At 35.7% G+C, this 372,902-nt stretch carries 304 protein-coding genes, 4 tRNA genes, 3 pseudogenes and 1 riboswitch (1 of these 312 only partly in view); of the genes and pseudogenes, 163 read left to right on the top strand and 148 right to left on the bottom strand.

All coding sequences use genetic code 11. From position 1 onward, the window contains the following. Positions 1–578 (bottom strand): annotated as a pseudogene (locus J2772_RS09265) (T9SS C-terminal target domain-containing protein); the annotation flags it as partial. Positions 579–974: 396 nt separating this feature from the next. Beyond that, positions 975–2,519 carry an adenosine kinase gene (locus J2772_RS09260; RefSeq protein WP_245365190.1) on the bottom strand — a complete coding sequence of 515 codons (1,545 nt, stop codon included), beginning with the start codon at positions 2,517–2,519 and terminating at the stop codon, positions 975–977. A gap of 848 nt (positions 2,520–3,367) precedes the next feature. Between J2772_RS09260 and J2772_RS09255 the strand changes: the two genes are divergently transcribed. The 3 genes from J2772_RS09255 (at position 3,368) to J2772_RS24285 (ending at position 8,457) form a co-directional block, all read left to right on the top strand. After that, on the top strand, positions 3,368–6,322 hold the full coding sequence (locus J2772_RS09255) for a SusC/RagA family TonB-linked outer membrane protein (protein ID WP_209915913.1): 2,955 nt from the start codon (positions 3,368–3,370) through the stop codon (positions 6,320–6,322). A gap of 8 nt (positions 6,323–6,330) precedes the next feature. Next, positions 6,331–7,797, top strand: a complete 1,467-nt coding sequence (locus J2772_RS09250) for a RagB/SusD family nutrient uptake outer membrane protein (protein WP_209915911.1) — start codon at positions 6,331–6,333, stop codon at positions 7,795–7,797. Positions 7,798–8,328: 531 nt separating this feature from the next. Then, complete coding sequence (locus J2772_RS24285; protein ID WP_262899061.1) at positions 8,329–8,457, top strand: hypothetical protein; 129 nt, start codon at positions 8,329–8,331, stop codon at positions 8,455–8,457. A gap of 496 nt (positions 8,458–8,953) precedes the next feature. Here the strand turns inward: J2772_RS24285 and J2772_RS09245 are convergent, their stop codons facing one another. Next, positions 8,954–10,411, bottom strand: coding sequence for a tetratricopeptide repeat protein (locus tag J2772_RS09245; RefSeq protein ID WP_209915909.1), 1,458 nt, complete (start codon positions 10,409–10,411; stop codon positions 8,954–8,956). Between the two features lie 697 nt (positions 10,412–11,108). Between J2772_RS09245 and J2772_RS09240 the strand changes: the two genes are divergently transcribed. From J2772_RS09240 to J2772_RS09220, 5 genes are all read left to right on the top strand, one after another. Further along, positions 11,109–12,407, top strand: a complete 1,299-nt coding sequence (locus J2772_RS09240) for a hypothetical protein (RefSeq protein WP_209915907.1) — start codon at positions 11,109–11,111, stop codon at positions 12,405–12,407. A gap of 11 nt (positions 12,408–12,418) precedes the next feature. Then, entirely contained in the window at positions 12,419–12,976 is a 558-nt protein-coding gene (locus J2772_RS09235; RefSeq protein ID WP_209915905.1) for a hypothetical protein, read from the top strand. A gap of 300 nt (positions 12,977–13,276) precedes the next feature. Continuing rightward, on the top strand, positions 13,277–14,167 hold the full coding sequence (gene bla / locus J2772_RS09230) for a class A beta-lactamase (protein WP_209915903.1): 891 nt from the start codon (positions 13,277–13,279) through the stop codon (positions 14,165–14,167). Positions 14,168–14,171: 4 nt separating this feature from the next. Further along, positions 14,172–15,209, top strand: coding sequence for a serine hydrolase domain-containing protein (locus J2772_RS09225; RefSeq protein ID WP_209915901.1), 1,038 nt, complete (start codon positions 14,172–14,174; stop codon positions 15,207–15,209). 259 nt (positions 15,210–15,468) lie between these two features. Continuing rightward, positions 15,469–15,681: a hypothetical protein gene (locus J2772_RS09220; RefSeq protein WP_209915900.1), complete on the top strand. Its 213-nt coding sequence runs from the start codon at positions 15,469–15,471 to the stop codon at positions 15,679–15,681. 7 nt (positions 15,682–15,688) lie between these two features. Here J2772_RS09220 and J2772_RS09215 read toward each other — a convergent pair whose 3' ends face one another. Next, complete coding sequence (locus tag J2772_RS09215; RefSeq protein ID WP_209915898.1) at positions 15,689–16,807, bottom strand: acyltransferase family protein; 1,119 nt, start codon at positions 16,805–16,807, stop codon at positions 15,689–15,691. Between the two features lie 186 nt (positions 16,808–16,993). Between J2772_RS09215 and J2772_RS09210 the strand changes: the two genes are divergently transcribed. The 5 genes from J2772_RS09210 (at position 16,994) to J2772_RS09190 (ending at position 21,136) form a co-directional block, all read left to right on the top strand. Further along, positions 16,994–18,055, top strand: coding sequence for a sensor histidine kinase (locus tag J2772_RS09210; RefSeq protein WP_209915896.1), 1,062 nt, complete (start codon positions 16,994–16,996; stop codon positions 18,053–18,055). After that, complete coding sequence (locus tag J2772_RS09205) at positions 18,048–18,743, top strand: LytR/AlgR family response regulator transcription factor (protein WP_209915894.1); 696 nt, start codon at positions 18,048–18,050, stop codon at positions 18,741–18,743. Before J2772_RS09210 ends, J2772_RS09205 begins: the two co-directional genes overlap by 8 nt. Positions 18,744–19,126: 383 nt before the next feature. After that, on the top strand, positions 19,127–19,678 hold the full coding sequence (locus J2772_RS09200; protein WP_209915892.1) for a hypothetical protein: 552 nt from the start codon (positions 19,127–19,129) through the stop codon (positions 19,676–19,678). 80 nt (positions 19,679–19,758) lie between these two features. Further along, on the top strand, positions 19,759–20,466 hold the full coding sequence (locus J2772_RS09195; protein WP_209915890.1) for an ABC transporter ATP-binding protein: 708 nt from the start codon (positions 19,759–19,761) through the stop codon (positions 20,464–20,466). Positions 20,467–20,698: 232 nt separating this feature from the next. Then, positions 20,699–21,136 (top strand): hypothetical protein, encoded by a 438-nt coding sequence (locus J2772_RS09190; protein WP_209915887.1) that lies wholly within the window; start codon positions 20,699–20,701, stop codon positions 21,134–21,136. Between the two features lie 160 nt (positions 21,137–21,296). Here J2772_RS09190 and J2772_RS09185 read toward each other — a convergent pair whose 3' ends face one another. From J2772_RS09185 to J2772_RS09175, 3 genes are all read right to left on the bottom strand, one after another. Then, positions 21,297–22,097, bottom strand: a complete 801-nt coding sequence (locus J2772_RS09185; protein WP_209915885.1) for a patatin-like phospholipase family protein — start codon at positions 22,095–22,097, stop codon at positions 21,297–21,299. A gap of 282 nt (positions 22,098–22,379) precedes the next feature. Continuing rightward, positions 22,380–23,768, bottom strand: coding sequence for a dihydrolipoyl dehydrogenase (lpdA, locus tag J2772_RS09180; RefSeq protein WP_209915883.1), 1,389 nt, complete (start codon positions 23,766–23,768; stop codon positions 22,380–22,382). A gap of 227 nt (positions 23,769–23,995) precedes the next feature. Further along, the gene (locus tag J2772_RS09175; RefSeq protein WP_245365189.1) at positions 23,996–24,259 is read right to left on the bottom strand and encodes a hypothetical protein; all 264 of its coding nucleotides are present in this window, start codon (positions 24,257–24,259) and stop codon (positions 23,996–23,998) included. A gap of 396 nt (positions 24,260–24,655) precedes the next feature. On the opposite strand from J2772_RS09175, the gene J2772_RS09170 reads away from it, so the two are divergent. Continuing rightward, complete coding sequence (locus J2772_RS09170) at positions 24,656–25,546, top strand: hypothetical protein (RefSeq protein WP_209915882.1); 891 nt, start codon at positions 24,656–24,658, stop codon at positions 25,544–25,546. Positions 25,547–25,782: 236 nt separating this feature from the next. Beyond that, positions 25,783–26,118, top strand: coding sequence for a hypothetical protein (locus J2772_RS09165; protein WP_245365188.1), 336 nt, complete (start codon positions 25,783–25,785; stop codon positions 26,116–26,118). Between the two features lie 42 nt (positions 26,119–26,160). Here J2772_RS09165 and J2772_RS09160 read toward each other — a convergent pair whose 3' ends face one another. The 10 genes from J2772_RS09160 to J2772_RS09115 form a co-directional block, all read right to left on the bottom strand. Beyond that, positions 26,161–27,060 (bottom strand): TIGR01777 family oxidoreductase, encoded by a 900-nt coding sequence (locus J2772_RS09160; RefSeq protein WP_209915879.1) that lies wholly within the window; start codon positions 27,058–27,060, stop codon positions 26,161–26,163. A 71-nt stretch (positions 27,061–27,131) separates the two neighbouring features. Then, entirely contained in the window at positions 27,132–27,836 is a 705-nt protein-coding gene (locus tag J2772_RS09155) for a YqjF family protein (RefSeq protein ID WP_209915877.1), read from the bottom strand. 97 nt (positions 27,837–27,933) lie between these two features. Then, positions 27,934–28,401, bottom strand: coding sequence for an SRPBCC family protein (locus tag J2772_RS09150; protein WP_209915875.1), 468 nt, complete (start codon positions 28,399–28,401; stop codon positions 27,934–27,936). Positions 28,402–28,428: 27 nt separating this feature from the next. Next, on the bottom strand, positions 28,429–29,241 hold the full coding sequence (locus J2772_RS09145; protein ID WP_209915873.1) for a DCC1-like thiol-disulfide oxidoreductase family protein: 813 nt from the start codon (positions 29,239–29,241) through the stop codon (positions 28,429–28,431). A gap of 181 nt (positions 29,242–29,422) precedes the next feature. Continuing rightward, positions 29,423–29,926 (bottom strand): GbsR/MarR family transcriptional regulator, encoded by a 504-nt coding sequence (locus J2772_RS09140; RefSeq protein WP_209915871.1) that lies wholly within the window; start codon positions 29,924–29,926, stop codon positions 29,423–29,425. Between the two features lie 322 nt (positions 29,927–30,248). Next, complete coding sequence (locus J2772_RS09135) at positions 30,249–32,171, bottom strand: vWA domain-containing protein (RefSeq protein ID WP_209915869.1); 1,923 nt, start codon at positions 32,169–32,171, stop codon at positions 30,249–30,251. Positions 32,172–32,360: 189 nt separating this feature from the next. After that, positions 32,361–36,869, bottom strand: a complete 4,509-nt coding sequence (locus J2772_RS09130) for a TonB-dependent receptor plug domain-containing protein (RefSeq protein WP_209915867.1) — start codon at positions 36,867–36,869, stop codon at positions 32,361–32,363. 3 nt (positions 36,870–36,872) lie between these two features. Next, positions 36,873–39,641 (bottom strand): hypothetical protein, encoded by a 2,769-nt coding sequence (locus J2772_RS09125; protein ID WP_209915865.1) that lies wholly within the window; start codon positions 39,639–39,641, stop codon positions 36,873–36,875. 62 nt (positions 39,642–39,703) lie between these two features. Further along, on the bottom strand, positions 39,704–41,950 hold the full coding sequence (locus J2772_RS09120; RefSeq protein ID WP_209915863.1) for a T9SS type A sorting domain-containing protein: 2,247 nt from the start codon (positions 41,948–41,950) through the stop codon (positions 39,704–39,706). A gap of 12 nt (positions 41,951–41,962) precedes the next feature. Continuing rightward, on the bottom strand, positions 41,963–42,481 hold the full coding sequence (locus J2772_RS09115; protein WP_209915861.1) for an RNA polymerase sigma factor: 519 nt from the start codon (positions 42,479–42,481) through the stop codon (positions 41,963–41,965). Between the two features lie 334 nt (positions 42,482–42,815). Here J2772_RS09115 and J2772_RS09110 point away from each other — a divergent pair, with 334 nt between their 5' ends. Then, a complete protein-coding gene (locus tag J2772_RS09110) occupies positions 42,816–44,018 on the top strand; it encodes an aminopeptidase C (RefSeq protein WP_209915859.1) in 1,203 nt (400 codons plus the stop codon). A 105-nt stretch (positions 44,019–44,123) separates the two neighbouring features. On the opposite strand, the gene J2772_RS09105 is transcribed toward J2772_RS09110, so the two are convergent. Next, positions 44,124–44,606 carry a hypothetical protein gene (locus J2772_RS09105; RefSeq protein WP_209915857.1) on the bottom strand — a complete coding sequence of 161 codons (483 nt, stop codon included), beginning with the start codon at positions 44,604–44,606 and terminating at the stop codon, positions 44,124–44,126. A gap of 159 nt (positions 44,607–44,765) precedes the next feature. Here J2772_RS09105 and J2772_RS09100 point away from each other — a divergent pair, with 159 nt between their 5' ends. From J2772_RS09100 to J2772_RS09090, 3 genes are all read left to right on the top strand, one after another. Continuing rightward, complete coding sequence (locus tag J2772_RS09100) at positions 44,766–44,921, top strand: bacteriocin-like protein (protein ID WP_209915856.1); 156 nt, start codon at positions 44,766–44,768, stop codon at positions 44,919–44,921. A gap of 65 nt (positions 44,922–44,986) precedes the next feature. Further along, positions 44,987–45,148: a bacteriocin-like protein gene (locus J2772_RS09095; protein WP_209915854.1), complete on the top strand. Its 162-nt coding sequence runs from the start codon at positions 44,987–44,989 to the stop codon at positions 45,146–45,148. A gap of 136 nt (positions 45,149–45,284) precedes the next feature. Beyond that, positions 45,285–45,440 carry a bacteriocin-like protein gene (locus tag J2772_RS09090; protein ID WP_209915852.1) on the top strand — a complete coding sequence of 52 codons (156 nt, stop codon included), beginning with the start codon at positions 45,285–45,287 and terminating at the stop codon, positions 45,438–45,440. Between the two features lie 196 nt (positions 45,441–45,636). On the opposite strand, the gene J2772_RS09085 is transcribed toward J2772_RS09090, so the two are convergent. Further along, positions 45,637–46,698: an NADH:flavin oxidoreductase gene (locus tag J2772_RS09085; protein WP_209915850.1), complete on the bottom strand. Its 1,062-nt coding sequence runs from the start codon at positions 46,696–46,698 to the stop codon at positions 45,637–45,639. Positions 46,699–46,820: 122 nt separating this feature from the next. On the opposite strand from J2772_RS09085, the gene J2772_RS09080 reads away from it, so the two are divergent. Further along, on the top strand, positions 46,821–47,204 hold the full coding sequence (locus J2772_RS09080; protein WP_209915848.1) for a winged helix-turn-helix transcriptional regulator: 384 nt from the start codon (positions 46,821–46,823) through the stop codon (positions 47,202–47,204). 31 nt (positions 47,205–47,235) lie between these two features. On the opposite strand, the gene J2772_RS09075 is transcribed toward J2772_RS09080, so the two are convergent. Both J2772_RS09075 and J2772_RS09070 read right to left on the bottom strand, forming a co-directional pair. Continuing rightward, the gene (locus J2772_RS09075) at positions 47,236–47,973 is read right to left on the bottom strand and encodes a class I SAM-dependent methyltransferase (protein WP_209915846.1); all 738 of its coding nucleotides are present in this window, start codon (positions 47,971–47,973) and stop codon (positions 47,236–47,238) included. A gap of 12 nt (positions 47,974–47,985) precedes the next feature. Further along, entirely contained in the window at positions 47,986–48,873 is an 888-nt protein-coding gene (locus J2772_RS09070; RefSeq protein ID WP_209915844.1) for a hypothetical protein, read from the bottom strand. An 80-nt stretch (positions 48,874–48,953) separates the two neighbouring features. Here J2772_RS09070 and J2772_RS09065 point away from each other — a divergent pair, with 80 nt between their 5' ends. Beyond that, a complete protein-coding gene (locus tag J2772_RS09065; protein WP_209915842.1) occupies positions 48,954–49,370 on the top strand; it encodes a carboxymuconolactone decarboxylase family protein in 417 nt (138 codons plus the stop codon). Between the two features lie 41 nt (positions 49,371–49,411). Here the strand turns inward: J2772_RS09065 and J2772_RS09060 are convergent, their stop codons facing one another. Both J2772_RS09060 and J2772_RS09055 read right to left on the bottom strand, forming a co-directional pair. Further along, positions 49,412–50,263, bottom strand: a complete 852-nt coding sequence (locus tag J2772_RS09060) for a GLPGLI family protein (protein ID WP_209915840.1) — start codon at positions 50,261–50,263, stop codon at positions 49,412–49,414. Between the two features lie 154 nt (positions 50,264–50,417). Next, a complete protein-coding gene (locus J2772_RS09055) occupies positions 50,418–52,850 on the bottom strand; it encodes a transketolase C-terminal domain-containing protein (protein WP_209915838.1) in 2,433 nt (810 codons plus the stop codon). A 136-nt stretch (positions 52,851–52,986) separates the two neighbouring features. Between J2772_RS09055 and J2772_RS09050 the strand changes: the two genes are divergently transcribed. Then, positions 52,987–53,280, top strand: coding sequence for a hypothetical protein (locus J2772_RS09050; RefSeq protein WP_045499073.1), 294 nt, complete (start codon positions 52,987–52,989; stop codon positions 53,278–53,280). A gap of 132 nt (positions 53,281–53,412) precedes the next feature. Then, positions 53,413–54,222, top strand: coding sequence for a hypothetical protein (locus J2772_RS09045; RefSeq protein WP_209915836.1), 810 nt, complete (start codon positions 53,413–53,415; stop codon positions 54,220–54,222). 71 nt (positions 54,223–54,293) lie between these two features. On the opposite strand, the gene J2772_RS09040 is transcribed toward J2772_RS09045, so the two are convergent. From J2772_RS09040 to queA, 5 genes are all read right to left on the bottom strand, one after another. Beyond that, the gene (locus tag J2772_RS09040) at positions 54,294–55,271 is read right to left on the bottom strand and encodes a polyprenyl synthetase family protein (protein ID WP_209915834.1); all 978 of its coding nucleotides are present in this window, start codon (positions 55,269–55,271) and stop codon (positions 54,294–54,296) included. Positions 55,272–55,346: 75 nt separating this feature from the next. After that, complete coding sequence (locus J2772_RS09035; RefSeq protein WP_209915831.1) at positions 55,347–56,225, bottom strand: hypothetical protein; 879 nt, start codon at positions 56,223–56,225, stop codon at positions 55,347–55,349. A gap of 286 nt (positions 56,226–56,511) precedes the next feature. Next, positions 56,512–57,459: a sterol desaturase family protein gene (locus tag J2772_RS09030; RefSeq protein WP_209915829.1), complete on the bottom strand. Its 948-nt coding sequence runs from the start codon at positions 57,457–57,459 to the stop codon at positions 56,512–56,514. 74 nt (positions 57,460–57,533) lie between these two features. Next, positions 57,534–58,568, bottom strand: a complete 1,035-nt coding sequence (rlmN, locus tag J2772_RS09025) for a 23S rRNA (adenine(2503)-C(2))-methyltransferase RlmN (protein WP_209915827.1) — start codon at positions 58,566–58,568, stop codon at positions 57,534–57,536. 72 nt (positions 58,569–58,640) lie between these two features. Further along, positions 58,641–59,690, bottom strand: a complete 1,050-nt coding sequence (gene queA / locus J2772_RS09020; RefSeq protein ID WP_209915825.1) for a tRNA preQ1(34) S-adenosylmethionine ribosyltransferase-isomerase QueA — start codon at positions 59,688–59,690, stop codon at positions 58,641–58,643. A 155-nt stretch (positions 59,691–59,845) separates the two neighbouring features. On the opposite strand from queA, the gene J2772_RS09015 reads away from it, so the two are divergent. From J2772_RS09015 to J2772_RS08995, 5 genes are all read left to right on the top strand, one after another. Then, the gene (locus tag J2772_RS09015) at positions 59,846–60,568 is read left to right on the top strand and encodes a hypothetical protein (protein WP_209915823.1); all 723 of its coding nucleotides are present in this window, start codon (positions 59,846–59,848) and stop codon (positions 60,566–60,568) included. A 26-nt stretch (positions 60,569–60,594) separates the two neighbouring features. Then, positions 60,595–61,287: an AIM24 family protein gene (locus J2772_RS09010; RefSeq protein ID WP_209915821.1), complete on the top strand. Its 693-nt coding sequence runs from the start codon at positions 60,595–60,597 to the stop codon at positions 61,285–61,287. Between the two features lie 252 nt (positions 61,288–61,539). Next, positions 61,540–62,937: a Gfo/Idh/MocA family protein gene (locus tag J2772_RS09005; RefSeq protein WP_209915819.1), complete on the top strand. Its 1,398-nt coding sequence runs from the start codon at positions 61,540–61,542 to the stop codon at positions 62,935–62,937. Further along, positions 62,927–63,835 carry a sugar phosphate nucleotidyltransferase gene (locus J2772_RS09000; RefSeq protein WP_209915817.1) on the top strand — a complete coding sequence of 303 codons (909 nt, stop codon included), beginning with the start codon at positions 62,927–62,929 and terminating at the stop codon, positions 63,833–63,835. The genes J2772_RS09005 and J2772_RS09000 overlap by 11 nt, the downstream gene beginning before the upstream one ends. Then, complete coding sequence (locus J2772_RS08995; RefSeq protein ID WP_209915815.1) at positions 63,826–64,857, top strand: phosphotransferase enzyme family protein; 1,032 nt, start codon at positions 63,826–63,828, stop codon at positions 64,855–64,857. The genes J2772_RS09000 and J2772_RS08995 overlap by 10 nt, the downstream gene beginning before the upstream one ends. Positions 64,858–65,237: 380 nt before the next feature. On the opposite strand, the gene J2772_RS08990 is transcribed toward J2772_RS08995, so the two are convergent. The 7 genes from J2772_RS08990 to J2772_RS08960 form a co-directional block, all read right to left on the bottom strand. Then, entirely contained in the window at positions 65,238–65,729 is a 492-nt protein-coding gene (locus J2772_RS08990) for a DNA-deoxyinosine glycosylase (protein ID WP_209915813.1), read from the bottom strand. Between the two features lie 182 nt (positions 65,730–65,911). After that, positions 65,912–66,967: a chlorophyllase/cutinase-like alpha/beta fold protein gene (locus J2772_RS08985; RefSeq protein WP_209915811.1), complete on the bottom strand. Its 1,056-nt coding sequence runs from the start codon at positions 66,965–66,967 to the stop codon at positions 65,912–65,914. 198 nt (positions 66,968–67,165) lie between these two features. Further along, positions 67,166–69,160: an alpha/beta hydrolase family protein gene (locus J2772_RS08980; RefSeq protein WP_209915808.1), complete on the bottom strand. Its 1,995-nt coding sequence runs from the start codon at positions 69,158–69,160 to the stop codon at positions 67,166–67,168. 279 nt (positions 69,161–69,439) lie between these two features. Continuing rightward, a complete protein-coding gene (locus J2772_RS08975) occupies positions 69,440–69,784 on the bottom strand; it encodes a phage holin family protein (protein ID WP_209915807.1) in 345 nt (114 codons plus the stop codon). Between the two features lie 121 nt (positions 69,785–69,905). Further along, on the bottom strand, positions 69,906–70,328 hold the full coding sequence (locus J2772_RS08970) for a PaaI family thioesterase (protein WP_209915804.1): 423 nt from the start codon (positions 70,326–70,328) through the stop codon (positions 69,906–69,908). 88 nt (positions 70,329–70,416) lie between these two features. Beyond that, a complete protein-coding gene (locus J2772_RS08965; RefSeq protein WP_209915802.1) occupies positions 70,417–71,967 on the bottom strand; it encodes a GMC family oxidoreductase in 1,551 nt (516 codons plus the stop codon). Between the two features lie 18 nt (positions 71,968–71,985). Beyond that, positions 71,986–73,392 carry an aldehyde dehydrogenase family protein gene (locus tag J2772_RS08960; protein ID WP_209915801.1) on the bottom strand — a complete coding sequence of 469 codons (1,407 nt, stop codon included), beginning with the start codon at positions 73,390–73,392 and terminating at the stop codon, positions 71,986–71,988. A gap of 99 nt (positions 73,393–73,491) precedes the next feature. On the opposite strand from J2772_RS08960, the gene J2772_RS08955 reads away from it, so the two are divergent. Next, entirely contained in the window at positions 73,492–74,361 is an 870-nt protein-coding gene (locus J2772_RS08955; RefSeq protein ID WP_209915798.1) for a helix-turn-helix domain-containing protein, read from the top strand. Between the two features lie 14 nt (positions 74,362–74,375). Then, positions 74,376–74,447 (top strand) — tRNA-Ala (locus tag J2772_RS08950). A gap of 107 nt (positions 74,448–74,554) precedes the next feature. Here the strand turns inward: J2772_RS08950 and J2772_RS08945 are convergent. The 3 genes from J2772_RS08945 to J2772_RS08935 all read right to left on the bottom strand — a co-directional run bounded on the left by J2772_RS08945 (position 74,555) and on the right by J2772_RS08935 (position 78,676). Next, positions 74,555–76,684 (bottom strand): type IA DNA topoisomerase, encoded by a 2,130-nt coding sequence (locus J2772_RS08945; RefSeq protein ID WP_209915796.1) that lies wholly within the window; start codon positions 76,682–76,684, stop codon positions 74,555–74,557. Between the two features lie 233 nt (positions 76,685–76,917). Next, positions 76,918–77,793 carry a pirin family protein gene (locus J2772_RS08940; protein ID WP_209915794.1) on the bottom strand — a complete coding sequence of 292 codons (876 nt, stop codon included), beginning with the start codon at positions 77,791–77,793 and terminating at the stop codon, positions 76,918–76,920. A 124-nt stretch (positions 77,794–77,917) separates the two neighbouring features. Continuing rightward, a complete protein-coding gene (locus tag J2772_RS08935) occupies positions 77,918–78,676 on the bottom strand; it encodes a response regulator transcription factor (RefSeq protein ID WP_209915792.1) in 759 nt (252 codons plus the stop codon). A gap of 146 nt (positions 78,677–78,822) precedes the next feature. Here J2772_RS08935 and J2772_RS08930 point away from each other — a divergent pair, with 146 nt between their 5' ends. Then, a complete protein-coding gene (locus J2772_RS08930; protein WP_209915790.1) occupies positions 78,823–79,479 on the top strand; it encodes a DUF1349 domain-containing protein in 657 nt (218 codons plus the stop codon). 47 nt (positions 79,480–79,526) lie between these two features. Here the strand turns inward: J2772_RS08930 and J2772_RS08925 are convergent, their stop codons facing one another. From J2772_RS08925 to J2772_RS08900, 6 genes are all read right to left on the bottom strand, one after another. Continuing rightward, positions 79,527–80,111, bottom strand: coding sequence for a Crp/Fnr family transcriptional regulator (locus tag J2772_RS08925; protein WP_209915788.1), 585 nt, complete (start codon positions 80,109–80,111; stop codon positions 79,527–79,529). A gap of 10 nt (positions 80,112–80,121) precedes the next feature. Continuing rightward, positions 80,122–80,433: a hypothetical protein gene (locus J2772_RS08920; RefSeq protein ID WP_209915786.1), complete on the bottom strand. Its 312-nt coding sequence runs from the start codon at positions 80,431–80,433 to the stop codon at positions 80,122–80,124. 84 nt (positions 80,434–80,517) lie between these two features. After that, positions 80,518–80,865, bottom strand: a complete 348-nt coding sequence (locus J2772_RS08915) for a hypothetical protein (protein WP_209915784.1) — start codon at positions 80,863–80,865, stop codon at positions 80,518–80,520. 153 nt (positions 80,866–81,018) lie between these two features. Beyond that, positions 81,019–81,639, bottom strand: coding sequence for an alpha/beta hydrolase (locus J2772_RS08910; RefSeq protein WP_209915782.1), 621 nt, complete (start codon positions 81,637–81,639; stop codon positions 81,019–81,021). Between the two features lie 7 nt (positions 81,640–81,646). Beyond that, positions 81,647–82,600 carry a ring-cleaving dioxygenase gene (locus J2772_RS08905; RefSeq protein WP_209915780.1) on the bottom strand — a complete coding sequence of 318 codons (954 nt, stop codon included), beginning with the start codon at positions 82,598–82,600 and terminating at the stop codon, positions 81,647–81,649. A gap of 181 nt (positions 82,601–82,781) precedes the next feature. Continuing rightward, on the bottom strand, positions 82,782–83,714 hold the full coding sequence (locus J2772_RS08900) for a ring-cleaving dioxygenase (RefSeq protein ID WP_209915778.1): 933 nt from the start codon (positions 83,712–83,714) through the stop codon (positions 82,782–82,784). A gap of 528 nt (positions 83,715–84,242) precedes the next feature. Here J2772_RS08900 and J2772_RS08895 point away from each other — a divergent pair. From J2772_RS08895 to J2772_RS08875, 5 genes are all read left to right on the top strand, one after another. Continuing rightward, on the top strand, positions 84,243–85,241 hold the full coding sequence (locus J2772_RS08895; protein WP_209915776.1) for an EamA family transporter: 999 nt from the start codon (positions 84,243–84,245) through the stop codon (positions 85,239–85,241). Positions 85,242–85,259: 18 nt separating this feature from the next. Next, complete coding sequence (locus J2772_RS08890; protein ID WP_209915774.1) at positions 85,260–86,288, top strand: methionine ABC transporter ATP-binding protein; 1,029 nt, start codon at positions 85,260–85,262, stop codon at positions 86,286–86,288. Beyond that, positions 86,281–86,937: a methionine ABC transporter permease MetI gene (gene metI / locus J2772_RS08885; RefSeq protein WP_209915772.1), complete on the top strand. Its 657-nt coding sequence runs from the start codon at positions 86,281–86,283 to the stop codon at positions 86,935–86,937. Before J2772_RS08890 ends, metI begins: the two co-directional genes overlap by 8 nt. A gap of 83 nt (positions 86,938–87,020) precedes the next feature. Next, positions 87,021–87,830, top strand: a complete 810-nt coding sequence (gene metQ / locus J2772_RS08880; protein ID WP_209915770.1) for a methionine ABC transporter substrate-binding lipoprotein MetQ — start codon at positions 87,021–87,023, stop codon at positions 87,828–87,830. A gap of 365 nt (positions 87,831–88,195) precedes the next feature. Further along, complete coding sequence (locus tag J2772_RS08875; RefSeq protein ID WP_209915768.1) at positions 88,196–90,454, top strand: glycoside hydrolase family 3 C-terminal domain-containing protein; 2,259 nt, start codon at positions 88,196–88,198, stop codon at positions 90,452–90,454. Positions 90,455–90,971: 517 nt separating this feature from the next. On the opposite strand, the gene J2772_RS08870 is transcribed toward J2772_RS08875, so the two are convergent. The 8 genes from J2772_RS08870 to J2772_RS08835 all read right to left on the bottom strand — a co-directional run bounded on the left by J2772_RS08870 (position 90,972) and on the right by J2772_RS08835 (position 103,660). Next, positions 90,972–93,149, bottom strand: coding sequence for an outer membrane beta-barrel family protein (locus J2772_RS08870; protein WP_209915766.1), 2,178 nt, complete (start codon positions 93,147–93,149; stop codon positions 90,972–90,974). Between the two features lie 327 nt (positions 93,150–93,476). Continuing rightward, positions 93,477–94,031 (bottom strand): DUF2652 domain-containing protein, encoded by a 555-nt coding sequence (locus J2772_RS08865; protein WP_209915764.1) that lies wholly within the window; start codon positions 94,029–94,031, stop codon positions 93,477–93,479. A 57-nt stretch (positions 94,032–94,088) separates the two neighbouring features. Further along, positions 94,089–95,501, bottom strand: coding sequence for an efflux transporter outer membrane subunit (locus J2772_RS08860; protein WP_245365187.1), 1,413 nt, complete (start codon positions 95,499–95,501; stop codon positions 94,089–94,091). A 17-nt stretch (positions 95,502–95,518) separates the two neighbouring features. Continuing rightward, positions 95,519–98,659: an efflux RND transporter permease subunit gene (locus tag J2772_RS08855; protein WP_209915760.1), complete on the bottom strand. Its 3,141-nt coding sequence runs from the start codon at positions 98,657–98,659 to the stop codon at positions 95,519–95,521. A gap of 9 nt (positions 98,660–98,668) precedes the next feature. Further along, the gene (locus tag J2772_RS08850; protein WP_209915758.1) at positions 98,669–99,814 is read right to left on the bottom strand and encodes an efflux RND transporter periplasmic adaptor subunit; all 1,146 of its coding nucleotides are present in this window, start codon (positions 99,812–99,814) and stop codon (positions 98,669–98,671) included. A gap of 215 nt (positions 99,815–100,029) precedes the next feature. Next, positions 100,030–100,956, bottom strand: coding sequence for an AraC family transcriptional regulator (locus J2772_RS08845; protein WP_209915755.1), 927 nt, complete (start codon positions 100,954–100,956; stop codon positions 100,030–100,032). A gap of 458 nt (positions 100,957–101,414) precedes the next feature. Further along, positions 101,415–102,161, bottom strand: a complete 747-nt coding sequence (locus J2772_RS08840; protein WP_209915753.1) for a metallophosphoesterase — start codon at positions 102,159–102,161, stop codon at positions 101,415–101,417. Positions 102,162–102,271: 110 nt separating this feature from the next. Beyond that, a complete protein-coding gene (locus tag J2772_RS08835) occupies positions 102,272–103,660 on the bottom strand; it encodes an MFS transporter (RefSeq protein WP_209915751.1) in 1,389 nt (462 codons plus the stop codon). A gap of 142 nt (positions 103,661–103,802) precedes the next feature. Between J2772_RS08835 and J2772_RS08830 the strand changes: the two genes are divergently transcribed. Both J2772_RS08830 and J2772_RS08825 read left to right on the top strand, forming a co-directional pair. Next, positions 103,803–104,273, top strand: a complete 471-nt coding sequence (locus tag J2772_RS08830) for an Lrp/AsnC family transcriptional regulator (protein ID WP_045499211.1) — start codon at positions 103,803–103,805, stop codon at positions 104,271–104,273. 378 nt (positions 104,274–104,651) lie between these two features. Continuing rightward, positions 104,652–106,079: a LuxR C-terminal-related transcriptional regulator gene (locus tag J2772_RS08825; RefSeq protein WP_209915749.1), complete on the top strand. Its 1,428-nt coding sequence runs from the start codon at positions 104,652–104,654 to the stop codon at positions 106,077–106,079. Positions 106,080–106,898: 819 nt separating this feature from the next. On the opposite strand, the gene J2772_RS08820 is transcribed toward J2772_RS08825, so the two are convergent. Both J2772_RS08820 and J2772_RS08815 read right to left on the bottom strand, forming a co-directional pair. Continuing rightward, complete coding sequence (locus tag J2772_RS08820) at positions 106,899–107,414, bottom strand: hypothetical protein (protein WP_245365186.1); 516 nt, start codon at positions 107,412–107,414, stop codon at positions 106,899–106,901. A 19-nt stretch (positions 107,415–107,433) separates the two neighbouring features. Next, entirely contained in the window at positions 107,434–108,447 is a 1,014-nt protein-coding gene (locus J2772_RS08815) for a hypothetical protein (RefSeq protein ID WP_209915745.1), read from the bottom strand. A 440-nt stretch (positions 108,448–108,887) separates the two neighbouring features. Between J2772_RS08815 and mnmE the strand changes: the two genes are divergently transcribed. From mnmE to J2772_RS08785, 8 genes and pseudogenes are all read left to right on the top strand, one after another. After that, positions 108,888–110,273 (top strand): tRNA uridine-5-carboxymethylaminomethyl(34) synthesis GTPase MnmE, encoded by a 1,386-nt coding sequence (gene mnmE, locus J2772_RS08810; protein ID WP_209915743.1) that lies wholly within the window; start codon positions 108,888–108,890, stop codon positions 110,271–110,273. A gap of 149 nt (positions 110,274–110,422) precedes the next feature. Then, entirely contained in the window at positions 110,423–110,674 is a 252-nt protein-coding gene (locus J2772_RS24185; protein ID WP_245365185.1) for a hypothetical protein, read from the top strand. 154 nt (positions 110,675–110,828) lie between these two features. Then, positions 110,829–110,939, top strand: a pseudogene (locus J2772_RS24180) (site-specific integrase); the annotation flags it as partial. Positions 110,940–111,092: 153 nt separating this feature from the next. Beyond that, on the top strand, positions 111,093–111,560 hold the full coding sequence (locus J2772_RS24175; RefSeq protein ID WP_245365184.1) for a site-specific integrase: 468 nt from the start codon (positions 111,093–111,095) through the stop codon (positions 111,558–111,560). Between the two features lie 199 nt (positions 111,561–111,759). After that, entirely contained in the window at positions 111,760–112,155 is a 396-nt protein-coding gene (locus tag J2772_RS08800) for an excisionase family DNA-binding protein (protein WP_209915741.1), read from the top strand. A 207-nt stretch (positions 112,156–112,362) separates the two neighbouring features. Next, positions 112,363–113,202 carry a class I SAM-dependent methyltransferase gene (locus J2772_RS08795; protein ID WP_209915739.1) on the top strand — a complete coding sequence of 280 codons (840 nt, stop codon included), beginning with the start codon at positions 112,363–112,365 and terminating at the stop codon, positions 113,200–113,202. Continuing rightward, positions 113,192–113,401, top strand: a complete 210-nt coding sequence (locus J2772_RS08790; protein ID WP_209915737.1) for a hypothetical protein — start codon at positions 113,192–113,194, stop codon at positions 113,399–113,401. The genes J2772_RS08795 and J2772_RS08790 overlap by 11 nt, the downstream gene beginning before the upstream one ends. A 599-nt stretch (positions 113,402–114,000) precedes the next feature. Continuing rightward, positions 114,001–114,717 carry a DUF4262 domain-containing protein gene (locus J2772_RS08785; RefSeq protein WP_209915736.1) on the top strand — a complete coding sequence of 239 codons (717 nt, stop codon included), beginning with the start codon at positions 114,001–114,003 and terminating at the stop codon, positions 114,715–114,717. A 396-nt stretch (positions 114,718–115,113) separates the two neighbouring features. Here J2772_RS08785 and J2772_RS08780 read toward each other — a convergent pair. After that, positions 115,114–115,455: pseudogene (locus J2772_RS08780) on the bottom strand (hypothetical protein); the annotation flags it as partial. 323 nt (positions 115,456–115,778) lie between these two features. Here J2772_RS08780 and J2772_RS08775 point away from each other — a divergent pair. From J2772_RS08775 to J2772_RS24410, 4 genes are all read left to right on the top strand, one after another. Next, the gene (locus J2772_RS08775) at positions 115,779–116,084 is read left to right on the top strand and encodes a helix-turn-helix domain-containing protein (protein ID WP_209915734.1); all 306 of its coding nucleotides are present in this window, start codon (positions 115,779–115,781) and stop codon (positions 116,082–116,084) included. Continuing rightward, positions 116,081–117,310 carry a type II toxin-antitoxin system HipA family toxin gene (locus J2772_RS08770; RefSeq protein WP_209915732.1) on the top strand — a complete coding sequence of 410 codons (1,230 nt, stop codon included), beginning with the start codon at positions 116,081–116,083 and terminating at the stop codon, positions 117,308–117,310. Before J2772_RS08775 ends, J2772_RS08770 begins: the two co-directional genes overlap by 4 nt. Positions 117,311–117,791: 481 nt before the next feature. Continuing rightward, positions 117,792–117,992, top strand: coding sequence for a hypothetical protein (locus J2772_RS08765; RefSeq protein ID WP_209915730.1), 201 nt, complete (start codon positions 117,792–117,794; stop codon positions 117,990–117,992). A 109-nt stretch (positions 117,993–118,101) separates the two neighbouring features. Next, positions 118,102–118,311: a tyrosine-type recombinase/integrase gene (locus tag J2772_RS24410; RefSeq protein WP_209915927.1), complete on the top strand. Its 210-nt coding sequence runs from the start codon at positions 118,102–118,104 to the stop codon at positions 118,309–118,311. Between the two features lie 324 nt (positions 118,312–118,635). Here J2772_RS24410 and J2772_RS08755 read toward each other — a convergent pair whose 3' ends face one another. The 4 genes from J2772_RS08755 to J2772_RS08740 all read right to left on the bottom strand — a co-directional run bounded on the left by J2772_RS08755 (position 118,636) and on the right by J2772_RS08740 (position 123,612). Next, entirely contained in the window at positions 118,636–119,157 is a 522-nt protein-coding gene (locus J2772_RS08755; protein WP_209915728.1) for a hypothetical protein, read from the bottom strand. Positions 119,158–119,174: 17 nt separating this feature from the next. After that, on the bottom strand, positions 119,175–120,050 hold the full coding sequence (locus J2772_RS08750; protein ID WP_209915726.1) for a C39 family peptidase: 876 nt from the start codon (positions 120,048–120,050) through the stop codon (positions 119,175–119,177). A gap of 75 nt (positions 120,051–120,125) precedes the next feature. Next, positions 120,126–121,433, bottom strand: coding sequence for an HlyD family efflux transporter periplasmic adaptor subunit (locus J2772_RS08745; RefSeq protein ID WP_209915724.1), 1,308 nt, complete (start codon positions 121,431–121,433; stop codon positions 120,126–120,128). Continuing rightward, on the bottom strand, positions 121,393–123,612 hold the full coding sequence (locus J2772_RS08740) for a peptidase domain-containing ABC transporter (RefSeq protein WP_209915722.1): 2,220 nt from the start codon (positions 123,610–123,612) through the stop codon (positions 121,393–121,395). The genes J2772_RS08745 and J2772_RS08740 overlap by 41 nt, the downstream gene beginning before the upstream one ends. 125 nt (positions 123,613–123,737) lie before the next feature. Here J2772_RS08740 and J2772_RS08735 point away from each other — a divergent pair, with 125 nt between their 5' ends. From J2772_RS08735 to chrA, 6 genes are all read left to right on the top strand, one after another. Continuing rightward, a complete protein-coding gene (locus tag J2772_RS08735) occupies positions 123,738–124,451 on the top strand; it encodes a 2-C-methyl-D-erythritol 4-phosphate cytidylyltransferase (RefSeq protein ID WP_209915720.1) in 714 nt (237 codons plus the stop codon). Beyond that, on the top strand, positions 124,435–125,631 hold the full coding sequence (locus J2772_RS08730; RefSeq protein ID WP_209915718.1) for a LicD family protein: 1,197 nt from the start codon (positions 124,435–124,437) through the stop codon (positions 125,629–125,631). Before J2772_RS08735 ends, J2772_RS08730 begins: the two co-directional genes overlap by 17 nt. A 24-nt stretch (positions 125,632–125,655) precedes the next feature. Then, positions 125,656–126,333, top strand: coding sequence for a DUF6973 domain-containing protein (locus J2772_RS08725; RefSeq protein WP_209915716.1), 678 nt, complete (start codon positions 125,656–125,658; stop codon positions 126,331–126,333). Then, on the top strand, positions 126,333–126,890 hold the full coding sequence (locus J2772_RS08720) for a hypothetical protein (protein ID WP_209915715.1): 558 nt from the start codon (positions 126,333–126,335) through the stop codon (positions 126,888–126,890). Before J2772_RS08725 ends, J2772_RS08720 begins: the two co-directional genes overlap by 1 nt. 771 nt (positions 126,891–127,661) lie before the next feature. Continuing rightward, a complete protein-coding gene (locus J2772_RS08715; protein ID WP_209915713.1) occupies positions 127,662–128,108 on the top strand; it encodes a DoxX family protein in 447 nt (148 codons plus the stop codon). Positions 128,109–128,150: 42 nt separating this feature from the next. Beyond that, positions 128,151–129,281 (top strand): chromate efflux transporter, encoded by a 1,131-nt coding sequence (gene chrA / locus J2772_RS08710; protein ID WP_209915711.1) that lies wholly within the window; start codon positions 128,151–128,153, stop codon positions 129,279–129,281. A 526-nt stretch (positions 129,282–129,807) separates the two neighbouring features. Here the strand turns inward: chrA and J2772_RS08705 are convergent. The 5 genes from J2772_RS08705 to J2772_RS08685 all read right to left on the bottom strand — a co-directional run bounded on the left by J2772_RS08705 (position 129,808) and on the right by J2772_RS08685 (position 135,212). Beyond that, a complete protein-coding gene (locus J2772_RS08705) occupies positions 129,808–130,719 on the bottom strand; it encodes a terpene synthase family protein (protein ID WP_245365195.1) in 912 nt (303 codons plus the stop codon). A 290-nt stretch (positions 130,720–131,009) separates the two neighbouring features. Next, on the bottom strand, positions 131,010–131,366 hold the full coding sequence (locus J2772_RS08700) for a hypothetical protein (protein ID WP_209915706.1): 357 nt from the start codon (positions 131,364–131,366) through the stop codon (positions 131,010–131,012). A 250-nt stretch (positions 131,367–131,616) separates the two neighbouring features. Further along, positions 131,617–131,901 (bottom strand): hypothetical protein, encoded by a 285-nt coding sequence (locus J2772_RS08695; protein ID WP_209915705.1) that lies wholly within the window; start codon positions 131,899–131,901, stop codon positions 131,617–131,619. 717 nt (positions 131,902–132,618) lie between these two features. Next, on the bottom strand, positions 132,619–133,206 hold the full coding sequence (locus J2772_RS08690; protein WP_209915702.1) for a hypothetical protein: 588 nt from the start codon (positions 133,204–133,206) through the stop codon (positions 132,619–132,621). Between the two features lie 260 nt (positions 133,207–133,466). After that, positions 133,467–135,212: a CocE/NonD family hydrolase gene (locus J2772_RS08685; protein ID WP_209915699.1), complete on the bottom strand. Its 1,746-nt coding sequence runs from the start codon at positions 135,210–135,212 to the stop codon at positions 133,467–133,469. A 179-nt stretch (positions 135,213–135,391) separates the two neighbouring features. Between J2772_RS08685 and J2772_RS08680 the strand changes: the two genes are divergently transcribed. Next, a complete protein-coding gene (locus J2772_RS08680; RefSeq protein WP_209915697.1) occupies positions 135,392–135,535 on the top strand; it encodes a hypothetical protein in 144 nt (47 codons plus the stop codon). Between the two features lie 201 nt (positions 135,536–135,736). On the opposite strand, the gene J2772_RS08675 is transcribed toward J2772_RS08680, so the two are convergent. The 6 genes from J2772_RS08675 to J2772_RS08650 form a co-directional block, all read right to left on the bottom strand. Then, complete coding sequence (locus tag J2772_RS08675) at positions 135,737–137,098, bottom strand: serine hydrolase domain-containing protein (RefSeq protein WP_245365183.1); 1,362 nt, start codon at positions 137,096–137,098, stop codon at positions 135,737–135,739. A gap of 16 nt (positions 137,099–137,114) precedes the next feature. Next, positions 137,115–137,828, bottom strand: coding sequence for a DUF1266 domain-containing protein (locus J2772_RS08670; RefSeq protein WP_209915696.1), 714 nt, complete (start codon positions 137,826–137,828; stop codon positions 137,115–137,117). Positions 137,829–137,834: 6 nt separating this feature from the next. Next, on the bottom strand, positions 137,835–138,533 hold the full coding sequence (locus tag J2772_RS08665) for a hypothetical protein (RefSeq protein WP_209915694.1): 699 nt from the start codon (positions 138,531–138,533) through the stop codon (positions 137,835–137,837). A gap of 28 nt (positions 138,534–138,561) precedes the next feature. Next, the gene (locus J2772_RS08660; protein ID WP_209915692.1) at positions 138,562–139,020 is read right to left on the bottom strand and encodes a hypothetical protein; all 459 of its coding nucleotides are present in this window, start codon (positions 139,018–139,020) and stop codon (positions 138,562–138,564) included. Between the two features lie 399 nt (positions 139,021–139,419). After that, positions 139,420–140,133, bottom strand: coding sequence for a LytR/AlgR family response regulator transcription factor (locus J2772_RS08655; RefSeq protein ID WP_209915690.1), 714 nt, complete (start codon positions 140,131–140,133; stop codon positions 139,420–139,422). After that, the gene (locus J2772_RS08650; RefSeq protein ID WP_209915687.1) at positions 140,130–140,897 is read right to left on the bottom strand and encodes a sensor histidine kinase; all 768 of its coding nucleotides are present in this window, start codon (positions 140,895–140,897) and stop codon (positions 140,130–140,132) included. Before J2772_RS08650 ends, J2772_RS08655 begins: the two co-directional genes overlap by 4 nt. Before the next feature lie 493 nt (positions 140,898–141,390). On the opposite strand from J2772_RS08650, the gene J2772_RS08645 reads away from it, so the two are divergent. Next, positions 141,391–142,503, top strand: coding sequence for a nuclear transport factor 2 family protein (locus J2772_RS08645; protein WP_209915685.1), 1,113 nt, complete (start codon positions 141,391–141,393; stop codon positions 142,501–142,503). A 142-nt stretch (positions 142,504–142,645) separates the two neighbouring features. Here the strand turns inward: J2772_RS08645 and J2772_RS08640 are convergent, their stop codons facing one another. From J2772_RS08640 to J2772_RS08615, 6 genes are all read right to left on the bottom strand, one after another. Continuing rightward, a complete protein-coding gene (locus J2772_RS08640; RefSeq protein WP_209915683.1) occupies positions 142,646–144,109 on the bottom strand; it encodes a serine hydrolase domain-containing protein in 1,464 nt (487 codons plus the stop codon). A 63-nt stretch (positions 144,110–144,172) separates the two neighbouring features. Then, positions 144,173–145,231 carry a serine hydrolase domain-containing protein gene (locus tag J2772_RS08635; RefSeq protein WP_209915682.1) on the bottom strand — a complete coding sequence of 353 codons (1,059 nt, stop codon included), beginning with the start codon at positions 145,229–145,231 and terminating at the stop codon, positions 144,173–144,175. Positions 145,232–145,371: 140 nt separating this feature from the next. Then, entirely contained in the window at positions 145,372–146,127 is a 756-nt protein-coding gene (locus tag J2772_RS08630; protein ID WP_245365182.1) for a helix-turn-helix domain-containing protein, read from the bottom strand. A 563-nt stretch (positions 146,128–146,690) separates the two neighbouring features. Next, on the bottom strand, positions 146,691–148,490 hold the full coding sequence (locus tag J2772_RS08625; protein WP_209915678.1) for a POTRA domain-containing protein: 1,800 nt from the start codon (positions 148,488–148,490) through the stop codon (positions 146,691–146,693). Positions 148,491–148,630: 140 nt separating this feature from the next. After that, positions 148,631–149,329, bottom strand: a complete 699-nt coding sequence (locus tag J2772_RS08620) for a DUF1826 domain-containing protein (RefSeq protein WP_209915676.1) — start codon at positions 149,327–149,329, stop codon at positions 148,631–148,633. Positions 149,330–149,434: 105 nt separating this feature from the next. Next, complete coding sequence (locus tag J2772_RS08615) at positions 149,435–150,019, bottom strand: YdeI/OmpD-associated family protein (protein WP_209915674.1); 585 nt, start codon at positions 150,017–150,019, stop codon at positions 149,435–149,437. A 536-nt stretch (positions 150,020–150,555) separates the two neighbouring features. Between J2772_RS08615 and J2772_RS08610 the strand changes: the two genes are divergently transcribed. After that, complete coding sequence (locus tag J2772_RS08610) at positions 150,556–151,365, top strand: phospholipase D-like domain-containing protein (protein WP_209915673.1); 810 nt, start codon at positions 150,556–150,558, stop codon at positions 151,363–151,365. Positions 151,366–151,630: 265 nt separating this feature from the next. On the opposite strand, the gene J2772_RS08605 is transcribed toward J2772_RS08610, so the two are convergent. Further along, positions 151,631–156,553: a PKD domain-containing protein gene (locus J2772_RS08605; RefSeq protein WP_209915671.1), complete on the bottom strand. Its 4,923-nt coding sequence runs from the start codon at positions 156,551–156,553 to the stop codon at positions 151,631–151,633. Between the two features lie 464 nt (positions 156,554–157,017). Here J2772_RS08605 and J2772_RS08600 point away from each other — a divergent pair, with 464 nt between their 5' ends. The 13 genes from J2772_RS08600 to J2772_RS08540 all read left to right on the top strand — a co-directional run bounded on the left by J2772_RS08600 (position 157,018) and on the right by J2772_RS08540 (position 181,799). Further along, a complete protein-coding gene (locus tag J2772_RS08600) occupies positions 157,018–158,346 on the top strand; it encodes an ArnT family glycosyltransferase (RefSeq protein ID WP_209915669.1) in 1,329 nt (442 codons plus the stop codon). A gap of 249 nt (positions 158,347–158,595) precedes the next feature. Beyond that, the gene (gene glsA / locus J2772_RS08595; RefSeq protein WP_209915667.1) at positions 158,596–159,609 is read left to right on the top strand and encodes a glutaminase A; all 1,014 of its coding nucleotides are present in this window, start codon (positions 158,596–158,598) and stop codon (positions 159,607–159,609) included. Positions 159,610–159,685: 76 nt separating this feature from the next. After that, entirely contained in the window at positions 159,686–160,294 is a 609-nt protein-coding gene (locus J2772_RS08590; protein WP_209915664.1) for a hypothetical protein, read from the top strand. Positions 160,295–161,283: 989 nt separating this feature from the next. Further along, on the top strand, positions 161,284–168,318 hold the full coding sequence (locus tag J2772_RS08585; protein WP_209915662.1) for a type I polyketide synthase: 7,035 nt from the start codon (positions 161,284–161,286) through the stop codon (positions 168,316–168,318). Positions 168,319–168,337: 19 nt separating this feature from the next. Continuing rightward, positions 168,338–172,588: a type I polyketide synthase gene (locus J2772_RS08580; RefSeq protein WP_209915660.1), complete on the top strand. Its 4,251-nt coding sequence runs from the start codon at positions 168,338–168,340 to the stop codon at positions 172,586–172,588. Next, on the top strand, positions 172,576–172,875 hold the full coding sequence (locus J2772_RS08575; protein WP_002977699.1) for an acyl carrier protein: 300 nt from the start codon (positions 172,576–172,578) through the stop codon (positions 172,873–172,875). The genes J2772_RS08580 and J2772_RS08575 overlap by 13 nt, the downstream gene beginning before the upstream one ends. Beyond that, complete coding sequence (locus J2772_RS08570; RefSeq protein WP_209915658.1) at positions 172,866–173,648, top strand: alpha/beta fold hydrolase; 783 nt, start codon at positions 172,866–172,868, stop codon at positions 173,646–173,648. Before J2772_RS08575 ends, J2772_RS08570 begins: the two co-directional genes overlap by 10 nt. Beyond that, positions 173,641–176,043: a glycosyltransferase gene (locus J2772_RS08565; RefSeq protein ID WP_209915657.1), complete on the top strand. Its 2,403-nt coding sequence runs from the start codon at positions 173,641–173,643 to the stop codon at positions 176,041–176,043. The genes J2772_RS08570 and J2772_RS08565 overlap by 8 nt, the downstream gene beginning before the upstream one ends. 3 nt (positions 176,044–176,046) lie before the next feature. Further along, on the top strand, positions 176,047–177,330 hold the full coding sequence (locus tag J2772_RS08560) for a condensation domain-containing protein (protein WP_209915655.1): 1,284 nt from the start codon (positions 176,047–176,049) through the stop codon (positions 177,328–177,330). Further along, the gene (locus J2772_RS08555) at positions 177,327–178,580 is read left to right on the top strand and encodes a condensation domain-containing protein (protein WP_209915654.1); all 1,254 of its coding nucleotides are present in this window, start codon (positions 177,327–177,329) and stop codon (positions 178,578–178,580) included. The genes J2772_RS08560 and J2772_RS08555 overlap by 4 nt, the downstream gene beginning before the upstream one ends. Then, on the top strand, positions 178,577–179,110 hold the full coding sequence (locus tag J2772_RS08550; protein ID WP_209915652.1) for a hypothetical protein: 534 nt from the start codon (positions 178,577–178,579) through the stop codon (positions 179,108–179,110). Before J2772_RS08555 ends, J2772_RS08550 begins: the two co-directional genes overlap by 4 nt. 178 nt (positions 179,111–179,288) lie before the next feature. Continuing rightward, a complete protein-coding gene (locus J2772_RS08545; protein ID WP_101239890.1) occupies positions 179,289–179,615 on the top strand; it encodes a nucleotide pyrophosphohydrolase in 327 nt (108 codons plus the stop codon). A 6-nt stretch (positions 179,616–179,621) separates the two neighbouring features. After that, positions 179,622–181,799, top strand: a complete 2,178-nt coding sequence (locus tag J2772_RS08540; protein ID WP_209915650.1) for a DNA/RNA helicase domain-containing protein — start codon at positions 179,622–179,624, stop codon at positions 181,797–181,799. A gap of 42 nt (positions 181,800–181,841) precedes the next feature. On the opposite strand, the gene J2772_RS08535 is transcribed toward J2772_RS08540, so the two are convergent. After that, positions 181,842–182,192, bottom strand: coding sequence for an XRE family transcriptional regulator (locus J2772_RS08535; protein ID WP_245365181.1), 351 nt, complete (start codon positions 182,190–182,192; stop codon positions 181,842–181,844). Between the two features lie 245 nt (positions 182,193–182,437). Between J2772_RS08535 and J2772_RS08530 the strand changes: the two genes are divergently transcribed. From J2772_RS08530 to J2772_RS08480, 11 genes are all read left to right on the top strand, one after another. Further along, positions 182,438–183,775, top strand: a complete 1,338-nt coding sequence (locus J2772_RS08530) for a restriction endonuclease FokI C-terminal domain-containing protein (protein WP_209915648.1) — start codon at positions 182,438–182,440, stop codon at positions 183,773–183,775. An 11-nt stretch (positions 183,776–183,786) separates the two neighbouring features. Further along, positions 183,787–184,956, top strand: a complete 1,170-nt coding sequence (locus J2772_RS08525; protein ID WP_209915646.1) for a PD-(D/E)XK nuclease family protein — start codon at positions 183,787–183,789, stop codon at positions 184,954–184,956. Positions 184,957–185,495: 539 nt separating this feature from the next. Next, positions 185,496–186,629 carry a 1-acyl-sn-glycerol-3-phosphate acyltransferase gene (locus J2772_RS08520; protein ID WP_209915644.1) on the top strand — a complete coding sequence of 378 codons (1,134 nt, stop codon included), beginning with the start codon at positions 185,496–185,498 and terminating at the stop codon, positions 186,627–186,629. Between the two features lie 569 nt (positions 186,630–187,198). Then, a complete protein-coding gene (locus J2772_RS08515) occupies positions 187,199–189,577 on the top strand; it encodes an outer membrane beta-barrel family protein (RefSeq protein ID WP_209915642.1) in 2,379 nt (792 codons plus the stop codon). Between the two features lie 81 nt (positions 189,578–189,658). Continuing rightward, positions 189,659–189,844: a class I lanthipeptide gene (locus J2772_RS08510; RefSeq protein WP_045499348.1), complete on the top strand. Its 186-nt coding sequence runs from the start codon at positions 189,659–189,661 to the stop codon at positions 189,842–189,844. 179 nt (positions 189,845–190,023) lie between these two features. After that, positions 190,024–193,083, top strand: a complete 3,060-nt coding sequence (locus J2772_RS08505; protein WP_209915640.1) for a lantibiotic dehydratase — start codon at positions 190,024–190,026, stop codon at positions 193,081–193,083. Then, positions 193,070–194,296 carry a lanthionine synthetase LanC family protein gene (locus tag J2772_RS08500; RefSeq protein ID WP_209915638.1) on the top strand — a complete coding sequence of 409 codons (1,227 nt, stop codon included), beginning with the start codon at positions 193,070–193,072 and terminating at the stop codon, positions 194,294–194,296. Before J2772_RS08505 ends, J2772_RS08500 begins: the two co-directional genes overlap by 14 nt. A gap of 3 nt (positions 194,297–194,299) precedes the next feature. Beyond that, the gene (locus tag J2772_RS08495) at positions 194,300–196,507 is read left to right on the top strand and encodes a peptidase domain-containing ABC transporter (protein WP_209915635.1); all 2,208 of its coding nucleotides are present in this window, start codon (positions 194,300–194,302) and stop codon (positions 196,505–196,507) included. A gap of 243 nt (positions 196,508–196,750) precedes the next feature. Beyond that, entirely contained in the window at positions 196,751–197,779 is a 1,029-nt protein-coding gene (locus J2772_RS08490) for a hypothetical protein (RefSeq protein WP_209915633.1), read from the top strand. Positions 197,780–197,783: 4 nt separating this feature from the next. Further along, a complete protein-coding gene (locus tag J2772_RS08485) occupies positions 197,784–198,710 on the top strand; it encodes a hypothetical protein (RefSeq protein WP_209915630.1) in 927 nt (308 codons plus the stop codon). Then, entirely contained in the window at positions 198,710–199,936 is a 1,227-nt protein-coding gene (locus tag J2772_RS08480) for a hypothetical protein (RefSeq protein ID WP_209915628.1), read from the top strand. Before J2772_RS08485 ends, J2772_RS08480 begins: the two co-directional genes overlap by 1 nt. Before the next feature lie 112 nt (positions 199,937–200,048). Here the strand turns inward: J2772_RS08480 and J2772_RS08475 are convergent, their stop codons facing one another. The 4 genes from J2772_RS08475 to J2772_RS08460 all read right to left on the bottom strand — a co-directional run bounded on the left by J2772_RS08475 (position 200,049) and on the right by J2772_RS08460 (position 209,828). Next, entirely contained in the window at positions 200,049–200,906 is an 858-nt protein-coding gene (locus tag J2772_RS08475) for a hypothetical protein (protein ID WP_209915626.1), read from the bottom strand. 141 nt (positions 200,907–201,047) lie between these two features. Beyond that, complete coding sequence (locus J2772_RS08470) at positions 201,048–207,176, bottom strand: alpha-2-macroglobulin family protein (protein WP_209915623.1); 6,129 nt, start codon at positions 207,174–207,176, stop codon at positions 201,048–201,050. 25 nt (positions 207,177–207,201) lie between these two features. Then, a complete protein-coding gene (locus tag J2772_RS08465) occupies positions 207,202–208,479 on the bottom strand; it encodes a hypothetical protein (protein ID WP_209915622.1) in 1,278 nt (425 codons plus the stop codon). Between the two features lie 89 nt (positions 208,480–208,568). Further along, positions 208,569–209,828, bottom strand: a complete 1,260-nt coding sequence (locus J2772_RS08460) for a hypothetical protein (RefSeq protein ID WP_209915620.1) — start codon at positions 209,826–209,828, stop codon at positions 208,569–208,571. A gap of 84 nt (positions 209,829–209,912) precedes the next feature. Between J2772_RS08460 and J2772_RS08455 the strand changes: the two genes are divergently transcribed. From J2772_RS08455 to J2772_RS08445, 3 genes are read left to right on the top strand one after another with little or no spacing between them, the layout of a single operon-like run. Continuing rightward, entirely contained in the window at positions 209,913–210,779 is an 867-nt protein-coding gene (locus J2772_RS08455) for a WG repeat-containing protein (protein WP_209915618.1), read from the top strand. 15 nt (positions 210,780–210,794) lie between these two features. Then, on the top strand, positions 210,795–211,226 hold the full coding sequence (locus J2772_RS08450; RefSeq protein ID WP_209915616.1) for a hypothetical protein: 432 nt from the start codon (positions 210,795–210,797) through the stop codon (positions 211,224–211,226). A gap of 22 nt (positions 211,227–211,248) precedes the next feature. After that, a complete protein-coding gene (locus J2772_RS08445; RefSeq protein WP_209915614.1) occupies positions 211,249–211,986 on the top strand; it encodes a hypothetical protein in 738 nt (245 codons plus the stop codon). Between the two features lie 7 nt (positions 211,987–211,993). Here the strand turns inward: J2772_RS08445 and J2772_RS08440 are convergent, their stop codons facing one another. Further along, positions 211,994–212,725, bottom strand: a complete 732-nt coding sequence (locus J2772_RS08440; RefSeq protein ID WP_209915612.1) for a hypothetical protein — start codon at positions 212,723–212,725, stop codon at positions 211,994–211,996. 29 nt (positions 212,726–212,754) lie between these two features. On the opposite strand from J2772_RS08440, the gene J2772_RS08435 reads away from it, so the two are divergent. Both J2772_RS08435 and J2772_RS08430 read left to right on the top strand, forming a co-directional pair. Then, complete coding sequence (locus J2772_RS08435; RefSeq protein ID WP_209915610.1) at positions 212,755–212,907, top strand: hypothetical protein; 153 nt, start codon at positions 212,755–212,757, stop codon at positions 212,905–212,907. A 183-nt stretch (positions 212,908–213,090) separates the two neighbouring features. After that, positions 213,091–213,636: a hypothetical protein gene (locus tag J2772_RS08430; protein ID WP_209915608.1), complete on the top strand. Its 546-nt coding sequence runs from the start codon at positions 213,091–213,093 to the stop codon at positions 213,634–213,636. A gap of 641 nt (positions 213,637–214,277) precedes the next feature. Here J2772_RS08430 and J2772_RS08425 read toward each other — a convergent pair. After that, positions 214,278–215,762, bottom strand: a complete 1,485-nt coding sequence (locus tag J2772_RS08425) for a serine hydrolase (RefSeq protein WP_209915606.1) — start codon at positions 215,760–215,762, stop codon at positions 214,278–214,280. An 88-nt stretch (positions 215,763–215,850) separates the two neighbouring features. Further along, positions 215,851–216,435, bottom strand: a complete 585-nt coding sequence (locus J2772_RS08420; protein ID WP_209915604.1) for a helix-turn-helix domain-containing protein — start codon at positions 216,433–216,435, stop codon at positions 215,851–215,853. Between the two features lie 240 nt (positions 216,436–216,675). Here J2772_RS08420 and J2772_RS08415 point away from each other — a divergent pair, with 240 nt between their 5' ends. From J2772_RS08415 to J2772_RS08405, 3 genes are all read left to right on the top strand, one after another. Next, complete coding sequence (locus J2772_RS08415) at positions 216,676–217,311, top strand: LysE family translocator (RefSeq protein WP_209915602.1); 636 nt, start codon at positions 216,676–216,678, stop codon at positions 217,309–217,311. Positions 217,312–217,448: 137 nt separating this feature from the next. Continuing rightward, on the top strand, positions 217,449–218,312 hold the full coding sequence (locus J2772_RS08410; RefSeq protein WP_209915600.1) for a helix-turn-helix domain-containing protein: 864 nt from the start codon (positions 217,449–217,451) through the stop codon (positions 218,310–218,312). Between the two features lie 148 nt (positions 218,313–218,460). Continuing rightward, a complete protein-coding gene (locus tag J2772_RS08405) occupies positions 218,461–219,183 on the top strand; it encodes a siderophore-interacting protein (protein ID WP_209915598.1) in 723 nt (240 codons plus the stop codon). A gap of 79 nt (positions 219,184–219,262) precedes the next feature. Here the strand turns inward: J2772_RS08405 and J2772_RS08400 are convergent, their stop codons facing one another. The 4 genes from J2772_RS08400 to J2772_RS08385 form a co-directional block, all read right to left on the bottom strand. Further along, on the bottom strand, positions 219,263–219,841 hold the full coding sequence (locus J2772_RS08400; RefSeq protein WP_209915597.1) for an NAD(P)H-dependent oxidoreductase: 579 nt from the start codon (positions 219,839–219,841) through the stop codon (positions 219,263–219,265). After that, on the bottom strand, positions 219,838–220,863 hold the full coding sequence (locus J2772_RS08395; protein WP_209915595.1) for a saccharopine dehydrogenase: 1,026 nt from the start codon (positions 220,861–220,863) through the stop codon (positions 219,838–219,840). The genes J2772_RS08400 and J2772_RS08395 overlap by 4 nt, the downstream gene beginning before the upstream one ends. Positions 220,864–220,918: 55 nt before the next feature. Next, positions 220,919–221,485, bottom strand: a complete 567-nt coding sequence (locus J2772_RS08390) for a Crp/Fnr family transcriptional regulator (RefSeq protein ID WP_209915593.1) — start codon at positions 221,483–221,485, stop codon at positions 220,919–220,921. A gap of 697 nt (positions 221,486–222,182) precedes the next feature. Then, on the bottom strand, positions 222,183–223,952 hold the full coding sequence (locus J2772_RS08385) for an aminopeptidase P family protein (protein WP_209915591.1): 1,770 nt from the start codon (positions 223,950–223,952) through the stop codon (positions 222,183–222,185). Between the two features lie 407 nt (positions 223,953–224,359). On the opposite strand from J2772_RS08385, the gene J2772_RS08380 reads away from it, so the two are divergent. Beyond that, positions 224,360–224,797 carry a DUF6526 family protein gene (locus tag J2772_RS08380; RefSeq protein ID WP_209915590.1) on the top strand — a complete coding sequence of 146 codons (438 nt, stop codon included), beginning with the start codon at positions 224,360–224,362 and terminating at the stop codon, positions 224,795–224,797. Between the two features lie 90 nt (positions 224,798–224,887). Here J2772_RS08380 and J2772_RS24170 read toward each other — a convergent pair whose 3' ends face one another. Continuing rightward, positions 224,888–225,388, bottom strand: coding sequence for a helix-turn-helix domain-containing protein (locus J2772_RS24170; RefSeq protein ID WP_245365180.1), 501 nt, complete (start codon positions 225,386–225,388; stop codon positions 224,888–224,890). Between the two features lie 441 nt (positions 225,389–225,829). Here J2772_RS24170 and pruA point away from each other — a divergent pair, with 441 nt between their 5' ends. The 3 genes from pruA (at position 225,830) to J2772_RS08360 (ending at position 228,590) form a co-directional block, all read left to right on the top strand. Next, positions 225,830–227,455: an L-glutamate gamma-semialdehyde dehydrogenase gene (gene pruA / locus J2772_RS08370; RefSeq protein ID WP_209915588.1), complete on the top strand. Its 1,626-nt coding sequence runs from the start codon at positions 225,830–225,832 to the stop codon at positions 227,453–227,455. Between the two features lie 347 nt (positions 227,456–227,802). Continuing rightward, positions 227,803–228,012, top strand: a complete 210-nt coding sequence (locus tag J2772_RS08365; protein ID WP_209915586.1) for a cytochrome C551 — start codon at positions 227,803–227,805, stop codon at positions 228,010–228,012. Positions 228,013–228,380: 368 nt separating this feature from the next. Further along, positions 228,381–228,590, top strand: a complete 210-nt coding sequence (locus J2772_RS08360; protein ID WP_209915584.1) for a hypothetical protein — start codon at positions 228,381–228,383, stop codon at positions 228,588–228,590. A 391-nt stretch (positions 228,591–228,981) separates the two neighbouring features. Here the strand turns inward: J2772_RS08360 and J2772_RS08355 are convergent, their stop codons facing one another. After that, the gene (locus tag J2772_RS08355) at positions 228,982–230,607 is read right to left on the bottom strand and encodes a helix-turn-helix domain-containing protein (protein WP_209915582.1); all 1,626 of its coding nucleotides are present in this window, start codon (positions 230,605–230,607) and stop codon (positions 228,982–228,984) included. Positions 230,608–230,900: 293 nt separating this feature from the next. Here J2772_RS08355 and J2772_RS08350 point away from each other — a divergent pair, with 293 nt between their 5' ends. Beyond that, a complete protein-coding gene (locus J2772_RS08350; RefSeq protein ID WP_209915579.1) occupies positions 230,901–232,061 on the top strand; it encodes a thioredoxin family protein in 1,161 nt (386 codons plus the stop codon). 72 nt (positions 232,062–232,133) lie between these two features. Here the strand turns inward: J2772_RS08350 and J2772_RS08345 are convergent, their stop codons facing one another. Continuing rightward, entirely contained in the window at positions 232,134–233,156 is a 1,023-nt protein-coding gene (locus J2772_RS08345; RefSeq protein WP_209915577.1) for a 3-oxoacyl-ACP synthase III family protein, read from the bottom strand. Between the two features lie 72 nt (positions 233,157–233,228). Here J2772_RS08345 and J2772_RS08340 point away from each other — a divergent pair, with 72 nt between their 5' ends. The 4 genes from J2772_RS08340 to J2772_RS08325 all read left to right on the top strand — a co-directional run bounded on the left by J2772_RS08340 (position 233,229) and on the right by J2772_RS08325 (position 237,032). Beyond that, positions 233,229–234,128, top strand: a complete 900-nt coding sequence (locus J2772_RS08340; RefSeq protein ID WP_209915575.1) for a CorA family divalent cation transporter — start codon at positions 233,229–233,231, stop codon at positions 234,126–234,128. Between the two features lie 265 nt (positions 234,129–234,393). Beyond that, complete coding sequence (locus J2772_RS08335; protein WP_209915573.1) at positions 234,394–235,980, top strand: patatin-like phospholipase family protein; 1,587 nt, start codon at positions 234,394–234,396, stop codon at positions 235,978–235,980. A 38-nt stretch (positions 235,981–236,018) separates the two neighbouring features. Then, complete coding sequence (locus tag J2772_RS08330; protein WP_209915571.1) at positions 236,019–236,519, top strand: DUF2199 domain-containing protein; 501 nt, start codon at positions 236,019–236,021, stop codon at positions 236,517–236,519. Positions 236,520–236,579: 60 nt separating this feature from the next. Then, positions 236,580–237,032 (top strand): hypothetical protein, encoded by a 453-nt coding sequence (locus J2772_RS08325; RefSeq protein WP_209915569.1) that lies wholly within the window; start codon positions 236,580–236,582, stop codon positions 237,030–237,032. Between the two features lie 44 nt (positions 237,033–237,076). Here the strand turns inward: J2772_RS08325 and J2772_RS08320 are convergent, their stop codons facing one another. Beyond that, on the bottom strand, positions 237,077–237,607 hold the full coding sequence (locus J2772_RS08320) for an NAD(P)H-dependent oxidoreductase (RefSeq protein ID WP_209915567.1): 531 nt from the start codon (positions 237,605–237,607) through the stop codon (positions 237,077–237,079). A 91-nt stretch (positions 237,608–237,698) separates the two neighbouring features. Here J2772_RS08320 and J2772_RS08315 point away from each other — a divergent pair, with 91 nt between their 5' ends. Further along, complete coding sequence (locus tag J2772_RS08315; RefSeq protein ID WP_209915565.1) at positions 237,699–238,079, top strand: winged helix-turn-helix transcriptional regulator; 381 nt, start codon at positions 237,699–237,701, stop codon at positions 238,077–238,079. Between the two features lie 83 nt (positions 238,080–238,162). On the opposite strand, the gene J2772_RS08310 is transcribed toward J2772_RS08315, so the two are convergent. After that, positions 238,163–238,723 (bottom strand): DNA-3-methyladenine glycosylase I, encoded by a 561-nt coding sequence (locus J2772_RS08310; RefSeq protein ID WP_209915563.1) that lies wholly within the window; start codon positions 238,721–238,723, stop codon positions 238,163–238,165. Positions 238,724–239,057: 334 nt separating this feature from the next. On the opposite strand from J2772_RS08310, the gene J2772_RS08305 reads away from it, so the two are divergent. The 3 genes from J2772_RS08305 to J2772_RS08295 are packed head-to-tail and all read left to right on the top strand — an operon-like array spanning position 239,058 to position 241,433. Next, on the top strand, positions 239,058–239,972 hold the full coding sequence (locus tag J2772_RS08305) for an alpha/beta hydrolase (RefSeq protein WP_209915561.1): 915 nt from the start codon (positions 239,058–239,060) through the stop codon (positions 239,970–239,972). Between the two features lie 17 nt (positions 239,973–239,989). Next, positions 239,990–240,367, top strand: a complete 378-nt coding sequence (locus J2772_RS08300; protein ID WP_209915559.1) for a hypothetical protein — start codon at positions 239,990–239,992, stop codon at positions 240,365–240,367. Between the two features lie 52 nt (positions 240,368–240,419). Next, positions 240,420–241,433, top strand: coding sequence for a TQO small subunit DoxD (locus J2772_RS08295; protein WP_209915557.1), 1,014 nt, complete (start codon positions 240,420–240,422; stop codon positions 241,431–241,433). A 292-nt stretch (positions 241,434–241,725) separates the two neighbouring features. On the opposite strand, the gene J2772_RS08290 is transcribed toward J2772_RS08295, so the two are convergent. The 5 genes from J2772_RS08290 to J2772_RS08270 form a co-directional block, all read right to left on the bottom strand. After that, complete coding sequence (locus J2772_RS08290) at positions 241,726–242,322, bottom strand: hypothetical protein (protein WP_209915556.1); 597 nt, start codon at positions 242,320–242,322, stop codon at positions 241,726–241,728. 476 nt (positions 242,323–242,798) lie between these two features. Beyond that, complete coding sequence (locus tag J2772_RS08285) at positions 242,799–244,376, bottom strand: DHA2 family efflux MFS transporter permease subunit (protein ID WP_209915554.1); 1,578 nt, start codon at positions 244,374–244,376, stop codon at positions 242,799–242,801. Positions 244,377–244,519: 143 nt separating this feature from the next. Beyond that, positions 244,520–245,623 carry an HlyD family secretion protein gene (locus tag J2772_RS08280; protein WP_209915552.1) on the bottom strand — a complete coding sequence of 368 codons (1,104 nt, stop codon included), beginning with the start codon at positions 245,621–245,623 and terminating at the stop codon, positions 244,520–244,522. Between the two features lie 16 nt (positions 245,624–245,639). Continuing rightward, on the bottom strand, positions 245,640–246,956 hold the full coding sequence (locus J2772_RS08275; RefSeq protein WP_209915550.1) for a TolC family protein: 1,317 nt from the start codon (positions 246,954–246,956) through the stop codon (positions 245,640–245,642). Next, complete coding sequence (locus J2772_RS08270; RefSeq protein ID WP_209915549.1) at positions 246,940–247,566, bottom strand: TetR/AcrR family transcriptional regulator; 627 nt, start codon at positions 247,564–247,566, stop codon at positions 246,940–246,942. The genes J2772_RS08275 and J2772_RS08270 overlap by 17 nt, the downstream gene beginning before the upstream one ends. Before the next feature lie 110 nt (positions 247,567–247,676). Here J2772_RS08270 and J2772_RS08265 point away from each other — a divergent pair, with 110 nt between their 5' ends. Next, on the top strand, positions 247,677–248,786 hold the full coding sequence (locus J2772_RS08265) for a hypothetical protein (RefSeq protein ID WP_209915547.1): 1,110 nt from the start codon (positions 247,677–247,679) through the stop codon (positions 248,784–248,786). 45 nt (positions 248,787–248,831) lie between these two features. Then, positions 248,832–249,059 (top strand): hypothetical protein, encoded by a 228-nt coding sequence (locus J2772_RS08260; protein WP_209915545.1) that lies wholly within the window; start codon positions 248,832–248,834, stop codon positions 249,057–249,059. A gap of 51 nt (positions 249,060–249,110) precedes the next feature. Here the strand turns inward: J2772_RS08260 and J2772_RS08255 are convergent, their stop codons facing one another. Then, positions 249,111–250,229 (bottom strand): ATP-binding protein, encoded by a 1,119-nt coding sequence (locus J2772_RS08255; protein WP_209915542.1) that lies wholly within the window; start codon positions 250,227–250,229, stop codon positions 249,111–249,113. A 332-nt stretch (positions 250,230–250,561) separates the two neighbouring features. On the opposite strand from J2772_RS08255, the gene J2772_RS08250 reads away from it, so the two are divergent. The 4 genes from J2772_RS08250 (at position 250,562) to J2772_RS08235 (ending at position 254,261) form a co-directional block, all read left to right on the top strand. Continuing rightward, positions 250,562–251,854, top strand: coding sequence for a hypothetical protein (locus J2772_RS08250; protein WP_209915540.1), 1,293 nt, complete (start codon positions 250,562–250,564; stop codon positions 251,852–251,854). A 1-nt stretch (position 251,855) separates the two neighbouring features. Further along, positions 251,856–252,446 carry an LPS export ABC transporter periplasmic protein LptC gene (gene lptC, locus J2772_RS08245; protein ID WP_209915539.1) on the top strand — a complete coding sequence of 197 codons (591 nt, stop codon included), beginning with the start codon at positions 251,856–251,858 and terminating at the stop codon, positions 252,444–252,446. Positions 252,447–252,457: 11 nt separating this feature from the next. Next, positions 252,458–253,501, top strand: a complete 1,044-nt coding sequence (locus tag J2772_RS08240; protein WP_209915536.1) for an anhydro-N-acetylmuramic acid kinase — start codon at positions 252,458–252,460, stop codon at positions 253,499–253,501. A 154-nt stretch (positions 253,502–253,655) separates the two neighbouring features. Continuing rightward, positions 253,656–254,261 (top strand): hypothetical protein, encoded by a 606-nt coding sequence (locus tag J2772_RS08235; protein WP_245365179.1) that lies wholly within the window; start codon positions 253,656–253,658, stop codon positions 254,259–254,261. 43 nt (positions 254,262–254,304) lie between these two features. Here J2772_RS08235 and J2772_RS08230 read toward each other — a convergent pair whose 3' ends face one another. Beyond that, positions 254,305–254,694, bottom strand: a complete 390-nt coding sequence (locus tag J2772_RS08230) for a hypothetical protein (RefSeq protein ID WP_045499550.1) — start codon at positions 254,692–254,694, stop codon at positions 254,305–254,307. Between the two features lie 453 nt (positions 254,695–255,147). Here J2772_RS08230 and J2772_RS08225 point away from each other — a divergent pair, with 453 nt between their 5' ends. Beyond that, positions 255,148–255,759: an NUDIX hydrolase gene (locus J2772_RS08225; protein WP_209915534.1), complete on the top strand. Its 612-nt coding sequence runs from the start codon at positions 255,148–255,150 to the stop codon at positions 255,757–255,759. Here the strand turns inward: J2772_RS08225 and J2772_RS08220 are convergent. Then, positions 255,752–257,023, bottom strand: a complete 1,272-nt coding sequence (locus J2772_RS08220) for a UDP-N-acetylmuramoyl-tripeptide--D-alanyl-D-alanine ligase (protein ID WP_209915531.1) — start codon at positions 257,021–257,023, stop codon at positions 255,752–255,754. The two genes, J2772_RS08225 and J2772_RS08220, sit on opposite strands and share 8 nt — an antisense overlap. A 141-nt stretch (positions 257,024–257,164) precedes the next feature. Beyond that, positions 257,165–258,766, bottom strand: coding sequence for a gliding motility lipoprotein GldJ (gene gldJ, locus J2772_RS08215; RefSeq protein WP_209915529.1), 1,602 nt, complete (start codon positions 258,764–258,766; stop codon positions 257,165–257,167). A 165-nt stretch (positions 258,767–258,931) separates the two neighbouring features. On the opposite strand from gldJ, the gene porU reads away from it, so the two are divergent. The 3 genes from porU to J2772_RS08200 all read left to right on the top strand — a co-directional run bounded on the left by porU (position 258,932) and on the right by J2772_RS08200 (position 266,563). Further along, entirely contained in the window at positions 258,932–262,828 is a 3,897-nt protein-coding gene (gene porU / locus J2772_RS08210) for a type IX secretion system sortase PorU (RefSeq protein WP_209915527.1), read from the top strand. Positions 262,829–262,887: 59 nt separating this feature from the next. Continuing rightward, the gene (porV, locus tag J2772_RS08205; protein WP_209915525.1) at positions 262,888–264,036 is read left to right on the top strand and encodes a type IX secretion system outer membrane channel protein PorV; all 1,149 of its coding nucleotides are present in this window, start codon (positions 262,888–262,890) and stop codon (positions 264,034–264,036) included. A gap of 256 nt (positions 264,037–264,292) precedes the next feature. Further along, positions 264,293–266,563 carry an FUSC family membrane protein gene (locus tag J2772_RS08200; RefSeq protein ID WP_209915523.1) on the top strand — a complete coding sequence of 757 codons (2,271 nt, stop codon included), beginning with the start codon at positions 264,293–264,295 and terminating at the stop codon, positions 266,561–266,563. On the opposite strand, the gene J2772_RS08195 is transcribed toward J2772_RS08200, so the two are convergent. Both J2772_RS08195 and J2772_RS08190 read right to left on the bottom strand, forming a co-directional pair. Further along, the gene (locus J2772_RS08195) at positions 266,544–267,158 is read right to left on the bottom strand and encodes a 4'-phosphopantetheinyl transferase family protein (protein WP_209915521.1); all 615 of its coding nucleotides are present in this window, start codon (positions 267,156–267,158) and stop codon (positions 266,544–266,546) included. The two genes, J2772_RS08200 and J2772_RS08195, sit on opposite strands and share 20 nt — an antisense overlap. A gap of 175 nt (positions 267,159–267,333) precedes the next feature. Beyond that, positions 267,334–267,852, bottom strand: a complete 519-nt coding sequence (locus tag J2772_RS08190) for a pyridoxamine 5'-phosphate oxidase family protein (protein ID WP_209915519.1) — start codon at positions 267,850–267,852, stop codon at positions 267,334–267,336. A 166-nt stretch (positions 267,853–268,018) separates the two neighbouring features. On the opposite strand from J2772_RS08190, the gene ahcY reads away from it, so the two are divergent. From ahcY to yiaA, 3 genes are all read left to right on the top strand, one after another. Then, positions 268,019–269,332, top strand: coding sequence for an adenosylhomocysteinase (ahcY, locus tag J2772_RS08185; protein ID WP_209915517.1), 1,314 nt, complete (start codon positions 268,019–268,021; stop codon positions 269,330–269,332). 99 nt (positions 269,333–269,431) lie between these two features. Next, positions 269,432–270,265 (top strand): hypothetical protein, encoded by an 834-nt coding sequence (locus J2772_RS08180; protein ID WP_209915515.1) that lies wholly within the window; start codon positions 269,432–269,434, stop codon positions 270,263–270,265. A gap of 164 nt (positions 270,266–270,429) precedes the next feature. Further along, a complete protein-coding gene (yiaA, locus tag J2772_RS08175) occupies positions 270,430–270,822 on the top strand; it encodes an inner membrane protein YiaA (protein WP_209915512.1) in 393 nt (130 codons plus the stop codon). Between the two features lie 116 nt (positions 270,823–270,938). Here the strand turns inward: yiaA and purE are convergent, their stop codons facing one another. Beyond that, positions 270,939–271,442, bottom strand: coding sequence for a 5-(carboxyamino)imidazole ribonucleotide mutase (gene purE, locus J2772_RS08170; RefSeq protein ID WP_209915510.1), 504 nt, complete (start codon positions 271,440–271,442; stop codon positions 270,939–270,941). A gap of 249 nt (positions 271,443–271,691) precedes the next feature. Here purE and J2772_RS08165 point away from each other — a divergent pair, with 249 nt between their 5' ends. The 7 genes from J2772_RS08165 to J2772_RS08135 all read left to right on the top strand — a co-directional run bounded on the left by J2772_RS08165 (position 271,692) and on the right by J2772_RS08135 (position 278,179). After that, positions 271,692–272,597 carry a DMT family transporter gene (locus J2772_RS08165; protein ID WP_209915508.1) on the top strand — a complete coding sequence of 302 codons (906 nt, stop codon included), beginning with the start codon at positions 271,692–271,694 and terminating at the stop codon, positions 272,595–272,597. 36 nt (positions 272,598–272,633) lie between these two features. Continuing rightward, positions 272,634–273,245 (top strand): hypothetical protein, encoded by a 612-nt coding sequence (locus J2772_RS08160; RefSeq protein ID WP_209915506.1) that lies wholly within the window; start codon positions 272,634–272,636, stop codon positions 273,243–273,245. 128 nt (positions 273,246–273,373) lie between these two features. Further along, positions 273,374–273,937: a hypothetical protein gene (locus tag J2772_RS08155; RefSeq protein ID WP_209915504.1), complete on the top strand. Its 564-nt coding sequence runs from the start codon at positions 273,374–273,376 to the stop codon at positions 273,935–273,937. Positions 273,938–273,943: 6 nt separating this feature from the next. Next, a complete protein-coding gene (locus J2772_RS08150) occupies positions 273,944–276,067 on the top strand; it encodes a cation:proton antiporter (protein WP_209915503.1) in 2,124 nt (707 codons plus the stop codon). 173 nt (positions 276,068–276,240) lie between these two features. Further along, positions 276,241–276,912 (top strand): SH3 domain-containing protein, encoded by a 672-nt coding sequence (locus J2772_RS08145; protein WP_209915501.1) that lies wholly within the window; start codon positions 276,241–276,243, stop codon positions 276,910–276,912. 42 nt (positions 276,913–276,954) lie between these two features. After that, positions 276,955–277,326, top strand: coding sequence for a hypothetical protein (locus J2772_RS08140; RefSeq protein ID WP_209915499.1), 372 nt, complete (start codon positions 276,955–276,957; stop codon positions 277,324–277,326). 40 nt (positions 277,327–277,366) lie between these two features. After that, positions 277,367–278,179 carry a hypothetical protein gene (locus J2772_RS08135; protein ID WP_209915497.1) on the top strand — a complete coding sequence of 271 codons (813 nt, stop codon included), beginning with the start codon at positions 277,367–277,369 and terminating at the stop codon, positions 278,177–278,179. Positions 278,180–278,239: 60 nt separating this feature from the next. Here the strand turns inward: J2772_RS08135 and J2772_RS08130 are convergent, their stop codons facing one another. After that, a complete protein-coding gene (locus J2772_RS08130) occupies positions 278,240–279,352 on the bottom strand; it encodes a 5-(carboxyamino)imidazole ribonucleotide synthase (protein ID WP_209915495.1) in 1,113 nt (370 codons plus the stop codon). A 24-nt stretch (positions 279,353–279,376) separates the two neighbouring features. Beyond that, the gene (locus J2772_RS08125; RefSeq protein WP_209915493.1) at positions 279,377–279,928 is read right to left on the bottom strand and encodes a DUF1543 domain-containing protein; all 552 of its coding nucleotides are present in this window, start codon (positions 279,926–279,928) and stop codon (positions 279,377–279,379) included. Between the two features lie 97 nt (positions 279,929–280,025). On the opposite strand from J2772_RS08125, the gene J2772_RS08120 reads away from it, so the two are divergent. After that, a complete protein-coding gene (locus tag J2772_RS08120) occupies positions 280,026–280,856 on the top strand; it encodes a sulfite exporter TauE/SafE family protein (protein ID WP_209915491.1) in 831 nt (276 codons plus the stop codon). After that, a complete protein-coding gene (locus J2772_RS08115; protein WP_209915488.1) occupies positions 280,856–281,239 on the top strand; it encodes a DUF1634 domain-containing protein in 384 nt (127 codons plus the stop codon). The genes J2772_RS08120 and J2772_RS08115 overlap by 1 nt, the downstream gene beginning before the upstream one ends. Here the strand turns inward: J2772_RS08115 and J2772_RS08110 are convergent, their stop codons facing one another. Next, entirely contained in the window at positions 281,240–281,617 is a 378-nt protein-coding gene (locus J2772_RS08110) for a VOC family protein (protein WP_209915486.1), read from the bottom strand. It lies immediately after the preceding gene. 20 nt (positions 281,618–281,637) lie between these two features. After that, positions 281,638–282,078 (bottom strand): nuclear transport factor 2 family protein, encoded by a 441-nt coding sequence (locus J2772_RS08105; protein WP_209915484.1) that lies wholly within the window; start codon positions 282,076–282,078, stop codon positions 281,638–281,640. Positions 282,079–282,191: 113 nt separating this feature from the next. On the opposite strand from J2772_RS08105, the gene J2772_RS08100 reads away from it, so the two are divergent. Continuing rightward, complete coding sequence (locus J2772_RS08100; protein ID WP_209915482.1) at positions 282,192–283,274, top strand: endonuclease/exonuclease/phosphatase family protein; 1,083 nt, start codon at positions 282,192–282,194, stop codon at positions 283,272–283,274. 42 nt (positions 283,275–283,316) lie between these two features. Here the strand turns inward: J2772_RS08100 and J2772_RS08095 are convergent, their stop codons facing one another. The 9 genes from J2772_RS08095 to J2772_RS08055 form a co-directional block, all read right to left on the bottom strand. Then, positions 283,317–284,372: a diphosphomevalonate/mevalonate 3,5-bisphosphate decarboxylase family protein gene (locus J2772_RS08095; protein ID WP_209915480.1), complete on the bottom strand. Its 1,056-nt coding sequence runs from the start codon at positions 284,370–284,372 to the stop codon at positions 283,317–283,319. Between the two features lie 27 nt (positions 284,373–284,399). Next, positions 284,400–286,169, bottom strand: coding sequence for an AMP-dependent synthetase/ligase (locus J2772_RS08090; protein WP_209915478.1), 1,770 nt, complete (start codon positions 286,167–286,169; stop codon positions 284,400–284,402). Next, positions 286,166–287,179, bottom strand: a complete 1,014-nt coding sequence (locus tag J2772_RS08085) for an NAD-dependent epimerase/dehydratase family protein (RefSeq protein WP_209915475.1) — start codon at positions 287,177–287,179, stop codon at positions 286,166–286,168. Before J2772_RS08085 ends, J2772_RS08090 begins: the two co-directional genes overlap by 4 nt. 423 nt (positions 287,180–287,602) lie before the next feature. Further along, the gene (locus tag J2772_RS08080) at positions 287,603–288,607 is read right to left on the bottom strand and encodes an MvdD family ATP-grasp ribosomal peptide maturase (protein WP_209915473.1); all 1,005 of its coding nucleotides are present in this window, start codon (positions 288,605–288,607) and stop codon (positions 287,603–287,605) included. Then, complete coding sequence (locus tag J2772_RS08075) at positions 288,600–289,556, bottom strand: MvdC/MvdD family ATP grasp protein (RefSeq protein WP_209915470.1); 957 nt, start codon at positions 289,554–289,556, stop codon at positions 288,600–288,602. The genes J2772_RS08080 and J2772_RS08075 overlap by 8 nt, the downstream gene beginning before the upstream one ends. Positions 289,557–289,643: 87 nt before the next feature. Further along, positions 289,644–289,862, bottom strand: coding sequence for a microviridin/marinostatin family tricyclic proteinase inhibitor (locus J2772_RS08070; protein ID WP_209915468.1), 219 nt, complete (start codon positions 289,860–289,862; stop codon positions 289,644–289,646). Between the two features lie 114 nt (positions 289,863–289,976). Then, positions 289,977–290,756, bottom strand: coding sequence for an alpha/beta fold hydrolase (locus tag J2772_RS08065; RefSeq protein ID WP_209915466.1), 780 nt, complete (start codon positions 290,754–290,756; stop codon positions 289,977–289,979). A gap of 92 nt (positions 290,757–290,848) precedes the next feature. Further along, positions 290,849–291,568, bottom strand: a complete 720-nt coding sequence (locus tag J2772_RS08060; protein WP_209915464.1) for a pyridoxine 5'-phosphate synthase — start codon at positions 291,566–291,568, stop codon at positions 290,849–290,851. Positions 291,569–291,698: 130 nt separating this feature from the next. Then, on the bottom strand, positions 291,699–292,961 hold the full coding sequence (locus J2772_RS08055; RefSeq protein ID WP_209915462.1) for a mechanosensitive ion channel family protein: 1,263 nt from the start codon (positions 292,959–292,961) through the stop codon (positions 291,699–291,701). Between the two features lie 177 nt (positions 292,962–293,138). Between J2772_RS08055 and J2772_RS08050 the strand changes: the two genes are divergently transcribed. Both J2772_RS08050 and J2772_RS08045 read left to right on the top strand, forming a co-directional pair. Continuing rightward, positions 293,139–293,630 (top strand): DUF456 domain-containing protein, encoded by a 492-nt coding sequence (locus tag J2772_RS08050; protein ID WP_209915460.1) that lies wholly within the window; start codon positions 293,139–293,141, stop codon positions 293,628–293,630. An 18-nt stretch (positions 293,631–293,648) separates the two neighbouring features. Next, positions 293,649–294,146, top strand: a complete 498-nt coding sequence (locus tag J2772_RS08045) for a hypothetical protein (protein ID WP_209915458.1) — start codon at positions 293,649–293,651, stop codon at positions 294,144–294,146. On the opposite strand, the gene J2772_RS08040 is transcribed toward J2772_RS08045, so the two are convergent. Genes J2772_RS08040 through J2772_RS08030 form a run of 3 tightly spaced genes read right to left on the bottom strand, consistent with a single transcriptional unit; the run spans position 294,133 to position 296,375 of the window. Next, positions 294,133–294,774, bottom strand: a complete 642-nt coding sequence (locus tag J2772_RS08040; RefSeq protein ID WP_209915456.1) for a uracil-DNA glycosylase — start codon at positions 294,772–294,774, stop codon at positions 294,133–294,135. The two genes, J2772_RS08045 and J2772_RS08040, sit on opposite strands and share 14 nt — an antisense overlap. 37 nt (positions 294,775–294,811) lie before the next feature. Continuing rightward, positions 294,812–295,807: an acyltransferase family protein gene (locus J2772_RS08035; RefSeq protein WP_209915454.1), complete on the bottom strand. Its 996-nt coding sequence runs from the start codon at positions 295,805–295,807 to the stop codon at positions 294,812–294,814. 55 nt (positions 295,808–295,862) lie between these two features. After that, on the bottom strand, positions 295,863–296,375 hold the full coding sequence (locus tag J2772_RS08030; RefSeq protein ID WP_209915452.1) for a GNAT family N-acetyltransferase: 513 nt from the start codon (positions 296,373–296,375) through the stop codon (positions 295,863–295,865). Between the two features lie 127 nt (positions 296,376–296,502). Here J2772_RS08030 and J2772_RS08025 point away from each other — a divergent pair, with 127 nt between their 5' ends. The 4 genes from J2772_RS08025 (at position 296,503) to J2772_RS08010 (ending at position 301,149) form a co-directional block, all read left to right on the top strand. Beyond that, entirely contained in the window at positions 296,503–298,650 is a 2,148-nt protein-coding gene (locus J2772_RS08025) for an endonuclease MutS2 (protein ID WP_209915450.1), read from the top strand. A gap of 138 nt (positions 298,651–298,788) precedes the next feature. Beyond that, a complete protein-coding gene (locus J2772_RS08020; RefSeq protein WP_209915448.1) occupies positions 298,789–299,451 on the top strand; it encodes a hypothetical protein in 663 nt (220 codons plus the stop codon). 187 nt (positions 299,452–299,638) lie between these two features. Further along, the gene (locus tag J2772_RS08015; protein ID WP_209915445.1) at positions 299,639–300,436 is read left to right on the top strand and encodes a hypothetical protein; all 798 of its coding nucleotides are present in this window, start codon (positions 299,639–299,641) and stop codon (positions 300,434–300,436) included. A 32-nt stretch (positions 300,437–300,468) separates the two neighbouring features. Next, a riboswitch (cobalamin riboswitch) is annotated at positions 300,469–300,650 on the top strand. 115 nt (positions 300,651–300,765) lie between these two features. Then, positions 300,766–301,149 (top strand): acyl-CoA thioesterase, encoded by a 384-nt coding sequence (locus J2772_RS08010; RefSeq protein ID WP_047098292.1) that lies wholly within the window; start codon positions 300,766–300,768, stop codon positions 301,147–301,149. A gap of 49 nt (positions 301,150–301,198) precedes the next feature. On the opposite strand, the gene J2772_RS08005 is transcribed toward J2772_RS08010, so the two are convergent. Both J2772_RS08005 and J2772_RS08000 read right to left on the bottom strand, forming a co-directional pair. Then, the gene (locus tag J2772_RS08005; protein WP_209915443.1) at positions 301,199–301,789 is read right to left on the bottom strand and encodes an HD domain-containing protein; all 591 of its coding nucleotides are present in this window, start codon (positions 301,787–301,789) and stop codon (positions 301,199–301,201) included. Between the two features lies 1 nt (position 301,790). Next, entirely contained in the window at positions 301,791–302,489 is a 699-nt protein-coding gene (locus J2772_RS08000) for an XAC2610-related protein (protein ID WP_209915441.1), read from the bottom strand. A 472-nt stretch (positions 302,490–302,961) separates the two neighbouring features. Between J2772_RS08000 and J2772_RS07995 the strand changes: the two genes are divergently transcribed. From J2772_RS07995 to J2772_RS07975, 5 genes are all read left to right on the top strand, one after another. Further along, positions 302,962–303,291, top strand: a complete 330-nt coding sequence (locus tag J2772_RS07995; protein WP_045499677.1) for a PadR family transcriptional regulator — start codon at positions 302,962–302,964, stop codon at positions 303,289–303,291. An 11-nt stretch (positions 303,292–303,302) separates the two neighbouring features. Continuing rightward, the gene (locus J2772_RS07990) at positions 303,303–305,021 is read left to right on the top strand and encodes a PspC domain-containing protein (RefSeq protein WP_209915439.1); all 1,719 of its coding nucleotides are present in this window, start codon (positions 303,303–303,305) and stop codon (positions 305,019–305,021) included. A 316-nt stretch (positions 305,022–305,337) separates the two neighbouring features. After that, the gene (locus J2772_RS07985; protein ID WP_209915437.1) at positions 305,338–305,922 is read left to right on the top strand and encodes a 1-acyl-sn-glycerol-3-phosphate acyltransferase; all 585 of its coding nucleotides are present in this window, start codon (positions 305,338–305,340) and stop codon (positions 305,920–305,922) included. A gap of 52 nt (positions 305,923–305,974) precedes the next feature. Beyond that, positions 305,975–306,403, top strand: a complete 429-nt coding sequence (locus J2772_RS07980; RefSeq protein ID WP_209915435.1) for a PaaI family thioesterase — start codon at positions 305,975–305,977, stop codon at positions 306,401–306,403. A 223-nt stretch (positions 306,404–306,626) separates the two neighbouring features. Next, positions 306,627–307,595, top strand: coding sequence for a chorismate-binding protein (locus J2772_RS07975; RefSeq protein WP_209915433.1), 969 nt, complete (start codon positions 306,627–306,629; stop codon positions 307,593–307,595). Positions 307,596–308,068: 473 nt separating this feature from the next. On the opposite strand, the gene J2772_RS07970 is transcribed toward J2772_RS07975, so the two are convergent. The 11 genes from J2772_RS07970 to J2772_RS07920 all read right to left on the bottom strand — a co-directional run bounded on the left by J2772_RS07970 (position 308,069) and on the right by J2772_RS07920 (position 318,443). Further along, positions 308,069–308,266, bottom strand: a complete 198-nt coding sequence (locus J2772_RS07970; RefSeq protein WP_066694630.1) for a hypothetical protein — start codon at positions 308,264–308,266, stop codon at positions 308,069–308,071. A gap of 5 nt (positions 308,267–308,271) precedes the next feature. Beyond that, positions 308,272–308,874: a MarC family protein gene (locus tag J2772_RS07965; RefSeq protein WP_209915431.1), complete on the bottom strand. Its 603-nt coding sequence runs from the start codon at positions 308,872–308,874 to the stop codon at positions 308,272–308,274. Between the two features lie 44 nt (positions 308,875–308,918). Then, positions 308,919–310,658: a BatD family protein gene (locus J2772_RS07960; RefSeq protein WP_209915429.1), complete on the bottom strand. Its 1,740-nt coding sequence runs from the start codon at positions 310,656–310,658 to the stop codon at positions 308,919–308,921. Next, positions 310,658–311,404, bottom strand: coding sequence for a tetratricopeptide repeat protein (locus J2772_RS07955; RefSeq protein ID WP_209915427.1), 747 nt, complete (start codon positions 311,402–311,404; stop codon positions 310,658–310,660). Before J2772_RS07955 ends, J2772_RS07960 begins: the two co-directional genes overlap by 1 nt. A 99-nt stretch (positions 311,405–311,503) precedes the next feature. Continuing rightward, complete coding sequence (locus J2772_RS07950) at positions 311,504–312,511, bottom strand: VWA domain-containing protein (protein ID WP_209915425.1); 1,008 nt, start codon at positions 312,509–312,511, stop codon at positions 311,504–311,506. Further along, the gene (locus J2772_RS07945; protein ID WP_209915423.1) at positions 312,511–313,503 is read right to left on the bottom strand and encodes a VWA domain-containing protein; all 993 of its coding nucleotides are present in this window, start codon (positions 313,501–313,503) and stop codon (positions 312,511–312,513) included. The genes J2772_RS07950 and J2772_RS07945 overlap by 1 nt, the downstream gene beginning before the upstream one ends. Further along, a complete protein-coding gene (locus J2772_RS07940; RefSeq protein ID WP_209915421.1) occupies positions 313,496–314,392 on the bottom strand; it encodes a BatD family protein in 897 nt (298 codons plus the stop codon). The genes J2772_RS07945 and J2772_RS07940 overlap by 8 nt, the downstream gene beginning before the upstream one ends. Before the next feature lie 56 nt (positions 314,393–314,448). Then, positions 314,449–315,312, bottom strand: coding sequence for a DUF58 domain-containing protein (locus tag J2772_RS07935; protein ID WP_209915418.1), 864 nt, complete (start codon positions 315,310–315,312; stop codon positions 314,449–314,451). A gap of 100 nt (positions 315,313–315,412) precedes the next feature. Further along, positions 315,413–315,868: a GNAT family N-acetyltransferase gene (locus tag J2772_RS07930; RefSeq protein WP_209915416.1), complete on the bottom strand. Its 456-nt coding sequence runs from the start codon at positions 315,866–315,868 to the stop codon at positions 315,413–315,415. Next, the gene (locus J2772_RS07925) at positions 315,868–316,872 is read right to left on the bottom strand and encodes an AAA family ATPase (protein WP_209915414.1); all 1,005 of its coding nucleotides are present in this window, start codon (positions 316,870–316,872) and stop codon (positions 315,868–315,870) included. Before J2772_RS07925 ends, J2772_RS07930 begins: the two co-directional genes overlap by 1 nt. Before the next feature lie 269 nt (positions 316,873–317,141). Further along, positions 317,142–318,443, bottom strand: coding sequence for a hypothetical protein (locus tag J2772_RS07920; RefSeq protein WP_209915412.1), 1,302 nt, complete (start codon positions 318,441–318,443; stop codon positions 317,142–317,144). A gap of 240 nt (positions 318,444–318,683) precedes the next feature. Between J2772_RS07920 and J2772_RS07915 the strand changes: the two genes are divergently transcribed. The 8 genes from J2772_RS07915 to J2772_RS07880 all read left to right on the top strand — a co-directional run bounded on the left by J2772_RS07915 (position 318,684) and on the right by J2772_RS07880 (position 327,352). Beyond that, the gene (locus J2772_RS07915) at positions 318,684–320,021 is read left to right on the top strand and encodes a peptide-N-glycosidase F-related protein (protein WP_209915410.1); all 1,338 of its coding nucleotides are present in this window, start codon (positions 318,684–318,686) and stop codon (positions 320,019–320,021) included. A gap of 333 nt (positions 320,022–320,354) precedes the next feature. Then, positions 320,355–320,825, top strand: coding sequence for a DinB family protein (locus J2772_RS07910; protein ID WP_209915408.1), 471 nt, complete (start codon positions 320,355–320,357; stop codon positions 320,823–320,825). A gap of 105 nt (positions 320,826–320,930) precedes the next feature. After that, positions 320,931–321,674, top strand: coding sequence for a 23S rRNA (guanosine(2251)-2'-O)-methyltransferase RlmB (rlmB, locus tag J2772_RS07905; protein WP_066694653.1), 744 nt, complete (start codon positions 320,931–320,933; stop codon positions 321,672–321,674). Between the two features lie 32 nt (positions 321,675–321,706). Next, a complete protein-coding gene (locus J2772_RS07900) occupies positions 321,707–322,756 on the top strand; it encodes a DUF6263 family protein (protein ID WP_209915406.1) in 1,050 nt (349 codons plus the stop codon). 65 nt (positions 322,757–322,821) lie between these two features. Further along, positions 322,822–323,052 (top strand): hypothetical protein, encoded by a 231-nt coding sequence (locus tag J2772_RS07895; protein ID WP_209915404.1) that lies wholly within the window; start codon positions 322,822–322,824, stop codon positions 323,050–323,052. Positions 323,053–323,083: 31 nt separating this feature from the next. Beyond that, a complete protein-coding gene (locus J2772_RS07890; protein WP_209915402.1) occupies positions 323,084–325,624 on the top strand; it encodes a YfhO family protein in 2,541 nt (846 codons plus the stop codon). Positions 325,625–325,687: 63 nt separating this feature from the next. After that, on the top strand, positions 325,688–325,960 hold the full coding sequence (locus J2772_RS07885) for a GIY-YIG nuclease family protein (RefSeq protein WP_245365178.1): 273 nt from the start codon (positions 325,688–325,690) through the stop codon (positions 325,958–325,960). Positions 325,961–326,059: 99 nt separating this feature from the next. Continuing rightward, the gene (locus J2772_RS07880) at positions 326,060–327,352 is read left to right on the top strand and encodes a glycosyl transferase family 1 (protein ID WP_209915400.1); all 1,293 of its coding nucleotides are present in this window, start codon (positions 326,060–326,062) and stop codon (positions 327,350–327,352) included. 115 nt (positions 327,353–327,467) lie between these two features. On the opposite strand, the gene J2772_RS07875 is transcribed toward J2772_RS07880, so the two are convergent. Beyond that, entirely contained in the window at positions 327,468–328,112 is a 645-nt protein-coding gene (locus J2772_RS07875) for a hypothetical protein (RefSeq protein ID WP_209915398.1), read from the bottom strand. Between the two features lie 285 nt (positions 328,113–328,397). Here J2772_RS07875 and J2772_RS07870 point away from each other — a divergent pair, with 285 nt between their 5' ends. The 5 genes from J2772_RS07870 (at position 328,398) to J2772_RS07850 (ending at position 334,778) form a co-directional block, all read left to right on the top strand. Continuing rightward, entirely contained in the window at positions 328,398–329,378 is a 981-nt protein-coding gene (locus J2772_RS07870) for a YpdA family putative bacillithiol disulfide reductase (RefSeq protein WP_209915395.1), read from the top strand. Between the two features lie 73 nt (positions 329,379–329,451). Then, complete coding sequence (locus J2772_RS07865) at positions 329,452–330,396, top strand: hypothetical protein (RefSeq protein ID WP_209915393.1); 945 nt, start codon at positions 329,452–329,454, stop codon at positions 330,394–330,396. Positions 330,397–330,399: 3 nt separating this feature from the next. Further along, positions 330,400–330,687: a hypothetical protein gene (locus J2772_RS07860; RefSeq protein ID WP_209915391.1), complete on the top strand. Its 288-nt coding sequence runs from the start codon at positions 330,400–330,402 to the stop codon at positions 330,685–330,687. A gap of 114 nt (positions 330,688–330,801) precedes the next feature. After that, the gene (locus J2772_RS07855) at positions 330,802–331,425 is read left to right on the top strand and encodes a hypothetical protein (protein WP_209915389.1); all 624 of its coding nucleotides are present in this window, start codon (positions 330,802–330,804) and stop codon (positions 331,423–331,425) included. A gap of 560 nt (positions 331,426–331,985) precedes the next feature. Next, entirely contained in the window at positions 331,986–334,778 is a 2,793-nt protein-coding gene (locus tag J2772_RS07850; protein WP_209915387.1) for a reprolysin-like metallopeptidase, read from the top strand. A gap of 88 nt (positions 334,779–334,866) precedes the next feature. Here J2772_RS07850 and J2772_RS07845 read toward each other — a convergent pair whose 3' ends face one another. Then, entirely contained in the window at positions 334,867–336,048 is a 1,182-nt protein-coding gene (locus J2772_RS07845) for an MFS transporter (RefSeq protein WP_209915920.1), read from the bottom strand. 305 nt (positions 336,049–336,353) lie between these two features. Between J2772_RS07845 and J2772_RS07840 the strand changes: the two genes are divergently transcribed. Both J2772_RS07840 and J2772_RS07835 read left to right on the top strand, forming a co-directional pair. Beyond that, on the top strand, positions 336,354–337,232 hold the full coding sequence (locus J2772_RS07840) for a helix-turn-helix domain-containing protein (protein WP_209915385.1): 879 nt from the start codon (positions 336,354–336,356) through the stop codon (positions 337,230–337,232). Between the two features lie 88 nt (positions 337,233–337,320). Next, entirely contained in the window at positions 337,321–339,261 is a 1,941-nt protein-coding gene (locus J2772_RS07835; protein ID WP_209915383.1) for an oleate hydratase, read from the top strand. A 171-nt stretch (positions 339,262–339,432) separates the two neighbouring features. On the opposite strand, the gene J2772_RS07830 is transcribed toward J2772_RS07835, so the two are convergent. Then, the gene (locus tag J2772_RS07830; RefSeq protein ID WP_209915381.1) at positions 339,433–341,103 is read right to left on the bottom strand and encodes a glutamine--tRNA ligase/YqeY domain fusion protein; all 1,671 of its coding nucleotides are present in this window, start codon (positions 341,101–341,103) and stop codon (positions 339,433–339,435) included. A gap of 154 nt (positions 341,104–341,257) precedes the next feature. On the opposite strand from J2772_RS07830, the gene J2772_RS07825 reads away from it, so the two are divergent. From J2772_RS07825 to J2772_RS24405, 4 genes are all read left to right on the top strand, one after another. Then, positions 341,258–342,388, top strand: a complete 1,131-nt coding sequence (locus J2772_RS07825) for an alpha/beta hydrolase (protein WP_209915378.1) — start codon at positions 341,258–341,260, stop codon at positions 342,386–342,388. Positions 342,389–342,869: 481 nt separating this feature from the next. Next, positions 342,870–343,037, top strand: a complete 168-nt coding sequence (locus J2772_RS07820; RefSeq protein WP_209915376.1) for a bacteriocin-like protein — start codon at positions 342,870–342,872, stop codon at positions 343,035–343,037. A gap of 146 nt (positions 343,038–343,183) precedes the next feature. Then, positions 343,184–343,336 carry a bacteriocin-like protein gene (locus tag J2772_RS07815; RefSeq protein ID WP_209915374.1) on the top strand — a complete coding sequence of 51 codons (153 nt, stop codon included), beginning with the start codon at positions 343,184–343,186 and terminating at the stop codon, positions 343,334–343,336. A gap of 184 nt (positions 343,337–343,520) precedes the next feature. Continuing rightward, entirely contained in the window at positions 343,521–343,673 is a 153-nt protein-coding gene (locus J2772_RS24405; protein ID WP_410494394.1) for a bacteriocin-like protein, read from the top strand. Here the strand turns inward: J2772_RS24405 and J2772_RS07810 are convergent. Together J2772_RS07810 and fbp are read right to left on the bottom strand one after the other, a co-directional pair. Beyond that, a complete protein-coding gene (locus tag J2772_RS07810; RefSeq protein ID WP_209915372.1) occupies positions 343,670–344,686 on the bottom strand; it encodes an o-succinylbenzoate synthase in 1,017 nt (338 codons plus the stop codon). The two genes, J2772_RS24405 and J2772_RS07810, sit on opposite strands and share 4 nt — an antisense overlap. Beyond that, positions 344,686–345,702 (bottom strand): class 1 fructose-bisphosphatase, encoded by a 1,017-nt coding sequence (fbp, locus tag J2772_RS07805; RefSeq protein ID WP_068944199.1) that lies wholly within the window; start codon positions 345,700–345,702, stop codon positions 344,686–344,688. Before fbp ends, J2772_RS07810 begins: the two co-directional genes overlap by 1 nt. Positions 345,703–346,402: 700 nt before the next feature. On the opposite strand from fbp, the gene J2772_RS07800 reads away from it, so the two are divergent. From J2772_RS07800 to J2772_RS07790, 3 genes are all read left to right on the top strand, one after another. Continuing rightward, positions 346,403–347,641: an aspartate kinase gene (locus tag J2772_RS07800; RefSeq protein WP_209915370.1), complete on the top strand. Its 1,239-nt coding sequence runs from the start codon at positions 346,403–346,405 to the stop codon at positions 347,639–347,641. A gap of 22 nt (positions 347,642–347,663) precedes the next feature. Then, positions 347,664–349,505: a lysophospholipid acyltransferase family protein gene (locus J2772_RS07795; protein ID WP_209915368.1), complete on the top strand. Its 1,842-nt coding sequence runs from the start codon at positions 347,664–347,666 to the stop codon at positions 349,503–349,505. A 109-nt stretch (positions 349,506–349,614) separates the two neighbouring features. After that, positions 349,615–349,687 (top strand) — tRNA-Phe (locus J2772_RS07790). Positions 349,688–349,798: 111 nt separating this feature from the next. On the opposite strand, the gene J2772_RS07785 is transcribed toward J2772_RS07790, so the two are convergent. Further along, positions 349,799–350,791, bottom strand: a complete 993-nt coding sequence (locus tag J2772_RS07785; protein WP_209915366.1) for a terpene synthase family protein — start codon at positions 350,789–350,791, stop codon at positions 349,799–349,801. Positions 350,792–350,847: 56 nt separating this feature from the next. Beyond that, positions 350,848–351,861: a terpene synthase family protein gene (locus J2772_RS07780; RefSeq protein WP_209915364.1), complete on the bottom strand. Its 1,014-nt coding sequence runs from the start codon at positions 351,859–351,861 to the stop codon at positions 350,848–350,850. A gap of 335 nt (positions 351,862–352,196) precedes the next feature. On the opposite strand from J2772_RS07780, the gene J2772_RS07775 reads away from it, so the two are divergent. From J2772_RS07775 to J2772_RS07765, 3 genes are all read left to right on the top strand, one after another. Continuing rightward, positions 352,197–352,269: transfer RNA gene (locus tag J2772_RS07775), tRNA-Phe, on the top strand. Positions 352,270–352,499: 230 nt separating this feature from the next. After that, positions 352,500–353,849, top strand: coding sequence for a DUF3472 domain-containing protein (locus J2772_RS07770; protein WP_209915361.1), 1,350 nt, complete (start codon positions 352,500–352,502; stop codon positions 353,847–353,849). A gap of 494 nt (positions 353,850–354,343) precedes the next feature. Next, positions 354,344–354,416, top strand: a tRNA-Phe gene (locus tag J2772_RS07765). Positions 354,417–354,530: 114 nt separating this feature from the next. On the opposite strand, the gene J2772_RS07760 is transcribed toward J2772_RS07765, so the two are convergent. From J2772_RS07760 to J2772_RS07735, 6 genes are all read right to left on the bottom strand, one after another. Next, positions 354,531–355,991, bottom strand: coding sequence for a hypothetical protein (locus tag J2772_RS07760; RefSeq protein WP_209915359.1), 1,461 nt, complete (start codon positions 355,989–355,991; stop codon positions 354,531–354,533). A gap of 2 nt (positions 355,992–355,993) precedes the next feature. Next, positions 355,994–357,364: a hypothetical protein gene (locus J2772_RS07755; RefSeq protein ID WP_209915357.1), complete on the bottom strand. Its 1,371-nt coding sequence runs from the start codon at positions 357,362–357,364 to the stop codon at positions 355,994–355,996. A 2-nt stretch (positions 357,365–357,366) separates the two neighbouring features. Next, positions 357,367–359,118, bottom strand: a complete 1,752-nt coding sequence (locus tag J2772_RS07750) for a hypothetical protein (protein ID WP_209915355.1) — start codon at positions 359,116–359,118, stop codon at positions 357,367–357,369. A 65-nt stretch (positions 359,119–359,183) separates the two neighbouring features. Next, on the bottom strand, positions 359,184–360,854 hold the full coding sequence (locus J2772_RS07745) for a hypothetical protein (protein WP_209915353.1): 1,671 nt from the start codon (positions 360,852–360,854) through the stop codon (positions 359,184–359,186). A gap of 85 nt (positions 360,855–360,939) precedes the next feature. Further along, positions 360,940–367,197, bottom strand: a complete 6,258-nt coding sequence (locus J2772_RS07740) for a hypothetical protein (protein WP_209915351.1) — start codon at positions 367,195–367,197, stop codon at positions 360,940–360,942. 11 nt (positions 367,198–367,208) lie between these two features. After that, positions 367,209–372,902, bottom strand: partial view of a hypothetical protein gene (locus J2772_RS07735; protein ID WP_209915349.1) — the 3' portion only. Its footprint extends 1,203 nt past the window's final position; the window shows 5,694 of its 6,897 coding nt (coding positions 1,204–6,897); its start codon lies off the right edge, out of view — the gene reads right to left on this strand; it ends in the stop codon at positions 367,209–367,211.

Below are 372,902 nucleotides of genomic sequence, written 5' to 3'. Positions count from 1 at the left end.
TCCAGTCTGGTGATCCAGACATCTTTAGAACCATAGCCTTGGGATGAGTTTTGTACATTTCCAGCGACAAAAAAGCCCAAGTCTGTACTTTGAATAACTGCTTTGGCTTCTTCATCAGAGGAAGTCCCCAATGTTTTCTGCCATAATTCATCTCCAAATTCGTTGATTCTGATGAGCCAGATATCGGATCCGCCTTTCGAATCCTCTTTCTTATCCAGTCCTTTTCCGGAATAGGACGTTCCGGCTACAAGAAAACCTCCGTCCTGAGTGGTTACCGTTGCAGATAAATAATCATGGTTATTTCCTGAGAAATACTTCTCCCAGGCTTCTTCTCCCTGTTGGTTCAATTTAACTAAATGGAAATCGTAGCCGTTGTTTTGTCTGCTTCCAGCCTCCATCTTCCCGCTTCCTGACTGGATAGAGCTTCCTGTAATGAGATACTGCTGATCTATAGTTGTAGTCACCTGGCTTAGAAAATCCTGAGTAGAGGATTTGATGTCTTTTTGCCAGAGAACTTCCTGGGCAGACAGCCCAAGAATGGTGCATACAGTACATGCACTGAGATAAATCTTTTTCATTCCCGTGTTATTTTTGAGTTTAATAATTAGCTTTTCAAATTTTCACAAATTTAACTTTTTTTCGCTCACACAAGTCATGTTAATGTGATTTAATATGAATTATTTCCAACCATCAGGAAATTTCATTGCGACTCTACGATCCTTCATTGATCCTACAAATCTACTACGGCATTGCGACAGAACCTGTCGCAAAATCAATCTCCTTAATTTTATTTTTAAATAAGATCCCCGAAAACAAAAATAAATAGGTCATCTATTATATTTCTCTTCTATAAATGAGAGGTGTAAAACAAAGTAAGATCAGGGAATTAAAAGCAAATAGCACCATTCGAAAATGATGCTATTTTATATTCATAAGACGACAATTAAAAGACTATCCTCTTTTTTGTCCGGATATTAATTCAGTTCCCGATTGGCTTTCTGAACAAAATCATTCCATTGAGTATTCAGGTATTCTATGGATTGCTTTTTCTCATTGTTATTCAAAGAAGAATAATTGATTGAATTGAAAACCAACTTCTTCAACGCTTTTACATCCAATTCCCAATATACGTAGGCTGTCCAAAAGTCATAACTTAATCCTTCATAACCGTATACAGCTGGATCATCGCTATTAATGGAACATTGTACTCCATTACTAAGCATCACTCTTGCAGGATGATTTCTCAAATCACTCACATACCCCAGAATCTGGTTGCTGATTGGACTTACTTCCACCAATTTGTTCTGTTTTTTAATCAGCTCCATTGATTTGGGGAAGTAAATCAGGTTAAGACCATGGCCAATTCTTTGGTTGTTCAGTAAAGTAATATCCAGTACATTTTTATTGAAAACAGAATTGCTTTCCCCCGCATGAAGGAACAAAGGCATTTCTACTCCTGATTTTTTAGTAATCTCATCGAGTTTCGCCCAGTTTTTCTGGAAAGAATTGATGCTGTTTCCTGCTGCTTCATCAGCAACAAGATCAAAGCCGGAAATCATATCCGGGAATTGCTTCTTTAATTTAAAAGCGATTTCAAGTTGTTTTTCAATCTTTTCTGAATCCAGAAATTTAAAGCTTGAATAAATCAGTTTCAGACTAAACTGAGGGTCTGATTGACGCATTTGCTTCACAATATCCTGTAAATCTGTAATGGATTTTTCCAATGGGTATTTCCCCTGTTGGAAATCATACAATTCATCAAATACATATCTGATCTCAACGTGCTGTACTTTATCTTTAGCCAAGTCCTGAAAGCCTTTCAGATAATATTCTTTAAAGAAAGGACGGTAAGGCAACAGCAGGTTAATGCGTTGGAAACGTTTCTCAAACTCAATCCAATAATCGGTGTAGGAACAAAGATTATCCCTTTTTAAAAGGAGAAGTTCATGCAGTTCCTTTTCAAATCCGGGATCTGAAATCAACTTTTGATTGAGGTTGACAAATCCATTGGGAACTTTTCCACTTTCAAAGAAACCTAACTGACCGAAAATAAATTTATCATTGTCTTTTTGATCGTATACATAGCATTCTTTATATTTTCTAGCTGTTGCAATCAGCCATGTAGCACTGGCCAAACCACCGCTATGCGTGTGCAGCAGCCCTCCTTTAGGCATTGTCTGAATGACTTTAAACAATTTACTGGTTTCTATTAATGGTTTTATTTCATTAAAAGAACGGTTATATAATGGTATATGCTGTTTTTCTGTTTCGGTAAGGAACTGTTTTCTGATCTGGAATAATTTTTTATCCAAGGCAATCTCAGCATCAGATAATTTTACATCTGCATCAAAGGCCATGGCTGCATTTTCTTTCTCCAGCACAGTCCAGTTTTCCTGATAAGTGGATTTTTCAACCACTTTAGTTTGGGCTCCCAACAGAGGAAATCCCAACATTACAATATAGGTAAGGTATTTTCTCATAATAATAGTAACCTGCAACTGACAAAAAGACTTTGCCATTACAGTATTCAAAAATATAATTATTTTTTTTGTAAAAGAGTTTCAATTTGAAAAAAACAAATGATAATCCTTTTAATGACACATTTTTCATCTCCCATCATCCTTCCCTAGCCCCGATAGTAACGGTTACCCCGCAACACGCGTAAGCCTTAGCCTTGGTGTGAGGAGTATGAGTGGATAGCGGGATAAAGCTCCCTACGAAGAAATCGGGCGTAAAATACATAAAAAGTCTACAAAAACAATAGACTTATGGTGTTAAATTTTATTCATCTGTAAAATTGATTTTTTTTTGAATTTTTAAAACATTCATCCAAAAACCACAAACAACTACTATACAAATAGTTAAAGTTATTAAATTAAACAATATACCGTATTTTTCAATAACCCTACTAAAATAGTAGACTAATATGATTTTTCTCATACCCTCTTTTAACAAAGTTTTATGAATTATTAAATAATTTTGACCCAGTTAAAAAAATAAAACTCTATTCTCATGAATAAGAATGACTTTAATTCTTACCCATACACTATCATGGCTGTAGTTTCTGTTCAACATAAATGTTGTACAGGGAAGAGCCTTTCACAGCATAAGATTACTTCTAAGAATATGTGCTTTGAATCTATGATGTGTAAAATGATGATGCCATAAATCCCAAAGAAATATGCACATTATTGTAGGAATTAAAGCCCGTTAAGCTCAAGGCCTATTTAATCCGGGTACACCTCCTCTATTTTAACATTTTCTTTCTTACACCTCCTTACAAAAGGGAGGCAGGGACTTATTTTTTCCTAAACGGGAAGATAAAGCGTAACACACAATTCAATTTTTAAAACCTAAGATTAATATAATGAGAAAAAAACAATGCAAACTGGGTGTATTGGCCGTGCTCTTATTCGCAGAATATGGCTTTGCACAGAAAAAAGACAGTCTTTCTCAGGAGACTGCCATCAAAGAAGTGGTGGTGGTAGCCTTCGGAAAGCAAAAAAAGGAAGAAATTACAGGATCTGTACAGTCGTTAAAGGCTAAAGATCTGGGGAATCTTCAAAACGGAAACGTTCTTCAGGGAATTGGAGGTAAAGTGGCAGGGGTACAGGTGATCTCTTCCGGACAACCGGGTTCCCAACCTACGATAAGAATGAGGGGAATTGGGTCTATTAATGCCTCCAGTGATCCTTTAATTGTATTGGACGGGATTCCTTACAGTGGTGACCTGAACAGTATTTCTTCAGCAGATATTGAGAGTATTTCTTTTCTGGAAGATGCTTCTTCCAACGCTTTATATGGTTCCAGAGGGGCCAATGGGGTCATTATTGTGAATACCAAAAGAGGTAAAAACAAGAAACTGAGTGTTGATCTTGATATAAAAACCGGAGTTAATTTCAGATCTATTGAGGATTATTCCGTGTATACTTCACCACAAGATTATTATACTGCTTACTATAACAGAGGCAGAATTGGGGAAATTGCAAGACAGAAGCAGCCGGGGGCTGTTCCTTCCACGACTACCCCGCATGCTGCAGGGCTTTCCGCTCTGAACGGACTTGGATACAATGTTTATAATGTGCCATTCAGTCAACTAATCGCTCCGGATGGTTCTTTTAACCCTGATGCCAAGCTGCTTTATCAGGATAACTGGAAAAAACTTCTTTTCAGACCTGCTTTAAGAAGAGAAGCTACAGTAGGCATTAATGCCAGTGGTGACCAAGTAAAATCTTATACGTCTTTAAACTATCTGGATGACAAGGGATATCTTATTTCTTCCGGCTTTGAAAGATTCGGGATCAGATCAAATGTGGACTACTCTATCACGCCGAAGTTAAGATTAACCACGGCGCTGTCTTATACTTACAGCAAGCAGAATTTCGGGGAAACGGGCGGATTTTCCAATCCATTTCAGTTTGCCAGAAATATAGCGCCTTTCTATCCGGTTTTCCTTAGAAATGATAATTACCAGCAGCTTTACGACAACCACGGAAATGCTTTATACGATTATGGAGATGGGCAAGGGCCAAACGGAGCTACGAGATCCTATGCGGTTTTTGAAAACCCTGTAGGAAATCTTCAGCAGGATAAATCTCAAAGAGTAAGCAATATCAGCAATATCAATCTTGGCTTAAATTATGAGATTATTAAAGGATTGGATTTCACTTACAATTTTGGAGCTTATCTTGAAAACTTAAGAAGTCTTCAGTTTGGAAATACACTGGGTGGGACTTCTTCATCTGTGGGCGGAACTATTACTCAGGAATCTATATTTAACTACACCCTGAATCATCAGCAGCTGCTTACTTATCAGAAGAAATTGGATAAGCATAGCTTCAATATCCTTGTTGGTCATGAATTGAACAAAACAAAGAATGAAGGGTTTTCCGGAACTAAACAACAGCTTTTACTACCCGAGTCGTGGTCTTTTGATAATGCTGTAAAAATAACAGACCTGTCAGGAAACGGATATGAATATGCGGTAGAAGGCTATTTCTCAAGGTTATTATATAACTATGACGGTAAGTATTTCTTTAATGCGAATGTACGTAGAGACGGTTCTTCAGTCTTCGCTCCGGAAAGCAGATGGGGTACATTTTATGGTTTAGGAGCTGCATGGAATGTTGCTAAAGAAGATTTCCTTAAAGACAACAAAGTAATTAATGCATTGAAGCTGAAAGTGTCTTATGGACAACAGGGAAATGACAACATTTTACTGAATAGCACCACCAGAGATTACTATGCTTATCAGGACATTTATGGAATTAATAATTTTGGGGATGGCAAACCTGTACTTACATTAAAAAAACAAGGAAACAGAGATCTGAAATGGGAAACTTCCAAAAACCTGAATGCCGGTTTTGAACTCTCTCTGCTTAACAATAGAGTAAATTTAAATGCTGATTATTTTGAGAGAAAGGTATCGGATATGATCTATACTCTTCCATTAGCAATATCCAACTCAGGTTCATATGTGAAGTATGGAAATATTGGAGACATGTACAATAAAGGGGTTCAGGCTAATATTAGTGTAGATATTCTTCGAACAGAGGATCTTCAGTGGAATTTCTATGCCAACGCTACTCATTATAAAAACAAGATTACCAAGTTACCGGAGCAACAAAGAGCTACAGGTTTGGTTTCAGGATTGTTTGTTCTTGCTGAAGGTGGAGACCGATATACTTATTATTTAAAAGAGTTTGCCGGAATAAATCCTGAGAATGGAGACGCATTATGGTATAAAAACACGATCAACCCAACCACCCAGCAGGTAGAAAAAACGGTTACCAATAATTATAAGGAAGCGAGTGACTATAATACCGGGAAATCTGCAATTCCTAAGGTATATGGTGGATTTGGAACGGATATAACCTATAAAAGAGTAAACCTATCAGTTAATTTCTCCTATCAGTTCGGCGGATACGGATATGATGATATTTACAGATCCCTATTCCACTCTGATACCTACGGTTCTAACTACACCACTGATCTTGATAAAACATGGACTCCGGAAAACCCAACAGCAGCACTACCTCGTGTAGATCTTACTTCTACCAACCAGAATGGGCATTCCACATTATACTTGGTTAAGTCTGACTATATCAGCCTTCAGGATGTGACATTATCATACCAGTTATCAGACGATTTTGCTAAGCAGATCGGCTTATCAACATTAAAAATCTATGCTACAGGAAACAATCTGTATCTATGGTCTAAACGAAAAGGTTATGATCCGAGAGCTTCATTAACCGGAGTATCCGATGCTTACAAATACTCTTTATTATCCAGTGTTTCACTAGGTTTCAAACTAACATTTTAAAAGAAATTATGAAAACAATAAAATACTTTATATCAGCTTTAGCCGTAGGTCTCATTACGACGGGCTGTGCTAATGATCTCAATACCTTACCTGAGGGAGATATTTCCGGTGAACAACTGAATGAAGATCAGTCAAAACCGGAAAAAATCCTGGGCGGAATTTATCTTGATCTTCGCAGTAATGGTGCTGGGGGGAACATTTCGTCTCACTCTGATTTCGGGATCATGGGGATAAAGGCAGGTGCTGATTTAATGTCCAATGATGTGATACAGGCAAAAAATCAGCATTTGGGAATGTTCTATAATTATGAAGCGACCAATGCCAGTAATATCGCTTCAGAAATTGTATGGACTACTTTTTATGCAAGGATATTCATTATCAATAAACTTCTTAATGATTTAAAGGGGGATGAAAGTCCTAAAAACAAAGCCATTAAAGGGCAATTGCTTGCCTTAAGAGCTTATTCATATTTTCATCTGATCCGTTTTTATGCGAATGATTATAAAGGACATCAGTCGGATCCGGGACTTCCTTTGGTGCTTACCACCGATAATCCCAGCCAGGGACTTCCAAGATCAACGGTAGCTCAGGTATACTCGCAGATTGGTCAGGATATTGAAGAATCTATTGTTCTTTTGGAAAGCTTTGCCCGTCCATCAAGAGCTCAGATCGATCAAAGAACTGCTAAAGCCATTGCTGCTGAGGTATTTCTTCAAACCGGAGACTATGCCAAAGCCGTAAAATATGCTGCAGATGGTAAGCAGGGAATTGCCCTGATGGCGGAAAATGATTATACCACTACAGGGTTTTCCAATATCAGTAATCCTGAAGTGATCTGGGGATACCATAATACAATTTCTACGATGAGTATCGGAAACTATTATGCTTCTTTCTTCTCTATGTTTGATAATACCAATGAAGGATATGCAGGAGCAGCTCAGATTTATAAACTTATTGACAAGCGTTTGTATGAAGCCATTCCGGATACGGATTACCGTAAGAAGGTATTCAACGGAAACCAGCCTGCCAAGTATACCTTTAATGGAAAAACCAAAAACTATCCAGCCTATGTAAGCTGGAAGTTCAAAGATCCAAGCATGTTTGAAGGAGATTATATCTACATCAGAGCTTCTTCCTTATATTATATTGAAGCAGAAGCTTTGGCAAGACAAGGAAGAGAAGCAGAGGCCAAACAGGTATTATTTGAAATTGCCTCCAAAAGAGATAAGGCTTATACCCTATCTACCAAAACAGGTGTAGATCTGATTGATGAAATCATCCTGCAGAAAAGAATTGAACTTTGGGGTGAAGGCTACGCATGGTTTGATATGAAGAGATTAAATACGCCTTTAGAAAGAGTATATACAGGAACCAACCACACCTTTGGAAGATTTAACCTGACACCGGATAAATTTAAATTCCAAATCCCGAATAAAGAGATTAATAATAACCCCCAAATCAAACAGAATGATTAGATAAAAAGCAAAACAATTTTAATATATTTCAAGCAACCATCATTTACAGTAAATGGTGGTTTTTTATATACCAGGACTCTATTCTTCCAACTCCTCTCTCCGTAAGAAACTTATAGTATATACTTAAAAACAAAATGGCACCATTTAATGTAAATGATGCCATTCATACAATTTGATGATCAATAGAATTACGCTTTTCTTCTTATTTATTTTTTTCTGATTCTTTAAATTTTCGTTTCATCAGTCTATTTTCCGGCTTGAGTTTCAAGAATACTTTTCTGCAGTTTTATCAACTCCGGATCTGGAAGGTTTACTTTTTCAGACATTCACAAAACTGCTGCATGATGTATTATCCTTCCTTTCACAAACTGCTCATCTCCCACACCACCCTTTTTCCTAATCCCAACAGTCGTTTAATGGATTTTATACTTTCAATCATAAAGCCTATGAACCCTAAACGTGTATTATTTCTAAAAATTATGTACAAAAAGAATGAATATTTGAATATTTATAAATTTAAAATAAAAAGTCATGAAATACCTCTTTACATCAATTGCCATGGTAATGGTATTGAAATCTTTCTGCCATTTTACAGCAAAAGAATCTGAGAATAGATATGTAAAGGCAGATCCACCGCCTAAAAATACTGGCCAATGGTAATTTAACCCGAGTTCGGGATAAGACATTTCTGTCTTTAGTAAGTAAGGAAGACTGGAGCTGGGAGAGGGAAGTGAGTTGAGGTTAAAAAAAAACACTTACAACCCTGTAATTTATTATTCCTTTAAAAACTGCTTCATCAAATTTTACGGCAACGTCAGAAATTGTAGCTCCGATAGTAACTTCCAGCCTCTCTCTTCCAGCTTCCAGCCTATTATCCTTAATTTTATTATCCCGAACTCAGGTTAATTTATGAATACAATAAGATCATTGCAATAAAAATTTTCATGAACCGCTTAGATTTCGGTTTTACTTTTATCTTAGCCGGATTGGGATATTGGAGTGTAGAAAGGATCAAATATTGAGAGTATATCCTAAAAAAATTCCTTCAAGAGGGTGATTTCTTTTAAGCATTCACTGGTCATATAAAGATCAGCATTTTATGTTCAGAAAGGTTAGTAAAGCCAATCATATATAACTGTATTTTACTATCTGCAGATCAGGAATCCAATCCCTGAAAGAAAGTATATAGATTATGATCACTGGGCACATTTAGTTTTTTGCGGAGTCTGTATTTTTTCTGCTGAGCAGATTTATGCAGAATAGACGTATAGGTAGCAATTTCTTTTGAGCTGAAATTCAGTTTAATCATAGCGCACAGCTGTAAATCAGCTCCTGAAAGATCCTCATTGATATCCAGCAATTTTTCTATAAAGTCCGGATACACCTCCTGAAACCGGGCAAGAAAGGAAGAATCATTTCTTTTAGCCAACATAATAAGGTCACTGAAGCTTTCATTCACCTTATTGGACAGAAGTTCAGTCTGGTTCTTTAAAATATCGGTCTCTTCTATTAATTTACTTTTTTTGTATTTCAGTTTTTTGTATTTCAGAATAAAAATAGTCATCAATAATAGTATAAAAAATGACACCACAATCAACAACTTCAGCTTAAAGCCTTCAACATCGTTCTCTTTTTCAGTCAATAATTTATCAATCAGAAGGTTTATAGTTTCATTTTGATTCTGCGACAGCTTCATTTTGGCATCAAGGTACTTATTTTCATATTCTCTTTCCTTTTCTTTATCCCCCATTCCTCTATAAGCCTCTGCAATAGACTGATAGATAAAGGGAATATTATATACCCGGTTAGTCTTCAGAAAAACATCAAGAGCTTTATGATAAAAATCCTTAGATTCCGGATAGTTTCTCAATTCCCTATAATAATCACCCACAATTCTGTAAACCATTCCTTCCTGGGCATCCAGCAAGGGTTTATCTTTTTTTATAAGTTTAAGAGATTTATCAATATAAAACTTTGTAGAATCAAGCTGTTTTGAATAATACAGATGATGCTTTGCAATTAAACTGTTGATCAACGATGTATTTTCAATTTTCAGAGCTTTGTGAAAATAGATCAGAGATGAATCTGTTCTTTTTATGTCGTACAGAAAATCAGCCCGGTTTGCAAAAACCTTACTCAGAAAATATCTTCTTTCATCCTCTTGTGAGCAGCGCTGTGTGTAGTACAGTGCTTTTGAGTTATATTGCAAGGCACTTTTATACAGCCCGGTCACTTTGCTGAGCTGTCCATATTCTTGATAAAACCTTGCTTTAAGTGCTAATTTTTTTGATTTCTCCAAAATCACTTCTGCCTTTTTCAGAAATACAAATCCTTTTTTATAATTCCCGATTGTCACACATATATTGGATAAATTGATATAGCAAAGAGCTTCTCCATCCTGATAACCATTCTTTTTCGCCTTCTGCAGATATTCCTCATTAAGCAACATACATTTATCATAATTACCGGCAAGACGCAAAGTCTCATTATCACGAAGCAACGGATAATCGAAATTTTTTGTTGATAGATCTGATCCGGTACAACTGTTCAGAAAAATAAAACAAAATATGCTTATAATAAAATAATTATTCTTCAGAGAGTTAATATCTATCATATTATAAATAATTAATTATAAAACCACTTGACAATATATATCATAGGAAAATTTTAACGAAAATAATAAAACAGCTATACCCTTCAGAAAAAACACATCCTACAAATATACTTCAAGTATTTAACAACATAAAAATCAATTCATTAAAAAAACAATTATATCAACACCTACATAATGATTAAAGAATAAATCACACATTTCAGTATATAAAATTAATTAATCACAATCCATAAAATAATGTATTTTTCATATAAAAATATGGAATAAATAATCTTCTCCAACATCTACTTTAAGTAATAGATTACAACAAAAAAAATTAATCTCCCTCTTCATCAATTACAAGATTCACCAGATACAAAATAGTGCAAATCATCTTTTCTATACCCTTTTACAATGAATGAATTCATTTATTATAATTCATTTTCGAAATCATCCCCCCCTTAAATCAAACTTGGGCAGCAAAAAATTACTCAATATTCAAGTATGTTGATACAAACTATAAAGCAATCAAAAACATCATAACTACCAAGTTAATTTATTAAAAAATACAAATCAATAAACCCAACATTACGCGAAGGATTTATGTAGGATGAAAATTATCACGTTATAAAACAAAATGTACCCAAGTAGTATAATGATTTTTGGACAATCTGGTTCAGATATTTAAAATTGCAGAAAAATAATGCAACTACTGTAAATGAAATCAAAAGTTAAATTAACAAGAAAGCTGATGACAATATTCATTAGCTTATTTTATTGTATCCTCAATAGTCAAGTTGGTATAAATACACCTTCTCCTAATCCCAATTCAATATTAGATATTGTGTCCTCCAATAAAGGTGTTTTACTTCCCAGACTTACAACCAATGAAAGGGACAATATTGTATCGATTGGAGCAGCTGAAACTGGATTAACTATATTTAATACCAGTACTAAGTGTTACAACATATGGAACGGTACATTATGGTATGATACCTGTGGAAATACTGATGGGAAAAGTAACTTCAGTATTAATTGCAATACAGCTTCCTTATCTTCCGATCTCGTTGTTGGAGAGCCTGCAAACTCTGTTATTACTTTGGAAATAAATGCTTCTTCCACTGGAACATGGAGCATACAAAGTAATACTGTTTCTGGGGTGAGTTATTCCGGTTCAGGAATAATTACAGCTGCAGGCCCCCAATTAATAAGATTGACAGCTACGGGAACACCAACACAGCCCAACAATAATGCTCTTTTTACTTTCAATGATACCCAAACACCTTCTTCCACTTGCTCTGTCAGCGTAAAAATCATTGAACGCTCTACAAAAACGTATACAGTCATGAGTCTTCTTCCAGAGTATTGGAATTCTGCACTTGGTTCAACAAATAGTTCATTCACAACTAATCTACGAGCTGCTTTAGCGTCTAATTTTTCTCCAAGCGGTACAATAAAAATTGCAGGATTCAATTTTACACAAGGTACTTCTACTGAAAGTCTGGCTAGTTTTATCAGTAAACTGAATTCTGCAGATATTTTATGGTGTGGATGGCCATCCACTAATGATTGGCGTTTAAATAATGATAAAATACAAGCCATTAAAGCCTGGATTGACAATAAAAAAGGTATTGCTATTTTTCATGCAGACGATAATGAGCACGCAATTTTTGCAAATATGTTAGGATTTGCTACACCATACTATGGAAATCAAGCTGGCACATTTACTAATCAAAATGAAATTCCCCTCAATGGTAGCTTTGGTGATTTGAGATCATTAGGATTTCCTTCTGCAAGTTCTGGCGCCAATCAATCAGCAGTTTTGGGTGGAGGAAAGATTCTTGCTACAGGAACAGGGGCCAACAGTAATGTATCTTTGATTATAATGAAAGACAATAGCATTGTATTAGGAAATATAGATTGGGCTGGAAACTCAACTTTAACTGCATCTAATATATTTGGAAAGTTATATATGAACATCTTCGAGTGGGCTATTAAAAAAGGACCTATAAAATAAAATGTATCTATATGAAAAAATTTTTATTAATATTTAGCATTATAGGGATTGTATTCTTAAAAGGACAAATAGGCATTGGTGTAAGTTCTCCTAATACAAAATCGATACTTGACATTGAATCTAAAAATAAAGGAGTATTATTCCCGCTGATAAATAACGTGACTAGAAATTCAATGAATTTAGGAAATTCTGAAAGCAGCATGTGGATTATGAATACAGATACTAAACGAGTCAATTTCTGGAACGGAGAGCAGTGGAAAACATTTCAAAGCATAAAGTCTGCTGTTTTTACGATCAACTGCTCTACTGTTAGGGATTTTTCTTTTTTAAATGTTAATCAACCCGCTTCGGGATATATCCAAATTACACTGAATGTAACAGAGCCGGGTAGTGTAAGTTTACAAACAGGCACACAAAATGGGATAAGGTTCATAGGAGCACAAAGTGTAAACTCTGGAAATGTAGAATTTACTCTGGAAGCAGTTGGAACTCCTTCTGCTTCAGGAAATTCAAATTTCACACTGACAAATGGTGGAACATCATGTACATTTCCAGTCACAATACACTAGAACAGTAGTATATACTTAGAGCTTGTGAATACATAATCTCCAAGGCAAAGCTCCGAGGAATTCTTTAGATTCAATTTTATTCTCATAAAAAACCTCCGTTAAAAACGGAGGTTTTTTACTCAAATGTCTCACTGGCATTGATACTCCAAAAGCATAATAATCTTGTTATCCAAAACGTCATACAGATGAGAATACATGAAATATTCATTCATCAATAAAAATACTGATTCCTGACCAAAAGCAATACTGAAAATACATATATTTGGTACTAAGAAACCAATCAAAACAACCCTGTTCAGCATGAGGAAAGAAACTATTTTCACACTATTCCTACTTTTTTTAAGTTTGCCGCTTTTCTCACAAACGAAAATATATCCGGACTTAACAAAAACACTTCAATCTATTATTTCAAATAAGAAATCCGACATAGGAATTTCAATTATAGGACCTTATAAAAAGAAAATCACTCAAATCAATGGCAATAAGCTTTATCCCATGCTCAGCACTGTAAAGTTTCCTATCGCTTTAACGGTTCTGCATAAAATAGAAAAAGGAGAGCTTTCTTTACAGCAAAAACTATTCATCAAAAAAGAGGAACTTTTAGAAGATACATGGAGTCCCTTCAAAAAAGAACATCCTGAAGGTAATATTGAGATCAGTCTGGAGGAAGCAATGAAATGGATGGTTTCCTACAGTGATAATAACCTGACGGATATTCTGCTGAGACTGATCGGCGGCCCTGAATCCGTTCAAAAGTTCATCAACAATAAAAGTGTTATCATTCAAAATAATGAAGAGGACATGCATAAAGACTGGCAATCTCAGTTTGTGAATAAAATAACTCCCAATGAAGCCATCAAATTGCTTGAAGCATTCTACACCCGGAAAATACTGAATAAAGAACATACAAAATGGCTCTATACAGCCATGCTGAATAATGCTACCGGAATCAAAAGACTTAAAGGCAAGCTCCCCAAAGATGTTAAAGTTGCCCATCGTACCGGAACCTCATTCACCAATAAAGCAGGAATGACAGGAGCTGTTAACGATTATGGAATTATCGAACTTTCAGATAAAAAAAGAATATACATTGCTGTTTTTGTACATGACACCTATGAAACAGTTGACAACTCAGAAGCCATCATCGCAGATATTGCCAAAGCAACATATGACTACTATAACAAGAAATAAATCCATGACCAAGACAAAACTATCTTTTACACTGGCAATTACCGTATTGCTGTCTGTTGCTTTAAAAGCACAGAAAAACAATTTTTATTTAAAAAAAATTGACAGTATCATGACGACTTCTACCCCTCTGAAGTTCAACGGAGTGGTTTTGGTCTCACAAAATGGAAAAGTAAAATTCCTAAAAGCTAATGGATATAAGAATTTCGAAAAAAAAGTTACTCTAAAAACCGACGATCAGTTTGAAGTGATGTCGAACTCAAAGCAGATTACTGCTGTTTTGATCTTACAGGCTGCTGAACAGGGGAAACTTGATCTTCAGACTCCGATAAAAAAATATCTTCCTTCACTTACTCAATCCTGGTCGGATACCGTAACCATACACAATCTTCTGAACCACACCCATGGTATTGTAGATATAGAAAAACCTGTTGCTTTTAAAGCCGGATCACAGTTCAAATATGGGAATCTATCCTATATGCTCCTGGGAGAAATTCTTCAAAATACAACCGGCAAAACCTTCACAGAACTCGCCAACTCTCTTTTCAAAAAGCTAAAGATGGAGAAAACGTTTATTTATAACAGTAAAAATAATCAGGCTCTAGTTCCTGGTTATAGAAGTGAGCATAACCAATTCGAAAAAGTGGAAAGTTCATTTTTAAATGATGGTATAGCTTCTGCAGCTGGAGTTGTTTCTACTGTGGAGGATCTTGCAAAGTGGGACCAGGCATTGTTTAAAGGGAAACTTCTTTCTCCTAAGTATCAAAAGTTGATCCTGACACCGTCTACATCTTCCCAACATAATGTTTTTGGCAAGGAAAATATGGGATTCGGGTATAATATAAGATTCATCAAGGAATCTGGGCTTGATTATTATGCAGTAACAGGTCTTGGTGATGGCTTTACATGCCTTAATGCGTATTTCCCATCTACAGACACAAGTCTGATCATTCTTGAAAACCAAATGCCTAAAAACAGTGAATATTGGAGTTTTCAGGAAGCTGCCATCAAAAATATAGTATTGAAAAACATTACTTTCAAATAGTTCTTTTCCTATACAACTGAAATGTATAAAGGTAGCCTGTATTTCTGAGAGCTACCTTTTTGTTTTTCTCTCGCTGATCTTGGATATTAAGCCCTTTTTTTTACACAAACATCTGCTTATTCAGTGATCTCTATAGGATATTTTATTGGAGTACACGGGGGCTCGAAGATTGTAGAATGAATTCAAACTATCAATGTTGTTTCATTTACAAAAATATTTCTACTTCCTTTTCGTATCTTTTCAAAATATAGTGATACAAATGGGAATATCCTTCATTATTTTTATAGTAATTGCCCTGATTGTTTTCTTTATTTCCAGATTAAAGATCTCAAAGCTTCAAAAAGTTGTATGGTCTGTATTGACTATCATCATTGTCTTCTCCTTAATCATTTATTGGTTTATTCAAGGATTTGAAAGAGGAAGAGACAGGCTTGCTCTACCAGATGAAGAACTCAACCAACCTATAAAGTAAAAGGTATTTATTTCCTAGGCTTTAAAATTTTGTCTTTAATCCATGCAAAAGGCTTTTCAATTAAAATCCTGTATACCAAAGCTATTATAAGACATCCCATTAAACAAAATATCAAACATACGGTATCTGAAGTTTCGAGATCAAATCGTTCAAAAAGAGTCTGGACAATATGAATAATTCCTTTGTGGGAAAGATAAACAGCATAAGACAAAGCTGCCAGCTCAGCCGTAATATAGGATTTACTCTTTGAAAGGAACGATGATGCTGAAACAGCAGATAAAACAATAAAACCATAACTTATTGCCACCAGAGTAAACCCAAATACAGATGCTGCCTCTGAAGCCTGTTCATTACAAACCCAGAATGAAATACTCAATAAGAGTGTCCCCACCAGAAAAATCCTGTTTCCGTTGCGATGAACCATACTTTTAAAGCCTGAAGAATATTGCATGCAATAACTGATAAGAACTCCTATTCCCAAACCATCTAATCTTGTATAGGTTGGATAATATATTTTCATATACCATGAACGCCAGAATTCCAGAGAATTATGATCTATTCCTGCCACAGATATATTCCAGATTACAAGTCTTATGATTAGAGAAAACATAATGAAAAAGATAATCAAAACAGCAAAGTATTTAAATAGTTTTGAAGACATCACAACCAAAAGAAACAAAGGAAGGATAAGGTAAAACTGCTCTTCAATACACAAAGACCACGCATGAGAAAATGTTCCCTGATTGATCACATCCAATCCGTAATTCTGAGTGAATGTAACAAATTTCCACAAAGGAGGTAACGCTTCCCGCTCCCGGAAAAATGGAATAGTAAAGTACAGAAAGAGAGTAAAAAGATAAGTAGGAATAATTCTGAAAAAACGCTTGATATAAAATGTCTTTACATCTATTGTCCATTTACTTTCCCTCTCTTTAAAGAGCTGTCCTGAAATCAGGAAACCACTTAGTACAAAGAAAAGATCAACTCCCGTCCAGCCAAATTTTCCTATAACATCTATCCATTCAGGATGTTTAAATGCCCTGTAATGAAAAAGTAAAACCAGTACAATGGCCAATGTTCTTAGATGATCCAATCCATAAAGTCTTTCTGAACGCTCTGTAATCATATTTTTTTAATGCAAATTTTATCAAAAACAGGAGTCCTTTTAAACAGAAAGTTCAGAAAACAGGAATTCTGATGCCAATGGTAAAATATGCAGTCCAAACATTAAATGTCGCTATTTATCCTTATTGTATAAGATTTCACATTACATTGATCAGCTGTATCTTAAGATTTTTTATTTTTGAGGATCATGAGAATCGGAGCATCCACCTATAGTCGACAAAATATATACTTCCAGCTGTTTTTCTGGATCGCCTTATTTTTGTTTGGAATCGCAAAGACGTACGACGACCACAATGGCGGAATCTTTAAACAGTTGGTAATCTATAACTTTTGTCACTGGATTTTTCAGATTCTGGGAGCTAATTTTATTTATTATTTTCTCATCCGTTATTTTTTTGACCGAAAAAAATATGTTGAATTTTCAATCTATCTCATTCTAAGTTTGTACATTATTTCCGTAGCCAACAGGATCTTTATTGTTGATATTGCTGAACCTCTTTTTATCAATGAATTCAAAGACAGCCTGATCAGCATTTTAACTGATATCCGTTATCTTTTACTTCATTATACTTTTCCCATTATCAGTGGGGCTTTTATCTTCATTTCGATGATGTTTTTCATGCGATATAAGGATGAAAAAGAAAATGCCATACAACTCCAAAAAGAGAAAACCGAGATTGAACTGAAATCCCTCAAAGCTCAGCTTAATCCTCATTTTCTATTTAATACCTTGAATAATATTTACTCACTTTCCATCAGTAATTCAGATAGAACCTCCCAATCCATCAGCCAGTTATCGGCTATTTTAGATTATATTCTATACAAAGGGCAGAAAAAATGGGTGGCTGTTGCTGATGAACTCTCCATTATTGATGATTATATTGCCCTAGAGAGCCTGCGCTATTCCAATGAGAGATTAAAAATAACCAAGAAGATCGTATTCATTTCTGCTAATTCTGTTCCTCCATTACTGTACCTTACTCTTGTGGAAAATGCATTTAAACATGGAGCTGGAAAGAGTTCAGAGCGAACAGAAATAAAAATAGAAGTTGAAACCAATGAAAGACACTCCGTTTTCAGAATTGAAAATACTTATAGTGATATTTCAGATCATAATGAAAAAGGAATCGGGCTTCAGAATATTAAGCAACAGCTGGAATATCATTATCATGAACATTTTACCTTCCATATCTCCACGGAAAACAATATTTTTAACGTTGAAATAATCACTCCTTCACAATATGATTAGCTGTATCATTGTAGATGACGAGCCTTTAGCGGCAACCTTACTGGAAAATCATATTTCCAAAATCGATCATTTAAAACTGGCAGGTAAAGCAGAAAATGCTCTTGAAGCTTATAAACTCCTTCAACATCAGACTGTGGATTTAATATTTCTTGACATTCAGATGCCTCATCTCAGCGGAATTGATTTTTTAAAATCACTTTCTCAAAAGCCCAAAACCATTTTTACAACTGCCTACCGAGAATTTGCCATTGAAGGCTTTGAACTAGAAGCTGTGGATTATCTTTTGAAACCCATCACTTTTGAGCGTTTTTTCAAATCTGTAGAACGCATATTGAGGAATATTGGTGATTCAAAAAACGATTTTATCATTCTTAAAACAGAAGGAATGCATCGGAAGCTGTCTCTGACAGACATCATCTATATTGAAAGTCAGGGAAATGATATCAAAATAACTTTATCTACCAACGAAAAATTTATTTCAAAAAGTAAAATTACAGATCTGGAATTGCTTTTAGCCTCAAAAGGTTTTATAAGAGTTCATAGGTCGTTTATCATCAATACTGCATTCGTTACAGCTTTCAACAATAATGAAATTCATCTCAGAGCCTATGAGATTCCCGTGGGGAGAAGCTACAAACAGGAGTTTGATCATTTTATATCCACGTTCTCAAAAAACAGGCTTTTATAACTGTTTATTAATACCTTATGGATTGATTCTTTAAACATTCTTTTCACATTTCCACTTGCAAGTTATCATTTTAACATTTATTTTAAATATTTTTTGAAAACACATCTTCATATTAATTATCTTCATACTGTTTTTCAACATATTACACAATTTTACATCCCTAAATTCATCATAAACATAAGTGGAGATATTTTCCATAACAAAGAAATAAAAAGCTGTTTTACAGGCTCTTACATACAATAAAAACAACCTTTCCCTATCTGTCCATTTCTCATAGATATTAAAAAAAAGTATTATTTTTGCTAGAACGAATAAAATTGCTTTTTAGCCGTTTTATTTGTAAGTTTATGTGCACCAATTTATAAAACATTAAAATTCATTCCATGAGAAAAATAATTCTACTTATTACATGTATGTTCGGTATTTCAGTTTTCTCTCAGATTAAAGTGTTGAAAAATGAAAGTTTGGTGGAAATCGGCAAAGACAATTCTGTTGGTTTATATAAAAAAGAAGACAAGTATACTGTCAATTACCAGGATCTGAATACCAGCAATCTGAATACAATCCGAGCTTTTTCATTCCAAAATCTGAACGGAGACGTTTCAGGACTCTATAAACTCATTATGGACGGCTTTATCTCTGCTCCCGAAGAGAATATTGTATTAGAACTTCCTAATGATATCATCGAACTTCATTATGAAAAAAACTATGGCCAACCGACCGTACAGTTTATCCAATACATCAATAAGAACAGAAAATATGTGGGGAAATCACAGTTTTTAACTCAAAAACAGGTTGATAAAGTATTTGGAAGAACAAACGGTAAGTATGCCATGTATGACAAAGCATCCGGTATCAATCAGGATGTCATTAAAAAAGGAGGTGCAAGTAACGCTACTTCGGCTTACGGAACTAAGAAAAAAGCAAAAAAATAATTATAATTTATAAATATTGCGAAACTCATTCCATCGAATGAGTTTTTTTATTTTATTTTTGCAGAAAGACATTAAAAATTATGCCGCTTCAGATAAACAATTTAACTAAAAAGTTTGGTGAACAGACTGCCTTAAACAATATCAATATTTCTATTGATAAAAATGAGATCATCGGCCTTTTAGGACCCAATGGTGCTGGAAAATCTACCCTGATGAAATCGATTGTAGGAGCACTGAAAATTGATGAAGGAGAAATTATTTTTAATGGTCTGAATATTTCCCAACACGAAATTGAAAGTAAGAAAAAGATAGGTTTTCTACCGGAAAACAACCCGCTTTATCTGGAAATGTACGTGAAGGAATACCTTCTATTTGTAGCCAACATCCACAAAATTTCAGAATCCAGAGTTGATGAAGTTATTGAACTGATAGGAATTACCCCGGAAAAATCAAAAAGAATCAGCCAGCTTTCCAAAGGATATAAACAACGTGTAGGATTGGCTCAGGCTATTATCCACCAACCGGATTTATTAATTCTGGATGAACCTACGAACGGACTGGATCCTAACCAGATTCTGGAAATAAGAAACGTGGTAAAAGAAATTGGGCAGCAGAAAACAGTTTTACTTTCTACACACATCATGCAGGAAGTGGAAGCACTTTGTTCAAGGGTTATTCTTATTCATCAAGGAAATATCCTTCAGGATTGCCCTATTGATGAATTTAAAGGAAAATTTGACAGTCTGGAAGAGGCTTTCGCAAGTTATACTGCTGTTCAAAAAAACTAAGATTTTGCTTGATATTGATTACATTCAAATCTTGAAAAACTTTAAAATATAAGTATTGAGATTCCTACGGAATGACAAATCTGGTAAGTAAAAATAAGTTTTGTCATTCCGTAGGAATCTCAGTCTTTTTAAAATAATATATTGGAAAATTCTATTCTTCATTGAGATGTAAGCACAAATAATGGCTTCATATTTGATGGAGTTTGAACTATTAACCAATAACCATAACAATATGATTAAGTACTTTCTATTAGGAGCTTTCTCTTTAGCTCAATTCTCATTTGTTTCCGCTAAAGAAACTCCTGAATTTTCAAAAAGCACTACCATTACCTCTAATACTTCTCAACAGGTTCCTAAAACCGTGATTATTAAAACTAAGAAATTTAAGATCAGAATTGATAAGCAGCCTAATGGTAAATACCTGTACCAATCGTGGAATGCCAATGCAAAAATTACGGCTAAGCCAAGCATGATAATAAGTGACGGAGAACTGATTCCTGATGGCAGCGGAGGTAATTATTACTTTAATTTCAATAATGATGGTCACAGCTATCAGGTATGGAGAAACTATCTTACCAACTCTTCGAAAAAAGCGCCTTATACTCTTGTTGTTTATGACTCTAATGACCAGGAGATCGTACGTCAGGACGCACAGGTAGTTAAAAATTAATATAAATTAAGTTCCTGCAGGAAGCTGGAAGAGAGAAGTTGGAAATTTTTATACTATTAATTTCCGGAAGTTAATCATCTAAATTTTGCTTTAAGTTGAATTTCAGTTGTTTTAAGCTACAAACCACTCTCTTCCAGACTCCTGCTTTTTATGATGGAAATTATGTTCCGGATTGTCTTAATTCTGTAAGAAAACGGCTGCCTCCATAGCTTTCTTTAGCCGCCTCATAGCCAATATCAAAAATTTGTTCCAAACGGTCTTTTCCACGTTCAAAAGTTCCGTAAGTAGATAGTTTTTGAGAAGAAATAAACCAATCACAGTACTCAAATTTCACTTTCTCTATTCTATAGGATAGAAGATCGTAAGAACGGGAAACAATGGCTTTAATAGAGTTAAGATCTTTAATTTTAGCATCGTTGGGTGGTGAAACAAATACTCCAATCAGTTTATCACAGTCGTCTCTGATGATATCTGCCGGGAAATTGTTCAGCACTCCCCCATCACAATACATTTCATCTCCGATAATATAAGGAGTGGTAATTCCCGGAATAGAGCAAGAAGCAATAATAGCATCTACTACTTCAAAATCTTTATCAAAAATCTTCTGGGTTCCGGTAACCAATTCTGTTGCCACAATCTTCACTTCAATATCCAAATCCTCCAATTTCATTTCATGAAAAATAGGTTTAAGATAATTCCTGAAAATAACTGAAGAAACCAATCCCGGCTGGTTGAATGCAAAATGCTTCCAGTTAAAAAAATAAACGGAATTGAAAAATTCCATAATTTCCTCAGGAGTCTTTCCTATGGCATGAAGGCATCCTACAATAGACCCCGCACTACAGCAGGAAAGAATGTCTATTTTGATATCTTTTTCCTTCAAGAATTTCAATACTCCCGCATGAGCGATTCCTTTGGTACCACCGCCTGACAAAACAAGTCCAACTTTCTCAAAATTCATTGAATAAATGTAAGAAAAGAGCTTGATATAATCAGATTATTTTTTATAAATATGATTATTTTAAAATTATTTTAACACAAAACAATAAAATTCTATCATAAAACATGTACACTAAAGGAAATATGGATTAAATAATAAACCTAACAGGTTTCAGAAACCTGTTAGGTTTTAGCTAACATTATATTGCTCAGTTTCTTTTAAAAAACTATATAATTTTATATCTTCAACAAAAAAGCCCAGATTTCCCTGAGCTTTTTGTTATCTATATTTCTGTATTTCAGATTAAATGTGAATCACCTCACCATAAGCAGCAGCAGCAGCTTCCATGATCGCTTCAGATACTGTTGGGTGCGGGTGGATAGATTTGATAATCTCGTGACCAGTCGTTTCTAATTTTCTAGCAACTACTGCTTCAGCTACCATATCAGTTACTCCTTCACCAATCATATGACATCCTAACCATTCACCATATTTAGCATCAAAGATTACTTTGATAAATCCGTCTGTATTTCCGTTTGCAGTAGCTTTACCACTTGCAGAAAGAGGGAATTTACCTACTTTAATTTCGTATCCTTTTTCTTTAGCCTGCTTTTCAGTAAGACCTACAGAAGCTACTTCAGGGTGACAGTAAGTACATCCAGGGATATTGCCATAGTCGATTTTCTCAACGTGCATTCCTTTGATTTTCTCAACGCAAGTGATTCCTTCTGCAGAAGCAACGTGAGCTAATGCCTGAGTTGGGATGATATCACCAATGGCATAGTAACCAGGTGCTGAAGTTTCATACCATTCGTTGACTAAAACTCTACCTTTATCTGTCTGGATTCCTACTTCTTCTAAACCGATGTTTTCGATGTTAGCAGCAATACCTACAGCAGATAATAGAACATCAGCCTCAAGCGTAATGTTTCCGTTAGCAGTTTTAACGTTCGCCTTTACTCCTTCTCCCGTTGTATCTACGCTTTCTACAGAAGCGTTTGTCATGATCTCGATTCCTGATTTTTTCAGAGATTTCTCTAAGTGTTTAGAGATTTCCTCATCTTCCACAGGAACAATGTTTGGCATAAATTCAACAACAGTTACTTTAGTTCCCATTGTATTATAGAAATCAGCAAATTCTACTCCAATAGCTCCAGAACCTACAACTATCATAGATTTTGGCTGCTCAGGAAGAGATAATGCCTGTCTGTATCCGATTACTTTTTTACCATCTTGCGGTAAGTTTGGTAATTCTCTTGAACGAGCTCCTGTAGCGATGATAATGTGGTTAGCAGTATATTCAGCTACTTTACCGTCTTTATCTGTTACAGAAACTTTTTTACCTTTCTGTACTTTTGCAGTACCAAGAATTACGTCAATCTTGTTCTTTTTCATCAAGAACTCGATTCCTTTGCTCATTTTGCTGGCAACACCACGGCTTCTCTGAATTACATTCGGGAATTCGAAGCTTGCTTCTACTTTATTTAATCCGTAATCTTCAGCATGGTTGATATAATGAAAAACCTGAGCAGATTTCAATAAAGCTTTGGTTGGAATACATCCCCAGTTAAGGCAAATTCCTCCTAAGTTTTCTTTCTCGATAATTGCGGTTTTGAAACCCAATTGTGCTGCTCTGATCGCAGTAACATATCCACCAGGACCACTTCCAATGACAATAATATCGTAATTCATTACTTTAAAAATTTTTATGCGAATTTAAGGAAAAATATTGGATGTTTCACGTTTCTTCAAATTGATCTTAAAATCCATCAATAAGCCATTTTCATTTAATTTTAAATAAAAAAAGAGAGCACAAAAAGCGTTCTCTTTCAACAAAAATTATCTTAAACTGTAAACTTCGTAAAATTCCCCTTATAGAATTCTACTCATCAAATTTTAATAAGTGCAAGAAATCTGTATTATTTCATTTGTTTAAGCAATCGTTTTTCAGTCTGATATCTTTTATTTAAAGCCTTCATCTGATCTCTTTTCATCTTTTTGGTAGCCAATGGATGATTGAGGATCAGTTTCTTTTCTGTATTGTATTTTTTATCTAATTCCTGCGCCTTAAGATTGACTAATTCATTTTTTGACGGATGAGGTGGAACAGGCGGATGTTTTTGTGCAAAAACATTCATGGATAAGCCTAATAATAACAGGGTTGAAATCAATACTTTTTTCATGATGTTTATATTTTTGAATAAATTCAACACCTTATTAAATTCATTCAGGTTTCTATTGTAAACCTGCATATATCGTACCAATATTTTATTGTAAAATACAGCATATCTATCCATTAACAATAACCAATTATTTAAAACAATTCTAAATAAAATAAATTTATTTTATTATTTATTTAAAACAAAGAAATACAAGACAATTATCACGGAATACAGCATTTCTGTAATACAAAATATAATAAACTAAATAACTGCATATTACATGAATTTAAATTAATCATTTAAAGATTTAAAATATCCCCAAAAAGGGATTTACGCTAAAAACAATTAAAAATCGTTAACAAAAAAAAACATACAATATTTTTTTTCTATATTTTTGCAAAAAACATTTAAAAAAATATGAGAAAATATATTTCAATTTTTTTGTTTGGAGCTGCTGCATTAAATGCACAAGTTGGTATTAATACCGCTACTCCCAATAGTACATTAGCCGTCAACGGATCTTTAAGGGCTGGTTATAAAGAAGTAACAACCACTATTTATCCTATTGTAGCTAACGATCACTACATTACTTACAATGGAACTGCTAATGCAACCTTTACTCTTCCTGTTATCGGAATAGGAACTACAAGTTATACGGGAAGGATTTATAAGATTAAAAATATCTCTTCTTCTACGATTACACTTCAGGCTTCAAGCGGTAATACCCTGCGAATTGACAATACTCCTGTAGCATCTTTTGTAATTCCTGTAGGAGCATACGCAGAAGTAGTAAACAATAGTAATACTACAGGCGGTACATGGGACTTATCTTTTACAGTACTTCCTAAGCCTAGTAATGTGGAGATTTATGGGGCGCAACTTACAATACCTCCTCATAGTGGCTCAAGTGCCCCCATTGCAGACTGGACAAACCATGCCAATGTGTCTTTTGATACAGGAGCAGGTACTGATGCCTGGTGGATCATCAGTAAATCCTCAGTAACTTCTGCATTCGGTACAACTGGTCCTAGTGTCGGTTATACAAACAGTAGTAGAATGACTCTTGTCTATGAATATCAAGGGGCACCATTTAATGTAAACAATATGTATCCTATCCTTACAGCAGGAAATAATTCAAGTTATCCTGATGTATTTACTGCTTCTTTTGTAAGTCTTGCCAATGTAAGTGGAAAAACCAGATTAACGGTATCCGTTGCCCGTGTAGATTTCATGGGAACGAATGCAGGCAATAGCAGTAACTGGGCCGGAACATTCCTATTGAACGTATTATTGGCAAGAAAATATTAAAATACACTAAAAAAATCGTAAAATCTGCGGTTTGTCATCCGGAAATATTACTCCTTCAATTATGATATTGAAGGAGTTTTTATATAACAAATTTTAATAAAAAACAAGCATCAGTACTGCTTCTATTAAACTTTTTACATCAACTTTTAGAGAGAATATATCTCAATATCCTGGATTCTGATTGTAAAGTATTATTCATGCCTTTATTTATCATTTAATCACAATCCAAAACATCAATGAAAAAAAATACCCTAACCAGAGATAACCTCTGGATGAAGGAGCCTGAAGATTATGATTTTCCCACTGCCCAAGATTATCTGGAACTACTTTTCACTCCTGAAGAAGCCCAGAAACTTGTTGAAAAACTAAAAGAAGCTCCCACTATCACCAAAAAATCTAAAGACATTCTTCGCGCCAGCAAATTTGCTTTGCTTCCAGACACCAATATTCATGTTAAGGAAAGTCTGAAAAAGATAGAAAAGAATAATAAACTTTCTCTCATTCTATTGGTAAGAGGACAACATGAGCTTATCATCGTTTATGCTGCAGTTATTATCTTACGGAAGATTTAGAAGTTCCATTCAGGCTGGTTTAGTATATCATTCTCATTAAAATTAAGTCTTCGATAAATTGAGTATTGCTTCATCAAAGGTTGGATAAGAAAAATGGAACCCGCTTTTCATGAGTTTTTCAGGGTAAACGTTGCGGCTCTTCAACAATAACTCGGTTTCTGTGTCCAGAAATATAGAGGCAATTTCCAGCTGCCATACCGGTGCATCAAGCCCAAACGGAGCTTTGAGTTGTTTTCTTAGTTTTTTCATCATGCCTTCATTGGATAATGGAACTGGAGCGGTTATATTAATAACACCTTCCATACTCTTATTTTGAATAATCCAGTCTACAGCATTGCAGAAATCATCAATATGAATCCAGCTTACCATTTGGCTTCCTCTTCCCTGTTTTCCTCCCAATCCTAATTTTGTAATCATTTTCAGTTTTGGAAATGCTCCCCCGTTGTTCCCAATTACAATAGAGGTACGAAGGGCTACTTTTCTAATTCCTTCATTGTGGATTTTAAAAAATTCTGCTTCCCAGCTTTTACAGATATTCATTGAAAAATCATCACCGATTACTCCGTTTTCTTCTGTATTCAAATGTTTTTCTGAATGTACATAAATAGTGGCGGAACTGGCATTCAACCAAATTTTTGGTGGAATAGAACAAGTATTAACCGCTTCCTGTAATATTTTTGTGCTGTTCATTCTTGATCCATAGATTTCTGCTTTATTTTTTTCATTGTAACGACAATCGACTGATTTTCCTGTAAGATTGATCAGAACATCTGACTGCTCGAGTACTTTCTTCCATTCTCCTATTGTTTTAGCGTCCCAATAGATTTCATTTTTACGTTGAGGCTTACGGGTCAGTATATACACTTGATCTCCTTTTTCTGTAAAGTATTTTTCTAAATTTTGCCCCAGAAATCCGGTTCCGGCAGCGATGATTATTTTCATTTTTGTGAAGTTTATAAGTTTGAGGGTTTTTGAGTATTAGAGTTTAAAGTGAATGGAAAATATTTTTTATTTTAAATAAGGTATTTTTTTGTTTTCACTTCTATTTCTGAGCCTTCTGCCAGCATTACTGAAATCGGTTCCTGATTATTAAGACATTCAAAATCTTTTCCATAGGCCTTTTGAAAATCGATTTCCAATTGATATTCTTTTACCTGATAACAATCCCATTTGGGGTGACAGACTTCATATTCTGAGGTTTTATCATCTTTTTTCGTGAAACCATAATAATGTTCTGTAATAAATTCAAATTCTGAATCTTTTTCCATCGGTTGTGTCTTATTTTCAGCAGTGATCTGAATAGAATGCCAGCTTTTATCTTTCCATGAATATCGGATTAACAGTTCATCTTCGTGATGATGAATCAGGTTTTTCATCGGCATGGTATGGTAGTTTTCTTTATAAACGGAATTAGCAACAAAACTTAAAGCGGGTTTTGGAACAATTTCTTTGATAAAAACCACTCCTCTTTTCCATACTCCGTTTTCATTTTTCTTTACATAAAATCTAAGGTTTACTTCTTCAAAAGTACGATGAAAAGGAATCGGTAAACCTAATAATTTTGTATTTAAAAACATAAAACCTACTACACTAACATAACATTTACCTTTATAAAAATCGAGTTCTGTGCCTTCGGGTAGGTATTTTAATAATAGATCAGGATTGATTTCGTAATTGATGATGGCTAATTTTCTCCATTCTGCTTTTAAAAAATTCATGATCGTGGGGTTGTTTTTTTGGTTTTATGATTTGACGGTTTGATAGTTTGATAGAATTTTATTCTATCCTTGGTTAAATCGCCACTTCGTGGCTGGTTTATTGATCGTTATTGGATGCTGATTCTGCAATAGTTTTGATGAGTTTGTTTCTTTCCAATAGGAAATTTTTGAGATAGTTTTTCAGGAATATTTTGTTAAACATTTTCCCTATTATTCCTAATGGAGATTCGAAATCAAAAATATCTGTCATCAATGTTTTATCATTTATCGTTTTAAAAATATGCTGGTGATGCAATGATTTGAAAGCGCCTCTCTGCATTTCGTCTGTAAACTGATTAGGCTTTTCCATACTGATAATTTTTGTGGTAAGGGTTTGATATACGCCCAAATGTTTTGCTCTCCAGGTTACGGTTTCATTTTCTTCAATCAGGCCGGATGTACGTCCTGCGATTGCTTTTTCATGAGTTTTCGAGGTTGATTGTTGGTGTAAATCTATATTTCTTGCCAAATCAAAAACAGTTTGAATATCAGCGTTAATCAGGATTTCTAAATAAATTCGGGACATGTCAAAAGGGTTTTTATTTTATAATATTTAAAGGGTAGTCAAAATAATGATGGCCAAAGCTGTTAGTCTGAACAATATCCATGAAATGGTAGGAAGCACATTCAGTTTTAAGATTTTACATCTTCTTAGATGTTCCAAGAACATGATGAATACTACAATTCCGAAATAGATGAGATAGAAAACCGGAGCAAAATTGGTCAACATAGCAGGAATTAAAAGTAATGTCCCTAGTAATGAAACAGTCATCATATTTCCGAGGTAATCCCAGATCTTATCTTTTAAATAAGCTTTTAAAAACAGGTTTTGCCAAAGGATTTGTCCTAAACAAACGGCTAATTCTCTTAAAAAATTCGGAGTTAAACTGCCCCCAAGTCTTCCTGAATATAAACTTAAAATGTAAGCTGAAAACAATGCCACAAAAGTTATATAAGCTACTCTGTATTTCAGGTTAAAATCCGGCACACAAGATTGTTCTGTATTGTCTTTTTTGGATGGGATAATCTGTTTCCGGTTATAGGAAACAAAGGAATATAACTTTTTAAAGAGCCAATACAATGGCTGTATTCTGGCTATTTTTTCTAATAATGGGAATGAGCTTCCGATAATTAATAACAAGCTATCTAAGCCATAAGTCACTTTATTATTTTCATGATCTACCAAGGCAATTTCATTTTTTGCACGATTAAAATCTATCAGGTTTTTATTGCTGACCGATATTTCTGTAAAGGCTTCTCTACCGCCTGTATCAAGCATTCCGCATGTTGTAAAACCTTTAGAATAGATATTACACATTGGGCATTCATTATCGTAGATTAAGGTGTGGTTTTTAAGCGTTTTCATCACTGATTATTTTAAAGGTTAAGAAAATCTCCCCGGGTTCGTTTGTGTTTTGATCGGAAGGTAATGTACATCCAGATTTTAAAGATCATTGTTTTCATTCCTGAATATTTTAAAAATATTATATTTTCAGTAATTTTTGAAAGATTAATTGAAATAAAAAAGGATTTGCATCCCTTCTATTCTATTTTAATAGGTTGGTAATCTTTCCTACTAGCCAGTGATCGTCACTTTTTATCGCCAGATCCATAATATTGTTGATTTTGCCAGTTACAGAGCTGAAATCATCCATTAGTTTGATGAATTCTTTGGCTTCCTCTGAATCGTTATCTTCAATATTTCTTAATTCTTCCAGGAAAGAAATTACCGGCTCAATTTCTCTTTTTCTACGTTCTTTGGTAATTTGCTTGAAAAGATACCATACATCTTTTTCTGCTACGAAGTATTCTTTTCTGTCACCTTTTATAAATTCTTTTCTGACAATTCCCCAATCAATCAGAGCACGAAGGTTCATATTGGCATTTCCTCTTGAAACTTCCAGCTGCTCCATCACCTCATCTGTAGACAATGGTTTACCGCTCGCCAAAAGCAATGCATGTACCTGTGCCATTGTACGGTTGATTCCCCAGTTGGTGGCAAAAGTTCCCCAGGTCTGAATGTATTTTTCTTTGGCTTCTGAAAGTTGCATGTTGTATAGCTTTAAATTTCTGATACAAATGTAATTATATTTTTCGAATTTTCAATAATTTTTGAAAATTAAATTTTAAAAACGGTCTTTCTCCTCATTTAATAATCTCTATATAACTATAAAACCACAAAAGTTAAGATTGAAGGCCTAAGATCACTTTAGAAAGTTTAAATTAATCCTGCTGAAAAGTTCCTTAAAGAGCAAACTCTAAGATTTTCGGACTATGACTAAAAATTAAACCCGTTTCATGGTTCATGAAACGGGTTTAACGATGTATGTAAAGATTGCTAAATAGTTTTAAGGATATAAAACAGTAAAAATATTATGGATTTGTTGCTTTATAGCTTTCTACCAGTCTTATAAATTCTGCTCTATAACCTTCTGTATCTGTACTTCTACCCTCCTTTGCCAGATCTTCTATTTTTTTCAGATCATTATTTTTAATGAGCTTGGAGTCTCTTAAAACTAGTCCAAACCATGCTACAGAGGAAGCAAACTTAAAATCCTGACTCACTTTAGATGCAGTTAAAGATTCATTTTTAATTACTTGGGTTATCTCCTGACTTTTATCTTCATTCGGTTTTTTATAACGGAATTTAACTGTTGCCAATTCATTCCCAAAGTTTTTTGCACTGGAAGAAGATGAATATTTCAGCTTTGTATCTTTAGGAAGAAACTTAGACTGTACACCAGCCGGAATAATTTCATATAAAGCAGTAACGGTATGCCCGCTTCCCAATTCTCCAGCATCTATTTTATCATTTACAAAATCTTCATTCCTCAGCTTTCTGTTTTCATAACCTATCAAACGGTAAGATTGTACAAATTCAGGATTAAATTCAATCTGGATTTTTACATCTTTCGCAATGGTATATATACTTCCTGCAAACTCTCTTCCCAAAAATTTATTAGCTTCCTGTATATTATCGATATAAGCATAGTTTCCATTGCCCTTATCTGCTAGCGTTTCCATTTTATTATCTTTATAATTTCCCATTCCATATCCTAAGCAGGTAAGAAAAATTCCTGTTTTTCTTTTTTCCTCAATTAATGTTTCAAGTCCTCCTGTAGAAGATATTCCTACGTTGAAATCACCATCTGTTGCCAGTACTACTCTGTTATTTCCTCCTTTTATAAAATTTTCCTGAGCAACTTTATAGGCTAATTCAATACCTTGTCCACCAGCAGTGCTTCCACCTGCCTGAAGTTTTTCTAATGCTTCAATGATTTTCGCTTTTTCATCTGCAGAAGTAGATGGCAATACAACTCCAGCACTTCCTGCATATACTACAATTCCTACTTTATCTTTAGGACGCAATTGATCTAATAAAATTTTAAGGGAAGATTTTAATAATGGTAATTTATTGGAAGCATCCATTGATCCTGAAACATCAATCAGAAAAACAATATTGGAAGCAGGCAGATTATCCATCGGAATATTTTTTCCTTGTAATCCGATTTTAAGCAACTTATGACCATTGTTCCATGGAGCTTCTCCATATTCAGTATTAATTGAAAACGGCTGACTCTTTTCCGGCTGTGGATAATCATATTTAAAATAATTAAGCATTTCTTCTACCCTTACAGCATCTTTATCTACCTTATTTCCATAATTAATCATTCTTCTGACATTGGCATAAGAAGCATTATCTACATCTATAGAAAAAGTTGATAATGGTTGTTTTTTTGTTAGCTCAAAAGGGTTTTCAACTAATGCTGCATATTCTTCATCATCATAATCAATAGTCTTCTGAACTTTTTTTGTGGCTTTTTTAGTCTCCTTTTTTGTTCCAACCTGAGTATTATAGATTTTTCCGGGAGCAATATATGGTCTGCTATTTGCTGAGGACACTACTTCTATTGCGGTCATTGCCTTGGGTTTTGGACACCCATTATATTCTGGCATTCCTGGAAAGGTAGGACAGGCATCATCTTTATCCAATACCCCATCGCCATCGGTATCCGGCCATGGACACCCCTTATTCTCAGGTGGTCCAGCTACGGTTGGACATGCATCATCTTTATCAATCACTCCGTCTCCATCCGTCTCCGGCCATGGGCAACCATTATTCTCTACTGGTCCGGCCACCTCAGGGCATTGGTCATCTTTGTTAGGAATACCATCCTGATCTTTATCTTTTCTAATGCTGTATGGTGTGCTTTCTTTTGACGAATCTGAAACATTTTGAGTTTTACAGCCTACTAATAAAGCTAGCCCCAATATGATTATAATCTTTTTTTTCATGTGTAATAAATTTCTGAGGGGAAATTATTAAAATTTATTCAAATGGAATTGACAAAATAAATAAGCCTATTTTATCAATTTTCAATCTGTAAAAAAAGGAAACTAAATCATATGTTCACGTATATTCAGCAATATAAAACCCGTTCTATACTAAATGAAACGGGTTTTATAAACTATATCAAGGGTATACTACGGTTTAATTTTAGTATTTATCCCTTCATTCCAATATTTTGATTCCGGCATATAATAAAGATAAACATTACTTGATTTTCCTGTATAGGTTCCTGCAAATTCTACCTTCAGGTCAAGATTAATGGTTTTTGTTTCTTCAGCATCAAAATGCTCCCAATACAATACCACATAATTGTCGAAAATCTCATAATAGGAAACTTGCTTTTTATCTGTTAAATCTTTTAGTAAAGCAGTTTGCAGGGTTAGCCCTGCGGGAATACCAATTTTAGCAACCGTCATGGGTAATTGATTATTTACCTTGTTTTTTATGGTTACTATCATTCTGTTGGTTTCCCCTACTCTGGAATTTTCGGATGTCAATTTTGTTTCCATTATTAAAGGAATATCAGAACTTTCTGGAGCCTTCAGCGTATAATACTGATATTCTAATTTATAAAGAAGCCCTGTTTGTGAAGGATAATTTATATTAATTATATTACTACCCGTTTTATAAGCTGATGAAATGCTTAAACCAGATGATACTAAAGCATTGTTTACTTTAATAATAGGTCTATCATTCTTATACAGCTTTTCATTTTTTATAAAGAACTGTGATAATGCCTGTACAGCCAAAACGGTTGCCTGGGTTGATCCAAATCCATAACTCCCATTGAAACTTAAAAGTTGATCTGCTACTTTTGCAATGGTTTGCTGATTGAGTTTTTCATCTTTCTGAAGCGCCATCATATAGAATGACAGTGTTTCTGCATTGGCAGAAGTTCCTCCAGAGCCAGTAAAGGTAGTTTCAGTTTTAAATTTCTGATCTTCAAACTGTTTATTTAAAGCCAACATAACGTTATCATATTCCTGATGTTTTCCAAGATTAGCAGATGCATTGGCTAATAAAACCAGTTGATATGAATCTTTTTTCAACAAAGCTCTTTTCAACATTATCTGGTAGGAATCTTCAATTTCAGTTTTAAAGCCTATCTGAGACAATGCATAGAGAATATACATATTTCTTGACCAATAGTATTCTGAATATGCTTCTGTTTTCGATTCATAATATTTTCGTACTTCAAAAAGTCCATTCCCGGATTTCTTTGATAAAATAAATGAAGAAAGCTCTTGAATAATCTTTGGATCAATGATTATATATTTTTTGAGATCTGTAAACTCCAGTAAAGCAAATGCAGAAAGAGATACATCTGATTCTGCTGTATTAAAATATCCAACACCTCCATCTTTATTTTTATAGCTTATCATTTTCTGGAAGCCTTTTTTCAGATTTCTTATCACAAGGCTTTCTGTGAAACGATCAATTTTATTGCTGAATTTTAAATAATCCAGAATAAAGATATTAGGATATACTGTTGAAGATAACTGTTCAAAACATCCATGAGGTTCTCTCTTCAGTCTTTCAAGATCATCAAACATTTTCAAGGCTGCATTTTCAAATACATAATATGATGAATACAGACTGCCATTGATATATTCAGGAATAGTAACCTCAATTTCCTCAGTCTTGTTATCTATTACCGAAAACTGATGTAAAAAGCCTTTCTCTTCTACCTTAAACGGAAGAATCACAGTTTCCCTGAAATCTCCTGACCTTATGATGAACTGAATATTTGAATTCACCACCTCATCGGTCTGTATTTTAACGAATAATCTTCCGGATTCCAGAGGTTTTAGAGTAATCAAGCTGTCTGATGATATCAGTTTTACATGATTGGGAACAATAACATCCATTACCATTTTTCTGATCTCCCTCGAGTTGTTTTTAATCACTATAGGAATAAGCATTTCATCTGTTCTTGTCAGATACTGCGGAATCTTAGCATCAATAGAAATAAGACTTTGTGCTGCATAAGTGGTTTCATCGCGCCCTATAATCCCTGATGCAGAAATTCCTTCTGTCATTGCTCTGAAAGTGGAATTGGCATCTGAATTATAAAACTCAACTTTTGCCTTTCCGTTTTTATCAGTTTCCACTACAGGATTCCAATAAATAGCTTCCCTGTAGTCAAATCTATAGGAAGTATTAATTGTTTTATACTCGGGATAGGCAAATTCTTTATTGACTGAATATTTGATAAGTTCTTCTTTAGGAATTGATATTACGGCAAAATAAGATTGCGGGGTAATATTCAGCTTATTCTGAGCAGTAGTATTGGCAAAAGAATTAATAATAACCACTCCATTGGCAGCTCTGCTGCCGTAGATAGCTGTTGCTGCTGCATCCTTTAGTACTGTAACACTATTAATATCATTTGGATTGATTGCAGTATTAAAATTTTCTACCGGAACTCCATCTACCACAAACAGTGGACTTTTATTTGATATGGATGAAGTACCTCTAACCACAATATTTCCTTTTTGTTGTTCTCCTGCCGGAGTTACAGTTATTCCCGCCACTTTTCCCTGTAGTAAAGATCCATAATTGGAAACTTTAATTTCAGAGTTGCCTGTAATGTTTACTGAAGAAGTGCTTGTCTTTTTATTTATTGAAGTCCCATATCCTACCAGAACAACTTCTTCAATATTTTTATCATTACTTTTATAAGAAATAGAATCTTTTTTAAACGGGTTGGGTTGGGTTACGATTTGTTTTGGCTTTTCTTTGATTTCAGCTTCTTTTATAATCTCTTCTACGTCTATATGATTTAGTTTTTGCTTAGCAAGTGGATTAATCTCTAATTTATATGACAAAATCCTGATGTTTACTTTATGCTTAGGCTGAAGGGACTTGGCTATTAATTTATAAGAATCAATCCCTTCCATACCTGAAAAATAAAATCGACCGTTTTCTGTTGTCCCTTGTTTAAGAATCTGACCTCCATACGACTCTACAAGAAAAACGTTGGCTTTTACGGGATTCTTATTTTCATCTTCTACCACTCCATATACAGTGCCTTTTTTTTCTGGAAGATATTTGTATTTCCCGGTTTTAATAATCTCCGGAATAGGTTCAAAATACCTGTATCCATTGGTTAGCATGACAAGATCCAGGCTCTTATCTGCTTTTTCTTCTTTTTTATCAAAATAAAACTGAGGCTTTTCAATCTTTCCTTTCAATTCGGAATCCATCAAGAGCCATGAACTGATATGATTCTGTTTATCATCAGCATAAGTCCAGAGTTTATCATCCACTACGCTTAGGGCAAGATTTGCAGGAATAGGTTTATTGTTGCTGTCGGTAGTCTCAATATTCAGTACTACTTTTTCCCTTGGCTGGTAATATTCTTTTACTGGCTTTACTTTTATATTCAGCTGCTGATCTTTATTGGTAAAGACAATACGCTCTGCAAGGGGAACATTATTTTCCAATACTGTAAACCGGCAAATTCCAACCGGTAAATCTTTTTCCGGTAACTCAAATGAATTGATCCCGTTTTTTAAAGAAAACTCTCTGCTGTATATTTCTTTTTCACGGAAAAACCCTTTTAAAACAATATTTTTCTCCCAAGTAGCCACCGTTTTGAATGAAAGTACTCCGTTTTCTTTTTTGACATTCAGAGTCAAGCCATCATTTTTAGGTACTGGAAGGTGGTAAACCTGTGTTATATTTTCAGGTCTTACTACTTTTGCATAATACCTTTCTCCTGCTTTGGGTATAAAGAAGAAGCTTCCCATTCCAAAATTATAGGTGGAAACTTCCGATATTTTTTCATGGTTCTGATTGTAAATATCCAGAACAGCATCTACAGGTTTTTCATATTCATCCAGAACTTTAAAAGCGATATTCTGTTCTATTCCATTGATAAAAGTTCCTCCTTCCGGTAAAAATTTCACGTCCATATTGTTCAGTACAATAGGAATATTTCTTGAAATAGATTCTGTAAATCCATCAAAATTAACTTTAATATTCAAAAGGGCATCTGAGGACTTCAAAATTTGAGGAAGTTTAAACTGTAAGATTTTTTTTCCTTCTTTGTCGGTAATAAATTTGCCTTCAGTAACGCTTTCTCCATTATGGGTTACCATATAATCAGCTTCATAAAAAGGAATGGGTAAATTAGCCAAACTTCGCATTGAAAAGTCTGCAGTTACTTCATCGCCAGAACCATATCCTTTTTTAGGAAAATCCAGCTTCATTAAAATTCTGGGAGATACTATTTTCTGTAGGGTAATTTCTTTTTCAAAAGCATTTTTCCCTTCCTCATTCTGCATCCAGTTGGTATAGGCTCTGATCTTGTAAATGCCTCCCTTCATATCCTCAGCAAAAGAAAAATGACCATTGGCATATCCATTGTTAATTTTGTATTTGGATTTTGTCAAAATACTTCCTGCAGGATCTATAATTTCAAAATTGACCACTCTACTTTCTCCTGTTGGAAGGTTATTTTGTCCTTGTACTACGTATATTTTAAAATACATTTCCTCTCCAGGTTTATAGAAAACATGATTGGTCTGGATGTATGTTTTTTCTTTTTCAAAATCCTGAAATGAGTTCTGAGCCTTCAGACATACAAATGAAAATAATAGGCTCAGCAAAATGATATATGATGTAAATTTGAAATTCATGGGTTAAAATTTGAATGAAACAATACAGCCAAATGTTTTAAAAGATGGGAGATTAAAGAAATCCAGCCCTCTCCCGTTGTCTGCATCATAGAAATTCTGATTGGAATCTACTCCTTTATTCGCCCGCCAAAGCATTATATTATCTACATAAAAAGTAATTTTCATAGATCGCTGGCTATTATTCAGAGGAAAAGAGGTGGATAGTGAAATATTATTAATCCTTATATGATCTGCCTTCTGAACATAATTTTCTGCTACTCCAAGGTATCCATATCTTGACCATCTATTTTCATGAACATTTTGATGAGGATCATAGAAATCTACTGGAGTCTGATTATTATTACCATTCATCAAAACTCCCTGAAAAACATAATTTTTGATATTCCTTTCTTCTCCGGAATCATAGGAACGTCCATAATAATCCAGAACTGCCTGAGTCCCATTCCAGATTTGTCCTCCTTTCTTCCATTCCCAATTGATATCCAAAGTCCATCTTCTATAGGTTAGATTATGATTGAATTTCATTACAAAATCAGGGGTTGGATCAGCAATGATCTTCATTCCGTCAGCTTTTCTAGGGAATCCGGAATCATCAATAATCAACTGCCCATTCGGATTTCTTTCAAAATAGCTTCCCCTCACTGCTCCCAGTACCTCTCCTTCCGCAAGGCTTTTATAAATATCCTGAAACCCTACAATAGCATTGTTATTATAACCGGGCATCACACGATCCACAATATCTTTATATTTGAAAAATGAGATTTTATTCGTCATAAAAAAATCACTTCTCAGATAGAGCCTTTCGTAAGCAAAATTAAGCTCATACCCACTGTAAGTATGATCTGCCATATTCTTTAGCTTTAGCTGATTCTTTTCAAATACCGGGAAAACATCGTCATTACTTTTTCTGTTAAAATATTCCCCTTCAATACTAATGTAATATCCATAACTGAGTTTTCCACCTATTTTCCATTCTTTAGTATTGATATTGGATAACCCTTTGAAGCTTTCCACTTCATGTACGGGAAAATAATGGTAATAATTTTCGGTTTTTAATAAAGTAGAAGCGTAGGAAGCATAGGATCTTGTGATTTCAGGTTCTGAGCTTAGATGGGTATAACTTCCTGTGATTTTAAATTCATAATTATACCATTCAAAGATATCTTTAAACCGCAGATAACCTGTAGCTTTTGGAAGCCAGTAATTATTTTTATTGGATGTATTGGAGATATAAAAGGAATTTCCAAGATTAAAATCTGCATCAAAATCACTGGATTTGATTTCCATATTATAATTAAAAATATAGTCCTGAGAGGTTCTTTGGTAGATATATTTTTTATTAATCAAACTATTGTAAACATCAGATTTGATATCATTCAGAATAAAATTAAGGCTAAAGACATTTTTAAAATTGTAGTTACCCAGCTCATACTTTCCTTGTATATTGGAGTAATATAGTCGATTATTTTGTTCTCTTTCATTCGTTATTCCGTTGTGGAATCCATAAGTAGACGGTTGATATTGATCCAGATTCCAAAGGAAATTACTTTCGTAGGACTGAACGATGTTTAGTTTCAAATTACCAAAGGTTTTATCTGCATTAAAGCCAAACTGTCTCTGACGGTTTTTATAACGGTACTTTTTATCCTGTACAAAAAGAAATGTAGGATTATCAGCATATTGGCTGTAGCTTCGTTGTCTTCCATTATCCAAAAAAATCTGTTGAGCATTTGAAAATGAAATGGGAGTCAGTAAAGAATTTTGATATGCTCTATTGAAAAGTCCTGTTCTATTGGTATTTGTAGCTTTATTATCTTCATAATTAAAGGAAAACTTCATCAAATAGCCTCCCAAATCCATATTCAACTTTGTTTTAATGGAATTGTTTAGATTAAACTGATCAATAAAATACAATTGATTTTTATGCTGTCCCAAATCCAATGAAAAACGAAACTTATCTTTATATCCTTGTTTTATAATAGTATTGATAGTAAGCTGATTATTATATCCCACCATCGTTTTAAACAGATTATTACGATAACCTAATGCCTGCTTACGCCCATCAGTTAATGGAACCAGCCTACCGTTCTGATCATATTGATAAGGTAGCCCATCAAAGGCTAATGTAGAAATATCAGGACCAAAGCTAAACATCTCGTTGGTATCAGGTCCGTTCCATACAAGATTTCCACTATTTGATCTTCCTTGTACGTATCCATTCTGAGTAGCAGGAAGGGCATTATGACTTTTTACATCCAAGGAAGAGGTAAATCCTCCATTCAATAATAACGTCCACTCCTTTTGCTCTTTCAGAATATAAGTACTGTCTTTTGTCTGCTTAAGCTTTCTTACACCGCTAAAATACCTATCAGAATCATTATTTAGAACTGTTGGCGCATTCTCAATACTGAACTGATCTTGATTCTTCCGTGAAACCAAACTATCATAAGTTTTGCTGTAAATCTCCTGTACATTTTTTTTCTCTACCTGATTCTCAAGAATGTTTTTCAGTTCTCTTAACTGATAAAGTCCAATAATCCTACTGCTTTTCCCTTGATTCCAAACTAAGGTATCATCAGGTTTGGCTGCAATGATTGCAAATCCTTCTTCATCGGTTAGTTCATATATACCACTGTTTTTATTGTAGACTTTTAAAAAGTTTTGTGGTTTATCTTTATGATTTAAAAATTTCCCTGAATAATATAAGTTAGAATTTTGTGCCTGTAATACCGTAACAGTAAATGGCAGCAACAGTAAATAGTTTTTTCTCATCTTCATGGTAATAAGTACTAAAATAAAGAAAAAGAAATTTCCGTGGAAATTTCTTTTTCAAATTAATTTTTAATGACCTTAAAAGTCTCCCAGTTATTATTGGTCCGCACACGAACCAAATAAATGCCCTGAGGATGGGAAGTCATGTCGATAGTGTTTTTACCTTCTTCTAAATTTTCCTTCCGCATAATTATTTTTCCAGCCAGATCATAGATGTATAACTCTTCAATCTTGTTAGTTGTCCTGATCTTAATCATTCCTTTTGTTGGATTGGGAAAGATCACCGTTTTCACATCAACCTGATGTTCTATTTCGGTTTCCATTTTCTTGTTGATGTTCTCGTTAGAAATACCGTTGGTACATTCAGGCAGTGTAGCTCTCTGAAGAATCAGCCTTAGCAGGAGACCATTCAACTTTTCTACTTCATAAGAATCTATGGTAGGTTTAATATGATTGTTTCCTATTCTGCTATCGTTGGTAAGGAATGTATAGGTTCCGTTGGTAAGTAATGCAAAAGTCCTCATCAAATACTCAGTCTCCTTATTAGTGTCACTTGCTGCCAATGGAATAATTGTTATTCCTTTTTGAGCTGCCTTTTTTATTTTGTCGTACAGCTTTTGAATATTTTCCTCAGATTGATGTGGTGGAGCATCCAAAATCAGAAACATAATTTTAGTGGAATTTCCAGCGCTCCATTTCAATTCATCAATAGACACCTGCAATGCTTCTAACACTGCTTCAGGGGTATCCCCGCCTCCTGCTGCTCTCTGCTGTTTGATAAACTGAATTAAATCTTCAGCTTTATCAGAGAAATCGAATTTTCTGGTGATATATTCATCTCCTTTATCCCTGTAAAATACAGAACCATACCTTATTTCAGAGTTATTTAAATTCGTTTCTACCTTTCTCAGAACATCCAACAGTTCAGACTGCAGATAAGTGATCTCATCTCCCATAGATCCTGTTGCATCCACTACAAAAGCAAGATCCAGTTTCCTTTTCTCCAGACATGGTCTGTTCAGTACAATCAGATTCTGACCATTTTTGAATTCATTAACTGTACTGCTGATGATCTGTCCAGAAGCATCGGATAAGTAGTATTTTTTAGAGTCTGAAGTTTCTCCTTCCATTGGGCTGATCCATAACTCTGCATTTCCTAAGTTATCTGAAACAGCTTCCCAGATTACATTTTTCTTATCATCCAGTAATTTCACCTTCTCTCCAATAACCGGTTTTTTATTTTTGTTAGTCAACTGAACGGAAACTCTTCTGTCCGGATAGAACTTCCACATGCTTCTATATTGTTCAAGACTTGGTACGGCTATATCTTTCCAGTATTCCCATTTAGAAAAATCATTTACTTCTCCTGCAGTGAGTTGCCCTGCTTTTGGGAGATCCTTTTCTTTTTCTACAGTTTTTTTCTCTAGTTCTTTTATACTTTTTGAGTACAGTTCTTCCAATTTTGTCTTTTCAGCACGTCGTAAACGTTTTGATTTTACAACCACTACTCCATTAACGGCTCTACTTCCATATAATGCTGTTGCTTCCTCAGCCTTAAGAACAGTCATTTCTTTAATACGTTCCGGATTTATCTCTTTCAAAGCGTCTGCTGTAGTAGGAATTCCATTAACAACTACCAATAGTTGTCCTGTACTTCCATTGATGCTGTTCATTCCTCTTATTAGTATATTTGAATCTTTTCCAGACCTGGTTATTGTTAATCCCGGAACAGTTCCACTTAACATTTCTGATACGGTACTGACACTTGAAGAGGTATAAGCTACTCCTTTTTTAACACCATACCCTACCACAGCAACATCCTCAATATTCTTACTTCCATCAGAAGTCTCCATATAGCGTTCAATCACTGGTGGCAGCGAAGCTACAGATGAAGGGCTAGGTGATCTTAATGGCTCCGGAACGATATTATTATAAACTACGACCTTTTCTGCTGTTGTATTTTCTTTATTTTTCTCTTTCTGAATATTCTCTTTCGTTATACGGTCTATTTTTGCAGTATGCGTATCAGCGGTCGGTTTCGGCAAGGTTTTATTTTCTGATATTGTAGATGTAATAGACTGTTCAATAGTATCTTTTTTATCCAGGAAATACAAAGCTCCCAACCCTATCATCAGACTGGCCGCCATTCCGTAGGGAAACCAGACTGGAATGATTTTCTTTTTTTCTTTTTTCTGCTCCAGTTTTTCTTCAACCTTATCCCAAACTTTATTAAAACCAGGAAAAACTGTTGGTTCTTCTGAGTGCTTAGAAGCTTCATTGAATTGTTGATCTATATAATTATTTTCCATTGTTGTAAAAGTTTAAATGTTTTGATTCACCAAAAGTTCCTGAAGCTTTTTCCTTGCAAAATTGAGCTGAGATTTAGAAGTTCCTTCACTGATAGAAAGCATGGAAGCGATTTCCTTATGCGGATACCCTTCAATGGCAAAAAGATTAAAAATGGCTCTGCAGCCTTCAGGAAGAAAGTTCAGCAGGCTCAGAATATCTTTTTCAAAGGAAATGTGCTCTGATAATCCTTCTGAAAAACCAATCTGGTTTTCTTCAAGGGAAATAAATAAGGCTTTATCCGTTCTTAATTTCTGAAGACATTCATTCACAGCAATTTTTTTCGCCCATGCTTCAAAAGTATCGGGTTTCTGAAGCTGGCTAATCTTCGTGAAGATTTTGTAAAAGGTATCGGCCAATACTTCTTCTATATCGTCATCGTTTTTCAGATAGCGTTTGCACACTGAGTACAGCCTGCCTGCCATTTTCTCGTAAACTTTCCGCTGCGCTTTGCGATCGTTACGCTGACATTCCAATAATAATTCTCGTTCCATAATCAGGAGTTATATTAGTATAGATGCAGAAACTTTGGCTGGGGTTGGAAACATAGTCAACTTTTTTTAAACAAATGAGTTGGTCTCAAAAGTCAATTTTTTGACTTTTGTCATTATGACACAGGAAAAACCTCGTTGATAATCAAATACGTGAGATTTTCCACTACATTTAGGGACTGCCTTCGCAGGCTTTCAGTCTGTGCTCAAAATGATACTTTTGAGACAGCCTCATTTATCTTTACTTCTACAATATTTTAATTTCAAATTTAACTTTTCCTCTTGTAACAAATCTCTATTATTAACGACTATTAATACAAATAATCTTTTTATAGTAATGAAAAATGCGAAAATTGCATCATTACTTTTTGTTTTGTCTGCAGGAAGTATGATGTTTGCCCAAGATGACTTAATCAACAAGTTAAAAAACAATCAATCACAAAATGCTAATTTTCAGTTCACAACGTTAAAGGACGTTGGCGCTACTTCTGTAAAGAACCAGGGTTCATCAGGAACTTGCTGGAGCTACTCAGGAAACTCTTTCCTTGAATCTGAAATGCAGAGAATGGGCAAAAAACCTGTAGATCTTGCTGAAATCTTTACGGCAAGAAATTCTTATCATGATAAAGCGAAGTTATATGTTTTAAATAACGGTGCTATCAGTTGGGGTGATGGTGGAGAACTTCACGATGTAATCAACATGTACAAAAAGTACGGAGCAGTTCCTCAGGATGTGTATTCAGGATTAAAAGCCGGACAGACAACCAACAACTTCAAGGAAATGCAAGGGAAATTAAAACCAGTTCTTGACAGCCTTGTTCAGGCTTCTTCTAAAGGAAAGCTTACTGACAACTGGATGTATTCTGTAGATACTATTCTTGATGAATACTTGGGAAAAGTACCTGCTGATTTTACGTACGAAGGGAAAAAATACACTCCTAAAACTTTTGCTAAAGAAGTAGTAGGAATCAATGCTGAGGATTATGTAGAATTATCTTCTTACAAAGATTATTCTTATTACCAGAAATTTGTAGTTCCAATTCCTGACAACTGGAGTCATGATTCTGACTGGAATGTACCAATGAAAGACCTTACTACAATCATTGATAATGCTGTCACTAAAGGGTATTCTGTAGGTTGGGCCACTGACGTTTCTGAGCCCTATTTCTCTTATAAAAACGGAGTAGCTTATGTTCCGGATATGGATTTAGACCAAATCAATGCAGAGAACAAGCAGACTTTGTTTACAGAACCTAAAAAAGATAAAACGATCACTGAAGATATGCGTCAGAAAGGCCTTAACAACCTGTCTACAACAGATGATCATGGTATGCATATCGTAGGATTGGCTAAAGATCAAACGGGTAAAGAATATTATATGGTAAAAAACTCTTGGGGAGTAACGAATGACTTTGCAGGATATCTTTATGTAACAAGACCATATGTTGAATATAAATCAACTGCTATTTTGGTTCACAAAAATGCGATTCCAAAAAGCATTTTAAAACAGTTAAAACCAACTAAAAATATTGGTTTATAAGAAAATCACTTCTGTCATTTTAATATGGCAGTTTTAGATATTTAAATCTGTTAAAAAACGCGCTCCCTTAATATTGGGAGCGCGTTTGTTTTAGGTATCTGAAGATTACTTTTCAGTGATATGACGATAATAATCTACCAAAGAATATATTTTAGGTTTGGAACCTAGCTTGTAATCAATAACCAACCATTTATCCTCAGATTTTTTTTTATCAAACACATAGTTTTCGTTTGGAAAATCAATGGTTTTATAGTTGGAATAAACAGCTTTAGGAGCAGCTTCGTATATTTCCGCTGAATAATAATTAGCATCATCAGCAATGGTATAGAAGTTATCTTCCCCTTGTCTCTTTTTAATCTCTTCTATCTCTTGTTCATCAGGACTCAACAATAATATAGTTGACTTTGTAATAGCTGTATCTGCCTTTATTTTTTGTTCCGAAACTTCTTTTTTATGTATCATTTCTTGGTCAATCTTTTTCTGTTTAGAAATAATTTGATCCGTAATACTGGGTTCTGTTTTTTTTATTTCTTGTTTACAGGACAGCAGGAAAAATGGTAATATAAGTAGTAAATATTTGTATGACATCTTGTTTTTACTCACTTTATTTTTAAGATTAATTGATTCACAAAGAAAGGAAAAAACTTTCAATCTAGGTCTACTTAAGTTTATTTTGGAATTTCAAACAAAGTATTGCAAGATTAATAAAAAATATTACATTTGTAACACTAAACAAATCACCACAACATGAAAAACCTTAAGAAATTAGCAAAATCTGAACTAAAGAGAATCAATGGTGGAAATGCTCCGGAATGCCCAACTGGAACCCAAGCATGCTACTATACTGGTAAAGACGGATCTCAAAGATGGAGATGTATTTCGGAAACAACAGAGTGTCCTTAATCCTCTGAAGAATATCACACCAAATTTCAGAATATTACTTTTTATCAACCCACAAATTATTACTTATGAAGAATTTAAAAAAAATTGTCAAATCAGAACTCAAGAAAATTCATGGCGGAAATGCTCCTGTTTGTGAATATGACGAAATAGCATGCCGTTATCCTCCTGCAGATGGAAATCCTGCCTTTTGGACATGTGAGCCAATAGCACATGGATGCGGACAGTAATAAAAACAACCGCTTTCTGATTTCCGAAAACAGTTTATTTTACAAACACCTAAAGAAAGCTGAAAACTTATTTTACTGAGTAAAAGTAAGATGATTTATAAGCTATATTATTCATAATCTATACAAATTATTAAACATGAAAAATCTAAAAAAATTAGCAAAATCAGAATTAAAGAAAATCAATGGCGGAAATGCTCCTGTTTGCGAACCTGGAGCCAGACCTTGTCGTTATAAAGCAGAAAATGGGTATCCGGCCTACTGGAGCTGTGTAGCGGAAGAATATGCATGTTGAATTTAATAAATACTAAAAACCGGCTTTCAGAAATTCTGAAAGCCGGTTGTTTAATAAATAGGTGAAAATTAAATATAAAATAAAGTGAATTATGATGATTAATATGAATAGTGAATCGTTAATTTTTGCTTCGCCAGTAAATAAAATATACTGTAAAAAATTAACTGCAAAACTTTTTTACTCTTCTTTATTCACATTAAAATAATACGCCCATACTTTCTGCTGAAAAGTCTAAAAGAGAAGCTGTATCTCCTTCTTTGATCTTTTTTACCCACTGATAATCCTGCAAAATAGCACGTCCTACAGCTACAAGATCAAATTCTTCATTATCCAGTCTTTTAATCAGTTCTGTGAGATCTGTTTTTTCAGTTCCCTGTCCTGCAAAAGCATTTAAAAAGTCTCCGTTCAACCCTACAGAACCTACAGTAATGGTTGGTTGTCCGGTAATTTTCTTGGCCCATCCTGCAAAGTTTAAATCAGAACCTTCAAACTCCGGCTCCCAGAAACGACGCTGTGAACAATGGAAAATATCAACTCCGGCTTCTTTTAATGGTAATAACCAATCTTCCATTTCGTTTGGAGTAAAGGCTAATCTGGTTTTATAATCCTGCTGCTTCCATTGTGAAAGACGAAGGATAATAGTAAAGTCTTCTCCTACTGCAGCTCTGATTGCTTTCACCACATCAACAGCAAATCGGCTTCTTTCCTTTAAGGTTTTCCCGCCATATTCATCTGTTCTTGTATTGGTTATTCCCCAGAAAAACTGATCGATAAGATAACCATGCGCTCCGTGAATTTCAAGACAGTCGAAGCCAAGATCTTTCGCTGATTTTGCTGAAGCAGCAAACTGTGCAATGGTATCCTGAATGTCTTCAACAGTCATGGTTGAAGCTTTTTCCATAGGTAATAACGGATAATCTTCAGACATTCTGGTGTCTCCAACGTGCCAGATCTGAGGCCCCATTTTTCCTCCATTCTGATGCACCGTATCAATTACGTTTTTCCAGCCTTTTAAAGCTTCATTCCCATAGAAATCCGGGATATTCTGCATATTCTTTGATCCGGGTCTGTTAATTACAGTTCCTTCTGAAAGAATCAATCCTACTTCTGAAGCAGCTCTTCTTCCATAATAGTCAGCTATTTTCTGTGTAGGAACACCATTGTCAGATTGAGCTCTGGTCATTGGGGCCATTACAATTCTGTTTTTAAGCTGTAAATTTTTATATTGGAACGGTTTAAATAATGATGATGTAGTCATATTTAAAATCTTGTTTTATAATTGTTACACAAAGTAACTAATAATAGTTCGTTTTTGTATCTTTCATTAAAAAAATAGTGGTAACTTCGCAGTAACTTATATTAGTAACATTAAAGTAACGTATGAAAAAGAATGAATTAATGCAATACAGCTGTCCTCTGGGCAAAGCAATGGCCGCCTTGGGAAGCAAATGGAAACCTATTATTGTATTGGTAATTAAAGACCGAAAACTACGTTTTGGAGAACTTGCCGTACGCATTAATGTCATCTCCAGAAAGGTATTAACGGATCAGTTACGGGAAATGGAAACGGATGGTTTAGTGATCCGTGAAGAGTTTAAAGAGCTGCCTCCAAGGGTAGAATATTCACTTACTGAAAAAGGATTAGCTCTTCTACCTATTTTATATCTTCTGGAAGAATGGGAAGCCCAATATCAGGTGAAAGGAACCTACTCAGAAGATTGTATTGAATTGATAAAGGAAAAGAAAAAAGCAGCGAATGCCTGATTATATTTTGCGGAATAACTTCACTTGATATTTAATTATTCTCTATAATCAGCATATTCGCAAAAGGGGTTATCTTTTTATTTTTGATTATTTTCAATCCGGATGGAGAAATAGAACTTGTCCATTGTTTCCAGCTTAAAAAATGGAATGCTCCGATGTTAAAGAAAATAAAGTTAGTAATATCTCTGAACTGCTCTGAAATAATAATTACACCTCCTTTCTTTAAAATTCTTTGAGCTTCTTTAAAAAACAAAACTCTTTTTTCATGATCTAAAATTTCGTGAAGGGCTGTTACCGCCAAAATTACGTCCTGAGATTCGTCTTCAAAAGGCAATTGGTCCGGAGAGATTTTAGTTTCTCTTGGATTGGGAGGAAATATTTTTTTGGAAACTTCAATTCCGCTTTCGTCTTCATGACGATTTCCGTAAATATCACAGACTATTAAGTTCAAATGAGGATATTTTTCTTCTAATCGCTGGGATAAAGGGTCAAAGCTAGCATGAATGAGAACAGCATTTTTAATCTGGCTCCAATCTATATCCTGTTTTAAATCATTCAGTTCATAAAGATCAGAAGTATCATAAAGGATATAAGAAGCCACCAGAGACGCTATGATGTTTAAAACAATGAGAACACCCAATGCTCTCAACAATACAGCAAAAACGGCTGAATTAAGCTGAAATGACAGAAAAAAAAGAAAAAGTGATACCACTATTCCCAGCAGGATCTTTTTATAATTGAAAAGAATAACTAATTTGGTAATTTTCATGGTATTAATTTTCTACTCCAAATAAACTCTAAAGTTATTGACTACTCTTGTAATCGTATTTTTATATTTCCCGGGCGTCCATTGAGAATAATCAGTCAGAATTTTGTTTTTTGCGATGTTCTCAAGTTCATTTTTATACTTTTCATTCGTTTTGAAACCACTTACCCAGTTTTCATTTTTTAAATGACTGATACTTCCATCTTTTTCAACAATAAAGCTTATATCCATAAAAGGAGTAGTGTGCAGTTCATATTTTAACGGGAGTTTTGTTTTGATCGTTAGAATATACTCATCTTTTATGAGTTTGTCTTCCTTTTTGAAATAGGGCAGATCTTCTTCCGGCAGATCATAAATACTTAAGACTTTAGTTCCTGCTTGAATCTTTTGAATCATTAACTCTTCAGCTGCATGCTCGATTTTCTGACGAAAATCTTTTCCGTGGATTTTCTCCATCTTTAAATCGATCATTGTTTTGTAACATCCCTGAGTTTGCCCATCGATAACAACACAGCTATAGTCATTATTGATTATTTTAAAATGATCCTTTGCTGCATATTCTATTATTTCATCTGCATAAGGAGGTGTCTTGCAACCAAAACAAGATGTCGTTACATAAATATTTTTATATTTTTCCAAATCTTTCTCAGCTTGTTCAATATCATCTTTACACATTCTATCATTTGGATTTGGATTTTTCACATAGCTACGCAGAAATTCCTTAGGATTTGGAGGCTGCTCTTCAAGGCTTGGAGGTTGTTCTTCCATAGGCTTTGCATGATCCTTACAACCTAACAGTAATAGTACGAAAAAAAGATAAGGGAGAATTTTCATGGTAATTTCTGATGTTCCTTGCTTCAAATATACAAATTCCAGTTCTGTATTTTCATCACCTACTTTCAAAAAGGTAAGTATAACACGAAAAGGTAAGTATATAGTTTTTCCATTATTTCTGACTCAAATTTGTAGAAAAAATTCTCATTATGAATTACAAAGAAATTGCGAAAGAAACTATTGGTCATCTGTATAAAGCACACACCAGCATCCGAAAATCCGGTATTGATGAAAAACTTATTGCATTAGCCGAATTACGGGTTTCACAGATCAACGGATGTGCCTACTGTTGCGGCTATCATGCTAAAGAACTGTTTAATTTGGGGATTGAACAGAATATTATTAATCAATTACCAGGCTGGAAACATACCAACGCCTTTGATACAAAACAGAAATTAGTTTTAGAGTGGGCAGAAACTATCTCTTATAACAATAATGACTGGCAACAAATCAAAGAAAAATTACAACAGCATTTTACAGAAAGAGAAATGGTAGAATTAACCTCAAGTATTACTTTGATGAGTGCTTTAAATAAACTTCGGATTACTTTGGCTGAAGAAGATTAACATTAAATGGGTTACTTTCGCTGGTAACCCATTATTTAAATTTATTCAAGTTCTATCGGATTTAAATATTTATTAATAAGTTCCAATTCTTTCTGCCTTTGATTAATCTTTTCCTGTCCACTTAGAATTGTAGTCCCGTAACTTGCCAGTACACCTGCTATATTATCATTGCTAGCTTTTAATGCCTGTTGAAATTTAGGTTGAGTTGTTTCAACAGCTTCGGTATATCGACTTTTCTTTATATTAATTGATTTTCCTTCCAATTCAGAAGTAGGTACAGATTTTATAAGCTCAAAATCATATTCTCCTTTTTCATCTGTTATTTTAATAATTAATCCCGGTAATCCGCTGAATTTATAAGGGCCATAGGGTAATGGAATTTCTGTTGAGTACCAGGCAGTCCAGTTTCTTCCCTTGTAGGTAACTGCAGCTTTTTTACAATTTATTGTATTGATTGTTTTTATTTCATCAATAAGTTTCCAATTCCCTATTATCGGCTCTTGATAAGTAAGCACAGTCATCCCAACGGGTTGAAAGTACTCTACCTTTTCATTGGATTGTATGATTGTATATGGAAATTTTGTTTTGGGTACTGATGTTCCATTTTTAAGGCTAATGGTTATGCTCCCATCAGGATTATTGGCAGTTACATAAGATTTTCCAAACACTGAGTCTCTTTTAATAGATTGTGTACTTGCAAAAAAAGCACGCTTCTCCCCCATCTGTAAAGAGAAGAATTCTTCGTGTATATAATCAGGTGTCTGTGTGCTGAGCTTAGCTTTTAGCAAATAGGTGAAATTTCCGTATAAAACATCACTTTTATCGGATTGAGAATAGAATAAAACACTGAAGAATAAGACTGATAATTGAAATAGTTTTTTTTTGTAATCCATACAAGACATTTTCATTATAAAAATGCACATATTTTTATAATTACAAAAGGAATAATTACTAATAAAAAGCTGATTTTAACCAATGTTTTGAATATGATAATAAAAAACCGCTTTCAGATGATGAAAGCGGTTTAACATTTATTTTTAATCCTAATTAGAATATCGCAGGATATTTCTGAGGATTGGTTTCATTAAACATAGCGTAGATTTTTTCTACCATATCGTCTGTAGACGGCTTACTGAAGTAGTCACCATCACTTGCATACGCTGGTCTGTGATCGTTAGCAGAGATTGTTAACGGATCTGAATCCAAGTATCTGAACGCTTTCTGCTTTTCTAAGATCTGCTGTAAGATGAATCCTGTTGTTCCACCTTCCACATCTTCGTCAATGACTACTAATCTGTTCGTTTTCTTAACACTTTGAGCAATTTCGTGAGATAAATCGAAAGGAATTAATGACTGGATATCGATTACTTCTGCAGAAATCCCTAGTTTTTCCAACTCGTTAGCTGCTTCCGTTACAATTCTCCATGTAGAACCGTAAGTTACCAAAGTAACGTCTTTTCCTTCTTTCGTTACTTCAATTTTCCCTACAGGAACAGTGAATTCTCCTAAGTTATCAGGTTGTTTTTCTTTCAATCTGTATCCGTTCAGGCATTCTACGATAATTGCCGGTTCGTCAGCCTGAAGCATCGTATTATAGAAACCAGCTGCTTTAGTAAGGTTTCTTGGCACCAATACTAAGATCCCTTTTGAAAGGTTAAGAATACCTGCCATCGGAGAACCTGAATGCCAGATTCCTTCTAATCTGTGACCTCTTGTTCTGATGATTAATGGAGCTTTCTGACCTCCTTTCGTTCTGTAATGTACTGTTGCCAGATCATCACTCATTCCTTGTAGACAGTAAAGAACATAGTCTAAATACTGGATTTCAGCGATTGGCCTCAAACCTCTCATTGCCATCCCAATTCCTTGTCCAAGAATCGTAGCTTCACGAATTCCTGTATCAGCAATACGTAATACTCCGTATTTTTCCTGCATTCCTTCCAATCCTTGGTTTACATCACCTATATTTCCGGTATCTTCTCCAAAGATTAGTGTTTCAGGATATTTTTCAAAGATTTTGTCAAAGTTATTTCTGATAACAACTCTTCCGTCTACATCTTCAGAACTGTCTGAGTAAACAGGCTTGATTTCTTTAATGTTTTCAGCTTTCCATTCAGACTGAGAATATAAGTGTGATGAATAGTTGTCTTTTTCAATTTCAGACACTTCATTATACTTCTGCATCAACTGATTTCTCTCTGCAGAGTTAGTCCCTCTTGTAGCCAATAAAGTTTTTCTTGCTAAATGGAATACATCTTTCTTAGCTTTTGAAACTAATTTATTGAAATGAGTAAGCGCTGCTTCTACTTCAGTATTCTGACCTTTAAGGTTTTCTACTAAAGGAATGATAGACTGAACTAGTTCTTTAATAGCATTTTGGTAGTTATCCCAAGCTGCTTTTTGACCTGTTTTAGCTAATTTTTTAGCTTCTTCATCAATGGCATCCAATTCTTCAGCAGTAGCAATTAATTCTTCTTTTCCATCAATATCGATAGAATAGTTGATAATCCATTCCTTGAATTTTAACAATCCATCAAATTCAGCTTCCCAAGCTAAACGTGCTTCATTTTTATATCTTTCGTGAGATCCTGATGTAGAGTGTCCTTGAGGCTGTGTAACGTCTACTACATGAACTACTACAGGAACACTTTCTGTTCTTGCAAAATGTTCTGCTCTAGCATAAGCATCCAATAGTGCCGGATAATCCCAAGCTCTTACCTGAATGATCTCGCAACCTTGGTTCTCCCCTTCTTTTCTCTGGAAACCACTTAGCATTTCGCTGATGTCAGCCTTTGCTCTCTGGTTTTTAGTAGGAACAGAAATTCCGTATCCGTCATCCCAGATTGAAACAATCATAGGAACCTGAAGTGCACATGCAGCATTCAATGTTTCCCAGAAATGACCTTCTGCTGTAGAAGCATCACCAATAGTTCCGAAAGCAATCTCATTTCCTTCTCTTGAAAACTTTTCAGAACCTTCAAATTTTACACTTTTATATATTGTAGAAGCCTGAGCTAATCCTAATAATCTTGGCATTTGTCCTGCTGTAGGAGAAATATCGGAAGAAATATTTTTCTGTGCAGTTAAATCTTTCCAGCTTCCGTCTTCATTTAAACTTCTTGTTGCAAAGTGCCCGTTCATTTGTCTTCCTGCTGAAGCCGGTTCTCTTTCCACGCTTGTATCAGCATACATCTGAGCAAAGAAACTTTCAGCCGTTAAAGCATTAATGGCCAATGCAAAAGTCTGGTCTCTGTAGTAGCCAGAACGGAAGTCTCCATTTCTGAAAACCTTCGCCATTGCAAGCTGAGGAAGTTCCTTACCATCCCCAAAAATTCCGAATTTAGCTTTTCCGGTAAGTACTTCTCTCCTTCCGAGATAAGACATTTCACGGGAAATCCTTCCTAACCTGTAATCTTCAAGTATTTGATTTTTAAAATCTTGAAAGGATATTTGCTGTGTTTCAATATAAGTTGTCTGCATAGCTAAGTAAAAAAGTTTTTGTTCTTCAAGTATTTTGCTAATATACACTTTTTAAATTAATTTTAATTTTTAATAATCTTTTTTAAAAATTTGATAATAAAAAAAATTGTGCTTTATTTTGAAAAAAATTGTAAAGATGGAAAAAAAATCACCTCATATCCTGAATGCGTCCAGCAATCTTTTGGGGTTTTCATTGATTATTATTACCTCATTGAAAATCGCTAAGATAAGCCACAATACATATTTGGACGAATTTGCAGGGCTTGCCTGCATCCTTTTTGCATGCAGCTGCTTCTTTTCATTTCTGGCCATCAGAACGGGAAATAAAAAACGGGAATACACGTTTGAGAGTATTGCGGATTATTTATTTTTAATCGCTTTATTTTGTATAGTTCTGGCCGTTATTATTTTAACTCTAAAAATAATTTAATTCCAAAGCATACGCTCAATTATTATTACCTAACTAAAAAATATAGATATTTATCGAGAAACATCTATTTTCATTATTCTGGTATATTATTTGAAATTAATTTCAAATAATAATTAAAAAAAACACTATAAAATGACAAAAAAATTACTGATCGTAGTTAAGGTCTTTGCCTTTTCTACCCTTCACTTCGCACAAGTAGGAGTAAATACCTCAAATCCTCAGACGACCTTTCATATTGATGGAGCCAAAGACAACCCAACATCAGGTGCTCCTTCAGTAGTACAACAAGCTAATGATTTCGCAGTGACCAACACAGCTCAAGTAGGGATAGGCACTACAGCGCCAACAGAAAAGCTGGATGTAAGTTCTGGAAATGTACGTATCCGAAATATTAATTCCAATATTGGAATTGGAGGAACAGACAGAGTAGTAGTTGCAGACGGCACTGGTGTCCTGAAAACTATAGATTTTACAGCCTATTCATTATTTCATGCACGTTTGGCTGCCGATCAGAACATAAGTATCTCAGCTTCAATTGTTACCCTAATGTTTGCCACTCCAGTGGCAACTTCCCCATTTTATTCTTACAACACCTCTTCAGGAGTTCTGACGTTTAATCAGGCGGGTAATTATCTGGTGACGCTACAGGCAAGTTTTTCAAATATTTCTGCAGGAGCGCAATTACTTTTAGGCATCAGACCTGTTCCGGACAGTAACTATCTGGGAAGAGGAAGCCACTATGCAGGGGCAACAACTCCTACCCTAACATCTTCAACAAGAATTGGTGAACTAATGAATTATACAACAGTAATTGTAGTCCCTACAGCAGGTTATCAGATTCGTTTTACAGCAGCTCCCAATCAGTCATGTACTATCTTATCAACAGAGATAGGACCTACAGGGAATGGAAATGTGACCAATGTAACGGTACAAAAAATATAAATAGAAAAACATAAATACAAAGCTTCGGCGCACCTGTGGTGCGCCGAAGCTTTGTATTTAAAAAATATTTTTTAAAATTTTCTTTCAATTACATAATCCAGCATACTATGTAAGGATTTTCTTGCTTCAGACTCCGGAAATTCATTCAGAATATCCTTAGCTTTCTGCTGAAAGTCTTTCATTACTGTGATAGAGTACTCTAGCCCTCCGGAACTCTTAACGAACTCTATCAGTTCTTTTACACGTTTTGGATTGTTATTATAACGCTTGATGGTATCGAAATAGTATTTTCTGTCCTTTTCACTAGCTATCTTCAGGGTATGAATTAAAGGCAGTGTCATTTTCTGTTCTTTAATATCAATGCCTACCGGTTTACCAATCACATTGGAGCTTAAAAAATCAAAAAGATCATCCTTGATCTGGAAAGCCATTCCAGTTAAGGTACCGAAGTCCTGCATTTTTTTGGCAAGAATTTCGTCCGCATTGTTAGAAAGAATTCCTATTTCGCAGCAGGCAGCAATTAAAGTTGCCGTTTTCTGACGGATAATTTCATAATAAACATCTTCCGTAATATCCAGTTTTCTGGCTTTCTCCAATTGAAGAAGCTCACCTTCAGACATTTCACGGATGGTTCTTGAAATTACACCCAATAAATCGTAATCTTTATGATCCGTAGATAATAAGACTGATTTTGATAACAGGTAGTCTCCTACCAAAACAGCAATTTTATTCTTCCATAAGGCATTAATGGAGAAAAAGTTACGGCGTTTAAAGCTTTCATCCACCACATCATCATGTACCAAAGTGGCTGTATGAATCAGCTCAATCATGGAGGCTCCACGATACGTTTTTTCGGTGACATTTCCTACCAGCTTGGCACAAAGAAATACAAACATAGGACGCATCTGTTTCCCTTTGGTGGTAACAATAAAACGAGTTACTTTATCTAATAAAGGGACTTTACTCTGCATTGACTCATAAAACTTCTGTTCAAAAAGTTTCATTTCATCATTGATCGGTTGCTTGATTTCTTCTACGATGTTTGCCACAATCTGCTAATGCTGGTTGAATAAAATTATTAATTCTCACAAAGATAATTTTTTTCGTTCAATTTTAAGAGAAAATTAATCTTTGAATTGTTCTTTGGGGATAAAATAAAGGGCCGGCTTGGCACTTCCTAGCGGAGATTTAAACTTTTCCCCTGAAATAGATATTCCTGTTTCATCTACAGCAATGCCTTCAATCTGTCCAATTGATAAAGCACTTCCCAGATAATAATGTTTTGGTCTCTCTTTAAAAAACATTCCGGGTTCTGTTTCTGTAAAAACATCCATAAACACTTCTGTTTTCTTACTATATCCTACCAGATAAAGCTTCTTATCAAAATAGGCTGCATCTGTCACCATGAAATTTGTTTTATAGGCTTCTGTCTTTACAGCATCCTGTTTTTCATTCTTTTCAGGATCAATTACATAGTGTATGGTTGATTTAGACACCCATTCTTTGGTAAACAAATGAAGCTTTCCGTGAGCATATACCATAGCTTCAGCATCATAATCAGTATTAAAATAACTGGATTGATAATCAGTCTGCTCCGGATAATGGAATTTAATCTCCTTTATCTGGCTATTTTGCAGACTATCTCCCTGAAAAGGAACCTTATAAATGGTAAGATGTCTTCTGCTTCCGTCATTGTTTCCGAAATCACCGATATAAAAGTTGCTTCCGTCATTGGTCAATGCTTCCCAATCGGTATTTTTAGCATTTACTTTTAAGACTTTCACTACCTCACCTGAAGTTTTATTGATCTCATATAATTCAGGAGCGTTTCCACTGTCATTAAACGTGTATAGCTTTCCACTAAAAATATTCAGTCCGGAAGTTTCCTGAATCTTATCATCCAAGTGGCTAACTCTGTATTTTTTTATTTTCAGGAAATCTGTCTGTTGAGAAAATGCAGCTTGAAAGGTAAGAAAAGCCAATAACAGAAATATTCTTTTCATAAGGCAAAAATAGGACTTTTAGTTTAAATGTAGGGTTGCTGGGTGAGAGATTTGAGCATGTGGGGATGAGGAGTAAAATAACGCTCGGAATACGCAGAGGAGCTATAAAATTATATAGGTATTTTTTCAAGCACATCCTTGTGAACACTGCGCTAAAATAATATAGTGAAACAATTATTAACCAATCAATCTACGGCTTATTTATAGCCTTATCAGCTGTCAAAATAGAAAAACAGGCCCAAAGCCCGCCCTTCTTTATAGATTTTTATTGATTTTATTTTTGAAATTAAGCAGTTTTCTGCTGCTTCTGATTCTTTGCCTCCTCTTTCTGTGCCTGTTTTGCAAAGTATTCTTTTTGATATTGCCTTACCGTTTTTCCGGTTCCGTCATGTCTCCATCCCGGTGAGTTGAAAATATAGTTGATTCTATCAGTGAATTTTAATCCTGGCTGCTTAAGATCTTTCCAGATTTTTCTCCATTCATAAAAGAGGACTGTATCAGGTCTGTTGTCCGGCATTTTAGGATAGATTCCATATTTTACCGGAATATTCGGGTCTTCTTTCTGGAAGGTACCAAATATTTTATCCCAAATAATAAGACACATTCCCATATTTTTATCCAGATACTTAATGTTACAAGCATGATGTACACGATGGTGGGAAGGGGTTACGAGAATATGCTCTAAAATACCCATACTCTTTACTGTCTGTGTATGCACCCATGTTCCATATACCTGTCCGATAGCGTATGCTACCATGATATGCCAAGGATTAAATCCTAAAAACGCTAATGGTGAAAAGTATAAATATCTGTAAAGTGGTTGTAAAACGGGGCTTCTGAATCCTGTGGTAAGGTTAAAGAATTCTGAACTATGGTGTGTTATATGAACAGCCCAGAATGCTCTGGAGCGGTGATCCACATAATGCAATACATAGTAAGCAAAATCTGTAATTATAAAGCAAGCTATTAAATACCAGATGCTAAGATCCCATGAAAAAAGTCTGTGGTTGTAAAAGAAGAACATTACTCCCATTGCAAACGCTTTCATAATCAGGTCAAGACCAAAGTTCATCAAAGCAAGATAAACATTTGTAGCAAGGTCTTTTCCACTGTATAACTTGGCCTCTGAAACGTGGCTGTAAATCATTTCAGCTAAAATAACTGTAGCATGCAACGGAATTGACCATGCATATACATTTTCTAACCCGTTCTCGCTCATAAAGTACTCCATCATCACAAAATAATTTGTGCAAAGGTAGGGTTTTAGGTGGCTCTGTAAGGGGGATTTAAGGTTTTTTTAAGGAAATTTTAATCCGCATTTTTGTTGGCTAGCTGTCCACAAGCAGCATCAATATCACCTCCACGGCTTCTTCTAACCATCACAGTAATACCTGCATTTTCAAGCTGACGGATATAGTTTTCTTCAGCCTGTTTGTTGCATTGGTCATACTTTCCGTCTCCAATTGGGTTGTACTGAATAAGGTTCACTTTTGAAGGAACCTGCTTACAGTATTTAATTAAAGCTTTGATATCTTCATCACCATCATTAATTCCTTTCCATACACAGTATTCGAAAGTGATTACTGAACCTGTTTTCTGATACCAATACTGAAGTGCCTCCATAATATCCGTTAACGGGAATTTATCTGAGAAAGGCATAATTTCATTACGTTTTGTTTCAATGGCTGAGTGAAGAGACAATGCCAGTTTCACACGTAATTCATCATCAGCAAGCATTTTGATCATCTTTGGAATTCCTGATGTAGAAACCGTAATTCTTCTTGGAGACATTCCCAATCCTTCTGGCTGAGTGATCTTTCTGATGGCTTCCACTACATTTTTGTAGTTCATCATCGGTTCTCCCATTCCCATGAATACGATATTGGAAAGTGGTCTGTCAAAATACATTCTGCTTTGGCTGTCAATCAAAGCAACCTGATCTACAATTTCTGCCACTTCAAGGTTTCTCATCCTTTTTAGTTTGGCAGTAGCGCAGAATTCGCAGTTCAAAGAACAGCCTACCTGTGAAGATACACAAGCTGTTGTTCTTGTTTCTGTTGGAATAAGAACAGATTCTACCAATAATCCGTCGTGAAGTTTTACTCCGTTTTTGATGGTCCCGTCAGTACTTTTCTGAAGAAGGTCTACAGAAACAGGATTAATGGTATATTCTTCGGAAATTTTTTCACGAAGAGATTTCGAAAGATTCGTCATTTCATCAATCGAATGGAGGTTTTTACTCCATAGCCAATCATAGACCTGTTTCGCACGAAACGGCTTTTCACCTAAAGTTACGAAGTATTCTTTAAGTTGATCTAGTGATAATATACGGATATCTTTCATTGTAAGGTTGTAGATTTTAGGCTGCAGGTCGCAGGTAACTACTACCTGCAACCTATTACCTAATATCTTTTTTTATAGAATTAACATGGCATCACCGTAAGAATAGAATTTATACTTTTCTTTTACGGCTTCTTCATAAGCATGCATGATGAAATCTCTTCCTGCAAAAGCAGCAATCATCATAATCAATGTAGACTTCGGTGTGTGGAAGTTTGTGATCATTGAGTTTGCCACTCCAAAATCGTGAGGTGGATAGATGAATTTATTCGTCCAACCATTGAAAGCAGAGATTTTTTTGTTTGAAGAAACAGAAGTTTCCAATGCTCTCATTGTTGTAGTTCCAACTGCACAAACTCTTCTGTGAGACTCTACAGCTTTGTTGATGATAAGTGCATTTTTTTCATCAATGATGATCTCTTCAGATTCCATTTTGTGCTTAGAAAGATCTTCTACCTCAATTGGGTTGAAAGTTCCTAATCCTACGTGAAGAGTAACTTCAGCAAAATTGATCCCTTTGATCTCTAATCTCTTCATCAAATGCCTAGAGAAGTGAAGACCTGCTGTAGGTGCAGCTACCGCTCCTTCTACTTTAGCGTAGATTGTCTGGTATCTTTCTGCATCTTCAGGTTCTACTGCTCTTTTGATATATTTTGGAAGTGGAGTTTCTCCTAATTCCTTAAGTTTCGTTCTGAATTCGTCGTAAGAACCGTCGAATAAGAATCTTAACGTTCTTCCTCTTGAAGTCGTGTTATCAATAACCTCAGCTACCAAAGATTCATCTTCAGTGAAGAATAATTTGTTACCAATTCTGATTTTTCTTGCCGGATCTACCAAAACGTCCCAAACTCTTGTTTCTTTATCAAGCTCTCTTAATAAGAAAACTTCAATTTTAGCACCTGTTTTTTCTTTATTTCCGTAAAGACGTGCAGGGAAAACCTTAGTATTGTTGAAGATGAACAAATCCTCTTCATCAAAATAATCCACAACATCTTTGAATAATTTGTGCTCGATAGTTTGTGTTTTTCTATCAAGTACCATTAATCTCGCTTCGTCTCTGTGCTCTGATGGGTGTTCTGCTAATAATTCCGCAGGAAGATCAAAATTAAAATCTGATGTTTTCATTTTTTAAATTACGGTTTAAAAATTATTGAAATTACAAGGTGTAATTTTCGGAGTGCAAATATACGACATTGAACACCCCTTTGTCAAGTATTATTTTCAATCAAATATAAAACCGTGATTTTACGGGGATTTTTAAAGCTTAAAAAAGAGTATTTTTGGGAAAATTGAAATTTAGCATGGAATCTGTAAGTAAAATATATTTCCTTGATAATCCATATCCTAACGGACATAAAATTGAAGTCTTCAGCTGGAGTGGACGAATTGATGAGTATGGGTTTATCTGGTTTGATTTTCATTTAAAAACTGAAAATTATTATGCCAATGATGATGAAAACAGCGAAGAGGAAGAAGAAAACGAAACTCTGTCTAATTGGGACTCCAAGATAGTGTGGGGAAATTATCATGCCTGCACTCTGTCATCCAATTATTGGAATGAACAAAGAGGAATCAGAATTAACAAACCAGGGGAAAAACTGGATTTCGATACTGTTGTTAAAAATGATCTTTTCAGCAACGACCTTCCTTCTGAAGAACATTTTGATGATGATGATCTTGCCTTTAGTATTTATTTGCTGGGACATGACAGCTGTGCAGACCATCAGATCCGGTTTTCAAAAACAGACAGCAATCTATATGATATTACATGGACTGGTAAAATAGCACTGACTTACTCTGGTGATGATGAATTTTCACATGACTTCAAAGCACAGATTTTCAATACTGCATTCGAGGGTTTTCATTATCCTAAAACCTGGACAATAGAAAAAGCAATAGAAATGTTCAAAGCTCAGCTCGCCAATTTTGAAGAATATGAATTTGTGGATCTAAATCCTAAAAGTAACAAAAGAGAGTATAAGCTCGACAAACTAAAACACTAACAATATAAAAACAAAAAATTATAATTATGAGTAAATATTCAATTGAATCATTCATCAACGAAACAAAAGAAAATCCACAACAAAGGGATTATTTCGAATTGGAAACCAAACATCTTTTAGAAATCAATCTTAATAATCAGGCGGTATGGACTAAAAAAGGAAGCATGGTAAGTTATGTTGGAAATATCAATTTTGAAAGACAGGGAATGTTGGCAGGTGGTATCGGAAATCTTCTGAAGAAAGCCATCAGTGGTGAAGGAAGTAAACTGATGAAAGCTGAAGGTACCGGAAAACTGTATGTTGCAGACTCTGGTAAAAAGGTTCGTATCCTTTATTTGAACAATGAATCGGTTTGTGTAAATGGTAATGACGTTCTAGCTCATGAACAAAGCGTAAATAGTGATATTACCATGTTGAAAAGTATCGCGGGCATGATGTCCGGAGGACTTTTTCAGGTAAAACTTTCCGGAACCGGGCATATTGCCATTACAACACATGGTGATCCTTTAACCCTACTTGTAACTCCTGACAATCCTGTTTTCACTGACCCTAACGCTACTGTTGCATGGTCCGGAAATCTAAGCCCTGAACTAAAGACGAATGTATCTTTTAAAAGCCTTATCGGAAGAGGAAGCGGTGAAGAATTCCAGATGAAGTTCTCCGGACATGGATGGGTATTGATCCAGCCATACGAAGAGGTCTATTATATGGAGAAATAGTTAAAAAACGATAATATAGAAATGCTGCTTTGGGATTCCGGAGCAGCTTTTTTATTAAAAAATAGATAAATGACAAATAAAGAGATGTAAGATAGAAGACTTTATCAGGATGAGTAATGAATTATACTTCCAATAGTTAATCGTTAATCGCTATCAAAGGGATAAGCACACCAACATTAAACATTCCCCATCCTGCAACTCCCACCCCACAGCAGTTTGCAAAAGTTTTAATATATTTAGGAAAAAAAATAAATGGACAATAGCACTTCCCGCAGAAATTTTATCAAAACAGCGGCTTTGGCAAGTTTTGGTGCATTGGTATTACCCAATTCCTTATTTGCCTATTCCAATGATTTTAAAACGGATAAGAAAGTCCGTGTAGGCTTTATTGGTGTAGGACTTCGTGGTCAGGAACATGTAAAGCTATTGGCCAAACGCAGTGATGTAGAGATTGTGGCTTTTGCTGATCCGGATAAAAGAATGCTTGCAGCGTCTCAAAAAATCTTAAAAGACAATAATAAATCGGCAGCTCAGGAGTTCTCCAACGGGGAATATGATTATCGAAATCTTTTAAAATTAAAGACAGTAGATGCAGTGGTTATTGCTACTCCATGGGAATGGCACCTTCCTCAGGGTGTAGAAGCCATGCGTGCTAAAAAAATTGTAGGAATGGAAGTTTCCGGAGCAATCAAGCTTCAGGATTGCTGGGAATTTGTTAAAGTATATGAGGAAACGAAAGTTCCCATTTTCATGATGGAAAATGTATGTTACCGAAGAGATGTTATGGCTATTCTGAACATGGTCCGCAAGGGAATGTTTGGGGAATTGGTGCATGGAAGAGGCGGGTATCAGCATGACTTAAGAGGCGTTCTTTTCAATGATGGCATTACACCTTACAATTCAGGAGCTGAATTTGGAGAAAAAGGCTTCAGTGAGGCTAAATGGAGAACGGAACATTATGTAAAACGGAATGGAGAACTTTATCCTACCCACGGATTAGGCCCCATTGCCATGATGATGGATATCAACCGTGGAAACCGTTTAACAAAGCTTTCTTCTTTCTCTTCAAAGTCTGTAGGGCTGAACAAATATATTAAAGAGCACGCAAAAGGTGGGGAAAATCACCCGAATGCTAAAGTAAAATTCAATCAGGGAGACATTGTCACTACACAAATTGCCTGCGAAAACGGAGAAACCATTCTTTTAACTCATGATACCAGCTTACAGAGGCCTTATGACCTTGGATTCCGTGTACAGGGAACGGAAGGATTATGGCAGGACTTCGGTTGGGGAGAATTCAATCAGGGGCATATTTATTTTGAAAAAACAATGAATCACACACACCGCTGGGACAATACGGAAAAGTGGATGAAAGAATACGACCATCCAATGTGGAAGAAGTTTGAAAGCACGGCTGCAGGAGCAGGACACGGCGGAATGGATTTCTTTGTAATGAATACTTTTATTGAATGTATCAAACGAAATATAGAATTCCCGATGGATGTTTATGATCTGGCTTTATGGTATTCAATTACTCCATTGAGTGAAGAGTCTATTGCCAAAGGAGGTCAGGTAGTGGATATTCCTGATTTCACGAACGGTAAATGGAAAACCCGTAAACCTGTATTCGGAATGACTGATGAGTTCTAAAAAAACACTCCTCATACTGGCAGGCGGACTAGGCAGCCGATACAAAGGTCTTAAGCAAGTGGATGGAATACTCGATAATGGTTCACCTATTCTGGAGTATTCTATCTATGATGCTTTAGAAGCCGGCTTTTCCAAAGTGGTTATTATTGTTAATAAACTGATTCCTCAGAGCTACATTGAAAGACTGAATTCACTCTCTGAGAGAAGAGGCTTTGAATTGCACTGGGTATATCAGGAAATGAACAGTATTCCTCTGCAGGGTTTTGATTATCCTGAGCGTGAAAAGCCTTGGGGAACGGCACATGCTGTTTTATGTGCCAAATATGTGATACAGGAGCCCTTCATTATGATTAATGCAGATGATTTTTATGGAAAAGAAGCTTATCAGCTCGCTGCCGATGAAATTAATCACCACCTTATTTCCGACTCTCAATTCGGTATGATTGCTTATCCCGTAAGTACAACATTGAGTGGCCATGGGACAGTAGCCAGAGGAATATGTACGCTGGATTCTGAAAGTTATCTGATCCGTGTAGAGGAACAAACATCTATTCAAAAACTTAATGGTTCAATTATTTATACGGAAAACGGTGAGAATATCAAACTGAATCCCGATACATTGGCATCTATGAATTTTTTCATTTTTCATCCTCATATTTTCTGTTCTCTGGAAGCTTATTTCTATGATTTCATAGAGTCTGATCCCACGCCAAAACAGGAATTTTATATTCCCAGCGCCGTTCAGAGAATGATGGATGAAAAGAAGGTGAAAGTTATGGTAAAAGCCTCTCCTTCTCAATGGATGGGAGTAACGTATGCTGATGATAAAAAAAACATCAAGGATTTTCTGATATCAGAAATTCAGAATAACAGATACCCGGCAGATTTATGGAAATAAATGATATTGTAATTGAATTCATCGGTACAGAAAATTATAGCCTTTCCCCTATTACTGATGGGCTGATTAATACAACTTATCTTTTGGAGGATAAGGACCGGAAAAAAAAGTTTATCCTGCAAAAGATCAATCATCATGTCTTCAGACAACCGGAGGTTATTGTCAACAATCATTTGATGATTAATGAACTTCTCAGGTCAAATAATTATCAATTTCAAATTATAGAACCTATCCCCTCTCTTAGCAATACACTTCTGATAAAAGATGCTAATGATGAGCCATGGCGTATGCTAAGTTTCGTAGAAAACAGTATTACCTTTCTTACTGCTCCATCTTTACAGACGGCTTTTGAAGCAGCTAAAGCCTTCAGTTATTTCCTTAGCATTGTAAATATTGAAAAGCTACCGGTTATTGAAGATACTCTTCCCAATTTCCTCAATTTCGAAAAAAGAATTGCAGATTATAAAAAGGCACTAGAAAAGGCCGCTCCTCATTTAAAGGAAAATGCAAAGGCCGAAATAGAAATCACCAACAAGCTTATTGCCTTACCTGATCAATGGATAACAATGGAAAAAAACAATCAGATTCCCAAAAGAATCATCCATGCCGATGTAAAAATCAGTAACATCCTCTTCGATCAAAATCATAAACCGTTAGCCGTAATAGATCTGGACACCATGATGATTTCTACTATTTTATATGACTTCGGAACGATGATTCAGTCCTATACTAATAGAACCCATGAAGATGACGGAAGTGCCAACAACAATTTCAATGCTGAAATGTATAAGGTTGTAAAAGAAGGATTCCTTTTCTATCTAAAGGAAAAACTGACTCAGGAAGAATCTGCTTACCTTGATTATGCGGCACAAGTCGCTATTTATATTCAAGAGGTTCGTTTTTTAACCGATTATCTGAATGGAAGTGTTTATTATTCTACGAAATATTCGGAACATAATCTGGACAGAACGAGAAACCAGCTGGAGCTATTGAAAGGACTGAGAGCATATTTGGGGTGCTAGTTTTTTATCTTTAACAAAATACAAGATTGAGACTCCTACCGAATGACAAAGTACGAGATACTATTTCAGTTTTTTTCAATTTTGAGAATTTTAAATGAAATATTATATTCTCGCAGATTGTGGAGATTACGCAGATTTTTTATTGTGAAAATTTCATTTATGATAGTATAGCATAAACATCTGAAAAATTCGTGTGGTCTGCGTGAAATTTAACCTATCTAAAGTTTTAACGATAATAGTTGGGATTCCTACGGAATGACAAACGGAGCGCTGAGATTATCCGCACATTTTGTCATTCCGTAAGAATCTATACTTTTATTGGCCAGAGCAGTTATTTAAAACTCAATCCCACTCTAAAACCCTGCATCACTCAAATCCCCTCACCTCAAAAACTCTAAAACCCTCTTCCATTCCTCAAACTTCCTTTCAAAAGAAATCGTATGAAGCGGACTTGTAGAAGGCATTAGAAAGATAGGAAGTCTATAGTTTTTTCCTAACAGTTTTTGCAGATTTTTATACGATTTTCCACCATTACAGAAGATTACTTTCACATTTGGATGTTCTTCCAAAAGCTCCTCAATCTGATTGGCTTCTTCATTTTTGATCTCAGAATCCAAACTGCCTTTTCTTTCACAGGAATCTATGACATCCCAAAGAGCAATGTGGTGTTTTTTTACAATCTCGATTCTTTTGGAATAATCCTCGGTAAATTCTTCATTCAGTAATTCAAGGATGATTTTCCAGAATTTATTTTGTGGATGAGCATAATATTGTTGCATTTCCAATGATTTTACTCCCGGAATAGAACCTAAAATTAAAATTTCAGACTGGTCATCAATAAGCGGTGGAAATGATGAAATACGGTTTTGCATATTCAAATATATAAATTCCCGCTATTTTATTTCCTGTTGACTGGGAAGATTGATGCGTCTGTTTCTTTAGGTTTTGGCTAAAGCCATTGGAATGCTTTGTTATAAGGAAAGCGGACTAAAGCCAGCTCCTATTGAATTTTCATATTCTTACTATACAAATCTGAAAGTTTCATATATAAATATTACTGAAGGAGGTCCGCTTTTGTATTTCGTTTTACAGGTGGAGTAAATAGACCTATAAATTGTATATCTTCTTTCAGTTTATATTGTGGTCCTACAAAATAAGATTTAGCTTCACTATCATTGTATCCCATGTATTTTAGCCATGCTACAGAAATACCGGCAAATTCATTTTTTGAAATGTCCATAGTAGGACTGAAATGAGTGGCTGTAGTTGCAGTAGCCGACCAGGCTGGTACATTTTTAATCAGATTACTCTGCCAAAGATTTGGCCAGGTATCTGCAGGAACTACAAAATCTAATCTTCCCGTAAGCGTAAAGGTTGGAACTTTAACCGTTGATCCAATAGCAACTGGCCCTGGCTCAATAGAGAGAGCGGCAACAATTTTCAAATCAGGATCAATCAGCTTCATGGCAGTTTCAGAAATACTGGATGTTAAAAGAGTGGCTCCTCCTCCTGCAGAATGACCTGCAATAATCATTTTTGACAGATCAGCTTTTCCAAAAAGAGGTGACTGTGGATCTTTATTTAATTTAGCAACATTGGCAGCTCCCAAAATATGCATATCCGGCATGCTATTGATAAAATTGGAAGAGATAACAACAATAAAACCATAGCTTGCCCATAATCTGACCATCTGATCGTAATTACCCTGACTGGAAAGAATACCACCTACAAAATTGACAACAGGAAGCTTATTCATATTCGAAATATCTGACGGATAATAGACCGCAGTAGAAACCGGACTTTCGAAGCCATACGGAAAATTGTTACTGCATTTAATACTCTGATCCAGTATCCCTATAGTCTGTAAAATAGGAATTACAAGGCCTGCCAGCTGATTACAATCTCCTACAACAGCGTTAGTACTTACCTGATGATGCCCAAGATTTCCATATTGGATATTGGCAGTACCTTTAGAGGGGAAAATAACGGATTTGTTGGTTGATACTTCACTGATCTTGCCAGTCGGTTCTTTGCTCATTATCTCTTCATCTCTTTGGCAGGAAACCATGAGCAAAGAGATCAATACTGTGCTTACAATACTTTTTCTCATATTTTTTTGGATTTAAATTCAATGTATTGATTTTAAACACCAACGGAACAACCATTTCAAATATAAAGAAAAAACAAGCGCATTCTTTCTTATTTACTATGGCCATCATAACAAGTTTATTATGATAACTATTTGCGGTTCAGACAAAAAAAAACGGAACAAGTCCGTTTTTTTTTATATTGAGAATACATTCTATAATTACAATGTTTCTTTTAACCAGTCGAAGAATTCTCTCTGCCATACCAATCCGTTTTGTGGATGAAGTACCCAGTGGTTTTCGTTCGGGAAATAAACCAGTTTAGATTTTAATCCTTTTAATTTTGCAGCCTGGAAAGCCTCCTGCCCCTGCTCATAAGGTACACGGAAATCAATTCCTCCCTGAACGATCATGATTGGCTTATTCCACTTCTCTACAAAGTTGCTTGGATTAAACTCTGTGTACGCTTTTGGCTGTGGCTTTTCCCATGGAGAACCGATATCCCAGTTCGCAAACCAAAGCTCTTCAGTCGTTAGGTACCATGATTTCATATCGAATAATCCATCATGAGCAATGAATGTTTTGAATCTGTTTTCGTGGATTCCCGCTAACATAAATACGCTGTATCCACCATAACTTGCTCCCACTGCTGCTACTCTGTCTCCATCTACATAGGGTAATGTTTTAGCATAATCTGTTGCTGCAAGATAATCTCTCATGGGCTGCCCACCCCAGTCTCTTGAAATCTCTTCATTCCATTTTGTTCCCCAGCCCGGCATACCTCTTCTGTTGGGAGCTACCACGATATAGTCATTGGCTGTCATGAGAGCAAAGTTCCATCTGGTACTGAAATATTGAGTTAATGCAGATTGCGGTCCACCCTGGCAATATACCAATGTTGGATATTTTTTATTGGGATCAAAATTCGGTGGATAATGGAACCATACGCCCATTTCTTTACCATCCGAAGTTTTTACCATTTTAAGTTCAGATTTCCCTTGTGCTAGCTTAGCATAGGTATCTTTATTGGCTTCAGTAACCTGCTTCATCTCTCCGTTTTTAAGGTTTACAGAGAATAGCTCTGTAGCATGGTTTACATCTGTTCTTCCTACTAATACTGAAGTTTTGTTATCTGTGAAAATTTCATTCACATCAAAATCTCCTTTGGTGATCTGCTGTACTTTTGCAGATTTTGAATCTAAAGAGAAAAGCTGTTTTGTTCCTCTGTAAGCTGCTGTGAAATAGATTGTTTTTGAGTCTGCCCCCCAAAGTACATCTCCTGAAACACTGTCATCCCATCCTGCAGTAAGGTTTGTAGTCTTTCCTGACTTCCAATCTAAGATTTTTACATCATTTTTATCTGCTTCATATCCGTCTCTGGCCATACTCTGCCAGATCAAAGATTTTCCGTCCGGGCTGAATTTTGGATTGATATCATATCCTTTATTTGATTCTGTAAGGTTCTTAGTGGCACCTGTAGCTAAATCATAAGCAAAGATATCTGTATTGGTACTGGTTGCGTACTCTTTACCGCTTTTTGGTTTAGTAACATATAAAAGCTGTGCTGAATCCGGGCTCCAGACAAAATCTTCAGCACCACCGAAAGGTCTTTGAGGAGAATCCCATGTTTTTCCTTCCAACAGATCTTTAGCTGCTTCTACTTTATCTGAAGTATTTACAACAAATACGTGGTTATATTTCCCTTCATTAAAGTAATCCCAGTGTCTGTGGTTAAGATCTGTGTATACCTGAGCAGTAGTTTTAGGAGTGTCAGCATATTTGTCTTTCCCCATTAATTTTTCTACCAATACCTGCTTACTGAAAGCAATTCTTTTTCCATCCGGAGAAATAACGATATTGTCAACTTCACCAATGGTATAGAATTCTGCCCATGTTTTTCCGGCATCTTTTGAAAGATAGATCTTATCTCCTTCCTGAGCATAGATTCCGTTTTTATCCCACTGGATCAATGCTTTTTTACCGAAATCGATTTTAGAAGCCTGGTGATTAAGAACATTCAGAAAATAGTTCTCATTTTTTGTTTTTTCTGTTTTCAGGTCTACCTGTCCTACTTTGTAAATAAGGGATGCCTGATCCGGTGAAACTGCCTGTACTCCCACTTTTTTCAAAGTCCAAAGAATTTCAGGCGTCATTAATTGTTGTGCATTCATTAAAAACGGAGCTGCCAGAGCCAGCAGGCTGTACTTAAGTTTCATATGTTGATTCATTTTTAGCGGATCTAAGAAACCGTAGTGATTTCATCAAATCCTTTCATTAAATTCAAAGATGGCCAAAGTTAATATTTAAAATAAAAATCACCGAAAGAATTAACATTAAAATTGGAGATATAGAGTAAAATATTGAACTGCAGAGAGAATAAACCGTAAAATAAAGGATACTTCCCTCTAATCCCCTAAGCACTACTACTCTCAAACGTAATAAAAAAAGCCCGTCAGCATAACACCAACGGACTTTTCAATTTTATTTTTTAATTATTACTCTCCATCTGAGAACATAGAGTTCGCCAGAGAGGTAACAATAGACAATAGAATACTAAAGACAAAGGCCCACCAGAAACCGTCTACCACCATACTGTCTATAAAATAATCTGCAATCAGGACAATTCCGGCATTAATAACCAATGCAAAGAATCCTAAAGTAAGAATGGTAAGCGGAAGCCCGAACAGGCTTAAAATAGGCTTTACAAATATGTTTAAAACCCCAAGTACAATCGCAAAGATAATCGCAGCCGAAAATCCTTCAAAATGTACTCCCGGTAAAACTTTAGTTAAAAGATATGCCACTATAGCAGTGACAAACAAACGGATAATTAAGTTCATTTCGTTATTTTTTTATTATTGATGGGAGGTATGGAGCAAAAGCTATTCCATTTCGTTGAAAAAAATTTCTTTAAACCCTTTATTCATGGAATATTTTACTCAATACAATCTGAAAAGTTCGTTATTTAATCTTCATCATGGTTACTAATGAAGTCGCTACATGACTTTCTGAACCAGAGCCTTCATTCTGAACATAAATTTCTGTTCTGATGACACTGATCTTTGAACCTCCTTTGATGACATAGGATTTTGAAACCAGAGCATCACCCATAGCCGGACGAAGATAGTTCACTTTTAATTCAACGGTTACCACGTAACAGTCTTCCGGATAATGACTCACCGCAGCATATCCTGAGGAAACATCCACAAGAGAAGCAATCATCGCTCCATTGAACATACCCGCTTTTCTGGTCATCATTTCCATTTTGGGAATTTTAATAGAAACGAAATCAGTTTCTACTTCCAGGAGTTCTGCCTGATAGAATTTCAGTGTTTCTGAACGACTGAAACTGTCTGTCATGAGTTTCTTTTTTTCTGAGGTCATGAATTTTATTTTAAACAAAGGTAATAGAAAAAGAAAACAGCCATCTCAAAATTGATGAAATGACTGTTTCTGGATATAGAATCCCTATTTAAACTAACAATAATTTTCCTTCTACTCCTGATTCTTTCAGGTGGTAATCTTCTTTAATCATATCTGCGGCTTTTTCTCCTATCATAATGGTAGGCGCATTGGTATTTCCGGAAACTACATCCGGCATAATGGAAGCATCCGCCACACGGAGACCTTTTATCCCATACACTTTTAATCTCGGATCAACCACAGAAAGACTGTCTATACCCATTTTACAGGTCCCGGTCATATGATGATAAGTGGAACATGATTTTTTAATATAATCTATTACTTCTTCTTTTGTTTTGCCTTCACCAGGATAAATTTCACCGTCATTCCATTCTTTCATGGCTTCTGTACGTCCCATTTCCCTGCAGATTTCCACACATTTATACAGGGCTTCCAGATCGGATTCTTCGGATAAATATCTTGGATTGATTTCCAGTGGTGAAGCTGGATCTGAAGATGTTAATTTAATATATCCTTTGCTGGCAGGTCTGATAAATCCGGCACAGAATGTAAATGCATTTTCCGGCCCCGTGAAGCCCGGGCTGTAATAAGGAAGTCCCATAAATAAAGGCTGAAGATCAGGAAAAACCATTTCTTCTTTACTTTTCCAGAAGAGCTGTGCTTCCAGTAAATTGGCTTCTGGAGCTGGGATTTCTTTTTTCGCTTTAAAAATAACACTTGTTAAAAGGTGATCCTGAAGGTTCTTCCCTACTCCTTTCAGATCTTTTATCACTGAAATTCCCACAGATTCCAGTTCTTCTTTATCCCCGATCCCAGAAATCATCAGAAGTTTCGCAGATTCTATAGTTCCACAAGATACAATAACTTCTTTGTCTGCCTTTGCTTCCCGTAGTTCTCCGTCCTTCATATATTGCACACCAACGCATTGATCTCCTTCAAAAATTAACTTTTGAGCCAGAGCATCAGTTTGAATATGCAAATTGGTCCGTGATGAGACAGGATCTAAAAATGCTTTGGCAGTAGAACATCTTTTCCCATCTTTTCCTACACTAAGATGATTCAGACCTGCACCCCAGATTTCTTTGTTAAAATCATCTGTCAAAGGATAACCCAATTCTTCACAGGCCCCAATAGCACTTATTGAAATGGCATTTGGGTGTTTGATGCGACTTACAAAAAGTGGTCCCTCACCCCCATGAATACTATCTTCTCCCTCTTCATGAGTTTCTGATTTCTTAAAGTAAGGCAGAACACTTTCCCAATCCCAGCCCACACATCCATTATAGGCCCAATGATCATAATCCTGCTGATGCCCTCTGATATAGATCATCCCATTGATGGAACTTGAACCACCTAAGGTTTTTCCGCGGGGCCAATATCGTGTATTTCCACCTGCACTTTCCTGAGCAACGGTATGATATGCCCAGTCTCGCTCAGTATTCCATATAGCAGGCCACCCGGCTTGCTCTTGTACTTCACTGACTTTATCATCCGGGCCTGCCTCCAACAGTAGTATATTTATATTTTCATTTTCACTTAATCTGTTGGCAATAACAGCTCCTGCTGAACCGGAACCAACAACTATAAAATCGTATTTCATGAGTTTTAATTTAAATGTTTACTTTTTGATACTGATCACTTTAGGAATACTTACTGCTTTCAATCCTTCAATTCCGAATTCTACACCATAACCAGATTGTTTTGCCCCTCCAAAAGGAACAAAGGGGTGAATTGCTCCATGCTGGTTGATCCAGACTGTCCCCGCTTCCAGTTGAGCTGCTACTTTTTGGGCTTGGTCAAGATCATCACTCCAAACTGAAGCTCCCAGCCCATTCTCTGAATCGTTGGCCTTACTGATGGCTTCTTCTAAAGTTTTATAGGTAATGATAGGTAAAACAGGCCCAAATTGCTCTTCGTCAACAATACGATCTCCATTATCAACGTTTCCGACAAGGGTTACAGGAATAAAATAACCTTCCAGATCAGGCTTTTGCCCTTTGAATAGGAAATCTGCCCCCTTATTTTCAGCATCACGAATGAGATCCTGAATTTTATCGTACTGCATTTTATTTTGTACAGGCCCCAGAACAACATTTTCATCCGCTCCATTTCCCATTGGAATATTGGCAGAATAATCTGCCAATGCCTGAACTAATTTTTCATAATCATCTTCATATACATATAATCTTTTTAAGCAGGCACAGGTTTGGCCCATATTCAGAAAAGCTCCCCAGAAAATGTTTTCTATGTGTTTGGCAACATCAAATCCGGGTAAAATAATACCGGCATCATTACCGCCACACTCCAATGTAAGACGGGCCATATTATTGGCGGAAGCTTCAATGACTTTTTTCCCGGTCGCAATGGAACCTGTAAACATAATTTTCCCTATCTCCGGATGACCTGTAAGATAAGCTCCAACGTCTCCTTTCCCTGTAACTACCTGTAAAATTCCCTCAGGAAGTACGCTGTTAATTACTTTTATCATTTCCAGACTGCAATATGTTGTGTATTCCGAAGGTTTTATAACAACAGTATTTCCCATTCTCAAGGATGGAATAATCTGCCAGATGGCAATCATTAACGGCCAGTTCCAAGGAGCAATGGCGGCAACAACTCCTATCGGATTTCTGTAGAGTACATCTTTTCGGGTTTCATCTTCAAAAACAACTTCTTCAGGCAAGTCCAGGGATGCCGGAACCTGCGTCCAACCTACACAAGCCTGCATTTCAAAATTGGCACCAGGGCCGTTAAGTGGCTTTCCTTGCTCTTTAGTAATCCATTCTGCAAGATGTTTTGAATGAGTTTGTAAGGCTTCTGCTACTTTTAATAAAATTTCTTTCCTTTCTGTATCCGGCCTTGCTGACCATAGTTTTTGGGCTTTTTTTGCCTTCTCAATCCTAATGTCTATTTCTTCATGAGAGGTATTCTCAACTTTACCAATAACCTCCAAAGTAGAGGGATTTAAAGACAAGAAATCAATATTTGAGGTATAATTTTCTTTTTCTAATGATATTCTTTCCATTATTTTAAATATTTTGTATTTTACACAATTCGAAAATGACAAAAACATGGTATAATTCATTTACTTATTCTCTATTTTTTTTAACCTAAACTCTATCCTATGGAAAAGATCGAAGAAAGAACTGTTTTCAGCATTCCTTTTGGCGAATTGAATGTATTTGAAACGAATGTAGTATGCCATGATTTTCCTTTCTTTTTTGAAAAACCTGTTATTACGCTTATGCTGAGCGGCAATAAAATTATTCGAAGTGAAGAGGAAACTTTTGAGTTTAATGAAAGAAGTGTATTCATTCCACCCTGTAATAAGGAATTAAGTATTGATATTCATCCTGTTTTCAGGGAACCTACAAAATGTTTAGTATTGAATATTGAGCAGGAATATATCGACAGTGTTTTCCATGAAGTTATTGATAACTGGCATCCTGACTGGGACAGAACAGGAATTATGATGAAGGAAAATGCTGTAAAAAAGTTTGTAAGCTCGGATGAGTCTCTATGGAGAAGTCTTACTAATCTATACAACAGAAGAGTGGATGAAAGTATTTACAACACCTCAGATTTTCTTTTGAGCTTAAGTCTTAAGGAACTGATTTACGAACTCATGAAAACCAACGCAAAACATATCCTGTTCCGCTCCGATAAAACTGATAATGGACAAAACAGGCTTCAGGAAGTGGTGCATTTTATCAGACAAAACTACAGAGAACCTATTACGATCAAGAAACTGTCTGCCTTAGCAGGAATGAGCGAGGCTAACCTGTTTAAAAAATTCAAAAATTCTTACAACTGTACTCCGGTGGAATACATTATTCAATTAAGGATAGAACATGCAAAACAATTATTGATCAGCAATCCTGAAATGGGGATTAAAAATATATGTTTTGAATCTGGGTTTAATACGCTGGAGTATTTTTACAGAAAATTCACCCAGATTACTGGAAAATCTCCGAAGAAATTCACTGTAAATTAATATCTTAGAGATCTGAATATATCGTTTTTTAATCGCGCATTTGACTGGCAGTCAAAAGGTCACGGGTTCGAATCCCGTATTCTCCACTTACAAAAATATTTACTGATTTAAAACAAGATAAGGCAGCTATGTTGAGATTCCTCCTTCGTCGGAATGACAAAGGGTGTGGATAAAAGATTAAATATTAGAATGATTAATTAAGCTGTACCTGGAAATCATCTGTTAATAAAGAAAGTGAGCCTTCAGCTAAGCCTTCCGGATGAGCGCTGAAACCTTTCAACTTTGATGTTTTTCCTTTTAAAACAAGATCCAACAACTGTTTATCAGACAATTTTTTGCCGAAGATTTCAAAAGTGATCTTAAACCCGCAGTTTTTGAAATCAGAGCATCCGACAGCGGTTTTTCCTTTGATCAGGTTGTGCTCTTTACATTTTGGGCATTTTGTTTCTTCCCAGGACTGAAGTTCTTTTTTCTGTGCAGGTTCTCTTTTTTTCTTTTCCTTTACTTCTTCTTTCTCTTCATCCTGTAGGGTAATCACTTTTCCTTTTCCATAAACGACTTTATCGGTAAGTTCTGTGACCATCTGGATCAGTTCTTCCTTGAAAAGATTAGCTTCATACTCTCCTTTTTCAATTCTACGAAGTTTGGATTCCCATTCACCAGTTAGCTCCGGGCTTTTCAGAAGTTCGTCTTCAATAGTATCGATAAGCTGAATTCCTGTTTGGGTAGCAATCAGGTTTTTTCGCTTCTTTTCAATGTATTTTCTTTTGAAAAGGGTTTCGATGATGTTCGCACGGGTGGATGGTCTTCCGATCCCGTTATTTTTAAGCATTTCACGTAATTCTTCATCTTCAACCTGTTTTCCGGCTGTTTCCATGGCTCTCAGCAAGGTTGCTTCTGTGTAAGGCTTTGGCGGAGTGGTTTTTCCCTGATGAATCATCGGATCGTGCGGTCCGGTTTCTCCTACAATAAATTCAGGAATGGTTTGTTCTTCCTCTTTTTCTTTTTCCTTATCTGTAGATTCTTCTTTGGGTTCTTTAGCATAAACCGCTCTCCAACCCGGTTCCAGAATTTGTCTTCCACTGGTTTTGAAAGGAATGGTTCCTACTTTTCCTTCTACCAAGGTATTTGAAATTTTACATTCAGGATAAAAAACAGCGATAAAACGTTTGGCAATCAGGTCATAGATCAGTTTTTCTTCCCTGCTCAGATTTTGAGAAGGTGGAATTTCTGTAGGAATGATCGCATGGTGATCGGTTACTTTTGTATCATCAAATACTGCTTTTGACTTTGGAATCGGAGCTTCCAGTAAAGGAGCAATTAATTCCTGATAAGGATACATTTTTTTCAGAATCCCTTCTATTTTCGGATATAAACTATCTGATAAGTAGGTGGTATCAACACGCGGATAGGTTACATGCTTCTTTTCATAAAGACTCTGCACATAATTCAGTGTATTTTCTGCAGAGTATCCGTATTTTTTATTGGCTTCTACCTGCAATCCGGTCAAATCGAAAAGTCTTGGATTCTTTTCTTTTCCTTCTTTAATTTCGAAAGAAACAATTTCAAACGGGTTTACTTTAAGGTATTCCAGCCCTTTTTCTGCCCGTTCTAACGTTTTCAGACGATCAATCGCAGCATTGAAAATTACATCACGGTATTTCGTTTTCAGTTCCCAATATTCTTCCGTGGTAAAGGCATCAATCTCTTTCTGGCGCTGCACCAGCATAGCCAATGTAGGAGTCTGTACCCTTCCAATGGAAAGAACCGCTTTATTACCGCCGAATTTCTTGGTAAAAAGCCTTGTGGCATTAATTCCCAATAACCAATCCCCTATGGCTCTGGCATTTCCGGCCAGATATAGGTTTTTATAATCTTCGGCTGGTTTAAGGTTTTCAAAACCTTCTTTGATGGCATCCTCCGTTAATGAGGAAATCCATAAACGCTGAACGGGTTTGTTGCATTTTGCTTTCTGCAATACCCAACGCTGGATCAATTCTCCCTCCTGCCCGGCATCCCCACAGTTAATGACCTCATCACATTCTTCTACTAATCTTTCAATCACTTTAAACTGATTTTCAACTCCTTTATTCGGAATCAGCTTTATTCCAAAACTACTGGGAATAATGGGTAATGAAAATAAATTCCAGGATTTGAATTGCGGACTGTAATCGTGAGGTTCCTTTAAGGTACAAAGATGTCCGAACGTCCACGTTACGCAATACCCGTTCCCTTCCATATAGCCCTGTTTAGATGTGGTAGCACCTAATACTTTGGCAATATCTCTGGCAACACTTGGTTTTTCGGCAATACATAATTTCATGAACTCGGGTTTAATGAAGGAGTGCAAAAATCGGGATTTTTTTTGGATTTAGCTAATTTTGTTTAAAGCCGGAAGATGAAAGAAGAAAGTTATGAAGCTCATAAATAGTAACTGTTTTTCCCTATTTTTATCATTCTTAAGATATTTTTATGTAAAAAGCCCCCTAAAAAAAGGGGGCCGGATCAACAATATTAATGAAACCAGTTCATTATTTTTTTGAGTCTGAAATTATTTTACATTGTCATAGGAACTTCCATAAGAAGAATTTCAGTGTTTTCTTGTATCGCTTTTATATTCAGATCTTTGATTTCCCACACTCCGAAACCGTCTCTTTCTTCTACTTGCTGGCCTTCAATCTCAGCACTTCCTTTAAGGATAAAGGCATATACGCCGTTTCCTTTTTTTCGGATCTGATAATTCACTTCTTTATCCTGATCGAAAGTTCCCAGATGAAACCATGCATCCTGATGGATCCATACACCTTCATCATCAGCATTTGGAGAAAGAATCTGTTGGAATTGATTCCGGCTTTTTGTTTTGTCTAAAGTAATCTGATCATATCTTGGCGTTACATTTCTTTTTTTCGGGTATACCCAGATCTGAAGAAATTTCACTAACTGATCACTGTTTTTATTGAATTCACTATGCATGATTCCTGTTCCGGCGCTCATCACCTGAATGTCACCACTTTTAATGATAGCCGTATTTCCCATACTGTCTTTATGCTCCAGATCGCCTTCTAAAGGAATACTGATGATTTCCATATTATCATGCGGATGGGTTCCGAAACCTCGCCCTGCTTCTACTCTATCATCATTTAAAACTCTTAATACCCCAAAATGCATTCTTTCCGGATTATAATAATTAGCAAAACTGAAGGTATGCTGGCTCAATAACCAACCGTGATCTGCCTTCCCTCGTGAATCTGCTTTATGAATGACAGAATTTTCTTTAATTTTCGAGTCTGTATTGGGTAGATGATTATATCCTATGGGCTCTAGTGGCTCAATTTCGTCAATTTCGTTTTCCATGGTATTTCCCAGAGAAGCAGATGCTACAAACATTCCTGTTCCGAGTAACCCTTTTTTTAAAAAATCTTTTCTGTTCATATCTCAATTGTTATTTGTTTGTTTTGATATGACAAATTTAGAGCAACGAAAGGAGCCATACATTTAACTAGTTTAATAAATGACTTGAAGAAAAATATTTTTCCTGATGCAATTCTATTTTTATTTAAACCAATTCCATTGCTTTGGCCAGTCTGTAAGCTTCAATTGAGTTCTTTACCTGCAGCTTCTGAAGAATATTTTGCCGATGTCTGTTGACCGTGTTTAAGCTGATTTCAAGTGACTCTGCGATTTCTTTACTCATTTTTCCATGAGCGATCAGCAAAAGCACCTCCTTCTCCCTTGCAGATAATACATCTCTATATTTAAATTCATTGTAATACAGTGTAGTACCATTCATAGAATTAACAATGACCCCATTCTCGTGAAGCAGGGCATTCACATTGTTTCCGGATATATTATAAATACAAAGTGCCAGTCTCGCATTATCTTCCTCTACAGCATAGAACATCCGGTGCAATACCGTGAGATATTCTTCTGAATGGCTGCGCATTCTAAGGTTAACAACCATATAATAATCCATCCATTCAGCTATTGGAATCTCTTTCAAAAAATGAAAAAAATAATGTTCCAGAACCAGCTTTTTTCTGACATCTTCAGAGTGTACTTTATTAAGGATCTCATCCTCCCAGATAGAAGAGATCTCTGTTTCTTCCCCACTACGATCATCCCCGATCAGCGAACTCATACCGCCATAGTGAATCACACTTCTTCTGGTTTTAAGGTCTGTCAAAACACAGATCGCATTTTCAATTTCAGAATACATTTTTGCAATGGACCGGTACTTTAACCAGATTCCTGAGACATCTTCATTTTCAAAAGACTGGTTTAATAATGCTTTATCAAGCTTAGCTTTAATATTCATTGTATGGTTATTTCTAACTATTGAATTCTGTTTTGGGGGAAATTACCTTTGTAAATATAGATTTTTTAATGGTCATTCAATGAAACGGGACATCAGTTTCAAGCAATAACCTTCTGTTTTATACTAAACTTTATTATACTTTTTTAATGAAAAAATTATTACTAGCGGCCTCTCTGTCTTTCATGACAGGGTTCCTGCACTATGTCAACGCACAGCGTTTAGAAAAAATGAATTGGTTCAATGAGCCTGAAAAATGGGAAATAAAGGACAATTCATTATCGATGTTCGTTACTCCGCAAAGTGACTATTGGCGAATTTCTCATTATGGATTTACAGTGGATGATGCTCCGTTTTATTATTCTACCTATGGTGGGGAATTTGAAGTTAAAGTCAAAATTACAGGTGATTATAAAGCCCGGTTTGATCAGATGGGTCTGATGCTTCGTACAGATCATCAAAATTATATCAAATTTGGAATTGAATACGTAGATGGAAAGTATAACTTAAGTACTGTAGTTACCCACACCACAAGTGACTGGAGTGTAATAGAACTTAAAGAAAAGCCACAGGCTGTATGGATCAAAGCAATCAGACGTTTGGATGCTGTTGAAATCTTCTATTCTTTTGATGACAAGAATTATATCATGATGAGAAATGCTCATCTGCAGGACAATACTCCCGTTATGGTAGGCTTAATGGCCGCCTGTCCGGATGGAAATGGTTTCAATGCAAAATTCGAACACTTTCAGATCAAACATCTTCCTGATCAGAGAAGACTGGACTGGCTGAATAAAAATAAATAAGGTCTACCCCTTGTCAAGGTTTAAAACCTTGGTAAGGGTTGACATTTCTACTTTTCTTTTGAGGCCAGACGTTTTCTGATGGTACTTACAAATTCTTTTGAAACACCGAGATAAGAAGCGATATAATATTGCGCTACCCTTTGCGGAATAGAAGGATATACTTTAATAAATTCAATATATCGATCGGATGCAGATTTGGAGATGGTGTCTACCAATCGGCTTTGAAATGTAGTAAGATTTCTTTGTACCAGCATTCTGAAAACCCTTTCAAACTTAGGAACTTCATTTAATAATTTTTCTTTTGTTGCCGGATTCAGCATATAAATTTCTGAATCCTCCAGCGTTTCAATATAAACTTTGGAAGGTTTCTGCTCCTGAAATGAGGCAATATCACTGATCCACCAATCTTCAATAGCAAACAGCAATGTGACTTCAGTTCCATTATCATCCAAACAGTACATCCTCAAACATCCTTTGTGAATATAACCTTCAAACTGACAGATTTCGCCTTCTCTTAATAAAACAGTCTTCTTGGGAAATTTCTGACACACCAGTAAATCTGTAAAAATTATCTCTTCTTCCGGTGTGAGGGTGATGAATCTTGTAATGTTTTTGATAACGTTTTCAAACATGGAGTAAGGTTTACTCCTGCAAATTAGGAAAAAGACTGTAAACTTCGTTCTTTAAAAGTCCACTTCCGCCTCCATAATGATCAATTACTTTAACATTTTTATCTAAACCAGTACAAAATACTTTAATATCTTTCTCAAACTGGTCCTCTAATCCTGAACTCAATAACACAATATCAACATGATTTTCTCTGATATATTCATAACAGAAGTTCTCATCACTCTGAATTTCGGCCGTCCAGCCTTGATTGTTTTCAATAATTCTTTTTAATACCTCCAGAATTTCCTGATTCTTCCCTATGACTAAAAAATGCAGTGTTTTCATTATAATATAAGGTTTATGGTTCTAAGTTTAAAGTTAAGCCGTAAAGCATCGAGAAGCTACTATATATCATTAACTTTTGAGTCTTCAGACATAAATAAACAGAGATTTTCTCACTTTAAGTTCCAAATTTTTCGTTTTATGTCCTTTTCCGTTAACATCTTCTACCAGAAGAATTTCACCTGTCTGAAATTTTCTTTTTTCACCCAGTGATGTTTCTATTTCTACTCCGCCATCTAAAAGTACAATATATTGTTTTTGCGGAGCACAATGAAAATCATAATCGTAATCTGCAGAAACCTCTCTGAACTGTAATTTTTTAACCTCTAGCGTTTCAGAAAGAAAACCGATATCTCCCTGATCAACAAGAGGAATTTCTATGATTTCAAAATGAGTTTCTCCTTTTTCATCGCTGAAGATTCGTGTGATATTCATTGTTTTTATTTTTTTAGATAATATACTTTGATTAGATTCCTACGGAATGACAAAGTTTGCGGGTAGTTAAAGCGTTCTATTTGTCATTCCGTAGGAATCTCATCTTACTTAAATACTAACAATATAAAATTTCCCTGTTCAGGATTAAAACATTTATTTAAAAATGATTGAATTAGCCAGTTCAATTTCCTCCTGATTAATAGAGTGTCCGAAATTGGCATATACTTTTTCCGTTACCTCAGCATTCATTTCTCTTAAAATATTAGCTGTAGCATATACTCTTTCTACAGGAACATGAAAATCCGGATTACTGGTTCCCAATACAACAGGAGTTCCTGCAAAATCACCTTTGTAATTTTCACGATTGATCTTGTCTCCAATCACTCCGCCAATAATAGCAACCGCACCTCCAAACTTCTGGGCATTTCTGGCTAAAAATTCCAGCGTAAGACAAGCCCCTTGCGAAAATCCGAAAAAGTAAATATTTTCAGGGGCAATGCCTGCATCGGTAACTGCTTGTACTGTTTCTTCAATCATTTCCAAAGCTGATGAAAGCCATGGTTCATTCTGATCTACAGGTGCCATAAATGACAATGGGTACCAAGTGTGATTCAAAGCTTGGGGAGCCAGTATTGCATAGTCTTTTACATTCAAATGTTGTGAAAGGCTCAAAATATCCTGAGCGCTTCCACCTCTCCCATGTACCATAATTAAAGCCTTTTTAGCTTGTCTTAATGGGATACCTGCTGTTTTTATATTTAAAATATGACTCATTATTTTTCTATCTGAATTTTTCTGTTGGGTAATTGATTTTAGGAAGAACATTCAGCAAGCGTTCTCTTCTTTTTTCAAACTGTGGGGGTAACTGCAGATCTTCTCCTAAAAATTCTGCTTCCTCATCAACATCGAATCCCGGACCTGAAGTGGCAATTTCAAACAACACGCCTCCCGGTTCTTTAAAATAGACTGAAGTAAAATATTTTCTGTCTTTCACTTCAGTATGTTCCAGTCCGAAAGCATTGAGTCTTTCAACCATTTCAAGCTGAGTCTGGGCATCCGGAGTTGCAAAAGCCACATGGTGAACGGTACCTCTCCCCGCTAGTCCTTTTAATGCACTAGGAGTAGAAAGAAGGTCTACATATTTTCCCGGAAGATCTTCTGTACCTAATCTCAATCGGTCAGGGCTTTCTGAAATGATTTTATGATCCATCTGAGTAGTTAACAGAGCAGCTGTTCTTTCATAAGCATCCTGCCAGATTTCAACGTGGTGAATTCCTTTTAAAGCATAGTCTTTAGGAATATATCCGTTGTAGTATCCTTTTCTTTCATCCTTATCATTAAAAACCAACTCAAGTCCCAATCCGTCAAAGTCTTCAAGATAAATAAAAACTTCACCAGACAGTCTTTGCTGCGGCGGTTTATAAGCAATATTAAACTGATCCAAACGGTTCATCCAGTAATCCAATGCATCCATAGACACTGAAAAAGCTGTGGTATTCAGCATTCCTTTACCATGTCTTCCATTAATCAGATCCTTACCATAGGGAAAAGTGGTCATAATGGTTCCCGGGGTTCCGTATTCATCCCCGAAATAAAAGTGATATACATCTGAATAATCAAAGTTCACCGTTTTTTTAACCAGACGAAGCCCTAAAACTCCGGTATAAAAGTCTATATTTTCTTGTGCATTGCCTGTGATCGCCGTAACATGATGCAGTCCTGTGATAAGTGCCATTTTTTTAGTGTTTTTAAAATTATATTTAATTAAGATCAGAAGATAGATAGAATAAAAAGCTAAGGATATACTTGGCCATTAATGCCTTCTCGATATCTCAAAATATCAACACCTTGAATCCAGCACCTCTTAACTTTTTATAACCACAAAATTAATCTTTTGAGAAAAATTGAGTCATGATCTATGATAACTTCGGTAATGCCTCTTCTATTTTACTACGCATTCCTTCGTACTGAGCAGGAAGTTTTACATTTTTTCCTAATTCATCCAAAGATTCATCTATTGTAAATCCGGGATTATCTGTTGCAATTTCAAACAAAACACCTCCGGGTTCACGGAAATACAGTGAGTAGAAATAATCTCTGTTGATTTTCGGAGTAATGCTCAATCCTGCTGATAAAGCTTTTTCACGATATTCCATTAAAATATTATCATCTTTCACTCTGAAGGCAATGTGATGGTTGGTTCCGGCAGCATTTCTTCCGGTTGGTATTTTATCATTCTCAATAATATCAATAAGATTGGCTGTATCAATTGCATCTGTAGCCAATCTGTATCTTTCACCTTCCTGTTTTTGGAGATCATATCCCAGAAGATCCGTAAGAACTTTGATGGTAGGCTCTGCTCTTTTTAAGGTTAAAGTAACATTATGGAATCCTTTTAAGGCATTTTCATCCTTGATATCATCGGTAGTCCATACTTTTCGGTTATCATCTACGGATGGCTCTATAAATTGTAACTGAAGCCCGTCCGGATCTTTAAAAGAAATCATTTTCTCACCAAAGATCTCGCCTTCTGCCACATTCATGTTGAAGCTTTTTAAACGATTTTTCCAGAATTCCAAACTTCCTTTAGGAACTGAATATCCTATGTGAGTAGCCATTCCGCTTCCGTTGGTACCCTGTCCTATTCCTTCCCAAGGGAAGAAAGTAAGAATAGTTCCCGGAGTTCCGGTTTCGTTTCCAAAATAAAAATGATAAGTTCCCGGATCATCAAAATTAACGGTTTTCTTTACCAGTCTTACTCCTAAAACCTGAGTATAAAAATCTAAATTTCTTTTTGCATTGTCTGCAATAGCAGTGATATGATGCAGACCTAATATTCTATTGTCCATGTCTTTAATTTTAATGCTAAATTACACCGACTGAGAATCCTGCACATTTAACTAGTTTAATAAATGCAGCCTGAAAATATTTTTTACACAATCCTCAAAATATTCAAATTATTCTACCTTTTCCATAACATTAAAAACTTGTCATTTCAATTAAAAATGAATTAAAAAATGAAACAATCCATTTTAAATAGGTTAAAACATAAAAAAATAAAAATCACAAACAACTGATAAACAACAAAATAAATCATTAACAATAATTTAATATTCAAAAACTCTACTTTTTTAGTGGACTAATATAAATTATATTATATATTTGCAAACGTATTCAGGAAATAAAACAAAATGAGCACAGAAACAAAGAATAACGCAACTATAAAACACATCATAAAAAACATGATGAAGGATATCTGTATGCCTGTGCATCAAGAATACTGTGGGTGACCTTACTTTTAATATGACATACTTTTTAAAGGCCCTACCGAGTTGTAGGGCCTTTTTTATTTAAACCAAAACATTAAAAAAATAAAAATGAGCAATTCTAAAAACAAATGGTTGGTTCCATTGGCATTTACAAACATCTATGTAATATGGGGGATTACGTTTTTAGCTATTTCATTTGGCTTGAAAGGTTTTCCACCGTTCATTCTTTCAGGATTGAGATTTCTGGTAGCAGGAATTCTGATGATTGGATATCTCCTATCCAAAGGAGAAAAAGCAAATTCTCTCATCAATTGGAAGAAAAACGCAATCACCGGAGTTCTTATTCTTACCGGAGGAACAGGTCTTGTAGCTTGGGGAGAACAATATGTAACCGCTTCTGAAGCTGCGATCTCTATTGCCACCGGGCCTTTCTGGTTCATTGCCATCGATAAAAAAAACTGGAAATATTATTTTTCGGATAAGTTTATTCCGATAGGTTTGGTGATTGGATTTATAGGATTGGTATTTTTCTTAAAAGGAAGTGTTCATTCACATGCTGCACATGCTGGTGTTGATGGTCATCTTCGCATTACAGCTTTTGTGGTATTGGGACTAAGTTCTATTGCATGGGTTTTAGGATCTTTATATTCTAAGAAAAATCCGGCTTCGCAATCTACTTTTATGAATATTGCCCAACAACTTATTGTGGCAGGAACAGCCGCTTTTCTTATTGCCTTATTCAGAGGGGAATGGACTGATTTCTCGGTATCTACAGTACCGGTCTCAGCCTGGGCAGGCGTTCTGTTTTTGATCTTCTTTGGATCGATAGTCGCTTATTTGTCGTACATTTGGCTGTTGTCCGTGAAACCCGCAGCATTGGTGAGCACCCATACTTACATTAACCCTATTGTTACGGTTATTGCAGGGTGGATTGTGGCCAATCAAAGTATCAATGGAGGCCAGTTATATGGTTTGGCAATCATATTGCTGGGAGTATTGCTGACCAATGTCACCAAGTATTTCAAGCTTTCAAAACGATCTAAGGTCAAAATCAGAAGAGTTAGAAGATTTTTTAACAGGGCAGGAAAAAGATATCAGCCTATTTAAACAGTATACAACATCAGAATGATAGAAATCAGAAACATATCAAAAACATTTCATCAGAAAAAACAGGCCTTTAAGGCATTGGATCAGGTGAGTCTCAATATAGATAAAGGAGATATCGTAGGAATTATTGGATTTTCCGGTGCAGGAAAAAGCACCTTGATCCGTACCGTTAATCTGTTGGAAAGGCCGGATGAGGGACAGATCATTATTAATGGAAAGGATTTTACCCAATTAAGTTCAAAGCAGCTTGCTGAGGAACGTAAAAAAATAGGAATGATCTTCCAGCACTTTAACCTTCTTTCTTCTAGAACTGTTTTTGACAATGTAGCACTTCCACTGGAACTGGATCATAACAGCAAGGATCAGATCAATAAAAAGGTTAATGAACTACTGAAAATTGTAGGCCTTGAAGATAAAGCCAATGATTATCCCAGGAGTCTTTCAGGTGGTCAGAAACAAAGAGTAGCCATTGCAAGAGCGCTAGCCAATGATCCTCATCTCCTTCTTTGTGATGAAGCTACCAGTGCGCTGGATCCGGTGACCACTCAATCTATTTTACAGCTTTTAAGGGATATTAACCTGAGATTAGGGATTACCATCCTTCTGATTACCCATGAAATGGAAGTTATTAAATCTGTTTGTAACCACGTTGCTGTAATCGACAAAGGAAAACTATTAGCCAAAGGAACTTTAAGTGAGATCATTTCAAACCGGGAAAATCCGGTCATCCAACAATTTATAAATTCAGACGTCATGACCCTGCCACAGGAACTCAATATCAGACTACAGAAAGAGCCACAGGATGGTTTATTTCCACTGGTCGAAGTAGAACTTAACGAAAAAATAAGCGTTGAACAAATTCTTTCAATGTTATATAATGAACATAAAATCCCATACAAACTTTTGAAAGCAGACGTAGAATATTTCGGGAATTCTAATTTTGGGAAACTACTTTTGCAACTTCAAGGTGAAGCTGAGGAAAACCAAAAAGCCATCTATTATTTTAATCAAAATAAAATTCAAAATACAATAAAAGGATATGCTTAGTGATGCAGTACTTGCCCTTTTGGCAAAAGGAACCTGGGAAACGGTTTATATGACATTTGTGTCCGGATTTTTTGGATTTGTGCTAGGCCTTCCGGTTGGAATTCTATTGTTTTTAACAAGAAAAGGACAACTGTTGGAAAATGTGGCCTACTACAGAGCATTATCCATTATCGTGAATATTTTCCGTGCCATTCCTTTCATTATTTTAATTGTATGGATGATTCCTTTTACAAGGATTTTGGCGGGAACATCCATTGGTGTTAATGCAGCATTGGTTCCATTAAGTGTGGGAGCCGCCCCTTTTATTGCAAGATTGGTAGAAAACAGTCTTATTGAAGTTCCTCACGGATTAATTGAAACAGCAAGAGCGCTGGGAGCATCGCCATTTCAGATCATCAGAAAGGTTTTACTTCCGGAAGCACTTCCTTCATTAATTAATAACGCTACCATTACTTTAATAACTTTAGTGGGCTACTCTGCCATGGGAGGCGCTGTAGGTGCCGGCGGACTAGGACAGGTTGGATATCAATACGGATATATCGGTTATGATATTGTGATCATGAACACCGTTCTGATATTGCTTGTTCTTTTGGTATTTATCATCCAGTTTATGGGAGATCGATTGTCTAAAAGGTTTGACCATAGGTAAGTTTGAGAGCAAGAAGGTTTGAGAGTAAGAGGGATGTAGATGAACAAGCCCTTCTTACCTTTATACATATTAAAAAGAATAGAATGAAAAAAATAAAGATTTTAGGATTAATAGCTGCTGGAATACTGTTTTTCAGTGCATGCTCAGGAAGAAAGGATGATCCTAATTTTATTAGGGTTGGAATTACTTACGGACCAGAGCAGGAAGTGGCTGAAGTGGCTAAAAAAGTAGCGAAGGAAAAGTATAACCTTGAAGTAGAGTTAATTCCTTTCAACGATTATGTAGTTCCCAATGAAGCTCTGGTAAATGGTGATATTGATGCCAACGCTTTTCAGCACGTTCCTTATTTAACCGAGCAATCAAAACAAAGAGGATATAATCTTGCTATTGTGGGAAATACCTTTGTTTACCCTATCGTTGCGTATTCTAAAAAGATTAAAAACCTTAGTGAACTGCAAAATGGGAGCACGATTGTTATTCCCAATGACCCTACCAATGGCGGCCGTTCTTTACTTCTGTTACAGAAAAACGGTTTATTGAAATTAAAAGCAGGAGTCGGATTGCTTCCGAAAGTCACTGATATTACAGAAAATCCAAAACAATTGAATATCATGGAAATTGAAGGGGCACAAATCCCAAGGGTTTTGGATGACAGAGATGTTGTGGTAGGAATTATCAATAACAACTTTGCTGCACAAGCCGGATTAGATTCAAAAAAGCAGGGAATATTTAAAGAAGATAAAGATTCTCCTTATGTTAACCTTGTTGTGACAAGACAGGATAATAAAAACAGCCAAAAGGTGAAAAACTTTGTGAAAGCTTATCAATCTGATGAAGTGGAAAAGAAAGCTCTGGAAGTGTTTAAAGGAGGCGCTGTGAAAGGATGGGATTAGATGTTTGAGAATTCTAGAGTTTGAGAGTTTCGGGATACGAAAATCGAGGAGCGAGATAAGGAATTCAAAGTTTAAGGTTGAACGTTCAAGATTTTTATCCCTTCACTGACCATTGGCGATTCACTTGTGAAGCAAAATTGACTATTGATATTTAGGGTTCAATATCTCCTGTCTCCTGTCTCACATCTCTCAGTCTATTCTCTCTTCGTCTATTTTATCTCACCTATCACATTTCTACCTTATGATAAATAACAAGCTGTCGGCAATTTTGCAGGCAGTTTTTTTAGGGTTAAAAATTTATTTTCTCAATTTGAGATAATATAAAAATTTTGTTTATTTTTGTTTCAATCCAATAAAAAGGCAATATGTTAAAGAAAACCGCCATTGTAAGTTTATTCACCTTTATTTCTGTTTCTTATATGGCTCAGACTAATACTCCCGTTTATTTAGATGAATCAAAACCTGTAGAAGAACGTATCAAGGATGCTCTTTCCAAAATGACACTGGAAGAAAAAGTGGCTATGCTTCATGCACAGTCGAAATTCAGCTCACCCGGTGTTCCAAGATTGGGAATTCCTGAATTCTGGACGACCGACGGACCTCACGGAGTACGCCCTGAAGTAATGTGGGACGAATGGGATCAGGCCGGATGGACCAACGATTCTATTATCGCCTACCCTGCCCTAACCGCTCTATCGGCTACCTGGAATAAAAAAATGTCCTGGAACTACGGTAAAGCATTAGGAGAAGAAGCCCGATACAGAAAAAAAGATATTCTTTTAGGACCTGGAGTGAATATCTACAGAACTCCATTGAATGGAAGAAACTTTGAATACATGGGTGAAGATCCTTATCTGACCTCAAAAATGGTGGTTCCTTACATCAAAGGGGTACAATCTAACGGTGTAGCTACTTCTGTGAAACATTTTGCCCTGAACAATCAAGAAATGTTCCGTCATACCAGCAATGTGAATGTGGATGACAGAACATTGTATGAAATTTACTTACCACCTTTCAAAGCGGCTGTTACAGAAGGAGATTCCTGGACAATCATGGGAGCTTACGACATGTATAAAGGTCAATATGCCAGCCAAAATCAATACCTTTTGAACAATATTCTAAAAAAAGAATGGAATTACAAAGGGGTAGTTGTATCTGACTGGGGTGCAGTAAACAATACTGAACAGGCGATTCACAACGGACTGGATCTTGAATTTGGTTCATGGACTAACGGTCTTTCTGCCGGAACTAAAAATGCTTACGACAATTATTATCTGGCAAAGCCTTATCTTGATCTGGTTAAAGCTGGAAAAGTAGGTACCGAAGAACTTGATGATAAAGTAACCAGACTTCTTCGCCTTGCTTATAAAACCACCATGAACAGAAACAAACCTTTCGGGAATATTGCTTCTGAGGAACATAAGGCGGTGGCTAAAGAAATCGGAGAAGAAGGAATTGTTCTGTTAAAAAACCAGGGAAATATTCTTCCTATCGATATTAATAAGGCTAAAAAAATTGCTGTTATTGGTGAAAATGCCATTAAGATCATGACTGTGGGAGGAGGTTCATCATCATTAAAAGTAAAATATGAGACTCTTCCTTTGGATGGAATCAAATCCAGATTTGGTAAACAATCAGAGGTTCAATATGCCAGAGGCTATGTAGGAGACATCGGTGGAGAATATAATGGTGTAAAATCCGGACAGGACTTAAAAGATACCCGTTCAGAAGCCGAATTATTAAACGAAGCTGTTGAATTAGCAAAAAAATCCGACTATGTAATTTTCGTTGGCGGATTGAATAAAGCAGATTTCCAGGACAGTGAAGGAAATGACAGAAAAAGCTACGGACTGCCTTACAATCAGGATAATGTTATTACAGCACTTACCAAGGTCAACAAAAACTTAGCGGTAGTATTAGTTTCAGGAAATGCTGTAGCTATGCCTTGGATTAAAGAAGTTCCAACCGTTTTACAGTCATGGTATCTAGGTTCTGAAGCTGGAAATTCTATCGCTTCTATTTTAGCAGGCGATGCTAACCCTTCAGGAAAACTTCCGTTTACATTCCCTGTAAAACTTGAAGACAATTCAGCACATCAGCTTGGAGAATATCCGGGTCAGAAAGATGAATTGGCTGCAGGTAAAGGAAAAGACCAGAAAAATCCGATCAATATCACGTATAATGAAGGAGTATTTGTAGGATACCGTTGGCATGATACCAAAAATATCAAACCTCTTTTCAGCTTCGGACATGGATTAAGCTATACTACTTTTGAGTTCGGAAAAGCAAAAGCAGATAAAACTACCTTATCACCAAACGATACTATTACTTTTACTGTAACGGTTAAAAATACAGGAAAGAAAGCAGGAGCCGAAGTTGCCCAGCTTTATATCAGCGATTTAAAATCATCAGTTCCGCGTCCTGCCAAAGAGTTAAAAGGTTTTGAAAAAGTATATTTAAATCCTGGTGAACAAAAAGAAGTGACTTTCACTATTGATAAAACAGCATTGAGTTTCTTTGATGCCAACAAACACGATTGGGTAGCTGAACCCGGAGATTTTGAAGCTTTAATCGGAAATTCATCAGATGCTATCAAAACAAAAATAAAGTTTACGTTGAAATAATAAGGAATGGAAGATGGAAGTATGACGCTGGAAGTTACTATTTGACGATTAACTCATCTATCTATTAATTTTGTAGAATTTTTGAAGCAGGTTTCAGTTTGAGGCCTGCTTTTTTGTTATCTCTCGCAGATCAAGCAGATTACGCAGATCTTTTAGACAATACTTCTATGTAGTTAAAAAAATTAGAATAATAAAATAAATAAAGCGCAAAGAGAATTTACTGAACCGCTTTATTGTAAGGAAGCTAAGAATGCGGCAAGCCGCTGATGAAGCAATGTGATGAATCATTCGCTTAATCAAAATCGATTGCAAATCGATTCCTCTCTTAGCTTCCTTAAAATATAATATCAGAATATTTTACATCTTTGCGTTTAAGAAAAAATTTAAATTTTTAGAAAGTCTTTCGCAGATTCTTTAGGCTATGTTTCCATGTGGTTGGAAAATAGTATACATTAAAATATAAAAGTAGGTCTCAAACTGAAACCTACCTTTATATTTAATTTATCTAACATGTATTCTATTTCGCTCCGCCAGCATTTTTTTCAACATCTGTTTTGGTGTTCTCTTTTACCTTCTGGTTTCCGAAACGTTTTACAAAAGTAACATTCACTCCATACCAATCCCACAATTCATATCTTCTCACTGTTCCTCCCTGATTGTAAGTAATATCATCAGAATAAGGTCTTTTAAAAATATTCATCAGCTGAATACTGGCTTCCATTTGTGTTTTAGGAAATATTTTGGTGATCGAAATATTGTGAAAAACATTGGTGTTATTAGCTTGTGTATTTCCATTGTTCTGATTGGAAATTTCCATCCATGCACTCAGATTAATGTTCTTATTGAAAAGGTTTGTATAAGAAAGATTGGCCGAACCACCCCAATAATTGATATAAGCTTTCCCCCCAATATCATTCTTTAAATTGAAATCATGATTATCGATATAGTACCAACCAAACCCAACATTCACATTCAGTTTATTTTTAAGAAAATTCTGGTTGGTATTGGCAAAAAGGTAATATTTCTCAACCCTTCCATTAAAGTTTCCGGGATAAGACACATTTCTTCCCCCTTCACTGGAGTAAGTGGTCCAGTAATCCTGATTGGTATACATGTATCTTGCAGAAATAAAATACTTTTTCAGGATTCCAAACTTCAGGTAAAGCCTGTCATTAGGGTTGGGATTCAGATCCATATTTCCTCTGGAATACGTTCCGTCAATGGAGGGCGTTAAAAAAGGATTGAATTCCGAATACCAGGGTCTCCAGATTTTGCGGTCGTAAGTGAGACTCAGATCATATTTATCTGAAAAACTATATTTCAGCAATAAGTTAGGGAGAAAAGTACCATAACCATCTTTTCTTTCGGTTCCTGCTACATCCTGTCTTACCTTAAAATCAATATATTCATATCGAAGTCCAATGCGGGCCTCCAGCTTTTTAAAAAATGTTTTACTATAGTTGGCATATACAGAAGTGATATTATCCTCATAATGGAACTTATCTCTTGTAGAAAGTCCTGCATATTCGGAAGTTCCCAGACTATATCCATACAGGTTATTGGGAATAACATGGTTGTTGAGCTCTGTTTTTGCTCCTACTTCAATCGTTCCCCAAGATGTACCTAATGGCTGAGTATAATCCACTTTCAGATAATAATTACGCATCTGGCCATTGTTTATGGATCCTATTTCCTTAACCTTAGGATCGTTTACTATTGTTTTATTGATAAGATCATTATTATCATTTCCAGAATAATTGGTACCTAGATTAATATCCAGAATTCTGTTTTTTTCTTTATCATAATACTTATAAAAAGCATTGGTACCCAGATTACGATAAAAGCCATCAGCAGTCTGAGCCTGATGGTAATCTATAAAGTCTTTTTTATCATCATCATATTCTCTCCCATCAGTATTTGACCATGATAAATTTCGGCTTTGATAATATTCCAAAACAAACCCGATATTATTTTTGTCATTAAGCTCAAATTCAGAAGTTGAGGAAAGTGACGGGGTTTCACTTTTGGAAATTGTTTCATAGCTTAAATCCCTGTTCAAAGTATTGTCAGCATAAAACACAATATTACTGGAGCCTTTTTGTACGTAATTATTATTGGCATAACTTCCAATCAGGGTCTGGGTAAATTTCTTCTTATGATAATTCAGGTTAAAGTTAGAATACTGCGTATTTTTTGTACTGTGTCTGTTGCTTAGTGAAATACTTCCTTTCAATCCTTCATCATCGCGTTTCTTCAAAACAATATTGATGACGGAACCGGTAGCTTCATATCGCGAAGACGGACTTGTAATCACTTCAATCTTCAGTAGATTATCAGCCGGAATCGTCTTAAGATATTCTTTTAATTCTTTTCCAGTAAAAACTGATTTTCTGTCATTGATATATACTGTTACCGACTGTCCTTCCGCCTTTATAGCATCACTATTATCAATGCTTACCAGAGGGGTCATTCTCAGAACATCCCATGTTGTATTTCCAGCTACAATAGCGCTGTTGGCTACATTAAAAACAGTTCGGTCTACTTTAGACTCTACTGTAGGTTTTCTTGCTACAATGGTTACCGCTTCAATCTCTTTTGCATTGCCTTTTGTAGTATCCTTAACGGTAGGAGTCTGAGTCTGTGCCAAAGCCAAAGAGCCCGTTAATAAGGCGATAGGAAATAATATTACTTTCATGTGAAATCTTAGTTTTATCTATAAGACCACTATATCCTACTATTTGTTACATCGAAAAAAATTAAAGAACGGAAATAAAACCTCTATGTTTTAACAGTTTACAATTTTAAATTTAGGAATAATTTAAAAAAATAACACTTATTAAGACAAAACAAACAACCAAACACCTTTATTATGAATAACACACACAATAAATTAATAAAAATAATAATTTCCATTAACCAAACTTTAACATATTTATTTTCATTTTACCCATAAAAAAAGCCCGGATCTCACCCGGGCCGCTAGCAATAGCAAATTTACAAGGATTAAAAAATAAAGAATATGCTAGTGTACATTTTCAAAATAATGGATCATACCCACTTCTGGTAAGTGATGCTGATCAATATTGAAATCAGTTTCCTGATTATGAGTATTTTCTAAAAAAGAATTACTGAATAAAGCATACGAAGGCTGCTGGGCCAAGCCATTTTTCAAAAGCTGATGCGCCTCCACAATCGTTTTCCCATACAGTTTTCTGAAGCTTCCGATGTTATATTGCGAAAATGCACCATAATGAACGATAAATTTCAGAGACAAATCTATAGTGGTACTTAAGCTTTTACTCAATTCTTTTATTTTTCTGTTGAATGCGTTACGCATCTTCCAAAGCATTCCTGAAATATTCTGATAGGAAGGATTTTCATCATAACGATAAAATAAAATGGCATCCCCTTCAATTTCAGAAATTTCAAAATACTGATCGTTCACATCAATCAGCGTAGATAATAGTTGTCTTACAATATATTCTCCTGTATAAAGTTTGGTATTGAACACAAATTCTGTAAATCCGCTGAAATCCGGAATTAAAATGATTCCCTCCTGTATATCTGTATCCTTCATAATGATTTTGGATTAAAAACCTGCTGCATCTATAGACGAAGCAGGTTTAATTTTACTTTATTGCCATCCGCCACCTACAGAACGGTACAGTGCAGTTATCGCATTCAATCGTTGGGCTTTCAGAGAAGCCAGCTCCAGTTCAGCATTAAGCTTATTGGTTTGTGCCATGATAACCTCTACATACGTTGCTGAGTTGTATTTGAATAACAGATCTGCTTTCTTCACTGCTTCACCAGACTTCACCACTAGTCCTTCTGCAATTTTCTGCTGCTCTTCCAGCTTTTGAATTTGTATCAGCGCATCTGAAACCTCTCCAACTGCTTTTAAAACAGATTGTTTAAAGCCTACCTCAGCCTGATCTGCCAATACTTTAGACTGTTCGTACTGGGTTTTCAGTTGTTTTCCATTTAAAATTGGCTGCGCAATTGCTCCGGCAGCCATTCCGAAAAGAGATCCGGGAATACTGAACCATTTGCTGATCTGGAAAGCGTTTACTCCGCCCTGAGCCGTAATATTCAACGACGGATACATGCTCATCTTAGCAACATGGATTGCCGCCGCACTTTTCCTTACTTCTAATTCAGCAGTTTTTATATCAGGTCTGTAGCTTAATAATTCTGATGGAACTCCTGCTGAAATATGATCCGGAGACTGTACATTATTCAGACTTGCCTTTCTTTCAATCTTTCCGGGCATAGAACCCGTCAACAGACTCAAAGCATTTTCCTGTGTAGCGACAGAACTTTCAATGGACGGAATCGTTTTCAGGATCTGGTCCTTTACAATTTCCTGCTGCTGTACTGCTAAAGCCGTTGTCAGCCCCAGCTCTTGTTGTTTCGTCAAAAATTTCAGGGTATTATCAGCATACGTCAAATTAGACTTTGTAATTTCCAACTGAGTATCCAGCATCAAAAGATTATAATACCCTTGAACTACAGCAACCACCACTTGTGTCTTTACCGCCTTTGCTGCTTCCTGAGTTTTAAGATAGTCTGCCAATGCCTGCTCCTTTCTTCCTTTAATCTTTCCCCAGATGTCAGCTTCCCACGAAAAATTGAGTGCTGCTGTATAATCTTCCGTATACTTCTTCCCTGTAAACTGACCTGCCATCATTCCATTCATACTGTTGTCAGAAGGGCGGCTGATACTCGCATTTGCAGTCGCATTGATAGTAGGTACATTTCCCCATTTACTTTGAGTATAAGCTAATGAAGCAAATTCTATCTGTTTTAAAGCCACCTGCAGATCATTATTCTGAACCATTGCTTTATCTATCAATCCTACCAAAACCGGATCTTTGAAAAAGTCTTTGTACCCAATTTTTGCGATGTTTTCATTCTGCTCTACCACAATACTGTCACTTCTGAAAGCTTCAGGCATTTTCACTTCAGGCTGTTCATATTTCTGAACTCCACATGAGACAGCCGTTCCTGAAATGAATGCGATATATGCTATATTTTTAATTTTCATTGTTAAAATCATTTGAATTAATATTCCCAATCCGCATCCGTTACTACTTTTCCGTTGATTTTCTCATGCAAAGCCTGAAACATCACAAAAAGTACCGGAACGACAAAGATTCCTAAGATCGTTCCGAAAAGCATCCCTGAAATCGCAGCATACCCAATAGAGTGGTTACCCATCGCAGATGGCCCTACTACAAAAATCAATGGAATCAATCCGGTAATAAATGCCAGAGAGGTCATTAAAATAGGACGTAAACGTGCCTTCGCTCCTTCAACAGCCGAAGCAATAAGACTTTTTCCGGCTCTTCGTCTCTGAATCGCAAATTCTACTATCAAAATACCATTCTTCGCCAGAAGCCCGATCAACATAACCAAAGCAATCTGAACATAAATATTATTGGATAATTCCGCGAAAGTAATTCCCACAAAAACACCTGATAGCCCTACCGGAATAGCGATCAATACTGCAAATGGAAGGATATAACTTTCATATTGTGCCGATAACAGGAAAAAGACAAACACAATACACAATCCGAAGATCATCACTGATTGCGAGCTGGAACCTGCTTCTTCACGGCTCATCCCTTTATAATCATAAGTATATCCCGGAGGAAGTACTTGTTTACTAACTTCTTCCACAGCGGCCATTGCCTGACCTGTACTGTAACCCGGCGCAGCCATTACCGTTAAATTAGACGAATTGAAAAGGTTGAAACGGTCTACCACTTCAGCTCCGGTCGTCTGTTTTAAACTTACCAAAGTAGTGATAGGAACCATTTGTCCCAGATTATTCTTAACAAAAAGTCCATTCAGGGATTCTTTATCCTGTCTCGTTTCCGGAGTAGACTGTACCAAAACTCTGTAGTATTTCCCAAATCTATTGAAATCCGAAGCCTGAATGCTTCCGTAATATCCCTGCATCACGCCCAATACGTCAGAAACATTTACTCCAAGCTGAGCAGATTTCACCTCATCTACCAACACTTCAAACTGCGGATAGGTAACATCAAATGTGGTAAATGCTACCGCAACTTCCGGTCTCTGCATCAAAGCACCCATCATTCCGTAGGAAATATTCCCAAGATTCTGAAGTTCCCCGTTCGTACGGTCCTGAAGCACAAGCTCCATACCACTCGTATTCCCGAAACCATCTACTGTTGGTGTATTCAACACAAGGAAATTTGCTCTCTTATCCTGTGAAAGCGCTCCCTGCACCTGACCTATAATGGCATTGATATCATTTACAGGACCTCTTTTGCCGCCATTTTTTAATTTAACGAAGATAGAAGCTGCAGAAGAAGACATGGATCCACTGAATAGATTCAATCCGTCTACTGAAATCACCTTATCTACTGCCGGATTTTTCATCAAAAGATCTTCCGTATCAGAAACTACTTTGGATGTTCTGTCTTTAGAAGCTCCCGGAGCCAGATTAGCCGTTACGATGATAAAACTCTGATCTTCATCCGGAATAAATCCTTTTGGAGTAGTCATAGACATCCAGGCAAACAATCCTCCGAATACTACAATGATAGCCAATGCAATCCATTTTTTCTTCAAAAGGAACAGTACTGCTTTTCCATAACGGAATGTCAGCTTATTGAAGCTAGCATTAAATCCGGCAAAGAAGCGGTCTTTAAAGTTCATTTTCTCATGAGCTCCTCCGTGATGTTGTTTAAGGAATAAAGCACATAAAGCTGGGCTCAGCGTCAATGCATTGATTGCTGAAATCACGATCGCAATCGCCAATGTTAAAGCAAACTGCTGATAGAACAATCCCGTGGAGCCACTCATAAATGCCACCGGAACGAATACCGCAGACATAATTAAGGTAATAGACACAATTGCTCCTGTAATCTCACTCATCGCTGACATGGTTGCCGCTCTTGGATTCAGTTTTTTATGTTCCATTTTGGCGTGCACTGCTTCCACCACCACAATCGCGTCATCCACTACAATCCCAATGGCGAGCACCAAAGCAAATAGTGTCAGAATATTGATGGAGAATCCAAAGATTTTCATAAAGAAGAATGTTCCCACAATGGAAACCGGAACTGCAATCGCCGGAATTAATGTTGATCTGAAATCCTGCAGGAAAATATACACTACAATGAATACAAGGATAAACGCTTCTATCAGAGTATGAATTACCTGTTCAATAGATTGATCCAATGCTTCTTTAGTAGCATATGGTATTTCGTAATCCATTCCTGCCGGGAACGATTTTTCGAGTTCCTTCATTCTGTCCTGAAGAGCGATCTGAACTTCATTCGCATTGGATCCAGCCATCTGGAAAATTGCCATCGTAACAGATGCTTTTTTATTAAAGTTAGAAGAAACCGTATAACTATAAGCTCCAAATTCAACTCTGGCAACATCTTTCAATTTTAAAACAGAACCATCATTCAAGGCTTTAATCGTAATATTTTCATACTGTTCAGGTTCCGTAAATTTCCCTTTGTATCGAAGGACATATTCCATCACTTCTTTACTTCTTTCTCCTAGTCTTCCCGGTGCTGCTTCAAGGTTTTGGGTCTGAATCGCACGGGAAACCTCTGATGGTGTAAGATTATAGGAGGTCAGTTTATTCGGATCAAGCCATACACGCATAGAGTAATCTTTGTTACCATACACCATGGCATCTCCTACTCCTTTTACCCTTTTTAATTCCGGTACAATATTGATTTTTGCATAGTTCTCAAGGAAAAGATCACTCATTGAACCATCTTTACTGGTTAGAGAAACCATCGCAATCATACTGTTCTGTCTTTTTACAGTGGTAATTCCGGCCTGGATAACTTCAGCAGGAAGCTGGTTGGTTACCTGCGCCACTCTGTTCTGAACGTTAATCGCAGCCTGATCCGGATCTGTCCCCAATTTAAAGATGACAGTGATACTCAATGTACCGTCATTACTCGCTGTAGAAGTAATATAATCCATATTTTCCACTCCATTGATGGCATTTTCCAACGGCGGAGCCACGGATCTTGCAATCGTTTCAGCATTTGCTCCGGGATATGCAGCGGTTACCATAACGGTAGGCGGTGCAATATCCGGGAATTTTGTAATCGGTAGGCTAACCATACCGACGATCCCGAGAATCACCAGCAATACGGAAATAACCGTTGCCAGTACGGGTCTTTTTATAATTTTCTTTAACATGATTTCTTCTTACGATTTTTTCTGTTGAGCATTTTTCTTTTGTGCCACTACAGGAGTTCCCGGCTGTAATCTGTCAAAACCGGAAACGATATACTGATCTCCAGCTTTAAGTCCTTTGGAAACAATGAAATTATCCCCAGCTTTTCCATTTACTTCTACAGGAAGCATTTCTGCTTTTCCATTTTTGATGGTAAATACAAAAACTTTATCCTGAATGGTTCTGGTAGATGCTATCGGAAGTAAAACAACATTGCTGTAGAACTGTTCCAATAAAATTTTTCCTGTATTTCCACTTCTAAGAACATTATTGGGGTTGTTGAATTTCGCTCTTAAAGTAATAGAACCCGTAGTTTTGTTAAACTGGCCTTCAACGGCATCAATTCTTCCCGTTTCAGCATACTTTTCACCACCTGAAAGCAATAGAGATACTGCAGGAGTGTTTTTAATAACCTCATCAATACTGCTTCCTACATATTGCTTCTGGAAATTATTAAAGTCATTTTCACTTAAGCTGAAATAGGTGTACACCTGATGGATATCTGACAACAGGGTAATCGGCTCCTGATTACTTGGTGTCATCAAACTCCCTAAACGATAGTTGAATCTCCCGATAAATCCACTTACCGGAGCTTTAATGGTTGAAAAATTGAGATTAATTTTTGCGGATTCAATAGAAGATGTTGACTGGCTTACTGCTCCTCTTGCCGCATTATAAGATGCTTCAGCTTCTTTCACCTGAATTTCGGAAACCATTTTATTTCTGAAAAGCTCCTTTTTCCTGTCCAGGTCAATTTTTGAAGTTGAAAGATTAGCCTGTGCTGTAATTAATGCCGCCTGTGCACTTTTTAACTGCTCAGCAAATATCCTGTCTTCAATTTTAAAAAGCGGCTGCCCGGCTCTTACATAATCTCCTTCATCCACAAAAATTTTGCTTAAATATCCGGTTACCTGAGGTCTGATTTCTACATTGGAAATCCCTTCAATGGATGCTGCATATTCTCGGGAAACAGAAGCGTCTCCTTGTTTTACTATTTCTACAGGAAGTTCCGGCGCCTGCTGTTGATAAGCCTGATTTTGATTACTTTTCTTACACCCCGTCAAAGCGATGAGCGAAAGAAAAAGTAGGGTTGATTTTTGAACAAAAAATCTTTGCATAACTCTAGTCATTTAAATTTTCCGTACAAAAATCGAACGAAAAAAATTCAATCGAATTATTCAAAAAACCCCTTGTTTTGTCAAAAAGACCCCTTATTTTTAAAAACATGAGAAATATCATTTATAGATAAATCCAATGAGATATTTCCAAATTATAAATCAAAAATAAGCGTTATTTTTATCAAAAAGACACCTAAAACTTAACTCACTCATTATCAATACAAATCATCTTTTCTGTATTCTAAAGGAGCTCTCCCAGTATGTTTTTTAAAAAACTTGCTAAAGGACGCCTGATCGGAAAATTTAAGTTGCGCTGCCACCTCACTCACATTTAGATTAGGATTTTTAAGCAGTAACCTTGCTTCTACCGCCAATACATGATGGATAATATCTCTTGGCGTCTTAAACATTGTTTTATTAATGACCTTGGTAAGGTATTTCCGACTGATAAACAGTTTGTCTGCATAGAACTGAACATTGTGTTCTTCTTTGAAATGCTCCTGAACCAATTTAAAAAAGCTAGTCGTAAGCTCATCCTCCCGATGTGTTACGGTATGAGGTTTTTCAATTTTCTTGAAGTAGTTGTCTATTTCATAAATCACTAGCGAGAAGTGATGCCAGATCATTTCATTAAAGTAATAATTATCTTTCTCTTTGTTATTCAGCTGTTTCAATTCCTCCAGATGAAAGTTCAATTTTCTGAACAAATCCGGTTCACGCCTAATAATATGGGTAGGATCTGATGAAAGACTCTTCAGGACATTATTGGATTTATAATTGAACCCTGCCTGAGAAATAAAATCAACAGAAAAGAAAATATAGGTTGCCTTGTAATCTTCTGCAATATTTTCCACCCAAAAGGTCTCCGACATAGGACAGAAAACCGCATCTCCTTTAAAAACTTCATAGCTTTTGTCGTCCAGCTTGAAACCAACACTTCCATCCTGTACAAGGAAAATACAGAAGTAATCTGAGCGATAAGGGATGTTTGGCTTTATGATATAATTTTCCCTATCTATATCCATCACCACAAACTCCTTGATTCTAAGATCGAATTCTACTTGCTGCAAAACTTCATCAAAGGCCAGCTGTGAAACAAAATCAGGTTTTTTAGGAAGTTCTTTGCGGGATTTTTTAGCCATGGAAAATGGGTTATGAGACACGAAGGTAGTGAAAAAGACTAAACTGTAAAAAACGAAAGGATAATAGTGAAGCAGTCCAAAAAGATAAAATATACATATTAACTACCCGAGTTCGGGATAAGAAAATCAAGGATAATAGGCTGGAAGCTGGAAGAGAGAGGCTGGAAGTTACTATTGGAGCTACAATTTCTGACGTTGCCGTAAAATTTGATGAAGCAGTCTTTAAAAGAATAATAAATTAAAGGGTTGTAAGTGGTTTTTTAACCTCAACTCACTTCCCTCTCCCATCTCCAGGCTTCCTTACTTACTGAAAACAGAAATGTCTTATCCAGAACTCAGGTTAAATACCCGTCAAATTTTTTTTTAAATTTTAGCCACCCCAGAATAATAGAAGCCTTTTGTTATTAGTAATAGTGGATACTTTCAGCTAACCTATTCTTTTTTTACTTTTTCAAGTTTTATATTTCAACAATCAACTCCTTCTCATAGCCATTATATTTTTCATCAATATAACCATGAGGATTACAAATGACCTCAGTCTTTCCAATCTTGTATCTGGATGGGGTATGAATATGCCCATGAATCCAATACAGCGGCTCATACTCAAAGATGACCCCCTCCAGATTGGAAGCATAAGCTGAAGTCAATGGATCTTCTTTATAATGTTCCGGTACAGATTGAATACTGGGAGCATGGTGGGTAACAACTATATTTTTAAGCCCTTTCGAAATTTCAAGACTCTCCTGCAGCCATACTTTTGAAAGCTGATGAATCTTGAAAGTATCTATTGTTCTCATTTTTGAATAGGATGGATCACGGGTGATCTTTTTATAGTCATTCATCCTGGGCTGACAGATCATTCCGTATTTTACCGGATTTCCAAAAATTGAAAAATCAGTCCATAAAGTAGTTCCGTGAAAACGGACATCCTCAATATCTACATATGAATTTTCGAGTACAAAAACATTAGAATCTTCAGCTGCATTTTTAATTTTATGCAAAGTCTTCGGATAGGAACCTTTATAATATTCATGATTTCCCAGCACATAAATGACGGGCTTATGAGAGATTGTTTCTTTGATCCATTCAATGCCTTTGGTTCCCAAATTAACATCACCAGCCAAAACAACAACATCTGCATTATCAAAACGTAATTCAGTTCTTCCAAATTCCTGATGAAGATCGCTAATGATTTGTATTCTCATGCTGCAAAAGTAATAAAGAAGGACCAAACCACGAAAAGGTAAAAAAAAGAAACCGATGCCTAAACACCGATTCCTTACTCATATAGTTTGTGTAATTTTAAGGCCGCTTATTAGGAAACTGCTACTTCTGCCTGCTTCACTTTTAAGCTTTTCAATATAAAATAGAATAACATTCCAAGGGCTAAAAGAGCGTAGCTAATCAAAACGATTAGATTCAAGCTTCCGACTGCAAATTCTGAAGGAAAGACCTGACTCATTAAAGTCATGAATGACAATCCAATCCCAGCTCCCAGGAAGTAACTTGTAGAACTCAAACTTGATGCCAATCCGTAATTGGAAGGTTCTACATCCTGAATTCCCATCACAGAAAGTGCTGTAAAACAGAAAGTCATTCCTATTCCTGAGATACAGGCAGCTCCTAATAAAACTACCGTTAACGGATGGCCCGTAAACACTGAGATTAACAATAACACTCCTCCTGCCAACATAAAAGACCAGCCTAGTACCCCCATTTGAGAAGAACTCAATCGTTTTGAAATGTGAGGTAAGATAAATTTAGCCGTTAAAGCGGATAGTACACTGAACGGAACCAGCATTAACCCTGCCGAAGCTGCGCTATACCCCATATCTTTCTGAAGCATTAAAGAAATCAGGAATAAGAACCCGATGAAAAATGCTCCCAAAGCAAAGAACGCAGCATTGGAAACAACCAATGAACCATGTCTGAATAATTTTAAATCAAATAACGGTTCTGCAACAGTCTTCAATCTCAAGAACACCATCACTAAAAGCAATACAGCCACTACCAATGAACCTATTACAAGAAAAGGCTGCTCTTTAATATGAACCAATTCGTGTGTTCCATACGTTAGGCTTAAAAGCCCAACAACCATTAATATTCCGGAGATAACATCTGTTTTTTGTGCCTTTCCATTTTTCTCATCTGTTGGTAAGTAATAATAAGATAAGATTAATGTGATTAAAAGAATTGGAACATTAATAAGAAAAACCCAATGCCAGCTTAGGTATGTACTGATAATCCCCCCTACAGAGAGTCCACTTCCCGAACCAATAGCGGCAAAAGAACTAAAAATTCCAATTGCACGATTTCTTTCCTGTTCTTCTCTGAAAGTATTAGTTACAATAGATAAAGCTGCCGGCATTACAAACGCAGCTCCCAATCCTTGCAAAGCACGGAATATGGCCAGCATATTGAAACTTTCAGAAAGCCCTGCTCCTAATGAGGTTAACATAAAAATCAAAGCTCCCAATAGGAATATTTTCTTTCTTCCGATCTGATCGGAAAGCTTTCCGCCAATAATCAGAAAGCCACCAAAAAACAACACATATAACGTCTGTAACCATTGAACGGTTCCTGCTCCAATATGAAACTGCTCCTGAATAGAAGGAATGGTTAAATTAATAATGGCAATATCCAAAGCCTCTACAAAAGTTCCTACCGATGCTAAAATTAATATTAAATTCTTCCTTGTATCCATATATTCAAATTTCCTTCAAAATTAAAATTAACAGAACGTAATTGAAAATTTTACATTAAATTTGGAACAATAAAACTAAATAAACATAATAAAAAGAACAAATTAACTGAAACATCAAAATTAACCTATAAAAACAGAACAAATGCCAACAGAAAATTATACTCCAGACGAAAAAGATCTTTCCATCCTGAGACTTCTTCAGAAAGATGCAAAGATGAGCGTCCGTGATATTTCAGCAAGAATCAATCTGAGCCCCACTCCTACCCATGAACGTATTAAGCGTATGGAAAAACAGGGAATCATTAAAGAATATACCGCTGTAGTAGACCGCAAAAAGGTGAATAAAGGAATGATGGTCATCTGTATGATTGCTTTGAATGTCCATAATAAGAAAACTGCAGGAAAATTCATTGAAGAAGTGAGCAGATTAAAAGAAGTTGTTGAGTTTTACAACATTAGTGGTGATTTTGATTTTATGCTCAAGATTCTGGCTCCCAATATGGATGAGTTTCATGAGTTTTTCATCAATAAATTATCGGAAATTGAAGGAATTGGCCAGACCAAAAGTATTTTCGTGATGAGCAGTATTAAAGAAAGTGCTCAAATTGTATAAATAAAATTAAATACATATAAATCAATTAGTTAAACATTCACATTTCAATCCTACAATTTTCTTTAAACCAAGTAAGTATTGGATCTGTACTTATTTTTCATTAATTTAGTATCTCAAATGTGCTTTTGGAATAGGTAGATTTTATTAAACAAAAAAAAAGATGATGAGCGCTAAATTTATTAATTCAGACAATTATAATAAGCTGTCCGGTATTGCATTACCAATCAGTACTCCTCAAAATAAAGAAATCATGTACAGTTTTATCCTCCATTAAAACTGAAAACAACAAACTTCCCAAAAGTTGGCTGTGTCTTTTTTCAGACAACAATATCGAGACTATTTTCATCATTATGTAAATGATACAAAATTATAGAACTCATGAACTTCATCGGTGATATCTATTTAAAAAATCACAGAATATTTATATATCTATTTATTGCAATTTCCTTGAGTAGTTGTGATAAAAAAATCGATATCCGGGAAATCAATAATGCCTTACTTACAAAAAATGAAAAGCTAAGGCTGGAAGGAAAAGAGACAGAGCTCATCACTTTGAATAACGAAATCATCAGACAGTCAAAAGAAGGAGGATATTCAAGAGGAGAAGCCTTAGGATACATCAATCTTGCCAATACTTATGGTATGATGGGAAAGTATAAAACCAGCCATGAATATCTGAAATCGGCAGAAAAAATCGTCACACGGCTTAATGATAATTTTCTTTATGCTAAACTCTATCATGAATATGGCCAAGTCAATTATGTCACCGGACTCGTCAATACAGCATTAAGTTACAATGCAAAAGCCATTCATTACGGCAAAAAACTGGATGAAAAAGGTTGGTTATTGGGTAATATGTATGAGCAGAGAGCTGATTTCATCTCTTCTACCTATAAAGATTCTGCATTAATTTATCATCACAGAGGTTTCAGTCTCGATCCTTCTGCCCTCAATGCTTCTTTGATCGGGAATTATCATTTACAACAAACCAAAAACCTTGATTCTGCTACTTTCTACAATAACAGAGCCCTATCACTTCTTAAAGATACTGAATATGGAACGGTAAGACAGGGCATCATTTATTATTTTTATGCCGATCTTCTTTCTGAAAAAAAGGAGTTTGAAAAAGCACTGGATTTTTATAAAAAAGCAGCAGATATTTTAGTTAAAACAAAAAGGATCAACAAATTACCAGATCTTTACCGACAGATTGCTTTTGTTTACGAAAGTCTCAACAACAAAAAAATGGAAGCCAACTATACTTCCAAAGCCGAGGAATTGGATCAGAAACTTAAGGCATCAGGAAATGAAGCCATTGATCTTTCCCTGAGTGAAATCATTGAGCAAAAAAACAAGGATAATATTAACCTTATTTTTATTTCCATTGGAGTCCTTGTTCTGATTGTTGGAGCTATTTTACTTTTAATTATCAGAAACAGGAAATATAAGAAAGAAGACAAAAACTCTAGAAAATCAAGCACTGCAACTTTTCCTTCAAAAGAAAGAATCTCTAAGGAAGATTTCACAGAGTTACTAGATCTTGCCAAGAGTAATGATCTTAACTTCATTAAGAGATTTGAGGAGATTAATCCTAGTTTATTTCAGAATATTTTGAAAATCAATCCGCAGCTAACAAAATCTGAGCTGGCTTTATGCGCGATGATCTGGATCGGTTTTTCATCGAAAGATATTGCTGACTTTACTTTTATACAGCACAGATCTGTACAAACCAAAAAAGGCCGACTCAGAAAAAAACTCAATATCTCTTCAGAAACGGATCTGTACAGCTTTTTTACTTCCCTGTAGCTTTTTTGAAATTTTACCATCCATATCACAAACCTCCTGCTTAACGGCAGGATTTTTTGTTACGCTGTCTCGTCCTGAAAAAGGTTGATAATTCATTAAAACTTTCTTCTTTTTTAATAATACTCATTATATAATATTAACTCTGTAAGGATTCTTTTTATTAAAAAACAATTGATATTAAGGTAAAAAAGCGATCCTTCATTGAAGGGTTTTCAATTTTTATTTTGCAAAAACCAGTTTTTACACCTTCGGAAAATTAAACACAACACAATGAAAATCAATAAATTAAATAATAAGTAGTAGCTATAGTGTAGCTATGTCGTATGTTATTTTTTGGAGACTCTTATCATTATTGAATATGTTTGTTATGTTAAAAAGATAAACTCCTTAACAATATTAAAAACACCACCAAAATAACATATATATAAAATCTCCCCCTCTGCAGCTAATTTAAATATAATCTAACACAAGGTATTAAGAACACAAATGATGAAAACCAGAAGGGGGTGAGATTTATTTTATAAACTAAACAAATAATATTAACTAAAAACACAAATAAAAAAGAGGCCTATTTAACACAACATTCTACGGTGAAAAAATAATCTCAGCATTATAATAATACATCTTTTAATAGAAAACTGAGAATATTACAATTTATATTATTTGTTTAACTTGAGAGATTACATTTGAGAAGTTGTAATCTCTCTTTTTATAAAAATAGCTATAAAAAAAAACAGCAGTACACATTCATATACTACTGTTTCAATACATATTATAAATTTATATACACCGGTTTCCCGGAAATTATTTCATTCCAGGTTATTTCCAGTAATTCCAGACTGATCCATCAAATACTGCTAATGTTTTACTAGCCGTATCATAACACATCATTCCAGGATATGGATTCTTTACATTGATGTGAGGTGTTGCAATCTGAGGAAGAATCATTGCTTTATCCGGAGACTCCAATACCAATACTCCATCTGCAGTACTAGATGATGCACCGATAATGACCCCTTTGCCTTGCTCTGCAGAATTGTTCGTAATAACAGCGCTTGAGCTGCCGGCATCAGATAAAAGCTTCCATGCATCATTCTCATACACTTTTATTTTATTGTCAGTTACATCAAAAACAAATGTTCCGTTCACCAGAGAGCCGGTTGGAACACCAAAGGTTGCAGGAAGGATTAATCCTTTTGTATTTCCGGATACATTATTAAAATCCAGAACTGTACTGTTACCATCTACTGTTTGTTTACCAATTGCTACCTGCGCAATAGAAAAGTTAAAAATAACAAGGGCAATGGCTATGCCTATATTTTTTATGTTTTTCATCCTTTTATTAATTTTCAGATTAATCATTACAGCTTCTCTCTACACACTTCCACTCAATACCATTGTAAAGCTTCACACATTTATCCTGAAGATCATACAACAGCATCCCTTCTTTTGGGTCGGCAATAGCATCTCCTGGCTGGGGAGTCTGGCTTACGTGCTGAACTCTTGTAATCACAAAACCCTTATCTTTAGCTTCCATAGCAACAAAACCGTTTGGAACATTTTCAGGCCAAGTGTTATTTTTCTGCTGAATGGTAATTCCGAATTTGGTAAATCCGTCAGGAGTTCCTGTAGCCCCTGGCTTTGTACAGAATGAATCTACATTATCAATAATTGTTGGTGCATTGCCACAAGTTAATTTATCATCAGACAATCCATTTGGCCAAAGAGACGGACATGTTGCAGATGTTGCATTAGGACCACAGAAACTTGTATTTCCCATACCAAGCCCTAACACATTTCCCATAGCAATAGCTACAATTTGGCTATCATTACTGATTACACCACCTCCACCACTTACATCAGCTTTCGCAATACAATAAGCCTTACCGGTAGGAATCCCAATGTATTTGACAGATGGATACGTTGTAGACTGTTGGGTAAATGTTCCACAAATTTCTACAACACTGTTTGTTCCCATTTCTATGGTAGAAGTTGATCCCGGGAATGTACCAAAAAAAGTAGGATCTTCCTGAACCACCGAACCTACAAGAGACAAAAACGACTTGGTCCCTAATTTAATTTTTGAATCCTTTTGAGAATTAAATGCTCCTACCGTAACAGTACCTGTAGATATCACACTTGCACCGTCACCAATCTCCAGAACACCATTAACCTGAATACTAACAGATTGTAATTGACCAGACTGAATAATAAGTATTGCACCATTTGGAATGCTAATATTGTTTCCTATAGCAAGATTCCCATTAAGACAATAGGTTATACCACTTACCATCGGCTGCCCAGTGTAGGGTGTACATGTCTGGGCATGGGTAACACCATAAAAGACAATCATTAATAAAAAAATCATTTTTTTATTAAAATCGAAAAAAATTAAATTATTCATATATATTTAAGCTTAATTAACGAATTATTCATATTTTAATGATAAATATGAATTTTTTTCGCATCATCGAACCCCTACCCTACAATTAATATACCAAACTCCACTGCTCTTTTAAACAACAATATAATACTGTATCGAAATTCATTTTTGTTATTTTTTTTCGTATTAGATTCTACAATAAAAACAACTTATTGATAGGCAGTTATTTAAATAAATCAAAATTAAATACATTTAAAAATAGTGTTCATAAAAGGGAAAAATTCTAAAGAATATTGATGCTTTTAAATCCCTTTGCATATGCAAAAGATCGTTTCATTGGAAAAATGATTCTGAACGACCTCTCCTGATAAGAAGTATAGACAATACATATATACAATTTGTATTAAAAAGCGTAAATTTGCACCATGAATAACGATACTATTTGTGCGCTGGCTACAGCCAATGGAATAGGTGCTTTAGGCATTATCCGGGTTTCCGGAAATGATGTTTTACCCATAGTTCAGAAAAGTTTTCCGGCAAAAAAGCTGGAAAAACAAAAATCCCATACCATCCACTACGGTTATTTTATGGATGGCGAAGAAGCTATTGACGAAATCATGCTTTCCATTTTCCTTGCACCAAAAAGTTTCACTACAGAAAATTCTGTAGAAATTGCTTTTCACGGCTCACCACATATCGGAAAACGTATTCTTGAAACCCTTATTAAAAATGGAGCAAGAATGGCTAAAGCTGGAGAATTTACCCTTCGTGCTTTTATCAATGGAAGAATTGACCTTTCGCAGGCAGAAGCTATTGCTGATGTAATTGCGTCTGAAAATGAAGCTTCAAGAAAAGTAGCCATCAACCAATTAAAAGGTGGAATTACTAATGAAATATCGTTATTAAGAACTGATCTTTTGAATTTTGTTTCTCTTATTGAATTAGAATTGGATTTCGCGGAGGAAGATGTAGAATTTGCCGACAGGACTGCTTTAAATGGACTATTGGATAAGATCGATGTAAAATTAAAATCCCTTATTGAGAGTTTCCAATATGGAAATGCCATTAAAAATGGTACTGCTGTTGCGATCATCGGGAAACCTAATGCTGGGAAGTCTACTCTTCTTAATGCTCTATTGAAAGAAGAGAGAGCTATTGTAAGCAATATTGCCGGAACCACGAGAGACACTATTGAGGAAATCCTTCATATTAAGGGACATGCTTTCCGTTTGATTGATACTGCCGGTTTGCGTGAAACTGTAGATGAAATTGAGGCCATTGGGGTAAAAAAGGCTAAGGAAAAGGTAGAAAATGCCAATATTTTGGTCTATCTGGCTGATGCTGCTACTGAAAATTTCTCTGAGGACATTGAAATGATTCAGTCTTTGTTAAGAGAAGATTTGAAATTAATCATCTGTGCCACTAAAATTGACGAGGTTACTCCTACAAAATACGAAACGGCAGAAGATATTTTCAGAAAGGCTATTTCGCACGAATTTGACTTCATCAAAATTTCTGCTGTTGAAAACCAGAATATTCAGGATCTTAAGAATGAATTATCTTCTTACGTAGAGCAATTAAAATCGGAAGAAAATAACGTGGTTATCACCAATCAACGTCATTTCGAAGCTTTACAAAAATCTTTAGATGCGGTAAACAAGGTAAAAGAAGCTATTTCTTTCCAGATTTCTACAGAATTACTGGCTTATGAGCTGAGAAACGCTCTGGAACACCTTGGTGAGATCTCTGGTGAGGTAACGAATGATGAAGTGCTGGGGAATATTTTCTCGAAATTCTGTATCGGGAAATAAATTAGCTTTTCTTTGATTTCTTTTTCCTTCTTCTAGTTGACTATCAGATATTTATATAAGTTTTATTTTCTCTTATTAGACTATATTTGTACCACTTCTGTACTACTTCAGACATTGAAAATAGTGAAAAGTAGTACAAAACAGAATTTATGAAAATATCACTTAGTCAAAGAAAATTAAAAGACGGAAGGATTAGTCTGTCAATCGAGTTTTATCGTGGTTCTGAAATTACTGAAGACGGAAAAAGAAAACACCTGCGGAGTTTCGAGAATTTAGATACTTATTTAATTGTAGATCCAAAAACAGCCAAAGAAAAAAAGAAAATAAAGAAGCTTTGGAATTTGCAGAAAATGTTATTGCAATTCGAAAAGCTGAATATGCTCAAGGAAGATTTGAGTTGAAAAATACTGCGAAAGCTAAGCGAGTATTTTTAAATTTCTTCGCTGATCTTGCTGAGGAAAAACGAACGCTCGATTCGTCAAATAATTATGGTATTGATACTCTACTTACCAACATTTAAAAAAGGTAGTTCCAAAGAATTTAACTTTTGAGGAAATTGATGAATATTTCATTAAAAAAGTTCGGAAATACTTTGAAAAGAATGCAATTTGTAAGAGTGATTTACCTCTTTCTCAAAACTCAAAGTATTCTTACTTCAACAAGTTTAAAGCTGCCCTTCGGAATGCTTTCGATAATGGATATTTGACAGTAAATTATGCTTCAAAAATAAAATCATTTGAGCAGGCTGAAAGCCAAAGAGAATATCTGATTTTTAATGAACTACAACGACTAGCAAGAGCGGAATATAAATATCCGGTTTTGAAAAAAGCTTTTCTTTTTTCGTGTTTATCAGGATTACGTTGGTCGGATATTAATTCTTTAATTTGGAAAAAAGTCCGTGATGAAGGTGATATTTCTAGAGTCAATTTCCGACAAGAAAAAACAGAGGGTGTAGAATATCTTTATATTTCAAAACAAGACAGAGAATTATTGGGCGAAAGACAGGATCCCCAAGAAAGAGTTTTTAAAGGCTTAAAATATGGAATGACCTACAATACTGAAATTATCCGCTGGTGTAATCGTGCTGCGGTTCCTAAACATATTACTTTTCATTCAGCTCAACATACGAATGCTGTTTTACTCCTGGAAAATGGTGCAGATATTTACACCGTTTCCAAAATATTAGGACATAGAGAATTAAGAACTACACAGATTTATGCAAAAATTGTGGATAGCAAAATGAAAGAAGCTGCTGAGATTATCCCGGAACTAAATATCGAACTGTAAAAAATATATTTTTGTTAGAGTAATATTTTTGTTAGTAAAATTGTAGTGAATCTATTTTAATCCAGATTAATCTTATTTAGACTTTTGACATTCCGGATTAATCCACAGTATTCTTATTCCGCCTTTAAATGTTTGATTATATTGTTTTTATGGTTTACTATGATGACTTTTGCTTCAGTAAATTTGTTAAACGAAAGCAATGGAAAATAACGAAATCATTCTGCACAAACTCAACCGAATTGAAAAACATATTTTCGGTTTAAAGAAAATTCTGAACGTCGAAGAACTTGCGGATTATATGGGATTCAAGAAATCCTACATTTACAAATTAGTTCATTCGCACAATATTCCTTTTTCCAAACCCAACGGGAAAGTTCTCTTTTTTGAACGCAAAAAAATTGACGAATGGTTATTAAAAAACAACCATAAATCAAATGATGAAATTCATCAAGAAGCGATAGAATTTTCTTTACGCAAGTTATATAAAATCAGATTGATGCAATGCGTAAATTTGGAAGTTACTGCAATTAAAACCATCATCTCGAATAGAATTAATCAAGAATTTCTATCTTTGCAGTCTGTTTTACTAAAATAACATATTATCTGTGTCCTTCTCAAAAGGATAAACTCGGCAAAACGAGTAATTAACGCATAGAAATCATCCGATTTTTTAATGCACAGATAATCATATCCAGTTATTTCATCAAATTTTAAACAATAGCAATTGATTGTAAATCGATTGCTTTATCACGGTACAAAGTGCTCTGCATTTCAGATCGTGATGATAATTCAGTGATTAAAAATGAATAGTAAACAGTTAATAAGCAGAAACATCGAAGTGTTTTACAATAAAGCGTCAGAAGAAACCAGACTTGATAAAGGAATGGGAGTATTTGAATTTGAAAGAATTAAATCGCTCATAGAAAAATACATTCCTTCTTCATCTTCAACAATAATTGATATTGGTGGTGGAACGGGAAAATATTCTGAATGGCTTGCCAAAAAAGGACATCAGGTTCATTTGGTAGAACCAGTTGCCAAACATATTAAATTGGCTCAAAACAGGACTAATAAATTGAAAAATAAGTTTTCTGTTCACTTAGGCGAATCACGAAAATTGGAATTCCCTAATAATTTTGCAGACCTTATAATTTTACACGGACCTCTTTACCATCTTCAAAAAAAGGAAGACAGAGATTTAACCATTTGCGAAGCAAAAAGAGTCCTAAAAAATAACGGAATTATTTTGGGTTTTGCAATTAACTATACTGCATCAACTTTGGTAGGTCTTCTAAATGGTCTAATTCACAAAAGACCATTTTTTGAAATGTGCAAGGAGGAATTAACAACGGGAATTCATAATCCACCAGATGATTTTCCTTGGCTTTTAGCTGAGGCGTATTATCATAAACCTGAACAGCTGAAAGAAGAGTTTTTAAATCAAGAGTTAACCCATCTTAATACTTACGCAGTTGAAGGTATGGCCTGGTTGGACAAAGATTACTTTGCCAATATGCTGAATGACAAAAAACAGAAAGCATTATTAGAACTTATACAAGTCACAGAAAACGACAGTTATCTTTTACCATTTAGTCCACATATGATGATAGCTGTAAAAAAACAATTGAGTTATGGAAAATAAAGACAGGTATTACAACGCTTTAATCGAAAATGATGGTCAGCTAAATGAAATTGAACTTGGAGAAAAATTTGGTCTTGACGAAAATGAAACAAGAGAAATTATTGTTCAATTACTTTCCGAGCATAGAATTGAATATAAAGAAAATAGAGCTTGCAATTATAAACCCAGAAAAAAAATAAAAGCAGGTAACATTGTATAAGCGTAATTCGGGTTGATTCGCTAAAATTAAATATTTTGGCTTTCAATTAAGTTTGGTACGAGGGGAAAGTGAATCGCATCGAAATCCCGCACTACGCTTATACTTGACCGTTGTGTGCAATGGTACTATCGACACCAACTAGACATTAAGACTTTTAACGAAAATAATTGAAAATAGACTTTTTAGAATATCCTAAGACAATAAAAATATTGCTAGCAATCTATGTTTTAGGTTTTGCCATTGGGACAACTACTCATGTATTGGACTTGTTAAATTATGGCTTAATACTTAATAAAAAGTGCCTACGTAGAAAAACATATATTGGGTATCGTTAACTTTCTTAGATTTTTTAGCTATTATCTTAATTTTAAGAAGTATTGTTCCAGCTTTAATAATTTCTAATTTAATCATTGTTTCAGACGTACTAATAAATACAAACGGGTTGACGTTTGAAAGATTTGGCAATTCTGATGATTATAAAATAGTTTTACAAATAATCTTTGGACTTTATATATTGATTTCTATTCCCATAATCCTAAGACTGTGTGCTAAAGACAAAAAAACCAAAATATAAACCAATAACCGTTACAAACAACCGTATGACGACAGACCAAGAACATAACTGCATTGACGACAAGAAACTTTCCGCTGACATTGAAAAATTCGGCTGGACAGTAATGTTATTAGAAGCGAATGACTATTTGCTTTCATTTGCTTATACAGTTGGACTTTGGAAAAACTTTAAGCATCCAGAAATTATTTCATTCGGCTTAACGACAAAGATTTTGCATCTAATACTTAGTGACGCAGGAGAAATTGCAAAAACTGGTAGGACAATTGAAGTCGGTAAAAATTATGACGACTTTTTTGAAAACAGCAATACTCAATTTGTAACTGTTGATAGTAGAAATATTTCCAATTACTTTGGACAAGCAATAAACTTCTATGAGTCCAAAAACTTTCCTGCAATTCAACTTATATGGACTGACCGAAACAATAAATTTCCTTGGAACAAAGACTATGAAGAAGAATTTGAGTATAGACAACCGTTACTTGACAGAAATGCTGATTTTAAATTTAGAGAAGCAAAAAATATTGCCATTTTTACGACCAAACAATGGTTAGAATTTGACAAACCAATTCTTTGTGTTATTCACGACAATGATGGTGACTGGCAGTTTTTGACAGGAAACCAAATAATTGAAGATGCAAAGCTTGTTGCATTGGAACAAATGACACTCAAAGACAAAACACTCAATGAAGTTTTTGACCTTGATTATGGAGAACAAGCGGAACGAGAATATATTGGCGGATAGTGGACACGAACAAAAACGGAAGATGAAGACGATGAATAAAACGGCAGCTTGTAACACCAGTATGGCAATATGGCGGCTGAAGTGCTTCTATGAAACATTTGTACAAGGTTCAATATCAGTAATTCTATTGAACTTTTGTGCTAATAATCCCCGCCTTCGACAATACCCAAAACGTTATCAAAATATTACTCCTTAACAATCCGTGATTTTCCCTGTAATTGAATTTATAAATTTATTCAACAATTTTCTTCTCTACTATAATCAGTTATTTTCTTTTATTACCCTGTCTTTGAGATAAAAAAGAAGCCCACGCCGTTGTATATACTACTAAAGTATTTAGTGAGTGTTCGTGACCTCACCCTACGGGTTTACAAGCACCCTCGTTGTTTTTTTCAGCTATCCAATAATTAATTCGATACCTGCCTTTTCTGCTTTGTATTTTATTTTGGTCTGCAATTCATAATAACTCCAGTTGCGAAGCACAAATTCCTGTTCTTTTGCAATTCCTATCTTGTCTTCCTGATCTTTAAGAATAAGTGTTCCAGCCTGCTGCTGGATGCAGAAATCAATAAGCTTCCGGCTGTACAAATGAAGCCGATGACTTACATATCTGCTTTCAAAATTTTCTGTTTTATAAAGTGCCTTTTGTTTCCGTTTGGCTCCATTTCCCGAACGGACATAGGCTACTCCGGCTTGAATCATTTTCTGACTTGCCTGGATTGCAAGCCTGCGGTATAATTAGTTTGATTTCTCAAATCCGGTTCTTTAATTATATACAATATTTTCAAAACCATTTTGCAATATAAGCTGTTTCAGAGTAATTATAAATTTGTTTAACTTTTTTTCAACAATCAAGTCATAATCCGTATTCAACTGGTTAAACTCTTTTGAATTAATTAATTATTTAAAAACATTCTAATATAAAACAGTATTTCTTAAATTTTGCAGTGTAATTAGGTGGTTAAATTGACCATGTGTTTCACATATCTTATAATAATTCCGTATATTTGTAATACAATAATATTATTTATTGTTAATTAATTATAATAAATACTACTATTATGTTATTTGTTTCTCTGTCCAAAATTCAGAAAAAACTAGTTGATAATGTCCGTGAAAGGCGATTGCAAATGAATCTAACACAGGAAGGTTTGGCTGAAAGATCGGGTGTTCCTTTACCAACTCTAAGAAAATTTGAGCAAAAAGGCTTGATCTCTTTGGATTCATTTCTAAAATTGCTTTCAGTTGTTGGTGGATTAGAAGAAATGGTTGATGTTTTAAAACCGAAGGAGCAGAGTTTTAAATCTATTGATGATGTACTGAAATCAGAGGAAAAGCCCATTAAAAAACGAGGAAACAAAAAATGAAAATAGCAATAAAAGAAATAAAAGTAGGATTGAATTTTGGTTCTGGAATTCAACCCATTGGACGTCTGGCAATTCGTGATGGTATCATCTATTTTCAATACGACGAAGAATTTCTGCAAACCAATTTAGAAATTTCACCTGTAAAACTTCCTTTGCAACGAGACGTAATAGAGCTTCCAAGAGATCCTTTTGAAGGTTTGGCTGGTGTTTTCAATGATAGTTTGCCCGACGGTTGGGGAAGATTACTCTTCGATCGTATGCTTCGCTCGGAAGGAATTTCCCCATCGGATATTTCCCCACTTGATCGTCTAGGATATGTTGGATTGCACGGTATGGGTGCCTTGGTTTATGAGCCGGATCAAAGTCCAAATAGTAGTAATGAGATGATTGATTTGGACGTGTTGGCTACTCAAACAGAAGACGTTTTGCAAGGTGATTCAGAAGAAGTGATCGCAGAACTTTTGGCTTTGAACGGATCATCTGCTGGAGCACGGCCAAAAGCATTGATTGGCGTTGATGCAAAGAGAGAAAATATATCCCACGGAGCGAATTTGTTAAGCGATAATTTTGAACCTTGGATGGTAAAATTTCCAAACTCGTTAGATGGAAAAGATGCTGGATCAATAGAATACATTTACGCTTTAATGGCTGTTGATGCAGGAATTAAAATGCCTGAAGTTCATTTGTTTCCTTCACAGAAAGGGAATGGCTATTTTGCCGTAAAGCGTTTTGATAGAGAAGGAAATAAGCGTCTCCATATGCATACGGTGAGTGGACTCGTTCACAGTAATTTTAGGTTTCCGTCTCTTGATTATGAAGATTTATTATCATTGACGGGTGTTTTAACCAAAGACATTCGAGAAGTAGAAAAAATGTTTCGGTTAGCAGTTTTCAATGTTATGGCGCACAATAGAGACGACCATGCTAAGAATTTTTCGTTTTTGATGAATGAATTTGGAGAATGGAAATTATCACCCGCTTACGACCTTACTTTCTCATCTGGACCAGGTGGAGAACAAAGCACTATGGTAATGGGAGAAGGACGAAATATTACCGTCAAACATCTTACTAAATTAGGAAAGGAAGCTAAACTATCAAAAGAATTCATGGAGAATGTTATTGAGCAAACAAGTTCCGCACTTAGTAAATGGTCAAATCTATCAAAAGATGTTGGAGTTAGTAAATCTAACAGAGAATTAATAAGTAGACTAATTAAAAAATTTTAATATAAAATTTGAGCTACACTTGTTGGAATTCTAACTTTATTTTTGTCCTAAAAATAGATAGAAATTGAGGTGTACGGGCGAAATGTATCAATTATCACAGGTTTTCAGTCGGGAATTGTTAATTATTTAATTTATAGAGACTTATAATATTAAAGGTGTACAAAAGTAGTACAAATGCCTTTTTTGTTTTAACTTCAAAATCGATAAAACCCTTTATTCATCGGTTTTTTCGATGACGAGATTCGTGCGGAAAAGTAGAAAAAAAAGATGTTGCAGCATCTTAATCCTGTACCACTTTTGTACACCTCAATATGCGTAAACCACTATAAATAAAGACTTCTTTAGATATTATATCGGGAAATAGAAATTATAAACAACTGATATATAGGTAATTAGTTGCTTATTGACATTTTCATAACATACTGATTTAATGGGATTTAAATGTGTTTAAAAAAAAGCTTACAGAAACAAATACATTTCAGTGGACCTAGGAAATTTTATTCATAATATCAAAGTAGATGATACCCATAGGCCCTATCTTTTTAAAGATGAATTACAAAAAATGGCAGGTGCTGAATGCAGCTCTCCAGTGATCAAAAAAGCAGATTTGTTTTCTGCATTAACAGGACTTCGCTATTGTGATATTGAACAGGAAAGGCAGAATATTATCCATACCCTATGACACGCTCGAATTATTAGGGCTTCGTGGAGAAGATAATGTAAAAATATTTGAAGACCTAAAATACAATCTTGTAATCAAATATCTTCCCGGATAGCTTAAAAATGCTGGAATAAAAAAACATTTTACATTCCATGGTTTTCGTCATACATTCGCCACTTTACAGCTGACTTCAGGTACAGATATCTATACTGTATCAAAATTATTAGGACATAAGAACGTTAAAACCACAGAGGTTTACGTGAGGATTGTAGATGCATTAACAAAAGAAGCTTCAGAAAAAATTAAGTTAGATTTGAATGGGAAAAATGCATTAAGTTGAAACCTAAAGCACAAGCTTCTTTTTTCAAACAATTTTCTTGGGCATAATCTCTGTACGTTACTATTGCAAAATTAGAATTCATGTCCGGCTGAATACCCCAACATAGGCAGTATTAAGAACTAAACAGTTCTAAAGTCTTAATATAATGTTGATTGCTAAACCAAGTTACAACGAAACAACTGTTCAATATATAAGTGTGTTATTATCATCCCTATCAATAAATCAACTGAACTTGATGCTATTATATTGTTCTCTGCAATAAAAAACCGCCTCGTTAAAGAGACGGCTAATTTTTTTTAAAATTAATTACAGTATTATATATAACTACTTAATTAACATAACTTTAGATTTGTCGATGTTTTTCTTTGACTTCGTAAATATATTAACAAGAACTACATCTTGCTTACCATCTGACTGAATATTTTCTGCCTTAATTTGTAATATAAAATCTTTGTCAACACACGTTTTATCGAATTCACTATCAATAGGCTTTCCATCAATAAAAATAATAAAATTCTTTAGATTTAAGTTAGTTTCTTTAAGCAAATCAATTAATGAAATAAGTTTGGGAGTATAGTCTGTTTTCGTTTTTACAATTATCTTTTCCTCATTGGAAGACACCGATTTTCTAGTCACAGATTCAATTCTATCCGGATCTAAACCAAAAATTGTATTACTTGGTAGTAATTTTCCATTCAACTCTAAAGTTTCAAGTAACGGTTTCTTGTTAGTGTTATTAATTACCTTTGGAATAGAATCCTTTTGAAAGTCAATATGGTCAATATTAATCTGTGCAGTACAGAAATTAAATGACACTAGCAATGTAAATAAAAGTTTAATTTTCATATTCTGTTATTTATAATTTAACCGATAACTGCACCTGAAGCAGACATTCCACATCCGATCCACCAATCATTAGCGTCATTTCTATACTGATTTACAGTAGCATTATTTTGGAAACCTGAAATTGCAGATTGATTGACCATTGTAGAGGCATTATAGGCAATTGTTTCTACTCCTCCAGGAGCCAAAGAATTTGCAATAGTTACCATATTAGTTCCGGCATTAAAACCAATAATAACAACAGCGTGTCCTGTATTTGTCGCAGGATCTAATATTGTCGCCAATATCGGATGGCCATTATCAAGGTGGCTGATAATGCTGGCAGCATCCCCTCCAAGATCAGTATTTGTGAAAAATTCATCCACAAGCCCATTTAATTCTCCCATTGATAGCCCTCCGTTTGGATTCATTAAAAATTCCATAGCGGCTTCACCAGGATTATTTAATCCTACAAATTGTGCAAAATCATCCTTGTGAATGCCCATAGCATCGCCTCCTAAAAATTTTGAAATAACATCCAGCGCCTTCATTGTACATTCACCAGTTGATCCTAACTGCGTGCATATCTGAGGTACTGGTTGAGGCAAATTATGTTGTTCAGGATCACTTGTGTTATCATCATTTCCTGGATCACCCCCTCCATCTGGTGGGAACGGATTATCATCATCACCCCCATGAGGTGGATTATCGTCATCCCAGGTTGGAGGATTGCTTCCATCATCATATCCTCCATCATCACTGCCACCGTCATCACCGCCCGGTGTAGGAATAATAACTTCAGGGATATCATGGACATCACTTTGACCGCCTGTAAGCCCTCCCTTGAAAGAATACAGTTCATTTTCGTTCAGCATTTCTAATGTGCCGTTCAGTTCGACAACTTGCAAATTTCTCATTTGATTATATTTAATGATTTATAATAATTCATAAAAATTACAATGTTTTTAAGGCCAGTAATTCAATACTTTTATTTATGCTTTCTTATAAAAGGTCAGCATGATTTTTTCTAATACTCTTTCGTAGAGTTTTTTATTATTTGTCAAAATTTCCCCTTCACCACTAACTCCATCGGATAATAGCACACTTCCTCCTGATGGCAAAATCGCAAGATCAACCATATATCTTTTTTCCTCCCCATTAGCAGTTTTTATAGTATTTCCGACAAAAGAAATTTTCATAACTTTTGCCTTTATAATGCCATACTCTTCATGTGGAAAATTATTTAGTCTAATAAGAACATCCTGATTTTCTTTGATTTTACCTGATCCAAAATCGGATATCATCATTTGACCATTTACTTTATTTGAAATTGGAACAATTGCAAAAATTGGATCTTGATGATTTATATATTGATTATTTTTCAAAAAACTCAAATATTGTACTTTCCCCTCAGTAGGAGCCGTAATCAAATATGCTCTTTTCCATGCTCTTATTTTATTAATGAGATCATTGTAAGAATTGTACAAGTCGGAAATGAGTTTTTCTCTTTTTTCTACTTTTAAAATTTGGGTTTCCGTACTCTTGCTTTTAGTACTTAAAATCTCCTGATCAAGTTTATAGATTTCTTGTTTTGTTGTATTATTGTATTGAAGGGTATTCAAATAATTCTGTTCTGTACTTTCGAACTGTTCCTGACTGATTACCTGCGCATTTCTGAGCAATGAATCTCTTTTAACTTTATTATAGCTTAACCTGTCATTTTTATTAATAATGCTTACCTTTCCCCGCTGTAAATGCAGCTGTTTTTCCTGCTTTTTTGCAAGATCATCCAAAAGTTTTTGCTGTCTGTCATATAACCCGTTGTTAGTAAAAAGAACATATTGTTGTAAGGCATTTAAAAAGGTAAAATAACTGTTGTTAATTTCACCATAATGGACAATTTTAGGCAGTGCATCATAGTAAATTGCCAGATTTTTATCGCTGTTGAAATTTAAAGCTGTTTTCTCCAGTTCCAACATCTCCTCGAAAGATGCTTCATTGTCAATATATGCGACAATGTCACCCCTGTTAACTACATCATGGTCGTTTTTCAAAATAATAATAGGGCCTTGATGATTGGCAACGACTGACAACGAAGGATTGTCAGCAACAATCGTAACAGACCCTTTGTAAGAATCAGGATATTTGATTGTAAAAAGCCCAATAATAAGCATTAATAAAATTATACTTATCAGAATCGAAATCTGTATACTTATACTGCTAGGTATTCTTGAAACAAGAAATGTAATTTCCTCTGAATTAGTTTGCTGTAATCTCTGCGCGTGATCCGTCTGCTCCATTTAAAACATTTATTTGACTTTCAAAGAGTTGATAATATTGTCCTTTCTGCTGCATGAGGAAATTATGATTACCTCTTTCTATTATTTTACCATCTTTCATCACAATGATTTGATCTGCGTTCATGATGGTACTTAAACGATGTGCAACTATCACTACGGTTTTATTAAGAAACACTTTCGAAAGCGAGGTAACAATATTCTTTTCATTAATTGAATCGAGCGCATTTGTTGCTTCGTCAAGAAATATGTACTTAGGGTTTCTGTAAAGAGCTCTCGCTATAAGAATTCTTTGTTTTTGTCCTCCGCTTATTCCTCTCCCGTTTTCTCCAATTTTCGTCTTGTATCCCAGTGGCATATTCTCAATTTCCTGGGTCATATTTGCTATTGCCACTACTCTTTTTAGTAATTTATAATCAATATTATTAGCATTAAGTACGATATTGTTAATCACAGTATCATTAAAGATCTTTCCATTTTGAAAGACGCTTCCGCATTCATCCCTCCAATTAGCAATGCTAATATGTTTGTAGTTCATTTCTCCTACGGTAATATCGCCAGAAGAGGGTTCATACAGACGAAGAAGCAACTTTAGTATAGTTGATTTACCACTCCCGCTATCACCTACAAAAGCGGTAGTCTTACCTTCTGGAATAACGAAATTTAAGTTTTGTAGTACATAAGGCTGACGGGCTGAATACTGAAAATAAACATTTGAAAATTTTAATGTTCCTGATGACGGCAGAGTAACATTATTATTGCTTGTATAATTATCTTCTTCAGACAGCGACCTGATTTCACGGATCCTACTGAAGCTTAACTTTGCCATTTGAAAGCTCAAAAAAAATTGGACAAGCTGCTGAATCGGGCCATTCAACATTCCAAGAATCATTTGAATGGACAACAGTTCTCCAAGTGTCATTTTAGCATTGATAACTAAAAGTGCACAGTAAAATGTAATTGAAACATTCTTAAGATTATCAATTACTTGAGCGCCTACGTTTTGTCTGTTCGTAATGGATTGCATCTGTAAATTCTGCTTAAAGAGCTTTGCCTGTATTTCGTCCCACTGTAACTTCCGTGAGGTTTCGTAATTATTTATTTTAATCTCTTGGATATTGTTGATCGTCTCTATCCAAAAGCCCTGATCTTTTCCCATTAATGCGAAATAGTTCATATCAACCTGTTTTCTGGCTTTAAAAAACAGGAATATGTAGGTCAAATAAATCAACGTTCCTACGATAAAGATCAGGAATACATTAACACTGTAAACCAAGAGAACAAAAATGAATGCAGAAAACGAAAAAAGCGAAAAGACAATATTGAGCGAGTTGCCCATGATAAAACTTCTGATCCTTTCATGGTCATGTGCGCGCTGCAGGATATCCCCCGGATGCTTATTCTCAAAAAAGCTGAATGGAAGTTTCAGCAGTTTAGATAAATAATCTGAGATAATATTTACACTTACCCTATTTGACACCTGCAGTATAATCCAGTCCCGAATGATCGTCGAAAAAAAAGAGCAGATGATAAGGGCTAAATTTGCAACAAGAATCATCTCAATAAACTGTAAATCTCTTTTATTGACTCCGATATCAATAACAGATCTGGAAATAAATGGAAGGAAAACATTTAATCCTGTGATGACAGCCATTACCAAAAAGAGCAGCAGTAGAATTTTTCTATAGTTTGTAAAATATTTTAAGAAATCAAAAAGCATATTCTTCTGCTCGACGGTTTCTTCAATATGTACAGTTTTAAAATTGTTTGCCGGTTCAATTAACAATACAATTCCCTTATCATTGTACTTAGACCATTTTTTAAGGAATTCACCCAGCTGATAAACAACTTTACCTCTTGCCGGGTCTGAAATGTAAATTTTATCTCCTTTAATTCGATAGATAACAACAAAATGGCTTTCTCCCCAATGAAGAATCGCTGGTAAATGAACTTGTGATTTTAATTCCGGGAAAGTACACCGTACTGCATGAGACTTGATTCCGATCTTATCGGATGCGTATACAAGGTCCGCAAGAGAGACTCCTTCTTTTGTTACACTGCATAAATCCCTCAAAAATTGCAAAGAATAATATCTTCCGTAATGTTTGGCAATTATCTTCAGACATGTGGGGCCGCAATCCATTTTATCATATTGCCTTTCGTGCGGAAAGCTTTTGACCATTAGTTTTTTTTGCAAAATAATAACCTCTTAGAATATAAAAAAAACCATAAATCAACAATTAACGAAATGTTCACAGTCCATTCATATCGGTGCAATTTTTATATTCTAGTTTTGACATCAACAAAATGGAACGATTGGTGAGAACGAAGAAATACATTATAATTGTGGCAGCTGGTAAGGGTAACAGAATGGGAGCAGAAAATGCAAAACAGTTCCTTTTACTTGATGGTAAACCAATACTAATCCATACCATCGATAAATTCTTAAACCACCCAAACCATTTTTTTGAAATCATTCTGGTTCTTAATAAATCACATCTGGAGATTTGGGATCATCTATGCCAGCAATACCATTATCTAAAGCCAATTAAAATTGTAATCGGGGGCAATGAAAGATTTCATTCTGTAAAAAATGCAATTGATACGATTACCGATAATCAATGCTATATCGGAATTCACGATGGCGTTAGACCATTTGTAAGTGAAACGGTAATACATAGAGCTTTCTCAGAAGTAATAAAGCATGGTGCTATTGTTCCGGTAGTAGCAATGATTCCTACCATAAGAATAACAGATGGCGAAGATAATCGGAGCATGAATCGCAGTGATTTTAAAGTTGTTCAGACCCCTCAGGTTTTCAAGTCAGAAATTATAAAAGCTGCTTATCAGACTCCCTACCAGTCATCTTTTTTTGATGATGCAACAGTTGCTGAATATTGTGGATATACCATAAAACTAGTCGAAGGCAACGAGGAAAATATAAAAATAACACTTCCAATAGATTACATTACTGCAAAAGCATTACAAAAAACAAAACTAATACATGATATTTCATATTAAAGAAGAAACCATAACCTTTACGACTGATGATATAACAGTTGAAATCAACTCCAATATATCATTAGCAGAAAACGATCAGAATTTCCATAAAGATAAATATGGGTTTGAAATGTCTCCGACAGATATTCAGAATTACTCAGCTCACATTTTTATCTGGGAATATATTTCAAAAAATGGAATAACAGAACCTTGCATCATTATAGAAAACGATGTAAAACTAAATAGCACATACAAAGAACTGTGTAAAGACATCTATTCGCTCCCCAATAGATGGGATTTAATAATTCCATATAATAAATTGCAACAGGATATCAGCTTACGGAATGAAATATTTCCTAGCAGACTCGGATATTATTGGGGGAGTTATATCTATGTTCTCAATGGTGAAAAAATTGCAAAGCTTAACAGTTTAAAAAATATAAAGCAGCCCATTGATGAAGAAATACTGGAATCTTCTTTTAATAATTCTTTGAAAACGCTTATAATTGATACCGAATGGTTTGAATATGACGAAGAGAATTGTCCTGTATACAAGAAAAGAGGATCCTTTTTTATGCAAAAAATAAAAGAAATCAATTTATGGGAAACAAAGCATAAAGAACAGGCAGTCGATATACTCAAATATCTTGCTATTAAAGCAAGAGAACTTAATTTAAGTCTTTTTGCCCATGCAGGAACCCTTCTGGGTATTATAAGGCACGATGATATTATGCCATGGGATGATGATATTGATCTATGCATGGATGAGAATGAAATTCAGCTTCTTTTGCGTGCAGTGGAAAATGATAATATCATCAAATGTACAAAACGTATTTGGCATAAAACGGGATCCGAATATTACAAATTTTTCTATCAAAATGGTGAATACAAGGAAGGTTATGATTATACATTCCCATTTGTAGACATCTGGCTGCTTTTCCACAAAGGGAATGATTCATATATAACTTCAGACGGTTATCAGACACTTATTACCGATTACTTTCCGGGAAGGGCTTATAATCTTTATGAGGCACCAATCCTTATTCCTGCAGCTCACGAATCTATTTTGCAAAAGATGTATAAAAACTGGGACAAATACATTAAAGTTTTCTCCTGGTCACACCGCAAAAAAGAAAACTGTATTGATAGTATAATTGCTCCTATCCAGACCGACGGCAGAGGTCGGCTTATTAACCATTGATAATAACCTTTAAATTTTAAATACATGAGAGACCCGAAAGTAGTCGAGCTCAACAGTACACTGGAACTGTTGACGGAAAATGAACTGTATTCTTTCAAGGGAGGGCTTGCAGGCGGACAAAGTGATGTACATGACATCCCGGAAGTTATTATTCCTACTCCAGGCAGTGATGACGGCGGCACTGATGATGGAGGATATGATGATGGAAGCAATCCTCCAACCTGGGATGACGATAATCCACCTCATGGGGGTGATGATGATAATCCGTTCCCTCCAGATGGAGGGGGTGATCCAGATGGAAATAATACGAATGAAGCAGATGGAATTTTGGAAACACCCACTGCCAGAGAGGCTTTGTGGCTATTCTTAAATACATCAGGTGCAGACCGTGATAAAATGCGACATAACGCCGCCATGGCAGCTCAATACGGAAAAGGACAAGTGGATAATGTATATGATGCATTAAGACATGCCATGTGGTCAGCAATGGACGCAGCAGATATCGGGCTGGCAAAGGCTAAAGAATTTCATACGCTTCATGAAACAGTAAATCCAGGACCTGACAATACAATGGATTTACATAATAATAATTGGGGATTCAACTGGTTTTCTCAACATGGAAATCCAGACAATAACATGCAACAGTTTATAAATGACTTTAATACTGCAGTTGCAAGTGGACAAATAAAAACACATCCTTAATGAGAATAAAAAGGCTAAATTTTTTGACCCTATTACTATTAGGGTTTTTTACATTTTCTTGTCAAGCACAATCCAATACGGACTGCTTAACAAAATTAGAAGACAGGCTTACTCCTAAAATTAATAAGGAAAACAAAGTTGGTGAAATATTAAATGTCAGGGATGAAGCAAATTGTTTTGACTGGGATACATTAATTGTACAAATGGCAATAAATCCTAAAGAAATGACAGAGCAGGCGCTTGGAATAAAAATTTCACAAAACTACGATTACAGTTTGGAGAGTGATAATACAGCGATGTTACTATTTTTGAAAAATAATAATGTTGTACATTATATTCTACAAAAGCCTACTGTTGATAAGGAGATATTTGACTCTGCCACATCAATCAAAGCGTACCATTTTTTGAAGTTAGTAAACAACTTTGGAGATAATGCATATGCAAAAATTCCGAAGGAGAAAGCTGTTTTTGAAACCTATCAAATTTATTATCATAATGCACAAGGTCAAAAAATAAACAATCCAAAATTTGGCCTCGGAGTAAGAGTGAAAGATTAAAAGTATAACTATTTACTTAAATCCTTTCTGTTTTATTGAGTTCGCCCAAAAGACAGCCTTTATTTGTAGATATCGACCTTAAAGACAGGCGAAAAGTATATGATATAAAGAAAGTAATAATCTTTTTTCGACAATCCTAAAAAATAATAATTTTTATGCAGGTGTTTTAGGCAGCTGTAGCAGATGGGCCTAGGTTTGGGTACAGAAGTAAAGATAAATTTTCCAATTCCATTTACTTATTAATTTTTCAATATTATGAATAGCAATAAGCTGTAACAGATAGAATAAATACAAATAACAATCGTAATTACAAGAATTTTATTTGATCTTCATAACAATACCACCGCCATGGCGGTGGTATTGTTTGTTATTATTCAAGTTAAAGAATATCACCTTCAATTTTTGACAGTATTAAGGATTCTACAGTAGTATTTTTCAACTGTTTTTTACCGATACAGATCTAATTTTTGTTATGCAAATTTCTAATTTGTAGTATTTGGTTAATTTATTGAAAATATATAATTTAGATATAGTTATTATTAGTTAAAAAAAGGTAAACCCTATTTGCCCCTCGATTTAGACAAAACCCTTAATACTAGGGATATTCACATTTTGTATCGGGGTAAATAGAATTTTCAAACCATTGATATATCTTTAATGAAAATTTTCGGATGCATACCAACAGCTGTGTTAGCTGTCATGCAATAGAAAAAAGCACCTTTCTTTACTGTAAAAACTCCAACCGACAGACAATCACCAATACGAAAATAAATGTTTAAGAAAATCATTCAAACAGATACCTCAAAAGCAACCTTTCTAATCCGGCTGTTGGTAGGGGCAGTATTTCTTTCAGAAGGTATACAGAAATTTTTGTTTGCAGAAACATTAGGAGCCGGCCGCTTTGCTAAAATTGGTTTACCCATACCAGAGTTTTTAGGAAGCTTCGTAGGCTCTTTTGAAATCCTATGTGGAGTATTTATCCTTATTGGGCTTTTAACAAGGCTGGCAAGCATTCCACTACTCATTATTATGTTAGTAGCAATTGCAACCACCAAATCAGAAGTTTTAGCTAATAAAGGATTTTGGGAAATGATGCACGGAAGTCGGACAGATTGGGCAATGTTGTTGGGAAGTATATTTCTGTTGATAAAAGGAGGAGGTCAATGGTCTGTTGATAGCTTTATGAATACCTCTAAAAACAATAAGATTCAATCCTGAAATTTTAAAATTAAGAGATGAGATCGAATTAAGATAGTTAAAATGAAAAATAATCTACACTTAAAAGAAATCGCAAAAGTCTTCGCAAAGTTGGGCATCATCGGTTTTGGAGGCCCCGCAGCCCACATTGCCATGATGCATGATGAAGTGGTAGTAAAACGAAAATGGATGAGTGAGCAGCATTTTTTGGATCTCCTCGGAGCAACCAACCTTATTCCGGGACCCAACAGCACCGAAATGGCTATCCATATCGGTTATGATAAAGGAGGCTGGAAAGGATTGCTAATAGCCGGATTATGTTTCATCCTACCTGCGGTTTTGATTACCGGAATATTTGCATTGTTATATCATCATTATGGGCAGCTACCTGAAGTACAGCCATTTATCTACGGCATCAAACCTGCCATCATCGCTGTGATTATTGGTGCAATCTATCCATTGGCAAGAAAGTCTGTCAAATCATTATTTTTAGGGATCGTAGGGATTGTAGTTTTGATAGCTGCTGTATTTGGAGTAAATGAAATCTACTTGATGTTTGGAGCGGGTCTGTTTACCTTGGTTGTGTATTATTTTCAAAACAGAAAGGCAGATACGTTTCAAAGTATTGTGCCATTTGCTTTCCTGCAAATCACACAGACAACTTTTTGGACGGCCACCAATGCCCAATTATTCTGGACATTCCTCAAAATTGGTTCCATACTCTATGGCAGCGGATATGTGCTGTTTGCCTTTTTGGATACAGAGCTGGTAGCAACAGGTCTACTCACAAGACAACAACTAATGGATGCGATTGCAGTAGGTCAGTTCACCCCGGGCCCTGTTTTTTCTTCTGTAACATTTATTGGTTTCCAGATAAATGGACTTTCAGGAGCTATTGTTTCAACTATAGCTATTTTTCTTCCCTCATTTGTTTTTGTGGCACTCCTCAATCCGTTAATGAAAAAGCTAAGAAATTCTAAATGGTTGTCCATCTTTTTAGATGCTGTAAATGTTGCATCAGTAGCAATAATTGCAGCTGTGTGTTATGAGATGGGTAAAGAAACCATTACCGATTGGCGAACAATTTTAATTGCAGTAATCAGTGCAATTATTGTTTTTAATTTCAAAAAAATCAATAGTGCGTTTATAGTTTTGGGAGGGTCATTTTTAGGATATATTCTGATTGCCATTTAAAATAAGTTAATATGGAAACAGACAGCACTTAAGAAGTTAATTTTATTTTTATCGGAATCTTTTTTATTAAGTTCTTTGCTAAGTAATCTATTTTTTTTAATCTATTGAGATTAGGTTGGTTTTATGATTTTAGGGGTATGTAGCATATTTTTGACTCTCATTCAAAGGTTAATTTACTGTACTTAACCAGTCTAATTACTCTATAAACTGGTTAACAATTATTTAAAAACAAAATTCTAAAATTCCCTCAATCATTTTTTATATTCAATTGAGAGAAATTTAATTAACTTGTTTTTGGCTTTATACAAATTATTATATTCATTTATAACAGGTTACTTAGCTATATTGATCATTGATGGTTGGTTATCTTCAAGGTGTTAGTACTAATTATGACATCAGAAAAAGAGTGTTTAACAAAAACAGCATCAAGATTGATGCTGTTTTTGTTATAGAGTTGTTGGTTGATTATTTTATCAATCCATTATATATCATTATCTATAATGTTTGTGATGAAATCAATTATAATCTAAAGTGATGTATCTTCAGTTTCCCGATCAGGCCATGCAAAGCATTCTGGATCATAACGATTTGTATCTAGCAGGTAAAAAGTATTCAGACCTTGTATCAGACTACCCCAGCCTAGGAACAATTGTTTTATCTCTTCCTGATACTTCCCAAAGTCGGGAAGGTCTTCCTGTAAAGCAACAAGTTCTGCAAGATCATCATCATGAATCTTCATAGCTTCAGTCATGGCATCTTCCAATGACAAGTTATAGTTTCTCTGTAAGACGATAACGATATTCATAACTTCGGTATCTTTGCTTAGTTCTTTTTTCAATCCCTGGATATCATTCTGCCAGGCAATAATTCTTGACCATAGGGATCGAACACGCTGTATCACAGGATGGCGCTCTACCTCTTCTGTTAAAAAGGTATGAAACTCTGCATCAACCAAATAGAAATAAGGAAATATTACAATTGAATATTCCCGGATTACTTTAAATAATGCAAGTGAAGGTACTGTTTGCGTCGCCTTATAAGTTGCCTCTTCTTGAGCACCATATCTTGTAACAGTGTAAAAAGTATCTGCCAAGCGTTTCATCCATTCATCAGGCATAAAAGCACGAAATTCATCTCTGATTTTGGCAGCCTGAATGAAATATCCGGGATCCTCTGGAGTAAGGCTGTCTCCCCTGAATATTGCTACGAGTCGGTCACAATATCTACTGACCTCTTCTTCGGTTGCATATTCAAGCTGATCGTCAAATATGGTATGGAAAACAACATACCGATGCATAGGTGTTACACGCTCATAACTTGCATAAGGATACATTCTTGCCGAACACCTGTGCAGGTTCATGCTCTTGTATCGTTCACGTATATTTTCAGATAAATATACATAATCAGTATCAATCCAGTTTCTGTAATCAATGCCCATTTGCTCCACGTTAGCATTGATTTTATCCGGCCAAGGGTAATAACCTTGAGGCAGGTAATTCGACGGGTTGTAATCTTCTGGTTTCATTTTTTTTCTAAATTAAAGTGTTAAATTGATGTTTGAAAGGTTGTTATTATGGTAAGATATTTTAAATTAAAAATATTCTTATACAAATTATTGTTGAAGCTTATTCAGCTTCGTTTTTAGTTCTGCTGCCCCAAGAAATTCAGCTGCGGTATAACGGTCGATGTATTTTTCCATCCGCTCAGCCCCATGCTCATATAATATACCTAGTTGACCACTACGTCCTGCCAGATTCCAAAATCAGGAAGATTGGCTTGTAATTCTAAAAACCCTTTCAGATCTTCATTGTGAAGACGTAAATCTTCAATACAAGCTTCTTTAAGGGACATTTGCTGTTCGTGTTGGGTCACTTTTACGATATTATAGTAAATACTGTCAGTTGCTTCATTCTTCAGTACATATTGTACTTCATTAAAAAAGTAACCCAATGGCAGGCAAGTGTTTGCAGGCGAATGACGACAGGATGTGCATGAATCTACGGTGGAAGCACAATTTCTGTTTCTAACTCCGTAAGCTGTAGAAAAGGATAGAGACAGACAGAATTTTCGCTCAATGCAATACATTCACTCACAATGAGATAAACTTTATTTTTCTTGTATTTTAATTCTGTTTCCAATCCTGTAAAATACCAACTGATCATTTGCGTAAAACGGACAATGTGGTATAACTTACAAGAGTTCTTCTCTTAAAGAAGCTAACATAGGCCCTAAAGGTATTCCAGAATCCTTAGCGGTTATTTCACCTTTCAATATCGCAATAGACTGGGTGTGTACATATCCAATATCTTCCGGCTCACTTTCTTCATAGAGATCATCACTGTACAGAGTACAGAGTCCATAACATTAATCTGCAGATGGGTTTGACCTTTTCAAGGGGAGCAGTGGGAAACCATTGAGCAGCAATATGTGCTGTTTTGATTTTTTTGTACTTTTTCCGAAGGTCGGGATTCTGCTCATACAACCAGAGATACTCTCCATCGATCCATTGATTTTCGGTAATCTGCTGTAGTTGTTCGGCATTTGGATTTTTTAACTTAGGGAAGGGATGCCTGAACTGTTGACGAAGAAGTTCAAGGGTACTAAAATTTTCATTATCCATATTGTGTAAGTTTGGTTTAGTTTTTACGCTAATGTATAATTTTATTTAATTATTATTATGTTTTATTTCACATAATTATGATTATTTATGTTATAATGTAGCCGAATCCCCATAATATTGAGGATTGTAAATACATTTAACTCCCAAAAATAATGTAATAAATCTGAGCATCAGTGTCTATTTAGTTGAGTTTGTCGTTGTCTTTCCCCGTTTTAACGGGCTTCATTTCAAGAGTACACAGTTTCCAATGAAATTTTTTGCATTTGTATTTGAAAAGGTAAATTCTAAAAAAATTGTAATATTATAACATCATCAAACTCGATGAATGAGAGCCCATAATGATTGATATAGGAGCTAAAGTGGTCAATCAAAATATCCCAATTAGATAATAAATAACCCTTTAATAAGATCAAAATCTACCTCATGAATAAATTGATAATTCACCAACCAGTTCATGGTCCCATTGCTGATTATTATCCCTTTTCTTGTTCTTTTAGCATTAAAGCACAAAAATTTGAGCAAAAGAAAATAGAATTGTTATAGAATTCCATGGTCTAAAATACTCAAGTGGTTATTAAATAATTCTTAAAGAGGGCTAATGGATTCTATATAGTCTTGATTTGGAGAAATTATTATTTTTTTTAAAATCGTAAGCTTGATGATTAAAAAAAACAATATTAACCACTGTAAATCAAACAATTATACATCACTCTGTTCTCAATCTTTTTCCCAGGAACCATTTTCATCAAGGATTTTTAAATAATTGCAAGTAGGTTTGTTATCGTAGTAAAGTTGGTAAAGTTGATCGGTTAGTGCTGTGAGAAACTCAAAGAAAATTAAAAAGTCTGCTTTTGAGTTATAAAACCCACCCCACTCTTCTAAAACCCAATGTAATATTTTGCCATCGTAAGTCGTAATTGAAATGACGAGATGAGGAGTATCCGCTTCGGTTCGTTTGTAATAATCATAGTTTACTCCACCCAACAATGATATTTCCCGAGCAGGAATTTTGATAGCTCTTATATCGGAAAATAAAACAGAACCGAAACAGGAACTGGTAAATCCTTCTTTATTTAACGTAATTATTTCTATTGACTTTCTCTTTGATGCTACTTTATAAAGTCTGTAAATGGATATTAACATTAACGGAAAAGATAACAGCAAGAGCCAGCTCGGAAAATAAGCTTCCGAAGGTATCACTACAATGGTTGTTGTTAGGGTAATAGTCAGTAATGTGGTAAAAAACCAAAACAAAATAGCTAAGGTCTTATTGTTATTATTAAAACAGAATTGATAAGTCTTCATTACTGTCCAAAAGGTTAGTTAAATAAAGTGATTTCTTTCTAAAAGAAAACCACAGCCTCCAGTAGTAAATATATACATATTCAGCTCAATATTAGCACAGTATTGAATTCCTTTCCATAATACACTTAATATGCCAATAGTAGAAATAGTTTACATCATCAACTCTACTGCATGTATCTCATAGATTTTCTAGTCTAAGATCACAAAGTTGTAAATGTACCTCCATTACTTTTATTAATGTCATAAAATCTCATTCCAAATTAGTCTTTTAATATGGGGATTTTAACAAAACTGTCGTTGTACCATTTCACTTTTAATGGCTCTTTGGCGTCTTTAATGGTTTCTTCAGTTACTGTTTTACCTGTTCCGTAATTTAATTCAGAAAATGGATTCTTATTTATATTTAGATATACTAATAATCTACTTCCTTTGCTTAGTCGTTTGCTTACCAAGTGGGTATTAGAGAACGGAATAGTTTCAATAACATTTGGTTTTAATAATTTTCTATGGGTGATATCATTTGCGTAGCTGGCCCGTCCAATAAAATAAGATAAGTGAAAATATTCTCCATTGGGCATTACTTCATATAATGTTACACCAATGTCCATATCCAGCTTATTAATACTTGCCTTAATGGTTCCTAGAAATGAGCCATTAATCAATATGGATTCTTTTAAAGGTTCACTAATAAAATTAAATCCATTGGTTGTATCTATTTCTTTCCGAATAAGGGGCTCCGGATAATAATCATTATTTGTTTTCTCTCTATCTGCAAAATCAACTTCTTGCGATAAAAAACTATTTTTAACAGGTTTCTTTAGATTCAGAGCATAGTACTTACCAGCCTTATCATTGGTTAAGTAAAGTGTTAAAAAACCATTACTCATTTTATCAATTGATGGGGCGCTCCGCCATTCATTGGCTCCCATTACCTCATAGTTAATTTTATCCTTTAGAATTTCCGGTTTAGTTCCATTTTTTAATATATAATCAAACCATTGATAAGTAATTTTATTAATGTCAAACAATGCAACCGGATCAACCTTGTATTCGTACAAAACACTTTCTCCGCCGCTCTGTGTCCCAAAATGCCCATAAGGTCCAATGATAAGATATGCAGGTGTTTGCGGGCTATATTTTTGAAGTTCTCTTAGATAGTACAATCCAGAGCTTTGGCCATCATTGTAATATCCGTCAAAGGCTAAAATTGGAATTTTTATTTGTGTAAAATCTTCTTTATAAGGTGTCATTTTTTGCCAATAGCTATCAAAAGATGGATGACTTATCCATCGTTGAAACCATTTATTAGGAACACCATCTATACTGTCTAATTTTTTATAAGCGATTCCTTTTTCCCACCATCTGTTCTGCATTTCACGAAAACGTTTTCTGTCATTTCCGGCTATAGTATCCAGATATTTATTATTTCCAACATAAAATGACCATTCGTAATTTGGGTTGACGAAAATATTATTTTCTACAGGTAACCCCTGACCTGGTCGTGCAGCAACTGATGGTACAATTGTTTTAAGGGCTGGATGCAGGGTTTTACATGCTGCCCATTGAGTAAAGCCATTATAACTTCCGCCATACATGCCAACACTTCCATTACACCACTTTTGTTTGCTAATCCAGTCGATAACATCATAAGTGTCATTGGCATCATTTTCATATGGAAATATTTCGTCAGGACTAAATCTTTTTCCTCTCGCATAAGCAATAACACCCACGTAGCCATTGTCTGCGGATCTCTTTAATGAGATAATATCTCTACCTTTGTCTCTAACATAAATAGTGGATTGAAGGATTACAGGTTTAGGATTTTCATCTCCCTTTTTTCTCACAATCATTAAAGATAATGTTGCTCCGTCTCTCGTTTTTACTAAAACACTATCTTGTATGTTGTAGATACTTTTTAAATCCTCCGACTTTATTTTTCGAGTTTGTTGTGCTGAACCGGTGAAAAATGCCAGAAATAGAATGATGAAATTCAAAAATGTTTTCATTAGTTATTTTTAGTTTATTTGAGAAACTGGGAAGTTTATGTTGGGTTTACTTATACATACCAGAAAACAGTTTCATTATTTTTTTTAATTCAAAATAATGAGTTGCTTTTTTAAAGCACTAATGTAGTGGTAATTTGTGAATAAAAATTATCTATATTCTATTCATTCAGAGTGCTGGTTTGTACTTACTGAACAGAGTTGGAGAAGTTGGAGAAATTGATGACATTGCAGAAATGGTGTACACCGTTGCAAAAAACAGTTTTATTATAGGTTCAATCATTAATGCTGATGGTGGCAAAGGTGCTAGGCGTAACCTAAGCTAATCCCGTTCACTGAACACTCTTAACATTCTGAAGACTACAGGATATAAGAATGATAGTTTCATACAGAAAGACCGACATCTTATCCATGAGGATACTGATGCCGGTCTCTTTGCATACGTATAGTTTACTGTGCATTGGATATATACTAATACTACACTTTCAAAGTATATCATCATGTATTTTCAGGATTATACAACACTCTTAATCTTTTTTCTTTCGTATCTCTCCTACTCCTGCCTTAGTCAGCTTAATCGTTGAATATTTCCCTTTGGAATCTTTAATAAATTCGACTGTCCTGTTATCATCATCTGACCTAAAAAATTTAGTATCGGATTCCGGAAACAGTTCAATATCAAGGTCGTTATAATAGAGCTTTCCATTATTTTCAAGAATTTTAATACCATCATAATTTCCTGTAAAAAGCGGATAAAGTGCTCCATTATTTTTAACCTTCTGATGATGATAAGGAAGTTCTACATCTTTATCAAAACATATAGCCGCTAATCCGTATGCCAACATATATGCAGGGGACTGATTATTAGAAAGAACGACAATAAGCAAGCCATCATCTACATAGCGGTTTAAAGAAGTCATTGCCCCAAAGAAACCTCCATCATGAGCAATTAATTGATGCCCTTGATTGTAGAAAGGATTGACCAAAAAACCATATCCAAAATTTTGGTCATTATAGGATGTAAACATCAATTGTTTCATCTTTTCACTTAAAACGGTTGTACCATATAAAGCTTTATCCCATTTTAAAAGGTCATCTGCTGTTGAATAGATGCCATCATGTCCAATATTGAACTCCCAGTTGATGTATGGATTTTTATTATAATCTTTTCCTTTCCTGGTATATCTGTCAGCCATATTGACAACCACCTCATCATTGGTCATCACTCCAGTTTCAGCCATTTTCAGTGGAACAAAAATGTTTTCTTTCAAATACTCCGAATAGCTTTTACCGCTTATTTTTTCTATAATGCGAGCCAGCAAATAATAACCAATATTACTATATGCCGTCTGCTCTCCGGGCGTAAATAAAAGCTTTTTTTGAAAAATATAATTCAATACATCATTCCGGGTTAAGGAAACCTGATTCAGATAGAGTTCATCAAAATCCATTGAAAGTCCGGACATATGAGAAAGCATTATATGAAGGGTGATCTGATCTCCTTTGGGAATGTCTGGAAAATATGTATTCAGTTTATCGTCTAATGATAAAAGTTTACGTTCTGCCAGTTGAAGAATAGCAGCAGCCGTAAACTGCTTGCTTACAGAAGCCAAACTGTATTTTGTATTGGGAGTTGTTTTTACTTTCCATTCATAATTTGCATAGCCATAAGCCTCCCGCAGAAGCACAGAATCTTTTCTGACAATCAGAACAGTACCGCTAAACCCATTCACATCTGCCTGGGCTTTCATGTATTGTGACAACTTATCAGGAAGACTGATCCGATTCTTCGTTACGTTGACATTTCTTTCAGTCATTTTGGTTTGTGAAAGGCCCTTGAAAGAGAGCAAGCTAACTCCTAAAAGAAATATTAATTTTGAGTTTTTCATACTTACTTTTTTCTAATCAGATATACGTTTTATTTTTGAGTGGACTTTGACTGTTATTCAGCAGATCATCTGCTATCTGTATCATTCCAGCATTATGGCCTCCACCCCACATTGCTCTTCCAAAAATATAACTCGTTGTGTATTCCTTCCAGGTGCTGCAATATTTTTTCAATTCCTTGTGGGATTTTGCTAAATATTCAATGAGTTCTTTTTCAGAAATATAACCTAATTCGTGGCAGCAACGCGCTAAAAACACACTTCTTCCATAATTCCAGCCACTATCTTTTATTTTTTTTAACTGAGTAAAATCTGTGATAATTTTCTGCTCAATTAATTCAGGAACAACATTTTTCAATGTTCTGAACAGATTCAGGTAATATTCAAAAACGTCCTCTTCATTGGGGAGATTTGATCTTAAAATTTCAACATAGTTTTCTGAATTTTCAAATGCTTTATATACCACATCAATATCTTCATCCTGATTTCTGGTATGCAAGCTTTGGAGAATTTCTATAGCCTGATCTTGATCTGATATCCCCCAATAGGTTTCAACTAGCTCTCTAATATCAGATTTGTTTACCCCTGTTTCATAAGAATTCAAGTATGCCGACTGTTGTTCGGCATACATTGAACCTACCAGCAAATGATCCAATAAATAGCCATTTACTCTATTTTTATCATTTAATCGTATGCTTTTAAATGAATTTAAAAATTTTGATAAAAGCCCCATGCTATATTAAGACATTTTTAAATTAGGAAATCTGTCTTGTAAAATTTCCGCCAATTTTTCGCCGACTACCTGATATTTTGCTCTTGTTTTCAATTGCTTTTTCAGGTTGAGCATATCTTCAGGATCAACCCTATAATTAAGTCTATCATGAATTTCAAGAGATAAGGAGCTTCCATCTATATCAAAAGTGATAACATGTGTTTTGGGTAAATATTCTTCTGATGATTTGGCATAAACACCCAATTGCGATTTCAGGATACCTCCATACTGAAGCGTGGCTTGTTCGATTCTAAAATTATCAAATACAATGTGTTCATCTAATTCACCAACTGTATCAGTGCTGAAAAAATGTAAATCGTTTCCACTTAAAACCCAGAAAGAGTCTGTTTCAATACGTCTAAGCTTTACCCCTATTGCAGATAATGCTACATTTTTTAGTCCGTCTGTTACAAGTTCCTGCATCTTATTGGTTGTTGACTGGGGAACAGATGCAGAAGTAAAAGCATCAATTCGCTTCCCTCTCATCCACTCTGTTATTTTTGGAAAATCCTGAGCTAAAAGCTCTTGCTTATACTGGTTATATTTAGTTCTTTCAGAATCTAAATCAATTTCTGATTTTGCAGTTTTGTGTTTTTTATTCATGATAATCATGAAAACTATCCCTGCAATTATTACTACGACTGGAATTAAAAATAATGGATTCATTTTTTATTTGGTTTAAGTTTTTTACTATTTAAATAGTTGTTGGATTTACTTTTTTAGGCTTGTCTTTAGAAAAAATCCCATAGAGAATAAGTCCGATAATCAATACTATTATGAATTTTCCTCCATATTGTGTGTAAAGCCCAAGCTGCAAAAGACCTTCTTTATTCAGTTTATTTTCATTCATAACCTGATCTAACTGTTCATTGGTTAATTCGAAATATTCGTCACTTTCTTTTTTTGCTAAGACCAATTTGGGTTCCTGCGTTATCCAGACCGGAATAACCCAGGCAATATTATATTCCTGGTGCATTCTTGCTAAATCCAGGTATTCTTTTGAGTCTTTACTTACAGCATATTTCTCAGTGTTCGGTAAATCTGCTATTATTTCTATTTTATCAACCTTTCCAAATGGAATTTTCGCCTTTGCTGAAATAAGATTTGTTGCTAGGCTTGAAACAAAAGATAGTAAGAGAATTTTTTTTATCATTTTTCGGTATTTAATTTTAGCTCGTATATGGTTTTTAGACATGATTTTTGGATGTAGGGAAATTGATGCACCGAAGCCTAAGTTTAATTGAAATTTGCACTTCAATCTGCCTTACGAAAATCAATGTCATAAGGTATTTTTACCTTCATCTAGTTTTAATACTAGTATTCTTTTAATATAAGAATTAGTACATAAAACCATTTTCATTGAATTCTATTTGGGGTTAAAATTTGTTTGATACAAATATGTAGAAGGCATTCAATTTATGCGACCGAATAAAAGTATTTGTCCATATTTGCACAGAAAAATGAGTACGAATCTTTTTTTAAAAAGTACGAGTAATCACAAGATTATGATTTACAACTAATTAAAACAACAGTTAAGATATTACCTGTGTATTCAGATAGATCTATTTTTTATAATGCTTCCAAAAATTTCTTTATACGTAGTTCCTATTGGAATCCTATCCCCGTCAATAAATACCTGCGTAGCATCAATTTTACTGATATGATTGATATTTACAATAAAAGAATGATGTAGCCTCACAAAATATTCGGGTAAACGTTCTGCCAATTCTTTCATTCTCTTATAGCACATCTCCTTTCCCTGAGTGGTATGCAGGAAAACATATTCTCTCGATCCTTCTATATACTTCAGATCTTTAAAATTTATCTTAACCGTTTCATAACCTGTTTTAATAAAGAAAGAATCCTGTTGTTCTTCGTTTTGAATGACCTTATTAGGAAAAGTTTGTGGTCCAAAATATTCTTTTGCTTTGGCAATAGAGGAAAGAAATCTATTGAATGAAATAGGCTTCAGTAAATAGTCAATAGCATTTTTTTCATAACTCTCTACCGCATATTGTGTATAGGCTGTTGTAAAAATAATTTTGGTTTTTGTAGAAAACATGCTTGCTAATTCCAGTCCATTGAGGCCAGGCAGATTGATATCCAAAAAAATAATATCAATCGTTTTGTACGCCATATTTTCTAAAGCTTTCTCTCCATCAAAAAAAATACCGCACAGTTCCAAAAACGGAACACGGTTTATATAATCTTCCAAAAGTTTGGCTGCATTGGGCTCATCATCCACTATTACACATTTTATTTTCATTTTCTTGGGATATTTAGATTGGCAATAAAGTCACTTTCCTGTTCAAAAGTTTGCAATGTATAATTATCTGTATACAACAATATTAATCTCTCTTTCAGGTTCTTTAACCCTGTTCCGGATATATTACGTTCCCGAATAGTGGTATGTAAGTGGTTTCTGATACTGAAAGAAATATTGTTCGCTGTTACCTGTATATCTATCAGTATATAGTTATTGGAACTTCTTTTATCAATACCATGTTTCAGAGCATTTTCAACCAATGGAACCATCAGCATAGGAGGAATATATACCCCCGAACCTACATTATTATTGATCTCTACATGTACTGGATTATAGCAGCGTATCTGCTCAAGATCAATTATATTTCTTATAAATGAAATCTCAGTTTCCACTGGAATTTTATCTTTCATATTGATTTCCAGAAAAAAGCGCATTACTTCAGATAATTTTTCAATGAGCTGGGCAGCCTTAGGGCTTTCCTTATAGGCTTCATAATAGATATTATTCAAAGAATTAAAAAGAAAGTGAGGCTGTAGCTGCGCTTTCAACAATTTCATTTCTGTCATTAGCTGCTTTCTTTCCATTTCTTTTTGCTTTTTCATGATTACAAAAGATATGGAAACATGTTTCAGTAAAACTGCCAGCACTAATGCTACAAAATTTGTCACAACAACATAGGAAATATGTGCTATACTGGCATTAAAAAATGATTTTCCACTATAAAGCTGAGCGATGAAATGAGCCTCTACATATATCCTTATCAAGGAACTGGATACGAGAAGCAGAATTGCTGATATAAAAAAAAGGATTCTGTTTTGTGTGTATAGTTTAGGATAGATACATAATGAATAAGTATATACAATGCCCGCAAAGCAGAAAAAAGCACAGGTCGCTATAGCAGCTGCATATATCGCTTCTCCTATTCGTAGATAAGTATACAGCATGAATAGCAAGTAAACAATGAGCCAACCCACCAGCTGATACCAAAAAAAAGCTTTTTTACTGAACATATATGACCTGAAAATATAAGAGTCTAAAAGTAGGCATATCATACTAAGCTTAAAAAGATTTATACAGGATATTGAATACTTTTCAACAAATACATAATTATATTCAATAGATTGCCTATTCCATCTTACCAATCATTTTGTCGTTTCAATTGCTCTATTGGTTAAAATAATAACTGAATGTGTTGAACCCCTGTGAGAAGTATATACCACACTATATACATTTGTTTCCATAAAATATAATTCATCTATGAAAATCTCAATTTTATGTCTTTTGTTACTGGTATTTGGGCAGTTATCCGGACAATCTGAACAGGCAGCTATTCAAAAATGTATTGAAAATTACCTAAACGGTACTTCTTATAATGAGCCTGAGAGTATCTCTAAAGCTTTTTATCCAGAGGCTGACTTATATCTAAGCCATAATGAAAAACCGATATGGATAGTGCCGGTTGCTGAATATATACAATGGTTTAAAAAGGGAGAAAAAGGATTATTTAATGGCCGATTGGGCAGGATTCTTTCAATAGAATTTTATAATGATATTGCGATTGCTAAGGCTGAAATACTCATACCGAAGAAAAAGCAGGAATTCATGGATATGTTTTTACTTAAGAAAATCCAGGGTGAGTGGAAAATCATCAGTAAAACAGCAAGCAGCATGTCCACCAATAAATCTGGAAAACGTATATTGTTTATTGTATCTAATGCTCACTTCTATGGAAATTCTACGATCTCTACAGGAAACAGTTTTGTGGAAATTGTAAATGCCTACCATACTTTTACCACCGAAGGATATACTATAGATTTCGTAAGCCCTGAAGGCGGAAACATTCCTTTAGCCTATATTAATACTTCTGATACGTTGCAAGAAAAATACCTTTATGATCAGAATTTCATGTATGCTGTTGGGCATACGCAAAAACCCTCAGAAATTGACTATAGAAATTATAAAGCAGTGCATTATATTGGTGGGGGAAGTGCAATGTACCAAGTACCTGAAAGTAAAGAAATTCAGCAAATCGCCTTAAATGTATATGAAAAAAACATGGGTATTATATCTTCAGTTTGCCATGGTACAGCCGGTATTGCCCATTTAAAAACCCAAGATGGAAAATATTTAGTTGATGGAAAAAGAATAAGTGGCTACCCTGATCTTTACGAAAAACAAGATGGTGAATATTTTAAACATTTTCCATTTTTAATTCAGAAGACGATAGAATCAAGAGGTGGTAAGTTTCAATTTTCCGGCAGGAATGTTCCGCATGTTGAAGCCGATGGAAGAGTGATTACCGGGCAAAATTTTCAATCATCTAGCGAGGTGGCAAAGAAAATAATACAATTAATAGAGAACATAGAATAGAAAAGTAGCCGGAAATGTTCATGATAAATAATATCTTTAAATACATAACCATCTTACTTTGGTAAGAATATATTCAAATATACCAAAGTTAAATATGATTCAATGAATAGTCGGAAGACTGTTCATTGAATCATATTTTTATTTAAAGTTTTTTAATCATTTGAACTTCTGTTTTCATGGCATCTCTTGTTAGGACAACAGAGTTTACCTTTCCATTGCTGAAATCAAATTTTAATGCATTCGGATAATCTACAATTTTGAAGGTTCCATTTTTCAGATACAGTAACTCATTCTCATTTTTTCCTTTAAAAAAATCTAAAAGCATAGATTGAACATAAAGACGGTTATTCTTCTCTACTATTTTGGTTTCCATGCCCTGCCCATAAAGGAAGTCATCATAAGTTCCTATAAGCTGTTTTTTTAGATCTAATGGGATTTCCTGAATATCGTCATGAGTTGTCTTGTTCCAGTTCATCAATGTAAGAACCTTTATTCTGGTAGTATTCATCACAGGAAAACGATTTGGCTTTTCACCGTTGGCAAGATATACCATGCCGTTACCATCTGTCATAGAAGCCAGAATATTACCCCCAACTCCAGTATTAGAACCATTACAGGAAAACCAATCATAGTTATTATAACCAAAAGATTTTTGCCATCCATAACTCCAGCCACCAACAGCATTTTTAAAAGCGGTCACTTCCGTTATTTTTTTTGCTACCTGATGAGAAATCACCTTGTTGTTTTTATTGCGTAAAGCGTTTTGTATCTCAATAGAAAGCTTGGCTAAATCAGTTGGGGTTGACCACATTCCAGAAGCTCCTACTTGTGGGGTTATCGGCAATCCTGTTCTAATCACTTTTCCGTCTTTATCATGCACTAGAGCCACATTTGGTGGAAAACCCTTTTCATTAGGTTGGATCATTGTGGTATTTTTCATACCAAGCGGAGAAAAAATATACTCTTGTGCCAGTTCTGCAATAGATTTATTCAAAGTATCTTCTAAGGCCATTTGAACAATTACATATCCACCACCACTATATTCAAAACTGGTCCCGGGCGTGAACAGGAATTCAATTTCCTTATCATATCTTGGGATCTGTCCTAGAAGACTTTGTTTTATAGTTGGAATGACATCTCCTTCGTAATGGTCTTCAAATCCACCCTGACTTGTACCAGCTGTATGATTAAAAAACTGTTTCCAGGTTGGGCTATTATTTTCAGTGAACTTGCTTTTTGGCAAATGCCAGCGTTTTAAATATTTATCTATAGGATCATTAAGGTTTATCAGACCTTTTTCTTCAAGAATATGGCAAAGGAGTGCCGTTATTGGTTTTGAAATTGACGCCGTAGAGAAAGCCGTATTTTCATTTATTTTTTCTTTAGAATCTATTGATTTTACTCCCCACTGGCTTGAGTATACAATTTTATAATTTTCAAAAACAACAAGACTAAATCCTGGAAGCTTGTGCTTTTCTAATTGCTTTTCAATATGTAAACTGTCTGTAAGAAAATTTGCATTTCCTTTTGAAATTACTATATTTTTTCTTGTATGGCAGCTCAACATGATGAGTGCAGTAATTAGTAAATAAAGAATATTTTTCATGATATTATGGTATTATTTTCTTTTAGGGTAAAAGTTTTTATTGTTCAGCCAACTGTCTTTAATCTATTTCAAGACTGTATCATAGATTTTATTCAGCAGATCCTGTCTCATTTTTGAGTTTCGATAATCAAGAAGGATGATAATACCCCATTTTTTATTTCTGTTGTAGCAAATGATGGAAGACTGTCCCATAGAATCTCCTGATTTCATATAAATGGTATTTTTATCATCAGTTACGATATTCAATCCTAACCCCATGTCTCTTTTTTCATCTTTATACATTACTTTTTCTGTGATGATGGCAGCTTTTCCTACTGTTGTTTCATTATTTAAAACTGCTTTTAAATAGGTAACCATATCGGAAGCATTAGATTTTACTAATCCTGCAGATGCTGTGATGTTCCATTTGAAAAATTCCTGAATGCCACCATTGGGATTGTGAGCCGTTGTTAGATTTTTCACATTAAAGTCCTTAGTTAATGTACTATTCATGTGTAAAGGCTTTATTATTTTAGCTCTGATAATTTCATCATAGCTTTTATCATACACTTTCTCTAATATTTGTCCCAGTAAAGTATATCCAATGGTAGAATATCGGTATTTACCATAATCTTTTAATTCACTGCAGTTATTGACTATTGCTGCTAATGTTTCTGCAGTCACACTACTTACAGGCTGTTGTGGATTAAGCTCCATTAATTTCGGAAAATCCAAATCAGGTAACCCAGACTGATGTGATGCCAGATCTGAAATTTTAATTTTGTTTCTAAGATTCTGCTGTAATACATATTCTTTGGGAAGGAATCCGTCTATATAATCATCTAACTTTAGCTTATGATCTAAAACTGCCTGGGCAATTAAATTTGAAGTCAGGATTTTAGTGATGGATGCAATTTCGAAGATGGAGTTTTTATCAATTTTTGTTTGACTTTCTGCATTCAACTTACCATAGGATGTATAATATTCTTCATTCTTATTGATAAAGCCAACGCTAATTCCAACCTCAGGATTTTTTTTATAATTATCACTTAGGATGGAATCAATCCTTTTAGTAACGTTTTGTCCAAAAGAAAAGCTGCTTATGAATAATAGTACTGCTAAAAATTTTGATGAAGTTTTCATTGTATCGTTTTTTTTATGTTTAAAAATTATTTCGATACAAAGATGTGAGAGAAAGAAGAATTAGGCGACCGAATAAAAGTATTCAGTCCCATTTGTGTAAAAAAATAAGTATGAATCTGTACAAAAAAGAGTACGAGTAATTACAAATCACTGATTTGTAGATTTTTACGATAATTAGTTGGTGTATTGCCTGTATGTTTTTTAAAGGCTGTATTAAAAGAAGATTTTGAATTAAAACCAACTTCGTATAGAATTTCAAGGATAGTTACCTTACTTTTTGTTGTATCTTTTAAAATATCCATAGCATTCTCTATGCGGTATGTATTTACAAAATCATAAAAATGCTGTCCTAATTGATGGTTGATGAGAAGTGACAAATCCCGAACAGGAATTCCAATGTTATTGGAAATATCCTGAATGGTTAACGAAGGATTTAGAAAGGGTTTTTCTTCAATCATATACTTCTTTAACTTAATAAGCTCTTCATTATACTCTCTTTCATTTACTATAGGCTGCTCACTGCTCTTTTCTTCTACTACAATCTCAGAAACGAGTTTTAATTTTGAATCAACATTTCTGAAAAGATCCGGATTGTTTAATGCTTTGAACAGATACCAACAAAAAATAAAAAGAGAAGAAACCCAAAGGCTAATCTTTAACCCTTCGGAAATATGTGGATAATCAGAAAATTTAAAAATGTTTTTTAAAAGAGCTACCGCATATAAAATAGTCAGTACAACCGTAAACTGGAATAACCAATTATAGGAACTGATGTTTTTCCCTGTATAGTTTTCAAGATATAATTTCTTTGATTTTCTTAGTACTCTAAATACCGCGATGATGTATATAATGATCTGAAAATGTATTAAAATATGAATGAACTGAAACTCTATCATATTTTGACGATGCTGAATAAAACTTATTTTCGATGCTGCATCTACAGTATAAAAACGGGGTAATAAAACCAAATTAACAATTAAAAATGGGAGCAGATGTAGTAAATATTTGGGCTTTAACTTAAAATCAGAGTAACAGACTGATATTATATAGAGATAAAAAACAGGAATTTGCAGGAAAGCGAAGGTGGTCCTAAACATTCCCAGATTAGATGGACCATCAACCATCATATTAAACAAAGGCTCACTAATATCTATTGCATTTAATACCAGAAAAACAGCAAACAGAGAATTACTTATTTTGTATTTTGTTTTGAGTATAATCAGGAAAAATGCCAGAAACAATGAAATGAATAAAGAGATTGTATTTACAATAATTAATACATTAATTTTATCCATTCTTTACTCTTATTTATTTATGGTTATTTTATTTTTAAGCTTTTATTGGAATCCAAATGGTATTTTTAGATTTAAATTCCAAGTCGCACAAATATAGAAATTACATTGATATTATCAGAACTTTTTATACCCTGAGAAGTTATTAGATAAATAAATCTTACTTATCAATTTCCAAAATTCACAAAGTGAGGCACTTCTGTCGCAAAGCTATTCATTGGCAGAAGGTTATTTCGATTGCTGTTAAAATCAAAGACGGAGTTATAATCAAACGGAACACGAGGATAATACGTAAAGGAAATCTGAATCCTGTTGAATACCAAGAACGGGTTATTAATGAGAACCCCCACTCCTATTTTAGTGTTTGCATGGGTATTCAACAGCTTTTCATCAGGCATACCTAACCAGCCTACTGCCATTGTTAAATAGGGACTGAAATGGAAATTCTTCCATGTTTTATTGATAAACATCTGAAGCTGATACCTTAACACCATTTTCTTCGTTCCAATGTAATCCGCATTATAAACAGGAAACTCATCTGAGGCAGAAAGGTTAATTCTGTCTTTATAAGAATAGTTATGTTGTGGATTTCCCAATGCTAAAGTAGGAGAAAAAAAGTGTCTAACTTTGGCAAATTTCCAATCCATAAGATTCGTAAAATACGTTCCATCTATACGGAAAGACTCCCTGTTTTGACTGTCTTCATTAAAAAATCGTCCAAACTGGGCTTTTAGAGTGAAATATCCCAACTTTGTAAAACTGCCATAAGATGCAGAAACTCCCACATAAGGATTCACTTCTTTATTTCTTGATAAACCACCTGCAATAAGATTCACGGAGTTCCCGTAAGCAATATCCTCTGGCAAATCATATTGAAAAATATTCTTCTGAACAGAAAACCGTCTGTTAATAAGCCCTACAGACATCAGAAAACTGTTGTAAGAGCTGAAATATTTATACTGATCGATTCCCGGGCTGTCTTTATACTGATAGTTCTGAAATCTTCCTATAACAGCAATATTACTGGTCACTTTTTCACTGGGATCCGACGAAACCGGGATCTGATAACCACCCCATAGATCCTGGCTGTATACTTTGATCTGAACCTCAGGAAATGCAGTATCGGTTTCCACCGGCAATAAAACATTCCGCATAAAGTATTCAAAAGTGAAACCACCTGCCCATTTGGTTAAAGGAGAGAAAAAGTCCCTTCTGACATTGAAGTTGATTCTTTCATTTCTCAAAAAGTCCCTTTCTCCAAGGATTTGGGCACTGATATAAGACCCAAAAAGATTATAGGTGGTATAACTTCCTAAAATATAGTCCTGTTTTTCTTTGGAATCGTTTCTGTAAAGGAAATCAAATGTATGTCCTAATCCTAATACATTCTCTTCGGTAACTCCCAACCCAATTTTACTGCCTGAATAACTGACTCTGGGCTTCAAGCTCCAGGAATCAAGAACTTTTACCACCACATCAATAGAATCTTTACTGGATGTATCATCAGAAACGCTGATGTTTACTCTGTTTATGAAAGGCATTGCCCTCATCAGACGTTCAGATTCATAGAGTTTCTGAGCATTATATTCTTCTCCTTCTTTAAAAAGTAAGTAATTATTAACGGTAGAGGTTCTTGTGGTGGAATGAAGATGGTCTGCAAACCAATCGTACCATTTTGATTTGTCTTTCTCGTCTTTGGAGCCATATCCGAAAGGGTCAATAGTTTCGATCCTGATATTTCGGATATATCTTTTATTATAAGCTTCCTGTGGTAGTTTTTCTGTTCTGGATTTAACAGAGGTTGAATCTGCTTCCCTACGGAATATGAAACGATGAAGGAATTTAGTGACTTTTCTTTTATCCGAAAACTCTTCTATTTTATAATAAAGTGAATCTTTCTTTTCCTGCGCATTTAAAAAGAAAAAACCACTTAAAAAGAAAATTAAAATTACAATTGATTTAGTCATTAGTCATCAAAATTCAATACAGTTTACAACATCAATGTATGGGTCAAAAGACCCTAAAATAGGGATAAGACCTTTTAAAGGTACTACTTTTGAACGAAAAGTCAAACTGCAGTCCATACAAATTACATTCTCAAAATGGGCTAACAAATCAAAAGCAGACGATATTCACCTTCATTTTCAACAGGAGCTCTGTGCACACAAGGTAAAACTTTTTGCGCCGGATGATCTACTGCCAGTCGCCAGAGATGTCCTAATCCCAGATTTGTGGATTCTGCATTAGGTTTAGCCTGATAATGCAGATCGAAGAAACAATCTTTCAAGAAATCTTCAAACTCGTCTTCAGGTCCGTCATGTAATTCTTTGAGTTTTTCCCGGATCTCAGGAACCTGTATTTTTTGTACGGCCTGATTATTGGGCAATATATCACTTGCGGCACCATAATAAGTGCATAAAAAAGTATCTGTTCCAATAGGTGAACGATCTACATGGTACGAATAGACATCGGTTGAAATAAAATCAAATTCTTCGTCCCGATCATAATTTTTAAGCAGATTGAGCGAGGGTGATGCCCCGAAATCCGTTAATAATTGTAAATCATTTAAAATTATTTCTCTGGCAACATTTCCTTCTTCCGATAGCTGCAATGCTAGAAGATCTTCAGTAGAAATTTCGGTAATATTCTCTTTTAACTGAAGCTTGGAAACAATTTCTTTAAAATCTCCGCCTAAATTCCTGTACCAGCACATGGCATTTATATCTCCCTGAAAATCAGTATGCATGAGTTCAGAAAACGCAGAAACTATTCCTACTTGATGGTTATCGGAAAATGTATCGTTCATATTTCAGAATAAACTGCTTAGTCATTTATTCTCTGCAAAAATAAGAAATCACTTTTATTAACCTTCATCATCCAGAAACCAGAATCTCCAAATGTGTCAAAGTCGTTACAAAAAATGCTTTGGTTTCTTTGCCTGCGCAGCATGTTCCACAATTTCATCAATACGTTTCTTCCGGGTTTCCGGACGTTTTGCAAGAACAATCCACTGAAGCATCATCTTTTTCATCGATTTGCTTAAACTTTGAAAATACTCCTCTGAACCTGCATACCTTTTAAAAGCTTCACTGAGATCTTCCGGCACTGTAAGATCTTCCACACTATCAAGGATCACCCAGGAACCATTTTCCTTTGCAATTCTTATACATTCATGGCCGGCCTCTCTCATCAGCTTATCCTCTATAAGCCGTTGTACTTTTTCTTTATTCATTCTGGACCATGTGCTGTTAGGTTTACGTCTACTGAACAACTGTTTGAAAGACCTTTCGTTAATAGTCTTTCTCGTACTGTCTATCCAGCCAAAGCAAAGGGCTTCGTCAACCAGTTCACTCCATCCTACTACAGGTAAGCCGGATTTTTGGGTATTACAAATAACCCAGACTGATTGCTCGGATTGATGAAAATCATCCAACCACTGCCTCCATTCTGCTTTTGTATTGATGTAGATCTCCTGTCTTGTATTGGTTATTCCCATTGCCATTCTGTTTGGAATTAAACTGTTTTACTATACACGAAAATACAAAATATCCGACAGCTAAACTGCCAGCAATTACAACAACTGTCATCTAATATGGCTATGATACGATATCATTTTCAAACACAGCCCCTGAATATAATACAAAGACTCTTTTATCATGTCTGCCAATGCTCCTTAACAGATAAAAAGAAGTATAACTTACAGAAGTTTTTTCAAACATAGAAGATTTCCTTTATGATACCCCATTTTCTTATTTTCTTTCAAAAACCGGAGAACAGTGAAGGCCACCAATAATATGAATTATTCCCTTTAAAAAAAATTAAAAACTCCCTTTAAAATATTGTAGGAGACTGATATAAAAGAGATATCAGTTTTTTTATGCTTTCCCATAAAGCAGACAATAAAAAGAACCGTAAATTTGGCGCCTACATTACAAACTTAAGTAAGTTCCGGTTTGTTCCAAGTCTTGATGTTAAAGAAACGGATCTCCCAGGAAACATTATAATTTTCAACACTATTTAAGAACATCAAACGTGTATTATAAGGAAAGGCAAAAATATTATTTTAAAATTGATACTGAAAACAGTGAAGGAGTTGAAGTGTTTGTAGGACAAAATGCAGGCAATCAACTGAATAATGACATTCTGAATGCGCAGGCAGAAGTTCTCATCATTTCCCCTTATATTGATGAAGTAAAGCTGGATGATCTTCTGATGCTGAAGAACAGAAATATCAATGTGAGATTGGCATTCAGTGATCTGCGACCTGAGCAATACGGAAGTATATTACGAAAACTGATCCATCAGAACCGGGTAACAGATGTAAAGAAAAAAGAGAAAAGGGAAAGTCTGAAAAGTCTTTTCTTTTTATCTTCTATTGTGCTGTTTTGCCTGGGAATTTTTGCCCTCATTTATTTCGGGATTCATCTTGTTGATGATTTTACCAATTCCAATAATTTCGTTGCTCTTTTGATTGCTATCGCCTCTCTGTATGGATTCTTCAGATGCTGGGAAAAGAAAACAGAAGTTGAAAAAATGGAGATTTACACCTATCATTACTCTGAAAATTTGAATTTCAAATACATCAGAAATAACCGCTATGACAATAAGTTTCTGCACTCCAAGATTTACATAATCGATAGAAAAGTAGCCTATCTTGGATCATTGAACTACACAAAGAGCGGATTTACCTCCAATTTTGAGTCTCGCATCAGAATTACCCAAAAGGAAAAAGTAAATGAGTTGGTTCGCTTTGTTCATGATATTTTTGAGGATAATATGAACCTCAGAAAACATGAACTTTTCTACCTTGGAAGACAGGTCTACAGTGAAGATATGTATTAATTTATGACAATTATATAGCATTTTACATCACTATCATTGGCTCCGCCGAAATACTATTTATCGACTGAAAAGGAGATAATCTTCGATTTCCGGTGAAGGAGAAATCTCATACATAACACAGATTCTTCTCCATGCTCAGAATGAAACAGTGATAACAATAAGGCTATTAAGTCAGTCTAAAGCAGCATACTCTATTGAACGATCTTATTATATAAAAAAACAGTGTTCTCCGAAGAGAACACTGCTTATTAAAATGAAGTATGAATTAATTTTTAATCAATTTGCCTTGCAATGATTTTTCTCCTGCCTGTACAATAACAATATAAGTACTTTGCAACCAGTTGGAAACATCTACACTCACTTCTCCTGAAGATGATTTCAGTTCCTTATGGAATTTGACATTACCCATGGTATCAAAAACCTTGATCTGTGTTGCCAGCAATTTCTCATTACCGGTATTATACGAAACCTTCACTACATCCTTAGCTGGATTTGGCATCAACTTCAGAGTAGAATCCGTAGTAAGACTTGGTGTATTTCCTGTCTTCGCAAAAACAGATTTACCTATAATTTCTGGCTCACCAATAAACTTACAATCATCCTGTCCTAAGAATAAGATCACATCATTTCCTCCAGGGAAGCTGGCATTCGGATAGAATGTCAATGGATTGGTATTCATATCATATGTTCCTCCTGCCGGAATTGTAATCATAGATGGGAAATAAGTTCCATATCCGTTAAAACTTGAAATATTAAACATTGCCGGCTGGCTTCCTGTATTGATTATAATTCCATGAACATTATAATGATCTCCATCCCATTTGAATGAAGTAATTTTAACTTCAAAGTTACATTGTGTTTCTATACCGCAATCTTTACCTGGATAATAGTTCAATGGTCCTGAAAAGAATTCACATTTTTGTCCTGATGGCATGTTCTGTTCAATTTTCAGTCTATAAGTTCCTGGACTATTAATATTATAGAACGGATAAATAATATCATTAGTTCCATTTTGGAGCGATGTTCCAAATAGTTCCCATTGGTGATAATCGAAGGTCCCTTTTGGTCCCAATACATAGCGCTCTTTTGCTCTACAGTAATCATAACAACCTGTAGGGAACACCCACATAAGACTCTCAATGCTCAATGGTACAGCTATTTCACTTTCTACTTTACATCCGCTTGGAGCCGTATATATCACTTTATACACTCCTCCTTCACCTACAATAATGCTTTGTCCTGTCATTCCATTACTCCAGTTGTATTCTCCATTAGCCGGTCCGGATGCTGTAAGTTGAATTTTATAAGGCTGGCATCCTATCTGAGTATATGTTACTGTAGGAGCTGTTGGTGGGTTACTCACTGTAATGATAAAGTTCTTAGATGAAGTACAACCTGCTGCTCCCGGAACCCGTACCTCTAAAGTAAAGGTATAAGTACCTGCTGTTGTTAATAAGCCTGTATTAAATACGATTGGAAAAGTATTATTCCATCCTGTTACTGCAGTACCGTTTTTCTTCCATTGATACTCCAGCGTATTATCAGTTACAATACCATTAAGTGTTGCGGAACTTCCCAAACATACATTGCTCTGTCCCGAGATGTTCACATACGGAGCTGTTTTCAATGTTACAGCTGCCGGAATGAAACTCATTGCATTTGTTCTACAGCCATCTGCTGATATCAATACCGGCCAATAACTTCCGGACTGCAACGGAACAAAAGTTGCTGAATTAGGCGCTCCCGATACCTGCTGAGAACCGTTCATCCAGATATATCCTGAAGGAACTGCAGATCCCGCTGATGGTGTGAATACAATAGCTGGAGGATTACCTGCACATGCTACGGCATTGCCTGGAACAATTGTTCCATTAAAATTAGCTTCTTTTATCAAAATATTAGCTGTTCCTGAAGTATAAACACATCCTTGCGGAGTTTTTACCTCTAATTTTATAGTCTTCGGACCAGCAGTATTAAATGTTACAGATGCATACTGTTGTGTAGTGATGAATGATGTTCCATCAAAATACCATGTATATGTATTTCCTGGCACATACGTCATAGGAGTAAGACCAAGCACCTCTCCTTTACATGCAGTATCTGCAATGAGGAAATTCGGATTTGGCACTGGTGCCAGCGTGATTGTCTTCGTGATTGTACATGGTGGATAAAGTGACCATGGTACTGACATCGTCATTGTAAACGTATAGGTACCTGGTGCCAAATTATTGTAATTAGCCGTCTGCCCAGTCTGAGTAGGTAGTCCTGGTGCACTGAATGTATAAACAATAGAATTCGGATCAATTCCAAATATCGTAGAGGTATTATACAGGGCTACATTATATCCATTACCACTACAAGTCTGTGCGATATTGAATTTAGGCTCATAGTTTTTACGAACTTCAAAACTTGCAGAATACCAACATGTACCATATCTTAAACGTACACTTACAATATGTGCTCCCGCAAGATCAGTTTGAAATACAGGTGTAGTTGTTCCCTGCCCACTCACTAAAGTAAGTACATCGTTAGACAGCCACTGAATTTCATTCGGAGGATTATTCACGCTAAAACTATCCACGCTAATTGTATTACAACCTGTCCATTGTGGAGCAAAGTAAACTACAGGAGGTGTTGTACAGTTATTACCTGTTGGACAAGAATTGTTTACTTTAATCTCCTGTGAGTAAACATAGCAGTTATTGATATCCTTAGCTCTTACCTGATAGGTTCCGGCAAGACCAGTTCCTGATAAGGTATATGAATTGGTATTAAATCCTGCTAATGGAGCACCATTCCTAAACCATTGCCATTCTACAATATTAGTAAGCCCTGTAGAGCTGTTAGCTGTTAGTACATAAGGCTGTAAAGGATAGTCATCACAAACTTCAAGATTGTATACCGGTGAAACTGTAATGATTGTCTCCGGAAGTACGATGAAGTTAGCAGTTACTGTAGGTTTATAATTACATCCGTTAGTTCCTGTATAGCTTACTGTTACCTGTTGAGAAATATTCCCTCCAGTATTATTCTGGATATATCCGTTATTTGAAAAAGTATATACCCCCGACGAATCAAATGTTGCCGGATGGGTACTATTATTAGCAAAAGTAAACGTCACTCCGGTTGCCGAAGTAATGCTTCCCTGATCAATAGTGAATTGAAGATTGGACCCCAGACAGATGTTCCCTACATTGGTAAAGTTTATCACCGGAAGCACCAACTTTCTTACCTTCATGATAAGTACTTTCTTTTTTCCGCATTTTATAACGGTAAGCTTAAGATTAGTTTCAGATATTCCACCTGATATTTCATTAATGCCTACTACAACATTATCAGTTCCCTGTCCGGATGAGAAACTTCCGAAATTAGGATCATCAAAACTCCATTCCATTGAATCAGGAACAATACCGTTCAGATTCGCACTGAATTTCTGTATGCTGCTTGGACAGAAAGGTCCTGTATTCTTAACAAGGGTGATTTTTTCAAGATCTACCAGTGTTACCTTTTTTGTAATGGCCGGAGAAAGACATCCTGCCGGACCTGCGGTTCTATAAGCAACCGATACAGCAAAAGATGTAAATCCAGAATTAAACACTACCGTTACAGATTGACCAGCATTACTTCCCTGAATAACTCCATTCGTAACAGTCCATACCGGAATCACTCCCGGTGGTATAGTTCCGGAAAGTGTATAAACATAAGGTCTCCCTGCACATACTATGAGATCTCCAGCAATACTTCCTTTCGGAGGTGCCGGAGGCGGGATTACCTTCGTCATTATAGCATTACTCTCACAACCGCCACCAGTTCGTACTGCAGTAATCATGTAAGAACCTGCTACAGCAAAATTATAAGTAAAAGATGTACTTGGTGGTGCCGGTGGGTTTACTACTGTATTTCCTAAGGTTACTTTCCAGATAGAAGGAACACCAGATGCCACAGTAAATGTCTGAGATGTTCCTACACAAACCTCAGGAGATCCTCCTGTTATTGTTACCGGCTCCTCTACAACAATTGTTTTAACAGCTTCTCCACCACATAACATTAATGTATTGGAATATTTACTTGTCAAAGTATAAGTACCTGGTACTGTTGCCTTGAAAAGGATCTCATTTCTTTGTTGGTTATACGTCAATTCCCCTACTCCAGGACCTGTTACATCCCAGTCAAAACTAGTAGTTGGCCACTGAGGAAGTGAATATGTATATTGTTTACCAGTACATACTACATCCTGTCCTTTAATGTTTGCAGCTTTTAAAATTACAGGAATTTTAACAGTAGTCCACTCTGGACAACCACACTCTGATTTGTACATTACGTATCCAAAGCCATCCGTCGGATCTACATGATCCCATTTTACTTCAATTTCGTTTCCATAATTATTTAGCAGTGTCCCACCTATCACTTTCCAGTCTCCCTTGCATCCATTCTGTACACTGTACTTTTCAACACTTCCTTCACACACTACGGAAGCACAGTTAATCTGTACAGGCGGTGCTTCCAGAATTTCCAGTTTTTGATAAGTGGTTTCTGAACAGCCACATTTATTGGTTACGGTCAAACTAACAGTAAGCCCTGCTGCTGAAGTATATGTATGAGTTGGTTCAAAGGCTGTGGAAGTTGTTCCATCCCCGAAATCCCAAAAATAATTGATAATATCACTTCCTCCGTTTGCCTGAGAAAGGTTTTGAAAATGAACCTCCGTATTTTTACAAACTCGATCCTTCATATTGAGGACCGTAAAATTGGGAATCGGTTTGTTTATTTTCTCGATACAAATATTTTGATTCTCAGTTGTTCCGTCTAAAAACTGAATAGCTGCATGTACAAAGCCTCCGCCTGCAGCTCCCCAGGCTATAACAGCTTCTGTATTAGCAGTACCTGAAACGCTTTGTACGGTTCCTCCTGCGGATGTCCATTGTACATTTAAAATGTTAGATCCGTGAACTGTATAGGTCACATTAGTATTCTCACAAACACGGATACATGTACCAGTCTCTACGGTTGCAGCAGCAACCGAATTGTCGCCATTGCCTTTTTCGCCCCGATAGACCTGGCATCCGACCTGAGAATCCCAGGTAACATGGGTTGATGATTGTGCTTGAAGCCCCCAAGGCACCAGGAGCCAGCATAGCAGGAGCCATCTGAAGATGTGCTGCCTACTAAAGTAAGTAGTGTTTTTCATGGTTAATAAAAATGTATTAATTTTCATTCGGAAATTAATGAAAATTTTAATACTAAAATCATTTATCAGTGAAAAAAAATACATTTTCATATATTAAATATCAACAATATACCTTAATTACTGATTATATCTTAATTCACACACTTAATAATTATTTATAAAAAAGTCAATTTATCTTCATTTTAAAACAAAAACAATTGAATTTTCACTTATTTAAATGGCAATACTTAGAATAAAATTAACCAAAAACTCAACTTAGGTTAATTTTTTTGACATAAAAAAAAGAAATACATTATAAAAAACAACGAAACAGGATAAAAAAAACTACAGAAAGACCTCTTGTAACACTTTTATTCCAGTATCAACACAGATAGTATTTATCATCGTCTACGGAAAAATTAAGATCCTTGCATTTATTAACTAAAAAGCACTTATTTTGCACCACAAAACAATGGGTAATTAACATGAAAAAATATTTTAAGGAAATAATGATCGTAATCATTGTACTCTTATCACGGTTACCTTTTATTTTTAACAGTCTGGGGGCTGATTTGGATGCCTGGAGAGAAGTATATACCGGAAAAATATTATCTGAAAATCATATTTACAATGTATCCCGTTTTCCGGGATATCCATTTCCTGAATTTTTATATTCATTAGTCTATCATTATCCTTATTGGGCCATCAATTTACTGTCAGTTTTATTTACAGCCGGATGCTCCTTATACCTTTTTAAGATTTTAAACTTTCTTTCCATAAAGCTTTCTTTTCTCATCTCTATCATATTGGCTTTTGTTCCGGTTATCTACCTCACCAGTACAACCGCTATGGAATATAACTGGTCTTTATTCTTTTTACTGGGAAGCGTTTATCATCTCCTCAAAAAAAACCTCTGGTTTTCTGCTTTGCTATTTGGACTTATGGTAAGTACCAGATTCAACAATATTATTTTCTTTCCGGCTTTTGTTTTCCTTCTGTATTCATGTTTCCAAAAGGACATAAAAAAAACATTACAATTCTCTTCCTTAACCTGTGTTTTCACCTGTGTTTTCTTTTCTCCCGTTATTGTAAAATATGGTATTGATTTCCTGCAAAGCTATGGAGATTCAGAGGTCAGCCTGGGAAGCCTTTTGAGTCTGGCTACATTATACATATATGGAACCTTGGGAATACTGGCCATTATACTGGCTTTAGTCATACAGTGCTTTAAAGGCGGTTATCAAAAAGTAAAAAGCATACATAAAAACTATTTTGCTGTGTTCAGTATGATAATGATTGTTTCCAATCTGGCATTCTTTATCAGATATCCATTGGAAGCAGGGTATTTAATTCCGTCAGTACCTTTTGTCCTTATTCTCCTTCAATATATACTGAATGAAAAGCTCATGAAACCTATGCTATTTGCATTATTACTGTCTCCTTTTCTGATTCATGTAACGGCAAAACAAATTCAGGTTGCAGGAAGTGTATTTATCAATGAAGACTATGAAGACCAAGAATTAGCATTTTGTAAAAATGTGATCCGGGAAATCGAAATACGCTCCGGAAATCAGCCTGCTATCTTTCACTTAGGCAATTTTTCCGAACAGATTTCACTGATGGGTAATTTTGAGAAAAACGGAAATATCAAGATCGTTAAGCATCTTAGCCCGGAGGATCAGGAAGACATTATTCATAAAAAACGCCCACTCTATTATATTGATACAGGAAATGCAAAGGAAGAAAATAATAAAACCCATATACTTGACCAATATGGAGTATTATTTTATAAAGATTTTGAATTAAAAAGATAAAGGTAAATTGAGCTGAAATTGATCATTTAAAAGACAATAATTCCTTACTTCTCCAAAAACTGCAGTCAAAAGCACAACATTACTTTCCTCTGGAGGAGTGTCAAAAATATTTTGAAGTATTGATGAGGTGGTCAACCTCCTCCCCCACCTCATCACTGAAGTTCTCCCTCAAACCTTGCATAAAAAATGAAATACCTTATCTTTGTTTTTTCGAGGCTTATGATAAACTTTTATTCGAAAATATTCTACATGAAAAAAAATAGCTTTCTATTTTCCGCCAAAGGAATTCTTATTGCAGGGTTTTTATCCTTAAATACAGTGATATATGCTCAGAAAACAGCAGATCTTTCAACGATTTCAGAAAAGACTTTAAGCAACATCCTGGAAAAAAACAGAAATTATTATACACAAGGTAAGGTTGCTGATTATATTCCTGAGCTTGGTAAAATGGATGCTAAAGCGATTGCCTTTTCTGTAGTAGATAAAAACGGTAAAGTATTCAGCACCGGTGATATTCAAAAGAAATTTACCATGCAGAGTATTTCCAAGATCATCGCTCTAATGGTGGCTGTAAATGAAAGAGGTGAAGCGAACGTTTTTGATAAAATGGGTTATTTCGGATCAGACAGACCCTTTAATCATTTTTCCAATCTTGAAACAACAGGAAAACCACTTAATCCGATGATGAACGCGGGCGCCATCCTTACCACCTCTTTAATTTCCGGTGACGGCGAGAAACCATTCCTTAAAGTTTTAGATATGGTTCGTTATATCACTAAAAACACTACAATTGATTACAGTAAATCCGTATACGAATCTGAAAAATCTACCGGCCACCGTAACCGCGGCATGTTCTACATCATGAAAAACAGTGGATTGATTTCAGGAAATGAAGACCAGCTGGATAATTATTTCAAACAATGTTCTATTGAACTTACCGCTGAAGACCTTGCAAAAATCGGATATTTCTTCGCCAATCAATGTGTCCGTTTTGATGGCGATGCTCAATATAAAAATGCTGATATAGCCAAACTGGTCGAATCTCAAATGCTGACTGCCGGAATGTACGAATTTAGTGGAGAATACTCCAGAACTGTAGGATTGCCGAGCAAATCCGGAGTAGGTGGTGGAATTACAGTAAGTGTTCCTGGAAAAATGGGTATCGGAGTATTCAGCCCTGCCTTAGATCAACATGGAAATTCATTAGCCGGATATCACATTATTTTAGATCTTGCAAAACAATATAACTTAAGTATTTTTTAATACACCAAAGAGAGTCTGAAAGTCATTTTATGATATATTCAATCTTGGTACAAACCACAATAAGCCGCTATAGCTCATGAAAGATGCCATACGGTTTTTAAAAGACTTTGTTGAAGGAAAAATTTCCTGCAAAGAATTTGAACAACAGCTTTATACCAATGTAGAATTAGAAAAATTACTTTCAGACCCTTCCATCAGCTGGCAGAAAACCTATCTGAAGGACACTACTCCATTCTTCTATCTCGCAGAGCAGAATTATACAAATCCAAATGGAAGGCTAAATGCACAGCAAACCGTTCAGCTATTTTTAGATAAAATAGGAATAAACACTACTGCAACCTCTCAATATTCCAATGATTATAATTTGATTCTAAGTACTAGCCCTAAATATATAGATGCAGATTTAGGTTTTATAGAAAAACATATTTTACCGGAAGATAAAAGCCTTTCAAAAGCGGAACAAAAACAACACATCAAACAACGGTATGCTGAGCTTTTCAGATATCAGACCAAGCCACCCAAATGGATACAAAATCCCGAATGGCCTATTCAAAACAACTCTCCATTATTCTTTCTAGGACAAGTTGAAATCAAAAAATGTGATCTGTTTCATGATGATGGATTTATCTATCTATTCATTGAATTAAAAACAAAAACGATTGAAACTATAAAACAGTTATATTAATCCGAGTTTGGGATAATAAAATTAAGGATAATAGGCTGGAAGCTGGAAGAGGGAGGCTGGAAGTTACTATCGGAGCTACAATTTCTGACGTTGCCGTAAAATTTGATGAAGCAGTCTTTAAAGGAATAATAAATGACAGGGTTGTAAGTGGTTTTTTAACCTCAACTTACTTTCCCCTCCCAGCTCCAGACTTCCTTACTTACTAAAAACAGAAATGTCTTATCCTGAACTCAGGTTATATTAATTTTATTAATAATATAATTAATATTTCTTTAACATTTTTTTACGAATAATTCACAAAATACCGATTATCGTTTCTCCTCTATAGCATTCCAATTCAATCCCATGAGGAATGAGTCTAAAATTTCACGCTATTTTCAAACCCAAATTTTGTAGATTTTACAGCCAAATTCATATGTTATCTTTTTGTAATATAACAAAAACAAATCTCTTCTTTTTGAAATATCTTATTTTTTATTCCTATCTTTGCTTAACATTTTCTTAACTATAATTATTTATATTTATGGTTACACAGATTGTGCCGGCTAGTTTATAGCGAATAAGAAAATAAACCGAATATTTTAATAGCATTTGAACAATTAACAAATTTTTGCTAAAAAATTATTATAAAATTTCATTTATGGTTGAAAATATATCATAAATTTATTATTTTTATTCATGCATAATAAACAATCGATCTTTATACCCATTAGATTGATGTTTTAATGCAAAATCGCATATTATTATTTTAATACTAAATGCAATGAAAAACTTGACCATTATTAGGCTAATGCCTTTTGAAAAGCCGGACACTACCTTTAACTCTAATTACTTTAGGGCTAATCATATGCCGTTGAAAAGTCTTCAACAAACAAACTTTACCATTAAAAATCTAATAAAAACCAATTTTATGATTTTGTAATAAGCCATTTCTCTTTATCTCAAAGATTTATGTCCTTTTCACAAAATCCTTACTAACATATCACGCCATGAAAAAATTAACCATTATTGGACTAACACCTTTCGAAAAGCCGGATGTCAACCTGATGCATAAATTGCAACAGGCAGGTGTATTTCCTGTTCTCAGCTTAGGTCAGGAGTTAACGACCGCCCAGACAGCAATTAGTCAACTGGAAGAAACAGCCCTACCCTCTTATGGTATATATGTTTCTAATGAAAAATTCTCATCGCTTCAAATTCCCAAAAGTGTAAGATTTGCGATATTACCCTTCGGAATGACATTTTCTCAAAATTCAAATCTGGATATCATTTATCAGGTAACCAGTTTGGAAGAAGCTAAACAAGCTGAACAATCAGGAGCAAAAGGAATAATCATCAAAGGAAATGAAGCAGGAGGTCAAATCGGCTATGAATCTTCTTTTGTATTATTCCAACGCATTATCAAGGAAATAAAAAGCATTCCGGTGTGGGTACAGGGGGGAATAGGACTCCATACTGCCTCAGCCGTGAAAGCTTTAGGAGCAACAGGAGTTGTTCTGGACAGCCAACTTGCTTTATTCCCTGAAAGTTCTGTTCCAAAGGACTTAAAAGATCTATGTTCAAAACTGAACGGAACTGAAACTAAAATTATCGCCAATCACAGAGTATTGGTAAGACCTAATTCTCCTTCATTACCGGATGATATCAACACTGAAGATCTTAAACAATATTTTACAGATTTTGACATCAGCAAGAGCTACATTCCAATGGGACAGGATATTTCCCTGGCAACAGACCTGTATGAAGAGTTCAGAACCCTGAAAAAAATGGCTTTCGGACTTCAAGAAGCCATGCATGGACATCTGAAACAGGCAAAAGCCCTTCAGGTTATTGATCAGAATAATCCATTAGCACAGGAACTTGGATTAAAATATCCAATAGCACAAGGGCCAATGACCCGTGTAAGTGATGTTCCCGGATTTGCCAATGCTGTTGCAGAAGCCGGAGCTTTGCCATTCGTTGCCTTATCTTTATTGAAAGGAAACTCTGCGAAGTCTTTGGTAATGGAAACCAAGGAACTCGCAGGTAACAAAACATGGGGTGTAGGAATTTTAGGATTTGCGCCTCAGGAGCTAAGAGATGAACAGACCTCTTACATCCTAGAAGCCCAGCCACCCGTAGTTTTAATCGCAGGCGGAAGACCGGCACAGGCTAAAGTCTTTGAAAAAGCAGGAATAAAGACATTCCTGCATGTTCCATCTCCTGCCCTATTGGATATTTTCCTTAAAGAAGGAGCTAAGAGTTTTATTTTCGAAGGCCGTGAATGTGGCGGACACGTAGGTCCATTATCAAGTATGGTTCTTTGGGAAAAACAGATTGAACGTATATTAAAAGAAGACCATCCGGAAAATATCAGTGTATTTTTCGCAGGGGGAATCCATAATGATTTCTCAACCGCATTCGTTTCTATTATGGCCGCTCCACTGGCTGCCAGAGGGGTAAAAGTGGGTGTTTTAATGGGAACAGCTTATCTGTACACTCAAGAAGCTGTACAAACCGGAGCCATTCAGGAGGAATTCCAGTTACAGGCTATGCAGGCTAAAGATACAGTCTTATTAGAAACAGCGCCGGGACATGAAACCCGGTGTCTAAATACAGCATTTGCTCATCATTTCAATACAGAGAAAGCTCAACTTTTAGCAGCCGGAACAGATAAAAAAGTGGTTTGGGAGCAATTGGAAAAATTAAACGTAGGGCGTTTAAGAATTGCTGCGAAAGGAATTGAACGCCAAGGAGATCAGCTAGTAAACATTCCTAAAGATAATCAGTTGGATCTTGGAATGTACATGATCGGGCAGATTGCAACGATGCGCAACAAAGTGCTTACCCTTGAAGAACTTCACCAAAACGTTAGTATCGGCAATTACAAATATATCCAAAACGCAGCATTGCCAGAACAGCCAACATCCAGCGAAAAACCGTTGGATATCGCGATTGTTGGAATGGATTGTATTTTCCCGGGTGCTAAAAACCTGGATGAATTCTGGAGAAATATTATCCTAGGAAAAGACAGCGTTACTGAAGTTCCGGATGAAAGATGGAATAAAGACCTTTATTACAAACCGGATTCAGATGAAACTGATGTATCGCATTCAAAATGGGGTGGGTTCATTCCAAAAATTGATTTTGATCCATTGGCATTCGGTATTCCGCCACAATCTTTGGCTGCTATTGAACCTACACAATTGCTAACTTTATTAGTTGCAAAACGTGCAATGGAAGATGCAGGTTATGGTGAAAAACATATTGACAGAGAAAACATTTCTGTAATTATCGGAGCTGAAGGGGGGAACGACCTTGCCAACAGCTATAGTTTCAGAGGATATTATAAACAGGTCTTCGGAGAACTTCATGAGGAAGTAAAAGAAGTCTTCCCACATACTACGGAGGATTCTTTCCCAGGTATTTTGGCCAATGTGATCGCAGGTAGGATTACGAACCGTCTGGATTTAGGCGGAAGAAACTTCACCGTAGATGCAGCTTGTGCTTCGTCTTTAGCAGCTCTGGATTTGGCTTGTCAGGAACTTGTACTAGGAAAATCCGATATGGTTCTTGCCGGAGGTGCAGATTTACACAACGGAATCAATGATTACCTGATGTTCTCCAGCACCCACGCTCTTTCCAGAAAAGGAAGATGTGCAACATTCGATAGTGAAGCAGACGGAATCGCTCTTGGAGAAGGAATCGCCATCCTTGTTTTGAAAAGATATGAAGATGCTGTCAACGATGGTGACCGTATTTATTCGGTGATCAAAGGTGTTGGCGGATCCAGTGATGGTAAAGCTCTTGGATTAACTGCTCCTAGAAAAGTAGGTCAGGTAAGAGCATTAGAACGTGCTTATACTCAGGCGGGAATCAGTGCTGCATCCGTAGGATTGGTAGAAGCTCACGGTACAGGAACTGTTGTTGGAGACAAAACAGAATTAAGTGCATTAACAAACCTATTCAGCCGCTCAGGAGCATTACCGGGACAGACTCATTTAGGTTCTGTAAAGACACAAATCGGACATACCAAGTGTGCTGCAGGATTAGCTGGTTTAATCAAAGCTTCTCTTGCTGTTTACCATGGAGTGAAACCACCTACCCTTCACCTTAAGCAGCCTAATGCTTATTATAATGCACAAACCAGCCCATTCTCTTTCCATGCTGAAACAGGATTATGGACTGAAAAGAACCGTTATGCAGGAATCAGTGCTTTTGGATTTGGAGGAACTAACTTCCACACCGTAATTGCTAATCATCCGAAACAGGATAATTCTATTGCTATGCAATCGTGGCCTTCAGAATTATTTGTATTCCGTGGGGATACTTATGAAGAAGCCAAAGCACAATCCGGTCAGATCAAAGCTTTATTAGATATCAATGATGAAATTCCATTAAAACATATTGCCTACAGTTTAAGTATTGTTTCAGAAAAACCAATTCAATTCAGTATCGTTGCAGATACCGCTGTAGACCTGATGATGAAAATTGAGTTAGTATTGGTAGGAATAGAAACCAAAGATACTTTCACTGTCAGTAAAAAAGAAGGTAAGGTAGCCTTTACATTCCCTGGGCAAGGAAGTCAGAGAATCAACATGGCTCGTGATCTATTCGTAGTCTTCCCGGCTATGCGTAAGATTATCGACAATTACCCTGAGCTTGAAAAAGTAATTTTCCCTTCTACAACATTTAATGAAGCGGATTTAAAGAAACAAAAAGAAACCATTAAAGATACCCGTTTAGCACAACCGCTTTTAGGAATTGTTGATCTTGCATTGGCCAAATTCTTAGAATCATTGGGAATCATTCCCGATATGTTGGCTGGTCATAGCTATGGTGAATTACCTGCTCTATGCTTCTCAGGAGTATTTGCAGAAGATCAATTAGTTGATTTAAGTATCCAGAGAGCGCAGTCAATCTTAAACTCAGTAGAAGGTGGAGATCCGGGTTCAATGCTGGCAGCGAGTGCTACTCACGAACGTTTACAACCGATTATTGCTAAAGTGGAAGGATGCTATCCGGTTAACTTCAATGCTCCTACTCAATGTGTAATTGCTGGAAGTACGGAAGCCATTAATAAACTGCTGGAAGTACTTAAACAGGAAGGTATTTCTGCTAAAAAATTAGAAGTTGCATGTGCATTCCACAGCCCGTTATTGGCAAAATCAAAAGGTTTATATGCTGATGTATTAAAAGACGTCCCTTTCCAGGAAATGCAGATCCCTGTATGGTCTAATACCACAGCAGATGTATATCCTTCGCATCCTTCAGACATCAAAGAAAGACTTACCGAGCATCTGGTACAGCCTGTGAGATTCGTAGAGCAGATGCAGGCGATGTATAACGATGGAGCAAGAATCTTCATCGAGGTAGGACCCGGAAAAGTCCTTACAGGATTGGCAAAATCATGTCTTGAAAAAGACCAGTTGACTTTATATGTTGAAGACAGCAGCCGTAATAAATTCACCCACCTGCTTTGCATGCTGGCTCAGTATTTAGGAACAGGACGCAGCTTCAATATTGAAAAACTTTTCGATGGCCGTTTCGTTCAGCTTGTTGACATCAATCAGCCTGAACTTTACAAGAAAAGCCCTGCCATCTGGCGTGTGAACGGACAAGCTGCACATCCGACAACAGGTTCATTGCCTGCTAATGGTGCACTCCCTATCATAAATCCTATTCCTATGAACAATTTTACAAATCATAATACGCAAGCTCCTACTCCGGAAAGCTTATCTACAGCTGAACGTATGCTGCAGGAATATTTAAACAGTATGAAACTAATGATACAGGCACAACGTGATGTGATGCTTTCCTTTATGGGACAGAATCCTCAGATCAACCCAATGCCTGCTTACAATACTCCAATGCCAACACCTGCTCCTGAACGTACTATTCCGGTACAACCGGTTCAACAGGAAAAAGCTGTGGCTGCTTCTGCCGTTGCTGTAAAGGCAGCTCCAACAAGAGATATCAAAGCATTATTGCTACAGGTGGTAAGCGATAAAACAGGATATCCGCAGGAAATGCTGGGCATGGAAATGGACCTTGAAGCTGATTTAAGTATCGACTCTATCAAAAGAGTGGAAATCATCGGAACGCTTCGTAACGAATTGGGAACATTAGCTAAAGGAAATACCAATGAAGATATGGTGATGGAACAATTGGCCGCCATTAAAACCCTAAGCGGATTAGTTTCATGGCTTACTGAATTCTCAGGTGCTGAAGCTACAACTGCTCCTGAAAAAAACGAAACAACTCCTGAAGCTGTTTCAAAACCACAGGCAAAATCTGCATTATCATTAGAAGGCCTTCAAAATGCTATCCTCAATATCGTAAGCGAAAGAACAGGATATCCGAAAGAAATGCTAGGCCTTGACTTAGATTTAGAAGCAGACCTTAGTATCGATTCCATCAAACGTATGGAAATCATTGCAGATCTTAAAAACAAGATCGGCTTTGGGGAGAACCTTGAACAGGCTGATGATGTAATGGAAAAATTAGCAGCCATTAAAACCCTTCGTGGATTGGCAAGCTGGATCAGTGAAATGAGCGGAGATACCAATGAAACAAAAAACGAAGTAAAGGAAGTTAACACTCCTGAAGCTACCAATAATGTATTATCACGTCTCCGTTTTGATATTACACCTACAGATGCCTCTTCAGTACAAAATACAGACGTTCTTCAGGGAAAACGTTTTGCCATCACTCAGGATGACACCCAACAAACCTCAGCGATCAAAACTGAACTGGAAAAACACGGAGCTATTGTAGAATTGGTAGATTCCAATAAAGATCTTTCACATATTGACGGATTAATTATGTTAGACCTGTTCTCAGCTACTGATAAACCAAGCATTATCGATCACGTAGATCTGATTAAAAAACTGGATTTCGACAAAGCAAAATGGGTGTATTTAATCTCAGATATTACTGCTCATCTTCAGGAAGTAACAGATGCACGCGCTTTACGTCATCATCAGGGGTATCCGGGACTTTTCAAAAGTTTAGCGAGAGAATTCGATCATACCACTTGTAGATTAATCAGCTTGAGCACGCCACAGGAAGTAGATCAGATTGCTGAAATTACTTTAAAGGAAATATTAACCAACGATAAACCTGCTGAAATTATTTATAAAAATGACACAAGACATAAGGTAAACATCATTCCTTCCCCTTTGTCAACTAGTTTACATAAAGCCCATATCCAGCTGGATCAGAAATCAGTCGTATTAGTACTTGGAGGCGCTCAGGGAATCACTGCAGAATTGGTAAAACACATGTCTCAGGCTTATCCATGTACTTATATTTTAGTAGGAAGATCTGCAGATCCAAGAAACGAAGCTTCTGCAAAAGATTTGGAAGCAATGAAAACCAAAGAAGAAATCAGAGCATTCCTAATCAAGTCCGGAAAGTTCACTTCTCCTGCTGATATTGAAAAAGAAACTACAAAAGTTTACAAAAATAACCAGATCCTACGCACAATCCGTGATATGGAAGTGCTTGGAAATACCATCATTTATCAATCTTTAGACCTTTGTAACGAAGAAGGATTAAGCAACCTGATCAGCAGTATTTATGAAAAATACAACCGTTTAGATGGTGTAATCCACGGAGCTGGTCTTTTAGAAGATAAATTATTCAAACAAAAAACAACTTCTTCTTTCGGACGTGTATTCGATACCAAAGTAAAACCACTTCGTGTATTGGCTGAACAACTTCGTACAGACTGCCAGTTCGTTGTTTTATTCTCAAGTATCGCATCCGTATACGGTAACAAAGGACAGACAGATTATGCTGCGGCCAACAGTGTACTGGATGATTATGCTAACGCTCTGAATAAAAGATTAAAAGGAAAGGTAATCTCCATCAACTGGGGACCTTGGAAAGGAGCTGGAATGGTTTCTTCCACCCTTGAATCAGAATACGAACGTAGAGGAATTTCCATGATTCCATTGGATGAAGGAAAAGAAATATTCCTTAACGAAATAAAATACGGAACTGAAAGCCAAGTGCTTATCATGTCAGGAAATAATTGGTAAACCTCTGTATACACTAAACATGAAAAAAACAGATGTTGCTGTAGTTGGACTATCCTGCGTCTTTCCCGGGGCGCAGGATGCCCAAACTTTTTGGCAGAATATTGTCAATAAAGTAGACTCTACCCAATCCGCTCCGGCAGATAGGATAGATCCGGTGCATTTTAGTGATGCCACCAACCCTGTCGATCGTTTCTATTGCAAACGAGGCGGGTTTATTCCTGATTATGAGTTTGATCCTACCAGCTTTGGCATTTTACCTCTTGCTGTACAAGGAACAGAACCCGATCATTTACTGACCCTTGATTTAGTTCAGAAAGCTTTAGAGGACGCCGGAGTATTTCAAAAGAACACTTCCCTTGAAAAGACCGGAATTGTCATCGGGAAAGGAAATTATACCGGACCGGGAGCTACCCGAGCCATTGAAATTGTAAGAACCGGAGAGCAGATTTCCTCCTTATTGCAGGAGCTGTTACCCCAGGTATCTTCTGCTGATATTGAGAAAGTAAAACATGCTTTTCAGGAACGAAAAGGGCGTTTCGCTGCTGATACCGCTATGGGACTGATTCCCAATCTGGTAGCTTCATTGGTAGCAAACCGTTTTGACCTGGGCGGAGTTGCCTTTACAGTGGATGCCGCTTGTGCCAGTGCTTTAATCGCTGTAGATCACGCCGTACAGGAACTTCAAAGAGGTCGTTCCGATATGATGATCGCCGGAGGTGTACACACCGGACAAAATGCTGCTTTCTGGAGTATTTTTGCTCAATTGGGAGCCATGTCCCGTCAACAGCAGATCAAACCGTTCAGTAGGGATGCTGATGGATTACTGATTGGGGAAGGTTGTGGCTTCGTCGTGTTAAAACGACTGGAAGACGCCGTTCGCGATCAGGATAAAATCTATGCGGTTATTAAAGGTGTAGGCGTAAGCAGTGACGGTAACGGAACCAGTGTGATGAGCCCATCCGTAAAAGGTCAGCTGAAAGCTTTAGAACAAGCCTGGATCAATGCTGATCTGGATAAAAATAAAGTAGGTTACCTTGAAGCCCACGGAACCGGAACTCCGCTTGGAGATAAAACAGAACTTCAGACCTTAGCAAAGTTCTTTGGGAAAGAGGAAGCTGCTCCGGTGGCAGGAATCGGTTCTGTAAAGTCCAATATCGGACATGCTATGCCGGCTGCGGGAATCGCAGGATTGATTAAAACCTGTCTGGCTTTACACCACGACACTTTACCGCCAACATTGTATTGTGAGAATCCGACTGCAGACATGCAGAATACAAGATTTGAGCCTGTACAGGAAGCCAAAAACTGGTCAAAAACCGGACTGCCGAAAGTAGCCGCAGTAAACGCATTCGGATTTGGTGGAATTAATGCTCATATTGTTCTTGAAGGCTATGATATGCCGAAAAAAGACAAAGTATTGCTATTGGCAAGGCCTACACAGGAAGAATTAGTTTCTGCATTACAAAATAACGACACTACATTAGGGGAAGGAGATTTCAGAGTAGCGATATTCGATCCTACCCCTGCAAGAATAGAAAAAGCCCTTAAAATTGTTTCCAAAAACCTTATCTGGAAGAACAAACAGGACATCTGGTACACATCTATCCCATTATTAAAAGATGGCGGAAAAGTAGCCTTTGTATTCCCTGGTTTGGATGGTCTGGCAAAAGGTGAGGTGGAAAGCGTTAGCCGTTATTTCGGATTAACAGCGCCTATAGAAACTGAAGGTGAAGGGCTTTTAACCGATGCATTGAACATCTTCAACAACTGCAGTATCCTTGATAATTCACTGAAAAAGCTGGGAATTATTCCGGATATGAATGCAGGACACAGTTTAGGAGAATGGCTGGCAGGGTATTCATCCGAGTTAGCAGAAGCTAATTCTGTAAAAGCCTTAATCGATGTTTTGAATCCGGAAACTTTTGAATTGAAAGACTCCAAATTCATTGCCATCGGAGCTGGAATTGATATCGTACAACCTTTTATTACTGAAATTTCAGACTTGTATATTTCTAATGACAACTGCCCTAATCAGGTGATTCTTTGTGGTAGCAATACTGCCTTGGATGAATTGGTTCCGTTATTAAAATCAAAACAGATCTTCCATCAGATACTGCCGTTCCAATCCGGATTCCACTCTCCTTTTATTGCGGATAAACTGGATGTAATCCTTGCCGGAATGGAAAAAGCACAGTTTCAGAAAACAAAGATTCCGTTATGGTCTGCAACAACGTTAGAACCTTATCCCGCAGATCAGGCAGCGATCAGAAAGCTAAGTGCTGAGCATTTGGTTGAACCTGTTCGTTTCCGTGAACTGACAGATAAATTATACGAAGAAGGCGCAAGAGTATTCATACAAGTGGGTACTGGCGGACTGATCGGATTTATTGATGATACCTTGAAAGGCAAAGCATTCAGTACCATTCCTTCCAGCGTTCCTACCCGTTCTGCATTGGCACAGTTACAACGTGTTGTAGCTTCATTATTTGTAGAAGGTAAAACGATTGCTCTTGACTTCCTGGAAGTTCAGCAGCATTCAAAAAAAGGATCAGGAAAAGGAATTAAGCTGGAATTAGGTTCGCCTATTATCCGTAATTTCAAAGAAGTGAAAGCGTTGTCTCAGTCTTTTGAGACACCAAAACAATATACCGCTTCAGCCATAGCTACCAAAAGTGGTCATCCGCTGGTACAGGCATTCCAGGACAACGTTGCCGATATGATCCGTATGCAGGAAGAAGTCTTAACTTTATTCCAGAACCGTCCGGAAATTACCATTCCACGTCCTGTTCCTGTAGCACAGCAAGTTACTCCAAAATCACCAAGAAGTACAACCTTCTCAAAAGATCTGTATGTAACACTGGAAAGTCATCCATACCTGATCGATCACAGCTTATTGAGACAGCCTAAAGGGTGGGCTCATGTAGCGGATATGGAACCGGTCATTCCGATGACCATGATCTTTGAACAGCTTGCAGAAATTGCAGAAGCAGAAGTCCCTGGAACACAGGTTCATAAAATCATGAATGTAAGTGTATTCCAATGGATGAACGTAGCCCAGCCTTTTGAGAAAACCGTAAAAGGACAATGGCGTGGTGAAAATCATGCCTATCTGGATATTGAGAATTTTGCCAATGCCGAAGTGACTTTAAAATCTTCTCCTGTCCCTATTCCAACCTTCAATCTTTCCATTGGTGATCTTTTACCCATTGAAAGAACACCTGAAGAAATCTATGACATGCACATGTTCCATGGTGATAAATACCAGGGAATTACTGAAGTTTCAGCGGTTGGAACTAAAGGAATCATAGGAAAGATCAAAGGAAATGGCGGAAAAGGATCTCTGTTAGACAATGCCGGACAGTTATTCGGGCTTTGGCTGCAGCTTACCTTGGTGAAAGACCGTATCGCCTTCCCTGTGAAAATCAGAGATATTGAATTCTTTGGTAATATGCACGATCAGGAAGGTATTTTTGAATGTACCTGCATGCAAACTGAGCTTAATGACGAATTTGCCATTGCTAATATCGTTCTTAAAAGAGACGGAAAAGTGTGGTGCGCGATCACCGGATGGCAGAACAGAAGACTGGAAATTGATGCCGCTTTATGGAATGTTTCCATGTCACCATTGCATAACCGTCTTTCTGAAGAGATTGCTCCGGAAGTATTTTTCTTCCACCAGGCGTATACCAGAGTCGCTTCATGGGATTTTATCCTGAAAAGATATTTCAACCAAACGGAAAAACAGCATCACCAGCAATTATTACCGAACAAGAAGAAAAACTGGATGGTAAGCCGTGTTGCCGTGAAAGATGCCGTTAGAAATCTTCTTCGCAAGGAAAAAAATCATGCATGCTTCCCGATCACGTTTGAGATCCGTTCTGATGAAGTGGGGAAACCTTACCTCATCAGCGATTTTACAGAAGACATCCATATTTCACTGGCTCACAAAGGAAAAGAAGCTGTGGGTATTGCAAGATATGGCCAATCTGTAGGAATCGATATGGAACTCATGGAAGAACGCAGTGAAGGATTCTATGACCTGGTATTTACAGACAATGAATTAGCCTTATTAAAAGGAAAAGATCAGGCAGAATGGACCACCCGCTTCTGGGTAGCGAAGGAAGCCTACGGAAAGTTCTTAGGAACCGGACTGAAAGGGAATCCAAAAGCCTTCGAAGTCGAACAAATAAAAGATGATCACTTGTGGATCAACACTATTGAAATCAAAACTGTTAAACATAAAAATTATATTATCGGATGGACACTGTAAACGCAACATTAAAAATGAACCACGAAGAACTTTTTACTTTATTAAAAGGTTTTATTACTGAAGTGATAGGTGCTGAATTTGTAGAGGAGATGGACATTACTCCGGAAAGTTCATTCACCAAAGATCTTGAAATGGACAGCATCGAGATTGTCTCTTTCTCTGAAAAGATCAAGGCGCATTTTGGCGATCAGATCGACTTTACAGGTTGGTTATCTTCTATGGATCTTGACCAGCTTATTAATCTTGACCTTAGTATGATCATCAATTATATCTACGAATGCCAATAATCACTGTCAATAACAGACAAGTTCATATACAGGAACTCAATAAAGGTGCCGAACATACCGTGGTCTTAATCCACGGTATGTTCAGTAACCTGTCCATTTATTATTTTAATATTGCCCCAATTCTGGCAAAACATTTCCATGTGGTGATGTACGATCTGAAAAGTCACGGGATGAGTGAACGCTTTTTGGATGGGTACGACCTTGAAAACATGTCATCCGATCTGATGGGTTTAATGGATCACCTTCAACTGGAAAAAGTACATCTTGTAGGCTATAGCTTCGGAGGACTTATTGCTTTGAAAACCGCTTTACAATATCCTGAACGCGTTAATCAGCTGGTAGTGATGGAAGCTCCGGATCCTCAGGACGAAAAAGCCCGTAACATCATTGATGAATACAGCAAGGAATTCCTTGAGCATTATGTAGCCAATTTTACAGATACTACTAAAGTCCAGATGGGCAAAAGACAAATGGAAAAGAACCATCGTATGTATGAGTTTCTGTTTAATCAAACCAGCATCAAAGCAGATATGATTAAGGAAAAACATTTCCTTGGTGAAGCTGATTTCAATCAATTGACAGCTTCCACTTTATTGCTTTACGGTGCTGATTCCAACTGCAGACCTACAGGAGAATGGCTGCAGGCTCAAATCGGTTCATCCGAACTTGAATTAATCTCCGGCGATCACAATATTCCAATTCAGGAACCTCAGCTGATCGCAGAGACGATCGCTCAGTTTTTATCTAATATCTTAACGAAGAACCATGGCTAAATTTGCATTTATAGTTCCACCCTTGACAGGACATGTCAATCCTACCCTAAGCATCGGTGCTACGTTGTTGGAAAGAGGACATGAAGTAGCCTGGATCAGCCTTGACCCAACTTTAGAGGCTAAACTTCCGGAGGGCGGAAAATTATTACTGATCCAATACGATCAGACCGACGAAGAAAAGAAAGAAAGCGAACAGTATCTCGATATTATTTCCAAAAAAGTAGTCTACGGAATAGACAGTGTGAAGTTCCTTTACGAGGAAGTTCTTATTCCACTGAACAGACATTGCTATAAAGGAATTGTTGCTTTATTAAAAACATACCAACCCGATTTGATGATCGGCGACCATCAGCTATTTGCGGCTCCGGTAGCTGCAAAAGTATTAGGAATTCCTTGCGCCACTTCCGTTACGGCTCCGGCTGCCATTAAAATCATGAATGAGCTTCCTAAAGTACACGAATGGGAAGTGAATCAAATTGTAGAATTACAGAAGGAATTAGGCTTCCATGAAGAACGTTCTCTGGCAACTTCAGATCTGCTGACGCTGGTTTTAACCTCCAAGTATTTCTTTGGGGAAATGGATGATCTGCCTTCTCAATATCAATTTACAGGGCCGGTTCTTACAGAGCGTCGCATCTCTTGTGAATTCGATTGGAACCGATTGAAAAATGCCGTCAACAAAAAGATTTTAGTAAGTATCGGAACCACTTTCGATCACGATCATAAAAAAGCATTCTTCCAAAAGGTTATTGATGCTTTTAAAGATGAAGATTTAACGGTTGTGGTGGTTTCTGATCCGCAACTTTTCGAGCAGTGGCCGGATAATTTTATGGTATACCAGCAGGTTCCTCAATTGGATTTGTTACCTCATCTTGACGGGGTGGTTTGCCATGGCGGTCACAATACCGTTTCCGAAACATTATCCAACGGGATTCCTTTGGTAGTGATTCCTATAGCGTATGACCAGTCGCACGTTGCAGGACGCGTTATACGTACAGAAGCGGGTGAACGACTTAATTTCAACAGATTTAAAGCCAATCACCTGAGAGAGGCAGTACAGCAAATTTTAAATAACCCGGGCTACCGTGAGGCAGCTCAAAAAGTAGGACAATCTTTTATGGAAGCAGGAGGAGCATCTACAGCCGCTAATTTATTGGAAGAAGCCATCACAAAGGCTTCAAAACCAGAAAAACCATCTAAATTCTTATTCGTTGTTCCGCCGTTTTTCGGACATGTAAGCCCTACATTAAGTGTGGGAGCCAGTCTGATTGCCCGTGGCCATGAAGTAAAATGGTTCGGAATTACGCCTTTAGACAGCAAACATATTCCGGAAGGAGGTTCTTATTTCTATCCTGAAGAAGATCTTATTCCGTATCAGGAAGAAATCGCCCGTATTTTAAAAAGACAGGATGATGGTCCGGCTTGTTCAGGCCCTGAAGTGATGAAATTAGCACTGGAGGAAACCTATGTTCCTTTCGCTAAAATGATGATGCCTGGATTAACACGATTAACAGAAAGCTGGATGCCTGATGTCATCGTGAACGACTGTATCTCTTTTGGAGGTGCACTTTTCGCTCACAAACATCATATTCCTTGCGTAACCACAACTCCTGTTCCGCCGGACGTGATGGGTGACACTGAAAAAAGTGCTCCTAAAATCTGGGAATGGCAGCAAAACCTCATCAAAGACCTGCAAAAAGAAGTAGGAATTCATGAGGAAGGTATTTACATCCATTCGCATAAACTGAATATGGTATTTACTTCACAAGCCTTTGCCGGTTTTGATACCGTACCATCGCATATGAAATTTGTAGGTCCCGTAAAAGGCCGTCCCAACGACGCTCCATTTGACTGGGACAAATTAAATGCTTCTAACACTCCAAAGATCTTTGTATCACTGGGAACTTTATTGGTAGACATCAGAAAAGCTTTCTTTGAAAAAATTATTGCAGCATTTGCTGACCAACCAGTTACGATTGTTGCTGCTACTCCACCGGAAATCTTTGAAGAATGGCCGGAGAACTTTATCGTGAACAGTTTCGTGCCTCAATCTGCGGTAATGCAGAGAATGGACATGGTCATTTGTCACGGTGGGTTCAATACAGTAAACGATACTTTCCGTAACGGATTACCGATGTTAATCACGCCTATTGCTTATGATCATTTCCATATTGCAAAATTAATTGAGCAGGCAGGCTGCGGAATCAGCATCCGATACAAGAGACTGCGTGTAGAAGCTCTTCGTGAAACCGTTTTTGAATTACTGGAAAATCCTAAATACAAAGCTGCTGCTCAGGAAGTTCAAAATACTTTCCATCTTGCCGGAGGTAATGATAAAGCAGTAGAATTGCTGGAAAATTTTGTACAGGAACACTCCACATTAGCGTCTGTATAGCCTATGAACCAACCTATTAAAAGAAGATTATTATTTGGTGAGCGAATGTTACTGGGAGACGGAACAGAACCGTTCAATGCAGTGATCCCTTTCAGGCTCAGAGGTATCTTTACATTGAAGGATATCCAGCAGGCTTTGGCTCAGATCCAGCAAAAACATCCGTGGTTAAGAGCCCTTATTGCTCACGATGATAAAAATATCCCCTGGTTTGATGTTCCTGAAAACCCGATCTCCATTCCGGTACGAATTATTGCCAGAAAAGGAGAAGACCAGTGGCAGGAAGAATCCAAAAGGGAATGGAATACTTTATTCGATCCTAAAAAATTTCCTCTTATCCGGTTTGTCTGGATTAAGGGCGAAGACGTTTCTGATATGCTGTTTGCGTTCCACCATTGTTTATGCGATGGTGGTTCTGCAATGGCCTTCCTTTATGAATTTTTAAAAGTATTGGATAATCCAAAGGCTGATATCGGGATAGAAAACCCTATTTTAGGTATTCAGGATGTGGTTCCGGCAAATATTTTAAACAGCCGAAAGCAAAAATTAAAGGCCAAATTCATCGGAAGATTAGCAGCTACAGCTATCAAATGTATTCCTATCAGTAAAAAGTCTGTTGATCGTCAAAATGATTATTTAATCAATTGGAAAGTGGATGAAACTGTAAGCCAGCAACTGATTTCCTATTGTAAATCCAATGGGGCTACAGTGAATACCTTCTTAAGTGCCGCTTTGCTTCAGGCTTTCAAAAAAGTAAAAGGAACCGGAGCTTTTAATAAAGTATCCTGTCCTGTAGATATCAGACGTTTTGCTACCCAAATCAAGAATGACCATATTTTCGCTTTTGGGCTGATGATTGTGGTTTCTGCTAATGAAAAACTGAGTTTTATAGAGAATTTACATGCCATGCAGGCTTCCGTAGAGCGTAAAACCTCCAAGCTGGACCCTTATATTACGATGATGGTGATGGAATCCGGGCATGATGCGTTGAATAATTTTACCAAGCTTTTAAAGAACGGAAAATCGTCTAATGACTGTATGTTTTCCAATCTGGGACGCATTCAGATTCCTCATGAGTATAAAGAATTCTCGGTGGATACTATTTTCAGCCCATCGGTAATTGGTCCATTAGGCAATACAACCACGTTAGTAGTTTCTACCTATCGTGGGAAAATGGATTTTTCCTTGGTGGGAAGTGAAGGATATTTACCGTATACCGATGCCCTGGCGATACGTGATGAAATCATTAAGATTATTAAGTTACAACTGGAATATATCGCTGTATCATGATCAAAAGAAAACTAATGATGGTGGAAAGGATCATGTATGTAGATCCCAAAACGCCCGTAAACTGCGTATTTGCAGCCAAAATAAAAGGAGAAATCCCGGAGCAGAATTTTAAAACTGCTCTGGAAAAAATCCAGCAGAAGCATCCTTTGCTGAGAGTGGTAGTAGATAGTAAAAGCGAAAAATATCCTTTTTTTAAAGAAGAAAAAGACATCGCTCCTATCCCACTCCGCATTGTAGAAAGAAAAACAGATGAAGACTGGCTTACAGAATCTCAAAAAGAATGGAAAATCTTATTTGAGGAAGAAAAAAGCCCTCTCGCCCGTTTAGTCTGGGTAAGAGGACAGGATGTTTCTGAAGTATTTTGGGTAATGCCCCACTGCATCTCAGACGGAACAACCGGAGTTACGTTAATGCGTGAACTTCTTCAGCTTCTGGATAATCCTTCTCTGGAACTGGAACCTTATCAGGCTTTCACTTCAGTAGATGAATTTTTACCTTCCAACTTTAATGTAAAAAGTAAAAAGTTCAAGGCGAAGCTTTATCTGACCTTTGCCAGGTTCTTCTTTCTTTTACAGCAAAAAAGCAAAAAGAGAAACCTTGGACAGGACTATGTTCTTCACCAAAAACTGGATCCGGCAACCACGACTCAAATCACTGAAAGATGTAAAGCCCATGGAGTGTCCGTACATGCTTTGCTTTGTTCTGCATTCATGCAGGCATTTCAGGAGATAAAAGGGAAAGATGCTAAAGGAAAGGTGATCAGCCCGGTGGATGTGCGTCGTTTTATTCCGGAGATCAAACAGGATCATTTATTTGCTTTTGCCCCAACTGTTGACCTTGCTATTAAAAAAGGGAGTTCTGACCTGTTGAACAATGCCAAGCACATCAAGGAAGATCTTGTTCAGAAAATAGGAAAAATGGAAGCCCGCGAACTGCTGTGGATGGGTGAACAGATGCACCCGATTGTTGACCGTATGATCTCCATGCTCAAATCAAGCAATGGCGGTCATGATGTGACCCTCTCCAATATGGGAAAGATCAATATCCCGAACGAATACAAAAACTTCAGCATTGAAACCATCTTCAGCCCTACGATAGCCTTCCCATGGTTGAACTCAAACACTTTGGTGACGAGTACCTACAACCATCAGATGGATTTTATATTTTTGTCTAACGAAGACTTCCTGCCCAAAGCGGAAGCCACTAAAATAAAAGAGAAAGCCATAGCGCTCATGACCACCTCCGTATGAAATTGAAATTTAAGCCGAAGCCGCCCAAAAAGCTCAAAAAAACTACCCTCAAACGCTTTCTCATGAAGCGTACGATTTATTATGTCCTTCCGAATGTATTTTTCAATTTCATCATCGCCTATGCCAGCTTCAAAGAACTAGGCTACACCCATTTTTTCTCAGGCGAACAGAACCTGGCCCGCCTTACCCTACCCATGGCCCTGTTTCTCCCCGTTGTCCTCACCATAGACATCATCAAAAGAGTAACCGATGCCGCCGGACAAGGTGCCATTGAGTTTACTGTAGATGAAGAGTTGAATATAAAAAAGTTAATGACCAAGCTGAGTATTCTGCATGGAGTGATTACCTGTTCTTTGGTGTTAGCTATGCTTTTTTTAGGGCAGTATAATTTTTCTAGGGATTATAAGCTGGATGCTACGGCTATGGCTGTTGTTGTGGGGATACTTGCTGGGATTTTGTCTGTGATTTTTGTGTATTTGCCGGTTTGGAGGTTGAGAAGGTGGATGTGCCGGGTAGTGACAGTAGTGTAGGTAAAAACCAACATGATTTTTTATTATATTATTTGTTAAATCCTTGTTGTATTTAAAGCCTAGAATGAGTCTCTATATGTAAAAATTTACTGAATAAAAGCTATATTTTCAAGATGATTATGCTAAAGTTTTACTATTTTTAAGGTTGAATTAAATTTCACCTCTATTAAATACTACCATGATAGATAAAAGTACAATAGAAAAACTTATAAAATTTCGCGATGAGCGAGATTGGGAACAGTTTCATAATTCAAAAGATTTGGCGCTAGCTTTATCCATTGAAGCATCCGAGCTTTTGGAAGTATTTTTATGGAAGAAAAACGAGGATTTTAATAAGGATAAATTAGAAGAAGAATTAGCTGATGTATTCATGTATGGTTTACTTCTTGCCCACAAAAATAATATAGACCTCAATACTATTATTTTAAAAAAACTACAGAGAAATAACGAAAAATATCCTGTAGAAAAGGCAAAAGGAAAATCAAATAAGTATGATGAATTGTAGTACTAAATGAAGAATTTTACAATTACAGAGGAGTACAACTTTAACAACCTCATAGAAACTAAAATAACCAACAATCACAAAGACTATCTGTCCTGGCCGATAGTTTATTTTTTGAAAGATAAAAAGACTAAATCTGGTTATGTAGGAGAAACTACAGATGTAGTAACCCGAATTAATACACATCTAAAGTCTGAAGAAAAGAAACAATTTTCATCGGTAAATTTCATTTTAAGTGATCTATTCCATAAATCTGCTACGTTAGATTTGGAATCCAATCTTATAAAATACATTTCAGCTGATGGACAATACACTTTACAAAACGGTAACCTTGGTATTTCCAATCATCACTACCATGAAAAGAAAGTGTATTGGGATTTATTCAAAGATATTTGGGATGAACTTAGGCAAATAGGTATAACCCGTCATTCCCTCGACTTTATCAATAATTCAGACCTTTTTAAATATTCTCCTTATAAATCTCTTTCCAAAGAACAGATCAAGGGGTTGAAAATGATTATGAATTGTTTGCTGGATGAGAATGCTAAAGTAAGTCTTATTCATGGAGGAGCCGGAACAGGTAAATCTATTATGGCAATTTTTTTATTTAAGTTATTGAAAACAAACTTGGAGGATTTTAACTATGCTGACTTTGATGAGGATGATGAAGATCTTTTTCTTTTATTAAAAAAGGTTAAGGATAAATTTAAAGACTTAAATATGGCACTGGTTATTCCTATGGCATCATTTAGAAAAACTATATCTAATGTATTTAAAAATGTAAATGGCTTATCTGGAAAAATGGTAATAGGACCGTCAGATTTAGCAAAGAATAAGTATGATCTCATTATAGTTGATGAAGGACATCGTTTAAGAAGAAGGGTTAATCTAGGCTCCTACTTTGGAACATTTGACACGAATTGTGAGAAGTTGAACTTAGATAAATTTACTGCCTCTGAATTAGATTGGGTTATTTTACAGAGTAATAAATCGATTATTTTTTATGATCAATATCAATCCATAAAACCTTCTGATACTGTTAAAGATAGTTTTAAAAAATTAGAGTTAAAATCATACACACGCGTTGAAAAATTAAAAACTCAATTTCGGGTACGTGGAGGAAATAACTATATAAAGTTGATTCATAAAATTTTTGATGAGCCTTTGTCACTCCCATTAGAAACTTATAAAACCGATGATTATGAATTTTATCTTTTTGACGATTTGTCCCAAATGGTTGACCGAATAAAAAAGAAAAATAAGCTTCATGGTCTATCAAGAATGGTAGCAGGATATGCATGGGAGTGGGTATCAAACAAAAACCCCGAGGCTTATGATATTATTATTGGTGAGAATCAGTTGAAATGGAATAGTGTTTCTGTAGATTGGGTCAATTCTACTAACTCTATTGATGAAGTAGGATGTATTCATACAACACAAGGGTATGACCTCAATTATACAGGAGTCATTATAGGACCAGAGTTAGATTATGATTTTGCATCCGCAAAGCTTATCGTTGACAAACAAAAATACAAGGATAAGAATGGTAAAAATTCTATTCAGAATGAAGAGGAATTACTGAATTTCATTATCAATATCTATAAAACAATATTATTAAGAGGAATCCAAGGGACTTACATTTATGCTTGTAATGACAACATGAGACTTTTCCTTAGCCAATTTATTCAACCTTTTAATTTGCCTACAAAGCAAAATCCACTACAAATTTTAGATACACCTTCTGAAAATTCAATACCATTCTATGATCTTACTATTGCTGCAGGATCGTTTTCCGAACTACAGGAATTAGAGAAGACAAAATACATAGAATTAGATCTTATAAATAATAAAGAAGATTATTTTGCATGCACTGTCACAGGCGAATCTATGAATAAAATTATACCTAGTGGTAGTATTTGTCTATTTAAAAAATATACTGGAGGTTCACGTAACGGGCTAATTACCTTAGTTGAAGGAAGGAATATCAGTGATATTGAATTTGGCAGTAACTATACAGTTAAAGAATATTCCAGTAAAAAAGTAACTGATGAAGACGGTTGGCATCATGAGGAAATCATCTTATTACCAAAATCAACTCGTTCGAATTTTAAACCAATTATTCTTAGGGATGAGGAAACAATTGATTTTAATGTTTTAGGTATTTTTGTGAAAGTATTGAAAAAATGAAAAAGGTTCAGCGTGTGCTGAACCTTTTTTATATTAAACAAATTATCTATTCTCAATCAACTTCTCCAGCCTCCCCATCATTTCACCCTTCTCCTTCAGCATCCTTTCATAAAGTTCTATCTTTTCATCATATAATTCTACAATTTTATCTATTGGTTTAAATGTAGAATGATGATTATACATAAAACCTGTAGCATTATCACTGGCTATAAACGTATTAGAAATAATATTCACCGCCTGCTCCTCATCAAAATTCTGAAACGCTTCCACCGGAATTTTCAATACTTCAGAAATTCTTTTCAGTAAAGGGTCTTCAATAATTTCTTTCTGTTCCAGCAGAGAAACTTTCTTCTGGTTCCAGTCGTCCCCAAGATCAAGAGCCAATGCTTCCATGAAGAACCTGGAAACCGTTCAAAAATATCTTCAGAGGGGTATTGAAATACTACAAATACCTAAGCTCTTTTAATGGTTGCTTTTGTTATATTTTATGTTTTACTATAGGAAAAAACTAAAGATTTTCTTAACATTGCCAACAGTAAACAAATTGGCTAGAGAATGGTATCCGTTCGATATAAGCTAATTATCAAAAACTGAATTAATTCTATTTCTAGAATAAAAATATAAAGTTTTAATAACCCATGATTTCAAAACAAAAGACACAAGACATCCAAAAAATTTGGGACAATTACATTGTTAATCAAAAAATTCATGATACCAAAGGGAATGAACTTCCTAATATTGATGAGGAAAGGCTTACAGCAATTGTTGAGCTCAAAAAATTTATAAACGATTTTCAAGCTGATACAATCAATATTTATGAATTTAAAACCAATGTAGACAGCTTCAATAAGAGAAATAATCTCTGGGGATTTACTGCCACAAAGGGACAAATGTTCTTCAATCAGCTAGTAAAAAATAGCGAATCTAACATTAAAGAATTAGCACATCTCATCAAAAAAACCATTGCTGAACCTATGAGTTTAGAAGATGGACTGTCCAAAATTGCTTCTTTGGAAAAATATAGCCAAAGTATTTATTCAAAGGCTAAAGACAAAAGAAAAGCTCCCAATCCAGGGTCCACTGCTTATTTTCTATCTTACTTTTGGCAGATTCAAGACTATCAAAAATGGCCCATTTTGTATACTTCTTTAATTAACTCTTATAGAGAATTAGATATTTGGGATGAAACAGAGAGTCAGATTGAAGCTTATAAATATTTCTATTCTTTAAATGAAGAAATAAAGCAACTTCTAACAGCCTATTCTGGGAAACCCATTAATAACTGGTCTGCCGAACACGCTTTTTGGAATTTCAAAGGGAATCCTAATAAACAATCTCCGGCAAAATTAAAGAAAGAAAAAACTGAAGTCTTAAAAATAGAAGAAGAAAATATAATTACAGTAAATGCTTCTTTTGATTTGTCAGATTATTTAATCCCAAAAGTAGCAAAGCTCATTGAGCTGGGAAATGATAGTGAAAAATCTTCTTCTTCAAAAGGAAGTGCTTATGAAAAGTTAGTGAGCGAAATATTTAAACAGTTAGATTTCGAGGTAGATATACTTGGCCAGGGATCCGGAAGAAATCCAGATGCCATCATTAAGCACAGTGAAGATGATACTGCATTTTTAATGGATGCAAAAGCCTATTCAAACGGATATACACTTGGACTTGATGATAGAGCTATTAAAGAATATATCAACAGGATTATTCCCAATTTACAAAAAGACAGGTACAAGAAATTTGGATTTATCATTGTCAGTAATTCATTTAAATCAAATTTCGACAGTTTCATTAATGAAATCACCTGGAATACAGATATTAAGAGATTTATATTACTTACCTCAGAAGCTCTTTTATACTTATTGGCTTATAAAACCAAAAATAGGATTTCAACGTCTTCAGTTATTGAAACCTTGATTAGCTTGGGAAATCCGATTGAAGCCAAAGATATTATTGGGAAACTTGATGATGTTTAATAGATCGAGGTATGAAAAATTACATTTCTTTTTTCAGGGAGATTCAGGCACGTTCTAAATTTGAGATTGAATATGAAAAAAGATATTCTAAAAAGCTTGCTACTCAATTTAATGCAATGAAGTTCCTGCACTGGAACGAAAATAAAGTCTCTGAAATATTGGCATTTTTCCTAGATCCTAATGAAGGTCATGGGCAGGGAGATATTTATTTGAAATTGTTTAAAGAAGAATTAGGACTCCATTTCCCTTATGATAATCCGACAAAAGTGCAGGTAATTTTAGAAGATCCCACTTTCGCAAACAGAAGAGTGGATATTGTTTTAAAAAATCAGGATCAATCAAGTATTCTGGGAATTGAAAATAAAATTTATCCATGGACACGGGATCAGGAAAACCAGGTTCAGGATTATTTAAAATATTTACAATACATCAGTACTCACCATTACCAACTTCTCTATTTAGCTCCAAAATCCAAAGAATTAACAGGATACAGCGCAGGTAAAGAAGTTGAAACTCTTATAGAAACAGGACTTTTACATTTAATAAACTATGAGGATGATATTATTCCTCTTTTAAAAGAATTTATTAAAAATACAGAAAATGAAAGGGTGCGTTGTTTTCTGATGGATTTCGAAAGTCAACTTATTGAAAATTATATGGGAAAAGAAAATTTAGATCCAGGGTCGCTGAACCATTTTATTACTGAAACCGAAGATAATATAGAAACTGCTTTTAAAGTATCCAATACTTTGCATTCTATTAAGCAAGACATGAAAAGCCTGGCTGACCAGCAAATGTTTCAACTTGCTGATGAATTATCAGAAGAATTAAACATGATGGTTATCTATAACGAGCAATATCATCAATTCGGGATTTCCGTTTTCAAAAATGTATATGTTAGGTTTAATTATGAAGAAAGCGGCGTTATTTATGGCTTGGCAAAAACACCTGCTTTTATGGATCAGAATAAGGACAAAGTATATTTCGAAGACCTGCGAAATCATTTGGGAATCAAATTTAGGACGTCCCACTTATGGCCTCTATATTTTTTACAGTACAGCAACATAGATCATAATGCGGAATTTTGGGTTGATATTAAAAACGGAAACTTCAAATTGTTTATGAAAACATTTATTATGAAGGTTTTAGAAGCTCCTGATGACATAATAAAAGATCTGTAATAAAATCTTCTTTTTAAATCCGTTTTTATATATCCGTATACCTCATAAATTTATACCTTTCATATTTGATATTTCATCTTAAACCATTAAGAAAAAATTAAGGATATAAGAGTATTAAGAAGAGCTTTGCTTTAAGGGTCGGTCTAAAGAAAATCTTTGATTTTCATCTTAACTTTTCTTAATAACTTAAAACCCTTAATGGTTTAACCACAAAAGAATTAAACACTTAAGTTATTTCAAGTGACAAACTTTACGCATAAGAAGTACACTTAAGGTTTTGAAAATCTTTGATTTTCTTCTTATGTGAACTTATTATACAGGATACTTCTAAACTTACTTAAGTGGACTAATGTGTTTTAAATAAAAGCTTTTGTGACTTTTGTGGATTAAATATAGTGGAACAAATGGTAGACCTACTTCAGTTCACCAGATGATTTCTCTAATTCCTACGCCCATCATAATACTTTAACACCCTTTATACCCTATCCCCAGATAAATTTTCGTTCTTTTGCAAAAAGTTTTAATTTTTAAATAAGCCCATGTCGAAGTTTGATGAAATCCGGTATTTCTATGATCATGAAGTGAACGAAAGATTACAGAGTATAGCCCGTGATCCGATGATGAAAGCACTGATGAACTTTACTTTTCCCGGTGTGGATGAGCAGATTTGGCTGGAACAGTTTAAAAATGTCCATTCTATTAGTGATTTTCAGCATCAGTTTGTGGCGTATGCCGTTCGTCAGATACTTGCCAAAAGTTCTGAGGGATTAACGACTTCAGGTTTTGATAAGCTTGATAAGAATACACCCTACCTTTATATTTCGAATCACAGGGACATTGTGCTGGATACTTCACTCCTTAACCTGGTTCTGTTGGAAAGCAGCCATATTATGACGGCTTCAGCCATTGGTGATAATCTTGTAAAAAGAAGCTTTCTGAATGTACTGGCTAAACTGAACCGTAACTTTTTAGTTCAAAGGGGGCTTTCCCTTCGTGATCAGCTTACAAGTTCACAGGTTATGTCTGAATATATTAAGGAACAGCTGCTTCAGGAAAACCGCTCTGTATGGATTGCCCAGCGTGAAGGCCGTGCTAAAGACGGAAATGATGCTACCCAGCAAGGAGTTTTAAAAATGTCAGCTATGGCAGCCGGCGACCAATCTCTAATAGATTATTTTAAAACATTAAAGATCGTTCCTATCTCCATCTCTTATGAATATGATCCTACAGATTCCTTAAAAATGCCTCAACTGCTGGCACAGCATAGAGATGAAGAATACGTTAAAGGAAAAAACGAAGATTTTACCACGATACTCAGCGGAATTTTAGGACAAAAGAAAAGAATTCATATACATGCTGGTGATGTTATTGATACCGAACTGGATCATATTGCCGCTACGATTGAGAATAAAAACAAGCAGTTACAGGCTATTGTACAGTTGATTGATGATTCTATCATTCAAAATTACAAGCTTTGGCCTACGAAATATATAGCCTACGATCTGATCAACAATACAGACACCTACTCTTCTCAATATACAGAGCAGGAGAAACAATTGTTTATCCGAAGATTAGAGATGCGTATAGATCCGTCTGATCCTGTTTCTAAAGAATATTTTCTGGCAATGTATGCCAATCCTTTGGTGAATAAATTAAAGGCGGAAGAAAACTAATTTTTCTAACCACAGATTTTCTCAGATCTGCACAGATATTTTTGGCCACTAATGCACATTTTTTTCTTTATTCATGTATTAGTGGCTAACTTTTTAGATAGAAACAGTATTCATTGTCTCCTTCCCTTATCTTTCTTCCAGATTATAACTTTCACAGACTTCTAAACCATACTATCTTTTTTGTTGTTGATGAAAGAGGAATAATTTTATCCTGGATTTCTTCTAAAATAGATTACAGATTATCTAAAAACGACAAGAGCTCCTTCATCATGTTTTCATATAATTGTCATAATTAAGTAATAATTCTGCATAAATAACGCTTATTTATTTAACATAATTTCACAAATTGGAGATATAATTAGCTTTTTTTTATTCTAAAAACAAGAAAAATGATTTTTTTTGAAAAAAAATACGATCATTATAAAAAACTGAAAAACAGTACATTAAGCTTATATTATTAAGTGAAAAACTAAAAAATAATTACTTTATTCATTTTAGAATTTGGCTAGTTAATAAAAATTTATTTCCTTTGGAAGGGAATAATAACCACTCCAAACCAAACTAATAACATGATACTAAGTAAATTTACTTCTCCTTTAACTGTACTTACACTTTTAAGTAGTGGCGTTGTATTTGCTCAGGAATTCTCTGTTACAGGTAAGATCACAGACTCTAATAAGCAGCCGCTTCAATTTGTTCAAATCAAATTACAAAACACTGATAAAACATTAGTAGTAAATGGATTAACTGACAGTTCAGGTAACTTTTCCCTTAAAGGCGAAAAAGGTGATTATATTCTGATTACTGAATATCTCGGTAAAAAATATCTTGAAAAGAAAATTAACCTTCAGTCTAGTGTAGATTTAGGTCAAATTCAAATTACAGAAGATCCATCTATAAAAATAGAGGCCGTAAACATCAAGTCATCCAAAAAACTTATTGAAAGAAAAGTTGATCGTTTAGTATATAACGTTGAAAATTCTATTGCCTCTCAGGGGATGACGGGATTAGACGCTTTACGAAACACTCCGCTCATTAGAATTCAGAATGAAAATGTTTCTATCGTAGGAAAAGGGAATGTAGTGGTTATGATTAATGACCGATTGATCAATCTTTCACAAAATGAATTAGCGGGTTATTTACAGTCTCTGAGGTCTGATGATATTTCTAAAATTGAAGTGATTACCACTCCGCCTTCAAAATATGAAGCACAGGGCAACAGCGGAATGATTAATATCATCATGAAAAAAAATCCAAATCTGGGCTGGAGCGGAAATGCCAGTGCCTCTTATCAGAAAACCAGTTATTATGGGTTTGGATCAGGTTTAACATTGAATTATCAGTCAAAGAAAATCAGTACCTCTCTGAAACTTCGTCAGTATAATAATTCAGCAAGACCTAAAGGAACAAGAAGTCTTATAGGGTCAGACAATAGCATCTACACTAATGAAGTAAGAAAAGATGAAGTAAAAATAGTAGGTTTTAACTACAGTTTAGATTATAAGATTACTGCTAAACAAAATATAGGGATCATTTACGACTTTAACAGGCAGCGCAGCACTATGAATGCTGATGGAGCAAGCAGATATGAGCGCCTTGGGATTGTGGACTCTACATTAAGCACCGTCCAGAAGCAAGTTTGGAAAACACCTACGCATACTTTAAATGCGTATTATGATCTTAAATTAGATACTTTAGGAAAAAAATTGAGCATAACAGCCAACTACCTCAACAATGCGCCTGATAAAATAAATGATTTTAATACATTAAATAATTTTTCAGCACAGGAAACTACAATTCGGAATAGCAGTTATATGAATTATAACATTTATTCGGGACAGGCAGATCTTACCCTTCCTTATCAATGGGGAAATATTGAAACAGGGGTAAAATATACATCATTTGATAATAAATCCAATGTTGAATATTACAACCTTATAGGTCCGGACTATGTTATAAACCCTGCTAATAGTAATAATTTTCATTATAAAGAGCATAATTATGCTGCTTATTTAAGCTATCAAAAAGATTTCAGTGAAAAATGGTCTGCAAAAGCAGGTTTAAGATATGAGTATACTCAATTTAATGGTACCAATTCAGAAGTACAGGGAAATATAACGGAAGGTAAATATGGCAGGTTATTTCCTACTGCTTATGTACGATATAAGCCTAGTGATGACCATGTATTTTCTCTTAGCTATTCCAAAAGAATAGAAAGGCCAAGCTTTCAGACGCTTAATCCTTTCAGATGGTATACCAATCCTTATATGTATTTTACAGGGACTCCTACTTTATCTCCTTCCTATAATGATAATGTTGAGCTCACCTATACGCTTAAAAATAAGTTCAGCGCAACGCTATATAATCAGTATAATAAAAACGGATTATCAAATATAGCCCGCCTTGTGAATGGTATCTATACCAATGTTTTTGAAAATGCATATAACGAAAATAAAATAGGGTTACAATTATCCTATAATGAGACTTTCTTTAACATATGGGAAACATCATTAAGTGCAACCGGAACTTATGCATCCACAAAACCGATTATCCCTGAAGCAGAAAAAATTGAATTGTCTTCATTTTCATACACTATATATAATACAATAAGCCTTAATAAGGCTAAAACATGGTCTTTACTAGTGAATTTCTGGCATGACCTGCCTTATGTATATTCTAATATAAAGATCAAAACCCAAATGAACTTTTCTCCGGGGATTAAAGCATCATTTTTTGATAAAAGGCTAAATATTAGTGCCGTATTAAATGACCTGTTCAAAACATTAACCAGTGAAGGATATTCTTACAATGCCGGTTACCGTAATGAGTTTTACAATTACTTTGACCAAAGAAGGCTGAACCTGAGTGTCAATTATTCTTTTGGAAATAAGAAAGTAAAAGGAGCTGGAAAAAATATAAGATTCGAAGAAAAATCAAGAGCTAATTAACATAAAAAATACACGCGCGTGCAGGAGAAACTCGAAAATCCTTTAAGAGAGTAGAGACTAAATTTATAAAATTTTAATATCATGAACAACAAATTCAGCCAACTGCAATTAAACAAAAAAACAATTGCTAAATTAAACGAAAGACAACTAAGCACAGTAAAAGGAGGTAACAAAGCTATTACACCGGTAAGAGAAGGTGATTGCACAACTACTTCTGTTACAAACAATTGCACCACTACATCAACAACTGGAGCAACTAACTTATAAATTATTCTGAAACCTTCCCTTTTGAAGAAACTGGGAGGGTTTCTTTTATTCTTCTCAGCTATAAATCCAGCTTATACTGGTGATTAATAGCATCCATCCTGTTATCTTTTATCCTAAGAAGTCTCATTTATAATACAAAAAAATTGAAACCAAACTTCCTTATTCCTACAAATTTTTTTGTGGTCAGAATTTCGACCCTTCCATTTACCAACATGAAGCAGTTGAATGATGCCATGATGGCAAAAGACATTCATGTGGTTAAAAGATATTTTGCGGAAACAATTTTCCTCAATGCTTTATATCTTGCCACAAGAACTTTCTACAATATAGCATTGGATTGGCTAAATGACAAAGAAACCATCTTTGATCCTTCAGACCGAGTTCTTCAAAGTTTATACAAATATTATTCCAGAATGTGCACCAGATGCACGCCGTATGGATTGTTTGCGGGTTTTAATTCAGGAAAAACATACCAAGGTGAAACAAATATTCTGTTAAAAAGTAATGATCTTATTTTAAAAGTACGAACAGATGTACTTTTCCTCAGAAAATTAAAAGACATTATCATCGCAGAGAATAATGAAAAAATTCCTTATTTTCTCAATAACACTCTTTATACCAGTGGAGATAACTGGAGATACATCAGCTGGAGTGAACGTTATGATTATGAAATAAATGAAGTTCCTATAAATCCTATCCTGAGTTCTATTATTGATCAGGCTCAAAGCGGAACCACCATTTCAGAAATACAAAACCTTATTTCACAACAAATACCGGATATTGATGACCATGAAATTATAGAATACATCAACTCCCTGATAGAAAGTAAAATATTAGTTGATAAACTTCCACCGTATATGACGAGTCTGGAAGATCCATTATCAGAACTCCAAAAATATCTTACGCAATATGGATATAAAACAGATTCATTACAATCGATTGCAAAAATACAAGATAAAACATATGATGTTTTTACATCAAACACTATCGTAGAAGAAATTGAAAACAAAGCTCAGGAATTTGCAGACATCATTGATGAAAACAGACAAATCGTTCAAATTGATTCTATCATTCCACTAGCACACCAGTCTGTTAACCAAAAGGTAACATCTTTACTATCCAAAAGAACCGAAGAATTAATACCATTGGTGAAAGCTAAGCCTAATCACAGGCTATCAAACTTCACTAAGCGATTTATTAGGAAATTCGAAACCATGGAGGTACCATTGGTTAAAGCTCTTGATCCGGACTTTGGGGTAGGATATGATTATCACATTAGTGGCAATCTTGAAGAAACCCCTTTGCTGGATGAGCTCTATTTTACTTTTGAAGATTCAGAGAACCATGAAAGCGTTCCCCCTATTGTCAAATTGGTTCTTGACAAATATATTCATTGTTTTTCTCCTGAAACTTTTACCCCTGTTGTCTTAACGGAGCAAGATGTAAAAGAAGTAGGTAAAAAACAGGATCCACCTCTTTCTTTTGGCTATAACAATCATATATTTGGTTCATTTATATGTAAATCTCAGGAGGATATTGATAATGGAAATTTTAAATTTCTTACCGTTTCTCCTATTCCTACTCCATTGGCTAATATTGTATTGTCAAGATTTGCATATCATGATCCTGCATTGGCCGAAAACTTAAAAACAATTTCTGAAAAAGATTCGGAAGATTGTATTTATGCAGAATTGCTCCACCATAGAGAGGACAGGCTGGGCAATGTTTTACAACGGCCCAACTTTCATACCTATGAATTACCTTATGTTTCAGAAAGTAAAAATAATGGAGATTCTGTTATATTAATTAATGATATTTATATCCGTTTTGAAAACGGAAGATTAAAGCTAAGATCAAAAAAACTCAACAAAGAAATAAGACCAAAGTACACTAATGCCTATAATTATGGGGACAATCAGCTCCCGGTTATCAAGTTTTTAGGCGATTATCAATTCAATGGGATTGATTTAGGGTTTCTTTGGAATTGGGGATTTCTTGAAAAAAACAGTTTCCTTCCCCGAGTGGAATACAAAGAATTTATTCTGTCGGAAGCCTGCTGGCGAATTGACATGGATAAAGATATGACCGCTGAAAAACTGAAAAAGCTGATCATCAACAAATGTATTCCTCAGTTCTGCACCATTAAAGAGAGAGATAATGTTCTGGTTTTGGACACTACTAATGAAACCTGTCTCCATATTCTGGCAAGACAGATTACAAAAGAAAACATCTTCTTGTATGAATACTTTGAGCCTTTGCAATTACCTAACGAAAATGGAAAATCATTTGCGTCCGAATTTATCTTCCCATTTACAGTAAAAGAAGAGAAAACATCATCTGCCCATAATTTTACAGAGCATACCGAGACAAAGAAAAGAAAATATATTCCGGGTGATGAGTGGAGTTTTTATAAGATCTATACAAGTCATAAATATGCGGATACCATCATCACAGAAGTTCTTGCAGATTATGTAGAACATTTCGAACAGGATGATCCTGAATGTCCATGGTTCTTTCTGAGATTTCAGGACCCTGAGTATCATGTACGTTTCCGGATCAAGAAAAAGATCAATGAAGCAAGCCTTCAGTATCTGAATAACAAACTTTCTGTACTTCTTGAAAATGAAATGATCAGCTCTTTTGAAATTGATACCTACAAACAGGAAGTTGAAAGATATGGCGCTGAAAATATAGAGCTTTCTGAGAAATTGTTTTATTATGACAGCTTAGCAGTAATGAACTTTCTTACCATTGAAAATCTTACTGAAGAAATAAGATGGAAAACAGGTGTTTTTTCACTGAATCGGCTTATGGATGATTTTGAGGTTTCACTGGATGATAGAATTCGCTTATTTGAACAGCTCTATCAAACATTTCTTCCGGAGCATGTGGATCATTCCAATCCGGAATATGTACAGAAATTTAAAAAATCAATTGATAAAAAATACAGAGAAAACAGAGATTATCTTGAATCTGTTCTCCGTCAGCATGATTACAGCGAAATAGAAGATTTCATTCACCCGTTTATAACACGATCAGAAAATATAAGAGAACTGACCTCTTTAATAAAAAATACAAAATCAGGTTCTTCATATATTACTTTGTTACAGGATTATGTACACATGAATATGAACCGTATTTTTTTAACAAAAGCAAGAATGCATGAATTTGTTATTTACTTTTTCATGTTTAAAACCTACAATTCTATAAAACACAGAAAGCATAATGCGGAAGTCTGAAATTCAAAATATCATCAACAATATCATAACACAAATTGATCAAAACATCTCTATTTTTTCTGATGCTTCAATAGAATATGGAAAAATGGGAGCTGCTTTATTGTATTACTACTGTTATAAACATTTTGATAATAAAGAATTTCTGGATAAAGGAGAACTTATGATTGAAGAGTCTATTCATCTTCTTTCTAAAATCTCTACGGATAATGAATACATTCCCAAATACAAAGGGGATTCTGTTGCTCAAACGCTGGCCAGTTTTGGTAAAGGGATGATGTTTATTCAAAATAATTTTGATCTTGAATATGACTTCTCAGAATATTATGAATACCTCAATGATACCCTGTACGAAACGGTAAAGCAAGACCTGGACAGAAAAGATTATGATTACTTCAGTGGAAGCCTTGCCAGTGGCTATTATTTTCTTAATCGATATATTCATGATAAAGATCCTTATTCCAAACAAGTTTTAAATGAAATTACAGCATCTATCCTTGACAATGCTGTTGTTCTTAATCAGGAAGAAGTGTATTGGCCTTCACCAAGCTATAGCAATCAAGTCTATCTGGGACTTTCACATGGTTCAGCAATGATTATTAATTTCCTGACTAAGATATACGAATATGAAATTCTGGAAACGGAGGAACAGAGATTCAAAGACATCGTCTGTAAGGCTGTTTATTTTTTGATGAAACAAAAAAGAAATCAAATCAATGGTTTTTTCCCTTATAGATATCCGAACGCTGAAATAGTCAATGAAACTCAGTTATCTATGTGTTATGGAGATCTTGGGATACTTTACGCACTGTATAATGCTGCAAAAAAATTCCAGATAAAAGAATTTGAAGAAGAGATCGTACACATGCTATGTGAAAGCTCCAGACGGAAGCTAAAACACAGCCATACTCAGGATTCAAGCATTCTTTATGGTTCTTCCGGACTTTATTACATGTTTGCTGATCTTTATAATAGAACCTCTGAAAAGATCTATGCTGAAAGCTCTCAATATTGGTATGATCAGATTACTTCTTACTGGAGTGCTGACAAAGAAACATTGGCTGGTTTTCAGTTTGATTATGAAGACGATCAGCAAATTCACCCTTCAGCAAAATATTCTTTTTTTTGGGGGATAACCGGAATTGGAATTACTCTGATGCAAGGCAGCGATAAAAAGCTCCCTTATCCTAACGAACTATTATTAACCGGAATATAGCTTATGAAATTTATTCCTCAACATGATCAAATGGATTGCGGGCCTGCTTGTCTTTCTATGATTGCCTCACATTATGGACGAGACATCAGCCTTCAGTATATCAGAGACAAATCCTTCCTTACCCGGGAAGGCGTATCTCTGCTTGGATTACATGAAGCTGCTACTGAATTAGGTTTTGAAGCCATGGGAGTTCAGTTACAGGTAGAAGATTTAGAAACCCTTCCCCTTCCATGCATCATCCATTGGAATCAAAATCATTTTGTTGTTTTACGCGAAATAAAAAAAGGGATATTCAGTAAAAAAAAAAAGTATAAAATTGTTGATCCCGGACATGGTTTTATTTCTTTTAATGAAGATAAATTTACAAAAAGCTGGCTAACGGATTCAGAATCCGGCATAGCATTACTTCTGGAACCTGAGGAAAAGTTTTATAAAAATACCAATCAGAATACTCAGGACCATATTTCCTATAAAGAACTGGCTTCTTACCTCCTACCCTATAAAAAGCAGCTTCTTTTATTGTTTTTTTTATTGATACTGGGAGCTTCAACTACCCTTGTTTTTCCTATCCTGACACAAAAACTTATAGATAATGGTGTTAATAAAAAGAATATCAACCTGATTGGAATAATCCTTTTAGCTCAATTAGCTTTTTTTTCGGGAAACGTCATATTCGAAATTATAAGAAACTGGATCACACTAAAAATTGGCACTAAAATCAGTATACAAATTATCTCGGATTTCCTTAAAAGGCTTTTACATCTTCCCATAAAATTCTTTGACACCCGTCTTTTAGGAGACTTTAGCCAGCGTATTCAGGATCATGAAAGAATAGAACAGTTTTTAACTTCACAAAGTATTCTGACTCTATTTTCTTTAATCACTTTCTCGGTCTTCTTCGGAGTATTATGTTACTACGATTACAGGATTATGCTCGTATATATTGCCCTAACTGCTATCTCTGTAGTATGGTCACTTTTCTGGCTTAAGAAAAGAGAGATTATAGATTATTTCAAATTTCATCAGCGGGGTGAAAATCAGGAAGCTATTTATGAAATCATCAATGGCGTTTCTGAAATGAAATTGAATAAATATGAAGATCTGAAACGAAAAGAATGGGAAAATATACAGCAGAAACTCTTTAAGACCAATTTAAGAATACTGAAAATCAACCAAATTCAGCTATCGGGTTTTGAAATTCTTAATCAGTCTAAAAATATTCTGGTTACTTTTCTTGCCGCTTATTTGGTGGTTATTGATTCAATGTCCTTGGGAACCTTATTAAGTATTTCTTACATTATAGGACAGATGAATAGCCCTGTTAATCAGCTGGTCAATTTTTTCCGTTCTTTACAGGAAGCAAAATTGAGTCTTACCAGACTTAACGAAGTTCAGAACCATCCCCAAGAAGAACAGACGGGATTGCAACCTTTGCTTATTCATCATTCCGTTTTTACAGCAAACGGAACTCCATACGGAATTCATTTTGATAAAGTATCATTCCAGTATGAAGGTCCTAAATCTCCGTTTGTACTGGAAAACATTGATCTTTTTATTCCTCAGGGCAAAATAACGGCTATTGTAGGAGCAAGCGGAAGTGGTAAAACAACATTGATGAAGCTGCTTTTAAAATTCTATGATCCCACTGCCGGAAAAATATTCTACAATGATCAAGATGTACAGCATTTGTCTCCTAAAAGTATAAGAGAAAACAGCGGAACAGTAATGCAGGATGGCTATATTTTTTCAGATACCATTGAGCGTAATATTGCTACCGGCGATGAAATAATTGATGATCACCGAATGCAGCATGCTATTCATATAGCAAATATCAAAAGCTTTATAGATGGCCTTCCGTTGGGTCTCCGCACAAAAATTGGGGCAGCTGGCAATGGAATCTCCGGAGGGCAGAAACAGCGTATTTTAATTGCAAGAGCCGTATACAAAAACCCGCACTACATCTTTTTTGATGAAGCTACATCAGCTCTTGATGCAGATAATGAAAGGATTATTCATAATAACCTTCAGTCTTTTTTTATGGGCAAAACAGTTGTTATTATTGCTCATCGACTTTCTACCGTTAAAAATGCAGATCAGATCATTGTTCTTAAAGATGGTCATATTGTAGAGCAAGGAAATCATAAACAATTGGTGGATACCCAAAAGGAATATTACAATCTGGTTAAAAACCAATTGGAATTGGGAAATTAAACCTTGCTTTAAGGAGTGAAAGTTTAAATTCTCTCTGTGCAACTTATTTCTGCAGATTATTCTAAGATCTGATCGATCTGCCCAATCTACTTAATGAAAATTCATAAAATCATCATTTAGACTCAATCAGGAGTACCTTCCTTTACGGGTTTCCGTAATTTTTTTCAGGCCGTTGTTTGTAGTTTCGAGCATTATAAAACAAAGTGTTTTTTATAACCTCATTCAAGAAACAACAGATACATTATGAATAAAAAAATGACCCCTGCAGATCTCTTTTTGGGAATTCTTGCTTTATTACTCATCAGCGTAAGTTTTTACCAGACCTGGATTGGATTACAGCAGATCTTTGGTCCCGCATCATTTGTCATTGCCTTGGTTTTATCATTGCTCCTCCTCTTCCTGTGCTGGATGTTGAGAAGTGCCAAACTGGAAGGTAAGCCTACCGGAAGCCTGGTAGGAATTTACATTTTTATTGCCTCGTTCTGCTTTATAGCCAATTTTAATGCATTGTACACAAGGTTTATGAAAACCGATATTTATACGGATGAGCTTCGTGATATTAATAAAAATTTCACGGCTCTTGAAAACGATGTGGAATCGAAGTTAAGCTATAAATACAATAAAGCTACCACTCAAAATATTGAGATCAAGAAGAAACAACTGATGGAACAGATCAAAGATCCCGGAAATAAAGGTATCGGAACCCGCGCCCAGCTTTTGATAAAGGATGTAGAAAGATTAACAGGGCAAAAAGTGGATTTACTGACTCCGGTTGGTGAGGATTACGAAGATCTTGCCGAAAGAATGGGAAAACAGATTGACAATATCATTTCAGACCTTTCTCCTGAAGAAAGAGCTTTGAAAACTGATATCAATAATGCAGCTTTTAAATGGAATAAGAACATCCAGGATCTTCTGCTTTTGTCTAAAAAAGACAAAGACGGGCTCTCTCAGGGATTAATTGATGAATCTCTCTCGGATTACAATAAACTGGGAAACCGAGCACAAACAGTTCTTGGAAACGACAAAATACATTTTGAGCCTATGGTTTCAAAAACCCAGCAAGTGGGGAAAATAGGTTTTGCTTTTGAACATGCCATTAAAAACTTCGGAATGTACCAGTTTGTGGTATTAGCTGGCTGTATCTTGCTTGATTTCGTGATCGTTATTATCATTTTACTGGTAACAGATTCAGGAAACTACAACGGAAACAACGGTAGAAGCGTATTCACCAATAAAAGAAGCGGTAAAACCATCATCCCTAATAACTAACCCCATGGAAACGAACGATCATTTAAAACCTCTGTCTTTTGAAACAGAGGAAACACTAAAACCGTTATCTTTTGATTTTCAAAATGATATAAAAGAAGATTTTGTCCCGATTGCCAAAACGATCTCCAACGATATCAGGAATAAGGACAGCAATTTTGTTTTTTTCTTCGGAACAGCAGAGTCCGGGAAATCTGTGATTCTCTCCTCAATGCTTTATTATCTCCGATCGTATGCCGGAGTTTTGAGACCAAAGTTAGGAACTCCCAACTCTAAGGAAGCCAATGTTTTGCTTTCGGATTTTTTTGAAAACATCAGACAGGGCGTACTTCCCAACAGAACGACAAGGGATCAGGTAACCCGCCTGGATCTTGTTTTTGAACCAAACAACCGTTCTAAAAGAGTGGTTCCTATAGATCTTACCTTTCTGGAAACTTCCGGGGAAAACCATAATGATATCCGAAGAGGCGGAAGCTATCACAGCAGCATAGAAACCTTTCTGAATGCCAATATTCCGCTTACTTTTATCATTGTTACCAGCTATGAAACTGCGTATAAAGATGATTCTTTAATCAATGAATTTCTGGATGAGCTGGAAAGAAAGGGTAAAAATTTAAAATCAGTGAACGCTATTCTGGTTATTTCCAAGTGGGATAAATCCGGAAGAATGGATGTGGAAAGTGCCGAAGCCCTTGATTCTTTTATTTCTGAACATCTGCCAATGACTTCACAACGTATTGATACGTATGGCTTAAGCAAATCCTATTACACGATCGGAAGTATTCAGAATACCACCGGAAGTGAAAAAATTGACTTATTGAATCTTTCTACAGCGGAAGTGCTTGCGAAATGGCTCTACAGAAGCATTACAGGCTACGATCTGGATTATGAAGGAACATTCTGGGAACGTATAAAATTTAGTTTTACAAATTAATGGACAGTAACTATTTTTTCTCCGCATTCGGGACTTTTGGGAACCCGAATGGCTTCAGACAAACCTTTTTTCTGGGTGGAAATCAAAGTATTGCCAGGGAAATAAGAACCTTTGATCTAAAAACGGATGCTATTAAGCTGTTTCCTCAAAGCAATATCTATTCTATCCGGAAGGATTATGCCGGTGGATATAACCTTATCTCCTACTCTGTTTATACTTTTGCAAAAGAACAGAACTCAGACAGGGGCGGAACTTTTATAGGCTCGAGTTTGCTTTTCGTTAATAAAATTGCTGCTGAGGGACTTATCATTAATGCCTTGAACGACTTTCAGAACAGTCTTGAGAAAAATAATCTTTCAGAAGATACCATTACCATCAATCATTCCGATCAATTCTCCATCCAAAAACCAAAAGATTTTGATAAAATAGGATTCAATGTCCGGGAAGTGGATGAACTTGATTTTACCCGATCTAATAATAATTACCTTGTCGTATACTGTGAAACCAATGCTGCCCAACTGCAGATCTTTTTCAGCAAAGCCATTGATCTTCTGAACGTTTATGATACCATTTATTTTACCCAAAGTCATGAAATTGGAAAATTTGTAAAGCAAAAAAGGATTTTTAAAATTGTAGATGCTGATGGTTTTAAAAAGGAACTTGATTACCTTGAGGAAGAAAGACTCCATGCTCTTCAAAGCGCTATCGCTGATCTGAAAAGGGAAAAAGAAAATTTAAAGGAAGAGAAAACCAAACTGGTTGGGGATCTCAACAAACAGATCTCACAAAATGAAAAACGGCATCAGGAAAATGAAACTAAAATAAAGGAATCTAAAAACAGCCTGGAGGTCATTCAGAAAGAATTTAACCAATATTCGGAAAAAATAGAGGAAATTATTCAGTATCTTAAATCTGAGGGAAAAGTAGAAGCGGCTAAAAAAAGACATCACGAAAACAAACGGTCATTTACAGACAGTATCCACCAAAACAGAAATATAGATACTCTCTCTTCCCTCTCTTCGCTAAATGGAAGGGTTCAGGGTAAGGAAAATCAGCCGTATGTTAATGGTCTTGCAAGTTTTCACAGTTCCGGCAGAAATCAGGAAAAAGAGTTCAGACTGGATGGATTTAAACTCGCTACATTGATTTTATCATTACTGTTAATCGGAACTTTAGTGTTATGCTTCATGTGGATACCAAAAGAATATTTGAAAATAATTTTCTAAATGACCAAGATCTCTTCAATCCGTTTGAATAAACCTCGGGCCATTTTCTTCGAAAATGGCCCGAGGTTTATTTATACAACGCTATAAAACTACCTGTTTATCAGCTATTAATTTATTTTCTCACTGAATCAATATGTTTTCTCATCATTTCAGCTGCTCTTTCCAAATCATTTTTTCCGAAACGTTTCATAAGAGTTCCTTCCAGCATATGTCTTCTTGACCTCTCCGGATCAAAAAAGTCTTTAAATAGGGTAAAACGTAGATTTTGACTACTATCAAAAATATCAATCAGATTTTCATTGAGGGTCAGAAGCGTGATGTATTCGTATTTTTTATCGCCTTCATCTTTGATATCTTTATTGAACTGAAGCATTTTTCCATCCCTGATCCAGATATCATACACCAAAGGATAATGAACCGCCCCGCCTTCGTCATCGCTAAAACCATTGTAACTATATTGAGGCTTACCCAATTCTTTGCGGACCCAATCCATAGTTTTTTGATAATAATTAGCCTCTGAATGTGGAATAGTACTGAAACGACAGCCCACGATCCGGTTGCTTTTCTTATCCAGAATAAAATGGGCGTAATTGAACTTAATGTTTCTGAAAAAAGCAATTTCCGAAACAGGAATCCCCCCAGATACCTGTTCATCCTTGATCTCTTTTTCTGTGATATGATCGAACATTTCTCCTCTTTGGCTATAATAGGTGTAATCCGGGTAAAAAACATAATTTTTAGGATCAATATCAAAAGTATCTATTTGATAGGCACCTATGAGAACCTCTTTATTATAGACATTCAAAGAATCTACATTCACCTTTGCTGCATTGAATATATTGTGACTTTGATAGAATTCTTCCGGAGAAAAGTTCTCAAATTGTATCTGTTCAATATCCGTAAGCTTTTTAGTTTCGTCTTTTTTACAGGCTATCACAAAAAGCAGAATACCCAATAGTAATCTTGACATAGAGTTCCTTATTAGTTTTTATTTGAATCCATAAATGTAATACAACCTGAAGCCGAAATGCAATGTTTAACCATTTTTATTTAGATTTTGAAACTGGAAAAGAAGTGATATATGACTAAAAGGAATTTCCAGCCTCCTACTCTATTTCACGATCTTCACTCTCATCCCTTCAGAATGAGCACTCATAGCCGGAGCATACATATTCTGGAAGGAAGTAATTCCGTTTGAAAAATCTCCGACATTATTCGCTTTCAGCTCATATTCAAAAACATAAGTTCCTTTTGGTAGGGAATCAAAAAAGAAATGGGTAGCTGCATCCTTGGTACTTTCATAATATCCGGCTCCATTTTGCCATTTATAGGAAGAAAGTACATTAACAGGTTCAAAACCGCTTGCCCGCATGTCTTTCAGGTGAATATATTCCATATCTCTACTGGTATGAATGACCAATCTTACAGTGACCAGATCACCCAACTTAACAGGGTTTTCTGTAGTTACTTCTTTAAGCTTGCTTTCGTTTCCGTCAAATATTTTCAGGAAAAGCTTCTTCTCCACAGAAACATCAGATGAATGGTGAGCGATCACCTTATCCATATCTTCATAATACAGATAATACATTCCACCCCACGCTATTCCCGGACTGTTTTTCTGAACCTCAAGCTTCGCTTTTTCAGGTGTAACGTCTTTCCATGAATAAGATTTTTTAAAGAATCCAGCTTCTGAAGTTTTGGAAAGATTGTTGGCAGGAAAAATGGTTTCGTTTCCTAGTTTCATGGTGATTCCTTTTTCTGCATTCAGCCATGATTTCCCATAGTTTAACAGGGCATATACTGCTTCAGTAGTAGATTTTGTAGTTCCCCAGCCTTCTGTCTGCCTGTTTTTTAATAGCCATACCTTCATTTCTTCTACACTTTTCATATCTTCAGGAGTGACTTCTGAAAAAGCTTCTATCAGCATAGCCTGTGTTTCTATAGGGGCCTGATACCAGTACCATCCAGAGATATTATTGTCCCAGTACATTCCATTTTCTTCAGAAGTTTTGGCTTCTTTTTTCAGATCGGCAACACATTTTTTAGCCAGATCACGATATCCATAACGCTGTAAAAGAGTAACAATCATGGCCTGATGATAAAGGCTGTATTCATCAAAGGTCTTCACATAGGTATTGGCTAGTGTATTAAGCATTTTTTTCAGTTCGGATGGAATCTCTGTTTCTGTCCAATAGCTTCTGTAATAGAAATAGGAGACATAGTCGCCTACATCCATTTTATCACTTGATTTTCGGTCATTGATGAGTTTGTCATAATATTCTTTGTCCAGATAACTGATGCTGTTTTTGATAACACGGTTGATTTCATTGGTAAAATACTCATCAGACTTGCCTTTCAGCATTTTGTTAAGCTTTCCAAACCCACCAAGGATATGTCCGGAAATGGTTTTATCTTTTCCGCCACCAGGAAACCAGGAAAAACTTCCATCAGAATTTTGCCGGTCAACAAGGTCTCGCTGTGCTTTTTTAAGATCACGCTGCATTGTATTCAGGTTAAAGAAAACAGCAAGCTGCTCCATTTGTTCTTTCTGATCTTTAATTCTGCTCAGCCATGGGGTTTCTCCGATAAGAATTGTTTTCAGATTTTCATTGGCATCTAAAGGATTGGATGGGGTTTCTTTAGCATTCCATTCATCAAAAACCTTCCTGATCTTTGGAGAAGAATTCATAATATAGGTGGAAAGCATATTTCCGTATAATCTGCTGAACAATTGTTCTGAACATTCATGCGGAAAAGTTCTCAGATATGGAATTGACATTACTGCAAACCATAAAGGATTGGAAGTAAGCTCTACACTCAGATTGAAATTGGCAGCCGAAGTAGATGCATTATTCAGTAATCCGTTCATGGTATAGGTCTTAGTCTGCCCTTCTTTGATAGAAACCGGAACCGTTTCCGTTACCAGCATCCGATCGGAAAGGATAGGAAGAATGTTCTCTTCTCCATCGGAATAATTCTTTGTTTTTGCTATAACTTTATAGCCTACATGGTCCAATGCATACGGAATTTTAATATCCCAGCTTGCCTGTGCAGACCCTTTGGCTGCAATATTAATCTTCTTCAGGGAATTGATATTTACAAAGATTGAATCTAATGGTTGGGATGTTTCCGGATCAAAGAGATACAGCATAATATCTGCTGTTGCTTCTTTATCCGACAGGTTATCTATTTTAGCTGAAAGCTGTATTTTATCGCCCTGTCTTAAAAATCTTGGTGGATTTGGGGTTACCATCAACTCCTTTTGTGTTCTGGTAAAAAATTCGGCGGACCCAGTTTTCAGATCTTTGGTGTGGGCAAACAGAATCAGCTTCCATTGGGTAAGGGCTTCCGGGGAAGTAAATTCCAGCTTTATATTTCCATCTGCATCGGTGTAAAGAGTAGGAAAGAAAAATGCCGTTTCATCCAGATTGGTTCTTGCTTTTACCTTTTTCAGCAATTCTTCTTTCATAGCTTTTTTAGAGGTTACCACAATAGCGCCTCCTTCAGCATCGTTTCCATATAAAGCCATCGCTTCAGTTGGGTTGAGCTTTTTGGTTTCTGCAATCTCATCCTCGGGAATATTTTTATCCGTCAGCTTTCCGTCAACAATATAAACAGGTTTTTTATTTTCCGCTTTCCGGCTGTATCCTGATGCAACCACAACAACTTCATCCAGCGATGCTTCTGTCATATACATTGCAGAGGTTGAGGTAGGACTTGATAAATCCAGAACCCTGATAGAAGTATTCTGAAAATAAGGCGCGTTTGGAGAAGGATAGAATTGTTCGGACCGCAAGGAATATCTTTCACTGCTTCTGTTAAAATTCATTGAGACTGAAGAGGTCAGTTCCTTGAGAAAGTCATTAAGAGACATATTATAGGAGTCGTAATCTCGGTATTCGTTATACATGTTAGCATTGTAAGGAGTGAAACGGTATTCATTCTTCACAAACTGATCCAAAGAGGCATCGTACATAGAAGCCAGCACCTCAGCATTAATTTTTTCCTTATCTTTTCCTTTAATCGTTAATACCCATTTTTCAGGTACTCCGGGCTGAATTTTATCACGGAAAACCTGAGTGGTAATATCAAGATTCCGGTTTGTATTTTCTTTAATCTCTAATTTTAAAGTTCCTTTGGCAAAATCGTTATCGTGAATGAAATCATATTCGATATACAGTTTTTCTTTCAGGTCAGCATCAGTAGTGGTTACGGGAATATTTACAACTCCATTTTTCATAACCACCTGCTGATAATCAGCTTTTTTTTCACCATGAACAAAACGGTAATTCACAAAACCTTCTTCAAAATCTGAATAAAAAGTAATGACAGCTTTATCTCCAACCGTATATGATTCTTTATCTGTACGAACTCCGAAATAAGCAGGTTTGCCGTTTCTGAAAGTGATATTGTCAAATACTTCAACAACCTTAAAAGCTGTAATAGTATCATGACCGATCACTGATTCTGCTTCTAAAAGATACTTTCCTGGAGCAGGATTCTTATGGAGACTTACCGTTTCAGTTTCTGAAGTATTGAATTCCTTTGAAAATATAGGCTCTCCTTTTTTAGGCTTAACTTTGCCATTCGACTCATAACTTATATATGGAAAATAGGTATCAAAAAGTTCTTTATCATAACTGGAATGTACTAATACTTTATCTTCAGAATCTTCGGAATTATACCTATTGTATCCTGATTTTTTGATGAATTTAGGAAGCAGGATCTTGTTCTCCTCTTTCAATGGAGTAACGTTTAGCTTTCCTTTAGCTTCTATTTTCTGATCGTTGAGATTACTCAAAGATATTTTTACAGATTCCCATTCTTTCTGAAGCATTTGCTCTGCGCCTTCAATACTGATTTTAGCTTTTGTATCACCAATATTGATGATGGATTGGCTGCTTTGGGATTCTCCGTTACCATCAGTTACATAGAAAGAAACAAAATACTGATAGTTTCTTATTTTACTTTTACGATCCAGCTTATCAGCTTCCGCTTTGAATGAAATACTGAAACTTCCATTGTTGTCCGCAGCTACTTCTCCATGAGTGACTTCAGTTTCTTTTTCGTTATAAGCCGGGTAATAATAATCTTCAAAATAGTTTCTTGATAAATAGATTCCCTTTCTTTTCACTGCATATTTTACTTTGGCTCCGGAAATATCAGCTCCTGAAAAAGCTTCTGCCTTTCCGCTTACTTTTACCTCATCTCCCAGCTTATACGCTTCTTTTACAGGATTAATGTTTACCCGGAATTTTGGTCTTTTGTATTCTTCAACTCTTACGTATTTATTCTCATAAATGACATTCTGTTCTTTTTCTCCGGAAATCTCTCCCAGATCTGCTGTCATCTCAAGAGAATAGTTTCCTGTAACTCCTCCAGGCGGAAGTGTAAATGTCCCACTAACACTTCCAAACTCATTAGTAACCACCTCTGTTTTAGCAATTTCTTTATAATTAGCATCTATCAGCCTCACTTCCACTTTCTGCTTAGGGAGGATCTTTGTTTTTTCATAATATTCCTGCGCCAGAATTCCTTTGTAAAAGATTTTCTGCCCAGGACGGTAGATTGCACGGTCTGTAAAAATGATAAAGCCCTTCTTAACAGGTTCCTTTTTCGTCTTCTCTTCTTCTCGGCCTCTCGTTTCACGATAATCTCTATCAATAACAAAATATTTTTTCGTCTGTGGGAAATAAATAATACTGGCATCATATTCCCGATTTCTGGATTTTAGCAATGAAAACATCCCTGATGCATCAGTGACTCCATTTCCGGTTTTTATCAGTTTATTTTCTCTTTTCTCCGAATATTTCTGTTCATAATCATTGATATTCTGATACATGATGTATTCAGCATTGTCAATACTTTTCCCTGTCTTGGTATTCAGAGCCTGTAAAGTTACCTTCGTATTATCTTCAAATCTTTTTACATAAAAAAGGTCTGAAACGGCAAATACCTTGCTGTTGTTATTATTTCCAAAAGAACTTCTGATCTCATATAACCCTTCTTCCAGAGGTGGAACAGCCAAAATAGTCTCATGAAGCCTGTAATCCCCAAATTCTTTCACCGGAAAAATATCAGTACGGAAACTCTGATAACTATAGATATAATTGATAGAGGAAATCAGCTTTTCATTCACGGAATATCCATTCCAGACAGGCTCTTTATCAAAATCAATCTTAGCTGATCTTTTGCTCAGCTCTATTTTTACTTCATCTGTATTTCTATAGGTTGTCTTCATCGGAATATATTCTCCTGGAAGATTCCTTTCCGGAAGTTCGATGGCCAGATCTGAACGTTCAAAGTAATTAATCAAACCTTTACAGTAACTATTCCAGTTAGAAGCGGAAATATCATCAATAGCCCTTTGGCAGAGCTGATGGGCAATCAGAAAATTGTTATCCGAAGTTTCCTCCCTTTCAAGAATGGCTGCCTGATAAAGAAGATAGGCTGAAAAAGGTTCTTTAGGAAAAGCATCTGCCAATGCAATCAATTGCTGTGACTGTTCTTTTGCATCGCCTTCAATTTCTGTGCTTTTAAGGTAAATCAAAGCTGTTTTATCTGAGTCTTTGGTGTGAAACTGCAGCAGCTCCTCTTTAATTTCTATGATCTTTTTCTTTGCAATCTGATCATAATCAAAGGGTAGATTCTGTAAAAATCTCAAATAATCTGTTGCTACAAGATCATAAAGAGTAGGTTTATACTTTGTAAATTCTTCATTTTCTATAAGCTGTTTCCAAAGTTCTGTTTTTTCGTCTTGTAATTTTTGCTTATTTGAAAATACATGGCTGTAGAGTTGTTCTGCTTCCCTGTAGAAGTCATTTAAGGCCCAGGTTTTATAATCGTCTGAAAGTTCGCTAAGCGGTGTACTATCTTTTTGCTTCATCCTTGAGCTGTAATTACTGATATAGGATGTGTAGATATTCGCCAGATAATACTGATAAAGGGTTTTGCGCAGTCCTTTGGTTTCTTTTATTTTTTCCCGGAGAACAAGAATCTGATCGGTTTCAGGATCGGTATTCTCATCACTCCAGTCATAATACCTGCTCATGAGCGTCTGAACTTCATGTTGGATAGAATCGCGTGAAGACATTTTAGATTTAGGATATGAAATAGGATCTGGTATTGAAACTCCTGGTTTTATAGCCCTGGGAACAGGTTTGGGAGGCCGAATCTGGGAAAACAGGCAGGCTGAAACCAAAAGTGGTAAAATGGAATATATTCTGAATGAAAGTTTCATGATCTTTAAGTTTTAATAGGGAAAATTATTCCTGAATGTAGTTGGGAATCTCCATCACATCACCGGAGCTTTTGGGAATGAAATATCCGCCGGTTCTACGGAGAATCATATATTTTCCGGGAACCAGGTTGATATAGACGAGTTGGGATTCCTGTTCATTGACTTCTGTTTTCCCTGATGAAGAATAGCGCATTCTTTTTCCCATACAATTGAAGGAGGAAAAATATAACTGCTCAGAAACAGGCTTATTTTTAAAATACGGATTCGTCCATGTTCTTTTGGAAAATCTCTGAAAAACTGCCTCTTTGGATAATGCTTCCACATCGGAAACAGAAATAAATACAGCTTCTGTATCCCTGTATTTTTCTATCGGTTTCCAGATTGCATCGTTATCATCTCTTTTTAACTGGATAAAATCGGCTCCATTATCTTTAAAGAAATTATATACTATCTCCCTGTACAGATCATTAGTAGGATGTTTTTCCAAAAATCTGACTGCTCCGCGATACTGAACGATATAACTTACCTGTTCCATATTGACTTCTGAAAAAGGAAAACTTTTAAATTCAATATAGGAAGGAGGCTCGACTATAGCACTTTTTTGGGTATAGTAATAGAAATATTTTCCGTTCTTCAGCTCTCTTTCCGGATAAAAATAAGAAGTACTGTCTATCTGCTGAATGAGATTTCCGTTCTCATCAAAATGTCTTGACTGAACTACCCTATCATTACGATAGGAGTATTCTACGGCTGTTTTAAGATTTTTTTTCCAATAATAGACCTTTTTATATTCCCGGGTTCCTGCTTTGGGTGGTATACTGATAAATTCGTCAGATTCCGTTTTTGTATTGTATCTCTTATAATCGGAAGTGGAATGCACATATCCTACTGTTCCGGACTCAATATAACCGTCTTTATAAATGGCTTCGCCCAAAATACTTCCATCCGGTTTATATTCTATGGTTTTGCCGGATTTTAAACTGTCTCCATATTCTACAGTTTTCCAGATTTTGCCGTCATCAAAGTAATAGGTCAGCTTTTTCTGTTTGGTTTTATTGATGTAAGAAGATCCGGAATGATCATATTGATCAGAACTATACCAAAAAACATCTCCTACCAGATTTTTTGTTTTTCCTCCAGCAAAATAGCCCTGCATCTGAAGTACATTCCCTTTCACATAATAGTCCCGGAGCAATTCTAAAGTTCCTGATTTCAAAAACGGAAGTGGACGGTAGTATACCGCATTAGGCTTTTGGGTTTCCTTCCAGCCGGAATCAAAATAAAGGGTCTTTGTCTGGGCCAAAAACAGTGTTGGAATGTATAAAAAATAGAGAAATAAATAATTTTTTTTGAGCATAAATGGTTATTGAGCATTTGTTGTTTTATAATTCATCATCGTCTTTTCTGAACACTCACGGATACTATTTTTCCCTTGCCATCATACGTAACCACTCTTCCTTCACAATTGCTATTCAGCGTTGAAACAGATTTGTTTAGTATTTTTCCATCAGCAATAACGGTAAAGACTTGTTTTCCATCAATGATTTCAGACTTATTTTCTGAAATTATTTTCCCTTCTTTTCCCTTGATAGTCAGCTTTGAGTACATTCTTCTCTTATCAGAATCATATTCATAGGTATGGGTGACCGGATTTTCTCCGTCATAAATACAGTCTTCCACCAATATTCTTCCGAGACTATCATATTGGTAATAAGTTTCTTTTGTAAGCTTATCCTTTTTATTGAAGTCGTATTGTACCTCTACCTGTCCTTTGCCATTCAAATGAAATTCTTCCCTGGATCCCAAGCTGGAATGAATGATAAATTTATCCGGCAGATATTTGAAATTAAGCTTCATTTCCCTTTTACCATTCTCGGAATTCACTATAGAATCTAATAATGCTACTTTATTAAGGTAATATTTTTGTACACTTTCAATTCCTTCACGAGAGTACATATATTCCAGCATTCTCCCGTTTCTGTAGGTAACATTGGTGGTATAGCTTATATTTTGCTGTTTTTCATCCGAGTAAATTACATTCCGGAATCGTCCGTTACAATTTCCTCCGTCTTCAAAAGCAATAAGAGGATAGTAGCTTGTATTGCTGTGGTTAATAATCTGGTCCGCATATTTCTGATCCGGAGTGAAAGAAAAGGCATCTATGGAGTTCCGGACATTGGAGGCTCCTTTTTCAGTAGCCTTATTCTCTTTTCCAATTTGCTGTTTTTTTTTCAGGTCTTCGGACAAGTATTTTTTTACCAAACGCTCGTAATTTTTGGTATGGTATTCAATGATAGGCTCATTTTCACCATCAAATAAAATCATCGCTGTACGTTTAGGGAAGTTCTGAACGTTTACAAACCATGTTGTAGTTCCATTAGAAAATTTAAAGGTTTGAGCATTAGTTCTGGCCACCATTACCCTTTCTGTAGCTCCTCCAAACTGTCTGTAAAGATTGTCTGCTACTTCTTTATGATAGCTGATGTGGTTTTCTGGTGCTGTAATACTCTCATTTTCCACAAAAAACAATGCTTTGGATGGATTTGAGATTCCAAAATCTGTTTTATCTTCCGGAGTGGCCAGCCTCGTCATCCTGGGTGAACATGAACACACCAACAGAAACAGGAGCATAAAAGATAATATTTTCATCATTATTAATCTTATTTTTAAAAATACAAAAAATAGGATGAATGGAATATCCCCGATAATAGGTACTTTTATGAAGTAAAAACCAGGATGAAAAAAATAATAATTCCCATACTTTTATTGGTTCCCTGTCTTTGGGTCAATGCTCAAAAATACAATGAGCTGTATCCCCTGAAAAATGCCAATGGATATATCGGCTATTACCTTTCGGATGGAACCAATGTTATCCCGCCTCAGTTTTGCTCAGCCACTTATAATACAGACGGCTATTATCTGGTTTCAAAAGCTGAACATGAATATAATGAAGCAGGAAGAAGAAAGGAAGAACATATTCCCGGTACAGAAAAGTATGGTATTCTCAACAGCAAGGGAGAATGGGTTATAGGGTTAGACAATACTTACGGCTCAATAGGTATATCTAGTGGGTTTATAAAGGTAACTAAAAATGACCTAAGCGGTATTGTTAATGATAAAAATGAAATATTAATTCCCATAGAATATGAGCAGCTGGATCCAATGTACAGTACTCTTATTTCTGCAAAAAAGAATGGTAAAGAAGGAATTATAGATATTCAGAATAAGACTCTTGTTCCGTTTCTATATGATACAATTTATGGGTTTCATTTTATGAATGATAAAAACCAGTTTTATTCTATCGTAAGGATCGGAGACCAATACGGAGTGGTTGATAAAAACGGGAAATATGTCATTAAACTAAGTGATGTTGAGCTGGTATCCCTAACAGATACTACAGTTATTATCCGAAAAAACGGTTTATTTGGTTTATCAGATTTCCAGATGAAAACCATTATCCCATTAGAATATAATGATGCCTATCTTTATGGTCAGGAATTATTTTTCCAGAAAGACAATGTCAATTATTACTTCAGCCCGACAGGAAAATTGCTAAGAAAGGAAAAAGCTGAATCGGGAAAAGAAAACAGATTAAAAGACTGATTTAAATTAAAATTAATGAAACACTTTATATTATTCTTTATTGCATTCATTTCAGGGATATCTCTGTCATCGGCACAGACTTTAACATCCTCTGAGATCTGGTATACTCTTATTCCTAACAAGATGAATACGGACAGTCTTTTAACAAAGAAAGGATTTAAAGTGAAATATTCAGGACCGAAGAAGCTTGGCGGAAACCTCGCCTGTTATTTTAATAAAAAATTTAATGAATGGCTGTTTATTCATGATAACGAACAGGGACAAACTACCAGTGTTTATTATCTTCTGCCAACGTTAAAAAAATATAAGCACAATCAGGTTGAAAAGAAGCTATTGTTACAAGGTGAAGAGGTTACTCCAATGGGAAAAACCTATCAGGAAAACAAAATGTATTACCAGCTTATTTATACTTTTGAAAAGTTTAAAGCTCCTCCTGTAACAAAATAACCATAACCTGAATATCATGCAGATGAAATTAACAACAATTATTATTCTCTTATCAGCAATCATTTTAAATAGTTGTAATAAAGGCAATAAGGTTTCCGGAACCTATGTTGCCCAGTCTGTCATGCTTCCAGTATATAATGGGTGTTGTACTGCTACTGAAGTGCTGCAATTAAATAATGATCATACATTTAATGCTTATCATCAAAATGACCAGGGCGATTATCTCACTAAGGATGTTGCATCGGGAAGTTATGATCTGAAACAGGATATGATCTCTTTTAAGCCAGACTCTTTGAATCAACATTATGATTATTCAACGGTAAAATATAAGATACCCGCTTCGGATGGCCAGGTAAATTTTCTCATCAAACAAAATCGAGAACCCCAAAAATTTTATAAAATTGATTTTAAAAAAGCAGATTCTCTATATATTCATCGCTACAGTCATACCGATTGGGACCAGGAAAGCATCACCGTAAAAAAGGATGGTACGGTTCACTACATCCGACATTCACAGGATAAAAACAGAAATCCTGTTGATATTTCCAAACATAAAAAACTCACCCAGGAACAATTCCAGCAATACATTGATACTCTGTCACAAACCAGATTGTTTCAGGAAGCAGCAACCTCCGAAAAATACAGTATTACCTTTTCTTTAACCTTAAAAGAATATGATATGGTGATTCACGACCAAAATAATATAGACAAAAAGCTGTATAATTTTTTCTTTGAAACCGTACGAAATTGGGTAGAATAAATATCCATTACCATTGTGATGGTCTGGCTATTCCATGTTTCACACATTCAGCTACAAATATATCTACCATAGGACGGTCTGATATTGTAAAAAAGTATATTTTGCCTTTTACTTTCATTTTTATAAAGTAGCCATTACGTGGAGCACTGTTAATTTTAAGCTCTGTGATATCCACCCATAATAAAGTCAAAACCCTTCCTAATTTAAATACATACAATCTGGACTGGCTGACGATAAAAGGAGGTGACATTGTAAATCTATCTACTCCGTTCATAGCTTGATTTACATCAAGCATGGTTTCAAAATCTGTCTGATTCAGGCTTAATATCACACTTTTATAGCTTTGCAGCATCTTTCTTTTCAGCAATGAAATCATAAAGAAAAACAATCCGCACATTCCCAACATTCCACCCATCAACAAATTATTATCTCTGATCCGGGCATCATAGCTTTCTTTATCCAAAATTCCTTTAAAATGTAAGGTATCAAACCATGCATAAAAAACAGGACTGGAAAAACCAAGAACCATAAAAACAAGAAGAATGATGCTTATTGTACGCTGTCTGCTCTCCATCTTTGTAAGATAATCTTCCCTCTTCTTAATGGCCGACGGATCCAAAGGCTGCGTCTGAAAATCTGTACCTGAAAATGTATTAACCTGCTGTGGCCTGGAAAGTATTCCAATAAACAATACCGCAAAAACGATGAAAACAATTAAGAGAACTACAGTAGGAGTCATATGGTTATTATTTCTTAACAGACGAACTTATGAAAAAAATCTGGGAATTGGAAGGCTGGAAGTCAGAAGATGGAGGATGGAGGATGGAAGTTACTGCTCAACACGCTTTGATTTTCAGTTTACAATATAACCTGGCAAACAAGATTAAAAAACAGAACCAGCCATTAACCGTACTTCAATAACCTCCGGCTTCCCTCTTCCAGCTCCCAGCCTTTATCCCTAATTTCATAAAAAGCTGCCCAGCAAACTAAAAAACAAAACCAGTCATTATTACACCTCAATATCCTCCAGCCTCCCTCTTCCAGCTCCCAGCCTCTACTTCCCCATTAAACATAAAGCCTTATCTTCGTAAAAAATTTGACAATATGAAAAAAATAATATTTCTGGCTTCAGCTGTTCTGGTATTAAATTCATGTGTGGTAAGAACTGCAACTAAAGTGGTGTCTGGTGCTGTAAATTTAGGCTATAAGGCAGTAAAAGGAACCGTTAACGGCATCAGCTGGGCAGTAAGTAAAGCGAAGGGAAAAATAGATGAAGACCGCGTAGATGGAACCTGGAAAGTAGTAGGCGTTTACAAAGGTTCTTTTGAAGATTTTACCAAAGATCAGAATCCGGAAGCTTCTTTTACTTCGGATTGTGTGGATAGCTTTGACCAGATTATTTTTAAAGCTAAAAAGTCAAAATTCAAGCCGGTACATTGCAGCTCCCAGGATGAAGACTGGGTAAAATACAAGATGGAATTCGGGAAAAACCCCATCACTAAGGAAAAGGAAAACTATATTGAATACAATTCCAATAATTATATTTCAGTGATTGATGTCAACAGCAAGACTATGGTTCTGGAAGGCAACCTGATGCCTAAGCTGGCATTTTCAGGAGCCAAATTATATCTTTTGGAAAAGGTAAAATAAAAATCATAAAGCCTGTCTCTCGTTCTTGAAGACAGGCTTTTTATTAATGGAAATTATTAGTTTGTATCTAAAGCTTTCATACTTTTAAAACACAAAGGATTAAATCAGATGCTTTATTGTTTTAAGGGAGCTAAGAGGTAATCGATTCTGATGAAGCGGATGTATAACCATACAGCTTCATAAAGCAAATTCTTGCTTACTTTGCTTCCTTGAAATACAACATTTAGAAAATAAAACTTTGCGTTTTAAATTTATCTCTCGCTGATTTCACCAATGAAGCAGATCTAAAAAAATCTGCGGAATCTACTCGATCTGCGAGAGAATTAAATAAAAAAATTGTTTCTCATTTTGAAGGCAGCATTTTTATGGATGGAAAATTATTAGTTTTTATCTAAAGTTCTTGTGCTTTTAAAACGCAAAGAATTAAATCAGATACTTTATAGTTTTAAGGAAGCTAAGAGGTAATCGATTTTCAATCGATTCTGATGAAGCAAGCCTTATTCTTACGCTTATTCAGCGACTTTGTCGCCTTACTTTGCTTCCTTGAAATACAACATTTAGAAAATAAAACTTTGCGTTTTAAATTTATCTCTCGCTGATTTCACCAATGAAGCAGATCTAAAAAAATCTGCGAGAAAAACTTATCTGTTTTCTATTTCAGTAATTTTCTTCCCTTCCTCACCCAGATAATGAAGAACCAGCTTTTCATAGACTTTATAGCCATTATCTACATTGGTAAAAATAAGAAGTCCTTTTCCTGATTTTGGCAATACAAAGGCAATACACCTTGTACCTAGATCAGCACCACCATGAGACAGTGCATAGTCTCCATTTCCAAGATCATACACTGATAATCCCAATCCGAAGTATACATCTTCTTTTGTTTTTACCTGTTTTTTTATCATTTCCTGAAAAACCTCGGGATTCAAGCCTTTCCCTTTCATCACATTTATCATAAAATTTCCATAATCCCCAATTGTTGTATGCAGATCATCCGCAGCATTGGCTGTGCTATTTTTTTCTGTCGGATAAGGTTTTCCTTCTTCATTATATCCAATGGCAAATCTGGATTCATTGGTATTCTGATCCCAAATGTAATTGGTATCCGTCATTTGAAGCGGTTGGAAAATCAATTCCCGAGCAAGCTGCTCCAATGGTTTTTTGAATTTCTTTTCCAGGGCTTTTCGCAGGTATTCAAATCCTTCTCCTGAGTATTGATATTGAGTTCCCGGCTCAAACTGAAAATTGAGTTTTTTGTTAGCGTTCATCCATCTCCAGTTTGGAAATCCAGTCTGATGGGAAAGAATGAGTCTGGTTGTTATCTTTTTATGTCTCGGATCATTGGCTATATCCGGATCTGTCCAATAAGCATCAAGAGGTTCATCCAGTTTCCATTTTCCAAGACTTATCAAGCGCAAAGCAACCATTGCTGTAACAGGTTTGGTAAGAGAAGCTACATTGAAATAGGTATTATAGGGAGCCGAAATTCCTTTTTTTATTTCTCCTAAAACTTTTACCTGCTTCAATTCTCCACCTTCAATGATTCCTAATCCTAAAGTTGGAATTTTATTTTCTTTCAGCCAGTTTTCAATAGCTTGGTCATCTTCAAAAGCATTCTCATCACTGCCTTTTTTTGCCTGATGGTCGAAACTGAGCGATCTTTTTAGCTTCCATTCGCCATTTTCTTTAGCCCATACATGCGTAAATTTAGCAGAACCTGTTAGGTTCTCTGGCTGATTGGTTTCTTTTTCATAAAACAGATGTGTTCCATTCTGAATAACAGCATATACTTCTCCTTCTTTATACATTGGGTAGACTTCGGTACTTTTTTCAACCAAAGCTCTCCTTACCTTATACGTTTTCGATGGTCTGCATAATCCGTTTTTAAAATCAATCATAAATTTCGTTTTATCAGAAAAGCCATCTTTATCGTGATAAAATTCAAGCTGGTCATTGAGTATATTTTCCATTTGACCAACATTACAAGTATTGAAGCCTACCGAAAAAAGCAAGCTGTCTCTGGACATAATTGTTTTGTATAAAGCGTCAGTCTTTTCTATTTGTGCATGAACATTGCTAAAGAAAGCGATAAAAAATAGGAGTATAAAACGAGTATACTTTGTCATTTTTATTATTTTTGACAAAGATTAGATTTTCATGGGTTATTCCATTAAAAATGAACCCGACAAAAACCCGACAAAGCCCTGACAGGTTTTATATCATATTGAATTTCAATCGAAAATACATTTTTTTATTCCGGTCAATCTCAGCAGTATTACGAAGGATTATAAAGATATTGGAGAGCACAATTACGATCATGAGAACCAGTGTAAACTGTCTTCCAAGCTTTAAAAAGATCCCCAAAATGAATACAATAGGAGCCATAACCGTCCATATCATCTGGACTGAAATAATCTGTCTGGCCAGACTGTTTCTCTGCTTCATGGTAAACATAAGGAGAAACGGAACTAAAATATTCAGCGGAGGCAGCAGGGTAAATAGTAGTGAAGAAAGGTTGATGATTTTAATAAGGGAATAATTGGTCTCGGGTTGCTGTTCTTCCTTTACTTCCGGAATGATCTCCTGAGTTACCTCAACACTTGTTTCAGTAGTTTCAATACTATCCTGCAATGAAGCTTCCTCTATTTCCAATGCTTGAGCCAATGCTCTTAAAGTATGTCCTTTGGGTTCCGTACCCGCTTCGATCCGTTGGATGGTTCTCACAGAAATTTTTGATTTTTCTGAAAGTTCTTCCTGGGTCAGATTTTTCTGTTCTCTTACAGCTTTTAATTTAGACATGGTTGCTTAGAAAGGATTTGCTTTGATTGTGTTGGCTAATTTACATTTTTTTCAATATTTGAATTGAATTCCATTTGTTGGTTATTTTTGTTTTTAACGCAACGGTTAACAATATGAATGAAAATTTTCGCAATGGCGTTTCACTCAGCAAAGAGACATCATAAATTCTTTTTTTTTTGAGTAATTTTTATAGAAGTATTGTACATTATTTCAAGAAATAAGACATTTGTATAAAAATTAATGATCCCACTTCAAGATCTTTCATTCTTTATTCTGGCAGCACTTATTTTAGTGATTAGTCCAGGTCCTAATATGATTTACCTGATTTCAAAATCGATAACACAAGGGAAAAAGTCAGGTTTTATTTCTTTAATGGGTGTCGTATGCGGATTTATGTTTCACATCATCATGGTTTCTTTTGGCTTAACGGCTGTATTATTGGCTGTTCCGTTTGCCTATCTGGTTCTTAAAACCCTGGGAACGATGTATCTTTTATACCTGGCTTATCAAGCTATTAAACCTAACAGCAAAAATATTTTTGATATTGACAAAAATACATCGAATGATGGCCCTAAAAAGCTTTTCACCATTGGTTTTTTAACGAATGTTCTCAATCCGAAAGTGGCCGTTTTTTATCTCTCATTTTTCCCGCAATTCATCAAACCGGAATATGGCTCTGTTTTAACCCAGAGTCTGGAACTTGGAGCTATTCAGGTACTGATAAGTTTTAGCATTAATTTCTTAATTGTATTAACAGCTGCCAGAGTTGCCTTGTTTTTCAATAATAACCCTGCCTGGATTAAAGTACAAAAGTGGTTCATGGCAAGTGTATTAACTTATCTGGCAGTAAAAATGGCTTTTTCTAAAGCAAAGTAATGAACTAAATATTGATTAATTTCCTGATTAAAAAAATAAAAATTTAGAATCTTCTGTCATCACAGGAGATTTTTTTATATTACGAATGAAAGCAGATCTTCTATATTATTGTAGCTTTGTAAATCAGTTTCAAAAAGATGAAGCATACCATTCCTACCTACGATCTAAGTGATATCTCCAAGCATCGCTTCCATATAAAAAGAATGGATCAGCATACCTATCATACAGAGAGTATTCTTATGGATAAAGGAATACATCGCGACAGCCATTATATATTTACCTTCATGGAAAGCGGACATGTAAAAATGATGGTTGACTTCAACATCATTGAAGCTAAAGATTCTACTATTTTCTGTGTGTTACCAGGGCAGGTACATCAAGGCTTTTTAATGAATAAGGTGAACGGATGGTTTGTAGCAATAAAATCTGATCTGGTTCCGGATTCTGTACGTTCTGTTTTTGAGGAATCTATGGAAGGAATACGACCTCTTGCAGTGGAGAAAACATGGGTAGAAAAGTTCAATAATGTAGCGGCTATACTCCATACTTTTTATACGGAGGAAATGTTGGCTTCCAAAGAAGGTTTTTTAGTAATTCAATCTCTTCTTCATTCTTTTATAGGGATGTTTGCCTTTATCTATTCAAAAGAAAACTATTCTCAGGCTATTGGTGAAAATCGTTCTTTACAACTGACACGGGAGTTTAAAATTATGGTACGACAAGGCTATAAAACTATGAAAAGTCCATCTGAATATGCTGAAAAGCTAAATATCTCAAGAGGATATCTCACAGAAGCCATCCGTGAAGTGACCGGTAAATCTGCTCAACATTGGATTCATCAGGAAATTCTAATTGAAGCCAAGCGGTTATTAGCATTCACTCACCTTACAGTAAAGGAAATTGCCTATGAATTAGGATACAATGACCACACGTATTTCAGCCGCTTATTTTCAAAACTGGAAGACCAATCACCTTCACAATTCAGGCATTCAAGCAGGTAGTTCAAAACGGAGCAAAAAATTTCTGCCGTATTCTTAACGATCTCCTTCTCCCTTCCCTATTCTCAACCACGAATTGTCCAATTATTCCCATGGAACAGCTATCGTACTATTTACATTTTACGGCTTCCTTTGCAATAAAAAATTATTCATGCCAAGTTTACCAAAATGGATCAACGATACGGTAGAAAATGTATGGTCCTCAAAATTCAAAGATTGTAAAGTTATTCATATAGAAACTATTTCCGGGAATCTTCGTCTTGTGCGTTTTGAAACCGATTTACAGGATATTCAGTATGAACCTGCTTATGCCATTGGAATACGAATCAACGACAGGGATTTCCGTAATTATTCGCCCTTCAATTTTAATAGAGAAGCTGGAACATTTGAAGTTTTATTTCACATCCATAATAATTCAGCAGTGGGAAGTCGTTTTGCAATTCATTTATCTGTTGGGGATTCAATAAAAATATTAGTGCCCAGGGGAAAGCGATTTTTTGAGCCGAATGCTAAAATTCATTTCTCCATAGGGGATGAAACCTCATTGGGAAGTTCTCTTTCCATTAAAGAAGCGGTGGAAGAAGCAGGTTCTTTATTTATCTGCCTTCATGAGCTGGAAGAATCCCAGGCTCTGGAAAGTCTCAATTTATATGGTTATCATAGTCCCAAAAACAGTACAATGAGAATCATAGAAGCCTTAACCGACTTTCTAAGGGAAGAAAAGGAAGCTATTTGCAATGATAATGCGGTTTTTTACCTAACAGGAAACGGAACCCGAATGTCACTTATAAGAAAATTTCTTAAGGCTAAGGGGGTCTCCTCGAGGTGTATCAGATCACAAGCGTACTGGATAGAGGGAAAAAAAGGACTGTAAAAGACAGGAAGTTGGAAATGATGCATTCAAATATATACAACAGCTATTTTAATTTCCAACTTCCGTTTTTTATTCAATTTTATTTTAGTTTTTGTCCCAACGATTTCACTTTCTCCAACCATTTTTTCCGCTGCTTTTCATTAGAAGTACGAATAATCCCAAAGTAAGTAACCCTCACCGGTTTTATTCCACAGAATTCCAACGTTGATTTCTTAAGCTGATTGACGCTTGGTCTTCCGTACATGAGACGGTAATACCATCCCGGCTGATCTATTGTGGTAATAATATGAGCTGTTTTTCCTTTTAAAAGCTTATCCCACCACAAAGAATTTTCTCTATATTTATAGGCGAATCCTGGAAGAAAAAGACGGTCTATGAATCCTTTCATTAAGGCTGGAAATCCTCCCCACCAGACCGGATGTACCCAAACCAGATGATCTGCCCATTGTATAATTTCCCAGGCATTCAATAAATCAGGTTCCAGCTCCATTCTTTTTTGATATCCGAACTGTAAATTGGGATTAAAGTTCAAGTCTGCTATCGTAATTTCTTTTATTTCTGCTCCTGCTTCTTTGGCTCCGTTTTTATAGGCTTCTGCAACCCCGAAATTGAAAGATTCTTTATTCGGATGTCCATTGATAATGGCTATTTTTTTCATTGCGCTATATTGATATTAATCGTTTCATAGGCATTAAGCTGAGCCAATAATGATAAAGGTTCATGCAACTGATGGCTGAAATAAATATTGCCTTCATGAGGATTTCTCAACAGTTCTTCGGTATGTAAAACTGCTGATAAAGCCGTTAATTCTGCCTGTCCTTTTATACTCTGCAGACTCAGTTTCTTATCACCGTTTTTATCCTGCACTACTATTTCAAAGACCGCCTGATCTCCATTTCCACTTGATCCGAAAATCATTTTCCTTTCTTTCAAAGACAAAATATTAAAAATTCTGAGGTATTGAAAGCTCCCCAGCAGCCAGGTAATGAACTTAGAATTATAAGTCATTTTTACGCTCACATTGGGAATTCTTTCAACCTTGTTCAGGATATACAGATCGGGAACATCAAAATTATAAGCATTCCTTTTTCCGATTCCGAAGGAAAAATCATAGGTTTCAGTATCTAAAAAATGTCGGATAGGATCAGGTTGATCGTTTTTATAATCATGAAAAGGGACTGCCACATTTTCTGCCATAAAATGTGCAGAACTTTCTCCAGCCAGATCTTTAACAGAATAGTACACAAAGAGTTTTACTGCCTGAGTGTCATTAGTATCTTTTGAAAGAACATTCACCAATCCGGGCACTATTCCCCCCATCCATCCGGAACTGAAAACAATTCGACTTTTAATGTCTGATCTTCTGGCAATATCATAAGCTTTTACCAGATCCGGAGTAGGTTTTGTGATATCCAGATAATCAATCTGATTGGCAATGGCAAATCTGAGTACATGGTCAGATTTATCATTCACAGAAAGAATAATAAAATTTATTTTTTTATCATTAATCACCTGAAAAGTACTGGGATCTGTAACATCAATCTTTAGACTTTTATTTACATTTCCACCTTTACGTCCCCCAATAAAAATATTGAAATGAGGATTTCTCGTCTGTAAAATACGGGCAATTGTCTTGCCTACCAATCCGTTTCCGCCGATAATTAGAATATTGTGCTCCATCTATTTTTTTTTGACAAAATTATAGAGCTGGAAGACCAATAAACAGGACAAATGTCTAAAAAGAAATCTCTTTCCTTATACGGCTTAAATGACGTTGGGTAATACCAAGGTAAGAAGCCAGATACTGCAGCGGAATTTTCTGAATATAATCCGGATAGTTTTTAATAAGCGTGGTATAACGCTGGGTAGCACTATCTCTCTGAAGCTGAAAAAACCGATTTTCCAATTCAAGATATTCCTGTTCAGCAATCATCTTTAAAAACTTTGTCCAGTTGAGATCATCCTGGATCAAGGCATCCATTTTTTCCTTTTTTAAGATTAACAATTCTGAATCCGTAATCGCCTGCATATTTTCTTTACTGAGACATCCGGAAATAAATGATGAATAGGCAGCCATCATGGTATTGGGAAACCTGAAACAATAGGTCATATCTTTTCCGTCATCAGCAAGATAAAAGGAACGAAAGATTCCGGACTTTATAAATGCCACTTCCCTGCATTTCTCACCTTCTTGTATGAAATACTCACTCTTACTGACTTTCCTGATTTCAAAAAGCTTTAAAAACTCTTCAATTTCGTTCTCTGAAAACAGTTCAAAACTCCGAAAAAAATCATGTACCATTGATCTGGGTTTTCTTAATATGGCGAAAATAAATAAAACTTATTAAAAAAATTGAGTTCGGGGGTAAAGAAGTTAAGATTGGATGGTAGGAAGATGGAAGCATGAAGCTGGAAGTTACTTTTAGTGATATAATTACTAATGATCACTACAAGACAATTAAAAAAAATGATAAAAAACTGTGTTCGAGCTAAGATTGTTTGTTAATCCTTTGCTCATGTACATTATTATCACGTAATGGCTCGCAAAGTTTTTTCTGAAACGCTCCTATCTTAAGATCGAAAAGGCGTTTCACTCAGCAAAAAAGCAGCCAATATCTTTGCGAAAGAAATTCTTTTCAAATTTGATTAAAAATCTTTTGCGATCTCTGCGTGAAAAGAATCAGGGAGTTTTCTTAACCGAATTCAGGTTTAAAAAAGAAAATCATCCCAGGGCGGGATGATCTACTGTCTTGAATTACTAAGTTATTATATGAAGATATGAAATGATGCGTTTGATGGAGCAAAGATAGATAGAGATGTAATTCCCATCATCAGGAGAATCCCTAGAATTTTATCCGTAAAAATACGGTTGTACAAATAAAAAAAGCCCTGCAAGCGACAACTTACAGGACTTTTGCTGATCTAACAATTATTTTGTTTAGTATTATAAATTTTAAAGTTCAATGTTTAAAATTCTTCAACATCTACTTTAGTTTTTATTACAATGGGCTTACCAGTTGTAAAAACCATTCTTTCACTTCTCCTTCCAAATAAGGAGCTAGTTTTTCTTCACATGTTTTATGGTAATCATTCAGCCATGCAATTTCACTTTCTGAAAGGATTTCTTTTACCACGGTATCTTTAAAGAACGGACAGAACGTTAATGTTTCAAATTCATAGAATGTTCCGTGAATTGTTTTCTCTGCTTCTTTTACAGCAATAAGGTTCTCATGACGAATTCCGTAATGTCCTTCAAGATAGTAGCCAGGTTCGTTAGACAAAACCATTCCAGGAAGAAGATCCTGAGGGTTTAAGTCTTTTCTGATATTTTGCGGACCTTCGTGAACGTTCATAAAGCTTCCTACTCCATGTCCTGTTCCGTGGTTGAAGTCTTTGCCTTCCATCCATAACGGAAGTCTTGCAATGGCATCCAGGTGTACCCCTTTTGTTCCTTTAGGGAATTTTACCATTGATAAACGGATCAGACCCTGCAATACCAATGTAGAATTTCTTTTGAACTCTTCAGAAGGGGTTCCTAATGCAAAAGTTCTGGTAATGTCTGTAGTTCCTTCAAGATACTGACCTCCTGAATCTACAAGGATTGTCTCTTCATTAGTAACTTCTTTACTTCCTTCTTTCTTCGCAGAATAGTGCATGATCGCTCCATTGTCCTTATATCCTACGATGGAACCAAAACTTTCTCCCACAAAGTTCTCCCCTTCCGCACGGAAACTTCTCAGTTTTTCACCGATAGAATATTCATTCATCGCTTCTTTTCCTGCGTTATGAGTCAGCCAGTAAAGGAATTTTACCATAGCAACTCCGTCTCTTACCATTACGGTTCTGAAACCTTCTAACTCAGTTTCATTTTTCTGAGCTTTCATCAGGTTACCTGGTACCGGAGCTTTGATAAATTGATTGTCTGCCTTTAACGTTTCAAAAATCTGCTGGTTGCTGTTTGGAGAAACCAATACTTTTTCATTTTTGAATGCTTTCAGGTAGTTATAGAATTCTTCGTAAGGTATCATCTTTACAAAAGAATCGTCCATTTGTTTTCTTGCTTCTACTTCAAGTTTTTCTAATCCGGTAAATAGCACTGCATCATTCTTAGTGATGACAATATATCCTAAAAATACAGGATTACTCTGTACATCGCTTCCTCTAAGATTGGATGTCCATGCCACATCATCAAGACTTGAAATGATATGAACGGTTGCTTCCTGCTCTTCCATTTTCTGACGGATCGCAGAAAGTTTATCTGCTACAGATTTCCCGGCTCTTTCTACAGGCTGTACAAAGATTGGATGAGCAGATGGTATTCCTCTTTCTTTCCAAACCTCCTTTAAAAGAGGAATATCAACAAGGGTAATATTTTTTGAATTAAATTTTTGAGAAAGTAGTTCCCAATTGGCATTAGAAGCGGCTAAAGCATTTACAGCCACTTTACCTCCAGCTGGGATTTCAGAAATAATCCAATCAATATAATTAGGAGTTCCTTCTATACCATCTTTGAAAAGCTCGATTCCTGAACCGTCCAATTCAATAGCAGCTTGTGTAAAGTATCTTCCGTCTGTCCAAAGACCTGCTTTGCTTTGAGTTACTACCACAAAACCAGCAGAACCTAAAAATCCTGACAGCCATGCTCTTTCCTGCCATTCTTCAGGAAGGTATTCACTCATGTGCGGATCTGCAGAATATACTATAAATGCATCAACATTATTTTTCTGCATTTCTTCACGAAGCGCAGCAACTTTTTCCTTTGAAGTCATTCTTTTCATTTTTAAACACCGAAAGTTACGAAAAATTTAAAGTCAGAGAAGCAAATAAAGCTCCTATTTTCCTTATAATATGTTATTTTTTTGGAATTCTGATTGGAACGCAAAGAACCTGTTTTTGTTAGCAGCAAATACACTAATGATTTTATGAATGCATTAATGCTAATGAATATTTAACTATCAATTTTGTTTAAAAACCTTATAGACTAATTGTAGACATCTGTGGTGAAAGCCCATTCTAGCTTTTCTACTATAATAAAACTGTTATTTTTTAACCGGATAGATGATAATATTAAACCTAACTCACTTATCTTTGTTAAAAAAAATAAAATTCACATTGCAAAACAAAAATAGTTATTAAAACAGCAACTATTCGAAAAGATTATTACTACATTACCTCCATGAAACAGCAAAACTATAATAACCACAGAAAATTCTATCCACCACATCATTTTATTTACCTCCCTTTATTAATTGTACTGGAGATTTTAGGAATCTATAAAATCTGGGCCGATCCTGGTAATCAATTGATATGGATCTTATTTTCAATCGTAATTTTTCTGCTTTTTTATCTGGCTTTTATGACCAGACAGCATTATGCATTAGGGCTTCAGAACCGTATGGTCATTCTTGAATTTAGACAGCGGTATTTCGAAATTTTTAACAGAAGATCTGATGAAACGGTTGAAAAATTAAAGTTTGACCAGATTGCAGCTCTGAGATTTACGTATGACGATGAATTTAAAGAGCTTTTGTACAGAGCGCTTCATGAGAATATTTCAGGGGATGAGATTAAGAAATCCATTAAAAACTGGAAGGCTGATAATCTTAGAGTCTAAGTAATAAAATACATATCCCTGTAAAAACAGAAGTGTTTTTACAGGGATATACAAAGTATCGAAGAATAATCTATTTCTTATTATTTCAAATTAAACCGTAGTTCTACTCTGTAACAACTGAGTTCTGTATTCTTTAGGAGTAACTCCGGCAATTTTTTTGAAAAGTTGGGTAAAACGGAATGCAGTATGAAAATTCAATTCATAAGTGATCTCCGCAATATCTTTACTTGAATGTAATAGTGCTTTACTGTAATTGATATCGATCTCATTGATCCAATGTTTTGGAGGTTTTAGAGTGACACTTTTCACACATTTATTCAGATAACTTTCTGTTACAGATAACTTATCGGCAAAATAAGCTGCAAAGAAAAAATGTAACCGCTGCTGTACAAGTACTGAATAATCAAATTTTACTTTCTCCCAGCCATTGGAATCCTGTACATCCTGCACATCTGAAAAACTATAGATTTCAGGCTGGGTCTGCTGATCCGATTTCTGCTGAAGAAGGTGAATTTTTGATAAGAGATCAGAGTACGATTGAGTCTTCCCCTTATGGGCTAAAAGACCTGCACATAAAGCTGAGAAAAACAATACAAAAGAAAAAATATGACTCTTTTTTTCATATCTGATTAATAATGGTGTAAAATTAGAGTAATATTAAAAAACAGGCTATCAAAAAGATTATTTAAAATGTTCAAAATCGCAACAAACACAATTTTATATAAATTTAACTTTTATTTATAAACCCCTCATTTACAACATTTAAAGACAGTCCACGAACTATGACAAACATTTTATTGTCACCATTCCCATCATTATAACAAATCATCACCTATTTTCCTTCTATATAAAGGATTGAATAAATACATTAAATATTTTTAAAAAATAGCTCATAAAAAACGATATATATTAACAATTATCAGGTAATTAGGTTTATTTCATAAAAACAGATGAGATTTTTTCTTTCCTTATAATTATCGTAAATTTGTATACACATACTTATTTAATTTAATAAAAATAATAAAACGTAATATGTCAAAAGCAATTTCGCAAGTACCATTAGCGGTAAATGAGCCGGTAAATTCTTATGAACCGGGATCTCCGGAAGTTAAAAGCCTTATCGACACTTATAAAAAGATGTGGGCTGAGAAGGTAGAAATTCCAATGGTTATCAATGGAAAGGAAGTAAAAACTGATACAAAAGTACAGCTTCAGTCTCCTCAGGATCATGCTCACGACTTCGGATTTTATTACCAAGGTGGTATGCAGCATGTGGATGACGCTATCAACGCGGCATTGGCAGCTAAAGAAGCATGGAATGCACTAGGTTGGGAACAACGTGCAGCGATTTTCTTAAAGGCAGCTGATCTATTGGCAGGTCCTTACAGAGATGTAATTAATGCAGCTACAATGATCGGACAGTCTAAAAATGTACACCAGGCTGAGATTGATGCGGCTTGTGAGTTCATCGACTTCTTAAGATTCAACGTAGAGTTCATGACAGAAATGTATTCTGAGCAGCCGGTTTCTGACAACGGAATCTGGAACCGTGTAGAGTACAGACCATTAGAAGGATTCTGCTTTGCAGTAACTCCATTCAACTTTACAGCAATTTCAGGAAACCTTCCTACCTGTATGGCAATGTTAGGAAACGTTGTAGTATGGAAGCCTTCTGATAAGCAGGTTTATTCTGCAAAAGTAATCATGGATGTATTAATTGAGGCTGGTCTTCCTGCTGGGGTTATCAACATGATCTTTACAGATGGTAAAGAAACTGCTGAAAAGGTATTGGCTCACAAAGATTTTGCAGGTCTTCACTTTACTGGTTCTACAAAAGTATTTCAGGGAATGTGGAAAATGATCGGTGATAACATCCACAACTACAGAACATATCCAAGAATCGTTGGAGAAACGGGAGGTAAGGATTTTGTTATTGCTCACCCTTCTGCTAATGTAGAAGCAGTAGCTACTGCTTTGGTAAGAGGTGCTTTTGAATACCAAGGACAAAAATGTTCTGCGGCTTCAAGAGCTTATGTTCCTAAGTCTCTTTGGGCTGGTGTGAAAAAAGTAATGGAAGCTCAGATGGCTACTATCAAAATCGGTTCTCCAGAAGATACATCTAACTTCGTAAATGCTGTAATCGACAAAAATTCTTTCGAAAAATGTAAAGGATATATCACAAGAGCTAACGAATCTTCTGAAGCTACTGTAGCAATTGGTGGTACTTGTGATGATTCTAAAGGATGGTTCGTACACCCAACTGTAATTGAAACTACAAACCCTCAATACGAAAGTATGGTAGAAGAGATCTTCGGACCAATATTATCTGTATTTGTTTATGAAGATCAGGACTGGAAAGAAACTCTTAAAGTAGTTGATTCTTCTTCTCCTTATTCATTAACAGGTTCTGTATTCTCTCAAGATCGTTATGCAATCGCTGAGGCTTATAAAGCTTTAGAAAATGCATCGGGTAATTTCTATATCAACGACAAACCAACAGGTGCCGTAGTAGGACAACAGCCTTTCGGTGGTGGTAGAGCTTCAGGAACTAACGATAAAGCAGGTTCTAAAATGAATCTTCTTAGATGGACGTCTGTAAGAAGTGTGAAAGAAACTTTCGTTTCTCCAAAAGACTACAAATATCCATACTTAGGATAATTATCAATAATGAGTAATAGGTAATGAGTAATGGTTGCCTGTTCTTTCAATATAGCCTCGGAATTTCGGTTTCGGGGCTTTTTTTATGAATGATAATTGATGGAAATGTTGCTTGGAGGGTTTTATATTTGCTTTTTATGGGATGACATAGGATTCAAGGGGTTAAGATTAATTATATGTGTAAAAAGATCTCTAGTCTGATATCTACCACACTCTAACATTCTCAAACACTCCCATCCTAACTTACCTAACATCTTTTAACAAACTTTACCTATATTTTACAACTTCCCTACCCTTATTAGGAATAATAGTTGTTTTTTCACTACTACACCCCAAAATAAAATTGTATGAAAAAGTTATTGCTAGCAGCCATCGGCATAGGATTATTTGCAGTGAGCTGTGGAACCAAGGAGTCATCTATGTCTACAAGTAATAGTGATTCAGCTAATACACGGGCTGCATCACCCATTACCAAAGACACAATGACTACAAAAATGATGAATCCGGATACCATTAAGGTGAAAAAGGATTCTATGGCAACATCTCCTGCCAAATAATATTATATACGTTTAATTTAAAATGGAAAATCTGCAGTTGAAAGCGCTGCAGATTTTTTTATGAAAGATTAAGAGATCGTATTTTAATTTGATTATTGAGAATATCAGGTTTTGGCTGATGGAACGGTTTTTAAATTCATTTGGCTGGACAGGCTTCCTTCGTGAACTCCGTTCGTAAACCTTCTGTTTATGCTCAGAATTATAGCCCACCTCTGTTGATGTTGATATCCGCAAGGATAATAGTTGTTTAATGACAAGATCTTTTATCTTTTATCTTTTATCTTTTATCTTTTATCTTTTATCTTTTATCTTTTATCTTTTATAAAATCATTATATTTGATTAATACCAAACATAAAAAAATATTATTATGAGAAAATTATGGCTAGGAGCAATTCTTGGACTTCTTTTCCTTGGAAGCTGTGCTCAAAATAAAGAAAAAAGAGAAGAATTTAAGGATGCTCATAACAAAGATTCCTTAAGAAACAGAATGGGTGATTCTGCTGTGGCTAATTCTGAGCCAGCACCAGTAACTCCAGCTACTTCAAAAGTAAAAACAGACAGTACCAAGACTAAATAAAATCGCAAATCCACAGAATATCTGTGGATTTGCACTTAAAAAAACTTGACTGAAAAAAACCGGGCAATCAACCCCGATTATATTGTATAATCATATTCTAATCAGAATACTCTCTTTCATAGACGAAAAGAGGAACCGTGGCTATTTCATGAAAAACAAAATATACACGCGTTCCATATCTAAAGTTTCATGGTTTGGTTTGTTGTGGGGAGTCCTATTTTATTTCAGAAAAAGGATAATTCCTTCGAAAATAAAATAGATAAGATGTAATATGATTGTAGTCATTCCCGTAACACTGTCGCAAAGATATGTCAAGAGCAGTCTTACAAAAAACAATAGGTTATCCATTTTCGTGAAAATGGCAAGACAGAATATGAAAAGTTATATCTCTTTAATTGTTTTCGTGAAAATGAACATTTTTATCCAATTGATTTTCAGCATCAAGATGTTTAATATAGGCTGATGGAGAGAAATCTGTAACCGCTTTGAATACTGCAGCAAATTTACTGTGTGAAGAGAAGCCACATTCATCAGCCAAAATACTGATCTTGTATTGTCTGTACTTCTCATCATTAATAAGTTTATCTACAATATAATTGATTCTTAGTCGGTTGACATAAGTTTTAAAGTCTGAACTTTTATGCTGATTGATAACATAAGAAAGATACTTGGTATTGGTATTCAGTTCTCCTGCTAAAAATGAAAGAGACATTCCCTTATTGTTATAAAGATCACCTTTTTCAAACTCGTCAAGAAGTTCAAGCAGTTTAGTTTCAGTTTCGGAAGTCATTAAAGAATCAGTTCTCTTTCGGTCTGCTTCAGAATCTTTCTCATCTACTTCTTCTACAGATATATTTGAAAATTCAGAATTAACAGGTTGTCTTACCAAAGATCCTTTGTAGCCGTTAGCCACACTCATTTGAGTTCTTATTATATTTCTCAGCTTTGTAAACTGTCTTTTCTGTCTTGTTTTAAAAAAGATAATTAAACCTACCAGTGAAACAAACAAAATAATAATAGCTGCATTTTTAGCTACATTCATTTGCCCGTTTCCTTTGTGAGTTTTAGTTACTACATCCTTAGTTTTTCCGGAAAACTCTTGATTACGGGCTGCAATACTGTCATAGGCTCTCACATATTTTACAGCATATAAAGATGCTTTAAAATTGTCTCCTATCCCTTCATAATAGTCATTGATATTGGAATAAACAGCTTTCTTAAGTTTCAGACTTCGGGAAGTATCAGCAATTTTTTCAGCCTTTTTCAAGTATACTTCGGCATCTTTCCAGTTCTTTTGTTTTACACGAATTCCTCCCAGTCCGTTATAAATTAATCCAAGAGTACAGCTTCCTGCTTTTAACAAACTCTCTGCTTTTCTATAATAGTCTTCAGAAACAGTGTAATCATCAAGCTTAAAATAAACATCTCCCAACAATTGATAAGAAACCGCCTGGGTTCTATCCTCATTCTGACTGTTTATTTTTTCAAAGTTTTTCAGGGAAAATTCAATGTATTGTATTGCGTTTACATAGTTTCCAACTTCCATTTCATAAAAAGCCATTTCCTGATTCAGCATTCCTTCCGCTTCATTACTTTCCTGAAAACCAGAAATTTGCCTAGAAGCTCCCAGCCCTTTAGCAATATATTTTTTAGCTCTTTTGTATAACCCTACCTGTCTATATTGTTTCGCTAGTAATTTGCACACACGGGCCATCCATTCTTTATCATCAGCCAGCTCAACTAATGAATGGGCATTTTCACTATACCAAATTGCTTTTTTAAGATCTCCCCCATGATGATAAAGTTCTGAGGAAAGCATAAGGCTTTTCACTTTATCCAGCGGTTTATGAGCCGACAAATAAAGAGAATCAGCAGTTTTGATTGCTTTGGGTAGATCTTTATAAGCTGTGATAGAGGAAATCCTTTCGCATGCTTGATCGAAATCGTTTTTTTTCTGGGCAGATATGGAGATTGCTGTTACCAGCAAGAACAAAAGTTTCAATAGATTATTAGACATAAAAAACAAATTATTATTCTTATAATAATTCATCATTTTCTCACGGGTGTCTTTTTGTTTTCTGCAAAATTAGTAATATTTTACTTTTAATTAAAATATTCTACTGAAATTTAATCATTTAACTAAAATAACCATTTACATTAATTTTAACAATAAGTCTAAAACAATGGATGTTTTTCTTTCATATACACCTATACCTGTATTAAAAATAAAGTTCTTCAATAATTATTTTCAATGTGAATAACTTAAATGTCATCATATTTATTACATTTGCAGGAAACAAAACGTTTTTTATGAAAAAGATAGCAATATTTTCTACTCTATTTATAAGTGCACTGGCATGGGCGCAGGGCATCAAATTTGAGGATGGTAACTTTGCCTCTATCCTTGCCAAAGCTAAAAAAGAAAACAAACTGATCTTTGTAGATGCTTATGCAGCATGGTGTGGACCATGTAAACTGATGGTAAAAAATATTTTCCCTCTGAAAAATGTGGGCGATTATTATAACTCTCATTTCATCAATGCTAAAATTGACATGGAAAAAGGAGAAGGAATTGAGCTTGCTAAAAAATACAACGTAAAGGCTTTCCCTACCTATTTATTTATTGACGGAAACGGGGAAGCTATACACAGAACCTTGGGATATGTTGAAGAAAAAGACTTCATCCAGTTTGCAATGGATGCCAACGACCCAAGCAAAAGACTTACTTCTTTAAAGCAACAATTTGAAAAAGGAGAAAAGGACCCTTCATTTTTAAAAAATCTTGCAGAACTTACCATTTATAATGATGCAGAATTTGCTGAAAAAGTACTGAACCGTTATTTTCAGGTGAAACCTACAATGGATGAAGAGGATGCTCAATTACTTATTTCTGGTATACAAACTACAGAAAGTCCTTTATACAAGATCTTTCAGGATAAAAAAGCAGAGATTGTAAAGCTTTTCCCTGATGACAGGTATGAAAAATTTAATCAGAACTTCCAAATGAGTACGATTACTAAAAAGGCTTATAATTCTGAGACTAAAACATGGGACGATCAATACTTTATTACGGAAGCTCAGAAATTTGTAAGCAAGGAAAATGCTGAGAAATTATTAAAAAAGTTAAAGGCTAGCAGAGCTTTGAAAAATAAGGATATTGCCCTTTATGAGAAACTGACATTAGAAGTATACCAAGACTATTCTAAAGCAGGTTCTAATGAATTAAACTCGGCAGCATGGAATTTTTTTGAGAACATCAGCAATAAAACATCTTTGGAAAAAGCTGTAGCATGGGCACAGGAATCTGTAAAGAAAGACGAAAGCTTTGCGAATACAGATACGCTGGCTAATCTTTTTAATAAGATTGGAGATAAGAAAAATGCAAAAATGTGGGCTGAAAAATCCATTGAACTGGCAAAAGCTGAAGGACAAGATTCTTCTGATACAGAAAAATTATTGAAAAGTCTTTAACAGATACTAATAATAAAAAAACCGCAGAATTGAAATTCTGCGGTTTTTTTATTTGGTATTGGGTATACATGATTAATATTCAAACAACACACTTCCCCAAGTAAATCCACTTCCGAAAGCTGAAAGAAGAACTAAATCTCCTTTTTTGATTTTTCCTTGCTCAATTGCTTCACTTAAAGCAATGGGAATAGATGCTGCTGTAGTATTTCCATATTTCTGAATGTTATTAAAGATCTTCTCATCCGGCAATCCGAATTTCTGCTGAACAAACTGAGCAATTCTCAGATTGGCCTGGTGTGGAATGAACATATCAAGATCTTCTACTGTTTTTCCTGCTTTGTTTAAAGCTTCCATCATGGTTTCCGGGAATCTGGTTACCGCATGTTTGAATACGAAGTTTCCGTTCATGATAGGATACACTTCTTTATTCGTTACATTTTCAGGTTCTTTTCTCATTCTGTCGCTCCATCCGAACTTAGAACCTGGGAACTGTGTACACAATTCATCTGCATATTTCCCTTCAGAATGCATATTTACGGCTAAAATATCTCCTGCATTTTCATCTTCTGTTGCTGAGAGTACAATAGCTCCTGCCCCATCTCCGAAGATAACAGAAACTCCTCTTCCTTCATCAGAAAAATCTAATCCGAAAGAATGAACCTCTGCACCTACAACAAGGATATTCTTATACATTCCTGACTTAATGAAAGCATTGGCAACACTCACAGAATATACAAATCCTGAACATTGGTTTCTCACATCTAATGCTCCGATGGTATCACACCCAAGCATATCCTGAAGTAACACTCCACACCCCGGAAAATAATAATCCGGAGAAAGGGTTGCAAACACAATATAGTCAATATCTTTAGCTGTTAAACCTGCTTTCTCAATCGCTTTTTCTGATGCTTTGAATCCTAAGTAAGCGGTAGTTTCCTGAGAATCATTTCTGTTTTTTCTATGTCTTCTTTCCTTGATGCCTGTTCTTTCCGTAATCCATTCATCATTGGTTGTCATTAGTTTGGCTAAATCATCATTTGTAACAACGTTATCTGGAACATAAAATCCCACACCTTTTATTGTACTTTTAATCATATAGTTTTATAATTTTGGCAAAGATAAACTTATTTAAAACATAGTATTTCAAAATATTAGTATTTTTACTTTATGCCAATTGATACAATATACAGAAGCACCCACTGCGAATGGGTAGATGTAGAGGCTCCTACTGCAGAAGACCTGAAATTCCTTCATGAACGATACGAAATCAACAATCTTCTTCTGGAAGATACCATAGATCCCAATCACCTTCCCAAATATGAAGAAGATGGGAATGTAAAATTCTTTCTTCTCCGTGAAAGTACTGAACTGGAAAGAAAAAACCTGAACACCATCAGTGATATCAGTACAAAAATTGCGATTTTCATTCTGGATAAAACCATTATCACCATTCACAGAATGAAAACCAGAAGTATTTCTGAAACCAAGAAAAAGCTAACACTCACCCAGGAAGAGATAACTCCTCAGAAAGTAGCTTTAATGATAGCGATATTAATTATGAAAAGCTTTGATGATGAGTCCATAAGCTTATTGGAAACTATGGATAATATTGAAAATGAGATCTTCCTTAAGAATACCAATCATACCAGTCAGATCCGAAGGCTGTACAAACTGAAAAGAAAATCCGGACTTAATTCAAGGGTTTTGGTTATTTCTACGGATGCCATCGACAAGTTTAAACTATTGAACCTACAGGATTCTGAAATTGTAGATTTAAAGGATAAACATAAGGATGTAGTGGCCGATTTTGATCATCTAAATATTCAGATTACCAACCTTATTTCGATGTTTCTGGCTCTTTCGGACCAGAAGGCCAATCAGGTGATGAAAGTTTTGGCTATTTATTCGGTATACTTCTTACCGATTACTTTTATTGCCGGAGTTTATGGGATGAATTTTGATAATATGCCTGAGCTTCATCATAAATATGGCTATTACTTTACAATAGGAGGCATGGCATTGGTTGTTGTCAGTACGTTTATCTATGTGAGGCGCAGACAATGGTAAACAGGATACTGCTGAATTCTATTTCCCATAGATTTAACGGATTACGCAGATGATTATGGAAATCTGCTTAATCTCCTTGATTTGCGAGAATCTCATCTCATAATATCTTTATGAAAGTCTTTAATTTCTGCCCTTGATGTAAATCCAGGACATTATTAATCTTTACGATAAAACAATCCTACGGTTTCCAAATAAATAGTAATTTAGAGATTGCTTTACTTTCGGTTCGCAATGACGAAATGTTGTGACCAGAAAATCCGAGACTATGAAAACTGAAAACCTCAACAAAATTCTGGAAGATAATTCTCTTTCGCAGGCATCTAAAGATAAACTTGTTGCTTTACACGGGAATATTTCTGCCAAAGAATTTTCTGATCTTTTGGATGCAGAAGGTAATCAGTATATAGAATTTGTACAGGAGGGCGGCGGAGTCTGGGGAAGCGCCTTGGTGGGCTATCTTTATGGATTGGAAATCTTTGGAATCCGCTTTTTGAAAGTGGCAGGAACCAGCGCCGGAGCCATTAATACCATGCTTATCGCAGCCTGTAAAACCAAAGAAGAACCTAAAAGTGAATTGATCAAAGATATTCTTTTCAGCTGGGATTTTGCTGATTTTATGGATGGGAAAACATATGTAAAAACAACCCTGCACGGAATGTTGAACAATAAGAATTTCTTTAAGATCAATGCTATTATTGCAGCCATTTTATTTATTATTCTTGTCAGTATTCCTTTTGCAGTTCCTTCAGAAAGCATTCTGAGCGCTAAACTGATGTTTTTAATTCCTTTGATTCCAGCGATTATCCTTTTTCTCTGTATCAAAAAATTATACAACAACTTCAGAAAAGAAAACAGTGGGCTTAACCCGGGAAATGTTTTCCTGAATACCATGAAAACTGCTCTGGATAATTTTGGAATCAAAACGGTAGCGAATCTTAATGACAAATTTGTACAAAAGGAGCAGGATCTGAACCTCAACTACCGCTATGGAAACGGGCAGGAATATTATAACATCACTTTAGCAGGTATTGAAAAAATCAGGGCTAAAAATCTGGAACATATCGATCAGACAAGGTATAAAATCTATTATGACAGTGCCGTTAATAACGATTATTATAAAAACAACCCATTTTACCTTCTCCGGTCTGAATATGTTGTGATTACTACAGACATCAATGCTAAAATAAAGGTAGAATTACCTACTATGGCCAATTTATACTGGTCTGAAGAGGAACTGAAGCACATCAGCCCGGCAGAATTTGTAAGAGCCTCTATGTCTGTTCCTTTTTTCTTTGAGCCATTCCAGAAGAGAATCGATAAGGATGAAGATTCTGTGAAATACGCCTGGAAATTCTGGATGAATACGAAAAAGGAAGATATTAATCCTGTCGGTATTTTCATTGATGGCGGCAGTATTTCCAACTTTCCCATTGATCTGTTTCATGCAGATGAAGTTTTTTACCCGAGAATGCCTCTTTTTGGGGTGCAGCTGACCAATGATTCTGATCTTCTTTCTGAAAAGGGGAAAACCAGTGAGGAAATTCTCAAAACGCCTTTCACCTATGCAGGAAATATCATCAGTACTTTACAGGGATTCAATGATAAGATTTTTCTTACCAAACATAGTTTCTACCGCCTTTACAGCATCCAAACCGTTAACTGTGGGGCCAGCAGCTGGCTCAATTTCTTTATGAAAAAAGAAGAGAAAGAAGACCTTTTCAACAGAGGCTTTCAGTCTGCCCTTGACTTTCTGAACCAGTTTGATTGGGAGAAATACAAGTATGAACGCATGATGCTTATCATGAAGGAGAAAAAAATACTGAAGGAAAAGGATACGCCTACGGTAGGATAAGGATTTTTAAGTATTTTAGCTGAAAAGCAAAATGAATCATGAAATACATCTGTGAATGCTGCGGTGAAGAAAAAGAAGACTGGCCTGCTCTAGCTTATAATGCTCCTTATTTTTACTCTTGCCTTTATGACGTAGAAATGAAAAATGCAAAGCTCACTCCAGATCTGTGTATTGTTGAGAGCCCTGAAGAAACCAATAGATTTATTCGGGCTGTTTTAATACAGGAAGTTACCGATGACTGCAGGGATCTTGATTATGGAGTCTGGGTTTCTTTAAGTGAAAAGAGCTATACCGAATACATCGAAAATTACGATAATAAAGAATTCAAAGCTGAATATTTCGGATGGCTTAATACCTATCTGCCCGACTATGATTTTTCTGAAAGTATTCCTACAACAGTCTTGGTAGACAATACCATCGGGCGTCCGTTTGTTTTCCCGCATCAAAGCTATGAACATCCTTTTGTAGATGATTTCTATAATGGAATTACGAAAGAAGAGGCAGAGAAAAGGATTAACAGGGTTTTAAATCCAGAATAAATAACTGATATTTTTTCATATTAAACTTATAATTTAACAGGTTCTATCTACTAAAAATCCATGGTAAAATATATTAAAGATAAGTTTCACATTATTCTACTGATAATAACTGCTTCATTTATCTTATATGGAATGATTGATGAGAATTTATGGGTAAAAAAAATGCTTAAAAATCCTAAATATACAATAGGAGAAGCTACCACAGACTGGCATCAAAAAAATAACAACGGTGTGGGAACAGATTATAAATATTGGGTTAACAACAAATTCTACTTTAAAACCACAAATTTTTCTTACAAAAAAGGAGATAAATTCCTTATCATTTTCGATTCCATAAAACCTAAAAATGTAAAAGTTCTTGGCATCTACTCTATAGAAAACTATCTTATAGATTTAAAGGTTCCTGAAAAAGGATGGAAATATCAGGACGTTCCTTTTAATATTGACAGTGCTACTATAAAAAAATATTTGCAGGACTGGAATGTTGAACCTTTTGAATACATACAAAAGTAAGTTGAACTTATTTTAAATCAAATCCAACTTTACTTTAGAACTTATTACAAGTTATCCAAAAACTCCAGATACATGGGAATACTCTTTTCAATCCACTCATCTGAAGAATCACGCTCGATGCCATAATAAACGAATGGGTCCTCATATTGTGCCTTAATATAATCAAAGGTCAGTTCATAAGGTCTGAACAATTCCTTCATCGTATATTTATATTTTCCCGATGCAGAATATTCATCATCATCAATTCCGGCAGTTACTGCCAAAGTCATTTTTTTTCCGGCCAGTTTATACCCACTGTTGCTCCCATAGGCCCAATCATATAAAACCACCTCATCCAGCCATTGCTTTAAAAGTGGCGGACTGCTGAACCAGTAAAAAGGAAACTGGAATACAATTTTATCATAAGATTCCATCAGCTCCTGTTCTTTGGCTACATTAATTTTCCCATCGGGATACGCTTTGTATAATTGATGAACGGTATATTTTTCAGGATATTTTTCCAATTCTTCAGTCCATCTTTTATTGATGACTGATTTTTCAATTTCAGGGTGTGTTACAATTACTAAAGTCTTCATTATGTTTAAATTTCTATCGCAAAATTACGATACGTAACTTACATTTTGTACATTAGCAACCAATTGTAGGGTACTATAAAAAATGTAAGTAATGACTAAAATAAAGGAAACATCAACCAACTTTGCCAATAAAAAAGCTCTTGCAGACGAATGTCCGGAGGTTTATGCATCAAATATTATCGGCGGGCAATGGACAATTGCTATCTGCTGTTATCTCATTAATGGTAAAATGAGATTCGGAGAACTTAAGAAAAGGCTTCAGAACATTACAGAGCGTATGCTTACCCTTCAGCTTCGCAGGCTGGAGGAAGATAAGATTATTACCAGAACCGTGTATGCTGAAGTTCCGCCACGGGTAGAATATGAATTGACGGAAATTGGTTATAAGCTGAAACCGATTATTCTTGAGTTTGAAAAATGGGGAATAGAGCATCAATCACTTATTCAAAAAGAAAACAACAGCAAAGAATAATATTTTCAACCCACAAAAGTCACAAAAGAATTCAGGATAAACTTTTGTAACTTTTGTGGGTTTATATCCGAGTAAAGACGGTTTTAATTTTTTTCTATTTCTCTCCACAAAGGTTTTTGATCCAGAACTTTGGCATGAATCGGACAGGTTTCATGATGCGCTCCCTTCAGATAGCCTGTACTCATCAGAAATTCGTTCACAATCTCACCGCCTGTAAATTTGAAGGTTTTTTTGAACAATTTCATCCATTCCGGCAATGTTTTAGGATGATGATGCTCTATCCATTTTTCAAAAGAACCAAAGTCTTTTTGCAACTCAATGATTGTTTTTGCATTTTCAATAGCTGCATTCACCTTGAGTTTATTTCGGATAATCCCGCTGTCACTTAAAAGTCTTTCCCGATCTTCTTCCGTATAGGATGCTATTGTTTTAATATCAAAATTATCATAAGCTTTCCTGAAGCTTTCTTCTTTCTTTAAAACCGTCTCCCAACTTAAACCAGCCTGATTGATCTCCAGAATAAGCCTTCCAAACAGTTCATTATCATCATGAATCGGAAATCCATAATAGTTATCATGGTAGTTTTTGTGTAATTCTTTTCTGCTCTCAGGCTGCATTCCGTCTATGGCTAAGCAATAACTCATTGATGTATCTGTTTTGGTTTAACGGGATAAAGATAAGACAGGATTGTGACAACTGTTAGTCAGTAGGGAAGATTTTTTAGGAAAGGAAGATGGAGGCTGGAAGAAGGAAGTTTATTGAATGCGAAAGAACTTCTCAAAAACTTTTTAATTAATAGATTATTTTTCCCAATGATTCTGAAAATCTCAATTGAAGATACAAAAATTCCACTCCCCTGGAGTGGTGGTGAAAATTCAAAGAATTTTTGACGGGATGGTTTACATTATTCCTCCACAAACAACTTTTCATTCAATACTCCAGGAATATTAACTAGATTAGCAGCTCCAAATATCAGCCATGAAATCACTTTTATTCCTTCTATTTTCTTTATTCTTAATTACCACAGATGCACAAAATATCTATTCTAAAGCGTATGGAAACCAACAGAATCCTGCTGTTATTTTTATTCATGGCGGACCAAGTGGAAATGCTACTCTATTTGAAGGAACTACAGCTCAAAAACTTGCTGACAAAGGTTTTTACGTCATTGTATACGACAGACGCGGTGAAGGACGATCCAAAGATGAAAATGCAATAATGACCTTCAAAGAAAGTTTTGAAGATCTGAATCAGCTTTACAACACTTATCATATTAAAAAAGCACATATTCTTGCCCATAGTTTTGGAGGAATCATCGGCACTTTATTTACTAACGAATTTCCGGAAAAGGTACAGACTCTTACCCTTGTGGGTGCATTATTTACCCAGCAGAAAACCTACGATCATATTTTAAAACAGGCCAAAGAACATTTTAAAAATGATGCTGCTCAGCTACAGGAGATTTCCGAAATAGAAAATCTGGATAAAAATTCTGCTGGTTACCGAAAAAGATGCTACGAAATTGCCAGTAAACTTAATTTCTTCAACATGCCTCACCCTACTCCGGAAAGTAAAAATCTGAGAGCTGAATATGAAGCCAGTGAATTCTATAGAAATAATATCAGAAACCACAATTCTCCTATTAAATTCTATCAAAATGAACCTTTGAATAACCTTGACAATACATCCGTTTTAAAAGAGATCAAAAGAAAAGGGATTCCTCTTTTTGCGGTGTATGGAAAACATGACGGAATATTTTCAGAAAAACAACTTAACAATCTTAAAAATATTGTCGGAAAGAAGAATTTTAAGCTTATCGATAACTGTTCCCACTACTTATTTGTAGATCAGCAGGATGAATTTTTCAAATTTATTGAGCTTACATTAAAATAAAGTGTAGTTTTGTAGCCATGTCAGGCACCAAAATCCATATCAAGACGTATAAAGCAATCATTACGATGCTTATACTGGTGTTTTCATTATCACCATGTTCTGTGAAGAGGGATGTTCTTGATATTTTTGACATTCAATACATCAGTGGTTTAAATAAAGTAAAAACAACATCCGGTCTTTCTTTAAACTGTGATATTTCTGCCACTTCCTCAAGAATATCCATTTCAAAAGCTGAAGCAAAATTCAAATACAAAGGATCTCTTTTAGATGGTAGTGCTACAGCAAAAAATACGAGGGAGGAAAGTTTACTTTTCAATGAATATTCAGGGCATACTACAGGAAACAGCCCGCCGAAGTATATTTTATTTAAAAGACTGAAATTGAATCTGGTTTAAAACTTTTTTAAGCCCTTATACTCAGTTTTTTTTACAATACAATATAACTTCAATGAAACATACTACAAACAGCCAGTCTTATGATCTGGCCGGATTATATACTTTATCCCTTCGAATGGTGATCGGATGGACTTACTTTTCAGCCTTCTGGCGCAGACTTATCCTTGAAAACAAACTTATTCCTGATGAAAAAGGATACATCGGGGAAAAATTCAACCATTTCCTACCCAATGCCTTAGGCATTAAACCCATTATAGAATATCTGGTGACTCATCCGGATGCTTTACAAAGATCTATGATGATTTTTACGATTATTGAAGCCATCGTAGGATTATTTATCATCCTTGGTCTCTTTACCCGGCTGATGAGCATAGGAATTTTCAGTCTTGCTCTGGGCATTCTTCTAGGTTCAGGCTGGCTTGGAACAACCTGTTTAGATGAATGGCAGATCGGAGTTCTTGGAGTTGCAGGTGGTTTTGTCCTGTTTCTTTCAGGAAGCGGCTCCTATTCTCTAGATAATTATTTGATAAAGAAAGACAAAGGTTTTACCAGATCAAAATGGTTTCAATGGCTAGGTTCAGGAGTTCTTCCTATTGTCCGTCCAAAGGTTTTTGTACTGATAGGTTCTCTCTTAATTTTTGGGCTTACTCTTTATACCAATCAATATTTCCATGGTGGTGTCTGGGGAACTCTGCATAATAAGTCTGTAAAACCTAAGCTTGAAATTTCCAATATTTCCCGTAATAATTCGAATTTAAAATTTGAGGTTTACAGAACAGAAGGTGCCGATGTGTATGGTTCTTTCCTCATCGGAATTCATATTCTGGATAAAAACGGGAATGTTTTAAAGGAAATAGATCATAAAGAACTTTCAAAGTTTTCCAAAGACCATATTCAAAATCATTATGTGACCAAAGTGAAACCTGGAAAACACAGCCTTGTTATTCCATTGGGAGCTAAAGCAGATATCACTATTGGGATTGATGATATCCTTCAAAAAGATGATATCCATACTTTAAAACTGATTGACATTAGCGGGATTGAATGGACGGAAAATATAAAATAAATGAATTAGAGTGAATCGAAGATTAGCCGGGATTTCTTTTCTGTTGAAAATCTATGAAGGTATAACTGAATGGATAATTTCAGATTTATTTTAGGTTTTGGCTAAAGCCAGATGAATGTTGATTTACAATGAGAGCGGGCTAAAGCCCGCTCCTATTGATGTTGAAATCCTTATGGATATATAGATATTTAATGACAATATCTTTTATCTTTTATCTTTTATCTTTTATCTTTTATCTTTTATCTTTTATCTTTTATCTTTTATCTTTTATCTTTTATCTTTTATACAAAATCTATTTCTTCACCACAATCACCTCATACACACAAGAGCTGTCTGGATCAAGTTTCAGAACTTTTATTTCAAATAAAACATCCAGCCCCATAGTATCGCATACTCCCTGTAAAAAAGGTTCTATAACCGGCCACTTCAGCAGTCCTGCGATATGGAGACTTTGTGTGATTTTGTGGTAACGGTCTACTCCTTTAATCAGTAGTTCAACTCTGTGGTCATTTAATTCTTTGAAATCAAAATTATATTCGGGACTGGATGTAAAAATTGCACTTATCAAGATTTTTGCTACTGCCGGAATTCCGGGCTGCAAATTAGATTTGGTTTCAAAATTTCTTAAAGTCATTCGGGATCCAAGATCATACATAAAGGACTTGGAAAGTTCATTCACTGCTTCTTCCCCATAAAGCTTACCTGCTTGTTTCAATAATCCACCATAAAAGGCTCCTGTAATATCTGAAAGGCGTTGGGTTAATTCTGTAAAAGTTGCAGGAAAAAAGTCTGAGATGATCTGGTCCTGATCCATTTCAGAATGGTAAACATCATTTTTCCTGAAATCTGATAATGCCATAAAAGTTTCCGGCAATTGTATCTGGTTCATATATATGTTAAGTTTTAAGGTTATTAGTCAGTGAATATGGGATATATTATAGTTTAAAAAAGATTTTATGATTATAAAACCATCGTCTTAAAAGTATATCACAACGAATCATATCCAATTCATCACATCTTCAACTTCTCAAAAGCAAAAAACATTGTCTCTATTGTAAAAGACATCAAACCTTCATAAAGATGTGAGAAAACAGATTAGTATACATCAGGAAATAGTACTCCGGATTTTACCTCCTGAAGAGGAATTCTTGAGGTGAGGGAATGTATTCATATTTTTTCATTTGGTAATGTAAAGCTAAAAAAAATAAACAAATTCTCCAATAAGTGATTTTATTTTAACAAAAATAATGATGAACTTAAAAATAGGAAGCAGGAGACTGGAAGGATGAAATTATTGAAACGAAAAAAAGACACTCTCTCTTACACAAAAAAACCTCCGGAAAATCCGAAGGTTTTAATTAAAATTTAGTGCATGGCTTCACTCAAATCTATCTTTTCTTTACTCTTTCTTTCTTTTATAAATAAGATAAACGGAATACATATTAAAAATATTACACCGAGATAAAGAAATACATCCATATAGGACAATACTGTTGCCTGTTTGGTGACAGATAGGTCAAGCATTTTATAGGCGGCATTCATGGCAGCATCAGGAGTCATTCCTTTTGCGATGAAGCTAGCCTTCAATGATGCCAGTCTTTGCTGAACATCAAAACTGTTTACATCTAGATGGGAAATCAGATTATTCCTGTAGGTCTGACCTGCATTGGCAATGAAAGTTGTAATGGCAGCAATCCCAAAAGATCCGCCCAACTGTCTCATCATTCCTGTAAAGGCAGCACCCTGACCAATTTCCTGGCCTTTCAGCGTACTTAAAGACAAAGATGTAATTGGAATAAACAATAATCCTAATCCGGCTCCTCTCACAATCAACATCCAGAAGAATGCATCTTTGCTTGTATCAGGAGTCAGAATTTTGTAACCCCAGAAGCTATAAATAAAGAAGATAAATAGTCCCAGAGATACCAATATCTGTTGTTTTGCTCCTTTTGCTAATAATCTACCAATAATAGGCATCATAAATGCTGTCGTTAATGCTGCCGGAATCATCAAAGCTCCTGACTGAAGAGCCGTCCATCCCAAAATACTCTGTGTATAAAGGGGAACTATAAATGTAGACCCATAGAGTCCGAATCCAAGTACAAAAGACATTGCCGTTCCTATCCTTAAGTTTCCATTTTTTAAAACCCTAAGTTCTACGATTGGATATTTAAAGGTAAGTTCTCTCCAAAGGAATAGTATAAATCCTAAAATTGCCGCTACAGTAAACGCTACAATCATTCCGCTTGCAAACCAGTCTTCTTCATGACCTCTCTCCAGAATAAACTGCAAAGAACCTACGGTAACCGCTAACAATGCAATTCCTATCCAGTCTACATCTGAAACTTTACGTTTTTCGGCATATTTTGGACTTTTTACAAACTGAAGTGTCATTAAAGTCGCTGCAATCCCGATGGGAATGTTAATATAGAAAATATAGGGCCAGCTGAAATTATCAACAATATATCCTCCTAATGGTGGGCCTAATGTTGGACCAATAATTACCCCTAATCCATAGATAGCCTGGGCCATACTTCTTTTTTCAATAGGGTAAGACTCCGTGATGATTGTCTGTGATGTTACCAGAAGGGCTCCTCCACCAATTCCCTGCATCAGTCTGAAAAATACCAGTTCCCAGATATTCGTTGCATTTCCGCAGAGAAATGAAAATATGGTAAATATGATAATGGAAGCTGCAAAGTAATTTCTACGCCCGAACTGCTGAGAAAGCCAGCTGGTCATCGGTACGATAATTACGTTTCCGATGGCATAGGCAGTAATCACCCATCCCACTTCTGAAAGTGTAGCTCCCAGGTTCCCCTTCATTTCATTAAGGGCAACATTCACAATCGTGGAGTCCACAATCTCAAGCAGAGCACAAAGAATTGCTGTGATTGTAATAATCACTCTTCGGGCTCCATATTCTACTAATGAATCTTGCATAAGTTTTTTACGATGTTAAAAAATCAATGATCAATTTTGCTTAGAAAGTGAATCATGAATTGTAAAGCAGCCTCTCTTGTATTGACCACCAAATGAATTCACTATTAACTGTAATTTTTATTGACTTTTAACAATTTTAAGTGTTATTTCAATGAAACCTCAGCCTTCACATTCATCCCTGTTCTTAATCTTTTTGCAATATTCTTATCAAGATTTACAAAATCAATTTTTACAGGAAGTCTCTGAACTACTTTTACGAAGTTTCCACTTGCGTTATCCGGAGGAAGAATAGAGAAAGTAGCACCAGTAGCAGGTGAGAATGAACTTACTACTCCATCAAATTCCTTATCAGGGAAAGCATCAATCTCAACTTTTACCTTCTGCCCTTCTACCATTTTATCTACCTGCGTTTCTTTAAAATTCGCCACTACCCATTTCTGGTCATTTTTAACCAAAGCAAATAACTGAGCTCCTGCCTGAAGATACTGACCTGCCTGAGTAGATACTTTTCCAACGTATCCGTCTTCCGGAGCAAGAATTACAGTGTATGATAAATTTAATTTAGCATTTTCTACATCCACTTCTCTTTGTTTTGCTACGGAATTCGCAACACTGATCTGCTGAGAGCTTGCTGCCGTCTGAGATGAAGCAATTGTAGTCTGCTGAGCAATTTGGTTTCTTTGCTCTACCAATACCTGAAATTGTTTATCAGCAGATTGTTTTGCTGCTAAAGCCTGCTCATATTGCTGCTCTGTAATAGAGTGATCTTTTACAAGATTCGCGTATCTTTTTAAGTCCTGAGAAGTCTTCCAAACGTTTACTTTTGCTGCTTCAATCTGTGCATTAGCAGTTGCTACAGCGGCTTCAGAGCTGTTGATATTCTTAGAAGTAGCGGTAGTGGTAGCTTCTGCAGTAGAAATATTACTTTTTGCTGTTGTTAAAGCTGCCTGTGATTGTTCAAGAGCCATTTTCTGATCTCTGTTGTCTAAAATCACAAGGGTATCCCCTTTCTTTACAAACTGGTTATCCTTTACTTTTACCTCAGCTACATATCCTGAGATTTTAGAAATTACCGGTGCCATATTGGAAGCAATCTGAGCATCGTCTGTCTCTTCATGATACTGTCCGTAGCTATATGCTCTGTAACCGTAAATACCACCTCCGATTATTACGGCTGCTAAAATGATAGGAAAAACTAAACTTTTTTTCTTTTTAGTTTCAACTGCCTGTGTATTATTATTTTCCATTTTGGTTTCGATCTGATTATTTAATTGTTAAAGTTCCTGTTGTTTGTAATAGTTTTCTGTATGCTAAAGCAGCGTCTGCCTTTGCATTGATTACGCCAACGTTAGCGGCAATCTGAGCAGCGTCTGCATCCAATAATTCCGTCATGGTAGCAAGACCGTTGTCATATTTATTTTTTGTAATTCTGTAGTTTTCATTAGCCTGTTCAGCAGATTTTTCGAAAACAACAATTCTTTTTTTAGAAAAGTCGGTATTCTGATATTCTCTGTTCACATCAAGCTTAATGTTATCATTCAGTAATTCATCCGTAGCAGCCAACTGCTTTTCTCTCGCCTGAGACTGTCTTAATGATGAATTTTCTTTCCAGATATTGGATAGATTATAAGAAATTCCTACTCCTACATTAATCGCATTATATACGGTAAGAAACTTAGGAATATCTGCTGCTACATATCCTCCAGTGAATGCTATTGAAGGAAGGTTTTCTGCTTTAGCAGCCTTTGTTCCCAATTCCGCTGCTTTTCTCTGCTGAACCAAAGCCTGAAGATCTTTACGGTTTTCTCTGGCTTCATTTACATAAAAATCAACCGGTTTTACTTCTGAACCTTCTTCAATATAGTTCTGGTCTATTTCTAGTTCTGTAGTCTCAGGAAGTCCTAATAACAAGTCCATATTGATGTTGGCAATATTATAATTGTTTTTAGCTTCAAGCAGTTGAAGTTCGATATTAGAAGTCTGAAGATTAGCTTTTAACCTATCATTTCTGGCAATTAATCCATTATTTTCCATTTTAAGGAAAGTTTCGTCTCTTTTTTGAGAAGCGACAAGATTTTCTTCAAAAACCTTGATGGACTGATTGGCTTTAAACAGGTTATTATAAGCCTGAGCAACATTATAAGCAATGGCAGTTTTGTCATTTTCAGTACTTAATTTTGATGCTTCAACCAGATATTTTGCCGACTGAATTCCGTATTTAATTCTTCCGCCACTGTAAATAGGTACACTAAGGTTAGCGGAACCATACACTACCTGATGAATTTCCGGACCTCCTCCTGCTGCTGAAGTACCACCAAGTTTAATGTCAACATTCGGCTTCATCGGAAGATACATATAGCTTCCTGAAATCTTCAATTCCGGAAGCTGTCTGTTTTTAGCTTCCAAAAGATCAGCGGTAGCCTCCTCGATCTTGGCTGCATCGATCTTGAGATTCTTGCTGTTCTGGATTCCCAGCTGCACAGCTTCGTCAAGAGAAAGGGTCTTTTTCTCCTGAGCATTTGCATTTGCTATTCCTACGAATAGTGATAATGCAATCACTGAGTTATTTATTCTCTTCATAACCTAAAAGGTCTTTTAGTAAATGTTTTATGTGTATATTAAGTTCTGTATAAAATTTTTTCTCAAAAACATCCTCATCATCTGTATCATTAAGGAATTCCTTATACATTTCCTTGGCATTGAATGCATAAAATAGGGTTCCGCTTATGGTGGAATGAAACAAATAAATAGGAGGATTCTTTGTAAAAATGCCACTCTTCAGGCCGCTTTCCAGTATTCGGGAGTACATGGTGAGGAATGCCATTTTGGTTTCTTTCAAAAACTCAATGATCTGCGGATTACTGGTATGAAGCTGTTCCCGCTGCATAATCCTGTAAAAGCATTTCTGAGTTCTTATTCTGTTAGAAAACTGATCTATTATTTTTTCAATCTTCTGCCAATCATTAAGGTCTGTTCTTTCTACAATATCCCTTGAGAAAAACTGTCCTTCATTCATTCTGTATTCAACCAATTTCTCATAAAGCTTTTCTTTCGATCCAAAATAGTAGGAGATCATAGAGATATTCACATTTGCTGCTTTGGAGATTTCACGGGTTGAAGTTCCATCGAAACCCTTTTCAGCAAAGAGCTTTTCAGCAGCAAATAATATATTTTCTTCTTTTGAAATCATATCACTTCGTTTTTTTCAGGGGGCAAATTTACATAAGTTTTTCATAAAATCAAACGATTGATTGATTTTTTTAATGTAGATTTAATTTATATTTACAAAAAACTAAATGTATGGGCCTATTTGATTTCCTTTTTAAGAGAAAGAAAAAAAAACAGACAAATGAAGTAACTATTAAAAGTGAGTCTGTGGTTGAAGAAACCAACACTCCAATTAATGAAGAGATATCCGTTCCATTAGAAGAGACTATTACCCGGATAACTGAAGCAACAAATATTACATTAGAGGAAGAGACTCCTATTACAGTAGAAGAAACAGCTGCTCCATCCCTCGATGAAGAGGGTAATCGTTTCGATCTTGAAATTATTGAAGCCCTCAGAAGATTTCATTCTGATCCGGGACTTAATATTGACATTGAAATCAAAGATATTATCCCAAACGCCCAACAGACTCATAGAGATCTTTTTAGAGAATGGACAGGCATTCAGTCAAAATGGGATCGCATGTCATTGTTCTATCGTTTCTGGGATCAGTCTCAGCTTAAAAAACTTGAAGACTGGCAAGTGATTGAAAGGTTTGTAAAAGACCGTTATCCTAAAAAGGCACTTCAATATTTTGAAAAAAATATGTCAGACAAAAGGCATTTCGCTAAGGAAGAACTGGTTTCTGTTTCAAAGCTTCACCGCGTATTGCTGGATAATCCTACAGCAAAGGAATATATTGAAACAGCCTATCATAATTATCCAGAAGATGATACAGTAAAAGTAGAATATGCAACAGTTCTCCATATCATAGGAAATCATTCTGAAAAAGAGCTTTCTCATCAGTTGTTTCATGAAGTATTAGATAAAAAGATTCAAAAGAATGATACGGAATCTGTTTTTGATTGTTTCAAATTCTCTGAAGGCTATACAGATTCTTCTATTTTCGCTATGCTCTATTTGATAAATACGGAAGCTGATAATGATACATGGGACTATGTTGCTGAAGAATACTACTACTGCCCTGTTTTCAGATATGAACATGCTGTACAGTTATCACAAACTGAAAATCCTATGAGAGCTTTGGCAAAGCTTACTTCTTTAAGTCAGGAATTCCCATGGTTCAGAATTGCTCTTGAAAGTACCATCGGTAATATTAAATCAATGCGAAAACAGCTCAGCAATCCTGAATTTATGGAACAGGAACTCCAGGAATTCCAGACATCATTAAAAAATTTATAGGATAAGCGAAAAAGTATTACATTTAGTCCTTAAAAATTTTAGATCATGAAAAAACTCATCTCCATTCTTGCCATCGGTTTATTTACTTTCAGCTATGCTCAGGAAAAACCTAAAGAAGCTGGCTGCTGTGCTGGAAAAGATAAAAAAGAATGTTCTGTAAAGGATAAAAAAGCATGCTCAGATGCTCATCACAAAGGGTGCGATGCAAAGGTGAAAACAGCAGAAAACACTCCGAAAGATAAAAAGACGACAAAAGAAAAGAAGGCTGCTTAAATCACAATACAGCTAAAAAATAAAACTCTGGATGATTTCCAGAGTTTTATTTTATGTACTTTTATGAATATATCTTGATAATTTTATCCCAAGGTCTGTCCAGACGATTTTAGGATTCCCGTTTCTGGTAAGGTGCAGATCTGCTGTACTAATCTCTTCCAGAATACTTTCAATATTGGCTCCACTGATAAACTTTGAAAAGCCTGCCCAGTTGAAACCATTGGCATCAATCTTTTTATACACCAGATTTTCCGACTGATAATTCTGAAGAAGTGCCAACCTGAAAATCTCAGAACAGTAATTTAAAAAGTTCTTCTGTTTTTCTCTGTTCCAACCTGCAATTTCTCTTGCCCAGGAGATGATACTTCTAAGATATTCCGGTTTCTTCTTTACCATAAAGGCATCGCGAACCCATTGCACAAAAAGTTTTTCAAATTCATTGCTTTTGTCCCCTGAGTTCAGAAGTTTGACAGCAACATTAAGGTTTCCTTGTGCTTCATGAACAATTTCTCTTACTTTTTCTTCAGAAATCGAGAAATTCTTTTTTAAATACCTTTCAATATCTTCATCATGAACCCTTGGAATTTCTACAACCTGAGTACGGGAAAGTATTGTTGGTAAAATATCGTTGGTACTTTCTGCTGTAAGGAGAATGATGGTTTTAGCTGGTGGTTCTTCAAGAAATTTCAAAAATTTGTTGGAAGCGGCTATATTCATTTTATCAGCTCTCCAAACAATCAGAATTTTGGTTCCACCTTCAAAACTTTTTAAAGAAAACTTCTGGTTCTGATCATCAACTTCGTCTGCAGAAATAAAAAGCTGTTTATTTTCTGATTCTAAAAAAGCAGTCCAATCATCATAGCTTGCGTACGGAGAAGCCTGAATCATTTCCCTGAATTCTTCAAATTTATTCTTACTTAAAGAGTTTCTATTATCTGTAAATACGGGAAAACTGAAGTGCAGATCTAAGTGGTTAAGATGTTCTACTTTTGAAGCAGCATGCTCATTTTCCTGACTTAAAATCTCCTTTGCATATGCCAACACCATGGGTAATGTTCCGTAACCTTCCTTTCCCACGAAAAGCTGGGCATGGCTCACTCTGTTTTCAGCAATGCTTTCTCTAAGAAGTTTTTTCAGATTTTCCTGTCCGGCGATGTTCTCCCAATTCATGTTTCAAAGATAAAAAAACTGGAGAAGAATTCAGAGTTAAATTTATGAATGGTGAATTTTTGCTTCACAAAATGAATGATAAATACCTGATAAAAAAAAATTGATGGACCAAGTTGATTGACTATTCTCCATTCACATCTATACAAATAGTGAATTATAACATTAAATTATATACATTGAAAACAAAGTAAACTCATGATTCACAATTGACACCAATAATATATAAAGATTAAAAATTCCCCATTATACAGCCCTTAACAAACTTTAACCACATATAATTTTTACAATTCATTAATATTTAAGATATTTGCGCATTATTTTAAAAATAAAGAATGAAAAAAATCTTTGTAGTATCATTCATATCAGTTGGATATTTTCTGAATGCACAGAGTCTAAGTAACTCTCCGTATGCAAAATATGGAATTGGAGATGTAAAATATGATAATACGATCGAAACTGCTTCCATGGGAGGTATCTCTACTGCTTTTATAAGTGATTTTACCAGTAATTTTAACTTTGCAAACCCTGCAAACAACGCTAATTTCGAACTTACAAGTATCAAACTGGAAGCTACTAACGAAAACAACTATTTCAAATCGAATTTTAACGATATGAAATCTACAAAGCATTCTACGTATCTTTCCAATATTTCACTGGCATTTCCTATTTCCTCAAAGGTTAAAATGGGAATTACCTACCAGCCATACAGCTCAAAAAGCTATGATATTCTTGACAGAGTTCCTCAAAAGAATGCGGACGGAACGAGTGTTGATTATGTAAACCAATTCAAGGGAAGCGGTACCTTAAACACAGCAGCTGTAGCCGTGTCTTATAAGATCAATCAGGAATTCTCTGTGGGAGCAAGAGCTAATTTATATTTCGGGGACCTTTCTGATCTTACTGAGTTCACTGCCTCAAATTCAGAATACATTGCCGGATATGAAACAAAAAACAGAATCAGAAACTTCAACTTTACTTTAGGGACAAGTTATCAGAAACTGGATCCGCGTACTGATAAGAAATTAACGATCGGAGCAACTGCAACTTTCGGGAATACCAGTAATATGACTACTGAGTATACCAACAGTACTTACAGATATGCTGATGCTGCAGGTACTAAAACTGATATCACTACGATTGATTACCAAGAAACCAAATCCAGAAACCTTCTTCCTTTACAGGCATCCGTAGGGGTTGGATATGGAAGTGAGAACCACTGGTTCCTTTCCGGGCAGATTGATTATAAAAAAGGGGAAGATATTGCTTATTTCGGAAAGTCTTTCAGCTTACAGGACACTTACAGAATTTCTGCGGGTGGATGGTACTTACCTAACTATAACAACTTCAGAAGTTACTTCTCAAGGGTAATCTACAGATATGGTGCTTTCTATGAAAGAGGAAACCTTAAACTGGAAGGGAACAACATCAACAAGTTCGGTATTTCTGCCGGGGTAATGCTTCCGTTCAAAAACAGCAGCATTACAAGAATGAGTGGTTTAGAAATTGGTGTAGAAGTAGGTAAAAGAGGTACTCTTCAGAACAACCTTATCAACCAGAACTTTATCAACCTGAAAGTCGGCTTCAATTTTGCTGATAAATGGTTCAGAAAGGCTCTTTATAACTAGAATGAATTTTTCAAAAAAAATAGTATATAAAAATATAGCATACCTTTTTAGTTGTGCTATATTTTTTATATTGACATCCTGTGAAGAGGATCTTACCAAAAAGAACAGCAACAACAGCAAAAACTTTCCTTCACAGATCATTAATAACGCGAATATCGTACAGCGTGATTCCGGATTTATAATCCTTAAGGCCAAAGCTGCTATTATTGAAAAATATGAGCTGATTGACAGCCCTTATACAGTTGCCAGAAAAGGGATTGATATTGAATTTTTCGATAAGAAAAAACCCAAAATACCTGGAACAATCAAGGCTAAATATGCCAAGTTTTTTGATTACAAAAAGTTTTATGAAGCAAAAGGTAATGTAAGAATTACCACCAATGAAGGTCAAAAATTTGCCATGCAGAGTGTATATTGGGATCAGGTTAAAAAAAGGATCTATACCAAGGATACCGTGTATGTAACCATGGAAGACGGTTCCACACTGGTGGGTGCCAATGGAATGACTGCCAAGGATGATTTTTCGGAATATACTTTCTATAACAACTCAGGAGACTTTAATTCTAAAAGACTTTCTGAAAATAAAAAATAGTTTTTGTTACCATGAAAACGTTGGCCATTGGACTCATGTCCGGAACAAGTTTAGACGGATTGGATATCTGTCTTGCTGAATTTGAAAAAAAGGACAAATGGCATTTTCAGATTCTGAAAGCAGAAACCCTGCCCTATTCTACCGATTGGGAAAATAAACTCAGAAATTCCATTCATCTTTCGGCAACGGATCTTTTAGAGCTGCATACCGATTACGGATTTTATCTGGGACAAAAAGTTAAAGAATTTATAGAAAAGCATCAGCTTGAAAACATAGATCTGATTGCTTCTCATGGCCATACGGTTTTCCACCAGCCTCAAAGAAAATTTACCCTTCAGATTGGAGATGGCAGAGCTATTAAAATGGAAACAGGAATACCGGTACTCTATGATTTCAGAAGTCAGGATGTATTGATGAAAGGAAATGGAGCTCCCCTGGTTCCTATAGGTGATGAACTTCTTTTTTCACAATATGATGCCTGTCTTAATCTGGGCGGATTCTCAAATATATCTCTCATTTCAGAAGGTAAAAGAATTGCCTTTGATATTGCTCCTGTCAATATTGTCCTGAATTATCTGGCTCAACAACTGAATGAAAGCTTTGATGAAAATGGTGATTTAGCCAGAAAAGGAGAAGTAAATGAAATATTACTGAATCAACTTAATTCTTTAGATTTTTATCAACAACCTCATCCTAAATCATTGGGTGTAGAATGGTGTCATCAACATATATTTCCAAAGCTTCAAGATATAAATCCATTGGAGGCCCTGGCTACCATTTCAGAACATATTGCCCATCAAATTTCTAAAGTTATTAATGAGAATAGCATAAAGCATATTTTGATAACCGGAGGAGGTGCTTATAACAATTTTATAATAGAGAAAATAAAAGCAAAAACAGATTCTGAGGTAATTATCCCGGAAAAGAAAATCATCGAATACAAGGAAGCTTTAATCTTTGCATTGATGGGTGTTTTAAAAATGAACAATGAAATTAATGTCCTGTCTTCCGCTACAGGGAGTATTTCAGATCATTGCTCCGGAGTAATTGCTTAATCCTTCAAAATACTGTTGACATCTATTCATGTAAGTAGATCATTTTATCCTGTCCATTTATAACCCACCAGAATTTTGTATTTTTAAGTCGTCTTTAATTAGTCATGTAACAGTTGAAGGTCTTCGTTTTACCGGCAGTCCTGATTACTCTTATATGGATGGTATTAACCTGTGCCGCTCCTATCCTATTTGGCGTGATGGAAAAAGCCTGAATGATCTGTTGGTAAGCCAGTGCCTGTTTGCCGGAAATGCAGATGTATTACCGTTGCACGTGGGAGTTATTGCCAAGGGTTATGGACTCGTTATCGATCATTGTGTTTTCTTCAACTGTAAAATTCCTGTTGTTTTTTGGAAAAACGATGGGGGAAGTGGCAGCCGTAGTGCTATGCGCTATTCGCTGGTCTATGCCGGTTATTTCTATGGCGTTTGGACAACACAAGGAACCAATGGAGACGAATTCGATTTTCATCATAACATTATAGCTAATACAAATACTGTATGGATCAGAGAAAAAGGCAGTAAACACAGATACAAAGCTTCCGATAGTATTTTTGCTGGCTATACCAGGCTGGCTGGATATGGGAGTGGCCCGCTAAGCGACAGTGACACAACTTCAACCAATTTTTTGGAAATGAACAATGTACAGGCGACCGGAACGATAGCCATTGAAAAAGATCAGGGTAAACGTAATTATCTGCAATTAGCAGAAGGTTCGACAGGTTCGAATTTAAAAGCTGGGCTTTTTAAAAAGAATCAGTAAAATGACATAAAAAAACCTTCATTTCTGAAGGTTTTTTTATGTATTATTTATAGGCTTCGATCTTATCTGTCAATGTATTGATAAAGTTCTGTAATGGCTTTTCTACCATCATTTTGATGAACGGATTGAATTTTCCTTCAAATAACATCTGAACTTCTGTCTGATTCTCATTGATCGGATTTAAAGTAGCCGTTAAAGAAAAATCTAAACTTGAGCTTGCAGATTTTAATACTGCTTTCTGATCGTCTACCTCATCTATTTTTAATGCAATTTCCGGCATTCCCTGTAATCCGAATTTGAACCCGTTATCTCTCGTTTCAAATTTCTGAAGACCGTCCGGCATGAAATCTTTGTAATTTTCAGGAGTTTTCAATAACTCGCTTAGCTCCTTGGATGATTTATTGACAATAATTTTTCGTCCTTCTAAATTCATTTTTTTATTTTGTATTTAAATTCTTATAAAGATAAGGTTCTTTATATTTACGATAACAACAAAATTATAAAAAAAAACTACAAAGACGTTATCCGAAGCATACTTTTAAAGGTTGAATCCTCTTACTGATGGGAATTCATGGTGAATCAATTTTATAGTAGGATAAATTTTATGATTAAATCCGTTAAAACATTCAATAGTATAAGTTTTGAAATCAGAAATAAAACAGAAAACAACTATTATACTTATTTTAATGGAAAGAATCTTATCCGAAGTAAACCAAACAATTGTTCTCATTAAGAAAAATAAAGCTTATCAATTGACTTATTTTATTGCTATAATTTGATATATTTGCGTATAAATTGTGATAAAAAGCGAAGTAAAAACAATCGGTTTTCTCATCTTTTAAAACCATTACCCTCTAAGGATCAATACTAACTATAAATATCTGAGATGTATAAAGTTTTTGTGAACGAAAAAAAATTATTGATATCTAAATATCCCGAAGGACTTGAAAAAAAGCTGGGGTATGAAAGTTTCACGACTTTAGAAATCGCATTGGATCTTTTAGAGAACACCTCTGTAAACGAACTTAATGTGTATGGTGAGAATATTGATGAGATCTGGCAGGAGTTCCAAAAGCTGTTCAGAATTATTGAAGCTGCCGGAGGGCTGGTTATTAAACCTGAAGGAGAAATGCTTTTCATCAGAAGATTAGGTAAGTGGGATCTTCCAAAGGGAAAAATGGAAAAAGGAGAATCCAGAGAAGAGTCTGCAGTAAGGGAAATTGAAGAGGAAACCGGTTTAAGGGAGGTAGAACTTGTGCAGTTCATTAATACCACTTATCATATCTATATCGAAAGGAACGGTGAAAAAATCCTGAAATGCACCCATTGGTTTGAAATGAGCTTCAATGGTGAAGATACTTCAAAGCCACAAATTGAGGAAGGAATTACTGAAGTTGCCTGGAAAAACACCACTCAGATTGAAGATGAAGTTTTCCCAAGCACATTCAAGAATATTAAACTTATTGTAAAAGAATTCTGGGCTTTAAAGGCTAAATAAAATCAATAACCTTTTCCAGCGCTATTCCTCTTGATCCTTTCAATAGTATATTTTCTGACTGAATTTTATGCTGCTGTAAATATTCAGTAAGTTCCGCTGTATTTTCAAAAGCAAGATCTGATACATTCACTCCTTTAAAGTGTTTTCCAACAGTAATAATGGTATCAAACCCAAGTGTTTTAGCCAATTTTAAGATGTTTTGATGCTCTTTCTCACTCTCAGCACCCAATTCCAGCATATCACCGATAATAATGGTTTTACTGCCTTCAAACGTGATAAAGTTATTTAATGAAGCGGTCATCGAACTCGGATTAGCATTATAAGTATCCAGTACCAATGTTCTGTTTTCTTTTTTCACCACTTGTGAACGCATATTTGTAGGAGTATACTGCTCCACTGCATGCTTTATTTTTTCAAAGCCGATTCCAAAATGAAGACCAAGGCTTGCTGCAGCACAAAGATTGGTAAAATTATACGCTCCAGTCAGTTTAGACACTGTTTTTTCTCCCTGATAAATCAGTCCTACAAAATGATCTTCTGAGAAAGGTTCAAAATTGTAATCTGACTCTGTTTTTCCAAAAGTAATCTTAGGGGAATAGTTTTCCGTTTTTTCAACCTGAATGGGATCATTTTCGTTAACAATAATGGTCTGCTGATTTTCTTTAAGATAATCGTAAAGCTCAGACTTCCCTTTAATGACTCCTTCAAAACCACCGAAACCTTCCAGGTGTGCTTTTCCAAAATTGGTAATATATCCGAAATCCGGTTGTGCAATGGTACAAAGGGTTTCTATTTCTTTCTGATGATTGGCTCCCATTTCAATCACAGCCATTTCATGCTCAGGTTTAATGGAAAGAATTGTCAACGGAACTCCGATGTGATTATTCAGATTTCCATAAGTATACTGAACATTAAATTTTTCTGAAAGCACGGCATGAATAAGCTCCTTTGTTGTTGTTTTTCCGTTACTCCCTGTAAGGCCAATAAAAGGAATATTAAGCTGGCTTCTATGGTAGACCGCCAATTGCTGCAGGAATTCAAGAGTAGAGGGAACATAGAAAATATTCCTATCCTTATTTTCAAATTCAGGCTGTTCAACAATAACAGCTAAAGCTCCATCTTCTATGGCTTTTTCCGCCAGTGTTGCTGCATTAAAATTATCACCGGAAAAGGCAAAAAAGATATCATTTCTGGCTATTTTTCGGCTATCGATCGTTACTTTATCGGCCTGTAAAAACAAAGGATAAAACTGTTCTATATTCATATTGAAATATATATTTTTCTAATAGTAACCGCTCAATCTGTGTCAATATTTTTGAGTTATTCAGCGAAGCGGTTTCACTGTTCAAAAATAAAAAACCTTCCGAAAATCCGGAAGGTTTTTTAAAAGTATTTTTGATAAATATTATCTTCTAGTTCTGTTCTTATCATTAGTTCTGGCATCCTGTGCAACACGGAAACCAATCCAACCATAAGCTCTACCTTGATTTTTATATCTTCTTTGTCCCGGATCAAGCCAGTATGCTGTATCTTGCCAAGAACCTCCTTTTACCACTCTAACATCGTTAGAAATTCCAGATGTTCTGTCTTTGGTATCTTTCAGCATTTTAACTCTGCCGCTTGCGTCTACAACAAAACTCTTTCTAGGCGCATTGTACATATCGAATCCTGCAGCTGAGTCTGATTCTCTTCTGTATTCTAAAGAAGATTGTCTGTCACCATCTCTGTAGTTTCTGTAATCAGCAATCGTTTGTCTTTCGAATTGTCCAGGCAAACCTTTGTATACTAATCTACCATCCGCTAAGGTATCATACTTAATGGTACCTTCGTCTATCATTTTGTAAGTTCCGTCACCGTTTCTTACGATAGCCTGAGGCATATTTCCTCTGTAGTAGTTGAAGTCATTATAATCTTCATCAATGATAGGTCTGTAAACATCAGCAGTCCATTCTGAAACGTTACCATACATACCATAGATTCCAAGATCGTTAGACGGATATTGTCTTACATCTGAAGTTTGTGCAGATCCATCGTTTTTCCATCCAGCAATACCAGAGTAATCTCCTTTACCCATTTTAAAGTTTTCAAGGAACATTCCTCTTTCTTTTCCTTTGGTACCTCTTAATCTTTCGATTTCAGGTTTCTTACCAAGGTATTGGTTGTATTCTCTGTTTTTTGCCATTCCTAGAGCTGCATATTCCCATTCAACTTCAGTAGGAAGTCTGAATTTCTGAACCATTGCACCATTAGGAGCTCTATTTGCAGACAATAATCTCTGGTTAGTAGTTTTCATACCAGATTTCTGCTGCATTCTTTTTTCGTTGATATATCCTTGCATTTCAGGATCATTCGCTTTGAATTTATCCATGTTAAATGCTGTACCTCCCTGGTTATTAGACTCGTTGATATACATATCCTTAGCAATAACTCCTGCCTGCATCAAAGCTTTTTCGTTTGCTCTGTCTGTCAACCATTCACAGTATCTGTTTGCTTGTGTCCAGGAAACACCTACTACCGGATAGTAATCGAATTCCGGAGAACGCAGATAGGTTTCATTATAATCGTTTCTAGATAATTTGTTGTCCCATAATAAGGTATCCGGTAAAGCACCGTTATAGATTTCCTTAAAGCTAGGATCACTTGGTGGGAATACATACTTCAACCATGTAAGGTATTCGCGGTATTCATAGTTAGTAATTTCTGTTTCTCCGATGAAGAATGAACTCACCTGCATCCTGCGCGGTGTGTTATTCCAATCGTGCATAACATCATCTTTCACTAATCCCATTGTAAAAGTTCCACCTTCTACATATACCATTCCCGGCCAACCCTTCTGCTTCTGTTGCTTTCCTGCAAAAAACCAACCCTGTTTTTCGTTTGGTTTCCAACCCGTTTTACTGACAAATTTTTTGGTACCGCCACCTTTGCTGGTTCCTGATCCGCCACAGCTGGTTAATGCAAGTGTAGAACTTAATGCTATTAATGAAAACAACTTTAGTTTTTTCATAGTCGATATAAATATTTTCAAGAGTACAAAGAAAAAATAAATTATTCAATAAATCAAATAAAGATTTGATTTTTTTGAACAACGATAACAAATTAATTTTATTGTATTACAATTTAATTCTAAAATTTTCATTTATTTTGTAATTTAGCAATTTCAATAATAAACATGAGACGAAAAATCACGCTTTTATCTTTAATCGCTTTTGCATCAACACTTTACGCTCAAAGAAACACCATAGAATGGGATGGTTCTAAAATTCAGAACTTTGGTGACTCAAAATTAAATCTTCCAAATTTTAAAAATGAAGGTTTTTCTTTTAGCCAAAATAACGTTTTTATAGTAACAAAGCAAAAAATCGGAGAAAAGGAGCTAAAAATTTCTGACCTTGCCTGGGATGGAATTTCTAACCAGGATTTATTTGAATTAGACAAAGGCGGACTGCCTGATCGTGATATTGCAGAAGTTACCTATTATACATTAGATGGAGAAAGATATGCCAGCATTAGTGTAGGTTTATTCAAAAAAACAAAAGGAGGCGTTCTGAGATTATCCTCTTTTAATGTTTCTGAAGCTTCTACTCCAATTAATACTTTTGGAGGCGTTAATAAAATAGGAACTAACGACAACCCTCTTGCCAGTGGAAACTTTTACAAAATAAAGGTTGACAAGTCCGGAATATTTAAAATAACATCCCAATTTTTAAGAGATAATGGAATTAATCCTTCTTCTGTAAATCCAAAGAATCTGAGAATTTATGGAAATGGAGGAATTATGCTCCCTGAATTTAATCAGGATCCCCGATATAATTCTTTACAGGAAAACGCTATTCAGGTAGTGGGTGAAGATGACGGAGTTTGGAATGATAATGATTATGCCTTATTCTATGCACAGGGTCCCAATGGATACAACCTTTATGACACCAGTAACGGACAAGGGTTTAAAAGAAAAGAGACAAGATCAGATGCCAGTAATAACGTAAAAAATATATATGATGACTTTTCCTATTATTATATCAATTTTGATAAAGGTACAGGAAAAAGAGTCACTACTATAGACGGGAACCTTCCCGCTCAAATGATAACCCGGTATGATAGTTACCAGGTCATCAATAATGACCAGACCAATTTATTGAAAGTAGGAAGAATATGGCTAGAAGATACTCCTTTCAGCACTGAAAAGGTTATCACCCTTACCACAAACTCACCTATACAGCCTACGGATATTATAAAGTACAGATCACAGGTGGTAGGATACAGATCACAACAGAATTTTATTGATATTAAAATCAATGATCTTAATCCGTTTCACGATAAGGTTCCTATTGATGATCCTACTTATTCGTATATGTTCTATCCTATGAGGTACAATGGAAGTATTACCAACCAGACAGGAAATCAGATCACCCTGAAATACAACCCGGATATTTCTACCAACCCTAACGGAACTTTTTACTTTGACTATCTTGAAGTACAGTATAAGGAAAATCTGGCATTTAATGGTTCGCAGATGAATTTCAGAGACTATTCTATTGTAAGTGGAAGTAATACCAATTATGGATTCAGTATATCCAATGCAGCCGGTGTGGAACAGGTATGGGACGTTACCGATATTACGAATGCGAACAGAAGAGTGAATAAGGCAGGAGCCGGCTCTTTCAATTTTGCTTACACAGCTTCTGATCAGAATTTCAACAATGAATTTGTGGCTTTCCGTGCTGATGCCGCTTTCACGCCACAGTTTGTAGGAAGAATTGCCAATCAGAATCTTTCAGCAATCAGCAATATAGATTATTTAATTCTTACTGTACCTGAACTGATGGGGCAGGCACAAAGGCTGGCCAATTATCATCAGACAAAGAATAATTATAAGGTAGAAATTGTAGATGTTAATAAGGTCTATGAAGAATTTGGAAACGGAAGTAAAGATCTTACAGCAGTAAGGGATTTTGTTACAAAATTAAATACACCGGAAGGAAGACTTAAATACGTATTTATTCTTGGGGATGCTTCTTATGATTATAAGAACAGAATTTCCAATAATAACAATATTGTTTCCGCTTATCAAAGTGAACATTCTTCAGATTATGTACAGTCTTTTGTTACAGACGATTATATTGTAATGACTCAGCCTCAGACTGGATCTAGCATACTATACAATCTTCCCAACCTTCCTGTAGGAAGAATTCCTGCTGCCAATAATACAGAGGCAGCTAATATGATTGATAAGACCCTGGCTTATTACAATGCACTTCCAGGGCAATCCAACCCTTTTGGAGATTGGAGAATGAAACTTGATTTTGTTGTGGATGATAATGAAGAAGGCGGAAGTCCTTTCCATAATGTGATGAACAATGCACTGGTAAATATATTTGAACAACCAGGAGTACAGACACTAAAAGAATACAATGTAAAAAAACTGTATCAGGATGCCTTTACAATGCAAAGTACTGCGGGAGGGCCAAGATATCCACAGGTAAACCAGGCTATCTCTAACAGTATAGGAAACAGTTTGTATTTGTTCTACTTTGGCCACGGAGGAATCAACGGCTGGGCTCAGGAAAGAGTATTAACCAGTACCGAGATACAGAATTCTAATAACTTCTCCAATGTATATAGCAGGTTTCCGCTAGTATCTACTATAACCTGTGAATTTACATTATGGGATGAACCCTCTACCAATTCTGCCGGTGAGCAGTTTATGAAATTAAAGCAAGGAGGACCCGCTACAATGATTACCTCAAGCCGTGCCATAGCCATTGATTATGGACGAAGCTTTACAGATACTTTCACCAAGCATATTTTCAAATTAACAAATGATGACTTTAATACTTTAGGTTACGCTCACTTAAATGCAAAAAAGGAAACAGGAGTTAATACTAATCACCTTAGAGTAAATCTATTGGGTGATCCTGCTATGAAACTGAGCCGACCTCAAAGGTTATTGACTATTGATGATATTGAAACACCTGTTCCAGGATTAATAAGAGGACTTGACTTTGTTAAAGTAAAAGGTCATATCAATAACCCTAACGGAACTTTAAATACCACCTTCAACGGAAGAGTTGCCATTAATATTTTTGATAAAAGACTGAATAAAAAAACACTGAACAACAATAACTGGGCACACGCTATATTAAATTATACTGAGGAAGGAAGCGCCATTGTAAAAGCTTCTGGATTGGCTGTAAATGGTGTATTTACCGCAGAGTTCTATGTACCAAAAGACATTAATTATGCTGTGGGCGAAGGAAGAATATTAGGATATGCTGATAATAAGGTAACCGATGTATTCAATAATCAGCCTGTTCAGGTAGGAGACATCAATCCTAACGGAATTAATGATAACCAGCCACCAAAAGTAAAACTGTATATGAACAACACCAACTTTGCTGATGGCGGAATTACCAATCAGAACCCAATGCTTCTGGCTTGTCTTACTGATGACACAGGAATTAACTCTACCGGATCAGGTATAGGCCATGATATTACTGTATATTTAGACGGCCAGGTTATCAATACCGTTATCCTAAATGATTTCTACTCTCCGGGAGAAGGAAACGGATGCTTAAATCCAAGTCTTGCTGAGTATCAAAAAGGAAATGTAAGCTATCCTTTCAGAAATCTGCCAGTTGGGCAACACCAATTAACATTTAAAGTTTGGGATATAAACAATAATTCGACAACTACAACGTTAAATTTTGAGGTTAAAGATGAAGCTGACCAACATCTGACGATCAACCGTCCGTTGAACTGGCCAAATCCATTCACCAATAAAACATATATTCAGTTTGAACACAATTGTGATGATATTCTGGATGTGAATGTACAGATTTATACTATAACCGGAAGATTGGTAAAAACTTTATCTCAGCCGGTAGTTGCAGAACCGTTCCTTCAGGGCTTTAGAACCCCTCGCCAGGCTATAGAATGGGACGGAAGAGATGATTTTGGGGCTACTGTTGCAAAAGGTACATATATTTTTAAGATATTTGCAAAAAGCCAAAACCAAGAAAAATGCAAAGGAAGTGCCACAGCTGTAGAAAAAATGGTACTTTTGAAATAATTGAATAACACATACACAATAAAATTTATAAAAAACTGATAATATATAAAAGACAACATATGAATTTAACTACTAAACTGCTTTTAGGACTTGGGTTAAGTGCTGGTTTTCTAGGCTATTCACAAATAAACCCTGTACTTACCGGAGCTCCCTTCCTAAGAATTGCGCCAGACGCAAGAGCGGGAGGTATGGGAGATCAAGGGGTGGTAACCTCTCCTGATGCATTTTCACAATTCTGGAATGCAGCTAAATATCCTTTCAGCAGGACAAGTTCTTCTATAGGTCTTACCTATACACCCTATATGGGAAAACTTACCAATGATGTATTCTTATTATACGGAGCATTTCATAAATTCCTTGGACAGGATGAAAGGTCCACTATTTCTGCCAGTATCTACTACTTCAACATGGGTGAAGTAGACCTTACTCAATTAGTAGGTAATGATGTTACTTCAAACGGGGTATCAAAACCTAATGAATTTTCCATTGACGTAGCTTATGGTCTGAAACTTTCTGACTCTTACTCCATGGCTGTAACTGGTAGATTTATCCGTTCAGACTTAGCCGGAGGGTTCAACACAGATAATACACTTAAAGCAGCAAACTCTTTTGCTGTAGATATTTCAGCATACTATACTTCTGAAAGATTTTCAAGTTTCGGAGGATATGACGGTAAATTAAATGCAGGTTTGGCTATACAAAACCTGGGTCCAAAACTGGATTATACCGGAAATGAAGAATCAAGATCTTATCTTCCTACTATGGCAAGACTAGGGATTGGATATGATATGTATCTGGATGACCTGAACAGAATCGGGCTTTCTGTAGAAGGGTCAAAGCTTTTGGTTCCGGGATCTGAATATGCAGGAGTAGACGCGTACAGAAGGCCTAAATATGAAATTCCAAATGTAGGCCCAATAGCAGGTATCGGAAAATCATTCAAAAACCCAAACAGTATCATGTATAGTGGTGCTTTGGAATATTCATATGACAATGCTTTCTCAGTAAGAGGAGGTTACTTCCACGAAAGTGAAGAACAGGGAGCAAGACAATTCGCTACTGCCGGTATCGGGTTAAAATACCGTTCTTTCGGACTTGATCTTTCTTATCTAATCAATATGTCTAAAGTGAATACGGCATTGGATAATACTCTTCGTTTCGGTCTTACCTGGAACATTGGTGAAGAAACATCTAACAACGACCGTTAATACATTCAACAATTATACAAAAAGTCTCATCTATTTTGAATGAGGCTTTTTTTGTTCAATACCATTATTTCAGTTATCAATTCGTTACTACGTTTGTCAATTTTTATTATCCGAAAATTCATCTTTCACTTTGCTAAATAAAAATTTATCTTTGATAATACAGCTTGTTACCACTATTAAAAAAATATAACATTTAAGTTTACAAAAGTCTATCCTTTATGGCGATTTTGTTAAATTCAATAGCTATTTTTGTAGTATGAACTATTCGGCGGAGCTAAAAAAATTTGTGACCAGTCAGTATCTGTATTCTGCAATCAGAATTACATTAGCTACTGTTCTCCCTTGTTTAGTTCTTGCCCACTTTGGAATTTTAAAAGAATACTTCCTCTTCCCTCTTGGAACCAGCTTTGTAGCCCTTACCGATCAGCCCGGACCTTTTATCAGAAGAAGAAACGCACTGACATTTGCCATTTGCTGTTTTGTGTTTGTGGCATTGATTGCAAGCCTGGTGATGAATTTTAAAATACTGGTACTCTTTGAGATTATTGTCTTCGGAATGTTCTTCTCGTTAATTGGTGTGTATGGCCAGCGATTGGCTGCAGTAGGCTCATTATCTCTGGTGGTGCTCGCCATATTTATTGACGGCCATCTTACAGGAGCTAATATTTTTAAAAGCTTGCTGATATTCACCTGTGGCTGTATCTGGTTTTTATTGATATTCCTTGTAGTTACCACCATCCGTCCTTATAAATTAGCGGGTCAAATGATTGGTGAAAACTATCTTCAATTGGCTGAGTTTTTAAAAATCAAAGCTAATTATTATCAAAAGAATCCTGATTTTGATAAACTTACCACTCAGGTTATTGCCAAACAGATTGAAATAAAAAACCTTCAGGAAGACACCAGAGAAACAGTTTTCAAAACCAGAACCATCGTTAACGAATCTACAACAACCAGCCGTCTGTTAATGCTGATGTTTCTGAACTCTATGGACCTTCATGAAAAGCTGATGACTTCTGAAAGTGATTATCAGAAACTGCAGCAAAGCTTTGAAGACAGTATGATTCTTGTCAACATTCATGATTATCTTAATCTGCTGGCTGAAGAGATCACCAATATCGGAATTGCTCTCCAAAGCGGAACAAGGGCAAAGCCAATGTTTAACCTTGAACTGGAATTAAAAAACCTTAACTATAATTATTTCGAACTTAGAAATAAACAGCTGTCTCCTGATAGTTTAGAAAACTTCATGGTTCTTCGTCAGATCCTGATGCGTATCAACGAAATTACCAAGGAGATTAATGAAATTTACAAAGTATTTTCACAAGATGTAAAACTGGCAAAAAGTTTATCCACCGGGCTTGACTTAAAAAAATTCATGCCTAATGAGCCCAAGCTGAACTCAAAGGTTTTAAGGAATAATATCTCACTATCCTCTTCTCATTTCCGCCATGCCATAAGAATTACAACAGCATTATTACTTGGATATATTTTTTCCATGTTTGATTTTCTTGGGTTGGGACATACATATTGGATATTAATTACCATTATAGCGATTCTAAAACCTGCCTACTCCATCACCAAGCAACGGAACCTGCTGCGTCTGTACGGAACAGTTACCGGAGCCACAATTGCTTATATCATCCTGCATTTCATCCATATCAATGGTATTTTGTTTGCGATTCTGCTCATCAGCATGATTATGTGTTTCAGCTTTTTGAAGGGACGGTATTTTTGGGCCGTACTTTTCATGACAATCTATATTTTCCTGAGTTTTAATTTTTTAAATCCCGGAAAAGTCGATATCATTTTCAAAGACAGGGTATTCGATACAGCCATTGCCGGAATTATAGCATTTGCCGTATCTTATATTGTATTGCCGGTTTGGGAACATACCCAAAACCTGGACCTGATGAAAAAATCTGCAGCAGACAACCTCATCTATTTCCAGAGTGTGATGTCTAAATTCCTGCAGGGAAATTTCGATCTTGAAGATTATAAAGTAAAGCGAAAAAATGCTATCATTTCATTGGCCAATCTCTCCGATAATTTCCAGAGAATGATTTCAGATCCTAAAAATCAACAGAAAAAACTGGAAGTAGTTCATCAATTCGTGGCAACATCACATCTGATCACAGCCTATACTGCATCACTTTCTCAATACTCTAAAAGCAATGAGCAATATCCCGAAATAGATGCTGAAAGCTGGAGCAGGAAAATTGAAGCAGAAATGCAGCAAACTTCAACTTTATTAAATGGAGATGATATCACTGAAGCACTTAGAATGGAAAGCCGCCTGGAGCCGGAAGACTCTTCTATTGAAGATATGCTTCTGAAGAGAAAAACCGAGATAGAGGAAAATGAAATTGTTGACCGAAGAGATCCTGATAAAATCTCCCATTTAACGGAACTTAAAAATATCCATGATATTTTGGAGCTGATCTATGATGTTGCTAAAGAACAAAGAAAGGTGATCGAAAAATACAGAAGTGAGAAACACGTTACTCCTACTCCTCCACAATCGTAAAGCAATAGTCATCAAAAAACTCCACTCTTGCCTTAAATTCATCTGAAAACTGCTCATCATACACACGACAGCTAATCTTATGAAGATGCTTCAGCTCAAACGGCTTTACTTCATAATTTTTCTTTAAGGACCAATATTTGGAATGGTGAATCTTATACATACTTTCCTTTACACTCCAGATAATGGTGTAAAAAGTATCAGCTTTATCTTCAGGAATAAACCCTCTTTCATTTTCATAGGTGAATTTATCAATCACTCTTAAAATCTTAGGATTGAATTTTTCAATATCTATTCCTATTTTATTTTTAGAAATAGCAATGGCTGCAAAAGGATAAGAATGGGTGATTGAAATTTCCGCATCCTGAGGAGAAAGAAAAGGCTCTCTTTCCTTGTACAGAATCTTGGAGTCTGGTTTCAAACCTTTCAGCAGCTTACGAACCATCAGTACCTCCAATAGTTTTTTAGGATGATAATCCTTTACTTTTTCAGCATTTTCCGGTTCCAGCAGTTCGTTGATATCAAGTGTTTCACTTTCATCATATTTCCAAACCAGAATAGTGGCATTATCATCTGAAAAATCTCTGTAAAGGGGCATTCTTTTTTTATTGGGTAAAAATAAGGAAAAAGTTGGAAGATGGGAGCTGGAAGAAGGAAGTTTCTATTTGTCAATAAAAACAAATAGAAACTTATTCAGAAAATCTATTCAAAATTGGATTCCCTACTTAGCTTATCAACTATAACCTCCAGCTTCCCTCTTCCAACTTCCTTTCTTATTTAGACTGATGGTTCACATCATTTCTATGCTCAATAATTTCCAAATTGGCATCCACAAAATAAGCACTTCCGAATCCGTTCACAAAAGAACCTTTTGTGGGTTGTAAAGCAATTAAAATAAAATCACCCATTTCAGAAATGACGCCCACTACTTTTCCGTGAGCTTCTTTCAGCTTTGTCACTACATCATTCCATGTTTCGGAATCTCTTTCAATTTGTGATGTTGCAGCTTCAATGGTTAGACGTTCTCTTGCGTAAATCTGTTTGGTTGCGGATTCATCTTCAATAAACATGATTGATGTCTTTCTTCCTTCCGAAAGATTTTTGGTATGCCTTGCCATAAAGGAAACCAGAATATAAAAGGTGTTATCAACCTGTACAAATGGTGCGTAACTGGAATTAGGATTTCCTCCTTCATCTACGGTAGCAAGAATTACACTTTTTGACCTTTCAATCAATTCTTTTACTTTGGGAGCAACAGGTTTTGCCTTTTTCTCTGTATGAATAGTATTCATAATTATAGTATTTGTCAGATAAAAGTAATTATTTATATTAAGACTAAATAATTTTAAGTTATGTTTAATCTCATAAAACTGAAATTGATCTGCCGTTTTTTTATCTTAATTATAAATTGTAATTTTGCCTTTCGTTATCAACTGAATTTAAATTTATTCATTACATATGAGTACAACAACACAATACGTTCCTTATAAAGTTAAGGATATCTCCCTTGCAGAATGGGGAAGAAAAGAAATTACCCTTGCAGAAGCAGAAATGCCAGGTTTGATGGCTATCCGTGAAGAGTACGGGCCATCTCAACCGCTTAAAGGAGCAAGAATCGCTGGATGTCTTCACATGACGATCCAAACGGCTGTGCTTATCGAGACTTTGGTAGCTTTAGGAGCTGAAGTAACCTGGTCATCTTGTAATATTTTCTCTACACAGGACCACGCTGCTGCTGCAATTGCTGCTGCGGGAATTCCGGTTTATGCCTGGAAAGGTTTAAATGCTGAAGAATTTGACTGGTGTATTGAGCAGACTTTATTCTTTGGTGAAGATAGAAAACCATTGAACATGATCCTTGATGATGGTGGAGATTTAACAAACATGGTTTTTGATAAATACCCTGAATTCACAAAAGATATCAAAGGACTTTCTGAAGAAACAACTACCGGAGTACACAGATTGTATGAAAGAATGAAGAACGGAACTTTGGTAATGCCAGCTATCAACGTAAACGACTCTGTAACTAAATCTAAATTCGACAACAAATACGGATGTAAGGAATCTGCAGTAGATGCTGTAAGAAGAGCTACAGACGTAATGTTGGCTGGAAAAAGAGTGGTAGTTTGCGGATACGGAGACGTAGGTAAAGGTACTGCTGCTTCTTTCAGAGGAGCTGGTTCTATTGTTACCGTTACTGAAATTGACCCAATTTGTGCGCTTCAGGCTGCAATGGACGGTTATGAAGTGAAAAGATTAGATACTGTAGTAGATAACGCAGATATCATCATCACTACAACAGGTAACTTCAATATCGTAAGAGGAGAGCACTTCCTTAAGATGAAAGATAAAGCTATCGTTTGTAACATCGGGCACTTCGATAATGAAATCGATATGGCCTGGTTAAACGAAAACTATGGTTCTACTAAATCTGAAGTGAAGCCTCAGGTAGATATTTATACTGTAGAAGGAAAAGAGATTATCATCCTTGCAGAAGGAAGATTAGTAAACCTTGGATGTGCAACAGGTCACCCAAGTTTTGTAATGTCTAACTCTTTCTCTAACCAGACTTTGGCTCAGATCGAACTATGGAACAACTCTGCAGCGTATGGAAACGAAGTATATATGCTTCCTAAGCACTTAGATGAAAAAGTAGCGGCTTTACACCTTAAGAAATTAAGCGTAGAACTTGAAACTCTTTCTACTGAACAGGCTGAGTATATCGGAGTAGATGTAAAAGGGCCATTCAAGCCTGAATACTACAGATACTAAGATTCATAAAATATGATATTATCCCACTATTTTGAAATAGTGGGATTTTTTCATGTGGATTATCAAACATTTTCTATTTTTGAGTGCAAAAAATATACTATGAAAATTTACTTATTTCTGGGGGCCTTAAGTTCAGTCTTATTCTTTAACAGCTGCAGTGGTAATGATGAAGATGATACACCCAATAATCCTGAATCTCAAATATTCTTAAGTAAAGTCACAACTGTTAATTACACTAATCCTTCTAACCCTAATACAAGTGTAGTAACATTTGATTATAACAGCCAAAAACAATTAATAAAAGTTTTATCACAAGGCAGAGCAACAAGTTTTGAATATGATATTAACGGAAAACTTTCAAAAACAAATTACTATAATACGGATGGAACAATTGCTTATTATACAACCTGGTCTTATAATGAAAATCAGCTAACTACAATTAAATCAATCTATCCCGATTCTAATAATAACACAACAAAGGCTTACACCTATAACAACGGTAAAGTCACTTCCACTTCCCTTTGTTTTTCATTAAATTGTACCACTCCATCTACGTCATCATATACTTACATCGGTGATAATGTTTCAACAGAAATCATATTCAGTGATAATATAGGTGGCTCATCTACTATTAAAAGAGAATTTTCCTACGATAACAAGGTAAATCCTTATTCTCTGACCAATACATACTTTAGAACTTATTTAGCTGGCACACAATTTTTAAGTCAAAATAATTATACGTCAGAAAAAATAAGCAGTAAGGATAGTGCAGGAAATTGGGTTCAGATTCAAAATATAACCTACGAAATTCAATACAATAATGCTCAATTACCATCTAAGGTCATAGGAAAAGACGCTAATGGCAATACTTTTATAGAGTACAATTACGAATATATTACCTTACAAAAACAGTATACAAGCTTTCCAGGTTAGGAAAGTTTTGTTTTTTTTAAAAGCAGATTTCCAACTTACATATAATAAGGCGGAAGATGAAGATCGTAGTTTCATCTCTCCGTATTTTACCCATATTTTCTCATGATGGTGATAATATTAACAAAAAATGAATATATTTAGCCCTTAAACAAAACATTAAATTCATGAAAAAACAAAGAGTATCAAATGCATTTATTGCAGCATCATGGGTCGCATTGGGAGCAGGAATGATTGGGTATATCGTAGGACTTGTAAGGGCTGAAATGCAGCTGAATGAGAAAGGTTACTATTTTACGATCTTATTATATGGTTTATTTGCTGTTGTTTCCTTACAGAAAGCGGTTCGTGATAAATTGGAAAATATCCAGGTAACTGACATTTACTATGGAATTTGTTGGTTTGCTACCTTGTCCTCCATCGTATTGCTGGCCGTCGGACTCTGGAACGCCACCATACTTCCAAGTGAAAAAGGATTTTATGCTTTCGCCTTTCTTCTGGCACTTTTTGGCGCTATTGCCGTTCAGAAGAATACCAGAGACAATATGCTTCAGGAATAATACAAAAACTCTCCCAATATCGGGAGAGTTTTTTATTATATATTTTTAATCCTTGATTTTCCGTAGATAAATCGATTGGTTATCAACCTATCTTAGAACGACTCAATCTTTTAAAACTATTTATCAAAATGATTAGGATGCTGTGCTTTGATATCTTCCACAGTTCCCAATACTTTATCTTTCAAAGAATCCTGATATTTTTGAAGTTTCGCAGCTACTTCCTCATTACCGCTTCCAATGATTTTAGCTGCTAAAATCCCTGCATTCAATGCACCGTTTAATGCTACGGTTGCTACCGGAATTCCACCCGGCATCTGAAGGATTGAAAGTACAGAATCCCACCCATCAATAGAATTACTGGACAAAATCGGAACTCCGATTACAGGAAGAGTTGTACAACTTGCCACCATTCCCGGAAGATGAGCTGCCCCTCCTGCTCCGGCAACAATCACTTTAAGACCTCTCTCCTGAGCGGTCTTGGCATAATCGAACATCCTTTCCGGTGTTCTGTGAGCTGAAACAACAGTCAATTCATAAGGAATATCCAGACTTTTCAGGAAATTTGCAGCCTGTTCCATGATCGGCAGATCACTCTGACTGCCCATAATAATACCTACCATCTTCAATTTTTATTAGATGTTCAAAGATAAAAAATTAAAATTTAAAGCTGGAAGTTAGGAAGCTGGAAGTTTATTTCCACACAAAATAATACCTATCCATTTCATACTGCAATCTGTATAAAGGCTACCCTACTTCCCCTCTTCCAGCCTCCAGCTTCCCTCCTCATCTGTGTCACAGAAAATCACCTCAACTGTACCCATTCCAGTCATCAAAAAACAGCTACATTTGCTTGTTACACTCCATTTACTTTGAAAGATTATAAACTTATTTTCGCTGTTCTCACGGTTGCTTTTGTATGGGGAACTACATTTTTAGCCATCCGTGTGGCTGTGGAAACTATTCCTGCATGGTTTGTAGCAGGAATCCGTCAGTTTCTGGCAGCCATCATTATGCTCATTATCCTTCTTTCAAGAAAGGAATTTAAATGGATTGGCTGGAAAAGTCTGGGATATCAGATTGTTTTTGCCACCCTGATGCTGGTTATCGCTAACGGTATGACAACTGTTGCTGAAGAAACCGTATCAAGCAGTTTGGCATCGCTCATTAGTGCCTGCTCACCTATTCTTGTTTTTTTGGGGAGTTTGGCTGTAGGTTTACAGAAGTTTAGCGTCCGAGCCTTTCTCGGCGTATTGCTTTGCTTCAGTGGAATTTTGTTTATTTTTTGGGATGGTCTGCAGGATCTTGCCAATCCGGATTACAGAATGGGAATGATCTTTATGTTCTGTGCTATTACAGGATGGGCTTCAGGAACCATCTTCACCAAGAAACTGAATATTCAAAGCGGAAATATCACTCTAAATTTATTTTACCAGTTCCTGTTTGCAGGAATCGTTCAGATTATCCTTGCCTTCTTATTTTCAGGGAATTATAACTTCGAAAACTGGACTTTTAAAAGTATTTCTGCCATGTTATATCTGTCTGTTTTCGGTTCTGTAGCTGCTTTTTTTGCATTTCATTATGCTTTAACCAAAATTTCTCCGGTGCAGGTCTCCATATTGGCTTATATCAATACCATTATTGCCATATTTCTGGGCTGGCTCATTATGGACGAACAGATTTCAATGAAATTTATTCTTGCAGCTGCATTAATTATTTGTGGTGTGTTCATCATTAATTATAAACCGGAAATGTTCAGGAGACAGAAAGTTGTATAAAGAAAATATTTTTTAACCTTTTAATTCTTAATATTAATGACTCCCGTTTTAATTGAATGCAAAGGAATATCGACAGACATATTTTCGATTGGGCCTTTCACATTACGTAAAGGTGAAACAATTGGTATTTACACAGGGAATAATGACACTCATTCCGCAGAACAATATCTAACAGCAATTTTTACAGGGAAGGCTAAACACAGAGATACAAGTGTTTATGAAGATTTCACATTCGTTGATTATTTATGGGAACCTGAATGGAGACGTATATTGTGGCCAATAACAGTTGGTGAATATTTGAAGAAAAATGCTGACCTGAATTGTCCATTTTCTCAAAAGATTTATGAATATGAATGGATTAACAAAAAGACAAAAATTCATACCCTTCCAGGCAATCCAAGAAAGCTATTAAGTCTATATTCTGTACTTTCAAAAAATGTAAATATTATTGTAGATTTTGCCGGACAACCCATAGACGGAATTCTATTTGCTTCTAAAGTAATCCAGGAAGAAATTAATAAAGGGAGATCTGCCATTCTTTTTGATGCCCATAAAAATCTGGAAAATAGATGTAATCATTATATAGAGATTAAATGGAAAGATAACAGAAAATACTACAAACCTGTTTATCACTTCCCTGAAGATTAATATACTGTTTAACTTATTCAAAATAAAAAATTTCTACTTGTTTCAGAACAATCTTAAACAGTTAAACCTTAAGAGAAGTTTTTATATTCCTTCCATTTTCCCTATATTGTATACTCAACCTATACAACATGCTTAAAAACACATTTTTCGTACTTCTTGCGGCCTCTTTTATCCTGGTAAGCTGTGACTACAAGGAAAAGGAAAAGAACCTTACGGACAGAGAAAAACAATTATTAGAAAAAGAAAAAACATTCGCTAAAAAAGAATCTGAATACCAGTCGCTTTTAAAAATGAGAGACAGTATTTTTGCTAAAAAAGATTCTGTGGTTATTGCCACATGGCCAGCAGAAATCTCCGGCCCATGGAACGGGAAAGTAATCTGTACAGAATCCAATTGCAGCGATTATGCGATAGGAGATCAACGTACAGATCTCTGGGAATTTGACAATGATTCTACCCAGCCTATCACCAAAATCATCAATAACAACAACCTGGTAAGACTGTATTCCGGTAAATTTGAGAATAACGAGATTCGGCTTTCCTTCAAAACAGATTCTACAGCGAAAAAGAATGTAGAAATGAGCGTTCTGCTTAACGATATTTCTGACAACAAAATCAAGGGAACAAGAACCATTACTTCTGATGGCTGCACCGCTAAGTTCTCTGTTGAATTAGTACGTTCCACCAAATAAACACCTATGATTTTACTGAGTATACACAATCTGAGCCTTCCTATAGAGGATCCAGTACTGAAATTCCTATTGGTCCTGGTCATCATCCTTGCGGCTCCATTATTATTAAATAAAATTAAAGTTCCCCACCTTCTGGGGCTTATCATCGCCGGAGCTATTATTGGTCCTAACGGATTTAATGTATTATCAAGAGACAGCAGCATTGTCGTAACCGGAACAACCGGACTTCTTTACATCATGTTTCTGGCAGGGCTGGAAATCGACATGGGTGATTTTAAGAAAAACAAATGGAAAAGTCTCACCTTTGGACTTTACACCTTTATTGTTCCTTTTGTATTGGGATATTTGGGTGGATATTACATCCTTCATTTCTCAATGCTTACCTCCATCTTGTTTGCAAGCCTTTTTTCGTCCCACACTCTTATTGCCTATCCATTGGTAAGCAAACTGGGAATGGCCAAAAATAAAGCTGTCAATATTACCGTTGGCGGAACAATGATTACAGATATTCTTGCTTTATTGGTTCTTGCTGTAATTGTTGGAATGTCTCAAGGAGAAGTAGGAACGGAATTCTGGATAAAATTATCTGTTTCATTCATTGTTTTTGCATTAATTGTATTAATTGTATTCCCCATCATAGGACGTTGGTTTTTCAAAAGAGTAGATGATAAGATCTCACAATATATTTTTGTATTGGTAATGATCTATCTGGCAGCGATGCTTGCCGAACTTGCCGGAGTGGAAGCCATCATTGGGGCATTCTTTGCCGGATTGGCATTAAACAGGCTAATTCCGCATACTTCTTCCTTGATGAACAGGGTTGAATTTGTAGGAAACGCTATCTTTATTCCTTTCTTCCTGATCAGTGTAGGAATGTTGATCGACTTTAAAGTATTTTTCAAAAGCTGGGAGACGCTTGAAGTAGCAGGAATTATGCTTGTAGCATCCATTGGTGGAAAATATCTTTCCGCAGTAGCCACTCAAAAGACATTCAGACTAACCAAGGAAGAAGGAAAACTAATCTTTGGATTGAGCTCTGCCTCTGCAGCGGCAACCCTTGCCTCTGTAATGGTAGGTTATAATATTATTCTTTCTGAAACGGAAACGGGAGAACCTGTAAGATTATTAAACGAGCACGTTCTTAACGGAAGTATTTTACTGATCCTCATTTCATGTACTATTTCATCCTTTATTTCCATGGCAAGTGCCCAAAAAATTGCAGAAAGCGATAATGAAGACACGGTTTCCGGAACCAGCCATGAGGAGGAAAATATTCTATTGGCCATTAATCACGAAGAAACTGTAGAGAGAATGGTGAATCTGGGAATACTGATTAAAGCACATTCCAATACGGAAGATTTATTTGCTTTAAACGTCATCAATGAAGACAAAAACGAATCGTCTGTAAAAAATGCTGAAAAACTTCTTCATCAGGCAACTGATACGGCTGCAGCAGCCGATGTCAAATTACAGGCTCTTAAAAGGTATGACAATGACGTTATTAATGGAGTCAACAATGTTATCAAGGAACAGAAAATTACAGATCTGATTATTGGTTTAGAAGATGAAAAAGGTTTTTCACCCTCTTTTGTCTACAATCTTTACAATGGTTACCTTCAGAATGACGATGTGAACGTCTTGGTGTATCATGCTGCCCAACCGCTTTCTACCATTAAGAAATATGCTGTCATGATTCCTGAAAATGCTCATAAGGAAGCAGGATTCTTCCATGCACTTTTAAGGGTTTGGAATATTGCCAGAAATTCCGGAGCTACCGTAGCTTTTTATGCGCCTGAAAACATCATTGATATTCTTCAGAAGATCATTAAAAAAGCGAATATAGAAGCAGAATTCATCATTATGAATACATGGCAGGACGGTGAAAAAACAGCCGCTCAACTGAAAGAGGATGAAGCTCTGATTATTTTAATGGCAAAACGCGGAATGCAGTCCTATATTCCCCGTATGAGACTTATTCCTGAGCTATTGAACAGATATCTGAATGACAATAATTATCTCTTAATTTTCCCATTCTCCGAGTATGACAAAAACAGTCCGGAAATACGTTCTGTAGGCAATCACGGAGATTTTATGGAAATTGGAAATGTGATTCAAAAAATATTTAAGTAAGAAAGCCTGAAGCCGGAGGATGGAAGTTATTAAGTATGATAAATCATGAATACCCACTATTTCGTTTATCTTTTTTCTTAAGAAGACCGGGAAATAATTACTCGTATGTAAGTAGCTTCCAGCTTCCATCTTTTTCAAATAATAAAACTATTTTTGTCTAAAATTAAAATTCATTGAAAACAAAGAAGATATTCCTTTTAACAGCAGTTTTAAGTGTACAATTATCATTTGCCCAGTTTGCAAAAGTTGTAGATAAAGATGGCTATGTAAATCTAAGGGAAAATGCAGATGCAGAAAGTAAGATTATTGGAAAGGTCAATTCCGATGAGATCGTCTATGTATTTGAGTCTGATCCAACTCATAAAAGCTGGGCCAATGTAAGTAATGGCTATATTCATAATTCAAGACTAAAATATATAAAATCTTACCAAGCTATCCCCTCAACTGTGCGTGATGCGAACAAAGCAATCTTTAAGTCAGGAAATATTAAAATAAATATTGTTTCGGGAAAATTTAATTTTAAGGAAAATGAAAAAGACTTTTCTTCAACACTGCATGGAGATTACTATAAAGAACAGCAAGTCTGGGGAATAGACGGAACAATTCCTAAAACGCACTATCTTTCCATCACTGCACAAATTGGAGATAAAACCATTCAAATTCCTGAAAAGGAGATTGAAAACCTGTTCGAAGTCAATAATAAATCTACAACCTGTTATTATGACCGTATCAATGATACTTTATACATCTCCATGTTAAATTCTGATGGTGCAGGTACCTATGTAGCCCTTTTTACCATAGAAAAAGGCGAATACAAAGGGAGAACTTTGGAGATCCCTTTTTAATTTGTTCTTCAGGCTAGGAAGATAAATTATAAACTATGTATTATGAAAAAAGCAATTACCTATCTGATCTTGTTTATACTCTACTGCCTGGTTGCATTTCCTATTGCTGCCATAGATGATATATTAAAAAGTGATAACTTTTATCTGGTAACAAGTCTGGGATTTGGAATTTTAAATTCAATAATTACTTTCATTATTTTAAAATGGAAAGACAGCTTTAATATTATCACTGCATTTAGTATTGCATTTATAGCCTTAGCAATAGCCTATCTTTTAATGGAAGTAAGATGGGCTCCGGATTGGGATGATTATGGAATGATTACAGCAATCTGTACAAATGCTATCAGTTCTATTGTTCTTTGGGAAATAGCCTTCCAGATTAAGAAGAAATACATATCTTCTAATGAGTATTAGACTTTAATCTCAATTTTGTATTTTGCCACAAAAATAATTCATGAAACAAATTATCAAGTTTTTCTTCATCTTTATACCGGCTATTACCTTTGCTCAGGATCTTAAATATTCTGAAAAAGACCTTCAACACAAACTAGACTCCATCAAAACAGAGGCTCACTTACTTTTCTCCCATGAAAATGCGTCATGGCATGCTGGTGATCTGGCCAACAGTAACCCTAAACTCCGTGAGAATATGGGAAGCTACCTAACATATCAGTCAAAGGATATCATGAAAACAGTTTTTCTTAATAAAGACCAAAGTAAAATTATCGCTGAATATGATTTTAAAAACAATCAAAAATCACCTGTAAAAGAAAGCTTTACACAAAGAGAGCTTAATGATACTGAAAGCTCTCTAAAAAACATTCATTCCGTAGTAATTCCACAATTATCAGATCCAAAATATGAAGTAGCATTACCACAAGGATATAGTCTGAACATGATTCTTATTCCATTTAATGAAAATTACAAAATATATCTGATCTCGGGAACCTCTCAATCCGGTATCATTCCATTTGGAAATGATTATCTTTTCGTATCAGATAAAAAAGGAAATATTATTTCTAACCAAAAAATTCATTCAAGACTAGTGCCTGCTCAAGCGTCAATGGGAGATGGAAATATAGCAACAATGGTTACGCATAGTCATTTAAAAACCAATCCGTTTATTTCGGCTACGGATATTTGTACTTTTAAACTTTATGCTCCGCTTACAAAGCTGGAAGAGTTTTCTGTTTATTCTCCTGCACTAGGAACGTATATGAAATACAATTATAAAACAGATACTATAGAAGTGGTTAAAAAACCTTAGATATAAACAAAAAATAGCTGTAGAGAGAACTACAGCTATTTTTATATATTTTCAATTCAGTTATTCTGAAATCACTCTCACCATTCCCTTCACCATCACAAGCTTTTCCATAAGCTCTTCTCTAGAATCTGCCAACACATTGATGTGTCCCATTTTTCTTCCTGGTTTGGTTTCTGTTTTTCCGTATAAGTGAATGTAAGTTTCAGGTAACTTAAGTACATCTTCCATTCCTTCGTATACTACCTTTCCAGAGTAGCCTTCTGCTCCGACCAGATTCAGCATTCCACTGTAGGTAATAGCATCCGTATCTGCTAAAGGAAGATTCTTTACGACACGGTACATTTGTTCAAACTGAGAATTGGTGTTTCCTTCCTGGCTCTGGTGCCCTGAATTATGTAGTCTTGGTGCTGTTTCATTTACCCATACCTTTCCTTCTTTATCTAAGAATAATTCGATAGCAAAAAGTCCCGGAGAATTTACTGCATTCAAAAACTTCTCTGTAATGGCATCAATCTGCTGCTGAACATCTTCAGTCAATAAAACCGGACACACATTGAAGTCTAAAAGATTAAGTTTAGGATCAGCCACCATTTCTGTTACCGGAAAAGTATTGGTTTCTCCTTTTTCATTTCTTGCCACAATAACGGAAAGCTCTTTATCAATATCAACAAGGCTTTCAATCACTGAAGCTTCTTTCCATACATGTTGGTAATCCTCTTCTGTTTTAATAACCTGTACGCCTTTTCCATCATAACCACCGGTATTCATTTTCTGAACAAATGGCAATGGCATCATGATCTTTTCATCACTGTTCCATACGATCTGAAATTCCGGACTTGGTATATCATGAGTTTTATAAAATTCTTTCTGAAGAATCTTTTGCTGAATGGTTTTGATGATCCCGGCATTAGGAACCACTCTAATTCCCTGTTTTTCAAGTTCAGCCAAAGCATCAGCATTTACGTGTTCTATTTCAATGGTTACCACATCTTTATCTTTTCCAAAATTCAGAACAGTTTCGTAATCATTGAAATTTCCTTCCGTAAAATACGAGATATTGTGGCATGGTGCATCAGAAGCCGGATCCAGAGTATAAAACTCATCATCATACTTCAAAGCACTTTGTATCAACATTCTTCCCAGCTGTCCACCTCCCAGAATTCCTATTTTCATTTTTTATTTTTATTAGATTTACGCTTATTGAATTTTATCAATTTTTAAATATCCCAGCCCCATTGGGTTTTCCTGATTTTCTACATCAGATTTTATAAGAACAATAGAATATTTTTCTTTCATAGATACTGGCAGAATATCATTCACATTGAAAATATCATCAATATCTACCCCATGCTTGTCATCAATATGACTTACTGCTCCTTCAAACCCCATTGTTTTATAGAATTCTGTAGCTTTTGCTCTCTTTACGATCTCACCCATAGCTTGTCCTACCATCAGATGCTGCTCGTGGAATTCTTCAAAAAAACCAGGCTTGTAACCTCCTAAATTAAGGAAGAACAATTGGTTTCCGGATGTATTTTCATCCTTTTCAACGATCTTCACCTCATAACCATCAGCAAATCTTACTTCCTGATAGCAATCAATATGAATCTTTCCTTCTGCTTCTTTCCAAAAGGCTTTCATATCAGGGATAAGATCCTTCAGACTCTCAGCAATCCCAAAAAAAACGTCATGTTGCTCAATGTTTCTTCCTTTGGGAGTTGCCCCGAGAATCACATAAAATAATTTCATTTCACTTTTCATGCATGCAAAAATACGTTAAATTTATCTTTTTCAAATGTTTGGCAGACTACTACAATAATTTTATATTTGTAATATTAATTGTAGTATGTCAGAAATCATCATACTCTTCTTTGGCGCTATTTCTGCGGGCCTTTTAGGCTCACTTACAGGGCTTGGAGGAGGGGTTATCATCATTCCTTTATTAACGCTGGGATTCGGCGTTCCAATGCATTACGCTATTGGCGCATCTCTTATTTCCGTAATCGGAACTTCTTCCGGTGCCGCGGTAGCTTTTGTAAAAGAAGGGTTTACCAATATGAGAATCGGAATGTTTCTTGAAATAGCCACCACCGCCGGAGCTATTGTAGGGGCTTTGGTTTCAGGGATGCTTAATCCGAATACCATTGGAATTATCTTCGCAAGTATTCTTCTTTTGACGGTTATTTTAAATTTAAAAGGAAAACCTGACCATCAGGAACCTTTAATTCATGGAAGTCTGGAAGAAAAACTAAAACTTTACGGGACTTTTCCTGATAAAGGAGTATTAAAAAACTACTCTGCAAGAAATACAGTTCCGGGATTTTTAATGATGATGTTTGCTGGAGCAATGTCCGGACTTTTAGGAATTGGTTCCGGAGCATTGAAAGTATTGGCTATGGATAATATGATGAAACTTCCTTTTAAAGTTTCTACAACCACCAGTAATTTTATGATTGGAGTAACAGCAGTTGCCAGTGCACTGATTTATTTCCAGAGGGGTGAAATTATTCCGGTCATTGCAGCTCCTGTACTGATTGGGGTGGTAATTGGAAGCTTTATCGGTTCTAAAACCCTTATGGCATCCAAAACCAAAAAATTAAAGGTATTTTTTGCCATTGTGATTACAATCCTGTCTGTATATATGATGTATAACGGTATCAACAAAAGCTTCAGATAATGAAAAAGAATTTTACAGATGTAGATCTGAACCGTTCCGTAGGAAATCTCCTGAGACTGGGCGTCATTCTGTCTGTGGCTACTTCACTGATTGGTTTTATCAAACTGTTTACCGAAGGTTTTGAAATGCCTAAAAAATACACCAGCCTTGTTGTTGGAAACTCTTCTGAAAAGGTTTGGAACCATTTCTGGGAATCTCTATGCAAAGGCGAAGGAATGGCCATTATTCAACTAGGCATCCTTTTATTGATCTTCACTCCCCTGATGAGAATTGTCTTCGCTTTAATAGGCTATTTGAAGGAAAAAGATTATGTATATGTATTCATTTCTTCAGTGGTTTTAGCAATTATGGCAGTGAGTTTCTTTGCTGGTTATGCACACTAATTACATTTCATAAAACTCTAATGGCAACTGGTCCGGATCCTGGGTAAAGAAAAATTCTTTTCCTGTGAATTCGTCGATGCGGATCTCTTCACAATCCAGTCCCTTCCCTATTAATTCGTCTCGTTTTTCCGTTACATTTTCCACTGAGAAAGCAAGATGTCTTAAACCACAGGCTTCAGGACGGGACGGGCGCGCAGGCGGATCCGGAAAAGAGAATAGTTCAATTACATAATGATCTCCTATAGCCAGATCAAGTTTATAAGACTGTCTTTCTTCACGATATACTTCACGAACAATCTGTAAACCTAAAACTTGTGTATAGAATTTCTTTGATACTTCGTAATCTGAGCCAATGATAGCTATATGATGAATTTTCATTCTCTTCTTAAATATTTTTATTATTTTATTTCCTTACAGTTTTCCTTTCTTCGGGTATCAATAATATACTGAATCTTCCATTCATTATTCTGTTTCACCAATTGAAAGCTATTGGCTCCACAATGGGACAATTTCCCTTTCAGGTAAAAGCTATAAGGTGTAAATACACTGGCCAGATTTCCATCTGTATGTATAGCTTCAACTACAATCCTTTCATCCAGATCATCTTTAGCAAACTTAGAAACAGTTCCTATAAACTCCTGTATATTATCACTTTTTACAGTACCGTCTCTTGTAACCGTCTGCAAAACGGCATTTTCAGCAAAAGCTGTTTTTACAAGTCCAGGATCAGCGTTTTTCATTCCAAGAAACAGACTGCGAATAGGCTTTTCTATTTCCTCATTCTGCTGTCCGAAACAGAAACTACTGCATAAGACAAGTATTGCTGTTATGGTATTCATAAGGGATAAATTTAGCTAAAAATAGGTAAAATAAATTTTAAATTGATTATGAGATTTTAAATTTCATTTTTCTTAAATTGTAACAAAAATTATTTCAGACAAAGAATTTTAATATGTTGATTGTTTATATAATTCTGGCCATACTTTTACTGGTCTTAACTATACTGCCTAAAATTCAGCATTCTCACTGGATATTCCGGGTTCCTGAATTTGCTAAAATACAGGTCACTTATCTTATATTTTTTACTTTTCTGTTAGGATTTATAATTGATTCTACAGATTATTTGTGGTATTCCCAGGGATTTCTGCTTGTTTTATTTGTTTATCACAGCCAAACCCTCATCAGATATACACGCCTTTACCCTATAAAAAAACATAAACACCGCCACAAATCCTCTGGAAAACTTCATTTTGTATCAGCCAATGTTTACCAGTTCAATAAGGAATATGGAAGGTTTTCTAAGCTTATTGAAAAATATGATCCTGATTTTTTCATGACTATGGAAAGCAATAGAGATTGGGAAAAAGCAATGAGGAGTCTGGAAAAAGAATACCCCTACCAGCACAAAGTAACTCTTGAAAATACTTACGGAATGCATTTCTATTCCAGAATTGAAATTAAGGAAGCCAGAACTCATTATTTTGTAGCAGATGATATTCCGAGCATTGAGGTACATATGGAAACAGCCGATGGTTTTTCCTTTGTTTTCTTTGGTGTTCATCCGCCACCGCCGAGCCCTACAGAGGAAGAAACCTCCAGGGAAAGAGACGGTGATCTTCTAAGTACTGCCAAGCGGGTAAAAGATATCAAAAAACCGGTTATTGTAGTGGGAGATTTCAATAACGTTGCCTGGTCAAGGTCATCTGTACTTTTTAGAAAAACGAGTCATCTTATAGATCCGAGGGTGGGACATTCTTTTGTTTCTACTTTTCATGCAAAGTATCGCTTTTTAAGATTTCCTATAGATCTGATGTTTCACAGCGAAGATATTTTTATCAAACAACTGAAGACACTGGAAAATTTTGGTTCAGATCATCTTCCTGTATACTGTGAGTTTTTCATAGACCTTCACAACGATCAGCAGGAAGAACTTATAGAAACAGCAACTTCAGAAGAAAAAGCAGAGGCAGAAATCATGATAGAAGAAGGAAAACAGGAAGACGGCAACCGGGAAGCAGTAGCTACTGAAGATTAAACATAAAAAAGTGGGTTAAAAAACCCACTTTTTTATTATCTTTTAAAACTTCATCACATCCTTCACTACTCCATTCTTTTGAGTATGCTGAAGCAATTCTGCTTCTATAAATGTTTTGATCTGTTCTTCAGAAGCATCACTTGGGAATAAAAGGTGTACGTTCGCACCAGCATCCAGGGTAAAGAATAACGGAAGTCCTGTTTCTCTTCTGAAATCCCAAATTTTATTGATAACTTCTAAAGTTCCTGTTTTCATCAATATAAAAGCCGGATCACTCATCATCATCATGGCGTGAAGAGTAAGTGCTTCGTGCTCTACCAATTTGATGAAGCGTTCCATATCTCCGCTTTTCAGGATTTCCTTCATCGGAATAAAATTTTCCCTTGCTTCCTGAAATCTTCTTTCTGCATATGGGTTGGTGTTCATTAAACCGTGTCCTACGGTTGAAGAAACGCTTTTCTGTCCTTCATGAATCAGTAAAACCCAGTCATTGAAGTTTTTGAATACTTCATGAATTTCAGTTTCAGGATAGGGTACTGCAAATAGATCTGAACTTCCCTGAACTTCTTCTGTTTCTCCCCACACGATCAATCCGTTGTACAAGCTTCTGCATGCACTTCCGCTTCCTAATCTTGCTAAAAATGAAGCTTTTCTTAAGGATTCTTCTTCTGAGTTTTTCCCAGTAAATGTCTCATCCAACGCCATCAGACATTTAGCAATAGCTCCGAATCCTGAAGCAGAACTCGCAATTCCTGAACTGTGTGGAAATGTATTTTCAGTTCTGATGATATATTTCCCTTTTAAGATCCATGGAAGATACTGTTCGATATTTTTGAAGTATTTTTCAATCTTTTCAGCAAACTTCACCTCTTCATTTCCTGACAAAAAGGTTTGTACAGAAAAAGGCTCATCAGCCAAAAATTCCATTGTAGTATTGGTTTTACAATGATTTAAAGTATAACTGATACTTGGATTGGCAGGGATCTGATTGTCATACTTACCCCAATATTTAATTAAAGCAATATTAGACGGACAGCTCTCTGAAACCGTGTGTGTATGAATGGTAAAATTTTCTTTTCCTATAAATTGTGTTGTCATAGTCTACTTAATTGATTTACAAGACGATTAATACATCTTATCTATAATATCTGCATATTTTTTAAGAACTACATTTCTTTTTACTTTCAATGTTGGAGTAATTTCTCCGGTATTGATGTCGAATTCTGCCGACATTAGTGTAAATTTCTTTACTTTTTCATAATCCGCAAGGTGGCTTTGCAGTTCTTTAATTTTCTCTTTATAAAGGTTAATTACCTTTTCATTTTTCACCACTTCTTCCCAATTGGTAAATGGAATATTATTCTTTTTAATATAATTCTGTAAGAACTCAAAATTCGGAACGATTAAGGCAGATACAAATTGTCTCCCTTCCGCTACCAGCATGATCTGTTGGATGAAATTATTATTGGTAAGAAGATTTTCAATCTGTTGTGGAGCAATATACTTTCCATTGGAAGTTTTCATCAGATCCTTGAGTCTGTCTGTAATAATCAGGTTACCCTTATCATCTAATTTACCGGCATCCCCTGTTTTAAACCAGCCATCTTCTGTAAATACTTTCTGGGTTTCTTCAGGTCTGTTATAATACCCTTTCATAATTCCGTTTCCTCTGGCCTGGATCTCATCGCTTTCTCCGATACGGATTTCTACTCCCGGCAATGGTTTTCCGCTCGTAGCATGTTCAAAATGAGTTAAAGGGAAAAGAGTTAAGGTAGCCGTAGTTTCTGTTAAACCATATCCAACAGTAACGTGAATCCCCACTGATTCAAAGAATCTGGTTACTTCAGGTGATAAAGATGCTCCACCACAAGGTAAAAACCACAATCTTCCACCCATTTTATTCTTGATCTTACTAAAGACCAGCATATCTGCAACAGATTCTTTTAATTTTAAACCAAAAGGAACAGGTCTTTCATTTCTTCTTAATTCTGCGGTTTCCCATCCTGTTTTTAACGCCCAATTAAAGATTTTTTTCTTCAGTGGTGACCCTTCTTCTGCCTTTTCCAAAACTCCGGCATATACTTTCTGGAAGAATCTCGGTACCGCACACATGGCAGTAGGTTTTACTTCTTCCAATGCTTTGGCTACGTTTTTCGGATCTTCAAGGAAATAAACTCTTGCTCCGCCATACAGACATAATAAACTCCAGCTTCTTTCAAAAACATGACTTAAGGGTAAGAATGCTAATGAAAGCTCTTCTTCAAAGTTTTTAAACTTAAAAAATTCAAAGTGAGAATCAAATGCTTTAATGAAATTTCCATGGGTAAGCATAACTCCTTTCGGCGTTCCTGTAGTTCCGGAAGTATAGATCAGCGTGGCAGTATCATCATATTCTTTTTTGCAGATCTCCAGCTCTGAGGACATTTTTGAAATAAAGTCTTCAAGATAAAAACTGTTGAATTCTTTCTTGATCCACACTGCTTTTTTAGAAACAATGATGGTTTCAAGATGATTATCTTCTTTATACAAAAGTTCCAGGCAAGCATCATATTGCATTTGGGTTCCTACCAAAATCGCTTTAGCTCCGGAATCTTTAATGATGTATTCTGCCTGTTCAGCATTATTCGTAGAGTAAATAGGAACAGTAATTGCCCCTATTGCCATTGCTGCTAAATCAACAATCATCCACTCAGATGAATTGTCTGAGTAAATAGCCACCTTATCATTATCCTGAACTCCTGCTTCTCTTAATGCATTGGCTGTTTTAAAGATAATTTCACTGAATTTTTTCCAGCTCAGCTCTTTCCAGGCTTCTTCTTTCTTTTTAAAGCCGATTGCCGCTTTTATAGGATGTTTTTCTACATTTTTAAGGATTATTGCCTCTGCAAGATTCATTTCTTCAGCTTTTTGTCGTTAATATAATTGTTCAGGTGAAAGTCGATACTTTCTTGGATGGGAATAAACTGATAATTCAGTTTCTCCGTGACTTTGTGATTGGAAATGGTGTTGAATGAAGAGATCGCCTCAATATTGGATTCTGTAGCCATTTTCAGCTTTGGAATCAACCATCCGAAAAGAGTATTGGCCCATTTTCCAATGTTTAATTGGGATCTTGTAAGAATTCTTGCTTCTTTAAGACCTAATCGGGTCCTGATCTGTTTTGCCAGATCGGCATATCTGTTATTTTCGGCAACGATGATAAAACGTTCACCAAAAATATTGTTTTCCATCAGTTCAATGGCGGTTTTAGCAACATCTCTCACATCCACATAGGCAGATCCGCCGGCAAAGGTAAAACTATTGTCTTCAAACGTTGAAAAAAGCTCACCGCTGCTTTGCGTCCAGTTACCGCTTCCTACGATCATCCCGGGATTGATGATCACTACATTCATTCCTTCTGCAGAGGCTCTCCAAACTTCCATTTCGGATAAATGTTTGGAAATAGCATAGGCAGAATGCTCTAATTTCGGATTAAAATCAGAATCTTCATCAAGCTCTCCTTTTTCATTGTAATTATCTAAAACAGCTACAGAGCTTACGTGTAGAAATTTTCTAACTTCGGATCCTTCGCAGGTATACAATAAGTTTTCTGTACCTTTAATATTGGTACGGTACATTTCTTTTTCATCTTTGGGATGAAAGCTCACTTTTGCGGCGCAATGGTAGACCTCCTCTACTCCTTTCAATGCATCTTTTAAGGAATTAATATCCTCAAAATCCACATTCACCCATTCGATCTTATTAAAAAAATCATCAGGATTCTCCGTATAAAAGCTGTATGAATGCCTTACTTCGTTTAAATTGCTGCCCGGTCTTTTGGAAGCACGCACATTTTTACCTCTTTTAAGAAGTTCCAGCACGATTATTCTTCCCAGAATTCCGGTTGCACCCGTTACAAAAACCATTAAATTATGTTGCTTGATTGCTGACTAAAATATGACAATATTTTCTATCCGGCAATTCTTCAGATTTCTTTAAAAGTTACCTAAAAAACTGCTTTTGCAAATTTGCGATTTTTAAAGCAAAATTCAACTTTATTTAACCAATATTATCATTCTGGAAATCACAAAATTTCAAACTTAAATAAAGAATCCTTTTATTATAGACACAAAAGTTTTTGAACACTTAAGTTTTTAAGTTACCAACTTTGTAAATAAGAAGAACACTTAAGCTTATGAAAATCTCCGATTTTCATAAGAATATTACAGTTGAAGACGTGAAAATTTCTCTCCTCCGAAAGGGTGTCAAATCTTCGATTTGACGGGGTGGTTCAAAAAAGCTCTGAAAGCATTAAAACCTCCAGAGCCACTATATAAAAAATTAATCATTTATACCATCACTACATTATCTCTTCTCGGAGCTTTATCACAGAGGACATCTGCAATACTCTTAGAGATAAGATTTCCTTCTGTAAGCTTATCCAGCCAGAAAAATTCTCCGGCTGCATTAATTTCGATAAAAAAATATTCATCTTCAGGAGAAACAATAATATCTATTGCTCCATAGTCTACGTTATAAATATCCAGAAGTTCCAGAAGTTTTGCTTCAACATCTGCCGGCAATTCCGTCTGCGTCCATTTATCAAGCAGATTAACCCCATCTTTTCTCCAATCCACTTTAGCATCTTCAAACTGTTGGGAATCCACTTCAAAGGCATAAATATCTCTTCCTACAATGGTTACCCGAAGTTCTTTTTTCTTTTGGATCATTTTCTGAAACTGCATCGGGCAATACAGCAGTGAATCCAATTCTTCTAGTTTATCTTCACCCACAACATTGGTGAAGACCACACTTTCTACACCATCCTCGTAGATGGCAAATCCGGTTTGCATCTTAGCTACAACATTTTGATGTTTTAAAATGAATTGCCGGGCCTCTTCAGGATTATTGGTCAAACAAGTTTCAGGAATGGAGAGTCCTATTTTTTGAGCGAGTTTCAGCTGCTCTTCTTTACTGTCAAGTCTTCTGTAAACACTTGGCTTCCCTAATGAATACACATCAATAGATTCAAAGAACCCGAATAATGTATTGCGGATTTCTCCCATCGCTGCTCCCAGGAATTTAGCATCTATTTCTTCCTTCAATCCTTTTCCGATATTGTAAGCTCTACGATACCAGACTGCTGAAATATCATCCAATCTGTGTTTTTTTCCGGACGTTTCAAGCACTGTCACCCATTCTCCATCTTGAAAAACAGTTGATAATTTATTCTGTAAAGGATATAAATCAACATCAAAGCGAATAACCTCACAATGGTTATCCTGAATGTATTCCGTTACTTTTTCAATGGAAAAATTATCTGCAGTATGTGTTATAATTAAAATTTTATTCATGGATATTGATTCTTTTAATAAGATGATCGGCAATTCTTTCTGCAATGGGAAATCCCAGTTCTTTTTGAAGCATTCCCCATTCTCCTTGTGGATTGACTTCAAGGAAATAATATTTCCCATCTTTTCCCCGGATCATGTCAATAGCTCCGGTATACAATCCCATTTCCTTCATCATGGAAGTCAGATTTATTTTGATCTCATCAGGCAGTTCATACACCGTCCAGAAATAGTCTTCATGACTAATTCTCCAATCAGCATTTTCACTGTTATTAATCTTTCCTGTAAAAAATTCTCCATCTACGTACATAATCCTCAGTTCATATTCTTTATCGATATAAGGCTGAAAAATCATGGGACAATAAATAATATCCGAAAGGTTTTCCAATGTTTCCTGTTCAATCACCATCGTGGAAATAAGATTTTCACCACTCATTGTTTTCCGGGTTACACCGTGAAGTTTGGCAATGGCTTTTCCTGAGCAATGCTGTTCAAAAAAAGCTTTTACTTTCTCTTCATCATTGGTAAAAACAGTTGGAGGAATCGTCAGATGATTTTGTTGGGCTGTTTTCAGCTGAAGCATTTTATTTCCATCAATTTTCTTCTCATTTTCATAAGGATTGATCCATGGGAGATGCTGCAGTTGGGTAAACAGATTGTAGCGGAGATGGGCATATTCATTCAGAAAGATTTTTTCGTACTCCTGATCCAGCTCTTCAGGAACACTGATTCGCCATCCTTTTCTATGCCATACTCCTGTAATCTCATCAGAATGTACAGATTTTCCATTCCCATCAGTAATCCCAAATGAGTCCTCACTGATGCTGATTTTCTGAAGATGGTTCAGCTGGTCAGAATTCAGTCTGAAGTAGGAAATATTTTTAAAAGAAAGGTGTTGAAAGAAACGATCAATAGTATAAAAATCCTGTGAGTGGGTAATACAGAGAATCATTTGCCGATTTTATTAAAAAGGGAAACTTAACGTATTAAGTTCCCCTTTGTTACAATTTTGTTAATATGTTACTGTAAAATAATCATTTTATAGTTCAGCAGTATCATCATCTCCATCAGAAGGATATTTCATAGTATGATCCATATCCGTTAACTTAGACGTTACACCATCCAAGGTAGGTTTTGTAATCGTATCCCTCTCAGGAATTGTAATATCTGTTCCTCCTTTTACTGTCTCAGGATCCTTAAGTTGTTTCTCAAGAAATGTTGCAAAGAACGGCTTCTTTTTTGAATTTTTGTTTTTCATAAGTCAATATGTTTGTTTATTTGATAATCGAATGTACAAAAATTTCAAATAATGGAGAAATAAATTGATATTTTAAGATAATTTTAACATATTATCAAAATATAAAGCATATTATTAATTCAAACCAAGAAATTGCTTAACAACAATAGCAAAATCAACCGGATTTTCGGCCTGAACCCAGTGCCCTGCATTTTTAACAGTTACAATCTTCGCTTTTGGAAATTGCTGTTTGATTCCATATTCATCCTGTGGCAAAATATAATTGGACTTCTCTCCTGCAATGAATAAGGTTTCTCCTTCAAAAACACCAAATTTCACAGCATTGGATACAAATTCATTATACTTTTCAGATAGAGGTTTAAGGTTGAATCTCCAGTTCAGCTTTTTATGATCATCCCAATACAGATTCTTTGTTAAAAACTGTATCGTTGATTTTTCAGGAATATACTGATTCAAGACAGCTTCCACCTCATTTCTTGAGCCTACTGTATTAAAATCTACCGTTTCCAGAGCCTTAATGATTCCCTGGTGATGTGGCGGATAAGCTTTTGGTGAAATATCTACCACAATCAGCTTCTCTACTTTTTCGGGATATTTTAAAGCAAACTGCATCACAGCTTTTCCTCCTAAAGAATGCCCTAAAACATGGGCTTTCTTAATGCCGTAATGCTCCATATAGCGGGCAATGTCATCTGCAAGATCATCATGAGACATATCATCGGAATGAAAACTTCTTCCGTGATTCCTAAGGTCAATAAGGTGTACCGGAAGATATTCTCCAAGATCTTTCCCGAAGCTTCCCCAGTTATCGAGCATTCCGAACAATCCGTGGAATACTAAAAACGGCGTAGCTGTTGAACCTTCGCCAAATATTTTTGAGTTTAAGATTTCCATATTCTTTTAAATAACAGATTTTAGATACAGATTCCGGAAAATATCAGCACGACTCTTATAATAAGGTCTAAATCCGATATCCGGTATCTATTTTACCATTTCGCCAATCTCTTCAAATAGGACTGAACTGTATTTTCTAGGCCCATATATAACGCTTCAGAAACCAAAGCATGTCCAATAGACACTTCTAGCAGGTTAGGAATAGTGTCAGCGAAATATTTCAGGTTTTCAAGACTTAGATCATGTCCTGCATTAATTCCCAATCCAAATTCATTGGCTACAACAGCAGTATCATAATAAGGTTTTATCGCCTGTTCTTTATTGGACAAATAATCTTTTGCATAAGCTTCCGTATACAGCTCAATTCTGTCTGCCCCAGTCTTTGCAGCATATTCTACCAACTCCGGTAAAGGATCAAGAAAAATGGAGGTACGGATACCCGCCTTTTTAAACTCATTAATGATTTCAGTAAGATAATCCAGATGTTTTTTAGTATCCCATCCTGCATTGGAAGTAATCGCATCATCTGCATCCGGAACCAGTGTTACCTGTTCAGGCTTCACATCCAGTACCATATCAATAAAAGACTGATGGGGATTTCCTTCAATATTAAACTCAGTCGTCACCAATGGTTTCAGATCATAGACGTCTTTTCTTGTAATATGCCTCTCATCCGGCCTGGGGTGAATTGTAATTCCCTGCCCCCCGAATTCCTGAATCTTTATAGCAGCCTCTGTCACACTTGGTGTTTCACCTCCTCTTGCATTTCTTAATGTCGCAATCTTATTGATGTTTACGCTTAGTTTTGTCATTTTTTTATTTACATGTTAGATAATGGAAGTTAGAAGCTGGAAGTAACTTCAGACTTACGACTTCTTTAAGGTGTTCTAATTTCATTATCACTTAAGTTGAATTTATTTTTTAGAGCCTTAACCTCTCTTTTTATACTTTAACACTTACCTGCATCACCTGAAGTTCAAACTCTTTGGACGCAACCAGTAAATGATCGAAAATATCAGCCTGAATCTGCTCAAAATGTTCCCATTTGGAATCATTGGCAAAACAATAGACCTCAAGCGGAAGTCCCTGTGGGGTAATTTCCAGCTGACGAACCATTCTTGTTGCATTTTTCTCCACATCAGGATCATTTTCTATATATCTCTGTGCATAATATCTGAAAACCCCAATATTGGTTAACTGCCTTCCATTAATAGTTCTATCATTATTACTCAGGCTTTCTTTTTCACTTCTGATTTCCACTCTTTTCTGTTCGAGATAATCCGCAATAAGGTTAATTTCTTTTAAACGCTCAATATCTTCATCTGTCAGAAACTTAAAAGAATTGATATTAAAATAAATAGATTTCTTAATCCTTCTGTTATTGGATTCGGACATTACCTGCATATTTTTAATCTCCGTAGTCAGAAAATCATAGGTAGGAATAGTAGAAATTGTTTTATCAAAATTGGTGATTTTTGTAGTTAAAAGGCTTATCTCCGTAATATTTCCTTCTATACTGTATTTGGGAATACTGATCCAGTCTCCTACTTTCAAATTCTTGGAAGTAGCCACGTGAATCCCGGTAACAAATCCCAGAATAGTGTCTCTGAAAACAAGTACCAAAACTGCTGTTATTGCCCCAAGGCTTCCTAAAATTGTTCCACCCTTAATTCCAAAAATCAGACAGATTCCTATGACGGAAAGTACAAAGATCCCAAAGATTTTTACACTTTCCGAAATAGCATTAAGCGTCATGATTTTATAATAGTCCTGCTTAATTACAAAGTAATTTCTAAAAGCGGTCAATGCTCTAAATAATAACCCTGCTATTACAAAAATAGTAGCCACCCCTACAATCATTTCCAGTAATGCAAAGCTTTTGGGATGTCTGTAAAAGACGGAAAAAAGTGCATATCCTGCAAAGTTCAATGCCCCTAAGTGAACTACAGAATTAGTAATTCTTGAATCATAAATTGACTTTAAAACAGGAAATTTTTCTTTATCAAAAAAGAATTTGAAAATAGTATTGACAATAAATTTAAAAACAAAATCCAGGATATAGATCATCCCTGCCAGAAATATAAATTTCAGCATAATCTGAATAGGAAGTGCCAGATCAGGATATACATGGTCTCTTACAAAATAATGGATCTGATCACTGATATTCTGCAGAAAATCTCTGGTATCTTGTATTTCATCTTTCATTACAGCAAATTTATAAAATTAAGGATGATGATGTTACTATTCACAATCAATTTTCATCCCAAAATTTAAAGCTGGTTATAAATTTCATTTAAATCATTTAAAAATCTCCTGTATTTTCATAATCAGGTCTATTTGTTGAATCACTAAGGTTTCATATATTCGTTTATATTTTAAAAAATGGATACAACTGTTATTAATATTCTCTGTCTTATTTTATTATTTGTAGGAGTACTGGGCACATTTCTTCCTGTTTTACCCGGACTTTTATTAAGCATCTGCGGATTGCTGATCTATAAATTCGGGACAGATGCTGATCTTCCGATGATCTATATCTGGGCTTTTGGAATTCTCACGGCAGCTTCTGTTGTTTTAAGCTATGTGATTCCTGCAAGGACTAACAGAAAATACGGCGGAACCCGCTGGGGAAGTATTGGTTCTGTAGTAGGAACCATTGTCGGGATTTTTATTCCGATCCCGTTAGGCTTCCTTATCGGAATGTTCGCAGGCGTATTTATTGGTGAAATGCTTCACGACAGCAAAGACATGAACAAAGCCCTACAATCCACTAAAGGTGCTCTCATTGGGTTTATTTATGGCACGGGATTCAGTTTCGTTGTGGGTATGGCAATGTTTTTGGTAGTATTCCTTAATATGTTTGATATTATTTAACTCAAAAAAAGAAAAATCATGCTTCATAAAGCCATCCTATTCAGCCTGGGAGTCTTCGCGTTAACGGGATGCGATGCCCAGAAGAAAGCTAAAGCAGACTCAAAAGCTCCTGAAATGACAACCAATACAAAGCCTGATGAGCAAAAGAATGACCTCATCTACCTGAGTGAAGGAGAAAACAAGTTTCTTCTGGATTATAAAATGAACATTACTTTCAAAGGGATTTCCGAGGACAGCCGATGCCCTGAAGGGGTAAACTGCATCTGGGCCGGAGCTGCTCTTGCTCAAATTGAAGTCATGGGAACTTCTACCCGACCTGTACTTTTGAATCTTGCCAGTATAGATTTTCCTGCACGAAACTATCGCCAATCTGCCAAGTTCAACGGTTACACCATCACCCTGCAGGAGGTCACTCCATATCCTAAAGCTGGAGGAGCTGAAGAGTTAAAAGGGAAATACAAAATAGGGATCAGCATTAACAAAGACAGACCATCATCAGATACTACCAAGAAATAGCCTTCTTCCCTTGGGAAATAAGATATTCATTAATTTTTGAGAAAGGCTTGCTTCCGAAGAACCCTCTGTGAACAGAAAACGGTGACGGGTGTGCTGATTTCAATATAAAATGTTTAGCCGGATCAATAAGTTCGGCTTTTTTTTGTGCAAAGGCGCCCCACAAAACAAAAACTACATTCTCTTTTTTATCTGAAATTTCTTTGATGATATAATTGGTAAATGTTTCCCAGCCGAGATCTTTATGGGAGTTTGGTGAATGGGCACGAACTGTAAGGGTTGCATTCAACAGAAGAACCCCTTGTTTTCCCCAGTCATCCAGTTCTTTAGAAGTTCTCACTACTCCAAGATCATCTTTTAATTCGATAAAAATATTTTTAAGGGATGGTGGTGCTGTAACCTGTTCAGATACGGAAAAGCATAAACCATTCGCCTGATAATCGTTATGATAAGGATCTTGACCGATAATCACCACTTCAACATCTTCAAATGGTGTAATTTCCAATGCTCTGAAGATTTGATTTTTTGGAGGAAACACCTTAGTGGTTGCATATTCATTTTTTACTTTCTCCCAAAGGGTTGTGAAGTATTCTGTACTTTTTATCGGGGCTAAAATTTCTGTCCAGGTCATACTGCAAAAGTAATTAATATTAAAATAAGACTACAAATTATACTTTAAATATCTTCACTTTTCTTTCAATTAAAATATAGGAAAAGTAAGATAATATAATGGCTATACTGATAGATAATAAACTATTCAAAGACCCTGATGATAAGAATACCCAATCCTGCGTCTGGATAATATAATGAATAATATATAATGAATAGGAAATATTCCCAAGAAAATAAATAGCATTACTTCCCAAAAGCCTTTTGATAAGACTATCTTCACCATCATATAGTTGCTTTATTATTATTGCTGACAATAATGGGATAAAGAAGAGTCCCTTTTCTGTATATAACAATAATAAAAACAAAATCATCGCAATATAAACAACCAAACGTCTTCGTAGTTGAGAGCCTGATAAAAAAGCCATTCCAATTCCCAAAAGATAAGATGACACTGTTCTTATTAAAGAATTGAGTCCATCAATAACATCAAGGTATCTCCAGGTTTTAATCAGAGGCACCTCTGGGCCCAAATATAAATTATCCGGAAGGTATAGAAGTGCTCCTCTTAAAACTAAGCTTGTAATAATCAATATTTCACTGCGTAATTTGTACTTAAAGATAAGGAATAGCAAGAAGGGAAATATCAGATAACAAATCCATTCTGTACTTAACGACCAATAGACTGTACCTAATGAATAATTAGGATTAAAAAAACACTGCAGCAGGGCAGCATTCATTAAAAACTGGACAGTTGAAGTATCTATTAGAAATAGAGCAATAAAAATGACTGATAAAATATAGACTGGATAAATCCTGTTCACTCTTTTCTTATAAAACGTCTGTATAACACTATAGTTTAAGGCTTTAAACTTATCTGCATAAGAAACAGCCAGTAAAAATGCGCTTAATACAAAAAAGATATCTACTGCAACATACCCTTTCCCTACAACAGTCTGAATAATATCCGCTCTAAAATGACTTAAATGAAAAAAAGCGACCCATAATGCTACAATTCCCCTTAATCCGGTTAAGGACTTTATTTCATTTTTCATATATTGTGTGTACTATCCATATATTTGGGGCTAAAGATAAAAAAAAACCATGGATTCAATGTTTTGTGTTTTTTAAGCTCAAAATAATATTGTCCGGATTATGTTCGTCTTTTTTACCCTCTTCAAGAACAAAATTTTGCTTTAAAAGAAGCATTTTAGAGTTTTCATTGAATCTACTTGTAATGGCTACAATCTCCTGTAATTGCAATTGATTAAACCCATACTCTAAAACGGTACGGAGAGCTTCAGACATAAGCCCTTTTCGATGATAATCCGGTAACAGCTCATACCCAACCTCTGCTGTCTTTCTATCTTCTGAAAAGTTCCAGAGACATATTGTTCCGACAAGATTTGAACGGTCTTTATATGAAATTCCCCAGAAAATAATTTCTTTATGCTGAGTTTTTCTTTTAATGTGCAGAATAAATTCTAACGCATCATAATTGGTTTTGGGAGAATTCCTTTTCACATATTGATTGATAACCTCATTGCTTCTGATTCGAAGAATATCCTCTATATGAGCTTCATTGATTTCTTTTAAGACCAGTCTTTCTGTTTCCAGTTTCATATTTTCATTAAAAATTATCATCAAATCTTTGAAAAGAAATATTGAATAGGGAATAATTCTTTCATTAATCTATTTTGTAAATCACTCAAATATACGTAATAATCAAAATTCTCACTAAATTTGCATTGTGTATATAGATAAAGAAGATTTAGACGAATTAGAGTTTCCGCAATTGCTCGCGGAAATCTCCCCATTTGCGTATTCTCCGAAAACAAGAGAAAAAATTCTTCAACTTCGTCCCATGGAAATTGACGAGGCGGAACTTTCATTGAAAAAAACATCAGAATATCTGTCTAGTTTTGAAAGTTCAAATGCGATTCCGTTTGATGAATATGAAGATATTGAAAGTGAGCTAAAATTGATGCTGATTGAGAATTACCGTTTGGAAAACAGTGCTTTCATCAAAATAAAAACCATCACGGAACAGATCGGAAAATTACAGAAGTTCTTCCCTACCATGCCGGAAACATTTCCTACTTTACTGGAAGAAGTTTCTGTACTGGAATTCAGAAAAGAGATCATCGATAAGGTGGATAAGGTATTTAACCGGTTTGGTGAGGTAAAAAATGAGGCTTCTCCAGCTTTAAAAGGGATAAGAACTGAAATCCAGCATGCTAAAAAAGCTATTCAGGAAAACTTCAACCGTGCTCTGACTACGTATGGACAGAGTGAATTTTTGGATGATATACGGGAAACAATTATTGATGACCAACGGGTTTTAGCAGTAAAATCGGGTTTTAAGAAAAGAGTTCCGGGAAGAACCCTGGGAATTTCAAAAACCGGATCCATCACTTATATTCAACCGGACAGTGTTGTAAAACATTATTTCAAGCTTCGTGAAAATGAAGAGGAAGAGAAAAAAGAGATTGATAAAGTTTTAAGACAGCTTACCACAGAGCTTGCAGAATTCCAACCTCAGCTTTGGAGGTATCAGATGTATATTTTCGATCTTGATCTGGTAAGGGCTAAGGCTAAGTTTGCAGAACTTATCAATGGAGTTCTTCCTAAAATCAACCGCCATAAAACATTGAGGTTAAAAGATGCCTTTCATCCTTTATTATGGTTGAGAAATAAGGTAGAGAACAAAACAATTCATCCACAGACTCTGGCTTTAACAGAACATAACAGAATTATCTGTATTTCCGGACCTAATGCCGGTGGAAAATCAATTACATTGAAAACTGTCGGGTTGCTGCAACTGATGATTCAGAGTGGTATCCTGGTTCCTGTTCATCCGAAATCTGAGATGTTTTTCTTTGAGAAGATCATGACTGACATTGGTGATAATCAATCCATTGAAAACCATTTATCCACGTATTCATCAAGGTTAAAGAAAATGTCTGGAATCATTCGTGAGGCTGATTCGGATACGCTTTTATTGATTGATGAGTTCGGAACAGGTTCTGATCCTGAATTAGGTGGTGCTTTGGCTGAAAGTTTCATGGAGTTTTTCTATGATAAGAAGAGTTTTGCGATCATTACAACGCATTACACCAATATCAAATTGGTTATAGAACAGCTCCCAAATGCTCAGAATGCTGCGATGCTTTTCAACGAAGAAACGCTGGAACCAATGTACAAACTGGAAGTTGGGCAGGCAGGAAGTTCCTTCACTTTTGAAGTCGCTGAAAAGAATAAAATCCCAAGGTTTATCATTCATTCTGCCAAGAAAAAGGTAGAACATGATATTGTGAATCTTGATAAAACGATTGTAAAGCTGCAGCAGGAAAAATTTGAGGTTGAAAAACTAAAAACTGATCTTGCAGAAAGAAAAGAATCTGTAGAAGACAAACGTGATAACCTTCAGAAACTGAATGAACAGCTTCAGCAGAAATTGTTCAATTTTCAGAAACTCTATGAAGAAGAACACCGTAAACTTCAGTTTGGAAACAAGATTGAAACTTTCATCGACAGCTATACGAAAGGGAAATCCAGAAAAGATGTTGTAAAAGACTTTGTAAAGTTACTTGAACAGGAGAAGTTCAGAAAACTGGGAGCTGATAAAGATGAATCAAAGCGTCTTCAGGTGGTTAAAAGAAAGATCACTCAACAACTTAAAAAGGAAGATGTAATTGAGAAAATCGCTGAAACAAACGAGAAGCTGGAGGAAAAACGTAAGAGTGACCGTGCCATCTGGATGAAAGAAGGGCAACGCGTCCGAATTACCGGAAGCACCAGCGTAGGAACTATTGAAAAAATTTCCAGAAACAAGGTGATTGTGAATTACGGAACTTTCAAAACAACGATTGATGCTGATGAATTAGAAAGAATCTAATCAATTTGAAAATGGATTAATTGGGGAATTTGAAAATTAACTGAATACAATAATGGAAGAGAGTGTCTTAGGATACTCTCTTTTTCTTTTGTACATTATCGTAATAATTTTTCCTATTTTTAACAAAAACAATAATTTATGAAACCATTAAAAGTATTATCAGACCTTATTCCAATACCGAGTTATACAGTTATTATTCTGTGTTTTTTCTTTCCATTTTTCCTGATAAAATGTGGTGATACCACTCTAATGTCTATTAAAGGAACAGATCTGGTAACAGGAGTTTCTAAACAAACGATGAATGAACGAATGAAAGAAAACATAAAAAAGAGCTCTCCGTTTGGTTCTGCTTTCGGAAATGATTCAGATGATACATCTTCAAATACCGATTCTGAATACTCACCACTGAACGAATCTAACAATAAAAAAGACAATGAAAATATTCCACCCAGTCCTTTTATTATTATTGCTTTTCTGGCAGCTATTGCCGGGATTATCATTCAGGTAATCAAAAGTATTAAGAAGAAATATATGTATCATATAGCAGTTTCTCTGGGAGGTCTCATCTCTTTGTTAACGTTTTATTTGACTTTCCAATCAAAGATGGAAGGGCTTGGAAACAATAAAATAGGAATGGGATTAGGAAACGGAGTAACCATCAGCTATGGTTTTGGAACTGCTTTTTACGTATGTGGAGCTTTATTTCTGCTCATACTTTTATTCTTTGGAGTATTTTCTTATTACCTTAAAAATGACCCCAAGGCTATTTACAGCTCTCCGAATCAAAATACAGAATCTTAAAAATTATCCATAAATAAAAAGAGTGTTCATACAAACACTCTTTTCTTATTATACTCAAAATTTCTATAAAAGTTCTTTAGAGTATCTAAAGAAAAATAAACTATTAATAATTTCAGAAAATACATTTTTATTTTACCAATCAAAAAAGCATTTAATTTATATATTTGGAGATCTAAAATTTGTTAAGATGATTTCAGTAAACAAAGCATTGTACCTGTCTGCATTCAGTATTTTTTCTTTAGCATTCGTTAAAGGTCAGAATAAAGTTCCTTTTGGGGTTGTAAAAGCTGAAGAAGGATATGCTAATGTACGCGTACATAAGGATAACTACAGAAAAATTGTAGACAAGATCCGTATGCGTAAAGGGGATGTTTTTGTTTATGTAAAACCTGCTCCGGGAGAAACGGAATGGATCTGGATCAAATATCCTGAAAAGCAAGATGAAGACAAACCGTTTGTACGCTATGAAACTCTTGACAAAGAAGGAATGGTAAATAAAGAACGTATTGCCTTTGTAGATCAGCTTCCAGCCTATACTCCTTCTAAGTCTAAAAACGGAAAATCACTCATCTTCACAGATAATTCTGATCCTAAGATTCCTACTGCACAAAGAAGCAAGGTTGTTATTGATGTTTATCCATCCAATGCCGGTTACCGTAAAAAGGAAAAAGATGCCGAAGGAAAGCTTCTTACCATTGATAAAGTAAAACCATGGGGAATAGGAAATGATCTTCCTGAAGGAATGACCGAGATCAAATCGATCAGACTCCAGCAACCTGGAAGAGGTTCTGTTTTTGTGAGAGAAGCTATTAAAAATATGTTCCAGCCTACAATGGACTTCAACAATATAGGTGTAACTTCTCTGGACAATGACAATATTTTCCTTTATATGATCAATGGTACAGGGGAATACAGATATACTACTCTTTGGACTATCAAAAAGGGAAGAGTAATCAGCCAGATTATTTATCATAATCCGGAATAAATTCATTATTTTTGCACCGAAAAAGTTTACGCTTATTCATCACAGAAACTGGTTCTGCATAACCGCAGATTAAAAGGGAACCGTGTGAAAATCACGGACTGTCGCGCAACTGTAAGTAACTGAAATCTTTATCAAAAGATCCACTGTGCGAGGCATGGGAAGGAGATAAATGATGTTACAAGTCAGGAGACCTGCCGATTTCTTAAACAAGAAACTTTCGCGATTTGAAGTTTTATTGATCTGATGGATTATTTCAGGGATTTCTAAAGTTCCTGTCATTATTCTGTTGTTTTGATACTATTTCATTTCGCCTTAATTAATAATGAAATATGACTACAGAAGAAAGAATTGAAGCTGCCGAAACCAGAATCTTTAAAGCGGTTTTCCCTAACACAACCAATCATTACGACACCCTTTTCGGAGGTACTGCCATGCAGCTGATGGATGAAGTAGCCTTTATTGCCGCTACCCGTTTCGCAAGAAAAAGAGTGGTAACAGTAAGCAGTGACAAAATCGATTTCAAAAAGCCAATTCCTGCAGGAACTATCGTAGAACTAATCGGAAAAGTTTCATATGTTGGAAAAACCAGTATGAAAGTAAGCGTTGAGATCTATACAGAGCAAATGTATTCTTACGAAAGAGAAAAAGCAATTGTAGGTGATTTTACTTTTGTAGCGATTGATGAATTCAAGAAACCAATCCAGATACTATAAATAAAGAAGTTTCGGGCGGCCTTTGGCCGCCCGAAACTTTATAGTCTATTTATTTTAAAACCTTTTCTGTTTCCATACTTCTGCTCAACAGCAGTTCAAAAGCCTCACCCATTTCATCTGATGCCCTGGTAATGGCATTTTCCAGCATATTTCTGATTTGCTTTTCAGTAACACCAGCTTCCGTCCAGCTTTTTCCTGAAGTATACGAATTCAGAATGAAAGGCATAATTCTATCGATGGAGCAAGCAAAAATTGCATCCGGAGTAGCTTCTTCTTCAAATTCAAGCCATAGATTAAAAAATTCCGAGCGTAAAGGCTCATCCAGAATTCCGAAGATCTTCTGTGCAGAAATCTTTTCTCTTTCAAACTTCCCTACCATAGCAGCTTCATCGAAAAGGAAAGTATCTCCTGCTTCAATTTCCACAAGATCATGAATGGAAAGCATTCTAATCACTCTCAACAAATCAATATCCGCTCGATTCTTAGCATAAGGATAAAGGATTTGTGCCAAAATAATAATCTGCCAAGAGTGCTCAGCTGTATTTTCTCTTCTGGAATCATCCGCATTATAATTTCTTCGCTGTACATTTTTCAGGGCATCTACTGCCAGGATAAAATCGATCTCTTTTTGAATCTTCATCTTACTTTTCTCTATTATATTGATCTGATGGATATACCTTGGTTCTGGTAGTCCATTTATTGTTTTTCTTTTCTTTTATAATGACTTTCACATACCCTTCTTCACTGCTGTCTTCTTCTTTTTCAAGCACTCTATCAAGTCCTTTATTAGGAATTACTTCAAATTCTGTAGTGAAAAATCGGCAGCACCCATCCTTTCCAAAAGTAATAATGCGCTTACGAACCGGATCTGTTTCAAAGAAATCAAAATAATTTGATCCCAGGTCCGTAAGTTCTTTACTTTTTACAAAAGCCATTCTGGTACTATTGAATACATATACATCATAGGATGCAGAACTGTAGTTTCCCATATTGCCATTTCTTATGGCAAGGTCTTCCGTTCCGTCAAAATTAAAGTCACCAAAAATAAGGGGACTTTGGTCCTTGGCTAATGAGATCACTTTTCCACGTTCCAGTCTCTGTCCTTCTCCAAGATTCAACACCAAATTATCTGATGTAAAGGTCTGCACTTTACTATTTTTATTATCAAATAATTCAACGGTTCCCTTATCCATACAATTGTCACTGAAACAATTGTCTATATGAATGATGGCATCATAGTTTTTAGAGGCATCTTTAACCCTAAACTGATATTGCCCAAAGCATAATGGACCTAATAATATAAAAGCGGATAAACTCCTGTAATAATTCAAAATATTCATGTTCATAGTCATATTGGATTCAAATGTTTTTATAAAAACTTTCAAACAAAAATACGAATCATAGTTCCGATTTCAAAACTCAAATATATTTAAACGATAATTGACAGGTGATGAGCGATAGAAACTGAAATTATGAACACCCATTTTATCATCCATAAGGATCTGAACATTCTAAAAACATTATTACCATCATTAAAAACCTTAATCTTTACCCTATCTGCATTCCCATATTTTCCAAAATTTGTCATTTTTTTTAACTTTTTTCTCTCAAAACAAAGTCATCAAAAATTAAGATTAAAAATTATAAAACTGATTATCAGATATTTAAATGTTTTATTTTAAAAATTTCACTACTTTGTATTGCATAATACCATTTTATTTACATATCTTTGTAATGTAAAATTAGAATAGGCTCAACTAGCTAGGAGCATCTTTCTAAAAATATAACCTTAATTAACAAAAATTATCAAAGATGAATACTGAAAATACCAAAGCGCAAATGCGAAAAGGAATTCTGGAATTCTGTATTCTAAGTCTCATTAATAATCGCGAAATGTACGTTTCTGATCTTATTGATGAACTGAAAAAAGGAAAACTGGATGTAGTTGAAGGCACCCTCTACCCTCTTCTCACAAGACTTAAAAACGGAGAGTTTCTCTCTTACAGATGGGAAGAATCTACAGGCGGACCGCCAAGAAAATATTATCAGATCACAGAAAAAGGAAAACTTTTCCTGGATGAACTTCAAAATACGTGGAATGAGCTTACAGCTTCAGTAAACCAAATCACTCAACAACATTAAAAAACAAAGCTATGAACAAGACACTCTCAATAGGACTCGCAGGTTTTTCTTTCACAATAGAAGAACACGCATATATAAAGCTCAGCGATTACCTGAACGCTCTGAGAAGCTCACTGGACGCTTCTGAAGCAGATGAGGTAATGCATGACATAGAAATAAGAATGGTGGAGATCTTCAGAGATTCTCTGGGAAAACGTGAAGTGGTTAACGATACCGATGTAGAAAAAGTAATCGCACAGATCGGAACTCCTGAGAAAATTGAAGAACAGGAAGAAGCTTATTTTTCTGAAAAAAATACAACTAAGAATACCAATACAGGTGGTCATTATACAGACAAAAAACAATTATTCCGTGACCCTGAAAAACAGAAAATTGCAGGTGTTTGTGCAGGTTTAGCACATTATGTAGGAATGGATATTACAGCGATGAGAATTATCTGGGTAGTTGTTTTCTTGGTAATGATTCCTGCAGCAGGAAGTGCTTTAGTAATTCTACTGCTTTATCTGATCCTTTGGCTGGTACTTCCAAAAGCACAAACCGCTTCAGATTTCCTGAAGATGCAGGGAAAGCCTATGAACTTCGACAATCTTAAGAATGAGTCTAATAAATTGGTACAGTTTGCCAATGAATCTACTCAGAGAGTTGGAGAAATCTACAACGAAAACAAGCCATACATCAACAATGCCGGAAGTGGGATCTGGAATATATTCAAATATATCATCGGGGCATTCTCAGTATTGGTAGCTGTAGGAAGTATTATCGGAGTATTTGTATTATTTGCCCTTTTCGGAATGGATACAGATTTCCCTGGCGCTAATCAGATCAGATTCTATATGGATGATAACGGTCTGGATAAAGTGCTGGCAGCTATCATGATTATAGGAAGTTTAATTCCTGCTATCCTTTTCAGCTTATTAAGTATTAAGATATTCTCTCCAAAAACAAAACTGAGAAATCTTGGATGGGTAGTTGGTGGATTATTTCTTCTTCTGATCGGGCTTGGAACTTATTTCGGAATCAGCATGGCGAAGAAAAACCTGATCTACAAAGGCAGCAAGGAAGATATTGAAAATGTAGCTATCAACACTACTTCTGATACAGTGTATGTAGATGTAAAACAGGTAAGCATTCCACAGAATTATAAAGCCTATGATGATGACATTTATTCTGATAAAAGATCAGTGTATGAAGAAGATTATATCTCTGTGGAAGTGACAAGAAAACCGGAAGTAAAAACCCCATACCTAATCATCAAAAAAGAAGGAAACGGTTATAATTTCCCAATTCAGGTAAATGTTCCTGTAGAGGTTGTAAATAATAAAGTAATGCTTCCTAACTACATCAAATATCCGTATGAACACAGATTCAGAGATTACAGAGTAAATTATGAGCTTGTAGTTCCTCAAAGCACAATAGTAATTCCTGTTAAGAAAGACAGAATTGACTTTGACGGAGACCTGAACGGAGATGGTATGGATGATGATGACCAAGACAGAGATGAAAATCACAACGGAATCAGAATCGAGAAAAATAAGATCACGGTAAACGGTTCCAGCATAGAATATAACTCTGATGATAAAGACAGCGTTATCATCAACGGTAAAAAAGTTCCGAACAACCAAGCTAAGAAAGTAATTGATTCTGTAGCATCTGATATTAAAAAAATTAACAAAGATGTGGACATCAAAATAAAGGACGGAAAAAACGAGATATCCATACAAACTAAATAATTAACTACAGAGAGTGGTAGAAGGTGTGAATGGAAAGCAACCGTTTGAAATTCACACCATTCTTCTCTCAGAAAAGTGAAAAAAAACTAATATTTAGTTCTCTATATGGAAAAATTGTTATAATTTCGTACAGTTAAAATTTAATAACCAAATCAACACTAAAAAACACTTTTACTATGATACAATTTGCAATGGAATTCGTAATGAAAATCGTAGATTTAATCAACGGTTTGTTTTAAGAGCAATAATATTTCAATATATTTGTAAAAGTATAACCAAATTGGTTATACTTTTTTTGTTTTTAATCCAAGAATCTATGAAAAAGCTGTTAGGTAAACTGATGTTAAAATTATTAGGATGGAAAGTCGTTCTACAAGGCGATGTAAACGTCCTGAACCGATGTATTCTGGTGGTAGCACCGCATACTCATAATATGGAATACATTTTAGGAAACTTTGCCTATTGGTCTCTGAATAAGCCTTTAAAAATCATTATTAAGGACGCACACACCAAGGCTTGGTATGGAGGTATTGTAAAAGGACTTGGAGGGATAGGCATCGACAGAAGCCAGAAAAATGACCTCGTAAATTTTGTAGCCAGCCAATTTGCCAAAGAAGATTTCAGTCTTGTAATTACTCCCGAAGGAACAAGAAGCTGGGTTCCAAAATGGAGAAAAGGGTTTTATCATATGGCTATGGCAGCAAAAGTGCCTATTGTATTGGCAGCAGGAGATTTCAAAAGAAATATAGTATACCTTGGCTACACCATTCCTTACGAAAGAATTGCATCTGTTCCGTTTTCTGAAATCATGCAGGAAATTCAGGATTATTATGTGAAAAACGATATTGTACCTAAGATTCCTGCCAACTGGAATCCTAATATTATGGGAACAGGAGAATAATAAAAATAATTTCTCATCATCATTTATCAATCATCTCTTATCTATTATAAAAATGAAAGGTCAGACAAAAGAAGAAATACTAGCATTCATCAATAACTGGGGAGGCGAAACCCTGGCAAAAGCAATGGAAATTAAATTCATTGATATCGATCTCGAAAATGAAACCCTTACTGCTACCATGCCAGTCCTTCCAAGAACGCACCAGCCTTTCGGAATCATGCATGGCGGAGCAAGCTGTGTACTGGCTGAAACTCTAGGTTCAAGCCTGTCTAATATCTTTATTGACAGCGATAAATACTATGGTGTAGGAACCAATATCAACTCCAATCACCTAAGAAGTAAAAAAGACGGAGTTGTAACGGCAACTGCGCGCTTCATCCGAAAAGGAAAAACAATGCACGTTTCTGAAATTGAAATCAGAGATGAAAAGGGAACGCTCATCAACCATACGACCATGACGAATAATATCATTAATAGATAGGTTGAATATCCATAAAAATTAAAAAGCTCAAAAAATTGAGCTTTTTTTATATCCTTACTGCAAGCTTTTGTTTTTTTCATCTTAAGAAACATGTTTCCTTAAAAAAAAGCTCATATAATTTTGAGATCTTTAAGACTAATAATACCTTTGCAGAAAGGAAAATCAACTTCGGAATTTCCTATATTATTTCCGGTGAGTGATTTTCAAAATCCGTTCATAACTCATGATTTATTTCAAACTTCCCTTCAACGAAGGATTATATACTGTAGAGGAAACAACTGATAAAAATGCAGTCCATTTTCATTCTTATAACAGCCTGAATCAGATCAATTTTAATGGAAGCATCATCAAGGTTGATTTTGCAAACAGTAATGGTATTTCCATCACCAATAAGTCCCTGACAGAAGACGTAACGGATTTTACAGCAGAAACTAAAGAAGAATATTGCAGTACTTTACAACAGGTAATTGAAGTGATTAAAGAAAATAATCTTCCTAAATTGGTTTATTCAAGAAGAAAGATCTTTACAAACTTCAATACAATTGATTATAAAGCAAGTTTTGACAATCTATGTAAAACCTATCCCAATGCCTTCAGATATATGTTTAACGAGGGGAAAAATGCATGGATGGGAGCTTTTTCTGAAGTATTAGGTAAGTTTAATAAAGCTACCCATGAATTTGAAACTATGGCATTGGCAGGAACTCTTCCAACGACTGAAGAATGGACGGAAAAAGAGATTGAAGAACAGAAACCGGTTACCACTTACATTCAGAATATTCTTAAAAACTATTCAGACCAAGTTGTGCAATCTGAAACATATGACCATGTTTCCGGCAATATCAAACATCTTCGTACAGATTTTAAAACAACAATAGAACCCAATGATCTTGATAGCTTAATTCAGGACCTGCACCCTACTCCGGCAGTTTGTGGCATTCCTAAAGATTTCTGCAATGAAAACATCCGAAAGTATGAAAAATTCCCCCGTGAGTTCTATGCCGGTTATATCAAAGTAGAAACAGAAGAGAGTATTCTTTATTTTGTAAATCTTCGATGTGCAAGATTATACAGGAATTCTGTGCATGTTTTTGTAGGCGGTGGAATTACTGCCCAGAGCAGTCCGGAGAAAGAATGGATGGAAACAGAGCTAAAATCTGAAGCTATTTTGAAAAATCTGGTCGTTTCTTAACAAAGTTTTTTTAACCACAGACTTGCACGGATTTTCACAGATTCCTTTCTTATACCGTATTTTTAATATTCAGAATAAATAATTGGATGAAGCGGTTTTAGGTTCTTTTATAATGACCAAGTGTTCTAAGATCTGTTTTTAAATCATGATAAAATTCGTGAAACCTTCTATGTTATTTGTGTTTCAATAATAAGTTTCGGCTAAAGCCGATGGAACGGTTTCTAAATTCATTTGGCTGGCAGGGCTTCCTTCGTGAACTTTCTCCTTCGTAAACCTACTGTCTATGCTCAGGATTATAGCCCCCTCCTATTGATGCTGACATCCGCATGGATAATAGTTGTTTAACGACAAGATCTTTTATCTTTTATCTTTTATCTTTTATCTTTTATCTTTTATCTTTTATCTTTTATCTTTTATCCATAAAAAAACCCCCTTCAAAAAAGAAAGAGGCTATATCTATATAAATATTTAATTTACTTCTTTACACCAATTCGACTCCAGGTATCCATTACAAAAAGAAGGATAAGACCTATTGCAGCAGCAGATGCAGAAAATACAAACTTAATGTTGTCTTCATCAGCAATAAGGTCATTCTGCCAGTTGATAGCATACAAATTAATAGCGATGAAAACGATGAACAGTACTAAAAATACTTTATAAAACTTCTTCATAATTTTTAAAAATTAACATAATTCAGCACCAATTGGGCAAAATTTGCAGTGAATAATTTAATTGAAATCGCTAAAAGGATAATACCGAAAACTTTCTGAAGAATCATCAAAGTAGCATCTCCTATTTTCTGCTCCAACCATTTCGCTGATTTCAGCACCAAATATACGAAAATTGTATTAAGAATAATTCCGCAAATAATATTAATATCATGAAATTCAGCTCTGAGGGATAGTGCCGTTGTTAAAGTTCCTGCTCCTGCAACTAGTGGAAATGCGATGGGTACGATAGAAGCAGCCTTTGCCTCGGTTGTTTTATTGATCTCAATTCCTAAAATCATTTCCAGCGCTATGACAAAAATCACAAAAGCTCCGGCAATCGCAAATGAATTTACATCTACTCCGATGAGCTTTAGGATTTTATTTCCTACGAATAGGAAAACAATCATAATTACTCCCGCAGTAATTGCAGCCTTACCAGCTTCAATCTTTCCGAACTTCTGCTGAAGGCTTACTATAATGGGAACTGAGCCGATAATATCGATAACGGCAAAAAGAACCATAAAGCTGGTAACGATCTCTTTAAAAGAGAAACCATCAAAAATTTCCATCTCTTTGTAATTAAAAATTTCGCAAAAATATGAAAATAAATTAACTATTTGCTAATTTGTGAATATAAATTAACAATTGTTTTCAAAAGTTCTTCTATACCATCATGAGATTTCACAGGAGCATATTTCTCCATGTGAATTTTCTGCTGCAATCTTGCATACTGTTCAGCAACTGAAGAACCTTTATGCTTTTCAAGAAAGGTCTTAAACTCTGCAGCAGAGCCTTGAAAATACTGATTTCTCACTTCCTGATCCAATTCTTCCAGTGTAACAAAAAACTTTTCATAATCGCCATTATCTTTGAGATTTTCAAGATAACCAAAATAATCGTTGATATCCGTTTTCAGCAACTCTCTAATCTCTTTTTCCGTTTCAGCCACAGAACCCAAAGGTTTTTGAGGTATGGTTTCCCTAACTAATGTACGTTTTTTTTGCCAAGTTTTAAATAACAGATACACAATAAATAAGCCTAAAAGAATGCCAATATTGGTTAAAAGAATATTCCAGTGGAATTTGCTCTTTTCTTTTACTTTAAATGAAGTGGTTTTAAGAACCGGAGTATCTACCGTCTCCAAAAGGTTATTGGTATATTCATTCACCTTCTCTACTGTAGAGCGGGATTCCATTACCTGATCGTGGGAAAGTGCATTTACATCCAATGTTTTCTGCCCCAGATCCATATATTCTTTGTTCTCAGGATCAAAGAAAGCAAACGGTTCTGTCTTAATAGAAATAGCTCCTGATTTGTTAGGAATTACTACATAATTGGCAAAAATTTCTCCTTTCATCCCCGTGCTGCCTGGAAAAACCTTTGAAGTGATTTTTGGAGCAAAAACTTCATAATCAGGAGATGCTGCAATTTTCGGAAGTACCAGATCCGGTAAGTTTCCTTCTCCTGCAACCTTTACAACAACATTCAATGGCTTTTTAGCTTCAGGTTTTTCTTTCGTAGTATTATAAACGCTTACGCTGAAATTTCCAACTGCATTTTTAAAACCATCAGGGGCACCTTCCGGAAGTTTTCTTACATTAATTTTTACTTTATTGGAAACAATTTTATTTTTATTTGAATAAGAACTTACGGATGCTGATACTCCAGGCACTTCAACATATCCGGCTTCATTCGGGAATACCATAAACATCGCCAGGATCTGTGATGCCATATTTCCGTTATCAGACGGATCAATTTCAGATTTATTGAAATTAATAGGGTGCACGTTGATATTTTCCTGTTGTGGAAGACGGATATTCTTTACTTTTCTAAGATTATCCATATTTCTGGAATATACCTTCAGAACAGCAATGGTAGGCTGATCCTGATATACATTCCTGTCTTCAATCTCCATATTCAGATATACTTCATTGGAAGTATTACTGGCTAAGGATTTCTTTTCAACAATATCTCGGATATTAACGTCGAAAGGTTCAGTTTTGTAGATTTTATTATTGACGGTAACCAATACTGATCCAATTTTAATCTTTCCTTTTTTCTTAGGTTCAAGAGCAATTCTGGATACTTTTTGAGTAATAAGCGTATTGGTTTCAGGATCAATCACGGTATTGGTTACGGATCCGCTGCCGATAATATTGAATTTTGAAAGATCCGGAAGCTGGAAACCTGTCTGCTGAACAAGGTCACTCCCATTCAATTCAAGAACTATTGTAAGGTTTACAATATCCTTACCTCCATACTCGTTTTTATCAGCATCAAGAGAAAGATTTACCTGTCCGTAAGTAATTACGGATGCTAAAGTAAGCAATATGTAAATCAATTTGTTTTTCATCACCAATCTTTCTCGTTGCTTTCGGGCATCGAATAAGAATTCTTGTTTAAAATTCTTCTGGCGGTTTCTTTTTCTTTTTCGTTTATTTTATCTAAAAGCTGATTTTCAAGGTTTTTTGGCATTCTGCCCTCATTATTCTGATTTTGCTGAGGATTGCCCTGGTCACTTTTGCCTTCGTTTTGCTGGCCATTTCCCTGATCCTGTCTTTGGTCTTTTTTATCACCTTTCTGATCTTCACCTTTGTTCTGATCATTACCGCTACCGCCGCCTTTTCCGGACTTATTCTGCTCGCTTTTGTTTTGTTGCTTTTCTTTTTCCTTTAGTTTGGCAATCTCATAATTTTTACGGGTAGCTTCACTGTAAGGGTTTTGTTTAAGCGATTTTTTATAATAATCTGCCGCTTTTTCCGGCTGATTCATCTGCATATAGGTATTTCCTAAATTATGAAGGGCAGCTGCCTTATCTGGAAGAGTTTGTGAAAGTTGTTGTGCTTTTTCAAATTCCGCTTTTGCTTCTTCATACTTTTTACTTTTATACAGAGCATTTCCCATATTGTAATGGGCCGTAAAATCTTTATCATTGGATTTTACAGCTTCTACATATTTGGAAGAGGCTCCATCATAGTCTTTACCGTCAAATTTCTGATTGCCTTCATGAACCAAAGTTCTGTAGTTTTCCTGCCCAAACAAAAAGCCTGAGAATGAGAAAGCAACTATAAACGATAAAAATATGATTTTAGTATTCATTATCTGCAAAATTATTTCTTTATATGTTAAGAAACAGAGTTTTATTTGTTAAAATTGGGTTAAAGTACCTATAGATTTTCTTCTATAAATAAAGGAAAACTATAGATTGAAATCATTTTTGGGATTAAAAATATAAATTAAAAAGAAAAACAGGATAGATACAGCTAAAAAATATTGATAATAATGGTTTGCATTCTGTGATTTCACCAGTGTTTCTGATCCTGAAGACTTTTTATTAAGAGCATCAATGATCCTGTCCGGAGCTTCATTGATATTATTTCCGTCAATATACGTTCCTCCTGTAGAACCTGCCATTTTACTCAAGGCTTCAGTTTGTCTTTTGGAAATAACAGTATTTCCATTAACATCCGTTTTATAGCCCATCAATTGTCCATCGTTGTATACAGGAACCGGAGCTCCTTCATCTGTTCCTATTCCTACAGAGGTAATGGTAATCCCTTCTTTATTAGCAAGCCTTATGGCTGCATTGTCATTCCCTTCATTATCTTCACCATCACTCAGCAATATGACTTTTCGGGATCCTTTGCTTACATTTTTAAATTTCTCAGTGGCTGCCTGCATTCCTTTCAGAAAATCTGTTCCCTGGATCTTCATGGAGTTGGTTTCAATAGCCCCAATATATGTTTCCGCAGAATTATAATCTGTTGTTAAAGGCATTATTGATATAGCCTGACCTGCAAAAATGACAATTCCGATCTTATCGTTCTTCATTTTCGACATGGTCTGCATCATCAGATTTTTGGCTTCTGTAAGACGGCTCGGCTCAATATCTTCAGCATTCATGGAGTTGGAAACATCCATCATAAAGATGACATTATTCAACCTCTGATTACTTTTTACCTCTTCGGATCCATTCAAAAGATCGATGATTGAAAATATCAGAAACAATGTACCCAACAGATATAACGCAGGAAAAAACTTTGTAAATCCCGAATTCTTTTCAAATAAATTTTCATGAAACTGGCTGGCAGCAAAGATATCTCTCTTTTTCTTTCTCCATTTTAAAAAACGAACCAAAAAGGAAGCTAACAGCGGCAGTAGCAACAGTAAAAATAAATACCAATAATTTCCTAAAGACCAACTCATCAGCTTAAAATTTTATAAAATACCCATCTCATTAATGCATCCAGTATCAACATCGCCAACGCTATCCAAAGAAAGATCTTGAAATACTCTTCATAGTCATACAGCTTTGATACTTTTACATCAGATTTTTCCAACTGATTGATCTCATCATATACTTCTTCAAGACTACTGTTAGAAGTAGCCCTGAAATATTTCCCACCTGTAGTCTGAGCAATTTCTCTCAACGTATTTTCATCGATAGTTACCTCAGCTTCAGTAAAAATAAGGTCTCCGAAAAAATCTACAGCTGTTGGCATCAGGGCATAACCATTTGTTCCAATACCAATGGTGTATACCTTTATATTATTATTTTTTGCCAGTTCTGCAGCAAGTTGTGGCGGGATTGCATTTTCAATATTACTTACCCCATCCGTCATCAAAATGATAACCTTGCTTTTGGCTTTACTTTTAATCAGGTGATTCACTGCAACGGAAAGACCTTCTCCGATGGCTGTTCCCGGCTCAAGACCTGTAGAATTAAGATTTTTGATCTCATCAATCACGACCTGATGGTCTGATGTAACAGGAACTTTGGTAAATGCTTCTGCAGCATAGGCAACTACTCCTATCCTGTCATTCGGGCGTTTCTGAACAAACTTAACGGCAATATCCTTCAGGGCTGTAATACGGTCCGGATTTAAATCTTTCGCCAGCATACTGAGCGAAACATCAATAGACAGCATAATATCTACTCCTTTGGTATCATCTCTATCCTGTGAAACCGTAAAGGTTCTCGGTCTTGCCATAGCAATAATAAGCGCCGAAAGGATGATATACTTTGATATCTTCAATAAGAAAAGAACACCTTGTATTCCACCGCTCGTTCCCATATTTTTTATGGTAGGAACTTTTATACCTTTTCTTTTCTTTTTACCCGCATCTTTTATGATAAGAGGAATAAACAGTAGAAAAAGCAGTAAAAACCACGGACTGTAAAACTCAAAACTAAACATCCTTTCTTAAGTTTTCGAATTCTAAATCTTTGGATGATCTTTTCACAAAGTCTCTGATCTCTGCAAAATCCTTCTCCATCACCGCTTGATCAGGAAATGTTTTGGCAAATTTCACCAAATCTCCTCTCAGGAATACTTCCTCTATGATTTTCTCATTATCCTGAGAAATGGTATTATTCTTCTTCATAACATCAATAAGGTCATCAGTCAGAAGAACATCTGCCGGAAGATGATATTGTTTGGTAATAAAATTTCTTGAAATTTCAATCAATTCCACATAAAATGAACGGAAATTGCCTCCTTCAATATATTTTTTCTTTTTAAGGGAATCCAATTCCTTCAAAGTTTGGTTGGTGGCTACCACTGGAGAGCTTTTCGATTTTCTGCCCCATTTTACAATCATAATGATGGCAATAATCAGGGCAATGGCTGCCAATGCTGCCAAAATATAAAACTTGTACAGTTCCCAATAATCTTTGGCATCAAGCTTCACCTCCTTATTTTTCATGATATCATTAATCTGGTCTGCCTTCTGAGCCGTGTTAATGACCTCTATTTCGTAAGGAATAGTTTTCAGTAGCTTATCTCCTACTTTAAACTCCAGTTCAGGAATGGTAAATTTCCCTTCTTCAAAAACTGCAAATTCTATTTTTCTTTCATATGAATTGGCATTTTGCCCGATACTGTCTTTGGTTTCTTCAAAGTGAAAAGGCAGCAATTCATTTTTGGCCGCAGAGTTTACCTGCTCATCATGAAGATTATCAATCTTAATAACAAGGTGATTGGTTTCTCCCAGAGCAATGGTTTTCTTCTCTACATTGGAGGATAATATCTGTGAAAAAGCGTTTACACAGACTAGAAAAGATAGTATTAAAAGTATTTTTTTCAATGTTAAATAATAATAAAGGCTAAAGCCTAAGTTTTATTGACGAACAAAACCCGTCGTTATTTTTTCTGAAAATAATTATACAACAATTTTGAATAATCCGAACCGGTATTTATATTCATAAAACTGGCCGAACTATTGGCAAAATCATCTTCCAACGCTCTTAATTTCTGTTTCTGAGCTTCTGCAAAGGTATATCTCCATCTTGCACTGGAAGTATTTGCCCATATTTCGTTTCCTGTTTCTGCATCATACAACAAAGTATACCCTACATCAGGAATTTCATTATCTTTTTCATCATAGATCCTCATTCCAAGCAGCTGATGTTTCTTTGATGCCACTCTCAGCATTTTAGAATCATATTCATCCTGAAAGTCTGAAAACAGAAAGACCAGAGATTTTCTTTTAAAAATTCCCATCATATATTCCAGCGCCTTATCTATTTTAGATTCTGCCGGAACATAGTCTGCCGTAAGAATATTGCTGATGATGGAAAGGATGTGCTTTCTTCCTTTTTGAGGAGGAATTACTTTATATACTTTATCTGCAAACAGGATCAATCCTACTTTATCATTATTTCCGGCTGCTGAAAACCCCAGGCTGGCTGCTATTTCTGCAACATATTCTCTTTTCAGCTGAGCTTTTGTTCCATAATCCATAGAGGCAGAAACATCCACTACAATCATCATGGTTAGCTCTCTTTCTTCTTCCATTACCTTTACAAATGGTTCACGGAAACGTGCCGTTTTATTCCAGTCGATTCTTCTGATCTCATCACCAAACTGGTACGGGCGAACTTCTGAGAAAGTCATACCCTGCCCTTTAAAGGCACTGTGATATTGCCCCATCAAAGCAGCCTCCGTCTTTTTTCTGGTACGGATTTCTATCTGCTTTACTTTTTTTACAATATCTTTTATCTGCATAGAGGATTGTTATGTTTAGAGTTGAAAGTTTTGGGTTTAAGGATTTTCAATATATGTTTTCAATATATGATTATAGCTTCTAGTTCCCGTTTTCTAATTCTTACTTAAACTCAATAGATACATTCAACCATTCGTCATCAAACTTTGGGCTGTATTTTTTATAAAAATTGATGGCAGGTTCATTCCAATTCAATACCTGGAACACCATTCCACTGTATGCATTTGATTTCCCATATTCTACTGTGGCATCAAACAGAAGTTTTCCGATCTGTTTTCCCCTCATTTTTTCTGTGACTACCAGATCTTCAAGATACAATCTTCTCCCTTTCCAGGTTGAATATCGATCATAATATAATGAGATCCCTACAATTTCACCATTCAGTTCTGCAACAAAAGCACCCCAAACCGGAGATTTCCCAAAACCATCTCCTGTAAACTCATCCAGAGTTACGGTTACTTCATGTAATGCTTTTTCGTATTCTGCCAGTTCTTTAATTAATTTCAGCATGGAAGCGCAGTCTTCCTGAACTGCTTTTCTGATTACAACATCACTCATTATGGTGCCTGGATTTTTGCTAAAATTCTGTTAATGATTTCTTCTGTTGTGATTTCCTCTGCTTCTGCTTCAAAAGTTAAGCCCATTCTATGTCTCAATACATCTTTAGCCAATGCTTTTACGTCTTCAGGAATTACAAAAGCTCTTCCTTTTAAGAATGCATATGCTCTTGATGCAATGGCTAGGTTGATGGATGCTCTTGGAGAAGCTCCAAAACTGATATAGTTTTTAAGTTCGGATAATCCGTAGTTTTCAGGATAGCGGGTTGCAAAAACCATATCCAGAATATATTTTTCTATCTTTTCATCTAAATAGATCTGATTAATCAATTCTTTTGCATCAACAATATCCTGAAGTGCAATCACCGGTTTTACAGTTGGCTGATGGGAAGTAGAAACCATTCTCATTACCTTTCTTTCATCTTCAAAAGCTGGGTAATCAATAGTACATTTCAGCATAAAACGGTCACTTTGTGCTTCCGGCAACAGATACGTTCCCTCCTGGTCGATCGGGTTCTGGGTAGCCAGTACCAAAAATGGTTTTGGAAGCTTCATGGTTTCATCACCAATAGTTACCTGCTTTTCCTGCATCACTTCTAAAAGTGCTGACTGTACTTTTGCAGGAGCACGGTTAATCTCATCCGCAAGAACGAAATTCGCAAATACCGGACCTTTTTTTATAGAAAAATCATTGTCTTTAATATTGAAAATCATTGTTCCCACTACATCTGCAGGAAGTAAATCCGGCGTAAACTGAATTCTTGAGAAGTCTCCATGAACTGCATCTGCCAGGGTTTTTATCGCCAGGGTTTTTGCCAATCCCGGAACTCCTTCAAGAAGAACGTGACCATTCCCTAAAAGCCCGACTAACAGACGGTCTACCATGTATTCCTGCCCAATAATCACCTTGTTGATTTCCTGTCTCAGAAGAGAAAATAAGTAGTTTTTTTCTTTTACTTTTTCCGTCAACTGACGGATATCCTCGGCTTGATATGTATCTGACATAGCTTGATTTAAAATAAGTGGTAAATTTCTGATAAATACTTGCATTAATCAACATAATGAATGCCATATTTGAGTTAAAGTTTGTTAAAAATTCCGGGTTTAACAAGTTATTTTGAATTCAAAATAAATTTTATTGCGATAATTCTATTGTCACAATTCAATCTTTCGTATTATCATTCAATTCATTATATAAAATGTTGTGACAAATAATTATCACAACATTTTATATAATGTAATACTTCCTTACAGTGAAAAATTATGTAGAGAAATTAGAGTTTTGTAATATTTATTGTAAACGCACCTTCCGGTTTATCTACTGAATCCTCATAAGATCCTATATTAATATAATATTCTGTTCCCGCAGTTGTTGTAATCGTCATTGTTTCAGAAGAACCACCTCCACCAACATCTTTTGTACCTACACAAACCAAACTATTACAATTTCCACTGTATACTCCTATTTTAGGATCAAAAGAAGCTGCTGCAGGAGTAACTTTAATCTCATATTTACTACCATCTCCTGTTAATTTAAACCATAAACCATCGTTCATTCCATCATTAGCACATGCTAATATAAATCCTCCGTTATTAGTAGACGACATTCCATCAGCCTGTGTATAGGCATAAGGAAACGCAGAAACCTGCAAAGCTCCGGAACATGCATCATTTACTGGTATTGGAGGAATTGTTTTAAAAGTATAATCCGCACAGCCGGAAGACTCACCATTAGCAGACACAGCAGTTACTTTAAAATAATAATTAGTATCACGATTAAGAACAATAGATGGTGAAAGATTATAATTTACACTATTGACCGTTTGATTATTGATAACATCCGTTCCGCCAGGACTTGTCCCCAAAGATAACCTATAAGAAGTTGCCCCCATCACGGATTGCCAGCTAATACTAGGTGACAAAGGAATAAATTGTGCATTATTGGCAGGAGAAATCACCAAAGGGCAACCTGGAGCAAGATTAGCTGTTAAACCTGAAATGGTTACTGCAGATTTATAATCTACTCTTATTCCTCCAGGTGGAGAGGCCGGATCAACAACATTACGATCACCTTTATAAACAAGAGAAGAATTCTGTATATAAGGATAAACACGAAAGACTTCATCAAAATTATTAATATCGATACTTGGCGAATTTTCTTTTGCAGCCACTACCAAATTATCAATGTTATTATAAGCGAATGGAGTGGTAAAAACGATTTCAATTTTATTACCATTTTTATTAACGGTACCCGCAAATACCTGAGTCAGTTGAGCAGCTGGAATCCAGTCTGTATTGGATGCAAAGGATACTTTTGGGGTATGGCCAAGATAAACATTCCAATTAGAAGAGTCATTAATGTTTGCAGAAGGATCAAGATAAAAAATTAACCCTGTTATATTTCCTGCAGCACTGGCATTCACTTCCTGCTTAGGAAAAATCTGCTGAACGTAGGAATAGGAAAAAAAACTGCTTATAGGTGCAGATCCTACACTTCCACTTCCGATATTGATATTGATCTGAGCTTTAACTGCTAACACTACAAAGAACAGAGATAAAAGTAAAATTCTTTTCATTATTAATAATATTACCATTGAATACAATGCTAATTTAATAATAAAATATTGATTCTTGTAATAAAAAAAAATTATTCAATGAGATCTGCTAACTAAGATGAATGCTTTCAATACAAATTTCTTTATTTAATTAAAATATTTAAACATTCAACAACAAAACAACCATTAATCTAAAAACAAAAACAAATAATCGTTATTTTTAATACATATTTTAATATATTTACATTAAATATCAACGATATGTATAAAAGACTATTTTTTGCAAGTCTATTCATTACAGGCCTCTTCAAATCACAGACAACAACTGTGACGAATCTGATTTCAGATGCTGTATATTATGACGGCTATGATTCTCTTACCACTGCTCCCGTTCCTTCCGGTCTCATCAGATTAGGTAACACAAGATATGCAAAAAAGCTTACAGATGCAGAATTAGATTCCTTTAAAGCAAAAATCGCAATGAGAGTAACCATAGGTGCTCTATGTGATAATTATGATCGTCTGGGAGAAGTATTTTTGGCACTGGTTCCCAAAAATCAACCTACCTATACTATGAATGACGCGAATGTGAAAAGAATTGAAGCAGCCCGTTACATCACTCCGTTCATGAATAAAAACCGAGCTCCAATAGAAGTCCCTTTCACTTATGACATCAGCAACCTGTACAGCGTATTTCATAATACAGAACTTCGAAATGCTTATGATATGTATATGGAACTTGATGTTTTTGGAGTACCTTATGCTGCACAGACACAAGTTGCAGGCTGTGCAAATAGAATTGATGTTTTTTCAGGAAACCTAACTTTCTTCTCAACTGACGTAGGAGCAACTCCTACAGATTACAATACACTGGTTCCTATATTAAGTTATAATAAACTCAACAACTATAACAGTACTGATGTTACCGGAGAGACTGTAAGACTTGTTACATTCAATCTTCCTACCGCTGTCACCAATGCTCGCTTTTTTTTAATCTCCACTCCACATGGAGCTGGTACAGGTGGTGAAGAATATGTCAGAAGACAAAACTACACTTATATAGATGATGTACAGGTATTGACCTATACTCCAGGTGGAATTTCCTGTGAACCTTTCAGAGCATATAATACACAAGGTAACGGAATCTATCAAAGTGCTCCTGCAACATTTGCACAATGGACTTCATGGAACAACTGGTGCCCGGGTAATTCGGTTCCTATCAGAGGTTTTACCTTACCCTCCATGACGGCAGGAAATCACACTTTAAAACATACGATCCCTACTGCTGTTTTCAATGGAAAGGATGGTGATGTATTTTTATCTGTTTACATGCAGGGGAAAAGCAATGCTTCTTTACATGTAAAGGATGTAAAAACAATAGATGTGAATATTTACCCTAATCCTACAACTGATTTTGTCAATATAAAATCGAAAGAAGATATCACATCCATGACCCTTTTTAGTATGGATGGAAGAAAACTTGCTGAAGTTTATAAAGAAAACAGAATCAATCTTTCATCATACAACACCGGAGTCTATTTTTTAAACATTATATTGAAAGACGGAACTACTTTTAAGCATAAGATCATCAAAAAATAATCAATTTCAATAAGAATACGAAAGCAGATCTTCCTTTAAAACCTTTTTGAAAAGCATACAATAAGTCATAAAAAACAGTTAATAAATAATAAAAAGCCCTCCCTTGACAAAAATCATCGGAGGGTTTTTAGCTTCATAAAAATTGATAAATATCTAAAAAGGAGAAGTTAAATTTTCTAAAACCCATTACAATCCTGTCAAATTTCCCCGTAAAAAGAAAATAATAAATAATGTATTTTTCAGGCATTATAGAACTTTTACTTTAATCCTTTACCCAAAAAATTGTCATTTTCAGTTTATTAAACTATTTTTGGTGATTAAAATTTCTGCAAAATGAATTATCATTTTCAAGCACACAGACAGGTAAGAAGAAACATTTTAGATATCCTGCAGAACACTTCCCACGAGGATCTTCTGCTGATTCCGGATGGCTTCAACAACAATATTTACTGGAATATCGCCCACACGGTTGCTACTCAGCAGCTTTTGCATTATTATTTAAGCGGAAACCCTTTCCGTATTGATAAATATTGGGTTGAAACGTACAAAAAAGGAACGTTACCGAACTTAAATGTTCAAAAATCCGAAGTAGAAGATCTTGAGTTTTTACTTACAGAAACCTCTAAAATTTTAATGAAGGATTATGACAGCGATTTCTTTTCAGACTATACGCCCTACACTACAAGTTTCGGGATGGATTTGAAGAGCATTCAGGATGCCATTATCTTTAACAATATGCATGAAAGCCTTCATTACGGATATGTAATGGCGCAGAAAAGAGCAATTTTAGGAGAAAAATATTAGTAGTACGCTGGAAGAAAGGGAGCTGGAAGTTAGAAGTGGAACAATCTTCACGGATTTCCAACCCCGAATCCTGGTGACCTTAAACATAAAATTTTATACAAATCAATGAAAGACGATTTTATTTTCGGGCTGCGTCCCGTGATTGAAGCAATTGAAGCGGGAAAAACGATTGACAAGATCTTTGTGCAGAATGCACTTCAGGGTCCTATTTATGCTGAACTAAAAGCGATTTTAGCGAAAAATAAAATCCGTCCCAATTATGTTCCGGTTGAAAAACTGAACCGTTTTACAAGAAAAAACCACCAGGGTGTGGTTGCTTTTATTTCGGATGTTCCGTTTCATAAAGTGGAGGATCTTGTTCCACAATTATTTGAAGAAGGTAAAACTCCTTTCCTTTTGATTCTGGACAGACTTACAGATGTAAGAAACTTTGGAGCGATCTGCAGAACGGCAGAATGTGTGGGTATAGATGCTGTTATTATTCCTGAAAAAGGAGCAGCTCCTATCAATTCTGACGCCATTAAAACGTCTGCAGGAGCTATTTATAATATTAAAATCTGTAAGGAAAACAACCTTGCTCATGCAGTAGATTTCCTTCAACAGAGCGGAATTACTGTATTTTCGGCATCTGAAAAAGCTCAGAAACTTATCTATGATGTAGATTTCACAGAACCATGCGCTATCGTTATGGGAAATGAGGAAACAGGTATTTCTAAAGAAGTATTGCATCATTCTGACGAAAAAATAAAACTTCCTATTGAAGGAAAAACTCAATCTCTGAATGTTTCCGTGGCATGTGGAGCAATCCTTTATGAAGCAGTGAGACAGAAGAGTTTGAAAATAAATTAATTCGGTAACACAACACTTAAAAAAATTAGAAAATGAAAAACATAGCAGCAATAGCGCTATTATCATCTATAGCTCTTGTGTCTTGTAAAAAAGAAACGGCAAAAATCACGAAAGTAGATCCTAAAACAGGAAAAACAGTAACGATAGAAGTTCCTGCTGATTCTGTAGCAAAGGTAGCAGAAAATCCAGCTATCAGAGATTCTGCCGGAATCGTTACTCAGACTTTCAAACTTGAAAAAGGTAAAACTTATCCTCTTACTACTTATCAGAGAGATGTAAAAACAATGACGGATCCTCAGGGGAAATCCATCACTGCCACATCGGAATCTACAGATGAAATGAACTTCACGGTAAATGACATCAAAGGAAACGTTTATGAAATGACGCTTAATTTAGTTTCTAAAAGAAGCTCTCAGTCTGCACAGGGGAAAACTGTTGTAGTAGACACTAAACAAGCTCTTCCGAAAGAAGACGACCTTAAAATGATCTGGAATATCAACAAAGCGCTTACCAGCAATAAACTTGATATGAAGATGGATACAAAAGGAAATGTGATTTCCATTACAGGTTTTGATGCTGTTTATACCAAAGTTACAACAGCTCTTACAACATTAATTAAGGATGCCAATGAAAGAGCGAGTGTTGTAGCAAGCCTTAAGCAGTCTTTTAATGAGAAAGTATTGAAAGATCAGTTCAATAAAAACCTTTCCATCATTCCTAAAAAAGGTGTAAAAATAGGTGAAAAATGGACAACTTCTGAAAATGCAGATCCAACCGGAACCATCAAGGTAACTTCAAACTATGTATTAAAGAGCCTTGGGAACGGAACTGCTGAAATTGCTGTAAGCGGAGGAATTCCTAAGAAAACTGAAAAGAAAGCTCAGGGACCTATCACACACAGCATGAGCAGTGAACTTGCTCAGAGCGGAACCATCAAATTTGATGAAAATACAGGATGGATCACCAACCAGAACATCAATGTAAAAACTACGCAGATAGAAACTATTTCAGACGGAAAACAATCTCAATCTATGAAAAGTGTTTCCAATTCTTCTGTAATGGTAAACCCTTCTGCAAAATAATTAAAGCTTAAAAGGGTAAGGATCAAACATTGATTCTTACTCTTTAAACCTTAAATCAATTTATTATGAAGTACATTCTTGAGTTAGTACTGTCCGCCATTATTATTTTCTTTGTATGGAATATTCTGAAAAGAATTTTCTTTAAGACATTTTACAGCTACAGGTTCAATAACCAACAGCAAAATAATTCACAGCAAGATATCAACAGCTCGAATAAGAATAACAATAAGAACCTTAAATGGGATGCGGAAACCGTAGATTATGAAGAGGTAAAAGAGAGTAAAGGTAAAAGGTAAAAAATCCAAGAAATAAAAGATAATAACCAGCATGGCAAAAAATAAAAACTTAATTTATATTGCAGTTTCATTAGTAGTATTTATAGTTTTAGCATTTTTATATTCAACTCCTGTATTTTCAGGAAAACAGCTTTTCCAGCATGATATTGTGCAATACAGAGGAGGAGCAAAAGAACTTCTAGACTATAGAGCTAACACAGGAAATGAAACCTATTGGAGTGACTCTATGTTCGGGGGAATGCCGACTTATCAGATGGGTAGCCAGTTTAAAGGTGACATCATCAAGAAAATCGACAGCAACCTGAATTTCCTGCCAAGACCAGTCAATTATCTTTTCCTGCTTTTTGCAGGTTTTTTCCTTTTGGGAATGGTAGTGGTCAGAAACTGGAAGTATGCCTTACTGGGTGCTACTTTCTTTGGGCTTTCCACTTATTTCTATATCATTATTGCTGCGGGACATAATGGAAAAGTAAATACTATTGAATATTTCGCTCCGCTTTTAGCCGGAATTTTACTGGTTTACATCAGAAAACAATATATCTGGGGATTCATTGTCACTACCCTTTTCATGGGTCTTCAGATTGCAGCAAACCATCCACAGATGACCTATTATCTGTTTCTGGCTCTAGGGTTTTTATTTCTGTCTGAGCTAATCAGAGCGATCCAGAAAAAGACTCCGATGAAACATTTCCTGATTTCTTCAGGAATTATAGCAGCTTCTTGTATTATTGGGGTTGGAATGAATTCCCAAAGAATTATGGCCAATTCTGAATATGTAAAAGAAACCGTTCGTGGAAAACAGATCTTAACCAATGACAGTCATACTTCAGGAAAATCCGGAATGGATAAGGAAAGTATGCTAATGTGGAGCTACGGACAACTGGAAACTTTAAACCTTTTCATTCCAAGATTAATGGGTGGCGGAAGCCAGGAACCGGAAGCTAAGGAAATGATGAATAAGGTACAGGAGCTTGTTCAGGAAAATGTAGGCTCTCAGGCTGAAATGGACAGAATTTCAAAAGGCTTCAGCGGAATGACGTATTGGGGAGACCAACCGGGAACTTCAGGACCTGCTTACCAGGGAGCTATTGTATGTTTCCTTGCTCTGTTAGGATTCTTCTTTGCATGGAAAAAATACCGTTACTGGATTTTAGGAGCTTCTATTCTAACCATCTTACTGGCCTGGGGAAGCAACTTTATGCCGTTATCTGATTTCTTTATTGATTACGTTCCGTTTTACAATAAATTCAGAGCACCATCTTCTATTCTTGTAGTAGTAGAATTATTATTCCCTTTAATTGCGATTTTAGGATTATACAGGTTCTTCACAGATGAAAAACTGACAGAGGAATACAAACAGAAGATTCTGATGTATGTAAGTGGCGGAACATTAGGGTTACTATTAATTCTTTTAATCTTCGGTAAATCATTACTAGGGTTTTCTACAGCAGGTGAGAAGACCTACTTCCCTCCTTTCCTTTTAGATTATCTGGTAGAAGAAAGATATAAACTATTTAAAATAGATGCTATAAAAGCATTTATCTATGTAGCTATTACTGCAGCTGCCCTATTCTTGAGTTTAAAGAAAAAACTTAACCCTAATATTGCTTTGGTAGTGATTGGTTTGGTAAGTTTATTTGATCTGTGGACAGTAAACAAACGTTATTTAAATGACGAAAATTATGTAGACAAGATCTTTGCTGAAAATCCTTTCCAGACAGAAAGTTCAGATCTATTAACTGAAAAGGTACAGGGAAATCCTAACCTTGAGTCTATTTTATCTAATGTAAATATTAACAAGACCTTAGAAACTATCGCTGAGAAAGATAAAGCTCACTATAGAATTTACAACCAAACCCTGGGTGTCACCAGTGAAACGAATACTTCTTACTTTAAAGCATCCATTGGTGGATACCATGCTGTAAAATTGAGAAGATATGACGATATACTGAATGAGTATATCAACAATACCGACACTGTAAAAACACCAAGAATATTAAACTTACTGAATGCAAAATACATGGTTTTCGGAGGTCCGGATCAGCCTCAGGTTGTTCCCAATCCTAAAGCGAACGGAAATGCATGGTTTGTAAGCGATCTTAAATTTGTAGATACTCCTAACGAAGAAATTAAATCTATCGGGGAAATCGATAATAAAAAAACAGCCGTTATTGCATCTTCTGACAAGGCTTATTTCAGTAATAAACCCGTTCAGGCAGATTCAACAGCATTCATCAATTTAACAAAATACCAACCTAACGAGTTAGAATTTAAATCTCAGTCGAAGACTCCTCAATTGGCCGTTTTCTCTGAAGTATATTATCCTCACGGATGGAAAGTTCTTATCGATGAAAAAGAGGTTCCTTACATTAAAGCAGATTATTTACTTCGTGCAGTACATGTTCCTGCTGGAAGTCACCACATCAGAATGGTATTTGAGCCGGAAGTGATTGAAAAAGGAAAATGGATCTCTTTATTAAGCTTCGGATTATTTATCGCCCTGGCAGCCTTTGGAATGTTCTGGATGAATAAGAATAAGAAAAAAGAAACTTTAGTTGAACAGAAAGCCTAATCTTAAACATTGCGCTTTGTCATTCTGAATGAAGCATAGCGCAATGAAGAATCTCAAATTAAAATGAAAACATTAGGAGCTCATAATTACTATGTTTATATACTGACCAACAAAATAAAAACAGTATTATACACAGGAGTTACCAATGATTTGAAAAACAGATTATATTGGCATCAACATCCAGAAGCTATTGATAGAAGTTTCACCTCAAAATATAAATGCTTTTATTTAATTTATTTTGAACATTTTGATGACATTGAGACCGCAATAAGAAGAGAAAAGCAAATAAAGGGCTGGACCAGAGAAAAAAAAAGAAACCCTAATTACAGAATTTAATTCCGATTGGAAATTTCTGAATGAAGAGATAGAATGAGATTCTTCACTACGCTTCGCTTCGTTCAGAATGACAAATGAATAATAGACGATTCATAAAAAATGGAACAAAAGAAAATATTGATTATCACCTATTACTGGCCTCCTGCGGGAGGTCCTGGTGTTCAAAGATGGTTGAAGTTCGCCAAATATCTGCCTGATTTTGGCTGGAAACCGGTGATCTATACCCCGGAAAATCCGAGTTATCCATTGATGGATGAAACCTTGATGAAGGATATTCCTGAAAACATTGAAATCGTCAGGACAAAAATCTGGGAGCCCTATCAACTGGCTGAAAAGCTTAATAAAAGCAACAAAAAATTCAAAGCCGGGCAATTTGATGTAGGAAAAAATCAAAGTTGGAAATCCAAACTCTCGATATGGGTAAGAGGCAATTTTTTCATTCCTGATGCCAGAGTTTTTTGGGTAAAACCATCTATTAAATTTTTGGAAAAATATTTACAGGAAAATAAGATTGACACCATCGTAACCTCAGGTCCACCCCACTCTCTTCACCTGATTGGATTAGGCTTAAAGGATAGATTACCAAATTTAAAATGGATTGCAGATTTCCGTGATCCATGGACAGAGATTTCCTACTACAAACATCTGAAACTTACCAAAGGTTCAGACAAAAAGCATCGTCAGCTGGAAAGCGCAGTCTTCAAGAATGCAGATATTACGCTGGCAACAAGTTATACGGATGCTGACAATTTTAGAAAAGCAGGGGCTAACGCCGTTTGTATTACCAATGGTTTTGATGAAAGTGATTCCAATGAGAAAGCAGCAGAACAAAAAGAGACCAATACGTCTTTTGTGTTAAGCTATATCGGAGTACTGGAGCAGCTTAGAAATCCTGAGAATCTTTGGAAAGCTCTGGATGAATTGATAAAGGAAAATACAGAATTTGCAAAGCATTTCAGCTTAAAATTTGTAGGAAGAATTGATGATAAAATCCTTCATACTATTGAAAATTCAAGTCTGAAAAATCATATTTTGAACCTTGGATATCTATCTCATGGCAAAGCGGTTGAAGAAATGCAGACCTCAGAAATGCTGCTGATTACCAATTTCCCGAATGAAGCTTCAAAAGGAATTATTCCAGGGAAGATATTTGAATATCTTGCATCCGGAAAACAGATCCTTTCATTTGGACCGGATCAGGCTGATGTTGCTAAAATCCTGGAAGAAACCCACGCCGGAAAACATTTCAGTTATGATGATTCCGAAACGGTAAAAAGGTTTATTCTTGAAAAATTTGAGCTTTGGAAAAACGGAAAGCTCTCTGAAAACACTCAACATATCGAGCAATTTTCAAGAAAAAATTTAACAAAGCAACTTATTGATATTTTATAAAGAAGTATCGAAAATTTCAAACCACAAAAGTCACAAAAGCTTTTATTTTAAATACTTTTGTGACTTTTGTAGTTTAGAAAACATTTAGTCTCTTTACACTTCTAAAATCTATTCCTTAAATGGTCCATTGGTCATTAACTACAGCGATCAGATAATATTTCCCCTGGAATTCTTCAAAAACAAAGCGGACCGTTTTCCAATCCATTTCACCATTCTTTTCAGTTCCTTTAATATAGTTTTCTGTAAAATCTTTTTTAGGATAAACTTTTTCAAGGTTATTCAATGAATTTCCGCCCCCGATAAATTTGTTCAACGAATATTGGGAAGTGGTAAAGTCACCGGAAAATACCCACTTTCCGAGATAATCATTAATTGTTGCTTTATAGGGATCTCCGGAACCATCCTTTGCTCCCCAAGTAAATAATGTTTTTGTGGGCTGGTATTTTTCAAATTCCTCTTTGGTAAAATGCTTGTCTCCTTTAGGATCTACAAATGCATACATGGAAAAACTTATTCCCTTTTCAGGATGAATCAGTGATGCAAATGTTTTGTAATCCTTAGCTTTTAAAGCTTTCAAAACCTCATCATTCGCTGTTTTAATATCACCTTCTTTCTTCACTTTTTCCTTAGCCATTGCAGCACTGTCCAGTGGTTTTACACGGGTAACAGTATCAATTTCGCTGGGAACCGGCTTTCCTGCTTCTTTCTTACAGGCCACTACCAGGCTCAGTATAAGGATTGAAACGAATAGTTTTTTCATATCTTTTAGTTTTATAATAACTAGAAAAACACCAAAACTGATGCCAATGCAGAATGTAAGATGTGAGGCTCAGCATATAGGACTTATGCTTATCAACCTTTCAATAGTCTCAAATCTAAAAGTATGAGTTTGGGCTTTCCTTTTTCCGACTATTCCGTCCCTCATCTATCCGTCTATTATCTATCCGTCTATTATCTATCCGTCTATTATCTAAATATCTATTATATCTCTGCTTATTATCTCCCCAAATGAATATTTTTCCCAATTACATCGTACCTTTGAGATATGGAAATTTTGGATATTCTCATTATAGGAGCAGGCCCTATCGGCATCAACTGTGCTATTGAAGCCCAGAAAAACAACTTGAATTATTTAATCTTAGAAAAAGGAACCATAGTCAACTCATTGTACCATTATCCTTTGTACATGCGGTTCTTTTCAACGGCTGAAAAACTGGAAATTGATAGAACTCCTTTTATTTCTACGGCTCCCAAACCGGGGAGGCAGGATGCATTGGAATACTATCAAGGAATTGCCAGACAAAAGAATCTGAATATTCACCTTTACGAAAAAGTGCTGAAAGTATCCAAAACACCTGATGTATTTGACATTGAGACCACAAAAGGAAAGTACAAGGCTAAAAATGTAGTGATTGCCACTGGATTTTATGACATCCCTAACCTGATGAATATTCCGGGTGAGGAACTTCCGAAAGTGAAACATTATTATACCGAACCTTATCCCTATGCAAAACAGAAAGTGGTAGTGGTAGGATCCAGCAATTCGGCGGTGGATGCAGCTCTTGAAACCTATAGAAAAGGCGCTGAAGTTACCATGATTATCCGCCATTCCGAAATTTCAAAAAGTGTAAAATATTGGGTAAAGCCGGATATTGAAAACCGGATTACAGAAGGAAGTATTAAGGCTTATTTTAATGCAGAAATGGTGGAAGTAAAAGAAAATTCCATAGTTTTTAAGGATGAAAATAACCATAGTCATGAGATTGAAAATGATTTTGTTTTGGCCATGACAGGCTACATTCCTGATTTTGAATTCCTGAAAAATTCAGGGATTGAATTGAATGGTGACTGCCTGAACCCATTTTATAACCTTGAAACTATGGAAACGAATGTTCCCGATCTCTATCTTGCAGGAGTAGTCTGTGGCGGAAAGGATACTCATCTATGGTTTATTGAAAATTCCAGAGTTCATGCCAGTATGATCGTCAACTCCATTTTGTCTAAGTATCCTGAAAAACATTCATAATTTTAAAATAGAGATCACTAATCATAAAAAGCAGAGATTACAGATGAAGAGGAAAGTATAGAAACATAAAGATATGATGAATAAATACTTATTTTTGGGCATCTTTTCAATCCTTCTACTGAGTTGTAAAGAAGAGAAAGGACAGGATAAATATCCGGACATTCCGGTTTTCCCAGCCACCTCTAATCCCAACATCGTAATAGAACCGTTAGTGAGTGATATAGATAAAATTTTCTATGATGATTCTGCCTTGGTTTATACACACTATGGGGACAGTATAAGTTTTTATTCTGCTCAGACTGGTGTGAGTCATAGTATTAAGAGCCGTGTTTTTGTATATGGTGATGGCTTTTTTATTGTAGAAAATAAAGAAGGAGAATATGAATTACTTAATGATATTACTTTAGAAAAACAGGAAATAAAAACCATTGACGAATCTGCCAGATATAAAAGAGGAGAAGATAGTTTAAGAAGCATCTATGCTCAAAAATCCGATTATGAACTCAATCAGATCAATGATTCTTTATTTATCAAGTATTTTTCCGCTAAATATAATATCCCGAAGGATAAAATTCCATTTACAGGTGATCTAAAAAAAGGAGATCTATATGTACATACAGGACAAGATCAGTTTATAGTATTGAATGCCCCTGAATCTTTGGATAAATTTCTAAATCCCTTACTACAGCCCACTGAAAAAAGAATACTTCCAAAATTTAAAAGACATTTCACTCCTTTTGAAAATGGTTCACTTTCCAAAAATATTTTTGAAGAATATGACTATGCCATGATGAGTAAATTCTGGGTATGGGGTGGCGGCGGAAATCATTTTGTTCTTGCTATTCCTCATAGGGTTGAAGCTGGATATTATTATATCAACATATCGATGAATCAGCAGAAGGGGAAATTCAAAATAATGTCAAGCGGCAATCCGGAATTTAACACCATTCCAAACAAAATCAACAACCAGCTTTATTTTGTAAATAACAGGCAATTGTATAAAGTTTTCACAAAATAGAACATGGGTACAATCAATATTATTCCTATTATCATTACCATACTACAGCTGGCAGGAATCAGTCATGTGTGGTATACTTATTTATATGAAGATGGGCAGATTCCTAAGTCATTCATAGAACTTAATATCCTTGCTGTATTCAGTATTTGTGTATGGGTGTTTTTCCGATGGAAATATTTTAAACCCGGAAAAAAAACAGGGCTATGGCTCTTGCCCATCAGTATTTCATTCCTCATCATTCTCGTATTGACGATTTTCTATATATTGATGGGAATTGATAAATACAAATAAAGCATATCAAGCACAAAAACCATGAAAATTAATCCTGTTATCATTTTAAATATATTCATTAGCATTTTTCTAATCATTGCAATTATGGTTATTATTTTGATGGTAAAAAATGAGATGAATTTGTATTATATTTCAGCAGCTTTCATGGTAAGTTTTCTTTTGTTTTTTATTTTATACACCATCAACAAAGGAATTCCCACTTCCAGCAATACAGATGAAATCAATAAGTATAAAGCCAAACTATTATATCATCAGGACTGCTTTACAGTTGTCACCTACACTCAGGATCTCATCATTGACTGGAGGGGTATAGAAGCTATTTTTTTTATCAATTCTCCTCCTCTTGACGGGGAATATCATACGATGGAATATCGGATTTTTTTAAATAAAAAACCTGAAGTGATAAGAAAGCTGCCACTTAGATGGTATGACAAAATCCTACCTGAGCCTAAACAGGAAAAATTTCCAATGATTAAAATTGATGATTATTACCATATTGATTTTAATACATTTTATCCATCCCTTGAAAAGTTCTTCCTTACCGAAAAAATATCATCTGATTTCCTAAATGGCAAATTTGGAAATGAGGTGAAGTATACCCAAAAAGAGAATAAAACTATTGGTGTTCCTTACAATAAACAACTCAAGACAACAGGCTTTTACAAAATATTTGACAAAGGAACTTATACTGATAGCGGTAGTTTGAAAGATTACAGAGAACAGGCAAAAGAACTATAACTTTTTAACCACCTGGGATAACAAAAAACAGGCTTACCTTTTGGATCAAAAACTGGAAAAATAAAAAGATCAGAATCTCTGATGAATGGAACAGGGATTTTTCAGGTTTCATCCATAATGTACAAAAATATCTTCCGGATGTTCATGATATTGATTTTAAAGAAGATAAAAGAAAAGGAATTCTTATCAGCAGGAGCGAAATTAAAAAAGCAACAGTTCTGTAATCATAGAAAGATGGAAACCGGAAAGAACCACAGCGCTTCCATGGAATATAGATCCATTTATTTCCAACTTTTATAAAATAAATTATAAAGCAGCTCAAAAACGGGCTGCTTTATAATTTTATATAATTATGATTTTATTCAAAAAAATTTATTATTCATAAAAAATAAAGATTCCGTTTTTAAACACAATGTGATTTTTAACGGAAAACCACATCATAAATTAATGATAATCAATAATTTAACATAAAATAAAATATTTCAAACATATGAGATAAATTTATACTTTTAGCAAAGTTATTATCATTTTAATAACGAAAAGAACCCAAAAATAAAAACATGAAAAAAAAAATCTACCTACTTTTGGCGATTGCTGCCATAGGAGGCCAAAGTCTGTATGCACAGAGCTTCTGGAAAAAAACAAAAATCAACGAGAGAAATTTAATTGAATCCAAAAGGAACATCGGAGCTGATTACTCCAACGCCTACTTCCTGGACATCAATCAATTGAAATCAGCATTACAGGCAGCTCCTGTATCCAAAACAGGAATAGCTACCCGGTCTACTGTAATCATAGACATTCCCGGATTAGATGGAAAGTTTGAAAGATACAGTGTTTATGAGACTTCCAACATGGTTCCTGAGCTAGCAGCTAAATTTCCGGATATTAAATCCTACAGAGGTACATCTGTAAGCAATCCTGGGAAAACAATCAGCTTTGGTCTTTCCCCCAAAGGAATCCATATTATTATATTGAATCCTGATCAAAAACCCACAGTGATTGAACCTGCTACCAAAGATGCCTCAGTATATTTGGTGAGCCCGGCTGTTCCGGAAATACTTTCAAAAATCAATAATTTCGAATGCCAGATTCAGGAAAAAAACTCTGGTGTTTCAGCCAAGGTATTCCCTACTGATAATACCAGTGACCAGAAATTCAGAACCTATAGACTGGCGGCATCTACCGATGGAGAATTTAGTGAATACCATGGTGGAACCGTTGCCAATTCAATAGCGGCTATTAATAACCTAATGAGCTATATCAATCCTGTTTATGAAAGGGATCTTTCCATTCATATGAATCTGGTAGCCAATAATGACCAGCTTATTTTCCTCGATAAAACTACAGATCCATATTCAACATTCACAGAGGCACAAACGTTAGATGATGAAATTAAAGCTACTCTTAATAATACTATCGGAAGTGGCAATTATGATCTGGGTATGCTATTTTCCAACCAAAAAACAGGAGGGGGAAAAGCTTCAGCTATTGGTTCGGTATGTAATGGAGGATTCGCTTATATTGGTCAGTTTACACCCGAAGGTTTTATGTATGCAATTGCTGCGGCTCATGAAATGGGACATATGTTTGGTGCCAACCACACCTTTTCAAAGCCTGAAAATGTAACTATAGTACCTTTATTATTTGGGCAGCCTCAAGAACCTCAGGTAATTATACCAGAAACAGGTGCTAACAGAGAAACTGGAAGTGGTGTAACTGTCATGGGTTATCCTGGGGTAACGGCAGTGTATGATGTAGCGGATAAATTCAATGATCAGTTTCTGCATTATAGTATCAGCCAGATTAATAAATACGTCAAAACAACCAGTTGTGCTACCATAACAGAATTAACCAATAATCCACCAACAGTAAATGCAGGATCTGATTATACAATTCCAAAAGGAACAGCATTTAAATTGACTGCTACAGGAACTGATCCTGATAATAATAGTTTGACTTATTCCTGGGAAGAAGCAGATATTGCAGCACCAAATCCGAATTTTGAAGTGGATTTCTTAGACTTACTTTTAAATCCGGCAGAGGTTGTACAAAATCAAATTGTTCCCAAAATGAAATTTACATATCCTGATCGTACTTCTGCTCTAAATCCAAATTTCAGGGTATATTCTCCAACTTCAAGCCCAACAAGATACCTTCCACCCCTCAATGAAGTTCTTGAAGGTAGTTTATACAGTACATGGAATATGACTTCTGATGTGGCCCGAAGTATGAAATTCATAAGCTTGGTAAGAGACAATGCTACTGGTGGTGGACAAACAGCAACAGATGAAGCCGTAGTAAATGTAGATGGAAGCACCGGACCATTTAAAATTACATCCTTATCATTAAACCAGAACTACTCATCTGGATCTTCTCATCTCTTAAAGTGGGATGTTGCCGGAACCAATACTGCTCCCATCAATACCCAATCTGTAAACATTTTAATTTCAACAGATGGTGGTACTACTTTTACACCACTTGTTTCCAATACGGCTAATGACGGGGAAGAAATGATTACCATTCCTTCTACTCCTGCCAAAAAAGCATTTATCATTGTAGAATCTGTAGGAAACATCTATTATGCAGCAAGTCCGGCTTTCGCTATTGATTATAATATCACCATGAACTGTACTCAATATCCGGCTGATGGAACATTTGCATTCAGCCCAGGTTCACCGGCAAATATTAATATCAATGTTGCCAATACAACCTTGATTGAGGATATTAATATCATTATGGATCTTACCTACACTGATATTAAAGAATCAGCCTTAATACTTAAAAGTCCCACAGATCAAGGTGATCAAATATTCTGGCTTGGAAACTGCTCAGGAACCAATGTACTGAAAGCCACATTTGACCAGGAGGGAGAATCTCCGGTGATGAACTGCAATAACCTGGGAACCAATCCACATATAGAACCTATAAGATTGGATCTAAGCAAATATTATGGCCAAAGTCCAAATGGAAACTGGCTTATAAAAGCATTACATACTTCTGATGTTCTTAATAATGTTACGGCAAACGATACTTCCGGAACAGTAAATGCTGCTGCCATTGAACTTTGTACCAGACAACCGATCTCTACCCTCTCAGTAAATGACAAGGTATTAGAAAAAGATGGATTCCAGATCTATCCAAACCCATCCAATGGAAAGTTCAATGTTCTGATGAAAAAGAATACTGCTACAGAGGTACACATCTTTGATATTGCCGGAAGATTGGTACACAGCCAGACCGGTATTACCAATGAAACCCGCATAGATCTTACCAGCTTTGCTAAAGGAAACTATATTATGGTCTTCAATGTAGATGGCAAAAAAGTAGCTAAAAAGGTAATTATCAAATAAACTTAATAATATTTATATTCAATGAAAACCCCAGCCGAAATATGATTTGGCTGGGGTTTGTATGTTGTGCAAGAAAAAGCTTATCATTTTAAACCCAATCTTCTTCCACATTCTTTTTATCTTTAAGCATCCATGGAATGACAAAATAAAGAGCAATCGCAATCCCTGTTGCCAGTACTCCGGTCCCAATCCACAAAGTATTAAATCCTAATTTCTCTGCAATCAGGGTTCCTATATAAGGTGTAATGATAAATGCTATGGAAAAAGATATCCCATTCAGTCCCATGTAAGCACCTTTATTATTGGCTCCGGAACGCAATGCCGTGATGGTTGACATAAAAGGAAGTGTCCAGATTTCCCCGATACAAAGCAGTGTCATAGAAACCAATAAAGTAATCATACTATAATCAAAAGCCATCATGGCATAGGAAAACCCACAGATAAGTGTTCCTATCAGCATGGTAAACGCAAGACTAAAATACTTTTCCGCAACCTGTACCAACCCCATTTCCAACAGAACAATCAGGAATCCGCTATAGCCAAGAATATAACCGATATTCTGCTGGCTCAAATGTGCAGTATCTTTATAAAAAATTGTTAACGTACTGAATAACTGGAAGAAACAAACAGAAAACAGCATACATAATATACAGTAAATCAAAAACTTACCATCCTTATAAGGTGAATTCTCTTTTTTAATTGCTATAGTCTCTTTTACTTTTTTTGCTTCCTGTTTAGCCCGTTTTGCGCGGCCTTTAAAGAACCAGATATACATTAATCCTGCCAATAAAGCAGCCAAAGCATTACTATAAAACAAAAATTCATAAGAAATAGCAGACAGGATTCCTCCCAATGCAGGACCTATGGAAAATCCTAAATTAACGGCCATACGGTTCAGTGAGAAAGCTCTGGTTATATTTTCGGGCTTCGCATACTTTGTAATCGCTACCGAGTTTGCCGGACGGAATGTTTCACTTACAATACTCTGAGCGAGGATAATTCCCGCTAAACCTACTTCGGTTTCAAATAAAGGAATCATACAGAACAAAGGCACACTGAGCAGTAAACTCAAACTCTGTACCCTATATTCACCAATTTTATCCGTGATCATTCCACCAAACCATGAACCAATAACCGAACCGATTCCAAAAAAGCTAAGAACTATTCCTGAATTCTCAATACTAAAATGTAAATGATCTGTCATATAGACTCCCAAAAAAGGAAGTACCATAGAACCTGCCCTGTTGATGAGCATTACCAACGCCAGCATCCAACTCTCCTGCGAGAGTCCTTTGAAAGAACTCGTGTATACGTTTATTAGTTTCACAATAATATTTTGGGGGAAAATTTGAAAGTGCAAAGTTAGGTAAAAATAGCCTCAAACACCTTTATTTTAAGCCTTTTTTATAAATAACGTTCATAAAAATAAACAATTGGCTGTATCCTAATAAAAACGAATATTTTTGATACATAAGATCTAAAAGCATTTATAAAATTCGTAAATTGCAGCAACGACAGGCTTCTTAATCTTATTTTTTTTAAAAACACCTATAAAAAATCAATCAATACCTAAGAATGGTAACCTACGAAAACTTACACGATACTCTTTCTTTTTACAGTATTGACTGTCGCCAATCCTACTATATCTCCTCCGGAAAAGCCATTTTTGAATTTCCTAAAGCTTCCTTCAGAATGGATTACTATGCCCTGTGCATCTGTACTGCTGGAGAAGTAAGTCTTGAAATAGACCATCGTCAATATAAAGCCGATGCCCACAGTATTCTGGTTGCTGCTCCATCTACTATTGTAAAATTCCTGAAAACCAGTCAGGATTTTATGATGAAACTATTATTCTTCGACAAAAATTTTCTGATCAAAAATATCTCGAACCCTTTTATCATCGAGAAAATGAACCTGTTTTCCATGGGTTCTTACAGCATTGTAAAAACTACGCACAAAAACTCTTTGGTTTTGCAGAATTTACTGAACTATCTCAAAAAGAAATCCAGAAAACAAGGAAAATTCAAAGAAGAAATTGTTCGTACCATTATTTTCAATCTTCTGCTGGAAACTGCAGAAATTATAGAAGCGAAACATTCTACAGATTCTGATAAGGAAGAAGGTAGAAAAGATCTCTATCTTAAATTCAGTCAGCTGATCCGGGAAAACATCAGACAACACAGAACAGTTCAGTTTTATGCCGATCAGCTCTGTGTCTCCAACAAATATCTTATTGAAATCATTAAAAAAGCCAGTGGAAAGACTCCTCACGAGGTTATAGATGAAGCCCTGTTGAAAGAAGCTTACGTTATGTTAGGAAATCCGGACCTTACTATCTCGGAAATAGCTTTTGAGCTTCAGTTCAATTCTACTTCTGCCTTTGGCCGTTTTTTCAAAAAACATACTTCCGTTTCGCCTTCTGAGTATAGAATAACAGAAAATATTAAGTCGTAGGAATTTCGGGACACTAATTCTGACATTAGGGATATACATTGCATTTTGAATAGAGGTACCTTTATAATGTTCATTAAAACAAGACAAAATGAGTACAATCAATTCAAAATTCGACAAAGTTTTAAATACCTCTGATCAGTTTGGAAAAGTAAACCACGAACCGGATTCAAGCAAGGAAGTTCAGATTAACACCCCTGAAAAGACAATGCCTTTTTCAGACCAGATCGGAAACTATCAAAGAAATAAAGGAATCCCTTTACAATCCTACGAAAACAGTAAAATCTATATTGTCGGAAGCGGAATTGCAGGGATGTCTGCAGCCTATTATTTCATCCGTGACGGTCATGTTCCAGGAAAAAACATCATTTTCCTCGATCAGCTTGCGATTGAAGGCGGCTCGCTAGACGGAGCCGGAAATGCAAAAGATGGGTATATCATCCGTGGCGGACGTGAAATGGATATGACTTATGAAAATCTATGGGATATATTCCAGGATATTCCCGCGCTGGAATTGCCTGCACCTTACAGTGTTCTGGATGAATACCGCCTCATTAATGATAATGATCCAAACTATTCTAAAGCAAGATTAATTCATAATCAAGGACAGATCCAGGATTTCAGTAAATTCGGATTGGAGAAAAAAGACCAGCTGGCTATTGTAAAACTTTTATTAAAGAAAAAAGAGGAACTTGATGATCTCAGCATTGAAGATTATTTCTCAGAATCATTCCTGAACAGTAATTTCTGGTTCTTCTGGCGTTCTATGTTTGCTTTTGAAAACTGGCATAGTTTATTGGAACTAAAACTGTACATGCACAGATTCCTTCACGCCATTGATGGTATGAAAGATTTTTCATGCCTCGTATTTCCGAAATACAACCAATATGACACCTTTGTTACCCCTTTAAAGAACTTCTTAGTGGAAAAAGGAGTACAGATCCAGTTTAATACTTTGGTAAAGGATCTTGACATTCATATTAATACGGAGGGAAAAACAGTAGAAGGTATTATTACTGAACAAAAAGGAGAAGAAGTGAGAATACCGATCGGTAAAGATGACTATGTGATTGTGACCACCGGATCTATGACCGAAAGTACTTTCTACGGAGATAATAATACTGTTCCTGAAGTAACTATAGATAACAGCAGTGCCGGACAAAGTGCCGGATGGAAATTATGGAAAAATCTGGCAGCCAAATCTGAAGTTTTCGGAAAACCTGAAAAATTCTGTAGCCATATTGAAAAGTCATCATGGGAATCTGCAACATTAACGTGTCGTCCTTCAGCATTTACTGAAAAGTTAAAAGAATTATGTGTGAATGATCCTTATTCCGGAAAAACAGCTACAGGAGGTATTATCACCATTACAGATTCTAATTGGGTGATGAGTTTTACCTGCAACAGACAGCCACACTACCCTACCCAGCCGGATGATATCCTTGTAGTATGGGTATATGCCTTATTGATGGATAAAGAAGGAAATTACATCAAAAAAACAATGCCGGAATGTACCGGGAACGAAATCCTTGCTGAACTATGCTATCATCTTGGAATGACAGATCAACTGAATAACGTTATTGAAAACACAATTGTACGTACGGCATTTATGCCTTATATCACCTCTATGTTTATGCCTAGAGCCCACGGAGACCGTCCGAGAGTGGTTCCTGAAGGGTGTACCAACTTAGGATTGGTGGGACAATTCGTAGAAACCAATAACGATGTGGTATTTACAATGGAAAGTTCTGTAAGAACAGCCAGAATTGCCGTATACAACCTTCTTAATCTTAACAAACAGGTTCCGGATATTAATCCGTTGCAGTACGACATCCGACATTTACTAAAAGCTACTCAGGCATTAAATGACTATAAACCTTTCCTGGGAGAAGGAATTCTAAGAAAAATCCTGAAAAACACTTACTTTGAGCATATATTGGTTGACCGCCCTGAAGAAAAAGAGGAGCATGAATCTTTCTTTATGGAGCAGGTTGGTAAATTCCAGGACTGGATTAAAGGGGTGAAAAGCTAAAAATTTGGGCAATTAATGTTAGAAAACGCAAAGGCGAAAGGATTTTATCAATGATAGAATTGAATACTTAATTGCTACGAATGCGCGAATTATTTTATGCATTTATGGTAGAAAATAAAAAGCAGGACTTATTTCCAAGTCCTGCTTTTATCTTTATTGATTCCTAAACTATTAAGGCTTATAAGAATCTTTTAGTGTTACTGTACGGTTAAATACCAATGCCGTATCCGTAGAATCCTGATCTTTTGTAAAGTATCCGATTCTTTGGAACTGAAGCGGTTCTCCAACAGCTACATCCTTCAGGCTTGGTTCAGCAAAACCTTGAATTGTAGCTACAGATTCAGGATTGATGAAATTTAAGAAGTCTACATCCTTCTCAGCATCCGGCTGCTCTACCGTAAACAATTGGTTGTAAATTCTTACTTCTACAGGGATCGCATGTTTAGCAGATACCCAGTGAAGTGTTCCTTTTACTTTTCTTAAACTTTCTTCTGTTCCGCTTCCAGACTTACTCTTCTCATCATAAGTAGCATAGATGGTTGTGATTTCTCCATTTTCATCTTTCTCTACTCTTTCAGCTTTGATGATATATGCTGATTTTAAACGAACTTCTCCACCTAATTTCAGTCTGAAGAATTTATTATTAGCTTCTTCTTTGAAGTCTTCACGCTCAATATATAACTCTCTCGAGAAAGGAACTTCCCTGGTTCCTGCATTTTCCTGTTCAGGATTATTTTCAGTTTCTACCCATTCTTCTTTATCTTCAGGATAGTTTTCTATTACTAATTTTACAGGATCTACTACTGCCATTACACGTTTAGCTACCTTATTCAGGTCTTCACGCACGCAGAAATCAAGTAACTGAATCTCGATAAGGTTTTCTCTTTTTGCCACCCCAACTTTATCAATAAAGTTTCTGATAGAAGTTGCTGTAAAACCTTTTCTTCTCATTCCGGAAATGGTAGGCATTCTTGGATCATCCCATCCTGTTACAACTCCTTCCGCTACCAATCTTTGTAGTTTTCTCTTAGAAGTAATCATATAAGAAACGTTCATCCTTGCAAATTCTCTCTGCTTGTTTTTAACCTTTCCCTCTTCGTAAACCTGATCTAAATACCAGTTGTACAACGGTCTGTGATTTTCAAACTCCAAAGAACAAAGCGAATGCGAAATTTGCTCAATATAATCGGATTCACCATGAGCCCAGTCGTACATTGGATAAATTTTCCAAGCCGTACCTGTTCTGTGGTGAGGCTTATTCAAAATTCTATACATCACGGGGTCACGCATATTCATGTTTGGTGAAACCATATCGATTTTTGCACGAAGAGACATTGAACCACTTTCAAATTCTCCATTTTTCATCCTTTCAAATAAATCTAAAGACTCTTCAACAGGACGGTTTCTGTATGGAGATTCAATTCCTGGCTCTGCAGGATTTTTTCTTTGCTCGGTAATCACATCAGACGGCTGCTCATCTACATAAGCTTTTCCTTCTTTAATTAATTGTACTGCCCAATCGTAAAGCTGCTGGAAGTAATCGGATGCGTACAAAACTTTATCCCATTTGAAACCTAGCCATTCAACATCTTTCATGATAGAATCTACGAATTCCTGCTCTTCTTTTTCAGGATTCGTATCGTCGAAACGAAGGTTTACGGGAGCATTGTATTTTTCACCCAGACCAAAGTTGATGCAAATGGCTTTTGTATGCCCTACATGCAGGTAACCGTTTGGTTCAGGTGGAAAACGGAAACGGATCTGATCTTTATTCAAACCGTTCGCCAGATCATCTTCAATAATTTGCTCAATAAAATTGAGTGATTTTTTTTCTTCTTCCATTAAATTAGCTTTTGTTTTATAGCAAAAAAAGTGGTACAAAGTTACGGAAAAATAAGCGTTTTTGAAAATGTTAATTTTGTAGCAGTATGCATTGTAATTCAGTATTTTTCATTAATTTAGGAAAAGCTAAAACCATCGTACCAAATTATCGCTTATGGCTGTTTATATCTTAAGCAATCGGAAAATTGTCCGTCATAAAGGTGAAAAAGTAGATTCTTTTTCCAATGACGAATATTCAATTCCTAATTTCAGAATTGCAAAATGTGATTTTGATAATTATAAGGAACCTACTGCTGCAGCCAAAAAGAAAAAAGACTACACCAACAGAAATATCCTGAATTACACACTGTTCTCTGAACCTGAAAAGCAAGGCTATGAAGAGGTTTTGGAAGTTCTGTTACGTGAGAAAGGAATCAAAGAATCCCCTCTTACAGCCAATAATCTTGGCGGAACCCAACGGCTATTTTACGAACTTTATAAAAATATGTCTGCCACCAAGGAAAGAAGTGACGTATTGATATTCATCCATGGTTATGCTTATGATTTTGATGATGAATTAAAAGCTATGATTGATCTTAAAAAGCTTTTCATTGATAATCCTGCCTCTCCTGTTGAACATATTTTATTTGTGAGCTGGCCTGCCTCCAGCAGCATTGTGCCATTGACTTATTTTGATGATAAGGCAGCCAGTATCAATTCCGGAACATCATTGCTGAGACTGTTTTATTTTTATACCCAATTTTTAAAGGATATTTTTTCCAACCGCGATCTGGTTCCCTGCAACCAGAGAATTCATATCGTGGCTCATTCCATGGGAAACAGGGTTCTTCAAAGTATGTTATATAGCCTTAAAAGGGAAAACATTCTCAGAGTGATTGACCAGGTGATTCTGCTTAATGCTGACGTTTCCTATAAGGTATTTGAAGACTCTGAAGATTCTTTCAATAAACTACCGTTGCTTGCGAACCAGATTTCTATTTACCTGAACAGGCAGGATCTGATTCTGGGAATATCACAATTTACTAAGAATATTCTTACTCCAAGACTGGGCAAAAACGGGCCAAGTGATATCACTCCTTATAAAGATATCGTTTCTATCATCGATTGTACTTTCGTGAAAGATGATGTATTAAGTAGCTTCAAATTTGAAGTTGGAAATCATTGGGGATACCTTTCCAGTTCACAAGTACAGAGCGATATTTTCCAAAATTTATATGGGATAGATAGGAACCTTATCAGTAATCGAATTAAAGAAAACGAAAATGTTTTCACAATTATTTCTTAATAATTAATTAAAAAAATACTATAAAAATCAATCCTATGTTAAAGTTACCACAGACCTGACAAATGGCATAATGATTGCCAATTCAAATAATAGAGAATTACAATTTTTTTTATCATGGAAAAGATTAAAAAAAGGTTTTCTTATATTTTAACTTATATAAAGAAAGCTATTTTCATAAAAGATGTGATTTAAATTAATAATAAACTTCAAAAAAATCGATTAATTATCCGATCCTAAAATTACTTTATCCTTTAAATATCTCCGGACTACGCCTATATAATTCCTACATCTACTTTTGCAGGGATTTTTTTCAATGATTCAATGTAATGACTGATAAGTGATATATTTCAACTTTCGTTTTTGACATATTGATATAAAAATTCTATTATTTTGTTAAAAATCAATAAAATAATTCACCATATGTTGTATAATTTAAAATGATTTTAGATATTTACTTATCAAACAAATTAAAATATTTACAATGAAAAACCTCAGAAAATTAAACAAAGGAGAATTAAAAAAGATTAATGGAGGAAGACCACCTCTTGGATGCAACAATTGGGATCCGGAAGCCGCATGCTGCAGATCATGGGCAGAAGGATACTGTGGTGGAAAAACCTGCCCAAATTCACCACCTCCATATTGCTAATTAACATGCTCAACTAAAATCATCTCATTTCTGAAATCTAAACAACATTCAGAATTATTTACAAATAAAGCTCCAATGCCTAAACTTTGTGGCATTGGGCTTTGTATTATATTCAAAATTAAATCTAATTACTAAAAATAACAATCATGAAAAATCTAAAAAAACTAGAAAAAAAAGAATTAAAAACTATTAATGGAGGAGATATCCCGGAAATCCCAATGGGCTGCGACAGATGGGATTTTAAAGCCAGATGCTGTAAAGAGTGGGATTCTGAGCACTCAGGTAACCAAACTTGTTAATTCATATATATATTGAATCCGGCTCATTTCCAAGATCTGAACCGGATTCAAAATGATTGATAAATAAAGCTCCAATACTTAAGCTTCATGGATTGGATCTTTATGAAACATCCATGAAAGTTTCTCTACTTTATAACTTTCATTCATTAAGCATTTACAAATTAATCAAAACCCAATATTAACTATGAAAAATCTGAAAAAACTAGAAAAAAGAGAATTAAAGACTATTAATGGGGGAAATATCCCAGTAGTACCCATAGGCTGCAATATATGGGACTCTAGAGCCAGATGTTGCAAACAATGGGATTGGGAACATTCAAATAATCCAACTTGCTAATTCAATTCTATATCCTTGAACCACAACAGCTCATTTCTGAGATCTAAACTGGATTCAAAATTATTGACAAATAAAGCTCCAGTGCCTAAACCTTGTGGCATTGGATTTTTTTTTGTGAAGGTATATTGTGCAATAGCATTTAAGCCGATATTACTTTCTAGCGCCGAAGTAATCCACCAACCTACATTCTGTGTTTCTGCCATAGAGATCCACTCATCAGTACCGGCAAAACCACCTACCAAAGCTGGTTTCAAAATAATATACTGTGGCCTTATAGTTTCTAAAAGCTTTTTCTTCTCTTTAGAATCTGCAATTCCGATCAATTCTTCATCCAAAGCAATAGGAGTAGGTGTCTGAGCACACAATTCTGCCATATCAGTCCAGTTACCGGCTTTAATAGGCTGCTCAATGGAATGAATATCTAAATCTGCCAACTGCTGAAGAACTGTTGCGGCTTCTTCTTTACTGAATCCGCCATTGGCATCTACCCGAAGCTCCAGCTGATCTTTTGAGAATTTTTCTCTTAATTTTTGAAGAATAACGTGTTCAGATTTCCAATCAACCCCGATTTTTAATTTGATACAATGAAATCCTTTTTCGAGTTTATCCTGAATCTGTTCTTCCATATACTCAACATTGCCCATCCAGATCAATCCATTGATGGTAATGGCAGACTTCCCTTCAGTAAACTCACTTGGAAAATAAAGATTCCCTTCAAATTTTAAGTTCCGAACAGCCTGTTCATATCCAAACCATAAGGATGGAAAATCTTTTAATTCTTCTTTCAGGAAGTCCGGGTTTTGGTCAATATTTTCACAAAGCCATTTTAACTTCTCTTCATAATCTGGTCTGTCATCAAAGCTCAGTCCTCTGAAGATGGCACACTCCCCTATTCCTTGCTTCCCATTTTCTGAAATTTCAAGAATAAAGGTTTCCTTATCAAGCAAAACGCCGCGAGATGTTCCACTCGGGCGTTTGAATTCTAATAAATATTTAAAATAGGATGCTTTCATTATTTTACGCTGTCAATACGCATAAATTCTTCTGCTTTCTCCACCATATCGATGCTTCCGCAGAAAAACGGAATTCTCTGGTGAAGTTCTGTAGGTTCTACTTCCAGAATTCTTCTGAAACCATCCGTAGCTTTTCCACCTGCCTGTTCAGCAAGGAAAGCCATTGGATTACATTCGTATAATAATCTTAATTTACCATTAGGAGCCTGGGAATAAGATGGGTAAATATAAATACCACCTTTCAGCATATTTCTATGGAAATCTGCTACCAGAGAACCGATATATCTGGAAGTATAAGGACGGTCTCCTTCTTCCATCTGACAATATTTAAGATAATTTTTCACTCCCTGAGGGAACTTGATATAGTTTCCTTCGTTGATGGAATAGATTTTCCCTGTTTTTGGGAAAGTCATATTAGGATGAGAAAGATAATATGTTCCCAAAGATGGGTCTAAGGTAAATCCGTTCACTCCGTTTCCTGTTGTATAAACAATCATGGTAGAAGAACCATAAATTACATATCCTGCTGCAATCTGATTCACTCCTTTTTGTAAGAAGTCTTCCAGCTGTACCGGAGTTCCAGGTTCTGTAACTCTTCTGTAAATTGAGAAAATGGTTCCTACAGAAACATTCACATCGATATTTGAAGATCCATCCAAAGGATCAATCAACACTACATATTTACTTAAATGACCGTTTTCTCCACATTTAATATCAATGAAATCATCATTTTCCTCAGAAGCAATACCACAAACAACCTCTCTTTGAGATAGAGCCGTAATAAAAATCTCATTTGCAATTACATCTAATTTCTGCTGTTCTTCACCTTGAATATTCTGGTTTCCTGCAGCTCCTGTAATATCTACAATTCCGGCTTTATTTACTTCTCTGTTAACCACTTTCGAAGCCAATCTTATTGCACTTAGAAGACGAGAAAATTCACCTGTTGAATACTGAAAATCGTCCTGCTTATCGATAAGAAATTCTCCTAAAGTCTGTAATGGTTGATTTGACATATTTTTCTTTTTACGTTTTCCCCAAATTTCGGAAAATTTATTGCATTAAGAAAATTTAATTACAAAAGAGATTACAACCTGTATATCAACACGGTACATATTAAACAAAACATAATATTAGATATCAGCCTATGATTATCCTTCCCATTTCGTTATCCCAGAGCAATGAAAAATTCAGATTCTTTATTTTAGTGGAAAGCACAAATGGAAAATGAAAAAAGGAACCTATTATATTGTACTTATTTCTAACCCGCCCTTTAGTTTTTAACTGCTTCAAAGTGCCATTCTGAACACAGACATACAAGTCTGCGAACGTAGTTCAGCAATGTAGTGAAGAGTCTTAATCGTTTGATATTAGAGATTCTTTGTTTCTCTCAGAAATGACAAAGTCTATTTTTCTGACTTTTGAGGCAGTCCATTTCTATTGAATTCTCAATACTGCCAGTTACAACTTCTCACTCCGGTATTAAAAAAATAATTATCAAATAAAAGTATGGGATAAATAAGACTCCCTGTATATCCTAATTCCCTCTATTCCTGCATTCAAACGTTGTCATATATTTTATTCAAGAGTATTTTAAGGAAATCTTAATTCTCTGGTTTCATCAGCCTATTTCATATCTCGTTGTAAATTTATAATTTTGACGTCCGTAAAAAACTCATGTAATTTTTATCTAACAATTTTATTTTTAACAATTTAATGAAAATTTTCAAGTTTGGTGGCGCGTCTGTGAAAGACGCCGACAGTGTGAAAAATGTGTCCATGGTTCTAAAAAGCCAAGGATTTGCCAAGTGTTTGCTGGTAATTTCAGCAATGGGCAAGACGACCAATGAGTTGGAAAAAGTTGTAGAACTTTATTTCAAGAAGGATAACTATCAAACTGAGATTGAAAAGATAAAACGAAAACACATTGAGATTGCGGAGGGTCTTTTTCCTGAAAATCATGCGGTTTTTGCTGAAATCAATCTCTTTTTTGACGATATTGATTCTTTCTTAAGAAGAAATAAGTCTCCTAATTACAACTTCGTATATGACCAGGTGGTAAGCTGCGGAGAAATGATTTCTACCAAAATCCTAAGTGAATATCTGAATGAGATCCAATTTACTAATCAGTGGCTGGATGCCAGAGATTATATTAAAACTGATAATTCCTACAGAGAAGGTACTGTAGATTGGGTAAAAACTGAAGAGTTTATTTCCAATTTAAATCCTGAAATCTGCTATGTAACACAAGGTTTCATTGGTTCTGATGACAATAACTTTACCGTAACATTAGGAAGAGAAGGTTCTGACTACTCTGCTGCGATTTTTGCATACTGTTTAAAAGCTGAAGCGATGACGATCTGGAAGGACGTACCAGGTGTAATGACTGGAGATCCTAGAAAATTCAATGATGTATCTCTGCTTTCCAACATCTCTTATGAAGAGGCTATTGAAATGGCTTATTATGGGGCAAGCGTAATTCACCCAAAGACATTACAACCGCTGCAGCAAAAAAACATTCCTTTTTATGTAAAATCCTTTGTAGATCCTACCAAAGCAGGAACTAAAGTAGGGGCTTCAGACAAGAATCAGCAGGAGGAATCTTATATTCTTAAAGAAAACCAGGATCTTTTAAAGATCTCTACAAGAGACTTCTCTTTCATTGCAGAAGACCATATGAGTCTGATATTCGGATATTTATCCAAGTATAAGATCAAAGTTTCCCTGATGCAGAATTCTGCCATTTCATTGGCTTTATGTCTGGAGGATAAATTTAATCACCTTGAAGAGCTTAACGAAGAGCTTCAAAAAATTTTTAAAACCGAAGCAATTAAAAATGTATCTTTATTCACAGTAAGAAATGCGAAGATGGATCACATTGATAGATTTTACCATGAAAAAAATGTATTATTGGAACAAATTTCCAAGAATACTCTTCAAATGGTAACACAATAATATTAATTGCGACTAAACACACATGAGTTTAATTTCGAAAAACGATCTGATCAAAGCTTCCGGCTTAAGTAAAATTGGGTTTCTAAAGAACCCGGTAGCATCTGCTGTGATGAGCATTGCTAAAATAAATGAAGTAAATAAATTATACGACAAATTAAAAGATAAGGAAGGCAAAGACTTTTTCGACTCATTTGTAAGAGAAAGAAACCTAAGCTATGTAGCTTTTGAAGAGGATCTGGCAAAAATTCCGAAGACAGGACCGTTTGTTCTGGTTTCCAATCATCCACTGGGTGCTATTGACGGAATTTTGATGTGCAAGATCTTATCAGAGGTTCGTCCGGATTTTAAGGTAATGGGAAATTTCCTTTTGGAAAAGATCAAACCTATGGAACCGTACGTAATCGCTGTAAATCCTTTTGAGAACAGAAAAGAAGCTTATAGCAGCTCTTCAGGAATGCGAGAAACACTCAAGCATTTACAGGATGGAGGCTGTGTAGGTATTTTTCCGGCGGGAGAAGTTTCAAACAAGAACAATCCTTATGGAGAGATTTTAGATAAAGAATGGGAAAAAACGGCACTTAAGCTTATCAGAATGGCTAAAGTGCCTGTTGTTCCTATGTATTTCCATGCAAAGAACAGCCGCCTTTTTTATCAGGTAGCTAAACTTCACCCAAGCTTGCAAACTCTTATGCTTCCTGCAGAAATGATGAATGATAGAGAAAAACCTATCAGAATCAGGATTGGAAAACCAATCTCTGTAAAGGCTATGGATGAGATGGAAACCATTGAGGAGCTGGGAGAATTTCTGAAACGTAAGGTTTATATGATGAAATCTTACTATGAAAAAAGAAAATCTCTTGCCCAAAGCATTAATCTTCAAAATCTATATGTAAAATTCCCTTTACTAAAAGAGGAAAATATTGTTCAGAACATCATTGATGAAACTCCAATTGAAGACATTACAAAAGATGTTGACAAACTTAGAGGAACTGACAAAATGTTGTTCAGCAACGGAAATTATGAGATCTACTTTACGACTTACGAGGAAATCCCTTCCATTATGAGGGAAATCGGACGCCAGCGAGAGTTAACTTTCCGTGCGGTTGGAGAAGGAAGTAATCTTCCGTTTGACCTTGATGAGTATGATAAGCATTACCACCACCTGTTCCTTTGGGATAATGGTGAGAAAAAGCTGGCCGGAGCCTATAGAATGGCACTGGGTAGAGAAGTAATGAAAAAATATGGCATCAAAGGCTTTTATACGAGCTCTTTATTTGAGTTTGAACAGGATATACACCCTTTCTTTAAAAAGGTGATCGAAATGGGACGTGCTTACATCTGCCAGGAATACCAGCAGAAACCACTTCCACTTTTCCTTTTATGGAGAGGTATTGTGCATGTATGTCTTAGAAATCCTGATCATAAGTTCCTGATGGGAGGAGTAAGTATCTCCAATAAGTTCTCTGAGTTCTCCAAATCTCTGATGATCGAGTTTATGCGTTCCAATTATTTTGATTCTGCTGTAGCTCAGTATATCACTCCGAGAAATGAGTATAAGGTAAAACTTCGTGACCGAGATAAAAGTCTTTTCTTTGAGGAAATGGAGTCTGACCTTAATAAACTGGATAAGATCATTGATGATCTTGAACCAGAACTGAGACTTCCTGTTCTGATAAAAAAATACATCAAGCAAAACGCTAAAGTGATTGCTTTCAATGTTGATCCAAACTTTAATGATGCGATTGACGGATTGATGTATATCAGAATCAGTGATCTTCCTGAAAGTACGATCAAACCGGTATTGGAAGAGATGAGTGATCAGATCAGAAAAGAGCAAGAAAATAATACAACTGATAATCAATAGGTTTTTAGTTTAAATCAAAAAAAGTACGATGAATACTTGCTTTGTATACCAAAACTTACTACTTTTGCAACACTTTAAAACAACGAAGTAAGACAAACAAAAATATAATGGTTTCTTAGCTCAGTTGGTAGAGCAATGGATTGAAAATCCATGTGTCCCTGGTTCGATTCCTGGAGAAACCACTTTAAAACCTCTGATTTTTCAGAGGTTTTTTTGTTTCCAACCACAAACGCTCGAATTATCAATATTGGATCAAGCGCAAAAGTTACTTTAGTGTATTATTCAACATAATTCTATTGTGATTCACTAATTTCCGGCCATGCAAACCCTACTCCTCCATGTTGATATCTTTCAGTTTCCAGATAAAAAGAATTTACTCCCTGAAGCCCAACTCCAGCATAATAAACAAATTGATCAACATATTCCTGGTACTCCCCAAACTCACGATACTCAGCATGTAAGGCAAGTAGTTTTGTTAATTCTTCATTATGTATACGAAATGCTTGCTCACAGGCATCTTTTAGTGAAAGATTATATTCTTGCTGCAAAACAAAGACCAAGTTAAAAACCTCTGTTCCTTTTGCCATTTCTTTCGGCAGGGAGTGAATATCATTTTGCCATGCAACAACCAAGGTCATATGAGATATCATTTTCTGAACGACAATATGTTCAAAAATATGTTCTGGAAGAACAAGACCTGATTCAATTTCACCCAAGATCAGATACGGACGCATTAGAACAGAATACTCACGAATTGTTTTAAAAAGTGTAAAAGATGGTGGACGCTGCGCTATTTTATAAGGATACTCCAATTCAATTCCATATCTGAAGGATTGATAGAAATAATAAATAAAACGTTCCACCCAGATATCCGGCATTAAAGCACGAAACTCATCTCTTATTAATGCCATATGTTGATAGAGTGCATTCTCCTCCGGTTTTGGCTGGTCACCTCTAAGAATGTCTACACACCGAATCCGTAATTGTTGGATTTCCTCCAGAGAAGAGTTCTCCACCTGATCATCAAGAGCAACATACTGAAGCATAAACCTATTGCATGGAATAGTCTGTTCATAAGTTAGGTCAGGCCACATACGTGCTGTACACATATGTAGCCTCATTTTCTTATATATCTCACGCTGTTTTTCCGTCAGGAAAGTATAGTCGTTATCAATCCATCCATCCATATCTTTTCCCATCTGTTCGGCATGTGGATTAATAAGATCAGGCCAAGGGTAATGACCGCGTGGCAAATAATCTTTTGAATTATATTCTTCTGGTTTCATACTATTTTATTTCTTGTATTATATTGATTAAAAGTTTATTTCTCTTTACTATTTCTTTATATTTTATTCAGCTTTTCCCGAAGCTCAGCAGCGTTGGGAAATTCCATCATATTATATCGATCCAGTTTGGTGGAAATATTTTTCCATCCGCTAAGTACCATACTCATGTAATGCACCCAATTAACTACTGCTTCCTGCCAGATTCCAAAATCAGGAAGGGAAGCTTGTAATTCTAAAAATTCTTTAAGATCTTTATTATGTAGACGCAAATCTTCAAGACATGCTTCTTTCAAAGACATTTGATGTTCGTTCTGAATCACTTTTACAATGTTATAATAAATACTATCTGTTGCTTCATCCTTTATTACTGATTGTACTTCATTAAAAAAAGTTACCAAATGACATGCTAGTGCCTGCAAACGTTGAATCACCGGATGGGCATGAATTTCCTGGGGAAGAGTAATACCTGTTTCCACTTCTGTAAGCTGAAGAAAAGGGTATAAACATATTGAGTTTTCACGTAGAGCAATGCACTCTGACACACTGGGATAGGTTTTATTTTTCTTATACTTCAACTCAGTTTCTAGTCCTAGAAAATACTTACTTATCATTTGTGTGAAACGGGAAATTGATTCTTCTGGAATAAACTGCAGCAATTCCATTCTTAGCGAAGCCAACATCTTACCTAAAGGGATTCCTGAGTCTTCACCACTTATCTCCCCTTTTAATACAGCTACTGATTGCTCATGTACATATCCAATATCTTCAGGCTCGCTTTCTTCATAAAGATCATCATTATAAAGTGTCCAAAGCATTAATCTACAAATAGGCTTGAATCTTTCAGGGGTTGCCGTAGGAAACCATTGAGCAGCAATATGTGCTGTTTTAGTTTTCTTGTATTTTTTGCGAAGATCAGGATTTTGCTCATAAAGCCAAAGGTATTCACCATCAATCCATTGATTCTCAGTAATTTCCTGCAATTGTTCAGCATAGGGATTTTTTAACGTTGGGAACGGGTATCTAAACTCCTTGTACAGAAGTTCAAGTGTACTAAAATTTTCTGTATTCATGATTATGGTTTTTAGCATTAACTAACTGACTACTAATATATAAATAATCCAAATACAATTTTAATTTATTTCACACAATATTGACATCTAACATTGTTTTTTTCCCATTTCTATATTTAAACAGAATAAAATACGTATTAATCCTTTAAAAAATACAAATACACTAAATGCTAAAATGATTGATGTTTTTAACATTTTAGAATAAAAACAAGCCTATTAAAAAATAACAATAAATTTATTTTATCCAAAAAACTTACACAAAAGCTTGCATCATATTATAAAATAGTATACTTTTGCACCGCTTTAAAAACGACAAAGTAAATCAACAATACAATGGTTTCTTAGCTCAGTTGGTAGAGCAATGGATTGAAAATCCATGTGTCCCTGGTTCGATTCCTGGAGAAACCACTTGAAAGCCTCTGATTTATTTTAGAGGTTTTTTGTTTTTTACACACAACCTTTTTCTCATAATAAGCTCCTTCCAGAAATATTAAAAAACGGATATTAAAGTATAATACCTTTCTAGCTATTTATTCAAAAAAAATAAAAAAAAATTAATCAAAATAATGGGAATTAATTTGATTATTTGAGAGGTAAAACTTAATTTAGTATAGTAAAACCAAAATACAAATACTATTATGAGAATAAAATTATTAGTCGATACTTTTCTGGGTATTGCTGCTTTGCTTGTTTTTCAATCATGTGCAGAAACCACTATGGTAGCAGAAGACACTGTTGCTACACAAGAAAACACCTCAGCTTTAAAGAAAGCAGCCTCCTTCAATGTACCTGTTGCCGGAAATTCTTTTTTAACAGCAAAACCTTCGGGTGCCAGCGAGGTTATCACTTCCTCAAATTTAGGTAACTGGACAAACTCAAGTACTGTTATAAGCACTTATTTCAGGGTGAGTAATACAGGAACATTAAACATTGGATTAAAAGCATCTGTTCCTTCGGGCACAAGTGTTGTAAAAGTAACTGTAGGCAGTACATCTAAAAATGTTACTTTAACGGGATCAGGTTATAAGAATTATACCGTTGGAGATTTTACTGTTTCCTCTGCTGGTTATGTAAAAGTTGATCTTCAGGGCGTCTCAAAAACCGGTGGGTATTTTGCTGATGTAACTGATGTGACTTTCGGTGGAGCAGCCTCTACAGGAACTAATGTTTACAGTAATGATCCTTCTTACTATTATTGGGCGCGTAGAGGACCTTCCTGTCACCTGAACTATGTAATTCCAACTACCAATAATGTTAGTTATTATTACAACGAAGTAACAGTTCCTGCAGGAGAAGATAAGATTGGCTCTTATTTTATGGTCAATGGCTTTAGTGCAGGCTATTTTGGAATGCAGGTTAACTCTGCTACAGAAAGAAGAATTTTGTTCTCGGTATGGAGCCCTTTTGAAACAGATGATCCGAATAATATTCCCCCTGATCATAAAATTGTTCTGAACAGAGCTGGTTCCGGCGTAACAATTGGAGAATTCGGCAATGAAGGTTCCGGTGGACAAAGTTATTATAAATACAATTGGAGTGCAGGACAGACCTATAAATTTTTATTAAAAGGTGAACCTGATGGAACCGGAAAAACAGATTTTACAGCCTGGTTTTTATCACCGGATACTACGACATGGAAACTGATAGCCAGCTGGAAGCGGCCTCAAACCAGCACTTACCTTAAAGATTTCTATAGTTTCGTTGAAAACTTTAATCCCGAAAATGGATATCAGGGCAGAAAAGCAGAATTCAAAAATCAATGGGTAAGAACTTCGGCTGGGAACTGGGCAGCCATTTCGGGAGCAAGTTTCAGTGTAGATAATACTTATAATGCAAAACAAAGAATAGATGCTATGGGAGGATCAAATGGCAATACTTTCTTTTTGCAAAATGGAGGATTCTTCAATACAATTGTTGCTCCCGGCTCACAGTTTTCTGTTACTGCACCTACGCAGGCTCCGAACATCAATTTCACCACTCTCCCTTAACATTATATCCTAAAAAAACGGCCAGTTACTTATCATAAAATAAGAACTGGCTTTTTTATTATGTCTATTTTCAACTTTAATTACATAGTATAACTACTGTAACAACAAAGTACATACAATACTTACATTGACTTCTTAGCTCAGTTAATGAGGTAAACTTCTCTGCCAGGAATACCGTTTTACAGAGACAGCACCGATAAAAGCTATTCAGCTATAAATACAGAGAACTATACTACTTTCAGGGTTAATAGAAAATTCCTTACGGAGTTTCATCCCTAAAAATACATTTGCAAGAAACAATTAAAAATAATTTTCTAAAAAAAACAAAAAAAGTAAAGCATATCAAAACACTGATGAACAGAACATTGAATAAAAAAACAAGCTATAACAGCAGATTTATTCAAAAAAATACAATAAAATACTTGCGTGGTATTACAAAATATTATACTTTTGCATCACTTTAAAACAACGAAGTAATAAACAAAAACATAAATGGTTTCTTAGCTCAGTTGGTAGAGCAATGGATTGAAAATCCATGTGTCCCTGGTTCGATTCCTGGAGAAACCACTTGAAAGCCTCTGATTTTTCAGAGGCTTTTTTTGTGCTTTAAACTTACAAGAAGTGGAATTCAGTAAAATTAAATTGGTTAAATTATTTTGAAAAATGTTACATTAGACAGTACTATTTTTTTATAATAGCTTTCAGGTTTTCTATTTCTTTGTTCTGAGAAATAAGATAGAGTGTTAGCTCTTCAATTTTCTGAAGTAATTTCATTTGAAAATCTCCAAGATTGACACCCTCTTTTACAATAGCCTCTCCGGAAGGAATTTCCGGAAGGTGTTTATTTTCTTTGACAAAGGATTCCAATTCGTGGATCGTTGGCATTTGATAATCCGGTCTGATAGAAGATTCGCCATCAAAATATTTTTGAAACACGTAATCTGCAGGAACATTCATATCTACAATAACATCTTCAGCATGAATTTTTCCTTTTACGGTAAGCTTCTGATCCGGGTTATTGGTTCCTATCCCTACATTTCCCCCATCTTTATTTAAGATCAGATTGTTTCCAAGAGGATTGATATGCAGAGGTGAAACTCCGTGCCCCTGAATCCAGCTGTACTTCTCATTAATTCCTAATCTTAAATTAACCTGTGCTGGGTCTCCAAGCATCAAAGTACCTGCCTGATCAGGAACATTATATCCTGCTACAATATTTAATTGGGCAGCTGGAGTTGTTGTTCCTACACCAATATTCCCATTGGGCATTACACTTAACCTTGTTTGTTTTTTGGTAATCATATTAATAGCACCATAAGTACCATCATCAATATTATTAACAATATTAAAATCCCCATAAGAGCCATACCTGAAATTGGTTCCATTATAAAAAGAGTTCAGCTCAAGATCTGCTGTGGAATGATACTTCAATTGTACAATATTACTCCCTCCCGCGGCTTCGCTTCTGTCAAACAGTCCTCCAACCACATTAGAGTGCCCCTTATCTTTTGGAGCTTTCACATGCAGACTTGTTTCTGGTAAAGTAGTCCCGACTCCCAAATTATCATTATAATGAATATAGTGTACTCTTTGTCCTGTAAGAACATTAGTATAAATATCTGAAAGTTTTACCTCACTAAAATCCTGCGCATCAAATGGGCAATGATAGGTAATCCTGATATCATATATATTACCTGCATAATTTGTGTGGTAAATAGTTACTTTATATTGATTAATACCAGCATCCCAAACTACATCTCCAATATAAATATTATTAACAATAAGTCCACCTGCTTCCACAATTCTTGACGTAGTTGGATACCACATTGCATTATCAGGATTGAATCCCACTTGAAACTGCTTCTTAATATTTCCGGCAGAATTTATATGCATCCATGTTCCTACAATTTCTATTTCAAGCATCCCTGACATTCCCCTGTTTCCAAGCAGGATATCCACAGCCTGATCGGCTACGTCATGAGGAAAATCAAGACTTAGTCTTTTCTCAAAATAATTCTTAGGAAACAGTTGTGGATCTTCCAGATTAGCAAAGCTATCCATTACATCCCCAAATTGTGTTTCTGTAGGTCTTTTTCCTGCTTTAAAATAATTTTTTAATTCTGTAATTGTTTTTTTTGCCATGATTAGTTCGGTTTTAAATCAATCTCTTTTTTAAGAGCAATGATATACAATGTTAATTCTTCAATTTTCTGAAGGAGTTTGATTTGAAAATCTCCTATAGACAATCCATTATCTGTCATTTCCTTTGCGGAAGGAATTTCCGGAAGATGATTTTTTTCAGTAATAAATTTTTCAAGTTCATTAATCCCTCTTAAGTTATAATCGGCAGCAAAAACGTGATCTGCTGTGGGTGTGGCAGACACTACAAAGTTTTTAGCCTCTACTTTCCCTTGAAAAGCTGCATTTCCATTTCTGTTAATTACAAGCTGTTGCCCTCCATTATATGCTCCAGTAGAGATTACAAACGTATCTGGTCCTGCATTTCCAAAGAACCAATTGTTAGTACCATCCGATAATCTTGTCTGAATTCCCTGGATATATCCACCATAATTTTCGCTTCTGTCTAAATAAATAGTTGGTGAATAATCAAAAATTCTTTGGCTTCTGGATTTTGCTTCTCCGTACACATCAATATTTCCATTGAAAGAACTTTGCCTATTTTCAGGATTAAATGAAACGATCTGGTTTTCATACTTTCCTATATAATAATGATTAATCTTATTTTGTACACCCACAGCTGCAAAACCACCTATATTTTGAGTTCCATCTGATGAAACAAAATTATACCCTCTTGCCCACATGGTTTCATACCCTCTGATACCCACTCCGCCTACAACAGGAGAATCGGTATCAAATAATATTCTTCCCTGAATGTCCAACGGAGCGGCAGGACTTTTTGTTTTTATGCCAACATTTTCATTATAATGTACATAGTGTTTCCTCTGTCCTGTAAGCAGATTGGTATAAATATCCGAAAGAACCGCTTTATCTACCACTGCGTTTGTTGTAGAATGGTGTACCAGTCTTACTACATAATCATTTCCACGGGAATTGGTATGATAAATTGTTATTTTATATTGTTTAAGCGCATTATCCCAAACAACATCACCTATATAAATATTGTCTACAATTTCTCCTGCGGCTTCAATGATTCTTGATACAGGCGGTCTCCAGATGTTATTGTCATTAAAAGAACCAATAATAATCTGTTTTTTTATTGTTCCAACACTATTCTGGAAATTGTAAAAACCAGCGACTTCCACCTCAAGCCATCCATGAATAATTACATTTCCTAATAATATATCTATTGCCTGATCTGCCTGTTGTTCAGGAAAAGTAAACTTCAGGTTGTTTTTTTCCTTATAATGGGTTGAAAATACATTTGGATCATCCCAATGGGTAAAACTGTCTATTAAATCGCCAAACTCACTTTCAGTTGGCCTTTTTGCTGCTTTGAAATATTCTTTTAATTCCGGTATGCTTTTTTTTGCCATAATTAGTTTGTTTTTAAAACATCAATCTCTTTTTTCATGGAGATCATGTATAGGGTTAATTCTTCAATTTTCTGAAGGAGTTTAATTTGAAAATCACCTACTGATAATCCATTATCTGTCATTTCCTTTGCTGAAGGAATTTCCGGAAGATGGCTTTTTTCAGAAATAAATTTTTCAAGCTCACCAATTTCTCTTAAGTTATAATCTGCTGCAAAAACATGGTCTGCTGTGGGAGTGGCTGTAATTACTACGTCTTTTGCTTCTAACTTCCCTTGGATAGCAACATTGCCATTTTCCTTCCAGTTCAATACATTAAACTCAATATCCCCCTTCTTAATTCCTAAAGCACCTCCTGTCCAACCATAAAGAAAAGGTCCATCCAGCAAAGAGTTATCACTATTGAATCTTTTATATTTCAAACCATGAGATGAGGCACTTCCAGCTAACTGGATGGGAGATCCAGCAGCAATATTAATTCCTCCTTCAACATCCAATTTAGCTTGAGGACTTGCGGTTCCGATCCCCACGTTTCCGTTATCAGCAATCGCCATTCTGGATCCATAATTATTCCCATCTGCGGAGTAGCTCCAAAACTGTAACCCGTTCCCATATCCTCCGGTCATATTATAGATTGCCCATTGATGAGCGATATCGGGCGTTGTTTTTGTGGAGTTCTGTAAAAAGATAGCTCCTCCTTCATTACTAGCTACCTGCGATACAACTGTTCCTCTTACATCAAGTTTATGCTGCGGATTTTCTGTACCAATTCCTATATTTCCATTGGGGCTAATTCTCATAAGCTCAAACATATTGGCCGGAAGATCTAAAGCGGTCTGCTGATGGCTTGAACTCAAAAATTTAATTCCTTCACTTCCTGTAACTACTGCTGTATTAGAGCGAGGAAAAGCACCACTGGTTGACACCCATTTTAATCCTGCATAAGGATCAGCTCTAACTCCAAAACTCATATAAGTTTCGGCACTGCTTCTTAATGACCCCCAGTTATTTACCGAGCCATCTTCATAACGGATAGCCATTGCATTATTCCCTTGCGTACCGTCTCCATGTCCTGCATAAATAGTTCCTCTGACATCCAGTTTACCTTTGGGAACTTCAGTTCCCATTCCTACATTCCCGTCAATATTAACTTTTAATCCAATTTTAGCATTTTCACTTGATCTCAAGCTTCCTACCCATAAATTCCATTCATTAGTCATTGGCTGGATAGGAACAGAGGCAATACTATTACCTCTGTTATTTAATACGATCCAATTATCATTTTTATTAACAGATCTGATTTTAACAAAAACTTTTAACGTTTGATTCGGATCTCCATAAGTATGAACAGCTCTTAAACGAAATCTACACACTCCTCCATTGATATCAATCGTAAGATTATTATTTTCCGGATCGTCTACATAATTATTCTTGTTCACTGTACCACATTCTTTCCATACATCCGGATTCGCATGAGATACGGCAGCAATATGAGTAGCTGCACTAGCTGTATTATTTCTAGTGTATGCAACAGAAACTTCGAAAAATCCGCCTGCACCTGCACTTGATGGTTCAAATTGTAAAAACTCCACATAATCCCCTACCTGATAATTGGCAGGAAACTCTACTATCGTTGAATATTCTGATGATTCATCTAAATGAACATAACTGTCAATTAAATCTCCAAACTGACTTTCTGTTGGTCTCTTTCCAACCTTAAAATATTCTTTTAAAGCTGCAATTGTTTTTTTTGCCATAAATTGTTATTTTTTTGATGATTATTATTTCCTGTTATTGGCTTAACAGGAAATATTTAGTTTATTTAAGCCAGAACTTCTAAGGGAAACTTACCCAGATTTATTACCTTCAAGTCTTGAGTGATATAGATTTTTATATATTCCATTGGCTCTACCACCACAGTTGAGTTTCCTTTTAATTGAAGGTTGATCAAAGAAGATGCTGACAGGTTGATGATTTTAAATTCCTGTTGAGAATATGATTCTGCTATATTACAGATCATATCAGACGACTGATTTCCTGTAACAGTAATAAACTGTGTTTCATCGTTTACTTCCAGATAAAAGGCTGAATCAATTTCATATTCTTTTTTAATGGATAGATTATTTTCTCTGGCTTGTGCGAAGGATACTTCATCTGATGACATTTTGGCTCTGGATACCGAATTTAGCTGGGCAATAACCCAATCTCTTGATGCAATTTGTCTCCATGCTCCTTTACCATCACCGGATTGAAACCATAGATTATCTGAATTATCTCTGGCTCCGAGTAATCTTGTTGAAACAGCTGTATTACCAAAAGAGATCAATCCTCCAGCTTGTGTAAAAGGCAGGTTAACAGCCCCAGTGCTCACTGTTGCTGCATAAGTTCCTACTGGCACTGCTAACATATCATTTTGATAAGGCAATGCATTAACAGGAGTAGCATAATTTATGGGCAAGTATTTTCCTGCGTGATTTCCCCAGCTGTAAGCTGTATTCCATTGGTCTGAGCTTCCATTATTTAGTGTACTGATCACTCCTGCTCCTGATATCTTTACCAGTTCAATAAGGGAAACCGCAGAACCATTTACTGTACTGCTATTCGCCTTGTTAAATGAAAAACCTTTGTGATTATTGACTGTAAAAGCCCAGGAATTTAAACTACCTCTTGGCTGAATAAAATCTGTTCCGTTAAACTGAAGATTATGTCCCATCCATATCCCATAACCAGGGGTATTAGCTCCTGAAATATTGGTATGAAAAATGGATGATCCTGCTGCTACTTGAGATCCAAAAAGTAAATTGTAATTATCTACATACTGAGTTCCGTTTGTGCTAATAATTATTTGACCGGTTCCTACTGTGTCTCCCGCAGGTCTTAAAAATATTCCACTTGTAGCACTACTGGATGCACCTGATAATATTGTATTGGCACTATCTGCCCTTAGTTTATTAACCCCTAGATGCTGAACCTGTAATGAACCCTGATAGGTATTCAGCCCACCGGCAAAGGTAACATCTCCTCTTACATAAGCATTTCCTATTACATCTAATGCATATCCGGTAGTAGGAACTACTGAAGCACTTCCTCCTATAGCAACTCTCTGATCCGAAGTCCATCTAATTGCATTTTTCCCATTATAAGTAGTTCCTCCAATAAATCCCCAATTCATTGTTACCGAACCGGTATTTGTTACTGCTCCATAATATCCAAAACTGTCAATTTCTCCATTAGAGCCTGTGAGTTTTGTAAAATATCTGGAAAAGTTGCTATTAGCTGTTATATCTGATAAATCCCTAGAAATACATGTTGCACTAGCACTCCCCAAACTTAAAACACCTGTCATTTTCCCTCCTGAAAGTGGCAGATAAGCATTGGGATTAAAAGCATCCATATGGATATAACTATCAATTAAATCACTAAACTGACTTTCTGTTGGTCTCTTTCCAACCTTAAAATATTCTTTTAAAGCTGCAATTGTTTTTTTTGCCATATTTTTTTCTTTTTGATAAACAGTTCCCCCTTTCCTACCGGTAAGGAGGAACTGTTTTATCTTTATTAATTATGTGATGGGTTAATTAGGGTCTTACAATGAAAGTTCCCTGTAAAATCATTCCGTCTGTTCCGTCATGAGAAATTCCACCGATATCTGTCCAAGTTTCTTCTTTGTATATCGTAAGAATCTTTTCTTCTGTACTGAACATATTAGATGTATTCTGAGATACCATCTTGAAGTGATGATAAAGTACTCTTCCTTCTGCATCTTTAATCTTCATAGGATCCAGTCCTAATTTTTCTACAGGAAGGAAAAACTCATTTCCGGTCATGTCAAATGTTTCTGTAAGGAACCATTCTTCTTTATTGGTTGCCGGATTATTCCCATATACATACAGTTTTGCTTTTGAAGTATCTTTCTCATCTGTATCTATTCTGGCAATTTCTTTCCAGTTCCCCATTGGGCTCATTTTATAAAGGTGGTATTTTCCTTTATAACAAACCTGATCCCAGGATAGGATCACCCAATTGATCACATCCGAATCTACCGGCTCTGAATGATATTTCAACACTGGTGCCGGCGGATTATAATTTTCTACCAACATAGTTACCGTTGTTTTTGAAGGTAATGATGGAGCCTGCTCCTGTACCGTTTTAGTAGCAGGTGGTGATACGTCATAATCTGTTGTGGTATACTCTACTTTTCTGGAAGCAACTATACGATAGAACAGCGGGTCACCATAAGGTTTTTCATCCAAATCTTCAAATTCATCATACACCGTCCATGATCCGTTTTCAGGATTCACTTCCACATCAGCAATTTTCACTGTTTTAATGTGCTTCATACTTAATATGGAATCTGCATCCAGCTTATTGGTTGCCCTGTAAATAGAAATTTCATTGATCTTGTGTACATCAGTGTAAGAGTTCACTTCAATCCTTACTTTGGCAGGAATTCCCAATGTAGCATTATCTACTATTGGAAGTAAGCTTAAAATCTTTGGTGGTTCAGCCGGATTGGTATTAACCAGTTTAATAGGTCCCTGGAATTTACTGAACTCTCCCATCTGTAATTGATTTCCTAATTCTCTTACTCCATAGAAGTAGAAGTTATCCGAAGCCCCATCAAGTGTAAAATCGGTAAACAGTGTTGAATGAGCAGTTCCTCCCTGACCTTGGCTGTATATAGCTGCCATTGGAGCCATATCAAAATCCGTATGAGTAGTAGGCAGTAAATACCCTGAAGCATCCCTAATATTCTGTTTTTTATTTTTAGGTCTGTGCCCTGCCAGATCATTGAAATCAAAATTATGAATCTGCTGATAAATAATAGGAACTTCTGTAAGCGGCAGGAAGCAGTTAATAATCGCTTCTTTAATAAAATGTCCGAAACGTAATTCATCAAACTTATTTGGAACTGCCTCAATCACACGATAGTTAATTGGATACTCTCCATTTTTCCACTTTGTTCCATCCAATAGCTTAGCATATCCACTTTGTCCTACTTGTAGTCCAAAATGTTCGTTATGATTTTCAATAAAATAATTAATTGCTTCAAATAATATTTTACTGTTCGGAAGTGGCATGGCAAATTTTACAGGACTGTCTGGTGGAAATGCTTCAAATCCTGTTTTAGTTGTATTAAGAAGCATATCAAAATCCACAAAATCCATCCATCTATCAGTAAAAAACTCTTCATCATTACCACCAAGAGCATTAAGGTTGTTTTTAATTTCCTCAATTTTTAACGGTTCATATAAAGAAGCTAACAATACGGCATTATTCGCTCTGAAAAACTGTACTGAATATGGTTTATGGTCATATTCCGTAATAAAGCTATATGTTGACTTTCCGAATTTATCCGGTCTGGTTGCATATTTAGAACCTTTTGGCTTTCTTGGGGGCTTAGGGTCTACAACTCTATTGGCAAACATCACTGCTGGAACACTGAATTTAGATTTGTATTGCGCTCCCTGCATATCTACATTATCATGATCTACACTCTTAAATCCAAAGATCGAGTATCTTACATCTTCATTTTCAGGAGGTAAAATAGCATCTTCAATTAAGTTATTGGCCACATTCTTATACAGATATACCCTGTAAGAAGGATAGTAATTGACAAGGATATTTTTCCCCATAATAGGATCAGTAGGAAGCGGTACCGGATCCATAACGGGATCTTCCGGACTAGGTTCAAAATTGAAAATCGGCAGATGTGTAGTATCATCTTCCAGGATTCTGAAATTCTCATCATAGATATAAAGCACAAGATCCTGGTTGGTGTTGATATTTTCAGTTTTCACCACTTTAAAAATAGATCTGGATTCTTTAGGAACTCCATTATTATAGTTTTCTACGGTGAACAACCTCACAATACCATTCAACCATTCTACAGAATTGGCATTCGGTAAATACTGGGAATGTTGTGCAAGCTGGAATCCCGGGAATGTAATTCTATACACTCCCCTGTGAACCTTACGGCTATTAGCCGGATTATCAATAACCTCACCTTTTTTATTCTGATATTTGTCTAATAATTCGAAATGCAGTTCCATTTTTGCATTTTTCCAGAATCCTCTACTCTTTTCAAGGAATCTCTGAACAGATCCATCCGATTGCTGTGTATGAATAATCTCTCTGTGGATTCCCCAATCATTGGTTCCAATCTTTACTTTCAACGAGTTAGGATTTTTCGGTCCCCAGGTTGGCATATTCTGCATATTTTCAGTAGCACTGAATAATCCTTCAGTTCCAGGACTGAATGTAGGAAGTACCAGACTGCTCTGATCAATTACTGGTGAGGTACCTGAAATAATAGCTGCACTTGGTGCTTTTTTAAACACTGTAAATTTCAGTCCTGAAGGTTGTACTTCGATGCCGTTAATGATATAACTTTCGCCATCCAATAAGAAAATTCCCCCAATAAAATCATTAATGGTAGTTCCTGCCGGAATTTCCGATTTTAAAATATTTAACGGAATTGAAGGTTGTGCAGGCATACTCGATCCCGGAGCAATAGTTCCTCCTGAACTTGGCAGGGTATAATCTACAGTTTTAATCTCCGCTAAAAGCTGATTATTCGGATGATGATTGATACTGGATACCTTCGCAGAAATCTCTCTCATGGTATAATTTCTATAGAAGATCTCCACTTCATCAGCCATTACTTCTTTATCATCCGGAAAAATGGTATCCGGATTCAGATAGTAATCATCTGGCTGCGTAGAGTCAAATGAAATAGGATATACAATTTCATCCTGATAGATATGATGGTCAAAACCAAGCCTTACCAATGTTTTATCCGAATTTGAGATTGCATTTCTACGATCCTGCTCTCCCTGAGAAGTAAGGGTTACAGGATATTCTTTCTGGATAAGGAAAGCTGTTGTTGCCGTTGGAGGTAATAACCTGTTGTTCGGTTTAATCTTGGTTTCAATTGACAGTTCTTCTCCTCCAATCTGCGCTCTTGAGAACCAGTTGATTCCATATCCTTTATAAAAATACGTTCCACTTTTATCCTGCTTATGCATATACAATGGCGCATAGGTATCCGGAATCTGTATAGGCTGTGTTTCCTGAGAATTAGCACTGTTAGGTGAAGCATCCACATTCCAATATTTGGTATCATGGCATAGTTCCGGTTTGATCCAGATATAGTCATCTGTTTTTCCAGGTTCTACAACGCGGTATTCAAGACCGGCATATACAGGGAATGTGAATGAAGATGCATCAAAATTCTCATATTCCCCCATAAATACTGGGTTTACTTCAAGTTCAGGAACCTGCTGATTATAAATACTGATGTAACGGTATTTTCCATTATAAGAATATCCTTCAGCATCATATAAACCGGCAGACTGCGGATTATTAGAATCCATCCCTTTATTCAGTTTCATCAGCTTTACAGGCAATGAAAGTCTTTCAATTTCTGTAGAAACAGGAAGAGACATTGAAAGCAACTGATAAGTCTTATCATCCGAATTAATATCCAGATTTTTATTGGTATAATATTCTGTGATATAAATATACTGGTTTCCGAAAACTTCGTCCTTGATATCAAGATATCCCAATCCCAGCATTCTTGCTACGTGGTAATCCAAGGCGGCAATATTCAGAATATCCAGGTTGGAGACCTGCATATCTCCATCCTGAGGAAGATTCGTGCTAATATCAACTACCTGTTGTGAACCGGTAGGAGAAAGGTTAATTGAAATGGTTTCATTAGCTTTTGGATTCGGCTGATCATTACTTAGCTCTACATATCTTTTAACTACAGTCTGAATGTCTCTGTCTAAAGGACCGGTAGAAGCATGTTCCCATTTCATACGATAATTTTCTGTATTTACATACGCTCCATCATTGTATCTCAACCAAGCACCATGAACAGGGTTATCATTAGGCAAAGGATCTAACCTCTCAAAGGCAGTGTCTCTCTCATCGGTCAGAGAGAATTCTCCCATTAATTTCCATGCATTTGCCTGATTTCGGCTGATGATGAAGTCTGAATAGAGCTCAAAATTAATTCTGGTAACAAGACAATTGGTAGGTCTGAAACGCAACGTCTTCCCATTCTCAGTATTAAAATAAGTATTAGCAAGCTCACTACTATAAGGTGTTGCTCTATAAGAAAGTTGCTGTTGGGACAAGTTATTCTGATCTGCTACTGAAAGTGCCTCCAACTCCACATATGAATCTTGCTGTTGGTTTTCCACTTGTAACTCAGCAGCAAAGAAAATATCCGATTTACAAAGAACTTCTACAATTTCATTACCATATTGCTGCATGAATTTAAGAGGATCAACCATCGGATTTACCGATTGTCTTACCTGTGCATATTTTGTTTTATTTTTGAAATAGACATAAAAAATTCTACTATCATTATTAAACTTATATACCCACATTTTCTTACTTTCGTCAATAAGCTGGGGAGCTTGTGTAAACTCCAGACTGAAGATTTTCTTCTCATACAGGGTTCTGTATACTTTTACAAAATCATTTGGCTTATTGAAGTTATTCTTGTTGTCTGTCAGTTTCCCTTTAGGAAGGTGGTTCTCTCCCAATTCACCTCCGAATCCCCATCTCAGGTGAATTCCTTTTGTACTGTCTTCTCCTTTGGATCCTGCAGCCTGAAGGTAGAAATTAGGCGTCTGTAGTCCTGAAAACTCATTAAAAGTAATCTCTGTTCCGTCACCTCCATTGTTACCACATGCATTTTCATTAGCATAAGGCTTAGTGATGATATCAAAATTAAGATCTTCTTCCTTGAAATCTACTTTGTTGGAAATATAAGGTGCATCTGTGAACTTATAACCTTCTAATGATAAATTGATATTATTGGCAGGTGAGGTAAAACAAGTATTAATTCCTGTGCTAACAAGTCCTGTAAAATCGGAAGCTTGTGTTCCTCGTACTGTCACCTCATTTCCTACAACCTGATCAATATAAAAACCTTTGATTAATGACTGCTGTGTCCATACAGGTGTATAATTATAATCAGAATAGCAGAAGTTATAACCTGCACCCGTAGTTGCATAGAAAAAATCTTTACCATGGATAAATTTTACGGATTGAGAATCCCAGTCTTTAAATAAAAATGCTTTGTCATCAGGTGTTAACAGAACAGGTGTTTTATTAATTTTACCACCCCAATGCAATTCATAGCCACCTTGTTGGTTCGGGCGGCAGTAAACTCCGTTTAATACAACAGGAATATTATTCACAGAGGGATATTGAGCAGTAAGTACCGGTTCATTTACCTGTCCATAGAAAGATACACCGCGTGTTACTCCATTCAGGGTCTCATTAGCACTGATATGAACAATTTCACTAAAGGTACTGATTCCGGTTACTTCCAGGGTTGCCCCTGGAGTACCGTTATTAATAATATCTGTTCTTGACTCGACTTTTCCTTCCCAGCCGTTTAATAAAAAAGTTCCACTGATCTTTGCATTTACGTTATAAAAAGTAAGATAAACCATTGAATCAGCAAAAATATCAGCAAAAATGCGTCTTTCGTCAGTTTCAATCGACTGAAAAACTTTACACCATACTACATCTCCATTTCCTTTGATTCTCATCACAACAGGAGTTTTATAGGAGGTTACTCCCACCACGGCAAAATCCCCGTTTTTGAATGGCATTACCTTAACAAAAGTAGTATATCCTCCTTGAGGAGATTTAAAAGCTCTGTTCCATTTCAGGTTACCGCTTTCGTCAAGAACTGTAATCAGTCCGACTGAATCAATATTTCCTACCTGCATTACATTTCCCTGGCTTTTCGTAGAAGAATTGATTAATCCTTTGGAACTTATATAATTATGATTTTTTAAAAAACTCATTTTAGATTTAATTAATTGTTTAGTTTTAATTCGTTGATTGTTACTCCGCTTCCCGGAAATTCCGTGTAAGCTGATCCATCCCAATATTTATAGATAAACTGCAGTTTTAATTTTAGATCTTTGATCTTATTGCTCTTATGCACGACTAAAATCTGAGAATAATCTTTAGCATAGATGAGTTGGAAATCTTCAATATGATTACCTAAAGCATCAGGAACTTTAAGACATTTTTTCACCTCTTTCAATGGAATTCTCGGATCATTGAATGGTTCCGGATTCCTTATGAGTAAGGCCACTACATCATTATTGGTATTAACTATTTTAACAAATTCTGTATGGGTAGGAGGATTTAATGGTTTTAATCCCATCACTCCTTCAAAAGCACGGTCAAATACTTCTGAATAGGTATTGGCAAGCCCTTTTAAGTTTGGATTTTCAGTACCTTCTGAAGCTAAGATATAGAGGTCATTAAGCTGCTGTGGCTTAAGATCAGCTTTCACTTCATAGATAGCATCCTTCTGTCCTATCACTTCGTTTTTATCATTGTATTCTTTCAGCTTATAACTTTCTACCTGCTCTTTAAAGTCCTTGTATCTTGAAGTTCTGAATACAAATTCATGGATCTTCTGGTTTTCTTCATATACTTTGTAAGGATCTTCTGCTACTGGTGTAGGCTGTGGTTTAAAATCCCCGTCTCCATCATCGTCAAAGGCATTGTAGATAATAGCTGTGTATAATTTTTCAGGACTTAGGTCTTCCAATTCCACTGAATACTTATATGCTTTTGGTGTAACTGGTTTTCCAAGATTAATGCTACAAGCCATACCTGTGTTCTGCTGATTAACATGATTCACATAGTTAAGCATCTGCTGAACTCCTAATGGTAAATTAGGATCGTCTTCTGCCCAGCTTTCTTTAGTTACCGGTATTGTTTCATGCTTTGTCCATGTAGGAGGCAATGGATACGGAATACTAATACCCGTTATAGGATCTTTGATTGCGATATTGATACTTCCTTTAAGCTCTTTAATATCTATTTCACTATCATTATGAGCCGCCCATGTTTTAAGCATATTATAGATATAAGGCTTAGTAAAGGAAAGTACTATTTTACTCTGCTCATTTCCATAGAATAATGGTTTTGCCATCAGAAGATCTCCGTCTACATTAGGATATGATTTTTTCATATCGATATATGATTTCAGAGAAGTAATTGGATATTCATCTATATTTTTCTTCTTATCAATCGGATTTCCATCAGCATCTGTAAGCTTTTCAATGTAGTCTTCATTTTTCTTCTCAAAGTGCCCGATAGGTCCTGCTGTTTTAAAGGCAAAGTAATAGTTAATGATATGTGGTGTATCTCCATTTACATTATCTTTCAGTTTAAGATTGATGTAGTATACACTGTTTGGTCTCCAAACCGGTTGTACCACTTTGCTCATAGCCTCCTGCATCAGCTTCATATCTTCTGTTACAGCATCTTGTGACGGGATGGTCTGCTGATATTCGTAATCTTCAGCCGTCACCCATCTCACCTGATGGAATAAAGTATGACAAAGGCTGGTTAGGTTACCATTTCCATTATCGTCATCATCATTACAACCACAGTTTCCTAGCTTGAAAATGATGTCATGAATATCTTTTGTTAATTGTACCGCTACAGACATTTTAGCACCTTCAGTATTCAGATAGCTTCTCAGCTTCTCTACAAGGTCTCTTACATATCCTGCTCCCTGGATCAGGTTATATTGTGGAAACTCTTTATCAAACTGGTAGATGGCATCAATGAACATGAAGAAACATTTTGAACTGTATCTTAATTGAGTTACTTCATCTACTCCCTGATAAACAATACATTGGTTAAGATTATACATAAGCCCGGTAAGGAAATCACAAAGTTTTGTATCTTTTGTACAAGGCTCTGCTTTAGAATCACAGCCACAATCAGGAGTAAACTTCAGATTAAGAGGTTTTTCTGTGGTCTTGCCCACCTTAATGATCGCTACCTTATTGATTGTTTCTTTTGGATAATCACTTGAATAACAGATATCAATACCATCAGCTTTTTCTGAAATTTTTGTGACTACGCTATTATATTTAATAAACTGGTTAGTAGGACCATAAGGTAAAAATAAGAAGATTACAGAATGAGTATTAAAATCAACAAATGGCGGAGTATTTCCTCCTGTTATCATCATATACTGCGTTTCATAATCTGCCCACTTGGTGGCTACATTAGACATGCTAAAGTTCACAATTCCATTTCCAAATAATCCATTATATCCATCTTCAACATGCATCACATTGAAATCAAGCTCTTTGCATTGAGAAGAAGTACATCCTCCGTCTTTCAGTTTTTTTAGCTGTTCAACAAGTTTGTCATATTCAGCCTGTTGTTCTGGTGAAAGGACAACGCTGGTTACCTCACCTGTTGTATTGGCTGTTGCATTGGCCCAGATCTGGTCAATTTGTGCATTGATATTATCAATCTCCTGCTGGTTGGCATTGTATGGAATAATTTCAATCTTACTTACATATTGGCCTGCATGATCAGCTGCTTCATAAACCAGTTTTGATGCCAGTTCTGCTTTAGTTTTGGTTACTTCTTCAATCAGCGCATAATTCTGATAAATACCAGTCGAGAATACATCTTTATAATATCTGACCCTCACTGAACTAGCCGTTGTAGAAAGAAATAATTCTGTACTTGCAGATGCTTCAGGAAGCAAAACAACCATTGTATTTCCATTGGTAATCTTTAAAGATTTAGAGAAATTATGCGGGTTGGACGCATTGGAAACCATCATATAATCCGTAGCATCCGATACTGTTCCTAAAAGGTTGTAATACGCTCCGTTAATGAAATTATAAGGCGCTCCTGCCGGTGGATAATATACAGTTCCTACCGTTTTGTCTTTTACATCAGACTCATGCCATACTTTTTCTGTTTTCGTACAGAATAGTGATGAAGCTGTAATTCCGTATTGTTCAGGAATAAACCATCCCGGCTGTGCAGAATCTAAGAATGAGAATGGTGTAGATGCCAAAATCCTGATGGTATCATACTTATCATTGGTTTTCTGCCAGAATCCTAATTTAAATTTATTAAGGTTACCGATAGTGTCTGCTTCAGCTTTAGTTAATACAGCCTTGTAAGGATTGTACTTATTCCAGACACCTTGTTTATTAAGAATTTTAATCTCAACATCTTCAATGGAGTACTGATGTTTCACCTGACGAAGTACGTGGCCTCCCGGCTGCGTTTTCTGAGGTGGGATAAGATCTGTAAATTCAGTTGCTCCGCTGGTATGTCCTCCAATTTTCTCACCTGCCCCCGTCGTTGGGATAAGTCCTTTTTCAACTTTAATATCAATATAGGTATCCAATGGAATGGTAGGCAGTTTTTCATGATCCTTAACTGCTGGTGTCGGAACTTGATCAACCAATACTACAGGAAGATCAAAGGTCTCATTGGTCAACATGTGAACTCCTTTTACCGCATTTTTCAATCTTTCTTCTTTCGGATAATCAATATGTGGTGGATCTGATTCGTAGGTCAGAGGTGGTACAGCGCTTGTATCCACATGATTCTCCCTTTTCTCCCATTTGATACTTAAATGAACTTTAAGCTTAATTTTAAAGATTGCCAGCTTAATCTTGAGTTCGAATTTGAATTCTGCCAGGATCAGGAACGGGAATATAAGTTCTACTCTGAAATAGATCGAGATAAATAAGGCAACACTTACAATGAAAAGATTGATCTCTGCTCCTCCTTCCACATAAATATATCCTCCTACCTGCGGTCTTTCAAAACTGATATGAGCTCCTACTTCAATAGCCGCATAGACTTTTACAATGATCAGATTCAGGTTAAAATCTACTCTTGCTCCGGCTTCAATTCCCTTGGCGGCAATCATCAGGTAAGACTCTGCTTTAATATTCACTGAATCTTTAAACAGACTGGCCCTGATCGGTTTATCCCTTGTTCCGAAATTAACATACCATGGTCTTTGGTTTTTAAAAAAGAAGCCCATCTGAACTTCAGCCTTAATGTCAATAAATGAACCGTTATTTTTGTTGAGCTGGAAGTTACCACCTGCTCCAATTTCCAATGAATTGTCACCTACGATAACGAAAGCATAGAATGGTGGAACTTTAGGGTCATCTTCTGTCAGCCCAAGGCGCTCACTGATGATCGTTAATCCGGCATCAATGGCAAACATACTTGGTACTGAAAGCAATACCATTGCCCGTAATGAGGCAAGACGTCCATCTAAGGTGGCCAGCGAAGCTCCTGCTCCAAAGGAGAACGGTGCACTATATTTCTGAGTAAACTGAGGTCCGATAAATTTATCTGTATTAATTCCTCGTTGCGGATGTACATAATAATCGTACCAGGTATCGTTTTCTGTCATTCCAATGGCCTCCTTATGGGCTACATATCGGTATCCGATGAGTCCTCTGAATCCGAAAATACCAAATGAACCTAATGGGATCACGAACGGCAGTTCAACGCTTGCATCTACCAGAAATCCCGGATATTTAGGATCGAAAGCCATTTCAGCAGAACCGGAAATATTCATTTTCGGCAACTGAAGAGAAACTTTTCCTCTATATTCTGTGGATTTTCCTGGCTCAGGAATAGTAAGAGCACCTTTTATAATCGCTACAGCAGCACTTGCGCTCGCTGTTCCAGGAATTACTAAGTCAACTTCTAAGGTTGAAATATGGAAGTAATCATCTTTAGTTCCACCGAATTCGTCATTATCAGCAGTATAATAATATTTTACCCCATTACCTCTTACATCAAGACCTAATGGATTGATATTAATACCACCATCAAATCCGATATAATTATAGGTACGCATATTCCCTTTATACATTCGCTGTATGGTTCCCATGTGGATGGCTGTAACCGCCATACGTACCGGTCCTAAATTCAGATGAAGGTTGGTTGGAATAATAGAACTTCCACCTGCAATTTCAAATTTACCGTTGGCGTAATAACGGATAGCCGGAAGATCAATTCCTTCTTTTCCTAAAAGTCTTTCTCCGAATGATCCTTCAGGGAAGGTTATCTTAGTATCCGCTTCCACATAGAAGTTATCATTTTTCTTCCCGATTTCTATTCTTTGTAAATAAAAGTTAAGTATGTTAAAAAGATTCATTTTCAGACCAAAAGGCAGAATGGCAGCAGAAAGTTTGAAATTTTCTTTACTTTCCCATTCTCCAACAACGTCAATGACCATATCCAGGCCATTATAATCTTTGAATTTTTTGATTTTCAGTCCGGCATGTAATGAGGAATGTACTACCTGCCCCTGGTGGAAATCAATATCAAATTTGCTGAATCCTAATTCCCATGATTTTTCAGAATCTTTCCCAAGATTAAACCATAAGGTACGGTTATCATCATCAAGACTGTCCACAGACAGGCTTGCCAGGAATTTATAATAGTCTTCTTCTTTCTGAAATTCCCTGTAATCTCCTGCAACGGTTCTTAATCCCATTGGATAAACAAACTTAAGCTCAGAAGGTGATGCCAGGCCGTTCATGAAAGTCATCAATTCATCCATGTTATGAATAGCCGTTTCATTAGAACTGCTCATGGATTTCACTTTCAGATTAGTATAATCAAGCGAGAAAAACTTGCTGAAATAATCAACAACTTTGGTTTCGGTTCCAACAGTTTTAACGGCGTA

The organism is Chryseobacterium jejuense, from assembly GCF_017877355.1.
Taxonomy (GTDB): domain Bacteria; phylum Bacteroidota; class Bacteroidia; order Flavobacteriales; family Weeksellaceae; genus Chryseobacterium; species Chryseobacterium jejuense_A.
The sequence above is the reverse complement of the archived record's forward strand: the minus strand, read 5'-3'. Positions and strand labels throughout refer to the sequence as shown.

Coding starts and splice junctions, on each gene's coding strand:
- J2772_RS07980 (WP_209915435.1), top strand. CDS start 305,975: ATGAAAGGTCAGACAAAAGAAGAAATACTAGCATTCATCAATAACTGG.
- rlmN (WP_209915827.1), bottom strand. CDS start 58,568: ATGAAAGATATCCGTATATTATCACTAGATCAACTTAAAGAATACTTC.
- J2772_RS08705 (WP_245365195.1), bottom strand. CDS start 130,719: ATGGGCATTGATTACAGAAACTGGATTGATACTGATTATGTATATTTA.
- J2772_RS08870 (WP_209915766.1), bottom strand. CDS start 93,149: ATGAAAGTAATATTATTTCCTATCGCCTTATTAACGGGCTCTTTGGCT.
- J2772_RS08745 (WP_209915724.1), bottom strand. CDS start 121,433: ATGGAGCAGACGGATCACGCGCAGAGATTACAGCAAACTAATTCAGAG.
- J2772_RS08235 (WP_245365179.1), top strand. CDS start 253,656: ATGGATGGTATTAACCTGTGCCGCTCCTATCCTATTTGGCGTGATGGA.
- J2772_RS08675 (WP_245365183.1), bottom strand. CDS start 137,098: ATGAAAAACTCAAAATTAATATTTCTTTTAGGAGTTAGCTTGCTCTCT.
- J2772_RS08310 (WP_209915563.1), bottom strand. CDS start 238,723: ATGAGTTATTGCTTAGCCATAGACGGAATGCAGCCTGAGAGCAGAAAA.
- J2772_RS08195 (WP_209915521.1), bottom strand. CDS start 267,158: ATGCCCCTTTACAGAGATTTTTCAGATGATAATGCCACTATTCTGGTT.
- J2772_RS09085 (WP_209915850.1), bottom strand. CDS start 46,698: ATGACTACATCATCATTATTTAAACCGTTCCAATATAAAAATTTACAG.
- J2772_RS07840 (WP_209915385.1), top strand. CDS start 336,354: ATGGTAACCTACGAAAACTTACACGATACTCTTTCTTTTTACAGTATT.
- J2772_RS08115 (WP_209915488.1), top strand. CDS start 280,856: ATGAAAAAGAATTTTACAGATGTAGATCTGAACCGTTCCGTAGGAAAT.
- J2772_RS08440 (WP_209915612.1), bottom strand. CDS start 212,725: ATGACTCCTACTGTAGTTCTCTTAATTGTTTTCATCGTTTTTGCGGTA.
- J2772_RS08030 (WP_209915452.1), bottom strand. CDS start 296,375: ATGAAACTGGAAACAGAAAGACTGGTCTTAAAAGAAATCAATGAAGCT.
- J2772_RS08155 (WP_209915504.1), top strand. CDS start 273,374: ATGCTTAAAAACACATTTTTCGTACTTCTTGCGGCCTCTTTTATCCTG.
- J2772_RS08580 (WP_209915660.1), top strand. CDS start 168,338: ATGAAAAAAACAGATGTTGCTGTAGTTGGACTATCCTGCGTCTTTCCC.
- J2772_RS09235 (WP_209915905.1), top strand. CDS start 12,419: ATGAAAAAATTTTTATTAATATTTAGCATTATAGGGATTGTATTCTTA.
- J2772_RS09165 (WP_245365188.1), top strand. CDS start 25,783: ATGAAAAAAAATACCCTAACCAGAGATAACCTCTGGATGAAGGAGCCT.
- J2772_RS08125 (WP_209915493.1), bottom strand. CDS start 279,928: ATGAAATTATTTTATGTGATTCTCGGGGCAACTCCCAAAGGAAGAAAC.
- yiaA (WP_209915512.1), top strand. CDS start 270,430: ATGAAAAAACAAAGAGTATCAAATGCATTTATTGCAGCATCATGGGTC.
- J2772_RS08015 (WP_209915445.1), top strand. CDS start 299,639: ATGATTTCAGTAAACAAAGCATTGTACCTGTCTGCATTCAGTATTTTT.
- J2772_RS07885 (WP_245365178.1), top strand. CDS start 325,688: ATGAAAACATTAGGAGCTCATAATTACTATGTTTATATACTGACCAAC.
- J2772_RS08230 (WP_045499550.1), bottom strand. CDS start 254,694: ATGAATTTAGAAGGACGAAAAATTATTGTCAATAAATCATCCAAGGAG.
- J2772_RS08630 (WP_245365182.1), bottom strand. CDS start 146,127: ATGATAGAGTTTCAGTTCATTCATATTTTAATACATTTTCAGATCATT.
- J2772_RS08785 (WP_209915736.1), top strand. CDS start 114,001: ATGACGACAGACCAAGAACATAACTGCATTGACGACAAGAAACTTTCC.
- J2772_RS07770 (WP_209915361.1), top strand. CDS start 352,500: ATGAGAATAAAATTATTAGTCGATACTTTTCTGGGTATTGCTGCTTTG.
- J2772_RS08930 (WP_209915790.1), top strand. CDS start 78,823: ATGAAAAAATTATTACTAGCGGCCTCTCTGTCTTTCATGACAGGGTTC.
- J2772_RS08250 (WP_209915540.1), top strand. CDS start 250,562: ATGAAAAAAATCTTTGTAGTATCATTCATATCAGTTGGATATTTTCTG.
- J2772_RS08005 (WP_209915443.1), bottom strand. CDS start 301,789: ATGAAGATTCAAAAAGAGATCGATTTTATCCTGGCAGTAGATGCCCTG.
- J2772_RS08480 (WP_209915628.1), top strand. CDS start 198,710: ATGGACAGTAACTATTTTTTCTCCGCATTCGGGACTTTTGGGAACCCG.
- J2772_RS09140 (WP_209915871.1), bottom strand. CDS start 29,926: ATGCAACTTTCAGAAGCCAAAGAAAAATACATTCAGACCTGGGGAACT.
- porV (WP_209915525.1), top strand. CDS start 262,888: ATGAATTTAACTACTAAACTGCTTTTAGGACTTGGGTTAAGTGCTGGT.
- J2772_RS09065 (WP_209915842.1), top strand. CDS start 48,954: ATGAATTACAAAGAAATTGCGAAAGAAACTATTGGTCATCTGTATAAA.
- J2772_RS08700 (WP_209915706.1), bottom strand. CDS start 131,366: ATGTATTGCATTGAGCGAAAATTCTGTCTGTCTCTATCCTTTTCTACA.
- J2772_RS07985 (WP_209915437.1), top strand. CDS start 305,338: ATGAAAAAGCTGTTAGGTAAACTGATGTTAAAATTATTAGGATGGAAA.
- pruA (WP_209915588.1), top strand. CDS start 225,830: ATGTCAAAAGCAATTTCGCAAGTACCATTAGCGGTAAATGAGCCGGTA.
- J2772_RS08565 (WP_209915657.1), top strand. CDS start 173,641: ATGGCTAAATTTGCATTTATAGTTCCACCCTTGACAGGACATGTCAAT.
- J2772_RS08360 (WP_209915584.1), top strand. CDS start 228,381: ATGAGAAAATTATGGCTAGGAGCAATTCTTGGACTTCTTTTCCTTGGA.
- J2772_RS08980 (WP_209915808.1), bottom strand. CDS start 69,160: ATGAAACTTAAGTACAGCCTGCTGGCTCTGGCAGCTCCGTTTTTAATG.
- J2772_RS08620 (WP_209915676.1), bottom strand. CDS start 149,329: ATGAACGATACATTTTCCGATAACCATCAAGTAGGAATAGTTTCTGCG.
- J2772_RS07950 (WP_209915425.1), bottom strand. CDS start 312,511: ATGAGTTGGTCTTTAGGAAATTATTGGTATTTATTTTTACTGTTGCTA.
- J2772_RS08400 (WP_209915597.1), bottom strand. CDS start 219,841: ATGAAAAAAATAGCCATTATCAATGGACATCCGAATAAAGAATCTTTC.
- J2772_RS07820 (WP_209915376.1), top strand. CDS start 342,870: ATGAAAAACCTCAGAAAATTAAACAAAGGAGAATTAAAAAAGATTAAT.
- J2772_RS08920 (WP_209915786.1), bottom strand. CDS start 80,433: ATGAAAACACTGCATTTTTTAGTCATAGGGAAGAATCAGGAAATTCTG.
- J2772_RS07865 (WP_209915393.1), top strand. CDS start 329,452: ATGATGAATAAATACTTATTTTTGGGCATCTTTTCAATCCTTCTACTG.
- J2772_RS08010 (WP_047098292.1), top strand. CDS start 300,766: ATGACTACAGAAGAAAGAATTGAAGCTGCCGAAACCAGAATCTTTAAA.
- J2772_RS08045 (WP_209915458.1), top strand. CDS start 293,649: ATGCTTCATAAAGCCATCCTATTCAGCCTGGGAGTCTTCGCGTTAACG.
- J2772_RS08640 (WP_209915683.1), bottom strand. CDS start 144,109: ATGAAAAATATTCTTTATTTACTAATTACTGCACTCATCATGTTGAGC.
- J2772_RS09045 (WP_209915836.1), top strand. CDS start 53,413: ATGACAAAAAAATTACTGATCGTAGTTAAGGTCTTTGCCTTTTCTACC.
- J2772_RS08995 (WP_209915815.1), top strand. CDS start 63,826: ATGGAAATAAATGATATTGTAATTGAATTCATCGGTACAGAAAATTAT.
- J2772_RS08060 (WP_209915464.1), bottom strand. CDS start 291,568: ATGACAAAACTAAGCGTAAACATCAATAAGATTGCGACATTAAGAAAT.
- J2772_RS08160 (WP_209915506.1), top strand. CDS start 272,634: ATGACTCCCGTTTTAATTGAATGCAAAGGAATATCGACAGACATATTT.
- J2772_RS08300 (WP_209915559.1), top strand. CDS start 239,990: ATGTCAGGCACCAAAATCCATATCAAGACGTATAAAGCAATCATTACG.
- J2772_RS08655 (WP_209915690.1), bottom strand. CDS start 140,133: ATGAAAATAAAATGTGTAATAGTGGATGATGAGCCCAATGCAGCCAAA.
- J2772_RS08795 (WP_209915739.1), top strand. CDS start 112,363: ATGAATAGTAAACAGTTAATAAGCAGAAACATCGAAGTGTTTTACAAT.
- J2772_RS08280 (WP_209915552.1), bottom strand. CDS start 245,623: ATGGAAAATAATAATACACAGGCAGTTGAAACTAAAAAGAAAAAAAGT.
- J2772_RS08985 (WP_209915811.1), bottom strand. CDS start 66,967: ATGAGAAAAAGTATTGTAAGCACAGTATTGATCTCTTTGCTCATGGTT.
- J2772_RS09080 (WP_209915848.1), top strand. CDS start 46,821: ATGAAAAAGAATGAATTAATGCAATACAGCTGTCCTCTGGGCAAAGCA.
- J2772_RS09105 (WP_209915857.1), bottom strand. CDS start 44,606: ATGTCATACAAATATTTACTACTTATATTACCATTTTTCCTGCTGTCC.
- J2772_RS08270 (WP_209915549.1), bottom strand. CDS start 247,566: ATGATTTCAAAAGAAGAAAATATATTATTTGCTGCTGAAAAGCTCTTT.
- J2772_RS08730 (WP_209915718.1), top strand. CDS start 124,435: ATGATATTTCATATTAAAGAAGAAACCATAACCTTTACGACTGATGAT.
- J2772_RS08455 (WP_209915618.1), top strand. CDS start 209,913: ATGAAAAAAATAATAATTCCCATACTTTTATTGGTTCCCTGTCTTTGG.
- J2772_RS08535 (WP_245365181.1), bottom strand. CDS start 182,192: ATGGAAGCATTGGCTCTTGATCTTGGGGACGACTGGAACCAGAAGAAA.
- J2772_RS08040 (WP_209915456.1), bottom strand. CDS start 294,774: ATGACCTGGACAGAAATTTTAGCCCCGATAAAAAGTACAGAATACTTC.
- J2772_RS08520 (WP_209915644.1), top strand. CDS start 185,496: ATGTCGAAGTTTGATGAAATCCGGTATTTCTATGATCATGAAGTGAAC.
- J2772_RS07795 (WP_209915368.1), top strand. CDS start 347,664: ATGAGTTTAATTTCGAAAAACGATCTGATCAAAGCTTCCGGCTTAAGT.
- J2772_RS08835 (WP_209915751.1), bottom strand. CDS start 103,660: ATGGATACAAGGAAGAATTTAATATTAATTTTAGCATCGGTAGGAACT.
- J2772_RS08355 (WP_209915582.1), bottom strand. CDS start 230,607: ATGTCTAATAATCTATTGAAACTTTTGTTCTTGCTGGTAACAGCAATC.
- J2772_RS09245 (WP_209915909.1), bottom strand. CDS start 10,411: ATGATAGATATTAACTCTCTGAAGAATAATTATTTTATTATAAGCATA.
- J2772_RS07825 (WP_209915378.1), top strand. CDS start 341,258: ATGGCTGTTTATATCTTAAGCAATCGGAAAATTGTCCGTCATAAAGGT.
- J2772_RS08910 (WP_209915782.1), bottom strand. CDS start 81,639: ATGAGTCATATTTTAAATATAAAAACAGCAGGTATCCCATTAAGACAA.
- J2772_RS07830 (WP_209915381.1), bottom strand. CDS start 341,103: ATGGAAGAAGAAAAAAAATCACTCAATTTTATTGAGCAAATTATTGAA.
- J2772_RS09145 (WP_209915873.1), bottom strand. CDS start 29,241: ATGAAAACGCTTAAAAACCACACCTTAATCTACGATAATGAATGCCCA.
- J2772_RS08860 (WP_245365187.1), bottom strand. CDS start 95,501: ATGAAAATTAAAAATATAGCATATATCGCATTCATTTCAGGAACGGCT.
- J2772_RS08545 (WP_101239890.1), top strand. CDS start 179,289: ATGATAGATAAAAGTACAATAGAAAAACTTATAAAATTTCGCGATGAG.
- J2772_RS09185 (WP_209915885.1), bottom strand. CDS start 22,097: ATGAATTTTGAGAAAGTTGGACTTGTTTTGTCAGGCGGTGGTACCAAA.
- J2772_RS08420 (WP_209915604.1), bottom strand. CDS start 216,435: ATGTCTAAATTAAAAGCTGTAAGAGAACAGAAAAATCTGACCCAGGAA.
- J2772_RS08605 (WP_209915671.1), bottom strand. CDS start 156,553: ATGAAAAACACTACTTACTTTAGTAGGCAGCACATCTTCAGATGGCTC.
- J2772_RS09075 (WP_209915846.1), bottom strand. CDS start 47,973: ATGAAAATTACCAAATTAGTTATTCTTTTCAATTATAAAAAGATCCTG.
- J2772_RS08325 (WP_209915569.1), top strand. CDS start 236,580: ATGGTAAAATATATTAAAGATAAGTTTCACATTATTCTACTGATAATA.
- J2772_RS07995 (WP_045499677.1), top strand. CDS start 302,962: ATGAATACTGAAAATACCAAAGCGCAAATGCGAAAAGGAATTCTGGAA.
- J2772_RS07915 (WP_209915410.1), top strand. CDS start 318,684: ATGTATAAAAGACTATTTTTTGCAAGTCTATTCATTACAGGCCTCTTC.
- J2772_RS08875 (WP_209915768.1), top strand. CDS start 88,196: ATGTTAAAGAAAACCGCCATTGTAAGTTTATTCACCTTTATTTCTGTT.
- J2772_RS08970 (WP_209915804.1), bottom strand. CDS start 70,328: ATGACCTCAGAAAAAAAGAAACTCATGACAGACAGTTTCAGTCGTTCA.
- J2772_RS08485 (WP_209915630.1), top strand. CDS start 197,784: ATGGAAACGAACGATCATTTAAAACCTCTGTCTTTTGAAACAGAGGAA.
- J2772_RS09160 (WP_209915879.1), bottom strand. CDS start 27,060: ATGAAAATAATCATCGCTGCCGGAACCGGATTTCTGGGGCAAAATTTA.
- J2772_RS09220 (WP_209915900.1), top strand. CDS start 15,469: ATGGGAATATCCTTCATTATTTTTATAGTAATTGCCCTGATTGTTTTC.
- J2772_RS08790 (WP_209915737.1), top strand. CDS start 113,192: ATGGAAAATAAAGACAGGTATTACAACGCTTTAATCGAAAATGATGGT.
- J2772_RS08410 (WP_209915600.1), top strand. CDS start 217,449: ATGAAGCATACCATTCCTACCTACGATCTAAGTGATATCTCCAAGCAT.
- J2772_RS08475 (WP_209915626.1), bottom strand. CDS start 200,906: ATGTCAAGATTACTATTGGGTATTCTGCTTTTTGTGATAGCCTGTAAA.
- J2772_RS07855 (WP_209915389.1), top strand. CDS start 330,802: ATGAATTTGTATTATATTTCAGCAGCTTTCATGGTAAGTTTTCTTTTG.
- J2772_RS08820 (WP_245365186.1), bottom strand. CDS start 107,414: ATGAAAAACATAAAAAATATAGGCATAGCCATTGCCCTTGTTATTTTT.
- J2772_RS08695 (WP_209915705.1), bottom strand. CDS start 131,901: ATGGATAATGAAAATTTTAGTACCCTTGAACTTCTTCGTCAACAGTTC.
- J2772_RS08755 (WP_209915728.1), bottom strand. CDS start 119,157: ATGAAAATTAAACTTTTATTTACATTGCTAGTGTCATTTAATTTCTGT.
- J2772_RS08495 (WP_209915635.1), top strand. CDS start 194,300: ATGAAATTTATTCCTCAACATGATCAAATGGATTGCGGGCCTGCTTGT.
- J2772_RS07965 (WP_209915431.1), bottom strand. CDS start 308,874: ATGGAAATTTTTGATGGTTTCTCTTTTAAAGAGATCGTTACCAGCTTT.
- mnmE (WP_209915743.1), top strand. CDS start 108,888: ATGAATAACGATACTATTTGTGCGCTGGCTACAGCCAATGGAATAGGT.
- J2772_RS08335 (WP_209915573.1), top strand. CDS start 234,394: ATGAAAACTGAAAACCTCAACAAAATTCTGGAAGATAATTCTCTTTCG.
- J2772_RS08800 (WP_209915741.1), top strand. CDS start 111,760: ATGGAAAATAACGAAATCATTCTGCACAAACTCAACCGAATTGAAAAA.
- J2772_RS08290 (WP_209915556.1), bottom strand. CDS start 242,322: ATGAACCAGATACAATTGCCGGAAACTTTTATGGCATTATCAGATTTC.
- J2772_RS08530 (WP_209915648.1), top strand. CDS start 182,438: ATGATTTCAAAACAAAAGACACAAGACATCCAAAAAATTTGGGACAAT.
- J2772_RS08130 (WP_209915495.1), bottom strand. CDS start 279,352: ATGAAAATAGGAATTCTGGGAGGTGGACAGCTGGGAAGAATGTTGATA.
- J2772_RS09225 (WP_209915901.1), top strand. CDS start 14,172: ATGACCAAGACAAAACTATCTTTTACACTGGCAATTACCGTATTGCTG.
- J2772_RS08430 (WP_209915608.1), top strand. CDS start 213,091: ATGAAAAAAATAATATTTCTGGCTTCAGCTGTTCTGGTATTAAATTCA.
- queA (WP_209915825.1), bottom strand. CDS start 59,690: ATGAAAACATCAGATTTTAATTTTGATCTTCCTGCGGAATTATTAGCA.
- J2772_RS08975 (WP_209915807.1), bottom strand. CDS start 69,784: ATGAACTTAATTATCCGTTTGTTTGTCACTGCTATAGTGGCATATCTT.
- J2772_RS08150 (WP_209915503.1), top strand. CDS start 273,944: ATGATTTTACTGAGTATACACAATCTGAGCCTTCCTATAGAGGATCCA.
- J2772_RS08865 (WP_209915764.1), bottom strand. CDS start 94,031: ATGAAGGATACAGATATACAGGAGGGAATCATTTTAATTCCGGATTTC.
- J2772_RS09200 (WP_209915892.1), top strand. CDS start 19,127: ATGAGAAAAATAATTCTACTTATTACATGTATGTTCGGTATTTCAGTT.
- J2772_RS08500 (WP_209915638.1), top strand. CDS start 193,070: ATGCGGAAGTCTGAAATTCAAAATATCATCAACAATATCATAACACAA.
- J2772_RS08050 (WP_209915460.1), top strand. CDS start 293,139: ATGGATACAACTGTTATTAATATTCTCTGTCTTATTTTATTATTTGTA.
- J2772_RS08900 (WP_209915778.1), bottom strand. CDS start 83,714: ATGGACAATAGAATATTAGGTCTGCATCATATCACTGCTATTGCAGAC.
- glsA (WP_209915667.1), top strand. CDS start 158,596: ATGAAAAAAAATAGCTTTCTATTTTCCGCCAAAGGAATTCTTATTGCA.
- J2772_RS08740 (WP_209915722.1), bottom strand. CDS start 123,612: ATGGTCAAAAGCTTTCCGCACGAAAGGCAATATGATAAAATGGATTGC.
- J2772_RS08720 (WP_209915715.1), top strand. CDS start 126,333: ATGAGAATAAAAAGGCTAAATTTTTTGACCCTATTACTATTAGGGTTT.
- J2772_RS08425 (WP_209915606.1), bottom strand. CDS start 215,762: ATGACAAAGTATACTCGTTTTATACTCCTATTTTTTATCGCTTTCTTT.
- J2772_RS09195 (WP_209915890.1), top strand. CDS start 19,759: ATGCCGCTTCAGATAAACAATTTAACTAAAAAGTTTGGTGAACAGACT.
- J2772_RS09090 (WP_209915852.1), top strand. CDS start 45,285: ATGAAAAATCTAAAAAAATTAGCAAAATCAGAATTAAAGAAAATCAAT.
- J2772_RS09240 (WP_209915907.1), top strand. CDS start 11,109: ATGAAATCAAAAGTTAAATTAACAAGAAAGCTGATGACAATATTCATT.
- J2772_RS09190 (WP_209915887.1), top strand. CDS start 20,699: ATGATTAAGTACTTTCTATTAGGAGCTTTCTCTTTAGCTCAATTCTCA.
- J2772_RS08285 (WP_209915554.1), bottom strand. CDS start 244,376: ATGCAAGATTCATTAGTAGAATATGGAGCCCGAAGAGTGATTATTACA.
- J2772_RS08450 (WP_209915616.1), top strand. CDS start 210,795: ATGAAACACTTTATATTATTCTTTATTGCATTCATTTCAGGGATATCT.
- J2772_RS08315 (WP_209915565.1), top strand. CDS start 237,699: ATGACTAAAATAAAGGAAACATCAACCAACTTTGCCAATAAAAAAGCT.
- J2772_RS08110 (WP_209915486.1), bottom strand. CDS start 281,617: ATGAAAATTCATCATATAGCTATCATTGGCTCAGATTACGAAGTATCA.
- J2772_RS08945 (WP_209915796.1), bottom strand. CDS start 76,684: ATGAAATTATGTATTGCCGAAAAACCAAGTGTTGCCAGAGATATTGCC.
- J2772_RS08305 (WP_209915561.1), top strand. CDS start 239,058: ATGAAATCACTTTTATTCCTTCTATTTTCTTTATTCTTAATTACCACA.
- J2772_RS07890 (WP_209915402.1), top strand. CDS start 323,084: ATGGCAAAAAATAAAAACTTAATTTATATTGCAGTTTCATTAGTAGTA.
- bla (WP_209915903.1), top strand. CDS start 13,277: ATGAGGAAAGAAACTATTTTCACACTATTCCTACTTTTTTTAAGTTTG.
- J2772_RS08775 (WP_209915734.1), top strand. CDS start 115,779: ATGTTATTTGTTTCTCTGTCCAAAATTCAGAAAAAACTAGTTGATAAT.
- J2772_RS08840 (WP_209915753.1), bottom strand. CDS start 102,161: ATGAGAATACAAATCATTAGCGATCTTCATCAGGAATTTGGAAGAACT.
- J2772_RS09125 (WP_209915865.1), bottom strand. CDS start 39,641: ATGAGAAAAAACTATTTACTGTTGCTGCCATTTACTGTTACGGTATTA.
- J2772_RS09035 (WP_209915831.1), bottom strand. CDS start 56,225: ATGAAAAGAATATTTCTGTTATTGGCTTTTCTTACCTTTCAAGCTGCA.
- J2772_RS07780 (WP_209915364.1), bottom strand. CDS start 351,861: ATGAATACAGAAAATTTTAGTACACTTGAACTTCTGTACAAGGAGTTT.
- J2772_RS08035 (WP_209915454.1), bottom strand. CDS start 295,807: ATGAAAAATGAAATAAAGTCCTTAACCGGATTAAGGGGAATTGTAGCA.
- J2772_RS08080 (WP_209915473.1), bottom strand. CDS start 288,607: ATGAATAAAATTTTAATTATAACACATACTGCAGATAATTTTTCCATT.
- J2772_RS08645 (WP_209915685.1), top strand. CDS start 141,391: ATGAAAATCTCAATTTTATGTCTTTTGTTACTGGTATTTGGGCAGTTA.
- J2772_RS08540 (WP_209915650.1), top strand. CDS start 179,622: ATGAAGAATTTTACAATTACAGAGGAGTACAACTTTAACAACCTCATA.
- J2772_RS09095 (WP_209915854.1), top strand. CDS start 44,987: ATGAAGAATTTAAAAAAAATTGTCAAATCAGAACTCAAGAAAATTCAT.
- J2772_RS07875 (WP_209915398.1), bottom strand. CDS start 328,112: ATGAAAAAACTATTCGTTTCAATCCTTATACTGAGCCTGGTAGTGGCC.
- J2772_RS09135 (WP_209915869.1), bottom strand. CDS start 32,171: ATGAAAAAAAAGATTATAATCATATTGGGGCTAGCTTTATTAGTAGGC.
- J2772_RS07975 (WP_209915433.1), top strand. CDS start 306,627: ATGATTTATTTCAAACTTCCCTTCAACGAAGGATTATATACTGTAGAG.
- J2772_RS08615 (WP_209915674.1), bottom strand. CDS start 150,019: ATGGGAATAACCAATACAAGACAGGAGATCTACATCAATACAAAAGCA.
- J2772_RS07810 (WP_209915372.1), bottom strand. CDS start 344,686: ATGAAAGCATCCTATTTTAAATATTTATTAGAATTCAAACGCCCGAGT.
- J2772_RS08750 (WP_209915726.1), bottom strand. CDS start 120,050: ATGAGAAATTTGCAAGTTGTCGAACTGAACGGCACATTAGAAATGCTG.
- J2772_RS07815 (WP_209915374.1), top strand. CDS start 343,184: ATGAAAAATCTAAAAAAACTAGAAAAAAAAGAATTAAAAACTATTAAT.
- J2772_RS08340 (WP_209915575.1), top strand. CDS start 233,229: ATGCCAATTGATACAATATACAGAAGCACCCACTGCGAATGGGTAGAT.
- J2772_RS09210 (WP_209915896.1), top strand. CDS start 16,994: ATGAGAATCGGAGCATCCACCTATAGTCGACAAAATATATACTTCCAG.
- J2772_RS08415 (WP_209915602.1), top strand. CDS start 216,676: ATGATCCCACTTCAAGATCTTTCATTCTTTATTCTGGCAGCACTTATT.
- J2772_RS07845 (WP_209915920.1), bottom strand. CDS start 336,048: ATGCTGGCGTTGGTAATGCTCATCAACAGGGCAGGTTCTATGGTACTT.
- J2772_RS08890 (WP_209915774.1), top strand. CDS start 85,260: ATGATAGAAATCAGAAACATATCAAAAACATTTCATCAGAAAAAACAG.
- J2772_RS08825 (WP_209915749.1), top strand. CDS start 104,652: ATGAACTTCATCGGTGATATCTATTTAAAAAATCACAGAATATTTATA.
- J2772_RS08120 (WP_209915491.1), top strand. CDS start 280,026: ATGTCAGAAATCATCATACTCTTCTTTGGCGCTATTTCTGCGGGCCTT.
- J2772_RS08925 (WP_209915788.1), bottom strand. CDS start 80,111: ATGTTTGAAAACGTTATCAAAAACATTACAAGATTCATCACCCTCACA.
- J2772_RS09060 (WP_209915840.1), bottom strand. CDS start 50,263: ATGGATTACAAAAAAAAACTATTTCAATTATCAGTCTTATTCTTCAGT.
- J2772_RS08020 (WP_209915448.1), top strand. CDS start 298,789: ATGAAACCATTAAAAGTATTATCAGACCTTATTCCAATACCGAGTTAT.
- J2772_RS08965 (WP_209915802.1), bottom strand. CDS start 71,967: ATGAAATACGATTTTATAGTTGTTGGTTCCGGTTCAGCAGGAGCTGTT.
- J2772_RS24285 (WP_262899061.1), top strand. CDS start 8,329: ATGAAATACCTCTTTACATCAATTGCCATGGTAATGGTATTGAAATCT.
- J2772_RS08725 (WP_209915716.1), top strand. CDS start 125,656: ATGAGAGACCCGAAAGTAGTCGAGCTCAACAGTACACTGGAACTGTTG.
- J2772_RS08190 (WP_209915519.1), bottom strand. CDS start 267,852: ATGAATACTATTCATACAGAGAAAAAGGCAAAACCTGTTGCTCCCAAA.
- J2772_RS07740 (WP_209915351.1), bottom strand. CDS start 367,197: ATGAGTTTTTTAAAAAATCATAATTATATAAGTTCCAAAGGATTAATC.
- J2772_RS08830 (WP_045499211.1), top strand. CDS start 103,803: ATGCCAACAGAAAATTATACTCCAGACGAAAAAGATCTTTCCATCCTG.
- J2772_RS08260 (WP_209915545.1), top strand. CDS start 248,832: ATGAAAAAACTCATCTCCATTCTTGCCATCGGTTTATTTACTTTCAGC.
- J2772_RS09215 (WP_209915898.1), bottom strand. CDS start 16,807: ATGATTACAGAGCGTTCAGAAAGACTTTATGGATTGGATCATCTAAGA.
- J2772_RS07870 (WP_209915395.1), top strand. CDS start 328,398: ATGGAAATTTTGGATATTCTCATTATAGGAGCAGGCCCTATCGGCATC.
- J2772_RS09005 (WP_209915819.1), top strand. CDS start 61,540: ATGGACAATAGCACTTCCCGCAGAAATTTTATCAAAACAGCGGCTTTG.
- J2772_RS08670 (WP_209915696.1), bottom strand. CDS start 137,828: ATGGGGCTTTTATCAAAATTTTTAAATTCATTTAAAAGCATACGATTA.
- J2772_RS07850 (WP_209915387.1), top strand. CDS start 331,986: ATGAAAAAAAAAATCTACCTACTTTTGGCGATTGCTGCCATAGGAGGC.
- J2772_RS08255 (WP_209915542.1), bottom strand. CDS start 250,229: ATGAATTGGGAGAACATCGCCGGACAGGAAAATCTGAAAAAACTTCTT.
- J2772_RS08055 (WP_209915462.1), bottom strand. CDS start 292,961: ATGAAAGATGAAATACAAGATACCAGAGATTTTCTGCAGAATATCAGT.
- J2772_RS08265 (WP_209915547.1), top strand. CDS start 247,677: ATGGGCCTATTTGATTTCCTTTTTAAGAGAAAGAAAAAAAAACAGACA.
- J2772_RS08105 (WP_209915484.1), bottom strand. CDS start 282,078: ATGAATACCATAACAGCAATACTTGTCTTATGCAGTAGTTTCTGTTTC.
- J2772_RS09100 (WP_209915856.1), top strand. CDS start 44,766: ATGAAAAACCTTAAGAAATTAGCAAAATCTGAACTAAAGAGAATCAAT.
- J2772_RS08845 (WP_209915755.1), bottom strand. CDS start 100,956: ATGGCTAAAAAATCCCGCAAAGAACTTCCTAAAAAACCTGATTTTGTT.
- lpdA (WP_209915883.1), bottom strand. CDS start 23,768: ATGAATTACGATATTATTGTCATTGGAAGTGGTCCTGGTGGATATGTT.
- chrA (WP_209915711.1), top strand. CDS start 128,151: ATGAAAAATAATCTACACTTAAAAGAAATCGCAAAAGTCTTCGCAAAG.
- J2772_RS08000 (WP_209915441.1), bottom strand. CDS start 302,489: ATGAATATTTTGAATTATTACAGGAGTTTATCCGCTTTTATATTATTA.
- ahcY (WP_209915517.1), top strand. CDS start 268,019: ATGAGTACAACAACACAATACGTTCCTTATAAAGTTAAGGATATCTCC.
- J2772_RS08070 (WP_209915468.1), bottom strand. CDS start 289,862: ATGAAAAACAAAAATTCAAAAAAGAAGCCGTTCTTTGCAACATTTCTT.
- J2772_RS09175 (WP_245365189.1), bottom strand. CDS start 24,259: ATGAAAAAAGTATTGATTTCAACCCTGTTATTATTAGGCTTATCCATG.
- J2772_RS08935 (WP_209915792.1), bottom strand. CDS start 78,676: ATGAATATTAAAGCTAAGCTTGATAAAGCATTATTAAACCAGTCTTTT.
- J2772_RS08445 (WP_209915614.1), top strand. CDS start 211,249: ATGAAATTAACAACAATTATTATTCTCTTATCAGCAATCATTTTAAAT.
- J2772_RS09150 (WP_209915875.1), bottom strand. CDS start 28,401: ATGTCCCGAATTTATTTAGAAATCCTGATTAACGCTGATATTCAAACT.
- J2772_RS08365 (WP_209915586.1), top strand. CDS start 227,803: ATGAAAAAGTTATTGCTAGCAGCCATCGGCATAGGATTATTTGCAGTG.
- porU (WP_209915527.1), top strand. CDS start 258,932: ATGAGACGAAAAATCACGCTTTTATCTTTAATCGCTTTTGCATCAACA.
- J2772_RS08940 (WP_209915794.1), bottom strand. CDS start 77,793: ATGAACAGAAAAGATTTTTTAAAAAAAGGGTTACTCGGAACAGGAATG.
- J2772_RS08240 (WP_209915536.1), top strand. CDS start 252,458: ATGAAAACGTTGGCCATTGGACTCATGTCCGGAACAAGTTTAGACGGA.
- J2772_RS07755 (WP_209915357.1), bottom strand. CDS start 357,364: ATGGCAAAAAAAAGCATACCGGAATTAAAAGAATATTTCAAAGCAGCA.
- J2772_RS08490 (WP_209915633.1), top strand. CDS start 196,751: ATGAATAAAAAAATGACCCCTGCAGATCTCTTTTTGGGAATTCTTGCT.
- metQ (WP_209915770.1), top strand. CDS start 87,021: ATGAAAAAAATAAAGATTTTAGGATTAATAGCTGCTGGAATACTGTTT.
- J2772_RS08385 (WP_209915591.1), bottom strand. CDS start 223,952: ATGACTTCAAAGGAAAAAGTTGCTGCGCTTCGTGAAGAAATGCAGAAA.
- J2772_RS07785 (WP_209915366.1), bottom strand. CDS start 350,791: ATGAAACCAGAAGAATATAATTCAAAAGATTATTTGCCACGCGGTCAT.
- J2772_RS08275 (WP_209915550.1), bottom strand. CDS start 246,956: ATGAAGAGAATAAATAACTCAGTGATTGCATTATCACTATTCGTAGGA.
- J2772_RS07935 (WP_209915418.1), bottom strand. CDS start 315,312: ATGCAGATAAAAGATATTGTAAAAAAAGTAAAGCAGATAGAAATCCGT.
- J2772_RS08590 (WP_209915664.1), top strand. CDS start 159,686: ATGAAAGATGCCATACGGTTTTTAAAAGACTTTGTTGAAGGAAAAATT.
- J2772_RS07760 (WP_209915359.1), bottom strand. CDS start 355,991: ATGGCAAAAAAAACAATTACAGAATTAAAAAATTATTTTAAAGCAGGA.
- J2772_RS09205 (WP_209915894.1), top strand. CDS start 18,048: ATGATTAGCTGTATCATTGTAGATGACGAGCCTTTAGCGGCAACCTTA.
- purE (WP_209915510.1), bottom strand. CDS start 271,442: ATGGTAGGTATTATTATGGGCAGTCAGAGTGATCTGCCGATCATGGAA.
- J2772_RS08295 (WP_209915557.1), top strand. CDS start 240,420: ATGAAACATACTACAAACAGCCAGTCTTATGATCTGGCCGGATTATAT.
- J2772_RS08600 (WP_209915669.1), top strand. CDS start 157,018: ATGAAAAAATATTTTAAGGAAATAATGATCGTAATCATTGTACTCTTA.
- J2772_RS09110 (WP_209915859.1), top strand. CDS start 42,816: ATGAAAAATGCGAAAATTGCATCATTACTTTTTGTTTTGTCTGCAGGA.
- J2772_RS08850 (WP_209915758.1), bottom strand. CDS start 99,814: ATGCAAAGATTTTTTGTTCAAAAATCAACCCTACTTTTTCTTTCGCTC.
- J2772_RS08855 (WP_209915760.1), bottom strand. CDS start 98,659: ATGTTAAAGAAAATTATAAAAAGACCCGTACTGGCAACGGTTATTTCC.
- J2772_RS07880 (WP_209915400.1), top strand. CDS start 326,060: ATGGAACAAAAGAAAATATTGATTATCACCTATTACTGGCCTCCTGCG.
- J2772_RS08460 (WP_209915620.1), bottom strand. CDS start 209,828: ATGATGAAAATATTATCTTTTATGCTCCTGTTTCTGTTGGTGTGTTCA.
- J2772_RS08095 (WP_209915480.1), bottom strand. CDS start 284,372: ATGACAACACAATTTATAGGAAAAGAAAATTTTACCATTCATACACAC.
- J2772_RS09250 (WP_209915911.1), top strand. CDS start 6,331: ATGAAAACAATAAAATACTTTATATCAGCTTTAGCCGTAGGTCTCATT.
- J2772_RS08395 (WP_209915595.1), bottom strand. CDS start 220,863: ATGGAGCACAATATTCTAATTATCGGCGGAAACGGATTGGTAGGCAAG.
- J2772_RS09170 (WP_209915882.1), top strand. CDS start 24,656: ATGAGAAAATATATTTCAATTTTTTTGTTTGGAGCTGCTGCATTAAAT.
- J2772_RS08345 (WP_209915577.1), bottom strand. CDS start 233,156: ATGATTAAAAGTACAATAAAAGGTGTGGGATTTTATGTTCCAGATAAC.
- J2772_RS07745 (WP_209915353.1), bottom strand. CDS start 360,854: ATGGCAAAAAAAACAATTGCAGCTTTAAAAGAATATTTTAAGGTTGGA.
- J2772_RS08200 (WP_209915523.1), top strand. CDS start 264,293: ATGAACTATTCGGCGGAGCTAAAAAAATTTGTGACCAGTCAGTATCTG.
- J2772_RS07860 (WP_209915391.1), top strand. CDS start 330,400: ATGGGTACAATCAATATTATTCCTATTATCATTACCATACTACAGCTG.
- gldJ (WP_209915529.1), bottom strand. CDS start 258,766: ATGAAAAAACTAAAGTTGTTTTCATTAATAGCATTAAGTTCTACACTT.
- J2772_RS08065 (WP_209915466.1), bottom strand. CDS start 290,756: ATGGAAATCTTAAACTCAAAAATATTTGGCGAAGGTTCAACAGCTACG.
- J2772_RS07895 (WP_209915404.1), top strand. CDS start 322,822: ATGAAGTACATTCTTGAGTTAGTACTGTCCGCCATTATTATTTTCTTT.
- J2772_RS08380 (WP_209915590.1), top strand. CDS start 224,360: ATGAAACAGCAAAACTATAATAACCACAGAAAATTCTATCCACCACAT.
- J2772_RS24185 (WP_245365185.1), top strand. CDS start 110,423: ATGAAAATATCACTTAGTCAAAGAAAATTAAAAGACGGAAGGATTAGT.
- J2772_RS09260 (WP_245365190.1), bottom strand. CDS start 2,519: ATGGCAAAGTCTTTTTGTCAGTTGCAGGTTACTATTATTATGAGAAAA.
- J2772_RS07945 (WP_209915423.1), bottom strand. CDS start 313,503: ATGTTTAGTTTTGAGTTTTACAGTCCGTGGTTTTTACTGCTTTTTCTA.
- J2772_RS08330 (WP_209915571.1), top strand. CDS start 236,019: ATGAAATACATCTGTGAATGCTGCGGTGAAGAAAAAGAAGACTGGCCT.
- J2772_RS07970 (WP_066694630.1), bottom strand. CDS start 308,266: ATGAAGAAGTTTTATAAAGTATTTTTAGTACTGTTCATCGTTTTCATC.
- J2772_RS08550 (WP_209915652.1), top strand. CDS start 178,577: ATGAAATTGAAATTTAAGCCGAAGCCGCCCAAAAAGCTCAAAAAAACT.
- J2772_RS08575 (WP_002977699.1), top strand. CDS start 172,576: ATGGACACTGTAAACGCAACATTAAAAATGAACCACGAAGAACTTTTT.
- fbp (WP_068944199.1), bottom strand. CDS start 345,702: ATGTCAAATCAACCATTACAGACTTTAGGAGAATTTCTTATCGATAAG.
- J2772_RS08660 (WP_209915692.1), bottom strand. CDS start 139,020: ATGATAAAAAAAATTCTCTTACTATCTTTTGTTTCAAGCCTAGCAACA.
- J2772_RS08135 (WP_209915497.1), top strand. CDS start 277,367: ATGAAACAAATTATCAAGTTTTTCTTCATCTTTATACCGGCTATTACC.
- J2772_RS09120 (WP_209915863.1), bottom strand. CDS start 41,950: ATGGAAAATAATTATATAGATCAACAATTCAATGAAGCTTCTAAGCAC.
- J2772_RS09000 (WP_209915817.1), top strand. CDS start 62,927: ATGAGTTCTAAAAAAACACTCCTCATACTGGCAGGCGGACTAGGCAGC.
- J2772_RS08085 (WP_209915475.1), bottom strand. CDS start 287,179: ATGGTTTTTGTAACGGGTGCAACCGGAATTCTGGGAAGAATAATCGTG.
- J2772_RS07925 (WP_209915414.1), bottom strand. CDS start 316,872: ATGTCAGATACATATCAAGCCGAGGATATCCGTCAGTTGACGGAAAAA.
- J2772_RS07835 (WP_209915383.1), top strand. CDS start 337,321: ATGAGTACAATCAATTCAAAATTCGACAAAGTTTTAAATACCTCTGAT.
- rlmB (WP_066694653.1), top strand. CDS start 320,931: ATGAAAGACGATTTTATTTTCGGGCTGCGTCCCGTGATTGAAGCAATT.
- J2772_RS07960 (WP_209915429.1), bottom strand. CDS start 310,658: ATGAAAAACAAATTGATTTACATATTGCTTACTTTAGCATCCGTAATT.
- lptC (WP_209915539.1), top strand. CDS start 251,856: ATGAATTTTTCAAAAAAAATAGTATATAAAAATATAGCATACCTTTTT.
- J2772_RS08715 (WP_209915713.1), top strand. CDS start 127,662: ATGTTTAAGAAAATCATTCAAACAGATACCTCAAAAGCAACCTTTCTA.
- J2772_RS08690 (WP_209915702.1), bottom strand. CDS start 133,206: ATGAAGACTTATCAATTCTGTTTTAATAATAACAATAAGACCTTAGCT.
- J2772_RS07930 (WP_209915416.1), bottom strand. CDS start 315,868: ATGAGTGATGTTGTAATCAGAAAAGCAGTTCAGGAAGACTGCGCTTCC.
- J2772_RS08685 (WP_209915699.1), bottom strand. CDS start 135,212: ATGAAAACATTTTTGAATTTCATCATTCTATTTCTGGCATTTTTCACC.
- J2772_RS08625 (WP_209915678.1), bottom strand. CDS start 148,490: ATGACTAAATCAATTGTAATTTTAATTTTCTTTTTAAGTGGTTTTTTC.
- J2772_RS08390 (WP_209915593.1), bottom strand. CDS start 221,485: ATGGTACATGATTTTTTTCGGAGTTTTGAACTGTTTTCAGAGAACGAA.
- J2772_RS08585 (WP_209915662.1), top strand. CDS start 161,284: ATGAAAAAATTAACCATTATTGGACTAACACCTTTCGAAAAGCCGGAT.
- J2772_RS07800 (WP_209915370.1), top strand. CDS start 346,403: ATGAAAATTTTCAAGTTTGGTGGCGCGTCTGTGAAAGACGCCGACAGT.
- J2772_RS24405 (WP_410494394.1), top strand. CDS start 343,521: ATGAAAAATCTGAAAAAACTAGAAAAAAGAGAATTAAAGACTATTAAT.
- J2772_RS09010 (WP_209915821.1), top strand. CDS start 60,595: ATGAGTAAATATTCAATTGAATCATTCATCAACGAAACAAAAGAAAAT.
- J2772_RS08090 (WP_209915478.1), bottom strand. CDS start 286,169: ATGAATCTTGCAGAGGCAATAATCCTTAAAAATGTAGAAAAACATCCT.
- J2772_RS08405 (WP_209915598.1), top strand. CDS start 218,461: ATGCCAAGTTTACCAAAATGGATCAACGATACGGTAGAAAATGTATGG.
- J2772_RS08960 (WP_209915801.1), bottom strand. CDS start 73,392: ATGGAAAGAATATCATTAGAAAAAGAAAATTATACCTCAAATATTGAT.
- J2772_RS09030 (WP_209915829.1), bottom strand. CDS start 57,459: ATGATGGAGTACTTTATGAGCGAGAACGGGTTAGAAAATGTATATGCA.
- J2772_RS08990 (WP_209915813.1), bottom strand. CDS start 65,729: ATGCAAAACCGTATTTCATCATTTCCACCGCTTATTGATGACCAGTCT.
- J2772_RS08510 (WP_045499348.1), top strand. CDS start 189,659: ATGAACAACAAATTCAGCCAACTGCAATTAAACAAAAAAACAATTGCT.
- J2772_RS08570 (WP_209915658.1), top strand. CDS start 172,866: ATGCCAATAATCACTGTCAATAACAGACAAGTTCATATACAGGAACTC.
- J2772_RS08140 (WP_209915499.1), top strand. CDS start 276,955: ATGAAAAAAGCAATTACCTATCTGATCTTGTTTATACTCTACTGCCTG.
- J2772_RS08665 (WP_209915694.1), bottom strand. CDS start 138,533: ATGAATCCATTATTTTTAATTCCAGTCGTAGTAATAATTGCAGGGATA.
- J2772_RS08915 (WP_209915784.1), bottom strand. CDS start 80,865: ATGAATATCACACGAATCTTCAGCGATGAAAAAGGAGAAACTCATTTT.
- J2772_RS08435 (WP_209915610.1), top strand. CDS start 212,755: ATGAAAAAAATCTGGGAATTGGAAGGCTGGAAGTCAGAAGATGGAGGA.
- J2772_RS08180 (WP_209915515.1), top strand. CDS start 269,432: ATGAAAATTTACTTATTTCTGGGGGCCTTAAGTTCAGTCTTATTCTTT.
- J2772_RS07920 (WP_209915412.1), bottom strand. CDS start 318,443: ATGAAAAGAATTTTACTTTTATCTCTGTTCTTTGTAGTGTTAGCAGTT.
- J2772_RS08225 (WP_209915534.1), top strand. CDS start 255,148: ATGTATAAAGTTTTTGTGAACGAAAAAAAATTATTGATATCTAAATAT.
- J2772_RS09055 (WP_209915838.1), bottom strand. CDS start 52,850: ATGCAGACAACTTATATTGAAACACAGCAAATATCCTTTCAAGATTTT.
- J2772_RS09050 (WP_045499073.1), top strand. CDS start 52,987: ATGGAAAAAAAATCACCTCATATCCTGAATGCGTCCAGCAATCTTTTG.
- metI (WP_209915772.1), top strand. CDS start 86,281: ATGCTTAGTGATGCAGTACTTGCCCTTTTGGCAAAAGGAACCTGGGAA.
- J2772_RS08815 (WP_209915745.1), bottom strand. CDS start 108,447: ATGATTTTTTTATTAATGATTGTCTTTTATGGTGTTACCCATGCCCAG.
- J2772_RS08350 (WP_209915579.1), top strand. CDS start 230,901: ATGAAAAAGATAGCAATATTTTCTACTCTATTTATAAGTGCACTGGCA.
- J2772_RS07990 (WP_209915439.1), top strand. CDS start 303,303: ATGAACAAGACACTCTCAATAGGACTCGCAGGTTTTTCTTTCACAATA.
- J2772_RS09130 (WP_209915867.1), bottom strand. CDS start 36,869: ATGAATTTCAAATTTACATCATATATCATTTTGCTGAGCCTATTATTT.
- J2772_RS08470 (WP_209915623.1), bottom strand. CDS start 207,176: ATGAAACTTTCATTCAGAATATATTCCATTTTACCACTTTTGGTTTCA.
- J2772_RS08220 (WP_209915531.1), bottom strand. CDS start 257,023: ATGAATATAGAACAGTTTTATCCTTTGTTTTTACAGGCCGATAAAGTA.
- J2772_RS08555 (WP_209915654.1), top strand. CDS start 177,327: ATGATCAAAAGAAAACTAATGATGGTGGAAAGGATCATGTATGTAGAT.
- J2772_RS08525 (WP_209915646.1), top strand. CDS start 183,787: ATGAAAAATTACATTTCTTTTTTCAGGGAGATTCAGGCACGTTCTAAA.
- J2772_RS08075 (WP_209915470.1), bottom strand. CDS start 289,556: ATGATTCTCTGTATTACCCACTCACAGGATTTTTATACTATTGATCGT.
- J2772_RS08955 (WP_209915798.1), top strand. CDS start 73,492: ATGGAAAAGATCGAAGAAAGAACTGTTTTCAGCATTCCTTTTGGCGAA.
- J2772_RS09255 (WP_209915913.1), top strand. CDS start 3,368: ATGAGAAAAAAACAATGCAAACTGGGTGTATTGGCCGTGCTCTTATTC.
- J2772_RS07900 (WP_209915406.1), top strand. CDS start 321,707: ATGAAAAACATAGCAGCAATAGCGCTATTATCATCTATAGCTCTTGTG.
- J2772_RS08905 (WP_209915780.1), bottom strand. CDS start 82,600: ATGGCACTTATCACAGGACTGCATCATGTTACGGCGATCACAGGCAAT.
- J2772_RS08770 (WP_209915732.1), top strand. CDS start 116,081: ATGAAAATAGCAATAAAAGAAATAAAAGTAGGATTGAATTTTGGTTCT.
- J2772_RS08735 (WP_209915720.1), top strand. CDS start 123,738: ATGGAACGATTGGTGAGAACGAAGAAATACATTATAATTGTGGCAGCT.
- J2772_RS08635 (WP_209915682.1), bottom strand. CDS start 145,231: ATGAAAACTTCATCAAAATTTTTAGCAGTACTATTATTCATAAGCAGC.
- J2772_RS07955 (WP_209915427.1), bottom strand. CDS start 311,404: ATGAATACTAAAATCATATTTTTATCGTTTATAGTTGCTTTCTCATTC.
- J2772_RS08100 (WP_209915482.1), top strand. CDS start 282,192: ATGTTGATTGTTTATATAATTCTGGCCATACTTTTACTGGTCTTAACT.
- J2772_RS09115 (WP_209915861.1), bottom strand. CDS start 42,481: ATGGAACGAGAATTATTATTGGAATGTCAGCGTAACGATCGCAAAGCG.
- J2772_RS08320 (WP_209915567.1), bottom strand. CDS start 237,607: ATGAAGACTTTAGTAATTGTAACACACCCTGAAATTGAAAAATCAGTC.
- J2772_RS08560 (WP_209915655.1), top strand. CDS start 176,047: ATGAACCAACCTATTAAAAGAAGATTATTATTTGGTGAGCGAATGTTA.
- J2772_RS08895 (WP_209915776.1), top strand. CDS start 84,243: ATGAGCAATTCTAAAAACAAATGGTTGGTTCCATTGGCATTTACAAAC.
- J2772_RS07910 (WP_209915408.1), top strand. CDS start 320,355: ATGAATTATCATTTTCAAGCACACAGACAGGTAAGAAGAAACATTTTA.
- J2772_RS08515 (WP_209915642.1), top strand. CDS start 187,199: ATGATACTAAGTAAATTTACTTCTCCTTTAACTGTACTTACACTTTTA.
- J2772_RS09155 (WP_209915877.1), bottom strand. CDS start 27,836: ATGAATTTTTTAAAAGCAGAATGGAGAAAATTAGCCATCATCAATTAC.
- J2772_RS07750 (WP_209915355.1), bottom strand. CDS start 359,118: ATGGCAAAAAAAACAATTGCAGCTTTAAAAGAATATTTTAAGGTTGGA.